The 448,295-nt window shown below is 70.2% G+C and carries 401 protein-coding genes, 2 tRNA genes and 4 pseudogenes (2 of these 407 cut by a window edge); 213 read left to right on the top strand and 194 right to left on the bottom strand.

What is annotated here, in order from left to right:
• Positions 1-1,308, top strand: partial view of an NAD(P)/FAD-dependent oxidoreductase gene (locus AC1HIL_RS18910; RefSeq protein WP_479672419.1) — the 3' portion only. It extends 51 nt beyond the left edge of the window; the window shows 1,308 of its 1,359 coding nt (coding positions 52-1,359); its start codon lies off the left edge, out of view; its stop codon occupies positions 1,306-1,308.
• A gap of 155 nt (positions 1,309-1,463) precedes the next feature.
• Here the strand turns inward: AC1HIL_RS18910 and AC1HIL_RS18915 are convergent, their stop codons facing one another.
• The 3 genes from AC1HIL_RS18915 to AC1HIL_RS18925 form a co-directional block, all read right to left on the bottom strand.
• The gene (locus AC1HIL_RS18915; RefSeq protein WP_479672420.1) at positions 1,464-2,402 is read right to left on the bottom strand and encodes a ketopantoate reductase family protein; all 939 of its coding nucleotides are present in this window, start codon (positions 2,400-2,402) and stop codon (positions 1,464-1,466) included.
• A gap of 65 nt (positions 2,403-2,467) precedes the next feature.
• Positions 2,468-3,682: an N-methyl-L-tryptophan oxidase gene (solA, locus tag AC1HIL_RS18920; protein WP_479672421.1), complete on the bottom strand. Its 1,215-nt coding sequence runs from the start codon at positions 3,680-3,682 to the stop codon at positions 2,468-2,470.
• A gap of 13 nt (positions 3,683-3,695) precedes the next feature.
• Positions 3,696-4,661, bottom strand: coding sequence for an aliphatic sulfonate ABC transporter substrate-binding protein (locus AC1HIL_RS18925; protein WP_479672422.1), 966 nt, complete (start codon positions 4,659-4,661; stop codon positions 3,696-3,698).
• A gap of 205 nt (positions 4,662-4,866) precedes the next feature.
• Here AC1HIL_RS18925 and AC1HIL_RS18930 point away from each other — a divergent pair, with 205 nt between their 5' ends.
• Complete coding sequence (locus tag AC1HIL_RS18930) at positions 4,867-5,424, top strand: NADPH-dependent FMN reductase (RefSeq protein ID WP_057593371.1); 558 nt, start codon at positions 4,867-4,869, stop codon at positions 5,422-5,424.
• A gap of 22 nt (positions 5,425-5,446) precedes the next feature.
• On the opposite strand, the gene AC1HIL_RS18935 is transcribed toward AC1HIL_RS18930, so the two are convergent.
• From AC1HIL_RS18935 to AC1HIL_RS18950, 4 genes are all read right to left on the bottom strand, one after another.
• The gene (locus AC1HIL_RS18935; RefSeq protein WP_261205914.1) at positions 5,447-6,421 is read right to left on the bottom strand and encodes a hypothetical protein; all 975 of its coding nucleotides are present in this window, start codon (positions 6,419-6,421) and stop codon (positions 5,447-5,449) included.
• Positions 6,422-6,443: 22 nt separating this feature from the next.
• Positions 6,444-7,181 carry a hypothetical protein gene (locus tag AC1HIL_RS18940; protein ID WP_479672423.1) on the bottom strand — a complete coding sequence of 246 codons (738 nt, stop codon included), beginning with the start codon at positions 7,179-7,181 and terminating at the stop codon, positions 6,444-6,446.
• Entirely contained in the window at positions 7,178-8,587 is a 1,410-nt protein-coding gene (locus AC1HIL_RS18945; RefSeq protein WP_479672424.1) for a hypothetical protein, read from the bottom strand. The genes AC1HIL_RS18940 and AC1HIL_RS18945 overlap by 4 nt, the downstream gene beginning before the upstream one ends.
• Before the next feature lie 132 nt (positions 8,588-8,719).
• The gene (locus AC1HIL_RS18950; RefSeq protein ID WP_203205853.1) at positions 8,720-9,367 is read right to left on the bottom strand and encodes an FMN-dependent NADH-azoreductase; all 648 of its coding nucleotides are present in this window, start codon (positions 9,365-9,367) and stop codon (positions 8,720-8,722) included.
• A gap of 135 nt (positions 9,368-9,502) precedes the next feature.
• Here AC1HIL_RS18950 and AC1HIL_RS18955 point away from each other — a divergent pair, with 135 nt between their 5' ends.
• The 11 genes from AC1HIL_RS18955 (at position 9,503) to AC1HIL_RS19005 (ending at position 20,966) form a co-directional block, all read left to right on the top strand.
• Positions 9,503-10,417: a LysR family transcriptional regulator gene (locus AC1HIL_RS18955; protein ID WP_057593367.1), complete on the top strand. Its 915-nt coding sequence runs from the start codon at positions 9,503-9,505 to the stop codon at positions 10,415-10,417.
• A 126-nt stretch (positions 10,418-10,543) separates the two neighbouring features.
• Positions 10,544-11,185 carry a peroxiredoxin gene (locus tag AC1HIL_RS18960; RefSeq protein ID WP_057593366.1) on the top strand — a complete coding sequence of 214 codons (642 nt, stop codon included), beginning with the start codon at positions 10,544-10,546 and terminating at the stop codon, positions 11,183-11,185.
• Between the two features lie 34 nt (positions 11,186-11,219).
• On the top strand, positions 11,220-11,795 hold the full coding sequence (locus AC1HIL_RS18965) for an RBBP9/YdeN family alpha/beta hydrolase (protein WP_057593365.1): 576 nt from the start codon (positions 11,220-11,222) through the stop codon (positions 11,793-11,795).
• Positions 11,792-12,808 (top strand): sulfate ABC transporter substrate-binding protein, encoded by a 1,017-nt coding sequence (locus AC1HIL_RS18970; protein ID WP_057593364.1) that lies wholly within the window; start codon positions 11,792-11,794, stop codon positions 12,806-12,808. The genes AC1HIL_RS18965 and AC1HIL_RS18970 overlap by 4 nt, the downstream gene beginning before the upstream one ends.
• Entirely contained in the window at positions 12,809-13,696 is an 888-nt protein-coding gene (gene cysT / locus AC1HIL_RS18975) for a sulfate ABC transporter permease subunit CysT (protein WP_057593363.1), read from the top strand.
• Between the two features lies 1 nt (position 13,697).
• Complete coding sequence (cysW, locus tag AC1HIL_RS18980; RefSeq protein ID WP_057593362.1) at positions 13,698-14,591, top strand: sulfate ABC transporter permease subunit CysW; 894 nt, start codon at positions 13,698-13,700, stop codon at positions 14,589-14,591.
• A gap of 14 nt (positions 14,592-14,605) precedes the next feature.
• Entirely contained in the window at positions 14,606-15,706 is a 1,101-nt protein-coding gene (locus AC1HIL_RS18985; protein WP_057593361.1) for a sulfate/molybdate ABC transporter ATP-binding protein, read from the top strand.
• Complete coding sequence (locus AC1HIL_RS18990) at positions 15,703-16,206, top strand: disulfide bond formation protein B (RefSeq protein WP_261205909.1); 504 nt, start codon at positions 15,703-15,705, stop codon at positions 16,204-16,206. The genes AC1HIL_RS18985 and AC1HIL_RS18990 overlap by 4 nt, the downstream gene beginning before the upstream one ends.
• Before the next feature lie 233 nt (positions 16,207-16,439).
• Positions 16,440-17,606 (top strand): macrolide transporter subunit MacA, encoded by a 1,167-nt coding sequence (macA, locus tag AC1HIL_RS18995; protein WP_413763645.1) that lies wholly within the window; start codon positions 16,440-16,442, stop codon positions 17,604-17,606.
• Complete coding sequence (gene macB / locus AC1HIL_RS19000) at positions 17,603-19,588, top strand: macrolide ABC transporter ATP-binding protein/permease MacB (RefSeq protein WP_479669773.1); 1,986 nt, start codon at positions 17,603-17,605, stop codon at positions 19,586-19,588. Before macA ends, macB begins: the two co-directional genes overlap by 4 nt.
• Complete coding sequence (locus tag AC1HIL_RS19005; protein ID WP_479669774.1) at positions 19,545-20,966, top strand: efflux transporter outer membrane subunit; 1,422 nt, start codon at positions 19,545-19,547, stop codon at positions 20,964-20,966. Before macB ends, AC1HIL_RS19005 begins: the two co-directional genes overlap by 44 nt.
• Before the next feature lie 4 nt (positions 20,967-20,970).
• Here AC1HIL_RS19005 and AC1HIL_RS19010 read toward each other — a convergent pair whose 3' ends face one another.
• From AC1HIL_RS19010 to AC1HIL_RS19020, 3 genes are read right to left on the bottom strand one after another with little or no spacing between them, the layout of a single operon-like run.
• A complete protein-coding gene (locus AC1HIL_RS19010) occupies positions 20,971-21,747 on the bottom strand; it encodes a glycosyltransferase family 2 protein (RefSeq protein WP_057593356.1) in 777 nt (258 codons plus the stop codon).
• Positions 21,714-22,517, bottom strand: coding sequence for a lysophospholipid acyltransferase family protein (locus AC1HIL_RS19015; protein ID WP_261205903.1), 804 nt, complete (start codon positions 22,515-22,517; stop codon positions 21,714-21,716). Before AC1HIL_RS19015 ends, AC1HIL_RS19010 begins: the two co-directional genes overlap by 34 nt.
• Before the next feature lie 30 nt (positions 22,518-22,547).
• Positions 22,548-23,588: a chorismate transformation FkbO/Hyg5 family protein gene (locus tag AC1HIL_RS19020; RefSeq protein WP_479669775.1), complete on the bottom strand. Its 1,041-nt coding sequence runs from the start codon at positions 23,586-23,588 to the stop codon at positions 22,548-22,550.
• A 244-nt stretch (positions 23,589-23,832) separates the two neighbouring features.
• Here AC1HIL_RS19020 and AC1HIL_RS19025 point away from each other — a divergent pair, with 244 nt between their 5' ends.
• The 8 genes from AC1HIL_RS19025 (at position 23,833) to rng (ending at position 30,855) form a co-directional block, all read left to right on the top strand.
• Positions 23,833-24,558, top strand: a complete 726-nt coding sequence (locus AC1HIL_RS19025) for a YebC/PmpR family DNA-binding transcriptional regulator (protein WP_203205863.1) — start codon at positions 23,833-23,835, stop codon at positions 24,556-24,558.
• Between the two features lie 57 nt (positions 24,559-24,615).
• Positions 24,616-25,917 carry a phosphoribosylamine--glycine ligase gene (gene purD / locus AC1HIL_RS19030; protein WP_479669776.1) on the top strand — a complete coding sequence of 434 codons (1,302 nt, stop codon included), beginning with the start codon at positions 24,616-24,618 and terminating at the stop codon, positions 25,915-25,917.
• Complete coding sequence (hemF, locus tag AC1HIL_RS19035) at positions 25,917-26,843, top strand: oxygen-dependent coproporphyrinogen oxidase (protein ID WP_057593398.1); 927 nt, start codon at positions 25,917-25,919, stop codon at positions 26,841-26,843. Before purD ends, hemF begins: the two co-directional genes overlap by 1 nt.
• A complete protein-coding gene (nadD, locus tag AC1HIL_RS19040; protein ID WP_422097141.1) occupies positions 26,840-27,466 on the top strand; it encodes a nicotinate (nicotinamide) nucleotide adenylyltransferase in 627 nt (208 codons plus the stop codon). The genes hemF and nadD overlap by 4 nt, the downstream gene beginning before the upstream one ends.
• Positions 27,466-28,155 carry a ribosome silencing factor gene (gene rsfS / locus AC1HIL_RS19045; RefSeq protein ID WP_261205896.1) on the top strand — a complete coding sequence of 230 codons (690 nt, stop codon included), beginning with the start codon at positions 27,466-27,468 and terminating at the stop codon, positions 28,153-28,155. Before nadD ends, rsfS begins: the two co-directional genes overlap by 1 nt.
• Positions 28,152-28,619 (top strand): 23S rRNA (pseudouridine(1915)-N(3))-methyltransferase RlmH, encoded by a 468-nt coding sequence (rlmH, locus tag AC1HIL_RS19050; protein WP_057593347.1) that lies wholly within the window; start codon positions 28,152-28,154, stop codon positions 28,617-28,619. Before rsfS ends, rlmH begins: the two co-directional genes overlap by 4 nt.
• 72 nt (positions 28,620-28,691) lie before the next feature.
• A complete protein-coding gene (locus AC1HIL_RS19055; RefSeq protein ID WP_422097140.1) occupies positions 28,692-29,303 on the top strand; it encodes a Maf family protein in 612 nt (203 codons plus the stop codon).
• Between the two features lie 25 nt (positions 29,304-29,328).
• Positions 29,329-30,855 (top strand): ribonuclease G, encoded by a 1,527-nt coding sequence (gene rng / locus AC1HIL_RS19060; RefSeq protein ID WP_261205894.1) that lies wholly within the window; start codon positions 29,329-29,331, stop codon positions 30,853-30,855.
• Between the two features lie 12 nt (positions 30,856-30,867).
• Here the strand turns inward: rng and AC1HIL_RS19065 are convergent, their stop codons facing one another.
• The 4 genes and pseudogenes from AC1HIL_RS19065 to AC1HIL_RS19080 form a co-directional block, all read right to left on the bottom strand.
• The gene (locus AC1HIL_RS19065; RefSeq protein WP_479672771.1) at positions 30,868-31,446 is read right to left on the bottom strand and encodes an MFS transporter; all 579 of its coding nucleotides are present in this window, start codon (positions 31,444-31,446) and stop codon (positions 30,868-30,870) included.
• A gap of 175 nt (positions 31,447-31,621) precedes the next feature.
• Positions 31,622-32,203 (bottom strand): annotated as a pseudogene (locus AC1HIL_RS19070) (MFS transporter); the annotation flags it as partial.
• A gap of 91 nt (positions 32,204-32,294) precedes the next feature.
• Positions 32,295-33,227: a 3,5-dioxohexanoate:acetyl-CoA acetone transferase gene (gene kce, locus AC1HIL_RS19075; RefSeq protein WP_057593339.1), complete on the bottom strand. Its 933-nt coding sequence runs from the start codon at positions 33,225-33,227 to the stop codon at positions 32,295-32,297.
• A 43-nt stretch (positions 33,228-33,270) separates the two neighbouring features.
• Positions 33,271-34,053 (bottom strand): SDR family oxidoreductase, encoded by a 783-nt coding sequence (locus tag AC1HIL_RS19080; RefSeq protein ID WP_479669778.1) that lies wholly within the window; start codon positions 34,051-34,053, stop codon positions 33,271-33,273.
• A gap of 101 nt (positions 34,054-34,154) precedes the next feature.
• Here AC1HIL_RS19080 and AC1HIL_RS19085 point away from each other — a divergent pair, with 101 nt between their 5' ends.
• Positions 34,155-34,898: a GntR family transcriptional regulator gene (locus AC1HIL_RS19085; protein ID WP_082322118.1), complete on the top strand. Its 744-nt coding sequence runs from the start codon at positions 34,155-34,157 to the stop codon at positions 34,896-34,898.
• Here AC1HIL_RS19085 and msbA read toward each other — a convergent pair.
• On the bottom strand, positions 34,880-36,670 hold the full coding sequence (gene msbA, locus AC1HIL_RS19090; RefSeq protein WP_057598627.1) for a lipid A export permease/ATP-binding protein MsbA: 1,791 nt from the start codon (positions 36,668-36,670) through the stop codon (positions 34,880-34,882). The two genes, AC1HIL_RS19085 and msbA, sit on opposite strands and share 19 nt — an antisense overlap.
• Positions 36,671-36,871: 201 nt before the next feature.
• Between msbA and tolB the strand changes: the two genes are divergently transcribed.
• The 5 genes from tolB to AC1HIL_RS19115 all read left to right on the top strand — a co-directional run bounded on the left by tolB (position 36,872) and on the right by AC1HIL_RS19115 (position 40,564).
• Positions 36,872-38,197 carry a Tol-Pal system beta propeller repeat protein TolB gene (gene tolB / locus AC1HIL_RS19095; protein ID WP_172705446.1) on the top strand — a complete coding sequence of 442 codons (1,326 nt, stop codon included), beginning with the start codon at positions 36,872-36,874 and terminating at the stop codon, positions 38,195-38,197.
• A 24-nt stretch (positions 38,198-38,221) separates the two neighbouring features.
• Complete coding sequence (gene pal, locus AC1HIL_RS19100; protein ID WP_057597625.1) at positions 38,222-38,746, top strand: peptidoglycan-associated lipoprotein Pal; 525 nt, start codon at positions 38,222-38,224, stop codon at positions 38,744-38,746.
• Positions 38,746-39,504, top strand: coding sequence for a tol-pal system protein YbgF (gene ybgF / locus AC1HIL_RS19105; RefSeq protein ID WP_057597624.1), 759 nt, complete (start codon positions 38,746-38,748; stop codon positions 39,502-39,504). The genes pal and ybgF overlap by 1 nt, the downstream gene beginning before the upstream one ends.
• 109 nt (positions 39,505-39,613) lie before the next feature.
• A complete protein-coding gene (locus AC1HIL_RS19110; RefSeq protein WP_172705445.1) occupies positions 39,614-40,402 on the top strand; it encodes a tRNA threonylcarbamoyladenosine dehydratase in 789 nt (262 codons plus the stop codon).
• An 86-nt stretch (positions 40,403-40,488) separates the two neighbouring features.
• Positions 40,489-40,564: transfer RNA gene (locus AC1HIL_RS19115), tRNA-Lys, on the top strand.
• A 276-nt stretch (positions 40,565-40,840) separates the two neighbouring features.
• Here the strand turns inward: AC1HIL_RS19115 and AC1HIL_RS19120 are convergent.
• Positions 40,841-41,335, bottom strand: a complete 495-nt coding sequence (locus tag AC1HIL_RS19120; protein WP_479669779.1) for a hypothetical protein — start codon at positions 41,333-41,335, stop codon at positions 40,841-40,843.
• Positions 41,336-41,444: 109 nt separating this feature from the next.
• Entirely contained in the window at positions 41,445-41,663 is a 219-nt protein-coding gene (locus AC1HIL_RS19125) for a hypothetical protein (RefSeq protein WP_057595334.1), read from the bottom strand.
• Positions 41,664-41,886: 223 nt separating this feature from the next.
• Here AC1HIL_RS19125 and AC1HIL_RS19130 point away from each other — a divergent pair, with 223 nt between their 5' ends.
• Positions 41,887-42,327: a hypothetical protein gene (locus tag AC1HIL_RS19130; protein ID WP_057595335.1), complete on the top strand. Its 441-nt coding sequence runs from the start codon at positions 41,887-41,889 to the stop codon at positions 42,325-42,327.
• 22 nt (positions 42,328-42,349) lie between these two features.
• Here AC1HIL_RS19130 and AC1HIL_RS19135 read toward each other — a convergent pair whose 3' ends face one another.
• Positions 42,350-42,571 (bottom strand): hypothetical protein, encoded by a 222-nt coding sequence (locus AC1HIL_RS19135; RefSeq protein ID WP_057595336.1) that lies wholly within the window; start codon positions 42,569-42,571, stop codon positions 42,350-42,352.
• Positions 42,572-42,679: 108 nt separating this feature from the next.
• Positions 42,680-43,594 carry a hypothetical protein gene (locus tag AC1HIL_RS19140; RefSeq protein WP_479669780.1) on the bottom strand — a complete coding sequence of 305 codons (915 nt, stop codon included), beginning with the start codon at positions 43,592-43,594 and terminating at the stop codon, positions 42,680-42,682.
• A gap of 184 nt (positions 43,595-43,778) precedes the next feature.
• Here AC1HIL_RS19140 and AC1HIL_RS19145 point away from each other — a divergent pair, with 184 nt between their 5' ends.
• The gene (locus tag AC1HIL_RS19145) at positions 43,779-44,777 is read left to right on the top strand and encodes an AraC family transcriptional regulator (RefSeq protein WP_296734579.1); all 999 of its coding nucleotides are present in this window, start codon (positions 43,779-43,781) and stop codon (positions 44,775-44,777) included.
• Positions 44,778-44,786: 9 nt separating this feature from the next.
• Here the strand turns inward: AC1HIL_RS19145 and AC1HIL_RS19150 are convergent, their stop codons facing one another.
• Positions 44,787-45,995, bottom strand: coding sequence for an ABC transporter substrate-binding protein (locus AC1HIL_RS19150; protein ID WP_082321542.1), 1,209 nt, complete (start codon positions 45,993-45,995; stop codon positions 44,787-44,789).
• A 220-nt stretch (positions 45,996-46,215) separates the two neighbouring features.
• Here AC1HIL_RS19150 and AC1HIL_RS19155 point away from each other — a divergent pair, with 220 nt between their 5' ends.
• The 6 genes from AC1HIL_RS19155 to AC1HIL_RS19180 are packed head-to-tail and all read left to right on the top strand — an operon-like array spanning position 46,216 to position 51,655.
• Positions 46,216-47,478, top strand: coding sequence for a dienelactone hydrolase family protein (locus AC1HIL_RS19155; RefSeq protein WP_296734575.1), 1,263 nt, complete (start codon positions 46,216-46,218; stop codon positions 47,476-47,478).
• Positions 47,475-48,440, top strand: coding sequence for a PDR/VanB family oxidoreductase (locus AC1HIL_RS19160; RefSeq protein WP_479669781.1), 966 nt, complete (start codon positions 47,475-47,477; stop codon positions 48,438-48,440). The genes AC1HIL_RS19155 and AC1HIL_RS19160 overlap by 4 nt, the downstream gene beginning before the upstream one ends.
• 25 nt (positions 48,441-48,465) lie before the next feature.
• On the top strand, positions 48,466-49,770 hold the full coding sequence (locus AC1HIL_RS19165) for an aromatic ring-hydroxylating dioxygenase subunit alpha (protein WP_479669782.1): 1,305 nt from the start codon (positions 48,466-48,468) through the stop codon (positions 49,768-49,770).
• Positions 49,767-50,261, top strand: a complete 495-nt coding sequence (locus AC1HIL_RS19170) for an aromatic-ring-hydroxylating dioxygenase subunit beta (RefSeq protein ID WP_479669783.1) — start codon at positions 49,767-49,769, stop codon at positions 50,259-50,261. Before AC1HIL_RS19165 ends, AC1HIL_RS19170 begins: the two co-directional genes overlap by 4 nt.
• Positions 50,258-50,845: a cysteine hydrolase family protein gene (locus tag AC1HIL_RS19175; RefSeq protein ID WP_057595342.1), complete on the top strand. Its 588-nt coding sequence runs from the start codon at positions 50,258-50,260 to the stop codon at positions 50,843-50,845. The genes AC1HIL_RS19170 and AC1HIL_RS19175 overlap by 4 nt, the downstream gene beginning before the upstream one ends.
• Before the next feature lie 18 nt (positions 50,846-50,863).
• A complete protein-coding gene (locus AC1HIL_RS19180; protein ID WP_479669784.1) occupies positions 50,864-51,655 on the top strand; it encodes an SDR family oxidoreductase in 792 nt (263 codons plus the stop codon).
• Here the strand turns inward: AC1HIL_RS19180 and AC1HIL_RS19185 are convergent.
• The 13 genes from AC1HIL_RS19185 to flgB all read right to left on the bottom strand — a co-directional run bounded on the left by AC1HIL_RS19185 (position 51,652) and on the right by flgB (position 64,225).
• Complete coding sequence (locus tag AC1HIL_RS19185) at positions 51,652-52,518, bottom strand: EAL domain-containing protein (RefSeq protein ID WP_261205880.1); 867 nt, start codon at positions 52,516-52,518, stop codon at positions 51,652-51,654. The two genes, AC1HIL_RS19180 and AC1HIL_RS19185, sit on opposite strands and share 4 nt — an antisense overlap.
• Positions 52,519-52,711: 193 nt before the next feature.
• Positions 52,712-53,944, bottom strand: coding sequence for an HDOD domain-containing protein (locus AC1HIL_RS19190; protein WP_057595344.1), 1,233 nt, complete (start codon positions 53,942-53,944; stop codon positions 52,712-52,714).
• A gap of 44 nt (positions 53,945-53,988) precedes the next feature.
• A complete protein-coding gene (flgL, locus tag AC1HIL_RS19195; RefSeq protein WP_057595345.1) occupies positions 53,989-55,191 on the bottom strand; it encodes a flagellar hook-associated protein FlgL in 1,203 nt (400 codons plus the stop codon).
• Positions 55,192-55,211: 20 nt separating this feature from the next.
• Positions 55,212-57,095 carry a flagellar hook-associated protein FlgK gene (gene flgK / locus AC1HIL_RS19200; protein WP_479669785.1) on the bottom strand — a complete coding sequence of 628 codons (1,884 nt, stop codon included), beginning with the start codon at positions 57,093-57,095 and terminating at the stop codon, positions 55,212-55,214.
• Positions 57,096-57,129: 34 nt separating this feature from the next.
• The gene (gene flgJ, locus AC1HIL_RS19205; protein ID WP_261205973.1) at positions 57,130-57,984 is read right to left on the bottom strand and encodes a flagellar assembly peptidoglycan hydrolase FlgJ; all 855 of its coding nucleotides are present in this window, start codon (positions 57,982-57,984) and stop codon (positions 57,130-57,132) included.
• A gap of 5 nt (positions 57,985-57,989) precedes the next feature.
• Entirely contained in the window at positions 57,990-59,141 is a 1,152-nt protein-coding gene (locus AC1HIL_RS19210; protein ID WP_057595366.1) for a flagellar basal body P-ring protein FlgI, read from the bottom strand.
• A gap of 14 nt (positions 59,142-59,155) precedes the next feature.
• Positions 59,156-59,848, bottom strand: a complete 693-nt coding sequence (locus tag AC1HIL_RS19215) for a flagellar basal body L-ring protein FlgH (RefSeq protein WP_057595347.1) — start codon at positions 59,846-59,848, stop codon at positions 59,156-59,158.
• Positions 59,845-60,627, bottom strand: coding sequence for a flagellar basal-body rod protein FlgG (flgG, locus tag AC1HIL_RS19220; protein ID WP_057595348.1), 783 nt, complete (start codon positions 60,625-60,627; stop codon positions 59,845-59,847). The genes AC1HIL_RS19215 and flgG overlap by 4 nt, the downstream gene beginning before the upstream one ends.
• Before the next feature lie 28 nt (positions 60,628-60,655).
• Entirely contained in the window at positions 60,656-61,396 is a 741-nt protein-coding gene (gene flgF, locus AC1HIL_RS19225) for a flagellar basal-body rod protein FlgF (protein WP_057595349.1), read from the bottom strand.
• A 25-nt stretch (positions 61,397-61,421) separates the two neighbouring features.
• Entirely contained in the window at positions 61,422-62,639 is a 1,218-nt protein-coding gene (gene flgE, locus AC1HIL_RS19230; RefSeq protein ID WP_057595350.1) for a flagellar hook protein FlgE, read from the bottom strand.
• A gap of 37 nt (positions 62,640-62,676) precedes the next feature.
• Entirely contained in the window at positions 62,677-63,354 is a 678-nt protein-coding gene (locus tag AC1HIL_RS19235) for a flagellar hook assembly protein FlgD (protein ID WP_057595351.1), read from the bottom strand.
• Positions 63,355-63,394: 40 nt separating this feature from the next.
• Positions 63,395-63,799, bottom strand: coding sequence for a flagellar basal body rod protein FlgC (gene flgC / locus AC1HIL_RS19240; RefSeq protein WP_057595352.1), 405 nt, complete (start codon positions 63,797-63,799; stop codon positions 63,395-63,397).
• 3 nt (positions 63,800-63,802) lie between these two features.
• The gene (gene flgB / locus AC1HIL_RS19245) at positions 63,803-64,225 is read right to left on the bottom strand and encodes a flagellar basal body rod protein FlgB (protein ID WP_057595353.1); all 423 of its coding nucleotides are present in this window, start codon (positions 64,223-64,225) and stop codon (positions 63,803-63,805) included.
• A gap of 211 nt (positions 64,226-64,436) precedes the next feature.
• Between flgB and flgA the strand changes: the two genes are divergently transcribed.
• From flgA to AC1HIL_RS19260, 3 genes are all read left to right on the top strand, one after another.
• On the top strand, positions 64,437-65,177 hold the full coding sequence (gene flgA, locus AC1HIL_RS19250; protein WP_479669786.1) for a flagellar basal body P-ring formation chaperone FlgA: 741 nt from the start codon (positions 64,437-64,439) through the stop codon (positions 65,175-65,177).
• Positions 65,178-65,274: 97 nt separating this feature from the next.
• Positions 65,275-65,583, top strand: a complete 309-nt coding sequence (flgM, locus tag AC1HIL_RS19255) for a flagellar biosynthesis anti-sigma factor FlgM (RefSeq protein ID WP_057595355.1) — start codon at positions 65,275-65,277, stop codon at positions 65,581-65,583.
• Positions 65,584-65,587: 4 nt separating this feature from the next.
• On the top strand, positions 65,588-65,968 hold the full coding sequence (locus AC1HIL_RS19260) for a hypothetical protein (RefSeq protein WP_057595356.1): 381 nt from the start codon (positions 65,588-65,590) through the stop codon (positions 65,966-65,968).
• A gap of 9 nt (positions 65,969-65,977) precedes the next feature.
• On the opposite strand, the gene AC1HIL_RS19265 is transcribed toward AC1HIL_RS19260, so the two are convergent.
• Positions 65,978-66,901: an SdiA-regulated domain-containing protein gene (locus AC1HIL_RS19265; RefSeq protein WP_296735606.1), complete on the bottom strand. Its 924-nt coding sequence runs from the start codon at positions 66,899-66,901 to the stop codon at positions 65,978-65,980.
• A gap of 18 nt (positions 66,902-66,919) precedes the next feature.
• Positions 66,920-67,840 (bottom strand): LysR family transcriptional regulator, encoded by a 921-nt coding sequence (locus tag AC1HIL_RS19270; protein ID WP_479669787.1) that lies wholly within the window; start codon positions 67,838-67,840, stop codon positions 66,920-66,922.
• 68 nt (positions 67,841-67,908) lie between these two features.
• Between AC1HIL_RS19270 and pdxA the strand changes: the two genes are divergently transcribed.
• On the top strand, positions 67,909-68,937 hold the full coding sequence (gene pdxA, locus AC1HIL_RS19275) for a 4-hydroxythreonine-4-phosphate dehydrogenase PdxA (protein WP_479672772.1): 1,029 nt from the start codon (positions 67,909-67,911) through the stop codon (positions 68,935-68,937).
• Positions 68,934-69,605, top strand: a complete 672-nt coding sequence (locus tag AC1HIL_RS19280; protein ID WP_296735602.1) for a 4-hydroxythreonine-4-phosphate dehydrogenase — start codon at positions 68,934-68,936, stop codon at positions 69,603-69,605. The genes pdxA and AC1HIL_RS19280 overlap by 4 nt, the downstream gene beginning before the upstream one ends.
• 32 nt (positions 69,606-69,637) lie before the next feature.
• Here AC1HIL_RS19280 and AC1HIL_RS19285 read toward each other — a convergent pair whose 3' ends face one another.
• The 8 genes from AC1HIL_RS19285 to flhD form a co-directional block, all read right to left on the bottom strand.
• Positions 69,638-70,360: an RNA polymerase sigma factor FliA gene (locus tag AC1HIL_RS19285; RefSeq protein ID WP_261205972.1), complete on the bottom strand. Its 723-nt coding sequence runs from the start codon at positions 70,358-70,360 to the stop codon at positions 69,638-69,640.
• Positions 70,361-70,412: 52 nt separating this feature from the next.
• Positions 70,413-71,885: a flagellar biosynthesis protein FlhF gene (gene flhF / locus AC1HIL_RS19290; protein WP_479669789.1), complete on the bottom strand. Its 1,473-nt coding sequence runs from the start codon at positions 71,883-71,885 to the stop codon at positions 70,413-70,415.
• Positions 71,882-73,954: a flagellar biosynthesis protein FlhA gene (gene flhA / locus AC1HIL_RS19295; protein ID WP_479669790.1), complete on the bottom strand. Its 2,073-nt coding sequence runs from the start codon at positions 73,952-73,954 to the stop codon at positions 71,882-71,884. The genes flhF and flhA overlap by 4 nt, the downstream gene beginning before the upstream one ends.
• Positions 73,951-75,129, bottom strand: coding sequence for an EscU/YscU/HrcU family type III secretion system export apparatus switch protein (locus tag AC1HIL_RS19300; protein ID WP_479669791.1), 1,179 nt, complete (start codon positions 75,127-75,129; stop codon positions 73,951-73,953). The genes flhA and AC1HIL_RS19300 overlap by 4 nt, the downstream gene beginning before the upstream one ends.
• A gap of 15 nt (positions 75,130-75,144) precedes the next feature.
• On the bottom strand, positions 75,145-76,131 hold the full coding sequence (gene motB / locus AC1HIL_RS19305; protein ID WP_479669792.1) for a flagellar motor protein MotB: 987 nt from the start codon (positions 76,129-76,131) through the stop codon (positions 75,145-75,147).
• A gap of 25 nt (positions 76,132-76,156) precedes the next feature.
• A complete protein-coding gene (gene motA / locus AC1HIL_RS19310; protein ID WP_057591773.1) occupies positions 76,157-77,014 on the bottom strand; it encodes a flagellar motor stator protein MotA in 858 nt (285 codons plus the stop codon).
• A gap of 118 nt (positions 77,015-77,132) precedes the next feature.
• Positions 77,133-77,672 (bottom strand): flagellar transcriptional regulator FlhC, encoded by a 540-nt coding sequence (flhC, locus tag AC1HIL_RS19315; RefSeq protein WP_203205908.1) that lies wholly within the window; start codon positions 77,670-77,672, stop codon positions 77,133-77,135.
• 28 nt (positions 77,673-77,700) lie between these two features.
• Positions 77,701-78,033, bottom strand: coding sequence for a flagellar transcriptional regulator FlhD (flhD, locus tag AC1HIL_RS19320; RefSeq protein ID WP_057591771.1), 333 nt, complete (start codon positions 78,031-78,033; stop codon positions 77,701-77,703).
• A 622-nt stretch (positions 78,034-78,655) separates the two neighbouring features.
• On the opposite strand from flhD, the gene AC1HIL_RS19325 reads away from it, so the two are divergent.
• The 4 genes from AC1HIL_RS19325 to AC1HIL_RS19340 all read left to right on the top strand — a co-directional run bounded on the left by AC1HIL_RS19325 (position 78,656) and on the right by AC1HIL_RS19340 (position 82,211).
• Positions 78,656-79,819 (top strand): flagellin, encoded by a 1,164-nt coding sequence (locus tag AC1HIL_RS19325; protein ID WP_057591770.1) that lies wholly within the window; start codon positions 78,656-78,658, stop codon positions 79,817-79,819.
• 127 nt (positions 79,820-79,946) lie between these two features.
• Positions 79,947-81,395 carry a flagellar filament capping protein FliD gene (gene fliD, locus AC1HIL_RS19330; RefSeq protein ID WP_057591769.1) on the top strand — a complete coding sequence of 483 codons (1,449 nt, stop codon included), beginning with the start codon at positions 79,947-79,949 and terminating at the stop codon, positions 81,393-81,395.
• 80 nt (positions 81,396-81,475) lie between these two features.
• Entirely contained in the window at positions 81,476-81,892 is a 417-nt protein-coding gene (gene fliS, locus AC1HIL_RS19335; RefSeq protein ID WP_261205867.1) for a flagellar export chaperone FliS, read from the top strand.
• A 19-nt stretch (positions 81,893-81,911) separates the two neighbouring features.
• On the top strand, positions 81,912-82,211 hold the full coding sequence (locus AC1HIL_RS19340) for a flagellar protein FliT (protein WP_057591767.1): 300 nt from the start codon (positions 81,912-81,914) through the stop codon (positions 82,209-82,211).
• Positions 82,212-82,284: 73 nt separating this feature from the next.
• Here AC1HIL_RS19340 and fliE read toward each other — a convergent pair whose 3' ends face one another.
• Positions 82,285-82,602 carry a flagellar hook-basal body complex protein FliE gene (gene fliE / locus AC1HIL_RS19345; protein ID WP_057591766.1) on the bottom strand — a complete coding sequence of 106 codons (318 nt, stop codon included), beginning with the start codon at positions 82,600-82,602 and terminating at the stop codon, positions 82,285-82,287.
• 160 nt (positions 82,603-82,762) lie between these two features.
• On the opposite strand from fliE, the gene fliF reads away from it, so the two are divergent.
• From fliF to fliR, 13 genes are all read left to right on the top strand, one after another.
• Positions 82,763-84,499, top strand: coding sequence for a flagellar basal-body MS-ring/collar protein FliF (gene fliF / locus AC1HIL_RS19350; protein WP_479669793.1), 1,737 nt, complete (start codon positions 82,763-82,765; stop codon positions 84,497-84,499).
• A 15-nt stretch (positions 84,500-84,514) separates the two neighbouring features.
• A complete protein-coding gene (gene fliG, locus AC1HIL_RS19355; protein ID WP_057591764.1) occupies positions 84,515-85,507 on the top strand; it encodes a flagellar motor switch protein FliG in 993 nt (330 codons plus the stop codon).
• Between the two features lie 43 nt (positions 85,508-85,550).
• Entirely contained in the window at positions 85,551-86,228 is a 678-nt protein-coding gene (locus tag AC1HIL_RS19360; protein WP_057591763.1) for a FliH/SctL family protein, read from the top strand.
• On the top strand, positions 86,215-87,621 hold the full coding sequence (fliI, locus tag AC1HIL_RS19365) for a flagellar protein export ATPase FliI (RefSeq protein WP_479669794.1): 1,407 nt from the start codon (positions 86,215-86,217) through the stop codon (positions 87,619-87,621). Before AC1HIL_RS19360 ends, fliI begins: the two co-directional genes overlap by 14 nt.
• The gene (gene fliJ / locus AC1HIL_RS19370; RefSeq protein ID WP_479669795.1) at positions 87,618-88,067 is read left to right on the top strand and encodes a flagellar export protein FliJ; all 450 of its coding nucleotides are present in this window, start codon (positions 87,618-87,620) and stop codon (positions 88,065-88,067) included. Before fliI ends, fliJ begins: the two co-directional genes overlap by 4 nt.
• Positions 88,064-89,317 (top strand): flagellar hook-length control protein FliK, encoded by a 1,254-nt coding sequence (locus AC1HIL_RS19375; protein ID WP_479669796.1) that lies wholly within the window; start codon positions 88,064-88,066, stop codon positions 89,315-89,317. Before fliJ ends, AC1HIL_RS19375 begins: the two co-directional genes overlap by 4 nt.
• 106 nt (positions 89,318-89,423) lie before the next feature.
• The gene (locus AC1HIL_RS19380) at positions 89,424-89,990 is read left to right on the top strand and encodes a flagellar basal body-associated FliL family protein (protein ID WP_057607213.1); all 567 of its coding nucleotides are present in this window, start codon (positions 89,424-89,426) and stop codon (positions 89,988-89,990) included.
• A gap of 13 nt (positions 89,991-90,003) precedes the next feature.
• Positions 90,004-90,993 (top strand): flagellar motor switch protein FliM, encoded by a 990-nt coding sequence (fliM, locus tag AC1HIL_RS19385; protein ID WP_261205864.1) that lies wholly within the window; start codon positions 90,004-90,006, stop codon positions 90,991-90,993.
• Complete coding sequence (fliN, locus tag AC1HIL_RS19390) at positions 90,983-91,348, top strand: flagellar motor switch protein FliN (protein WP_057591757.1); 366 nt, start codon at positions 90,983-90,985, stop codon at positions 91,346-91,348. Before fliM ends, fliN begins: the two co-directional genes overlap by 11 nt.
• Positions 91,349-91,373: 25 nt before the next feature.
• Positions 91,374-91,670: a FliO/MopB family protein gene (locus AC1HIL_RS19395; protein ID WP_093341687.1), complete on the top strand. Its 297-nt coding sequence runs from the start codon at positions 91,374-91,376 to the stop codon at positions 91,668-91,670.
• The gene (fliP, locus tag AC1HIL_RS19400; RefSeq protein ID WP_431508852.1) at positions 91,651-92,400 is read left to right on the top strand and encodes a flagellar type III secretion system pore protein FliP; all 750 of its coding nucleotides are present in this window, start codon (positions 91,651-91,653) and stop codon (positions 92,398-92,400) included. Before AC1HIL_RS19395 ends, fliP begins: the two co-directional genes overlap by 20 nt.
• A complete protein-coding gene (gene fliQ, locus AC1HIL_RS19405) occupies positions 92,397-92,666 on the top strand; it encodes a flagellar biosynthesis protein FliQ (RefSeq protein WP_057591754.1) in 270 nt (89 codons plus the stop codon). The genes fliP and fliQ overlap by 4 nt, the downstream gene beginning before the upstream one ends.
• A gap of 19 nt (positions 92,667-92,685) precedes the next feature.
• The gene (gene fliR, locus AC1HIL_RS19410) at positions 92,686-93,456 is read left to right on the top strand and encodes a flagellar biosynthetic protein FliR (protein ID WP_057591753.1); all 771 of its coding nucleotides are present in this window, start codon (positions 92,686-92,688) and stop codon (positions 93,454-93,456) included.
• 1 nt (position 93,457) lies between these two features.
• On the opposite strand, the gene AC1HIL_RS19415 is transcribed toward fliR, so the two are convergent.
• Together AC1HIL_RS19415 and AC1HIL_RS19420 are read right to left on the bottom strand one after the other, a co-directional pair.
• Positions 93,458-93,985, bottom strand: a complete 528-nt coding sequence (locus tag AC1HIL_RS19415) for a nucleoside 2-deoxyribosyltransferase (protein ID WP_479669797.1) — start codon at positions 93,983-93,985, stop codon at positions 93,458-93,460.
• A 264-nt stretch (positions 93,986-94,249) separates the two neighbouring features.
• Positions 94,250-95,053, bottom strand: coding sequence for a helix-turn-helix domain-containing protein (locus tag AC1HIL_RS19420; RefSeq protein WP_082321551.1), 804 nt, complete (start codon positions 95,051-95,053; stop codon positions 94,250-94,252).
• Between the two features lie 66 nt (positions 95,054-95,119).
• Between AC1HIL_RS19420 and AC1HIL_RS19425 the strand changes: the two genes are divergently transcribed.
• Positions 95,120-95,521: a helix-turn-helix domain-containing protein gene (locus tag AC1HIL_RS19425; RefSeq protein ID WP_412179542.1), complete on the top strand. Its 402-nt coding sequence runs from the start codon at positions 95,120-95,122 to the stop codon at positions 95,519-95,521.
• Positions 95,522-95,709: 188 nt separating this feature from the next.
• Here the strand turns inward: AC1HIL_RS19425 and AC1HIL_RS19430 are convergent, their stop codons facing one another.
• The 10 genes from AC1HIL_RS19430 to AC1HIL_RS19475 all read right to left on the bottom strand — a co-directional run bounded on the left by AC1HIL_RS19430 (position 95,710) and on the right by AC1HIL_RS19475 (position 107,993).
• The gene (locus AC1HIL_RS19430; protein ID WP_057591751.1) at positions 95,710-96,213 is read right to left on the bottom strand and encodes a hypothetical protein; all 504 of its coding nucleotides are present in this window, start codon (positions 96,211-96,213) and stop codon (positions 95,710-95,712) included.
• 106 nt (positions 96,214-96,319) lie between these two features.
• Positions 96,320-98,299, bottom strand: coding sequence for an ABC-F family ATP-binding cassette domain-containing protein (locus AC1HIL_RS19435; RefSeq protein WP_057591750.1), 1,980 nt, complete (start codon positions 98,297-98,299; stop codon positions 96,320-96,322).
• A 160-nt stretch (positions 98,300-98,459) separates the two neighbouring features.
• Positions 98,460-99,332, bottom strand: coding sequence for a 50S ribosomal protein L3 N(5)-glutamine methyltransferase (prmB, locus tag AC1HIL_RS19440; protein WP_479669798.1), 873 nt, complete (start codon positions 99,330-99,332; stop codon positions 98,460-98,462).
• Positions 99,329-100,507, bottom strand: a complete 1,179-nt coding sequence (gene dapE, locus AC1HIL_RS19445; RefSeq protein WP_296735560.1) for a succinyl-diaminopimelate desuccinylase — start codon at positions 100,505-100,507, stop codon at positions 99,329-99,331. The genes prmB and dapE overlap by 4 nt, the downstream gene beginning before the upstream one ends.
• A 14-nt stretch (positions 100,508-100,521) precedes the next feature.
• Entirely contained in the window at positions 100,522-101,670 is a 1,149-nt protein-coding gene (locus tag AC1HIL_RS19450; RefSeq protein WP_057591747.1) for a PilT/PilU family type 4a pilus ATPase, read from the bottom strand.
• 101 nt (positions 101,671-101,771) lie between these two features.
• Positions 101,772-102,605, bottom strand: a complete 834-nt coding sequence (dapD, locus tag AC1HIL_RS19455) for a 2,3,4,5-tetrahydropyridine-2,6-dicarboxylate N-succinyltransferase (protein ID WP_057591746.1) — start codon at positions 102,603-102,605, stop codon at positions 101,772-101,774.
• Positions 102,606-102,655: 50 nt separating this feature from the next.
• A complete protein-coding gene (gene dapC / locus AC1HIL_RS19460; protein ID WP_479669799.1) occupies positions 102,656-103,882 on the bottom strand; it encodes a succinyldiaminopimelate transaminase in 1,227 nt (408 codons plus the stop codon).
• A gap of 47 nt (positions 103,883-103,929) precedes the next feature.
• A complete protein-coding gene (locus tag AC1HIL_RS19465; protein WP_261205856.1) occupies positions 103,930-104,565 on the bottom strand; it encodes a LysE family translocator in 636 nt (211 codons plus the stop codon).
• Between the two features lie 31 nt (positions 104,566-104,596).
• Positions 104,597-105,943 (bottom strand): amino-acid N-acetyltransferase, encoded by a 1,347-nt coding sequence (argA, locus tag AC1HIL_RS19470; protein WP_057591743.1) that lies wholly within the window; start codon positions 105,941-105,943, stop codon positions 104,597-104,599.
• A gap of 43 nt (positions 105,944-105,986) precedes the next feature.
• Positions 105,987-107,993 (bottom strand): AAA family ATPase, encoded by a 2,007-nt coding sequence (locus tag AC1HIL_RS19475; protein WP_479669800.1) that lies wholly within the window; start codon positions 107,991-107,993, stop codon positions 105,987-105,989.
• Positions 107,994-108,484: 491 nt separating this feature from the next.
• Here AC1HIL_RS19475 and hrpA point away from each other — a divergent pair, with 491 nt between their 5' ends.
• The gene (gene hrpA, locus AC1HIL_RS19480; RefSeq protein ID WP_412179544.1) at positions 108,485-112,270 is read left to right on the top strand and encodes an ATP-dependent RNA helicase HrpA; all 3,786 of its coding nucleotides are present in this window, start codon (positions 108,485-108,487) and stop codon (positions 112,268-112,270) included.
• Between the two features lie 106 nt (positions 112,271-112,376).
• Here hrpA and AC1HIL_RS19485 read toward each other — a convergent pair whose 3' ends face one another.
• The 8 genes from AC1HIL_RS19485 to lptF all read right to left on the bottom strand — a co-directional run bounded on the left by AC1HIL_RS19485 (position 112,377) and on the right by lptF (position 118,373).
• A complete protein-coding gene (locus AC1HIL_RS19485; protein WP_082321553.1) occupies positions 112,377-112,535 on the bottom strand; it encodes a DUF3309 family protein in 159 nt (52 codons plus the stop codon).
• 95 nt (positions 112,536-112,630) lie between these two features.
• On the bottom strand, positions 112,631-113,098 hold the full coding sequence (locus AC1HIL_RS19490) for a DUF3592 domain-containing protein (protein WP_479669801.1): 468 nt from the start codon (positions 113,096-113,098) through the stop codon (positions 112,631-112,633).
• A gap of 16 nt (positions 113,099-113,114) precedes the next feature.
• Positions 113,115-113,501, bottom strand: coding sequence for a rard protein (locus tag AC1HIL_RS19495; RefSeq protein WP_296735548.1), 387 nt, complete (start codon positions 113,499-113,501; stop codon positions 113,115-113,117).
• Positions 113,502-113,538: 37 nt separating this feature from the next.
• On the bottom strand, positions 113,539-114,708 hold the full coding sequence (locus AC1HIL_RS19500) for a pyridoxal phosphate-dependent aminotransferase (RefSeq protein WP_479669802.1): 1,170 nt from the start codon (positions 114,706-114,708) through the stop codon (positions 113,539-113,541).
• Between the two features lie 43 nt (positions 114,709-114,751).
• Positions 114,752-115,693 carry a CysB family HTH-type transcriptional regulator gene (locus tag AC1HIL_RS19505; RefSeq protein ID WP_057591737.1) on the bottom strand — a complete coding sequence of 314 codons (942 nt, stop codon included), beginning with the start codon at positions 115,691-115,693 and terminating at the stop codon, positions 114,752-114,754.
• Positions 115,694-115,756: 63 nt separating this feature from the next.
• Positions 115,757-116,131, bottom strand: coding sequence for a sirohydrochlorin chelatase (locus AC1HIL_RS19510; RefSeq protein ID WP_479669803.1), 375 nt, complete (start codon positions 116,129-116,131; stop codon positions 115,757-115,759).
• The gene (gene lptG, locus AC1HIL_RS19515; RefSeq protein ID WP_057591735.1) at positions 116,131-117,240 is read right to left on the bottom strand and encodes an LPS export ABC transporter permease LptG; all 1,110 of its coding nucleotides are present in this window, start codon (positions 117,238-117,240) and stop codon (positions 116,131-116,133) included. The genes AC1HIL_RS19510 and lptG overlap by 1 nt, the downstream gene beginning before the upstream one ends.
• A complete protein-coding gene (lptF, locus tag AC1HIL_RS19520) occupies positions 117,237-118,373 on the bottom strand; it encodes an LPS export ABC transporter permease LptF (RefSeq protein ID WP_057591734.1) in 1,137 nt (378 codons plus the stop codon). Before lptF ends, lptG begins: the two co-directional genes overlap by 4 nt.
• Before the next feature lie 21 nt (positions 118,374-118,394).
• On the opposite strand from lptF, the gene AC1HIL_RS19525 reads away from it, so the two are divergent.
• The 4 genes from AC1HIL_RS19525 to AC1HIL_RS19540 all read left to right on the top strand — a co-directional run bounded on the left by AC1HIL_RS19525 (position 118,395) and on the right by AC1HIL_RS19540 (position 122,159).
• Positions 118,395-119,942, top strand: coding sequence for a leucyl aminopeptidase (locus AC1HIL_RS19525; RefSeq protein ID WP_479669804.1), 1,548 nt, complete (start codon positions 118,395-118,397; stop codon positions 119,940-119,942).
• Positions 119,939-120,382 (top strand): DNA polymerase III subunit chi, encoded by a 444-nt coding sequence (locus tag AC1HIL_RS19530; protein ID WP_057591732.1) that lies wholly within the window; start codon positions 119,939-119,941, stop codon positions 120,380-120,382. The genes AC1HIL_RS19525 and AC1HIL_RS19530 overlap by 4 nt, the downstream gene beginning before the upstream one ends.
• Positions 120,382-120,801, top strand: coding sequence for a hypothetical protein (locus AC1HIL_RS19535; protein ID WP_422097121.1), 420 nt, complete (start codon positions 120,382-120,384; stop codon positions 120,799-120,801). The genes AC1HIL_RS19530 and AC1HIL_RS19535 overlap by 1 nt, the downstream gene beginning before the upstream one ends.
• Before the next feature lie 149 nt (positions 120,802-120,950).
• Positions 120,951-122,159 carry a branched-chain amino acid ABC transporter substrate-binding protein gene (locus tag AC1HIL_RS19540; RefSeq protein ID WP_057591730.1) on the top strand — a complete coding sequence of 403 codons (1,209 nt, stop codon included), beginning with the start codon at positions 120,951-120,953 and terminating at the stop codon, positions 122,157-122,159.
• 107 nt (positions 122,160-122,266) lie between these two features.
• Here AC1HIL_RS19540 and AC1HIL_RS19545 read toward each other — a convergent pair whose 3' ends face one another.
• From AC1HIL_RS19545 to AC1HIL_RS19565, 5 genes are all read right to left on the bottom strand, one after another.
• Complete coding sequence (locus tag AC1HIL_RS19545) at positions 122,267-122,656, bottom strand: response regulator (RefSeq protein ID WP_057591729.1); 390 nt, start codon at positions 122,654-122,656, stop codon at positions 122,267-122,269.
• A 139-nt stretch (positions 122,657-122,795) separates the two neighbouring features.
• On the bottom strand, positions 122,796-123,158 hold the full coding sequence (locus AC1HIL_RS19550) for a hypothetical protein (RefSeq protein WP_057591728.1): 363 nt from the start codon (positions 123,156-123,158) through the stop codon (positions 122,796-122,798).
• A gap of 139 nt (positions 123,159-123,297) precedes the next feature.
• A tRNA-Ser gene (locus tag AC1HIL_RS19555) sits at positions 123,298-123,388 on the bottom strand.
• A gap of 45 nt (positions 123,389-123,433) precedes the next feature.
• Complete coding sequence (locus AC1HIL_RS19560; RefSeq protein WP_057591727.1) at positions 123,434-124,366, bottom strand: SPFH domain-containing protein; 933 nt, start codon at positions 124,364-124,366, stop codon at positions 123,434-123,436.
• Positions 124,367-124,400: 34 nt separating this feature from the next.
• Positions 124,401-124,826 (bottom strand): NfeD family protein, encoded by a 426-nt coding sequence (locus AC1HIL_RS19565; RefSeq protein ID WP_057591726.1) that lies wholly within the window; start codon positions 124,824-124,826, stop codon positions 124,401-124,403.
• A gap of 211 nt (positions 124,827-125,037) precedes the next feature.
• On the opposite strand from AC1HIL_RS19565, the gene AC1HIL_RS19570 reads away from it, so the two are divergent.
• On the top strand, positions 125,038-127,335 hold the full coding sequence (locus AC1HIL_RS19570; RefSeq protein ID WP_057591725.1) for an arginine/lysine/ornithine decarboxylase: 2,298 nt from the start codon (positions 125,038-125,040) through the stop codon (positions 127,333-127,335).
• Between the two features lie 38 nt (positions 127,336-127,373).
• Here AC1HIL_RS19570 and AC1HIL_RS19575 read toward each other — a convergent pair whose 3' ends face one another.
• Together AC1HIL_RS19575 and fabI are read right to left on the bottom strand one after the other, a co-directional pair.
• The gene (locus AC1HIL_RS19575; RefSeq protein ID WP_413763604.1) at positions 127,374-128,213 is read right to left on the bottom strand and encodes a DNA ligase; all 840 of its coding nucleotides are present in this window, start codon (positions 128,211-128,213) and stop codon (positions 127,374-127,376) included.
• Positions 128,214-128,354: 141 nt separating this feature from the next.
• Complete coding sequence (fabI, locus tag AC1HIL_RS19580; protein ID WP_479669805.1) at positions 128,355-129,137, bottom strand: enoyl-ACP reductase FabI; 783 nt, start codon at positions 129,135-129,137, stop codon at positions 128,355-128,357.
• A 38-nt stretch (positions 129,138-129,175) separates the two neighbouring features.
• Between fabI and AC1HIL_RS19585 the strand changes: the two genes are divergently transcribed.
• The 11 genes from AC1HIL_RS19585 to typA all read left to right on the top strand — a co-directional run bounded on the left by AC1HIL_RS19585 (position 129,176) and on the right by typA (position 144,787).
• A complete protein-coding gene (locus AC1HIL_RS19585) occupies positions 129,176-130,975 on the top strand; it encodes an extracellular solute-binding protein (RefSeq protein WP_057591722.1) in 1,800 nt (599 codons plus the stop codon).
• A 41-nt stretch (positions 130,976-131,016) separates the two neighbouring features.
• On the top strand, positions 131,017-132,051 hold the full coding sequence (locus tag AC1HIL_RS19590) for a microcin C ABC transporter permease YejB (protein ID WP_057591721.1): 1,035 nt from the start codon (positions 131,017-131,019) through the stop codon (positions 132,049-132,051).
• A gap of 4 nt (positions 132,052-132,055) precedes the next feature.
• A complete protein-coding gene (locus AC1HIL_RS19595) occupies positions 132,056-133,114 on the top strand; it encodes an ABC transporter permease (protein WP_479669806.1) in 1,059 nt (352 codons plus the stop codon).
• Complete coding sequence (locus AC1HIL_RS19600) at positions 133,111-134,757, top strand: ABC transporter ATP-binding protein (RefSeq protein ID WP_057591719.1); 1,647 nt, start codon at positions 133,111-133,113, stop codon at positions 134,755-134,757. The genes AC1HIL_RS19595 and AC1HIL_RS19600 overlap by 4 nt, the downstream gene beginning before the upstream one ends.
• A gap of 40 nt (positions 134,758-134,797) precedes the next feature.
• Entirely contained in the window at positions 134,798-136,018 is a 1,221-nt protein-coding gene (locus tag AC1HIL_RS19605; protein ID WP_479669807.1) for a YbfB/YjiJ family MFS transporter, read from the top strand.
• A 271-nt stretch (positions 136,019-136,289) separates the two neighbouring features.
• Complete coding sequence (gene rimP / locus AC1HIL_RS19610) at positions 136,290-136,934, top strand: ribosome maturation factor RimP (protein ID WP_057591717.1); 645 nt, start codon at positions 136,290-136,292, stop codon at positions 136,932-136,934.
• A gap of 16 nt (positions 136,935-136,950) precedes the next feature.
• Positions 136,951-138,435: a transcription termination factor NusA gene (gene nusA / locus AC1HIL_RS19615; RefSeq protein ID WP_057591716.1), complete on the top strand. Its 1,485-nt coding sequence runs from the start codon at positions 136,951-136,953 to the stop codon at positions 138,433-138,435.
• Between the two features lie 24 nt (positions 138,436-138,459).
• The gene (infB, locus tag AC1HIL_RS19620) at positions 138,460-141,483 is read left to right on the top strand and encodes a translation initiation factor IF-2 (protein ID WP_479669808.1); all 3,024 of its coding nucleotides are present in this window, start codon (positions 138,460-138,462) and stop codon (positions 141,481-141,483) included.
• 144 nt (positions 141,484-141,627) lie between these two features.
• Positions 141,628-141,999: a 30S ribosome-binding factor RbfA gene (gene rbfA, locus AC1HIL_RS19625; protein WP_057591714.1), complete on the top strand. Its 372-nt coding sequence runs from the start codon at positions 141,628-141,630 to the stop codon at positions 141,997-141,999.
• A gap of 2 nt (positions 142,000-142,001) precedes the next feature.
• Positions 142,002-142,958: a tRNA pseudouridine(55) synthase TruB gene (gene truB, locus AC1HIL_RS19630; RefSeq protein WP_057591713.1), complete on the top strand. Its 957-nt coding sequence runs from the start codon at positions 142,002-142,004 to the stop codon at positions 142,956-142,958.
• Positions 142,955-144,787, top strand: coding sequence for a translational GTPase TypA (typA, locus tag AC1HIL_RS19635; protein WP_261205840.1), 1,833 nt, complete (start codon positions 142,955-142,957; stop codon positions 144,785-144,787). The genes truB and typA overlap by 4 nt, the downstream gene beginning before the upstream one ends.
• A gap of 42 nt (positions 144,788-144,829) precedes the next feature.
• Here typA and AC1HIL_RS19640 read toward each other — a convergent pair whose 3' ends face one another.
• From AC1HIL_RS19640 to AC1HIL_RS19670, 7 genes are all read right to left on the bottom strand, one after another.
• Positions 144,830-146,761: a hypothetical protein gene (locus AC1HIL_RS19640; protein WP_479669809.1), complete on the bottom strand. Its 1,932-nt coding sequence runs from the start codon at positions 146,759-146,761 to the stop codon at positions 144,830-144,832.
• A gap of 114 nt (positions 146,762-146,875) precedes the next feature.
• Positions 146,876-147,271, bottom strand: coding sequence for a COG4315 family predicted lipoprotein (locus tag AC1HIL_RS19645; protein ID WP_057591710.1), 396 nt, complete (start codon positions 147,269-147,271; stop codon positions 146,876-146,878).
• A 79-nt stretch (positions 147,272-147,350) separates the two neighbouring features.
• On the bottom strand, positions 147,351-148,169 hold the full coding sequence (locus AC1HIL_RS19650; RefSeq protein ID WP_261205837.1) for an anti-sigma factor family protein: 819 nt from the start codon (positions 148,167-148,169) through the stop codon (positions 147,351-147,353).
• 4 nt (positions 148,170-148,173) lie between these two features.
• Positions 148,174-148,725: an RNA polymerase sigma factor gene (locus tag AC1HIL_RS19655; RefSeq protein WP_296732028.1), complete on the bottom strand. Its 552-nt coding sequence runs from the start codon at positions 148,723-148,725 to the stop codon at positions 148,174-148,176.
• Positions 148,726-148,746: 21 nt separating this feature from the next.
• A complete protein-coding gene (locus AC1HIL_RS19660; protein ID WP_296732031.1) occupies positions 148,747-149,130 on the bottom strand; it encodes a COG4315 family predicted lipoprotein in 384 nt (127 codons plus the stop codon).
• 98 nt (positions 149,131-149,228) lie between these two features.
• Positions 149,229-149,705, bottom strand: coding sequence for an SsrA-binding protein SmpB (gene smpB / locus AC1HIL_RS19665; RefSeq protein ID WP_057591776.1), 477 nt, complete (start codon positions 149,703-149,705; stop codon positions 149,229-149,231).
• Between the two features lie 85 nt (positions 149,706-149,790).
• A complete protein-coding gene (locus tag AC1HIL_RS19670; protein WP_479669810.1) occupies positions 149,791-150,789 on the bottom strand; it encodes an AraC family transcriptional regulator in 999 nt (332 codons plus the stop codon).
• 132 nt (positions 150,790-150,921) lie between these two features.
• Between AC1HIL_RS19670 and AC1HIL_RS19675 the strand changes: the two genes are divergently transcribed.
• The 6 genes from AC1HIL_RS19675 (at position 150,922) to AC1HIL_RS19700 (ending at position 155,738) form a co-directional block, all read left to right on the top strand.
• Positions 150,922-151,710 (top strand): SDR family oxidoreductase, encoded by a 789-nt coding sequence (locus tag AC1HIL_RS19675; RefSeq protein WP_479669811.1) that lies wholly within the window; start codon positions 150,922-150,924, stop codon positions 151,708-151,710.
• A gap of 51 nt (positions 151,711-151,761) precedes the next feature.
• A complete protein-coding gene (locus AC1HIL_RS19680; RefSeq protein WP_479669812.1) occupies positions 151,762-153,036 on the top strand; it encodes a styrene monooxygenase/indole monooxygenase family protein in 1,275 nt (424 codons plus the stop codon).
• Positions 153,037-153,038: 2 nt separating this feature from the next.
• On the top strand, positions 153,039-153,581 hold the full coding sequence (locus AC1HIL_RS19685; RefSeq protein ID WP_057591703.1) for a flavin reductase family protein: 543 nt from the start codon (positions 153,039-153,041) through the stop codon (positions 153,579-153,581).
• Between the two features lie 51 nt (positions 153,582-153,632).
• On the top strand, positions 153,633-154,871 hold the full coding sequence (locus AC1HIL_RS19690) for a dienelactone hydrolase family protein (protein WP_479669813.1): 1,239 nt from the start codon (positions 153,633-153,635) through the stop codon (positions 154,869-154,871).
• A 77-nt stretch (positions 154,872-154,948) separates the two neighbouring features.
• Complete coding sequence (locus AC1HIL_RS19695; RefSeq protein ID WP_057591701.1) at positions 154,949-155,395, top strand: type II toxin-antitoxin system RatA family toxin; 447 nt, start codon at positions 154,949-154,951, stop codon at positions 155,393-155,395.
• Positions 155,396-155,402: 7 nt separating this feature from the next.
• Positions 155,403-155,738, top strand: coding sequence for an RnfH family protein (locus tag AC1HIL_RS19700; RefSeq protein WP_261205831.1), 336 nt, complete (start codon positions 155,403-155,405; stop codon positions 155,736-155,738).
• Between the two features lie 15 nt (positions 155,739-155,753).
• Here AC1HIL_RS19700 and AC1HIL_RS19705 read toward each other — a convergent pair whose 3' ends face one another.
• Positions 155,754-156,272 carry a DUF4124 domain-containing protein gene (locus AC1HIL_RS19705; protein WP_261205830.1) on the bottom strand — a complete coding sequence of 173 codons (519 nt, stop codon included), beginning with the start codon at positions 156,270-156,272 and terminating at the stop codon, positions 155,754-155,756.
• A 209-nt stretch (positions 156,273-156,481) separates the two neighbouring features.
• Between AC1HIL_RS19705 and guaB the strand changes: the two genes are divergently transcribed.
• From guaB to guaA, 4 genes are all read left to right on the top strand, one after another.
• Positions 156,482-157,951 carry an IMP dehydrogenase gene (guaB, locus tag AC1HIL_RS19710; RefSeq protein WP_261205829.1) on the top strand — a complete coding sequence of 490 codons (1,470 nt, stop codon included), beginning with the start codon at positions 156,482-156,484 and terminating at the stop codon, positions 157,949-157,951.
• Between the two features lie 91 nt (positions 157,952-158,042).
• Entirely contained in the window at positions 158,043-158,291 is a 249-nt protein-coding gene (locus tag AC1HIL_RS19715; protein ID WP_057591697.1) for a type II toxin-antitoxin system Phd/YefM family antitoxin, read from the top strand.
• On the top strand, positions 158,288-158,722 hold the full coding sequence (locus tag AC1HIL_RS19720; RefSeq protein ID WP_479669814.1) for a type II toxin-antitoxin system VapC family toxin: 435 nt from the start codon (positions 158,288-158,290) through the stop codon (positions 158,720-158,722). Before AC1HIL_RS19715 ends, AC1HIL_RS19720 begins: the two co-directional genes overlap by 4 nt.
• Before the next feature lie 10 nt (positions 158,723-158,732).
• The gene (gene guaA, locus AC1HIL_RS19725) at positions 158,733-160,352 is read left to right on the top strand and encodes a glutamine-hydrolyzing GMP synthase (RefSeq protein WP_208507827.1); all 1,620 of its coding nucleotides are present in this window, start codon (positions 158,733-158,735) and stop codon (positions 160,350-160,352) included.
• A 49-nt stretch (positions 160,353-160,401) separates the two neighbouring features.
• Here guaA and AC1HIL_RS19730 read toward each other — a convergent pair whose 3' ends face one another.
• From AC1HIL_RS19730 to AC1HIL_RS19760, 7 genes are all read right to left on the bottom strand, one after another.
• Positions 160,402-161,373, bottom strand: a complete 972-nt coding sequence (locus tag AC1HIL_RS19730) for a zinc-dependent alcohol dehydrogenase family protein (RefSeq protein WP_479669815.1) — start codon at positions 161,371-161,373, stop codon at positions 160,402-160,404.
• A 65-nt stretch (positions 161,374-161,438) separates the two neighbouring features.
• The gene (locus AC1HIL_RS19735; protein ID WP_395352673.1) at positions 161,439-161,741 is read right to left on the bottom strand and encodes an ArsR/SmtB family transcription factor; all 303 of its coding nucleotides are present in this window, start codon (positions 161,739-161,741) and stop codon (positions 161,439-161,441) included.
• Positions 161,742-161,795: 54 nt separating this feature from the next.
• On the bottom strand, positions 161,796-162,833 hold the full coding sequence (locus tag AC1HIL_RS19740) for an MBL fold metallo-hydrolase (protein WP_479669816.1): 1,038 nt from the start codon (positions 162,831-162,833) through the stop codon (positions 161,796-161,798).
• A 35-nt stretch (positions 162,834-162,868) separates the two neighbouring features.
• Positions 162,869-163,459 carry a TetR/AcrR family transcriptional regulator gene (locus AC1HIL_RS19745; protein ID WP_057591691.1) on the bottom strand — a complete coding sequence of 197 codons (591 nt, stop codon included), beginning with the start codon at positions 163,457-163,459 and terminating at the stop codon, positions 162,869-162,871.
• Between the two features lie 199 nt (positions 163,460-163,658).
• A complete protein-coding gene (lhpI, locus tag AC1HIL_RS19750) occupies positions 163,659-164,603 on the bottom strand; it encodes a bifunctional Delta(1)-pyrroline-2-carboxylate/Delta(1)-piperideine-2-carboxylate reductase (protein WP_479669817.1) in 945 nt (314 codons plus the stop codon).
• Between the two features lie 31 nt (positions 164,604-164,634).
• Positions 164,635-168,105, bottom strand: coding sequence for a molybdopterin-dependent oxidoreductase (locus AC1HIL_RS19755; RefSeq protein WP_479669818.1), 3,471 nt, complete (start codon positions 168,103-168,105; stop codon positions 164,635-164,637).
• Positions 168,102-169,583: a short-chain fatty acid transporter gene (locus AC1HIL_RS19760; RefSeq protein WP_479669819.1), complete on the bottom strand. Its 1,482-nt coding sequence runs from the start codon at positions 169,581-169,583 to the stop codon at positions 168,102-168,104. Before AC1HIL_RS19760 ends, AC1HIL_RS19755 begins: the two co-directional genes overlap by 4 nt.
• A 123-nt stretch (positions 169,584-169,706) precedes the next feature.
• Between AC1HIL_RS19760 and AC1HIL_RS19765 the strand changes: the two genes are divergently transcribed.
• A complete protein-coding gene (locus AC1HIL_RS19765) occupies positions 169,707-170,783 on the top strand; it encodes a LysR family transcriptional regulator (protein ID WP_479672773.1) in 1,077 nt (358 codons plus the stop codon).
• Here the strand turns inward: AC1HIL_RS19765 and AC1HIL_RS19770 are convergent.
• On the bottom strand, positions 170,693-171,559 hold the full coding sequence (locus AC1HIL_RS19770; RefSeq protein ID WP_479669821.1) for a pirin family protein: 867 nt from the start codon (positions 171,557-171,559) through the stop codon (positions 170,693-170,695). The genes AC1HIL_RS19765 and AC1HIL_RS19770 overlap by 91 nt on opposite strands.
• A gap of 131 nt (positions 171,560-171,690) precedes the next feature.
• Here AC1HIL_RS19770 and AC1HIL_RS19775 point away from each other — a divergent pair, with 131 nt between their 5' ends.
• From AC1HIL_RS19775 to AC1HIL_RS19805, 7 genes are all read left to right on the top strand, one after another.
• Positions 171,691-172,593: a LysR family transcriptional regulator gene (locus tag AC1HIL_RS19775; protein ID WP_479669822.1), complete on the top strand. Its 903-nt coding sequence runs from the start codon at positions 171,691-171,693 to the stop codon at positions 172,591-172,593.
• Between the two features lie 210 nt (positions 172,594-172,803).
• Positions 172,804-173,424: a hypothetical protein gene (locus AC1HIL_RS19780; protein ID WP_479669823.1), complete on the top strand. Its 621-nt coding sequence runs from the start codon at positions 172,804-172,806 to the stop codon at positions 173,422-173,424.
• A gap of 13 nt (positions 173,425-173,437) precedes the next feature.
• A complete protein-coding gene (locus AC1HIL_RS19785; protein WP_296735155.1) occupies positions 173,438-173,980 on the top strand; it encodes a GTP-binding protein in 543 nt (180 codons plus the stop codon).
• The gene (locus AC1HIL_RS19790; RefSeq protein WP_057594938.1) at positions 173,977-174,360 is read left to right on the top strand and encodes a roadblock/LC7 domain-containing protein; all 384 of its coding nucleotides are present in this window, start codon (positions 173,977-173,979) and stop codon (positions 174,358-174,360) included. Before AC1HIL_RS19785 ends, AC1HIL_RS19790 begins: the two co-directional genes overlap by 4 nt.
• Before the next feature lie 93 nt (positions 174,361-174,453).
• On the top strand, positions 174,454-174,813 hold the full coding sequence (locus tag AC1HIL_RS19795; protein ID WP_057594939.1) for a hypothetical protein: 360 nt from the start codon (positions 174,454-174,456) through the stop codon (positions 174,811-174,813).
• A 236-nt stretch (positions 174,814-175,049) separates the two neighbouring features.
• Complete coding sequence (locus tag AC1HIL_RS19800; RefSeq protein ID WP_479669824.1) at positions 175,050-175,658, top strand: nitroreductase family protein; 609 nt, start codon at positions 175,050-175,052, stop codon at positions 175,656-175,658.
• Between the two features lie 177 nt (positions 175,659-175,835).
• Positions 175,836-176,489, top strand: coding sequence for a 2'-5' RNA ligase family protein (locus tag AC1HIL_RS19805; protein ID WP_261205812.1), 654 nt, complete (start codon positions 175,836-175,838; stop codon positions 176,487-176,489).
• 8 nt (positions 176,490-176,497) lie between these two features.
• Here AC1HIL_RS19805 and AC1HIL_RS19810 read toward each other — a convergent pair whose 3' ends face one another.
• On the bottom strand, positions 176,498-177,157 hold the full coding sequence (locus tag AC1HIL_RS19810) for an outer membrane beta-barrel protein (protein ID WP_413763585.1): 660 nt from the start codon (positions 177,155-177,157) through the stop codon (positions 176,498-176,500).
• 210 nt (positions 177,158-177,367) lie between these two features.
• Between AC1HIL_RS19810 and AC1HIL_RS19815 the strand changes: the two genes are divergently transcribed.
• Entirely contained in the window at positions 177,368-178,261 is an 894-nt protein-coding gene (locus AC1HIL_RS19815) for an NAD(P)-dependent oxidoreductase (RefSeq protein ID WP_479669825.1), read from the top strand.
• Here AC1HIL_RS19815 and AC1HIL_RS19820 read toward each other — a convergent pair whose 3' ends face one another.
• A complete protein-coding gene (locus tag AC1HIL_RS19820) occupies positions 178,262-179,065 on the bottom strand; it encodes an AraC family transcriptional regulator (protein WP_422097093.1) in 804 nt (267 codons plus the stop codon).
• Positions 179,066-179,120: 55 nt separating this feature from the next.
• The gene (locus AC1HIL_RS19825) at positions 179,121-180,035 is read right to left on the bottom strand and encodes a LysR family transcriptional regulator (protein ID WP_093341826.1); all 915 of its coding nucleotides are present in this window, start codon (positions 180,033-180,035) and stop codon (positions 179,121-179,123) included.
• A gap of 128 nt (positions 180,036-180,163) precedes the next feature.
• Between AC1HIL_RS19825 and AC1HIL_RS19830 the strand changes: the two genes are divergently transcribed.
• Genes AC1HIL_RS19830 through AC1HIL_RS19855 form a run of 6 tightly spaced genes read left to right on the top strand, consistent with a single transcriptional unit; the run spans position 180,164 to position 184,603 of the window.
• The gene (locus tag AC1HIL_RS19830; protein WP_479669826.1) at positions 180,164-181,156 is read left to right on the top strand and encodes a 2Fe-2S iron-sulfur cluster-binding protein; all 993 of its coding nucleotides are present in this window, start codon (positions 180,164-180,166) and stop codon (positions 181,154-181,156) included.
• A gap of 30 nt (positions 181,157-181,186) precedes the next feature.
• Positions 181,187-182,446, top strand: coding sequence for an aromatic ring-hydroxylating dioxygenase subunit alpha (locus AC1HIL_RS19835; RefSeq protein WP_479669827.1), 1,260 nt, complete (start codon positions 181,187-181,189; stop codon positions 182,444-182,446).
• Positions 182,443-182,925, top strand: a complete 483-nt coding sequence (locus AC1HIL_RS19840; protein WP_057594947.1) for an aromatic-ring-hydroxylating dioxygenase subunit beta — start codon at positions 182,443-182,445, stop codon at positions 182,923-182,925. The genes AC1HIL_RS19835 and AC1HIL_RS19840 overlap by 4 nt, the downstream gene beginning before the upstream one ends.
• A 3-nt stretch (positions 182,926-182,928) precedes the next feature.
• On the top strand, positions 182,929-183,297 hold the full coding sequence (locus AC1HIL_RS19845; RefSeq protein WP_479669828.1) for a chorismate mutase: 369 nt from the start codon (positions 182,929-182,931) through the stop codon (positions 183,295-183,297).
• Positions 183,294-184,253 (top strand): Bug family tripartite tricarboxylate transporter substrate binding protein, encoded by a 960-nt coding sequence (locus tag AC1HIL_RS19850; protein ID WP_479669829.1) that lies wholly within the window; start codon positions 183,294-183,296, stop codon positions 184,251-184,253. The genes AC1HIL_RS19845 and AC1HIL_RS19850 overlap by 4 nt, the downstream gene beginning before the upstream one ends.
• Positions 184,254-184,282: 29 nt before the next feature.
• Positions 184,283-184,603 carry a non-heme iron oxygenase ferredoxin subunit gene (locus AC1HIL_RS19855; RefSeq protein ID WP_261205802.1) on the top strand — a complete coding sequence of 107 codons (321 nt, stop codon included), beginning with the start codon at positions 184,283-184,285 and terminating at the stop codon, positions 184,601-184,603.
• Here the strand turns inward: AC1HIL_RS19855 and AC1HIL_RS19860 are convergent.
• Positions 184,582-185,196, bottom strand: coding sequence for a DUF2726 domain-containing protein (locus AC1HIL_RS19860; RefSeq protein WP_261205801.1), 615 nt, complete (start codon positions 185,194-185,196; stop codon positions 184,582-184,584). The genes AC1HIL_RS19855 and AC1HIL_RS19860 overlap by 22 nt on opposite strands.
• 187 nt (positions 185,197-185,383) lie before the next feature.
• On the opposite strand from AC1HIL_RS19860, the gene AC1HIL_RS19865 reads away from it, so the two are divergent.
• Entirely contained in the window at positions 185,384-185,866 is a 483-nt protein-coding gene (locus tag AC1HIL_RS19865; RefSeq protein WP_057594951.1) for a RidA family protein, read from the top strand.
• 1 nt (position 185,867) lies between these two features.
• Here AC1HIL_RS19865 and AC1HIL_RS19870 read toward each other — a convergent pair whose 3' ends face one another.
• Positions 185,868-186,926: a DUF72 domain-containing protein gene (locus tag AC1HIL_RS19870; RefSeq protein WP_261205799.1), complete on the bottom strand. Its 1,059-nt coding sequence runs from the start codon at positions 186,924-186,926 to the stop codon at positions 185,868-185,870.
• A gap of 66 nt (positions 186,927-186,992) precedes the next feature.
• On the opposite strand from AC1HIL_RS19870, the gene AC1HIL_RS19875 reads away from it, so the two are divergent.
• From AC1HIL_RS19875 to AC1HIL_RS19905, 7 genes are all read left to right on the top strand, one after another.
• Positions 186,993-188,477, top strand: coding sequence for a sensor histidine kinase (locus AC1HIL_RS19875; RefSeq protein ID WP_479669830.1), 1,485 nt, complete (start codon positions 186,993-186,995; stop codon positions 188,475-188,477).
• Complete coding sequence (locus AC1HIL_RS19880) at positions 188,474-189,103, top strand: response regulator transcription factor (RefSeq protein WP_057594954.1); 630 nt, start codon at positions 188,474-188,476, stop codon at positions 189,101-189,103. Before AC1HIL_RS19875 ends, AC1HIL_RS19880 begins: the two co-directional genes overlap by 4 nt.
• Positions 189,104-189,211: 108 nt before the next feature.
• On the top strand, positions 189,212-189,730 hold the full coding sequence (locus tag AC1HIL_RS19885) for a GlcG/HbpS family heme-binding protein (protein ID WP_057594955.1): 519 nt from the start codon (positions 189,212-189,214) through the stop codon (positions 189,728-189,730).
• Positions 189,727-190,431, top strand: a complete 705-nt coding sequence (locus AC1HIL_RS19890; protein WP_479669831.1) for an ankyrin repeat domain-containing protein — start codon at positions 189,727-189,729, stop codon at positions 190,429-190,431. Before AC1HIL_RS19885 ends, AC1HIL_RS19890 begins: the two co-directional genes overlap by 4 nt.
• Positions 190,432-190,518: 87 nt before the next feature.
• Positions 190,519-190,737: a hypothetical protein gene (locus AC1HIL_RS19895; protein WP_057594956.1), complete on the top strand. Its 219-nt coding sequence runs from the start codon at positions 190,519-190,521 to the stop codon at positions 190,735-190,737.
• Positions 190,727-191,821, top strand: a complete 1,095-nt coding sequence (gene tadA / locus AC1HIL_RS19900; RefSeq protein ID WP_479669832.1) for a tRNA adenosine(34) deaminase TadA — start codon at positions 190,727-190,729, stop codon at positions 191,819-191,821. The genes AC1HIL_RS19895 and tadA overlap by 11 nt, the downstream gene beginning before the upstream one ends.
• On the top strand, positions 191,818-192,816 hold the full coding sequence (locus tag AC1HIL_RS19905) for an LD-carboxypeptidase (protein WP_479669833.1): 999 nt from the start codon (positions 191,818-191,820) through the stop codon (positions 192,814-192,816). Before tadA ends, AC1HIL_RS19905 begins: the two co-directional genes overlap by 4 nt.
• Before the next feature lie 90 nt (positions 192,817-192,906).
• Here the strand turns inward: AC1HIL_RS19905 and AC1HIL_RS19910 are convergent, their stop codons facing one another.
• Entirely contained in the window at positions 192,907-193,242 is a 336-nt protein-coding gene (locus tag AC1HIL_RS19910) for a hypothetical protein (protein ID WP_057594959.1), read from the bottom strand.
• Between the two features lie 347 nt (positions 193,243-193,589).
• Here AC1HIL_RS19910 and AC1HIL_RS19915 point away from each other — a divergent pair, with 347 nt between their 5' ends.
• From AC1HIL_RS19915 to AC1HIL_RS19935, 5 genes are all read left to right on the top strand, one after another.
• Positions 193,590-194,534 (top strand): adenylate/guanylate cyclase domain-containing protein, encoded by a 945-nt coding sequence (locus AC1HIL_RS19915; RefSeq protein ID WP_057594960.1) that lies wholly within the window; start codon positions 193,590-193,592, stop codon positions 194,532-194,534.
• A 134-nt stretch (positions 194,535-194,668) separates the two neighbouring features.
• Positions 194,669-195,016, top strand: a complete 348-nt coding sequence (locus tag AC1HIL_RS19920) for a hypothetical protein (protein WP_261205791.1) — start codon at positions 194,669-194,671, stop codon at positions 195,014-195,016.
• A gap of 210 nt (positions 195,017-195,226) precedes the next feature.
• Complete coding sequence (locus tag AC1HIL_RS19925) at positions 195,227-197,062, top strand: DUF1800 domain-containing protein (protein WP_479669834.1); 1,836 nt, start codon at positions 195,227-195,229, stop codon at positions 197,060-197,062.
• A 43-nt stretch (positions 197,063-197,105) separates the two neighbouring features.
• Positions 197,106-198,578: a DUF1501 domain-containing protein gene (locus AC1HIL_RS19930; RefSeq protein ID WP_261205789.1), complete on the top strand. Its 1,473-nt coding sequence runs from the start codon at positions 197,106-197,108 to the stop codon at positions 198,576-198,578.
• Positions 198,579-198,583: 5 nt separating this feature from the next.
• Positions 198,584-198,940, top strand: a complete 357-nt coding sequence (locus AC1HIL_RS19935; protein ID WP_261205788.1) for a hypothetical protein — start codon at positions 198,584-198,586, stop codon at positions 198,938-198,940.
• A gap of 14 nt (positions 198,941-198,954) precedes the next feature.
• Here AC1HIL_RS19935 and AC1HIL_RS19940 read toward each other — a convergent pair whose 3' ends face one another.
• Entirely contained in the window at positions 198,955-199,860 is a 906-nt protein-coding gene (locus AC1HIL_RS19940; RefSeq protein ID WP_057594964.1) for a LysR family transcriptional regulator, read from the bottom strand.
• Positions 199,861-199,969: 109 nt separating this feature from the next.
• Here AC1HIL_RS19940 and AC1HIL_RS19945 point away from each other — a divergent pair, with 109 nt between their 5' ends.
• From AC1HIL_RS19945 to AC1HIL_RS19975, 7 genes and pseudogenes are all read left to right on the top strand, one after another.
• Positions 199,970-200,464: a (R)-mandelonitrile lyase gene (locus AC1HIL_RS19945; protein WP_057594965.1), complete on the top strand. Its 495-nt coding sequence runs from the start codon at positions 199,970-199,972 to the stop codon at positions 200,462-200,464.
• Positions 200,442-201,200, top strand: a complete 759-nt coding sequence (locus AC1HIL_RS19950) for a carboxymuconolactone decarboxylase family protein (protein ID WP_479669835.1) — start codon at positions 200,442-200,444, stop codon at positions 201,198-201,200. The genes AC1HIL_RS19945 and AC1HIL_RS19950 overlap by 23 nt, the downstream gene beginning before the upstream one ends.
• A 175-nt stretch (positions 201,201-201,375) precedes the next feature.
• Positions 201,376-202,098, top strand: a complete 723-nt coding sequence (locus tag AC1HIL_RS19955) for an STN domain-containing protein (protein ID WP_479669836.1) — start codon at positions 201,376-201,378, stop codon at positions 202,096-202,098.
• On the top strand, positions 202,095-202,595 hold the full coding sequence (locus AC1HIL_RS19960; protein WP_422097084.1) for an RNA polymerase sigma factor: 501 nt from the start codon (positions 202,095-202,097) through the stop codon (positions 202,593-202,595). Before AC1HIL_RS19955 ends, AC1HIL_RS19960 begins: the two co-directional genes overlap by 4 nt.
• Before the next feature lie 58 nt (positions 202,596-202,653).
• Positions 202,654-203,262 (top strand): annotated as a pseudogene (locus AC1HIL_RS19965) (FecR/PupR family sigma factor regulator); the annotation flags it as partial.
• A gap of 151 nt (positions 203,263-203,413) precedes the next feature.
• The gene (locus AC1HIL_RS19970) at positions 203,414-203,659 is read left to right on the top strand and encodes a FecR domain-containing protein (protein ID WP_479672795.1); all 246 of its coding nucleotides are present in this window, start codon (positions 203,414-203,416) and stop codon (positions 203,657-203,659) included.
• A gap of 118 nt (positions 203,660-203,777) precedes the next feature.
• Positions 203,778-215,756: a filamentous haemagglutinin family protein gene (locus tag AC1HIL_RS19975; protein WP_479669838.1), complete on the top strand. Its 11,979-nt coding sequence runs from the start codon at positions 203,778-203,780 to the stop codon at positions 215,754-215,756.
• A gap of 32 nt (positions 215,757-215,788) precedes the next feature.
• Here AC1HIL_RS19975 and AC1HIL_RS19980 read toward each other — a convergent pair whose 3' ends face one another.
• Positions 215,789-216,142: a hypothetical protein gene (locus AC1HIL_RS19980; protein ID WP_261205781.1), complete on the bottom strand. Its 354-nt coding sequence runs from the start codon at positions 216,140-216,142 to the stop codon at positions 215,789-215,791.
• Between the two features lie 218 nt (positions 216,143-216,360).
• On the opposite strand from AC1HIL_RS19980, the gene AC1HIL_RS19985 reads away from it, so the two are divergent.
• The 15 genes from AC1HIL_RS19985 (at position 216,361) to AC1HIL_RS20055 (ending at position 243,165) form a co-directional block, all read left to right on the top strand.
• Entirely contained in the window at positions 216,361-217,086 is a 726-nt protein-coding gene (locus AC1HIL_RS19985) for an STN domain-containing protein (protein WP_479669839.1), read from the top strand.
• Positions 217,087-217,096: 10 nt separating this feature from the next.
• Positions 217,097-217,657 (top strand): RNA polymerase sigma factor, encoded by a 561-nt coding sequence (locus tag AC1HIL_RS19990; protein ID WP_057590199.1) that lies wholly within the window; start codon positions 217,097-217,099, stop codon positions 217,655-217,657.
• Positions 217,658-217,703: 46 nt separating this feature from the next.
• Complete coding sequence (locus AC1HIL_RS19995) at positions 217,704-218,666, top strand: FecR family protein (protein WP_479669840.1); 963 nt, start codon at positions 217,704-217,706, stop codon at positions 218,664-218,666.
• 148 nt (positions 218,667-218,814) lie between these two features.
• The gene (locus AC1HIL_RS20000; RefSeq protein WP_479669841.1) at positions 218,815-232,389 is read left to right on the top strand and encodes a filamentous haemagglutinin family protein; all 13,575 of its coding nucleotides are present in this window, start codon (positions 218,815-218,817) and stop codon (positions 232,387-232,389) included.
• A 245-nt stretch (positions 232,390-232,634) separates the two neighbouring features.
• The gene (locus AC1HIL_RS20005; RefSeq protein ID WP_082321564.1) at positions 232,635-234,326 is read left to right on the top strand and encodes a ShlB/FhaC/HecB family hemolysin secretion/activation protein; all 1,692 of its coding nucleotides are present in this window, start codon (positions 232,635-232,637) and stop codon (positions 234,324-234,326) included.
• A gap of 73 nt (positions 234,327-234,399) precedes the next feature.
• Positions 234,400-236,274, top strand: coding sequence for a DUF2341 domain-containing protein (locus tag AC1HIL_RS20010; RefSeq protein ID WP_479669842.1), 1,875 nt, complete (start codon positions 234,400-234,402; stop codon positions 236,272-236,274).
• Positions 236,275-236,284: 10 nt separating this feature from the next.
• On the top strand, positions 236,285-236,695 hold the full coding sequence (locus AC1HIL_RS20015; RefSeq protein WP_057590202.1) for an ExbD/TolR family protein: 411 nt from the start codon (positions 236,285-236,287) through the stop codon (positions 236,693-236,695).
• Between the two features lie 10 nt (positions 236,696-236,705).
• Positions 236,706-237,452, top strand: coding sequence for an energy transducer TonB family protein (locus AC1HIL_RS20020; protein WP_296733445.1), 747 nt, complete (start codon positions 236,706-236,708; stop codon positions 237,450-237,452).
• A gap of 47 nt (positions 237,453-237,499) precedes the next feature.
• On the top strand, positions 237,500-239,287 hold the full coding sequence (locus tag AC1HIL_RS20025; protein WP_479669843.1) for a putative porin: 1,788 nt from the start codon (positions 237,500-237,502) through the stop codon (positions 239,285-239,287).
• Between the two features lie 10 nt (positions 239,288-239,297).
• On the top strand, positions 239,298-240,068 hold the full coding sequence (locus AC1HIL_RS20030) for a hypothetical protein (RefSeq protein ID WP_216087292.1): 771 nt from the start codon (positions 239,298-239,300) through the stop codon (positions 240,066-240,068).
• Positions 240,069-240,091: 23 nt separating this feature from the next.
• Complete coding sequence (locus AC1HIL_RS20035; protein WP_057590292.1) at positions 240,092-241,036, top strand: peptidylprolyl isomerase; 945 nt, start codon at positions 240,092-240,094, stop codon at positions 241,034-241,036.
• A 37-nt stretch (positions 241,037-241,073) separates the two neighbouring features.
• Positions 241,074-241,610, top strand: coding sequence for a YbjN domain-containing protein (locus AC1HIL_RS20040; RefSeq protein WP_261205770.1), 537 nt, complete (start codon positions 241,074-241,076; stop codon positions 241,608-241,610).
• A 26-nt stretch (positions 241,611-241,636) separates the two neighbouring features.
• The gene (locus tag AC1HIL_RS20045; protein ID WP_057590205.1) at positions 241,637-241,870 is read left to right on the top strand and encodes a hypothetical protein; all 234 of its coding nucleotides are present in this window, start codon (positions 241,637-241,639) and stop codon (positions 241,868-241,870) included.
• A 29-nt stretch (positions 241,871-241,899) separates the two neighbouring features.
• A complete protein-coding gene (locus AC1HIL_RS20050) occupies positions 241,900-242,640 on the top strand; it encodes a S1 family peptidase (protein ID WP_479669844.1) in 741 nt (246 codons plus the stop codon).
• A gap of 42 nt (positions 242,641-242,682) precedes the next feature.
• Positions 242,683-243,165: an energy transducer TonB gene (locus AC1HIL_RS20055; RefSeq protein WP_057590211.1), complete on the top strand. Its 483-nt coding sequence runs from the start codon at positions 242,683-242,685 to the stop codon at positions 243,163-243,165.
• 18 nt (positions 243,166-243,183) lie between these two features.
• Here AC1HIL_RS20055 and AC1HIL_RS20060 read toward each other — a convergent pair whose 3' ends face one another.
• The 6 genes from AC1HIL_RS20060 to AC1HIL_RS20085 all read right to left on the bottom strand — a co-directional run bounded on the left by AC1HIL_RS20060 (position 243,184) and on the right by AC1HIL_RS20085 (position 250,991).
• Positions 243,184-244,260, bottom strand: coding sequence for a S41 family peptidase (locus AC1HIL_RS20060; RefSeq protein ID WP_479669845.1), 1,077 nt, complete (start codon positions 244,258-244,260; stop codon positions 243,184-243,186).
• A gap of 31 nt (positions 244,261-244,291) precedes the next feature.
• Positions 244,292-244,660 carry a response regulator gene (locus AC1HIL_RS20065; protein ID WP_057590213.1) on the bottom strand — a complete coding sequence of 123 codons (369 nt, stop codon included), beginning with the start codon at positions 244,658-244,660 and terminating at the stop codon, positions 244,292-244,294.
• 101 nt (positions 244,661-244,761) lie between these two features.
• Positions 244,762-245,985 (bottom strand): hybrid sensor histidine kinase/response regulator, encoded by a 1,224-nt coding sequence (locus AC1HIL_RS20070; RefSeq protein WP_057590214.1) that lies wholly within the window; start codon positions 245,983-245,985, stop codon positions 244,762-244,764.
• Positions 245,975-246,580 carry a chemotaxis protein CheB gene (locus AC1HIL_RS20075; RefSeq protein WP_261205762.1) on the bottom strand — a complete coding sequence of 202 codons (606 nt, stop codon included), beginning with the start codon at positions 246,578-246,580 and terminating at the stop codon, positions 245,975-245,977. Before AC1HIL_RS20075 ends, AC1HIL_RS20070 begins: the two co-directional genes overlap by 11 nt.
• A complete protein-coding gene (locus tag AC1HIL_RS20080) occupies positions 246,577-247,434 on the bottom strand; it encodes a CheR family methyltransferase (protein ID WP_412179571.1) in 858 nt (285 codons plus the stop codon). Before AC1HIL_RS20080 ends, AC1HIL_RS20075 begins: the two co-directional genes overlap by 4 nt.
• Positions 247,435-247,487: 53 nt before the next feature.
• Positions 247,488-250,991 (bottom strand): response regulator, encoded by a 3,504-nt coding sequence (locus AC1HIL_RS20085; RefSeq protein WP_479669846.1) that lies wholly within the window; start codon positions 250,989-250,991, stop codon positions 247,488-247,490.
• A 250-nt stretch (positions 250,992-251,241) separates the two neighbouring features.
• On the opposite strand from AC1HIL_RS20085, the gene AC1HIL_RS20090 reads away from it, so the two are divergent.
• Positions 251,242-253,587 carry an ATP-dependent DNA helicase gene (locus tag AC1HIL_RS20090; protein WP_479669847.1) on the top strand — a complete coding sequence of 782 codons (2,346 nt, stop codon included), beginning with the start codon at positions 251,242-251,244 and terminating at the stop codon, positions 253,585-253,587.
• Positions 253,574-254,218 carry an alpha-ketoglutarate-dependent dioxygenase AlkB gene (locus tag AC1HIL_RS20095; protein WP_479669848.1) on the top strand — a complete coding sequence of 215 codons (645 nt, stop codon included), beginning with the start codon at positions 253,574-253,576 and terminating at the stop codon, positions 254,216-254,218. The genes AC1HIL_RS20090 and AC1HIL_RS20095 overlap by 14 nt, the downstream gene beginning before the upstream one ends.
• 42 nt (positions 254,219-254,260) lie before the next feature.
• On the opposite strand, the gene AC1HIL_RS20100 is transcribed toward AC1HIL_RS20095, so the two are convergent.
• Entirely contained in the window at positions 254,261-254,914 is a 654-nt protein-coding gene (locus AC1HIL_RS20100; protein ID WP_479672774.1) for a hypothetical protein, read from the bottom strand.
• A 98-nt stretch (positions 254,915-255,012) separates the two neighbouring features.
• On the opposite strand from AC1HIL_RS20100, the gene AC1HIL_RS20105 reads away from it, so the two are divergent.
• The 3 genes from AC1HIL_RS20105 to AC1HIL_RS20115 all read left to right on the top strand — a co-directional run bounded on the left by AC1HIL_RS20105 (position 255,013) and on the right by AC1HIL_RS20115 (position 257,955).
• The gene (locus AC1HIL_RS20105) at positions 255,013-256,365 is read left to right on the top strand and encodes an MATE family efflux transporter (protein ID WP_479669850.1); all 1,353 of its coding nucleotides are present in this window, start codon (positions 255,013-255,015) and stop codon (positions 256,363-256,365) included.
• Between the two features lie 68 nt (positions 256,366-256,433).
• Positions 256,434-257,303 (top strand): AraC family transcriptional regulator, encoded by an 870-nt coding sequence (locus AC1HIL_RS20110; protein ID WP_057590220.1) that lies wholly within the window; start codon positions 256,434-256,436, stop codon positions 257,301-257,303.
• A 37-nt stretch (positions 257,304-257,340) separates the two neighbouring features.
• A complete protein-coding gene (locus AC1HIL_RS20115) occupies positions 257,341-257,955 on the top strand; it encodes a DUF938 domain-containing protein (protein WP_296733392.1) in 615 nt (204 codons plus the stop codon).
• Positions 257,956-257,985: 30 nt separating this feature from the next.
• Here AC1HIL_RS20115 and AC1HIL_RS20120 read toward each other — a convergent pair whose 3' ends face one another.
• The gene (locus AC1HIL_RS20120) at positions 257,986-258,480 is read right to left on the bottom strand and encodes a hypothetical protein (RefSeq protein ID WP_479669851.1); all 495 of its coding nucleotides are present in this window, start codon (positions 258,478-258,480) and stop codon (positions 257,986-257,988) included.
• Between the two features lie 113 nt (positions 258,481-258,593).
• Here AC1HIL_RS20120 and AC1HIL_RS20125 point away from each other — a divergent pair, with 113 nt between their 5' ends.
• Entirely contained in the window at positions 258,594-259,187 is a 594-nt protein-coding gene (locus AC1HIL_RS20125) for a DUF4304 domain-containing protein (protein WP_479669852.1), read from the top strand.
• A 2-nt stretch (positions 259,188-259,189) separates the two neighbouring features.
• Here AC1HIL_RS20125 and AC1HIL_RS20130 read toward each other — a convergent pair whose 3' ends face one another.
• On the bottom strand, positions 259,190-259,399 hold the full coding sequence (locus tag AC1HIL_RS20130) for a hypothetical protein (RefSeq protein ID WP_057590224.1): 210 nt from the start codon (positions 259,397-259,399) through the stop codon (positions 259,190-259,192).
• 193 nt (positions 259,400-259,592) lie between these two features.
• Here AC1HIL_RS20130 and AC1HIL_RS20135 point away from each other — a divergent pair, with 193 nt between their 5' ends.
• The 6 genes from AC1HIL_RS20135 to AC1HIL_RS20160 all read left to right on the top strand — a co-directional run bounded on the left by AC1HIL_RS20135 (position 259,593) and on the right by AC1HIL_RS20160 (position 264,054).
• Positions 259,593-260,606, top strand: coding sequence for an acyl-CoA dehydrogenase (locus AC1HIL_RS20135; RefSeq protein WP_479669853.1), 1,014 nt, complete (start codon positions 259,593-259,595; stop codon positions 260,604-260,606).
• On the top strand, positions 260,594-261,376 hold the full coding sequence (locus tag AC1HIL_RS20140) for a PIG-L deacetylase family protein (protein ID WP_479669854.1): 783 nt from the start codon (positions 260,594-260,596) through the stop codon (positions 261,374-261,376). The genes AC1HIL_RS20135 and AC1HIL_RS20140 overlap by 13 nt, the downstream gene beginning before the upstream one ends.
• Positions 261,373-261,987 (top strand): class I SAM-dependent methyltransferase, encoded by a 615-nt coding sequence (locus AC1HIL_RS20145; protein WP_479669855.1) that lies wholly within the window; start codon positions 261,373-261,375, stop codon positions 261,985-261,987. Before AC1HIL_RS20140 ends, AC1HIL_RS20145 begins: the two co-directional genes overlap by 4 nt.
• Positions 261,984-262,688, top strand: coding sequence for a glycosyltransferase family 2 protein (locus AC1HIL_RS20150; protein WP_479669856.1), 705 nt, complete (start codon positions 261,984-261,986; stop codon positions 262,686-262,688). Before AC1HIL_RS20145 ends, AC1HIL_RS20150 begins: the two co-directional genes overlap by 4 nt.
• 158 nt (positions 262,689-262,846) lie before the next feature.
• Entirely contained in the window at positions 262,847-263,155 is a 309-nt protein-coding gene (locus tag AC1HIL_RS20155) for a plasmid stabilization protein (protein WP_479669857.1), read from the top strand.
• A 35-nt stretch (positions 263,156-263,190) separates the two neighbouring features.
• Positions 263,191-264,054, top strand: a complete 864-nt coding sequence (locus AC1HIL_RS20160; RefSeq protein ID WP_057590229.1) for an NmrA family NAD(P)-binding protein — start codon at positions 263,191-263,193, stop codon at positions 264,052-264,054.
• A 19-nt stretch (positions 264,055-264,073) separates the two neighbouring features.
• Here the strand turns inward: AC1HIL_RS20160 and AC1HIL_RS20165 are convergent, their stop codons facing one another.
• Complete coding sequence (locus tag AC1HIL_RS20165; RefSeq protein ID WP_479669858.1) at positions 264,074-265,126, bottom strand: aldo/keto reductase; 1,053 nt, start codon at positions 265,124-265,126, stop codon at positions 264,074-264,076.
• A gap of 193 nt (positions 265,127-265,319) precedes the next feature.
• Here AC1HIL_RS20165 and AC1HIL_RS20170 point away from each other — a divergent pair, with 193 nt between their 5' ends.
• The 4 genes from AC1HIL_RS20170 (at position 265,320) to AC1HIL_RS20185 (ending at position 268,157) form a co-directional block, all read left to right on the top strand.
• The gene (locus tag AC1HIL_RS20170; protein WP_057590231.1) at positions 265,320-266,312 is read left to right on the top strand and encodes an AraC family transcriptional regulator; all 993 of its coding nucleotides are present in this window, start codon (positions 265,320-265,322) and stop codon (positions 266,310-266,312) included.
• Between the two features lie 117 nt (positions 266,313-266,429).
• Positions 266,430-266,609: a DUF3606 domain-containing protein gene (locus AC1HIL_RS20175; protein WP_057590232.1), complete on the top strand. Its 180-nt coding sequence runs from the start codon at positions 266,430-266,432 to the stop codon at positions 266,607-266,609.
• A gap of 29 nt (positions 266,610-266,638) precedes the next feature.
• On the top strand, positions 266,639-267,562 hold the full coding sequence (locus AC1HIL_RS20180) for a cation diffusion facilitator family transporter (RefSeq protein WP_057590233.1): 924 nt from the start codon (positions 266,639-266,641) through the stop codon (positions 267,560-267,562).
• A gap of 199 nt (positions 267,563-267,761) precedes the next feature.
• Positions 267,762-268,157, top strand: coding sequence for a hypothetical protein (locus AC1HIL_RS20185; protein WP_479669859.1), 396 nt, complete (start codon positions 267,762-267,764; stop codon positions 268,155-268,157).
• 106 nt (positions 268,158-268,263) lie between these two features.
• Here the strand turns inward: AC1HIL_RS20185 and AC1HIL_RS20190 are convergent, their stop codons facing one another.
• Positions 268,264-268,392 (bottom strand): hypothetical protein, encoded by a 129-nt coding sequence (locus tag AC1HIL_RS20190; RefSeq protein ID WP_261205747.1) that lies wholly within the window; start codon positions 268,390-268,392, stop codon positions 268,264-268,266.
• A 374-nt stretch (positions 268,393-268,766) separates the two neighbouring features.
• Between AC1HIL_RS20190 and AC1HIL_RS20195 the strand changes: the two genes are divergently transcribed.
• Positions 268,767-270,002: a class I SAM-dependent methyltransferase gene (locus AC1HIL_RS20195; RefSeq protein WP_479669860.1), complete on the top strand. Its 1,236-nt coding sequence runs from the start codon at positions 268,767-268,769 to the stop codon at positions 270,000-270,002.
• Between the two features lie 13 nt (positions 270,003-270,015).
• On the opposite strand, the gene AC1HIL_RS20200 is transcribed toward AC1HIL_RS20195, so the two are convergent.
• Together AC1HIL_RS20200 and AC1HIL_RS20205 are read right to left on the bottom strand one after the other, a co-directional pair.
• The gene (locus AC1HIL_RS20200) at positions 270,016-270,831 is read right to left on the bottom strand and encodes a thioesterase family protein (protein ID WP_057590237.1); all 816 of its coding nucleotides are present in this window, start codon (positions 270,829-270,831) and stop codon (positions 270,016-270,018) included.
• The gene (locus tag AC1HIL_RS20205) at positions 270,824-271,819 is read right to left on the bottom strand and encodes a Rieske 2Fe-2S domain-containing protein (protein WP_093341937.1); all 996 of its coding nucleotides are present in this window, start codon (positions 271,817-271,819) and stop codon (positions 270,824-270,826) included. The genes AC1HIL_RS20200 and AC1HIL_RS20205 overlap by 8 nt, the downstream gene beginning before the upstream one ends.
• A 136-nt stretch (positions 271,820-271,955) precedes the next feature.
• Between AC1HIL_RS20205 and AC1HIL_RS20210 the strand changes: the two genes are divergently transcribed.
• The 4 genes from AC1HIL_RS20210 (at position 271,956) to AC1HIL_RS20225 (ending at position 275,721) form a co-directional block, all read left to right on the top strand.
• Entirely contained in the window at positions 271,956-272,615 is a 660-nt protein-coding gene (locus AC1HIL_RS20210) for a TetR/AcrR family transcriptional regulator (protein ID WP_413763544.1), read from the top strand.
• Entirely contained in the window at positions 272,612-274,267 is a 1,656-nt protein-coding gene (locus AC1HIL_RS20215; RefSeq protein ID WP_479669861.1) for an acyl-CoA dehydrogenase family protein, read from the top strand. Before AC1HIL_RS20210 ends, AC1HIL_RS20215 begins: the two co-directional genes overlap by 4 nt.
• A gap of 110 nt (positions 274,268-274,377) precedes the next feature.
• Positions 274,378-275,418, top strand: coding sequence for an L-glyceraldehyde 3-phosphate reductase (mgrA, locus tag AC1HIL_RS20220; RefSeq protein WP_479669862.1), 1,041 nt, complete (start codon positions 274,378-274,380; stop codon positions 275,416-275,418).
• A gap of 102 nt (positions 275,419-275,520) precedes the next feature.
• Positions 275,521-275,721, top strand: coding sequence for a hypothetical protein (locus AC1HIL_RS20225; RefSeq protein ID WP_057607172.1), 201 nt, complete (start codon positions 275,521-275,523; stop codon positions 275,719-275,721).
• 17 nt (positions 275,722-275,738) lie between these two features.
• Here AC1HIL_RS20225 and AC1HIL_RS20230 read toward each other — a convergent pair whose 3' ends face one another.
• From AC1HIL_RS20230 to AC1HIL_RS20255, 6 genes are all read right to left on the bottom strand, one after another.
• A complete protein-coding gene (locus AC1HIL_RS20230) occupies positions 275,739-276,920 on the bottom strand; it encodes a c-type cytochrome (protein ID WP_479669863.1) in 1,182 nt (393 codons plus the stop codon).
• Positions 276,921-276,945: 25 nt separating this feature from the next.
• The gene (locus tag AC1HIL_RS20235) at positions 276,946-277,752 is read right to left on the bottom strand and encodes an ABC transporter ATP-binding protein (RefSeq protein ID WP_422097055.1); all 807 of its coding nucleotides are present in this window, start codon (positions 277,750-277,752) and stop codon (positions 276,946-276,948) included.
• Positions 277,746-278,858 (bottom strand): ABC transporter permease, encoded by a 1,113-nt coding sequence (locus AC1HIL_RS20240; RefSeq protein ID WP_082321572.1) that lies wholly within the window; start codon positions 278,856-278,858, stop codon positions 277,746-277,748. Before AC1HIL_RS20240 ends, AC1HIL_RS20235 begins: the two co-directional genes overlap by 7 nt.
• Positions 278,859-279,030: 172 nt before the next feature.
• On the bottom strand, positions 279,031-280,317 hold the full coding sequence (locus AC1HIL_RS20245; RefSeq protein ID WP_296733327.1) for an acyl-CoA dehydrogenase family protein: 1,287 nt from the start codon (positions 280,315-280,317) through the stop codon (positions 279,031-279,033).
• A 74-nt stretch (positions 280,318-280,391) separates the two neighbouring features.
• Entirely contained in the window at positions 280,392-280,985 is a 594-nt protein-coding gene (locus AC1HIL_RS20250) for a phosphatase PAP2 family protein (RefSeq protein WP_296733324.1), read from the bottom strand.
• Between the two features lie 148 nt (positions 280,986-281,133).
• A complete protein-coding gene (locus AC1HIL_RS20255; RefSeq protein WP_057590246.1) occupies positions 281,134-281,586 on the bottom strand; it encodes a hypothetical protein in 453 nt (150 codons plus the stop codon).
• Positions 281,587-281,976: 390 nt separating this feature from the next.
• Here AC1HIL_RS20255 and AC1HIL_RS20260 point away from each other — a divergent pair, with 390 nt between their 5' ends.
• Entirely contained in the window at positions 281,977-282,609 is a 633-nt protein-coding gene (locus tag AC1HIL_RS20260) for a hypothetical protein (protein WP_479669864.1), read from the top strand.
• A gap of 41 nt (positions 282,610-282,650) precedes the next feature.
• On the top strand, positions 282,651-283,175 hold the full coding sequence (locus AC1HIL_RS20265; RefSeq protein ID WP_479669865.1) for a hypothetical protein: 525 nt from the start codon (positions 282,651-282,653) through the stop codon (positions 283,173-283,175).
• A gap of 258 nt (positions 283,176-283,433) precedes the next feature.
• Here the strand turns inward: AC1HIL_RS20265 and AC1HIL_RS20270 are convergent, their stop codons facing one another.
• From AC1HIL_RS20270 to mltG, 7 genes are all read right to left on the bottom strand, one after another.
• Entirely contained in the window at positions 283,434-283,649 is a 216-nt protein-coding gene (locus AC1HIL_RS20270; protein WP_057590247.1) for a hypothetical protein, read from the bottom strand.
• Between the two features lie 161 nt (positions 283,650-283,810).
• Entirely contained in the window at positions 283,811-284,476 is a 666-nt protein-coding gene (locus tag AC1HIL_RS20275) for an ankyrin repeat domain-containing protein (RefSeq protein WP_413763536.1), read from the bottom strand.
• Positions 284,476-285,282 (bottom strand): TatD family hydrolase, encoded by an 807-nt coding sequence (locus AC1HIL_RS20280; protein ID WP_057590249.1) that lies wholly within the window; start codon positions 285,280-285,282, stop codon positions 284,476-284,478. Before AC1HIL_RS20280 ends, AC1HIL_RS20275 begins: the two co-directional genes overlap by 1 nt.
• Positions 285,283-285,356: 74 nt before the next feature.
• Complete coding sequence (locus AC1HIL_RS20285; RefSeq protein ID WP_479669866.1) at positions 285,357-285,773, bottom strand: PilZ domain-containing protein; 417 nt, start codon at positions 285,771-285,773, stop codon at positions 285,357-285,359.
• The gene (locus AC1HIL_RS20290; protein WP_479669867.1) at positions 285,770-286,783 is read right to left on the bottom strand and encodes a DNA polymerase III subunit delta'; all 1,014 of its coding nucleotides are present in this window, start codon (positions 286,781-286,783) and stop codon (positions 285,770-285,772) included. Before AC1HIL_RS20290 ends, AC1HIL_RS20285 begins: the two co-directional genes overlap by 4 nt.
• A complete protein-coding gene (tmk, locus tag AC1HIL_RS20295; RefSeq protein WP_057590252.1) occupies positions 286,780-287,442 on the bottom strand; it encodes a dTMP kinase in 663 nt (220 codons plus the stop codon). Before tmk ends, AC1HIL_RS20290 begins: the two co-directional genes overlap by 4 nt.
• Positions 287,439-288,461 carry an endolytic transglycosylase MltG gene (gene mltG, locus AC1HIL_RS20300; protein ID WP_261205732.1) on the bottom strand — a complete coding sequence of 341 codons (1,023 nt, stop codon included), beginning with the start codon at positions 288,459-288,461 and terminating at the stop codon, positions 287,439-287,441. Before mltG ends, tmk begins: the two co-directional genes overlap by 4 nt.
• A 159-nt stretch (positions 288,462-288,620) precedes the next feature.
• Here mltG and ygfZ point away from each other — a divergent pair, with 159 nt between their 5' ends.
• Together ygfZ and AC1HIL_RS20310 are read left to right on the top strand one after the other, a co-directional pair.
• Positions 288,621-289,553 carry a CAF17-like 4Fe-4S cluster assembly/insertion protein YgfZ gene (ygfZ, locus tag AC1HIL_RS20305; protein WP_479669868.1) on the top strand — a complete coding sequence of 311 codons (933 nt, stop codon included), beginning with the start codon at positions 288,621-288,623 and terminating at the stop codon, positions 289,551-289,553.
• A gap of 215 nt (positions 289,554-289,768) precedes the next feature.
• Positions 289,769-290,677, top strand: a complete 909-nt coding sequence (locus AC1HIL_RS20310) for a hypothetical protein (protein WP_479669869.1) — start codon at positions 289,769-289,771, stop codon at positions 290,675-290,677.
• A gap of 7 nt (positions 290,678-290,684) precedes the next feature.
• On the opposite strand, the gene AC1HIL_RS20315 is transcribed toward AC1HIL_RS20310, so the two are convergent.
• Together AC1HIL_RS20315 and AC1HIL_RS20320 are read right to left on the bottom strand one after the other, a co-directional pair.
• Positions 290,685-291,545 (bottom strand): YbgC/FadM family acyl-CoA thioesterase, encoded by an 861-nt coding sequence (locus tag AC1HIL_RS20315; RefSeq protein ID WP_261205728.1) that lies wholly within the window; start codon positions 291,543-291,545, stop codon positions 290,685-290,687.
• Between the two features lie 33 nt (positions 291,546-291,578).
• The gene (locus AC1HIL_RS20320; protein ID WP_296731401.1) at positions 291,579-292,541 is read right to left on the bottom strand and encodes an alpha/beta hydrolase; all 963 of its coding nucleotides are present in this window, start codon (positions 292,539-292,541) and stop codon (positions 291,579-291,581) included.
• A gap of 139 nt (positions 292,542-292,680) precedes the next feature.
• Here AC1HIL_RS20320 and AC1HIL_RS20325 point away from each other — a divergent pair, with 139 nt between their 5' ends.
• From AC1HIL_RS20325 to AC1HIL_RS20355, 7 genes are all read left to right on the top strand, one after another.
• A complete protein-coding gene (locus AC1HIL_RS20325) occupies positions 292,681-293,817 on the top strand; it encodes an iron-containing alcohol dehydrogenase (RefSeq protein ID WP_296731406.1) in 1,137 nt (378 codons plus the stop codon).
• A 166-nt stretch (positions 293,818-293,983) separates the two neighbouring features.
• A complete protein-coding gene (locus AC1HIL_RS20330; RefSeq protein ID WP_296731411.1) occupies positions 293,984-296,329 on the top strand; it encodes a type VI secretion system Vgr family protein in 2,346 nt (781 codons plus the stop codon).
• Positions 296,330-296,341: 12 nt separating this feature from the next.
• Positions 296,342-296,779 (top strand): hypothetical protein, encoded by a 438-nt coding sequence (locus AC1HIL_RS20335; RefSeq protein WP_057590260.1) that lies wholly within the window; start codon positions 296,342-296,344, stop codon positions 296,777-296,779.
• 14 nt (positions 296,780-296,793) lie between these two features.
• Positions 296,794-299,451 (top strand): DUF2169 family type VI secretion system accessory protein, encoded by a 2,658-nt coding sequence (locus AC1HIL_RS20340; RefSeq protein ID WP_479669870.1) that lies wholly within the window; start codon positions 296,794-296,796, stop codon positions 299,449-299,451.
• Positions 299,448-300,581: a pentapeptide repeat-containing protein gene (locus AC1HIL_RS20345; RefSeq protein ID WP_479669871.1), complete on the top strand. Its 1,134-nt coding sequence runs from the start codon at positions 299,448-299,450 to the stop codon at positions 300,579-300,581. The genes AC1HIL_RS20340 and AC1HIL_RS20345 overlap by 4 nt, the downstream gene beginning before the upstream one ends.
• On the top strand, positions 300,578-301,255 hold the full coding sequence (locus AC1HIL_RS20350; RefSeq protein ID WP_479669872.1) for a DUF3540 domain-containing protein: 678 nt from the start codon (positions 300,578-300,580) through the stop codon (positions 301,253-301,255). Before AC1HIL_RS20345 ends, AC1HIL_RS20350 begins: the two co-directional genes overlap by 4 nt.
• Positions 301,256-301,300: 45 nt before the next feature.
• Positions 301,301-301,687, top strand: a complete 387-nt coding sequence (locus tag AC1HIL_RS20355; protein ID WP_057590264.1) for a DUF4150 domain-containing protein — start codon at positions 301,301-301,303, stop codon at positions 301,685-301,687.
• A gap of 22 nt (positions 301,688-301,709) precedes the next feature.
• On the opposite strand, the gene AC1HIL_RS20360 is transcribed toward AC1HIL_RS20355, so the two are convergent.
• The 4 genes from AC1HIL_RS20360 to AC1HIL_RS20375 form a co-directional block, all read right to left on the bottom strand.
• Complete coding sequence (locus tag AC1HIL_RS20360; RefSeq protein WP_479669873.1) at positions 301,710-302,702, bottom strand: tripartite tricarboxylate transporter substrate binding protein; 993 nt, start codon at positions 302,700-302,702, stop codon at positions 301,710-301,712.
• Positions 302,703-302,805: 103 nt separating this feature from the next.
• Positions 302,806-303,879: a patatin-like phospholipase family protein gene (locus tag AC1HIL_RS20365; RefSeq protein ID WP_479669874.1), complete on the bottom strand. Its 1,074-nt coding sequence runs from the start codon at positions 303,877-303,879 to the stop codon at positions 302,806-302,808.
• Positions 303,880-303,987: 108 nt separating this feature from the next.
• On the bottom strand, positions 303,988-304,251 hold the full coding sequence (locus AC1HIL_RS20370) for a type II toxin-antitoxin system Phd/YefM family antitoxin (RefSeq protein ID WP_296731439.1): 264 nt from the start codon (positions 304,249-304,251) through the stop codon (positions 303,988-303,990).
• A gap of 41 nt (positions 304,252-304,292) precedes the next feature.
• Positions 304,293-306,662 (bottom strand): Tex family protein, encoded by a 2,370-nt coding sequence (locus AC1HIL_RS20375; RefSeq protein ID WP_479669875.1) that lies wholly within the window; start codon positions 306,660-306,662, stop codon positions 304,293-304,295.
• A 209-nt stretch (positions 306,663-306,871) separates the two neighbouring features.
• Between AC1HIL_RS20375 and AC1HIL_RS20380 the strand changes: the two genes are divergently transcribed.
• From AC1HIL_RS20380 to AC1HIL_RS20395, 4 genes are all read left to right on the top strand, one after another.
• The gene (locus AC1HIL_RS20380; protein ID WP_479672775.1) at positions 306,872-307,336 is read left to right on the top strand and encodes a hypothetical protein; all 465 of its coding nucleotides are present in this window, start codon (positions 306,872-306,874) and stop codon (positions 307,334-307,336) included.
• Positions 307,337-307,401: 65 nt separating this feature from the next.
• Positions 307,402-307,779, top strand: coding sequence for a GIY-YIG nuclease family protein (locus tag AC1HIL_RS20385; protein WP_413763523.1), 378 nt, complete (start codon positions 307,402-307,404; stop codon positions 307,777-307,779).
• Between the two features lie 103 nt (positions 307,780-307,882).
• Positions 307,883-308,452 (top strand): DUF2239 family protein, encoded by a 570-nt coding sequence (locus AC1HIL_RS20390; RefSeq protein WP_057590270.1) that lies wholly within the window; start codon positions 307,883-307,885, stop codon positions 308,450-308,452.
• Positions 308,449-309,861 (top strand): MATE family efflux transporter, encoded by a 1,413-nt coding sequence (locus tag AC1HIL_RS20395; protein ID WP_409976467.1) that lies wholly within the window; start codon positions 308,449-308,451, stop codon positions 309,859-309,861. The genes AC1HIL_RS20390 and AC1HIL_RS20395 overlap by 4 nt, the downstream gene beginning before the upstream one ends.
• A 3-nt stretch (positions 309,862-309,864) precedes the next feature.
• Here AC1HIL_RS20395 and AC1HIL_RS20400 read toward each other — a convergent pair whose 3' ends face one another.
• The 3 genes from AC1HIL_RS20400 to AC1HIL_RS20410 all read right to left on the bottom strand — a co-directional run bounded on the left by AC1HIL_RS20400 (position 309,865) and on the right by AC1HIL_RS20410 (position 312,483).
• Positions 309,865-310,341 (bottom strand): VOC family protein, encoded by a 477-nt coding sequence (locus tag AC1HIL_RS20400; protein ID WP_057590272.1) that lies wholly within the window; start codon positions 310,339-310,341, stop codon positions 309,865-309,867.
• Between the two features lie 85 nt (positions 310,342-310,426).
• Entirely contained in the window at positions 310,427-311,830 is a 1,404-nt protein-coding gene (locus AC1HIL_RS20405) for a sensor histidine kinase (protein ID WP_479669877.1), read from the bottom strand.
• Positions 311,827-312,483 carry a response regulator gene (locus AC1HIL_RS20410; protein WP_261205713.1) on the bottom strand — a complete coding sequence of 219 codons (657 nt, stop codon included), beginning with the start codon at positions 312,481-312,483 and terminating at the stop codon, positions 311,827-311,829. Before AC1HIL_RS20410 ends, AC1HIL_RS20405 begins: the two co-directional genes overlap by 4 nt.
• A gap of 118 nt (positions 312,484-312,601) precedes the next feature.
• On the opposite strand from AC1HIL_RS20410, the gene AC1HIL_RS20415 reads away from it, so the two are divergent.
• Positions 312,602-314,653, top strand: a complete 2,052-nt coding sequence (locus AC1HIL_RS20415; RefSeq protein ID WP_479669878.1) for a S9 family peptidase — start codon at positions 312,602-312,604, stop codon at positions 314,651-314,653.
• 3 nt (positions 314,654-314,656) lie between these two features.
• Here AC1HIL_RS20415 and AC1HIL_RS20420 read toward each other — a convergent pair whose 3' ends face one another.
• From AC1HIL_RS20420 to AC1HIL_RS20430, 3 genes are all read right to left on the bottom strand, one after another.
• Positions 314,657-317,065 carry a TonB-dependent siderophore receptor gene (locus AC1HIL_RS20420; RefSeq protein WP_479669879.1) on the bottom strand — a complete coding sequence of 803 codons (2,409 nt, stop codon included), beginning with the start codon at positions 317,063-317,065 and terminating at the stop codon, positions 314,657-314,659.
• A 106-nt stretch (positions 317,066-317,171) separates the two neighbouring features.
• Positions 317,172-318,218, bottom strand: a complete 1,047-nt coding sequence (locus tag AC1HIL_RS20425) for a FecR family protein (protein ID WP_479669880.1) — start codon at positions 318,216-318,218, stop codon at positions 317,172-317,174.
• 88 nt (positions 318,219-318,306) lie between these two features.
• A complete protein-coding gene (locus tag AC1HIL_RS20430; RefSeq protein ID WP_057590277.1) occupies positions 318,307-318,810 on the bottom strand; it encodes an RNA polymerase sigma factor in 504 nt (167 codons plus the stop codon).
• Between the two features lie 240 nt (positions 318,811-319,050).
• On the opposite strand from AC1HIL_RS20430, the gene AC1HIL_RS20435 reads away from it, so the two are divergent.
• The 4 genes from AC1HIL_RS20435 to AC1HIL_RS20450 all read left to right on the top strand — a co-directional run bounded on the left by AC1HIL_RS20435 (position 319,051) and on the right by AC1HIL_RS20450 (position 324,462).
• Positions 319,051-320,160 (top strand): extracellular catalytic domain type 1 short-chain-length polyhydroxyalkanoate depolymerase, encoded by a 1,110-nt coding sequence (locus tag AC1HIL_RS20435; protein ID WP_479669881.1) that lies wholly within the window; start codon positions 319,051-319,053, stop codon positions 320,158-320,160.
• Between the two features lie 27 nt (positions 320,161-320,187).
• Positions 320,188-321,225: a PAS domain-containing sensor histidine kinase gene (locus AC1HIL_RS20440; RefSeq protein WP_479669882.1), complete on the top strand. Its 1,038-nt coding sequence runs from the start codon at positions 320,188-320,190 to the stop codon at positions 321,223-321,225.
• Positions 321,226-321,241: 16 nt separating this feature from the next.
• Positions 321,242-321,874 carry a response regulator gene (locus tag AC1HIL_RS20445; protein WP_479669883.1) on the top strand — a complete coding sequence of 211 codons (633 nt, stop codon included), beginning with the start codon at positions 321,242-321,244 and terminating at the stop codon, positions 321,872-321,874.
• Between the two features lie 158 nt (positions 321,875-322,032).
• Positions 322,033-324,462 carry a DUF6351 family protein gene (locus tag AC1HIL_RS20450; RefSeq protein WP_479669884.1) on the top strand — a complete coding sequence of 810 codons (2,430 nt, stop codon included), beginning with the start codon at positions 322,033-322,035 and terminating at the stop codon, positions 324,460-324,462.
• Between the two features lie 15 nt (positions 324,463-324,477).
• Here AC1HIL_RS20450 and AC1HIL_RS20455 read toward each other — a convergent pair whose 3' ends face one another.
• The 5 genes from AC1HIL_RS20455 to AC1HIL_RS20475 are packed head-to-tail and all read right to left on the bottom strand — an operon-like array spanning position 324,478 to position 330,447.
• Complete coding sequence (locus AC1HIL_RS20455; protein ID WP_261205704.1) at positions 324,478-325,305, bottom strand: amidohydrolase family protein; 828 nt, start codon at positions 325,303-325,305, stop codon at positions 324,478-324,480.
• A 28-nt stretch (positions 325,306-325,333) separates the two neighbouring features.
• A complete protein-coding gene (locus AC1HIL_RS20460) occupies positions 325,334-326,335 on the bottom strand; it encodes a hydroxyacid dehydrogenase (RefSeq protein ID WP_479669885.1) in 1,002 nt (333 codons plus the stop codon).
• A gap of 32 nt (positions 326,336-326,367) precedes the next feature.
• Positions 326,368-327,408: a LacI family DNA-binding transcriptional regulator gene (locus AC1HIL_RS20465; protein ID WP_296735994.1), complete on the bottom strand. Its 1,041-nt coding sequence runs from the start codon at positions 327,406-327,408 to the stop codon at positions 326,368-326,370.
• Positions 327,409-327,457: 49 nt separating this feature from the next.
• Positions 327,458-329,401 (bottom strand): TRAP transporter large permease, encoded by a 1,944-nt coding sequence (locus AC1HIL_RS20470; protein ID WP_479669886.1) that lies wholly within the window; start codon positions 329,399-329,401, stop codon positions 327,458-327,460.
• Positions 329,402-329,406: 5 nt separating this feature from the next.
• On the bottom strand, positions 329,407-330,447 hold the full coding sequence (locus AC1HIL_RS20475) for a TRAP transporter substrate-binding protein (protein ID WP_057590285.1): 1,041 nt from the start codon (positions 330,445-330,447) through the stop codon (positions 329,407-329,409).
• A 448-nt stretch (positions 330,448-330,895) separates the two neighbouring features.
• Between AC1HIL_RS20475 and AC1HIL_RS20480 the strand changes: the two genes are divergently transcribed.
• Complete coding sequence (locus AC1HIL_RS20480; protein WP_057590286.1) at positions 330,896-331,423, top strand: HD domain-containing protein; 528 nt, start codon at positions 330,896-330,898, stop codon at positions 331,421-331,423.
• 24 nt (positions 331,424-331,447) lie between these two features.
• Here the strand turns inward: AC1HIL_RS20480 and AC1HIL_RS20485 are convergent, their stop codons facing one another.
• The 10 genes from AC1HIL_RS20485 to AC1HIL_RS20530 all read right to left on the bottom strand — a co-directional run bounded on the left by AC1HIL_RS20485 (position 331,448) and on the right by AC1HIL_RS20530 (position 343,247).
• Complete coding sequence (locus tag AC1HIL_RS20485) at positions 331,448-332,890, bottom strand: PAN domain-containing protein (protein WP_479669887.1); 1,443 nt, start codon at positions 332,888-332,890, stop codon at positions 331,448-331,450.
• 188 nt (positions 332,891-333,078) lie between these two features.
• Entirely contained in the window at positions 333,079-334,635 is a 1,557-nt protein-coding gene (locus AC1HIL_RS20490) for an MFS transporter (RefSeq protein WP_479669888.1), read from the bottom strand.
• 76 nt (positions 334,636-334,711) lie between these two features.
• Complete coding sequence (locus tag AC1HIL_RS20495) at positions 334,712-335,347, bottom strand: PqiC family protein (protein WP_479669889.1); 636 nt, start codon at positions 335,345-335,347, stop codon at positions 334,712-334,714.
• Positions 335,344-336,996 carry a PqiB family protein gene (locus tag AC1HIL_RS20500; protein ID WP_057597468.1) on the bottom strand — a complete coding sequence of 551 codons (1,653 nt, stop codon included), beginning with the start codon at positions 336,994-336,996 and terminating at the stop codon, positions 335,344-335,346. The genes AC1HIL_RS20495 and AC1HIL_RS20500 overlap by 4 nt, the downstream gene beginning before the upstream one ends.
• Positions 336,993-337,706, bottom strand: coding sequence for a paraquat-inducible protein A (locus tag AC1HIL_RS20505; RefSeq protein ID WP_057597467.1), 714 nt, complete (start codon positions 337,704-337,706; stop codon positions 336,993-336,995). Before AC1HIL_RS20505 ends, AC1HIL_RS20500 begins: the two co-directional genes overlap by 4 nt.
• Positions 337,703-338,341 (bottom strand): paraquat-inducible protein A, encoded by a 639-nt coding sequence (locus AC1HIL_RS20510; protein WP_479669890.1) that lies wholly within the window; start codon positions 338,339-338,341, stop codon positions 337,703-337,705. Before AC1HIL_RS20510 ends, AC1HIL_RS20505 begins: the two co-directional genes overlap by 4 nt.
• A 20-nt stretch (positions 338,342-338,361) precedes the next feature.
• Positions 338,362-339,801 (bottom strand): MFS transporter, encoded by a 1,440-nt coding sequence (locus AC1HIL_RS20515; RefSeq protein ID WP_479669891.1) that lies wholly within the window; start codon positions 339,799-339,801, stop codon positions 338,362-338,364.
• Positions 339,801-341,018 carry a multidrug effflux MFS transporter gene (locus AC1HIL_RS20520; RefSeq protein WP_479669892.1) on the bottom strand — a complete coding sequence of 406 codons (1,218 nt, stop codon included), beginning with the start codon at positions 341,016-341,018 and terminating at the stop codon, positions 339,801-339,803. Before AC1HIL_RS20520 ends, AC1HIL_RS20515 begins: the two co-directional genes overlap by 1 nt.
• 71 nt (positions 341,019-341,089) lie before the next feature.
• Positions 341,090-342,385, bottom strand: coding sequence for an LLM class flavin-dependent oxidoreductase (locus AC1HIL_RS20525; protein WP_422098209.1), 1,296 nt, complete (start codon positions 342,383-342,385; stop codon positions 341,090-341,092).
• Between the two features lie 52 nt (positions 342,386-342,437).
• Positions 342,438-343,247 carry an SDR family NAD(P)-dependent oxidoreductase gene (locus AC1HIL_RS20530; RefSeq protein ID WP_479669893.1) on the bottom strand — a complete coding sequence of 270 codons (810 nt, stop codon included), beginning with the start codon at positions 343,245-343,247 and terminating at the stop codon, positions 342,438-342,440.
• Positions 343,248-343,517: 270 nt separating this feature from the next.
• Between AC1HIL_RS20530 and AC1HIL_RS20535 the strand changes: the two genes are divergently transcribed.
• The gene (locus tag AC1HIL_RS20535; RefSeq protein WP_057597463.1) at positions 343,518-344,816 is read left to right on the top strand and encodes an MFS transporter; all 1,299 of its coding nucleotides are present in this window, start codon (positions 343,518-343,520) and stop codon (positions 344,814-344,816) included.
• Between the two features lie 7 nt (positions 344,817-344,823).
• Here the strand turns inward: AC1HIL_RS20535 and AC1HIL_RS20540 are convergent, their stop codons facing one another.
• The 3 genes from AC1HIL_RS20540 to AC1HIL_RS20550 form a co-directional block, all read right to left on the bottom strand.
• A complete protein-coding gene (locus tag AC1HIL_RS20540; protein ID WP_261205696.1) occupies positions 344,824-345,054 on the bottom strand; it encodes a hypothetical protein in 231 nt (76 codons plus the stop codon).
• 112 nt (positions 345,055-345,166) lie between these two features.
• Positions 345,167-345,790, bottom strand: a complete 624-nt coding sequence (locus tag AC1HIL_RS20545; RefSeq protein WP_413763503.1) for a pyridoxamine 5'-phosphate oxidase family protein — start codon at positions 345,788-345,790, stop codon at positions 345,167-345,169.
• Positions 345,787-346,989, bottom strand: a complete 1,203-nt coding sequence (locus AC1HIL_RS20550) for an MFS transporter (protein ID WP_479669894.1) — start codon at positions 346,987-346,989, stop codon at positions 345,787-345,789. The genes AC1HIL_RS20545 and AC1HIL_RS20550 overlap by 4 nt, the downstream gene beginning before the upstream one ends.
• 78 nt (positions 346,990-347,067) lie before the next feature.
• On the opposite strand from AC1HIL_RS20550, the gene AC1HIL_RS20555 reads away from it, so the two are divergent.
• Both AC1HIL_RS20555 and AC1HIL_RS20560 read left to right on the top strand, forming a co-directional pair.
• Positions 347,068-347,967 (top strand): LysR substrate-binding domain-containing protein, encoded by a 900-nt coding sequence (locus AC1HIL_RS20555; RefSeq protein WP_479672426.1) that lies wholly within the window; start codon positions 347,068-347,070, stop codon positions 347,965-347,967.
• Between the two features lie 140 nt (positions 347,968-348,107).
• Positions 348,108-349,343, top strand: a complete 1,236-nt coding sequence (locus AC1HIL_RS20560) for an MFS transporter (protein WP_479669895.1) — start codon at positions 348,108-348,110, stop codon at positions 349,341-349,343.
• Here AC1HIL_RS20560 and AC1HIL_RS20565 read toward each other — a convergent pair.
• Both AC1HIL_RS20565 and AC1HIL_RS20570 read right to left on the bottom strand, forming a co-directional pair.
• On the bottom strand, positions 349,336-349,722 hold the full coding sequence (locus AC1HIL_RS20565; RefSeq protein ID WP_479669896.1) for a hypothetical protein: 387 nt from the start codon (positions 349,720-349,722) through the stop codon (positions 349,336-349,338). The genes AC1HIL_RS20560 and AC1HIL_RS20565 overlap by 8 nt on opposite strands.
• A 107-nt stretch (positions 349,723-349,829) precedes the next feature.
• Positions 349,830-351,509 (bottom strand): M24 family metallopeptidase, encoded by a 1,680-nt coding sequence (locus tag AC1HIL_RS20570; protein ID WP_479669897.1) that lies wholly within the window; start codon positions 351,507-351,509, stop codon positions 349,830-349,832.
• Between the two features lie 82 nt (positions 351,510-351,591).
• Between AC1HIL_RS20570 and pdxR the strand changes: the two genes are divergently transcribed.
• Both pdxR and AC1HIL_RS20580 read left to right on the top strand, forming a co-directional pair.
• A complete protein-coding gene (gene pdxR / locus AC1HIL_RS20575; protein WP_479672427.1) occupies positions 351,592-353,076 on the top strand; it encodes a MocR-like pyridoxine biosynthesis transcription factor PdxR in 1,485 nt (494 codons plus the stop codon).
• A 108-nt stretch (positions 353,077-353,184) separates the two neighbouring features.
• Complete coding sequence (locus AC1HIL_RS20580) at positions 353,185-355,476, top strand: DNA/RNA non-specific endonuclease (RefSeq protein ID WP_479669898.1); 2,292 nt, start codon at positions 353,185-353,187, stop codon at positions 355,474-355,476.
• On the opposite strand, the gene AC1HIL_RS20585 is transcribed toward AC1HIL_RS20580, so the two are convergent.
• The 4 genes from AC1HIL_RS20585 to AC1HIL_RS20600 form a co-directional block, all read right to left on the bottom strand.
• Entirely contained in the window at positions 355,421-355,963 is a 543-nt protein-coding gene (locus tag AC1HIL_RS20585) for a methylated-DNA--[protein]-cysteine S-methyltransferase (RefSeq protein WP_261205687.1), read from the bottom strand. The two genes, AC1HIL_RS20580 and AC1HIL_RS20585, sit on opposite strands and share 56 nt — an antisense overlap.
• Positions 355,960-357,183 (bottom strand): YbfB/YjiJ family MFS transporter, encoded by a 1,224-nt coding sequence (locus AC1HIL_RS20590; protein WP_479669899.1) that lies wholly within the window; start codon positions 357,181-357,183, stop codon positions 355,960-355,962. The genes AC1HIL_RS20585 and AC1HIL_RS20590 overlap by 4 nt, the downstream gene beginning before the upstream one ends.
• A gap of 71 nt (positions 357,184-357,254) precedes the next feature.
• On the bottom strand, positions 357,255-360,326 hold the full coding sequence (locus AC1HIL_RS20595; protein ID WP_479669900.1) for an FAD-binding and (Fe-S)-binding domain-containing protein: 3,072 nt from the start codon (positions 360,324-360,326) through the stop codon (positions 357,255-357,257).
• 29 nt (positions 360,327-360,355) lie between these two features.
• Positions 360,356-361,063 (bottom strand): GntR family transcriptional regulator, encoded by a 708-nt coding sequence (locus AC1HIL_RS20600; protein ID WP_261205684.1) that lies wholly within the window; start codon positions 361,061-361,063, stop codon positions 360,356-360,358.
• A 131-nt stretch (positions 361,064-361,194) separates the two neighbouring features.
• On the opposite strand from AC1HIL_RS20600, the gene AC1HIL_RS20605 reads away from it, so the two are divergent.
• The 3 genes from AC1HIL_RS20605 to AC1HIL_RS20615 all read left to right on the top strand — a co-directional run bounded on the left by AC1HIL_RS20605 (position 361,195) and on the right by AC1HIL_RS20615 (position 364,561).
• Complete coding sequence (locus AC1HIL_RS20605; protein WP_479669901.1) at positions 361,195-362,439, top strand: pyridoxal-phosphate-dependent aminotransferase family protein; 1,245 nt, start codon at positions 361,195-361,197, stop codon at positions 362,437-362,439.
• A 139-nt stretch (positions 362,440-362,578) separates the two neighbouring features.
• A complete protein-coding gene (locus tag AC1HIL_RS20610; RefSeq protein ID WP_479669902.1) occupies positions 362,579-363,556 on the top strand; it encodes a Bug family tripartite tricarboxylate transporter substrate binding protein in 978 nt (325 codons plus the stop codon).
• Positions 363,557-363,769: 213 nt separating this feature from the next.
• On the top strand, positions 363,770-364,561 hold the full coding sequence (locus AC1HIL_RS20615) for a 2-keto-4-pentenoate hydratase (protein WP_479669903.1): 792 nt from the start codon (positions 363,770-363,772) through the stop codon (positions 364,559-364,561).
• Here the strand turns inward: AC1HIL_RS20615 and AC1HIL_RS20620 are convergent.
• The gene (locus AC1HIL_RS20620; protein ID WP_261205680.1) at positions 364,510-365,472 is read right to left on the bottom strand and encodes a LysR family transcriptional regulator; all 963 of its coding nucleotides are present in this window, start codon (positions 365,470-365,472) and stop codon (positions 364,510-364,512) included. The two genes, AC1HIL_RS20615 and AC1HIL_RS20620, sit on opposite strands and share 52 nt — an antisense overlap.
• A gap of 103 nt (positions 365,473-365,575) precedes the next feature.
• Here AC1HIL_RS20620 and AC1HIL_RS20625 point away from each other — a divergent pair, with 103 nt between their 5' ends.
• On the top strand, positions 365,576-366,766 hold the full coding sequence (locus AC1HIL_RS20625; protein WP_422096958.1) for an MFS transporter: 1,191 nt from the start codon (positions 365,576-365,578) through the stop codon (positions 366,764-366,766).
• Positions 366,767-366,793: 27 nt separating this feature from the next.
• Positions 366,794-367,843 (top strand): aldo/keto reductase, encoded by a 1,050-nt coding sequence (locus AC1HIL_RS20630; RefSeq protein WP_413763494.1) that lies wholly within the window; start codon positions 366,794-366,796, stop codon positions 367,841-367,843.
• Here the strand turns inward: AC1HIL_RS20630 and AC1HIL_RS20635 are convergent.
• The 8 genes from AC1HIL_RS20635 to AC1HIL_RS20670 form a co-directional block, all read right to left on the bottom strand.
• On the bottom strand, positions 367,827-368,723 hold the full coding sequence (locus tag AC1HIL_RS20635) for a 2OG-Fe(II) oxygenase (RefSeq protein WP_479669904.1): 897 nt from the start codon (positions 368,721-368,723) through the stop codon (positions 367,827-367,829). The genes AC1HIL_RS20630 and AC1HIL_RS20635 overlap by 17 nt on opposite strands.
• A 14-nt stretch (positions 368,724-368,737) precedes the next feature.
• Positions 368,738-369,391: a hypothetical protein gene (locus AC1HIL_RS20640; RefSeq protein ID WP_296736921.1), complete on the bottom strand. Its 654-nt coding sequence runs from the start codon at positions 369,389-369,391 to the stop codon at positions 368,738-368,740.
• 38 nt (positions 369,392-369,429) lie between these two features.
• A complete protein-coding gene (locus AC1HIL_RS20645) occupies positions 369,430-370,047 on the bottom strand; it encodes a hypothetical protein (protein ID WP_296736919.1) in 618 nt (205 codons plus the stop codon).
• Positions 370,048-370,058: 11 nt separating this feature from the next.
• Positions 370,059-371,459, bottom strand: coding sequence for a cytochrome-c peroxidase (locus AC1HIL_RS20650; protein WP_479669905.1), 1,401 nt, complete (start codon positions 371,457-371,459; stop codon positions 370,059-370,061).
• Positions 371,460-371,637: 178 nt separating this feature from the next.
• Complete coding sequence (locus AC1HIL_RS20655; RefSeq protein ID WP_479669906.1) at positions 371,638-374,091, bottom strand: alkaline phosphatase family protein; 2,454 nt, start codon at positions 374,089-374,091, stop codon at positions 371,638-371,640.
• A 263-nt stretch (positions 374,092-374,354) separates the two neighbouring features.
• Positions 374,355-375,791, bottom strand: coding sequence for an MFS transporter (locus AC1HIL_RS20660; protein WP_479672428.1), 1,437 nt, complete (start codon positions 375,789-375,791; stop codon positions 374,355-374,357).
• Positions 375,792-376,019: 228 nt separating this feature from the next.
• Positions 376,020-378,833, bottom strand: a complete 2,814-nt coding sequence (locus AC1HIL_RS20665; RefSeq protein WP_261205672.1) for a sensor domain-containing diguanylate cyclase — start codon at positions 378,831-378,833, stop codon at positions 376,020-376,022.
• Between the two features lie 165 nt (positions 378,834-378,998).
• Entirely contained in the window at positions 378,999-379,709 is a 711-nt protein-coding gene (locus tag AC1HIL_RS20670; protein ID WP_261205671.1) for an FMN-dependent NADH-azoreductase, read from the bottom strand.
• 127 nt (positions 379,710-379,836) lie between these two features.
• Here AC1HIL_RS20670 and AC1HIL_RS20675 point away from each other — a divergent pair, with 127 nt between their 5' ends.
• On the top strand, positions 379,837-380,778 hold the full coding sequence (locus tag AC1HIL_RS20675; RefSeq protein WP_479669907.1) for a LysR substrate-binding domain-containing protein: 942 nt from the start codon (positions 379,837-379,839) through the stop codon (positions 380,776-380,778).
• Here the strand turns inward: AC1HIL_RS20675 and AC1HIL_RS20680 are convergent, their stop codons facing one another.
• The gene (locus AC1HIL_RS20680) at positions 380,779-381,411 is read right to left on the bottom strand and encodes a TetR/AcrR family transcriptional regulator (protein WP_479669908.1); all 633 of its coding nucleotides are present in this window, start codon (positions 381,409-381,411) and stop codon (positions 380,779-380,781) included.
• 95 nt (positions 381,412-381,506) lie between these two features.
• Here AC1HIL_RS20680 and AC1HIL_RS20685 point away from each other — a divergent pair, with 95 nt between their 5' ends.
• Positions 381,507-382,373, top strand: a complete 867-nt coding sequence (locus tag AC1HIL_RS20685) for an NAD(P)H-binding protein (protein WP_082321992.1) — start codon at positions 381,507-381,509, stop codon at positions 382,371-382,373.
• Positions 382,370-382,849 carry an anthrone oxygenase family protein gene (locus tag AC1HIL_RS20690; protein WP_296736906.1) on the top strand — a complete coding sequence of 160 codons (480 nt, stop codon included), beginning with the start codon at positions 382,370-382,372 and terminating at the stop codon, positions 382,847-382,849. Before AC1HIL_RS20685 ends, AC1HIL_RS20690 begins: the two co-directional genes overlap by 4 nt.
• Before the next feature lie 133 nt (positions 382,850-382,982).
• Here the strand turns inward: AC1HIL_RS20690 and AC1HIL_RS20695 are convergent, their stop codons facing one another.
• On the bottom strand, positions 382,983-383,888 hold the full coding sequence (locus AC1HIL_RS20695; protein WP_057594811.1) for an SDR family oxidoreductase: 906 nt from the start codon (positions 383,886-383,888) through the stop codon (positions 382,983-382,985).
• Between the two features lie 204 nt (positions 383,889-384,092).
• On the opposite strand from AC1HIL_RS20695, the gene AC1HIL_RS20700 reads away from it, so the two are divergent.
• On the top strand, positions 384,093-386,870 hold the full coding sequence (locus AC1HIL_RS20700; protein WP_479669909.1) for an ExeM/NucH family extracellular endonuclease: 2,778 nt from the start codon (positions 384,093-384,095) through the stop codon (positions 386,868-386,870).
• A gap of 40 nt (positions 386,871-386,910) precedes the next feature.
• Here AC1HIL_RS20700 and AC1HIL_RS20705 read toward each other — a convergent pair whose 3' ends face one another.
• The 19 genes and pseudogenes from AC1HIL_RS20705 to AC1HIL_RS20795 form a co-directional block, all read right to left on the bottom strand.
• Positions 386,911-387,849 (bottom strand): glutathione S-transferase family protein, encoded by a 939-nt coding sequence (locus AC1HIL_RS20705; protein WP_261205665.1) that lies wholly within the window; start codon positions 387,847-387,849, stop codon positions 386,911-386,913.
• A gap of 36 nt (positions 387,850-387,885) precedes the next feature.
• Positions 387,886-389,535, bottom strand: a complete 1,650-nt coding sequence (locus AC1HIL_RS20710; protein ID WP_479669910.1) for an isovaleryl-CoA dehydrogenase — start codon at positions 389,533-389,535, stop codon at positions 387,886-387,888.
• A gap of 26 nt (positions 389,536-389,561) precedes the next feature.
• Complete coding sequence (locus AC1HIL_RS20715) at positions 389,562-390,578, bottom strand: NADP-dependent oxidoreductase (protein ID WP_296739985.1); 1,017 nt, start codon at positions 390,576-390,578, stop codon at positions 389,562-389,564.
• A 94-nt stretch (positions 390,579-390,672) separates the two neighbouring features.
• Complete coding sequence (locus AC1HIL_RS20720; protein WP_261205662.1) at positions 390,673-391,134, bottom strand: PaaI family thioesterase; 462 nt, start codon at positions 391,132-391,134, stop codon at positions 390,673-390,675.
• Between the two features lie 4 nt (positions 391,135-391,138).
• On the bottom strand, positions 391,139-391,936 hold the full coding sequence (locus AC1HIL_RS20725; protein WP_057596408.1) for an SDR family oxidoreductase: 798 nt from the start codon (positions 391,934-391,936) through the stop codon (positions 391,139-391,141).
• A gap of 40 nt (positions 391,937-391,976) precedes the next feature.
• Positions 391,977-392,276, bottom strand: a pseudogene (locus tag AC1HIL_RS20730) (Dabb family protein); the annotation flags it as partial.
• Positions 392,277-392,287: 11 nt separating this feature from the next.
• The gene (locus AC1HIL_RS20735) at positions 392,288-392,506 is read right to left on the bottom strand and encodes a hypothetical protein (protein WP_261205661.1); all 219 of its coding nucleotides are present in this window, start codon (positions 392,504-392,506) and stop codon (positions 392,288-392,290) included.
• Between the two features lie 14 nt (positions 392,507-392,520).
• Positions 392,521-394,374 carry an acyl-CoA dehydrogenase gene (locus AC1HIL_RS20740; RefSeq protein WP_479669912.1) on the bottom strand — a complete coding sequence of 618 codons (1,854 nt, stop codon included), beginning with the start codon at positions 394,372-394,374 and terminating at the stop codon, positions 392,521-392,523.
• A 189-nt stretch (positions 394,375-394,563) separates the two neighbouring features.
• Entirely contained in the window at positions 394,564-395,739 is a 1,176-nt protein-coding gene (locus AC1HIL_RS20745) for an acetyl-CoA C-acyltransferase (protein WP_057596412.1), read from the bottom strand.
• Between the two features lie 37 nt (positions 395,740-395,776).
• Positions 395,777-397,273, bottom strand: a pseudogene (locus AC1HIL_RS20750) (M20 family peptidase); the annotation flags it as partial.
• Between the two features lies 1 nt (position 397,274).
• Positions 397,275-399,377: a 3-hydroxyacyl-CoA dehydrogenase NAD-binding domain-containing protein gene (locus AC1HIL_RS20755; RefSeq protein WP_479669913.1), complete on the bottom strand. Its 2,103-nt coding sequence runs from the start codon at positions 399,375-399,377 to the stop codon at positions 397,275-397,277.
• A 262-nt stretch (positions 399,378-399,639) separates the two neighbouring features.
• On the bottom strand, positions 399,640-400,335 hold the full coding sequence (locus AC1HIL_RS20760; protein ID WP_057596415.1) for an ABC transporter ATP-binding protein: 696 nt from the start codon (positions 400,333-400,335) through the stop codon (positions 399,640-399,642).
• 1 nt (position 400,336) lies between these two features.
• On the bottom strand, positions 400,337-401,113 hold the full coding sequence (locus AC1HIL_RS20765; protein WP_261205658.1) for an ABC transporter ATP-binding protein: 777 nt from the start codon (positions 401,111-401,113) through the stop codon (positions 400,337-400,339).
• A 3-nt stretch (positions 401,114-401,116) separates the two neighbouring features.
• The gene (locus AC1HIL_RS20770; RefSeq protein ID WP_057596417.1) at positions 401,117-402,427 is read right to left on the bottom strand and encodes a branched-chain amino acid ABC transporter permease; all 1,311 of its coding nucleotides are present in this window, start codon (positions 402,425-402,427) and stop codon (positions 401,117-401,119) included.
• Between the two features lie 4 nt (positions 402,428-402,431).
• Complete coding sequence (locus AC1HIL_RS20775; RefSeq protein WP_057596418.1) at positions 402,432-403,385, bottom strand: branched-chain amino acid ABC transporter permease; 954 nt, start codon at positions 403,383-403,385, stop codon at positions 402,432-402,434.
• Positions 403,386-403,463: 78 nt separating this feature from the next.
• A complete protein-coding gene (locus AC1HIL_RS20780) occupies positions 403,464-404,696 on the bottom strand; it encodes a branched-chain amino acid ABC transporter substrate-binding protein (protein ID WP_057596419.1) in 1,233 nt (410 codons plus the stop codon).
• Between the two features lie 200 nt (positions 404,697-404,896).
• A complete protein-coding gene (locus AC1HIL_RS20785; RefSeq protein ID WP_057596420.1) occupies positions 404,897-406,126 on the bottom strand; it encodes a branched-chain amino acid ABC transporter substrate-binding protein in 1,230 nt (409 codons plus the stop codon).
• Between the two features lie 149 nt (positions 406,127-406,275).
• On the bottom strand, positions 406,276-407,904 hold the full coding sequence (locus AC1HIL_RS20790; protein ID WP_479669914.1) for a 3-(methylthio)propionyl-CoA ligase: 1,629 nt from the start codon (positions 407,902-407,904) through the stop codon (positions 406,276-406,278).
• Between the two features lie 203 nt (positions 407,905-408,107).
• Entirely contained in the window at positions 408,108-409,907 is a 1,800-nt protein-coding gene (locus AC1HIL_RS20795; protein ID WP_296739958.1) for a carboxylesterase/lipase family protein, read from the bottom strand.
• A 132-nt stretch (positions 409,908-410,039) separates the two neighbouring features.
• On the opposite strand from AC1HIL_RS20795, the gene AC1HIL_RS20800 reads away from it, so the two are divergent.
• From AC1HIL_RS20800 to AC1HIL_RS20830, 7 genes are all read left to right on the top strand, one after another.
• Positions 410,040-411,155: an AraC family transcriptional regulator gene (locus AC1HIL_RS20800; RefSeq protein WP_082322247.1), complete on the top strand. Its 1,116-nt coding sequence runs from the start codon at positions 410,040-410,042 to the stop codon at positions 411,153-411,155.
• A 44-nt stretch (positions 411,156-411,199) separates the two neighbouring features.
• On the top strand, positions 411,200-412,723 hold the full coding sequence (locus AC1HIL_RS20805) for a protein adenylyltransferase SelO (RefSeq protein WP_479669915.1): 1,524 nt from the start codon (positions 411,200-411,202) through the stop codon (positions 412,721-412,723).
• Complete coding sequence (gene msrB / locus AC1HIL_RS20810) at positions 412,720-413,133, top strand: peptide-methionine (R)-S-oxide reductase MsrB (RefSeq protein WP_057597047.1); 414 nt, start codon at positions 412,720-412,722, stop codon at positions 413,131-413,133. The genes AC1HIL_RS20805 and msrB overlap by 4 nt, the downstream gene beginning before the upstream one ends.
• Before the next feature lie 42 nt (positions 413,134-413,175).
• Positions 413,176-413,721, top strand: coding sequence for a septation protein A (locus AC1HIL_RS20815; protein WP_057597048.1), 546 nt, complete (start codon positions 413,176-413,178; stop codon positions 413,719-413,721).
• A 2-nt stretch (positions 413,722-413,723) separates the two neighbouring features.
• Complete coding sequence (locus AC1HIL_RS20820; protein ID WP_422096942.1) at positions 413,724-414,008, top strand: BolA family protein; 285 nt, start codon at positions 413,724-413,726, stop codon at positions 414,006-414,008.
• A gap of 135 nt (positions 414,009-414,143) precedes the next feature.
• On the top strand, positions 414,144-414,929 hold the full coding sequence (locus tag AC1HIL_RS20825) for a peptidylprolyl isomerase (protein ID WP_057597050.1): 786 nt from the start codon (positions 414,144-414,146) through the stop codon (positions 414,927-414,929).
• Positions 414,930-415,042: 113 nt separating this feature from the next.
• Complete coding sequence (locus AC1HIL_RS20830; protein ID WP_057597051.1) at positions 415,043-415,984, top strand: helix-turn-helix domain-containing protein; 942 nt, start codon at positions 415,043-415,045, stop codon at positions 415,982-415,984.
• Positions 415,985-415,994: 10 nt separating this feature from the next.
• On the opposite strand, the gene rnk is transcribed toward AC1HIL_RS20830, so the two are convergent.
• Positions 415,995-416,432, bottom strand: a complete 438-nt coding sequence (rnk, locus tag AC1HIL_RS20835) for a nucleoside diphosphate kinase regulator (protein ID WP_057597052.1) — start codon at positions 416,430-416,432, stop codon at positions 415,995-415,997.
• 350 nt (positions 416,433-416,782) lie between these two features.
• Positions 416,783-420,814, bottom strand: a complete 4,032-nt coding sequence (purL, locus tag AC1HIL_RS20840) for a phosphoribosylformylglycinamidine synthase (RefSeq protein ID WP_479669916.1) — start codon at positions 420,812-420,814, stop codon at positions 416,783-416,785.
• A gap of 185 nt (positions 420,815-420,999) precedes the next feature.
• Here purL and map point away from each other — a divergent pair, with 185 nt between their 5' ends.
• From map to AC1HIL_RS20895, 11 genes are all read left to right on the top strand, one after another.
• Positions 421,000-421,824 carry a type I methionyl aminopeptidase gene (map, locus tag AC1HIL_RS20845; protein ID WP_057597054.1) on the top strand — a complete coding sequence of 275 codons (825 nt, stop codon included), beginning with the start codon at positions 421,000-421,002 and terminating at the stop codon, positions 421,822-421,824.
• Positions 421,825-421,855: 31 nt separating this feature from the next.
• Positions 421,856-424,462: a [protein-PII] uridylyltransferase gene (locus tag AC1HIL_RS20850; protein ID WP_057597055.1), complete on the top strand. Its 2,607-nt coding sequence runs from the start codon at positions 421,856-421,858 to the stop codon at positions 424,460-424,462.
• Between the two features lie 115 nt (positions 424,463-424,577).
• Positions 424,578-425,597: a sensor domain-containing diguanylate cyclase gene (locus AC1HIL_RS20855; RefSeq protein ID WP_057597056.1), complete on the top strand. Its 1,020-nt coding sequence runs from the start codon at positions 424,578-424,580 to the stop codon at positions 425,595-425,597.
• 4 nt (positions 425,598-425,601) lie between these two features.
• The gene (locus tag AC1HIL_RS20860) at positions 425,602-427,626 is read left to right on the top strand and encodes a sensor domain-containing diguanylate cyclase (protein ID WP_296739932.1); all 2,025 of its coding nucleotides are present in this window, start codon (positions 425,602-425,604) and stop codon (positions 427,624-427,626) included.
• 404 nt (positions 427,627-428,030) lie between these two features.
• Complete coding sequence (gene bcsD, locus AC1HIL_RS20865) at positions 428,031-428,426, top strand: cellulose biosynthesis protein BcsD (protein WP_412179620.1); 396 nt, start codon at positions 428,031-428,033, stop codon at positions 428,424-428,426.
• On the top strand, positions 428,423-428,998 hold the full coding sequence (locus tag AC1HIL_RS20870; protein WP_479669917.1) for a hypothetical protein: 576 nt from the start codon (positions 428,423-428,425) through the stop codon (positions 428,996-428,998). The genes bcsD and AC1HIL_RS20870 overlap by 4 nt, the downstream gene beginning before the upstream one ends.
• Positions 428,999-429,000: 2 nt before the next feature.
• Positions 429,001-429,828 (top strand): cellulose biosynthesis protein BcsQ, encoded by an 828-nt coding sequence (gene bcsQ, locus AC1HIL_RS20875; protein WP_261205963.1) that lies wholly within the window; start codon positions 429,001-429,003, stop codon positions 429,826-429,828.
• Positions 429,825-432,056, top strand: a complete 2,232-nt coding sequence (gene bcsA / locus AC1HIL_RS20880; RefSeq protein WP_082322219.1) for a UDP-forming cellulose synthase catalytic subunit — start codon at positions 429,825-429,827, stop codon at positions 432,054-432,056. The genes bcsQ and bcsA overlap by 4 nt, the downstream gene beginning before the upstream one ends.
• A complete protein-coding gene (gene bcsB, locus AC1HIL_RS20885; RefSeq protein WP_057597800.1) occupies positions 432,053-434,452 on the top strand; it encodes a cellulose biosynthesis cyclic di-GMP-binding regulatory protein BcsB in 2,400 nt (799 codons plus the stop codon). Before bcsA ends, bcsB begins: the two co-directional genes overlap by 4 nt.
• A 29-nt stretch (positions 434,453-434,481) precedes the next feature.
• The gene (gene bcsZ, locus AC1HIL_RS20890) at positions 434,482-435,735 is read left to right on the top strand and encodes a cellulose synthase complex periplasmic endoglucanase BcsZ (protein WP_479669918.1); all 1,254 of its coding nucleotides are present in this window, start codon (positions 434,482-434,484) and stop codon (positions 435,733-435,735) included.
• Entirely contained in the window at positions 435,711-440,045 is a 4,335-nt protein-coding gene (locus AC1HIL_RS20895) for a cellulose biosynthesis protein BcsC (RefSeq protein ID WP_479669919.1), read from the top strand. The genes bcsZ and AC1HIL_RS20895 overlap by 25 nt, the downstream gene beginning before the upstream one ends.
• A 73-nt stretch (positions 440,046-440,118) precedes the next feature.
• Here AC1HIL_RS20895 and AC1HIL_RS20900 read toward each other — a convergent pair whose 3' ends face one another.
• A complete protein-coding gene (locus AC1HIL_RS20900) occupies positions 440,119-441,420 on the bottom strand; it encodes a putative bifunctional diguanylate cyclase/phosphodiesterase (RefSeq protein WP_479669920.1) in 1,302 nt (433 codons plus the stop codon).
• Positions 441,421-441,672: 252 nt separating this feature from the next.
• Positions 441,673-442,008, bottom strand: a complete 336-nt coding sequence (locus AC1HIL_RS20905) for a hypothetical protein (protein ID WP_479669921.1) — start codon at positions 442,006-442,008, stop codon at positions 441,673-441,675.
• A gap of 267 nt (positions 442,009-442,275) precedes the next feature.
• Here AC1HIL_RS20905 and pgm point away from each other — a divergent pair, with 267 nt between their 5' ends.
• Both pgm and AC1HIL_RS20915 read left to right on the top strand, forming a co-directional pair.
• Positions 442,276-443,946 (top strand): phosphoglucomutase (alpha-D-glucose-1,6-bisphosphate-dependent), encoded by a 1,671-nt coding sequence (pgm, locus tag AC1HIL_RS20910; RefSeq protein ID WP_261205641.1) that lies wholly within the window; start codon positions 442,276-442,278, stop codon positions 443,944-443,946.
• A gap of 13 nt (positions 443,947-443,959) precedes the next feature.
• Positions 443,960-444,370, top strand: a complete 411-nt coding sequence (locus AC1HIL_RS20915; RefSeq protein WP_413763467.1) for a PPC domain-containing DNA-binding protein — start codon at positions 443,960-443,962, stop codon at positions 444,368-444,370.
• Between the two features lie 14 nt (positions 444,371-444,384).
• Here AC1HIL_RS20915 and AC1HIL_RS20920 read toward each other — a convergent pair whose 3' ends face one another.
• From AC1HIL_RS20920 to AC1HIL_RS20930, 3 genes are read right to left on the bottom strand one after another with little or no spacing between them, the layout of a single operon-like run.
• A complete protein-coding gene (locus AC1HIL_RS20920) occupies positions 444,385-445,443 on the bottom strand; it encodes an aldo/keto reductase (RefSeq protein WP_479669922.1) in 1,059 nt (352 codons plus the stop codon).
• Positions 445,440-445,808 carry a TIGR04076 family protein gene (locus AC1HIL_RS20925; RefSeq protein WP_057596942.1) on the bottom strand — a complete coding sequence of 123 codons (369 nt, stop codon included), beginning with the start codon at positions 445,806-445,808 and terminating at the stop codon, positions 445,440-445,442. The genes AC1HIL_RS20920 and AC1HIL_RS20925 overlap by 4 nt, the downstream gene beginning before the upstream one ends.
• 13 nt (positions 445,809-445,821) lie before the next feature.
• Positions 445,822-446,358 carry a helix-turn-helix domain-containing protein gene (locus AC1HIL_RS20930; RefSeq protein ID WP_093342133.1) on the bottom strand — a complete coding sequence of 179 codons (537 nt, stop codon included), beginning with the start codon at positions 446,356-446,358 and terminating at the stop codon, positions 445,822-445,824.
• A gap of 203 nt (positions 446,359-446,561) precedes the next feature.
• Here AC1HIL_RS20930 and AC1HIL_RS20935 point away from each other — a divergent pair, with 203 nt between their 5' ends.
• Together AC1HIL_RS20935 and AC1HIL_RS20940 are read left to right on the top strand one after the other, a co-directional pair.
• Positions 446,562-446,861 (top strand): DUF3311 domain-containing protein, encoded by a 300-nt coding sequence (locus tag AC1HIL_RS20935; RefSeq protein WP_057596940.1) that lies wholly within the window; start codon positions 446,562-446,564, stop codon positions 446,859-446,861.
• Positions 446,858-448,295, top strand: partial view of a sodium:solute symporter family protein gene (locus AC1HIL_RS20940; RefSeq protein ID WP_479669923.1) — the 5' portion only. 71 nt of this gene lie beyond the right edge of the window; the window shows 1,438 of its 1,509 coding nt (coding positions 1-1,438); the start codon lies at positions 446,858-446,860; its stop codon lies off the right edge, out of view. The genes AC1HIL_RS20935 and AC1HIL_RS20940 overlap by 4 nt, the downstream gene beginning before the upstream one ends.

Consider the following 448,295-nt stretch of genomic DNA (forward strand, 5'->3'; position numbering starts at 1 on the left):
TGCGACGTGCTCGTCGTGGGTGGCGGTCCGGCCGGCTCCACCATCGCCGCGCTGCTGGCCCGGCAGGGCCGCAAGGTGGTGCTGCTCGAGAAGGAGCACCATCCGCGCTTCCACATCGGCGAATCGCTGCTGCCGGGCAACGTCGAGCTGTTCGAGAAGCTCGGGGTGCGCGACCAGGTCGAGAAGATCGGTATGCCGAAGTTCGGCATCGAGTTCGTCTCGCCCGACCACGAGCACCGCAGCTACGTCGATTTCGCCGAGGGCTGGGACAAGTCGCTCGACTCGGCCTGGCAGGTGCGCCGCTCCGACCTCGACGAGATCCTGTTCCGCAACGCGGCGGCGCGCGGCGCCGAGGCGCTCGAGGGCTGCAAGGTGCGCGACGTGCGCTTCGATGCCGACGGCGCCACGGTGCGCGCCCAGATGGACGACGGCGAGCGCCGCAGCTGGCGCGCGCGCTTCGTGGTCGACGCCACCGGCCGCGACACCCTGCTGGCCAACCAGTTCCGCTGCAAGCAGAAGAACCCCGAGCACAACAGCACCGCGCTGTTCGGCCATTTCCGCAACGCGAAGCGGCTCGAGGGCCGCAAGGAAGGCAACATCAGCATCTGCTGGTTCCCGCACGGCTGGTTCTGGTTCATTCCGTTGGCCGACGGCACCACCAGCGTGGGCGCGGTCTGCTGGCCTTACTACCTGAAGTCGCGCGACAAGCCGCTCAAGGACTTCTTCTACGACACCATCGCGCTGTGCCCGGTGCTGGTCGAGCGGCTGAAGGACGCCGAGCTGGTCGACGACGCGGTGCATGCCACGGGCAACTTCTCGTATTCGAGCACCCACGCCACCGGCGACCGCTACCTGATGCTCGGCGACGCCTTCACCTTCATCGACCCGATGTTCTCCTCGGGCGTCTACCTCGCGATGCACAGCGCCTTCGACGGCGCCGAGGCCGTGGCCAAGGCGCTCGACCGCCCGATGGAGTACGCGGGCGCGCGCGCCGACTTCGAAGCCATGTTGCGCAAGGGCCCGCGCGAGTACTCGTGGTTCATCTACCGCGTGACCAACCCGACCATCCGCGAGATGTTCATGTACCCGGGCAACCCCTTCCGCGTGAAGGAGGGCCTGATGTCGCTGCTGGCCGGCGACATCTACCGCGGCACGCCGTTCTGGGGCGCGCTGCGGATGTTCAAGCTGCTGTACTACTTCATCTCGGCGATGCACCCGCGCCGCACCTGGGCCGGCTGGAAGCGGCACCGCGACAACATCCGGGACATGGGGATGTTGAAGGGGGAGACGATCCTCAAGTCGGATTGACGGGGCGCGCGCTCGCCTTTGCCATTCAGCGGGGCGGCCCCGTGAATAGCAAGGTGAATAGATAAATCGCGCGACTTCACGCGGGTTTTCGCTGGGGAAACCCGGGAAGCTGAATGGATTCGTGAATAGATACTCGGCGCGCGCCGGCCAACGGCTCAGTTCGCCGCCTGCGCGCGGGCGCGCTGCACCTCGTAGGCCTTGAGGTGCACATAGGCCACGCGCAGCACCGAGGGCACGGCGGGCGCGGGCTGCGGTGCCCGGCTCAGCAGGTCGCCGAGGATGTGGTCGGCCTCGACGGCACCGCCGCGCGCGAGGTCCTTGTACATCGAGGCGGTGATCGGCGAGCCGGCCGCGGTCATGAAGGCGTGGCCGCGCTCGACGGCACCGGGGCGCACCGTGAAGCCGTTGTGCGCGGCGATGGCGGCGCATTCGTCGAACAGGGCCAGCGCCACGTCCTGGCCGCCCGCGGCGACCACGTCGCCGATGGAGCCGCGCATCAGGCTCGTGAGGCCGGCGATCGAGGCGATGAAGACCCACTTCTCCCACATGTCCTGCAGCACGTTGTCGCTGGCCTTGGCCTCGAAGCCGGCACCCTCGAACTGCTGCTGGATCGCCTGGATGCGCGGCGGGATGCCGCCGGCGCGGTCGCCGTAGGTGAGGCCGTGCGAGTCGTTGAGGTGCAGCACCCGGCCCTCGTCGTCGAGCGTGGCCGAGATCATGCACAGGCCGCCGAGCACGCGCGCCTCGCCGAAACGCTCGACCAGGGCATCGATGTGCTGCATGCCGTTGAGCAGCGGCAGGATCACCGTCTCGGGGCCGACGGCGGGCGCGAACGAGTCCATGGTCGATGCCAGGTCGTAGGCCTTGCTGCCGACCACGACCACGTCGTAGGGGCCGCCGATGTTCTCGGCCGACACGTGGGGCGGCGAGGGAATGTGCAGGTTGCCCTGCGGGCTCTGGATCACGAGGCCGGTGGCCGCGATCTGCGCCGCGCGCCGCGCGCGCAGCAGGAAAGTGACGTCGCGTCCCGCCGCCAGCAGGCGGCCACCGAAATAACCACCGAGTGCGCCGGCACCCACCACCAGAAATCTCATCGCGCTTGCTCCTGAATCAGACAAAGAACCGGCGGCGATGATGCCGAAGATCGCGCGAGGCTGCTCTACGCTCCTGGCTTCTCCAGCAGGCGCTGGCGGGCAAAGGGCGAGAGGTCGAGCGCGCTCGCGCGCCCCAGCACATGATCGGCGATGGCGTCGCCGAGCCCGGCCGAGTGCTTGAAGCCATGGCCCGAGCAGGCCGAGACCACCAGCACGCCGGGCAGGCCGTCGAGCGCGTCGATGACGAAGCGGCGGTCGGGCGTCACGGTGTACATGCAGGCGCGGGCCTTGAGCGCGCGGCCCTCGATCTGCGGGAAGCGCCCGGCCACGCGCTCGCGGAACATCGCGGCGCTTTCCTCGGGCCGCACGCTGCGGTCGATGGCGTCGGGCGTGGTGGCTTCCACGTACTGCTCGGTCGCGACCTTGAGCGCGGGCTGCGCGGGGTCGGAGGAGGGAAAGCCGTACATGTAGTCCTCGGGCCCGTCGCCGAACATCCAGATGAAGACCGGGAAGCGGCCGGGCGCGAAGTCGGCGGCGGCCGCGCCGGTGTCGAACCAGTGCATGACCTGGCGGTGCACCGAGAAGTCGCGCTGCCAGTCGGCGCGCGCCTGCCGGCCCAGGAACTCGGGCAGCCAGGCACCGGCCGCGACCACGACGCGCCCGGCCTCGAAGCTCGCGCTGTCGGTGCGTACGCGCACGGTGTCGCCATTGCCCACGGGCTCGACGGCCAGCACCTTCTCTCCGGTGCGCACCTGCGCGCCCGAGGCGCGCGCCACCGCGAGCTGGGCCTCGATCGCCGCCTCGGGCCGCACGAAGCCGGCCTCGCGCTCGTGATAGCCGATCTCGTCGCCCTGCAGCTGGAACTGCGGGAAGCGCGCGCGGATGCCGGCCGCGTCGAGCACCTCGTGCGCGATGCCGAAACGCTCGGCGCAGGCGATGGTGCGGCGCACGAAGTCGGGCTTGCCGTGGTGCTCGGCCACCCGGCCCTGCGGCGCCAGCACCAGGCCGCCGGTGGTGGTCATCAACGACTTGCCGGTGCGCGCCTCGAGCTCGCGCCAGATGGCGTGCGAGCGCTGCACGAAGGGCACGCACTCGTCGCCTTCGCCGATCGCGAGCCGCGTGATGCGCGAATCGCCATGCGAGGAGCCGAGCTCGTGCGGCGGCGCGAACTGGTCGATGCCGAGCACGCGCGCGCCGCGTTGCGAGAGCTGGTGGAGCGTGGCGGCGCCGAGGGCGCCGAGGCCGATGACGATGACGTCGTGGTGGGAGCTGGAAGTCAAGAGGGCAGCGGTGTCAGACGAGGTTCAGGTCCAGGAAGGCGTCCTTCACCTCGATCGGTTTGGGAATGAGCTTGAGCTGGGCGAACACGTCGGCCAGCCCCTGCTGTTCGCGGGCGATGGCCGGCGTGAGCGCGACCACGCCATATTGACGCCGTTCGGTCGCGAGCGCCAGCACCTTGGGCTCGACCTTGAGCTGCGGCGCCAAGGTGGCCACCACCTCGGCCGGATGGGCCTGGGCCCAGTCGTTGGTCTTGCGCAGCTCGGCGAACACGGTGCGCAGCAGATCGGCATTGGCGCGCGCGAACCCGGGCTGCGCGAAGTGGTAGGTGCGGTTGCCGCTGAGGCCGGTGCCGTCGAACAGCAGGCGCGATTCGGTGGCCTGCTGCGCGCCGGCCAGGAACGGGTCCCACAGGCCGATGGCGGCCACGCTGCCCGACTGGTAGGCCGCCACGGTGTCGGAGGCGGTGACGATGTAGACCGGCTCGATGTCCTCGTAGCGCAGGCCGGCGGCCTCGAGCGCACGGATCAGCACGTACTGCGTGTTGTAGCCGCGGCCCGTGACCACCTTCTGGCCCTTGAGGTCGCGCACGGAGCGGATCGGCGAATCGCGTGGCACCAGGAAGCCGACGCCGCCGGGGTAGGGGCTCTCGGCCGCGAGGTAGACCAGGCCCTTGCCGCTGGCCTGCTGGAACACGCCGATGCCGTCGGAGGCATGGCCGAAGTCGATGGCGCCGGCGGCCAGCGCTTCCGACAGCTGCGCACCGCCGAGGAACTCGGCCCATTCCACCTTCACGCCCGCGGGCGCGAGCGCTTGCTCGAGCCGGCCCGTGCCCTTGAGGATGTTGAGCGTGTTGAACTTCTGGTAGCCGATGCGCAGCGTCTTGGCGCGGGTCTGGGCGAACAGCGGCGTGGCGGCCGCGATGGCGACGGCGGCCGCGCCGGTACGCAGCATGGCGCGGCGCGAGAGGAGGGAGGTCATGGGTGAATGGCGAGAGCTGAAAGGGCGGCGACTCTACGGCCGGCGAGCGCGGCGCGCGACGAAGCTTTTCGCATTTGCTCATGCGCCGGCCGGTGCGGTCCCCGCGCCATGGGCTTTTTGATAAAAGGTCTTGAACGCTTCGCATAATCGCCAGCGTCATTCGACACTCCGTCACTACGACTCTCTCATTCAAGGAGCTTCATCCATGGCCCAGACCCGGATCGCCGTCATCGTCGGCAGCCTGCGCAAGGACTCGTTCAACCAGAAGCTGGCGCTCGCGCTGGCCAAGCTGGCGCCCGAGGACTTCACCTTCGAGCACGTGCGCATCGACGACCTGCCGCTGTACAACCAGGACGACGACGGCAACCAGGCGGCGTCGGTCAAGCGCCTGAAGACCGAGATCGCGGCGGCCGACGGCCTGCTGTTCGTCACGCCCGAATACAACCGCTCGGTGCCCGGCGTGCTGAAGAACGCGATCGACCATGCCTCGCGCCCCTACGGCCAGAGCGCCTGGGCCGGCAAGCCGGCCGGCGTGGTCGGCATCTCGGTCGGCGCCATCGGTACCGCGCTGGCGCAGCAGCACCTGCGCAACGTGCTGGCTTACCTCGACGTGCCCACGCTCGGCGCGCCCGAGGTGTTCCTGCAGACCAAGGACGACCTGTTCGACGACAAGGGCCACATCGGCAACGAAGGCTCGAAGAAGTTCCTGCAGGGCTGGATGGACAAGTACGTGGGCTGGATCAAGAGCCACAAGGCGGCCTGAGCACGGCCGGCCGGCTGGCTCCTCAATAGAGGATCACCAGCACGGTCTCGCCGCCGAAGGCCTCGTCGCGGGCCACGGCGGCCGTGACCGGCTTGCTGACCGCCTTGCCGTCCTTGGTCCGGGGCGGCAGCGTCGCGTTCAACTGCACATAGCGCACCTGCGCCGGCGCGGCGGCGAACTCGGCCACCGCGCGCAGCGAGGTGGCGCCGGGCGGCGGCGCCACCGCCTGCATCTGCTGGTTCACGCGCTGCGAGAGTTCCTGCAGCGCCTTGAGGTCGCCGCGCGCCGCCGCGGCCTGCAGCTCCTGCTTGATCGAATCCATCGACTTCATCGCCGCCTCCTGCTGCTTGCGGCCGGGCACCTGCGAGCCGTCGAAGCTCTTCTGGCCCTTGGCCACCAGCTGCAGCACCTGCTCGGGCGACAGCCGCGTGGTGAAGACCGCGCGGCCCTCGCGCGCGTCGCTCGCGAACGGGCGCCAGCGCAGCGTGGCCGCGTCCTTCGCGCCGACCGCGCCGGCCAGGCCCAGCCGCGTGGCGTCGGGTTGCTCGTCGGGCACCAGCGCGCCGAAGCCGTTGCGCTGGCCGGCGCGCATCCACGGTGCCAGGCCCTTGCGGAAGCGATCGTCCTGCACCTCGAGCATCTGGCGCGCGATCGCGCGCACGCCGGGCGAGGTGTGGTCGAGCGCGGCCAGCACCGCCTCGCGGTCCTCGGGCGAGCCGATCTTGGCCAGCCGGCGCAGGCCCAGCTCGGCCAGCATCGGGAAGCGGGCGCGCGCGGCGCTGCGCAGCACCTCGCGGTCGATCTCGCCGCGCGACTGCAGCACCTGCAGTTCGCCGTAGAGCGCCAGTTCGAGCTCGGCGCGCAGGCCGGGGCAGGCGGCGTTCCAGCGGCCGTCGACGCACTGGGCCTCGAAGCGCGGCAGCACCTGCTCGGGCGGGATCTCGGTGCGCGGGCCGCCGATCAGCAGCGCGGCGCTCAGCAACAGGGCTTCGTTCATGGCGATGACTCCGGATGTGGGCTCATTGGGTGGCGCGGCGCATCGCGCTGCCCTTGGCCTTGACGTTCTTCGTCAGGGTGACGATCTCCTCGGGCGTCGGCACCACCATGCTGTTGTCGGGCTTGCGCACGTTGGTCGAACCGGCCCACTGGCACTTGCGCGCCAGCGTGGCGATGGCGTCGCGCAGCACGCGCACGCCGGCGTCGTAGGCCTGGGCGTCGCTCTGCACGAACCATTCGACCGACTCGACCGACTTGTCGCCGGCCTTGTAGGCCGCCGTGCAGGCCTTGATGTGCGTGTTCTCGTGCTCGATGGTGAATTCGGCCAGCGGCTTGCACAGCTTCTGCCGGATCTGCTGCTCGGTCACCGGCCGCGTGGCCGGCGACTGGCCCGGGCGCGGAACGTACTCCACGAGCTGGCAACTGCCGCCGCTGATCACCGTGCCGAAGGAGGGCGCCGCGGCCCCGGCCGCGCCGGCGTCGCCGGCCGGCGGCGCGAGCACGCCGTACAGGTTGCCCTGCATCGCCGTGGTGAGCGCGTTGGTGGCCTGTGTCTGCATCGCCTCGATGCTCAGCGGGTAGTAGGCCTGGGCGATCCAGCTCTGGAACTTGGCGCGCAGGAACTCCTGCTCGAGCATTTCGCGGTACAGCCGCGGCAGGTCCTGGCAGCGGTCGCAGTCGGGCGCGGCCTGGGCGGCGGCGCAGCCGAGCGCGAGCGCCAGCGCGGCCAGCGCGCGCGAGGGGCGTGGAAGCAGCTTCACGGTGGGGGGCTCCTGGAGGGAAGGGAGGGGGACGGCGCTTCGTCGCTGGCCGCCAGCGAGATCGCGAGCGCCAGTGCCTGGGTGCGCGGCGCGTCGGCATCGAGGGCCAGGGCGGTTTCGACACTGCGACGCGCCTCGGCATCGCGGCCCGCGGCGGATTCGGCCAGCGCGCGGTTGTGCCAGGCGCGCGGCGACAGCGGCGCGCGTTCGGTGGCCTCGCGCCAGAGCGCGGGCGGGTCGGCCCAGGTGGCGGCGCGCCAGGCGCAGGTGGCCGTGAGCACGGCCAGCAGGACCAGGCCCGGTACTGCGCGGCCGGGCCGGCGCAGCCAGGCCGCGAGCAGGGCGCCCAGCGCCAGTGCGGGACCGATCCAGGCGGGGTACAGCGGCTTTTCCACGATCCAGTCGAGCCGCGCGATCAGCGTGTGCGTCGGCGCGAGCATGGCCAGCGGCCACAGCAGCGCCAAAGTCGCGAGCGGCCAGCGCCGGCGCAGCGCGAGCGCGGCGAACAGCAGGCCCGTGAGCGCCAGCGCGCCTGGCAGCATCGCATTCGCCCCGGGCGCCGGATGCTCGACCGACAGCGCCCACGGCCGCAGCCACAGCGCGAGCGACAGCGGCAGCGCGGCGGCATGCCGGGCCAGGGCCTCGAAGGGATCGGCCAGCGCGAGCGAGTAGCCGGCCAGCTCGCGCAGCCGGGGGCCGAAGGTCCAGAGCAGCGCGGCGCCGGCGAGCGCGGCGAACGCGGGCCAGGCCACGCGCCGCGCGATGCGGCCGGCCGTGGAGCCGGGCCGGGTCGCTTCCCAGAGCGTCAGCAGCAGCGGATAGACCAGTGCCACTTCCTTGGCCGACACCGCGAGCGCGAATGCGAAGAGCGACAGCGCCTCGAAGACGGCGCGGCGCGCGCGGACCAGGCTCTCGCGCCAGGCATGTTCATGGGCCAGCAGCGCCAGCACCAGCCCCAGCGTCATCAGGCCGGTGGAACGTCCGCTCGCGAAGCTCACCACCGCCGCGTGCGCGGGCTGCAGCGCGAACAGCGCGGCGGCCAGGAAGGCTGCCAGCGGATCGGCCAGCCGGCCGAGGGCCAGCCGCCACACGGCCAGCACGGTGGCTGCGTGCAGCGCGAGGTTGGTGGCCAGGAAGCCGGTGCCCTCGAAGCCCCACAACGCATGGTCTGCGACGTAGCTCAGCCGCAGCAGCGGCCGGAAGCCATTGGCCAGCCGCTCGCGCAGGGCCTCGCCGCCGGCCGTGGCCGGGTCGAGCACGATGTTGGGCAGGTCGTCGTACTGGAAGCCGCCGGCCAGCCCGGCGGCCCAGGCGGCGAGGCACAGCGCCAGCAGCGCGACCGCCGCCATGCGCTCGGTCGCGGGAAGAAGAGGGATGCGGGAAGCCGGAAGGCGGGCTGCGGGCATCCGGCGATTCTGTCGAGCGCGCCGCGCGCCAGCCATTGGCCGAAGCGCCTATGTCAGCCGTGATGTCGCCCACAAAAAAGCCGGCGCTTCGGCCGGCTTGTCGTTGGGTGCGCCGCGAACGGCGCGCCGCCATCAGGCCGCGAGGGCCGCGACGCTCTGGTTGGCGGCTTCGGCGGTCGCCGTGCCGATGTCGCCGCGGGCCGAGGCCAGGGCGGCGTTCTTGACCGCGTCGCCCATGCCGAGGCCTTCGGCGCGCACGAAGCGCACGTCGGTGATGCCGAAGAAGCCGAAGATCACCTTCAGGTAGCTCTCCTGGTGCTCGGTGGCCTGGCCGCCTTCGGTGGTCGAGTAGATGCCGCCGCGGCTCGAGGCCACGATCACGGTCTTGCCGCCGGCGAGGCCGACCGGGCCCTTGTCGGTGTACTTGAAGGTGCGGCCGGCCTGCGCGAGGCGGTCGATCCAGGCCTTGAGCTGGCTCGGAATGGTGAAGTTGTAGAGCGGGGCGCCCACGACCACCACGTCGGCCGCGAGGAACTGGCTCACCAGCTTCTCGGACAGCGTGTTCTCGCGCTGCTGGGCCTCGGTCGGCTGGGCCTGCACGCCGGTCTTGATGCCGAGCGCGTCGGCGCTGAAGTGGGAGGGGGTGTCGACCGCGAGGTCGAGGTACTCGACCGTGGTGTCGGGATGGGCGGCGCGCCAGGCGGCCACGGTTTCGGCCGTCAGCAGGCGCGAGGTGGAGTTGCCGCTGAGGATGCTGGAGTCAATGTGGAGCAGCTTCATGGTGTTGATCGCTTTCTTTCTTTCGATGTCGGCGCTCAAAAGTGGCCGGCGTGGTCAGAATTCTATTTTTGGTGCGAGTGGGTGATAAGTAGGTAAAAATAAGCCACATCGTTTCAAAAACAGGACAGTAAAGCCATGCAGGACCTCAACGACATGGTGTTCTTCGCCGAAGTGGCCGAGCGCGGCGGCTTCGCGGCCGCGAGCCGGGCGCTGGGCATTCCGAAGTCGCGGCTGTCGCGGCGCGTGGCCGAGCTCGAGGAGCAGCTCGGCGTGCAGCTGATGCAGCGCAGCACGCGGCGGCTGTCGCTCACGCCGGCCGGCGAGATCTACCTGCGCCACGCGGCCTCGGTGCGCGACGCGGCGCGCGCGGCCTCGGAGGCGGTGGCCCAGGTGCAGACCGAGCCCAGCGGCCTGGTGCGGCTCAGCTGCCCGGTCACGATCTCGCACAGCGGGCTGGCGCAGGTGCTGCCGAGCTTCCTCGAGCGCTATCCGGCGGTGCGCATCGACATGCGGGTGATCAACCGGCCCGTCGACCTGATCGAGGAGGGCATCGACATCGCACTGCGCGTGCGGCCCCAGATCGAGGACAGCGCGACGCTGGTGGCACGCACCTTCGGCACCAGCCGCGGCGTGCTGGTGGCCACGCCCGAACTGGTGCGGCGGCTCGGGCCGATCGAGGGGCCGGACGATCTCGCGAAGCTGCCGACGGCGGCGATGTCGGTCAACGGGGAAGGGCGCAGCGAATGGCGGCTCGAGGGGCCCAAGGGCCGGATCCACGTGCATTCCCACACGCCGCGCTACGTGGCCGACGACCTCGCGACGCTGCAGTACGCCGCGCTGGCCGGGGTGGGCGCGACCCTGCTGCCCGACTACATGTGCCGCGCCGACCTCAACGAGGGCCGGCTGACCCGGGTGCTGTGCGACTGGGGACCGGCGCCGGTGATCGCGCACATGGTGTTTCCGGCGCGGCGCGCGCTGGTGCCGGCGGTGCGGCGGCTGATCGACTTCCTGGTCGAGCACCTGGAGCATGGGGCGCACCGCATGTTCTAGGCGGCTTCAAGGTCCCGGATCGCCTCGTTATGCAAAAAACGTCATAACCAAACAATCAGATATTCGTTTGGCATCCTTGGCGGGGTTCGGACAATCCAGGTCTTCCATTCCATCCGAGGAACGACCATGGCAACCCTCCGTCTCGGCGACACCGCCCCCGATTTCACCCAGGATTCCAGCGAAGGCCCGATCAAATTCCATGAATGGGCCGGCGATTCGTGGGTCGTGTTCTTCTCGCACCCGGCCGACTTCACGCCCGTGTGCACCACCGAACTCGGCAAGACGGCGGCCCTGTCGGGCGAATTCCAGAAGCGCGGCGTGAAGCCGATCGCGCTGAGCGTGGACCCGGCCGACAAGCACAAGGAATGGATCGGCGACATCAACGACACGCAGAACACCACGGTCAACTTCCCGATCGTGGCCGACGCCGACCGCAAGGTGTCGGACCTCTACGACCTGATCCACCCGAACGCCTCGGCCACGGCCACGGTGCGCAGCGTGTTCATCATCGATCCGAAGAAGGCGATCCGCACCATCATCACCTACCCGGCCTCGACCGGCCGCAACTTCGACGAGATCCTGCGCGTCATCGACTCGCTGCAGCTCACCGACAGCCACAAGGTGGCGACGCCCGTGAACTGGAAGGACGGCGACGACGTGGTCATCATCCCGAGCCTGCAGGACCCGGCCGAGATCGCCCAGCGCTTCCCCAAGGGCTACAAGGCGGTGCGCCCCTACCTGCGCCTGACGCCGCAGCCGAACAAGTAAGCCGGCGGCATCGGCCCAGGCCCGTCACCTTCGCATGCAGACCCGCATCGTCATCGTTCCCGGCTGGCGCGACTCCGGCCCCGGCCACTGGCAGAGCCTGTGGCAGGAGCGCATTCCGGGCGCCGCGCGCGTGCAGCAGGACGACTGGGCCTCGCCGCGGCGCGAGGCCTGGGTGTCGACGCTGGCGCGGCTGGTGCTCGCATCGCCGCAGCCGGTGGTGATCGCGGCGCACAGCCTGGGCTGCATCGCCACGGCGCACCTGCCGGCGGAGGCCGCGGCCCGGATCCAGGGCGCGCTGCTGGTGGCCCCGGCCGACCCGGAGCGGCGCGCCGTGCTGTCGGACTTCGCGCCCGTGCCCTATGCGGCGCTGCCGTACCGCAGCATCGTTGTGGCCAGCAGCAACGACCCCTTCTGCCCGATCCGCCTTGCGGGCGCATATTCGCGCGCCTGGGGCAGCGAGTTCGTTCGCATGCAGAATGCGGGCCACATCAACGTCGACTCGGGGCACGGGGAATGGCCGCTCGGCCTGGCCCTGCTCCAGTCGCTGACCGACGAGCCCGCCGCCTGGCCGGCGGGCCGTGATTTTTCAGAAACCTTGGCAACCACATGACTTCCAGAATCAAGACCTTCGCCGCCGTGCTCGCGCTGGCGTCCTCCGCACTCGCCGGCAGCAGCGCCCTGGCCCAGGGCACCGGCCTGCTGAACGCCTCGTACGACGTGGCGCGCGAGTTCTACAAGGACTACAACGCGGCCTTCACGGCGCACTACAAGAAGGCCACCGGCAAGGACGTCAAGATCGACCAGTCGCACGGCGGCTCCAGCGCCCAGGCGCGCGCGGTGGCCGACGGCCTCGACGCCGACGTGGTGACCATGAACACCTCGACCGACATCGACTTCCTGGCCAACGCCGGCGTGGTCGCCAAGGACTGGACCAAGAAATTCCCCGAGAACGCATCGCCGACCACCTCGACCATGCTGTTCCTGGTGCGCAACGGCAATCCCAAGGGCATCAAGGACTGGGACGACCTGGTCAAGCCCGGCATCCAGGTCGTGATCGTCAACCCCAAGACCGGCGGCAACGGCCGCTACGCCTACCTGGCGGCCTGGGGCTACGTCAAGAAGAAGGGCGGCACCGACGCCCAGGCGGCCGAATTCGTCGGCAAGCTGTTCAAGAACACGCCGGTGCTGGCGCGCGGCGGCCGCGATGCCACCACCGCCTTCCTGCAACGCAACATCGGCGACGCGCTGATCACCTTCGAATCCGAAGTGGTCTCGATCGACCGCGAATTCGGCACCGGCAAGGTCGACTCGGTCTACCCGTCGATCAGCATCGTGGCCGAGAACCCGGTGGCCGTGGTCGAGCGCACCGTCGCCAAGAAGGGCACCGGCGAACTCGCCAAGGCCTACCTCGACTGGCTGTACTCCGAAGAAGCGCAGGAAATCGCCGCCAAGCACGCGCTGCGCCCGCGTTCGCAGACCGTGCTCAAGAAGTACGCCGCGACCTTCAAGCCGCTGCAGCTGTTCACGGTGCAGGAGCTGTTCGGCAGCCTCGGCGAAGCGCAGAAGGTGCACTTCAACGACGGCGGCCAGTTCGACAAGCTCTACACGCCCGGCGCCCGGTAAATGAGCGGGGCAAGCTCCTCGGCGCTGTCCTCACCGGCAGCGCCGTTTTCGCGTGCGGTCGGCGGCGGTGGCGCCAAGCGCGTGCTGCCCGGCTTCTCGATGACGCTGGGTTTCGCGGTCTTCTACCTCTGCCTGATCGTGCTGATCCCGCTGTCGGCGCTGGTCTTCAAGACCTTCACGCTGAACTGGGACCAGTTCTGGGTCGCCGTGACCGCGCCGCGCGTGCTGGCCTCGTACCGGCTGACCTTCGGCGCCTCGCTGCTCGCGGCGCTGGTGAACCTGGTGTTCGGGCTGCTCGTGGCCTGGGTGCTGGTGCGCTACAAGTTCCCGGGCAAGCGCATCGTCGATGCGCTGGTCGACCTGCCGTTCGCGCTGCCCACGGCCGTGGCCGGCATCTCGCTGACCGCGCTGCTGGCCGGCAACGGCTGGGTCGGGCAGTACCTCGAGCCGCACGGCATCAAGCTCGCGTTCACGCCCGCGGGCGTGGTGATCGCGCTGATCTTCATCGGGCTGCCCTTCGTGGTGCGCACGGTGCAGCCGGTGCTCGAGGACGCCGAGAAGGAACTCGAGGAGGCCGCCACCTCGCTGGGCGCGACGCGGCTGCAGACCTTCACCAAGGTGATCTTCCCCTCGATCGCGCCGGCGCTGCTCACGGGCTTCGCCATGGCCTTCGCGCGCGCGATCGGCGAGTACGGCTCGGTGATCTTCATCGCCGGCAACATGCCGATGATCTCGGAGATCACGCCGCTGATCATCATCGGCAAGCTCGAGCAGTACGACTATGCGGGCGCCACGGCGGTCGCGCTGGTGATGCTGGTGATCTCGTTCCTGCTGCTCTTGGTCATCAACGGCCTGCAGGCATGGCAGCGTCGCCGCGCGGGAGCTTGAGATGAGCGCACCTTCCAAAGTCATCCGCCGCACCCAGGCCGGCACCACCGAAGCCGCCTGGGTCCGCTGGCTGCTGATCGGCCTCGCGCTGGTCTTCATGTTCCTGTTCCTCGTGCTGCCGCTGGCGGCCGTGGCCACCGAGGCGCTGCGCAAGGGCCTCGACGCCTACCTCGAGGCGCTGAAGGAACCCGATGCCTGGAGCGCGATCCGCCTGACCTTGATCACGGCCGCCATCGCGGTGCCGCTGAACCTGGTGTTCGGCGTGGCCGCGGCCTGGGCCATCGCCAAGTTCGAGTTCCGCGGCAAGGCTTTCCTCACCACGCTGATCGACCTGCCGTTCGCGGTGTCGCCGGTGGTGGCGGGCCTGATCTACGTGCTGGTGTTCGGCGCCCAGGGCTGGTTCGGCCCGTGGCTGGCCGCGCACGACATCAAGATCATCTTCGCCGTGCCCGGCATCGTGCTGGCCACCGTGTTCGTGACCTTCCCGTTCATCGCGCGCGAGCTGATCCCGCTGATGCAGGCGCAGGGCACCGACGAGGAACAGGCCGCGATCGTGCTCGGCGCGAACGGCTGGCAGACCTTCTGGCGCGTGACCCTGCCCAACATCAAGTGGGGCCTGCTGTACGGGGTGATCCTGTGCAATGCGCGCGCCATGGGCGAGTTCGGCGCGGTGTCGGTGGTCTCGGGCCACATCCGCGGCCAGACCAACACCATGCCGCTGCACGTGGAAGTGCTCTACAACGAATACCAGTCGGTGGCCGCCTTCGCGGTGGCCTCGCTGCTGGCGATCCTGGCGCTGGTGACGCTGGTGATCAAGTCGGTGATCGAATGGCGCCACGAGCGCGAGATGAAGGCGATCGCCGAGCTGCCGCCGGAACGGCCGACGGCGGCCTAGGAAGAAAGAATTTCATGAGCATCGAAATCCGCAACATCAGCAAGCAGTTCGGCACCTTCCGGGCCTTGAACGACGTCAACCTGAACGTCGAGTCGGGCGAGCTCGTCGCGCTGCTCGGCCCCTCGGGCTGCGGCAAGACCACGCTGCTGCGCATCATCGCCGGGCTGGAAACGGCCGACGCCGGCAGCATCCTGTTCTCGGGCGAGGACACCACCGACGTGCACGTGCGCGAGCGCCAGGTCGGCTTCGTGTTCCAGCACTACGCGCTGTTCCGCCACATGACCGTGTTCGAGAACGTGGCCTTCGGCCTGCGCGTGAAGCCGCGCAAGGAGCGTCCGAGCGAGGCCCAGATCAAGTCCAAGGTGACCGAGCTGCTCAAGCTCGTGCAGCTCGACTGGCTGGCCGACCGCTATCCGCCGCAGCTCTCGGGCGGGCAGCGCCAGCGCATCGCGCTGGCCCGCGCGCTCGCGGTCGAGCCCAAGGTGCTGCTGCTCGACGAGCCCTTCGGCGCGCTCGACGCCAAGGTGCGCAAGGAACTGCGCCGCTGGCTGCGCCGGCTGCACGACGAGCTGCACGTCACCTCGATCTTCGTCACCCACGACCAGGAAGAGGCGTTGGAAGTGGCCGACCGCGTGGTGGTCATCAACAAGGGCCACATCGAGCAGGTCGGCTCGCCGCAGGAGGTCTGGGACCAGCCCGCGAGCCCCTTCGTCTACGGCTTCCTCGGCGACGTGAACCTGTTCCACGGCCGCGCCGACAACGGCTCGGTGCAGCTGGGCGACCTGCGCCTCGATTCGCCCGAGCACAGCGGCGCGCGCGACGCCAAGGCGCTGGCCTACGTTCGTCCGCATGACCTGGATGTGACACGCCACGTGCCGGGCGCGACGAGCGGCATCGTCGCCACGCTGGCGCGCGCGATCGTCGTCGGTCCGATCGCGCGGCTGGAACTTGAACCCGTCGACACGAATCCAGACAATCCGGGCTCCGGAACCATCATCGAGGCGCAACTCCCTGCGCAACAGTTCCGTGACCTGGGCTTGAAGGAAGGCGACACCGTGGTCGCCACGCCGCGCAAGGCCAGGGTGTTCGTAGAAGAGGATTGGGTGTCTCCTTGATCGATTGGTACTTCGGCGCGCCGCGCCGCGCTTACGGCCTGATCTGCCTGGCCTGTGTGCTCATGCTGGCCTTCGGGCTCTACCTGCAGCACGTGGTGGGGCTCGAGCCCTGTCCCATGTGCATCGTCCAGCGTTATGCGCTGGTGCTGGTGGCGCTGTTCACCGGGTTGGCCGGGGCCTTCCGCGGCCGCGCGCTGCAGCTCGGTGGCGGCTTCCTGGCGCTGCTGGCCGCCATCGGCGGTGCCTACACGGCCGCCTCGCAGAGCTGGCTGCAGTGGTATCCGCCCGAGGTGGTGTCGTGCGGGCGCGACCTCTACGGCATGATCGAGACCTTCCCGCTCAAGCGGGCGCTGCCGATGATCTTCCGCGGCGGCGGCGACTGCTCGAAGATCGACTGGTCGCTGTTCGGCCTCACGCTGGCGAACTGGTCCTTCATCGCCTTCACGGTGCTGTCGGTCCTGCTGCTGGTGCTGCTGTTGCGCCGGCGTCCGGCGCGCTGAGCGCGGCATTCGCCGCATCGGCCTCCCAAGGCGGACCGCGGGTCCGCCTTTCGTCTTTGTGGCGCCCGTCACGGTGATGTGGGCGGTGAGGGCGGAGTAACCCCGCGGCGGAACTCCGCCTTTAGGAACGCTTCAGACAGCGGGACTAGGATGACCCCATCCCCCATGCATCGCGACCCGGCCGCAGAGCCCGGCGAATGCATCCCCCGCCCGTTCCACTCCCTTCCCGCTGCATGCCCCAGACTCCGCCCCGGCGTTCGCGCAAGCTCCTCTACGGCATCCTGGCCCTCGTCGTGCTCGGCATCGCGGCCGCGATCGTGCTCACGCCGGCCAAGAAACCCGAATACCTGACGGCGACGGTGCAGCGCGCCGACCTCGAGAACGCGGTGCTGGCCACCGGCGTGCTGCAGGCGCTCAAGCAGGTGGAGGTGGGCGCGCAGGTCACGGGCCAGCTCAAGTCGCTCAAGGTGTCGCTGGGCCAGACCGTGAAGAAGGGCGACTGGCTGGCCGAGATCGATCCCGCGATCTCGCAGAACACGCTGGCGCAGGAACAGGCCCGGCTCGACAACCTGCAGGCCCAGAAGGTGGCGAAGGAAGTGCGCGTCAAGCAGGCGGAGCTGGCCTGGGCGCGCCAGCGCGAGATGCTGGCGCAGGACGCCTCGGCGCGGCAGGACATGGAGAGCGCCGACGCCGAACTGCGCGCGCTGCGCGCCGACGCGGTGTCGCTCGACGCGCAGATCCGCCAGCAGCGCCTGGCCGTGTCCTCGGCCCAGACCAACCTCTCGTACACCCGCATCATCGCGCCCATCGACGGCGACGTGATCTCGATCAAGACGCTCGAGGGCCAGACCGTGGTCGCTTCGTTCCAGGTGCCCACGCTGATGACCCTGGCCGACCTGTCGACGATGACGATCAAGGCCCAGGTGTCCGAAGCCGACGTGGTGCGCGTGCGCGCCGGGCTGCCGGTCTACTTCACCATCCTCGGCGACCCCGACAAGCGCTACCACGGCACCCTGCGCGCGGTGCAGCCCTCGCCCGAGAAGATCAACAACGCGGTGTTCTTCAACGCGCTGTTCGACGTGCCGAACCCCGACCGCACCCTGCGCGTGGACATGACGGCCCAGGTCGCGATCATGCTCGGCGAGGCGAAGCAGGCGCTGACCGTGCCGCTGACGGCGCTCGGCAACCGCGACAAGGAGGGCCGCTACGAGGTGCGCGTGCTCAAGGCCGACCACACGCCCGAGACGCGCAAGGTGCGCACCGGCATCACCAACAACTTCCAGGCCCAGGTGCTCGAGGGGCTGAAGGAGGGCGACCAGGTCATCACCGGCGACGCCTCGGCCGTGGAGCCGCGCGAGGGCGAGGCCAACGGCGGCGAACGCCGCGGCAAGGGCCCATGACGCAGCGGCCACGGCAGGCCCTGCTGTCGCTGCGCGGCATCGGGCGCAGCTTCCCCTCGGGCGAAATGCGGGTGCAGGTGCTCGAGGACGTGAACCTCGACATCGGCCACGGCGAGATGCTCGCGATCGTCGGCGCCTCGGGCTCGGGCAAGTCGACGCTGATGAACATCCTGGGCTGCCTCGACCGCCCCAGCAGCGGCAGCTACACGGTCTCGGGCCACGACGTGGGCACGCTCGACAGCGACGCGCTGGCCGAGTTGCGGCGCGAGCACTTCGGCTTCATCTTCCAGCGCTACCACCTGATGCAGCACCTGACGGCCACCGGCAACGTCGAGGTGCCGGCGGTGTACGCGGGCACCGACGGCGCGGCGCGCGAGGCGAGGGCGCGGCAGCTGCTCGCGCGCCTGGGCCTGGACGACCGCGGCGACCACCGGCCGAGCCAGCTCTCGGGCGGCCAGCAGCAGCGCGTGAGCATCGCGCGCGCGCTGATGAACGGCGGCGAGGTGATCCTGGCCGACGAACCCACGGGCGCGCTCGACAGCCGCAGCGGCCAGGAGGTGATCGCGATCCTGCGCGAGCTGCATGCGCAGGGCCACACCATCATCATCGTGACCCACGACATGCAGGTGGCGAGCTGCACCGAGCGCATCATCGAGATCGCCGACGGCCGCATCGTGGGCGACCGGCCCAACGTGCCGACCGTGCCCGCGCCCGAAGCCACCGGCGCCGGCGAGGCACCGCAGCCCGTGACCCGGCCCGCCACGGGCGGCCGGCTGAGCACCGGCTGGTCGCGCTTCGCCGAGGCCTTCCGCATGGCCTGGCGCTCGATGATGTCGCACCGCATGCGCACCGCGCTCACCATGCTGGGCATCGTGATCGGCATCACCTCGGTGGTCTCGATCGTGGCGATCGGGGAGGGTGCCAAGCGCTTCGTGCTGTCCGACATCCGCGCCATCGGCACCAACACGCTCGACATCTATCCGGGCCGCGACTTCGGCGACGACAAGGCGCAGAGCATCCGCACGCTGGTGCCGGCCGACCTGCAGGCGATCGCGGCGCAGCCCTTCGTCCACAGCGTGACGCCGGCCACCATGCGCAGCCTGCGGCTGCGCTACCGCAGCATCGACATCAACGGCAACGTCAACGGCGTCAGCGACAACTACTTCGCCGTGCGCGACGTGCAGATGGCCAGCGGCATCGCCTTCAACGCCAACGACGTGCGGCACCAGTCGCAGGTGGTGGTGATCGACCAGAACACGCGCCGCAAGCTGTTCCCCGAGGGCGTGGATCCGCTCGGCAAGATCATCCTGGTCGGCAGCCTGCCGTGCACCGTGATCGGCGTGGCGCAGGAGAAGAAGAGCATGTTCGGCGAGAACAAGCAGCTCAACATCTGGCTGCCCTACAGCACGGCGGCGAGCCGGCTGTTCGGCCAGCAGCACTTCGACGGCATCACGGTGCGCATCCGCGACGAGCAGCCGACCAAGGCGGCCGAGGACGGCATCGTGAAGCTGCTGACCCTGCGCCACGGCGGCAAGGACTTCTTCACCTTCAACATGGACAGCATCGTGAAGACGGCCGAGCGCACCAGCCAGTCGCTGACCCTGCTGCTGTCGCTGATCGCGGTGATCTCGCTGGTGGTGGGCGGCATCGGCGTGATGAACATCATGCTGGTGTCGGTGACCGAGCGCACGCGCGAGATCGGCATCCGCATGGCGGTGGGCGCGCGCCAGAGCGACGTGCTGCAGCAGTTCCTGACCGAGGCCGTGCTGGTGTGCCTGGTCGGCGGGCTGATCGGCGTGCTGCTGTCCTATGGCATCAGCTTCCTGTTCTCCCTGTTCGTGAAGCAATGGCAGATGATCTTCTCGCTCGGTGCCGTGCTGTCGGCCTTCTTCTGCGCCTCGCTGATCGGCGTGCTGTTCGGCTACCTGCCGGCGCGCAATGCGGCGCGGCTCGATCCCATCGAGGCACTGGCCCGTGAGTAAGGCGCGCCTGCTCCCCCTGGCCCTCGTGGCCGCGCTGCTCGCGGCCGGCTGCACCGCGTTCCAGCCCGAGCGCCGGCCCGAGAAACCGCTCGCGCTGCCCTCGGCCTGGCAGCAGCCGCAGCCGGGCACGGCCAGCGCGGCGGCGGTGTTCCCGGCGAAGTGGTGGTCGGCCTTCGGCGATCCGCGGCTCGATGCGCTGGTCGACCAGGCGCTGCGGGTCAACAACGACCTCGCGGCCGCCGGCATCCGGGTGCAGCGCGCGCAGCTGCAGGCCGGCCTGGCCGACACCAACCTCACGCCCGGCGTGGTCGGGCAGGCCGCCACCAGCCGCGGCTACGACCTCAAGCGCGGCGGCGTCGCGGGCTCGAGCTCGAGTTCGCTCGTGACGCTGAGCTACGAGCTCGACCTCTGGGGCCGGCTCGCGGCGGTGCGCAGCGCGGCCGACTGGGAACTGAAGGCGACCCAGTCCGACCGGCAGGCCGCGGCGCTGGCGCTGGTCGCCACCACCGCCAATCTCTACTGGCAGACCGGCTACCTGAACCAGCGCATCGCGCTGAGCGAGGCCGGCATGGAGGACGCGCGGCGCATCGTGGCGCTGGTGCGCGCGCGCTACGAGGCCGGCGCGGTCTCGGGCCTCGACGTGGCGCAGGCCGGCCAGAACCTCGCGAGCCAGGAGGCGGCGCACACGCAGCTGCTGCAGCAGCGCGTGGAAACGCGCAATGCGCTCGCGATCCTGTTCGACCGTCCGCCCGAGGTGGCGGCCGAGGAGCCCGCGAGCCTGCCCGACGCGGCGCTGCCCGCCATCGAAGCGGGCCTGCCCGCCAGCCTGCTGGGCCGGCGTCCCGACCTGCGCGCGGCCGAGCAGCGGCTGCGCGGCGCGCTCGCCAATGTCGACGCGACGCGCACCGGCTTCTATCCGGCGCTGAGCCTCACGGGCTCGCTCGGCACTTCGAGCACGGCACTGGGCGAGCTGCTGCGCAATCCGGTCGCGACGCTGGGCGCGGGGCTGGCACTGCCGTTCCTTCAATGGAACACGGCGCGGCTGACGGTGGCGGTGTCGCAGAGCCAGTACGAGGAAGCGGTGGTGGGCTTCCGCCAGGCGCTGTACACGTCGTTGTCGGAAGTGGAGAACGCGTTGTCGTCGCGTACGCAACTGCGCGACGAGAGCGCGAAGCTGGCGGTGGCGCTGGAGCTGGCGCAGCGCGCCGAGCGGCTGTCGGAGGTGCGCTACCGCGCGGGCGCGACGGCGCTGCAGCCGGTGCTCGATGCGAAGGACCGGCGGCGCGCGGCCGAGGTGTCGCTGGCGCAGAACCGGGTCAACCAGCTCAACGCGACCATGACGCTCTACAAGGCGCTCGGTGGCGGGCCGCTGGAGTGATTCGTCAGGGCTGGAACGGCGGCGCGCCGCGCAGCTTGCGCCACAGCAGGCCCGGCAGCCGCAGCACGAACTCGACCATCAGCCGCGTGTGCATCCAGGTCAAAAGCACGTTGTCGCGTCCGTAGCGGAAGTGCGAAACCCCACCTTCCTCGGCCGTCAGGTACTTGACCGGCGCGTCGATGTTCACCGGCTTCACGCCGCGCCAGGCCAGCCGCACCACGGCCTCGGTGTCGAAGTCGAAGCGGCGCATCCAGGGCTGGCGCTGCATCACCGCGATCAGGTCCTGCACGGGGTAGACGCGAAAGCCGTAGAGCGAATCGCCGACGCCGGCGAACAGCGTCTCGAGCTGGGTCCAGCCGTTGGAGACGCGGCGCCCGCGCACGCGCAGCAGCGGCGCGCTGGCATCGAACACCGGGCGGCCCAGCACCATGGTCTCGGGCCGGGCGAGCGAGGCCTGCATGAAGGCCGGGATCAGCGGGGCCGGGTGCTGGCCGTCGGAATCCATGGTGAGCGCGTGCGTGAAACCGGCGTCGCGCGCCGCGCGCAGCCCGTGCAGCACCGCCGCTCCCTTGCCCTGGTTCTCGGGCAGCAGCCACACGCGCAGGCCGGGGCGGTCGGCCGCCATCCGCTGCAGCCGCTCGCCGGTGCCGTCGTCGCTGCCGTCGACCACCACCCATACCGGGCTCCATTGCGCGAGCGCCGCCTCGACGGTGGAGAACAGGCGCTCGCCCGTGTTGTAGCTCGGGATCAGGACAAGGTGGGTGCGCGAGGCGTCTGGCATTCGGGAGAGTCGGCGTCGGCGGCGCGCCGTTCGAGCTGGTGGCGGAAATATTGTTCGAGGTCCGATTGCAACACGTCGCTGTCCTGCGTCGGCGCGAAGCGCTGGCCCAGGCGCAGCTTGAACACGATCGGCAGCGGCGGCACGCGCCAGATCGGCCAGCCCTTGCCGAGGTAGGGCGAGTCGGTGTCGATGAACACGGTCTGGATCGGTGCCTGCGCGAGCTTGGCGATCAGCGTGACGCCGGGGCGGAACGGATTGAGCGGCGGCGTGACGGTGCGCGTGCCCTCGGGAAAGATCACCAACTGGCCGCCTTCGCGCAGGTCGGCCACCGCCAGCCGCACCATGGTGCGTGCCGATTCGTTGCTGATGTAGCGTGCCAGCCGCGCGCCCGCGCCCAGGAAGATGTTGTGCAGCAGCTCGGCCTTCATGATGCAGGCGCTGCGCGGCAGCCGCGCCACCAGCAGCAGCGCGTCGAGCATGGTCGGGTGGTTGGCCACGAAGATCACGCCGGGCTCGTCGCGCAGCGCGTCGAGGCAGCTCGCGTCGATGCGCATCATGCCGGTGACCGAGGCCAGGCCCCAGAAGGCGCGGTAGGCGAAGGCGATGGTGGCGCGGCCCAGCGCGCGCGCCGGCTTCACCGGCATCACCGGGTAGATCAGCATCGCGAAGGCGTTCCAGACCAGCGAGATCAGGCCGAGGAACAGCAGCAGCGCATAGAGCATCAGCGCAAGCGGGACGGCCGTGAGAATGCGCAGCACGCGGAGGATCATCGGGAAAGGGTGGGGGCTGCCGTTCGAGCGTCAGTCCCGCCGCCGCCCGGGGGCGGTGGCATGGGCTTCGATCTCGACCAGCAGGTCGCCGCGGCAGATGTCGGCCTCGAGGTATACCGCGCCGCGCACCATCGGCGCGTCGGACCCGAGCGCGTCTTCGAGCACGCCGCGCACGGCTTCGAGGTCGCGCGGGTGGCGCACGTAGACCACGCTGTCGAGCGCGGCAAGCGAGAAGCGCGCCGATCCCTGCGCGTTGGCGGCATTCACCACGGCCTCGAGGTTGCGCAGCGTCTCGCGGGTCTGTTCGCGCACGTCGCCGCGGTGCACGGTCTCGTGGCCGACGATGCTCGCGGTGCCCGAGATGAACAGCGCGCAGCGGTCGTCGCCGATGTCGGCCAGCGCCGCGCGCGAGAAGGTGGGCGCGCGCGGCCCGTAGGTCGAGGGATAGCGGTAGGCCGAGACCTGGCGCGGGTTCTCGATCGGCAGCGGGGCACGGCGCCCGGCCAGGAAGCGCACCGACAGCGCGCCGCGGTGGATGCCCAGCGCGCAGGCGGCCGGCGCGCCCTCGAAGGCGGCGCGGCCGGCCTCGAGGAAGGCGTCCTGCCGGCCCAGGTTGAACTGGCGGTAGCGCTCGAGCCCGCCGCCGTCGCCGTTGATCTGCGGCAGGTAGTTCCAGATCCGCAGCGGATGGGCGATGCCGCTCTGGTCGAGCGTGGCGAACAGGTCGCGGTAGGCGCGGTGGGCCAGTTCGGCCAGGCCCTGCTTCTCGACGCTTTCGTCGAGGTCGATCGCGCCGAGCAGCCAGTGCTCGTCGGCGCGCCAGCGCACGAGGCCGGTGCGGCCGGTCTGCACGGCCGGCCCTGTGGCATGCCAGACGTCGGCGACGGCGCCGCGTGCCGACAGCACGCTGGCGTCGACCGGCGGCATCCAGTCGATGCGCTCGGGCGTGCCGTAGCCGATGGCGGCGAAGGGTGCCGGCCCGTCGGCGGCCAGCGCGAGGCTGTCCCTGAAGGACAGGCGCTCCACGCGCAGGGAGGAGGAAGAAGAGGGTGTTTCGCCCTGGAAGCGCACGATCAGGAAGCCTTTGCGAGGGGATCGGGGCCTGCCTGCGGGCGGTCCGCCCCGGTCGCGCGGGGCGCGTGGCGGGTGCGTGGCAGCGTCGGATGTCCCGACCCGGCGAAAGGCAATGGCGTCATCGAGGGATTATCACCAAAAGGTTTGACCGGTCCGCCCGGCCGCGGCGCCGGTCCGTTGTGCGCGCCGGACAGTAAACTCGCAACCTGCTTCGAAAACACAGGACAGCGAGAGAAAAGCCATGGCCGGACACAGCAAATGGGCAAACATTCAGCACCGGAAGGGCCGGCAGGACGAAAAAAGAGGAAAGCTCTGGACCCGCGCCATCCGTGAAATCATGGTGGCGGCCCGGGCCGGCGGCGGCGACCTGAGCGCCAACCCCCGCCTGCGGCTGGCGGTCGAAAAGGCCAAGGCGGTCAATCTGCCGGCCGACACCGTCAAGCGCAACATCGACAAGGCCACGGGCAATCTCGAAGGCGTCAATTACGAAGAGATTCGTTACGAAGGGTACGGCATCGGCGGCGCGGCGATCATCGTCGACACCATGACCGACAACCGCGTGCGCACCGTGGCCGAAGTGCGCCACGCCTTCGCCAAGCACGGCGGCAACATGGGCACCGAGGGCTCGGTGGCCTTCCAGTTCAAGCATTGCGGCCAGTTCGTCTTCGCCCCGGGCACCGATGAAGACAAGGTGATGGAAGTGGCGCTCGAGGCCGGCGCGGAAGACGTCGTGACCGACGACGACGGCGCCATCGAGGTGATCACCGCGCCCGGCGACTTCGAGGCGGTGAAGAACGCGCTCGAGGCGGCGGGCCTGAAGCCCGAGGTGGCCGAGGTCACGATGCGGGCCGAGAACACCATCGACGTGACCGGCGAGGACGCCGCGAAGATGCAGAAGCTGCTCGACGTGCTCGAGGACCTCGACGACGTGCAGGAGGTCTATCACAACGCCTCGCTGTCCGAATGAGGGCCGGCACCCGGCAACGGCAATGATGGAAAGAACACAGCGTATGAAGGCCCGAGAATGAAGGTACTGGTGATTGGGGGAGGGGGCCGCGAGCACGCCCTGGCATGGCGGCTGGCGCAGGCCGTGCGGGTCAGCCGCATCTACGTGGCGCCCGGCAACGGCGGAACGGTCACCGACCCGCGCTACGACGGCATCGACATCACCGAGCCCGCCGCGCTGCGCGAGTGGGCGCTCAAGGAAAAGATCGCGCTGACGGTGGTCGGCCCCGAGGCCCCGCTGGCCGCGGGCGTGGTCGACGAATTCCGCGCGCACGGGTTGCGCATCTTCGGCCCGACCAAGGCCGCCGCCCAGCTCGAGAGCTCGAAGGCCTTCTCGAAGGCCTTCATGAAGCGCCACAAGATCCCGACGGCCGAGTACGAGGCCTTCACCGACGCCGCCGCGGCCCATGCCTACATCGACGCCAAGGGCGCGCCGATCGTGGTCAAGGCCGACGGCCTGGCCGCCGGCAAGGGCGTGGTCGTGGCCATGACCGCGCAGGAAGCGCACGACGCGGTCGACTTCATGCTGGTCGACAACAAGTTCGGCGTGTCGCACAACGAGGGCGGCGCGCGCGTCGTGATCGAGGAGTTCCTGCAGGGCGAGGAAGCCAGCTTCATCGTGCTGTGCGACGGCAAGAACGTGACCGCGCTGGCCACCAGCCAGGACCACAAGCGCCTGCTCGACAACGACGAGGGCCCCAACACCGGCGGCATGGGCGCCTACTCGCCCGCGCCCGTGGTCACGGCCGAGGTGCATGCGCGCGCCATGCGCGAGATCATCCTGCCGACCATCCGCGGCATGGAGAAGGACGGCATTCCCTACACCGGCTTCCTCTACGCCGGCCTGATGATCGATGCGCAGGGCCATCCCAAGACGCTCGAGTTCAACTGCCGCATGGGCGACCCCGAGACCCAGCCGATCATGATGCGGCTGAAGTCCGACCTGTTCGAGGTGTTCTGGCACGCCACCGACGGCACGCTCGACCAGGTCGAGCTGCAGTGGGACCGCCGCGTCGCGCTCGGCGTGGTGATGGCCGCGCACGGCTACCCGCTCTCGCCGCGCAAGGGCGACCGCATCGACGGCATTCCCGCCGAGGCGCCCGATGCCGTGGTGTTCCATGCCGGCACCACCCTGAAGGACGGCGAACTCCAGACCAGCGGCGGCCGCGTGCTCTGCGTGACCGTGCTGGCCGACAGCGTCAAGCTCGCGCAGCAGCGCGCCTACGAGGTGGCGGCGCGGGTGCGCTTCGACGGTGCCCAGTACCGCCGCGACATCGGTTTCCGCGCCGTGCAGGCGCGCGGCCACGGCACCAACGGTTGATGCAGCGGCCACCCTCCGATCCCCAGGCGGTCGGCGACTATCTGCGCGGGCTGCAGCAATCCATCGTCGCCGCGATCGAGGTGGCCGATGGCGGCACCGCGGTGCGCGATGCCTGGCACAAGGCGCCCGACGAGCCGCTGCAGGGCAGCGGGCTCACCTGCATCCTCGAGGGCGGCGAGCTGTTCGAGCGCGCGGGCTGCGGCTTCTCGCAGGTGCGCGGCCCGAAGCTGCCGCCCTCGGCCACTCAGAACCGGCCCGAGCTGGCCGGCGCGCCCTTCGAGGCCATGGGCGTGTCGCTGGTGTTCCATCCGCGCAATCCCTATGTGCCGATCGTCCACATGAACGTGCGCATGCTGGCGGCCTTGCCGGCCGGCGGCGAGCCGGTCTGCTGGTTCGGCGGCGGCATGGACCTCACGCCCTGCTACGGCTTCGCGGAAGACGCGGTGCATTTCCACACCGTCTGCCGCGATGCGCTCGCGCCCTTCGGCGAGGACAAGTACCCGCGCTTCAAGACCTGGTGCGACGAGTATTTCTTCCTCAAGCACCGCAACGAGCAGCGCGGCATCGGCGGCATCTTCTTCGACGACTTCGCCGAGGGCGGGGTCGACAACGGCTTCGCGCTGATCCGCTCGGTGGGCGATGCCTTCCTGCCGGCCTACCTGCCGCTGGTGGAGCGCCGCCGCGGCATGGCCTGGGGCGAGCGCGAGCGCGCGTTCCAGCTCTACCGGCGCGGCCGCTACGTCGAGTTCAACCTCGTGTGGGACCGCGGCACGCACTTCGGGCTGCAGTCGGGCGGCCGCACCGAATCGATCCTGCTGTCGATGCCGCCGCAGGCGAGCTGGGCCTATCGCCGCGAGCCCGAGCCGGGGTCGCCCGAGGCGGCGCTCTACAGCGACTTCATCGTGCGTCGCGCGTGGCTGCCGTGAACGCTTCGAGGAACGCGCCGCGCATCGGCGTGTTCGGCGGCGCCTTCGATCCGCCGCACAACGCCCACGTGGCGCTCGCGCGGGCGGCGCTCGAGCAACTGGGCCTCGCCGCGCTCTACGTGTTCCCGACCGGGCATGCCTGGCACAAGGTGCGCGAACTCACGCCGGCGAAAGACCGCCTCGCGATGGCGCAGCTGGCGTTCGCCGACATCCCGGGCGTGGTCGTCGATTCGCGCGAGATGCTGCGCGACGGCCCCACCTACACCATCGACACCCTGCGCGAACTGCAGCAGGCGCGGCCCGATGCCGAGCTGGTGCTGGTCATGGGCGCCGACCAGGCGCGGGCCCTGCCGAGCTGGCACGGCTGGCAGGATATACTCGCGGTCGCTACTATTTCTGTAGCGTATCGCGCACTATCGACGGCCGACACCGCCCGTTTTGATCCGAATACACTGCCCGGCCTCCCCGCCGGCGCGCGTTTCGAGGCGCTAGAACTGCCTGCCATGGACATCAGCGCCACCGACATCCGGCGGCGTGCGTCGCTGGGCGAGGAGATTTCCTCGCTGGTTCCGCCCACGGTTGCACGCTATATTGACCAACACTTCCTCTATCGCCCTGCCTGATGACCACTGAAGCCGCCGCCAAGAAAGACACCCAGAAACTCCAGCGAGCCATCATCGATGGGCTCGAAGACGTCAAGGCGCAGGACATCCAGGTTTTCGACACCGAGCATCTCTCGCCGCTGTTCGAGCGCGTGATCGTGGCCTCGGGCACCTCGAACCGCCAGACCAAGGCGCTGGCCGCGAGCGTGCGCGACGCGGTGCGCGATGCCGGCTTCGGCAAGCCGCGCGTGGAGGGCGAGGAAAACGGCGAGTGGATCATCGTGGACTGCGGCCAGGCCGTCGCGCACATCATGCAGCCGGCGATCCGCCAGTACTACCACCTCGAGGAAATCTGGGGCGACAAGCCCGTGCGCCTGAAGCTCGGCGCGAGCAAGCCCGCGCGTGCTTCCGAGGACAAGAAGGAAACCAAGCCCGCGGCCGCCAAGGCCCCGACCTCGCTGCGCCGCGCGAGCGCCGCCAAGACCGCGATCCGTGCCGCCGAGCGCGAGGCCAAGGAAGCCAAGGCCGCGCCGAAGAAGGCGGCCGGCAAGACCGCCGCCAAGACCGCCGCGAAGAAGGCACCGGCCAAGAAGGCGCCCGTGGTGGTGGTCGGCAAGCCGGTGGCCAAGAAGGCCGCCGCCAAGAAGACCGTTGCCAAGCCCGCGGCGAAGAAGGCGCCCGCGCGCAAGACCGCTTCGCGCAGCGCATGAAGCTGCTGGTGGTCGCAGTCGGGCAGCGCATGCCCGACTGGGCACAGACTGCCTGGGACGACTACGCCAAGCGTTTCCCGCCCGAACTCAAGCTCGAACTGCGCGCGGTCAAGACCGAGCCGCGCGGTTCCAAGTCGCTCGAGACCCTCTACGCCGCCGAACGAGAACGCATCGAGGCTGCCATCGCGCGCGGCATGCGCATCGTGGTGCTCGACGAGCGCGGCACCGCGCTGACCACCAAGGCCCTGGCCGCCCGGCTGCAGAGCTGGCAGGGCGAGGGCGACGACGTCGCGTTGGTGATCGGCGGTCCCGACGGGCTCGACCCGGCCTTCAAGGCCGCGGCTCACGAGCGCATCCGCCTGTCCGACCTGACGCTGCCGCATGCGATGGCGCGCGTGCTGCTGGTGGAGCAGCTCTACCGCGCATGGTCGGTCAACGCGGGCCATCCCTACCACCGCGAATGAGCGGCGCGCGAGGGCCTCGCCACGTCCTCGCATCGACTCCGTCCTTTCTTCCGCACCCCAGGAACGACCGCCGTGCCGACCACCCCGACCTTCCTCTATCTCGCCTCGCAGAGCCCGCGCCGCGCCCAGTTGCTCGGCCAGCTCGGCGTGCGCCATGAACTGCTGCTGGCCGCCGACGACGAGGACGCCGAGGCGCTCGAGACCGTGCTGCCCGGCGAATCGCCCACAGCCTACGTGCAGCGCGTGACCGCGCTCAAGCTCGATGCCGCCGTGGCGCGCCTGCGCCGCCGCGGCCTGGCCGACGCGCCCGTGCTGTGCGCCGACACCACCGTGGCGCTGGGCCGCGCCATCCTCGGCAAGCCCGAGGACGCGCGCGATGCCGAGCGCATGCTCGCGCTGCTGTCGGGCACCACGCACCGCGTGCTGACCGCCGTGGCCCTGCAGCAGGGCCGGCGCCGGCAGGCCGCGCTGAGCGTGTCGCGCGTGCGCTTCGCGCCCATGAGCCGCGCGCAGATCCGCCGCTACGTCGAAGGCGGCGAGCCGCTGGGCAAGGCCGGCGCCTATGGCATCCAGGGCGCGGCGGCCGCCTTCGTCGAGCACATCAGCGGCTCCTATTCGGGCATCATGGGCCTCCCCATGTTCGAGACCGCGCAACTGCTGCGGCGCGCCGGTTTCCCCATTTGAGACAACCGAGACAACCGAGAACTCCATGCAAGACATCCTGATCAACTGGTCCCCGCAGGAGACCCGCGTGGCGGTGGTCGAGCACGGCGCGGTGCAGGAGCTGCACGTCGAGCGCACGCTCGAGCGCGGACTGGTCGGCAACATCTACCTGGGCAAGGTCTCGCGCGTGCTGCCGGGCATGCAGTCGGCCTTCATCGACATCGGCCTGGAGCGCACCGCCTTCCTGCACGTGGCCGACATCGTGGCGCCTTTCACGCCGGGCTCGCGGCCGAGCGCCGCGCCGGCCGAACGCGACCACCGCAACGGCGGCGCCATGGTGCCGATCGAGAAGCAGGTGTTCGAAGGCCAGTCGCTGCTGGTGCAAGTCATCAAGGACCCGATCGGCACCAAGGGCGCGCGGCTGTCGACGCAGATCAGCATCGCGGGCCGGCTGCTGGTGTTCCTGCCGCAGGACAACCACATCGGCGTGTCGCAGAAGATCCCGGCCGACCTGCGCGATGCGCTGCGTTCGCGCATGCTCGCGCTGATCGAGGCCGCCGCGGCGGCCGACAGCGGCGGCGTGGTGCCCGAGAACACCGGCGGCTTCATCCTGCGCACCAACGGCGAGGACTCCACCGACGCCGAGCTCGCCGACGACATCGCCTACCTGCGCAAGACCTGGTCGCGCATCCGCGAGGCCTCGACGCGGCTCCCGCCGATGTCGCTGCTGCACCAGGACCTGAGCCTGCTGCAGCGCGTGCTGCGCGACCTCACCACCGAGGACACGCAGACCATCCGCATCGACTCGCGCGAGCAGTTCGAGCTGCTGCTGAAGTTCGGCCTGGAGTTCATGCCCAAGGCGTCCGGCAAGCTGCAGCACTACCGCGGCGAGCGGCCGATCTTCGACCTCTATTCGGTCGACGAGGAGATCGCGCGCGCGCTGGGTCGCCGGGTCGATCTCAAGTCGGGCGGCTACCTCGTGGTCGACCAGACCGAGGCGCTGACCACCATCGACGTGAACACCGGCGGCTTCGTCGGCGCGCGCAACTTCGACGACACCATCTTCAAGACCAACCTCGAGGCGGCGCAGGCCATCGCGCGCCAGCTGCGGCTGCGCAACCTGGGCGGGATCATCATCGTCGACTTCATCGACATGGCGCGCGACGACCACCGCGAGCAGGTGCTCGGCGAGTTCCGCAAGCAGCTCGCGCGCGACCGCGTGAAGACCACGGCCGGCGGCTTCTCGCAGCTCGGCCTGGTCGAGATGACGCGCAAGCGCACGCGCGAATCGCTGGCCCACATGCTGTGCGAGCCCTGCGTGGCCTGCGGCGGCCAGGGCATCGTGAAGACCGCGCGCAGCGTGGCCTACGACGTGATGCGCGAGATCCTGCGCGAGGCGCGGCAGTTCACGCCGCGCGAGTTCCGCATCGTCTCGTCGCCGCAGGTGATCGAGCTGTTCCTCGACGAGGAGAGCCAGCACCTGGCCGGGCTCAGCGACTTCATCGGCAAGCCGATCTCGCTGCAGTCCGAGCCGGCGATCGGGCAGGGGCAGTACGACATCGTGCTGCTCTGAGGCCCTAGTCCTTCAACGCCGCGATTCGCGGCCCTGGCGCATCCCGATGCTGGCGAGCGCCGCCAGCACCAGCAGCACGGCCATCGCGAGCAGGCCGTTGGTCGTGCTGCCCGTGCTCTGCTCGATCCATCCCATCACCGAAGGCCCGATGAAGCCGCCCAGCAGGCCGCAGGTGTTGACCAGCGCCAGCCCGCCCGCGAGCGCCACGCCGGCCAGGCGCGAGGAGGCGAACAGGAAGATCACCGACTGCACCACGAAGAACATCGAGCCCGTGAGGCAGAAGCCCGCGAGCGCGACGGCCGGGCTCGCGAAGGCCGCGATGCACAGCCCCACGGCCATAGCGGCCAGCCCGATCAGCAGCAGCAGGCGCCCGCGTTGCGGCGTGACCGCGAGCCGCGGCAGCGCGATCGCGCCGACCGCGGCGGCGACCCAGGGCAGCGAGTTGAGCGCGCCGATCTGCAGCGGCGTGAGCTTGCCGTAGGTGCCGATGATGCTCGGCAGGAAGAAGATCACCGTGTAGATGCTGATCTGGTGGCAGAAGTAGACGAAGATCGCGAGCCAGATCTGCTTGTCGACCAGGCAGGCGCGCAACGATTCGCCGACCTGGCCATGGGCCGCGTCCTCGGCGCGTTCTGCGGCGAGGCCTTGCTCGATGGCGCGCGCCTGCGCCGGCGTGAGCCAGCTGGCATCGGCAGGCCCAGTCGGGCAGCTTGCGCCAGACCACGAAGGCCAGCGCCACGGCCGGCAGGCCCTCGATCACGAACATCCATTGCCAGCCGTGCCAGCCCAGCAGGCCGTCCATCTGCAGCAGCGCGCCGCCGACCGGGCCGCTGAGGATGTTGGCGATGCACACGCCGAGCAGGAAGTAGCCGGTGGCGCGTGCCCGGTCCTTGCGGCCGAACCAGTAGTTCAGGTAGAGCATCACGCCCGGGAACAGGCCGGCCTCGGCCGCGCCGAGCAGCACGCGCATCACGTAGAACGAGGTCTCGCCGCTGACGAAGGCCATGCCGGCAGAGAGCAGGCCCCAGGTGATCATGATGCGCGCGATCCACCAGCGCGCGCCCACGCGGTGCATCACCAGGTTGCTCGGCACCTCGAGCAGTGCGTAGCTCAGGAAGAACAGGCCCGCGCCCAGGCCGTAGGCCGCGGCCGAGATGCCGATGTCGACCGCCATGTGGCTCTTGGCGAGCGCGATGTTCGTGCGGTCGATGAAGCTGATCACGTAGGCCAGCACCAGCAGCGGCATCAGCTTGCGGAAGATCAGCGCATTGAGCGAGGCCTGCTCGTCGGTGGTGGCCGTGTCGGCCGCGGGCCCGAGGCGGGCGCCGGGGATGGAGGTGTGTGCCATCGGTGTCTCTCTCTGAAGTCTTGTTCTGGTGAAGGAATGCAGCGGCGCGCCGTGCGAGACGACGGCGCTGCGGGCGATGGGGATGCGAGGGCTAGAAGTCGACCTTGGCCGCGCCCTTGAGGCCGAGGATCTCGCGCGCCTCGTCGGGTGTCGCGATGTCGATGTTCAGCGCCTCGAGCACGGCGCGGATGCGCAGCACCTGCTCGGCGCTCGAGGCGGCGAGCCGGCCCGGGCCGATCCACAACGAGTCCTCGAGCCCGACGCGCACGTGCGACCCCATGGCCGCGCCGATGGTGGCCAGCGGCAGCTGGTTGCGGCCGGTGCCGAGGATCGACCACTGGAAGCGGTCGCCGAACAGGCGCGCCGCGGTGCGGTGCATGTGCATCAGGTCCTCGGGGTCGGCGCCGATGCCGCCGAGGATGCCGAACACCGTCTGCACGAACACCGGCGCGCGCACCAGGCCGCGGTCCATGAAGTGGCGCAGGTTGTTGAGGTGGCTGACGTCATAGCACTCGAACTCGAAGCGCGTGCCGTTGGCCTCGCCCAGGCGCAGGATGTTCTCGATGTCGGCGAAGGTGTTCTTGAAGATCAGGTTGCGGCTGTTCTCGAGGTGCTCGCGTTCCCACTCGTGCTCGAAGGACTTGAAACGCTCGAGCATGGGGAACAGGCCGAAGTTCATCGAGCCCATGTTGAGCGAGGCCAGCTCGGGCTTGAAGGTGGTGGCCGGGCGCATGCGTTCCTCGACGCTCATGTGCGGGCTGCCGCCGGTGGTGATGTTGATCACGGCATCGGTGGCGGCCTTGATCCTCGAGAGGAAGGGCCGGAACAGGTCCGGGTCCTGCGAGGGGCGGCCGTCCTTCGGGTCGCGCGCATGCAGGTGCAGGATCGCGGCGCCGGCGCGCGCCGCCTCGATCGAGGCGGCGGCGATCTCGTCGGCCGTCACCGGCAGGTGCGGCGACATGCTCGGCGTGTGGATCGCGCCGGTGGGGGCGCAGGTGATGATGGCTTTGGTGCGGGTGGCCATGGTCGGGATTCGGGTGAGGTCGGAAAGAGAAGAAGAGGGCGGGTCAGCTCAGCGCCTGGGTGTGGCCGTCGACCACGAGCTCCTGGCCGGTGACGCTGGCGGCCAGGTCGCTGGCGGCGAACAGCACCATGTTCGCGATGTCGGTGGCCGTCACCATGCGGTTGAGCGCGGACTGCGAGGTGTAGATGCGCGTGACCTCCTCGATGGGCTTGCCGAGCGCCTGGGCCTTGGCGGCGATCACGGCGCGGATGCGCGGACCGTCGACCGCGCCCGGCAGGATCGCGTTGACGCGGATGCCGTCGGGGCCGAGTTCGAGCGCGAGCGTCTTGGTGAAGCCGATCACGGCCCACTTCGAGGCCGCGTAGGGCGAGCGGCCCGGCATGCCGAGGTGGCCGGCGGCCGAGGACAGGTTGACGATCGAGGGATGGCGGCCCTGGCGCAGCCGCGGCACCGCGAGCCGGGCGCAGAGGAACTGGCCCGTGATGTTGACGGCCAGCGTGCGGTTCCAGTCGCCGAGCGAGAGGGTTTCGACGCCGCCGGTCGGGCCGGCCACGCCGGCGTTGTTGACCAGCACGTCGAGGCCGCCGAGTTCGCGGTCCGCGGCGTCGAAGAGGCGCGCCACCTGTTCTTCGTTCGAGACATCGGCGAGGCAGCTGCCGACCTCGGGCAGCTCGGTCGACAGCCGGTCCAGGCTCTCGGACTGCACGTCGCAGACGAAGACACGGGCGCCGGCCGCGGCGAAGGCGCGCACGATGTCGAGTCCGATGCCGCTGGCGCCGGCGGTGACGAGCACGCGCTGGCCGGCGAGGGAATTGCCGTTCCACATTTCTGAATCGCTCCTTGGGGTGTGACAGGGAATGGTCGGCATCGTAGATCTGTGATCACAGATATCGAATGGGGTATACCCTGAAACGTATACTTGGCCGCATGGAGCTCTCCGATCTCGTCACCCCGCTCAAGCGCCAGACGCTCAGCGCCAACGTCTACGACCAGTTGCGCGATCTCGTGATGAGCGGGCAGATGATGCCGGGCGAGCAGATCTCGCTGCGCAGCGCCGCCGCGGCGCTGGGCGTGAGCGTGATGCCGGTGCGCGAGGCGATGCAGCGGCTGGTGGCCGAGCAGGCGCTCGAGCTGACGCCCAGCCGCACCCTGCGCGTGCCGCGCATGACGGCCGCGCAGTTCAAGGAGATCACGGTGATCCGCACCAACCTCGAGGGGCTGGCGACCGAGGCGGCGGCCGCGGCGGTCGGCACCGTGGCGCTGCGCGAGATCGCCGAGTGCCACGATGCCTTCGTCGCCGAAATGAAGGCGGCGAGTCCCGATGGCTCGAGGCTGGTCACCTTCAACAAGGAATTCCACTTCGCGGTCTATGCCGCGGCCGACATGCCGATGCTGCTGCAGATGATCGAGGCGCTGTGGCTGCGCATCGGGCCGATCCTCAATTACGACCTGCGCGCCGGTTCGCGCCGCGTGGGCGAGAAGGTGGCGGTGGCGCACCACGCGGCGCTGCTCGCGGCGTTGAAGCGGCGCGACGGCGCCAAGGCCCGGGCCGCGCTCGAGGGCGACATCCGCAGCGCGGCCGAGTTCATCCTCTCGGCCGGCGTGCTGGTGGCGGAGGGCGCTTCAAGGCCGCCGTCGCCCGGCGGTCGGGATCAGAGCGTCGGGTCCTGACCCGCGGCGGCGCTGCGCACCGCGTTCGTCTGCAGCCGCGCATAGAGGCCGTCGAGCGCCATCAGCTGCGCGTGCGACCCCTGTTCGGCCACGCGGCCCTGTTCCATCACGATGATGCGGTCGGCATGCTGGATGGTCGACAGGCGGTGCGCCACGATCAGCGTGGTGCGGTTCTGCATCAGGCGCTGCAGGGCGTCCTGCACCAGCCGCTCGGATTCGGTGTCGAGGGCCGAGGTGGCCTCGTCGAGCAGCAGCACCGGCGCATCCTTGTAGAGAGCGCGCGCGATCGCGAGGCGCTGGCGCTGGCCGCCCGAGAGCTGGGTGGCGTTGTGGCCCAGCACGGTGTCGATGCCGTTGGGCAGGCCCTCGACGTGGCTGCTGAGGTTGGCGGCCGCGATGCAGGCCAGCACGCGGTCGCGGTCGATCTCGGCATCGGCGCCCAGCGCCACGTTCGCCGCCAGGGTGTCGTTGAGCATCACCACGTCCTGGCTCACCATGGCGAACTGCGAGCGCAGGCTCTTGAGCTCCCATTCCGAGATGTCGTGGCCGTCGAGCAGCACCTGGCCGCCGCTGGGCAGCACGAAGCGCGGCAGCAGGTTCATCAGCGTGGTCTTGCCCGAGCCCGAGGGGCCGACGAAGGCCACGTTCTGGCCCGGCTCGATCACGAGGCTCACGCCGTCGAGGGCGGGGCGCTCGTCGTCGCCGCGATAGTTCACGCGCGTGTCGCGGAACTCGATGCGACCCTGCGCATGCGCCATGCCGAAGCTGCCCTGCGGCTCGGTCGGCACCTCGTCGACCAGCGCCAGGCCGCGCTCGAGCGCCGCCAGGCCGCGCGTGATCGGGCCGGCCACTTCGGCGAGGCGCCGGATCGGCGCGATCAGCATCAGCATCGCCGTGATGTAGGCGACGAAACCGCCGACCGTGAAGCCCTGCTTGCCGCTCTGCCAGAGCGCGATCATCACCACCACCGACAGCGCCAGCGAGGCCATCATCTGCGTCAGCGGGGTGGTCGCGGCCTGGGCGATGGTGGACTTCACGGCCAGCCGGTTGAGCTTCTGGCTCAACTGCTCGAAGCGCCTGGCCTGGGCCGTCTCGGCACCATGCAGGCGCACCATGCGGTGGGCGAGCACGTTCTCTTCCACCACGTAGGCCAGTTCGTCGGTGGCCTGCTGGCCCTGCTGCGTCAGCTTATAGAGGCGCTTGGAGAACACCTTCATGATCCAGGAGATGCTCGGCACCAGGAAGGCCACGATCAGCGTGAGCTTCCAGTTCAGGTAGACCAGGTAGCCCAGCAGCGCCACCAGCGTGAAGCCGTCGCGCGACAGTCCCAGCAGCGCCTGCACCAGCAGCATCGCGCCGGTCTGCACTTCATAGACCACGGTGTTCGACAGCGTGCTGGCCGACTGGCGCGCGAACAGCGCCAGCTCGGCGCCCAGCAGCCGGTCGAACAGCACCTTGCGCAGCCGCTGCATGCCTTCGTTGGCGATGCGCGAGAGCGCGTACTGCGAGATGAACTGGGCGATGCCGCGCACCGCGAACAGCAGCAGCACGGCGGCCGGCACGAACCACAGAGGCATTTCGCCGCGCGTGAAGCCGCGGTCGAGCAGCGGCTTGAGGAGGGCCGCCATCAGCGGCTCGGTGATGGCGGCGAGCATCGCGCCGATCAGCCCCAGCGCCCACCATTGGCGCGAACCGCCGAACCAGGTCATGAGCCGCGCCAGCCGGCGCATCAGGGGAGGGCGTGCGGTCTCGCTGCCGGGGGGTGTCTGCATGGCGGCGGATTCTACGGGGCGGGTCGGAACGCCCTTTCGGCTGCCCGGGGCCGGGTACCAGGGCGCGTTCCTGAAGCATTTTGTGTGTAGGACCCCGCGCCGCATGGAACGTTTTGCCATGGCCCCATCAAAGCAATGTGTACCATGTGGCCCCGTTACAAGGGGAGAAACTTTTTCAACCCGAGATCTCTCCGAAACCGCATGAACAAGCCGTTGCAAGCCCTCTCTCCAACTCCTTCTTCATCGCTTTTGGGTCGCCGCACGGTCATCGCGGCCCTGGCAGCCTCCCCCGTTTTGCCCGCACTCGCCCAGTTCAAGGTCGAGGTGTCGGGCGTGGGGCTGACCCAGTTGCCCATCGCGCTCGTGCCGTTCCGTGGCCAGGATTCCTCGCCGCAGAAGATCTCCGAGATCGTGCAGGCCGACCTCGAGCGCAGCGGCCAGTTCCGCGGCGTCGATGCCTCGGGCCAGGCGCTCGACGAGGGCTCGCGTCCCGATTTCTCCGTCTGGCGCCAGCGCACCGCCGACTCGCTCGTGGTCGGCAGCGTCACGCGCCTGGCCGATGGCCGCTACGACGTGCGCTTCCGTCTCTGGGACGTGGTGCGCGGCCCGAACGGCGGTGACCTCGGTGGCCAGAGCTACATCGTTCCCCAGGGCGACCTGCGGCTCGCCTCGCACCGCATCGCCGACTACGTCTACGAGAAGCTCACGGGCGACAAGGGCATCTTCTCGACCCGCATCGCCTACGTGACCAAGGGCGGCAGCCGCTACTCGCTGTGGGTGGCCGATGCCGACGGCGAGAACGCGCAGGCCGCGCTCGCCAGTCCCGAGCCGATCATCTCGCCGGTCTGGTCGTCCAACGGCCAGCAACTGGCCTACGTGTCCTTCGAATCGCGCAAGCCCGTCGTCTACGTGCACAACGTGGCCAGCGGCCAGCGCAGGCTGGTCGCCAACTTCCGCGGCTCCAACAGCGCGCCGGCCTGGGCGCCCGACGGGAGCACGCTCGCCGTCACGCTGAGTCGCGACGGCGGCTCGCAGCTCTACACCATCCCGGCCAGCGGCGGCGAGCCGCGCCGGCTGACCCAGAGCGCGAGCATCGACACCGAACCGGTCTACTCGGCCGACGGCAGCACCATCTACTTCGTGAGCGACCGCGGCGGCGCACCACAGATCTACAAGATGGGCGCCAATGGCGGCAACCCGACCCGGGTCACCTTCAGCGGTACCTACAACATTTCTCCTTCCGTCAGCGCCGACGGCCGGTGGTTGGCCTACATCTCCCGCGTGGGCGGGGCGTTCAAACTCCACGTGATGGAGTTGGCCAGCGGCAATGTCACCGCCATCACCGACACCTCGGCGGACGAGAGTCCGAGTTTTGCCCCCAATAGCAAGCTGATCGTCTATGCCACGCAACTGCAAGGTCGCGAGGCCCTCATGACGACCACGCTGGACGGAAAAATAAAGGCACGGCTGGCGGGTCAGGCAGGAGACATCAGGGAACCGGACTGGGGTCCGTTTCAAAAGCAATGATTAGGTTTATCTGAGGAGTTCGAAATGTTGAAACGTACGATTTATTCGCTGGCCATCGTGGCGCTGATCGCAGGCTGCTCGTCGGGCACCAAGCTCAACGAAACGCCCGTGACCGACCGCACCGGTACCGCCGGTGGCGCTGGCAACCAGGGCGCTGCCACGGCCGTGGCACCCGTCACGATCGATCCCAACGCCGGCACCGCCCAAGGTCCGATGGGCGTCGAGCGCATCGTGTATTTCGACTACGACAGCTACACGGTCAAGCCCGAGTTCCAGTCGCTGATCGACGGCCATGCCCGTTTCCTCAAGGCCAACCCGCAGCGTCGCATCTCGATCGAAGGCCACACCGACGAGCGCGGCGGCCGCGAGTACAACCTCGCGCTGGGCCAGAAGCGTTCGGAAGCCGTGCGCCGCGCGCTCACGCTGCTGGGCGTGAACGACAGCCAGATCGAAGCCGTGAGCTTCGGCAAGGAAAAGCCCGCCGTGACCGGCGCGGGTGAAGAAGTCTGGGCGCAGAACCGTCGCGCCGAAATCCGCTACACCCGGTGATGCGGCCCGCCCAACGCGCTCTGTGGCGTGGCGCGGCCCTGGCGGCCGCCCTGTTGTGCGCCTCGGCCGGATCGCAGGCCGCGCTGTTCGAGGATGACGAGGCCCGCAAGGCCATCCTCGATCTGCGCCAGCGCGTGGAGGCCGTGCGCCAGCAGACCGATCAGCGCCTGACCGACGAGAACGGCCAGCTGCGGCGCAGCCTGCTCGACCTGCAGACGCAGATCGAGCAGATGCGTGGCGACCTGGCGCGCATGACCGGCCAGAACGAACAGCTCACGCGTGCCGTGAGCGAGCTGCAGTCCAAGCAGACCACCATCGACGACCGGCTCAAGCAGAACGAGCCGTCGAAGGTCACGGTCGATGGCCGCGAGTTCAATGCCGATCCGCGCGAGAAGGCCGACTTCGAAGCCGCGCTCGGCGTGTTCCGCGCCGGCCAGTTCGCACAGGCCCAGACCGCCTTCGCCGAGTTCGTCAAGCGCTATCCGCAAAGCGGCTACAACGCCTCGGCGCTGTTCTGGCTCGGCAACGCCCAGTACGCCACGCGCAACTACAACGAGGCCATCGCCAACTTCCGTTCGATGCTCTCGCTCGCGCCCGACCATGCCAAGGCCCCCGAGGCCGTGCTGTCGATCGCGAACTGCCAGATCGAGCTCAAGGACACGCGCGCCGCGCGCCGCACGCTGGAAGACCTGACCAAGGCCTATCCGCAGTCGGAAGCCGCGCAGGCCGGCCGCGAGCGTCTCTCGCGACTGCGCTAGTGCCGGCGGAGCCCTCCGCTTGAGCGCCATTCACGAGCCCGTCTCCACGATCGAACCGGCGACTGCCCCCGAGGCAGCCGCCGGTTTTGTCGCGTCTGGCGACGACGCCATGGCACCCGATTTCGCGCGCCGCTTCGGCGGCCTCGAGCGCCTGTACGGCGTGAGCGGTGCCGCGCGCATCCGCAACGCGCACGTGCTCGTCGTGGGCATCGGCGGCGTCGGGTCGTGGGCGGTCGAGGCGCTGGCGCGCAGCGGGGTGGGGCGCCTGACGCTGGTCGATCTCGACCACGTGTCCGAGTCCAACATCAATCGCCAGATCCATGCGCTCGACAGCACCGTGGGACAGGCCAAGGTCGAAGCCATGCGCGAGCGCATCGCGCAGATCAACGCCGAGTGCCGCGTGCTGCCGGTCGACGAGTTCGTCGAGCCCGACAACTGGCCCGCGCTGCTCGAAGCCGCGCAGGCCGCCAACGGTCCCGTGCATGCCGTCATCGACGCCTGCGACCAGGTGAAGGCCAAGCTCGCGATGGCCGCCTGGGCCCGCGGCGTCGCGCGTGGCACCGACTTCATCACCGTCGGTGCGGCGGGCGGCAAGCGGCTCGCGCACAAGGTCGACATCGACGACCTCTCGCAGGTCACGCACGACCCATTGCTCGCGCAGCTGCGGCAACGCCTGCGCAAGTCGCATGGCGCGCCGCGCGAAGGCCGCAAGATCGGCGTCGCCTGTGTGTTCAGCCGCGAGAGCGTGGCCCCGCCCGATGCCTCGTGCGCCATCGAGAGCGGCGATGGTTCGCTCAACTGCCATGGCTATGGGTCGGTGGTCAGCGTGACCGCGACCTTCGGGCAATGCGCGGCGGGGTGGGTGCTCGATCGGATGGCGGTCAATACCACGCTATAATCTTTGGCTTTGCCGCATTTGACAGCGGCGAAGCGTCAAGAAAAAAACAAGAACGAGGAACTCCCTGCCCAGGGAAAACCGAATTCGGGACGTTAGCTCAGTTGGTAGAGCAGCGGACTTTTAATCCGTTGGTCACTGGTTCGAATCCAGTACGTCCTACCAGAACCAGATCCATGGCTAGCCACATGGATCCACCCGCCCCAAGTGAAACAGCCACTTGGGGCATTTTTTTTGCGCGCTCGAGCAACCTCTTGATGTTCGACGGATTCTCCAGAGACCAATCCAGGTCATCGAGCTCGCTGTCATAGCCTCAGCGAGAGGTCTTCAACATGATCTCTTCCGGAGTGTTCGAGCTCGGGAGCCAGGATGCCCTGACCCATCTCGATGAAGAACGATGCCATCCGCGGGCCATCCCTGCGCGGCCCAGGTCGATCCTTCTCAGGCCGGGGTCGAGGTCGCCACCGCCACCTTGCGCAGGTGATGGGCAATCCGCATGTAGTAGAGGATGGTGTAGCCGAGCGACGTGGCGAACACGAGCAGGCGATAGACGAAAGCGGGATCGCGAAAGGTGCCGCTCGTCAGCACATGCGGCAGGCCGAAGTACATGAGGGTCGCCACCAGAAGATTGAGGGCCAGGACCTTGAATCCGATCGGAACCGCGATGACGCAATAGCGGCGAACGAAGTCGCGTCCGGACGCCGCACCGTTCGCGAGGAATGCTTCGTGCGTGCCCACGAGGCTGATGGCGAGAGTGAGGGCGGCCTCGAACAGCAAGGTCCAGTGCCTGTAGCCACCGAACCAGAGCGCCGAATAGTTGAGGATCACCCAGAGCAGCGCCGCGGCCAGCATGTACTTCAGGCCATCGGTTTCATCGAGCCTGTCATGGACCAGGTCGTCTCTGAGTTTTCGGGTGTTCCAGATATGCATGCGCATGGGGATGTCGATGGCCGGGATGCATCCGGATGTACACCCATAACCGTGCCGGCCCGCCTTTGTCCGCCGAGTCCGGATGGTCAAGCGGATGAAGCCGGGCGTCGCGGGCCTATCTCTTGCGCGGCCAGAGCAGGTCCTTGCCCGCCGGTGTCAACTGGTAGGAGAACCGCCGCGCGGGCCTCGCCTGAATCTGCAGCGACGGCGTATCGACCAGCGCGATCAGCCCCGCGGTCTGAAGCACTTCGAGTTGATGTCCCTCGACCTCGGGCCACGCCCCGGCGCTGACCCGTGCAAGGCAGGCGGTGACCAGCGTCTTGTTCTCGAGCATCGATGACTCCTTTGGGCTGGCCGCGATTCTGGGCCGGCAGGGGAGTTCGATCTCTCCTCCGTTGGGAGGAGGATCCACGCGCGCCGCAGTGCCGCGCTACCGCGGGGCCGTTGAAAGGGGCTTCGGAAGAGAAGAAGTGCTGGAAGGTGAAGCGCACGACGATCGGGGGTATGGCCGCGCGCTACATTGGTCCTCCTCCGCAAACACAGACCAGGGACGATCCATGACCACCCGACGAAGCCGTCCAACCTGCCTGCTCCTGGCGCTGGCGGCCTGCTGCACGGCCGCATCGGCCGCCACCATGGTCTGCACGCCCGGGCCGGCCGCGGGCAATGCGCCGTTCAACGCGGTGCGCAGGATCGCGATCGACGAGTTCTCGCGCACGGTCAACCTCGACGTGGTGCGCTCGAAGACGCGCGAAACCGAGACCCTGGGCAAGATGCGCGCGGACCTCGTCGGCCTGGACGAGTCGTCGGGCGAGCCGGTCTACGTCTTCAATTCGATTCCGACCTCCGAGGTGGAGACCACCACGCTCTTCAAGCTGTCGAAGGCCGGCGAGTGGCGCCTGACCAGCGCCACGCTGAGCATCGTGGGCAAGGTGCCCATGCTGCGCAGCGTGGATGGCGGCACGGTGTTCAACTGCAAGCGCTCGAGCCTCGGCTGACGAGACGGCGCGTAGGCCGGGCTCAGGGCTGGGTACGCGCCTTGATGAACTGGCCGCCGCGCACCCGCACGCGCTCGATGGCCGCCTCCAGCGAGGGCTGCCGCATCACGACGAGGTCGCCCTTGGGAATGCCGCGCCAGGTGATCCGGGCCACGCCCGAATAGCTGCCGCGCATCGTCTCCTTGCAGAAGAAGGAGCCGTTCCAGCCATCCTGGAGGTCGACGGAGATGTGCGCTGATTGCATGGAAGGCAAGCGTAGGCACCAGAGGCCTGCGAAGCCAGGAAATAGTACCTTGGTTCTCGTTTTATTGCTACCGGTCTCCGTGGGGAGGCGCCACCACCGCGGGGCGCTTCAGTTGAAGTCGGTCATGAAGTACCAGATCGGCTCCAGCTTCGCGCCGGGCGCGGGCCGGTGCAGGTAGATGTCGTAGACGATGGTGCGGGGCTGCGGCCCCCGCTTGTAGGCGATGCGCACCACGCCCTCGTCGACGCTGGCCGGGTCGGTGCGCTTGAGCCGCACCAGCTTGCCGTCGCCGCGGATCTCGAGCGCATGGTGCTCGAGCGGCGCGACGGTGCCGGTGCCCTTGTCGATGAAGCTCACCCATTCGGCATCCCGCTCCCGTGCCTCCGCGGACGAGAGGTAGATGGCGGGGTAGAGCAGCCGCTGGGCCTTGGCCAGCGCGCCAATGAAGGCTTCACCCTTCCTGTTTCCGATGTCGGCGATCAGCCGGCGATAGACCTCGAGCGCTTCGGCTTCGAGCTTCGGGTCGGCCGCATCCAGCGGCACGCTGCGCTCCCAGCCGGCCAGGCTGTAGGGCACCTGGGCCTCGAACTGCACGGTCTGGCTGAAGCCCTGCGGGTCGGTGAACAGCGCCTGCCTGCCGTCGCGCAGCGGGGGCAACTCATAGAGCGTGGTGTTGCGCGGCGGCTCGGTCTTGCTGCGCACGACCAGTTCCACCTTCAGGTCGTCCGTGTCGGGCAAGCGCTGCTGGCCGGTGGCGGGCAGCAGGCGGATCGTGAGCTTCTGCGGACCGCTGCGCAGGATCGCCGGATTGAGCGGCATGCCGATCGTGCCGAAGCGCCTGGTGGGAAGGACCGAGATCGGCAGGTCGTTGACGTACACCCGGAACGCCAGCTTCTCGCTCGACACCCTCAGGTCGTAGAGAGGCTGCTGCGCCTGCTTCCTCGACGTGCCTGGATCGGCGGCGGCCGGCGCAACGGCCCGCAGCAGCGCCGCGAGCATCAGGACGGCGGTGGACTTCCTCATTCGGCGATCTCCCTGGAGGTGGACGGCCGGCCATTATGCGAACGGGGCCCGGCGGGCAGGCTTCTTGCACGGCACTGGGGCCGCCCGGACCCCGGGCAACCGCCATGGCGGCTCGCGCCGATTGCCCGTAGATTGGCGCGCACAACAAGCGTCCGATTCCCCACCTGAAATCGCAGGAGTGTCCGTGGAAGCATGGTCGAGCCAGCAACTCTCGCCGCTGTACGGGCGCGAGGTCTTCCGTTCCCGCGCGGCGGACGAAACCCATGCGCGCATCGCCTGCGAGCTGAAGCCGCACCGCAGCGTCTGGCATCGCGGCGACGTCGATGCGATCTTCTGCCGCGCCGAGCTCAGCGCACTCTCGCTGTGCATCCTGCGCTATGGCTGCGACGTGGACATCGAGCCCGATGCGCTCGGCAACTTCGTGCTGGTGCAGATGCCGCTGCGCGGCCACGCCGACATCCACCACGCGGGCGGCAGCCTGCAGATCCATCCGGGGCAGGGCGCGGTGATCTCGGCCCACAAGCCGGTGCGGCTGCGCTGGCATGCCGACTGCGAACAGCTGATGCTCAAGATCGAGCTGAGCCGGCTGCAGGAGGTGGCGCGCCATGCCTTCCCGCTGCGCGGCGCCGATGCGGTGGGCGAGATCGACTTCGAGATGCCGTTCCGGCTCGACGACACGGCGGGCACGCAATGGCGCCGCATGGTGGCCAGCCTCGCCTCGCTGCTGCCCGCGGCGGGCGATGCCGGCTACGACGCGCGCTGGCTCTCGCATTGCGAGGACAACCTGATGCTCTACCTGCTGTGCCACCGGCCGAACTCGGTGCGCGAGCGGCACGACGAGGCGCGGCATGGCTCGGAGGCCGCGAGCCTGCGCCAGTTGCGGCGCGCCGAGGAGTTCATGCAGGAGCGGCTCGACACGCCGCTGTCGCTCGAGGAGGTGGCGCGCGCCGCCGGCCTCACGCGGCGCGGGCTGGCGCTGCTGTTCCGGCGCTACCGCGAGCTCTCGCCCGGCGAGGTGCTGCGCAACATGCGGCTCGACGCCGCGCATGCGCAGCTCGCGCGCCACGACGGCGCCAGCGTGACCGAGGTGGCGCTCAACTGCGGCTTCTCGCACCTGAGCCGCTTCGCGGCCTGCTACCGCGAGCGCTTCGGCCACCTGCCGCGCGAGACCGCGCGGCATTGAGGCACCGGATCAGGACGGCTTCATCGCGCACTGCGCCGCGGTCGTGTCCTGATAGTTCGTCAGCACGGTGCCGATCACCTTGTTGGCGATGCGTCCGCTGCCGTCCTTGGCGATCACGCGCAGGTAGTAGTTCTGGATCGGGAAGTTGTTGGCGCCATAGCGGAAGTCGCCGCGCACCGACTTGTAGTTGGCGGCCTTGATCGCCTTCAGCAGCGCGGCCTTGTCGGCCACCTTGCCGCCGACGTCGCGCACCGCCGCGTCCATCGCCATCAGCACGTCGTAGGCCTGGCCCGCGTAGAACGAGGGGTTGCGGCCGTTGTTCTGCTGCCGGAACGCGGCCACGAAGCGCTGGTTGGCCGGGTTGTCGAGGTCGAAGGACCAGTGCGCGGTGTTGAACAGCCCGAGCATCGGCTCGCCGACCGCGGGGATCATGTCCTCGTCGGCCGAGAAGGCGGTGGAGATCAGCGCCACGTCCTTCGACAGGCCCGCGCCCACGAACTGCTTGATGAAGGCCACGCCCATCGCGCCCGGCAGGAAGAAGTAGAGCGCATCGGGCTTCGAGGCCCGGATCTGCGCGAGCTCGGCCGAGTAGTCGAGCTGGCCCAGCTTGGTGTAGAGCTCGTCGCCCGTGCCGCCCTTGTAGGTGCGCTTGAAGCCGGTGATGGCGTCCTTGCCGCCCGGGTAGCTGGGCGCGATCAGCGCCACTTTCTTGAAGCCCTTGTCGCCCGCGAACTTGCCGGCCGCCTCGTGGTACGCATCGTTGGGGTACGAGGCGCCGAAGAAGTAGGGATTGCAGCGCGCGCCCGAGAGGTCGCTCGGCCCGGTGTTGCTCGACAGGTAGGGCACCTTGGCCGCGAACAGCGGCGGCGCCACGGCCAGCGCTACCGACGAGCCGACCGGCCCGGTGAACAGGTCGATCTTGTCGCGCATCAGCATGCGCTCGACCACCTGGCGCGCGGTCTCGGGGTTGCCCGCGGTGTCGGCCTCGACGAACTCGACCGGCACGCCGCCGAGCTTGCCGCCCAGCTGCTTGATCGCCACCGCGAAGCCGGCCTTCGATTCGGCGCCGCCGACCGCGAAGGGCCCCGACAGGTCCATCGCGAGGCCGACCTTGACGGTCTGCGCATCGGCGTGCGGCGACAGGGCCAGCAGGGTGGAGAAGGCGGCGAGGGCAAGGACCGAGGGGACGGTCGCCATGCGCGGGCGGCTGAGCGGCATCGAGAAACTCCTCTGGCGATGGATACGCCGAACGTGGGTGGGAAGCGGGTGGCCGAAAGAGACCGGGCAAACGGTCGCAGGCCGCAGTCTGGCAGCGTCGCGCGCCGCGGCTATCCGTTTCGTGCAGCGCGGCGTGCTGCACGAAATGGACAGACAGCCGCCACGCGTCGTCTCCAGAATCGCCGCCATCCCGATCCACCCCTTCGAGAGAGACACCCCGATGAGCCACTACATCGACATCCCGGCCGGCGACGGCGCGCAGAGCTTCCGCGGCTACCTGGCCCTGCCGGCCTCGGGCCGCGGCCCCGGCATCGTGCTGTGCCAGGAGATCTTCGGCATCAACGACTACGTGCGCGAGGTGGCCGACCTCTATGCCGAGGAAGGCTACGTGGTGCTCGCGCCCGACCTGTTCTGGCGCATGGAGCCCGGCGTCGAGCTCGGCTACTCGCCCGAGGACTGGCAGCGCGCCTTCGGCTTCTTCCAGCAGTTCGACATCGAGGCCGGCATCGCCGACGTGACCGCGAGCGTGCAGGCGCTGCGCGCGCACCCGGCCTGCACCGGCAAGGTCGGCGCGCTGGGCTTCTGCCTCGGCGGCAAGCTGGCCTACCTCGCGGCCGCGCATTCGGGCGTGGACGCGGCGGTCGGCTACTACGGCGTCGGCATCGAGGGCGCGCTCGAGCTGGTGCCGAAGATCGCGTGCCCGATCGCGCTGCATTTCGCCGAGCTCGACAAGTTCTGCCCGCCCGAGGCGCGCGCCCAGGTGCTCGAGGCCTTCGCGGGCCGGCCCGGCGCGCAGATGTACGTCTACCCCGGCGTCGACCATGCCTTCGCGCGCACCGGCGGCGACCACTTCGACAAGCCCTCGACATTGATGGCGCACCAGCGTTCCATGGCGCTGTTCAAGGAGGCGATCGGCCCGGTCTACGACCTGTCGGCGCTGTGGGACAAGCACTGCGAGTACGAGTTCGCCACGCGCGACGTGGTCGCCACCATGGGCACCATGGTCGCCGAGCCCTACGTCAACCACATCCCCACCATGACCGGCGGCGTGGGCGCGAAGGAGCTGTCGCGCTTCTACAAGCACCACTTCATTCCCACCACGCCGCCCGACACCCGGCTCACGCCGATCTCGCGCACCGTGGGCGCCACGCAGATCGTCGACGAGATGCTGTTCTGCTTCACCCACACGGTCGAGATCGACTGGATGCTGCCGGGCATCGCGCCCACGGGCCGGCCGGTGGAGATTCCGCTCGTGGCCATCGTCAAGTTCCGCGGCGACAAGCTCTACCACGAGCACATCTACTGGGACCAGGCCAGCGTGCTCGCGCAGATCGGCCTGCTCGATGCAACGGGCCTGCCGGTGGCCGGCGTGGAGACGGCGCGCAAGCTGGTCGACGAGACGCTGCCATCGAACACGCTGATGCCGCGCTGGGCCAAGTCCACCGCGCTGACCATCGCCGACCCGGCGCTGCCGCTCGGATGAACGCCGCGCCTTCCATGCTCGAGCTGGTGGTGGCCTCGGCCAGCGCGCTCACGCCGGCCATCAAGGCCTTCGTGCTGCGCAGCGCGAACGGCGAGGCGCTGCCGCCGTTCGAACCCGGTGCGCACCTGGGCGTGCAGGTGATGCAGCCCAACGGGCAGGCCGGCCAGCGCGCGTACTCGCTGGCACGACCCCATGGCGCGCCGGACCGCTACGAGATCGCCGTGCTGCACGAGCCCGACGGCGCGGGCGGCTCGGCCTGGATGCATGGCCTGGCCGAGGGCGCGCGCGTGCTCGCGCAGGCGCCGCGCAACGATTTCGCGCTGCGCCGGGGCGAGGCCGCGCCGCTGCTGATCGCGGGCGGCATCGGCATCACGCCGCTCTTGTGCATGGCGCGCGCGCTCGCGGCCGAGGGCCGGGCCTTCGAGTTCCACTACGCCACGCGCAGCCCCGAGGCCACGGCCTATCTCGAGGAGGTGCGCGCGCTCGGCGGCCACGTGGTGCACGACGGCGGCGATCCCGCGCGCGGCCTCGACCTGCGCGCGCTGCTGGCCGCGCCGGTGCCCGGGCGCCATCTGCATGTCTGCGGCCCGCGCGGCCTGGTGCAGGCGGTGGTCGACACCGCGCGCGCCCAGGGCTGGAGCGACGACCACGTGCACTTCGAGCTGTTCGCGGGCGCGCTCGCGCAGGCCGGCGACGCGGCCTTCGAGGTGCGCACGCTGCGCTCGGGCCATCTGCTGACGGTGCCGCCGGGCCGGAGCCTGCTCGACGTGCTGATCGCCGCGGGGCTCGACCCGCTCTACGATTGCCGCCAGGGCGACTGTGGCGTGTGCGCCGTCGACGTGGTCGAGGGTGTGCCCGACCACCGCGACCACAACCTGAGCCCGCGCGAGAAAGCCGACGGGCGCACCATCTGCACCTGCGTGTCGCGCGCCAGGACGCCGCAGCTGGTGCTCGACATCTGATCCCACGATTCCAGGAGACCCATCCATGACCATCGACCTGCAGTCCCTCGTGCAGCCCGACCGCGTCCACAAGCGCGTCTACACCGACCCCGCGATCTTCGAGCTCGAGATGGACCGCGTGTTCGGCCAGGCCTGGCTCTACGTCGGCCACGAGAGCCAGGTGCCCAAGCCCGGCGACTACTTCACCACCCGGCTCGGCCGCGAGCCCGTGGTGATGGTGCGCCATACCGACGGCCGGATCCACGTGATGTTCAACCGCTGCCCGCACAAGGGCGCCAAGATCGTGCCCGACGGCAGCGGCAGCGCCGGCAAGTTCCTGCGCTGCCTCTACCACGGCTGGACCTTCAAGTGCGACGGCAGCCTGCTGTCGGTGCCGCTGCGCAGCGGCTACGAGGACACGGGGCTCGACCTCAAGGACCCGCAGTACGGCGTGCGCAACGTGGCGCGCGTCGCCACGCACCGCGGCTTCGTGTTCGCGAGTCTGTCGAAGGAAGGACCCGGGCTCGAGGAGTTCCTCGGCGGCGTCGCCACCTCGCTCGACAACTTCTGCGACCGCGCGCCCGGGGGCGAGGTCGAGGTGGCCGGCGGCGTGCAGCGCGTGATCCAGCGCAACAACTGGAAGATCTTCTTCGAGAACCTGCACGACACCATTCATGCGGTGGCCACGCACGAGTCGTCGTGGCGCGCGGCCAAGGAGGAGTTCGAGGCCATGCCGGCCGGTACGCAGAAACCCTTCGAGGTGGTGATCGTCGACGGCAACGGCGAGCCGCTCGAGTTCTGGGAGAAGCTCGAGCTCAAGGGCTACGACAACGGCCACGGCTTCATGGAAGGCATCTTCGTGCCGCCGACCGACCCGGTGAGCCTGGCCTATGTGGCCGCGCTCGAGGCGGCGCAGGGCGCCGAGCGCGCGGACCAGATCCTGCGCGTGAACCGCCACAACACCATCGTCTACCCGAGCTGCTCGCCCCACACCTCGTTCCAGCAGATCCGCGTGATCCGACCGCTGTCGGTCGACCGCACGCTGGTCGAGATCTTCAGCTTCCGGCTCAAGGGCGCGCCCGAGGCCACCTTCCAGCGCACGCTGAAGTACACCAACATCGTCAACTCGCCCTCGTCGAACGTGATGCCCGACGACCTCGAGGCCTACAACCGGGTGCAGGAGGGCCTGGGCTCGGACGGCGGCGACTGGGTCAGCATGCACCGCGCCGTGGGACGCGACCAGCCGCTGCCGGGCGGGCGCGCCTCCAACGGCAACAGCGAGATGCCGGCGCGCAACATGTTCGGTGCCTGGTCGAAGTACATGGGCGTGGACACCGGGAGCGCCGCATGAACTTCCTCGACTGGAACGAGCAGCAGGAGATCGCGCAGTTCCTGCACCACGAGGCGCGGCTGCTCGACGAGCACCGCTGGGACGAATGGCAGCGCCTGTTCACGCCCGACGGCCTGTACTGGGTGCCGCTGGTGCACGGCCAGGCCGACTACCTCAACCATGCCTCGCTGTTCTGCGAGGACGCGCTGCTGCGCTCGATGCGCGCGCGCCGGCTCGAGCAGGCGCGCGCCTATTCGCAGCAGCCGCCCACGCGCACGGTGCACGTGGTGGGCAACATCGGCATCGAGGCGCGCGAGGAGGGCGCGCTGGGCGGCCTCACCGTGCGCTCCACCTTCGTGCTGCTCGAATGGCGCAAGACCGAGCAGCGCATGTTCGGCGGCAGCGTGCTGCACACGCTGCGCCGCCACGAGGGCGAGCTGCGCATCCATCTCAAGCGCGTCGAGCTGGTCAACTGTGACGCCGCGCACGAAGCGCTGCAGGTGTTCGTGTGAAGGCCGCGCTGCTCGCGATGCACTACCAGAACGACGTGCTGCACGCCGACGGCAAGGTGCGCGTGGGCGTCGCGGCCGACGATCCGGCGCGGCCGCGCCTGATCGCCTCGGCCGGCCGGCTGATCGCGGGGGCGCGCGCCGCCGGCGTGCCGGTGATCTTCGTGCGCATCGCCTTCGCGCCCGGCTACGTCGACTGCCTCGACAACTGCACGCTGTTCCGGCGCGTGGCGCAGAGCGGCGCGGTGCAGGAGGGCAGCTGGGGCGCCGAGTTCTACGACGAGCTCGCGCCGCTGCCCGGCGAGGCCGTGGTCACGCACAAGCGCAACAACCCCTTCTGGGCCAGCGGGCTCGAGCAGGCGGTGCGCGCCACCGGCGCCGACCGGCTCTACGTGGCGGGCATCGCGACCAACCACGTGGTCGAGCACGGCGCGCGCCATGCGAGCGACCTGGGCTACGACGTGGCGGTGGTGGCCGATGCCTGCAACACGGCGCAGCCGCACCTGCATGCCGCGAGCCTGGAGAATCTGTCGATGCTCGCGCAGGTGATCGGCGTCGAGGACGCACTCGCCCAGATGGGCCCCTGAACCGATGAAGGACATCTCATGAACATGCAAGGCAAGGTCGCGATCGTCACCGGCGCCGCCGCGATGCTGGGCAGCGCCATCGTGCGCGCGCTGGCGCAGGCCGGCGCGCGCGTGGTCGCGGTCGACATCGACGCGGCGCGCGGCCAGGCGCTGGCGACCGAACTCGGCGCGGCCTGCCGCTTCGCCGCCTGCGACATCGCGAACGACGAGGCGCTCGACGCGCTGGTGGCCGACGCGCTGCGCATCGAGGGCCGCATCGACTGCCTGGTCAACAACGCTGTGGTCTACAACGACGGCGGCATGGGCGCGAAGCGCGCCGAATGGCTGGCCGCGCTCGACGTCAACCTGGTCTCGGGCGCGCTGCTCGTGCACAAGGCGACCGAGGCGCTGGCCGCGCAGGGCGGGGCCATCGTCAACATGGGCAGCGTGGGCGGCAAGTTCGGCACGGCCGACCGCGCGCTCTATCCCGCGGCCAAGGCGGCGATCCTGCAGCTCACGCGCAACCAGGCCGCGACCCTGGCGCCGCGGCGCATCCGCGTGAACTCGGTGTCGCCCGGCTGGACCTGGTCGGACGCGCTCTCGCGCATGGCCGGCGGCGATCGCGCCAAGGCCGACCGCATGGCCGCACCGCTGCATCCGCTGGGCCGCGCGGGCGACGGCGACGACGTGGCGCAGGTGGTGCTGTTCCTGTGCTCGGACGCGGCGCGCTTCGTGACCGGCGCCGACATTCCGGTGGACGGCGGTTTCTCGATGCTGGGCCCGGACCAGGGGCGCTCGGCGCGCGACTGGTTCGCGGCCGGCATGCCCTAGTCGAAACGCTTCTCCCACTCCCAGTTCACGGCCGGCAGCGTCTCCACCACCGGCCGCGCGAACAGGTAGCCCTGGAACAGCCGGATGCCGAGCTCGCGCAGCGCCATCGCCTCTTCCATCACCTCCACGCCCTCGGCCACCACGTGGATGCCGAGCTCGCCGCAGGTCGAGACGAAGCCCTTGACCACGGCACGCCGCACGCCGTCGGTGTGGATGTTGCGGATCAGCTCCATGTCGAGCTTCACGATGTGCGGCTTGAGCGCCACGAACAGCTCGAAGCCCGCGAAGCCGGCGCCGAAGTCGTCGATGGCCGAGGAGAAACCGTGCTGCTGGTGCATCTCGAAGGCCCGCACCAGGTGCGGCAGGTCCTCGACGCGCTCCGACTCGGTCACCTCGAAGATCAGCCGCTCCTTCGGGAAGCCGAAGCGCTCGGCGGTCTCGACCGCGCTCTGGAAGCATTCGCCCTGGCGCCCGGCGTCGTTGGGCATCACGTTGAGGCTCAGCCGCGAAGCCATGCGCAGCCCGGCCGCGAGCTCGATCGCCTTGGCGCGGCAGGCGCGGTCGAACTCGACGCGATGGCGCGCATGCACCAGCCCGAGGATGTGTCCGGCGCCTTCGCCGTGGATGCCGCGCACCAGCGCCTCGTGCGCGTAGACCTCGCCCTTGTCGACGTCGACGATGGGCTGGAAGGCCATGGTGAAGGCCGGGCAACTCGCGGCGAAGTCGGGCACGGCCGAGGCATCGTTGCTGGCCTGGGTGGCCGGCTGCTGGAGGCGGTTGATGGTCAGCGCGCGCGCGGCGCTGCAGTAGCCCGGCGGACGGGCGTTGAAATCGCGGGCCAAAGTCGGTGCCAGGCTGGACACGGATGGCCTTCAGACCCGGGGGCCGTGGATGAAAAGTCGTTGCGGGATGCCCGACATGGTGTTCTCCGGTTCCTGGGCGCGGCCCCGCGGGACCGCATGTCCGCTTTTTCGGCGCGGCGGCGGAAGACTTGAGGAGAAAAAGGGGCCGGCGGGCAAAAAAAGCGCTGCTTCCTCCCAATGGAGGAGGGCCGGCCTAGAAGCCGCCCGCGGCGATCATCCGCAGCAGCGCGCGGTTGACTTCCTCGGCATCGACCGCATGGGTGCGGCGCAGGTTGCGCAGCGCGGTCGGGTTGCTCGATTCGAGCGCGGTCGCGAGCTGCAGCGCGGGCGCATAAGGGCCGTTCTGCGCGATGGTCGCGGCCACGATGCGGTCGGTCAGCGGGATGCGGCCGAAGCTGGTGCGCAGCGGCTCGCCCATCACCAGGTCGAGCTGCGAGAACAGGCCGCACAGATAGACCTCGCGCTTGAGGTCGTCCTCGATGCCGGCGTCCATCAGCTGCGCGACCAGGTGGCCGCGCATCGCCATGGAGGTGTTGAGCGGGCGCAGGTTGCCGTCCTCGCTGGCGGTCGGCAACTGCTGCGACAGCCAGGTGCTCAGGCGCTGGAAGCCGATCATCATGAAGCCGTGGCGCAGCGAGGCCACGCGGTTCGGCAGGCCCAGGCCCGGCGAGTTCAGGTAGAGCATGAGCGCGTAGACCAGCGCGGCCTCGCGGCTCACGAGCTGGTCGATGCGCTCGAGCGATTCCTCGGCGTCGATCGCGTTCATCACGCGCACGATGGCGCGCCGCGTCGGCGGCAGCGGCTGGCCGCCGTAGCCGTGCAGCACGTCCTCGCTGGGCCAGCCGGCCACGGCCCAGGCGTTCTGCTGGTCGAGCGCATGCTCGGCCAGCGCGCGGCTGGCCACGCCGTCGATCAGCGCATCGGGGCGCACCGGGCTGCTTTCGCCGGGATGCGTCATGCCGCGGTCGAACACCGTGGTGTCGCGCTCCACCTGCGCCAGGCGCAGCGCGTCCATCGCGTCTTCCGGTGCCAGCCGCAGCAGCCGGCGCTCGAACCAGGGCGCGGCCTCGGCGTCGGGGATCTGGGTCGGCACGCCGCTCGCGACCATGCGCACGCCGCGGCGGGCGGCGGCGCGCACCGCGGGGCGCAGGCCGGCGTCCTGCATCCAGCCGAGCGGAATCTCGAGCATCGGCCCGGCCGCCTCGGCGTTGCTCGCGATGTCGCGCAGGAACTCGGGCGTCTGGATCGACAGCAGCAGGGTCGGCGAATCGGCGTTCCAGGTCTCGGCCAGCGTGCGCAGCAGGTGGCGCCCGTCGATGCGTTGGCGGTCCTCGTGGACGAAGAGCTGGACCCCCGCGAGCGCGCGCGGACGGTTCCAGAACGGGCGGTAGCCGAAGGTCAGGCTGCCGAGTACCGATTGAGACATGAAGACGAGAAGGAGAGAAGGAACGAAAGGGCGGTCACGCCACGTCAGCCGATGAAGTTGAACAGCGAGAGTTTCTGGATTTCGGCATAGGAGCCGAGGGCCGCGGAGTAGGCGGTCTGCTGGGTCTTGAAGTCGGACAGCGCCTGGATCGTGTCGAGGTCCTCGGCGCGCGAGCGGTCGGCCTCGAGCTGCAGGCTGCGCGAGGACTGGCGATCGGAGATGCTGTCGACCTGGTTCAGCAGGTCGCCCGCGCGGCCGCGCGAGGCCGACAGCCGCGCGCTCGCGGCGTCGATCTGCACCAGCGACTGCGCCACGTTCTGCGCCAGCTGGCCGCTGCTGTTGCTGCCGTCCTTCACGCCCGCGATCGCCTGATCGAGCACGCCGAACAGGCTGGTCTTGCCGCTGGGCGCGACGGTCAGTGCATTGCCGTCGGCCGGCACGCCGCTGGCCGTGAGCGAGATCCCGGCGAACTCGATCGCCTGGCCCGCGGTGTAGGGCTGGCCCGACTTGAGCGTGGCCTGCGTGGTGGTGTCGATCACGTCGTAGGTGGTCACGCCGTTGGCGACGTTGAACGCGACGCGGTAGCCGTGGCCGGTCAGCGCCGAGGGGTCGACCACCTTGCCCGCGTCGCTGTAGACGTTGCGCGTGCCGGCTTCCTGGCCCACGGTGAACACGCCGTTGCCGGTGGGCACGTCCATCCAGGTGGCGTAGCCGTCGAGCATCGAGGGGATGGCGGTGTCGCTGGCGGCGCCGGCCTGGCCCGCGATGCCGTCGAAGCGCACGCCGCTGCCGTTGTCGACGAAGGGCGCCGCGGTGCTGCCCAGGCCGCCGAACAGCGACTGGCCGTTGCTGTCCTGCGCATTGGCATAGCCGAGCAGCTGGCCGCGCAGCGTGGTCAGGCGCTGCGCGATGGTGGCGCGGTCGGCCGCCGACAGCGTGGCATTGCCGGCGTTCACCACCAGCGTGCGGAACTCGGCCATGGCCGCGGTCGCGCTGCCCAGGGTCGACTCGGCCGTCGAGACCGCGTTGCGCTGCAGCTCCAGCGCACGCTGGTCGGTGCTGACGCGCGCCATGCGCGTGATGGCGCGCTCGGCCTGCGCGGCGCCGGTCGGGTCGTCGCTGGGGCGCAGCACCTTCTTGCTGGCGCTGAGCTGCTCCTGCAGCTTCGAGAGCTGGGACTGGCGCGTGGTGAGCTGGCGCACCGCGTTGTCGTAGGTGGTGGCACTGGCGAGGCGGGTGGCTGTCATGGTTCTTCCTGTCTCCCGGGTCAGTTCATGTTCTGCAGCAGCGAGTCGAAGATGCTCTGCGCGATCTGGATCATCTTGGACGAGGCCTGGTAGGCCTGCTGGTACTGCAGCAGCTTGGCGGCTTCCTCGTCGAGGTTCACGCCGGCCTGGCTGGTGCGGTCGGTCTCGAGCGAGGTGGCGATCGAGCCCGAGATCTCGGCCGCGTACTGCGCGCTCTGCGAGCGCACGCCGACCTGCGCCATCAGCGCGGCATAGCCGTCGGTCATGGGGGCGCCGTCGAACACCGTCTTGTCGCGCAGGGCCAAGAGCGCCTGCGCATTGCCGGCGTTGCTGCCGCCGTAGGCGGTGGTGGCGGCCTGGACGGTGATCGTGTCGCCGGCCTTGGGCGTGCCCGACAGCACGATGGTCCAGCCGTTGTAGCTGATCGGCTGGCCCGCCACGTAGGGCACGCTGGTCGGGTTGCCGGTGCCGTTGCCCGACACGTCGAAGCCGCCCGCGCCGTTGAAGGTCAGCGTGACCGGCTGGCTGAGGTTGGCATTGGCCGAGGTCGCGGCCAGGCTGCCGACCGCCATGCCGCCGGTGTTGCCGGTGCCCACGCGCGCCTCGACCGGGCTGCCCGCGGCCAGCCCGCGCGCCGAGCGCAGCACGGTCGCCATGTCGCCGGCGGCCGAGGCATAGGGCTTGAGCACGAAGCTGTCGCCCTCGGCCGCGTTGCCCGACTTCAGGTCGAGCTTGAGGCCGTCGATCTCGATCGGCATCGGGCCCGTGAAACTGGTGGTCTTGCCGTCCGACAGCCGCTGCACCTCGATGCTGCCGCCCGCGCCGAACTTGAGCTGGTAGCTCGAGGCTGCGAGTGCCGAGGTGTTGGACACCGTGGCACCGATCACCGCGTTGCCCGTGTTGCTCGCGGCGCCCATGGCATCGGGGATCGCGATCGGCTTGAAGAAGTCGCCGCCGGGGTTGCCGTCGAGGTCCACGCCGAGCCGGTGCTGGGCATTGATCTCGGTCGTCAGGGTGAGTGCCATGCGGCCCAGGCCGTCGCGCGCCTCGGCCAGGTCGCTGTTCTGGAAGCGCAGCAGGCCCGCGACCGCGCCGCCGCCGAGCGTGGCCTCGTCGATGGTGGTCGACAAGCCGCTGCGCATCAGCGTCAGCTTGCTCTGGTTGGCGTCGTCGGTGCTCATCGCGACCTGCGCCGCCTTGTTGCCCAGCACCAGCGCCTGGCTGCCCACGAACACGCTGAGCGAGCCGTCGTCGGCCTGCACGGTGGTGGTCTGCACCTGCTGGTTGAGCTCGCGCAGCAGCTGGTCGCGCTGGTCGAGCAGGTCGTTCGGGCTCTGGCCGCCGCCGCTGGCGCGCGCGATCTGCTCGTTGAGCGTGGCCAGCCGCGCGGCCAGGCCGTTGATGCTGCGCACCGCGTCGCCGAGCTGCGAATTCACGCCCTTCTGCAGGTCGTCGAGCCGGGTCTGGGCGTCGCGCATGCGCGCGGCCATCTCGTCGGCGCGCGTGATCACCACGTTGCGCGCCGTCACGTCGGTCGGCGTGCTCGCGATGTCGGAGAAGGCGTTGAGCAGGTCCGACACGGCCGCGCCCAGGCCGGTCTTGCCGCCCTTGAAGATGTCCTCGAGCGAGGACAGGCGTGCCGCCCGCGTCTCGTCCATGGCCTGCACCGACTGCGCGGCCGCGGCCTGGCGCGTGAGGAACTCGTTGTGGGCGCGCTCGATGGTCGTGACCTCGACGCCCTTGCCGATGTAGCCGCTGCCGGTGTATTGGCCCGCGACCTGGCCCATCACGGCGGTCTGGCGCGAGTAGCCGACGGTGCTGGCGTTGGCGATGTTGTGGCCGGTGGTCGACAGCGCGACCTGGTTCGCGAGCAGGGCGCGGGCGCCGACGTTGAGCAGACTCATGGCGGGATCTTTCTCGAGGACTGGCCTGTGCGCTTCAGGTGCGCTGGATCTTCAGCGTGGTGTGGATCGCGCGGCTGAGCTTGGCCGCGTAGGCCGGGTCGGTGGCATAGCCGGCGCGGTGCAGCTCGCTCGCGTAGGCGCTGACCGAGCTCACGCTGGCGCGCGCCTTCTCGTAGCGCGGCGAGTTGCCGATCAGGCGCGCGTAGTCGCGGAACGACTCCTCGTAGGAGTCGTAGGCGCGAAAGCGCGCCGTCACCTTGCGCGGCTCGCCGCCGATGTATTCGGTGGTGGTCACGGCCACGGTGGGGCCGGTCCAGCTGCCGCCGGCCTTGATGCCGAACAGGTTGTGGGAGGGGGTGCCGTCGCGGTGGCGGATCTCGCTGCGGCCCCAGCCGGTCTCGTGGCCGGCCTGGCCGATCATGAAGCTGGCGGGAATGCCGGTCTCGCGCGACACGCGCTCGGCCGCGTCGTCGTGCTGCTCGACGAAGCTGCGCTGGTTGGCGGCCGGCTTGATGCGCGCGGCCTCGGCGCCGAGCGCGATGGTCGGGGCCTTGGCGGCGCCGCTCATCTGCTGCGTGAGCTGGCGCGTGATCGCGTCGGTGAGCCCGCCGGGCAGGCCCGAGAGCTGCACCGCGAACTGCTGGTCGAGCAGGTCGGTGCCGAGCTTCTCGCCGTCGCTGTCGAGCAGGCCCGATTTCATGGTGGCCTCGCGCATGCTCTTGATCAGCTCGCGCATGAACAGCGACTCGAACTGCTTGGCCGCTTCGCGCACCGCCTTCGGGTCGTTGCCGTTGGCCGCGAGCTTGAGCGCGTCGAGCGAGCGCGCGTCGGCCGCCAGCCCCTGGCCGGTGGACGGCGAGATGGACATCGCGGACAGCGAAGTCTGCATCGACATCAGATCACCTCGAGTTCCGCGTTGAGCGCGCCCGAGGCCTTGATGGCCTGCAGGATCGCGAGCAGGTCTTGCGGCGTGGCGCCCAGCGAATTGAGGGCGCGCACCACGTCGGCCAGCAGCGGCGCGGCCGGCACCTGGATCATGGTGCCCGGCTCCTGCTTGATCTGGATCGAGGCCTGCTCGGCCACCACGGTGCGTCCGCCCGACAGCGGCGCGGGCTGGCTGATCACCGGCGCCGAGCTGATCGTGACCGACAGGTTGCCGTGCGCGATGGCGCAGGGGCCCAGCGTCACGGCCTGGTTCAGCACGATCGAGCCGGTGCGCGCATTGATCACCACCTTGGCCGCGGGCGTGCTGGCCTCGAGCGTGAGCTCCTCGAGCTCGGCGATGAAGTTCACGCGCGCATTGGCGTCGGTGGGCGCGCGCACCTGCACCGTGCGCCCGTCCATGGCACGCGCGGTGCCGGTGCCGAGCTTGCGGTCGATGGCCTGGGCCACGCGGCGCGCGGTCTGGAAGTCGACCGCGTTGAGGTCGAGGTTCACGCTGTCGCCGTCGAGCAGCGGCGAGGGCACGCTGCGTTCCACCTGCGCGCCGTTGGGCACCCGGCCCGCGCTCAGGTGGTTGATCTGCACCTTGCTGCCCGCGGCCGCGGCGCCGGCGCCGCCCACCACCATGTTGCCCTGCGCGAGCGCGTAGATCTCGCCGTCGGCGCCGCGCAGCGGCGTGGCCACCAGCGTGCCGCCCTTGAGCGACTTGGCATTGCCCATCGAGGAGACGTTGACGTCGAGCTGCTGGCCCGGCTGCGCGAAGGCCGGCAGCTGCGCCGTGACGATCACCGCCGCCACGTTCTTCAATTGCAGCTGCGAGGCGCGGTTGTCGGGCAGCGTGATGCCCAGCTGCTGCAGGTAGTTGGCCACGCTCTGCGTGGTGTAGGGCATCTGCGTGGTCTGGTCGCCGGTGCCGTCGAGGCCGACCACCAGGCCGTAGCCCGTGAGCTGGTTGCTGCGCACGCCCTGCACGGCGGCGACTTCCTTGATGCGCAGCGCATGCGCCTTTTGCGCGGGACCGAGCGCGAGCAGCAGCATGCCGGCCACGCCGAAGGAGAAGGCGGCGAGCCGGCGGCGCAGGCGGTGCTTCGGTGAAAGGGACATGGCGTCGTTCATCCTCAGAACGGCAGCACGCTCATGAAGAAGCGGCCCAGCCAGGGCATGACCTGCGATTCCTGCTGCGCGCCGCGGCCGCGCGACTCGATGCGCACGTTCGCCACCTGCGTCGACAGCACGTTGCTGCCGGCCTGGATCGAGCGCGGATCGATGGTGCCCGAGAAGCGCAGCACGTCCACGTTCTGGTTCACGCCGATCTGCTTCTCGCCGGTCACCACCAGGTGGCCGTTGGGCTGCACGTCGATCACCGTCGCGGTGATCGAGCCCTGGAAGGTGTTGGCGCTCTCGGTGCCGCCCTTGCCCGCGAAGTTGTGGGCCGACTCGGCATTGGCGCCGGCGCGGCCGAAGGAGTTGGCGGCGAAGAAGGGCAGGGCCGAGATGCCGGTGTCGATGCTGCTGGTCTTGCCGATGGTCGAGGTCGACTTCTGGCTCGCGCTCACGTTCTCGACGATCGAGATCGTCACCGTGTCGCCGATCATGCGCGCGCGCCGGTCCTCGAACAGCGGCCGGTAGCTCGCGGTGCGGAACAGGCTGCCCGTGGCCTGGCGCGGCACGGCCGCCATCGGCGAGGCGCTCACGGGCGGCGGTGCGGTCGAGGGCATCTCGACCTGCGGCGTGTTGGCCAGCGTGGTGCAGCCGCCGGCCACGACGAGGGCGAGGGCGGCGAAGGCCGCGCGAAACAGTGGAAGTCTCACAGCTGCCCCAGCTTCTGCAGCATCTGGTCGCTGGTCTGGATCGCCTTCGAGTTCATTTCGTAGGCGCGCTGCGTCTGGATCATCGAGACCAGCTCCTGCACCACGTTCACGTTCGAGGTCTCGAGGAAGCCCTGCATCACCGTGCCCAGGCCGTTGGTGCCCGCGGTGCCGCCGTTGGGCTGGCCCGAGGCGGCGGTTTCGGCATAGAGGTTCTCGCCCAGCGGCTCGAGGCCGGCCGGATTGATGAAGTTGACGATCGCCAGCGAGCCGATGTTCTGCGGCGTGGCATTGCCCGACAGCGTGGCCGAGACCGTGCCGTCGCTCGAGATGCTGACGCTGGTCGCGGTGGCGGGCACCGTGATGCCGTTGGCCACCGGCAGGCCCGAGGAGGTGACCAGCCGGCCCTGCGCGTCGACCTGGAACGAGCCGTCGCGCGTGTAGCCGATGGTGCCGTCGGGCTGCGTGACCTGGAAGAAGCCGTTGCCCTTGATCGCGAGGTCGAACTGGTTGTTGGTCTGCTGCATGCTGCCTTGCGAGAACGAGCGGCTGGTGGCGACCGTGCGCACGCCCAGGCCCAGCTGCAGGCCGGTGGGCAGCTGCGACTGCTCGGTGCTGTTGGCGCCGACCTGGCGCAGGTTCTGGTACATCAGGTCCTCGAACACCGCGTTGGCGCGCTTGTAGCCCGTGGTCGAGACGTTGGCGAGGTTGTGCGAAATCACGTCCAGCTGGGTCTGCTGGGCTTCCATGCCGGTCTTGGAGATCCAGAGCGAATTGATCATGGCGAGGGTCTTTCTCTTGCGATGGGCATCAGCCCTGGACGTTGAGCAGCTGCGCGGCCGACTTGTCGGAGTCCTGCGCGGACTGCAGCAGGCGCAGCTGGCTGTCGAACTGGCGCGCGGCGGCGATCATTCCGACCATGGTCTCGATCGGGTTCACGTTCGAGCCCTCGAGCGCGCCGGTCTCCACGCGCGCGGTGGCGTCCGAGGGCAGCGGCTCCTGCGAGGCGGTGCGGAACAGGCCGTCCTCGCCGCGGCGCAGCGGGTCGTCGGCCGTGGGCGTGGCCAGCTTGAGGCGGCCCAGGGTGGAGGAGGGCTGGTCGCCGGTCTTGGCGCTGACCGTGCCGTCGCTGCCCACCGACAGCTCCGAGCCCGGCGGCACGTCGATCGGCGCGCCGCCGTCGGACAGCAGCGGCAGGCCCGAGCTGGTCATCAGCGTGCCTTCGGGCGAGACCTGGAAGGCGCCGGCGCGGGTGTAGGCCTCGGTGCCGTCGAGGCCCTGCACCGCGAACCAGCTGCGGCCCTGCGCCACCATGTCGAGCGCGCGGCCGGTGCGCTGGATCGCGCCGGGCTTGTCGTCGTGGCCCGAGGTGGCTTCCATCGCGAACACGCGCGTGGTGGCGCCGTCGCCGCGCAGCGGCACGGCGCGGAAGGTGGAGAGCTCGGCGCGAAAGCCCTGGGTCGAGGCGTTCGCCAGGTTGTTGGCGAGCACGCCCTGGCGCTGCGCCGCGGCGCTCGCGCCGCTCATGGCGGTGTAGATCAGGCGGTCCATCGCGCGTCGCTTCCGGTGCGTTCGATCAGCGCAGGTTGATCAGCGTGGACATGACCTGGTCCTGCGTCTTGATGGTCTGCGCATTGGCCTGGTAGGCGCGCTGCGTGCTCATCATGTTGACCAGCTCGGCCGTGAGGTCGACGTTCGATTCCTCCAGCGCGCCCGAGCGCAGCTGGCCGAAGGTGCCTTCGCCGGGCGCGCCGCGCACCGGCTGGCCCGAGGACGCGGTCTCGACCCAGTAGCCCGAGCCGCTGGGCGCCAGGCCCTGGGCATTGCGGAAGCTCACCAGCGCGACCTGGCCCGCGGCCTGGGTCTGGCCGTTCGAGTAGGTGGCGGTGATGACGCCCGTGTCCTCGATCTTGATGCCGGTGAGCTGGCCGGCGGTGTAGCCGTCCTGCGTGAGGTCGGACACCGCGAAGCGTGCATTGACCTGGGTCATCCGGCTCAGGTCCAGCGAGGCGGTGAAGGTGCGCGTCGGGTCGTTGGGCGAGGACAGCGTGAGCGGAGGCACCGTCGAGGTGGTGGTGTTGAGGCTGCCGTCGGCGTTGAAGTTGAGCTGGAACGGCGTGGAGGCCGCGGGGTCGCTGCCGTTCACGCTGGTGTAGACGTTCCAGCTGTTGTTGGCGGTCTTCTGGAAGTACAGGCCGACCGGCACCTCGAGGCCCTGCGCGTCGTAGGCGGTCAGCGAGGTGCCGTAGGTGCGGATCGGCGTCGGCGGCGTGGCGGTGGAAGCCACCACGGCGCTGGCGTCGAGCGTGATCTCGGCCGCCATCTTGGTGGTCTGCTTGGCGGGGATGGGCGCGCCGGTGGGCAGCTTCAGCGGGATCGCGTCGTAGCTCTGGCGCACGCCGTTGGCGTCGGTGGCATAGCCCATCACCTGCGCGCCGCTGTTGGTGATGATGTTGCCTTCCTTGTCCTGCTTGAAGTTGCCGGCGCGGGTGTAGGCGGTGGTGCCGTCGGGGGCCCTGACCTGGAAGAAGCCGCCGCCGTTGATCGCCACGTCGAGGTCGTTGCCGGTGATCGACAGCGAGCCCTGCGAGAACTGCTGCGAGACATCGGCCACGCCCACGCCCAGGCCCACGTTGGTGCCGCCGATGGCGCCGGCCGAGCTGGCATAGATCTCGGCGAACTCGGCGCGCGAGGACTTCATGCCGGTGGTGCCCGCGTTGGCGATGTTGTGGCCGATCACGTCGAGGCTGCGGCTGGCGGCGTTGAGACCCGAGAGTGCCTGTTGAAAGCTCATGGAGTGGCTCCTGTGTGCTGGATGGAAGGGATGTCTGTCAGAGAACGGCGTGCAGGTTGGCGTAGGGCGTCTTGCCCGCGGTCAGCAGCGTGAGCGAGAGGCCGCCGCTGGCATCGCTGCCCACGGCCACCACCTTGTCGCGCATCAGCGCGACCGCGTCGACCTTGTCGCTGCCGTTGGTGGCGATGACCTTGAACTGCAGCGGCGTGTCGGCCGGGTACGTGGAGGAGTCGAGCGTGAAGCCGTGCTGGCCCGCGTCGAGTTCGCCGAGCGAGACGGTGTCGATGACCTGGCCGCCGGCGGTGGTGACCTGGATCTTCACGCTGGTGGCCTTGGCCGGCAGCTCGATCGCGCCCACCGCGGTCTTGGCCGTGGTGTCGAAGGCCAGCTGGTTGCCCTCGGTCAGCACGCCGCGGCCCACCAGGTTGCCGGCCTGCAGCACCTGCATGGCCGACATCTGGGTGTTCATGTTCTTCATCGTGTCGTTGAGCTGCTGGATGCCCGTGACCGTGTTGATCTGCGCGATCTGCGAGGTCATCTGCGCGTTGTCCATCGGATTCATCGGATCCTGGTTCGCGAGCTGGGCGACCAGCAGCTTGAGGAAGCGGTCTTGCGCCTCGGCGGTGCCGCTGGCGGAGATCGACTTGCTGTCCGCGCTCGAGCTCGGCACGTAGGTGGTGCCGGTGAGGCTGGAGGTGGCGGCGGTGGAGGTCATGCGCGGGCGTCCGGAAGAAGGGTGTGCGGTGGGGTGGCGCTCACTGGCCGATCTGCAGCGTCTTGAGCAGCAGGTTCTTGGCCGTGTTCATCACCTCGACGTTGTTCTGGTAGGAGCGCGAGGCCGAGATCATGTTGACCATCTCCTCCACCGCGTTCACGTTCGAATGGGTCACGTAGCCCTGGGCGTCGGCCATCGGGTTGGCGGGCTCGTGCACCTTGCGCCCGGGCGTCTGGTTCTCGGTCACCGAGTCCACGCGCACGCCGGCGCCGGTCTCGCCGTCGAGCGCCACGGTCTGGAACACCACCTGGCGCGCCTTGTAGGGCTGGCCGTCGGGGCCGGCCACCGCGTCGGCATTGGCCAGGTTGCTGGCCACCACGTTCAGGCGCTGCGACTGCGCGCTGACCGCGCTGCCGGAGATGCCGAAGATCGAGAACATCGACATGGCTTATTGCCCCTGGATGGCCGCGAGCAGCGTCTTGCCCTGGCCGTTGATGAAGCGCAGCGTGGCCTCGTAGCGCACCGCGTTGTCGGCGAAGGCCGCGCGCTCGCGGTCGAGGTCGACGCTGTTGCCGTCGAGCGAGGGCTGGGTCTGGACCGCGTAGCCGCCGCTCGCGCCGCTGCCACCGGTTCCGCCGCCCGAAGTCAGCGGGATGTGGCGTGCGTCGGTGCGGCCGTCGCCGGCGGTACCGGCGCGCGGCGTGCCGCCGCCCGTGGCCTCGCGCATCGCGTCGGCGAAGCTGAAGTCGCGCGCCGCGTAGCCGGGCGTGTCGGCGTTGGCGATGTTGCTCGCGATGTCGCGCTGGCGGTCGGCACGCAGCACCAGCGCTTTCGCCTGGAAATCCAGTGAGTTCGTCAGTTTGTCGAGCATGGGCCAGGGTCCTCGCGAAGGGGGTGGGCGTGAGCGCCCGTGCGGAAATTGTGGGAGCCGCGCCGATTTCGGAAGCGCGGATGAAAGGCGGCTTTTTCGGCCTTATCGCGGCTTTGGGGGCGGGCCGGTCTGCCTACAGTGCGGGTCGCGGCGCGATGGGCCGAGGCGCGCGCGTTCCGCATTTCCGTCCCTGCACATCCCGGAGGAGCCCATGGCCATCCCCGCATTCCCTCTCGCCGCCGGCGCGCTGCTGCTCGCGGCCGGCACCGCCTTCAGCGCCTTCGCCCAGCAGGCGCCGTCCGAAGGCGCCGAGGCCGGCGAGGCCTTCGCCGCCAGCACGCGCCAGTGGCTCGACGATGCCGTGGCCCAGGCCCAGTCGGCCAATCCCGCGCCGCTGCGCATGGAGGTCGCCATCGGCGCGCTCGACAACCGTCTGCGCCTGGCGCCCTGCAGCCGCGTCGAACCCTACATTCCCACCGGCCTGCGCCTGTGGGGCCGCACCCGGCTCGGGCTGCGCTGCGTCGAGGGTGGCGCGCGCTGGAACGTGTTCCTGCCGGTCACCATCAAGGCCTTCGGGCCGGCCTGGGTGCTGCGCGACAACGTGCTGCCCGGCACCGTGCTGAGCGCGGCCGACGCGGTCGAGGCCGAGGCCGACTGGGCCGCCGATCCCTCGCCCGTGATGGCCGACGCCACCCAGTGGGTGGGGCAGGTCGCCTCGCGTTCCCTGCAGGCCGGCCAGCCGCTGCGCCAGTCGATGGTGAAGCCGGCCCAGGCCTTCGCCGCCGGCACCCAGGTGCGCGTGGTGGCCCAGGGCCAGGGCTTCGAGATCGCCACCGAGGCCCAGGCGCTGACGCCGGGCGTGGTCGGCCAGATGGTGCGCATCCGCATGGAGAATGGCCGCATCACCACCGGCGTGGTGCAGGATCCGCGCACCGTGCGCCTCTCGATGTGACCGGCGCGGCGCAAAAAACTTCGAAAAAGTCCTCAAGTCCGTCGAACGGCGGTCGAAATCCTGGGGACGAAGCCCCCGCCCGGGGCCAGGAGCCGCCATGAAGATCAACCCGTTGCAAGATCCCGCCGTCGCGGCCGCCACCGGCGTGGCCGCGGCCGCGAAGACCGGCCGGGGCGCCACGCCCGCGGTGGCCGATGCGGGCGACGCCACCGGCACGCCGGTCAGCGTGTCGGCCTCGGCCCGCACGCTGGAGGCCGCCGCCACGGCCGGCAACGGCATCGACGAGGCGAAGGTGGCCGCGGTGCGCGCCGCCATCGCCGACGGCAGCTTCAAGGTCGATTCCGGCGCCATCGCCGACAAGCTCCTGGCCAACGCCCAGGAATTCCTGAGCCGCGCAAGGAACTGATGCCATGCCCGATACCCGTGCTTCCGCCGAGATGCTGCTGAGCGAGGTCGAGGACCAGCTCGACCGGGTCGATGCCGGCCTGCGCTGCGCCGAACCCTCGGACCTGCTGCAGGCCAGCGGCGAGCTGCGCCGCTGCGCCACCGGTTTCGCGCGCGCCCTCGAGGCCGCGCTGTCGGCCGAGGCGCTCGACGCCGAATTCCGCCGCCGCGTCGAGGCCGTGGCCCAGCGGCTGTCGAACCAGCGCGACAGCGTCGCGCGCCGCACCGTCATCGTCGACCGCAGCCTGGCCTCGCTGCTGGGGCCGCGCCCCGATGCCACCTACACCATGCCCGGCGAGCGCAGGATGTTCGCGGGCCTGCGTTCGGCCCACGTGCCGGCGCACTGACCGCGACGGCTACGAAGGCTTCGGCGCGCGCTCGAAGCGGTAGAACAGGTTGGGTTCCGACAGCAGGTAGAGCCGCCCGTCGGGCCCGACCGCCACGCCCTCGGGCTGCGGCACCTTGCGCTGCAGGCCGCCGAAGCCGCGCCACAGCGGCAGCATGCTGACCGGGCGCCCATCGCTCGCGTACTCCACCACCAGTGCCGACTCGTCGCTCAGCAGCAGCAGGTGGCCGGTCGCATCGTGCAGCGTGACCGAGGACAGGTCGCTCATGAACAGCGAGCCCGCGCGCGAGGACTTCCATTCGCTGATGTCGATGTTGAAGCCGCTCGCGGAGGGCGCGTCGGGATCGAGCCCGGTGATCACCAGCACGCGCATCGGCAGCTTCTCGCGCACCACGTACAGGCGCCTGTGCACGCCGTCCCAGGAGATGCCCTCGAAGCTGCTGTTGTGCAGCCGGTCGATGCCGATGCCCAGGCTCGGTCGGCCGGCCACCGACACACGCTGCGTGTCGCGCCCGATCCGCACCCAGTACATGCGGTGGCTGTCCTCGTCGGAGATCACGTAGCCGTCGCCCTGCACGTAGGTGATGCCCTCCGGATCCTTCACCCCCTCGAGCCCGATCACGCGCAGCAGCCGGCCCTCGGTGTCGAGCTCGGCGATCTGCGGCGGGCGGTTGATGACCGTGAAGAGGGTGCCGGTCTCGGTGTTGAAGGTCAGGCCCGAGGCATTGCGCGTCAGGCCCTGGATCGGCAAGCCCTCGACCGCCACGCGGTAGTCCGGCAGCCACAGCGCATTGTTCGCCCATTGCGCCGCGCCCAGCGTGGTGCTGAGCCAGTAGTAGCCGAGCGCGGGCACCTTGAAGTACCAGCCGAAGGCCACGCCGAATGCGAGCACGATGGCCAGGAACAGGGTCTTGCGGGATCTGGCTCGGGTCATGCGGGCGGAGTCTAGCGTTCAGACCACCGAGAGAAGCCAGTCGAGCAACTGGCGCTGCCGGCCCGCGGCCGGCTTCTGCGGCGACAGGAGGAAATAGCCCGAGCCGTCCGCGACGAAGCCCAGCGGCGCCGCCAGCACGCCGCTTTCGAGGTCGTCGCAAACCAGGTGCCAGGGCCCGATCGCCACGCCGAGCCCGGCGACCGCCGCCTGCAGGCTGAAATAGAAATGCTCGAAGACCTGTTCCCTGCCGCCGGCGCCGGCCGAGGCGCCCCGCAACCGGGTCCACGAGGGCCAGGCCTGCGGCCGTGTGCGCGTGTGCAGGCGCACCGCGTCGCTCCGCAGCGAGGGGCCCGCGCCGGCGGTGTCGAAGAAGGCGTCGACCCGGCCCGGGCTGCACACCGGGCCGATCTTCTCCTCGAACAGCGGCTGCGCGTGCACGCTCGCGGGCCATGCGAAATCGTTGCGCCGGATCGCGAGGTCGATGCCGTCGTCGAAGGAGAACGGCCCGCCACCCGCCACGAGATGCACCGCGGCCTCGGGATGGCGCGCCTGGAAATCGGGCCAGCGCGGGATCAGCCAGCGCATCAGCAAGGTCGGCTCGCACGAGAGCACGAGCGGCGTCTCGCGCGCCGAGTGCCGCAGCTCGCGCGTGGCCTCCTCGATCAGGCCGAAGCCCTCGTCCACCGCGCGCTGGAGCCGGCGCCCGGCCTCGGTGAGAAAGACACCGCGGTTGCGCCGCTCGAACAAGGCCAGGCCCAGGTCGTCCTCGAGCATGCGCACGGCGCGGCTGACCGCGCCATGGGTCAGATGCAGGCTGTCGGCCGCCTGGCTGAAGTTCTGGGTCCGGGCCGCGGCCGCGAAGCAGCGCAGTGCCATCAGCGAGGGCAGGCGCGAGGAATTCTGTTGTGAGCCAGGCTCACCGTTGGTGTCAGTAATCATCGTTTGTCCTGGGGCGGGTCTCTGCATAGATTTGAGCGTCCGGCCCCGCCGTCCACCCGATCCCCATGATGCAGGAACTGTCAGCCCAACTCACCCAGCCCGAGCGCTTCGCGCTGACGATGGGCGATCCCTCGGGCATCGGCCCCGAGATCGTGGCCCGTACCTTGTTGAACGCCGAATGGGCCCGGCGCTGCGTGCTGGTCGGCGATCCGCGCGTGATGCGCCAGGCCTTCGAGGCCCTGGACGCCGGCGCGAGGCTGCGCGTGGCGGCGTCGATCGACGACATGGTGCACGCGCCCGGCACGGTCAACCTGCTGGCCGCGTCGCGGCTCGAGGCGCTGCCGCCCGTGGGCGCCGTGCATGCGGCCAGCGGCCGGGCCGCCTTCGAGGCAATCGTGGCGGCGATAGCCCTCGCGCAGGCGGGCCGCGTCGCGGGCATCGTCACCGCGCCGATCCACAAGGAAGCGCTGGCCGCCGCCGGCCTGCGCTATCCGGGCCACACCGAGATCCTGGCCGAGCGCACCGGCTGCAGGGTCGCGATGATGCTGGCCAACGACGAACTGCGCACCGTGCTCGTGACGGCCCATTGCGCGCTGCGCGAGGCCATCGAGCGCGCCGACTTCGCGGCGCAGGTGTCGGCGATCCGGCTCGCGCACCGGGGCGCCCGGGCCTTCGGCATCGTGGCGCCGCGCATCGCGGTGGCCGGGCTCAATCCGCATGCGGGCGAGGGCGGTCTGTTCGGCGACGAGGAGCAACGCACCATCGCGCCCGCGATCGCCGCCGCGCGGCGCGAGGGCATCGACGCCAGCGGACCCTGGCCCGGCGACACGGTGTTCATGCAGGCGCGCCAGGGGCGCTTCGACGTGGTGGTGGCGCAGTACCACGACCAGGGGTTGATCCCGGTCAAGTACCTCGGGCTCGACAAGGGCGTGAACATCACGCTCGGCCTGCCTTTCGTTCGCACCAGCCCCGACCACGGCACCGCCTTCGACATCGCGGGGCGCGGCATCGCCGACGCCGCCAGCCTCGAGGCCGCGCTCGACATGGCCGCGCGCCTGGTGGCTGCCCACCGAATCACGAGAAAGACCGGACCATGAGCGGCTTCGAATTCATCTTCATGCTCACGCGCCACGACCGCACCGTGGCCGACGCGGCACGGCACCTGGCGACGGCGCTCGCGGCCGGCGTGCGCCACATCGGCTTCAAGGACATCGGGCTGCCGATGGCCGAGCTCGAGGGCCTGCACAGAAGCATCCGCGACCACGGCGCCACGAGCTACCTCGAGGTCGTCTCGCTCGACCGCGACAGCGAGATCGCCTCGGTCGAGATGGCGTGCCGGCTCGGCGTCGACCACCTGCTCGGCGGCACGCACGTCGACGACGTGCTGCCGCTGCTCGAGGGCACGGGCATCCGCTACTACCCGTTCGCGGGCCGGGTCTCGGGGCATCCGAGCGTGCTCGGCGGCTCGATCGAGGAGATCGTGGCCAGCGCCCGCGCGATCGCGAGCCGGCCCGGCGTGGCGGGGCTGGACCTGCTGGCCTACCGCGCCGCGCTCGACGTGCCGCGGCTGATGCGCGCGGTGTGCGCGGCCGCGGGCAAGCCGGTGATCGTGGCGGGCTCGATCGACACACCCGAACGCATCGCGGCGATCCGCGCCAGCGGTGCCGCGGGTTTCACGGTGGGCACGGCGGCGCTCGACGGGTGCTTTCCGGCGCCCGGCCGAAGCCTCGAAAGCCAGCTCGCGGCGATCCTCGGCGCGCGATGAAAAAAGCACCGCGGCGCGGTGCGGTGCGAGCGTCAGTGCGAGCGCATCTTCGCGCGCAGCCGCGCGATCGACTGGCTGTGCAGCTGCGAGACGCGCGACTCGGTCACGCCGAGCACGGCCGCGATCTCCTTGAGGTTCATGTCCTGCTCGTAGTACATGCCCATGATGTGGCGCTCGCGCTCGGGCAGGCTGTCGATGGCGCCCACCAGCGCCTGGCGCAGCCGCTGGTCCTTGAGCAGGCTCATCGGGTCGGCGTCGGCATCGGCCAGGTGGCGATCGAGGAAGCCCGACTCGCCCTCGGCGTCGGTGCCGCCGCCCATGTCCTCCAGGTACACGAGCTGGGTGCCGCGCACGCGGCCCAGCAGGCTCTGGTAGTCGGCCAGCGGCATCTCGAGCGCCTCGGCGATCTCGGATTCGGCGGGCGCGCGGCCCAGCTTCTGCTCGAGCGCGCGCACGGCCTGCTCGATCTGCTTCTGGCTCTTGCGCGAGCCGCGCGAGAGCCAGTCGCCGTCGCGCAGCTCGTCGAGCATGGCGCCGCGGATGCGCTGGGTGGCGAAGGTCTCGAACTGCACGCCCTGGCTGGCCTCGAAGCGCGACAGCGCATCGGCCAGACCGATCATGCCGACCTGGATCAGGTCGTCGAGCTCGACGTTGGGCGGCAGCTTGGCGATCATGTGATGCGCCAGCCGGCGCACCAGCGGCACGTGCTGCCGGATCAGCGCATCGCGGTCGAGCCGGCCCTTGGGCGTGTACATCTGGGAGAGCGGGGAAGCGGCCTGCATGTCGTGTCGTGGGGCGGAACGCTCCTCAGAGTTCGCCCGCGCCGGGCGAGAAGAACAGTTCGAGGTCGGCCGGCTGCGGATCGAAGGGCGAGCGCTGCGCCGCGCGCATCGAGTCGCGCACCAGCTCGGCGGCCAGCGCCGGCTTCCAGTCCTGCGAGGCGCGCGGGCCATGGGCCACGCCACGCAACACCAGTTGGTGGCGGATCAGCGTGTCGAGCGCCGGGCCCAGCTTCACGGCCTCGTCGGTCTTGCTCAGCACGGCCTGGCGCGCGCCGCCGATCTTGAAGCTGGCGGCCATCTCGTCGAGCGTGTCGCCGTGCGCGCCGGCGTTGAGCACCATCAGGCGCGACACGCCGGGCAGGTCGAGCAGGTCCAGCAGGTCGCGCCGACGCGGATCGCGCGGCGCCAGGCCGGCGGTGTCGATCAGCACCATGCGCTTGCCGTGGAACAGCGCGAGCAGCTCCTGCAGCGCGGCGCGGTCGTGCGCGAGATGCGCCACCACGCCCATGGCGCGGCCGTGGGCGCGCAGCTGCTCGTGCGCGCCCGCGCGGTGCATGTCGAGCGTGATCAGGCCGACGCTGGCCGGGCCGTGCAGCCGCACGCACTGGGCCGCGATCTTGGCGGCGGTGGTGGTCTTGCCGACGCCGGTGGCACCGACCAGCGCGTAGACGCCGCCTTCCTCGGCCAGCGTGGGCGCGGCGGGGTCGAGGCCGAGCATGGTCTCGAGCGCGCCCATCATGCGGCGCACCGCGCCGGCCGCGTCGTTGTCGAGCGCGATCGATTCGAGCACGCTGCGCGCGAGCGCGGGCGAGTAGCCGGCGCGCAGCAGCTTGAGCATCAGGTTCGAATGCACCGGGTTCTGCCGCGCCGGGCCGAGCCAGGCGAGGGCGTTGAAGCGGCTCTCCATCAGCGTGCGCATGGCCTGCAGCTCGGCCATCAGCGCCTGCTGCGTTTCGCTCGCGGTGTCGGTCACGGGGGCCGGCGCGGCGACGGGAGCGGGGCGTGGCGGTTCGGTGGCGGCGGGTGCGGCGGTGGGCGCGAAGGCCGCGCGGGCCGGCGCTGCCGAGGGCGTGGCGGGCACGGGCGCCGGCGATGCGGCCTCCTGCTGGCGCCGCAGCATGCGTTCGCGCACATAGTCCTGGAACGACAACGTGCTCATGCCGAGCTCGGCCACGTCGGCCTCGACGATCGCGCGCGATTCGGCGCTCGCGAGCGGGGCCGGTGCGGGTGCCGGCGCGGCGGGTTGCGGTTGCGCGATGGCGGGCGCGGGCACCGGCTTCGGCGGCGTCCACGCGGGCGCCGACAGCGTGCCCTGCGTGCCCTGCAGGATCGCGCGGCCGGCTTCGAGCGCGCTCAGGCTGTCCTCGGCCGCGGCCACCACTTCCACGCCGTCGTCGAGCTGGCGGTTCGAGAGGATCAGCGTGCCGTCGCCGAAGACATTGCGCGCCAGCGCCATCGCTTCGCGGGCGGTCGGTGCGGTGAAACGTTGGATGTTCATGCGGAGGCTCCTCGCAGGATCGGGCCGATGCGGATCGTGTGGGTTTCAGGGATTTCGCTGTGGCCGAGCACCTGCATGCGCGGCGCGGCGCGGCGCACCATGCGCGCGATGGCGTTGCGGATCGCGTCGGGCACCAGCAGGCAGGCCGGCACGCCTTGCTCTTCCTGCTTGAGCGCCACCTCGGCGGCGGTGCGCGTGAAGATCTCGACCACGCCCGGATCGAGCGCGGGCGCCTGGGCATTGCCCAGGGCCTGCATCAGCAGGCGCTCGAAGGCCGGCTCGATGGCGATCACGTCGAGCTCCTTCACCGGGCCGTAGATCTGCTGCACGATGGCCGGCGCCAGCGCCACGCGCACGCGGCGCGCGAGTTCGGCCGGGTCGGTGGTGCTGCCGGCATGCTCGGCCAGCGTCTCGACGATGGTGCGGATGTCGCGGATGTGCACCGACTCTTCCAGCAGCAGTTGCAGCACCTTCTGGAACGTGGACAGCGGCACCAGCTTGGGCACGACTTCCTCGATCAGCTTGGGCGCCAGTTTGTTCACGTGTTCGACCAGTTGTTGGGTTTCGGTGCGGCTCAGCAGGCGCGCCGCCTGCACCTGCATCAAATGTGACAGGTGGGTGGCCATCACGGTCTCCGAATCAACGACGGTGAAACCGCTCATTTGCGCGGCTTCCCGCTGCCGTTCCTCGATCCAGTGCGCCGGCAGGCCGAAGGCCGGATCGGTGGTGGGCGTGCCGATCAGCGGGGTGGTGATGCCGCCCGGATTGATCGCCAGGTACATGCCCGGATGCGCCTCGCCCTCGGCCACCACCACGCCGCGCAGGGTGACGCGGTAGCTGCTGGGCTTGAGCTCGAGGTTGTCGCGCACGTGCACCGCGGGCGGCAGGAAGCCCACCTCCTGCGCGAACTTGCGGCGCACGCCCTTGATGCGCCTGAGCAGGTCGCCCTGGCGGCTCTTGTCGACCAGCGCGATCAGGCGGTAGCCGAGTTCCAGGCCCAGCAGATCCACCGGCTGCAGGTCGTCCCAGCTGGCCTCGGCATCGGGCGCGGGCGGTGCCGGCGGCGCGGGCGCGGCCGGCGGCGGGCGGCGCGACAGGCGCCAGGCGCCCCAGCCCAGCAGCGAGGCGATCGAGAGGAACACCACGTGCGGCATGCCCGGGATCACGCCCAGCAGGCCCAGGATGCCGGCCGTGAGGCCGAGCACGCGCGGCGAGGTCAGCAGCTGGTCGACGATCTGGCGGCCCACGTCGTCCTCGCGGCCCACGCGCGAGATCACCATCGCCGCGGCGACCGAGATCAGGAGGCCCGGCACCTGCGCCACCAGCGCGTCGCCGACCGCGAGCAGCACGTAGGTGTCGGCCGCCTTGCCGGCCGACAGGCCGTGCTGCAGCACGCCGATGGCGAAGCCGCCGACGATGCTGATCACCAGGATCAGGATGCCGGCGATCGCATCGCCGCGCACGAACTTGGAGGCGCCGTCCATCGAGCCGAAGAAGTTGGCTTCCTCGGCCACCTCGGCGCGGCGGCGGCGGGCCTCCTTCTCGTCGATCACGCCGGCGTTGAGGTCGGCGTCGACCGCCATCTGCTTGCCGGGCATGGCGTCGAGCGTGAAGCGCGCCGACACCTCGGCGATGCGCTCGGCGCCCTTGGTGACCACCACGAAGTTGATCACCACCAGGATCGCGAACACGATCAGGCCGACCGCGAAGTTGCCGCCGATCAGGAAGTGGCCGAAGGATTCGATCACCGCGCCCGCGGCGCCGGGGCCGGTGTGGCCCTCGAGCAGCACCACGCGCGTGGAGGCCACGTTGAGCGACAGCCGCATCAGCGTGGTCAAGAGCAGCACCGAGGGAAAGGCCGCGAAGTCCAGCGGGCGCACCATGTAGGCCGCCACCATCATCACCATCAGCGCGACCGCGATGTTGAGCGTGAAGAAGCCGTCGAGCAGCCAGGGCGGGATCGGCAGCACCATCAGCGCGAGGATGGCCACCACCAGGAGCGGCGCGGCCGCGCGCTGGAACATGCCGCCGCGCTCGCCGAGCCACTGGCGCAGGGCGAGCGGGTTCATGGACGCACTCCGGCGACGGGTTCAGCGGCTGCCGTTGCAGGCAGCTTGCGGTGCGGGTCGAGCTCGGGCGCCACGTAGGGATCGGGCACGCCCTGCGGCATCGGGCCCTCGCCGCGCAGCGCGGCCTTCAGGCGGTAGACGTAGGCCAGCACCTGGGCCACGGCGGTGAACAGGCTCGAGGGAATGGGCTGGTCGATCTCGGCATGCGCGAACAGTGCGCGCGCGAGCATCGGCGACTGCACCACCGGGATGCCGTTGGCATTGGCGATCTCGCGGATCTTCATCGCGAGCAGGTCGGCGCCCTTGGCCACCACCTGCGGTGCGTTCATGGTGGCCTCGTCGTAGCGCAGTGCCACCGCGTAGTGGGTCGGGTTCATCAGCACGAAGTCGGCGCGCGGCACGGCCGTGATGCTGGCGCGCTGCGAGATCGCGCGCGCCGCGCTGCGCTGGCGGCCCTTGGTGTGCGGGTCGCCGTCGGATTCCTTGTGCTCCTGCTTGACTTCCTGGTGCGACATCTTGAGCTTCGACAGGTGGAAGAAGCGTTGCAGCGGCACGTCGATCACGGCGGTGGCGAACACCACCAGCAGCAGCAGGCCCACGCCGGTGGCGAGCCAGTCGCCGAGCGCGCGCAGCGCCGAAGGCGAGGGCTGCAGCACCGTGCGCACCACCTCGCCGATCGAGCCGGCCACGTAGTACCAGCCGATGGCGCCGAGGATGGCCGCCAGCACCACCAGCTTGGTCACCTGCGCGAGCTGCTGGCGGCTGAAGAGATTGCCCAGGCCCTTGAACGGGCTCAGGCGCGAGAGGTCGGGCGTGATCGCCTTGGTGCTCGAGACCCAGCCGCCGACCGCGAGGCTGCCCGCGACCGCCGCGCTCAGCACGATGGCGGCGAACACCACGCAGGCCACCAGGCCCAGGCCGGCGAAGGTCGACAGCCGCGACAGCATGTCGGCCGGGTCCTGCACGCTGGCCGCGTTGAAGACCAGCGCCTGCGCGAGCGTGCCGCGCATCTGCTCGAAGGCGGTGGGCGCGAGCAGCAGCAGCGCGACCGCGCCGGAGCCCATCACCGCGAGGTGCGACAGGTCCTTCGAGCGCGGCACCTGGCCGTCGCGGCGCGCCTGGTCGATCTTGCGCTGCGAGGCGGGGAGCTGGCGGTCCTGGCTGTTCGATTCCATGGCGGTGGCGCTCGCTCAGGGCTGGGCGCGGCCCGGGTTGGCGGCGGCGCCCTCGGGCTTCTTCTGTTCCTTGGCGAGCTCGGTGGCGATGGCCTTCACCGCGTCGTTGCCCTCGAGGCGCGCGTTGCCGAACAGGCGCGACTCGGCGTCGCGCGTGAGCACCACGATGCTGATGCGGCGGTTCAGCGGGGCCAGCGCATTTTTCTTGTCGAGCAGGTCGCTCGCGGCCAGGCCGACCACGCGCACCAGCTTGTCGTCGGGCATGCCGGCGGCCACCAGCTCGCGGCGCGAGGCATTGGCGCGGTCGGCCGACAGTTCCCAGTTGCCGTAGCCGCGGTCGCCGTTGCCGTAGGGCGCGGCATCGGTGTGGCCGGCCAGGCTCACGCGGTTCTCGATGCCGTTGAGCGCACCGCCCACCGCGCGCAGGATGTCGTGCATGTAGGGCTTCACGATCGCGCTGCCGGTGTCGAACATCGGGCGGTTCTGCGCGTCGACGATCTGGATCTCCAGGCCGTCGGAGGTCACCTCGAGCTTGATCTGCGAGCGGAATTCGCGCAGCTTGGGATTGCTCTCGATCATCTCCTCGATGCGCGCGCGCAGCGCTGCCATGCGGCGCGCGTCCTGGCGCGCCTGCTCGAGCTTGAGGCTGTTGTCCTGGCCGATCTTCTTCGGGTCCATGGTGCTGCCGTCGGTGCGGCGCACCTCGCCGGTGGTGCGCGTGAGGTCGCGCCCGCCGCCGGGCACCACGCTCGAGGCGCTGCCCGCGCCCGAGCCGCCGGCCATCTCGACCTTCATCGGCGAGTTGAAGTAGGAGGCGATGCCCTGCAGGTCGCCCTTGGCGGTCGAGCCGAGCAGCCACATCAGCAGGAAGAAGGCCATCATGGCCGTCACGAAGTCGGCGTAGGCGATCTTCCAGGCGCCGCCGTGGTGCGCATGCGTGGTCTTCTTGACCCGCTTGATGATGATCGGCTGGAGCTTGCGGGTCCCGGGCGTGGTGGCCATGGCGTTGCCTCTTGCGCTGGGCGCTCTACTTCTTCTTCACGTGGGTCTCGAGCTCGGTGAAGCTCGGCCGGTCGGTCGAGAACAGCACCTTGCGGCCGAACTCGATCGCGGTCGTGGGGTTGTAGCCCTGCATGCTCGCCAGCAGGGTGGTCTTGATGCACTGCAGTTCCTTGGTGCCTTCCTCGGCCTTCTGCTCGAGCAGGCCGCCCAGCGGCTCGACGATGGCGTAGGCCAGCAGGATGCCCAGGAAGGTGCCGACCAGCGCCGAGCCGATCATGGCGCCGAGCACCGCCGGCGGCTGGCCGACCGAGCCCATGGTGTTCACCACGCCGAGCACCGCGGCCACGATGCCGAAGGCCGGCAGACCGCCGGCCAGCCGCGCGATGGCGGCCACGGGCGCATGCGATTCCTGGTGGTGGGTCTCGATCTCGCTGTCCATCAGCGACTCGATCTCGTGGCTGTTGAGGTTGCCCGAGGCCATCATGCGCAGGTAGTCGGTGGTGAACTCGACCACGTGGTGGTCCTTCGCCACGTTCGGGTGCTTCTGGAACAGCGGCGAATCCTGCGGCGCCTCGATGTCCTTCTCGATCGACATCAGGCCTTCCTTGCGCGCCTTCTGCAGGATGTCGTAGAGCAGCGCCATCAGCTCGAGGTAGCGCGCCTTGGTGTACTTGGAGCCCTTGAGCGCGGTCGGCAGCGCCTTCAGCGTGGCCATCAGCACCTTGCGCTGGTTGTTCACCACGAAGGCGCCGAGCGCGCCGCCGCCGATCACCATCAGCTCGATCGGCAGCGCGTGCAGCACCACGCCGATGTTGCCGCCATGGATGATGTAGCCGCCGAAGATGCAGCCCAGCGCGACGAGGTAACCGAGGATGACGGACATGGGGCGAGACGAGTTCCTGGAACCCCTATTGGGCCTCGGAGACGCCCCGCGCATTCCATGAAAAAAGGGCCCTGCGGGGGCCCTTATCTTCTGTTTGCCGCGGCGGCCGCGGCGTTCGTCACTGCAGCTGGATGCCGCCCGCGCCCGAACCCTTGCCGGCGCGCGCCGGCGGTTCGCACAGGCCGCAGACGAAGTGCTGCGCGTTCTCGTAGGGCTCGGTCACGAAATGGCCGCCGCAGCGCGAGCAGGGCGTCATGGCGAGCATCTGGTTCTCCATGAAGCGCACCAGCCGCCAGGCGCGCGTGATCGACAGCTGCGGCTCCAGGCCGCAGGCGCCGGTCTGCTCGGTGTACAGGCCGTAGGCCTTGATCAGCGCGTCGACCGGCTCGAGCTCGCTGGTCTTGTTGAGGTAGGTGTAGATGTTGTGGAACAGCGAGGCGTGGATGTTCGGCTGCCAGGTGAGGAACCAGTCGGTCGAGAAGGGCAGCTGGCCCTTCGACGGCGACTTGCCCGCCACTTCCTTGTAGAGGCGCAGCAGCCGTTCGTACGACAGCTCGGTCTCGCTCTCCAGCACCTGCAGGCGGGCGCCCATCTCGATCAGATGGACCGCGCGCTCGATCTGCCGGGACTCGCCCAGCACGCTCTTCGGATTGGCCATGCCTTGTCAGCTCGCGGAACGCGGCGCCTCAGTACGAGGTTTCCGCGAACCGGCTCGACATGACGATGTTGGCGTGCAGCTTCAGCGTCTCGTCGTTGGCCGTGCGGGTGCGCACGTTGTGGTTGGTGAGCAGTCCCCAGACCATGTCGTCGGTGGCGCGGAAGCGGCACAGCAGCATGTTGCTGGAGGCCAGCTTCATGATCTGCGCCGGCGACAGCGTGTCGATGAGGTCCGCGGATTCCTCGGAAATGCCGAGCCGGAACAGGGCCTGTGCCTTGTCTTCCCGGATGAGGCTCTGCGCCAGCATCAGGTAGGTGAGGTTGGCTTCCTTGATCTCGGCGAGCAGCTGTTCATTGGTCATGAGTGCCTCCTCCTAGGCGGGCAAAAGTGCCCTTGGCGACCGTGTACTTTCAGTTTAATCACAAATGTCAGCTTCAGTAAACATTTGTTAAAAATGTACAGCAGTAGGTGGATTCCTACAAAAAAACTTTGGCCTGACGTTGTCCGATGGTAAGTGCTTGCAACCGCAGCGCCCCAAAACTGTGACTTTGTCGACCAAAACGAATACTAAGGCACGCATGGCGAAAGACTTATTTCGACAGAGATAGATAAATCTATCGATATCAAGACATTCATGGCTTTCCTCGCGCGCTTTACAAGCTGTTAACGAGTGTGACCGCCCGTGGTGCACAGACCACGAAATCCCGTGGGGGCGAAGTTGTCTTGCGTGGTGGGGAATCTACGTGTTTCCGTGGGGGTAACACGCGGAACATGGTGGCTCCGGCAGCGCAATCGCTGTGGCCCCGTCTGCATCCGCTCGGAAATCTTGAGGGTGCGCTCGCAAAAATAAATCGCTAAAGAGCCGGCGGGGACCCACCGAAAACCAGTGCAACGGGCCTTGCACCAGGGTTCGTCAGGCAGCCAGCGCTTCGCTGGCGCGACTTTGGCAGCGATGCCCGACTTATCAGTTTGAAGGAGCTCTCATGGCCTCGATCATCAACACCAACATCAGTTCGCTCACCGCGCAGCGCAACCTCTCGGGCAGCCAATCCTCGCTGGCGACCTCGATGCAGCGCCTGTCCTCGGGCCTGCGCATCAACAGCGCCAAGGACGACGCCGCCGGCCTCGCGATCTCCGAGCGCATGACGGCCCAGATCCGCGGCCTGACGCAAGCCGGCCGCAACGCCAACGACGGCATCTCGCTGGCGCAGACGGCCGAAGGCGCGCTGAGCACCATCGGCAACAACCTGCAGCGCATCCGCGAACTGGCCGTGCAGTCGCGCAACGCCACCAACTCGACCGAGGACCGCGCCTCGCTGCAGAAGGAAGTCACGCAGCTCAAGAGCGAAATCGATCGCGTCGCCAAGCAGACCTCGTTCAACGGCACCAAGCTGCTCGACGGCAGCTTCAGCGCCCAGTCGTTCCAGGTCGGCGCCAACCAGGGCGAGACCATCTCGATCGACTCGATCGCCAACGCCAGCATCAACTCGCTGGGCAGCTGGACCAGCGTGGACACCTACTCGGCCACGGTGACCGGCGCGGCGCCCGCGGGCTTCGGCGGCATCACCGCCAACGCCTTCACGATCAACGGCGTGGGCATCGGCGCGGTCAATGCCGGCACCGACGCGGCGACGCAAGGCGCCAACGTGGCGGCCGCCATCAACAAGAAGTCGAGCGAGACGGGCGTGGTCGCGACGGCCGCCGCCAGCGGCGCCATCACGCTGACCTCGAGCGGCAGCACGGCCATCACGGTCGGCGGCACGCTGACCAACACCGGCCTGACCGCCGGCCAGACGGCCGCGACCGTCACCGCCGCGGGCAGCGCGCAGACAGGCTTCTCCGGCCTGACGGTGGACACGGTGGATGGCGCCGACAACGCGATCCTCGCGATGGACGCCGCGCTGAAGGCCGTGAACTCCTCGCGCGCCGACCTCGGCGCGATCCAGAACCGCTTCGAATCGGTGGTCTCGAACCTCTCGACCTCGGCCGAGAACCTGACCGCTTCGCGCAGCCGCATCCAGGACGCCGACTTCGCGGCCGAAACCGCCAACCTGTCGCGCGCCCAGGTGCTGCAGCAGGCCGGCACGGCGATGGTGGCGCAGGCCAACCAGCTGCCGCAGACGGTGCTGTCGCTGCTGCGCGGCTAAGGCAGGAACAGGGGGCCGAAGGCCGGCCTCCTGCACGCTTCATCGCGGGGCGGCGAACGGACAATTCCGTTCGCCGCCCCGCGTTTTTTCCGTGGGCGGCAAGCGATTCCAGCATCGGAGAAAAGACATGGCCAGCATCACATCGACGGGCATCGGCAGCCAGCTCGACGTCGAATCCATCATCACGCAGCTGATGGCGATCGAGAAGAAGCCGCTGACCGCGCTGCAGACCACGGCGAGCACGCTCGACAGCAAGATCTCGGCCTTCGGCACGCTCAAGTCGCAGCTCTCGGCGCTGTCCGACGCGGCCACCAAGCTGGCGGCCGCCGCGACCTGGAACGCCAAGACCGCCTCGAGCTCGAACGCGACCGCGCTGAGCGCCAGCGTCACCAATGCCGGCGACGCCGTGGCCAGCAGCTTCACCATGCAGGTATCGCAGCTCGCGCGCGCGCAGGCCGTGTCCTCGAACGCGGTGGCCACGGGCACCGGCTTCGGGCTCGGCACCCTGAGCATCCAGCTCGGCGACTGGAACGACACCGACGCGGGCGGCCCGAACTTCGCGGCCGGCGACAAGCCGGCCATCGACATCAGCGTGAACGAGGGCGACAGCCTCTCGGCCATCGCGGCCAAGATCAACGGGGCCGGCGCGGGCGTGAGCGCCACCGTGCTCAAGGACCTCTCGGGCGAGCGGCTGATGCTGCGCTCCAGCAGCACCGGCGAGGCCGCGGGCTTCCGCGTCACGGCCACGCCGCTGGGCTCGGGCGACGGCGCCGATCTCGGCCTGCTGGCCTTCGACGGCACCGGGCAGGGCATGGGCGCCAACCCGGTGCAGTACGCGCGCAATGCCGAGGCCACCATCAACGGCGTGACGATCCGCTCGGCCACCAACGTGCTGGCCGACACCGTGCCCGGCGTGAGCCTCACGCTGTCGCAGGTGACGACTTCGCCGGTCGAGGTCGCCGTGGCCACCGACACCTCGGGCCTGCGCGGCACGATCCAGGCCTTCGTGACGGCCTACAACACGATGAACCAGACGCTGAACTCGGCCACCGCCTACGACGCGGCGAGCAAGACCGCGGCGCTGCTGCAGGGCGATTCCACCGCCGTGAGCCTGCAGAACGCGCTGCGCAGCCTGGTCGGCGCGCCTTCGGGCGGCGGCGCGATCCAGCGCCTGAGCGACCTCGGCATCACGGTCGCCAAGGACGGTGCCGGCAACCTCGCGCTCGACACCGCCAAGCTCGACACGGCACTGAAGAACCCGGCCGCCGTGCAGCAGTTCTTCGCCGCGCCGCAGAACACCCTGGACTCCAGCGCCACCGGCTTCGCCACGCGGCTGTCGGCCTTCACCCAGGCCGCGATCGCCACCGACGGCACGCTCGACACCCGCACCCAGTCGCTCAAGGCCCAGCGCAAGGACAACGACAAGAGCCAGGACAACCTCAGCGACCGGCTGACCCTGACCGAGAAGCGGCTGCGCGCCCAGTACACGGCGCTGGACACCAAGATGGCCTCGCTGACCGCGCTCAACACCTACATCACCCAGCAGGTGGCGCAGTGGAACAAGTCCACCAGCTGAGGCGCCGGGCCCGCGGGCCTCAACTTCCGCGCCGGAATGCCGATAAAGAAGGCATAGACACCGGAACAGGAAGCCGCACCATGTACACCTCGCCCGCAGCCCGCGCCGCCCAGGCCTACTCCAGAGTGGGCGCCGAATCGGGCGTGGACGCCTCGACCTCTCCGCACCGGCTCATCGAGCTGCTGTTCGACGGCCTGCTGCAGGCCATCCACGCCGCCAGCGGCGCGCTGGCGCGCGGCGACGTCGCGGCCAAGGGCCAGCAGATCATGCGCGCGGTGCGATTCCTCGAGGAGGGCCTCAAGGGTGGGCTCGACGAGGCCCGGGGTGGAGAACTCGCGGTTACACTCCGCGCGTTGTACGACTATTGCATCAACCGCCTGACGGTCGCCAACCTCCGCAACGACGGGGCGGCCCTGGCGGAAGTGGCCTCGCTGATCGCACCGGTCGCACAGAGCTGGAAACAGATCGGGCCGTCCCAGCCCGCGCAGGCCGCCTGAGGCGTCCTTGGAGTCCTTCATGCAAGAGCGACTGCTCGACTACTACAAAGCGATCGAAGCCGCGAGCAAGCAGATGCTCGAGGCCGCCCGCATGGAAGACTGGGAAGGCGTGGTGCGCTGCGAAGGCGCCTGCGCCGTGCTGATCGAGCAGCTGCGCTTCAAGGCCACCTCGCTCGAGCTGCCGCGCACCGACCGCGCCGAGAAGACCCGCGTGATGCAGCGCATCCTGCGCAACGACGCCGAGATCCGGCTGCTGGCCGAGCCGTGGATCGCCGACCTCGACCACCTGTTCGATTCGCGGCTGCAGCTGATCCACTGAAGAGGAAGGACCGACACCGCCGGCAAGGCGGCGGCACGGTCCGGCAAGACAGGCGGGCAGGGCGCCCGTCGCCTCACACCTGCATGTTCATGATGTCGCTGTAGGCCTGCACCATGCGGTTGCGCACGTGCATCGTGGCCTGGAAGCCGATCTGCGCCTTCTGGATCGCGACCATGGTCTGCTCCAGGCTGACGTTCGGGTTCTCGAGCTGAACCTCGCGCTGCAGCGCGCCGGCCTGGTTCTGGGCGGCGCTCACCGACTGCAGCGCGCCCGAGAGCGCGCCGGCGAAGCCGCCGCCGCTGCCCTCGGCGGCCGGGGGCGCGGTGCGCGCCGTGCGCGCGAAGGCCTGCGCCGGGGTGGGCGAAGTCAGCGGTGCGAGTCGGAGGTCCATGGGCACCGATGCTACGGGCGCTCGGCCGTTCGCGATCGCGGGGAAATGGGCAGGAAAGCAGCCCTTTATCGGGCTTATGTGGGACGGGGCCGGCCCGAATAATCGCAGCGAGCACGAAGCGCCTTCCGCGCCGTGCGAACCGACCCGCACCGCCGAGCCCATGTCCACCGCCGTCGCCGAACTTCCCGCCGCCCAGTCCGCGTCCCTTGCCGCCCCGGCCTGGCAGGGCCGCCTCGCGTCGCTCGACCGGCGCCAGCGCCTGCGGCTGGCGATCGGCGCCGCGCTGCTGGTGGCGCTGGCCGTGGCCGCCATCGTGATGGGCCGCCAGGCCGACTGGCGCGTGCTCTACGCCAACCTCGGCGACAAGGACGGCGGCGCGATCGTCGCCCAGCTCGCCCAGATGAACGTGCCCTACAAGTACACCGAGGGCGGCGGCGCCGTGATGGTGCCGGCCGACAAGGTGCACGACGTGCGCCTGCGCCTGGCCTCGCTGGGCCTGCCCAAGGGCTCGGTGGCCGGCTTCGAGCTGATGGAGAACAACCGCTTCGGCATGACCCAGTTCCAGGAGAAGCTGAGCTTCCAGCGCGGCCTCGAGGGCGAGCTCACGCGCTCGATCCAGGGCCTGGCCTCGGTGCAGAGCGCGCGCGTGCACCTGGCGCTGCCGAACCAGAACGGCTTCTTCCGCGAGCAGCAGAAGCCCTCGGCCTCGGTGCTGCTGACGCTGCATCCGGGCCGCACGCTCGAGCGCAGCCAGATCGCGGGCATCGTGCACCTGGTGGCCTCCAGCGTGCCCGAGCTCTTGCCCTCGGCGGTGAGCGTGGTCGACGACAGCGGCAAGCTGCTGTCGCAGACCGGCGACGGCGCCGCGGGCGGCGCGGGCGCCGGCGAGGGCCAGCAGCTGCAGTACGTGCAGCAGATCGAGCAGCAGTACATGCGCCGCATCCTCGACATCCTCGAGCCGGTGGTAGGGCGCCAGAACGTGAAGGCGCAGGTCACGGCCGACGTGGACTTCTCGCAGAGCGAGGCGACCATGGAGGAGCACCGCCCGAACCAGGCGGCCGAGGCCGGCGCCGTGCGCAGCCAGCAGACGGTGGAGACCACCGGCGCCGGCGCCACGCCGCCCGCGGGCGTGCCGGGCGCGACCTCGAACCAGCCGCCCGGTGCCTCGTCGGCGCCGGTCAACGGCCCGGCCGCGGCGCTCGCGCCCGCCGGTGCGGCGGCCGCGGGAGCCGCGGCGCAGCGCCCGCCGGGCAAGCGCGAGTCCACCATCAACTACGAGGTCGACAAGACCGTGAAGACCGTGCGCAGCGCCACCGGCCAGATCCGCCGGCTCAGCGCGGCGGTGGTCGTCAACTACCAGGGCGTGGCCGATGCCGCGGGCAAGGTGGTGCCGACCGCGCTGTCGGCGCAGCAGGTCGAGCAGATGACGGCGCTGGTGCGCGAGAGCATCGGCTTCAACAAGGAACGCGGCGACTCGGTGAACCTGATGAACACGCCGTTCCTGGTCGACGCGCCGGTGCAGGTCGAACTGCCGCTGTGGAAGCGCCCCGAAACGCTCGAGCTGGCGCGCAGCTTCGCCTGGCCCGTGGGGCTGGTGCTGATCGGCGCGATCGTGCTCCTGGGCATGGTGCGCCCCGGCCTCAAGGCCATGGCCGCGGCCAAGCCGCTGCCCGGCAGCATCACGCCGGCGCTCGGCGGACCCGCCACCGGCAGCCAGCTCAACGCGATGGTGGCCGACACGCCCGAGCGGCCCGCGCTCGGCGCGCCCGAGGCGGTGGCCGTGCCCTCGCCGCAGGAACAGGTGCCCGAGCAGATGCGCCTGGAGGGCGCGCGCCAGATGGCGCGGCAGAACCCGGTGGCGGTGGCGAACATCGTCAAGACCTGGGTCCACGGCTGAGCGGAAACCAGGCACATGGACGAACAGGGACTCAACGACGCGGCGATCCTGCTGATGTCGCTCGGCGAACAGGAAGCCGGCGAGGTGCTGCGGCACCTGTCGCCGCGCGAGGTGCAGAAGATCGGCGAGACCATCGCCAAGACCCGCGCGGTGTCGCGCGAGCGGCTCGGCGAGGTGGCCGACCGCTTCATCACCGCCACCGCGGGCCAGAGCCTGTTCGCGGCCGACACGGGCGACTACGTGCGCTCGGTGATGCGCCACGCGCTCGGCGAGGAGAAGGCCTCGATCCTGGTCGACCGCATCCTGCAGACCGCCGACCTCAGCGGCATCGAGAACCTCAAGTGGATGGACGCGCCCTCGGTGGCCGAGGTGCTCAAGCTCGAGCATCCGCAGATCGTGGCCGCGATCCTGGTGCACCTGGAGCCCGAGCATGCCTCGGCGATCCTGCTGCAGCTGCCCGACCTGCAGCGCGCCGAGGTGCTGCTGCGCGTCGCCACGCTCGAGGGCATCCAGCCGGCCGCGCTCGAAGACCTCAACGAGGTGATGTTCCGCGTGCTCTCGGGCGGTGCCAAGGTGCGCAAGCCCTCGCTGGGCGGCCCGCGCACGGCCGCCGGCATGATCAACCTGCTGGGCAGCGGTGCCGATGCGCAGGCCATCGCGGCGATCCGCAACCACGATGCCGAGCTGGCGCAGCAGATCGCCGACCTGACCTTCGTCTTCGACGACGTGATGAAGCTCGACGACAAGTCGCTGCAGCTGGTGATGAAGGAGATCGCGTCCGAGACGCTGATCGTCGCGCTCAAGGGCGCGGCGCCGCCGCTGCGCGACAAGTTCCTCTCGAACATGTCCTCGCGCGCGGCCGAGGCGCTGCGCGAGGACCTCGAGGCGCGCGGTCCGCTGCGGCTGTCGGAGGTCGAGGCGCAGCAGAAGGAAATCCTCAAGGCGCTGCGCCGGCTCGCCGACGAAGGCCAGATCATGCTGGGCGGCGGCGATGGCGGGTTCGTCTGATGGGCGCGCGCATGACGCTTGCTGAAACGACGGAGGTCCGGGCGTGAGCCGCGGTGCCTTCATCCGCGGCGAGGACGTCGCGCGCTTCGCGCGCTGGCAGTTCGCCGCCGTCGGCGCCGAGGGCAACGTGCTCGGCGGCGTGGTCGATCCCGAGGCGATCGAGGAGGCGCGCCAGCAGGGCCGCGACGAAGGCTACGCGGCCGGCCGCGCCGCCGCGCAGGCCGAGGCGCGCGAACAGATGGAGGCCTACCAGGCCAACGAGGGCCTGGAGGCCGCGCAGCGCGTGGCCGCCTTGCTCGCAAGCGCCGAGGCGCAACTGGCCGAGGTGCAGCAGGAGCTCGCGCGCGGCACGCTCGAGATCGCCTGCGCGCTCGCGCGCCAGGTGCTGCGCCAGGAGATCGCGACGCGGCCGGCCGTGCTCGAGCCCGTGGTGCGCGAGGCGCTCGCGATGCTCGCGGTCGATGGCAAGGCCAGCGCCGTGCGGCTGTCGCCCACCGATTTCGAGAGGCTGGGCGTTGCGCTGCGCGCCGAGTTCGAGGGCCAGCCCGTGAGCGTGGTGGCCGACGCGGGCATCGCGCCCGGCGACTGCCTGGTCGAATCGGCCGGCACCGTCATCGATGGCGGCGTGGCCACGCGCTGGTCGCGCGCGGTCGCGGCGCTGGGCCTGGCGATGCCGTGGCAGGACGACGCGGCGCCGAAGGACCCGGATGCGGCTGGCTGACCCGCTCGACTGGCGCCAGTTCATGGCCGACGCGCAGGCGCGGCTGGCGCACGACGCCGGCCTCGAGGCGCGCGGCACGCTGACCCGGCTCACCGGCCTGGTGCTCGAGGCCTCGGGCATCCGCGCGCCCGTGGGCTCGCAGTGCCTGGTGCGCATGGGCAGCCAGCCCGCGGTGCTGGCCGAGGTGGTGGGTTTCTCGAACGACCGCGCCTTCCTGATGCCGGCCGGCGAGGTGCAGGGCCTGTCGAGCGGCGCCAGCGTGGTACCCGCCGCGCCCTATGTGCCGGTGCCGCGGCTCGGCGAGGCCGATCCCGGCATCGCGCCGCGCGTGGGCGCGCTGCGCCTGCCGCTGGGCGACGGCCTGCTGGGCCGCGTGGTCGACCCGCAGGGCCATGTGCTCGACGACCTGGGCCCGCTGACCGAGGTCAGCGCCGAGCCGCTGGAGCGCGCGCCGATCAACGCGATGGACCGCGACCCGGTGCGCGAGCCGCTCGATACCGGCGTGCGCGCGATCAATGCCTTGCTGACCGTCGGGCGCGGCCAGCGCATCGGCCTGTTCGCCGGCTCGGGCGTGGGCAAGAGCGTGCTGCTCGGGATGATGGCGCGCTACACCGCCGCCGACGTGATCGTGGTCGGCCTGATCGGCGAGCGCGGCCGCGAGGTGAAGGAATTCATCGAGGACATCCTCGGCCCCGAGGGCCGCGCGCGCTCGGTGGTGGTGGCCGCGCCGGCCGATTCGCCGCCGCTCTTGCGCATGCAGGGCGCGAGCTATGCCACCGCGGTGGCCGAGCATTTCCGCGACCAGGGGCTGCACGTGCTGCTGCTGATGGACTCGCTCACGCGCTATGCGATGGCGCAGCGCGAGATCGCGCTGGCGATCGGCGAGGCGCCGGCCACCAAGGGCTATCCGCCCTCGTGCTTCGCCAAGCTGCCGCGGCTGGTGGAGCGCAGCGGCAACGGCCTCAACGGCGTGGGCTCGATCACCGCCTTCTACACCGTGCTGTCGGAGGGCGACGACCAGCAGGACCCGATCGCCGACGCCGCGCGCGCCATCCTCGACGGCCACATCGTGCTGTCGCGCGCGCTGGCCGAGGAGGCGCATTTCCCGGCCATCGACATCGAGCAGTCGGCCTCGCGCGTGATGCACAACGTGGCCTCGGCCGGCCACCTCGAATGCGCGCGCCACTTCCGCGCCATCTATTCGCGCTACCGCAAGAGCCGCGACCTGGTGCGCGTGGGCGCCTATGCCGCGGGCAGCGACCCGGCGCTCGACCAGGCGATCCGGCTGCAGCCCGCGATGACCGCGTTCCTGCAGCAGCGCATGCACGAGAGCGCGCCTTTCGATGTCAGCCTCGGCGGCATGGCCGACGTGCTCGAGGGGCGGCAGGCATGAGCGGCCTAGAGATAGCCGCCGACATGGCGCGCGACCGGCGTGACGCCGCGGTGCAGGTGCTCGGGCAGGCGCGCCAGAAGTGGCTCGCGGCCCAGGTGCAGCTCGACCAGCTCGAGAGCTACGCGCAGGAATGCACCGCGCGCTGGGCCACGCGCTCGCTCAACTGCACGCCCGAGCTGATGCGCCACCACTACCAGTTCATGGAGCGGCTCGACCACGCGATCGCGCTGCAGACCGGCATCGTGCGCGAGCTCGGCCAGGGCGTGGAGCGCGCGGCCGTGCCGGTGCGCGAGGCCGAGGCGCGGCTCGAGAGCCTGCGCCAGCTGGTGCAGGCGCGCGAACGCGAGCTGCAGCTGCAGGCCGACCGGCGCGCGCAGAAGCAGACGGACGAACAGGCGGCCTTGCAGCATCGGCGGCACGGCGAACGGTCGGAGGAATGGCGATGAGCGTCGAAGTCGCGCGCACGAGCGTCGATCCCTTGCTGCCCGCGCGTGCGCCGGCAGCGCGCGGGCCAGGCGGCGCGGCCGATGCCTTCGACCGGGCGCTCGAGGGCGCGAATGAATCACAGGCCTCGGAGGCGGCGGAAGCGGCCGGCGAGGAGGGCGCTTCGAGGCCCGCGAAGACACCCGCCGCGGGTGCGGCGAAAGACGACGAGAAGGCCGACGAGGCGCTTGCCGGCGCACCCGTGCCCGCAACCACGCAGCCGGCCGTCGAGCCCTGGATGCTGCTGGCGCAGGGCGCCTTCGTGAGCCGCGAGGGCAAGGCGGGCGACGTGCACGTCGCCACGGCCGAGGCCGCTGTCGATGCCGTGGACGGCGCCGGAGCGGGGCCGAGGCCCGCCAAGGGAATGCCCGCGTTGCCGACGACGCCTGGCACCACGCAGGATGCCGCTGCCGATGTGCCCGCCGCGCCCGCCGCCAAGCCGAATGCAACGGCGACCGTGCGCGGCACGGCGCAGCGCCTGGCGAACCTGGCGGCGGCCGATGCCGCGGCCGCGCCGCCACGCACCGCGCCGTCGCAGCCCCTGCCGCCGAAGGAGGAACTCGCCGCCGCCTCGTTGTCCGCGCAGGCGCGAACGATCCAGGCCGCGGTGACGGAAACCGTCGCCACCGTGGCCGCGCCGCGCCGCGCCGAGAAAAGCACCGAGCGCGGCAGCGCCACCGGCACGCTCGCCGATCCCGGCAGCGCGACCGTGGGCACGTCCTCCTCCGCCTCGGCATCGTCGGCCTGGATGGTGCCCGTCGATGCGGCCTCCGCCGCTGCCTCGGCCGGCGGTGCCGTGCTCGCCGACCGCATGACCGAGCAGGTCAGCTGGTGGCTGGCGCAGAAGTCGCAGGGCGCCGATGTCTCGCTCGAGCTCGCGCCGGGCCAGACCGTGTCGTTCAGCGTGCAGGTGCAGGGCAACGAGGCGCAGATCGCGTTCCGCAGCGACCAGCCCGAGGTGCGCCAGATGCTGGGCCAGGCCGCGGCGCAGCTCAAGGACCTGTTCGGGCAGGAGGGGCTGCTGCTGTCGGGCGTGACCGTGGATGCGCAGTCCGCGGGCACGCAGCAGCGCGGCGAGGGCGAAGGGCGGCCCGATGCGCGTGGCGTGGTGCGCGGGGTCGCGCGGCTCGGTGCGGCCTCCGCCTCGGCGCCCGCGCCGGCGGTCGTGCGTGCGCCGCTGCCGGCGGGGCGTGCGCTCGATCTGTACGTCTGAGCGGTTTTCCCCCCTTTTTCCGCCCCTTCCCGCGGCCCTCGCGATCGAATAATCGACCGCACGAGGATGGCGATGGCCGCCGTCCGTGCCCCCAAGGAAATCCACCGTGTCCGCCAAAGCCGCCGACCCCGCCATGGCCAATGCCGCGCCGCCGCCCAAGGGCAGGATGAAGCTCATGCTCGGCATCGTCGTCGCCGTGCTGCTGGCCGGCGGCGCCGCCGCGGGCGGCACCTGGTTCTTCCTCAACAAGAACGGCGCCGCGGCACCGGCCGCCGCCGCCGATGCGGAACCCGAGCCCGAGGCCAAGCATGCCGATGCCACCTACCTGGCGCTCGAGAACCTGATCGTGAACCTGGCCGACCCGGGCGGCGAGCGCGTGGCGCAGATCGGCATGACGCTCGACGTGAAGGACGAGAAGACCGCCGCGCGCCTGAAGACGCTGATGCCCGTGGTGCGCAGCAAGATGCTGATGCTGGTGTCGCAGCGCACCTCCGAGGAACTGCTCAAGCGCGACGGCAAGGAGAAGCTGGCCGAGGACGTGATGCTCGAGGTGACGCGCGTGCTCAACCCCGAGTCGGCGCGCGGCGACGACGACGAGGCGCCGCGCCGCAGGAAGCCGCGCGCGAACGGCCCGGTGCGCGGCGTGCTGTTCTCCAGCTTCATCGTGCAGTGAGCCCGACGCGCCCATGAGCAGCAGCGAACAGGACACCGAGGCCGCGCCCGAGGCGGCGGCCCCCGCCGACACCGCCGAGCGCATGGCCGACGCGGCCGCGCGCGACTACGACATCACGGCCGGCGAGGAGCGGCTGGTGCGCCGTCCCATGCCCACGCTCGACGTGGTGCACGACCGCTTCGCGCGCAACCTGCGCCAGGGCCTGTTCCAGCTCGTGAGCCGCAGCGCCGACATCGCCATCGAGCCGGTGCAGCTGCTGCGCTTCTCCGATTTCCTCGGTGCCTTGCCGCTGCCGTCCAACTTCAACATCGTGGCGATGCCGCCGCTGCGCGGCCGCGCGCTGGTGGTCTGCGAGTCCACGCTGATCTCGGCGCTGGTCGATGCGCTGTACGGCGGCTCGGGCACGGTGCATGCGCCGATCGAGGGCCGCGACTTCTCGCCGACCGAGCAACGCGTGATCCAGCGCGCGCTCGGCGCGATCTGCCAGGCCTACAACACCGCCTGGCAGGACGTGTATCCGCTCAAGCTGGTGCCCGACCGCTCCGAGACGCACGTGCAGTTCGTCGACGTGGCCGCGCCTGGCGACACGGTGCTGGTCAACCTGATCAAGGTCAGCGTGGCGGGCGTCACGGGCCACATCCACGTCTGCCTGCCTTACGCCTCGCTGGAGCCGATCCGCTCGGTGCTCTACGGCGCGCAGCAGGCGCGCGAGATGGCCGAGGACCGGCGCTGGGTGACCATGCTCACGCGCGAGATCCAGGCCGCCGAGGTCACGCTGGTGGCCGAGCTGGCCCATCCCGAGGTCACGGTGGCGCAGCTCATGAGCATGAAGCCCGGCGACTTCATCCAGTTCGACCGCCTGCCGCAGCTGGTGGCCTCGGTCGAGGGCGCTCCCGTCTTCATCTGCCACTACGGCACCCACAACGCGCGCTACGCCTTGCGCATCGACGAATGCCTGCGCGGCGACGACCCGCACTGGCTTGGAGGTTCACATGTCCACTGATCAAGCCACCCCCGACAACGCCGCCGGCGGCTGGGCCGAGGCGCTCGAGGAAGTGCCCGCGGGCGCCGCCGCTGCGGGCGCGGCGCCGCTGCAGGACATCCAGCGCGTGCTCGACATCCCGGTGCAGCTCTCGGTGGAGCTGGGCCGCAAGAAGGTGCCGATCAAGCAGATCCTGCAACTCGGCCAGGGCTCGATCGTGGAGCTCGACACGCTCGCGAGCGAGCCGATGGACGTGCTGGTCAACGGCTACCTCGTCGCCCAGGGCGAGGTGGTGGTGGTCAACAACAAGTTCGGCATCCGGCTGACCGACGTGGTCGCGCCGGCCGAGCGGCTGCGCCGGCTCAACCGGGTCTGAGGCGGCTTTTCCTCCGTTTGCCTTCATGACGCAGAGCCTGCTCACCATCGTCGTCTTCATCGGCCTGATCTGCGCCGTGCCCTTCGTGCTGCGCCGCCTGCAGCAGCGCCGCGGGCTCGGTCCGGCCGGCGCGGGCGGTTCCGCCTCGCGCCTGCTGTCGGCGGTGGCGGTCGGGCCGCAGCAGCGCGTGGTGACGGTCGAGGTCGGCCCCGAGGGCGCGCGGACCTGGCTGGTGCTTGGCGTGACCGGCCAGTCGATCACCTGCCTGCACACGCTGCCGGCCGCGTCTTCCGAGGTGCCGCATGCGCAACTGCCGCGCTAAGGCCCTCGCGGCCGTCGCGCTGCTCGCGCCCGCGTTCGCCTTCGCGCAGGAGGCCGGCGGCCAGCTGCCGCTGCTGGTGGGCTCGGGCAGCGGCGGCACCAGCTTCTCGGTGCCGGTGCAGACCTTGCTGTTCTTCACCGCGCTGTCGTTCCTGCCGGCCATCGTGCTGATGATGACCGGCTTCACGCGCATCGTGATCGTGCTGTCGCTGCTGCGCCAGGCGCTGGGCACGCAATCGGCGCCGCCCAACCAGGTGATCATCGGCCTGTCGCTGTTCCTCACGGTGTTCGTGATGGGCCCCACGCTGGACCGCGTCTACGACGAGGCCTACAAGCCCTACAGCACCAATGCCATCGGCTTCGAGGAGGCGCTCAAGCGCGCCGAGACGCCGATGCGCCAGTTCATGCTCAAGCAGACGCGCCAGAGCGACTTCGCGCTGTTCGCGCGGCTGGCCAAGCTGCCGGCCGACGTGAAGGCCGAGACCGCGCCGATGCGCGTGCTGATCCCGGCCTTCGCCACCAGCGAGCTCAAGTCGGCGTTCCAGATCGGCTTCATGATCTTCATCCCGTTCCTGGTGATCGACATCGTGGTCTCGAGCGTGCTGATGTCGCTCGGCATGATGATGCTGTCGCCGGTGCTGGTCGCGCTACCGTTCAAGCTCATGCTGTTCGTGCTCGCGGACGGCTGGAACCTCCTGATCGGCTCGCTCGCCGCGAGCTTCGCCACATGAACGCACAGATGGTCCTGACCATGGGGCAGGAGGCGCTGGTCATGCTCCTGACCGTGTCGCTGCCCGTGCTGCTGGTGGTGCTGGTCGTGGGCCTGGTCGTGAGCATCTTCCAGGCCATCACGCAGATCAACGAGGCCACGCTGGCCTTCGTGCCCAAGCTGGTGGCGGCCGTGGCGGTGTTCGCGCTGGCCGGTCCGTGGATGCTTGCCACGCTGGTCGACTACATCCGCCGCGTGATCGAGTCGATTCCGCAGATGGTGCTGTAGCGCGCCTTCCGCTGTTCCCGTGCTGACCTTCACCGAAGCCCAGCTCATGGCCTGGGTCACGCCCGTGCTGTGGCCCTTCCTGCGCGTGCTGGGCGTGTTCACCACGGCACCGGTCTTCTCCTCGCGTGCCTTTCCGGTGCGCGCGCGCATCGGGCTGGCCTTCATGGTCGCGCTGTGCGCGCAGGCCACGCTGGACACGCCGCCGATGATCGGCCTCAACGATGCCGCGATGCTCGGCACGCTGGTGCAGCAGGTGGGCATCGGCATGGCGATCGGCTTCTCGGTGCGCATGGTGTTCGCGGCGGTCGAGTTCGCGGGCGAGCTGGTCGGGCTGCAGATGGGGCTGAACTTCGCCTCCTTCTTCGACCCCGTGAGCAGCGGCCAGACCAGCGCCGTGTCGCGCTTCTTCGGCAACATCGCGGTGCTGTTCTTCGTGGTGATCAACGGCCACCTCACGGTGCTGATGGCGGTGATCCGCAGCTTCGAGGCCTTCCCGGTCGGCGGCAGCCTGCTGCAGGCGCTGGCGCGCACGCGCATGCACGAGCTGGGCACCGACCTGTTCGCGAGCGCTATGTGGATCGCGCTGCCGATGATCGGGCTCCTGCTGTTCGTCAACTTCACGCTGGGCATCGTCTCGCGCGTGGCGCCGCAGATGAACATCTACGCCATCGGCTTCCCGGTCACGCTGACCGCGGGCCTGGCCGGCATCGCGCTGGTGCTGCCGATGATGGAGCAGCCGCTGCTCGCGCTGATGGAGCGCATGATCACGACCGCCGCGGGCGGGCGCTGAGTCAGCCCAGCCGCTCGCGCAGCAGGTCGAGCGCTTCCTCGGCCGTGCGCGCGATGCGGATCGAGCAGGCCAGCATCAGGTTGAGCGGCAGCTCGAAGCCCTCGACCGCCATGCCGTTCGCGTCGCGCAGCGTGCCGTTCGCATCGCGCCGCGTGGGCAGCGCGGCTTCGACGCGTGCCGCGTAGCTGCCCTCGGGAATGCCGTAGCCCACCACCGGCAGGCCCAGCGCGAGCGCCACGCCGACCTCGAACACCGTGCCCGAATCGGGCTCGGTGCCGCGGAACGGCGACAGGTCCGCGATCACGCCCGAGGCGCGTCGCAAGAGCGCCATGTTGGTGTCGTAGATCGCCTGCGCCACCTCGGCCGGCGGCGTGGCCGGGCCGCTCGCGTCCTCGGCCGGCGGCAGCGCCTCGAAGCCGCGCGCCACGCAGGCCTCGACCAGGCGCTGCAGGCGTTCGGTGGCATCGGCGCGGAAGACATCGGGGCCGGCGAGGTAGACGCGCCGCACGCGGTCGGAAGCTGCGTTCATGCGCCGAGTATGCGGCGACACGGCGCGCATGCGCGTAGGGCGATGCGCCCTGGCATTTCGCATCGGGTCGCGCCACAAAAAAAACAGCCCGCACGAGGCGGGCTGGAAGGTGACCTGCGGAGGAGGGAGGATCAGAGGTACAGGTCACAGGAAGAGCCCTTAATGTGCGCTCCGAACCTGCATGCAACCTGACCGTACGCGCCGTTTGGCCCTTTGAGGCGCGCGCTCATTCTGGGCTCATTCTTCGTGGCGACGGCGCCCGGTTCAGTCCTCGTCTTCCCATTTGCCGATGACCGTGCCCAGCACGGTGAAGGCGAGCCGGATCGGCTCGTGCGCGGGATTGAGCGGCTGCAGCCAGCGCCGGCCGTCCTCCTGCTTGAAGGCCTTGAAGGTGACCTCGCCGCTGGCGTCGAGCCTGGCGACGATGCGTTCGCCATCCATGGGCTGCACGCGCTGCGGGTCGACGAAGATGATCGCGTCGACCGGATAGCTCTTGAGGTGGCCGCTGGGCGCGGTCATGCTGTCGCCGCGCACGCGAACCGCATAGGCCAGCTCGCTGTGGCGGCTCACGCAGGGAATCCACATCTCGGCGGGCACCGGTTGCGGCGGCGGCGCGGGCGGCAGCTTGCCCTTGCGGAGTTCGCGCACGTTCAGTGGCAGCGGCGGCGGGGCCGGCGGTGGCGGTTCGGGGATGGTCGGGCCGGTCCAGGTGGCGGCCTGCTCCCAGGTGATCAACGGCACGGTGCCGGGCGTGCCGGGGCGGTAGAACGGGATCGGCGGCGGCACGCGCGTCACGCGGTAGGGGCCGTCGCGCTCGCCCGTGATGTCGCTCGAGCGCGGCAGCGCGGCTTCCTCCCAGGGGGCGCGGCCCTCGCCGGTGACCAGCCAGATCGGATCGCAGCGGTAGGCGCGCGCGAGCTGCACCAGACCCGAGGGCCGCACCGTTTCTCCACGCTCGATCTTCGAGATGTCGGATTGCCGCACGCCTGAGTGCTCCTCGGCCTGCCGCTGTGTCAGTTTGGCGAATTTGCGAGCCGCCAGCGCCCGTGCCGCGAGGGGATCTTCCATGGGCGCGAATTTAAGCGTGAGGGAATATTCACTCTCAACTCTAGAATGGGCGAAAGGGAGTCAGCCATGAAGCCACAAGAGCTCGTACTGGCGCTTCGCGCCATGGGACTTACGCAGAAGCAGATCCAGAAACGGACCGGCATTCCGCAACCCACCATCAGCAAGATCGGTCGCTACGGCGACCGCGACGTGATGCTGCGCACCTACGACGCGCTGCGCGCCGCCTACGAACAGCAGCTCAAGGAAGGGCCGGTGGCGCCGCGGGCGCCCAGGGGCCGACCTTCGACGCGCGCCGCGCCGGCCGAGCCCGTCGCACCGGGATCGGCACCCGCGGCTTCTGCTCCCGCACCGGCGTCCACGCCGGCCAGGGCCGGCGCCTCGTCCCGTCGCCGGCCCGCGTTGCCCCCGGTGGTGCTGCGCCCCTTTCCGCGCGGCCCGCTGCCTTGGCCCGCGATGCACCGCGACTGATCGATGCGCCGGGCAGGCCATGCCGTGCCAGGGCTTCGAGGGCAAGCTGCGCATCCTGTTGCTGCTGGTGTCGGCGGCGGTGATCTGTGCCGGCTGGCAGGCCGGCAACATGCTGGCCCTCGGTCTCGGCGGTTTCGGCCTGGCCCTCGGCGCGGCGCTGGCGCTGGCCGCGCCCGATCGCGAAACGCTCAGGCGGACGCGGGCGCTTCGGCGGGCGGCAGCGCGAGCACGGTGCGCACGCGCACGCAATCCTTGATGTGCTGTTCGCCCAGGGCACGCAGCGCGGCATAGCCGAGCGCGGCCGACACCACCTGGCCGGCGATCGGCACGTACTTGGTGGCCTGCTTGGCCGTGAGCCGCATGCCGGCATGGCGCGCGAGCTTGATCAGCAGCTCGCGCGTGACCAGCCGGCCGACCAGCAGCGCGCCGACGGTGGTGGCGGCCTTCTGCACGCGTTCGCGCTGGTGCGTGCCGAGGCGGTCGATCTGGGTCACCGAGAGCCCGAATTCGGCGCTGATCTGCGGCACCAGCCGCGAGAGCAGGGCGGCATCGGCCATCCAGTCCACGCCCGGCAGCGGCACCGCGCTGGCGGCCGCGGCCATCAGGGCCTTGCGGCCGAGCAGGCGCCGGCTGCGGTGGATGGCGGCGATCAGCTTCTCGTCGCCCTGGGCCAGTTCGATGGCGGATGGCATGCGATGCACCTCCCGGGTGGTCGTCGGATGAATGGGGATCTTCCGATAGATGGTCCGGCCGGGCGGTGGTTCAAGGCCTGCAAGCGTTACAGGCGTTTCAGGCCCGTCACGCGCTCAGGGCTTCCAGCTGGTCCGACAGCGCGAGCCAGCGTTCCTCGAGCTGGCCGATCTCGTCGTTGAGCGCCTTGAGCCGCTTGCCGGCCTCGGCGATCTCGGCCGGCGGCAGCGGCTCGGCCAGCCGGGCCTCGAGCGCGGTGCGCTCGCTGCCGGCCGCGGCCATGCGCTCGTCGATCTTCGAGAGCTCGCGCTTCAGCGGCTTGGCCTGCTCGCTGCGCTGCTGGCGCTCCTGGGCGTCCTGCTTGCGCGACGCGGCCGGCGGCGCCACGGGGGCGGGCGCGGCCACCGGCGCGGCGGCGGCTGCGTTCGCCACCTTGGCCTCCTCGCGCAGCCGCTTGGCCTCGTCGAGCAGGTAGCGCTGGTAGTCGTCGAGGTCGCCGTCGAAATCGCCGACCACGCCGCGGCCCACGAGCCAGAACTCGTCGCAGACCGAGCGCAGCAGCGCGCGGTCGTGGCTCACGAGCATCAGCGTGCCCTCGAACTCGTTGAGCGCCACGGCCAGGGCCTCGCGCGTGGCGAGGTCCAGGTGGTTGGTGGGCTCGTCGAGCAGCAGCAGGTTGGGCCGTTGCCAGACCATCATCGCGAGCACCAGCCGCGCCTTCTCGCCGCCGCTCATGGTGCCCACGGGCTGCTTCACCATGTCGCCGCTGAAGTTGAAGCTGCCGAGGTAGCCGCGCAGCGCCTGTTCGCCGGTGGCTTCCTTCACGCTGCTGCCGAGTTCGCGCGCCATGCGCACCATGTGCTCGAGCGGGTTGCTCTCGGGGTGCAGCACGTCGAGTTCCTGCTGCGCGAAGTAGCCGATGTTCAGGCCCTTGCCCTCGGTGACCTGGCCGGCCAGCGCGCCCATCTCGCGCGCGATGGTCTTCACCAGCGTCGACTTGCCCTGGCCGTTGGCGCCCAGGATGCCGATGCGCTGGCCCGCGAGCACCGAGCGGTTGACGCCGCGCAGGATGGTCTTGGGCTCCTCGTTCTCGATCTCGTAGCCGAAGCTCGCGTTGCTGATCGACAGCATCGGGTTCGGGATGTTGCCCGGCTCCTTGAACTCGAAGCTGAAGTCGGCCTCGGCCAGCAGCGGCGCCACGCGCTCCATGCGCTCGAGCGCCTTCACGCGGCTCTGGGCCTGCTTGGCCTTGCTGGCCTTGGCCTTGAAGCGGTCGATGAACTTCTGCAGGTGGGCGATCTTGTCCTGCTGCTTGACGAAGGCCTGCTGCTGCTGCTCCATCTGCAGCGCGCGCATGTCCTCGAACTTGCTGTAGTTGCCGCCGTAGCGCGTGAGCTGGGCGTTGGCGATGTGCAGGGTCACGTCGGTCACGGCGTCGAGGAACTCGCGGTCGTGGCTGATGACGATCATGGTGCCCGCGTAGCGCTGCAGCCAGGCTTCGAGCCAGACCAGGGCGTCGAGGTCCAGGTGGTTGGTGGGTTCGTCGAGCAGCAGCAGGTCGCTCGGGCACATCAGCGCGCGCGCGAGCTGCAGCCGCATGCGCCAGCCGCCCGAGAAGCTGTTGACCGGCGCGTCGAGCTCGTGCGCCTTGAAGCCCAGGCCCAGGATCAGCGCCTGCGCGCGCGGCACGGCGTCGTGCTCGCCGGCATCGGCCAGGTCGGTGTAGGCATGCGCGAGCGCCATGCCCGCGTCGGCATCGTCGGGATCGGTCGCGTGCGCGGCCTCGGCCAGCGCGAGCGCTTCGCGCAGCTCGACCAGGCGGGTGTCGCCGCCCACCACGAAGTCGGTGGCCGACTCCTCGGTCTCGGGCATGTTCTGCGCGACCTGCGCCATGCGCCACTGCTTGGGCACGGAGAAATCGCCGCCATCCTCGTGCAGGGTGCCGTTGAGCAGCGCGAACAGCGTGGACTTGCCCGCGCCGTTGCGGCCCACCAGGCCGACCTTCTCGCCGGGGTTGAGGGTGACGGTGGCGCCGTCGAGCAGGACCTTGGCGCTGCGGCGAAGAATGACGTTCTTGAGAGTGATCATGAAATGGAGCCCAACCCCGGATTATCCGAGTTGGGCCGAAAGGGGGGCGGAATACGGGTACCGGACGCAGAGGACGCGAAGATTTCGCGAAGGACGCAAAAAAGAGATTTCCTGGTTTCTTTCGCGTCCTTCGCGAAATCTTCGCGTTCTTCGCGTCCGGTCAGCCCGCTTTCAACAGCGCCTCACGCGTGACCAGCAGCACCTGGTCGTCGCCGGCCGAGGTTTCGAGCCATACCACCTCGAGCTGCGGAAACGCCGCCTCGAAGTGCTCGCGCTCGTTGCCGATCTCCAGCACCAGCACCGCGTGCTCGCTCATGCGCGCGGGCGCGTCGGCGAACAGCCGGCGCACGAAATCCATGCCGTCGGCGCCGCCGGCCAGCGCCAGCTCGGGCTCGGCGCGGTATTCGGCGGGCAGGGCGGCCATGCTGTCGCTGTTGACGTAGGGCGGGTTGCACAGCACCAGGTCGTAGGGGCCGGGCGTGGCCGCGAGGCCGTCGGATTCGATCAGCGTCACGCGCGCATCGAGCGCGTGGCGCGTGACGTTGATCGCCGCCACCTCGAGCGCCGCCACCGACAGGTCGGCCGCGTCCACCCTCACCTCGGGATAGGTCAGCGCCGCGAGCACCGCGAGACTGCCGTTGCCGGTGCACAGGTCGAGCACGCGCTGCGTGTGCTCGCCGAGCCAGTAGTCGATGGAGCCGTCGGCGATCAGCTCGGCGATGAAGCTGCGCGGCACGATGGCGCGCTCGTCGACGTAGAAGGACACGCCCTGCAGCCAGGCTTCCTTGGTGAGGTAGGCGGCGGGCTTGCGGCTCGCGATGCGCTCGGCGATCAGCGCCTCGACCTTGGCCGCGTCGGCCGGCGCCACCGGCGTGTCGGCCACGGCGTCGAGTTCGTCGAGCGGCAGCTTCAGGCGCCACAGCACCAGCCAGGCCGCTTCGTCGAAGGCGTTGGCCGTGCCATGGCCGAAGGCCACGCCGGCCTGTTCCAGTTGCTCGGCGCCGGCTTCGATCAGCGCGATGACGGTCTTCATGGCGCGAGCGCAGCGTCGAGCTGCTTCAGGGTGCGCAGGTAGATGTTCTTCAGCGTCTCGATCTCGGCCACGTCGATGTGCTCGTCGATCTTGTGGATGCTGGCGTTCACCGGGCCGAGCTCGACCACCTGCGGGCAGACCTTGGCGATGAAGCGCGCGTCGCTGGTGCCGCCGCTGGTCGACAGCTCGGTCTCGATGCCGGTCTCGTCGCGGATCGCGCCCTGCACGGCCGCGACCAGTTCGCCCGGCGTGGTCAGGAAGGGCAGGCCGCCGACGGTCCAGGCCAGCGTGCAGTCGACGCCATGCGCGTCGAGCACGGCCTGCACGCGCTGCTGCAGCGACTCGGGGGTGGACTCGGTCGAGAAGCGGAAATTGAAGTCGATCACCGCGCTGCCCGGGATCACGTTGCTCGCGCCGGTGCCCGCGTGGAAGTTGCTGATCTGCCAGCTCGTGGGCTGGAACCAGGCATTGCCGGCGTCCCAGCCGCCGGCCGCGTTGATCGCGACCAGCTCGGCCAGCGCGGGCGCCACCGCATGCACCGGGTTCTTCGCAAGGTGCGGGTAGGCGATGTGGCCCTGCACGCCCTTGACCGTGAGCTTGCCGCTCATGGTGCCGCGGCGGCCGTTCTTGATCATGTCGCCGCAGCGCTCGACGGCCGTGGGCTCGCCGACGATGCAGTAGTCGAGCTTCTCGCCGCGCGCGGCCAGCGCATTGCACACGACCACGGTGCCGTCGACGCCCGGGCCTTCCTCGTCGCTCGTGAGCAGCAGCGCCAGCGTCAGGCGCGGATCGGGCACGGCCTGCAGGAATTCCTCGATCGAGACCACGAAGGCGGCCACCGAGGTCTTCATGTCGCAGGCGCCGCGGCCGTAGAGCTTGCCGTCGCGGTGCGTGGGCGTGAACGGGTGGCTGGTCCACTGCTCGACGGGGCCGGTGGGCACCACGTCGGTGTGGCCCGCGAACACCAGCGTTTTCGTGGCGGCCGAGGCGTCGGCCGGACGGCGCACTGCCCACAGGTTGGTGACCCGGAAGTCCGCCGGACCGCTCTCGATGGTCTCGAGCGCGAAGCCCAGCCGCGCGAGCCGCTCGCCCAGGATCTGTTGGCAGCCCGCGTCGTCGGGGGTGACGGAAGGGCGCGAGATCAGTTGTTCGGCGAGCTGGAGCGTGCGGGACATCGGGTGGGCGGTTCTCAGAATTTCACGTCGAGCGTGATGTCGGTGAAGGTGGGCTCGTCGAGCTGGTCGGTCAGGTGCCGCTCGTCGGCCTGGGACTTGGGCGCCTGGCGGTTCTGCAGGCGCCACATGAGGTTGGTGGGCGAATCGGCATGGGCCAGCCCTTCCTCGCGGGTGATGCGCTCCTCGATCACGAGGCGCGCGATGTCTTCCTCGAAGGTCTGCGAGCCTTCGGCCATGGATTTCTCCATCGCCTCCTTGACGCCCGAGAAGTCGCCCTTCTCGATCAGCTCGGCCACCAGCGCGGTGTTGAGCATGACCTCGAGCGCGGGCACGCGCGCGCCCTGGGGCGTGCGCAGCAGCCGCTGCGAGACGATGGCGCGCAGCGCCGAGCCCAAGTCGCCCAGCAGCGTGGGGCGCACCTCGACCGGGAAGAAGCTCAGCACGCGGTTGAGCGCGCGGTAGCTGTTGTTGGCATGCAGCGTGGCCACGCACAGGTGGCCCGACTGCGCATAGGCGATGGCCGCGGTCATGGTCTCGCGGTCGCGGATCTCGCCGATCTGGATCACGTCGGGCGCCTGGCGCAGCGCGTTCTTCAGCGCCGTCTGCAGCGACTGCGTGTCGCTGCCCACCTCGCGCTGGTTCACCAGCGAGCGCTTGTTGGTGTAGGTGAACTCGATCGGCTCCTCGACCGTGAGGATGTGGCCGCTGGCGTGCTCGTTGCGGTAGTCGAGCATCGAGGCCAGCGTGGTGGTCTTGCCGGCACCGGTGGCGCCCACCATCAGGATCAGCCCGCGCTTTTCCATGATGAGCGTCTTGAGGATGTCGGGCAGGTTGAGCTCGTCGAAGCCCGGGATGACCGAGGCGATGTGCCGCACCACCACCGCATAGGTGCCGCGCTGGCGCATCGCGCTGATGCGGAAGTTGCCCGCGCCCTCGATCGCCACCGCCATGTTGAGCTCGCCGTTGGCCTCGAGCTCCTGGATGCGCGCGGGCGGCACCACCTCGGCCAGCAGCGCGAGCGGCGCGGCCGGCGGCAGCACCTGCGCATTGACCGGCACGCACACGCCGTTGATGCGGATCTGCACCGGGGAGTGCGCCGACAGGTAGATGTCGGAGGCCTTGCGCTCGGCCATCAGCCGAAGAATTCGCTCCATCATGTTCATCGTCGCTCTCCTTCTCCTCGGTCGTTCGGCGGTGCCGTCGTGGCGCTCTGGTGGAACGGAAAAAAAGCGGCCCCCTCGGGCCGCCCGGATCGATCTTTCGATCAGTCGCGCAGCAGGTCGTTGAGGCTGGTCTTCGAGCGCGTCTGCGCGTCGACCGTCTTCACGATGATCGCGGCATAGGTGCTGTAGTCCTGGCCCGACTTGGTCTTCTTGGGCAGGTTGCCGCTGATCACCACGCTGCCGCTGGGCACGCGGCCGTACGAGATTTCGCCGGTGTCGCGGTTGAAGATCGGCGTGCTCTGGCCGATATACACGCCCATGCCGAGCACCGAGTTCTCTTCCACGATCACGCCTTCGACCACTTCGGAGCGCGCGCCGATGAAGCAGTTGTCCTCGATGATGGTCGGGTTGGCCTGCAGCGGCTCGAGCACGCCGCCCAGGCCCACGCCGCCCGACAGGTGCACGTTGGCGCCGACCTGCGCGCACGAGCCCACGGTGGCCCAGGTGTCGACCATGGTGCCTTCGCCCACGTAGGCGCCGATGTTCACGTACGAGGGCATCAGGATCGCGCCCTTGGCGATGAAGCTGCCGCGGCGGGCCACGGCCGGCGGCACGATGCGCACGCCCGAGTCCTTGAGCTCGCTGGCCGACAGGTGCGAGAACTTGGTCGGCACCTTGTCGTAGAAGCCGAGCGAGCCGGCCTGGATCTGCTCGTTGTCCTTGAGGCGGAACGACAGCAGCACGGCCTTCTTGATCCACTGGTGCACCGTCCACTGGCCCACGCCCTCGCGCGTGGCCACGCGCAGCTTGCCGTTGTTGAGTTCGACGATCACGTGCTCGACGGCATCGCGCACTTCGGCCGAGGAGGCGCTGGCGGAGATGTTGGCGCGGTCTTCCCACGCGGCGTCGATGATTTGTTGCAGTTGCTGGGTCATGAGAACTCTCGGATGAAGAAGCGAAAAATGGGGGGCGGGGAGAGGCAGGATCAGCGGCCGCCCTGCACGAAGCGCACGATGCGCTCGGCCGCCTCGACGCACTCGGCGGTCTCGGCCACCAGTGCCATGCGGATGCGGCCCTTGCCCGGGTTGACGGGGGCGCCGCCCTGCGGGCCGTGCGTGTCGCGTGCCAGATAGCTCCCCGGCAAAACCGTGACATTGTATTGAGCGTGAAGGGCGCGGGCGAAGCCTTCGTCGTCGCCGGCCCACACTTCGGGCACGCCGGCCCAGAGGTAGAAGCTGGCGTCGGGCAGGCGCACGTCGAGCACCGGCTCGAGCAGCGGCGTGACGGCCGCGAACTTGGCGCGGTACATCTCGCGGTTGCGCACCACGTGTTCCTCGTCGCCCCAGGCGGCGATGCTGGCCGCGGCCACGACGCCGCTCATGGCGCTGCCGTGGTAGGTGCGGTAGAGCAGGAATTTCTTGAGTATCTCGGCGTCGCCCGCGACGAAGCCGCTGCGCAGGCCCGGCACGTTGCTGCGCTTGGACAGCGAGGTCAGAGCGACCAGGTTCTTGAAGTCGCCGCGGCCAAGCCTGGCCGCCGCCTCCAGCCCGCCGAGCGGCGGCTCGTCGCGGAAGTAGATCTCGCTGTAGCACTCATCGGCGGCGATCACGAAACCGTGGCGCTCCGAGAGCTCGAACAGCTTGCGCCATTCGTCCAGCGGCATCACGGCGCCCGTGGGGTTGCCGGGCGAGCAGACGAAGACCAGCTGGGTGCGCTGCCAGATCGCCTCGGGCACGCTGTCCCAGTCGACCGCGAAGTTGCGCGCGGGCACGCTGGGCGCGTAGTAGGGCTCGGCGCCCGAGAGGAAGGCCGCGCCCTCGTAGATCTGGTAGAACGGGTTGGGCGAGATCACCACCGGCGGACGGGCCGTGTCGCTGGGGTCGATCACGGTCTGGGCCAGCGAGAACAACGCCTCGCGCGAGCCGTTGACCGGCAGCACCTGGGTGGCCGGGTCGAGCGCCAGGCCATAGCGGGTGCGCAGCCAGTCGGAGAACGAGGTGCGCAGCTTCAGGTCGCCGGCGGTGGCGGGGTAGGCGGCCAGCGCGCCGAGGCCGGCGCTCAGGGCTTCCTTGATGAATTCGGGGGTCGCGTGCTTGGGTTCGCCGATGCCGAGGCTGATGGGCTTCAGGTCGGGGTTCGGCGTGACGCCGGCGAACAGCTGCTTCAGCCGTTCGAAGGGATAGGGCTGGAGCCTGGAAAGCAGGGGATTCATGGGGCGCGATTATCGGCGACACGGGCCGCCGCCGCCCCGGCGCGGGCTCAGGGCGTGGCGCGGCGGTAGAAGGCCAGCGAGCCGGCCAGCGCCAGCAGCATCGCGCCGCAGGTGCGGTCAATCCAGCGCGCGGCGCGCGCGGTCAGCAGCTGCATCGCCTTGGCGCCGACGAAGGCATAGACCAGCATCACGGCCATGTCGAGGCCTGCGAACAGCACCGCGATGATCGCGTACTGCATGCCCTGCGACGCGGCGGGATCGATGAACTGCGGCAGCAGGGCCGAGCAGAACAGATAGCCCTTGGGATTGGTCACCGCCACCAGGAAGGACTTGAGGAAGACCTGCCGGCCGCTGCCCGGCGCGGCGGCCGCGCCCTCGGCGGGCCGCTCGAAGCTGCCGCCCTTCGAGCGCAGCATGCGGACGCCGAGCCAGGCGAGGTAGGCCGCGCCCACCCACTTGAGCATCGAGAACCAGAATTCCGAGGCCGCGAGCAGCGCGCCCAGGCCCAGCGCCACCGCGCCCACCAGCACGAAGTCCGACAGCATCGCGCCGAACATGCCCGGCAGCGCGCCGCGCACGCCGCGGCGCGAGCCGTTGCTCAGCGCCAGCAGCACGGTGGGGCCGGGCGTGGCGATGGCCGCCAGGGCCACGATGGAGAACAGCAAGGCGGTGGTGAGCGTCATGGTTTCTCGCGCGCGGAATCGATGGAAGGGTTCAGATCTTCTTCACCAGCACCTGGCTCTTGCGGTCCCAGTTGTACTTGCGCTTGCGCGCCTCGGGCAGCCAGTCGGGGTTGACCTGCTGGAAGCCGCGCTTGAGGAACCAGTGCATGGTGCGGGTGGTGAGCACGAACAGGCTCTCGATGCCCATGGCCTTGGCGCGGTGCTCGATGTGCTTGAGGATGCGTTCGCCGTCGCCCTGGGCCTGCGACTGCGGCGAGACGGTGAGCGCGGCCATCTCGGCGGTCTTGGCCTCGGGATAGGGATAGAGCGCGGCGCAGCCGAAGATCACGCCGTCGTGCTCGACCACCGTGTACTGGTGGATGTCGCGCTCGATCTCGGTGCGGTCGCGCTTGACCAGCGTGCCGTCGCGCTCGAAGGGCTCGATCAGTTGCAGGATGCCGCCGATGTCGTCCACGGTCGCCTCGCGCAGGCTCTCGAGCTTCTCGTCGATCACCATGGTGCCCACGCCGTCGTGCACGTAGACCTCGAGCAGCAGCGAGCCGTCGAGCGCGAACGGCAGGATGTGGTTGCGCTCCACGCCGGCCTTGCAGGCCTTCACGCAGTGCTGCAGGTAGAAGGCGGTGTCGGTCGGCTTCTGCGGCGGCGGCAGCGAGGCCAGCAGCTTCTCGGCGGCGTCCAGCGGCAGCTCGGTGTCGATCGGGTTGTCCTCGCTCTCGGGCAGCTCGCTGTCCATGCGGATGCCGGGAATCTCGGTCAGGAAGATCAGCTTGTCGGCCTGCAGCGCGATCGCCACGCTGGTGGCCACGTCCTCCATCGTGAGGTTGAAGGCCTCGCCGGTGGGCGAGAAGCCGAACGGCGAGATCAGCACCATGGCGCCGAAATCGAGCGTGCGGCGGATGCTGGTGGAGTCGACCTTGCGCACCAGCCCCGAATGCTTGAAGTCCACGCCGTCGACCACGCCCACGGGCCGCGCGGTGATGAAGTTGCCCGAGATCACGCGCACCGTCGAGCCCGCCATCGGCGTGTTCGGCAGCCCCTGGCTGAACGCGGCCTCGATCTCGTAGCGCAGCTGGCCCGCGGCTTCCTGCGCCGAGTCGAGCGCCACCGCGTCGGTGATGCGGATGCCGTGCGAGTACTTGGCCTCGTGGCCCTTGGCGGCGAGCTGCTCGTTGACCTGCGGGCGGAAGCCGTGCACCAGCACGATCTTCACGCCCATGCTCTGGATCAGGGCCAGGTCCTGCGCGATGCTCTGGAGCTTGCCGGCCGCGATCGCCTCGCCCGCGAGCCCGACCACGAAGGTCTTGCCACGGTGCGTGTGGATGTAGGGCGCGACGGAGCGGAACCAGGGCACGAAGGTGAAATTGAAGACGGTCGACATGGGGCGTGATTGTGCATTCTTGGACGCGTTTTGGTGCAGCGCATCAGGCCAGGGCGCGAAGCAGCCGCGCGGCGGCCCCGGCCGGCGGCGTGCCGCGGGCCTTGAACGACGCGAGCTGCGTGGCGTAGGCCTCCAGCGGCTCGGGCTCCGGCGCGGCCGCCGGTGCCGCCGCGGCCAGCGGCAGGCCGAGCAGCCCGGCGAGTTCGGCCGGCGCGATCGAGCCTCGCGCCATCAGTGCATCGACCACCGCGAGGAAGGCCGTCGCGTGCGACTCGATCAGCTCGAGCGCGCGGATGTGCTCGCGCGCCAGGATCTGCTCGATCTCCCGGTTGGTGGCCGCCACGTCGGTGTTGAGGTTGTCGTTGGCGTCGGTGGTCACATCGGTGCGGCTCCAGCGGCTGCCGAAGCCGTGGTGCCGCACGTGGCGCGCCGCGGTCGCGGTGGCCTGCGCGAGATCCTGCTCGGCGCCGGTGGTGGCACCGGCGTCGCCGAACACCAGCCGCTCGGCCGCGCGGCCGGCCAGGCTCACGCAGATGCTGTCGAGCGTGTTCTGCTTCGACCAGGCCTTGCGCTTCACGTAGCTGTTGTAGCCGCCCTCGAACGAGGCCACGTTGATGCGGATCTCCTGCGGCGCGCGGCCGAACAGCAGCGCATAGACCAGCCCGTGGCCGGCCTCGTGCACCGCCAGCAGCGCGCGGAAGTCGGCATTGGCGCGCTGCTTGATCCGGTTGAGCTCGAGCACCACCGGGAACTCGCGCCGCGCGAGGCGATGGCGCGCCACCATCCTCGCCTGGCCCTGCGCGCCGTCGCCCGCGTCGAGCATCAGCCACACCGGCTCGGCGCCGTTGGCGCCCTGCTCGAGCGCCCAGAGCGCGGCATTGACCAGGGTCGCGCTGAGGATCGCGTGGATCGACGAGAACAGCGGCCGCGTGCCCTGCGCGGGGAACACCGCGTTGGCGTAGATCTGCTCGTAGACGCTGGCGTCGAGCACGAAGCGCACGCCCGAGCTCTCCTGGATCTCGCCCACGTAGCGGTCGCAGATCGAGAGGATCAGCCGCACGTAGGTCGCGCGGTCGAACGAGGGGTAGATCACGTGGTCGTTGCCCAGCCGCGCGATCTGCTCGGGCTTGAAGCGCTCGGCCAGCGCCTTCTTGACGTCGATCAGCGAGAGCTTCTTCGTCAGCGCGTGGAAGATGTCGGCGTCGGTGTCGCAGTCCTCGACCCGCCTGGCGGTCTCGGCATACATCTCGTCGAGGTTGCCCGAGACGAACACCAGCAGCTTCGAGTAGTCGCTCTCCCAGCTCTGCTGCGAGGCGCGAAAGGCGCGCAGCCGTTCCTGGATCTCGGCCGGCTTCCAGGTCATGATCTCGAGCAGCGATTCGCGCAGCTTGAGGCAGCGCTTGAACTCCTGCGCTTCCCACGGCGAGAGCTGCAGCCGGCGCTTGCGGCGCGGCTTGCCGTCCTTCTCGTCGTCTTCCTCATCGTCTTCGTCCGCGCTCTTGCGATCCTGGTCGTACTCGGCCCAGGCCAGCGAGGACTCGATCTCGCCGAGCACCGACAGCGAGGGCGGCAGGCGGCCGTCGGACAGCAGCGCCCAGACGTCCTGGTAGCGCTCGACCTTGGTCTCCTTGCCGCGCTTGTCGACGGTGCGAAAGCGCTGGAACTCGTCGAGCACGAGGATGCCGCGCTCGCCCTCGGCGATGCCCGACTCGGCCAGCATGGCCGAGATCGAGCCGGCACTGCGGTGGCCCGAGCCGTGGCTGAAGCCGTCCATCTGCACTTCGATGAAGCGGTCGTAGAAGCCCAGGTGCTGAGCCAGGCGGCGCACCAGCTGCGTCTTGCCGGTGCCCGTGAGGCCCCACAGGCAGATCACGACCGGGCGGCCGATGAGCTGCGGCAGCACGTACCAGGCGCGCAGCGAATCGATCACGCGATCGATGATGTCGTCGATGCCGAAGAGCTCGGTCTTCAGCGATTGGGCCACGGCCTGCAGGTGGCGCGATCGCTGGGCCAGCGTCGCATGCAGGTCGGAATGGATGTCGTTGGACATGGCGGTCTTTTTCTTCTTCGGATGAATGGTCGGGAGACGGGAACGCGGCCGCTTCCCCGCGAACGGGGAGGGCTGCATGCGATGCACTGGGAGGGATCAGGGCGGCGCGCTTCGGATCGCTTCCGAAGCGTGCGGGCGGCGGCGTTCCGTGAGGGGAGGGAACGCGGCGCGCGCGGGCTTCGTCAGGCCGGGCGGGTCGACTTGACCCCGCCACGTGCAATCACGTGGCCTGCGCGTGAACGCAGCGAGGGGGGTACAAGGATGGTGGTCATGGCCGCGATCGTAGCGGCGCGCGGCCGGCGCGTAAAGAATATTTACGCCGCGGTGTGGAAGCGCTGCAACATCCGTGGTGCGCGCCGATAATCGACGGTTTGCCCGAAGAGCACGGGCGCCTGCGCTTGCGACCCCCTCCCTTGACGACCACGACGACTTCCCCCCTTCGCATCGACTTCCCCGAATCGCTGCCGGTCTCGGCCCGGCGCGACGAGATCATGGCCGCCATCCAGGCGCACCAGGTGGTGATCGTCTGCGGCGAGACCGGCTCGGGCAAGACCACGCAGTTGCCGAAGATCGCGCTGGCGCTGGGCCGCGGCAAGCTCAATGCAGAGCCCGGCAAGGGCCGCCTCATCGGCCACACGCAGCCGCGCCGCATCGCCGCGAGCTCGGTGGCCAAGCGCATCGCGGAGGAACTCAAGACGCCGCTGGGCGAGGTGGTCGGCTTCAAGGTGCGCTTCCAGGACCGCCTGTCGCGCGATGCCTCGGTCAAGCTGATGACCGACGGCATCCTGCTGGCCGAGACGCAGACCGACCCGCTGCTCAAGGCCTACGACACCATCATCATCGACGAGGCCCACGAGCGCTCGCTGAACATCGACTTCCTGCTCGGCTACCTGCGCGAGATCCTGCCGCGGCGGCCCGACCTCAAGGTGATCGTGACCTCGGCGACCATCGACGCCGACCGCTTCGCCCAGCACTTCGCCTCGGCCAAGGGACCGGCGCCTACGGTGTTCGTGTCGGGCCGCACCTTCCCCGTGGAGCAGCGCTACCGGCCCTTCGAGGAATCGCGCGACCACGACCTCAACGACGCCATCGCCGACGGCGTCGACGAGCTCTGGCGCGATCCGCACCATGCGGGCGACATCCTGGTCTTCCTGCCCGGCGAGCGCGAGATCCGCGAGGCTGCCGACCACCTGCGCCGGCACCTCACGCACCAGCCGCTCTACCGCAATGCCGAGGTGCTGCCGCTGTTCGCGCGGCTGTCGCAGGCCGAGCAGGACCGCATCTTCGACGGCCACACCGGCCGGCGCATCGTGCTGGCCACCAACGTGGCCGAGACCTCGCTCACCGTGCCGGGCATCCGCTACGTGATCGACGCGGGCACGGCGCGCGTGAAGCGCTACAGCTTCCGCAGCAAGGTCGAGCAACTGCTGGTCGAGCCGATCAGCCAGGCCGCCGCCAACCAGCGCGCGGGCCGCTGCGGCCGCGTGGCCAACGGCATCTGCATCCGCCTCTACGACGAGAAGGACTTCGAGGGCCGGCCGCGCTTCACCGATCCCGAGATCCTGCGCTCGTCGCTGGCGGGCGTGATCCTGCGCATGAAGTCGCTGCGGCTGGGCGACGTGTCGCGCTTTCCCTTCCTCGAGGCGCCGTCGCCGCGCGCCATCGCCGACGGCTACCAGCTGCTCAACGAGCTCGGCGCGGTCGACGATGCCAACGAGCTGACCGCCACCGGCGCCGAGCTCGCCAAGCTGCCGCTCGACCCGCGCGTGGGCCGCATGATCCTCGAGGCCCGTGCGCGCGGCGCGCTCGAGGAGGTGCTGGTGATCGCCTCGGCGCTCAGCGTGCAGGACGTGCGCGACCGCCCGATGGAAGCGCAGCAGCAGGCCGACCAGGCGCATTCGAAGTTCGATGACGAGAAGAGCGAGTTCAGCGGCTACCTGCGGCTGTGGAAGTGGATCGCCGACGCGCGCGGCGGCCACGGCGACAGCCACAAGCTCAGCAACCGCCAGTACGAGCAGTTGCTGCGCCAGAACTTCATCAACGTGCGCCGCGTGCGCGAATGGCGCGACATCCATTCGCAGCTGCTCACGGTGGTCACCGAGCACAAGTGGCGCATCAATGCCGAGCCCGCGGGCTACGAGCCGCTGCACCTGTCGATGCTCGCGGGCCTGCTCGGCAACATCGGCTGGAAGCTCGAGGACGACGAGGCCTACCTCGGCGCGCGCGGCATCAAGTTCTACAAGCACCCCGGCGCGCACCTGAAGAAGAAGCCCGGGCGCTGGATCGTGGCGGCCGAGCTGGTCGAGACCACGCGGCTGTTCGGCCGCGGCATCGCCAACATCGAGCCGCAGTGGCTCGAGCAGGTGGGCGGCCATCTGCTGAAGAAGCAGCTGCTCGATCCGCACTGGGAGAAGAAGAACGCGCAGGTGGCCGCGCTCGAGCGCGCCACGCTCTACGGCCTGGTGGTCTACAGCGGCCGGCGCGTCGACTTCACGCGCGTCGACCCGGTCGCCGCGCGCGAGATCTTCATCCGCGAGGCGCTGGTCGGCGGGCAGTGGGACAGCCGCTTTCCGTTCCTCGCGGCCAACCGCAAGCTGGTGCGCGAGGTCGAGGGCCTCGAGCACAAGTCGCGCCGGCAGGACGTGCTGGTCGACGACGAGCTGATCTTCGCCTTCTACGACGCGCAGCTGCCGGCCGACGTGGCCAGCGGCACGACCTTCGAGAACTGGTACCGGCAGGCCTCGAAGGAGCAGCCGCGCCTGCTGTTCCTCACGCGCGACGAGCTGATGCGCCACCAGGCGGCCGGCATCACCACCCAGTCGTTCCCGCCCACCTTGCGGCTCGGCGGCGTGGACTGCGCCGCGAGCTACCTGCACGAACCCGGCGATGCCAAGGACGGCCTCACGGTCAGCGTGCCGCTGTTCGTGCTCAACCAGGTCAGCGAGGAACGCTGCGAATGGCTGGTGACGGGCATGCTCAAGGACAAGATCCAGGCGCTGCTCAAGAGCCTGCCGCAGCGTCCGCGCTCGCGGCTGGTGCCGCTGCCCGAGTCGGCGGCGAAGCTGGCCGAGGCGCTGTCGGCGCCCGAGCTGTTCGGCACGGGCTCGCTGACCGACGTGCTGCTCAAGCGCGTGCGCGACATGACCAGCATCGACGTGAAGCGCGCCGACTTCAAGCTCGACATGCTCGCGCCGCACCTGTTCATGAACCTGCGCGTGGTCGACGAGCACGGCCGCCAGCTCGGCATGGGGCGCAACCTCGGCGCGCTCAAGGCCGAGCTCGGCGCGAAGGCCCGCGGTGCGTTCCAGGCGCTGGCCGGACTCAACGTGAAGGCCTCGGCCGAACCCGCCAAGACCGCGGCGCCCGCCGACGCGCGCCGCGCCCAGGAGGCCGCGCCGGCCGCGCCCGCCACGCCGGCGCTGCCGGCCGGCCAGCGCTACACCGCCTGGAGCTTCGGCGAACTGCCCGAGCTGATGGAGGTGCGCCGCGGCGCCCAGTCGCTGGTGGGCTTTCCCGCGCTGCGCGACGAGGGCGATGCCGTCACGATCGAGGTCTTCGACGAACCCGCGGTCGCGGCCGCGAAGCACCGCGCGGGCCTGCGACGGCTGTTCGCGCTGCAGCTCAAGGACGCGCTCAAGTACCTCGAGAAGAACATCCCCGACCTGCAGAAGATGGCCGTGGCCTACATGCCGCTGGGCACCGCCGACGAGCTGCGCGCGCAGATCGTCGAAGTGGCGATCGACCGTGCCTTCCTGCAGGAGCCGCTGCCGGCCGACGAGTTCGCGTTCAAGCGGCGGCTCGACGAGGGGCGCGGCCGGCTGACCCTGATCGCCAGCGAGGTGGCGCGGCTGGCCGCGACGATCCTCGTGGAGTACGCCGCGGCCGCGCGCAAGATCAAGGACACGAAGATCCAGCCCGAGTCGGTGCAGGACGCCGCGCAGCAGCTGCAGAAGCTGGTCGGCAAGCGCTTCATCGCCGATGCGCCGTGGACGCAGCTGCAGCATTTCGCGCGCTACCTCAAGGCCATCGTGCTGCGGCTCGACAAGCTGCGCGGCGACCCGGCGCGCGACACCGCCAAGCTGGCCGAGCTGCGGCCGCAGGAGCAGCGCTACTGGCGGCTGGTGGCCGAGCGCAAGGGCGTGGTCGACGACCGCATGCTCGAGTTCCGCTGGCTGCTCGAGGAGCTGCGCGTGAGCTTCTTCGCGCAGGAACTGCGCACGCCGCAGCCGGTGAGCGTGAAGCGGCTCGACAAGGCCTGGGCGCAGCTGCAGGCCTGACGGTCCTTTCGACGTTCCAAAGAAAAAGCCCGCTGCCGCGGGCTTCGTCCGAAGAGGCCTTCGCCTCGTCATGAAGGGCAAGGCGGCGTGCCGCCTCGCCCGCGCGTCATATCCTGCCCATGAGCACCAGGATGATCACGATCACGAGCACGAGACCAAGACCGCCGCTGGGTCCGTAGCCCCAGGTACGGCTGTGTCCCCAGCTCGGCAGCGCGCCGATCAGCAGAAGGATCAGGACGATCAGCAGGATGAACGAGAGCGACATGTTTTCTCCAGGGACGTTGTTATCGAGCCTCGATGCTCGTGACCCCGGGGTGCGCGCAGCGCAAGAGAGCCGCGCCTTCGCCGGTCAGGACTGTCCTACCGTGGGCGTCGGCGCCCGCGCCGGGTGGACTGCGCCGGTGTAGCCGCGGCGGCGATGGCGAGCACCAGCACGACCACCAGGAAGGCCGTGCCGATGGCGCCGAAGACGATGGACATGCCCCAGAGCGAGAAGAAGCCGTCGATGCGCGCGTTGCGCGGATTGCCGGGCGCATGCAGCACCTGCACCGCTTCGCCGATTTCGTAGGAGGGCGGGTTGCTGCTGGTCGAGGACTCGAACTCGATCGTCTCGCCTGCGGCCGTGCGGAAGCGCACGCGCGGCTTCCAGGTGCCGTCGCCGTCGTCGTCCGATTCCACGTGCAGCAGGTCGATCACCTCGCCGGGCGCGTGTACCGCGGAGCGGATGAAGTAGAGGGTGTGGGCCGCCACGAGCAGCGCCACCACGAACAGGGCCGCGCCGACGCCGCCGAAGATTTTCTGCAGGGTGCGAAGCTGGGGATTCGCCATGGCGCGCGTGCCTCCCTCAGCCGCCACGGTGCGAGGCGCCCGCGGCGAAGTCGCCGAGCAGGCCGCCGAGGCTCGCGAGCAGCAGGCAGAAGGCGAGGAAGCCCACGGTGCGCAGCAGGCCGAGCAGCGCCTGCCGCCAGGGCCGCGTGCGCAGGAAGAACACGGGCACGCCCAGCAGCGGGAACAGGCCCGCGAACAGCGCGATGCGCCCGCGCGGCACCTGGCCGCGCGCGAGCAGGTCGGCGCGGCACCAGGCGTAGCACAGCGCGGTGATCAGCGGCATGTGCAGCATGTCGACGACCGAGTACTGCCGGCCCGGCAGCATCGGCACGAAGGCGTCGGCCACGCCGGCGGCGAAGAAGGACAGCGCCAGCGCGCCGAGGATGAGCCGTGGCGCCTTCATCGCGTGCGGTCCCGTGGCCCGGCGCCGGTCGATGGGCTCAGAGCTTGGCGAGCCGGTCGAGCGCGGCGACCAGCGTCTCGTCCTTCTTGGCGAAGCAGAAGCGCACCACGCGCTGGTCGAAGCCGTCGCCGTAGAAGGCCGACAGCGGGATCGCCGCCACGCCGATCTCGCGCGTGAGCCAGAGGCAGAAGTCGGCTTCGGAGAGATCGCTGACCGCCGAGATGTCGACGCACTGGAAGTAGCTGCCTTCGCTGCGCAGCAGCTTGAAGCGGGTCCTGGCGAGGCCGGCGGCGAACAGGTCGCGCTTGCGCTGGTAGAAGGCCGGCAGCTCGAGGTAGGGCGCGGGGTTGGCCATGTAGCGCGCCAGCGCATGCTGCATCGGCGTGTTGACGGTGAACACGTTGAACTGGTGCACCTTGCGGAACTCGGCCATCAGCGGCGCCGGCGCGGCCACGAAGCCGACCTTCCAGCCGGTGACGTGGTAGGTCTTGCCGAAGCTGCTGACGATGAAGCTGCGCGCCGCCAGCCCGGGGAAGCGGGCCACGCTCTCGTGGCGCGCGCCGTCGTAGACCATGTGCTCGTAGACCTCGTCGGCGATCACGAACACCTCGGTGGGCGCGAGCAGTTCCTCGAGCCGGCGCATCTCGGCCTCGGTCCACACGGTGGCGCTGGGGTTGTGCGGCGTGTTGATGATGATCGCGCGCGTGCGTGGGCTTAAAGCGGCGGCGATGCGGTCGAAATCGGGTCGGAAGCTGCCCGGCACCAGCGGCACGCGCACCACGCTGCCGCCCGCGAGCTCGATGTTGGGCACGTAGCTGTCGTAGCAGGGCTCGAGCACGATCACCTCGTCGCCCGCGCGCACCACCGCGAGGATGGCCGTGATGATCGCCTGCGTGGCGCCCGCGGTCACCGTGATCTCGGCCGCGGCGCTGTAGCGGTGGCCGTAGAGCGCCTCGATCTTGGCCGCGATGGCATCGCGCAGCGCGGGGATGCCCGGCATCGGCGGGTACTGGTTGTGGCCCGCGGCCATGGCGGCCGTCACGTCCTCGAGCAGTTGCGGATCGCAATGGAAATCGGGGAAGCCCTGGCCCAGGTTGACCGCGTTCTTCTCGGCCGCGAGCGCGGACATCACGGTGAAGATGGTGGTGCCGACGGCGGGCAGCTTGGACGCGATCTCGGGCGTGCGGGGAGAAGGGGCGGTGCTCATGGTGGGATGCGTGGAAGGAAGGTCGGGCGAGCGCGTGGGCTGCTCAGAGGTCGTAGTCCTGCTGGTGGCCGCTCAGGGCCTTGGCGATCAGGTTGCGGTCGAGCCGGTCGGACAGCAGCTCGGCGAACTTGAACACGAAGTTGCGCAGGTAGGCGCTGCGCTTGAAGGCCACGCGCGCGATGTTCTGGCCGAACACCTGGCCCATCGGGCGCACCACGAGGTCGGCGTTCGATTCGTCGCGCACCGCCATCTCGGCCACGATGCCCACGCCGAGCCCGAGGCGCACATAGGTCTTGATCACGTCGGAGTCGATGGCTTCGAGCGCGATGCGCGGCGCGAGCTTCTTCTGCGCGAAGGCATGGTCGATGCGCGTGCGGCCGGTGAACGAGGGGTGGTAGGTGATGATCGGTTCGGAGGCCAGGTCCTCGAGCGAGATGCGCTCCTTGGTCGCCAGCGGGTGTTCCTTGGGCAGCACCAGCACGTGCTGCCACTCGTAGCAGGGCAGGGTCACGAGCTCGGCGTAGTCGGCGAGCGATTCGGTCGCGATGCCGATCTCGGCCACCTCGTCGATCACCATGCGTGCCACCTGGTCGGGCGAGCCCTGGTGCAGGCTCACGTTGACCTTGGGGTAGGCCTCGCGCAGCTTGGCCACCGGCACCGGCAGCACGTAGCGCGCCTGGGTGTGGGTGGTGGCGATCGACAGCGTTCCGCTGTCCTGCGCGCTGAACTGCTCGCCGATGCGCTTGAGGTTGCCGACCTCGCGCATGATCAGCTCGATGCTCGCGATCACGTGCTGGCCCGGCTCGGTCACGCGCTTGAGGCGCTTGCCGTGGCGCGCGAAGATTTCCACGCCGAGTTCCTCCTCGAGCTCGATGATCGCCTTCGACACTCCGGGCTGGGAGGTGTGCAGCGCCTTGGCGGCCTCGGTCAGGTTCAGGTTGCGCCGCACGGCTTCCTGAACAAACTTGAACTGGTGCAGATTCATATCAAATTCCGTCTTATTGCGGAATTTATTATGCCTTCGGAATCTATGGAAATGTCCGGATGTTCAGTTTTCCACCGCGATTCGGGCCAGCAGGTCGATCACCTGCGGCGATTCCCCCACGGTGGGGCCGAGCGTGAAGGCCAGCGCGGGCCATTCGGCGCGCAGCGCGTCGAGCTGGCGCGGGATGTCCTCGCGCGCATGCTTGCCCATGCCGAGGAACAGCGGCACCACGCGGATCGCGCGGGCGCCCTCGTCGACCAATGCTGCCGCCGCGGTGCGCAGGTCGGGCTCGGCCAGCTCGAGGTAGGCGCAGCGCACCCGGGCCTCGGGCGACAGCGCTTGCGTTCGTGCCGCCACGGCCTCGATCGGCGCGCGCCAGCGCGGGTCGCGCGAGCCGTGCGCCAGCAGCACGATGCCCTGCACCGTCGGCGTGGCCATCAGCGCCTGAGCACCAGCCAGCTGAAGGCCGCCAGCGACATCACCGAGTAGATGAGCCCCGGCGCCGCCGCCGTGATCCAGGGCGACCAGTTGCTGAGGTTGCCGAGGTAGCCGAACACGTTGTTCAGCAGGAAGAAGCTGATGCCGATCATCACGCCGCCGAACACGTAGGTGGTGATGCCGGCCTGGCGGAAGTGCAGGTAGGCGAAGGGCAGGGCGAGCACCACCATCACAAGGCAGGACAGCGGATAGAACACCTTGCGCCAGAACTCGATCTCGTAGCGCTGCGCGGTCTGGCCGTTGGCGTCGAGGTGGCGGATGTAGTCGAACAGGTCGATGGTGCTCATGCGGTCGGGCCGCAGCAGCGCCACCGACACCATCTCGGCCGTCAGCGAAGTCGGCCAGTTGAGTTCGGCCATTTTTGTGGTGGCGACGTGCGCCTTGCCCTCGGCGGCGCGGGTGTCGTAGTCCTGCTGCTCGATCTCCGACAGCACCCAGTAGCCGCGCTCGATGCGCGCGGTGGCGGCGGTCATCTGCTTGCGCAGGTAGCCCTTGTCGTCGAACTCGAAGATGCGCGCGGTCTTGAGCGCGCCGTTGCGCGAGATCGACAGCACGTTGACGGCGTAGGACGCCTTGTCCTGCCGCTCCTTGAGCCAGGCACCGGTGTTGCCCACGAAGGTGAAGGTGCCCTGATAGCGCGACTTCACGAGCTGCGCGGCGCGCTCGGCGGCCGGCGCGAGGTAGTCGCCCACCGCGAAGGTCAGCACCACGAAGCCCAGGCCGAGCACCAGCAGCGTGCGCAGCGCGCGCCAGGGGCCGAGGCCGCTGGTGCGCAGGATGGTGTATTCGGAGCTTTGCGCGAGCCGCGCCATCACGAAGATGCAGCCGATCAGCACGGTGATCGGCAGCAGTTCGTAGAGATGGCTCGGCAGCAGCAAGGTCACGTAGAGCAGCGCCTGCGCCGGCCCGTAGGCCAGGCTCTCGGGACGGCCCACGGCCTGCAGCTCGTCGACGAAGTCGAAGAAGAAGAACAGGCTCAGGAAGCCGAGCGTCACGAAGGCCACGGCCTTCAGCGCCTCGATGTAGATCAGGCGGCGGATGGTTCTCATGGCGTGGGCTCCAGCCGGGTGGTGGAGGGCGGCGGCGGGGCGGCGCCCGTGCCGCGGTTCTTGCGGCGCGTCCAGTTGTTGTTGCGCAGCGTCAGCCAGGAGACGGCGAACAGCGCCACGCCGCCGTGCAGCAGCAGCATGAAGCCGCCCATGCCGTAGCGGCCCGAGCTGATCCAGCTCTGGCCCAGGTTCAGCAGGTTGTAGTAGATGACGAAGGCGAACAGCGCGAACAGCAGGTTGCCGCTGCGGCCCACGCGCGGATTGACGCTGGAGACGGCCAGGGCCAGCAGCACGAAGTTGATGGCCGCCAGCAGCATGCCCAGGCGCCAGGCGAGTTCGCCGCGCGCCGCGCTGGTGTTGAAGTCGCCGAGCAGCGACAGCGTGGTGCGAGCGCGCGGCGGCGTGGCGTCGCTGGAGCCCGCGCTGCTGCCGCCGGCACGCGTGCCGTAGGTCTCGAATTCGCTGATCTTCAGGGCGCCGTTGGGCAGCAGCGGGCGCTCCAGGCGCTGGCCGTTGCTCAGCATCAGGTAGCGCGAATTGCCGACGTTCTCGATGCGGCCGCTGCGCGCCGAGGTCGTGATCTGCAGGTTGCGCTCGACCGACCAGATGAAGACGTTGGTGGCGGTGGCGCTGTCGGCGGAGTCCTTGTCGATGAAGAACACCCGCAGCCGGCCGGCCGATTCACGGAATTCGCCGGGCGAGACGCGCTCGAGGTCGCCGCGCTGCTCGTACTGCTGGCGCATGCCCATGGTCTGCGAGTTGGCCCAGGGCCAGCCGATCAGCGCCATGGCGGCGATCAGCAGCAGCACCGGCCAGGCGAAGCGGAACAGCGGCTCGACGAAGTCGGACAGCCCGCGGCCGCTGGAGAACCAGATCACCATCTCGCTGTCGCGGTACATGCGCGACAGGGTGCCGACGATGGCGATGAACAGGCTCAGGCTCAGGATGGTCGGCATGTAGCCGAGCACCGTGTAGGCCATGACGAGGAACACTTCGGACGGGTTCACGCTGCCCTTGGAGGCCAGTCCGAGCGTACGGATGAGCATCATGGTCATCACGATGGTGACCAGGACCACGAGGGTCGCTCCGAAGCTGCGGGACAGCTCCTTGCGTAGGGAAGAATGGAATAACATCGTTCGAGGAAAAAAAGGATTATGGACTTTCAACTCAAGACCCTCACCGTCGCCCGCGCAGCGGCCGAAAAATCCGACGTCCTGATCGTGCTCGTGGGCAGCGCGCCGCTCGCGTCCAAGGACCCTCTTTCCGTCCAGATCGCGGCCGCCCGCAAGGCCGGCGACCTGCCCGACAAGGCCGGCAAGCTGCTGTCCCTGTACCGGCCCGAGGACGTGGCCGCCAACCGCGTGGTGCTGGCGGCCATCGGCGACGGCCAGCCGGCCTCGGTGCGCAGCGGCGTGATCGCCGCGGTCAACGCCGCCAAGGCCCAGTCGCCCAAGCGCGTGGTGCTGGCCTTCGCCCAGGACGCAGCGCCCGCGGCCGTGGCGAGCGCCGTGACCGCGGCCGCCGACGCCAGCTATGTCTACACCGCCACCAAGTCCAAGGCCGAGCCGCGCACCATCCGCCAGCTGATCGTCGGCGTGGCCGACGCGGTCGCGGTCGGCGCGGCCTTCGAGCAGGCGCGCGCCACCGTCGAGGGCATCGAGTTCGCCAAGGAGTGGGGCAACCGTCCCGCCAACCATGCCACGCCGACGATGCTGGCCGAGGCCGCCAAGGGCCTGGGCAAGCTGCCCGGCATCAAGTGCGAGGTGCTCGGTCCCAAGGAGGTCGACAAGCTCGGCATGGGCGCCTTCGCGGCCGTGGCCCAGGGCTCGGCCGAGCCGCTGCGCTTCATCGTGCTGCGCTACCAGGGCGGGCCCAAGGACCAGGCTCCCGTGGTGCTGGTCGGCAAGGGCATCACCTTCGACACCGGCGGCGTCTCGCTCAAGCCGGCGGCCGAAATGGACGAGATGAAGTTCGACATGTGCGGCGCCGCGAGCGTGCTCGGCACCTTCCGCGCGCTCGCCGGCATCAAGCCCGCGATCAACGTGGTCGGCCTGATCCCCTCGTGCGAGAACATGAACGACGGCCGCGCCATCAAGCCCGGCGACGTGGTCACCAGCATGAGCGGCCAGACCATCGAGATCCTCAACACCGATGCCGAGGGCCGGCTGATCCTCTGCGACGCGCTGACCTACGCCAAGCGCTTCGATCCCGCCGCCGTGATCGACATCGCGACGCTCACGGGCGCCTGCGTGGTGGCCCTGGGCGGCGTGCGCAGCGGCCTGTTCTCGAGCGACGACGCGCTGGCCGCGGCGCTCGAGGCGGCCGGCGAGACGTCGCAGGACCGTTGCTGGCGCCTGCCGCTCGACGACGAATATGCCGAGGGCCTGAAGACCAACTTCGCCGACGTGGCCAATGTGGCCGGCCGGGCGGGCGGTGCCATCACCGCGGCCAAGTTCCTGCAGCGCTTCACGGCCGACTTCGCCTGGGCGCACCTGGACATCGCCGGCACCGCATGGAAGAGCGGCGCGGCCAAGGGCTCGACGGGCCGGCCGGTGGGCCTGCTGGTCTCGTACCTGACGCGCCGCGCGCAGGACGGCGCGGCCGCCGCCGACAGCGCCAAGGCGAAGGCCAGGGCGGAGCGCAAGAACGAGGGCAAGGGCGAGAGCAAGGCGGCGGCCCGCAAGGCGCGTTCGGTGCAGTGACGGAGATCGGCTTTCACTACAACGCGCCCGACAAGCTCAGCTACGCCTGCCGGCTCGTGCGCAAGGCCGTCGCCACGCGCGGCATGCGCGTGGTGGTGGTCGGCGAGGCGCAATGGCTCGACGCGGTCGATGCCGGGCTCTGGCAACTGGCGCCGACCGAGTTCGTCGCGCATTGCCGAGCCGACGCGCCGGCCCACGTGCTGTCGCGCTCGCCCGTGATCCTGGCCGACGAGGGCGCGGAATCGGCGGCGCTGCCGCACCGCGAACTGCTGGTCAATCTCGGGGCACAGGTGCCCGCGGGCTTCGAGCGCTACGAGCGCCTGATCGACATCGTGAGCAACGAACCCGACGACCGCCAGATCGGCCGCGCGCGCTGGCGCCACTATGCCGACCGCGGCTACACGATCCAGCCGCACGACTTCGCGAGGAGCGCATCCTGATGGCCAGTCCGACCCGCACGCCGCCGCGTTTCGTTCCCACCCTGACGACGGTGCTCGACCTGCCCGCCGAGCCGGTCGCGGCGCATTCGCCATCGACGGACAACGCGGGTCCGGACGCCGCCGCGCCGGCCATGCCCGACCCGGCCCAGGCCGTCGCACTGCCGCCCGCGGTGCAGCGTTCCGAGGCCGACATCGTGCGGCTCGAGGAGCAGTTGCTGCACCGCGTTCTGCAGCGCGTGGACTTCTCGCTCGAGGAGCGTTTGAGCGACACGGTGGCGGCCGCCGTGCAGCAGCAACTCGATGCGATGGTGCCGCGTTTGCGCGGCGAAATCGAAGCCGTTTTGCGCGCTCTGGTGATCGAGGCGATGGCCGCCGAACTCTCGGAAAACCCAGGGTCTACGCCAACTTTCGAGGGGTGATGCTTCGGCTAAACTGCGCGCCAGGTCGGGTGGGCCAAAGCTGGAGGGTTAGGGTGGCCCGGGTCTGCGGCGCGGAACTTGCGAGGTCAGGAGCGCCCGGATCACACGACCGGTTTCTCAATCTCATCATCCATGTTCTGGAGGTTCTCATGCAATTGAAATGGACTGCGGTCGCTCTGGCTGCACTCACGCTGGTGGCTTGCGGCAAGAAAGAAGAAGCTGCGGCACCCGCTGCTGCCCCGGCGCCCACCGCGGCCGCCCCGGCACCCGCTGCACCTCCCGCCGATGCACTGGTCGTGAAGATCGGCCACGTGGCTCCGACCAGCGGTCCCATTGCCCACCTCGGCAAGGACAACGAGTTCGGCGCCAAGATGGCGATCGAGGAACTGAACGCCAAGGGTCTGAAGATCGGCGACAAGGTCGCCAAGTTCGAACTGGTCGCCGAAGACGACGCAGGCGATCCGAAGCAAGGCACGGCCGTGGCCCAGAAGCTGGTCGACAGCAAGGTCAACGGCGTGGTCGGCCACCTGAACTCGGGCACCACCATCCCCGCCTCGAAGCTCTACAGCGACGCCGGCATCCCCCAGATCTCGCCGTCGGCGACGAACCCCAAGTACACCCGCCAGGGCTTCAAGACCACCTTCCGCGTGGTGGCCGACGACACGCAACTCGGCGGCACGCTGGGCAAGTACGCGGTCGAAACGCTCAAGGGCAAGAACATCGCCGTGATCGACGACCGCACGGCCTACGGCCAGGGCGTCGCCGAAGAATTCGAGAAGTCGGCCAAGGCCGCCGGCGCCACCATCGTGGGCCACGAATTCACCACCGACAAGTCGACCGACTTCAACGCCATCCTGACCAAGCTCAAGTCGGCCAAGCCCGACGTGCTGTTCTTCGGCGGCATGGACGCCGTCGGCGGCCCGATGCTCAAGCAGGTCAAGCAGCTCGGCCTGAACGTCAAGTTCATGGGCGGCGACGGCCTGTGCACCGGCGAACTGCCGAAGCTCGCTGGCGATGCCATCGGCGAAGACATGGTGGTGTGCGCCGAAGCCGGCGGCGTGGACGGCGACTTCAAGCAGCCGCTGGAAGACTTCAAGACCAAGTTCAAGGCCAAGAACGGTGTCGACGTCCAGATCTACGCACCGTACGTCTACGACGCGGTCAACGTGCTGGCCGAAGCCATGGTCAAGGCCGGTTCGTCCGACCCCGAGAAGTACCTGCCCGAAGTGGGCAAGATCCAGTACAAGGGCGTGACCGGCCCGATCGCCTTCGACGAGAAGGGCGACATCAAGAACGGCGCGCTGACGCTCTACACCTACAAGGGTGGCCAGCGTACGCAGATCGCCGTGGTTCGTTGATCGGCTGCGATCCGCGTTCCAACGAGAAAGGGCCTTCGGGCCCTTTTTTCATGGGCGTTCGAAACGACACAAGGAAGTGCAGAGGCGGGCGATGGGCGCCCGTGGCTTCAGAGCGGCGCGAGTCCCGAGGGGCGGTCGGTGTTGCAGTACTCGATGAAGGCGTCGAGGTCGCGCGACTTGTCGAAGACCGCGTCGGCGCCGAGGGTCTCGCAGCGCGTACGGATGTCGGCCGTCACGTAGTTGCTCAGCACCACCGCGCGCTGGCCGGGACGGCGTTCCTTGCAGCCCGCGAGCACGCCCAGGCCCGAGCCTTCCTTGAGGAACAGGTCGACGATCAGCAGCTGCCACTCGGCCGGATGGTCGCGCAGCCATGCCAGCGCTTCGGATTCGGTTTCGGCAAAGCCAACGACTTGGGCATTCACGAGGTCCTCGAGTGCCGGAACCAGGTTGTCCCTGATGGTCTTGTTGTCCTCGACGAGGAACGTGATGAGGGCCATGCCACGGATAGGGTGTGAGAACCAATAGCGTAGCGTGCCGCGCGAGCTTGCCGCGTAGGAGAAAGGAGACGGAGAAACGCGGCGTGTCCCTATTTCATGCGATGACCGAGGCGCTCGGGCATCGCCCAAGCGCGCGGCGTCAGTCGTTCGCGCTCTTGCCCGTGCCGGCGGCCTGCTCGAGCTTCTTCGCGCGGGCCACGCTCTCGTCGCGCTGGGCCGTGGCTTCGATGCGCTTCTCGATCTCCTCGCTGAGCGCGGCATTGACCTCGGCGAGCTGCTCGGCCGATTGCGCGAGCTTTTCCTCGAGCTGGCTGGTGTGCGCGATGGCCAGCGCCACGTCGCCCACCTGCACCTCCTCGGGCAGCTCCTGCTCGAGCACGGTGTTGACCACCGCGAGGTTGTCGGAGGCCTTCTGCACGTCGGCGGCGACCTGCTCGGTCTTTTCGAGGGTGCGGTCGAGCGACGTGCTGCCGAGCGGCTTGGTGCTGGGGTGTCCTGCCATGCGGCGCCTCCTGGGAACTGAGAACCTGCGGATCGTACGCCAGTCGCGCGCGAGCAACGGGCGCCCACAAAAAAGCCCAAGTGCCAATGGCAACTCGGGCTTCCTGCATGTTCGCGAACGGTTGCGAACAAAGACTCTCTGGCGGAGCAGGCGGGATTCGAACCCGCGGAGGGCTATTAACCCTCACACGCTTTCCAGGCGTGCGACTTAAACCGCTCATCCACCGCTCCGAAGCCCACGATTGTAGCAGTCGCCGGGGCCGTTTCCGGAAAGCTTCAGGCCGTCGGCCCCGAGGACTTGCCGGCCTGCACCATGCGCATGGCCGAGGCGATCAGCGCCGCGGTCTCGGTCATGTTGCTCGGCACGATCAGCGTGGTCTTGGAGTCGGCCGCGACCTTGCCGTAGGCATCGACCGCGCGTTCGGCCACCTTGAGCTGCACCGCCTGTTCGCCGCCCGGCTGCTGGATCGCGGCGGCCACGCGTTCGATGGCGTCGGCCGTCGCGGTGGCCACCGCGGTGATCGCGGCCGCCTCGCCCTGGGCGTTGTTGATCTGGGCCTGCTTCTCGCCCTCGGAGCGCGCGATGAAGGCCTCGCGTTCGCCGGTGGCGATGTTGATCTGCTCCTGGCGCCGGCCCTCGGAGGCCGCGATCAGCGCGCGCTTCTCGCGTTCGGCCGTGATCTGGCGCTGCATCGCCTGCAGGATTTCCTTCGGCGGCGTCAGGTCCTTGATCTCGTAGCGCAGCACCTTCACGCCCCAGTTGAGCGCCGCCTCGTCGATGGCCGCGACCACCTGGGCATTGATGACGTCGCGCTCCTCGAAGGTCTTGTCGAGCTCCAGCTTGCCGATCACGCTGCGCAGCGAGGTCTGGGCGAGCTGGGTCACGGCCACGATGTAGTTCGACGAGCCGTAGCTCGCGCGCATCGGGTCGGTGACCTGGAAGTAGAGGATGCCGTCGACCTGCAGTTGCGTGTTGTCGCGCGTGATGCAGATCTGGCTCGGCACGTCGAGCGGGATCTCCTTCAGGCTGTGCTTGTAGGCCACGCGGTCGATGAACGGGATCAGGAAGTTGGGGCCGGGCGTCATGGTGCCGTGGTACTTGCCCAGGCGCTCGCGCACCCAGGCGTTCTGCTGCGGCACGAACTTCACCGACTGGCTGATGAAGATGATCGCGATGACCAGGATGATGACGGGGACCGAATATTCCATGGCTTCTGTACCTTTCCTCTTTCGTTCTCGGGTTCTAGATCTTGTCGACCACCAGCCGGCTGCCGACCACCTCCACCACGCGGTGCTCGCCGGTGGAGGGCGCATGGCCCGCGCGCTGCACGACGGTCCACTGGGCGCCGCGGTAGCGCACGGTGGCGGTGCCGTCGGGATTCCAGGCCTCGACCTGCACGCGCTCGCCGATGTCGAGATTGAGGTCGCGGTTGGCTTCGGTGGGTGGGGGCGGCGGGCGCTTGCGCTGGATCGAGTACCAGGCCAGCACCGCGACCACGCCGACGACGGCGGCCACCAGCAGCTGGGTGACTGTGCCGAAGCCCAGGTGGGCGGAGATCGCCGCGGCGGCGAATCCGCCGGCCAGCAGCAGCAGGTAGATCGTGCCGGACAGGAGCTCGACCACGATTGCCGCGCCAGCGATCAACCACCAGATCGTGGAATTCGCCATTGACATCTCCTTCCTTGTTTTGTTTCAGGCGACCCCATTCTGAGGCATGCGCTCCCGCGCGCCCGGACTCGCCTGCACTTTGTGGGGGCTCCCGGCGCGGCGCGGCGGGACGCATCGCGGCGACATTCGGCGGGCATTGCGCGCGCGGGCGAATTCTTCATCTGAATTCCGTACACTTCGCGCCTCATTGCCTGTCCCGGAGCTCTGCCCCATGAAATTCCGCTTCCCCATCGTCATCATCGACGAGGACTTCCGCTCCGAGAACACCTCGGGCCTCGGCATCCGCGCGCTCGCGCAGGCCATCGAGACGGAAGGCTTCGAGGTGCTGGGCGTCACGAGCTACGGCGACCTGAGCCAGTTCGCTCAGCAGCAAAGCCGTGCCAGCGCCTTCATCCTGTCGATCGACGACGAGGAATTCTCGATCGGGCCCGACCTCGATCCGGCGGTGCTGAACCTGCGCAATTTCATCGGCGAAGTGCGGCGCAAGAACGCCGACGTGCCGATCTACATCTACGGCGAGACCAAGACCTCGCGCCACATCCCGAACGACATCCTGCGCGAGCTGCACGGCTTCATCCACATGTTCGAGGACACCCCCGAATTCGTGGCGCGCCACATCATCCGCGAGGCCAAGAGCTACCTCGAGAGCGTGCAGCCGCCGTTCTTCAAGGCGCTGATCGACTACGCGGAAGACGGCTCCTACTCGTGGCACTGCCCGGGCCACTCGGGCGGCGTGGCCTTCCTCAAGAGCCCGGTGGGCCAGATGTTCCACCAGTTCTTCGGCGAGAACATGCTGCGCGCCGACGTCTGCAACGCGGTGGAGGAACTGGGCCAGCTGCTCGACCACACCGGCCCGGTGGCGGCCAGCGAGCGCAACGCGGCGCGCATCTTCAATGCCGACCACTGCTTCTTCGTGACCAACGGCACCAGCACCAGCAACAAGATGGTGTGGCACCACACGGTGGCGCCCGACGACGTGGTGGTGGTGGACCGCAACTGCCACAAGTCGATCCTGCACGCGATCATCATGACGGGCGCGATCCCCGTCTTCATGAAGCCCACGCGCAACCACTTCGGCATCATCGGCCCGATCCCCAAGAGCGAGTTCGAGCCCGAGGCCATCAAGGCCAAGATCAAGGCCAATCCGCTGCTGGCGGACGTCGATGCCAACAAGGTCAAGCCGCGCGTGATGACGCTCACGCAGTCGACCTACGACGGCGTGATCTACAACACCGAGACCATCAAGAACACGCTCGACGGCTACGTCGACACGCTGCACTTCGACGAGGCCTGGCTGCCGCACGCCGCCTTCCACCCCTTCTACGGCTCCTACCACGCGATGGGCAAGCGCCGCGTGCGGCCGAAGGAGTCGCTGGTGTTCGCGACCCAGTCCACGCACAAGCTGCTGGCCGGCATCAGCCAGGCCAGCCACGTGCTGGTGCAGGACTCGCAGAACCGCCAGCTCGACCGCGACCTGTTCAACGAGGCCTACCTGATGCACTCGTCGACCAGCCCGCAGTACGCGATCATCGCGAGCTGCGACGTGGCCGCCGCGATGATGGAGCCGCCCGGCGGCACCGCGCTGGTGGAGGAGAGCATCCTCGAGGCGCTCGACTTCCGCCGCGCCATGCGCAAGGTCGAGGAGGAGTTCGGCAAGGACGAGTGGTGGTTCAAGGTCTGGGGGCCCGAGAAGCTCGTGGACGAGGGCATCGGCGTGCCGGACGACTGGATCATGCACGGCGAGAAGAACGGCAAGAGCCGCTCGAAGAAGTCGCCGCGCAACTGGCACGGCTTCGGCGAACTGGTCGACGGCTTCAACATGCTCGACCCGATCAAGTCGACCATCGTGACGCCGGGCCTGGACCTCGAGGGCAACTTCGCCGAGAGCGGCATTCCCGCCAGCGTGGTGACCAAGTTCCTCGCCGAGCACGGCGTGATCGTCGAGAAGACCGGCCTCTACAGCTTCTTCATCATGTTCACCATCGGCATCACCAAGGGCCGCTGGAACACGCTGCTGACGGCGCTGCAGCAGTTCAAGGACGACTACGCGCGCAACCAGCCGATGTGGCGGATCATGCCGGAGTTCTGCCAGCAGCACACCGGTTACGAGCGCCTCGGCCTGCGCGACCTGTGCCAGCACATCCACCAGCTCTACGCGCGCTACGACGTGGCCCGCCTGACGACCGAGATGTACCTGAGCGACCTCACGCCCGCGATGAAGCCCAGCGACGCCTTCGCGCACATCGCGCACCGCAAGACCGAGCGCGTGGAGATCGACGAACTCGAGGGCCGCATCACCACCAGCCTGATCACGCCGTACCCGCCGGGCATTCCGCTCCTGATCCCGGGCGAGGTCTTCAACAAGAAGATCGTCGACTACCTGAAGTTCTCGCGCGAGTTCAACACGCAGTGCCCGGGTTTCGAGACCGACATCCACGGCCTGGTGGCACGTGTCGACGAGACGGGCAAGAAGCGCTATTACGCCGACTGCGTGCGGAAGAGCGCCTGAGCGCCGAAGCGCGAGGGGAGACGGCTGCGCAGGGCGGCTCAGCCGTCCTCGCGCACGCGCACGAAGCGTGCGAAGCGCGGCAGCCCGCCGGCCGTGAGCCCGTTGTAGCGGTAGGTGACCCAGGTGCCGATCGCGGGCGGATGCTCGCGCTCGGCATCGCTCAGGCCGGTGCCCAGCTTGAAGCGCTGGCCGCCAGGCATCTCGACCAGCAGCGCGCCGAGCCGCTGGGCATGCCTGCCCTTGCCGGGCACGTGGCCGACCACGCGGGCCTCGGCATCGTCGTGGGTCTTGACCTTGAGCAGGTCGTTGTTGCGCTCGGCGCGGTAGAGCGAGGCGCCGCGGTGCAGCATCAGGCCTTCGCCGCCCATCTTCACGGTCTTGTCGAGCAGCGCCTGCAGCGCCTCGGCCGTGGTCGCGCGTTCCTGCGGCACCGCGACCACCCAGGGCGCGTCCGTGATCGGCAGCAGCCTGCGCAGCACGCCGAGGCGGGCCGTGAAGTCACCGCCCTGGGCCGGCAGGTCGAACACCATGAACTTCATCTCGTGCCAGGCGACGTCGTTGGGCGCCTGGCTGCGCACCGTCGACACCGCATGCGCGAAGCGTCCGCGGCCGGCCCAGAGTTCGCCGTCGAGCGGCTGCTTGGGCAGCGTCGCGGTGAACCAGGCCGGCGCCACGATGCGCTCGCCGCCGCGCGTGTAGAGCTGCCGCCCGTCCCAGTACGCGCGCACGCCGTCGTATTTCTCGCTGACCCAGTAGTCGGCCAGCGACATGCCCGGCTTGTAGACCTCGGCCAGCATCAGGGCCGGCGCACCGGCGCGCGCGGGCAAGGCCAGCACGAGGCCCAGGGTGGCGAGCAGCAGGGAACGTCGATGGAGCACGGGTGCTATGAAATGAGTAGCTGGAAACGACCGATGGATGCCCATTTGTGGCCGAAGTTCCATGGCGGGGCAAGCGCGGCGCGACCGGCGCGCATCGCCGTCCGACGGGCGCGAGGCCGCGCCCGTGAGCAGCTTGGCCGCTTACTCGGCCATGCCGCCGACGACGTTGCTGAAGCCGCCGTCGACGTAGGTGATCTCGGCCGTCACGCCGCTGGCGAGGTCGCTCAGCAGGAAGGCCGCTACGTTGCCGACTTCCTCGATCGTCACGTTGCGCCGGATCGGCGAGGCCTCGGCCACGGCGCCGAGCATTTTGCCGAAGCCCTTGATGCCGCTGGCCGCGAGCGTCTTGATCGGGCCGGCGCTGATGCCGTTGACGCGCACGCCCTTCGGGCCCAGCGAGGCCGCCGTGTAGCGCACCGAGGCCTCGAGCGAGGCCTTGGCCAGGCCCATGGTGTTGTAGTTGGGCAGCGCGCGCTCGGCGCCCAGGTAGGTCAGCGTGAGCAGGGCCGACCGGTCGTCGAGGTAGGGCTGGGCCGCCTTCGCCATCGCCGGGAAACTGTAGGCGCTGATGTCGTGCGCGATGCGGAAGCCCTCGCGCGACAGGCCCTCGAGGAAGTCGCCCGCGATCGCCTCGCGCGGCGCGAAGCCGATGCTGTGCACGAAGCCGTCGAACTTCGGCCAGGCCTGCGACAGGTCGGCGAACAGCTGCTCGATCTGGGCGTCGTCGCCGACGTCGCAGTCGAAGATCAGCTTGGAATCGAAGTCGGCCGCGAACTCGGTGATGCGGTCCTTGAAGCGCTCGCCGACATAGCTGAAGGCGAGCTCGGCACCCTGTTCATGGCAGGCCTTGGCGATGCCGTAGGCGATGGAGCGGTTGCTCAGCACGCCGGTGATCAGGAGTTTTTTGCCGGAAAGAAAGCCCATGGAGTTGCCTCGTGAAAATCTCGGGGCAGAATTCTCGCATGCGAGGTTGGCTGCTCTGGTTCGGTTTGGCGCTCTCGGCGGCCCCTTCGTGGGCCGCCCATGCGTACGCGCAATTCGGCGACATCAAGTACGCGCCGGGCTTCACGCACTTCGATTACGTGAATCCGAACGCGCCCAAGGGCGGTGAATTCAGGCTGGTGCCGCCGACCCGGCCCACCAATTTCGACAAGTTCAACCCGTTCACGCTCAAGGGTACCGGGCCCTCGGGCCTCGGCGCGCTGATGTTCGAGAGCCTGATGACCGGCAACTCCGAGGAGCCGACCACCGTCTACGGCCTGCTGGCCGAGGACATCGACGTGGCGCCCGACCGGCTCTCGGTGACCTTCAGGCTCAATCCCAAGGCCCGCTTCAACGACGGCTCGCCGGTGCTGGCGGCCGACGTGGTCCATTCGTTCCAGACCCTGATCGGCCCGCTCGCGGCGCCGCAGTTCAAGACCATCTATGCCGAGGTCAAGAAGGCGACCGCGCTCGGCGAACGCACGGTGCGCTTCGACTTCGCGAGCCCGAACCGCGAGCTGCCGCTGGTGGTCGGCAGCATGGCCGTCTTCAGCCGCCAATGGGGCGGCGGCAAGCCCTTCGACCAGATCGTGACCGAGGTGCCGATCGCCTCCGGTCCCTACAAGCCCGCGAGCGACCGGCTGGGCCGCGACATCACCTACGTGCGCCGCGCCGACTACTGGGGCGCGGACCTGCCGGTGCGCAAGGGCCTGTTCAACTTCGACCGCATCGCCTACAAGGTCTATCTCGACGAGACCGCGCGCTTCGAGGGCCTGAAGGCCGGCGAGTTCGACTTCATGCGCGAGTTCGTCTCGCGCAACTGGGCGCGCCAGTACAAGGGCAAGCAGTTCGACAGCGGCGAGATCGTCAAGCGCGGCTTCGAGAACCACAACCCCGGCGACTTCCAGGGCTACATCTTCAATACGCGCCGCGACAAGTTCAAGGACGTGCGCGTGCGCCAAGCCATCGGCCTCGCGATGGACTTCGAGTGGCTCAACCGCCAGCTGTTCTACGGCATCTACACGCGGGTGCAGGGCTATTTCCCGAACAGCGACTTCCACGCGGAAGGCCTGCCCGGGCCCGACGAACTGGCGCTGATGGAGCCGCTGCGCGCCAAGCTCCGGCCCGAGGTGTTCGGGCCCGCGCCGGTGCCCGCGAGCACCGATCCGCCCGGCAGCCTGCGCGAGAACCTGCGCAAGGCGAGGGCGCTCTTGGCCGAGGCCGGCTGGACCTACCGCGACGGCGCGCTGCGCAATGCGAAGAACGAGGCCTTCACGATCGAGTTCCTCAACGACCAGCCCTCGCTGATCCGCGTCGCCACGCCGCTGCAGACCGCGCTGAAGAAGCTGGGCATCGAGATGAGCTTTCGCACCGTCGACTTCTCGCTCTCGCAGCAGCGCATGCAGAACTACGACTTCGACATGACCTCGATGCGGCTGCCGGGCAACAGCGCGCCGGGCGGCGAGCTGTTCGAGCTGTTCGGTTCGAAGTCGGCCGAGACGCCGGGCTCTTCCAACTACTGGGGCATCGCCGATCCGGCGGTCGACGCCATCGTCGGCAAGGTGGTGTCGGCCACCACGCGCCCCGAGCTCACCACGGCCCTGCGCGTGCTCGACCGCGTGCTCTCGGCCGGCTACTACTCGATCCCGATGTACTACGGCAGCGCCTTCCTGGTCGGCTACCGGCCGGCCGGCGTGGTGCTGCCGCCGACCGTTCCGCCGTACTACGATGTCGGCGACTGGGCCCTCGCGACGTGGTGGGCCTCGCCGGCCAACAAGTAGCGCCAGCCGCACCCGAAAAGATCCGGAGCACGACAAACCGCATGGCCAGCTACATCCTCAAGCGACTGCTGCTGATGATCCCCACGCTCCTGGGCGTGCTGATCATCACCTTCGGCGTGATCCAGTTCGTGCCGGGCGGTCCGGTCGAGCAGATGGTGGCGCAGTTGCAGGGGCGCGATTCGGGCGGCGAGCGGGCCGCGAGCAGCGGCGCCGGCTACCGCGGCCGCCAGGGCCTCGATCCGCAGCGCATCGAGGAGATCAAGAAGCTCTACGGCTTCGACAAGCCGGCCCACGAGCGCCTGTGGACCATGCTCAAGTCCTTCGCGCGCTTCGACCTCGGCACCAGCTTCTACCAGCGCAAGGACGTGTGGGAACTGGTCAAGGAGAAGATGCCGGTCTCGATCAGCCTGGGCCTGTGGACCTTCTTCATCAGCTACCTGATCGCGGTGCCGCTGGGCGTGGCCAAGGCAGTGCGCGCGGGCTCGCGCTTCGACTTCCTCACCACGCTGATCGTGCTGATCGGCTATGCCATCCCGGGCTTCGTGCTCGGCGTGGCGCTGCTGGTGATCTTCGGCGGCCAACTGCAGTGGTTCCCGCTGCGCGGCCTGACCTCGCCGAACTGGGAGAGCCTGAGCTGGGGCGCGCGCATCGTCGACTACCTCTGGCACATCGCGCTGCCGGTCACGGCGATGGTGATCGGCAGCTTCGCCGTGACGGCGATGCTGACCAAGAACTCCTTCCTCGAGGAGATCCGCAAGCAGTACGTGCTGACCGCGCGCGCCAAGGGCCTCGCCGAGCGGCAGGTGCTCTGGAAGCACGTGTTCCGCAATGCGCTGATCCCGATCATCACGGGCTTTCCGGCCGCCTTCATCGGCGCCTTCTTCACCGGCTCGCTGCTGATCGAGACCCTGTTCACGCTCGACGGCCTGGGCCTCTTGAGCTACGAGAGCGTGATCCGGCGCGACTACCCGGTGGTGCTGGGCACGCTCTACCTGTTCACGCTGATCGGGCTGGTGACCAAGCTGATTTCCGATCTCTGCTACGTCTGGGTCGATCCGAGGGTGAAGTTTGACTGAATCGATGCCCACCCCCGTCGCGCCGCATCCGCCGGCCAAGTCGGACAGCCCGGGCCGGCGCGCCTGGCGCCGCTTCCGCCGCAATCCGCTGGGCTTCTGGAGCCTGGTCCTGTTCTCCGTGCTCGTGGTGCTGAGCCTGTTCGCGGAGCTGCTGTCCACCGACAAGCCGCTGGTGGTGCGCTACGAGGGCCAGACCTACTTCCCGGTGCTGCGCGACTACTCCGAGAAGACCTTCGGCGGCGACTTCGAGACTCCGGCCGACTACCTCGATCCCTTCATCCGCGACCGCATCACGGCCGGCGCCAACTGGGCGCTCTACGCGCCCAATCCCTACGGCCCGCGCACGCTCAACTACTTCGCCAAGCAGCCCAACCCGGCCGCGCCCTCGGGCGAGAACCTGCTGGGCACCGACGACCGCGGGCGCGACCTGCTGGCGCAGCTGATCTACGGCTTCCGCGTCAGCGTGCTGTTCGCGCTGGCGCTCACGGCCGTGGGCGTGGTGCTGGGCATCGCCATCGGCGCGATCCAGGGCTTCTTCGCGGGCAAGACCGACCTGTTCCTGCAGCGGCTGCTCGAGATCTGGGGTTCGATGCCCGAGCTCTACCTGCTGATCATCTTCAGCGCCATCTTCACGCCCAGCGTGCTGCTGCTGCTCGTGCTGCTGAGCCTGTTCGGCTGGATGTCGCTCGCCGACTACGTGCGCGCCGAGTTCCTGCGCAACCGCCAGATGGACTACGTGCGCGCCGCGCGCGCGCTCGGCGTGAGCAACCTGCAGATCATGCGGCGCCACATCCTGCCCAACAGCATGGTGCCGGTCGTCACCTTCCTGCCGTTCCGCATGAGCGCGGCCATCCTTGCGCTGACCTCGCTCGACTTCCTCGGGCTCGGCGTGCCGCCGGGCACGCCCTCGCTGGGCGAACTGCTCAACCAGGGCAAGGCGAACATCGACGCCTGGTGGATCTCGATGTCCACCTTCGGCGTGCTGGTCTTCACCCTGATGCTGCTGACCTTCATGGGCGACGCGCTGCGCGACGCCCTCGATCCACGGAAGGCCGACAAGTGAAGCCGGGCCAATCCTCCCTCGCGGCCGGCGCGCCGCTGCTCGACGTGCGCGGCCTGCGCGTGGCCTTCGGCGGCAAGCCGGTGGTGCATGGCGTCGACTTCCGGATCGCGGCCGGCGAGAAGTTCGCGCTGGTGGGCGAATCGGGCTCGGGCAAGACCGTCACCGCGCTGTCGCTGCTGCGGCTGGTGCAGAACGCCGAGCTCTCGGGTTCGGCGCGGCTGTTCGATGCCGAGCGCGCGCAGGACGGGCGCGACCTGCTGTCGATCCCCGAGCGCGAGCTGCGCGGCATCCGCGGCAAGGAGATCGCGATGATCTTCCAGGAGCCGATGACCGCGCTCAACGCGCTCTACAGCGTGGGCGACCAGATCGCCGAGGTGCTGCAGCTGCACGAGGGCCTGCCGGCACGCGCCGCGCAGGAGGCCGCGGTGCAACTGCTGGCCGACACCGGCATTCCCGAGCCCGCGCGGCGCGCGCGGGCGCTGCCGCACCAGCTCTCGGGCGGCCAGCGCCAGCGCGCCATGATCGCCATGGCACTGGCCTGCCGGCCGCGCCTGCTGCTGGCCGACGAGCCGACCACCGCGCTCGACGTGACGGTGCGGGCCCAGATCCTCGAGCTGCTGGCCGATTTACAGCGCAAGTACGGCATGGCGGTGCTGCTGATCACCCACGACCTGAACCTGGTGCGCCATTTCGCCGACCGCGTCGCGGTGATGGAGCAGGGCCGCATCGTCGAGCACGGCCCGGTGGCGGACGTGTTCGAGGCGCCGCAACACCCCTACACGCGCAAGCTGATCGACAGCCATCCCACGCGCGACGTGACCCCCGCGCCGGCGCGGCCCGACGCGGCGCCGATCCTCTCTGCCACGGGACTGCGCGTGAGCTACCCGGTGCCCAGGCCCGGCTTCGCCGGCTGGTTCGGCAAGGGCGAGTTCGTGGCGGTGCAGGGTGCCGAGTTCCGCATCGCGCCCGGCGAAACCCTGGGCGTGGTCGGCGAGTCGGGCTCGGGCAAGTCGACCCTGGCGCTGGCCGCGCTGGGGCTGCTGCGCTTCCAGGGCGCGCTGAAGGTCGAGGGGCAGGGCTGGGGGCAGGGCCAGGCGTCCGATCTCGCGCTGCGGCGCGCGATGCAGGTGGTGTTCCAGGACCCGTTCTCCTCGCTGTCGCCGCGCATGACCGTCGAGCAGATCGTCGGCGAGGGCCTGCTGGTACACGCGCCCGAACTCAAGGCGTCCGACCGGCGCGCGCGGGCGCTGCAGGCGCTGGCCGACGTCGGGCTGACCGAGGCGCAGTTCCCGGCGCTGCTCGACCGCTATCCGCACGAGTTCTCGGGCGGGCAGCGGCAGCGGCTGGCGATCGCGCGCGCGCTGATCGTCGATCCGCGCCTGCTGGTGCTCGACGAGCCCACCAGCGCGCTCGACGTCACGATCCAGAAGCAGGTGCTGGGGCTGCTGCAGCGGCTGCAGCGCGAGCGCGGATTGAGCTATCTGCTGATCACGCACGACGTGGAGGTGATCCGCGCCATGGCGCACCAGGTCATCGTCATGAAGGACGGGGCGATCCTCGAGTCGGGCCCGGTCGACCGGGTGCTCGACGCTCCCGAACACCCCTACACGCAGAAACTGGTGGCCGCCGCGCAGCTGGCCTGACGGCGAACGCGACCTACAACAACGAGCATTGCGCGAAAAGATGTCGGAAATCGGACAAGACAGGCGCGGCGCCTGGCGGGCGGCGCTCGCCTGCATGGTGACGCTGGCGGTGGCCATGGGGCTGGGGCGCTTCGCCTTCACGCCGATGCTGCCGATCATGTTGCACGAGGGCAAGCTCGAGCTCGAGGCTGGCGGGCTGCTGGCCTCGCTCAACTACCTCGGCTATTTCGTCGGCGCGGTGAGCTGCGCGGCCATCGGCGTGCGCGCCAAGACCATGGTGCGCGGCGGCCTGCTGGCCACCGCGGCGCTGCTGGTCGGCATGGGCTTGCTGCACAGCTTCACCGCCTGGGGCGTGCTGCGCGCGGCGGCCGGCGTGATGAGCGCCTGGGTGTTCGTGTTCGCCTCGAGCTGGGGCCTGCGCCGGCTGGCCGAAACGCGTTCGCCGGCGCTCGGCGGCGTGATCTACACCGGCCCGGGCGTCGGTATCGCGATGACCGGGCTGCTGGGCGGGGCGCTCGGCCGCTGGGGCTCCGAAGCCGGCTGGATCGGCCTCGGCGTGCTCGCCTTGGCGCTGATTGCGGCGATCTGGCGCGTGTTCAACGACGGCGAGCAGGCCGTGGCCGGCGGCGCGGCGCCCGCGCCCGTCGCGGCGCCGAGCGCCCAGGAGTCGGCCGCGGCGCGTTCCGACGCGATCTGGCTGGTCGCGCTCTACGGGCTGGCGGGCTTCGGCTACATCATCACCGCCACCTTCCTGCCGGTGATCGCGCGCCAGGCGTTGCCGGGCTCGTTCTGGCCCGACTATTTCTGGCCGCTGTTCGGCGCCGCGATCATTCCGGGCGCATTGATCGGCTCGCGCGCGCCCATGCACTGGGACAACCGCCTGCTGCTGGCGATCGCCTATGCGCTGCAGGCGGTCGGCGTGGTGCTGTCCGTGGCCTGGCCGAGCGTGGTCGGTTTCGCCCTCGGCAGCCTGCTGCTGGGCATGCCGTTCACCGCCATCACGCTGTTCGCCGTGCGCGACGCGCGCCGGTTGCGTGGCAATGCGGCGGCCGGGCTGATCGGCTATGCCACCGCGTCGTACGGCGTGGGTCAGATCATCGGCCCGCTGTTCGCGGCGCCACTGGCGCAGCGCACCGGCTCGTTCCAGATTCCGCTGCTGGTCGCGGCGGCCGCGCTGGCGCTGGGATCGGTGCTGTTCGCGGCCGTCTGGGCGCGCTCCAGGCGCGTCGCCGCCGCTCGGGAAGGGGCCGCCACGCCCTGAGCCGCGAACGGGCGTGGTCCGCGTGCAGAAGTGCCCCTTCATTTATCACAGAAGTGGCATATAATTGGAGGCTCACGACCAAACGGGCGGGTACCAACCGCCCGTTTTTTTATGGTCCATCCGGTATTGAGTTATCGAGTGGAATTCCGGGCGGCAGCAATTTCCGGTTTCCTCGCGATTTCTCGCCGAAGCGATTTTTATCGATGGCGCGGTACCTGGCGGGCGGGTTATTGCACATCGTCGATTGAATAAAAAAGGCACCTTCGAACACGTGGCATTGCAGCAGACAGTGGAACAAACCGTGGCCGGCCTCGGCTACGACCTGGTCGAGATCGAACGCTCGGCGGGAGGATTGCTGCGCGTGACGATTGATTTGCCGTGGACGGCCCCCACATCGGAGGCTCTCGCCGCCGGTACGCCCGAGCCCTTCGTCACGGTCGAGGACTGCGAGAAGGTCACGCGACAGCTCCAGTTCGCGCTCGAGGTCGATGGCGCCGACTACAAGCGGCTCGAGGTGTCCTCGCCGGGCATCGACCGTCCGCTGCGCCACGAGAAGGATTTCGAGCGCTTCGAGGGCGAGGTGATCGACATCACGCTGAAGGCGCCGATCGGCGAGGCGGCGGCCGGCCAGGTGTCGGCCAATCGCAAGAAGTTTCGCGGCACGCTCGAGCGGGCCGCACAGGCTGAGGGGTCCGACGGCCCCCGGGGCTGGCAGATCGTCTGGAGCGACGAGCCGGAGCCCAAGCCGGGTCAGAAGGTCAGCAAGAAGCGCGCGCCGGCACCGTTGCAGGCGCTGGGCTTCGTGCTGGACGAGCTGCGCGAGGCGCGGCTGGCACCCATCGTGGATTTCAAGGGGCGCAAGCCCAGGGCCCGTCAGGGCTCGCAGGACATTGGCGGAACAAAGGTTCCGGACTGACTAGAGGAGTGGTGGCATGAATCGCGAAATGTTGATGTTGGTGGATGCGATCTCGCGCGAGAAGAACGTCGAGCGTGACGTCGTCTTCGGCGCGGTCGAGTCCGCGCTGGCGCAGGCCACCAAGAAGCTGTACCAGGGCGAGGTGGACATCCGCGTCGCCGTCGACCGCGACAGCGGCGACTACGAGACCTTCCGCCGCTGGCACGTGGTGCCCGACGAAGCCGGCCTGCAGCAGCCCGACCAGGAAATCCTGCTGTTCGAAGCCAAGGAAGAGATGCCCGACATCGAGGTCGACGAGTACATCGAGGAAGCGGTGGACTCGGTGCCGATCGGCCGCATCGGCGCCATGGCCGCCAAGCAGGTGATCCTGCAGAAGATCCGCGACGCCGAGCGCGAGATGCTGCTCAACGACTTCATGTCGCGCGGCGACAAGATCTTCGTGGGCACCGTCAAGCGCCTGGACAAGGGCGACATCATCGTCGAGGCCGGCCGCGTCGAAGGCCGCCTGCGCCGCAGCGAGATGATCGCCAAGGAAAACCTGCGCAACGGCGACCGCGTGCGCGCCATGATCATGGAGGTCGACCTGACGCTGCGCGGCGCGCCGATCATCCTGTCGCGCTCGGCCCCCGAGTTCATGATCGAGCTGTTCCGCCAGGAAGTGCCCGAGATCGAACAGGGCCTGCTCGAGATCAAGAGCTGCGCCCGCGACCCCGGTTCGCGCGCCAAGATCGCCGTGCTCTCGCACGACAAGCGCGTCGACCCGATCGGCACCTGCGTCGGCGTGCGCGGCACGCGCGTCAACGCAGTGACCAACGAGCTCGCCGGCGAACGCGTGGACATCGTGCTGTGGAGCGAGGATCCGGCCCAATTCGTGATCGGCGCCCTGGCGCCGGCCAACGTGTCCTCCATCGTGGTGGACGAGGAGAAGCACGCCATGGACGTGGTGGTCGACGAGGAAAACCTCGCGATCGCGATCGGCCGTGGCGGCCAGAACGTGCGTCTGGCTTCCGAGCTCACCGGCTGGAAGATCAACATCATGGACGCCAACGAGTCGGCCCAGAAGCAGGCGAACGAGACCGACGCCGCGCGCCGCCTGTTCATGGAGAAGCTCGACGTCGACGAGGAAATCGCGGACATCCTGATCTCCGAGGGCTTCACCAGCCTCGAGGAAGTGGCCTACGTGCCGATCTCCGAGATGCTCGAGATCGAAGCCTTCGACGAAGACACGGTCAACGAACTGCGCTCGCGTGCCAAGGATGCGCTGCTGACCATGGAAATCGCCAAGGAGGAGGGCGTCGAAACCGTCTCGCAGAACCTGCGCGACCTCGAAGGCCTGAACCCCGACCTGATTCCGAAGCTGGCCGAGGCGGGGGTGAACACCCGCGACGACCTGGCCGACCTCGCGGTCGATGAACTCACCGAGATCACCGGCCTGAGCGCCGATGACGCCAAAACCCTCATCTTGAAGGCCCGCGAACACTGGTTCGCCGGCCAAGAGTGATGGTCATGGAGGCACGAAACGAATATGTCCAGTACCACTGTCGCCGAGTTCGCGAATGAACTCAAGAAGACTCCCGAAACCTTGCTCGACCAGCTTCGCAGCGCCGGTGTGCCCAAAGCGGCCGCCAGCGACGCACTGACCGAGTCGGACAAGCAGCGCCTGCTCGGTTTCCTGAAGGCCAGCCACGGCACCGTCGAGCCCGAGCGCAAGAAGATCACGTTGACCAAGAAGTCGACCAGCGAGATCAAGCAGGCGGACGCCACCGGCCGCGCCCGCACGATCCAGGTCGAGGTGCGCAAGAAGCGCACCTTCATCCAGCGCGACGAAGGCCCCGCGGGTGCCGTCGAGGCTCCGGCGCCGGTGGCTGCCGCGCCCGTCGCCGCTCCGGCCGAGCCGGCCGCGCCGCGCATCGATGAAGCCGAACTCGCCCGTCGCGAGGAGGAAGCCCGCCGCCAGGCCGAGCTGATCCGTCGCCAGGAAGAAGAGCTGGCCGAGAAGCGCCGCCAGCGCGAGGAAGCCGAAGCCCGCGAACGCGAGAAGGTGGAGCGCGCCGAACAGGCCGAACAGGCCGAGCAGGCACGCCAGGAAGCCGCGCAGGCGGCTCGCCAGGAAGCCCAGAAGAAGGCCGAGACCGAGGCCGAAGCGGCCAAGCCGGTCGTTCGCAGCTCCGCCAACAGCGCCGCCAAGGCCGAGGCCGAAGTCGCCGCGCTGAAGGAAGCCGCGGAGGCGCAGGTCGCCGCCGCCAAGCAGGCCGCCGAGGCCAAGGCCACGGCCCAGGCCGCCGCCACGCAGGCCAAGGAAGACGCGAAGGCCAAGGCCGCCGCCGAATCGAAGGCCCGTGCCGACGAGGAAGCCGCGCGTGCGCGCGACCTCGACGAGCGCCGCCGCAAGGCCCTGGCCGAGGCCGAAGCCATCCGCGCCATGATGAATGCGCCGGCCCGCGTGCTGGTGCCGCACAAGGTCGAGAAGCCCGCCGAGGTCAAGCCCGCCGGTGGCGTCAAGGGCACGCTGCACAAGCCGACCGCGCCCGCGGCCCGCGCCGGGGCTCCGGCCGCACCGGGTGCCGCCACGGCGGCGCCCGCCGGCGGTGCCGCCGGCAAGGAAGTGAAGTCGGCCAAGCTCTCGTCGAGCTGGGCCGGCGACACCGCCAAGAAGAAGGAAATCAAGACCCGCGGCGACGCGAGCGGCGGCGTGGGCCGTGGCAACTGGCGCGGCGGTCCGCGCGGGCGCCGTGGCAACGACCGTGGCCACGACGACCAGCAGCACGCACCGGCGGCGCCGGTCGAGGCCCGCATCATCGAGGTGCACGTGCCGGAAACCATCACGGTGTCCGAGCTCGCGCACAAGATGTCGGTCAAGGCCTCCGAGGTGATCAAGCAGCTCATGAAGCTGGGCCAGATGGCCACGATCAACCAGGCGCTCGACCAGGACACCGCGATGATCGTGGTGGAGGAAATGGGTCACAACGCGGTGGTTGCCGCGCTCGACGATCCCGAAGCCTTCACCGACGAGGACGTGTCGGCGCAAACGGCGGAAGCCCTGCCGCGCGCACCGGTCGTGACCGTCATGGGCCACGTCGACCACGGCAAGACCTCGCTGCTGGACTACATCCGCCGCGCCAAGGTGGCCGCGGGCGAAGCCGGCGGCATCACGCAGCACATCGGTGCCTACCATGTGGAAACCGAACGCGGCATGGTGTCCTTCCTCGACACCCCGGGTCACGAGGCGTTCACCGCCATGCGTGCCCGCGGCGCGCAGGCCACCGACATCGTGATCCTGGTGGTGGCGGCCGACGACGGCGTCATGCCCCAGACCAAGGAAGCCATCAAGCACGCGAAGGCGGCGGGTGTGCCGATCGTGGTCGCGATCAACAAGATCGACAAGCCCGATGCCAACCTGGACCGCGTGAAGCAGGAACTGGTGGCCGAGGAGGTGGTGCCCGAAGAGTACGGCGGCGACGTTCCGTTCGTCGGCGTCTCGGCCAAGACCGGCCAGGGCATCGACGACCTGCTCGAGCAGGTGCTGCTGCAGGCCGAAGTGCTGGAACTCAAGGCGCCGGTGGATGCCGCCGCCAAGGGCCTGGTCATCGAAGCCCAGCTCGACAAGGGCCGCGGCCCGGTCGCGACCGTGCTGGTCCAGTCCGGCACGCTCAAGACCGGCGACGTGGTGCTGGCCGGCTCGACCTATGGCCGCGTGCGCGCCATGCTCGACGAGGACGGCAAGCCGACCAAGACGGCCGGTCCGTCGATCCCGGTCGAGATCCAGGGCCTGACCGAAGTGCCGCAGGCCGGCGACGAGTTCATGGTGATGGGCGACGAGCGCCGTGCGCGCGAAATCGCGACCTACCGTGCCGGCAAGTTCCGCAACACCAAGCTGGCGAAGGCCCAGGCCGCGAACCTGCAGAACATGTTCTCCGACCTGTCGGCGGGCGAGGTGCAGACGCTGCGCATCATCATCAAGGCCGACGTGCAGGGCTCGCAGGAAGCGCTCGCGCAATCGCTGCTCAAGCTCGCGACCGACGAGGTCAAGGTGCAGGTGGTGTATGCGGGCGTGGGCGGTATCAGCGAAAGCGACATCAACCTCGCGATCGCCTCGAAGGCGGTGGTGATCGGCTTCAACGTGCGTGCCGATGCCGGCGCGCGCAAGCTGGCCGAAGGCAATGGTGTCCAGCTGAACTACTACAGCATCATTTACGACGCGGTGGACGAGATCAAGGTCGCCATGTCGGGCATGCTGGCGCCGGAGCGCCGCGAGGAAGTCATCGGCTCGGCCGAGATCCGCACGGTGTTCGTGGCCTCGAAGATCGGTACCGTGGCCGGCTCGTACGTCACCTCGGGCTATGTCACCCGCAGCTCGCACTTCCGCCTGCTGCGCGACAACGTGGTGGTCTACACCGGCGAAGTCGACTCGCTCAAGCGCATGAAGGACGATGTCCGCGAAGTGCGCGAAGGCTTCGAGTGCGGTATCAAGCTCAAGAACTACAACGACATCAAAGAGGGCGATCAGCTCGAGTTCTTCGAAATCAAGGAGATCGCGCGGACCCTGTAATACGGACAACCGAACGCAGAAGTCGCGAAGGTCTCGCAGAAGTCGCAGAAGCAAGAAAGAGATTTCTTCTGCTCCTTCTGCGACCTCTGCGTAGTCTTCGCGGCTTCTGCGTTCTGAATCCGATGTCGCTCCCGCATTCCTGACATGCCCAAAAGAAAAGCCGCTACTCCCAACCGCGCCTTCAAGGTCGCCGATCAGATCCAGCGCGATCTGACGGAGCTGATCGCGCGCGAGTTGAAGGACCCGCGCGTGGGCATGGTCACGTTGCAGGCGGTCGAGGTCACGCCCGACTATGCGCATGCGAAGGTCTTCTTCAGCCTGCTCACCGGCGACGTGGCCGAGACCACCGAAGCGCTCAACCAGGCCGCGGGCTTCCTGCGCAACGGCCTGTTCAAGCGCCTGCACATCCACACCGTGCCCACGCTGCACTTCGTGTTCGACCGCACCACCGAGCGTGCCGCCGACATGAACGCGCTGATCGCGCAGGCCGTCGCTTCGCGTTCGAAAGACGACTAGCCATGAATGCGCCACGCACAAGGGTGCAGCGGCGCCCTGTGCATGGGGTGTTGCTGCTCGACAAACCGCTGGGACTGTCCAGCAACCAGGCCTTGCAGAAGGCCAAGTGGCTGCTGCGCGCCGAGAAGGCGGGCCACACCGGCACGCTCGATCCGCTGGCCACCGGCGTGCTGCCGCTGTGCTTCGGCGCCGCCACCAAGTTCAGCCAGCTGCACCTCGACGCCGACAAGACCTACGTCGCCACCGCGCGGCTGGGCATCCGTACCGCCACCGGCGATGCCGAGGGCGAGGTGATCGCCGAACGCCCGGTCCAGGTCGCGGCCGAGGACCTGGCGCGCGCCGAGGCCCTGTTCACCGGCCCGATCCGCCAGGTGCCGCCGATGCACAGCGCGCTCAAGAAGGACGGCAAGGCACTCTATGAATACGCGCGCGAGGGCATCGAGGTCGAGCGCGCGCCGCGCGACGTCGTCATCCACGCGCTGAAGATCGCGCAGACCGCGGCCGATGCCATCCGCATCGAGGCCTCGGTCAGCAAGGGCACCTACATCCGCACCCTGGGCGAGGACATCGGCGAGGCGCTGGGCTGCGGCGCCCACCTGAGCTCGCTGCGCCGCACCGCCACCGGCGGCTTCACGCAGGCCCAGTGCATCACGCTCGAGGCCCTGGAAGCCATGGACGAGGACGAGCGGCTGGCCCGGTTGTTGCCTGCCGAATGCCTGGTCGAGGGCCACACGATCGTCACGCTGGGCAGCGAGGATGCAGGGCGCTTTCTGTCCGGCCTGCGTCGGCGCGGGCCGTGGGCCGATGCGGCCCGGGTCGCGGTGTTCGGCGAATCGCCCCCGGCCTTCCTCGGCACGGCCCACGTGGCCGCCCATGAACTGATCCCGGGGCGCTTGCTGAACCCCATCGAAATCCAGCAAATTCTTTTGAACGCACCACAGACCGAAGCGACACCATGACCAAGCAAATCCGCAATATCGCCATCATTGCCCACGTGGACCATGGCAAGACCACGATGGTCGACCAGCTGCTGCGCCAATCGGGCACCTTCGCCGAGCACGAGAAGGTCGTCGACACGGTGATGGACAACAACGCGATCGAAAAGGAACGTGGCATCACGATCCTGGCGAAGAACTGCGCCGTGACCTGGCAGGGCACGCACATCAACATCGTTGACACCCCCGGCCACGCGGACTTCGGCGGTGAAGTGGAACGCGCGCTGTCGATGGTCGACGGCGTGGTGCTGCTGATCGACGCGCAGGAAGGCCCGATGCCGCAGACGCGCTTCGTGACCAAGAAGGCGCTGGCCCTGGGCCTCAAGCCCATCCTGGTGGTGAACAAGGTCGACAAGCCCGGTGCCAACCCCGACAAGGTGGTCAACGCCGCCTTCGACCTGTTCGACAAGCTCGGCGCGACCGACGAGCAGCTCGACTTCCCCGTGGTCTACGCCTCGGGCATCAACGGCTGGTCCTCGCTCGAGGAAGGTGCGCCCGGCGAGCAGTGGGGCCCGGACATGTCGGCCCTGTTCGACACCATCCTGAAGCACGTGCCCTCGCAGAAGGGCGACCCGGCCGCGCCGCTGCAGCTGCAGATCTCGGCCCTCGACTTCTCGACCTTCGTCGGCCGCATCGGCGTGGGCCGCATCAGCCAGGGCACCCTGAAGCCGATGATGGACGTGCTGGTGATGGAAGGCCCGGACGGCCAGTCCATCAAGGGCCGCATCAACCAGGTGCTGACCTTCCAGGGCCTGGACCGCGTGCAGGCCACCGAAGCCGGCCCGGGCGAGATCGTGCTGATCAACGGCATCGCCGACATCGGCATCGGCGTCACGGTGACCGACCCCGCGAACCCGGCGCCGCTGCCGATGCTCAAGGTCGACGAGCCCACGCTGACCATGAACTTCTGCGTCAACACCAGCCCGCTGGCCGGCCGCGAAGGCAAGTACGTCACCAGCCGCCAGATCTGGGACCGCCTGCAGAAGGAACTGCAGCACAACGTGGCGCTGCGCGTGAACGAGACCGACGAGGAAGGCGTGTTCGAGGTCATGGGCCGCGGCGAACTGCACCTGACCATCCTGCTGGAGAACATGCGCCGCGAAGGCTACGAGATGGCCGTCTCGAAGCCGCGCGTGGTGTTCCGCAACGTCAACGGCGAGAAGCACGAGCCGATCGAGCTGGTGACGGCCGACATCGAGGAGCAGCACCAGGGCGGCGTGATGCAGGCCCTGGGCGAGCGCAAGGGCGAGCTGGTCAACATGGAACCGGACGGCCGTGGCCGCGTGCGCCTCGAGTACCGCATCCCGGCGCGTGGCCTGATCGGCTTCACCAACGAATTCCTGAACCTGACGCGCGGTTCGGGCCTGATCAGCAACATCTTCGACAGCTACGAGCCGCACAAGGGCGAGATCGGCAGCCGCAAGAACGGCGTGCTGATCTCGATGGACGACGGTGAAATCTTCACCTACGCCCTCGGCAAGCTCGACGACCGCGGCCGCATGTTCGTGAAGGCGAACGATCCGGTCTACGAAGGCATGATCGTCGGCATCCACAGCCGCGACAACGACCTGGTGGTGAACGCCACCCGCACCAAGCAGCTCACGAACTTCCGCGTCTCGGGCAAGGAAGACGCGATCAAGATCACGCCGCCGATCGACCTCACGCTCGAGTACGGCGTCGAGTTCATCGAGGACGACGAGCTGGTCGAGATCACGCCCAAGAGCGTGCGCCTGCGCAAGCGCTTCCTGAAGGAACACGAGCGCAAGCGCGCGAGCCGCGAATCGGCCGTCTGAGGACGGTCGCCGCGCCCCGGCCGGCCAGGCCGGGCGCGGCGCTCAGCGCGCCACCTTCGGTGGCGGCAGCTTCGGCAGCACGATCTGCGGCGGGGGCGGTGGCGGCTCGGGCAGCTCGAGCGGTCCCAAGGCGGCATCGGTCGCGCCCTGTTTGTGAAGCCGTGCCTCGACCACCGCCATCGCGAAGCGTCGATCGAAATCCCCATCCACGCGCCAGACGCCGATGTCGTCGGGCGCCAGCGTGATCTCGGCGCGCAGCGGCAGCGACGCGGCGCCGCTGGCGCGCACGCCGCCGATGGCGCCGAGCCGGCGGTCGTCGTAGACCATCACCACCGGGCAGACCTGCTGCTGCCCGTCCCCGGCCTGGCAGGCGCCGGCGGGTTCGACCTCGGTCAGCGCGAGCCTGGGGTCCGGGTCGATCGCCATGAGCGGCATTTCGCGCAGCGCGCGCAGGCGTTCCTGCAGGGTCTTGGGCGCCCGCATGCGCGCTTCCAGGTTGTCCACGCCTTCGCGCAGCGCGTCCGCGAGCGCCGGCCGGCCGACCGGCTCGGCGTTGTGCTGCGGGCGGCCTTCGGCATCGAGCGCGCCGAAGCGCGCCTCGACGATCGCCGCCTCGGCGCCGCGCACCACCGTGCCGCCGCCCGAGCCGCCGCTGTCGGACCCGATGGTGAAGCCGATGGCCTCGGTCTTTCCGTCGCGCGACAGCGTGGCCAGGCAGCCGCGCACGTTGTCGGGCTTGAGAAAGCCGATCTCGCGCAGCGCGCTCACGCGGGCCTCGACGCCGGGCTCGGAACGCAGCCGCTCGTCGTTGCTGGTGCTCGAGACGAGGCCGTCGAGCTCGCGCCGCGCCAGGTCGCTGTTGCAGGCCGGCAGGCCGTTCAGCTGCCACAGGTAGGCGCCCGCCGCGCCGACCATCGCGATCACCGCGAGCACGCCGAGCCAGCGCGGGGGGCGCAGCCCCGTCGAGCGCTTGCGCGTCGCGGCCTTCGAACTCGCGGTCTCGGCCGCGATGCGCTCGCGCGCCTGCGCGATGATCTGTCGCCGCTCGTCGGCGCCGACGAAGGCCGGCTCGGCCTCCACGCGCGCGGCGATGGCCTCGAAGCGCTCTTCCTCGAGCCAGCCGTCGGTCACCAGCCAGGCGAGGGCGGTGGCCGGGTCGGCGCGCTTGTCGGACACCAGCGGCACCCACGGCAGCGCCTCCTCGAGGTCCTCGGCGTCGAGCAGGCCGTCGTCGCGCAGCGCCTGCACCACCGCATGCGAGAGGCCGAGCGCACCGGCCTCGAGCAGTTCCTCGGATTCGTCGAGCGTGTCCTCCGCATCCTCGGCCGCCGATTCGCCGCGGGCCGCGACGATGCGCTCGACCAGCGCGTCTTCGTCCTCGTTCTCGGCCGGCAGCAGCCCGCGCAGTCGCATCCAGGCATAGGCATGGGCCGGCGTCGGCGGCCTGGGCAGGCTCGCGTATTCGGGATGGGCGCGCGCGGTGGCGAGCCGGGGCGCGTCGACCAGGCCCTGGAGGACCAGCGCCTCGAAGGGCTCGGGGTCGAGCCAGGCATGCGTGGCCTCGGGGTCGGGCTCGGCGCCGCCGACCGGCACGCGCTCCAGTGCCTCGTCGCGCGCATCGGCGTCGATGCGGCCGTGGGCATGCAGCGCGAGCACGGCCTCGCGCACGATGCCGCGCTCGCCGAGCCGGTGCAGCGCCTCGGCCTGTTCGGCGACTGCCACGGCCTCGTCGCGCGTGCCGCGGTCGAGGGCGTTGCGCTCGACGCGCCGGTCGAGCTGGATGCGCAGCACGTGCGAGGCCACGGGGTCGATCAGCCCCTGCTGCTGCATCCAGTCCAGCGCGTGCGCCGGGCTCGGCAGCGCCGGCAGCGTGGGGAAGCCGGGATGGGCCAGCACGGCATCGTGCTGCTCGTCGGTGATCAATCCCAGGGGCAGCAGGGCGGCGAAGGCGTCGAGGTTGGCGTTCAGGGGCATCGGGTCATTCTGCCGCCTGCGCGCGGCGGGTCCGGAAACGAAAAAGGCGGCCGCTGCGGGCCGCCTTCCTGGCGTGGATCGCCCGGGCGCGAGCCCCGGGCGATGGGCGCTGTCTCAGGGGCGCGCGAGCTTCCAGGCGCCGTTGGCGAAGCCGTCGCCGGTCTTGTCGCCCGGCTTGGCATCCTTGGCCCAGTAGTACAGCGGCCAGCCCTTGTAGGCCCATTGGCGCTTGCCGTCCTCGCGGATGATGATGGTGTAGCCACCCATCGGCTTGGCGGTTTCGGCCACGCCCAGCGGCGGCCAGTTGGTCGCGCACTGGCCGTTGCAGGCCGAGGTGCCCGAACCGGCGGCATCCTTGGTGAAGGTGTAGAGCGTCATGCCGTTCGGGCCGACGAGCACGCCGTCGGCGGTGCGCGTCGGGGTGTCGGGCGCGCTGGCGCTCTGGTTGGACATGCTGCCGCAGCCGGCGAGCAGGGCGGCCGCGAGGATCGAGGCGCTGAGCAATTTCATGCAGTTTCTCCTTCGTTGAGTGATCGCGAACATGGAAATGGGGGGATGCATGCGCGAACCGGCCGAGTGTATGCCGCGCTCAAGACAGATCCCGGTAGGCCAGCGTCGCCAGTTTCATCAGCGTTTCGCGCGGCAGCCGGCCGGCCACCGCGTAGCCGAATCCCTGGTCGACCCAGTAGAAGCTGGGCACGGCGCCCTCGGCGGCGAAGCGGAAGGCGGTCTCGGGCACGGGGGCCGGCGGGCCGCCCGCGGTCTTGGGATCGAGCTGGCCGACATAGAGCGTGACGCGCTCGCCGGCCGCATCCTCGAACATGAACTGGGCCCGCGCGCCGTTCTCGCCGGGCAGCAGCCGGCCGCCGACCAGCGTGTAGCCCAGGGTCGAGAAGTCCGGCACCTTGAGCGGCCGATCGAGCCGGCGCGACAGCCACTGCACCAGGTGCTGCTGCTCGGCCGCGGCCACCTCGACCGGATGGCGTTTTTCGGGCGTGTAGACCTGGTGCGCGAGCGAGGCCGCATGGACGAACTCGCGCACCGCCGGCGCGCGCGCCAGCGCGGTGCCCGGCCGCTGGCTGGCGCTCCATTGGGCATTGCCGAGCCAGCCGGCGCCGAAGGCGACCAGCAGGCCGGCCGCGATGCCGCCCCAGCGCCACCAGCCGTCGCGCGGCGCGGCCTCGCGTTCGAGCACGGCCGACAGGTGGGCCGGCACGGGCTCGTGGAGCAGTTCGGCATGCAGCTGCCGCAGCGTGTCGCGCTGCGCCTGCCAGAGCGAGACCCGCGCCGCGAGGGCCGGATCGTCCGCCAGCGCGGCCTCGACGGCGGCGCGGCGCTCGGGCGCGAGCCGGCCGTCGACCCAGGCATGCAGTTCGTCGTCGGAAGGGGGCGGGGCGGGGCGGTTCATGGCGTTACTTGAGGCGGCGCAGGCCGGGGCGCGGGGCCGCACTGCCCGCCAGTGTGCCCGCCGCCGTGCCGGATGCGGCCGCGCCGTCGAGCAGTTCCTGCAGCCGCACGCGGGCGCGCGACAGCCGCGACATCACGGTGCCCAGCGGAATGCCGAGCACCTTCGCGACCTCGGCATAGGACAGGTCCTCGAGCGTCACCAGCAGCAGCACGGCGCGCTGCTCTTCCGGCAGCTGCAGCAGGCAGCGCTGCAGGTCGAGCCGCACGCCGTGGTCGCGGCCGGGGTCGACGCCGCCCTGCTGTTCGGGCGGCAGTTCGTCGAGCGACACGGCCGCATGCGGCGGCGGCGCGCGGCGCACCTGGCTCGCGAAGAGGTTGTGCATGATCGCGAACAGCCAGGCGCGCAGGTCGCTGCCCGCCACCCACAGCCGCCACTTGCTGCAGGCGCGCTCGAGCGTGTCCTGCACCAGGTCGTCGGCCGCCCAGGCATTGCCGGTCAGCGCGCGCGCATAGCGGCGCAGGCCGGGAATGTGCGGGGCGAGCTGGCGGGCGTCCATGGAAGGCGGGCGGGTCGGAGGTCAGGGCTTGGCGGTCTTCCAGCTGCCGTTGACGCCGTCGCCGGTCTTGTCGCCGGGCTTGGTGTCCTTGATCCAGTAGTACAGCGGCCAGCCCTTGGCGGCCCACTGCTTCTTGCCGTCGTCGCGCGTGACGATGCTGAAGTCGCCCGCGGCCTTGTCGCCGTCGGCCGCCATGTACGGCGGCCAGTTGGTGGCGCACTGGCCGTTGCAGACCGACTTGCCGTTGCCGGCCGTGTCCTTGTCGAAGGTGTAGAGGGTCATGCCGTTGGGGCCGACCAGGGCGCCGTCGGCGGCCTTGGGCTGGGCCGCGGCGGGCAGCGAGAGCAGGGAGGCGGCCAGCAGCGTGGCGGCGAGGAAAGGAAGATGGCGCGAGGTCAGCGGCATGGAAGAGCTCCTGGTTGTGGCGCCGGACGATCCGGCGACACCTGCATGAACGCCCGCGGCGCCGCGTTTATTCCATGGCCGCGCAAAAAAACGCGAACTCAGCGACTGCGGCTCTTCATCGCGCGCTCGACCTCGCGCTTGCCTTCGCGGTCCTTGATGGTGTCGCGCTTGTCGTGCTCGGCCTTGCCCTTGGCCAGCGCGATCTCGCACTTCACCTTGCCGGCTTTCCAGTGCAGGTTCAGCGGCACAAGGGTGTAGCCCTTCTGCTCGACCTTGCCGGTCAGGCGGCGGATCTCTTCCTTGTGCAGCAGCAGCTTCTTGGTGCGCACCGAGTCGGGCGTCACGTGGGTCGAGGCGCTCTTGAGCGGGTTGATCTGGCAGCCCAGCACGAACATCTCGCCGTCGCGGATCACCACGTAGCCGTCGGTGAGCTGCACCTTGCCTTCGCGCAGCGCCTTCACTTCCCAGCCTTCCAGCACCATGCCGGCCTCGAAGCGTTCCTCGAAGAAATAGTTGTACGCCGCCTTCTTGTTGTCGGCGATGCGGGAGGAGGTGTCTTGTTTCTTGGTGGCCATCGTTGTCATTTGGGGGCGCATGGCGCCCGGACAACCGCCCGGCATGCACAGGGCGTGGATTCTATGAAAGTGGCCGCGGGTGCCTTCAGCGGTGCCGCTGCAGCGTGCGATGGGGCGATTCGGCGAAGCGGCGCGCGTAGTCCTGCGCGAAGCGCCCGAGGTGGGCGAAGCCGAACTGCAGCGCGACCGAGGTCACGGTGGTGTCGGCGCCCGGGTCGCTCAGGCGCTCGTGTACCGCGAGCAGCCGCCGCTCGCGCAGGTAGGCCATCGGCGTCTGGCCCGCATGCTGGCGGAACGCCACCTGCAGGCTGCGCACGCACAGCCCGCTGGCCGAGGCGATCTCGTCGACCGTGAGCGCATCGGGCAGGTGCGCCTCGATGTACTCGCGGGCGCGGCGCAGCGCGCGAGGCGAGACGTCGCCGCGCTCGGCGCCCAGGCGCGCGCTCTGGTTGTGCGGCAACTGGCCCAGCAGGGTGTGGATCAGGCCCGATTCGGCCTGGGCCAGGAAGGGCGTGGTCAGCGGCGTGCGGCCGCACGAGAGTTCCTGCGCGAGGAACTCCACCAGGTGCTTCACGCTCGCGCCCGCGCCCTCGTCGAGCGCGATCTCGGGCTCGAATTCGAGCGGCCGCGCGCCGGCCGGCTCGCCGCACAGCGATTCCCAGTGGCGCTGCACCACCGCCTTGCCGATCTTCACGATCAGGTGCGGCGTGTCGTCGCCCCAGCGCATGCGCAGCGGCTGGCTCGGCGAGGCCAGCGAGGCCCGGTGCGCGTCGGAGGTGAAGCTCTGGCCGGCCCATTCGATGCGGGCGTTGCCCCTGAGCGGGATCTGCAGCAGATAGAAGTCGCCGAGGCAGCCGGGATCGATCTCGACCTCGGCGCCGTACTGCACGTAGTTCAGCGAGATGTCGCCCAGCGGCGCGACGTGGTGGCGCGCGTCGAAACGCGAGCTGCCGTGGCCCAGGTGCAGCCGGTGTGGACAGAAGATGCGCGCCACCTCGTCGCGCGCCTCGTCGAGGTCGGGCGTGGCGATGACGGCGTAGCGCGACAGGGGAAGCGAGGCCGATGCAGCGACAGCGTGTTCCATGCGAGGCGGCGTGGGGGCAGCGAATAAATGCGTTTTGCGGACAGCGGCTGCGCAATCCGGATTGGGGGCTGAATCCTTCAAATCTAAAGTAACTGCAAGCAATTGACAACGGGACCAACCAGGAGAAAAGGCATGAGCGACAAGGACTTGCAGGACAGGACGGTGCTCGTCACCGGTGGCGCGACCCTCATCGGTGCGGGCGTGGCCCGTTGCCTGCGCGATGCCGGTGCACGCGTGGTGCTGGCCGACATCGACGTGGCGCGCGGCGAGGCGGTGGCGCGCGAGATCGGTGCGAAATTCATCGCCACCGACATCACCGACGACGCCGCGGTGCAGGCCTGCGTCGAGCAGGCGGCCGATGCCGAGGGCCGCATCCATGCGCTCGTGAACCTGGCCTGCAGCTACCTCGACAACGGCCTGGCCTCGCCGCGCGGCGAATGGCAGACCGCGCTCGACGTCAACGTGGTCTCGGCCGTGATGATGGCGCGCGCCACGCTGCCCTTCATGCAGGCGGCGGGCGGTGGCGCCATCGTCAACTTCACCTCGATCTCCTCGGGCGTGGCCCAGACCGGCCGCTGGCTCTATCCGGTGAGCAAGGCCGCGCTGGTGCAGCTCACGCGCAACATGGCGCTGGACCTGGCGCCGATGAAGGTGCGCGTCAACTCGGTGTCGCCGGGCTGGACCTGGTCGGCCGTGATGGACCAGCTCACCGGCGGCGACCGCGCCAAGACCGATGCGGTGGCCAAGCCCTTCCACATGCTCGGCCGCGTCGGCGACCCGGTCGAGGTCGGCCACGTGGTGGCCTTCCTGTGCTCGCACAAGGCCTCGTTCGTCACCGGCGCCGACTGGGCCGTGGACGGCGGCTACTCGGCCCTGGGCCCGGAGCAGGGCGAGCCGGCCATTCCCAAGCTCGCGGCCTGAAGGCGGCCGGCGCATCGCTTTCATCACCCCACCCACGAACGAGGCATACCCATGAGCAACATCGCATCGCAGGGCGCCAAGCCGCGCCGTTTCATGATCGTCGGCGCGGGCCAGTCGGGCCTGCAACTGGCGCTGGGCCTCCAGCGCGAGGGCCACGAGGTGACCGTGGTCTCGAACCGCAGCGCCGAGGACATCGCAACCGGCCGCGTGATGTCGAGCCAGTGCATGTTCGACGCCAGCCTGCAGATCGAACGCGACCTCGGCATCGACCAGTGGGCCGACAGCTGTCCGCCGGTCGAGGGCATCGGCTTCGCCGTGCCGCATCCAGAGAAGCCCGGCGAGAAGCTGCTCGGCTGGTCGCACCGACTCGACGCGCCCGCGCGCTCGGTCGACCAGCGCGTGAAGGTGCCGGCCTGGATGAAGACCTTCGAGGAACGCGGCGGGCAGATCCTGTTCCAGGACGCGGGCATCGAGGACCTCGAGCGTTGGACCCAGTCGCACGACCTCGTGATCGTGGCCGCCGGCAAGGGCGAGATCGCGCAGATGTTCGAGCGCGACGCGCAGCGCTCGCCCTACGACAAGCCGCAGCGCGCGCTGGCCCTGACCTATGTGCACGGCATGACGCCGCGCCCCGAGCATTCGGCCGTCAACTTCAACCTGATCCCCGGCGTCGGCGAGTACTTCGTGTTCCCCGCGCTGACCGTGACGGGTCCGTGCGAGATCATGGTCTTCGAAGGCGTGCCCGGCGGCCCGATGGACTGCTGGGCCGACGTGAAGACGCCCGCGCAGCACCTCGAGCGCTCGCTGTCGATCCTCGACACCTTCACGCCCTGGGAGGCCGAGCGTTGCCGTGACGTGCGCCTGACCGACGACAACGGCATCCTGGCCGGCCGCTTCGCGCCCACGGTGCGCAAGCCGGTCGGGCGGCTGCCCTCGGGCCGCGCCGTGCTCGGCATGGGCGACGTGGTGTGCCTCAACGACCCGATCACCGGCCAGGGCTCGAACAACGCCGCCAAGTGCGCCGATGCCTACCTGCGCGCCATCCTGGCGCAGGGCGAGGGCGCCTTCGACGCGGACTTCATGCAGTCGGCCTTCGACGGCTACTGGCGCTACGCGCGCCACGTCGTCGAGTGGACCAACGCAATGCTGCAGCCGCCGCCCCCGCACGTGCTCGAGGTGCTGGGCGCGGCCCAGGGCAACGCGGCCGTGGCACGGCGCTTCGTCAACGGCTTCAACGATCCGCGCGACTATGCCGAGTTCTTCATGACGCCCGACGCGAGCAGCGCCTACCTGCGCTCGCTGGCGCCGCAACCGGAGGCGGCCTGACCATGCGCGGCGAGTTCCGGGCCATCGAGTCGCTGCGCTGCGAGCCCAACGTGGGCGCGGGCGACTTCCGGCGCGCCATGCGCTGCCTGGTCGGCGCCGTGACCGTGGTCACGAGCACCGACGGGCAGACGCCCGTGGGCCTCACGGCCACGGCCGTGACCTCGTTCTCGGCCGAACCCGCGCGCATCCTGGCCTGCGTCAACCTGCAGGGCAGCAGCTTCCGCACCATCGCGCAGAGCCGCCGCATGGCGGTCAACCTGCTCGCGCTCGACCAGTCGGCGCTGGCGCTGGCCTTCTCGCGCCAGGGCGAGGCCGGCGAGCGCTTCGATCCCGCGCACTGGGAGACGCTGGTGACCGGCGCGCCCGTGCTGCGCGGCGCGCTCGCGGTGTTCGACTGCGTGGTCGACGAGATGATGGTGGCGCACAGCCACGCGATGCTGATCGGCGAGGTCAAGGCCGCGCGCATCACCGATGCGCAGGGGCTGCCGCTGCTCTATGCCTGCGGCCAGTTCACCACCCTGCGCGACGAGTGCGTGCCGGCCTGAGCGCCGGCCGCACCACCTCACGATCCAGAGATTCGGAACAAGGAGAAAGACATGACAGCTCAGAAGGGCCGCTGGCTGCAGGTGCCGGCCATCGACGGCAGCGGCAGCTTCCGCGCCTACCTCGCCACCCCGGCCTCGGGCAAGGGCCCCGGCATCGTGCTGGCGCAGGAGATCTTCGGCGTCAACGCCACCATGCGGCAGGTGGCCGACTACTACGCGGAGGAAGGCTACGTGGTGCTCGCGCCCGACCTGTTCTGGCGCCAGCAGCCCGAGGTCGAACTCGGCTATGCGCCCGACGACTGGCAGAAGGCCTTCGCGCTCTACAAGGGCTTCGACGAGGACAAGGGCACCGAGGACGTGGCCGCTTCGCTGGCGCTGCTGCGCTCGCTGCCCGAGCAGCAGGGCAAGGCCGGCGTGCTGGGCTTCTGCATGGGCGGCAAGCTCGCCTACCTCGCGGCCTGCCGCACCGACGCCGACGTCTGCGTGGGCTACTACGGCGTGGGCATCGAGCAGCGGCTCGAGGAGGCCGACCGCATCCAGGACCGGCTGGTGCTGCACATCCCCGAGCTCGACGGCTTCTGCCCGCCCGAGGCGCGCTCGCGCATCGTCGAGACGCTTGGAGCGCGGTCCGGGTGCGAGCTCTACGTCTATCCGGGCGTCGACCATGCCTTCGCACGGCTGGGCGGCGACCACTACCACAAGCCCTCGGCGCTGATGGCGCACGAGCGCAGCGTGGCCGCGTTCCGCCGCGAGATGGGGCCGCACTACGACTTCTCGGCGCTGTGGGACAAGCACTGCGAGTACGAGTTCGCCACCCGCAACGTGGCCGACACCATGGCAACCATGGTGGCCGAGCCCTACGTCAACCACATCCCGACCATGACCGGCGGCGTGGGGCATGCGATGCTGAGCCGCTTCTACCAGCACCATTTCGTGAACAGCAATCCGCCCGACACGCGGCTCGTGCCGATCTCGCGCACGGTGGGCGCAACGCAGATCGTCGACGAGATCCTGTTCAGCTTCACCCACACCTGCGAGATCGACTGGCTGCTGCCCGGCGTGGCGCCCACGGGCAGGCCGGTGGAGATTCCGCTGGTGGCCATCGTCAAGTTCCGCGGCGACAAGCTCTACCACGAGCACATCTACTGGGACCAGGCCAGCGTGCTGGTGCAGGTGGGACTGCTCGATCCGAAGGGCCTGCCGGTGGCCGGCGTCGAAACCGCGCGCAAGCTGCTCGACGAGACGCAGCCCTCGAACACGCTGATGACGGCCTGGTCGCGGTCGGGTTGAGGTGGCGGGCTCTCGTCCGGCGAGAGGAGGGAGCCACGGAGGCTCCCTACAATGAATCGGTCTCTCGATCCGATTCAATGAAAACAGTCAACAAGTCCGTTCTCATCTGGTACAGCGCCGAAGAGATGTACGCGCTGGTCACCGATGTGGCGAAGTACCCCCAGTTCCTGCCCTGGTGCGACAAGGCGCGCGTCATCGAGCAGGACGAGGCCGGCATGACCGCCGAGGTCGGCCTGGCCTTCGCGGGCCTGCACCAGAGCTTCACCACGCGCAACACCCACGTGCCCGGCCGCGAGGTGCAGCTCAAGCTGGTCGACGGGCCGTTCTCCAACCTCGACGGCAACTGGAAATTCGTGCCGGTGGGCGAGGGCGGCGAACGCGCCTGCCGCGTCGAGCTGCACCTGAGCTACGGCTTCAGCAACTTCGCGCTGCAGGCCCTCGTGGGCCCGGTGTTCGACACCATCGCCTCGAGCCTGGTCGAGGCCTTCGTCAAGCGCGCCGAGCAGGTCTACGGCGCGTCTTGAGCCACCGATGATCGAGGTGACCCTGAGCTGCTCGCCGGCGCCGCGCGAGGTGTTCGAGGAGCCGCTGCGCCTCGCCGCCGGCGCCACCGTGAACGATGCGATCCGCGCCAGCACCCTGGCGCAGCGTTTTCCCGCGCTCGATTGGCGCGAGACGATGACGCCCGGCATCTGGGGCCGCAGCGCCGACTGGGACGATGCCCTCGAAGACGGCGATCGCGTCGAGCTGTGCCGCGCGCTCGAGGTCGATCCGAAGGTGGCGCGGCGCGAGCGTTTCCAGCGGCAGGGCGCGCGCGGCACCGGGTTGTTCGCCAACCGGCGCCAGGGCGGCAAGGCGGGGTACTGAGCCGCTCGGCGCGGCTTACTTGCAGTCGCTGTCGATCACCGACTGCAGCCGGCGCTGCTCGGCCACGCGCTGGTTGTCGTCGAGGATCTCGCGCTCGCCCTTGGCGTTGACGCGCGCGATGCGCATGCCGCTGTCCATGGTGGCCTTGCTCTCGCGGGCGCGGCTGCAGTTCTCGGCCTTGGCCTTGGCGAGCTTCGCGGCCTCGGCCGCCTGCTTGGCCTTCTCGTCGGCCTCGGCCTTCTTCGTCTTTTCCTCGAGGTCCTTGTCGACCGTCGGCGCCTTCGGGGTGGCCGGCGCGGCGGGGGCTTCGGCCGGCTTGTCGGTGGTGGCCGTGCCCTCGGGCGCCGCCACGCCCGAGCCGGTGCGCGCCGGCGGGCCGGCGCGGCGCACGATGTTCTTCTCGGGAATGTCGGTCGGCGGCGGCTGGTCGCTGAAGACCTTCTTGCCGTTCTTGTCGATCCATTGCCACTGGGCATCCGCGGCCAGGGGCAGCAGGCAGATCGATCCGAGCAGGAGGCTGAGCAGGAACTTCATGGGGCGCAAGTCTAGCGATGCCTTACGTTTTGCAACAGGCAGTGATTGGTTTTCGCCGCGGTCCGCAGACCGGGCAGCGGGCAGTGGGCAAATGGCGACGCGGGATGCGACGGCCGGGCGATAGGCCCGCACCGCGCGGGGCCGAGCCGCGCTGAGCCCGGCAGCATACCCCGCCGCCTCGTTACAATCCGTCTTTTGGAGCCTCACCCATGCGCCTTCTCGGCAAAGCGCTCACCTTCGACGATGTGTTGCTGGTGCCAGCGTTCTCCCAGGTCCTGCCCAAGGACACCTCCCTCGCCACCAAATTCTCCCGAAACATCACGCTGAACATCCCGCTCGTCTCGGCGGCGATGGACACCGTGACCGAAGCCCGCCTCGCGATCGCCATCGCGCAGGAAGGCGGCATCGGGATCGTGCACAAGAACCTCACCGCGCAGCAGCAGGCCGCCGAAGTGGCCAAGGTCAAGCGCTACGAGTCGGGCGTGCTGCGCGACCCGGTGGTGATCACGCCGACGCACTCGGTGCGGCAGGTGATGGCGCTGTCGGACCAGCTCGGTATCTCGGGCTTCCCGGTGGTCGACGCCGGCAAGGTCGTGGGCATCGTGACCGGGCGCGACCTGCGCTTCGAGAGCCGCTACGACGTGCCCGTGAGCGAGATCATGACGCAGCGCGAGAAGCTGATCACCGTGCCCGACGGCACCACGCTGGCCGAGGCCAAGGCGCTGCTCAACAAGCACAAGCTCGAGCGCCTGCTGGTGATCAACAGCGACTGGGAGCTCAAGGGCCTGATCACCGTCAAGGACATCACCAAGCAGACCACCTTCCCCAACGCCGCGCGCGACCCCTCGGGCCGCCTGCGCGTGGGCGCGGCGGTCGGCGTGGGCGAGGGCACCGAGGAGCGTGTCGAGGCACTGGTCAAGGCCGGCGTCGACGCCATCGTGGTCGACACCGCGCACGGCCACAGCAAGGGCGTGATCGACCGCGTGCGCTGGGTCAAGCAGAACTATCCGCAGATCGACGTGATCGGCGGCAACATCGCCACCGGCGACGCCGCGCGCGCGCTGGCCGAGGCCGGTGCCGACGCGGTCAAGGTCGGCATCGGCCCGGGCTCCATCTGCACCACCCGCATCGTGGCCGGCGTGGGCGTGCCGCAGATCATGGCGGTCGACAGCGTCGCCACCGCGCTGCAGGGCACGGGCGTGCCGCTGATCTCCGACGGCGGCGTGCGCTACTCGGGCGACATCGCCAAGGCCATCGCGGCCGGCGCCAGCACCGTGATGATGGGCAGCATGTTCGCCGGCACCGAGGAGGCGCCCGGCGAGATCGTGCTGTACCAGGGCCGCAGCTACAAGAGCTACCGCGGCATGGGCTCCATCGGCGCGATGCAGCAGGGCAGTGCCGACCGGTACTTCCAGGAATCGACCACCGGCAATCCCAACACCGACAAGCTCGTGCCCGAGGGCATCGAGGGCCGCGTGCCCTACAAGGGCTCGATCGTCTCGATCATCTACCAGATGGCCGGCGGCGTTCGCGCCAGCATGGGCTACTGCGGCTGCGGCACCATCGAAGAGATGAAGAACAAGGCCGAGTTCGTCGAGATCACCACCGCCGGCATCCGCGAGAGCCACGTCCACGACGTGCAGATCACGAAGGAAGCGCCGAACTACCGCGCCGAGTAAACGCGGTGTCCGAACCTGATTCTGGCCAGACCTTGAAAGTCGGGCCAGATCAGGTTTAGAATTCGGGCCAGATTCAAATTTTCTGGCCCTAATGCAATCCATCGGCATCGCTGAAGCCAAGAACAACTTCTCGGCCCTGATCGACTCGGTCGAGAAGGGCGAGGAGGTGCGCATCACCCGCCACGGCAAGGAGGTGGTGCGCATGCTGCCGGTGCGGCGCAAGCCGGTCATCACCGACGAGCAGATCGCGCGCGAACTGGGCCAGATCGACGCGCTGCATGCCGCCATCCTTCCAGGCACCTCGGCCGGCGCGCTGCTGAACCAGGGCCGCCAGCCATGACCGCCTTCGTCATGGACGCCTCGGTCACCGCCGCCTGGCTGCTGCCCGACCACGCCAACGAACACACGCGCAGGCTCTACGCCGCCATCCGCCGCGACGAGGTCGAGCCGCAGGCGCCCAATGCCTGGCAGTGGGAGTGCGCCAACGTCATCGCCAATGGCGTGCGCAGCGGGCGCATTCCCTCGTCGGCCGTCGAGGGCCTGTGGAGCGTGCTCGATGCCATCCGCCATCGCGTCGAGCTGCACGAGCTCGCGCCGGCCCAGCACAAGGCCGTGCTCGCCGTTGCCATCGATGCCCGCGTGTCGCTCTATGCCGCGGGCTATCTCTGGCTCGCGCGCTCGCTCGGTCTTCCGCTCGCCACCTTCGACGAGCAACTCATCCAGGCGGCGCCGCAAGCGGGCGTCCGGCTGTTCGACATTTCAACGCTCTGAGTCCCAGCCCATGCAACACGACAAGATCCTCATCCTCGATTTCGGCTCGCAGGTCACCCAGCTCATCGCGCGCCGCGTGCGCGAGGCCCATGTGCTCAGCGAAGTGCATCCCTGCGACGTCAGCGACGAGTGGGTGCGCGAGTACGCGGCCGACGGCCACCTCAAGGGCGTGATCCTCTCGGGCAGCCATGCCAGCGTGTACGAGGAGACCACCGACAAGTGCCCGCAGGCCGTGTTCGACCTCGGCATTCCCGTGCTCGGCATCTGCTACGGCATGCAGACCATGGCGCACCAGCTCGGCGGCAAGGTCGAGGGCGGCCACAAGCGCGAGTTCGGCTTCGCCGCCGTGCGTGCCCACGGCCACACCGCGCTGCTCGAGGAGATCGCCGACTTCACCACGCCCGAGGGCCACGGCATGCTCAACGTGTGGATGAGCCACGGCGACAAGGTGACCGAGCTGCCGCCGGGCTTCAAGCTCATGGCCAGCACCGACAGCTGCCCCATCGCCGGCATGGCCGACGAGGCGCGCCGCTACTACGCCGTGCAGTTCCATCCCGAGGTCACCCACACCGTGCAGGGCAAGGCCATCCTCGAGCGCTTCGTGCTCGGCATCTGCGAGGCCAAGCCCGACTGGGTCATGCGCGACCACATCGCCGAGGCGGTGCAGAAGATCCGCGAGCAGGTGGGCGACGAGGAGGTCATCCTCGGCCTCTCGGGCGGCGTCGATTCGAGCGTGGCCGCCGCGCTGATCCACCGCGCCATCGGCGACCAGCTCACCTGCGTCTTCGTCGACCACGGCCTGCTGCGCCTCAACGAAGGCGACATGGTCATGGAGATGTTCGAGGGCAAGCTGCACGCCAAGGTCATCCGCGTCGATGCGAGCGAGCTGTTCCTCGGCAAGCTCGCCGGCGTGAGCGACCCCGAAGCCAAGCGCAAGATCATCGGCGGCGAGTTCGTCACCGTGTTCAAGCAGGAAGCCGCCAAGCTCAAGGCCGGCGACGGCGGCCACAAGGGCGCCACCTTCCTCGCGCAAGGCACCATCTACCCCGACGTCATCGAGAGCGGCGGTGCCAAGAGCAAGAAGGCCGTCACCATCAAGAGCCACCACAACGTCGGCGGCCTGCCCGAGCAACTCGGCCTGAAGCTGCTCGAGCCGCTGCGCGACCTGTTCAAGGACGAAGTGCGCGAACTCGGCGTCGCGCTCGGCCTGCCGCCCGAGATGGTCTACCGCCATCCGTTCCCCGGCCCGGGCCTGGGCGTGCGCATCCTCGGCGAAGTGAAGAAGGAATACGCCGACCTGCTGCGCCGCGCCGATGCGATCTTCATCGAGGAGCTGCGCAACTTCACCGACGCCGAGACCGGCAAGACCTGGTACGACCTCACGAGCCAGGCCTTCACCGTGTTCCTGCCGGTGAAGAGCGTCGGCGTGATGGGCGACGGCCGCACCTACGACTACGTCGTCGCGCTGCGCGCCGTGCAGACCAGCGACTTCATGACCGCCGACTGGGCCGAGCTGCCGTATGCGCTGCTCAAGAAGGTGTCGGGGCGGATCATCAACGAGGTGCGCGGCATCAACCGCGTGACCTATGACGTGTCGAGCAAGCCGCCGGCGACGATTGAGTGGGAGTGAGGTCGGCTACTTCGCGGACTGTCGTCCGCGAAGAAAACCCCATCGGCCTTCAAGAGCCCGATGGCCCGACCTCGATCGCGATCTTTCCTCGCACCCCGTTGTTGGGACTTTCCAGCCGCGCATGGGCAAGCGGAATGTCGGCCAGCGAATAGACGGCACCCACATGCGGCCGTAGCTGCCCGCGCTCGATCAAGGCGCTCAACTCATCGAGCTTGCCGCGGTTCTGTCGCGTGAAGACGAAGTGGTAGCTCGCGTTCTTGCCCCAGGCCTGGACGAGGTTCTGCGGCCGTGCGATGTCCACGATGCTGACGACGCGGCCGAGCTGGGCCAGCGCGTCGGGGCTGCGCGACAGGGTGTCGCCGCCGATGGTGTCGAACACGACATCGACGCCGCGGCCACCCGTCTCGCGCAGGACGGCGTCGACGTAGTCCTCCTTCTCGTAGTCGATGAGCACATCGGCACCCAGGCTGCGTGCGAACTCGAAGTTGGCTTGACGCACGGTGGTGAACACCCGGGCTCCGATGGCTCTGGCGAGCTGGATCGCCACATGGCCGACGCCTCCCGCGCCGCCGTGCACCAGGATGCTTTCGCCCACCCTGAGCGCCGCGCGCACGACCAGTGCTTCCCACGCCGTGCCGCCCACCAGGGTCAGGCTCGCCGCCTCGAGATGGCTCAGCGAGGAGGGCTTCTTTCCGACGATGCCTTGGGCGGCCACGTGGTACTCGGAATAGCTGCCTGGCCCGTCGAAGATCTGCGGCGTGTACCAGACCTCGTCTCCCGGAGAGAAGGCCGTCACGCCCGGGCCGACTTCTTCGACAACGCCCGACACGTCGTGGCCGGTGATGGCCGGCAGTGGCACCAGGTCGGGATAGTCGCCGCGTCGGACCTGATAGTCCAAGGGATTGATGGAGGTCGCATGGACCCGGACCAGGACCTGTCCCGCCTGGGGCGCAGGGCGGGGCAGGTCGCACAGTTCGAACGCTTCGGGGCCACCGAACGATGTGAGTCTCAGGGCTTTCATGGCATGTCCTTCATTTCTGTAAAAAGGGATATCGGGAATTTCCGATGTTTCGGGATAAAAAAAGGTCAAAGCTCTTTGCCGATGAGCTCGGCCAGGGCGCTGATGGTTGCCTCGTTGCGCTTGTAGTAGGTCCACTGGCCGATGCGACGGACTTCGACGAGACCTGCTCGCTGCAGGGTCGCGAGGTAGTCCGACACCGTCGACTGCGACAACCCGACGCCTTCCTGGATGCTGCTGACGCAGACGCCCACCGTCAGGACGTCGCCTTCGTCCTGCGGCGGGAAGTTCTTCGCGGGATCCTTCAAGCCCTTGAGGATGTCGAGGCGCGTCCGGTTCGAGAGGGCCTTGAAGACTTCGAGCAGTTCCATGCGCCGATCGTATCGGAATTTGCCGATATCCCAATGCCGACGCCGCGATGCCCCTCAGTTCCCGCCGGCCACCCACCACGCATGCCCCGTGCGCGGCGCCTCCAACGCCACGCGTTCCCCCATCACCGGCGTGGCCAGCTTCACATCGCGCGCCCGCGCCAGTGCCTGGATGCGCTCGAACGGCTCGTTCCAGGCATGCATCGCCAGGTCGAAGGTGCCGTTGTGCACCGGCAGTAGCCAGCGCCCGCGCAGGTCCAGGTGGGCCTGCAGCGTCTGCTCGGGCTGCATGTGGACGTCGGCCCATTGCCTGTCGTAGGCACCGGTCTCGAGCAGGGTCACGTCGAAGGGACCGTAGCGATCGCCGATGGTCTTGAAGTCGGCGTGGTAGCCGGTGTCGCCGCTGAAGAAGAGCCGCAGGTCGCCGGCCAGGATGACCCATGAAGCCCAGAGGGTGCGGTCCTCGTCGAGCAGGGTGCGGCCCGAGAAGTGCTGCGCGGGCACGGCCGCGAGGCGGATGCCGCCGACGGTGGTCTCGTCCCACCAGTCGAGTTGCCGCACCCGCGCCGGGTCGACGCCCCAGCCGATCAGGCGGTCGCCCACGCCGAGCGGGGTGACGAACACCTCGACCTTCGGCGCGAGCCGCGCGATGGCGGCGCGGTCCAGGTGGTCGAAGTGGTCGTGCGAGAGGATCACGCCCTTGATCGGGGGCAGGTCATCGATGTCGATCGGCGGCGCATGGAAGCGCTTGGGCCCCGCCCATTGCACCGGCGACGCACGCTCGGAGAACACGGGGTCGGTGAGCCAGAACTCGCCGTCGAGCTTGAGCAGCAGGGTCGAATGGCCGAGGCGGTAGAGGCTGCGGTCGGGCGCCGCGAGCAGCGCCGCGGTCGTGAGCGGCCGCACCGGGATCGGCGTGCTCGGCACGGTGGTGTCGCTCTTGCCGGTCAGGACCCGCCAGCCGATCGCCACGGTCTTCAGAAAACCCATCGGCGTGCGCGGCACGACGTTGCGATAGACGCCGTCGCGCTGCTGCGGCGACTGGGGATGGGCCGTGGGTCGCGAACCGCAGGCGCAAAGCGAGAAGGTGGACATGGCGAGAACTCCGTTCGTGAACAGGTGGAAGGGGCTCAGGCGCCGGCCGCCGGGCCGGGACGGCCGCAGACGAGGCGCACGGCGGTGCGGATGCCGGCCTGGTACTCGGCCGGCGTGCGGGCGTAGTGCTTGAGGCCGTGCGAGGCGGCATACAGGTGCTGCGCGAGCGCCTTGGCCGTGAGGCCGGCGCCGCGCCAGGGCACGGCGTCGCCGCTGGACTGGATGGCGCGCGCCAGCTCCTTGGGCACGGCCTGGTCGAACTCCTCGAGCACCGGGCCGACCAGCTCGCGCGCGGTCGCGACGATCTCGTTCATGTGCTCGAGCGACATCTGCGAACCGTCGTTCTGCGCATGCAGTGCCGCGAAGGCGCCGACCAGCCGCTCCTCGATCGGCAGCTCCTCGCGCGCCAGCGCGGCCCGCATGGCCGCGAGGCCGCGTTCCGCGAACCAGGTGACGGCCTGCTTGAAGAGCTCGTCCTTCGCGCTGAAGTGCAGGTAGAGGCCCTGGCGCGAGATGCCGGCGGCGCGCGCGAGGTCGTCCATCGAGGTCTTGCGGTAGCCATAGCGCAGGAAGACGCCGATCGCGGCCTCCATGATCGCGACGCGCCGGTCGGGGGTGGGGGCCATCAGCGGGGCGCTCCGGCAAGGCCGAAGGAGATCGGGGACAGCGAAGGCATGGGGCGAACTCGACGGTGAGGGTGGATGTTCAAGGTCCCCGCCGGTCGACACGCCGCGAAGCTCGGCCGCCGGTCCGCGAGGACAGACGTCGAACTTTACAGTATTGATCTATTTTGTCAATTTGGTATGGAGGTCGAAACCCCGCTGCTCACGCGGTTTCAATGCTCTCGTAGACGAGGATCGCCGCCGCGAGGTCCTCGAGCGCCGTGCCCACGGCCTTGAAGACGGTTCGTCCATCGGTCTCGGTGCGCCCCCGCACCCGGCCCGCGGCGAGGTCGGCCAGTTCTCCCGCCACGTCCGTGGCAGTGAACACACCGCGCGACATCGGCCCGAGCAGTTCGCCGCTCTTCTGCAGCGCCTCCCGCGTGTCGATGAAGAGCTTCGCGCCGACGAACGCGGCGTCGTCGGCCTCGCGCATCTGCGGCGTGAAGCTGCCGATCAGGTCGAGGTGGCTGTGCGGCCGCAGCCAGGCGCCCTCGATCACCGGCTGCGTCGCGAGCGTGGCGCAGCTCACGATGTCGGCCTCGCTCGCGGCCTGGCCGAGGTCGGTGGCGACGAACGCATCGATATCTTGCGCGTGGAGGCGCGCGGCGAGTTCCTTCGCCGCCACTTCGTTGCGATCCCAGACCGCCACGCGCTCGATGGGCCGCACGGTGCGAAACGCCTCGGGAACCAGGCCACCGACACGGCCGCAACCGACGACGAGCAGGCGGCGCGCTTCCACGGGTGCGAGATAGGAAGCCGCAAGGGCCGATGCGGCGGCGGTGCGGCGCGAGGTGATCTCGTTGCCATCGATCTGTGCCAGCGGCTCGCCGGTGCGCGCGTCGTAGAGCGTGTAGGTCGAGAACAGCCCGGGCAGGCCGCGTTCGGCATTGCCCGGGAAGATGTTCACCGTCTTGATGCCCAGGTAGCGACCCTCCTGCCACGCCGGCATGATCAGCACGGTCCCGCCCGGTTGCGCGGCCTGGCCCGGAAGCGCATGCACATGCCGCAACGGCACTTCGCAGCCGGCGACGAACATGTCGCGCAGCGCGGGGATCAGGCGCTCGAAGCGCAGGGCGCGACGGGTGGTTTCGGTATCGATGGTTCTCATGGGGCGGTGGGGTGGAAACGGAGGGCGGGGCTCATGCATCGAGCACGAGGTCTTCGAGCGGCACGGCCTGGCATGTCAGGCACACGGTCGGGTCTTCGGGTTCGCGGCCGTGCAGGTGCGCGACCTTGCCGGCGATCACGCGCACGGCGCAGCTTTCGCATTGCCCCACGCGGCAGCCGCTGGGCAGTGGCAGGCCCAGCGATTCGCCGAAGCTCAGCAAGCTGCCTTGCCTGGGTGTCCACGTGGCCGGCCCGCGGCCCGAGCGCGCGAAGCGGACATCGAACTGCTGGGGACCGTCGGTCGGCGGCGCGGCGGGCGAGCGGAACACCTCGCTGAAGATGTCGAAGCGCGGAACGCCGCGCGCCACCAGTCCCGCGATGACGCTGTCCATCATCGCGGGCGGGCCGCACAGGTAGAAGCGCGCCCGCTGCGCGATCAGCGCATCGTCCACCACGCCGGCATCGATGTAGCGGTCCGACTGGTAGTCGATGCCGAGGCAGTCCCCGGGCAGCGGCGCGTTGTAGTGGTCGATCACCTGCAACCGTGGCAGGCGCGCGCGGTGCTGCGCGATGCGTTCGCGAAAGGCATGCGTCGCGCTGTTCTGGTTGGCGTAGTAGAGCTCGATCGCGGGGCCTTCGGCGCCATCGGGCAGCGACTCGAGCAGGCTGATGAACGGCGTGATGCCGATGCCGCCCGCGAACAGCACGAGCGGCTGGAGCGAACGGCGCGGAATCACGAAACCGCCCGACGGTGCCCGCAGCTCGACCGTGTCGCCGAGCTTCAGCTCGCGATGCAGATGGCCCGACATGCGTCCCTGGTACGGCGTGCCGTCGGCCGCGCGGCCGCGCTGGTGCCGCACCGCGATGCTGTAGCCGCGCCGATCCTCTTGCTCGGCCGCACCGGTGAGCGAGTAGGCGCGTGAAACCGGCGTGCCATCGCCGAGATCGAGCTTGAGTTCCACATGCTGGCCGGGCCGGTAGTCGGGCAGGGCGCCGCCGTCGACGGGCTCGAAGTGGATGCCCAGCACACCTTCGGCCTCGGGCCGCAGCTCGTGGATGCGAAAGCGGCGCATGCCCGTCCATGCGCGCTGTCGCAACGCCGTGGCGGGATCGCGCTCGATGTCGCAGAGAAAGGAGCGGTGCGGCACCGAGCCGCTGACTGGATCGCAATGGTCGGCCGAGATCAGCGCATTGAAATTGCTGCTCAGCGCACCGTCGACCGGCAGGCCCTCGCGGTCCAGCTCGCTGCAGCCTTGCCACCAGCCGAACTCGGCCACGACGACATCGTCGGCCAAACCGGGCGTGATGCGCGCGACGAAGCGGGCCGTGCCCACGCGCGTGCGGATACGCACCCAGTCGCCTTCGACGATGTTCCTGGCCTGCGCGAGCACGGGGCTCAGCTCCGCCACCGGCTCGGGCGCGCGCCTGCGCAGCGAGGGCAGGCTGCGATGCTGGCTGTGGCAGTAGAGGCCGTTCTTGGCCGAGCTCAGCACATAGGGGAAGCGGCCCTGTCCGGTCGCCCTGGCGTCGCGCGGCGTGTCCGCGGGCTCGACGAAGCTCGCGACGGGCGGCTGGCCGTGGCGCAGCAGGGTTTCGGAATAGAGCTCGACGCGGCGCGTGGGCGTGTCGAAGCCTCGCACGCCGGTGGGCGTTTCGCGCGCGTACTTCCGCTCGCCCGCGTCGATGTCGCAGGCCATGCCTTCGGGCCGCTCGCGCAGTTGCGCCACCGTGAGACCCAGCGGCTCGAGGATGTGGTTCCACCCGGCCTCCAGGCTGCCGCCGAAGAATGCGTCGCCCATGCCGAGGCGTTGCGCGAGGTCGAACAGCACCTCGTTGTCGGAGCGCGATTCCCCGCGCGGCGCCACCATGCGCTGGCGCAGCTGCACCCAGCCGGCCGCGCGGTCGTCGATCTCGAAGCCGATGCGCAGGCCCTCGCGCTCCCAGGGCGTGTCGATCGGCAGCAGGATGTCGGCGTAGCGCGCGGCTGGCGTTTCGAACAGGTCGCAATGCACGTGGAATTCGAGCTGCGCCAGCGCCTGCCGCGCGAGCGCGGTGTCGGCCTGCGAGACCGGCAGGTTGGTGCCGAAGGCCATCATCGCGCGCACCTTGTAGGGCTCGCCCTCGACGATCGCGCGATAGGTGTCGCGCGCGGTCACCCAGCCATGGGCGGGCGGTCCGATCGGTCGTTCCTTCAGGCCGAGCGCCTTCGCGCGCTGCGCGGCGGGCAGCAGCGAGAGCGCATTGACCGCGTTGACGCGCGGACCCGTGCGCACGCGGTTGCCGCCGATGCGATCGAAGCTGCCGCACAGCGCGTACAGGGTGGCGACCGCGCGTTCCGACTGGGTCGCGTTGGTGTGCTGGCCGATGCCGGTCCAGGCGTGATAGGCCGTGCGGTGCCCGCCGCCGAACAGCTCGGCCGCGGCGCGCAGCGGGGCTTCGGGCACGCCGGTGATGCGTTCCACCTCCTGCGGTGTCCAGGCGGCGCAGGCCTGCGCCAGCAGATCGAAGGCCGGGCGGCACGCGAGGCGCTGGCCGTTTTTCCCCGTCACTTCGACCGCACCGCGCAGGCGGAAGTGGGTCGAGCCTTGAGCTCGTGCGGCCCGAGCGGTGTCGTAGGGCACTGCCCCCTGGTCCGCATCGCTCCAGACCATGAAGCGGTCGCCCCCGGCATCGGGCCGCAGGTCACGCTCGCGCAGCAGATGCCCGTCGTCGTCGCGCACCAGCAGCGGCGCATTGGTCCAGTCGCGCACGAAGGCTGCGTCGAAGCGGTCGTCCTCGATCAACAGGCGGATCAGCCCGAGCGCGAGTGCCGCATCGGTGCCGGGGCGCACCGGCAGCCACACATCGGCCTGGCGCGCCAGCGCCGTGGGACGCGGGTCGACCACGATCATCCGCGCGCCTTTGGCGCGGCCCTTCGCGATGGCGTTGGCCTGCGCCAGCCAGGTGTTGGTGGGGTTGTGGCCCCACAGCACGATCAGCTCGGCCTGCGCATAGTCGGCCGGCGGCATGCCGCAGCCGAAGGTGAAGGCATGGGCGAAGTCCTTGTGCCAGTTGCAGACCTCGGTCGCATAGCAGATGTTGGGGCTGCCGAAGAGGCGCACGAAGCGCTCGATCCAGTCGATGCTGTCGGACAGCGGCGTGCCGCTCGGCGTCGTGACCGCGAACACCACCGATTCGGCGCCGCTCTCGGCCCGGATGGCGCCCAGGCGCCGGGCGGTCTCGGCCAGCGCCTCTTCCCAGCCGATGCGCACCCAGCCCGGATCCGGATCGCCCTTGGGCCGCGTGCGGCGCATCGGATGCAGCACGCGGTGCGGGCTGTGCACGAGCTCGGGCGCGGCCTTGCCCTTCATGCACATGGCCTGGCCGGTCGGGTGTGCCGTGTCGGGCCGCACCGACACCAGCATGTCGCCGCGCACCTCGTTGAGCGTGCCGCAGCGCGAGCGGCAGAGCGTGCAGTAGCCGGGCTTGGTGTGCGTCGTGGCCGCGGCCATCGAAGCGCTCATGGCATCACGGGCGCCACGTAGCTCAGCGTGCGACCCAGGAACCACAGCATGAAGAGCACCAGCGGCGCATGGACCAGCAGCTGCAGGAAGGTGAAGCCGACGATGTCGCGCGCCTTCAGCGAGAGCACGCCCAGCAGCGGCAGCATCCAGAACGGGTTGATCAGGTTGGGCAGCGCCTCGGCCGCGTTGTAGACCTGCACGGCCCATCCGAGGTGGACCTTGAGCTCGTTGGCCGCCTGCATGACGTAGGGCGCCTCGATGATCCACTTGCCGCCGCCCGAGGGAATGAAGAAGCCCAGGATGGCGGAGTACGCGCCCATCACCACCGCGAAGCTGTCGACGCTGGAGATGCTCACGAACAGGTGCGCGATGCGGTCCGACAGCGTGTGGCCGCCGTCGCCCTTGGCGGCGGTCAGCATGGCCGCGATGGCGCCGTAGAGCGGGAACTGGATGATCACGCCCGCGGTCGAGGGCACCGAGCGCGACACGGCGTCGAGAAAGCTGCGCGGGCGCCAGTGCAGCAGCATGCCGATCATCAGGAACAGCAGGTTGTAGGTATTGAGCCCCGCGATCGCGATCAGCGGGCTCTTGGCCATGAATTCCTGCGCGAGCCAGCCGAAGCCGAGGGCGCACAGCAGCAGCGTGAGCAGCGGGCTGCGCTCGAGCCATTCGCCGGGGCGCCGCGCGGCGGCCGCATCCGTGGCAGGCTTCACTTCGGCCAGGTCGATGCCCAGCTCCTGCGCCGTGACCGCGCTCTCGGCCGTGGGCGCGGACCACAGCGCGATCGCGACCGAGACCGTGATCAGCACCAGCGCCATCACCATCGACTGCCACAGGAAGATGGTCTGGCTGAACGGGATCACGCCGGTGATGTCGAGGATGCTCTTGGGCAGGCTGGCGGCGTTCGCCTGCAGCTGCGCCGCCGAGGAGCTCAGGCCGAGTGCCCAGGTCGCGCCCAGCCCGAGATAGGCCGCAGCACCGGCGGCGCGGTAGTCCATGCGCAGTTCGGTCCGGCGCGCCAGGGCGCGCACGTAGAGCGCGCTGAAGATCAGCGAGATGCCCCAGTTGAACAGCGACAGGATCATGCTGATCGCCGCCACGTAGGCGATGGCCTGGCGCCCCGAGACGGGCACCGCGGCCAGGCGGCCGATGAAGCGCGCGGCCGGCGGCGAGGTCGCGACCACGTAGCCGCCGATCGCCACCAGTGCCATCTGCATCGTGAAGACGATCAGGCTCCAGAAGCCGTCGCCGAAGGACTTGGCCACGACCAGCGGGCTCGATCCATTGAGCAGCGCCGCGACCGCGACCACCGCCGCCGCGATGGCCGCGAACACGTAGGCATCGGGGAACCAGCGCTCGGCCCAGGCGGTGAAGCGCAGGCCCAGTCGGCTCAGGAGGCCGGGACCCGCGGGGCCGGGGTGCGCGGCGGAAGGGCGCAGGGCGTCTTGCCCGGGGGCTGTTCTCGATGTCGAAGGCATGGTGTCTCCAGTGGCTGGGCCTGGGGCGTCTTTCGCGCCCGGAATGTCGTGCGGGGCGACTATGGGCGAACACCGGAGCCAATTCAAATATTGAATATCAATAGAGTGATATAGGATCGATCTATGTCGATCACGATCAAGCAACTGCAGCACTTCGTCGCCACGGCCCACACGGGGCAGGTCTCGCGCGCGGCGCAGCGCTGCTACGTGAGCCAGCCTTCGTTGACGACCTCGCTGCGCAATCTCGAGACCGCGCTGAAGGTCCAGCTCTTCACGCGGCACTCCGACGGGCTGCGGCTCACGGTGTATGGCGAAGGCTTCCTGCGCCACGCGCAGCACATCCTGCGCACGCTCGAAGTGGCGGTGGAGGAGACCCACGGCTCGGCGTCTTCCGTCGAAGGGCGCGTGCGCATCGCCATCACGGACACGGTGTCCGAATACATGCTGCCGAAGATCATCGGCGCCATGCGGCGGCAACTGCCGCTGATCGAGTTCGAACCGGTCGAACGCAACCGCGAAGAGATCGAGGCGGGGCTGCGCAGCGGCGAGTTCGACCTCGCCGTGGTGCTGGTCTCGAACCTCTCGCAGGCGCCCGACATCCGGCGCGAGAACCTGCTGAAGTCGCAGCGGCGCCTGTGGACCTCGCTCGACCATCCATTGGCAACCGGGCAGTCGGTGTCATTGAAGGAGATCGCGGAGCTGCCCTTCGTGCTGCTCGACATGGACGAGCACGTGGAGACCGTGGGCCGCTACTGGGGCGCGGCGAAGCTCGAGCCCAAGGTCGTGTTCCGGACCAAATCGATCGAGGCCGTGCGCAGCCTGGTCGCTCAGAACGTCGGCGTCACGATCCTGTCGGACCTGGTGTTTCGCCCGTGGTCGCACGACGGCGGGCGCATTCGCCGCACGGCGATGGCGGGCGCGGTGCCGTCGATGGACCTGGGGCTGGCCTACCGGCGCAGCGGCGTGCTGTCCGAGGCGGTCGCGGCCTGCGCGAGCACCTTGCGGCTGCTGGCCAAGACGGTGACGCGCGAGTCGGATTCTGCGGGCCGGCGACGGCCCCTGAATGAAAAAAGCCCCCGCGTCTTTTCGAAACGCGGGGGCTCGATCGCTCAGGCCGGCATGCGGCCGAAGCGGCCGCCGTTGAAGTCAGCCATGGCCTGGCGGATCTCGGCCTCGCTGTTCATCACGAACGGGCCGTAGCCCACCACGGGCTCGTCGATCGGCTCGCCCGACAGCCACAGCACCGTCGCGTCGCTGTTGGCCTCGATCTCCACGCCGCTGCCGGCGGTGTCCAGATGCACCAGCTGCCCCTCGCGCGCGACCGTCTCGCCGTTGACCAGCACCGTGCCGCGCAACACCACCAGCGCCAGCGTGCGGCCTTCCTTCGCCTCGAAGCGGCCGACGCGGCCCTGGGCGATGCGAAGGTCCCATACGTCCATCGGCGTGAAGGTGCGTGCCGGGCCGCGCTGGCCGTCGAAGTCGCCGGCGATCACGCGCACCCGGCCCGCGCCCTCGGGCAGGTCCACCGACGGGATCTGCGCGTCGAGCAGGGTCTGGTAGCCGGGCTCGGCCATCTTGTCCTTCGCGGGCAGGTTGACCCAGAGCTGCACCATCTCCATCGTGCCGCCGCGCTCGGTGAAGCCGCGCGAGTGGAACTCCTCGTGCAGGATGCCGCCGCCGGCGGTCATCCATTGCACGTCGCCCGGGCCGATCAGGCCGCCCGCGCCGGTGGAGTCGCGATGCTCGACCTCGCCCTGGTAGACGATGGTCACGGTCTCGAAACCGCGGTGCGGATGCTGGCCCACGCCGCGCGGGCGGACGGCCGGTTCGAAGGCGGTCGGCGCCGCATGGTCGAGCAGCAGGAACGGGCTCAGGTGCTTGCCCAGGCCGTCGTAGCCGAACAGCGAGCGCACCGGAAAACCGTCGCCCACCCAGTGCGTGCGAGGGGCGCTGTAGACACCGAGAACCTTCTTCATCTTCATCTCCTTGCGTCGCCAGGACGAGGGTCCTGGCCGATGGATAGAGAATATGGGTTGAACGATGGCTGCGGTAGACGGCAATATTTGCCATCAGCGTTCTATTTTGTGAACGATGGGGGGTGCGAGCGATGAAGGACCTGAACGACCTCTACTACTACGTGCAGGTGGTGGACCACGGCGGCTTCGCGCCCGCGGGCCGCGCGCTGGGCATGCCCAAGTCCAAGCTCAGCCGGCGCATCGCGCTGCTCGAGGAGCGCCTGGGCACGCGCCTGATCCAGCGCTCGACGCGGCGCTTCGCCGTCACCGAGCCGGGCCAGACCTACTACGGCCACTGCAAGGCGATGCTGGTCGAGGCCGAGGCGGCCGACGAGGCCATCGCGCTGACCCAGGCCGAGCCGCGCGGCGTGGTGCGCATGACCTGCCCGGTGGCGCTGCTCGACACGCATGTCGGCGACATGGTGGCGGCCTTCATGGTCGCGCACCCGCGCGTGCAGATCCACCTCGAGGAAACCAACCGCCGCGTGGACGTGGTGGGCGAGGGCGTCGACGTGGCGATCCGCGTGCGGCCGCCGCCGATCGAGGACAGCGAACTCGTGATGCGCGTGCTCGCCGGGCGCGGGCAGTGCCTGGTCGCGCATCCGCAACTGCTGTCGGGCGGCATCCCGAGTGCGCCCGCCGATCTCGCGGGCCTGCCGAGCATGGACCTCGGCCTGCCGCAGCACGAGCATGTGTGGACCCTGATCGGCCCCGACGGCGCGCAGGCCGCCATCCGCCACCACCCGCGCCTCGTCACGCGCGGCATGCTCGCGTTGCGCGCCGCGGCCCTCGCGGGCGTGGGCGTCGTGCAACTGCCCTCGATGATGGTGCGCGAGCAGATCGCGCGCGGCGAGCTGATCCACGTGATTCCGGGCTGGGCGCCGCGGCGCGAGATCATCCATGCGGTGTTCGCTTCGCGGCGCGGGCTGCTGCCGGCGGTGCGGGCGCTGGTGGACTTCCTGGCGGAGCGTTTCGCGGCGTTGGACGAGGACTGAACCTGCGTTCCATTTGCCGGGTGCAAGGGGTGCTCGATTCGCAACAATTCGCGTCAATCGCAACTTGAAACCCATCGCCGGCAACAAGTGTTGTGGATTTCTTCTCAGTGTTTGCCCGAATGTCGGGCTGCACTTGTACATCTGTACATCCTTTGATTAACAACATTAACAATATGCACGTATCAAAAAAATACAGTCAGGGAAGAAGTTATGCCACTCGTTCTGGGCGTCATGGGGCTCCCTCCGGTTGAGGTCGAGCTCCTGAGAATCATCGTCCGCCTCAGTTCCAATCTCCGCTCGCGCTGGACGGTCAGCGAATCGCAATCCTGCGACCTGCTGCTGGTCGATGGCGACGGGCCCGCCGCCGAGCGGCAGGCGCCGCCGGCACGTTTCGTGGTGCCCATGGTGCCTCGCGGCGCCGATGCCGCCACGCTCGCCAGTTGCGCGCTGGCTCGCCCCATCTATGCCGAAGAGGTGGTCGAGCTGCTCAACAAGGTCACGCCGAACGCGTCGCCGGACGACGCGGCGCAGGCCGGCGCGCGCGCCTCGCTGACGCGCTGGCCTTCGCAGGCGACGCTGCAGCGCCACCCGGCCCACGTCAGGCTGGCGGCCGCGCTCTCCAAGAGCGCGCAGTCGGCCGAGAGCCTCGCCGCGTTGGGCCAGGTCGATGTCGAGGCGTGCCGCGCCTTCCTTCGCCTGCTGGCGGAAGAAGGCGCCCTGGCCTGGACCCGGGAGGCGTCGAGTGCGCCTCGCGCGGCCGCGACCGCCGACGCTCGGCGGCAGAAGCAGGGGCTGCTTTCGCGCATCCGCCGGCGTCTCGGCCTGTCCTGAGCACGGGCGCGCCATGAGGGATTTCAAGCTCGTCTTCACGGGCCCGATGGGCGTGGGCAAGACCACGGCCATCGCCGCCATCAGCGAGACCGCGCCCATCGCCACCGAGGTCGCCAATGCCGATGCCTCCGTGGCCAAGGCCACCACGACGGTGGGACTGGACTTCGGCCAGGTGACGCTCGACAACGGCGACCGGCTGCGCCTGTACGGCACGCCGGGGCAGGCCCGCTTCGACTTCATGTGGAAGATCCTGGTGCGCGATGCGCTGGGCCTCGCGATCCTGATCGACAACAGCCGGCCCGATCCGCTCGCCGACCTGGCGGCCTACCTCGACGGCTTCGCGGGTGCGCTCCAGAAGATGCCCTGCACGATCGGCGTCACCCGGCTGCCCACGCATCCCGCGCCCACGCTCGACGATTACGCCGGTGCGCTCGCGGCCCGCGGGCTGGTGCTGCCGGTGCTGGCGATGGATCCGCGCCGAAAGGACGAAGTCGTCGCCCTGATCGAGACCTTGCTGATGCAGATCGAGGCGATCGACGAGGAGGTCGCGCCATGAAGATTCCCCACGCGCTCAGGCTGCGCGCCGCGGCCGAGGCCCGCGGCGTGCTCGACGAGACGAGCGGCGTCGTCTCCGTGGTGGTCGCCACGCCCGACGGCTTCGAGATCGCCCATGCGAGCCTGCGCGACTTCGACCCCTCGCGCATCGCAGCGATGGCCAGTTCGATGGCCGCCATCGGGGCCGTCGCCTCGCAGGAGGCGCGGCTCGGCCGCTGCACCTGCATCACGGTGGCCACCGACAAGGGCTTCGCGCTGGTGAGCCCGGTGCGCAACGGCGAGACGGAGCTGGTGGTCAACGTCATCGCCGACGCCGGCGCGGTGCTCGCGCAGGTGATGTACCGGACCGCCGCCTGCGTGCGGACGCTCGAGGCGCCTTGACGCGCCGATCGCAATTTCCGGCGGAGGCGGGTTGCATGCGACGCCGCCGCTTCATCCTTTCATTCGCATGATCATCGACAGGGAACAAGACACATGGCCACGATCCAGAACAGCCTCGACAACCTCCTGACCGCCGACGGCGCCCTGTGCGCCGCCGTGGTCGATTCCGCCAGCGGCATGATGCTCGGCGCCATCGGCACCGGCGTCGACCTCGAAGTGGCGGCCGCCGGCAATACCGAAGTGATGCGCGCCAAGCTCAAGACGATGCGCGCCCTCGGCCTCAACGACAGCATCGAGGACATCCTGATCACGCTCGGCAAGCAGTACCACCTGCTGCGGCCGATGGCGCAGAAGGAGGGCGTGTTCATCTACTTCGTGCTCGACAAGGCCAAGTCGAACCTGGCGCTGGCTCGGCGCAAGCTGCAGGAGGTCGAGAAGGACATGAACTTCTGAGCCTGCGCGCACCGGGTGCCTTATACGCACCCGGTGCATGGGCAATGCGGCGTCGATACGATGGCTCGCTCGTTCGCCGCCCCGTCGAACCTTGGTGACCGCTTTCTTCGTCGCGCACGAGGAGCCGGATGCCAGCCATCTCGCCCGATGCGGCGGGACAGCCCGCCACTGAACCCTTGCAGCACCTGTCACTCCCCGCGGGGCGGCTTCCTCGTCTCGAACCGAAGGACGCCGACATGCATGCCGACACCGACATCCCCGCTTCGCTCCGGCGCGAAGCCCTCGACCTGCTGCTGCAACGCCATTCCCCCTGGCCGCTGACCGATCCCGCGCCGCCGCAACGGGAGCTCGACCTCGTCTTCCAGGCCGCGCTGCGCGCGCCCGACCACGGCCAGCTGCAACCCTGGCGCTTCATCACCATCCGCGGCGATGCCCGCATCGCGCTCGGCGAGGTGTTCGCACGAGCCGCGCGGGAGCGTGATCCCGAAGAAGACGGCGAGCGCTTCCGCAACAAGGCGATGGCCGCGCCGCTGCTGATCGCGCTCTGCGCGCGCGTGCTGGCGCCGCACAAGATTCCCGAGTCCGAACAGGTGCTCGCGGTCGGCGCCGCCGCGATGAACATGCTCAATGCGTTGCACCTGCTGGGCTATGGCGGCTTCTGGGCCACCGGGCTCAACAGCTACGACCCGAATGTGCGTGGCGCGCTGGGCCTGGGCGAGTCGGACCGGCTGCTGGGCTTCCTCTACGTCGGCACGCCGAAGGAGGCGACGCGCGCGCCCGAGCGCCGTGCGCCCGAGGCCTTCGTGCGCGAATGGACGAGCCCGGCGATCGACGCGGCCCGCTGAAATTTCTTCGCGCGGCGGCCCCGGATCGCGCCGGGCATCTGTACCATTCAGCCCCTCCCACGAATGCCATCCGCCGTGCGGTCCTCGACCGCCACCGCACGTGCCCCCACGCTTGACTGCCGCCATCCGCCACACCCGCCGCCGCGCGCCCACGTCCCCGCACGAGGGCCGACGCGCATGAAGTCCCGCCGCACCGCGCCCGCGCCCGAGCAGTTGCTGCTGCCCGGCATCGACGCACCGCCGCCACCGCTGCGCACGCGTGAGCGCGCCACGCCCGGCCAACGCGCGCCGCGCAAGCCGCCGCCGGCGCACGTGCTGTTCTTCGCGCTCCATCCCGGCGAGGAAGATGCCGCGCGCATCGCGGCCTGGAGCGCGCAATGGCATGCGGAACGGGACCTCCGCGCCATGCATGTGGAGCCCGACCGGCTGCACGTCACGCTGCATGACCTGGGCGAGCACGACGAGCTGCCGCGCGACAGGGTCGAGCTCGCGATCGCGGCCGCCTCGCGGCTGCACCTGCCGCGCTTCGAGGTGGCGTTCGACGGCGTGATGCGCTTCGCCAAGGGCGCCTGCGTGCTGCTCGGTGGCGACAACGGCGAAGTGGCCGCGCTCGCGGCCTTCAGGCAGCGCCTGGGCGAGGTGCTGGCCGACGCGGGCTTCGCGCCCAAGCGCGCCTTCACGCCGCACCTGACGGTGTCGTACCTGCGCGGCGCGATGGAACCGGCCACGGTGGAGCCGGTGCGCTGGACCGCCGCGAGCTTCGCGCTGATCGACAGCCGGCGCGCCGAGGGCGTGCACGAGGTGCTGGGCCGCTGGGCGCTGCCGGGCTGACGCCCGCGTCAGAAGTTCGCGCGCACGCCCACGGTCAGCAGGCCGGCCTTGGCGTGCTTCGAGACCTTGCCGAAGTAGTCGTAGTCGGCGGTGATCGAGAGATTGCGCGTCACCGCGTACTCGGCGCCGAAGCCGGCCATCAGGCCCGTGCCGTTGCCGCCGATGCTCTCGCCGCCGAACAGGCGGTGGCTGTTGCCGGCCGAGACCCGGCCATGCGCCACGCCGAGCCGGCCGTTGAGCGCGAACGACTCGCCCAGCGGCAGCCGCGCGGTGGCGGCCGCGTAGAACACCTGGCCGGTGCCGTTCTCGAGCACCGAGTTCGCGCCGAACACGCTGTAGCTGGTGTTCCATTGCTTCACTCGGCCCAGCCGCGCATAGCCGCCTTCCACGCCGAAGGTGTCGCTGAAGCGGTAGCCGCCATAGAGCTTGAACGCGGTGCCGCTCTTGCTGTTCTTCTCGCCGCCCCAGGGCACGGGCACGCGCGAGGACGAGGGCAGGCTGTAGCTCGAGCGGCCGATGGCGCCGCCCACGTACAGGCGGGTGCCGTCCTTGCCGTAGTCGGCCGCGCCGGCCTGCGTCGACGCGGCGGCGGCCAGCAGCAGGGCGGACAGGAGGACGGCGGTGCGCAGGGGCGAAGTCTTCGGGAGCGAGGCTTGGATGGAATGCATGAAATGCCTGGAAGTGAGATGAAAAAGAAGGGAGCCACAGGCCTCACGCGGTGCGCCGGTGGTTGCATTCATTCTCGAAACCGAGCCTGAAGAAAGGCTGCGCCTCCCCTGAAGGCTTCGTGAAGCCGGCCGCTGCACAAGGCTTCAAGACACGGCGTTCGCCGAGCCATAAGGTCTTGCGTCATCCCTCATGCATTCACGGAGACACGGTTGACTGACATCGAACCCCTCGGATTCATCGGCCTCGGCGTCATGGGCCAGCCCATGGCGCTCAACCTCGCGCGCGCCGGCACGCCGCTGGTCGTGTGGAACCGCTCGCCCGCGCGCGCCGAGCCGCTGCGCGAGGCCGGCGCGCAGGTCGCGGACTCACCCGCGCAGGTGCTGCGTCGCACGCGCATCGCGATCCTCATGCTGGCCCACGGCGAGGCGATCGACGAGGCGCTGGGCCGCGGCACGCCGGCCTTCGCGGACAACGTGGCGGGGCGAACCATCGTCCACATGGGCACCACCTCGGCCGCGTATTCGCAAGCGCTGGCCGACGAGGTCCGTGCCGCGGGCGGGCGCTATGTCGAGGCGCCGGTCTCGGGTTCGCGCAAGCCGGCCGAGGCCGGGCAGCTGGTGGCGATGCTGGCCGGCGACGCGGACGCGGTGGATGCGCTGCGCCCGCTGCTCAAGCCCATGTGCCACGAGACCGTGGTCTGCGGCCCGGTGCCGCAGGCGCTGCTGATGAAGCTCTCGGTCAACCTGTTCCTGATCACCATGGTCACGGGCCTCGCGGAGGCCTTCCATTTCGCCGACCGCCACGGGCTCGACACGCGCAAGCTGGTGTCGGTGCTCGAGGCCGGGCCGATGGCCAGCGCTGTGTCGCGCATGAAGGCGCAGAAGCTGCTCGCGCAGGACTTCGAGGTGCAGGCCTCGATCGTCGACGTGCTCAAGAACAACCGGCTGGTGGCCGAGGCGGCGCGCGCGGCCGGCGTGGCCTCGCCGCTGCTCGATGCCTGCCATGCGCTCTATGGCGAGACGCAGGCGCTGGGCCTGGGCGCGCTCGACATGGCGGCCGTGGTGCGCGCGATCGAGGCGCGCACCGACGCCGGCGCGCGCTGATCAGCCCAGCGCCGCGCTCCAGCGCGCGGGCGTGAGGCCGTAGGCCTGCTTGAACTGGCGCGACATGTGGCTCTGGTCGGCGAAGCCGGCTGCATCGGCCGCATCGGCCAGCGAGCTGCCGCGCCGTAGCAGTTGGCGCACCGCGTCGAGCTGGCGCAGCGTGCGGAAGCGGCTCGGACTGGTGCCGAAGGCCGCGCGGAACTGGCGCGCGAGCGACCAGCGGTCGAGGCCGGAGAGCCGCTCGAGCGCCGCCATCTCTGGGCGTTCGGTCGGCGTGGCGGCGATGTGGTCGCGCACGCGTCCGAGGCCGGCGAGCTCGAGCGAACCGGGCGCCCGGGGCTGACCCGAGGCGGCATTGGCCAGCAACTGCGCCACCGCGACCGCCAGTTCGGTGCGCAGCACCTCGTCGTCGATCGCGGCATCGAAGTCCCAGATCTCGCGCGCGCCGCCGAGGGCCCGCAGCCGCGCCGCATCGAGCACCGGCTGCGCCACGAAGGGCAGCGGCCTGCCATGCAGCGCGCTCTGCACCAGCGCGGGATCGACGTAGAGGATGCGGTAGCCGAAGCCGTCGTCGGTGCCCGCGCCGCCATCGTGCAGCTCGTCGGGATGCAGCACGTGGCACTGGCCCGGCAGGCACTGCTGCTGCGTGCCGCGGTAGCGAAAGCGTTGCACGCCCGCGAGCGTGATGCCGATCGCGTAGGTGTCGTGGCGGTGCGGCGAGAAGGCCTGGCCGTGCAGGTGGGCCTCGAGGCGTTCGATGCCTTCGGTGCCGGGGGCGATCCGGATGCGGGGGGAGGGCGCCATCGTGATGCGGAAAAGGGCGATGGCCGTGTTTGTACGCCGAACCCGAAGACCGTGCTCAGTCGCCGTCGGCGAACTGGTCGAACAGCAGGCCGCGCAGCCACTGGTTGCCCGGATCGCGGTGCAGCTTGGCGTGCCAGAACAGGTTGATCGCGATCTGCGGCAGCGCCACCGGGTGCGGTCGCCACACCAGCCCGAAGGGCTCGGCGATGCTCTGCGCGAGCCGCTCGGGCACGGTGGCGATCATGTCGCCCGAACGCAGGATGTGGCCGATGGCCACGAAGTGCGGCACGCGCAGCCGGATGCGCCGCTGGATGCCCTGCGCGGCCATCACGTCGTCGGCCTTGCCGTGGCCGGTGCCCGCGGCCTGCACCAGCACGTGGTCGGCCGCGACGAAGTCCTTGAGCGACACGCTGCGCTTCTTCGCGAGCGGATGGCTGCCGGCGAAAAGGCACACGTAGCGCTGGCGGAACAGCCGGCGCTGGAACACGCCCGACTTGAGCTGCGGCAGCAGCCCGATCGCCAGGTCGACATGGCCGGCCTCGAGCTCCTCGCGCAGGTTGGTGGCGGTGTTGTTGCGCACGGTGCTGATGGTCACGCCCGGCGCGACCGCGGACAGCGCGGCCATCAGCTTCGGCGTGAAGTAGATCTCGCCGATGTCGGTCATCGCGAGCGCGAAGGCCCGCGTGCTGGTGGCGGGGTCGAACACCACCTGCTGGTTGAGCGCGGTGTGCAGCGCGCCCATCGCATAGGCCACCGGCTCGGCCAGCTGCAGCGCGAAGGGCGTGGGCTCCATGCCGCGCGCGGTGCGCAGGAACAGCTCGTCGCCCAGCAGCTTGCGCAGCCGCGCGAGCGCGTTGCTGATCGCGGGCTGCGACAGGCCCAGCGAGGCGGCCACGGCCGACACGCGCTTCTCGGCCAGCATGCGGTCGAACACCAGCAACAGGTTGAGGTCGATGTCCTTGAGCTGCATGCCGGACCTTTATTCATTTCGGTGATGAAGAGGATTCACGGAATTCTATTGGTCAATCGGCGACGGCCGCGCATCATCCGTCCCCGAGACAACCGGCGCACCGCGCCCGCCCACGAGAAGAACATCCGATGGACCTGCACATCCACCCCCTGGCCCGCACGCTCGAGGTCCGCCCCGGCGCGAACCTGCTCGAGGTGCTGCGCGAGCACCATGTGCCGGTGTCGTACAGCTGCATGGCCGGGCGCTGCGGCACCTGCCGCTGCAAGCTGGTGTCGGGCCAGGTGCTCGACGCGGGCCAGGACGCCATCCGTCCCGACGGCCAGGGCGAGCGCTACGTGCTGGCCTGCCAGGCCACCCTGACCGAGAGCTGCGCGATCGAGATCCCCGAGCCCGACGAGGTGGTGGTGCATCCGGCGCGGGTGCTCAAGGCCACGGTCACCGGTATCGACACGCTGACCCACGACATCCGCCGCCTGCGCCTCAAGCCCAACAAGCCGCTCGAGTTCTCGCCCGGCCAGTACGCGCAATTGCAGTTCGCGCCGGGGCTCGCGCGGCCGTACTCGATGGCGGGCCTCGGCCGCGACGACGAACTCGAGTTCCACGTGCGCCGCGTGCCCGGCGGCCGTGTCACCGCGCATGTGTTCGAGCAGCTGCGCGTGGGCGACGCGGTGCGTGTCAGCGGTCCGCTGGGCACCGCCTACCTGCGCACGAAGCACCGCGGGCCGATGCTCTGCGCGGCCGGCGGCACCGGGCTGGCGCCGATCCTGTCGATCGTGCGTGGCGCCATCGAGGCCGGGCTCACGCAGCAATCGATCCACCTCTACCTCGGCGTGCGCTCGGGGGCCGACGTCTATGGCCTCGCCGAGCTGCGCGAATTGCAGGCGCTGCATCCCCGCCTGACGGTGCAGGTGGTGGTGGTCGCCGGCCCGGCCGAGGCCGGCCAGCGCCTGGGCCTGATCACCTACGCGATCCGCGCCGACTGGCCCGGCAGCCTCGAGGGCTGGCGCGCCTACCTCTGCGGCTCGCCGCCGATGGTCGAGGCCGTGACGCAACTGGTGCGCGGCCGCGGCCTCGCGCCCGAGCAGATCCATGCCGATGCCTTCTACCTGCAAGGCACCTGAAGAATTGCCGGAAAGACAAGGAGACCCGCGATGACAACGCAAGCCGTGTTCCCCATCGAGCTGCGCTGGGAGAACGAGCAGACCAGCCGCATCCCGTTCAAGGCCTACACCGACGAGGAACTGCACCTGAAGGAGCTGCAGCGCTTCTTCTACGAGAAGCACTGGTGCTACGTCGGCCTCGAGGCCGAGATCCCGAACCCCGGCGACTTCAAGCGCACCGCCATCGGCGAGCGCTCGGTGATCCTGGTGCGCGACATGGAGGGCGAGATCCACGTGGTGGAGAACGTCTGCGCGCACCGCGGCATGCAGTTCTGCCGCGAGCGCCAGGGCAACCGCAAGGATTTCGTCTGCCCCTACCACCAGTGGAACTACTCGCTCAAGGGCGACCTGCAGGGCGTGCCGTTCCGCCGCGGCGTGAAGCAGGACGGCAAGGTCAACGGCGGCATGCCCGGCGACTTCAAGCTCGAGGAGAACGGCCTCAACAAGCTCAAGGTGGCGCGGCGCGGCGGCGTGGTGTTCGCCTCCTTCGACCATGGCATCGAGTCCTTCGAGGACTTCCTCGGCCCCGAGATCCTGCGCTACTTCGACCGGTTGTTCGACGGCCGCAAGCTCACCATCCTCGGCTACAGCCGCCAGCGCATCCCCGGCAACTGGAAGCTGATGCAGGAGAACATCAAGGACCCGTACCACCCGGGCCTGCTCCACACCTGGTTCGTGACCTTCGGGCTCTGGCGCGCCGACAACAAGTCGGAGCTCAAGATGGATGCGCGCGGGCGCCACGCCGCGATGATCTCCACGCGCGGCAGCGCGGGCAAGGCCGCGCAGGTGACGCAGGTCGCTAGTTTCAAGGAGAGCATGCAGCTCAAGGACCCGCGCTTCCTCGACATCGTGCCCGAGCCCTGGTGGGGCGGGCCGACCGCGGTGATGATGACGCTGTTCCCGAGCCTGATCCTGCAGCAGCAGGTCAACAGCGTGTCGACGCGCCACATCCAGCCCGTGGGCCACGATGCCTTCGATTTCGTCTGGACCCATTTCGGCTTCGAGGACGACAGCGAGGAGATGACGCAGCGCCGCCTGCGCCAGGCCAACCTGTTCGGGCCGGCGGGCTTCGTGTCGGCCGACGACGGCGAGGTGATCGAGTTCTCGCAGCAGGGCTTCGAGCAGAAGCCCTACCACCGCACGCTGGCCGAGCTCGGCGGGCGCGAGGTCGAGAACACCGACCACATGGTGACCGAGACGCTGATCCGCGGCATGTACCGCTACTGGCGCGAAGTGATGGAGGCCGCATGAAGCAGCTCGACCCTGCCGCTTACCTCGAGCTGGCCCGGCTCTATGCGGCCTATGCCCATGCGGTCGATTCGGGCCAGTGGAGCCTGTGGCCGGCCTTCTTCACCGAGCAGTGCAGCTACCGGCTGCAGCCGCGCGAGAACCACGAGCGCGGCCTGCCGCTGGCCACGCTGTCCTTCGAGAGCCGCGGCATGCTCGAGGACCGCGTCTACGGCATCCAGGAGACGCTGTTCCACGACCCGTACTACCAGCGCCACGTGGTCGGGCTGCCGGTGGTGCACGGCGTCGACGACGACGGCACCATCCGCAGCGAGGCCAACTACGCGGTGTTCCGCACCAAGCTCGACGGGCCCTCGACCGTGTTCAACGTGGGCCGCTACATCGACCGCGTGGTGTCCACGCCCGAAGGCCTGAAGTTCGCGTCGCGCCTGTGCGTGTTCGACAGCGAAATGATCCCGAATTCCATCATCTATCCGATCTGAGCCATGCAGGACAAAGAACCCGAGACCCACGGCGCGCCGCTGCGCCGCTTCACCGACCCGGCCTACCGGCCACTGTGCGCCAACCTCGCCGAGGTGCGCGAGAACATCGACGCGCTCGACCGCAAAATCGTCGCGCTGCTGGCCGAGCGCGGCCGCTACGTGAAGGACGCGGCGCGCTTCAAGCGCGATGCCTTCCAGGTCTCGGCGCCCCGGCGCCAGCAGGAAGTGATCGACAAGGTAAGGGCGCTGGCCGAGCAGGAGGGCGCCTATCCCGAGGTGGTGGAGGCCGCCTACCGCGCATTGATCGCGGGCTTCATCGCGCGCGAGCAGCAGGATCACCTGGGCATGGTGGACGTGGAGGCGCGGCCATGAAAACCTTGCTCGTGTTCGCGGCCACGGCCGCCATCGCCATCACGGCCCAGGCCCAGGACTGGCCGCAGCGCCCCGTGCGCGTGATCGTGCCCTTCGCCGCGGGCGCCTCGCCCGACATCCTCGCGCGCATCGTCAACGACAAGCTCGCCGCGCGCATCGGCCAGCCGCTGATCGTGGAGAACAAGCCCGGCGCGGGCGGCAACAGCGGCACCGACCAGGCTTCGAAGGCCGCGCCCGACGGCTACACCTTCCTGCTCTCGGTCAACGCGCCGCTGGTCTACAACACCATCCTCTACAAGAACCTGCCCTACGACCCGTTCAAGGACCTGGTGCCGGTGTCGCTCGCGGCCACCACGCCCAATGTGTGCGCGGTGTCCAACGGCATGAACGTCGACTCGGTCAAGTCCTGGCTCGAGGCGCTGAAGCGCAATCCCGGCCAGTTCAACTTCGCCTCGACCGGCAACGGCTCGATCTCGCACCTGGGCGTGGAACTGGTCAAGCTCAAGACCCGGTCCTTCGCGGTCCACATTCCCTATGCGTCCTCGGGCCAGGCCGTCACCGCGATCATCCAGGGCGACGTGCAGTTCGCCTGCCTGCCGCCGGTGTCGGTGATGCCGCAGGCCAAGGCCGGCCGGCTCAAGGCCATCGCCGTGACCTCGGCCGAGCGCTCGGCGCTGCTGCCCGAGCTGCCGACCCTGCGCGAATCGGGCCTGCCCGACATCCAGGCCGTGCCTTGGTTCGCCTACATGGCACCCAAGGGCACGCCCGATGCGATCGTGCAGCGCATGAGCCGCGAGATCGCCGCGGTGCTCAAGGACCCCGAGGTGCTAAAGCGCCTGCAGACCGCGTACTTCGATCCCGTGGGCAGCACGCCCGAGGCGCTCTCGAAGTTCATGGGCGAGGAACTGCGGCGCTGGAAGCCGGTGATCGAGCGCACGGGCCTCAAGCCCGACTGACAGCCACCCACGCCACGAAGGAAAAGAACATGACCACGATCACCTGGATCGACGCCGCGGCGGTGGACGACGTCCCCGCCGACGACGTGATCGGCATCGACGTGCAGGGCCGCGACATCGCGCTCTATGGCACCGAGGACGGCATCCACGCCACCGACAACATCTGCACCCACGGCCATGCGCGGCTGTGCGACGGCTTCCTCGAGGGCCACGAGATCGAGTGCCCGCTGCACCAGGGCCGCTTCGACGTGCGCAGCGGCAAGGCGATGTGCGCGCCGCTCACCGAGGACCTGCGCAGCTACCCGGTGAAGATCGAGGACGGGCGGGTCTACCTCGCGTTCGAGGCCTGAACGGCGGCGGGCAGCTGGCGCTCGCGGCGCCGGCGCCTGGCCTTCGACGGATGCCACTGGTGCGTCGAGGCCTTGAAGGCCGGCCGCTCGAGCGCCATCGCCTCGAGGAAGCGCGGGCCGAGCTGCAGCCGCGGCGTGGCCAGCGAGGGATCGAAGTCGGCCTCGACGCGGCCCACGTCGGGCACGCGCGCATAGCGCAGCACGCGGTAGCCGGCATCGACCAGCAGCGCATCGTGGGCCTCGCGCAGCGCGCGTTCCTTGCGGCCGGCCTTCTCGTCGAGCCCGACCACGGCCACCACCTCGAAGTTGCGGTCGCAGATGACGAAGTCGGCGATCTTGCGGCCGAAGCCGCTGCGCGCGGCGCGGGTGCGCGCGGTGAGCAGGGCGCCGAAGCTCACCTGCGGCAGCACCACGAGGTCGGGCAGCGTCTGCACCAGGCGGTGGTACATGGCCTGCTGGCGTTCGTTGAGCGGCGCGCGCGGACGCGGGCGTTCGACGAAACCGCCGCGGCTGTCGTTGCGCTTCTGCGCGATCAGCACGACCAGGAGCAGGGCGAGGGTCGCCAGAACGACCACGAATAGAAATGTATTCATCTGTAACTCTCCTTCAGCGGCGAGTCTCGCACGAGTGAAAGCGAGGGCCTTGGCAAGCCCCTCGAAGCCTCGGACCAGGGCTTGCGCGCGGCCTCTGTTGCGGCTGCATTTCGCGGGCTCTGTATCTGTTCGCGGCGCGCAGGTGCGGCGAAGATGGCGCCTTTTCTTTCAGCTGGAAATTCCGCCCATGACCGCCTCCGCCCATCGCCAACAGACCGCCGACCGCATCGCCGCCGAGCTCGGCCACAGCTTCGAGGGCGAGATCCGCGTCGGCGGCCACTATGCGTCGGCCGTGCGCGATGGCAACACCGTCTACATCAGCGGCCAGGTGCCGCGCGTGGGCACCACGGTGATGGTCACGGGCCGCGCGGGCGATACCGTGTCGCTCGAGCAGGCGCGCGAGGGCGCGCAGATCTGCGCGCTGCGCGCGCTCGCGATCCTGCGCCGCGAGCTCGGCTCGCTCGACGCGGTGCGCCAGGTGCTGCGCGTGGGCGTGTTCGTGCAGTGCAGCGCCGACTTCACGCTGCACAGCGAGGTGGCCGACGCGGCCTCGGACCTGCTGCACGAGGTGTTCGGCGACGCGGGCGTGCATGTGCGCACGGCGGTCGGCGTCTATGCGCTGCCGAAGAACGCGACGGTCGAGGTCGAGATGACCGTCGCGGTCGACTGATTCAGCGCAGCAGCAGGTCCGCCACTTCCTGCGCCAGGGTCGCCACGGTGCGCGGCGCGCAACCCTCGGCGTTGTTGCTCACGGTGACGAAGGCGTTCTGCCCGGCCTTCACGGTGCCCGCGATCACGCGCGCCAGCGCCTGGCGCGTCTCGGGATCGGGGTCGACGATCTTGTCGAACGGGCCGTAGAGCTTCTCGGCGTCCTCGTAGCCGTAGCGGCCGTGGCGCCGGTGCAGGTTCCAGCGGCACACCAGCGGGCGCGGCCACAGCGCGCGCAGCATCGGCAGCTGGTCCTCGATCGGCGGCATCTTCGCGTGCAGGCCCAGGCACCAGGTGGCGCCCACGCTGCGCAGCATGGCGGCGAACTCGGGCGTCATGAGCTGCGGGTCGCGCACCTCGACCGCGACCACCGCGTCGGGCGCGGTCGGCGTGAGCGGCGGCAGCGCGGCGATCATCGCGGCGAGGCGCTCGAGCAGCAGCGGCACATCGGCCAGCACGGGCCGCGGCAGCGGGCTCAGCTGGAACACCAGCGCGCCGATGCGGTGGCCCAGGCCCTGCAGCGCGGGCTCGGCGAACTCGCGCACCGCGAGCTCGGCGCTGAGGAAGGCCGGATTGATCTGCGTGCCGCGGCCGCTCTCGTCGCGCACCGTGGCATCGGTCACCACGCTCGGCGCCTTCACCACGAAGCGGAAGTCGTCGGGCACCATCGCGGCATAGCGCGCGTACTGGCTCGCGGTGAGCGCGCGGTAGAAGTTGCGGTCCAGGCTCACGGTGCGGAACAGCGGATGCTGGCCATAGGCCGCGAGCCCGTTCTTCGACAGCACGGCCTCGGCGTACTCGCCGTCCCACACGAGGCCGGCCCAGCCCGGGTAGTTCCACGACGAGCCGCCGAAGCGCAATTGCGGCGGCAGCTGCAGCGCGAGGTCGACCAGCGCGGGATCGGCCGGCGCCGGCTGCACGGTGCCGCCGCGCGATTTCTTCGGAGCCGGTGCATCGTCCGCGGGCGCGGGCGGCGCCGAAGGGGGAGATCCGGGGAGGTCGGGGAAAAGATGGTCCTGCATTGCACTGATGCCTCGGGCGCGCATTCTCGCCCGGACGGCGGCTGCCTGCCGGGCACAATCCGCGCCATGAAACAGTGGTTGCGCACCCGCGGCGGATGGTGGCTGGCCTGGCTGGCGCTGTCGGCCATGGGCGCGGTCTGGCTCGCGCGCGCGGAGATCGAGCGGCTGCACCAGGCCTTCGACACCGACGCGCGCATCGCGCACCGCCTGATGAGCCAGCAGGTGGTGCAGTACGACGCGGTGCTGGCCACGCTCGCATTGCTCGAGCCCGCGAGCGGCGGTGGCGCCGACCGTCCAGAGCAGCGGCTGCCCGCCGTGTACTCGTCGATCCTCGGCGTGCAGCGGCGCGCGCGCGGCGAGGCCTGGCCGCCGGGGCCGCAGGCCGAGGCGCTGGCGCGGGCCGAGGCGCGCTCGCGCGAACTGCATCGCGCAGAGTTCGCGGCGCTCGACCTGCCGCACGGGCGCTACCTGCTGGCGATCGGCGCCGACCCGGTGAGCTATGCGCTGGCCATCGACCTCGCGGGCACGGTGCCCTGGCGCGACTGGCCCATGAACCCGCAGCAAAGCCCCGTGCGATTGAGCCTGCAGCGCGATGGCCAGCAACTGGTGCTGCAGCCGGGGCGCATCGGCGAGGGCGGCTGGCGCTTCGACTTCACCAAGGTGCTGGCCTCGCCGAGCCAGCCCTTCGACCTCGTCGCGCAGCGCCAGGTGGGCTGGTCCGAGCTGCCCTGGCGCGCGATCGCGCTGTGGACGCTGGCGATGGCGCTGCTGGTCGCGGGCCTGTGGACCGCAAGGCGCCAGCGCGTGGCGCGCCGCCGCGCGGAAGAACTGCTGCGCCTGGGCCAGGTCGCGCGGCTCAATGCGCTCGGCGAGCTGTCGGCCGGCCTCGCGCACGAACTCAACCAGCCGCTGACGGCCGTGCTCGCCAATGCGCAGGCCGCGCGCCGGCTGCTCGACGAGGAGCCGCCCGACATCGCCACCGCGCGCGGCGCCATGGGCCAGGCGGTCGAACAGGCACGGCGCGCCGCCGGCGTGGTGGGGCGGCTGCGGCGCGTGATCGAGCGGCCCGAGGCCGGCGGCGAGCTGCGCCCGCTGGCGCTGCACGAGGTGGTGCGCGATGCGATGCACCTGCTGGCGCCCGAGTTCGAGCAGCGCGGCGTCGCCGTGCGCTTCGATGCCGCGGCCCAGCCGCCGCTGCGCGTGTTCGGCGAGCCGGTGGCGCTCGAGCAGATCGTGCACAACCTGCTGATGAACGCGCTGCAGGCGCTCGAGGGCGTGCCGGCGGGCGAACGGCGCATCGAGATCGAGCTCGCGCGCCAGGGCGGGGAGGGCACGCTGGCCATCGTCGACAGCGGCCGCGGCATCGCGCCCGAGGCGCTGCCGCGCCTGTTCGAACCCTTCTTCAGCACGCGCGAAGGCGGCCTGGGACTGGGCCTGAGCCTCAGCGAGACCCTGGCCAGCGGCATGGGCGGCAGCCTCGAGGCGGCGCATGCATTGCCGCGCGGCGCGCGCTTCACCCTGCGGCTGCGGCTGGAAGAAAGCGCCCGATGAACGTCCAGCCCCAATCCCCGCTGGTGCACCTGATCGACGACGACCAGGCCGTGCGCGAGAGCCTCGCGCTGCTGATCGGCACCGTGGGCCTGCGCGTGCAGGCCTGGGCCGATCCGCAGGCCTTCCTCGCGGGCTTCGACCGCACGGGCATCGGCGCGATCGTGCTCGACGTGCGCATGCCCGGCATCGGCGGGCTGACCGTGCTCGACCGGCTGGTGGCGCAGGGCGTGGACCAGCCCGTGATCATGCTGACCGGCCATGGCACGGTCGAGATGTGCCGCCGTGCCTTCAAGGCCGGCGCGGCCGAGTTCCTCGAGAAGCCGGTCGACGACGAGCAACTGCTCGAGGCGCTGCAGCAGGCGGTGCGCCAGCACGTGCGCTCGCGCGAGCGTTCGCAGGCCGACCAGGCGGCGCGCGAGCGGGTGGCGCAACTGTCGGAGCGCGAGCGCGAGGTGCTGGCCTTCATCGTCGCGGGCCTCACCAACAAGGAGATCGCGCGCGAGCTCGCGCTGTCGCCGCGCACGGTGGAGACGCATCGCGCGAACCTGTTCGCCAAGCTCGAGAGCGATTCGCTGGCGCAGCTGATCCGGCGCTACGCGCTGCTGGTCGATAGCGAGGCTCCGTAGAACTACGGAGCGCGCCCCGCAGCCGTACGAATGGCCGCGCCGACGCGCCTTTCCTACAGTGGCGCAGCCGTCGGCAACGGGCCGGCGCCACTCACTGGAGACCCCTTCATGCATTCGTCGCTTCGCTTCGCCACCCTCGCCGCCGCCGTCGTCGGCCTGGCCGCATCCACCCTGGCCCAGGCCCAGACCGCCGCGCCCGCCGCGGTGCGCACCGAGCGCAACATCTCGCTCGCGCTGGCCAACCAGATCGCCGCCGAGGCCGTCGCCGCCTGCGCCGCCAACGGCTACAACGTGGCCGCCACCGTGGTCGACCGTGCCGGCACCGTGCGCGCCGTGCAGCGCGCCGACAACGCCGGTCCGCACACGCTGGCCTCGAGCGAGCGCAAGGCCTGGACCTCGGCCTCGGCCAAGAGCCCCACGCAGGCCATGATGGAGAACGCGCAGAAGAACCCCGGCGCCGCGAACCTGGTCTACCTGCCGGGCTTCCTGCTGCTGGGCGGCGGCGTGCCCGTGAAGTCGGGCAACGAGGTGATCGGCGCGGTGGGCGTGGGCGGCGCGCCCGGCGGCCACCTCGACGAACAGTGCGCGAACGCCGCGCTCGAGAAGGTCAAGGGCCTGCTGGGATGAGAACGGCGCGCGCGCTTCGGCTCGCCGCCGGTCTGGCGCTCGCGCTGGCCGCGGGCGTGCCGGGCGCGGCCCTGGCCCAGGTCGCGCCCAGCATGGCCGAGGCCAAGGCCTACGAGGGCCTGCACCGCGCGGCCTGGCAGGGCGACCTGCCGCGGCTGCGCACGCTGGTCGCGGGCGGCGCCAGGCTCGATGCGCGCGATGCACGCGGCCGCACGGCGCTGCAGGTGGCCACGCATGCGCGCCAGCGCGAGGCGATCCGCCTGCTGGCGCAGGCCGGCGCCTCGCTCGACGTGCTCGAGGACGACCGCTACGACGCCGTGACCATCGCCGCGGTGGCCGACGACCCGGCCACGCTGGCGCTGCTGCTGTCGCTGGGCGCGAGCGCGAAGCAGGTCACGAGCCGCTACGACGGCACCGCGCTGATCGCGGCCGCGCACCTGGGCCACGACGAGGTGGTGCGCCAGCTGATCGCGGCCGGCGCGCCGCTCGACCATGTCAACAACCTGCACTGGACCGCCGCCATCGAGGCGGTGGTGCTGGGCGATGGCGGCGAGCGGCACCAGCGCACGTTGGCCGCGCTGATCGGTGCGGGCGCGAATCTCTCGCTGGCCGACCGGCAGGGGCGCACGCCGCTCCAGCTCGCGGTGGCGCGCGGCTATACGGCGATGGCCGATCAACTGAGGGCCGCGGGCGCGCGCTAGTTGCGAGGGAGAATCGGGCTTTTGCTGCCCGAGACTCCGCCATGCCGCTTTCCGTCGACACCACCGCCCGCGCGAAAGGCCGCTGAGATGCGCGGCCTCGGACTGATCGGCCTCGTGATCGCGCTCGCGATCGTCGCGCTGGTCGCGAAGAAGCAGTTCGCCGGCACGGCCGCGCCCGTCTCCGCCGATGGCTCGACGGCCCCGGCCCCGGTGCGCGACCAGGCCCGCCAGGTGCAGGACCAGTACAGGCAGGCCCTCGACGCCGCGATGCAGCAGTCGCAACGCAAGATGCCCGATGACGAGTGAGCCCTTGACCGACGACGGCTTCATGGCGCTCGCGCTCGCCGAGGCGCGGCGCGCGGCCGAGGCCGGCGAGGTGCCCGTGGGCGCGGTGCTGGTGAAGGACGGCCGCGTGATCGCCACCGGCCGCAACACGCCCGTGGGCGGGCACGACCCCAGCGGCCATGCCGAGATCAACGCGCTGCGCGCCGGCGCCGAGGCGCTGCGCAACTACCGGCTCGAGGGCTGCGAGCTGTTCGTCACGCTCGAGCCCTGCGCGATGTGCGCGGGCGCGATGCTGCATGCGCGGCTCGCGCGCGTGGTCTATGGCGCCGCCGATCCCAAGACCGGCGCGGCGGGTTCGGTGCTCGACCTGTTCGCGCTGCCCCGGCTCAACCACCAGACGCAGGTGCAGGGCGGCGTGCTGGCGGCCGACTGCGCGGCGCTGCTGCAGGACTTCTTCCAGCAACGGCGCGCGGCCGCGCGCGAGCAGGCGCAGCCGCTGCGCGACGACGCGCTGCGCACGTCGCCCGAGCGCTTCGCGGCGCTGGCCGACTACGCCTTCGCGCCGCATCACGTGCAGGACCTGCCGTCGCAGCGCGGCTGGCGCCTGCACTACGTGGACGAAGGGCCGGCCGACGGCGTGGCCTGCCTGTGCCTGCACGGTCCCGGCGAATGGGGCTATGCCTTCCGCCACCTCGTGGGCCTGCCCGGGCTGCGCGTGCGGGTGCCCGACCTGATCGGCTTCGGGAAGAGCGACAAGCCCAAGCGCGAAGCCGCGCACAGCCTCGAATGGCATCGCGACGTGCTGCTCGAATGGCTGGACCGGCTGCCGCCTTCGCCGATGCTGCTCGTGCATTCGCAGGCCGGCGCGAACCTGGCGGCGGCCCTGCATGCGGCCGCGCCCGCGGGCCGCTTCGCGGCGCTGCTGGCCGCGCCCGAGGGCGGCGAGCGCGTGCGCGATGCCTGGCGCGCGCCGTTCCCCGACCGCGGCTTCGAGGCCGCGCTGCGCGCGCTCGGCCCGCTGGCCCGGTCCTCGGGGCCGGACCGCGCGCAGGCGCTGGCACTGGCAGAGGCGGCGCGGGCCGCGATGGGATACTCGACGCCGTGAGCAACAAGCACATCTACATCTATTCCCCCTCCAGCGCGGTGCGCGACAAGGCCGCGTTCCGGCGCGGCGTGGCGCGCCTGAAGGCCCTGGGCCACGAGGTCGAGGTCGACGAGGCCGCGCTGTCCTTCCACCAGCGCTTCGCCGGCGACGACGCGACGCGCCTCGCGGCCATCGCGCGCGCGGCCGCGAGCGGAGCCGACATCGCGCTGATCGCGCGCGGCGGCTACGGCCTCACGCGCATCCTCGATGGCGTGCCGTTCAAGAAGCTGGCCAAGGCCATCGAGCGCGGCACCGAGTTCGTCGGCCTCAGCGACTTCACCGCGCTGCAGAACGCGCTGCTCGCCAAGACCGGCGCCGTGACCTGGGCCGGCCCTGCGGTGGGCGAGGATTTCGGCGCCGAGGCCGGGCCCGACGACATCATGGAAGCCTGCTTCGACGACCTCGCGAGCGGACAGGGCGAGGGCACGGGCTGGCGCATCCCGGTGCGCGACGCGGCGCTCAAGTTCAAGCCCGTGCACGACGCGGTGCTGTGGGGCGGCAACCTCTGCGTGCTGACCAGCCTGCTCGGCACGCCGTACTTTCCGGCGGTCGACCAGGGCGTGCTGTTCATCGAGGACATCAACGAGCATCCCTACCGCATCGAGCGCATGCTCGAGCAGTTGCGCATGGCCGGCGTGCTCGGCCGCCAGCGCGCCATCGTCTTCGGCCAGTTCACCGGCGTGCGCAAGGTGCCGGGCTACGACCGCGGCTTCGGCCTCGACACGGTGATCGACCGGCTGCGCGCGCAATTGCGCAAGGTGCAGGTGATCGCGGGCCTGCCGTTCGGCCATGTGCCGACCAAGGTGCTGCTGCCGGTGGGCGCGAAGGTCGAGCTCGCGGCCGACGGGCGCGACGTGTTCATGGTCTGGGGCCACCATCCGCACGGCGGCGCGCGGTCCCATGGCCACGATCACGGCCATGCGCATCACGCGCACGACCACGGCCACGACCACTGAAGTGCGCCCGCGCGGCGCAAAAAAAAGGCAGCCCGGAGGCCGCCTCGAAGCGAACGGCAGGCAGCTCGCGACCGCCTGCCGTCCGTCACATCAGTGGTGGGGAATGCGCTGGTGCGCGCGCGGTCCCATCGAGCCTGGCAGGCCGCCTTCGAACATGCTGTTGATGCCCTTCATCTTGCGGCGCGCGGCGGTTTCGCCGTCGATCGCGCTGAGCGCGGTCATCACGTCCTGGCGCAGGTACCAGAGGGTTTCGACATCGGCGGCGAAGCGCACGCGCTGGCTCACGCGCTGCACGGAGTGGCCGCCTTGCGAGGGGAGCAGCGACAGCATCGCGCTGCGGATGCGGCCGAGCTGAAGGTCCTTGGTGCGTGCGTTGCCGGCACCCGACAGGTGCAGCAGACGAAGCAGGCGGCGGAGGATCGTCATGGCGAGTTACGTAACACCGAGAACAGGATTGGCGGTTACCTTAATCGGGCGGTGATCAAGAGACAAGTTGTGGAACATTGTTTCTTGTTTGAAAACAACACACTTTACGTAGCAGTTCGAGCAAAAACTGAAGAGTGTTTTCTTAAGTATTAATGCAATTGCGGGATTATTCCTACAGTGCTCGCAGTATTTGTCCGACGCCTCACTCTTCCTCTTCAGAATAGTGCGACTTGGTGAAGGATTTGACGGTACAAACCCGTCCAGGGATGACCGGATTTCGGCGTTCTCCGTGTCCGGTCGGAGATAGATACAACACAAAACAACGGCGGTGAGGCCGGATTCAGAACATGGTTGTCAACTCCACTGTGGTGTTTGCGGACCTGACCGGCAGTACCCGGGTCTTCGAGGCCATGGGCAATGCCCGGGCCACGGAGACGGTGACGCGCCTGACGCAATGGATCGGGGCGGTGTGCGAGAAGCATGGCGGCCGCGTGGTCAAGTCGCTCGGCGATGGCGTGCTCGCGCTGTTCGCCGAGGGCGCGGGCGCGATCCAGTCGGTGATCGAGCTGCAGCGCCAGCACCAGAAGCGCCTGTTGGCCTGGCCCGCGCCGCTGCGCATGGAGCTGCAGATCGGCGTGGCCAGCGGCGAGGTGCTCGAGGTCGACGGCGACTGCTTCGGTGACGCGGTCAACCTGGCCTCGCGCCTGAGCGATCTCGCGGGGCCGAGCCAGATCTGGGCCACCGAATCGGTGATCGTCCAGTTGCGCGAAGGCGCGGTCCATCACCGCGACCTCGGCCCGATCAACATCCGCGGCCGCAGCGAGCTGTCGGTGGTGCACCGCATCGACTGGCAGGAGGACGTCACCGCCTCGCTGACAGTCCCGGCCGCGCTGATGGCGGGGCGCCATGCCGATTCGAACTTCGGCCAGATCGAGCTGAGCTGGCTCGACGTGCGCTCGATGTTCCGCACCGAGCAGCTGCCGATCCACCTGGGCCGCGTCGACGACGCCGAGTTCGTGGTCAACGATCCGCGCGTGTCGCGGCTGCACGCGCGCATCGAGCTGCGCCAGGGCAGCTGCGTGCTGACCGACCTCAGCACCTACGGCACCTGGGTGCGCTTCCACGGCAACGCCGGGCCCAGCAGCGAGATCGCGCTGCGGCGCGAGGAGTGCGTGCTGCACGGCAGCGGCGAGATCGGCCTCGGCGCGCCGCTCAGCGATTTCAGCGCGCCCACCATCGCCTTCAACACCATGGGCGGCGACGTGCTGCTGTCTCGCCGCACGGTCGGCTGAACGGCGCCGGCCCCGTCACGTTTGGCTACCAGAAGCGGTGGCCGGACGTGCACGGCGCGCGGGGGCCGGGCGTTGCTCGTGCATCGGACCGCCGTTGGCGGTCGTTTCCAGCCAGCCCGCACCGGGAGCCCTCAGTGAACCTCAAGCCTTCTTCCTTCTCGTCGCGCGGCCTGCACGTGGCCGCGCTCGCCGCCGTGGCGCTCGCCTCGCTGTGCGCGGCCGGTGCCGCGAACGCGCGCGGCCACTGGTCGATCGAGATCGGCACGCCCGGCGCGGGCTATCCGCCGCCGTACTACGCGCCGCCGCCGGTCTACTACGAGCCCGCGCCAATCTACTACGCGCCGCCACCGCCGGTGTACTACCGCCCGCCGCCGCCCGTGTACTACCGGCCGGCACCGCTGATCGCGCCGCCGCCGGGCCGGCTCTACTACGGTCCCGGCTACCCGTACCGCGCGCCCAACGACGACGGGGACGACGACTGACACGCGCAGTGTCCTGCTGAGCGCTTGCTGAAGACAATTCAGGGCAGGAATTGTCAAATTGTGTTTCCTGGGCGACGAAAAAGTCACACAAGTTCACATTTCTAAGCCGAAAGTCCGTCGATTTCGGCCCCTCGATCCACGGAAACCGGTAGGGCATGGGCCTTGCCTCCTGACCTCCATCGGCGCGCGGGCGCCGCAGGAGCGAGGGTCATGTTCGACACGGAAGAAGCCGGCCAGCAGGCAGCGGCTCATGGGATGGAGGATGCGCCGCTGGCGCGGGACGGCGACGGCACGCCCGGCGTCGAAGGATCGGCCGGGGCGCTGAAGGGCTTCGCGCTGTTCGCGATGCCGGCGCTGATCGCGGGCTGTGGCGGTGGAGGAGGCGGCGGTGGCGCGGGCGGCGGCATCTTCCCCGGCGCGGGTGGCGGCGGCAATCCGCAGCCCGATACGTCCGCGCCCGCCGACACGGGTCCCTACCACTACCTGCAGGCCAGGAGCGACGCGGAAGCCGCGCGCTTCCTGCTGCAGGCGCAGTTCTCGGCCTCCGAGGCGGAGATCGCCACGGTGCGCAGCCTCGGCTACCTGCCCTGGCTCGAGCAGCAGTTCAACGCGCCGCGCACCCAGACCGCCTGGGAATGGGTCGAGAGCCAGCCCTACAACGGCACCGACATCGACACCACCGTCTGGCGCCAGCTCATGCTGTCGGGCGACGCGGTGCGCAAGCGCATGGCGCTCGCGCTCAGCGAGATCTTCGTGGTCTCGGCCAACGACATCGGCTCGAGCTGGCCGACGCACATGATGGCCCAGTACTGGGACATGCTGGCCGCCGGCGCCACCGGCAACTTCCGCCAGCTGCTCGAGGCCGTGACGCTCAATCCCGCGATGGGCTTCTACCTCAACACGCGCGGCAACCAGAAGGAGAACAACCGCGGCCGCCAGCCCGACGAGAACTATGCGCGCGAGGTCATGCAGCTCATGAGCATCGGCCTGCAGCAGCTCGAGGCCGACGGCACGCCGAAGACCGGCGCCGACGGCCAGCCGCTCGACAGCTACACGCAGAACGACGTGAGCCAGCTCGCGCGCGTGTTCACCGGCTACGACCTCGACATCAAGCCCGGCGAGCAGAACGGCTTCCGCCCGCCGGGTGCGAGCTACACCGTCGAGACCAGGGACTGGACCACCCGGCCGATGGTGCTCGACGCGAGCCGCCACTCGATGCTCGAGGCGAAGTTCCTCGGCGCCACCGTGCCCGCCAACACGCCCGGCGCCGGCGCGCTCAAGATCGCGCTCGACACGCTGTTCAACCACCCGAACGTCGGCCCCTTCATCGGGCGGCAGCTGATCCAGCGGCTGGTCACGAGCAACCCGAGCCCGGCCTATGTGAAGCGCGTGGCCGCGGCCTTCGCCGACAACGGCGCGGGCGTGCGCGGCGACATGAAGGCGGTGTTCGCCGCCGTGCTGATCGACGACGAGGCACGCGGGCCGGCCGGCCTGGCCAGCCCCGACTTCGGCCGCCTGCGCGAACCGATGCTGCGGCTGGCGCAATGGGGCCGCAGCTTCGGCGTGAGCTCCACCAAGGGCACCTGGCGCATCGGCGACCAGAGCAATGCCAGCTACGGGCTGGGTCAGAGCCCGCTGCGCTCGCCCTCGGTCTTCAACTACTTCCGGCCCGGCTACGTGCCGCCGGCCACCGCCATCGCCGAGCGCAAGCTGGTCGCGCCCGAGTTCCAGATCGTCAACGAGTCCAGCGTGGGCGGCTACCTCAACTTCCTGCAGAACGCGCTGCCCTACGGCATCGACAACGGCGACGTGCGCGCCGCCTACACGGCCGAGAAGGCGCTGGCGCTCGACCCCGCGGCGCTCGTGAAGCGGCTCGACCTGCTGCTGACCGGCAACCAGCTCTCGAACGCCACCGTGAGCCTGATCACCAATGCGCTCGCCACGCCCGCGCTCAACGCCGGCAGCAGCGAGGGCGCCAGGCTCAACCGCGTCTGCGCCGCCGTGATGCTGGTGATGGGCGCGCCCGAATACCTGGTGCAGAAATGAACCCCATGACCCCGACGAACACGGCCAGCCAGGAGCGGCGCCCATGCATCTGATCGATCCCGCGCGCCACACCCGGCGCGCCTTCCTGCGCCGCTCGGGCCAGCTCGCGATGGCCGGCACCGCGCTGCCGTTCGCGCTCAACCTCGCGACCATGGGCGAGGCCGCGGCCCAGGCCGCGCCCGGCGACGACTACAAGGCGCTGGTCTGCGTCTTCCTCTACGGCGGCAACGACTACGCCAACACGGTCGTCACCTGCGACACCGACAGCTACGGCAAGTACAGCCAGATTCGCGGCGGCAACGGCGACGCCGGCGGCGGCATCGCGATCCCGCGCGCCCAGCTGCTGCCCACCTTGCTCGCGCCCACGCAGGCCTTGCCGGGCGGGCGGCAGTACGCGCTGCATCCGTCGATGACCGCGCTGGCCGACCTGTTCCACGGCGAAGGCAAGGTGGCGGTGCAGCTCAACGTCGGCCCGCTGATCGCGCCGATCACGCGCGCCCAGTACGACAGCGGCAACCGCAAGGCCTGGCCGGTGCCGCCCAAGCTGTTCTCGCACAACGACCAGCAGTCGGTCTGGCAGTCGTCCTCGCCCGAGGGCTCGACCGTGGGCTGGGGCGGCAACATCGGCGACCTCGTGCTGTCGGGCAACACCGGCGCGCTGTTCACCTGCATGTCGGTCGCGGGCAATGCCGTGTTTCTCTCGGGCGACCGGGCGCTGCAGTACCAGGTCGGCACCGGCGGCGCGGTGCGCATCTACAGCGTGGGCGACAACACCGGCAACCTGTTCGGCTCCGACACCGTCAAGGCCGCGATGCAGCAGCTCGCGCAGCAGTCGCGCGGCCACACGCTCGAGGAGGAATACAGCAAGGTGGTGCGGCGCGCGGTCAAGGCCGAGGGCCAGGTCACGGCGGCGATCCAGAGCGACTTTCCCGCCGGCGCCTTCCCGGCCAACAACGGCCTCGCGAGCCAGCTCAAGATGGTCGCGCGCCTGATCCGCGGCCGCGCCTCGCTGGGTGTGAAGCGCCAGGTGTTCTTCGTCTCGATGGGCGGCTTCGACCTGCACGACAGCCTGATCGCCAACCAGCCCGGCCTGATGCAGCGGCTGTCCGACGCGATGGCAGCCTTCCATCGCCAGATGGCGGCGCTGGGCCTGGCCGAGCAGGTCACGGCCTTCACGGCCTCCGACTTCGGCCGCACGCTCTCGTACAACAGCGACGGCTCCGACCACGGCTGGGGCGGCCACCACTTCGTGGTCGGCGGTGCGGTCAAGGGCAGGGCGATCTACGGCACGCCGCCGCCCGTGAGCATCGGCAACACCGCGGCCGATGCCGACCAGTGGCACGTGGGGCAGGGCCGGCTGCTGCCCACCACCTCGGTGGACCAGTACGCGGCCACGCTCGCGCGCTGGTTCGGCGTGCCCGACAGCCAGCTCGACGAGATCCTGCCGAACCTGAAGAACTTCGGACGCACGGCGAATGGCATCGCGTATCCGCGCAACGTCGGGTTCATGGCATGAACATCATGGGCCACGTCACCTTGATGGGCAGCCTCGACAGCGTCGAGGGCGGCATCAGCGTGGACTTCGGTCCCAAGCCGCGCCGCGCGGCGGCGCCCGCGGCGCCCGCCACCGGCCTCGCGCGGCGCCGGCCCTTCGCCAGCGTCGAAGCCGCGATCGCGGCCATCGAGGCGCTGGACCGCGAGCTGCGCAAGTTCGAGCTCGCGGTCGACGACGGGCTGCAGGATTACCTGGGCGTGCAGATGGCCCAGATCACCGACTGCGCGCTCACGCGCGGCTGGGAGCCCGTGGGCTTCGTGCAGGACGAGGGCTTTCGCGTCTACCGCTACGAGCGCGTGCGTGGCCGGCGCAGGCTGGGCTGAACGCCCGCGCGGCCTCAGCTGCCGCGCGGTGCCCGGTAGCGCAGGGCCTCGATCACCAGCGCCAGTGCCGGCGACAGCTGGCGGCGGTTGGCGTGGTAGAGGTGATAGCCGGGGAAGGTCGGCCACCAGTCCCGCAGCACCGGCACCAGCGTTCCCTGCGCGATGTGCGGCGCCATGATGTCGAGGGGCACGCAGGCGAAGCCCAGGCCGTCCAGCGCCGCCTGGAGCATCAGGTAGGTGTTGTTGAACGTCGCCTGCCCACGCACCCGGACGCCGAGCGCCTCGCCGTCCTTCTCGAAATCCCATGCATACAGGCCGCCGTGCGTGGCCAGCCGCAGGTTCACGCAGCGGTGCGCCGTGAGGTCGCCGGGCACCAGCGGCAGCGGCTTGCCGGCCAGGTAGCCGGGCGAGGCGGCCACCGCCATGCGCAGCGGCGGCGCGATCGCCACGGCCACCATGTCCTTGTCGACGCTGCTGCCCAGGCGCACGCCCGCGTCGAAGCGCCGGGCCGCGATGTCGGTCAGCGCGTAGTCCACGCTGAACTCGATCTCGATGTCGGGATGCTCCCGCAGCAGCGGCAGCAGCCGCGGCCACAGGACCGTGGCAATGGCATGGTCGTGCGCCGTGATGCGCACCGTGCCGGCCGGCTTGTCGCGCATCGCGCTCAGCGACTCGAGCTCCTGCGCGATCTCCTGCAGCCGCGGCGCCAGCGTGTTCAGCAGCCGCGCGCCGGCATCGGTCACCGAGACGCTGCGCGTGGTGCGCGTCAGCAGCCGCACGCCGAGCCGGGCTTCGAGCGCCAGCATCGAATGGCTGAGCGCCGAGCGCGAGACGCCGATCTGCGCGGCCGCGCGCGTGAAGCTGCGTTCGCGCGCGACGACGACGAAGGCTTGCAGGTCGTTGAGGTTCTCGGTGGTCACGGATGAATTGGTGAACTGGATTCACAAGTGCATCCCGATTTTGCAGTCTTCTCAACCAATGACGCGCTTCATAGAGTTCGGGCATCGGTCCATTTCCCAGGAACTCTCCATGTGCCATCGTCCCCTCCAAGCCGCCTTCTGCCTGGCGGCACTTCACGGCCTGAGTGCCGGCGCCGTCGAAAACGCGCCAGCCGTTGCCGAGGCCCAGCAGATCGCGCGCGCCGGCAGCCAGGCCTCGGTGGCCGGGCCCGCCGAGTACTTCACCGGCCGCGTGCGCATCGATCCGGTCTGGCCGGCCAGCGAGACCCTCAACGCCTCCGGCGGCCTCGTCACCTTCGAGCCCGGCGCGCGCTCGGCCTGGCACACGCACCCGGCCGGGCAGCGCCTGGTCGTGACCTCGGGCGTCGGCCTGACCCAGGAGTGGGGCCGGCCGGTGCGGGAGATCCGGCCCGGCGATGTCGTCTGGTGCCCGCCGGGCGTCAAGCACTGGCACGGCGCGGCGCCCGGCACCGCGATGACGCACCTGGCCGTCACCGGCACGGTCGATGGCAGGAACGTCGAATGGCTCGAGAAGGTGTCCGATGCGCAATACCCCCAGCGTTGACCGGTCCCGCAGGAGCGCGCTCGCCTCCGCCCTGGGCCTGGCCGCCGCCGCCTGCCATGCCGCGCCCGTGAACGCCGCGTCCGCCGGCACCGGATCCCTGAGCGCGCGCCAGCAGGCGATCGTTCCGATCGCGGCTTTCGCAGCGAGCGGCGACATCGCGCGCCTGCCCGCCGCGCTGCAGCGGGGCCTCGACGCCGGCCTGGGCGTCAACGAGCTCAAGGAGCTCCTGGTGCAGGTCTACGCCTATGCGGGCTTTCCGCGCAGCCTCAATGCGCTGGGCGAGTTGATGAAGGTGCTCGAGGCGCGCCGGCAACGCGGCCTGCGGGACCGCGAAGGACCGCTGCCGTCGCGGCCCGTTCCGCGGGGCGATGCCCTGCTCGCGGCCGGCACCGCCAACCAGACGAAGCTCTCGGGCGGACCGGTCCGGGGCCCGCTGTTCGACTTCGCCCCGGCCATCGACGAGTTCCTCAAGACCCATCTGTTCGGCGACCTGTTCGAGCGCGACAACCTCGACTGGCAAAGCCGCGAGCTCGCCACCGTCGGCATGCTGTCGGCGCTCGCGGGCGTCGAGCCTCAACTCCAGGCCCACCTGCGCATCGCGATGAACGTCGGGCTCGGCGCGACGCAGCTCGAGCAACTGGTCCGGGTGCTGGAGGCACAGGTCGATGCCGAAGCGGCGCGCCGAGCCCGCGAGGCCCTGGAACGGCAGCTCGCCGCCACGCGTTCCGGCGGCTGAGCCCGCGCCGGCCGGTCCGGCGCGGGGCCGGCCGTCATCGTTCGGACACGATTTCGTCATCTCGCGCGGTCACCATCCGGCTCGCCCAGGCTGCGATGGTCCCGATGTCCGCGGCCCGGCCCCTTTCGAACTCGCCGCGCATGCACCTTCCCCGCACCTCCATCCTCGATCCGGCATGCCCGCAGCGGGTTCACAGCTCGCGGCGGGACTGATGGCGGTGGCGGTGCTCCTGAGCGGCATGCCGGCCGCGCGCGCCGACGCGCCGCGCACCACCGCGGCCGACCCCGCGGCCGACCCCGCGGCGCCGATGCGCTTCGACATCCCGCGCCTGCCGCTGGCCGCCGCGCTGAGCCGCTTCCATGCGCAGACCGGCCAGTCGCTGCTCTACGACGACGCGATCGCCGAGGGCCGCATGGCCGGCCCGCTGCAGGGCGAGCGCACGCCCGAGGCCGCGCTGCGCGAGCTGCTCGCGGGCAGCGGCATCGTGGTGCGCTACACCTCGCAGGCGGCCTTCATGCTGATGCGTCCCGAGGCGCCGGACGCCGGGTCCGCGCCGGCTGCCGCGGCCACCGGCACGGCCAGCGCCAGCGCCGCCACCGCCGCGCGCCGCGGCTACTACACCGAGCTGCAGGCCCGTGTGACCGCGGCCCTGTGCGGCGATCCGGCCACCATGCCCGGCAGCTACCGTCTCGCGCTCAATCTCTGGATCGATGCCGAGGCCCCGGTGGTCGAACGCGTGCTGCTGCATCCCACCGGCAACGAGCGGCGCGATGCGCGCATCGCCGCGCGGCTCACCGGCCTCGCGCTCGCGTCGGCGCCGCCCGCGGGCCTGGCGCAGCCGATCGCGCTGCTGATCCTGCCGCGCCAGCCGGCGCAGACCGGCGACTGCCGCCCATGACGGCGCTGCTGAACTTCCTGGTGGAGCGCTACGACGTGCTGCGCCGCAAGCTCTCGCACCGGCTCGGCTCGGTCGAGCTGGCCGAGGACGTGCTGCACGACACCTACGTCAAGCTCTCCGCGCGCGCGCCGGCCGGCCCGGTGCACAGTCCGCAGAGCTTCCTGCTGCGCACCGCGGTCAACATCGCGATCGACCGCATCCGCGCCGACCGGCTCGAGCTCTCGGGCGAGGAGGTCGACGAGCTGCTGATGACCGACGAGAAGGCGGTGGATCCGGCCGTGGCCGTCGAGGCGCGCGTCGACCTCGAGGCCGTGGCGCGCGCGATGGAGCAGTTGCCGCCGCTGCGCCGGCAGCTGCTGTTCGCCTCGCGCGTCGAGGGCATTCCGCAGAAGGAACTGGCGCAGCGCTACGCGATCTCGCTGCGGCGCGTCGAACGCGAAATCCACCTGGCGCACGAGTTCTGCGTCGAACAGATGCGAGGGCCGCGCAAGGATTGAGTTGGCGGCCGGCCCCGGCGCCGAACGTCCAGTCAGCAGCACACCGATGATTTCGAACATGGCCGACGACGATTCCGAAGTCCCCGATTCCCGTCTCGACGCGGAAGCGCGCGCGTGGGTGCGTCGGCTGCGCTCGGGCGCGGCCACGCGCAAGGACGCGCGCGAGCTCGCGCAATGGCGCGCGTGCGGCCCCGGCCACGCGCAGGCCTTCGAACGCGCCAAGCGCGAATGGCAGGCGATCGGCGGCGTGGCGCAGGCGCACCAGCGGCTCTTTCCCGCGGCGGCGGCACCGGCCCGCGCCGCCGCGCACGCGGCGGTGGCGGTCGATACGCGCCGGCGCTGGCTGCTCGGCGCGGGCTTCGCGAGCGCGGGCGCGGCGGCCGTCGCGGCGGTGGTGCATCCGCCGCTGGCGCTGTGGCCCTCGTGGTCCGAACTGGTGGCCGACTACCGCACCGGCACCGGCCAGCAGGCCACGGTGACGCTGGCGGGCGACGTGGAGCTGATGCTCAACACCCAGACCAGCCTCGCGGTGCAGCCCGCCGGCGCGGCCGGCGGCGGCGAGCGCATCCGGCTGATCGCGGGCGAGGCCACGCTGCGGCGCGGACCCGGCGCGCCCTTCGTCGAGCTGGTCGCGGGCGACACGCGCATCGTGCCCGGCGTGGGCAACGTCGCCGTGTGGAGCCAGGAGGAGCGCTACCGCGTGAGCTGCATCGAGGGCCGCGTCGAGGTCATGCATCCCATGCGCACCGTCGCGCTGCTGGAGGGCGAGCAGATTCTGGTGCGGCGCGACCGGCGTGTCGCCGGTGGCGCAGGTGGACATGGCGCAGACCCAGGCCTGGCGCCGTGGCGAGCTGGTGTTCCGCGGCACGCCCTTGAGCGAGGCCATCCACGAGATCAACCGCTACCGCAGCGGCCGCGTCGTGCTGGCGAGCGACTCGCTCGCGCGCCACCGGCTCAGCGGGCATTTCCGCATCGACGCCCTCGACGAGGCGATCGAGCAGATCGAGGTGCTGTTCGGCGCGCGCGCCACGCGCTGGCCGGGCGGGATCGTGATGCTGGGCTGAACGCGGGCCGCGCCGCACGCGAAAAAAAGTCGGATTCCCTTGGCGGGTCTTCGCGGCGCGAACGTCTAGGTCAGGACTTCAACGACCGACCCCGATGCCCACACACGGACCCGCCACCATGTCTCCGATCCCGCGACGCGCCACCGACCGAACCCCGCCGCACCATCCACCTCGCGCCCAGGCGCGGCCGCTGCATCCCGTCGCCTGGGCCGTCGCCGGCCTCGCGATGGCGCTGGCCGCCGGCGGCGCGCAGGCCCAGCGCGCCTTCAGCGCCGGCTGGATGGCGCAGAAGAACATGGCGCAGGCCACGGCCGCCGCCACCGGCCGGCTGCCCAACGGCCAGCCGGCCGCGCTGCTGACCCACCCGCAGGCGCAGCAGCAGCGCGCCAATGCCGAGCTGCAGCGCTCGCTCGACAACCTGCAGCTGGCCGCGCGCGGCATCGCGGCCCAGCAGGCGGCCCAGGCCGCCGCGCGGCTGGCGGCGCAGGGCGAGGCCCCGGTGCCCGACGGCATGGCCGAGGGCGGCCTGCGCGTGGACGGCAACAGCCTCAGCGCGGGCTGGCTCAATGCGCAGGCACCGCGGCAGACGCAGGCCGACGGCCGCACCACGGTCGCGATCCGCCAGACCGGCGAGCGCGCCATCCTCAACTGGGAGACCTTCAACGTCGGGCGCAACACCACGGTCGAGTTCCAGCAGCAGCCCGACTGGGCGGTGCTCAACCGCGTCAACGATCCGCAGGCGCGGCCCAGCCGCATCCAGGGCCGGATCAAGGCCGACGGCACGGTGCTGATCGCCAACCGCAACGGCGTGGTGTTCAGCGGCACCAGCCAGGTCGATACGCGCAACCTGGTGGCGGCCGCGGCGCGCATCGGCGACGACCAGTTCCGCAACAACGGCATCTACAGCGCGCAGTCCAATGGCCAGCCGCAGCCGGTGTTCACCGACGCGGCGGGCAAGGTCGAGGTGCAGGCCGGCGCGCGCATCGCGACCCGGCAGCCCGCGTCGGTGACGCAGGGCGGCGGCTACGTGCTGCTGCTCGGGCGCGAGGTCGAGAACGCCGGCAGCATCGCCACGCCGCGCGGCCAGGCACAGCTCGCGGCCGGCGACAGCTTCGCGATCCGCAAGGGCGTGGGCACCGAGGCCAACACCTTCTCGACCACGCGCGGCAACGAGATCGCGCCGCAGTTCGCGCCCGACAGCACGGCCGGCCTGGTGCGCAACAGCGGCCTGATCGTCGCCACCGAGGGCGACATCACGCTGGCCGGCCGCACGGTGCGCCAGGACGGCGTGGCGCTCGCCACCACCACCGTCAATGCGCGCGGCACGGTGCACCTGCTGAACTCGGCGGCCGATGCCAAGGGGCGCGTGGCCACGGGCCGCGAGGCGGTGACCGCGGTGCTGATCGATGCGGACGAGCGCTTCAGCGCGCTGGACAGCCAGCGCGAGGCGCTGATCGCCGACTCGGCCCGCCTCGACCGGCTGCGCACCCTGGCCACGCCCGGCGTGTTCGACAACCTCTCGCGCCAGCAGGACCGGCGCGACCTGTCGCGCGTGGAGATCGTCTCGGGCGGCGACGTGCAGTTCGAGGGCGGCTCGCTCGTGCTGGCGACCGGCGGCCAGGTCGCGACGAGCGCGGCGCGGCGCGTGCTGGTGGCGAACGAGGCACGGCTCGACGTGGCGGGTGCCGTCGGCGTGAGCGTGGCGATGGAATCGAACAACGTGCGGATCAACATCCAGGGCAACGAGCAGCGCGACGCACCGCTGAACCGCGACAGCGGCAAGCTCGCCAACGCCAACGTCTGGATCGATCGCCGGCGCCTGAGCTACGTGCCGGCCAAGCCGGGCGTGTACGACAGCGACCGCTACTACACCGCCGGCGGCCTGCTCGAGGTCGGCGGCTACCTGGGCAACCAGCCGCACGGCATCGGCGAATGGCTGGCGCAGGGCGGCACGGTCACGCTGGGCGCGACCGAGGTCGTGACGCAGCGCGGCTCCGCGATCAACCTGTCGGGCGGCTCGATCGACGTGCGCACGGGCTACCTGAACCAGAGCTGGCTCAAGGGCAGCGACGGGCGGCTCTACCGGCTCGACAAGGCGCCGGCCGACATGGTGTTCGGGGGCGTGTACCGCGGCTTCGAGGATGCGCATGCGCGCTGGGGCGAGAAGACCACCGGCCACTTCTACAACCCGCTGATCGGCCCGCAGCGCCAGCTCGAGAACGGCTACACGATCGGGCGCGATGCCGGCCGGCTGGTGGTGAGCGCGCCCACGGCGGTGCTCGAGGGCGACATCGAGGCGACGGTGTTCCGAGGCCCGCGCCAGACGCAGGCGCGCGGCGCGGCGCAGGACGGCTACCTGCAGTCGCAGCTCGCGGTCGCGCGCGCCGGCACGCTGGCGCTGCGGCGCATGGGCGGCGTGGGCGCGGACGGCGCCTTCGATACCCAGGTGCGCATCGGCGAGGTCGCCGACGTGGCCGATGCGCTGGCGATGGATCCAGCCGCGGCGCTGCCCGCCGCGCGCACCGGCACCGCCTTCCTCGATGCCGCGCGGCTCTCCGGCTTCGGCCTCGGCGGCCTGGAAATCGTGGCCAACGGCGAGGTGCGCATCGAGCGCGCGCTGCGGCTGGCCGATGGCGGCCGGCTCGAGATTGTGGCGCCCACCACGCGCATCGAGGCCGATGTGAGCGCGCGGGCCGGCGGCATCGTGGTCGGCAACATCGCGCCCGTGGCCACCACCGGCTCGCCGAACCTCGGCACGCTGCTGGCGCGCGAGGACGGGTCGTCCAGCTTCGTGCTCGCGCAGGGCGCGCGGCTCGACCTGCGCGGCGCGTGGAGCAACCAGCAGCGCGAGGGCGGCGACATCGACGGCGAGGCCAGCACCGCCTTCGTCGACGGCGGCAGCCTCTCGGTGCGCATGACGCACGGCGGCATCGCGCTCGAGCGCGGCAGCGTGGTGGACGTGTCCTCGGGCGCGACGCTGATGCGCAACGGCCGGCTCGCGGGCGGGCGCGGCGGCAGCGCGAGCCTGCTGGCCGGGGCGGCGTTCGTGGAGACCAATTTCGAGGAGAACCCCGCCGGCGTGCAACTGCGCCTGGACGGCGAGTTGCGCGCCAGCGGCGTGCTGGGCGGCGGCACGCTGACGCTGCAGTCGCCTTCGAGCGTGGTGTTCGGCGAGCACGCCCTGCTCGAAAGCGGCCGGCTCGCGGCCGGTACGGCGGTGCCGCTGGCAGTGGTGCTCGCGCGCGAGGTGCGCATCGGGCTCGGCGAGCGGCTGCCGCTGCGCGCGTCGACCACGCTGAGCGTGACGGTGCAGGACGTCGCCCTGGCCGACTACGTCGCGGCCCAGATCACGACGCCGATCGTGACGGGCGCCGACTGGGTGGTGCCCGTGGGCGTCACGCTCGGCACCTCGCTCGGGCCGCTGGGGGCGGGCAGCCGGATGCCCGCCGGCACCCGCATCGACTACGTCCAGGGCCAGTTCATGCCGGGCACCGTGCTGCCCTCGGCGGTCTTCCCCGCCGGGCTTCCGACCTTTCCCTACACCTTCACCCAGCAGGCGGGCGAGCGCGCCGCGATCCCGACGGTCTATGCGCCGGGACGGGTCGTCGATGGCGGCGCGCGCTTCGCGCAGGACATCGACTTCGTGCCGGCCCAGCGGCTCGATCCGGCGCTGCTGCAAAGCGGCTTCTCGCGTTATCGCCTCACCAGCTTCGGCGGCGTCCTGGTGAACGAGGACCTCGCCCCGCGCGTGCCGGTGCTGCGCGCCGCGGCCGATGCGCGCGAGCTGCCGAGCGGTACCGACACCACTCGCGCGCTCGAGCGCTGGCTGCCGCCGCTGTATGCGGAGGATGCGCTGCGGCACCGCCTGACGGCGCGCACCGGTGCCGACTTGAGCCTGCATGGCGCCGAGCTGTTGCTGCCGGGCGGTGTGGGGATCGATGTCGATCCCGGCCGCCAGGCACGACTGGTGGCGCAGGGCCAGCTCACGGTCGAAGGCCGGGTGGTCGCGCCCGGCGGCGACATCGTGCTGACCAGCGCCGTCACGCGCGGCACGGACGCCCCGGGCCTCGCGCCGCTCGGCACCTCGATCTGGATCGGCGGCGACGCGGTGCTCGACGCCGCGGGCCGCGCCTACACCGCCATCGACGGCGAAGGCCTGCGCTACGGCGTCGCCCCCGACGGCGGCTCGATCCGCATCGGCCTGGAGGACTACACCCGCGCCAACCGCGACCTCCTCAAGACCACGGGCATGCACGTGATCATCCGGCCCGGCGCGCGGCTCGACGCCTCGGGTGCCTACGCCGAGGTCGACGCGGCGCAGGACAACCTGCCGCCCGGCGGTGCGCGCAGCCAGCGGCTGGCCGGCGACGGCGGCCTGATCCGCATCGGCTCGTCGCGCGGCATCCTCAACGACGGCAGCCTGCGCGCCGCCGCGGGCGGCGAGGGCGCGGCCGGCGGTACGCTGAACCTGGCGCTCGAGAACCCGCCGGGCAACGCGCACCGCGTGCAGATCATGACGCTGACGCAGGACCGCGTCGGCAGCGGCGCCGCCGCGGGCCTGCGGCCCGGCGTGGCCGACGGCTCGCTGGTCGATGCGCGTGCGCGCCTGAGCGCCGAGGAGGTGCGCGCGGGTGGCTTCGGCACGCTGGAGCTCTGGAACCGCGACATCCTCGAGATCGAAGGCAACCTCGAGCTGCGGCTGCCCGAGAGCCTGATCCTGCGCCGCGGCGCCTTCGCCGCTTCCATGGTCGCGCCGCCCGCGCGGGTCGTGCTGGCCGCACCGTACGTGCTGCTCGACGGCAAGGTCCCCATCGAGGTCCAGGCGCCGGAGTTCCTGTCGGGCCTGGTGCCCCGGAGCAGCTCCACCTTCAACGGCGGCCGCCTCGACATCCAGGCCGACCTGATCGACGTGCGTGCCTCCAACCTGTTCGGCCCGGCCGGCGTGAGCCAGGGCCCCGTGCCCACGCCCTTCGGCTGGGTGATCGAAGGCCGGCCGCTGGACTTCCATGGTTTCGACGAGGTGGCGCTGAGCAGCCGCGGCGATGTGCGCTTCACCAACGGCACGCTCGAGACCAGCGGCAACCTCGCGGTGACCGCGGCCCAGCTCTATCCCACCACCGGCGCGACCGGCGAGCTGCGCGTGGCGCTGCGCTCGGTCGGCAGCCAGCCGGACACCTACGATCCCGCGCGCCGGCTCACGATCCGCGGCACCGGCGAACTGCCCGCGATGCCGGCCTCGGCCTTCGGCACGCTCACGCTGGCGGCCGCGACCATCGACCAGGGCGGGGTGGTGCGCGCGCCGCTGGGCAGCATCGTCTTCGGCACCAAGCCCGCCTTCGGCATCGGTACACCGCCGTTGCGCGACCTGCTGTTCGAGGTGCTGCTGCGCGACGGCAGCCTGACCTCGACCAGCGCCGCCGGCATGGTCATGCCCTATGGCGGCACCGTGGACAACATCCGCTACGCCTACAACGGCCAGACGGTCGAGTACCTGCCGCTGGGCGCGGTGGCCGGCCGGCCGGACCTGTACGCCGAGCAGTTCGTGCGCCCCGGCGTGGCCTTCGGCCAGTCGCGGATCGCGGCCGAGGCCGGCGCGGTGCTCGACGTGTCGGGCGGCGGCCGGCTCACCGGCGCCGGCTTCTTCACCGGGCGTGGCGGTTCGGTCGACGTGTTGCGCGCGCCGCTGGTCGACGCCAATCCCTTCTACGGCTTCAGCAGCGCGGGTGCCGGCGTCTATGCGCTGGTGCCGGGCTTTGCCGGCGGCTATGCGCCGATGGCCCCGGATGCGGGCGCCGGCGCGCCGCGCATCGGCCAGCACATCCGCTTCGACGCGCCCGTGGGCGGCCTGCCCGCGGGCACCTACACGCTGATGCCCTCGACCTACGCGCTGCTGCCCGGCGCCTGGCGCATCGAGCTCGGCGCCACCGGCGCGGGCCAGGGCTTCGAGGCACTGCGCGCCAGCGGCTCGGTGCGCGCCAGCGGCTACCTCGGCATCGCCAACACCGCCGTGCGCGACGCGCTGCCGACCGCCGTCACGCTGACGCCGGGCAGCGCGGTGCGCAGCCTCTCGCAATACAACGAGACCAGCTACGCCGACTTCGCGCTCGCGCGCGCCGCCACCTTCGGCGAGGTGCGCGCGCGCCTCGAGCGCGACGGCCAGAGCGTGCACATCGACACCGGCGGCGCGACCGGCCGGGCGCTGTCCTTCGAGGGCGTGGCGCGGCTGCGCGGCGAGGCGGGCGCGGGCACCGGCAGCGCGGCCGCGCTCGACGGCAACCTGTTCCTCACCGGCCGGCGCGCGGCGGAGGTGGTGGCGCCGGGCGCGGCGACCACGCCGGGCTTCGTCTCGTTCGACGCGGCGCAGCTCTCGGCCTTCGACGCGGGCGCGTTGATCGTGGGGGGCGTGTACGGCCTGCGCGACGTGTTCGTGCCGGTCGGCCAGGGCCAGGTGCCGGTCGGCCCGCACGTGGTGATCCGGAGCGCCGAGCAGGAGGCCGTGATCGTGCGCGGCGGCGCGCGGCTCGCGGCGGGCCAGGTGTTCCTGAGCGGACACGACGTGCGCGTGGAGCGGGATGCGCTGATCGACACCTCGCGCAGCAGCACCGTCGGCTTCGATTCCACCAACGGCTACGTCTACCTCGATTCGGCGAGCCAGGGCGCCAACGCGATCCTCGCGGTGGGCAACGGCATCTACAACTTCGCACCCCCGCAGGGCGATCCGTCGGCGACGCAGGGGGCGATCACCATCGCGGACGGCGCGATGCTGCGCACCCGCGGCACGGTGAGCTTCCTGAGCAGCGGTCCGGTGACGCTCGGCGAGGCCGAGATCAACGCGCGCTACCTGGCCATGGCCGCGCCCGCGATCAACGTCGGCACGCGCGAATCCTTCGCGGCCGCCGAAGCGCAGGGCGCGATCGCCCCCGGCGTGCGGCTGAGCCAGCAGATGCTCGAGCGGCTGCTGCGGCCCACGGTGCCGGGCCAGACGCCGATCGAGCAGCTCACGCTGACCGCGGGCAATTCGCTCAACTTCTTCGGCGGCGTCGACCTCGACCTGCGCGCGGCGCACGGCACGGGCGTCGCGCCGGCGGTGCTGCAGCTGAACACGCCGGCGGTCTACGGCTGGGGCTCGGCGGGGGACAGGGCGCGGATCGCGACCGACACGCTGATCTGGAACGGCCTGTCCACCGGGGCGGGCACGCCCGAGGCGCCGTACGCGAGCCGCGCGCCCGGCGCGGTGGTGCCCGGCGGTCCGGGCACCGGCGCGGGCAGCCTCGTCGTCGATGCGCGCCGCATCGAGTTCGGCTACGGCCCGCTGCAGCGGGCGCAGGACCAGGTCGCGCTCGACCGGCTGATCCTGGGTTTCTCGCGCGTCGAGCTCGACGCCACCGAGCGCATCACGGCCAACCGGCGCGCGACCTTGTCGGTGTACCGAGAGGGCGCCGATGCGGCCAGCCGCCGTGGCGGCGAGCTGCTGCTGAACACGCCACTGCTGACCGGCGAGGCCGGCTCGTTCATGGCCTACCGCGCGGGCGATGCGGTGCGGGTGACGGCGCCGCAGGGCGCGGGCAGCGGCGGCGCGGGCGTCGCGGGGGCCGAAGCGCTGGGCGCCGAAGTGCGCCTGGCCGGGCGCTCGATCGAGCTCGACACCGCCGTGGCGCTGCCCAGCGGCCGGCTGGTGCTGGAGGCCGAGCGCGACGTGCGGCTCGGCGGCGATGCTGCCATCGACCTCGCGGGGCGTGCGCTGGATTTCTTCGACCTCCGGCGCTTCAGCGGCGGCGGCGACCTGCTGATCGAATCCGCCAATGGCGCGGTCGAGCAGGCCGCCGGTTCGCGCATCGACGTCTCGGCGGCGGGCAAGCCGGCGGGCTCGGTCCGCGTCACCGCCACGGGCGCCGACGGCCGCGTGCAGCTCTCGGGCGCGATCCTCGGCACTTCGCCGGTGGCGCGCGAGTCCGGCCGCATCGACATCCGCGCCCGCGCGCTCGACGACTTCGCGGGACTCAACCGGCGCCTGAACGAGGGCGGTGTCCTCGGCGGCCGCGGCTTCGTCGTGAAGACCGGCGACCTCGTCATCGGCGACGAGTTGCGCGCCAACCGCATCGAGGTCTCGGCCGACGGCGGGCGGCTCACCGTCAACGGCCGCATCGACGCCAGCGGCGAGGACGTCGGCACGATCCGGCTGGCCGCGCGCGACGACCTGGTGCTGGCACCGGGCGCGGTGCTCGATGCGCGAGGCACGCGCCTGGCGCTCGACGGCCGCGGGCAGGCCATCGAGGCCTCGAACCGCGCGCAGATCGAGCTCGCGTCGACGGCCGGCACGGTGCGGCTCGACCCCGCCGCCGTCATCGACCTGCGCGCGGCCGACGCGGTGGCGCGCGGGCGCCTGGAGATCAACGCGCCGCGTGTCGGCGGCGACGGCGTGGCGGTGGACGCTGCCGCGGGACTCACGGTGCGCGGCGCCGAGAGCATCGCGGTCAATGCCTTCGCGCGCCACGCGCCGGCCGATGGCGTGGTCGACAGCGCCTACCTCGAGACGCTGCACGCCGACAGCCGCGCCTTCATCGACGCCGCGAACGCCAGCGGCAGCACCCGCGCGCGGCTCGCGGGGCTGCGCGCCTTCGGCGATGCCTTCCACCTGCGTCCCGGCCTGGAACTGCGCAGCGACGGCGACCTGACCGTGCGCGGCGAGCTCGATTTCTCGGGCTGGCGCTACGGCCCGGGCGCCGACGCGTCGCGTCGCGGCTCCGGCGAACCGGGCGTGCTCGTGCTGCGCGCGGGCGGCAACCTGGTGATCAACGGCAGCCTTTCCGACGGCTTCGCGCCGCCACCCGACACGCCCGACGACTTCGGCTGGAGCCGACGCCCCGACGGACAGGGCCGCATGATGGTCGTGGCCGACATGCTTGCGCCGGGCATGCGCTCGTGGTCGATGCGGCTGGTGGGCGGTGCCGACCTCGCGTCGGCCGACACCCGTACCGTGACCGCGGCATCGCTGCTCGGCGCGCGCGGCGACGTGCTGCTGGACGATCCGCACGTCTCGTCGACGCAGTCGGGGCCCGAGGACGCGATCTCGGTGGTGCGCACCGGCACCGGCTACCTCGACGTGCTGGCCGGGCGCGACTACCGGCAGGCCTCGCGCTTCGGCGTCTACACCGCCGGCACCCAGATCGCCGGCAGCGAGGCCTGGGATGCCCCGCGCGCCAGGACCTGGGACGGCTCGGTGCTCGGCTATCCCGACTACGAGGCCACGCTCAACGCGCGCCGCATGTTCTTCACCGAGGGCGGCGGCGACCTGCTGCTGTCCGCGCAGGGCGACGTGCGCGGCTTCGCGAGCGGCGACACCACCAACCTCAAGTCGAGCAACGGCATCGGCTACTGGCTCTGGCGCCAGGGCGGCGCGGAGCTCGGGCAGCGCGCGGCCTGGGGCATCAATTTCGGCCAGTACACCGTGTCGCCGCTCTCCGGCGCCATCGAGCTGGCGGGGTTCGGCGGCATCGGGACCCTGGGCGGCGGGCACCTGAGCGTGCGCGCCGGCGGCGATGCCGGATCGACCTCGAACCTCGGTCCCAACGACTTCGGCGGCACGACCTCGGCGCTCGACCTGGTCGTGGCGTCCAGCGGCCGCGTGGGCGCCGACGGCTCGGTGCTGGTCTCGGGCGGTGGACGGCTGAGCCTGGACGTCGGCGGCCGCCTCAACGCCGGGCGCGATGTCGGCGACGTACCGACCACCGGCGGCCAACTCGTCAACCTGCGCGGCGACAGCCGCGTGAGGGCGGGCGCGGTGGGCATGACGCTGGAATCGGGCTACGGGCTGAAGTCCGATCTCGACCCGCGCGCGGTGGACGCGCAGGCGCCGCGCGACCGCTTCGGCTACGGCTGGCTCGGCCTGGTGGTCGGCGACGGCACCATGGCCGTCGATGCGCGCGGCGACCTGATGGCGCTCACCGCGCGCGATGCCGGGCGGGTCGTGCTGCTCGGCGGCGCGACGCAGGCCTTGTTCGAGGGGCAGGAGAATCCGGCGCTGACCTCGTTCACGCTGTGGACCGAGCGCAGCGGGCTCGAGCTCTTCTCGGCCGGCGGCGACATCCAGCAGCGCAAGTCGATCACCAACAACGGGGAGTGGATCCGCTACGACCCGGGCCGCCTGTCGGCGATCGCGGCCAACGGCTCGATCGCCACCAACCTCGCGCTCGCGCCGTCGCGCCAGGGGCGGCTCGAACTGCTGGCGCGCGACCGGGTGTCCGGCACCTCCGCGATGTCGAGCGGACCGCTGTCCGCGCTGGCGACGCCCGAGCGCCCGCTGTGGCTGACGGGTTTCCCCGGCGCGTGGGTGGCCAGCAACTTCTACGGACCGCTGGATGTGACCCCGCCGGAGGCGGATCTCTACGACTTCCTGATCGAGGGCAGCGTGCTGTTCGGCCACGGCGCCGACCGCGCGACGCTGCTGCACGCACCGGGCAGCGAGCCGATCCGGCTGTATGCCGTGCGCGGCGACATCCTGGCCAACACCGGCCGCCAGGTCGTGCGCTACGAGGGGAGCGTCGCGGCGGAGAACTTCTACATCGCCGGCAAGCCGGTGCAGATGCGCGCCGGCCGCGACATCATCGCGACCGGCTACATCGCGCACAGCGGCGCGCTCGACATCTCCGTGCTGAACGCGGGGCGCGACGTGCTGAACGCCACGCTCGACGTGGCGGGCCCCGGCCTGCTGGAAGTCTCGGCCGGGCGCAACATCCTGCAGGGGCAGCCGCTCCCGGGCAACCAGGTGAGCGCGTCCACGCTGCGCAGCATCGGCCCGATCGCCGAGGGCGACACCCGTCCCGGCGCCTCGATCGTGCTGTCGGCCGGCATGGGCGCGGGCGGGCCCGACTACGCGGGCTTCGCCGCGCGCTATTTCGATCGCGCCAACCTCGCCGATGCCGCCAGTCCGCTGGCCGACCAGCCCGGCAAGGTCGCGAAGACCTACGAGGACCGGTTGCTGGCCTGGCTGCGCGAGCGCTTCGGCTACGCGGGCGGTGCCGAGGGCGCGCTCGCGGCCTTCCTCGCGCTGCCGGCCGAGCAGCAGGGCGTTCTGGTGCGCGAGGTGTTCTACGAGGAATTGCGCCAGGGTGGCCGCGAATACAACGACCCCGAAAGCCGGCGCGTGGGCAGCTACCTGCGCGGGCGGGAGGCGATCGGTGCGCTGCTGCCGCAAGCCGATGCCCAGGGGCAACCGGTCGAGCGGCGCGGCAGCCTCGTGTTCCAGGGGGCGGCGGGCGCGCACACGCTGTTCGGTGGCGGCATCCAGGTGCTCGCGCCCGGCGGCGGACTCACGCTCGGCGCCAACGGCGTGCTGCCGCCGCCGAGCACCGGCCTGCTCACGCAGGGCGAGGGCGAGGTCGAGATCTACACGCGCGACAGCGTGCTGCTGGGCCTGTCGCGCATCATGACCACCTTCGGCGGCGGCATCCTGGCCTGGTCCGCCGAGGGCGACATCAACGCCGGGCGCGGCGCCAAGACCACGGTGGTCTACACGCCGCCCAAGCGCAGCTACGACGCCCTCGGCAATGCCGCGCTGGCGCCCACCGTGCCGAGCACCGGCGCCGGCATCGCCACGCTGGCCCCGATCGCCGAGGTGCCGCCGGGCGACGTCGACCTGATCGCGCCCCTGGGCACCATCGACGCGGGCGAGGCCGGCATCCGCGTGTCGGGCAACGTGAACCTTGCGGCACTGCAGGTGGTCAACGCGGCCAATATCCAGGTCAAGGGCGAGTCGAAAGGCCTGCCCGTGCTGGCCTCGGTGAACGTGGGCGCGCTCACCAGCGCCAGCGCCGCGGCCTCGCAGGCCGCGATGGCCGCGCAGGACTCGGTGCAGCGCGAGCGCACGGCCGCGCGGCAGGCGCTGCCGTCGGTGTTCACGGTGCGCGTGCTGGGCTTCGGCAATGAGCCCGCGTCCGGCACGCCGAGCACGCCGAGCACGCCGGGTGGCAACGATGCCGCGCCGCAGCGCGGCGGCTACCGCAGCGGCAGCGCGGTGCAGGTGCTCGGCGATTCGGCCATGGGGCCGGCCGAGCGCAACCAGCTCACGCCGGCGGAGCGGCGAACGCTCGGGTACTGAAGGGAAGCGGGGCCGCGACGCGGCCCCCTCCGTCACCGCCCCGGAATCAGCGGCGACACCGGCGCCACCGGCGGCGGCCGCTGCGGATACACCGAGGTGCCGAAGGTATTGCCCATGCGGGTGCTGGTGGCCGCGCGGTTGAACAGGCCGAGCTGGTTCGAGGGCCGGTTGGCGATCGCCTCCGAGGCCAGTTGCGGCGTGCCCTCGGCATCGCGCGGTGCCGAGGCGGGCGGGCGCATCTTCTGCGTCAGGCAGTCGTAGGAGGGCGCGCGTTCGCCGTTCACCGTCGCCTCGATGCAGGACGGGGGCGGCTCGGCGTCCTGCGCCATGGCGCCGGGGCCGGACAGGCCGGCCAGCATCGCGATCCAGAAGCAGGCTGCGCGCATCGACGTCTCCGATCTCCGGGAAAGAAAAAACGCGCCAGTCTAGGCCGGGAACAAGTCGCCGCGATGTCGCGAACCCGGGTGCGCGGCGCCTGTCATGGGTCGGTCATGTCAGACGAATAGCCTCAGGCCGCGAACATCGATCCAGACCGCAAGGCGGACGGCCGCGCCAGTCGCCCACTTTCTCTCCGCCGCACTCCCTTGCCTTCCTCCTCCGCCTCATGACACGTGCTTCCGCCTCGGGCAGTGCCCTGTCGCTGTCCTGGTGCCTCGTCGTGCTGCTGATGATGGGCGCGCGCTTCGCCCAGGCGCAAATGCCCGGTCCGCGCGAAGCGGCCGGCGCGATCAACTTCGACATGCAGGCCCAGCCGCTGCAGGACGCGCTGGCCGAGTTCGGCCGCATCACCGGCCATTCGGTGCTGGTCAGCAGCAGCCTGGCCGCGGGCCGCGCGGCCTCGCCGGTGCGCGGGCAACTGGCGCCGCGCGAGGCGCTGCGCCAGTTGCTCGCGGGCTCGGGCCTGGTGGCGCGCTATGTCGGCGAACAGTCGTTCACGCTGGTGCCCGAGTTCGTGGCGGAAGCGAACGCACCCGCGGCGGCGCGCGGCGAGGCCGTCGGCGGCGAGGACGAGGCCGTCGCCGACCTGCGCGCCTACGCGGCCGCGCTGCAATCCTCGATCACGCGCGTGCTGTGCATCGCGCAGCCCGACGCCTTCGGCCGCTACCGCCTCGGCCTGCAGCTGTGGATCGGCGACGACGGCGCGGTGCGCGAGGTCCGCGTGCTCGAGGGCAGCGGCCAGCAGGAGCGCGACGCGCGCGTGCTGCGCAGCCTGCGCGACCTGGCGCTCGATGCGCCGCCGCCCGCGCTGCCGCAGCCGCTCACGATCCTGCTGACGCCGCGCACCGACCCGGCGCGCGATTGCCGCCCCCATCGGGCACGCGCGGGCTGAGGGAGCGACGATGCCCGACCGCTTCAAGGCCGCATTGCGGACGCTGTTCCTCGCGCGCTACGCCCAGTTCAGGAAGCACCTGCACATGCGCCTGGGTTCCGAGGACCTGGCCAACGACGCGCTGCAGGAAACCTTCCTGCGGGTGGAGAACAGCACCGTGCGCAGCGAGGTGCGCTATCCCTCGGCCTACCTGTTCCGCATCGCGCTCAACGTGGCCGAGGACCAGCGCAAGAGCAACGCGCGCCTGCTGAGCGTGGGCGAGGTCGAGGCGCTCTACGACATGGCCGACGAGATGGCCGACCCGGCGCGCGGCGCCGAGGCGCGCGACCAGATCGCGGCGCTCGAGCGCGCGCTGGCCGAGCTGCCGCGCCGGCGCAAGGCGATCGTGCTGGCCGCGCGCGTGGACGAGATGCCGCACAAGGACATCGCGACGCGCTACGGCGTGTCGGTGCGCACGGTCGAGAAGGAACTGCGCGCCGGCCTCGAGCATTGCTGCGAGCGATTGGGCCGGGATTTCATCCAGCGCTTCGGTCCCGGCGCGGGAAAACAGTCGAAGCAAGATGAAGGCTGAAAAAGATGAAGCCTCGGCCATCGACGAACCCGGAGATCCCGACGCGATGAAGACCCTGCAACGCGAAGCCCAGGCCTGGGCGGTGCGGCTGGCCTCGGGCCAGGCGAACGAGGACGATGCGCGCGCCTTCAAGGCCTGGTGCGCGCGCAGCCGCGCGCATGCGCAGGCCTTCGCGCAGGCGCGCGAGGTCTGGCGCGCGATGGCGCCGGCCGGCCTGCAGCTGCGCCGGCAGGAGGAGCGCGCCGCGCGCGGCAAGCTGCCGCTGCCGGGCCGCCGCGCCTGGCTCGGCGGCGCGGTGGCGGCCTCGGTCGCCTACCTCGCGGTCTCGCCACCGCTCGGCCTCTGGTCGCCGGTGACCGACTGGAACGCCGACTACAGCACCGCGACCGGCGAGCAGCGGGAGGTCCACGTGGCCGGCGGCGTGGTGCTGCAACTGAACACGCGCACGCGCGTGAACCTGCGCCGCGCGGCGGGCGATGGCGGCGGCGGCGACAGCGTCGAGCTGGTGGCCGGCGAGGCCGAGTTCGCCAACGAGGCCGCGGGCGGCACGCGCTTCACGGTCACGGCCGCGGGCGGCACGGTGTCGGCGCAGCGTGCGCGCTTCAACATGCGCAACCTCGACGGCGAGGTCTGCGTGACCTGCCTGTCGGGCCAGGTCGAGGTGGCGCGCGGCACGCAGCGCGTGCGGCTCGACGCGGGCCGCCAGCTGCGCTGGAGCGCGGCCGGCCTCGGCACGGTCGCGGCGGTCGACACCGGCCCGGTCAGCGCCTGGCGCCGGCGCCAGCTGGTGTTCGACCGGGTGCCGCTGTCGCAGGTGGTGGCCGAGGTCAACCGCTACCGCCACGGCCGGCTGGTGATCACCAGCGCGGCGCTGGGGCGCAGCGAGGTGCAGGCCAGCTTCTCGATCGACCGGCTCGACGACGTGGCCTTCCTGGTGCGCGACGTCTACGGTGCCGAGCTCACGCAGCTGCCCGGCGGCATCGTGCTGCTGGGCCTGGCCAGCACCTGAGTGCCGTGGCCGGGCGCGCGCCGTTCGTGAAGTTTTCGTGACATGGTGCAGTCGCGCCATGGCTTCGCTGTCATAGCTCGGTAGACCACGAGGCCGCGGGCCTCGCGGCATCGATCGAGCAACGCAACACGAACCCATGGAAGTCCGCATGCAACGCAGCAGCACGGTGTCCCGGCGCAACGAGAGCAGCCCCTTTTCCTTCACCCCCCAGACCCGGCTGCGGCCGCTGGTGCATGCCATCGCGCTGATGCTGGCCGCGGGCGCCGCGGTGCCCGCCGCGCATGCGCAGCGCGCCTTCAGCGCCGGCTGGATGGCGCAGAAGAACATGGCGCAGGGCACCGCGCTGGCCACCGGCCGGCTGCCCAACGGCATGCCGGCCTCGGCGCTGGTGAGCCCGCAGGCGCAGCAGCAGCGCGCGGGCGAGCAGCTGCAGCGCTCGATCGGCAACCTGAACCTCGCCGCGCGCGGCATCGCGGCGCAGCAGGCCGCGCAGGAGGCGGCGCGCCGCACGGCGCTGGCCAGCGGGCAGGGCGTGCCCGACGGCATGGCCGAGGGCGGCCTGCGCGTGGACACGGCCAGCCTCACGGCCGGCTGGGCCAATGCCAACGCGCCGGTGGAAACGCGCAGCGGCGGCCAGACGCAGGTGACGATCGCGCAGACCGCGCCGCAGGCGATCCTCAACTGGGAGACCTTCAACGTCGGGCGCAACACCACGGTGAAGTTCGAGCAGCAGCCGAGCTGGGCCGTGCTCAACCGCGTCAACGACCCGCAGGCGCGGCCCTCGCAGATCCAGGGCCGGATCCAGGCCGACGGCACGGTGATGGTGGTCAACCGCAACGGCATCGTGTTCAGCGGCAGCAGCCAGGTCGACACGCGCAACCTGGTGGCCTCGGCCGTCGGCATGAGCGACGCACAGTTCAGGAAGGGGATCTACAGCGATGCCCAGGGCACGAAGTTCGTCCCGAGCCTGGCCAACGACCTGCAGACCACCGCCAACAGCTTCAGCCATGGCGCGGCCACGGGCGACGTGGTGGTCGAGGCCGGCGCGCGCATCGCGACGCGCCGCCCCGAGACGGTGACCGAGGCCGGCGGCTACGTGCTGCTGGCCGGGCGCGAGACGCGCAACCACGGCCAGATCAGCACGCCCAACGGCCAGGTCATGCTGGCCGCGGGCGATGCCTTCGTGATCCGCAAGGGCCTGGGCACCGACGAGAACCAGGCCTCGACCACGCGCGGCAACAGCGTCACGCCGCTGCGCCTCGAGGGCAGCGGCGCCGGGCTGGTGCGCAACACCGGGCTGCTGCAGGCGGAGCAGGGCGACATCACGCTCGCCGGCCGCGACGTGCGCCAGCAGGGCGTGGCGGTGTCGACCACCTCGGTCCACACGCGCGGCACGGTGCACCTGCTCAACGACACGGCCGATGCCGCGGGCAAGGTGACGCTCGAGGCCGGCAGCGTGACCGCGATCCTGCTCGACGAGAGCGCGACCACCGCGCTCGACGTGCAGCGCAACGCGATGATCAAGGACTCCGACAAGGCCGGCGACGGCGTCGTGCACCGGCGCGACCAGTCGCTGGTGCGCATCGCCAGCGGCGGCGAGGTCGAGTTCCTTGGCGACTCGCTCACGCTGGCCACCGGCGGCCAGGTGCTGGTCGATGCCGCGAAGCGCAGCAGCGTGCGCGAGGGCGCGCGCATCGACGTGTCGGGCGCGGTCGGCGTGCGCGTGGCGATGGAGGCCAACAACGTCGAGATCAACGTGCAGGGCAACGAGCAGCGCGACGCGCCGCGCAACCGCGACGGCCGCGCGCTGTTCAACAACAACATCTGGCTCGACCGCCGCTACCTGGTGCGCGTGCCCGCGGGCACCAACGGCTACGAGACCGACCGCTGGTACACCGCGGGCGGCCTGCTCGAGGTCGGCGGCTACCTGGGCATCGCGGGCCACGGCATCGGCGAATGGTCGGCGCAGGGCGGCACGGTGCAGTTCGGCGGCGGCGAGCTGCATACGGACAAGGGCTCGAGCATCAACCTCGCGGGCGGCACGCTCGACGTGCAGACCGGCAAGATCCGCCAGACCTGGCTCAAGGGCTCGGACGGCCGGCTCTACGAGGCCTCGCGCGCGCCCGGCGACCTGCTCTACACCGGCCTCTACAAGGGCTTCGAATCGGAGCACAAGCGCTGGGGCGTGACCGATGCCTTCTACAACCCGCTGATCGGCGCGAAGGAGCGGATCGAGAACGGCTACACGGTCGGGCGCGACGCGGGCCGGCTGGTGGTGGCGACCGCCAAGGCGACGCTCGAGGGCGACATCGACACCAGCGCCTTCCAGGGCCAGGGCCAGACGCAGGCGCGCGACAAGTCCTTCGACGGCTACCGGCAGGCGCAGACCGCGGTGGCGCTGCGCGGGCAGCTGATCGTCGGCAAGCAGACGCCGGTCTACGACAAGGCGACCGAAGGCCTGCGCTACACCGAGGACGCGGTGGCGCAGCGCATCGCCATCGGCGGCGCGGCCGGCGAGGACCAGGACATCCACCTCGACGCCGGCTGGCTCGATGCGCTCGAGCTCGGCGCGCTGCGCGTGCACGCCAAGGACGCGATCGCGGTGCGCGAGGCGCTGCGCGTGGCGCCGGGCGGCGACATCGCGCTGCATGCCACGCAGGTGCAGGTCGATGCGGGGCTGGAAGCGCGTGGTGGCGGCATCGCGCTGGGCAACGTGTTCCAGAAGTGGAGCGCGAGCCTGGGCTGGATCGACAGCCTCGCGGCGCCGCTCAAGCCCGAGCTGGCCGCCAACGTGACGATCGCCGAGGGCGTGCTGCTCGACGCGCGCGGCCTGTGGACCAATCTCGCGCTCGACCGCGCGGGCACGGCGGGCGTGCCCTTCGTCGCGGGCGGCAGCATCCGCGTGCAGTCCAGCGGCGACGTGGTGGTGTCGCCAGGCGCGGTGCTCGACACCTCGGCCGGCGCCGTCTACCGCGCCGACCACAGCGTGCAGGGCGGCCGCGGCGGCGACATCGCGCTGGCGGCCAATGCCTACCCGGGCGCGGGCACGAGCGGGCCGGCGGGCGAGCTGGTGCTCGGCGGCGCGCTGCGCAGCCAGGGCATGAAGGGCGGCGGCACGCTGCGGCTGCAGTCGGGCGGCGCGGTGGTGGTCGGCGGCGAGATCGCGGGCGGCCGCGGCGTGCTGGCCGCGGGCGAGGCCGCGCCGGTCGACCTGATCGCGAGCGAGGGCTTCGTGGTGAAGGCCGGTGCCACGCTGCCGACCGATTTCCACTACACGCGCACGCGCGCCCAGCCCGGCGAGGCGCTGGGCGCGGCGCCGCTGGTGGACCGGGCGCGGCCCGAGACCCACCTCACGCTGGCCGCGAACTGGACCCCGCCCAAGCCCGTGGGCAGCAACGACTTCTACAGCCTGCAGACCGCGAGCGGCCAGTCCTACTCGTTCTATTCCTGGAGCACGATACCGACGCTGCCCGCGGGCACGGTCATCGTCAGCCTCACGGGCCAGTTCGGCGGCTTCCCGAACGGCTACACGGTGCCGGCCGAGGTGTTCCCGCAGGGCATGGGCATCCAGCCGAGCCCGGGCGTGATCAGGGCCGGCACGACGGCGCCGCGCGACCTCGAGTTCACGGCCGGCACGCGCATCGCGGCGGGCGGGCGCTTCGACCGCGACGTGGCGGTCGGCCGCGTGCTGCACATCGATGGCGAGCAACTGCGCGCGGGCTTCTCGCGCTATGAACTGGTCGGCCACCAGGGCCTGGCGGTCGCGCCGGGCGCCGCGCTGCGCGTGGAGATGCCGGTGCTGCGCGCCGACACCACCGCCGCGCGCGGCCTGCCCACGGGCGCCGACACCGCCGGCGTGCTCCAGAGCTGGCTGCCGCCCGAATACACAGAGAACGCGGCCAAGGGCCTGCTGACGCAGCGCCAGGGCGCCGACCTGCAGCTCACGGCCGGCTGGGGCTACGGCTCGCTGGCGCCGCTGGACGTGGGCCGCGACGCGCGCGTGCAGGTCGATGCCGGCCGCGCCATCACGCTCACCGGCAACGGGCAGATCACCGTCGACGGCACGCTGCGCACGGCGGGCGGGCGCATCGAGGTGACGAACTTCGGCTATGGGCTCGACGGCGCCTCGTCGAAGAGCCACGACCGCTCGATCTGGCTCGACGACCATGCGGTGCTCGACGTATCGGGCGAGGCCCGCATCGCGACCGACGTGCGCGGCCGGCGCTACGGCCTGGTCGGCGACGGCGGCAGCATCCAGATCGGCGGGCGCTACAACGCCAATGCCACCAGCACGGTGGGCGCCGACAACTTCATCGTGGTGCGCCCCGGCGCGCGCCTCGAGGCCTCGGGCACCAGCGCGACGCTGGACCTGCCGCAGGCCGGCGCCACCGCGGTCGCTTCCGACGGCGGCCTGATCTACCTGAGCAGCTTCAACGGCCTGTTCCTCGACGGCACGCTGCGCGCCGCGGCGGGCGGCGCGGGCGCGGCCGGCGGCACGCTGGGCCTGACCCTGGAGGCGCCGGCCTATCCCGAGGCCAACCTGCCCGACGCGCGCGTGCGTTCGCTGCGCGAGATCAAGCTCGGTGCGCAGCAGGGCCCCGACTCGCTGCGCGCCGACCTGCGCCCGGGCCAGGCCGATGCCGCGCTCGCCTACGGCCATGCGCGCATCGGCGTCGACCGCATCGAGGCCGGCGGCTTCGACAGCCTCTCGCTGCTGGTCAACGGCGTGATCAGCTTCGAGGACGGCGTGAACCTGCGCCTCGGCCAGGGCCTGCGCATGACCGCGGGCAGCTTCAGCCTCGCGCAGGGCTCGGGCGACGGCTCGCAGGTGCTGCTGGCGGCGCCCTACGTGCGCCTGGGTGGCAATACCGGCCTGGGCCGCGACAAGCACATCCTGCCGATCCCGACGAACACGCGCGTGCCGCGGCTGGCCGCGGGCTCGGACCTGCGCATCGAGTCCTCGGTGCTCGACGTGATCGAGACCGTGGCCTTCGGCACCGCGGGCCCCCAGCCCGAACTCCAGGGCAACGTGCAGGTCGAGCGCGACGGCTTCGAGCACATCGCGCTGCGCAGCCAGGGCGACCTGCGCCTGCTGGCCTCGCTGGTGCGCGACCGCACCTCGCTCGAGACCGCGGGCGACCTGGTGCTCGCGGCCAGCCAGATCTATCCGGCCACCGGCGCGCGCGCCGAGATCCGCGCCGGCAAGAGGGGGCAGGTCGACACCTGGGGCAACTACCAGAACCTGTACGACCCGGCGCGCAGCCTGCGCGTGGAGCGCATCGGCGAGGGCGAGCCCGCCGTGCCGTACTCGGCCTTCGGCAGCCTGCAACTGATGTCGGCCAACATCGACCAGGGCGGCGTGCTGCGCGCGCCGCTGGGCAGCGTGATCCTGGGCCGCCCCGAGGGCCAGGCCGACGACGTCGCCTCCACCGTGCGGCTGCGCGCGGGCAGCATCACCTCGACCAGCGGCGCCGGCCTGGCCATGCCCTACGGCGGCACCAAGGACGGCCTGACCTACATCTACAACGGCACCGACGCCGGCTACGTGGGCCTCGGCGGTTCGGGCATCGCCTTCGGCGGCGTCACGCTGCTCGGCGAGCGCATCGACGTGCAGGGTGGGGCGCTGATCGACCTGTCGGGCGGCGGCATGCTCGCGGGCGCGGCCTTCCTCACCGGCCGCGGCGGCTCCACCGACGCGCGGCTCAACCCGCTGGTGCAAAGCGGCACCGGCCGCGCGGCCTTCGTGCTGCCGGGCCTCGCGACCAACCCGGTCTACGCCATCGTGCCGGGCGCGCAGCCGGGCGCGGCGCCGATCGCGGCCGAGAAGGGCGCGGGCGACCCGATGGTCGGGCGCCAGATCACCGTCGGCGCGGGCGTGCCGGGCCTGCCGCCGGGCACCTACACGCTGCTGCCCTCGACCTACGCGCTGCTGCCGGGCGCCTTCCGCGTCGAGCTCAACGGCCTCGCGGGCGGCCAGGCGGCTTTCGGCGCCACGCAGGCGATGCGCAACGGCTCCTACAGCACCGCGGGCCGGGTCGGCGTCGCCAACACCGGCATCCTCGACACGCTGACCACGCAGCTCGTGCTGACGCCGGCCGACCTGCTGCGCACCTATTCCCAGTACAACGAGACCAGCTACGCCCAGTTCGGCCTCGACTGGGCCGCGCGCGACGGCGTGCCGCGCCCGCGCCTGGAGCGCGACGCGGGCCGGCTGACGCTGACCCCCGGCATCAAGCCGCTGGAGGACCGCGGCGTCCGCATCGCCGAGGGCACGGTGCGGCACGCGGCCGCAACGGGCGGCTTCGGCAGCGAGCTGGTGGTCAGCGGCTCCGGGCGCGCGTTCGAGATCGTGGCGGCGGGCAAGGGCCCGACCGAAGGCTTCACCGGCGTCACGCTCGACGCCGGCATGCTCAACGGCATCGGCGCGGGCACCATGGCCATCGGCGGCGCGCCGGGCTCGCAGTTCGAGACCGGCCGCAACACCCAGTCCTCGTATCTCGCGAGCTTCGGCACGGCCTACCAGGCCGCCAGCGGCATCGTGCTGCGCGAAGGCGCCGTGCTGTCGGCGCCGCAGGTGTTCCTGGTCGCGGGCCAGCGCGACGGCGGCATCGTGCTCGAACAGGGCGCGGGCATCGACACGCTGCGCCGCGGACCGGTCTCCTGGGACTCGAAGGCCGGCTATGTCTTCAAGCCCGGCGATGTCGCGGTGCTCGCCGTTTCCAACGGCTGGCTCGACATGCTGGCCCCGAGCCTGAGCACCGACACCCGCTGGGGCCAGGGCCCGATCCGCATCGGCGTGTGCGAGGGCAGCGTGCGCTGCGGCGGCACCACCACCCTCTATGCCGAGGGCACGATCACGGCCGCGACCGACCGTGCCTTCGAGCTCGGCGACTCGGTGCGCTACGGCGCGCGCAACCTGGTGCTGGCCGTGGGCGGCATCAACGTCGGCAGCGCCGAGGCGCTGGAGCGCGCCCGCGCGGTCGGCGCGCTGCCCGCGGGCATGACGCTCAACCAGCAGGTGCTCGACCGCCTGCTGCGCGGCGACACCAGCACCGGCGCGCCCGCGCTCGAGAACCTGGTGCTGACCGCGCGCGACTCGGTCAACTTCTACGAATCGGTGCGCTTGTCGACGCTGTCGTCCGCCAACGGCCAGCCCTCGCTGGCGCAACTGGTGCTGACCACGCCGGCCATCTACGGCCATGGCGGCGCCGACGACGTGGCGCGCATCGAGACCGACACCCTGGTGTGGAACGGCACGGCCTCGCCGGCCGGCGGCGTGATGAGCGGCGGCGCGGGCACCGGCAGCGGCCGGCTCGAGGTCGACGCGCGCGAGATCGTGTTCGGCTACGCGGCCCAGGCCCAGCCCAAGTCGGTGATCTCGCACGACCGCCTGACCCTGGGCTTCGGCACGGTGTCGCTGAACGCCAGCGAGCGCATCACGGCCAACCACCGCGGCAGCCTCGGCGTCTACCAGTCGCAGGGCGCGTGGAACGAGGCCACCAAGGACTTCGACCGCAGCGGCGGCGAGCTGCTGATCGCCACGCCGCTGATGACCGGCAAGGCCGGCTCGGTCAACGCCATCCGCGCGGGCGGCCGCATCGCGGTGACCACGCCCGAAGGCGCGGTGCTGCCCGCGATCGACGCGGTGGCACCCGAGGCGCTGGGCGCCGAACTGCGCCTCGACGCGGGCGGGCCACTGAGCTTCGACACCGCGGTGCGGCTGCCCAGCGGCAAGCTGAGCCTGGTCGCGCAGGGCGACCTGCTGCTGGGCGAGCGTTCGATGCTCGACCTCGCGGGCCGGCGCGTCGACTTCTTCGACGTCAGCAAGTACGCCTGGGGCGGCGACCTCGTGCTCGAGAGCCGCGGCGGCAACATCGCGCAGGCGGCGGGCGCGCGCATCGACCTGTCGGCCCGCAACAACCGCGCGGGCCGCCTCGACGCGATCGCGCTCGATGCCGGCGCGGGCACGATCGACCTGCGCGGCGCGATCGCAGCCGACAGCAGCGGCTACTACGACGCGGGCGGCACGCTGGTGCCCTACGCGGCGGGCGACATCGAGCTGCGCGCGCAGTCCATCGCCGACTTCCGCGGCCTGAATGCGCGCCTCACCGAGGGCGGTGCCTTCGGCGTGCGCAGCTTCCAGCTCAAGCGCGGCGACCTGGTGGTCGGCGACGAGCTCAAGGCGCGCGAGATCAACCTCTCGGTCGACGGCGGCCGGCTCACGGTCGAGGGCCGCGTCGACGCCAGCGGCGAGCAGGCCGGCAGCATCCGGCTGGCGGCGCGCGACGGCGTCTCGCTCGCGGGCACGGCGGTGCTCGATGCCAGCGCCAGCGTGCTGCGGCGCGACAGCCACGGCCAGGCGATCGACGCGCCCAACCGCGCGGTCATCGAGCTCGATGCCGGCAGCGGCACGCTCTCGATCGCCAGCGGCGCGCGCATGGACCTGCGCGTGGCCGGCGCCGCGAAGGACTACGGCACGGTGGCGCTCAACGCACCGCGCCGCGGCGCCGACGACGTGGCCATCGAGGCCGCGGGCAGCATCGACATCCAGGGCGCGAAGTCGGTCGCGGTCAACGCCTTCGTCACCGACAAGAGCGCGGCGAAGGGCACGGACGCGAGCGTCGACGGCCGTACCTACCAGGTGATCGACCAGGCCTACCTCGATCGCCTGCACGGCCAGAGCGAGGCCTTCATCGAGGCCGCGCTGCGCAACGGCGCGCTGATCGACGGCCGCCTCGCGGGCCTGCGCGCGCAGGGCGATCGCTTCCACCTGCGCCCCGGCGTGCAGATCGTGACCGACGCCGCGATCAACCCCGATGGCGACCTGCACGTGGACGGCGACATCGACCTCTCGGGCCACCGCTACGCGAGCCTGAACCCACGCACGCGCAAGACCCTGGCCTACGGCTCGGGCGAGCCGGGCGCGCTGGTGATCCGCGCGCCGGGCAACCTCGAGGTCTTCGGCAGCATCAACGACGGCTTCGACGGCTCGCGCCTCGTGCGCGGCGCCACGCCCGACGACAAGGGCTGGATCCTGCCGAACGGCCGGCTGCCCTTCGGCGGCGACCTCGTGATCCCGCACGGCGGCATGGTCACGCTCGACACCGGCACCGGCTTCGAGCAGGGCCGCACGCTGAACTTCGACCTGCCGGCCAGCGCCGTGACGCTGCCCTCGGGCACGCTGCTGCCAGCGGTGATGGTGCTCGACCAGCCGCTGACCGTGCCCGCGGGCCTGGTGCTCGGCGCGGACGTGCGCGACGCCGCGGGCAAGCTGCTGCACGCGGCCGGCTCGGTACTGGGCGAGCCCGTGACGCTGCCGGCCGGCACGCGCCTGGCCGCGGGCTTCCGCCTGCCGGCCGCGGTGCGCATGGCGGCGGGCATCTGGCCCGCGGGCGTGCCGCTGCCGGTGGGCATGGCGCTGTCGCGCCCGCTCGCGCTGGCCAAGGGCGCGGTGGTGCCCTCGGAAACCCAGGTCAAGCTGCCCGGCGGCGTCGAGATGATCAACCTGCGGCCCGCCGATGCCGACGGCAACCAGGGCCGCACCTGGGCGCTGGCGCCGATGCTGCCCGCGGGCTCGCTGTCGTGGGACCTGCGCCTCGTGGCCGGTGCCGACCTCGGCGCGGCCGACACCCGCCTCGCGCAGCCGCACGCCACCGGCCGGCTGCAGCTGGCCGACACCCACTTCGGCCTCGGTTCGAAGGTCAGCGACGTGCCGGGCACCGGCTCGCCGGCCACCTACTTCTGGGGGCCGGACGCCGGCGCGAAGATGGTGATCGACTTCTTCGGGGAGTACGTGCTGAGCTTCCAGATCGTTCCGGGCACGCCCATGACGCCCGAGCAGATCGACGAGATGCGCATGTGGGGCCTGGTCGGCAACGACCCCGCCGACATGAACGACTACGGCTACGGCGAGTACGCCACCGTCGACAAGCCGGCCGTGCCGCCGGACCGCGTCGCGGCCTACCACCCGGCGCGCGAGCAGATCTTCAGCGTGCTGCGCACCGGCACCGGCGACCTCGACCTGGTCTCGGGCGGCGACATCACGCTGCGCTCGCCCTACGGCGTCTACACGGCCGGCACCGCCACCGCGCCCGGCGTGGGCGGCGCGGCCGACCGGCTCTACGACCAGCAGCGCGGCCTGCTCAAGGACGGCTCGATCCTGTTCTCCGTCGAAGGCAAGCCCTACGAGCCGCTGGTCGACGGCGGCGCGCGCAGCCTCTACGCGGCCTGGTACCCGGAGCAGGGCGGCAACCTGCTGCTGCGCGCCGGCGGCGACCTGCGCGGCGACCTGGTCGGCAGCGGCGGCTCGCTGCGCGTGGGCTTCGAGCTCGCCGAGATGCGCGGCCAGGTCGGCTCGACCGCCACCGGCACCTGGCTCTGGCGCCAGGGCAGCGGCAGCGTCGCGACCGGCGCCGACTCGCTGCCCGCGGCCTGGTGGATCAACTTCGGCACCTACGTGGCGGGCTCCAACGGCGAGTACTACCCGTACCCGAGCAACAGCTTCAACAACGATCCCTACCTCGTGGGCTTCACCGGCTTCGGCACGCTGGGCGGCGGCAACCTGGTGGTGGAGGCCGGCAAGGACGCCGGCATGATCGGCCCGCGCGGCGAGGTCTTCTTCAACGACGGCCCGATGAGAGCCCAGACCTCGCGCGTGCCGCGCAGCGAAGGCCTGCACCTGGCCGTGGCGAGCACCGGCCGCATGACGCCCGGCGGCGAGCTCGTGCTCACGGGCGGCGGCGATCTCGACCTGCGCATCGGCGGCAGCCTCAATCCGAACGCGACGCTGCGCAGGAACGAGCACGACCTCAACAGCACCTTCGTCAACCTGCGCGGCGCGCTGCGCGTGCAGGCCGGCGCCATCGGCGGCCTCGACGTGGGCGCGGGCACGCGCGACCAGCTCGACTCGCGCGGCGGCGACCCCTACAGCAAGGGCCGCGCCGGCGCCAGCGGCGGACCGGTGCTGGTGCTCGGCGACTCGACCGCGCGGCTGGACACGCGCGGCGACCTGGTGCTCGGCGGCGTGGCCGACGCGGGGCGCACCAAGCTGCTCAACAGCACGCCCTTCAGCTACCAGGGCCGGGCCTACGCGGGCGAGGGCTACAGCTGGTTCTCGCTGTGGACGCCAGCCACCGCCGTGGACCTGTTCAGCGCCGGCGGCAATCTCACGCCGACCACCGCCTGGGGCGAGGGCGGCGTGAACGAGGACGTGGTGAAGGCGCGCCGCGACAGCAACCTCGGCGCGACCTTCCAGGGTCATTTCTATCCGTCGATCCTGCGCGCGGTCGCGGCCAGCGGCAGCCTCTACTACGGCGTGGGCACCGCGAACCTGCTGGCCAACAACGGCGCGGCCTTCACGCGCACCGAGTTCGGCCTCACGCTCTCGCCGGCACCGCAGGGCGCGCAGTACGCCAACGTCACCGGCAAGGGCGTGCTCGAGCTGCTGGCGCGCGACTCGATCCAGGCCAGCGGCTATGCGATCACCGCGTCGACCGCCGACCCGGCGGCGCTCACCAGCCCGTTCCGCCCGGGCTTCATGGGCGTGATCGCCTACACGGGCGGCGGTCCCTACGGCTTCAGCCCGGTGACGGTGCACAACCTGCATCCGTCCGTGGCGAATGCCGAGACCGACTGGCTCATCGGCTTCAGCGGCCGCTACACGAACGCGCCGCTGTTCACCTTCGCGAGCCAGGCCACCTCGGCCTATGCCGCGGCGGGCCAGGAGGCGGCGCGCTACTACGCGGTGGAAGGCGACATCGTCGGCCTGCGCTTCGGACAGGCCGCCAGCCTCGGCTACCTGGGCCGCGACGGCACGCGCTACGACGGCTCGATCCCGGTGGCGGTGCGCGCGGGGCGCGACATCACCGACTCGGGCACGCGCCTGGGCCAGAAGGACACCATCGGCACCGGCCGCGGCAACCTGATCTCGCACGGCCTGGCCGACGACATCTCGGTGATCGAGGCCGGCCGCGACATCCGCCACAGCAGCTTCTACGTCACCGGCCCGGGCCTGCTCGAGGTGACGGCCGGGCGCAATCTCTACTTCGCCGACCGCGGCGAGATCAAGACGCTGGGCGCCGTGGTCGACGTGAAGCCCGGCGACCGCAGCAGCGGCGCCAGCGTGGCGGTGTCGGCCGGCATGGGCGCGGGCGCCGACTGGCAGGCCTTCGCGAAGCGCTACCTCGACCCGGCCAACCTGGCCGATCCGGGCCAGCCGCTGGCCGACCAGCCGGGCAAGGCCGTGGCCGTCTACGGCGGCGCGCTGTCGCTCGCGCAGTGGCTGGCGCGCGAGTTCGGCTACGAGGGCAGCGAGGCCGGCGCCGAGTCCTTCTTGGCGCGCAAGCAGGTGGAGCTCGACCGCGAGCGCCAGCAGGCGCTCTCGCGCGGCGACAGCGCGCCCAACCGCTCGCTGGCGCGCGAGTACAAGGTCGAGAGCCGGCTGCACCTGGTCAACTGGCTCACGGAGCGCTTCGGCAAGGCCAACCGCCTGGGCCTGCATTTCGACGCCGCCACCATGGACGCGCGCGCCTTCTTCGCGGCGCTGCCGCCCGAGCAGCAGCGCGCCTTCCTGCGCGGCGTCTACTACGCCGAGCTCAAGGCCTCGGGCCGCGAGTACAACGAGGAGGGCGGCAAGCGCCGCGGCAGCTACCTGCGCGGACGCGAGGCCATCGCCACGCTGCTGCCCGACACCGACGCGCAGGGCCGCCCGCGCAGCTACGAGGGCGACCTCACGCTGTTCAGCAGCGCGCTCTACATCGACGAGTACGTGACCACCAGCGGCGTCGGCAAGGACCGCCCGACCCCGGGCAAGACCTACATCAGCAAGGCCGAGTGGGAAGCGCTGGGCAGCCCGGGCTACGGCGTGGCCTTCTACGACGTGCTCGACGCCGGCATCCACACCCAGTTCGGCGGCGACGTGCGCATCATGACGCCGGGCGGCCGCACGCTGGTGGGCGTGGACGGCGGCTTCGTGCCGGGTCCGGGCTCGGGCGTGATGACGCAGGGCGAGGGCGACATCGACATCTATGCGCGCGGCAGCATCCTGATGGGCCAGAGCCGGGTGTTCACCACCTTCGGCGGCAACATCCTGGGCTGGTCGGGCGAGGGCGACATCAACGCCGGGCGGGGCGCCAAGACCACCGTGGTCTACACGCCGCAGCGGCGCGTCTACGACAGCGTGGGCAACGTCACGCTGTCGCCCAACGCGCCGACCACCGGCGCGGGCATCGCCACGCTGAACCCGATCGCCGAGATCCCGCCGGGCGACATCGACCTGATCGCGCCGCTGGGCACCATCGACGCGGGCGAGGCCGGCATCCGCGTGTCGGGCAACGTCAACCTCGCGGCGCTGCACGTGGTGAACGCCGAGAACATCCAGGTGCAGGGCAAGTCCACCGGCATCCCGGTGGTGGCGGCGGTCAACGTGGGCGCGCTGTCGAACGCCAGCGCCGCGGCCGCGCAGGCCGGCATGGCGGCGCAGGACTCGCTGCAGCGCGAGCGCGCCGAGGCGAGGAAGGCCTTGCCCTCGGTGTTCACCGTGCGCGTGCTGGGCTTCGGCAACGAGGCGCCCGAGGGCGCGCCGGCCGGCGGCGCGCGCGAGCGCGGCAGCACCGGCGCGGCCTACGACCCCAAGGGCGTGGTGCAGGTGCTCGGCGCGGGCGCGCTGACCACCGCGCAGATGCAGTCGCTGACCCCGGGCGAACGGCGCAACCTCAGGCAGTAGCACGAAGGACCGCGCGGCATCCGCCGCGCCATCGCGAGCCAGGGCCTCCCGCGTGGAGGCCCTTCTTCTTATGTGCGTCGACGACCCCGTGCAGGACCCGTCCGACTTTTCTTGATGAAGTTTTCGTGACAAACGACAGTCGCCGCGCCTGCCGGGCGTCTAGGAAACGTACGCAGCGGCGACATGAAGGCTCTCCACCATGGGCCGCTGCCGAGCGAGCTTCATCCTTGAGAACCGAGCTGGACATGCATGACTTGAAGAAGAACGCCCCACCGATGTGCTGGAGAGCGGTGTGGCTGGCAGTGCTGGCGCTGGGCGCGCACGGCGTCGCGTCGGCGCAGGCCGCGGACACCGCGCCGGCGGCCGCCGCGCCCGCCGACACCCAGGCCCCGAACCAGAACCCGCCCCCCGCGGCCGCGGCAGCCGCCGCGCCGGCCGCACCCGAACGAAAGGTCGACGTCACCGAATACATCGTGCGCGGCAACACCGCGCTGGACGCCCGCGCGATCGAGAAGGCGGTCACGCCCTTCCTCGGTCCCGAGCGCACCCTCAAGGACATCGAGGCCGCGCGCGACGCGCTGCTCGCCGCCTACCAGGCCGCGGGCTACCAGTCGGTCTACGTGGACCTGCCCGAGCAGCAGGTCACGCAGGGCGTGGTGTTCCTGCAGGTCAGCGAAACGCGAGTCGGCCGCGTGCGCGTGGTCGGCGCCGAGTACAACTCGCCGCTGGACGTGCGCGACCAGGTGCCCGCGCTGCAGGAGGGCACGGTGCCCGACTTCAACAAGGCCCAGTCGCAGCTCGCCGCGCTCAACCGCGGCCCGAAGCGGCAGGTGATGCCGCTGGTGCGCCAGGGCGCGCTGCCCGGCACCATGGACGTGGACCTCAAGGTCGAGGACCAGAGCCCGTGGCGCGCCAGCGTCGGCCTCAACAACGACTACAGCGCCGACACGCGCAAGCTGCGCGCCTCGGCCTCGATCGGCCACGACAACCTGTGGCAGCTCGGGCACAGCGCCTCGATCAGCTTCTTCGGCGCGCCGCAGGACCTGAAGCAGACGCAGGTGGTCTCGGCCTCGTACCTGGCGCCGCTGCCGAACAGCAACTGGTCGCTCGAGGCCTCGGCCTTCTGGTCCGACAGCAACGTGGCCACCGTGGGCGGCACCGACGTGCTCGGCAAGGGCCACTCGATCGGGCTGAAGGCCACCTACACCGTGCCCAACACCGGCAACTGGTGGCATTCGTTCAGCGCCGGCGTCGACCTGAAGAACAACCGCGAGGCCCTCACGCTCAAGAACAGCAGCGACGAGGTGCCGCTCAAGTACGCGCCGATCACGCTGTCGTACTCGGGCCTGCGCCAGGCCGAGAAGAGCCAGTACGGCGTGGGCGTGTCGCTGGTGGTGGGCACGCGCAGCTTCTTCAGCTACGGCAGCGACCAGGCGCAGTTCGACTACAAGCGCTACAAGTCCTCGCCGAGCTTCATGGTGCTGAAGACCGACCTCAACGGCACCTACACCTTCGAGGGCGGCTCGCAGCTCGCCTTCCGCGTCAACGGCCAGATGACCGACTCGCCGCTGGTGTCGAGCGAACAGATCGCCGGCGGCGGCATGAACTCGGTGCGCGGCTATCTCTCGGCCGAGGCCACCGGCGACTACGGCGTGGTCGGCTCGCTCGAATGGCGCACCCCGCCGCTGAACTGGCTCAACCCCTGGGTCGAGGGCTGGCGCGCCTATGCCTTCGTCGACGGCGCGCGCCTGCGCCTGAAGAACCCGCTGCCCGAACAGGCCGACCGCTTCGCGCTCGCCTCGGTGGGCCTGGGCACCACCTTCAAGGTCGGCCAGTACTTCTCGGGCCGCATCGATATCGGCCGTCCGCTGAAGGACGGCCCGCGCACGAAGAAGGGCGACACGCAGGTCAATTTCAGCATCAACGCCAGCTACTGATCACCGAATCCGAAACGCGGCAACGCCACTTTTCAAGAACCTTTTTCCACGAGCTTTCCGGAGAACCCCTGTCATGCGACGCTTTCTTTTCCTCGCGCTCACGCTGTTGAGCACGCTCCTGCCGGGCCTGGCCCATGCATGGTGGCAGCCCGAATGGGCCTATCGCAAGCCGATCACCGTGGACGGCGGCCCGCAGGCCGGCGCCATCGGCAGCGACGCCGGCCGCATGCCGGTGCTGGTGCGCCTGCACACGGGCAACTTCAAGTTCGAGGGCGTGAGCGAGACCGGCGCCGACCTGCGCTTCGTGACCGGCGACGACAAGACCGTGCTCAACCACCAGATCGAGCAGTTCGATCCGCTGCTGGGCATCGCGCTGGTCTGGGTCGACGTGCCCACGGTCTCGGCCGGCACGCCGCAGAAGCTCTGGATGTACTACGGCAACCCCAAGGCCCCGGCCTCGGGCAACGGCCAGCGCAGCTTCGATCCCGACTACACGCTGGTCTATCACTTCGCCGAAGGCGCGGTGCCGCCGCGCGACACGACCGCCTACGGCAACAACGGCCAGACCCCGACCGTGCCGGCCGAAGGCACGGTGATCGGCAAGGGCGCGCAGTTCGCCGGCGCGCCGCTGATGCTGCCCGCCACGCCCTCGCTGGCCCTGGCCGCCGGTGCCAGCTTCACCTTCTCCGCCTGGGTGCGGCCCGACCAGCTCGGCGCGCGCCAGGTGATCTATGCGCGCCGCGACGGCGCGGGCGAACTGCTGGTCGGCATCGACCAGGGCGTGCCCTTCGTGCAGGTCAACGGCCAGCGCAGCACCCCGGCGCAGCCGGTGCAGGCCGGCCAGTGGTCGCACATCGCGGTCAAGGCCGAGGGCGACAGCGTTGCGCTGTACGTCGGCGGCCGCCCCGCGGTGTCGCTGGCCGCGCGCCTGCCGGCGCTGAACACGGCCGCCGCGCTCGGCGCCGACGTGGCCGCCACGCCTGCCGCCGGCCAGAACGCTCCCGCGGCCGCCGCCTGGGCGCCGTTCACCGGCGCGATCGACGAAGTGCGCCTGTCGAAGGTCGCGCGCGGCGATGCGCTGCTGCTGGCCGACGCCGTCTCGCAAGGCGCCGAATCGCGCCTCACGGCCTTCGGTGCCGACGAGCAGCAGGCCGGCAAGAGCCACTTCGGCTTCATCCTGGCCGCGATGCCGCTGGACGCCTGGATCGTCGTCGGCCTGCTGGGCCTGATGATGGTGCTGTCGTGGGCCATCATGATCGGCAAGGGCCGCAGCTACGGCGCCATCTCGCGCGCCAATGCCCGCTTCATCGAGCACTTCCGCGAAGCCGCCGGCGCGCCGCTGGACCGCCTCGCGATCAGCAACACCGTGTCGCAGGAAGTCCGCGACGATTCCTCGCTGTGGCGCCTCTACCAGGTGGCGATCGAGGAGATGCGCCGCCGCCACGAGCGCGGCTACGACCTGAGCGCCGTGTCGAGCGCGACCATCGGCGCCATCCGCGCCGCCATGGACGGCGTGATGGTGCGCGAGACCGAGCGCATGTCCAAGCGCATGAACTGGCTGTCGACCACCATCGAAGGCGCGCCCTACGTCGGCCTGTTCGGCACCGTGATCGGCATCATGCTGGTGTTCGTGGTGGCGGCGATGGCCGGTGCGGTGGACATCAACTCGGTGGCACCGGGCATGGCGGCCGCGCTGCTGTGTACCGCCGCCGGCCTGGGCGTCGCGATCCCCGCGCTGTTCGGCTACAACTGGCTGGCCTCGCGCTCGGACGCCATCGGCGCCGACATGGCGGTGTTCGTCGACGAGTTCGTGACGCGCCTGGCCGAGGAGCAGGGCGAGGGCAGGTCGGTGCCCGCGGCCGTGGCGGCCCAGGGCGGCGCGCGCCGCACGGCCGACGACAACGCGGCGCGTGGCGGCTGGACCTCGCCGGCACAGGTTCCGGCCTGAGGCGACGCACATGCCCAACGCAGCCAAGTTCGCCGTGCGCAAGCGCACCGGCGGCATCAACATCACGCCGTTCGTGGACGTGCTGCTGGTCGTGCTGGTGATCTTCATCCTCACCAGCAACGCCAGCATCCCGGGCATCAAGGTCGACCTGCCGAAGGCCAGTTCCTCGGTGGCGCTGGAGAAGCCCAAGACCAAGGCCATCACGATCGACAACGCGGGCAACGTGTTCCTCGACGCCTACCCGGTGTCGCTGCCGGAGCTCGAGGAGCGCCTGCGCACCGAGAAAGCCCTGTCGCCCGACTTCCCCGTCATCGTGCGCGGCGATTCGAGCGTGCAGTACGCCAAGGTGGTCGACGTGCTGGACCTGCTGCGCCGCATCGAGCTGAACCAGATCGGCCTCGTGACCGGCAAGCAGAAGTGAGGACCGGCGCGTGAAACCTCGCGATCCGACTTTCGCCTTCGTGGGCCGCGCCGCGGCCGGCGGCGGCGCGCCTGCCGACGCTCGCGCGCTGTGGCGCCGCTGGGGCGGCTGGGCCATCGGCGCGGTGCTGCTGGCGCTGCTGGCGGCGCTCGTGTGGTACCTGCTGGCCGACACCGCGAGCCAGAAGCGCGTGGTGGCCGACGCTCCCACGCTGATGCTGCCGCCGCCACCGCCCCCGCCGCCCGAACCCGAGAAGCTGCCCGAGCCCGAGCCGGAGAAGATCAAGCCGGTGACCGAGCCCGAGCCCAAGCCGATCGAGCCGCTGGAGCCGCCGAAGGACGACACCCCGCCCAGTCCCACCAAGGACCTCGGCGACCCCGTGACCATGGACAGCGCCGCGCAGGCGGGCAGCGATGCCTTCGGAATCCAGGCCGGCAGCGGCGGCGGCATGAGCGGCACCGGTGCCGGCGGCGGCCTGGGCAGCGGCTCGTTCGCGCGCTATGCCTCCGACCAGCTGCAGCGGGCGCTGCTGCGTGACCCGCGCACTCGCAGCCTGACCTTCGACGACATCCATCTCGACATCTGGCTCGACGTCCAGGGCCAGATCCGGCGTGCGCAGCTCGTGCGCAGCACCGGCTCGACCGAGACCGACGAGGCGGTGCTGGCCGCGGTGCGCGACCTCGGCCGGCTCGACGAGTCGCCACCGCCTTCCGTGCGCTTCCCGATGCGCGTGTCCTTCAGGGGGCGTCGGCCGTGATGCGCGCCGAAGCCCCGTCTTCCCCATTCCATCCCGTGAACGAAGCGATGAACCCATCCAAATACCCCTTCGGCCGCCGCCTCGCGCCGGCCCTGCGCCAGGGCGCGCTGGCCGCGGCCGTGGCCACGGCCCTCGCGCTGGCCGCGAGCGGCGCGGCCGCCCAGCAGGCCGGACCGGCCGGCGAGACCGCCATGGTCAAGCTGATCCGCGGCCTGATCCAGAGCGGCACGCTCGCCAAGGACGTGGGCGAGGCGCTGCTGGCGCAGGCCCAGGCCGAAGCCATGGCCTCGCAGCAGGCCCAGCAGCGGCTGGCCGCGGTCTCGGCCGGTGCCGTGGCCAGCGCCGGCGGCGTGCGCCTGGAACCGGGCGACGTGCGCGTGCCCTACATCTCGCAGACCGTGCGCGACCAGATCCGCGACGAGGTCAAGGCCCAGGTCATGGCGCAGGCCAAGGACGAGGGCTGGGCCGCGCCCAACGAAACGCCCGAGTGGAGCAAGCGCATCCGCTTCGAGGGCGACGTGCGCGTGCGCAACGAGTCGCGCAGCTATGCGGGCAACAACAGCAACATCGAGATCAACTGGCCCGAGCTCAACAAGGGCAGCGGCTACGACGTCAACCCCAACACCAACCTCGCGCTGCCCTCGCTGCTCAACACGCGCGAGGACCGGCGCAACCTGTTCCGCGCGCGGGCCCGCGTGGGCATCCTCGCGGACCTCAGCGAGAACACCAAGGCCGGCGTGCGCCTGGCTTCGGGCAGCGACGACAACCCGGTGTCGACCACCACCACCCTCGGTGGCGGCCTGAGCAAGAAGAGCGTGTGGCTCGACCAGATGTGGATCTCGCACAAGCCGGTCGACTGGCTCACCGTCACGGGCGGCCGCTTCGCCAACCCCTTCATGTCGACCGACACGCTGTTCTCGAGCGACCTGAACTTCGACGGCATCGCGTTCCAGTTCGACAAGGCGCTCGCGAGCAACAAGGACCTGTCGCTGTTCGGCACGCTGGGCCTGATCCCGCTCGAGTACTCCTCGGACAACGCGCCCAGCCGCAGCCAGACCAAGGCCAAGAGCGAGAACAAGTGGCTGCTCGGCGCGCAGGTCGGCGCCGACTGGAAGATCGACGACGACAACCGCCTGCGCGGCGCGCTCGCGTACTACAACTTCCGCAACATCAGCGGCAAGGTCTCCGAGCCCTGCGCGCTGTATGCGGGCGCCGACGGCTGCAGCACCGACTGGTCGCGCCCGGCCTTCATGCAGAAGGGCAACACGCTCATGCTGCTGCGCGACATCTCGCTCGATCCGCTCAACCCGGCCGGCACGCCGCAGCCGCAGTACGTGGGCCTGGCCTCGAAGTTCCGCCTGGTCGACCTGAACATGCGCTGGGACACCAAGGTCGCGGGCAACAACCTGCGCCTGGACGCCAACTTCATCCGCAACACCGCCTACGACGCCAGCGACATCTGGCGCCGCGCGGGCATCCGCGGCGCCATCGTCAACAACTTCGGCAACACCGGCGGCACCACCCAGGCCGACTACAAGAGCGGCGGCAACGCCTTCATGCTGCAGGCCACCTACGGCCGCCCGGCACCGGCCGCGCGCGGCGACTGGAACGTCATCGCGGGCTACAAGCGCATCGAGCCCGATGCGCTGCCGGACGGCTACAACGATTCGACCTTCCATGGCGGCGGCACCAATGCGCGCGGCTACTTCCTCGGCGGTTCGTACGCGTTCGACAAGAACCTCTGGTTCACCGGCCGCTGGATCTCGACCAAGGAGGTCTATGGCGCGCCGCTGTCGATCGACACGCTGCAGCTCGAACTCAATGCGCGCTTCTGAGGACGTCGCCGTGGCCCGATCCCATTTCAAGACCCCAGCGCTCGCCCTGGCGCTCGCCTTCGCCGGTCTGGCCGGCCTGGCCGGCGGCGCGCACGCCCAGGGCGCGCCGGCCGCGGCCGGCGGCCAGAGCATGGAAGAGCGGCTGCGCGCGCAGCTGCGCATCACCACCTCGCAGCTGCAGCAGGCGCAGAACGAGCTCGCCGCGCTCAAGGCCGGCAAGCCCGCGGCCGCGGCACCGGGCGCGGCCGCGCCCGCACCGGCGGCCGAAGTCGAGGCGCTGCGCAAGGACCTCGCGCGCGCCCAGTCGCAGCTCGCCGGCGAACGCCAGGCGCGCGAGCACGCGAGTGCCGGCGTCGAGCAGCTGCGCCAGCAGGCGCAGGCCGCGGCCGAGAAGTCCAACGGCCAGGTCGCGCAGTTCCGCAGCGCCTACGAGGAGCTGCTGCGCACCGCGCGCGCCTCCGAGGCCGAGCGCCAGCGCCTCGTGGCCGAGACCGGCACGCAGCGCACCGCGCTCACCCAGTGCGAGGCGAAGAACACCCAGCTCTATGCCGTGGGCCAGGAGGTGCTGCGCGCCTACGAGACCATGGACATGGGCAGCGTGTTCGCCGCGCGCCAGCCGTTCGCGGCCCAGAGCCGCGTGAAGTTCGAGCAGATCGCGCAGCAGTACGGCGACAAGCTGTACGAAGGCCGCTTCGACGCGCGCGCCGTGAACGCACCCAAGCCGGCCGAGGCCGCGGCCACGCCGCCGGCCGGCGCCGCATCGGCACCCGCCGCGAAGTGAGCGGCCAGAAGGAAACCTCGACCATGAACCCGAAGAAACCCCTTGCTCCCGCGCACCTGCGCACGCTGGCCGCGCTGCTGCTGGCCGCGTCGGCCAGCCTCGGCGCCGCGGCGCAGCAGATCGCCGCGCCCACGGGCGCGCCGGTGGTCGCCCGCCTGGGCGAACTCACCGTGCGCCAGGACGAGGTCGAGAAGCTGCTGCAGGCCTTGCCCGATGCCGAGCGCGCGGCCGTCAAGGACAACCGCGCCAGCGTCGAGGGCTGGCTGCGCCAGCGGCTGCTCGGCGAGGCGCTGCTGAAGGAGGCGCGCGACAAGGGCTTCACCGACAAGCCCGAGGTCAAGGCCAAGATCGACGCCGCGGTGCGCGAGCTCACGGCCCGCATCGTCACCACCGGCTACCTCGAGTCGGTGAGCCAGGTGCCGGCGGGCTATCCGTCGGAGGCCGAACTCTCCGCCGCCTACGAGCAGGGCAAGGCCGGCTTCAACCTGCCGGCCACCTACCGCGTGGCCCAGATCTTCCTCGCCACCCCCGACACCGCCACCGCGGCCGTCGCCAAGGTGCGCGAGGAAGCCCAGAAGCTGGCGCGCGAAGCGCGCGGCGGCGGCGACTTCGCTGCGCTCGCGCGCGCGAAGTCGCAGGACAGGAGCAGCGCCGAGCGTGGCGGCGAGGTCGGCAACCTGCCGCTCGCGCGCATGCTGCCCGAGGTGCGCGATGCCATCGCCAAGCTCAAGACCGGCCAGGTCGGCGACCCGGTGCAATCGGCCGCGGGCTTCCACGTCGTGAAGCTGCTCGACAGCCAGCCCGCGCGCACCGCCACGCTCGAGGAGATGCGTCCGCAGCTGCAGGCCGCGCTGCGCCAGCAGCGCCAGCAGCAGCTGATCCAGGCCCACCTGACGCAGCTCGCGCCGGCCACGCAGCTGAGCATCGATGCCGCCGCGCTCGACGCCGCGCTGCGCAAGACGAACTGAACCCACCGACAACCACCATCCACAGACAGGGAACCTCATGACGAATACCCCGACCGACACCACCGCCGCCACGCCCGCCGAGGCCCTCGACCTGCTCGACGCGGTCACGCCCGAACAGGTCTCCGAAGCCATCAAGGCCGCTGGCGCCGCCGTCTCCACCATCGAACAGGACGGCGTGATCCGCCTGCACAGCGCCAGCCACGGCATCGGCTTTCAGGTGCTGTGGGGCAATCCCGTCACCACCACCCAGTACACCGACTTCACCTTCAGCTGCCCGCTGCACGTGCAGGGCGGCACGCTGCCCGAGGCCGTGCTCGCGGCCTGGCACCGCAGCAAGCGCTTCGCGCGCGTCGCCCAGCACGGCGACTTCGTGGTGCTCGAGATGGACGTGGTGGTCGCCGGCGGCGTGACGCCCGCGCACCTCGCGTTCAGCGCGCGCCTGTGGATGCAGATGATGGGCGAGTTCTTCCTGCACCTGCGCAACTACGGCCCGGCCGCCGCCACGCGCGGCGATGCCGCCAATGGCGAAGTGCCGGCCGCTGGTGCCGCCGACCGGGTCGAAGCCGCCGCCTGAGCGCGCACCGAACGCATCCCAGCGCGATGCCCGACAGCCTTCGTTCCGCGGAGTCCTTCGACGGCCACGATTCGCCGACGCTGCGCGCGATCCACGCCACCGCGCGCCAGGTGCAGCGCGCGCGGCGCGCGGAGACCGTGCGGCTGAGGCAGCGCGAGGCGCTGCTCGACATGCTCGCGCGCGTCATGGCCGACCTGCACATCACCAATGCCGAACTCAATGCGGCGCGGCGCGCGCTCGCGCCGACGAGGCCGAAGTGAATGTCGCGCCATGGCGGCCTGGACCGGCCATGCGCGGTCTCGCGGCGACAACCTGCGCGGCACTCGTTGCACATGCCGCGGCCCAGCCAGCCGGCGGCACGCCACCCGCGCCCGTCCTGGAAGGCAACGCCAGCGGCGTGTTCCTCAACGACGCGGGCGACGTGCTGACCGCGCGCCATGCCGTGACCGGCTGCCGCTCGCTGTTCGTGCTCAAGGACGGCCGCGTCGCCGAAGCCACGGTGCGCGCGACGAGCCCGCAACCCGAGCTCGACGTCGCCGTGCTGCGCAGCGACATCAAGCCCTACCTGGGCGCGACCTTCCCGCGCGGCGAGGCGCTGCCCGCCGCGACGATCTCGGTGTTCTCCGAGGCCCACGGCCCGCTGCAGCGCATGGCCGACCGTTCGGCCGTGCTCGGCAATGCGCTGACGGTGCCGGGCGCCGAGGGCCTGCAGCTGCTGTCGGGCGCCAAGCCCGGTGCCAGCGGCAGCGCGGTGCTCGACGCCGGCGGCCTGCTGCTGGGCGTGGTGGTGGAGCGCATCGCGGCCGCGCCCGGCGCCAGCGGCGGCACGCTGAGCCGGCTGCCCAGCCTGTCGGGCAGCGGCGCGGCCGCGGGCTCCACGCGCGTGCGGGCCGAGACGGCCGCGCGCATCAAGCATTTCCTGCGCGACAACGGGGTGGCCTTCAGCGAGAGCGACACGCCGCAGCTCGGCCCCCAGCAATCGCCGGCCGCGCGCGCCGCCACGCTGTCGGTCGGCGTGCTGTGCGGCTGAGCCGGTCGGCATCGACTTCCAGAACTCCTTCCGAAAAAACGCATGTTCCCTTCGCATCGCCATACCGCCGCCGCGCCGCGTCCCTGGGCCAGCCTGTTCCGCGCGCTCGGCCTCGCCGGCCTGGGCCTGGCGGCCGTGCACATGCCCGTGCAGGCCCAGCCCGCGCCCTCGGCGCGCGCGCCGGTGCCGCAGCACTGGATCAGCTATGCCGAGCTGGCCGGCAACCAGTTCCAGGGCCGCCTCAGCGATCCGGCCGACGAGACCGTGCAGCGCCTGCATGCCTGGATGCAGCAGCGCCTGCTGGAAGAGGGCCGCACCCTGCCGCCGCCGCCGCTGATCGTGCGCGTGTGGGTTGCGCCCGATGGCCGGCCCGAGCGCGTGGCCTTCGATTCGCTGGGCAATGCGCAGGCCGATGCCGACCTGCGCCAGTTGCTGACCGCGCAGCCGCTGTCGGAGCCGCCGCCGCGGGACATGCGGCAGCCGATGGTGTTGCAGCTGACGTTGAAGGTGCTGGGGCCGGGTTGAGGGCACGCTGCGCCGGCACTACTTGCGGGCGCCGGCAGTGGATGTCTCCGCCGCCTTGATGGCCTCGCTCACCTCATAGGCGGTCGTCGGATCGCTGTCCTTGCCGACCAGCCCCCTGAGCGCCGCCAGGTGCGCCACGCCCAGCGCCTCGTCCGCGTTGGCCGGCAGGTCGGGCACGACGCCCGTGCCTTCCCAGTTGGTGCGCGTGATCGGGTTGATCGAGCGCGCGAAGGGGATCGTGATCTCGAAGCGATCGTTCAACCGATGGTTGCTGGACGGATGGGCACCGCCCTTGGTGCGCTCGCCGACGACGCGGGCGCGTTTCAGCGCCTGCAGGTTGTAGGCGAACTCCTCGCCGCCCGAGAAGGTCTGGCTGCTGGTCAGCACATAGACCGGCCGGTCCAGGTAGCGCGGGCCGCGCAGCTTGGCGCGGGTCCAGTGCGACTCCACGCGGTGGCCTTCGCGATGCAGCACGTCGTTGAGGTGCACCTTGCCTTCGAGCAGATGGCTGCTGACCTGGGCCACGCCCGCGGGCCAGCCGCCGCCGTTCTGGCGCAGGTCGACGATCAGGGCATCGGTGTGGGCCAGGAACTCGAAGGTGGCCGCGGCGGTCGCGGCCAGCGCCTCGGGCTGGTCGAAGCAGCGCAGGTCGATGTAGCCGACGTTGCCGGCCATGCGTTCCGCCTTGTAGAAGCAGTGGTTGAAGCGCACGTACTGCCGCGCCAGGTGGGCCTGCGCCGCCGCGGCGGCCTGCGCATCGGCCGGCTTCGGCAGCGGCTCGCGGCTGAAGGCCACGAGCAGGTGCTTGTCCTGGTTCACCGATTGCAGGTCCTGCTCGAGCTGCGCGCGCAACGCGTCGGCGTCGTCGATGCCCGCATAGGCACCGTCGCGCAAGCGCGCACGCAGGCGGGCCGCGATGGCATCGGCCGGCGCGGGCAGCACGTAATGCCGCTGCACCAGCTCGGCGGCGCGGGCCACGATGCGGTCGCGCTCGGCGGGTGCGAGGGGAACGGTGTCGGGGGACTGCGCGGCGGCCGATACGGCCAGCGCGCCCAGTGCGAGGGCGAGGAGGGCGGATGGAAGCAGGCGGCGCATGGCCGCCGATGCTAAGGCAGCGAAAAGGCCCTCAGCCCGCGGCCGCGAGGATGTCCTCGAGCGCGCCGATGTCGATCGGCTTCTGCAGATGGTGGTCGAACAGCTTGCGCCCGTCGGGCCCGCCCGCGGCACCGGCATCGGCGGCCGAGAAGCCCGAGATCGCGACCAGCAGCCTGGGCGCGCCCTGTGCCTCGGTCTCGCGCAGCCGGCGCGCCACCTGGGTGCCGGGGATGTCGGGCAGGGTGAGGTCGATCAGCGCGGCATCGAAGCGTTCGGCGGCGGCGGCGTCCAGCGCCTGCTGGCCGGTGTAGGTGCAGCGGGCGGTGTGGTCCTGCAGGGTCAGCAGTTCCTGCAGCAGGTCGGCTGCGGCTTCGTTGTCGTCGACGATCAGCACATTCACGGCGGTCGGTCCTTGGTGGCCTTTGCGGCCTTTGGTTTTCTGAAAATGTCCGGAATGGAACAGTATCCCGGCACGGCGCCGCGCGTGGGGTAGGAGCAAGCCTACGGTTGCGCCGATCCGCGCGGCGCGGCCAGCGGCAGCTCCACGCTGAAGGTCGAGCCCTCGCCCGGCGCGCTCTCGACGCCGATGCTGCCGCCGTGCAGGTCGACGATCTGGCGCGTGATGTACAGGCCCAGGCCGAGCCCGGCCGCGTGCTTGCGGCTGTGCTCGGTGCGCTCGAACTGCTCGAAGATGCGCGCCTGGTCCTCGGCCGCGATGCCGATGCCGCGGTCGCGCACGCTGACGCGCGCGAAGCCGTCCTCGCCGGCGCCGACCTGCTCGACCGTCATCGCGACCGGCTGGCCACCGCCGTAGCGCAGCGCATTGGTCAGCAGGTTGGTCAGCACCTGCTCGATGCGGAACTCGTCCCACACGCCCGGCAGTTCGGACGGCGCCTGCAGCGAGATCTCGGAACCGGCGGCCTCGGCCTGCTGGCGCAGGTTCTCGACCACGGCGCGCGCGAGCTGCGCGAGGTCGGTGGGCTTGGGCTGGATCGAGAGGGCGTCCTTGCGCATGCGCGTGACGTCGAGCATGTCGTCGATCAGCCGCACCATGTTGCGGATCTGCCGCTGGTCGCGCTCGATCATCGCGGGCAGCCGGTCGGCCGCGAAGGCCGCGAGGTTGCCCTTGGACACGTGCAGCTGGCGCAGCTGCGCCTCGAGGTAGAGGGTGTTGAGCGGGGTGCGCAGCTCGTGCGAGACCATGGACATGAAGTCGTCGCGCATGCGCACCGCGCGCTCGAGTTCGCGCTGCGTGACCTGCAGCTGCGCCACCAGCTCCTCCTGCTTGCGGTGCGCGTGGGCCAGCAGCTCCATCTCATGCCGCAGCGCCTTGCGGTGGCGGTGCAGGTCGACGAACACGTTGACCTTGCTGATCACGGCATGCGGATCGAGCGGCTTGTGCAGGAAGTCGACCGCGCCGCTCTCGTAGCCCTGGAAGGCGTAGTTGCGCTCGCGGCCGGCGGCGCTCACGAAGATCAGCGGGATGTGCCGCGTGCGCTCGGTGCCGCGCATCATCTCGGCCAGCTCGAAGCCGTTCATGCCGGGCATCTGCACGTCGACGATGGCGAGCGCGAACTCGTGCTCGAGCAGCAGCGCCAGCGCGTCCTCGGCCGACTGGGCGCGGAACACGGAGCGCCCGGGCGCGCGGATCAGCGCCTCGAGCGCCACCAGGTTCTCGGGCAGGTCGTCGACGATCAGCAGCTTGCTTTCGACGTCAATGTCCATGAGCGGCCTCCAAGTGCAGCAGCAGGGTGTGGAGATCGCGCAGCGGCAGCACGAAGTCGGGCGAATGGCGCGCAATGGCGGCGTTGGGCATGACGGAAACCAGGGCTTCTTGGGGATCCTGCACGGCGGTCAGCCCGCCGGCACGGTGAATGCGTTCCATGCCCTCGGCGCCGTCGTCGTTGGCGCCGGTGAGCAGCAGGCCGGCGAGGCCGGCGCCGTAGACGTCGGCCGCGGAGGCCATCAGCACGTCGATCGACGGACGCGAGAACAGCACGGGCGGCTCGCAGCTCAGCGAGAAGCAGCGGTCGCGCTCGATCGACAGGTGGTAGCCGGGCGGCGCGAAGTAGAGCGTGCCGGCCGCGAGCGGCATCTTGTCGGCGGCCTCGCGCACCGGCATGGCGACGCGCTCGCCGAACACCTCGGCCAGGCGGCTGTCGTGGCCCTCGGGCAGGTGCAGCACCACCACCTTGGGAATGCGGCTGGCGGCGGGCAGGCCGCTCAAGAGACCGAGCAGCGCGTCGATGCCGCCGGCCGAGGCACCGATGACCACGGCCTCGACGCGGCGGCGCAGGTGGGAGGGCAGCGCCTGTCTCACGTGGCCTTCCGGTAGATGCGCTCGGGGCGCGCCAGCGGCTCGAAGCGGTCGGCATAGGCCGAGAAGTCGATGCTCTCCTTGGCGCCCAGGCCGAGGAAGCCGCGGTGGCTCAGCGATTCGTGGAACAGGCCGAGCGCGCGGTTCTGCAACTCGCGGTTGAAGTAGATCAGCACGTTGCGGCAGGACACCAACTGGGTCTCGGCGAACACGCTGTCGGTGGCCAGGCTGTGGTCGGCAAAGATGGTGTCGGCGCACAGCGAGGGGTCGAAGCGCGCGGCGTCGTAGGCCGCGGTGTAGTAGTCGGAGAACGCGCGCAGCCCGCCCGCGCGCTGGTAGTTGGCGGTGTAGCCGCGGATCGCCTCGAGCGGGAAGATGCCCTGGCGCGCCTTCTCGAGCGAGGCCGGGTTGATGTCGGTGGCGTAGATCTGCGTGCGCTCGAGCAGGCCTTCCTCGCGCAGCAGGATGGCGAGCGAGAACACCTCCTCGCCGGTGCTGCAGCCGGCCACCCAGACCTTGACCGACGAATAGGTGTGCAGCAGCGGCACCACGTGGCGGCGCAGGCCCAGGAAGTAGGCCGGGTCGCGGAACATCTCGCTGACCGGGATGGTGAGGAACTGCAGCAGGCGCCCGAACAGCGCGGCGTCGCGCAGCACCCGGTCCTGCAGCGCCGAGATCGAGGGCAGGCCGAGCTGCGTGAGCGCGTGCAGCACGCGGCGCTTCTGCGAGGCCAGCGTGTAGTCGCGGAAGTCGTAGCTGTACTTGAGGTAGATCGCCTCCATCAGCAGCCGCAGCTCGATCTCGGTGTCGCTCAGCGGCTGCGGCGGAGCGGCGATCGCGCCCGGCACGGCGGGCAGGGCGGGGCGGCCGGTCGCCGGCCGCTCGGGCAGGGAAGGCGGCGGCGCGTCGGTCACAGGCGCTCCATCTTCGGCATCCACACGCGCAGCAGCGAGAACAGGCGGTCCAGGTCCACCGGCTTGGCGAGGTAGTCGCTGGCGCCCGCGGCCAGGCACTGCTCGCGGTCGTCCTTCATGGCCTTGGCGGTGATGGCGATCACCGGCAGCTTGGCGAAGCGCGGATCGGCGCGCAGGTGGCGCGTGGCCTCCAGGCCGTCCATCTCCGGCATCATGACGTCCATCAGCACGAGGTCGATCTCCTTCACGCGGTCGAGCTGCTCGAGGGCCTCGCGGCCGTTGCGGCCGATCTCGACCTTCGCGCCGCGCTGCTCGAGCGCGCTCGTGAGCGCGAAGATGTTGCGCACGTCGTCGTCCACCAGCAGCACCGTGCGGCCCTCGAAGATCCGGTCGCGCCCGCGCGCGGCCTTGAGCATGCCCTGGCGCTCGCTCGAGAGTTCGGCCTCGACCTTGTGCAGGAACAGGGTGACCTCGTCGAGCAGCCGCTCGGGCGAGCGCGCGCCCTTGATGATGATCGAGCGCGAGTAGCGGTGCAACTCGGCCTCCTCCTCGCGCGTGAGGTTGCGCCCGGTGTAGACGATCACCGGCGGGAACGAGACGATGTCCTCCGAGGCCATCTGCTTGAGCAGCTCGCTGCCCTGCATGTCGGGCAGCTTCAGGTCGGTGATCATGCAGTCGAAGATGCGCGTGCGCAGCAGCTCCAGCGCCTCCTCGCCCGAGGCCACGTCGACGATCTCGATGTCGTCGTCGCCGATCAGCTGGATCACGCTCTGGCGCTGCAGGTCGTCGTCTTCCACCAGCAGCACGGTCTTGACCTTCTGCGTGAGCTTCTCCTCGAGCCGCGCGAACACGCGCGTGAGTTCCTCGCGCGTGGCGGGCTTGCGCGCATAGCCCACCGCGCCCATGTGCAGCGCGGCCTCGGCGTTGTCGGCGGCCGAGACCACGTGGATCGGGATGTGGCGCGTGAGCGGCGAATCCTTCAGGCGCTGCAGCACGTCCAGGCCGGTGCTGTCGGGCAGCCGCATGTCGAGCAGGATCGCGTCGGGCACGAACTCGCTGGCCAGCGCGAAGCCGTCGGCCGCGCCGTGCGCGACCAGGCAGCGGTAGCCGAGCTCGTGCGCGAGGTCGTAGAGGATGTGGGCGAACTGCGGTTCGTCCTCGATCACGAGCACGCGCCGCACCTGCTGGTCGCGCGGCAGCGCGCGGTCGTCGGCGAACTGCGGCGCGGGCACCACCGGCGCCGGCGCGGCCGGGGCAGGGGGCGCGACCGGCACCGGCGCGCGCGGCTGCAGGCGCGCCGGCGCGCCGCCCACGGGCGGCTGCGGCGGGATGCTGCCCGGTTCCTGCTGGGCGGCCTGCGGCGCCTGGGCCGGCAGGTGCAGGGTGAAGGTGCTGCCCTGGCCCGGCTCGCTCTGCACGCTGAGCGTGCCGCCCAGCAGCCGCGTGAGGTCGCGCGAGATCGACAGGCCCAGGCCGGTGCCGCCGTAGCGGCGGCTGGTCGTGCCGTCGGCCTGGCGGAAAGCCTCGAAGATCACCTCCTGCTGGTGCGGCGCGATGCCGATGCCCGAGTCGGAGACGGCGAAGGAGGCGCCGCCGTCGGCCGTGCCCGAGATCACCAGCGAGACCTCGCCCTGCTCGGTGAACTTGAGCGCGTTCGACAGCAGGTTCTTGAGGATCTGCTCCACGCGCTGGCGGTCGGTGACCAGCGAGGCCGGCGCGGCCGGGTGCAGTTCGAGGCGGAAGTTCAGCCGCTTCTCGTCGGCCAGCGGCCGGAAGGTGCTCTCCAGCGCCTGCGCCAGGCGGTCCAGGCGCGTGTCCTCCGTCACCAGGTCGAGCTTGCCGGCCTCGACCTTGGCGATGTCGAGGATGTCGTTGATCAGCACCAGCAGGTCGTTGCCCGAGGCGTAGATCGATTCGGCGAACTTCACCTGCTCGGTGCTCAGGTTGCCCTGCGGGTTGTCGCCCAGCAGCTTGGCCAGGATCAGCGCGCTGTTGAGCGGCGTGCGCAGCTCGTGCGACATGTTGGCGAGGAACTCCGACTTGTAGCGGCTCGCGCGCTGCAGTTCGTCGGCGCGCTCCTCGAGGTCGCGCTGGGCGCGGCGCAGCGCGGTGTTGCGCTGGTCGAGCGCCTCGGTGCGCTCGGAGAGCTGGCTGTTGGTCTGCTCGAGCTCGGCCTGCTGGTTCTCGAGCATGGCCTGCGAGGCGCGCAGCGCGCGCGACTGCTCCTCGAGCTCCTCGTTGGCGGTGCGCAGCTCCTCCTGCTGCACCTGCAGCTCCTCGTTGAGCTGCTGGGTCTCGGCCAGCACCTCCTGCAACTGCTCGCGGTAGCGCGCGGCGGCCAGCGAGGTGCCGATGTCCTCGGCCACCACCTCGAACAGGTCGCGCGCGCGCTGGTCGGGCGTGCCGGGCAGGCCGAGCTCGACCACGCCGTTGGACACGCCGTCGTTGGCCACCGGCAGCAGCACCACGGCGCGCGGGCGCATCTCGCCCAGGCCCGAATTGACCTTGAGGTAGTCAGCCTCGACCGGGTCGATCAGCATCAGCCGCTTCTCGGCGGCGGCCTGACCCACCAGGCTCTCGCTCGGCGAGAACACCTGCTGCGCGTTCTCGGCCTCGATCGAGAAGCCGTAGCTGGCCGCGCGGCGCAGCGGGCCGTGGCGCTCGCGCACGTAGAGCGCGCCCACGGTGCTGCCCAGGTGGCGCGAGAAGAAGGCCAGGATCTTGCGGCCCATGTCGGCCGCGCTGAGCTCGCCCACCAGCTCGCCGACCAGCTCGGTCTGGGCGGTGCGCAGCCAGGCCTGCTCGGTCAGGCGCTCGGTGTGCGCCTCCTGCTCCTGCAGCACCGCGTCGTAGCTCTCCGACAGGCGCACCAGCTGCCGGCGGCCGAAGAAGGCCACCAGGCCGCTCAGGGTGAGCGTGAACAGCAGGAACAGGCCCACCACCATCCAGCTGGTGCGCTTGACCTCGGCATTGCGCTGGAAGCGCAGCGACTGCTCGGTGTTGATGAAGTTGTCGAACTCGTTGCGGATGTCGTCGGTCAGGCGCTTGCCGCGGCCCAGCTTGACGGCGGCCTCGAAGTCGCCGCCGCTGCGGCGCGCCGCGATCATCTCGGCCGCGAACTCGTTCCAGGCGCCCTGCAGCGAGCCGATGCGGTCGACCCGCTCGATCTGCTGCGGGTTGTCGCCCACCAGCTGGCGCAGCGCCGCGGTGTCGGTCTTCACGCGCGCCAGCGCGGCGTCGTAGGGCTCGAGGAAGCGGTCCTGCCCGCTGATCAGGAAGCCGCGCATGCCGGTTTCCATGTCGATCGAGCGGCGCTGCAGCTCGCTGGCGTTGCGCACCACCTGGTCGGTGTGCTCGACCCAGGCGATGGTCGACAGCAGGTACAGGATCAGGGCGACGAAGACGACGGCACCGAACAGGCCCCCGAGCAGCGGCAGCTTGATGTTGCGGCTCAAAAGGCGCTCGAAGTCGGCGGTGTCGATCGCTGCGGCAGTTTTCATTTCGAACGTAGTTGTGAACGAACAATTGACATTGTCTTCGACCGGAGGAGACGGACGGCGCGCGGCCGCCCGCCCGGCCCCGGAACGGCGGCAAGGCGCAAGGGAAGAGGGGGAGAAGGGCAGGCCGCGGGCCTCCCGAAGCTGCGTACTCTAGCCTGCGCGCCGGCAGGGATACTGTAAATTCCACCAGCACACTGGATGAATATCCATATACTGGCGGCCGCTGCGTCCCGTCGCCCCCCTCACTCCGATGTCTCGCGAAGCCTTCCACGCCACCGTCGCGCCCGTCTCCGTCAAGGCGCTGTGCGCTTTCGGCGCGAAGGCCGGCGACCTCGACCTGCGCTTCGTGCCCGCACCCAGCGCGCAGGAGGGCATGGCGGGCCACGCGCTGGTGCAGGGGCGGCGCGGCGAGAACTACCAGAGCGAGCTCGCGCTGCAGTCCGAATGCGGCGCCCTGCTGGTGCGCGGCCGCGCCGACGGCTACGAGCTGCAGTCGGGCAGCGCCCGCGTCGAGGAGATCAAGACCTTCCGCGGCGACTTCGACGCCATCCGCGGCAACCACCGCGCGCTGCACTGGGCGCAGGCGCGCTGCTACGGCTGGATGCTCTGCGAGGCCGACGGCCATGCGGCGATCACCGTGGCGCTGGTCTACCTCGACCTCGCGAGCGGCGAGGAAACCGTGCTCGAGGAATTGCACACGCGCGAGGAACTGCAGGCCCACTTCGAGGACCTCTGCGGCCGCTACATCGCCTGGGCCGAGCGCGAGGGCCGGCATCACGCGGCGCTCGCGGAGCTGCTGGGCGCGCTGGCCTTTCCGCATGGCGCCTTCCGCGCCGGCCAGCGCGAACTGGCCGAGGCGGTCTACCGCGCCGGCTCGAAAGGCCACTGCCTGATGGCGCAGGCACCCACCGGCATCGGCAAGACGCTGGCCACGCTGTTCCCGTTGCTCAAGGCGCGCGCGGCGGGCCGCGTCGACAAGGTGTTCTTCCTCACGGCCAAGACCTCGGGCCGCGCGATCGCGCTCGAGGCGCTGCGGCTGCTCGAGCGCCAGGCCGCCACGGATGGCAAGGCACCGGCCGATCCGCTTCGCGTGCTCGAACTGACCGCGCGCGAAAAGGTCTGCGAGCACCCGGGCCGGGCCTGCCATGGCGACGCCTGCCCGCTGGCCAAGGGCTTCTACGACCGGCTGCCGGCGGCGCGCGCCGAGGCCGCGCGCGCCGCCTGGCTCGACCGCCCGGCGCTGCGCCGCATCGCGCTCGCGCACGAGGTCTGCCCTTATTTTCTCGGGCAGGAAATGGCCCACTGGAGCGACGTGGTGGTCGGCGACTACAACTACTACTTCGACGGCAGCGCCTTCTTGTGGGCCACCATGAAGGAGCGCGAATGGCGCGCCGCGCTGCTGGTGGACGAGGCCCACAACCTGCTCGAGCGCGCGCGCGGCATGTACACCGCGCCGCTCGACGACGGCGCGCTCGAGGAGGCCCACCGCGCCGCGCCGGCCGCCGTGCGCGGCCCGCTCGCGCGGCTGCACCGCGAATGGGGCGCGCTGCAGGAGGCGCAGCAGGCCAACGCGGTCGACTACGAGACCGCCGACGAGATCCCCGAGCGCTTCGCGCGCAGCCTGCAGGCCGCCAACACCGCGATGGCCGAGCACTTCGCGGCCACGCCCGACGCGGCGCAGGGCCCGCTGCAGCGCTTCTTCTTCGACGCGCTGCATTTCGCGCGGCTGGCCGAGAGCTTCGGCGACCACTCGGTGTTCGAGCGCACCCTGGGGCCGAACGGCTCGCGCGGGCTGGCCATCCGCAACCTCGTGCCCGCGCCCTTTCTCGAAGGCCGCTTCGCCGATGCCGCTTCGGCCGTCTGCTTCTCGGGCACGCTCTCGCCGTTCCCGTTCTACCGCGACGCGCTGGGCCTGCCCGAGGACGTGGCCGTGCTCGACGTCGCCTCGCCGTTCAGCGGCCGCCAGCTCCATGTCGAGGTGGCGATGGATGTGTCCACGCGCTGGCGCGACCGCGCGCGCTCGCTGCGCAGCGTGGCCGGCATCATCGGCAGCCAGTACGCGCGCCGGCCCGGCAACTACCTGGCCTTCTTCAGCAGCTTCGACTACCTCGAGCAGGCCTGCGCGGCCTTCGTCGCGCGGCATCCCGAGGTGCCGGTGTGGAGCCAGACCCGGGGCATGCCCGAGGCCGAGCGCCAGGCCTTCGTCGAGCGCTTCGCCGTCGGCGGCCGCGGCATCGGCTTCGCGGTGCTCGGCGGCGCCTTCGGCGAGGGCATCGACCTGCCGGGCACGCGCCTCGTGGGCGCCTTCGTCGCGAGCCTCGGGCTGCCGCAGTACAACGCGCTCAACGAGATCACGCGCGAGCGCATGGACGCGCGCTTCGGCAAGGGCTACGAGTACACCTACCTCTATCCGGGCCTGCAGAAGGTGGTGCAGGCCGCGGGACGCGTGATCCGCACCGAGCAGGACGAGGGCGTGCTGCACCTGCTCGACGACCGCTTCTCACGCGCCGAGATCCGCGAGCTGCTGCCGCGCTGGTGGGAGGTGCGACTGAACGGACAGGGCGGGCAGCAAGGAGGCGGCGATGCGCGCCGCTAGACGCGTCGAGCACGAGGCGCAGCCCGACCTGTTCGGCGCCGCGCCGGTCGCGGCCATCGACGGGCTGCGCTACGAGGCCGATTTCCTGAGCGCCGCCGAGGAGGCCGAGCTGCTGGCCATCGTCGGCGGCTTCACGCTGCGCGAGATGCGCTACAAGGCCTACACCGCGCGCCGCCGCGGCATCGGCTTCGGCGGCCGCTACGACTTCGACGCCAACCGGCTGCTGCCGGGCGCGCCACTGCCCGAATCGCTGCACCCGATGCGCAGCCGCGCCGCGGCCTGGGCCGGCATCGACGAGGCCGAACTCACCCATGCGCTGATCGCCGAGTACCAGCCCGGCACGCCGCTGGGCTGGCACCGCGACGTGCCCGACTTCGAGCACATCGTCGGCATCTCGCTGCGCGGCGACGCCGTGATGCAGCTGCGACCCTACCGGCGCGACGGCCACTACGCGGCCAACGATCCCACGGTGCAACTGCTGGTCGAGCCGCGCTCGATCTACCTGCTGCGCGGTGCCGCGCGCTGGGAGTGGCAGCACGCGATCGCGCCGACGCCAACGCTGCGCTACTCGATCACCTTGCGCACGCGCTCGCGGCGAAGGGTGGGCGGAGGCTGGCAAGGAAGCCCATGAGACGCTGCTTGGGCCGCGTGGGCGCAAGCGTGCCTTCAATGGCTATTCCAGTGGCCAGTCGGTGCGCAGCGCATTGTTGAACGTGACGTCACGCAGTTCGGGACGCACACGGCGCAGGGCATCGATGTCCTCGTTCGATTCGTCGAGGATCACGAGCCTCGCGCGCGCCGGAATCAGTACTCTGAATAGAAGAGACTCGCCAAACTGAGTGTGCAGCACATGCGCGCCGATATAGGTGATCTGTCCTGGCACGACGGTGAAACGCCAGGGCGCAGCAAGAGGAAGCTGGGCCTCCCAGTTGCGAGGCCCGTGGAGCTTGACTTCTCGTTGGAGCAGTTGATAGCTGCCGGCGGGTACGCGGTAGCCAACGAGTACCCGACCGCTCGTGCCAGCGCGGCGGACGATCTCCTCCTCGTTCCAGGCACCGTTGGTGAAGATCTGATCGGCCGTGGTCAGCTGGATTTTTTTGCCCTCCCGGTCCGGATGAGGCGTCACGACGAGGCGGATGGTCGGTTCCTGCTGGACCCTCACGAGCCGATCGACGGAAACGGTGTAGCCGAATGACGCGACGATCAGGCCATCCTTGTCGCTGGTGAGCGGCTTGTCCTTCACCAACAGATCGGAGCGGAGGGTTGAACAGCCTGTGAGCATGGCACCGGCAACGGCGAGAGCAAGAACCAGATGTCTACGGTGCATGGGGCGATCGATCCATTCAATGAGATATTGGGTAGCCGTCGAGGCCGGCCGGCATCGTGCCAGAAATGCGGGGCCGCCCCGCTACGATGCGCCTTCCGATGGACCTCATCCCCACCCGCCCCCTCTGGCAACGCTTCCTGGTCTTCCTCGGCCCGCTGGTCCTGACCAACGTGCTGCAGGCGCTCGGCGGCACGGCCATCACCATCTACCTGGGCCGGCTGCTCGGCACGCGTTCGCTGGCGGCCGCGGTCAGCTTCTTTCCGCTCTTCATGTGCTGCATGGCCTTCGCGATCGGGCTGGGCACGGGGGCCTCGGTGCTCGTGGGCCAGGCCTGGGGCGCGCGCGACACCGACAAGGTGCGGCGCGTCGCGGGCGCGGTGCTGCTGGGCACCTTGCTGCTGTCGTGCGTCATCGCGGGCATCGGCGCGGCCGGGATCGGCCCGGTGCTGCGGGCGCTGGGCACGCCGGGCGACGTGCTCGCCGATGCCGTGGGCTATGCGCGCGTGCTGTTCGCCGCGATGCCCGTGCTGTTCTTGCACCTGATGCTGGCGGCGCTGCTGCGCGGCCTGGGCGACACGGTGACACCGCTCAAGGCGCTCGCGGTGGCGTCCTCGGTCTGGGTGCTGCTCACGCCGGCCTTCATCCTCGGCTGGCTCGGGCTGCCGCGGCTCGGCACCCAGAGCGCGGCCTGGGCCAGCATGACGGGCAACGCGCTGGCCGTGCTGTGGCTGGCCTGGCACCTGCGCCGCAGCGACAGCCTGCTCGCGCCCGCGAAGCTGCGCGCGCACCTGCGCTGGAACGCGCCCGTGCTCGCGACCGTGGCGCGGCTCGGCGTGCCCACCGGGCTCTTCTTCATCACGAGTTCGCTGGCCGACGCGATGCTGCTGTCGCTGGTGAACCGCCATGGCCCCGGTGCGACGGCCGCCTGGGGCACGGTGGGCCAGGTGATGGCCTATGTGCAGTTCCCGGCGATGTCGATCGCCATCGCGGCTTCGGTGTTCGCCGCGCAGGCCATCGGCGCCGGGCGCCTGGACGAGATCGACCACGTGAAGCGCGTGGGCCTGTGGATGAACCTCGCGCTCACGGCCGGGCTCGCCGTGCTGGTCGCGCTGGCGGCGCCGCTTGCGGTGAGCCTGTTCAGCAACGATCCCGCCGTGGTCGAGCTCGCGGCCTCGGTGCTGCGCATCACGGTCTGGGGCAGCGTGGCCTTCGGCATGGCCAGCGTCTTCACGGGCGTGATGCGCGCGGCCGGCACGGTGCGCGTGCCCACGGCGATCTCGCTGGGCTGCCTGGCCGTGCTGCTGTTTCCGCTGGCCTGGGTGCTGCAGCAGGCGCTCGGCCTGCGCGGCGTCTGGGTCGCCTATCCGCTGACCTACCTGGTGGCGCTGGGGCTGCAGGCGCTGTACTTCCACGGTGTGTGGAAGCGCAGGCCGATCCAGCGGCTGATCTAGGGAACGCGAAGGGCCCGACAGCAAGTTCGGTCAGGACGCGCCGCGCCCGCGTGGCCGATGATCGCGGCATGGACCGACCCACCCCCGACCCGATCGCCGAGCTCATCCCCTGGATCGAGGCGCGGCTCGACGACGCGCTCACGCTCGATCGCATCGCGCAGCAGGCGGGACTGTCGCCGTATCACTTCTCGCGGCTCTTCACCGCGCGCATGGGCCGCAGCGTGATGGCCTATGTGCGTGGCCGCCGGCTGGTGCGTGGCGCGCGCCGGCTCTGCGACGAGCCGGAGCTCCAGCTCGTCGAGCTCGCGCTCGATTGCGGTTTCGAGTCGCAGGAAGCATTCACCCGCGCGTTCAAGCGCATCTTCGGCGTCTCGCCCGGGCGCTTTCGCGCCGGCTTCGCCCTCACACCCATCGAAGGCCAATATCCCATGAACCTGCCCGCCAGCACCTCCACCGCCGTGACCCGCTTGCCAGACCTCGTCCGGCTCGAGGCCTTCAGCATCGCCGGCCCGGCCCGGCGTTTCGACCAGGAGAGCCGTTCCGAGATTCCGCAGCTGTGGTCCGCGCTGATCGGCGCCTTGCCGTTCGAGGGCCAGGTGCCGAGCTGGGCCACCTACGGCGCGGTCTGGGGCGTCGACCGGGAGGAGGGCAGCTTCGACTACATGGCGGGCGTGGGCATCGTGCCCGGCAGTGCGCTGCCCGCGGGTTTCAGCGAGAAGCGCATACCGGCCGCGACCTATGCGGTGTTCCGCATCACGCTCGACGGATCGGCGCTGCACCCGCAGGTGAAGAACGCGATGGCGACCATCTGGGGTCAACTGATCCCGGCCTCGGGACTCAAGCTGGCCGACAGCCCGGACTTCGAGCTCTACGACGGCAAGTTCGAACCCACGCGGCCCGGCGCGGTGATCGACTTCCACGTGCCGGTCGAGGGCTGATAGCCTCCGGCTCCCGACCTTCGCCACCGAGCACCGCATGTCCGACCTGTCCTTCAGTCCCGCCGCCGAACGCAACAAGCAACCGATCCTCGAGCGGCTGCTCGGCATCCTCGGCCGGGAGGGCGCCGCGCTCGAGATCGCCTCGGGCACCGGACAGCATGCCGAGTGGTTCGCGACCGCCTTGCCCGGCTGGCGCTGGCAGACCAGCGATGCCGATGCGCGCGCGCTTCCCGCGCTCGCACGCCGCGTCGAACAGTCCGGCCTGCCCGGCCTCGGGAAGCCCGTGCTGCTCGATGTGCTCGACGCCTCCTGGCCTTCGCAGGGCACGGCCTTCGCACAGGATTTCGATGCGATCTACTGCGCGAACATGCTGCACATCTCGCCGTGGCCCACCTGTGCCGCGCTGATGCAGGGGGCGGCGCGGCATCTGCGCCCGGGTGGCGTGCTGCTCACCTACGGGCCGTATTTCGAGGAGGGCGTGGCGCCCGCGCCGAGCAACCTTGCCTTCGACCAGAGCCTGCGCGAGCGCGATCCGGCCTGGGGCATCCGCTCGTTGACGCAGGTCGAAGCGCAGGCGCGCGAAGCGGGGCTGCGCCTGCACGCGCGGCACGAGATGCCCGCGAACAACCTGCTGCTGGTGTTCGGGCGCTGACAAAAGCCAGCGGGATCGCGTTCGCGTCGCTCAGGCGCCGAAGCCGGAGCCCGCCGCTTCGCCATCGATCTGCGCCACCAGTCCCCGCAGCCAGGCGCGATGCGCCGCGAAGCTCGTCAGGCCCTCCTCGGCGGCTTCGCGCGACGCGAGGTGGCGCTCGAGGAAGCGGAAGCCCACGCATTCGGCCGCCGCTCGCAATGTCTCGACGGCGAGGTCGCATTCGTAGAGGAAGTCGAAGCGGCTGACCCAGAAGCCTTGCTCGCTCCGGGCCAGCACCTCGAAGGCGCCGGGGTGCTCGATGCTGAACTCGATGAACGCCAGGCCATCGTGCTGGTGCCAGACGGCCGCGACCCTGCTGTCGCGCTCCCACAGCGGCACCAGCGGCGGACCCTCGGGCACCGCGGCGCCGCGATCGACGTAGAAGGGCGGCCCGAGGCAGCAGCCCCTGAAGGCCTCGTGCAGGCATTCGCCCGCCGCGAGCCGCTGCATCGGCTCGGACACGCCGAGTTCGCGCAAAGCCGCCATCCGCCGATCCCGTGCCACCACCGTCATCCGTTCTCTCCTGCTGCGCGTCCGAGCATAGCGAGCGCGAGAGCGCGGTCAGAATGCAGCTTCCATCCACCCGCCCCACGAAGCCGATGACCACCCGCGCCGCCTTCCTCAAGCTGCTGACCCGCAAGCTCCATTCCGTGCTCATGGCCGAAGGCTTCGAGGGTTCGGGCCAGACCTTGCGGCGCATCGAGGGTCCGGTGATCCACGTCTTCAACGTGCAGGGCGCGAGCGGCGGCAAGCAGTGCTACCTCAACCTCGGCGCGCACCTCGACTTCCTGCCGACCGAGGGCGGCGGCCAGGTCGCGCCGGCGGAGATCGACGAGTCGCATTGCGTGTTCCGCGATCGCCTCGACCCGCCCGCCGGCGAGGCCCATGGCTGGGCCTATGGTCGCTCGATGGAGGAGGCCGAGGAAACGGTCGAATTCATCGTGAGCGAATGGGCCGGACCCGGGCGCGCGTTCTTCGCGAGGCACGGCGACTATCCGCAAGGCTTCGCGCGAATGCTGCGCGAGACCGACCCCGCGCAGATCCATGCGCGCACGGCGCTGCACCTCGCGCGGATCGCGCTGCACCTGGGCGAGCATTCGATCGCCCGGACGCTGGTCGACACGGGCCTGGCGAAGGCGCCCGAGCGCGCCACCAGCCTGAAGGCGGATCTCGAGCGAGTGCTCGGAAACTGAGCTCAGCGCGTCGCGCCGCGGCGCGACTGGATCTGGTTGCTGCCGCCCACGTGGCCTTCGCGGTCGTTGCGGCTTTCGGTGGTGCGGCGCGGCTCGTTGCGCGAGGTCGGGGCCTGGTGGCCGGCCTTGTTGTGCTGCGGTCCGTGGTTGCCGTCGCGCAGCAGGTCGCGGCTGTCGACATCGTTCGACGGGGTGGTGTGGGTGTTGGGCATGGGTTTCTCCAGTGGCTGTGCGCTCCGTTCTCCGCGTGCACCGTTGGCGCGCCTGTCGGACCAGGCCTCGGCCCGGCGTCGGTGGCGCGGGCCGCCGCTCCTACAGGCCCGGAGCCTTCCTGCCGACGGGAAGGGGCGCGCCCGCCATCTAAGTTCTGGGCCCATCCACCGGAACACGCCCGCACGAAGATCCATGACGGAAGACCTCAGCAGCGACACCCTCGAGCGGCTCCGGCTGCCCGCCGATCCCGCCGCTGCGCTGAGCCGTCTGGTCGAAGCCGGCGCCGACCGCGTGCCCTGGCCGGCCCAGGGCCGCACGCTGATGCGCTGGCGCGCGCTCGCCGAGGTCGCGGCGCACGATCTCTCGCTGGCCAAGCTCTACGAAGGCCATACCGATGCGCTCGCGATCCTCGCGGAGCTGCACGGTCCCGCGCTGCCGTCCGGCTCGCGCTGGGGCACCTGGTGCGCCGAGCCGCCCGAAGCGCGCGTCGCCATGCGGCCCGAGGAGGGCTGCCCGGGCGCCGTGCGCCTCGACGGACGCAAGGCCTGGTGCTCGGGCGCGGCCGGCCTCACGCATGCGATCGTCAGCGTGCACGACGAGGCGGATCGAGCCTGCCTCGCGGCCGTGTCGCTGCGGCAGCCGGGCGTGCGCGTGTCGGACGAAGGCTGGGAGGCCGTCGGCATGGCGGCGAGCGCGAGCGTGGACGTGCATTTCGAGCACGCGCTCGCGGTGCCGGTCGGCAGGCCCGGCGACTACACGAGCCGCCCGGGCTTCTGGCAGGGCGGTGCCGGCATCGCGGCCTGCTGGTGGGGTGGCGCGGTCGGCATCGCGCGCCAGGTGCTCGCATTCGCGGCGCGGGGCGGCAAGCCCGATGCGCACCGGCTCGCGCACCTCGGCGGCATCGATGCCGCGCTGGCCGGTGCCGCCGCGGTGCTGCGCGAGGCCGCGCACTGGATCGACACCCATCCGGCCGACGACGCGCGACGCGTGGCGCTGAACGCGCGGTTGGTGGCCGAGCAGGCGGCCGAGACGGTGCTGCGCCACGCGGGCCGCGCGCTCGGCGCCGCGCCGCTGTGCCGCGACGCGCGTTTCGCGCGCGCGATGGCCGACCTGCCGGTGTACCTGCGCCAAAGCCATGCCGAGCGCGACCTCGCCGCGCTGGGACAGATCGCAGTCGACGAAAGGAGCGCCACATGGGTGCTGTGATGGACGACGTGCCCGACGATGCCGCCCAGCGCGCGATCCGCGGCGACGGCACCACCGAGGACGAATGGAACGACTGGCCCGGGCTGGCCCGGCTGCCCGCCATCGACAGCGGGCAACTGGTGCCCGAGGGCGCCCGCGCGGTGGTGGTGGCGCCGCACCCCGACGACGAGGTGCTCGCGGTCGGCGGCCTGCTGGCGCAGCTCGCGGACCAGGGCCGCGAGGTGGCGGTGATCGCCGTGACCGATGGCACCGCGAGCCACCATGGCTCGGCCGTCTGGCCGCCCGAGCGGCTGGCCCGCACCCGCCCGCGCGAGAGCCTGCGCGCGCTCGAGCGGCTGGGCCTGGCGATCGAGCCGGCGCGGCTCGGGCTGCCCGATGGCGGCTTGCGCGCGCTGCGAGCCACGCTGGCGGCGCAACTGGTGTCGCTGCTGCGCCCGCGCGACATGGTCTTCACGACCTGGCGCCGCGACGGCCATCCCGACCACGAGGCGACGGGCCAGGCCTGCGCGCTGGCGGCCGCGAGCGCGGGCGCGCGGCTGGTCGAGGTGCCGGTCTGGGGCTGGCATTGGGCACGGCCCGCGGATGCGCGCATGCCCTGGCGGCACGCCCGGCGGCTGCTGCTCGACCCGGAGGCGCTGCGGCGCAAGCGCGAGGCGGTGCGCGCCTTCACCAGCCAGCTGCGGCGCGACCCCTCGACCGGCGCGCCGCCGGTGCTGCGCGCCACCACGCTGGCGCGCGCGCAGCGGCCCTACGAGGTGGTGTTCCTGTGAGTTCCGCGGCGCAGCACGGCTACTTCGAGTCGCTCTATGCGGCCAGCGAGGATCCCTATGCGGTGCGCACGCGCTGGTACGAGGCGCGCAAGCGCGCGCTGCTGCTCGCGGCCTTGCCGCGGGCGCGCTACCGCCATGCGTTCGAGCCCGGCTGCGGCGTCGGCGAACTCACGATCGCCTTGGCCCCGCGCTGCGATCGGTTGCTGGCAAGCGATTTCGCGGCCGAGGCGGTGGCGATCGCGCGGCGGCGGACGGCCGCGTTCGGCCATGTGGAGGTGCGGCGGCAGGCCTTGCCCGACGACTGGCCGCTCGCGCCGGAGGGCGGCCGCTTCGACCTGATCGTGCTCAGCGAGCTCGGCTACTTCCTCGACCGCCGCGCGATGGAGCGCGTGGCCGCCTGCTGCGAGCGCACGCTGGACACCGACGGCACGCTGGCGGCCTGCGACTGGCGTCCCGACTTCGCGCAGCGCCGCCTGCCCACCGCCGAGGTGCAGGGCATCCTGGCCGCGCTGGGCCTGGCGCGGCTCGCGCGGCACGAGGAGGATGACTTCGTGCTGCAGGTGTGGACGCGCGATGCGCGCTCGGTCGCCCAACGCGAGGGCATCCGGTGATCGGCCTCGTGATCCCGGCCCACGACGAGGGCGAGCGCCTCGGCGCCACCTTGCGCGCGGCGCGCCGGGCCGCGGCGCATCCGGCGCTGGCGGGCGAGGCGGTTCGCATCGTGGTGGTGCTCGACAGCTGCATCGACGACAGCGCGCGGGTGGTGGCGCGGCACGGCGTGCGGCAGCTTTCGCTGGACGCGCGCAACGTGGGCATCGCGCGCGCGGCCGGTGCCGCCGATTGCCTCGAGGCCGGCGCGCGCTGGCTGGCCTTCACCGATGCCGACACGCGTGTCGCGCCCGACTGGCTCGCGATGCAGCTGGCCGAGGCGGGCGAGGGTGCCGACGCGGTCTGCGGCACGGTGGGCGTGCACGACTGGAAGCTGCACGGACGCGGCGCCGCGCGGCTGCGCGAACGCTTCGCGCGCGACTACATGGCGCGCGACGGGCATCGCCATGTGCATGGCGCGAACCTCGGTGTCTCGGCCGCCGCCTACCTGCAAGCCGGCGGCTTCGCGCCATTGGCCTGCAGCGAGGATGTGGCGCTGGTCGCGGCGCTCGAGGCCGCGGGCGCGCGCATCGCCTGGAGCGCACGGCCGCGCGTCACGACGAGCGCGCGCACCGACGCCCGCGCGCGGGGAGGCTTCGGCGACACGCTGCTCGCGATGGCGACCGCGCTGGCGGTGCCGGTCGCGGCCGTCGAGGCGGGCTGAAGCCTCGCTCCATCCCGCGCACAAATCGATGCATGCCTGTTGCGCGGCCGACGACGGACGGCGCTGACGCGGGTCGCTAGGCTTTTCTTACCCGGGGTGCGGGCGCCGCGCGCAGCATGGTCCGCATCTTCCATTCACACCACACAGGAGCGATGACCATGCCAAGAGGCGACAAGTCGTCCTACACGGACAAGCAGAAACGCAAGGCCGAGCACATCGAAGACGGCTACGAGAAACGCGGCGTCGGCAAGGGCGAGGCCGAGCGTCGCGCCTGGGCCACCGTCAATGCAGAGACCGGTGGCGGCAAGAAGAGCGGCTCGGGCCGCGGCCAGACGGAGAACCATGCCCCCTCGCGCAAGGGCGGCCACAAGGGCGGTGCGGCCGCGGCCGCCCGGCCCGCGGCCGCGCGATCAGCCTCGGCGCGCAAGGCCGCTGCCACGCGCAAGCGCAACGAGCAGCGCGGCTGAGCCAGGCCGCCTTCACGCAGATCACGGAGACGACCATGCACATCATCCTCGGAGCCACCGGTCATGTGGGCTCGGCCCTGGCCGAAGCGCTGCTGGCCAAGGGCCAGCCCGTCACCGTCGTCACGCGCCATGCCTCGAAGACCGAGGCGCTGCGCAAGAAGGGCGCCAAGGTCGCGGTGGTCGACGTGTTCGATGTCCCGGCCTTCCAGCGCGTGCTGGCCGGCGGCAAGCGCCTGTTCCTGCTGAACCCGCCCGCGGCGCCCTCGACCGACACCGCGGCCGAGGAACGGCGCAGCCTGCGCAGCATCCTGCGCGCGGTGCAGGGCGCCAACCTCGAGAAGATCGTGGCCGAGTCGGCCTACGGCGCGCAGCCGGGCGAGCGCATCGGCGACCTCGGCGTGCTCCACGAGATGGAGCAGGCGCTCGCGGCCCAGCCCATTCCCGCCGCCGTGATCCGCGCGGCCTACTACATGAGCAACTGGGACCTGTCGCTGCGCACGGCGCAGGAGCAGGGCGTGGTCCACACCATGTATCCGGTCGATTTCGCGCTGCCGATGGTGGCGCCGCGCGACCTGGGGCAGTTCGCGGCGCGGCTGATGGAAGGGCCGGCGAAGGATTCGGGCCCGCACCACGTGGAAGGGCCAGAGCCCTATACCAGCGCGGACGTGGCCGAGGCCTTCGCGCTGGCCCTCGACAAGCCGGTGCGCGCGGTCCAGACCCCGCGCAGCCAGTGGGAGCACGCGTTCAGGGCGATGGGCTTCTCGGACGCGGGCGCGGCCTCGTACGCGGCGATGACGCGCATCACGCTCGAGCGGAAGTACGAGGTCGAGAATCCCGAGCGCGGGCGCGTCCCGCTGCGCGAATACATCGGCGCGCTGGTGCGCAGCCGCTCCGGCTGAGCGGCGCGCACCGCGCGTCTCAACCGCGCGCCAGCGAGTCCGCCACGCGCTGGCGCCGCACGCCGCCCTGGCGTTCGAGCATCCAGCCCGGGTACTCGGCCGGCAGCGCGCTGACCTTGTCGAGCCGCGCGAGTTCGTCGGCATTCAGCTTGATGGCGGTGGCGGCGAGGTTGTCGTCGAGCTGGTCGACGCGCTTGGCCCCGATGATCACGCTGGTCACCACCGGCTGGTGCAGCAGCCAGGACAGCGCGATCTGCGCCACCGAGACCTTGCGCGCCTCGGCCAGTTCGCGCATGACGTCGATGCAGTCGAAGGCGCGTTCCTTGTTCAGCGGCGGGAAGTCGAAGGCAACGCGTCGGCTGCCTTGCTCGGCGTCGCCATCGCGGCTGTACTTGCCGCTGAGGAAGCCGCCGGCCAGCGGGCTCCAGACCATCAGGCCGACCTCCTCGCCGCGCATCATCGGCACCAGTTCGCGCTCGAGGTCGCGGCCCGCGATCGTGTAGTAGGCCTGCAGCGATTCGAAGCGCGCGAGGCCCTTGCGTTCGGCGATGCCGAGCGCCTTGACGATCTGCCAGGCGGCCCAGTTCGACACGCCCACGTAGCGCACGTGGCCCTGGCGCACCAGGGTGTCGAGCGCCTCCACGGTTTCCTCGATCCGCGTGGCGGGGTCGAAGCCGTGGATCTGGTAGAGGTCGATGTGGTCGAGCTGCAGCCGCCGCAGGCTGGCCTTCACGCCGTCCATGATGTGGTAGCGCGAGGCGCCGGCCGAGTTCACGCCCTTGCTGCCGGTTTCGCCGAGCACCTTGGTCGCCACCACCACCTTGTCGCGCGGCACCTTGAGGTTTCGCAGTGCCTGGCCGGTGATGACTTCCGACTGGCCTTCGGAATAGACGTCGGCGGTGTCGATGAAATTGATGCCGGCGTCGAGCGCGCGGCCGACGAGCGCCTCGGCCTCGGATTGCTGGAGATCGCCGATCTGGCCCCAGATGCCCGAAGACCCGCCGAAGGTCATGGTGCCGAGGCAGAGTTCGGAGACGAAGAGGCCGGTGCGGCCGAATTTGCGGTATTGCATCGAAAGAATTCCTTTGCGTTAAAGGCCCGGTGGGCCCCGGAAAAGTATCCGGCCGCGCGCCGCCCCGGGGCCAGCGCGTTCCTGCAAAGGTCTTGCCTAATTCTCCAGACCGGTGCTCGCGGGCGTGCGGGCGCGCCAGGGGAGGTTTAAGCTGCGAGCCGCTTGTTTCTCCACCGTGACAAGGACTCGCCACATGTCCGACGAAACCCCTGACATCCTTTCCGCCATCGGCACGCCGCTGCCGCTCGAACCCGAACTCGACGAAGCCCGCAAGGAGCTGGTGCGCCTGATCAACCTGGTGACCGGCGGCCGCGACGGCTCGATCGACACCGCGGTGCCCGGGCTGTTCGTCTACTGCGTCAGCAAGCCCGACGGCCCCAAGCACGCGATGCAGACGCCGGCGCTGGGCCTGATCGCGCAGGGCTCCAAGCGGATCATGGTGGGCGACGACATCTACGTCTACGACCCGATGCACTACCTGGTCACCTCGGTCGACCTGCCGGTGTGCGGGCAGGTGCGCGTGACCAGCGAGCAGGAGCCCTACCTGGGCCTGCGGCTGGAGCTCGCGGTCGACGAGATCGGCGAGCTGATCCGCAGCGAGCAGCTGCCGGCCAAGGCCAATGCGCCGGCCTCGCGCGGCATGTACGTCAACCGCATCGCGATGCCGGTGCTCGAGCCGGTGCTGCGCCTGTTGCGCCTGCTCGAAACGCCCGAGGACGTGCCGATCATGGCGCCGCTGATCAAGCGCGAGATCATGTACCGGCTGCTGGTGAACGGCGAGGGCGCGCGGCTGCGGCAGATCGCGCTGCAGGACAGCCACACCCAGCGCGTGGCCAAGGCGATCAGCGCGCTGCGCGTGAACTTCGCGCAGTCGCTGAAGGTGGAGGACATGGCGCGCGCGGTGCACATGAGCGTGTCCTCGTTCCATCACCACTTCAAGGCCGTGACCGCGATGAGCCCGCTGCAGTACCAGAAGCAGTTGCGCCTGCAGGAGGCGCGGCGGTTGATGCTGCTGACCGGCGCCGACGTGGCGACGGCCGCGCACAACGTGGGCTACGAGAGCCCCTCGCAGTTCGCGCGCGAGTACGGCCGCATGTTCGGCGCGCCGCCGCTGCGCGACAAGCGCCGCTGGCTCGGCGAGGCGGGCAACGACGCGCTGGGCGCGGCCTCGCGCGAGGCGGCCTGAGCATCCTGCGTGCGCGGCGCGCATGGATGCCGTCCTGCACGCAGTGTCGTCCGCGTCCGGCCTCGTGGCGCCGAGCGCTCGCGACACTGCGTGGCTTCAACGCAGGAGAAACGTCCGATGTCCGAAGAGCTTCAGATCCGCATCCCCCGAGACGATGACCGGATCGACGTGACCGACCTCAAGGAAGTCGACTACTGGACCGAATGGTTCGGCGTGTCGGAAGAACGGCTTCGCACCGCCGTCGCCTCGGCCGGTACCTACAAGGACGACCTGCGCATCTACCTCGGCCTGCCTTGAGGCCCGGCTAGCGAACGGCCACGCTCTCCATGGCCGAATCCCGCATCGCCATCTACGGCGCCATCGGCGCCAACATCGCCATCGCGATCACCAAGTTCGCCGTGGCCGGCATCACCGGCAGCTCGGCGATGCTGTCCGAGGGCATCCATTCGTCGGTCGACACCTTCAATGGCGTGCTGCTGCTGGTCGGCCTGCGCCTGAGCAAGCGCCCGCCGAGCGTGGAGCATCCGTTCGGCCACGGCAAGGAGCTCTATTTCTGGAGCCTGATCGTCGCGGTGCTGATCTTCGGGCTCGGCGGCGGCGTGTCCTTCTATGAAGGCATCGAGCACATCCGGCATCCCGAGCCGCTGGGCGATCCGACCTGGAACTACGTGGTGCTCGCGGCCGCGGCGGTGTTCGAGGGCACGAGCTTCCTGATCGCGCTGCGGCAGTTCCGCGCCCAGGCCGGCGGCACGCCGTTCTGGCAGGCGCTCGACCGCAGCAAGGACCCGACCACCTACACCGTGCTGGCCGAGGACTCGGCCGCGCTGGCCGGCCTCGCGGTGGCGGCGCTGGGCATCTACCTGGGCCACCGCTTCGACATGCCGGTGTTCGACGGCGCGGCCTCGATGGTGATCGGCCTGCTGCTCGCGGGCGTGGCGCTGCTGCTGATCGCCCAGTCGCGCGGCCTGCTGATCGGTGAGGGCGTGCGGCCCGAGACGGCGCGCGCGATCCGCGAGCTGGCGATGGCGCAGCCCAGCGTGGAGGAGGTGGGCCGGGTGCTGTCGATGTACATCGGGCCCGACCAGGTGCTCGCGATCGTCGACGTGAATTTCAAGGACGACACCGACACCGGCGAAGCCGCCGAGGCCATCGCCGCGATCGAACGGCAGGTGCGGGCGCGCTTTCCGATGATCAAGCGGCTGTTCATCGAGGCCAGCGAAGCGCCCGCGGACCTGGCGCCGCGCTCCTGAACGGCGCTGCGCGCGGCAGGACGCACGCTGGTGCGACAGCGTGGTGACAAGCCACTACAGATTTCCGTATCGCCGCGCAACCCCTCGTCATGACGGAAACAATTACTTGCATTTGCTTGTAATCAATGGTTTCATTCTGTTCAGAAATCAGGGAGCAATCTGAGCAGAGAGAAAGGAGCCTCACGTGAGTCATCACGCCTTGACGCTTCGCAACCTGGCACGCCCGGCAATGCTTGCCCTGTGCCTCCTGCCGCCGGCGACCCAGGCCGCCGACGGAACCATCCACTTCACCGGCGCGATCGTCGGAGCACCCTACGAGATGCGTGTCGCCGCGAGGCCCACCGCGTTCGTTCACCGCGTGACGGGCGACGCCACGGAGATCCATTTCCTGCGCCAGCGGATCGATGCGCCGAGCGCCAGCGTGCGCGTCGATGCCCTCGGCGCGCAGCCGCTGGCCATCGCGTTCGTCGATGCGCGAGGTCGGACCACGCCGCTGGCGCAACGGCGCGAGTGGTCGATCGGGCAGGAAGGCGGGGTGTTGTCGGTGGCGGCGCAGGCGGCCGCCATCGCGCTCGTGACCGTGCGCTACGACTGAGCTTTCGGCCGGCACGCCCGGCGTCGAACGAGACCCGGCACGGGGCCGGAAGGGCAGGTGCGTGCCCGCCGGGCCCGCCCATTCAGGCGATGGTCAGGGCGGGCGATTAACGTCGCTCGGTGGCCTCGCGGCTCGCGCGGGCGGCCACCGCGGCATTCACCGCGTTCTCGGTGGCCATGCGCCTGCCGCCGCAGAGGGTGCACTGGTAGTGGCGCAGCCATGGAAGCCAGCGCATCCAGGAGCGACGTGGAATGCGTTCGAGATGGGCAAGCCCGCAGGAACACTTGGAAGACGAAATAGCCATCGGCGTTGGACTTCAAGATTGTTTTGCACCGAGCTTTTTCCCTTGCCGAGGCTCTGAGGCCTGTGTGCAGCTTCGTTACGATTCCCGCAATTATTCTTTGGTAATAGTGCATTTGTATTACAGATTGTCAGAATTCTGCATACTGTAGTTTTCGCGCACATTTACATCGGACCACGGCTTTCCGTCAGATTGGAGCGCTAAGCCGTGACGGCTCCGGGTCGAAGTCCGGCATGTCCCTGCACATCGCACGGAATCTGGCTATCGTGCTTTCCCGAATCGCAAGCAACACCAACACGGAGAAATGCATGCTTTGGGAAAAGAAGGTCGAACAGTGGAGCGCGGCCGTCCGCGCTCGCGCCAATCTGCCCGCGCGGCTGACCTTGTGGGACGGCAAGTCGTACGACTTCGGCGACTTCAGCGGCCCCGCCGTCACCCTGCACGTGAAATCGCCCTCGGCGCTGTCGCTGATGCTCGAGCCCACGTTGGCCAACCTCGGCGAGGCCTACGTGCAGAGCAAGATCGACATCGAGGGCAAGCTCACGGACATCATCGACATCGCCTACGGGCTCGCGAAGAGTTCGCTCGACAACGGCACCGGCGCCGGTGCCAGCGCGCTCAAGAGCATGGCGCGCTACTTCACGCACACCAAGGCGTCGGACAGGAAGTCGATCCAGTACCACTACGACGTCTCGAACGCCTTCTACCAGCTCTGGCTCGACCCGAACATGGTCTATTCGTGCGCCTACTTCGAGAACGGCGACGAGGACCTCGAGACCGCGCAGCTCAAGAAGATCGACCACATCCTCACCAAGATCCAGCTGCAGCCGGGCCAGACGCTGCTCGACATCGGCTGCGGCTGGGGTGCGCTCGTGATCCGCGCGGCACGGAAGTTCGGCGCGCGCTGCGTGGGCGTGACCTTGTCGCAGAACCAGTTCGACCTGGCGACCGAGCGCGTGAAGGCCGCGGGGCTGGCCGACCGCATCGAGATCCGGCTGCAGGACTACCGCGATGTGAGCGGGCAGTTCGACCGCATCACCAGCGTCGGCATGTTCGAGCACGTGGGCCGCAAGAACCTGCCCGAGTATTTCCGGCGCGTGCGCGCGCTGCTGGCCGATGACGGCGTGGTGATGAACCACGGCATCACTTCGTCGGACCCCGAAGGCGGCGGCGTCTCCTACGGGGGTGGCGATTTCATCGACCGCTACGTGTTCCCGAACGGCGAACTGCCGCACATCGGCCTGACCCTGCAATCGATGCAGCAGGGCGGCCTCGAGGCCTTCGACGTGGAGAACCTGCGGCGCCACTACGCGCGCACGCTGCGCCTGTGGAGCGATGCCTACGAGGCACACACCGAGCAGGTGCGCGCGATGGTCGACGAGGAGAAGTTCCGCATCTGGCGCGTGTACCTCGCGGGCTGCGCCTATGCCTTCGAGAACGACGACGTGGCGATCTACCAGATCGTGGGCCGCAAGGCCGGTCGCGCCGCGAAGACGCTGCCCTGGTCGCGGCGCTACATGTACGCCGGCGCGGTCGCGGCCTGAACGCGATGCCTCGCTAGCGCGCGAAGACCAGCAGCGTCTGCGTCGCGAAACCGAAGCGCCCGCGCTCGTCGTGCAGCTGGCTGAAGGCGCAGCCGCTGCCGTCGGGCGCGATGGTGGTCACGGCGTCGAGGCCGACCCATTCGCCCACGGGTTGCCGTGCAAGCTGCAGCGAGAGGTCGGCGTTGGCGAAGTTGAAGCGCTCCGCCGGCAACACCCAGCTCAGGCCATTGCCGAAGTCGGCCGCGGCGGCCGCGCGCATCGCGGGCGAATTGGCCGCGCCCGCGACCAGCGGCACGCGCAGCCGGAACCAGGCGGCCGCCGGTCCCGGTGCCGCGGCATCGCCGGCCGCCACGCGGCTTTCGGTCGCCGTGTAATAGAACGAGCGCACGTCGGGCAGGCCCGGGATGCGCAGCGGTGCCGTGCAGTCCGACGGTGCCGGCATCGACAGGGCAGGGGCCAGCGGCCTTTGCAACGTCTCCTCGGGCGGCGCCACGGCCTGTGTGCGCACCAGCAATGCATGCGCCTTGGCCACTGGCTTGCCTTGGGCCATCAGCGTTATCTCGACGCGCGCGGTGGTGCGGCCCGCTTCGACGTCGACGCTCGACGACAGGCTGTCGACCGGCACCGGCCGGATCAGCTCGACCGTGAGCCGCGCGAGCTGCCAGCCTTCGCCCTCCACCGCCGACTCGGCGATGTGCGCGAGCAGGCCGCAGGGCGCGCCGCCATGCTGCGCGCGCGGATCCCAGGGCCCGCGCGAGAGTTCGCTGGCGCGCCAGCTGTTCGCGTCCTCGCGCACGAAGACGGCATCGGAGGCGGCGAGCTCATGCATGGGCGGCGATCTCGATGCGGCGCAGGGGCGCGGGGGCAGGCACTTCGTCCTCGGTCTCGAACTGCTCGGCCCAATGGCGGAAGCGCATGATGGGCCCGTCGCCCTCGGCCAGGCTGGGACGCTTCCAGCGCATCTTGTGCTCCCAGATCGGCACGTCCTGGCTCACCTGGTGGATCGCCTCGTCGATCAGCGCGAGGCTCATGTCGGGCGAGGCGATGCCCTGCAGCCGCGCCATCAGGCTGAAGCTCACGGCGACGCGGCCGGCCTCGATCGGTACCACCGAATCGACGAACAGGATCTCGGCCAGGTCGGCGATGCGAAAGCGCACCGTCGCGAAGTAGGGGCCGTACAGCGAGGTCTGCAGGAAGCCCGGCAGCCGGCCGCGCGGCGTGTTGAAGTCGTGCAGGATGTTCACGTGCAGCGCCGGCCCCGCGGGCTCGAAGCGGTCGAGCCGCGCCAGCGTGGCCACGCCGTGCAGGTGGTGGAAGTGCGTGGTGTCGACGATGTTCTCCTGCACCTCCTGCCAGATCGTCGCGACCTCCCAGCGCTGGCGCCGGTAGCGCGACCACTGCGCATCGCCATGCTCGGGCATCGCCGGCACCTCGAAGGTGGGCGCGATCCCGCGCGGATGCCACCACACCATCACCAGCCCGTTGCGCTCGACCAGCGGCCAGGACTTCAGGTGCCGCATCTCGAGGCGCGGATTCGGGCTGTAGGGAATGTCGGTGCAGGCGCCGTCGCCCGCGAACTGCCAGCCGTGGAACGGACAGCGCAGCGAGGTGCCGCAGACGCGGCCGCCGTGGCCCAGGTGGGTGCCGAGGTGCGGACAGTGCGCATCCATCGCATGGGCCTGGCCCTGCATGTCGCGCCATAGCACGAACTCGCGGCCCATGGCCGTGAGGGGCTGCACGTCGCCCTTGCGAAGGTCCTCGCTGTAGGCAGCCTGGAACCAGCCATGACCGAAAGAGGAGTCGTCGAACCTGCGCATGGAGAAGCTTCCTTGGTGGTTGAACTGGACGCCGTGGCCGCCGGCGGCGCGATCGTTGCGATGCGGCCGAGGCGTCGAAGTATAGGGAGCCGGAGTGCAATTGCAATAAGAAATGAACTGTGATTCAATTCTTCGCGTGACCTACCGACGCACATCCAAAGTCGAGGAGCGCATGACGCTCACGCGCGAGCGCATCGTGCTGGCCGCGCTCGAACTCGTGGCCACCCATGGCTACGGCGGCACCACCATGCCGATGGTCGCGGCCACGGCCGAGGTCTCGACCGGCTTGCTCTACCAGTACTTCCCGTCGAAGACCGACCTGTTCGACGAGGTGTTCCGCCAGGCCTCGCAACGCGAGATCGACGCCTGCGCCGCCGCGGCCGCCTCCGAAAGCGGTGCCGGCGAGCGATTGGCCGCGATCATCCGCACCTTCGCGCACCGCGCGCTCAAGCGGCCCAAGCTCGCGTGGGCCCTGCTGGCCGAACCGGTGGCGCCGCAGATCGACGAGGACCGGCTGCGCTTTCGCGAACCCTATCGCGCGATCTTCGTGACGGTGATCGAGGACGGCATCGACAGCCGCGAGTTCCGCGCGCAGAACGCGCACACCAGCGCCGCGGCGATCGTCGGCGCGCTGGCCGAAGCCATGATCGGCCCGCTCGCGCTCGGCGTGCTGTCCAAGCGCGCGGCGCAGCGCGTGGTGGAAGACATCGTCGCGTTGTGCCTGGCCGCGGTGCTCGACCACACCGCGCGCACAAAGAAGGCACCCGTCCCGCCTTCGGCCAAGGAGACACCATGACCGACTTCATCCAGCCCCATCCCGAGCCGTCGAACCGCTTCGCGAGCGACCGCACTCTGCACCACACGCTCGAACGCCTGCTGCCCGCCGAGGTCTTCGCCGACGCGACCCCGCTGCTCCAGCGCATGGGCGAGCGCGCGATGCAGGAGATTCCCGCATTGGCCGCGACGGCGGAGCTCAACGTGCCGCGCCACGAGCCCTTCGATGCCTGGGGTCGGCGCGTCGATCGCATCGAGGTCGATCCGGCCTGGCATCGCCTGGTCGACATCGGCCTCGAGGAGGGCCTGGTCGCGCTGCCCTACGAGAACCCCTACGGCGAGTTCACGCGCGTGGTGCAGGCCGGCCTCGTGAACCTGTACGACGGCGCGGGCGCGGTGGCCTCGTGTCCGCTGGTGATGACCGATGGCGCCGCGCGCCTGCTCACGCTGCACGACGAAGCGCTGGCCGCGCGCTACCGGCCGAAGCTCACGGCGCGGCAGGGCGGCTGGACCTCGGGCCAGTGGATGACCGAGAAGGAGGGCGGCTCCGATGTCGGCCAGACCTCGACCGTCGCACGCCCGCGTGGCGACGGCACCTGGTCGCTGCACGGCACCAAGTGGTTCACCTCGGCCACCACCTCGCAGATGGCGCTCGCGCTCGCGCGGCCCGAGGACGCGGTACCGGGCAGCCGCGGGCTGTCGCTGTTCCTGGTCGAGCTGCGCCGCCCCGACGGCAGCTGGAACCACATCGCCGTGCGGCGCCTGAAGGACAAGCTCGGCACGCGCGCCCTGCCGACCGCGGAGCTCGAGCTCGAAGGCACGGTCGCGGTGCCGGTCGGCGGCATCGATCGCGGTGTCGCGAAGATCGGCGACCTGCTCAACGTCGCGCGACTGTGGGCCTCGTGGGGCGGCCCGGCGGGCGTGGGCCATCTGCTGATGCTGGCGCGCGACTACGCGAGCCGGCGCCGCGTGTTCGGCCAGATGCTCGCCGAGAAGCCGCTGCATGCGCAGTGGATCGCGCGCATCACGGCCGAGTACGAGGCGATGCTGGCGCTCAACTTCGAGACCGCGCTCGCGCTCAATCGCCACGAGCGCGGCACCGGCGCGTCCGGCCTGGCACGGCTGCTGGCGCCGCTGACCAAGCTGGCCTGCGCGCGCCAGAGCATCTGGGCCGCGAGCGAGCTGGTCGAGAGCTTCGGCGGCGCGGGCTATGTGGAGGACACGGGCATCCCGCGCGTGCTGCGCAACCTGCACGTGCATTGCATCTGGGAGGGCACGACCTCGGTGCTCGCGCACGACGTGCTGCGTGCGCTGCGCGCGCCCGAGGCGGGCGAGGCCTTTCTCGCCGACATCGACCAACGGCTCTCGGCGCTCGCGGGCCATGGCACGCGCGCGCCCGATGCGATCGTGCATGCGCGACGCACGCTCGCGGAGCTGATGCCGCGCGCGCAGGAGAGCGATGGCCGGCGCCTGGCCTGGGGCATGGCGCGCACCTATCAATCGGTGCTGCTGCTCGAGGCGGCCGCATGGCGCCAGGCGCGCAAGGCCGACGGCTCGGGATGGACCGCATTGCGGCTGTTCCTGCAGGACGCGCTGGTGCCGCCGGTGCTGCCCGCCTCGGACGAGGAACTCGCGGCGCTGGCCTTCGGGCGCGACACGGCCGAGGCGTCGTAACGCAGCGGATCGGCGGCCTGCGCGTCGACGCGATTGCCGCTATCCTCGAACGCGAAGTACCGGCGCCGACATGGCGCCTTTCTCTTTCTCTTCGCGTTCTTCCATCGCCCATGACCTACCTCGCCGCCTCCACGCGCTACGAATCCATGCCCTACCGCAAGGTGGGCCGCAGCGGCCTCGTGCTGCCCGCCATCTCGCTGGGCCTGTGGCACAACTTCGGCGACACCACGCCGATCGCCACCCAGCGCCAACTGCTGCGCACCGCCTTCGACCTCGGCATCAACCACTTCGACCTCGCCAACAACTACGGCCCGCCCTACGGCAGCGCCGAGACCAATTTCGGCCGCCTGCTGCGCGAGGACTTCAAGCCCTACCGCGACGAACTGATCATCTCGAGCAAGGCCGGCTGGGACATGTGGCCCGGCCCCTATGGGCAGGGTGGCGGCTCGCGCAAATACGTGCTGGCCAGCCTCGACCAGAGCCTGCAGCGCATGGGCCTCGACTACGTCGACATCTTCTATTCGCACCGCTTCGATCCGCACACGCCGCTGGAGGAAACCGCCTCCGCGCTGGCCCAGGCCGTGCAGCAGGGCAAGGCGCTGTACATCGGCATCTCCTCGTACTCGGCCGGCAAGACGCGCGAGATGGCCGCGCTGCTGCGCGAATGGAAGGTGCCGCTGCTGATCCATCAGCCGGCCTACAACCTGTTCAACCGCTGGATCGAGAAGGACCTGCTCGGCGCCACCGAGGAACTCGGTGCCGGCGTGATCGCTTTCACGCCGCTGGCGCAGGGCCTGCTGACCGACAAGTACCTGCAGGGCGTGCCGGCCGATGCACGCATCAACCGCCCGGGCGGCGGCTCGCTGAAGCCCGAGCATCTGTCGGATGCCAACATCGAGCGTGCGCGCGCGCTGAACGCGATCGCGCAACGCCGCGGCCAGTCGCTGGCCCAGCTCGCGCTGAGCTGGACCCTGCGCGATCCGCGCGTGAGTTCGGCGCTGATCGGCGCGAGCCGGCCCGAGCAGATCGTCGACAACGTGGCCGTGCTCCGGGGCGCGCCGCTGAGCGCCGAAGAGCTGGCCGAGATCGATCGGCACGCGGTCGAGGGCGGCGTGAACCTCTGGGAAAAACCGTCGACCGACTTCGCCTGAGCGCAGGGCCGGGGATCACGGAGCGCATCAGGTAACTCGCAATCCGTCTTTGAGCTGCCGCACGGGCTGCGCAGAATGGGGGCGTTCCGTTTCGAGTTCCTCATGCCCCAGCGCACCTATCACTCCGTGGCCGCACAGGCCCAGCTCGTCATCTCGCGCACCGCCGAGGCCTGGACCGTCCCGCCCGCATCGGCCCATGCGATCGCGCGCCGCGCGGCCTACGGCCATGTGCCGCGCCGCGCATTGCGCCGGCTTCAGGCCATGGCGGCGCTGCGGCCCGCGGTGCTGATGCATTCGTGGTGAGCGACGGCGCCATGCCGTCAATGCACGAAGCCGCCTTTCACGAAGCGCACCGGCTGCGCATCCATGCGCGCGATCAGCGCGCCGAGGCCATCGGCCGCGGCCGCGGCCGCCGGGACGGTCGTTGTTCCTGAAGCGGTCTCCGCACGGCACAGCAGGTCGTCGTCGCTCCAGGCACTCTTGCCGGGCTCGCCGCGCGCGCGCAGCCAGCCCTGGCGGTCGACCAGCAGTTGCGTGCCTTCGAGCTTCTCGGTGGCGGCGATCAGCGAGAAGGCCTCCCACGCCGCCGGAGAGTCGGCCACGCAGGCGATGCTTCGCTCGTGCGCATTCGACGCGAGGCCGGGACGCGGCTCGAGCAGCACCGTCACCAGCCGCGGATCCTCGAGCAACGCACTTGCGTTATCGCCGGTGGCCACGATCCGCAGGCGCTGGCCGCGCCAGCTGCTGAGCATGCGCACCGGCTTGCCGTCGCAACGCACCGCCATGTCGGGCGGGCTCACGGGCTGGGCCCAGACGCCCGCCACGCGCAGGCTTTCGCCGGCGGCCTGGGCCTTCATGAAGTCGATCAGGGCCCAGGCGTCGCTTTCGCTCAATCGGCCTTGAAAGCCCGGCATGGTCTGCGCGCCATGGCGATCCCGCGTGCCGTGCAGCACGCGCCACAGCAGGTCGCCATCGGCGCGGCGCCAGAGCAGCGGTCCGGCGAGATTCGGCGGCCACACGGGCTGCGACGCGGCCAACGGCCCCTGGCCGCGTCCGTCGCTGCCGTGGCAGGCCACGCAGTCCTGTGCATAGAGCATGCGGCCGCGCGCGATCGATTCGGCGCTGAAGCCCGTCGCATGTTGTTGAAAGCTCGTGGGGTGCGCGGGCACGAGGACCACGTGGGCATCGGGCCAGGGTGCCAGCACCACGGGCAGCACCGCGGCGCCCAGCAGCCAGATCCGGCGCCGTCGCCACAGCAGCGCCACGACCAGCACGAGCAGAGACAGTCCCAGCAGCACGACACTGACGCCGAGCCGGCGCGCCTGGCCCAGGTCGATCAGCAGGTTCTCGCCCGACAGCCGCTCGGCCCAGGGCCACGCGGGCTGTCCGTGCGCATGCGCAACCAGGCCCAGCGCATCGAGCAGCCGCAGCAGTTGCAACTGCAGGGTCTGCAGCGCCTCGATCAGCAGATTGAGCCAGGCCGCATCGGGCAGCGCGTTCATCGCGCCCGCGCCTCGAAGGCCTGCCTCACCAGGTCGCGTCCAGACCCAGGTGGCGCAGCGCCTCGTGCCGCAGCTCGGCCAGGCGCGGATCGCCGCGATGGCGCGGGTAGGGCAGGTCCACCACCAGTTCGGCCGCGATGCGCGCCGGCCGGTCGCTCAGCACGATCACGCGGTTGGCCAGGAACAGCGCCTCCTCGACGTCGTGCGTGACCAGCAGCGCCGAGAAGCCGTCGCGCTGCCAGAGGTTCACGAGCTCGCTCTGCATCGCGATGCGCGTGAGCGAATCGAGCTTGCCCAGCGGCTCGTCGAGCACCAGCAGCTGCGGGTCGTTGACCAGCGCGCGCGCCAGCGCCACGCGCTGCGCCATGCCACCCGACAGTTGATGCGGATAGGCCTTCGCGAACTCGGTGAGGCCGACGCGCTGCAGCGCCTCGTCGACCCGGCCGCGCTGCGCGTCGAGCACGCCGCGCGCCTGCAGGCCCAGCGCCACGTTGTCCCAGACGCTGCGCCACGGGAACAAGGTGGGGTCCTGGAACACCACGATGCGCGAGGGATCGGGCTTCTCGATGGCCTCGCCGTTCTGCGTGATGCGTCCCGTGGTCGCGGGCTCGAGGCCGGCCACCAGGCGCAGCAGCGTCGACTTGCCGCAGCCGCTCGGGCCGAGCAGCGCGACGAACTCGCCGGGGCGCACCTGCAGGTCGATGTCGTCGAGCACCTGCAGCACGCCCGTGGGCACTTCGAACCAGTGGCTCACGCCGTGGATGTCGATCAGCGCGCCGGTGTGGGCGGCAGCGCCTGTCTCGACGGCGTGGGAGAGGACGGCGCCTACCATTTGACGGTTCCCTTCTGCCACGACAGCACGCGGTCGCGCACCTTGAACAGCAAGGTGATCAGGCCCGAGCACAGCGCGGCCATCACCAGCAGCGCGGCATACATGTTGGCGTAGGAGGCCCAGCCCTGGGCCCACTGCAGGTACCAGCCGAGGCCGGCCTTCACGCCCATCATCTCGGCCGTGATCAGCACCGAGAACGAGGCGCCCAGGCCCATGAACAGGCCCACGAAGACCTGCGGCAGCGCGGCCGGGATGGCCACGCGCAGCACCAGGAAGCGCTCGGAGGCGCCCAGCGTGCGCGCCACGTCGTAGTAGCTCTTGCCGACCGAGGCAACGCCCGACCAGGTCAGCACCGCGACCGGGAAGAAGGTGGCGAGGCCGACCAGGAACACCGCGGCCACGTAGCTCGAGGGCGCGAAGAAGAAGGCCAGCGGCAGCAGCGCCGAGGCGGGCACCGGGCCGAGGAAGCGCAGCAGCGGATGCACCCAGTAGCCCGCGATGCGCGACCAGCCGACCGCCACGCCGGTGACGAAGCCGACCAGCGCGCCGATCACGAAACCGTTGGCCAGCAGGCGCAGCGAGTAGGCGGTGGACAGGCCCAGGCGCTGCCAGTCCTCGTGCAGCACGTCGATCAGGCTCTGCGGCGGCGCGAAGAAGGGGGAGGGCAGCACGGCGAGCTTGGCGGTGGCGATCTCCCACAGCGCGAGCACCAGCGCCGAGGCCACCAGCCACTGGCCGGCGGGACGCAGCGTGCGCGCGACGCGGCCGGCACGCGGGCCGAGCAGCGCGATGACGAGGAACACGGCGGCGACCGCCAGCGTGGCGTAGCCGAATTCCTCGGTGAAATTCCAGTCGCTGAAGCCGATCGGCTTGTTGGGCCACAGCAGCGTGAGCAGGCCCAGCGCCAGCCAGGCCGCGGCGGCCAGCACGCCGGTGCGCCAGAGACCCGGCGGCAGCGCGTGCCGGCGCGCGAGCACGGTGGCGGCATCGGTGGCCACCGGTGCGGGCGGGCGCGGCGCGCGAGGCTGGGGAGCCGCGGCGGGGCCGCGGAACTCCGGCGCGTTCAGCACGCCGGACACGTCGAGTGCGTGATCGGCCGAGGTCATGCCTGGGCGCTCCCGATGGCAGGTTGATCGTCGAAGAGGGTCATGGGAATTGCTCCGCCGGAGGATGAGGAAGGGAAGGGCGAGTGTTGGCGCTGCACCCTTCCCGGCCAACGAATGAATGCACGCATGGATATGCGGATTCGTCGGCTGCGGCATGTCGCCGCCGGGGCCTTCAGGACGAGACGTTCGCGCCCACGGCCCAGTAGAAGGTAGGCCGCGCGCCGTTGAGCAGGTGGTCGCCGACCACGCGGCCCTTGTAGATGGTCGGGTTGTGCGAGGCCAGCGTGCGCGCGTTGCGCCAGTGGCGGTCGAGCCGGATGTCCTCCTGCAGCGCCGAGGCACCGCCCACGTCGAACAGCCGCGTGCCGGCCTGCAGCACCGCGTCGACGATGCCGGCTTGCGCCTTGGCGGTCTCGAGCTCGACCTGGAACAGCAACTGCTCGGGGATCGCTTCGCCGCGCTGGCGCCGGCGGTCGATCTCGCCCAGCGTGCGTGCCACCGCCTGCACCGTCGAGCTCGCGACGAAGGCCGTGCTGGCGAGCTGGCCGACGACCTGCTGCACCAGCGGATCCTCGCGCGGCGTGCTGCCGCTGCCGTGGCTGTAGACGCGCTTGCGCGGCCGCACGAAGTCGACCGCGTCGCGCACGATGGCTCGCGCGATGCCGGCCAGGGTGGCGAGGTGCGTGAGCTGGAACTGCGCGGTCAGCGGCGTGGGCTGGTCGCGCACGTAGAGCAGCACGTGCGCCGGGTCGACGCGCACGTTGCGAAAGCGCGTGGTGCCCGAGGCGCTCAGTCGCTGGCCGAAACCGCGCCAGTCGTCGACGCGCTCCACGCCCGGCGCGCCGGAGGGCACCAGCGCGATCACGCGGTCGTTGCTGCCGTCGTCGTTGTGGCGCTGCGCCGAGACCGCGATCCATTCGGCGTAGAGGGTGCCGGTGCTGTAGTACTTGTCGCCCTCGAGGCGCCAGCCGTCGCCGTCGCGGCGCAGCGTGGTCTGCATCTGGCCGAGCGGGCCTTCGCCGAGTTCGGTGGTGGCGTTGCCGAAGATCACGCCGTCGGCCGCGAGCCGCAGCCAGGGACCGTGCAGCGCGGGATCGATCTCGGCGAACAGGCGCTCGATGAAGCCGAAATGGGCGCGCAGGATCTGCGGCAGGTTGGAGTCGGCCTCGCCGAGTTCGATCAGCAGGTCGAAGAACTGCTCGACCGAGGCGCCGAGACCGCCTTGGGCGACCGGCACGCGCAGCGCACCGAAGCCGGCCTGGGCCAGCCAGGCCACGGCGTCATGGGCCAGCAGGCGTTCGTTCTCGCGCTGCACCGCGCCTTGGGCGATGCGCGCGAAGATCGGGCGGAAGCGATCGGCGAGCTGATCGTACGAGGGCGGTTGCGGGGCGCGCGGCGACTCGGCGGCGGGCGATGGGTTGCCGGGCGCGGTGCGCGGCGGATGCGTGAGGGATTCCATGGGGCGACGACTTTGCAGTCGCGCCCTTCGATTGGGAAATGCGCTTTTCGAGTTTTCTTATGCGCCGCGGGACTTCAGGCGCGCGACCTCGGCATCGTCGGCCAGCGCTTGCCCGACAGGCTCGGCATGCGGCCGACGAGTCGCCGCGTGCCGAGTTCCAGCATCCACCAGGCAGCACCCAGCAGGCCCGCCATGAGCGCACCGAACATCAGCCCGGCCGCGATGTCGAGCGGGAAATGCACACCGACGTGGATGCGCGCCCAGCCCGTGGCGGCTGCGACCACGAACAGCGCGACGCCCGCGGTGCGCAGCGCCGGCCGCGCGAGGAAGGCAAAGGCCACCATGAACATCACCGACGCATGCGTGCTCGGCAGCGCGGCGCTGGCACCGTGCGATATGTAGGCCGGCACCAGGCCCATGATGAAGGGGCGCGGCATGTTGATGCGCGCGGCGATGTCCTGGCACAGCATGGCGGTGAGCCCGGCGCCCGCGAGCACGAAGAAGGCGTAGGTCCAGTTGCCGGGCCGGCGCCAGGCGGCGGCACCGATGATGGCGGCGGAAAGCCATGCGCCGCCGAGGGCGAGCCCGATCGCGATCGACAACACCCAGGGCGTGGGCTGGGTGCCGGCGGCGAGCCAGCGCAGCAGGTCGAGGTGGAATTCGTTCACGGAGCCTCCCTGAACGGACGAAATGGGACGAAGACGGCGCGCGCGCGGTCGAAGGACATGAATGAGTCTCGTGGGGCGAAGTGAAATGGCCCTGCCGTACGGGGCGACAGAAGCGATGGGTGCGGCGCGGAAAGGCCGCCAGACCGTGTCAGGCGAACGACGGCGGTGCCGTGGTCGGCGGCAGGCGCAGCCAGGGGCGGGGCAGGGGAGGCGCCCCACTCCGCGCGCTGGTGCGACGCCACGGTCCATGGCGAACGCCGGGCAGTCCGGTGGCGGCCACGGCGATGGTCAACGGCAGCAGCGCGAGCACCAGGCCCATGAAGCCGTCGAACGCCGTGCTCAAGGCATTGACCATGGGGGTGCAGCAGGAGGCCTGCGCGAACATGGTGGTCTCGAGGCTGTCCGCATGGCCGGCGCGTTCGTCGGGTTCGAAGCGCACCGTCTCGCCGGCGTTGCGCACCTTGAGGCCGGGCTCGTCCTCGAGGCCGTCGTTGTGGAAGTGCGCCGAGATGAAGGGATGCAGCAGCACCAGCCAAAGACCGATGGCGCACCCGATGCATCGGTGCGCGTCGACCCATCGGCGGAACCTGGCCAGCAACATGCGGCGGATGCTAGGCAGCAAATATGAACGGAATATGAGTACTCGCAGAACTTCTCGGGACTTCGAGCCATTTCCGAAGGTCCTGAACTATCGGCGCCGTCCGACACGGCGAGAAATCCTGGAGGTTCAGCATCCGCGTGTCCCGAGCGACTCCTCCTCCCTGGCTTGGGGCACCTGCCGTGACAGCGGCAGGTTCTTGAGCGCCCGGCTTTGCGCCGGGCGCCTTTTCTCTGCCAGGTGATTTTACATAATGCACATTGTCTAGTTCATCGACCTGGTCGAGGACCGTCCAAAAAAGGCACTGAGGCTCGGGCAGCTATTGCCGAGCGATTTCGTCATCTGTGCTCCGACGCTGGTTTGAAAATTCCAGAGGTTGCGAGCCTTCTTCAGGTGACCGAGCGCACCGTCTATGCATGGTATTCAGGTCGCACGGCAATTCCCTATGCAGCCTACAAGCTGCTGCGGATCCTGCGCTGGTTCGAGCTGCCAGGTCCTTGGGCTGGCTGGTCGATGCATAGCGGCAAGCTCTGGTCTCCTGAGGGTCTGGGCTTCGCTCCGAGCGATGCGAGCTGGTGGACGATCCTGGTGCGCAAGGCTAGCCAGTTCGATGACCTGGTGCGGTCGAAGTCCAAGCTCGAGCTCAAGGTGGATGAGCTGGCGCAGCTACTCGAGCGTGCTCGAGCAGGCGGCGCGCCGGGCGACGGAGGTACGAAGGCGCTGGGCGCGCCGCTGGCTCTCGGCCCAGGTGAAGTGCCAGTAACACTTCACTTTAGTCTCACTCATGAGACACAGACCTGGTCGGCGGTCCAGGTGACCTCGGCCAGGCCTGAGGTGCTAGTAACACCTCAGGCAAGTCTCACCCGTGAGATTCCGACCGGACCTGTCAAAACCGGCCATCGCTTCGATGATGGCAAAAAGACTGTTGTTGCATCCAGTGCTGGCAGCTTCGTTCCGCTGTCGACGGCACCCTATGGCCGCTGGTTCAACTCGCTGTCCAGGTTCCCGCGAGGAGGCGAAGAATGAGCCGCCCTGCCACTCCAACCCCCTCCCCTGGTGCTCTGCGCATGCGCCAGCTCCAGCAACGTCGTGCCAAGGGCCTGCAGCAGCTTCCCCAGCCCTGGGACTGGATCACTGCAGCTCAGGCCAGGGATCTCGTCACCAAGGCCTTCCGCGCGGCCTCCTGGCAGTGCCGTGACCCTGAGACTGAGCCCGAGCACTTCGGTGACGCGCTCATCGAGGCATTCGAGGTCCTTGTAGCTGCGAAGGCATCTCGTGAGGGGCACGGGATCCGCGCCGAGCACTTCGACCAGGTGGCCGATCGCATGTTGGCTGACGTGCCCGACTACTGGCGGCATCAGTACCCGCGGTTCGGTGTCCTCGACCAGTCTCCAGCTGAGCCGCCCCAGCCACCTCCCAGGGTGCGCCGGCCGCCGAAGCCGAAGGCGGTCCCGGAGGTCGCGTCCGAACCTTGTCCCCCTGCATCTATTGAAATCAAACCGGACCTGGCCTCGGCCTGGTTATTCGGGGGCCGTAGCGAAGCGGAGGGAGGGGGCGAAGCGCCCCTGCAAAACGGAGCCCGAATTGAATGACGGTTCCTTGCCCTGGCTAATTCTCGCGTGGCTTATTGCTTGCGCTGGTCGGGAGGCAATTCGCGTCTTGCAAAACGGTATTCCTTTGGCGTTTAATTGAAGGAAATTCAGTGAAAAAGAAATTGATCAATAATGCACATTGTGCGGATTATCGAGAAAGGCAATGGGGCGCGATTTACGCGGCCATGGGGTCCGCACCGCATGCTGGACCGGATCCAAAGCCAGGGCCTCCTGGCCATCGGCTCCTGGCGCTCAACTTCAGTCCCGCGCGTCCAACCCGCCGTCAGTCGTCAGTTCCGCCCGCCGGAACCGCCGGCGCCGACGCAGCGCCTCGCTCATGCCATCGCGGACACCGGCCTTGATGACCAGGTACAGGAGCCAGCCCACGAGCGTGCCGGCGATCAGGATGGCTGCGAGCAAGGACATCTGCCATGCCAAGGCGCCGCCACCGAGCTGCTGGAGGGTGAATTGCATGGATGTTCCGGGCAGAAAAAAGGGCTTCGATGAAGCCCTCATTCTGTCCGCGCCTGTTTCCAAAAAATACAAACTTCATCATCCGGACACTTGACGGAGCCGGTAATAAATCACGCTTTCATGGTGCCAGCATCGAAAACTACTAATTTATTAGTAAATTCTTACCATTTTCCGTCTTTTGGCACCGCTTTCGCCGCTGAAGCCGCCGCGATCAGCCCCGCGGCTTCGGACCGATTGGCGCGGTTGGCGAAGTCGACGGCGGTCATGCCGAGCTGGTTCTTCATCGTCACGTCGGCGCCCTCGGCCAAAAGCAGCTTCACCGCATCGGTCGAGCCGTACATCGCGGCCATCATCAGCGGCGTGGTGCCGTTGGGCGACTGCGCGTCGATGAAGGCGAAGTTGTCGAGCAACTGCTTCATGATCGCCACGTGCCCGCCGGTCGCCGCATAGTGCAGCGGCGTCCAGCCGGGCTTGTTGATGTCGGCGTCGCGCTTGATGAGCTGGGTGACGAGCTCCTGCTGTCCCTTGATCGCCGCGAGCATCAGCGGGCTCTCGTCCTTGGCGTTGCGCAGCTCGACATTGGTCTGCGGCGATTCCAGCAGCACCTGGATCACTTTCGGCGACGGCTCGCGCAGCGCGATCAGCAGGCCGGTCTGGCCGCGTTCGTCGCGTGTGTTCGGATCGAAGCCTCGCTGCAGCAGGCTGCGAACGCCGCTGGGGTTGTCGGCGCGCACGGCCCGGAAAAAATCTTCGAAGGAACCTGCGTGCGCAGAAAAAATCGCAGAAAAAACAGATAGATAGACGAGCTTCTTGAAGTTTTTCTTCATCATTGTCGAACCCCCTTGAACAGTGTTTCGAAGTTGTCGCTGGTCGCCCGGGCCACGGCCTCGAGCGGCAACTGCCGCAGCTCGGCGATCTGCCGCGCCACGTACGGCACGTAGGCCGGCGTGTTGGTCTTGCCCCGGTACGGCACCGGCGCGAGGTAGGGGCTGTCGGTCTCGATCAGCATGCGCTCGAGCGGCACGAAGGCCGCCACGTCGCGCAGATCCTGCGCCTTCTTGAAGGTCAGGATGCCCGAGAAGGATATGTAGAAGCCGAGATCCAGCGCGGCGCGCGCCACCTCGGCGGTTTCGGTGAAGCAGTGGAACACGCCGCCGGCCGCGCCCGCGGAGCCGTCCTCGCCCTCCTCCTTGAGGATCGCGATGGTGTCGGCCGAGGCTTCGCGCGTGTGGATCACCAGCGGCTTGCCGGTCTGCCGGGCGGCGCGGATGTGCACGCGGAAGCGCTCGCGCTGCCATTCGAGGTCGGCGATGCTGCGGCCGCCCTTGCGTTCTTCCATCTGGTAGTAGTCGAGGCCGGTCTCGCCGATCGCCACCACGCGGGGCCGCGCGGCCAGGCGCACGAGGTCGTCGACGCTGGGCTCCAGCGTGTCTTCCGTGTCCGGATGCACGCCCACGCTGGCCCAGAAGTTGTCGTAGCGCGCGGCCAGCGCCTGCACCTCGTCGAACTCCTCGAGCCGGGTGCAGATGCACAGGGCCCGGTCGACCTGGGCGGCGTCCATGGCGGCGCGTACCGCATCCATCTGGTCGGCGAATTCGGGAAAGGTCAGGTGGCAGTGGGAGTCGGTGAACATCGCCAGGAATCTGAGGAAACGAAGGAAGCCGGGAAAACTGGCGAGCGCAAAAGGCGGCCGGATCGCCGCCGATGTCAGATCGTCTGCGTGGGCCGGTCGGAAGCCATCGAGCCGCCCAGCGCGGCCTCGATGCGCGCCTTGAGCTGGCGCGATTTCTCGTCGGACGGAAAGCGGATGCCCACGCCGGGCGCCCGGCTGCCGGCCGCGCGTGCCGGCGTGATCCAGGCGACCTTGCCGGCCACCGGATAGCGTTGCGGGTCCTCGGGCAGGGTCAGAAGCACATAGACGTCGTCGCCGAGCCGGTATTCGCGCGAGGTCGGAATGAAGATGCCGCCCTCGGAGAACAGCGGGATGTAGGCCGCATAGAGCGCCCCCTTCTCCTTGATGGCGAGCTGGATGACGCTCGGCCGGTGCGGCGTGGCGCCACCCGCGGCGTTGGCGGCGGCAGCGGCTGCTGCGGAGTTGGCGGACGGGGCTGCGGGTTGGTTCATGGGCGGCGAGCGGCTGAGTTGAGGGTGCTGCGCGCTTCGCTCACGAGCGCTTCCAGCATGAGTCCTGCATTGAACGGATGTTCCGCGGTCCGGGCCGACGCGGCCAGCGATTTCGACCAGCGCGCCAGCGCGAGCCGCGAGGGCGCGGCCGGCAGGTCGCCGGGTTCGAAGAAACGCGGCGCGGCGCCATTGCCGACGGCCATCAGGTCGTGGCAGAGCTTCTGCAAGGCACCGACCGCCTGGGCCGGCGCCTGGTCGGCCAGCGCGCCGACGTCGCCGCGCAGCACGGCCTTGGGCAGCAGCGCCCAGGCCTTGGGCGACTGGCCGGCGCGCGCGAGCCGCAGGGCATCGCTCGGGCGTCCGCCGGCCGCGCGCAGCAGGGCCGCGGCATCCGCCGCCGGAACGTCCAGCGCCGCAAGCCAGGCTTCGGCCTGTTGCATGTCGGGCCAGGGCAAGGTGAAGCCGAGGCAGCGGCTGCGGATGGTCGGCAGCAGCTGCCAGGCGGCCTCGCTCGCGAGCACGAAACGCACGTCGCCCACGGGCTCCTCGAGCGTCTTGAGCAGCGCATTGGCGGTGATGGTGTTCATGCGCTCGGCCGGATAGACCAGCACCACCTTGCCGCGGCCGCGTGCGCTGGTGCGCTGGGCGAAACCGACCGCGTCGCGCATCGCCTCGACGCGGATCTCGCGGCTGGCCTTGCGCTTCTTGTCGTCGATGTCGGCCTGGGCCTTCTCGTCGAGCGGCCAGTCCAGTTCCTGCATCGCCACCTCGGGCATCAGCACGCAGAGGTCGGCATGGGTACGCACCTCGATGGCGTGGCAGCTCGGGCAATGGCCGCAGGCGGCGCCCTCCTCCGTCGGCTGCTCGCAGAGCCAGGCCGAGGCCAGCGCGAGTGCCAGGTCGTATTGGCCCAGGCCCGAGGGCCCCTGCAGCAGCCAGGCGTGACCGCGCTGGCGCAGCAGTTCGACCAGCGGCTGGCGCAGCCAGGGCGACAGTTCCGCCGCGGTCATGCGCGTCCCTCCCCGGCCAGGCCGCGCGCCACCAGCGCCGCCTCGACCTGTTGCCAGACCTGGTCGCGGCTCTGGCCCGCATCGATGCGCACGAAGCGCGCCGCATCGGCGGCAGCGCGATCGGCATAGCCCTGCGCGACCTTGCGGAAGAACTCGACCGGCTGGGCCTCGAACTTGTCGGGCACGCGCGCGCCGGCCAGGCGCTGGGCCGCGATCTCGGGCGCGAGATCGAACCACAGCGTGATATGCGGCTGCAGCAGGGCCACCTCGGATTGCCCGCCGCGTCCGGCCTGCGCCCAGCGCTCGAGCGTGGACAGCACCTCGGTGTCGAAGCCGCGGCCGCCGCCCTGGTAGGCGAAGGTGGCGTCGGTGAAGCGGTCGCACAGCACCACGTCGCCGCGCGCCAAGGCCGGCTCGATCACCTGCGCGATGTGGTCGCGCCGCGCCGCGAACACCAGCAGCGACTCGGTCAGCGGGTCCATCGGCTGCTCGAGGATCAGCGTGCGCAGCGTCTCGGCCAGCGGCGTGCCGCCCGGTTCGCGCGTGCGCGTGACCGCGCGGCCCCGGCCCTCGAAGAGCGCCTGCAAGGCATCGAGGTGGCTGGACTTGCCGGCCCCGTCGATGCCCTCGAGCGTGAGAAAGAGTCCGCCAGCGTTCATTGGGCCGCCTTCGTCGCAGGGGTGCCGCCGCCGCGCTGGTAGCGGTTGACGGCACGGTTGTGGTCGTCGAGCGATGTGCTGAACTGGCTGGTGCCGTCGCCGCGCGACACGAAGTACAGCGACTTGCTCTGCGCCGGCTGCACGGCCGCCAGCAGCGCGGCTTTGCCGGGCATCGAGATCGGCGTGGGTGGCAGGCCGTTGCGCATGTAGGTGTTCCAGGGCGTGTCGGTCTGCAGGTCCCGCTTGCGCAGGTTGCCGTCGAAGGCGGTGCCCATGCCGTAGATCACGGTCGGGTCGGTCTGCAGCGGCATGCCGATGCGCAGCCGGTTGTTGAAGACGGCGGCGATCTCGGCCCGGTCGGCCGCCTTGCCGGTCTCCTTCTCGACGATGCTCGCGAGGATCAGCGCCTGCTCGGCCGATTGCAGCGGCAGGTTGCTCGCGCGCGCGGCCCAGGCGGCCTCGAGCTTCTTGTCCATGGCGCGCATGGCGCGCTGCAGCAGCGCGATGTCGGTCGAGCCCTTCGAATAGGTGTAGGTATCGGGGAAGAAGCGGCCTTCGGGATGCTGGCCGGGGCGGCCCAGCTTTTCCATCAGCGCCTCGTCGCTCAGGCCCACGCTGTCGGGCTTGAGCTGCTCGGCCTTGGCGAGCGCCGCGCGCACCTGGCGGATGTTCCAGCCCTCCACCAGCACCAGGCTGCGCGTGGCTTCCTCACCGCGCACCAGGATGTTGAGCAGCAGCTTGGGCGTCACGCCGCGGTCGAGCTCGTAGCTGCCGGCGCGCATCTGCCGGTCCTGGCCCGAGATGCGGAACCACAGGTAGAGCAGCTGCGGGTCGACCGCCACGCCGGCATCGGCCACGGCCTGGGCGATGCCGCGCGGCGTGGTGCCGGGCTCGACCGACAGGTCGACGTTGGGCGCCGGCAGCTTGAGCGGCTGGTGCACCCACCAGAGTCCGCCGGCACCGGCGGCCAGCGCGGCCAGGGCAGCGAGCAGGAAGATCGTGAGGAAGAAGCGGCGCACGGATCCGATGGACAAGCGGAAGAAGAAGAAGGAGGCGATGAAAGGGGCCGAGCGGGGCGGACGCGAAAGGAGCGACCGGACAAGGCGGTGGCCCTGCAAGAAGAAAGGCTGCCGTCCACGCGGTCCCGACGAATCGGGCCCGGCCATGATAATTCAGCGATGACCACAGTCGTTCTCAATGGCGTTGCGCCCCTCGCCCATCTGGGCGTGATCCGTGCCGAGGGCCCCGATGCCGCAGCCTTCCTGCATGGCCAACTGACCCAGGATTTCTCCCTGCTCGGCGCCGCCGAGGCCCGCCTGGCGGCGCTGTGCACCGCCAAGGGCCGCGTCATCGCGAGCTTCATCGGCATCCGCCCGCAGCCCGAGCTGGTGCTGCTGGTCTGCAGCCGCGACATCCTGGCCGCCACGCTCAAGCGGTTGTCGATGTACGTGCTGCGCGCCAAGGCCAAGCTCAGCGACGCGACCGAGCAATTCGCGCTGGTCGGCCTCGCGGGCACCGCGCTCGCGGCCAACGGCATCGACGCTTCCGCCGCGCCCGGCCAGCGCCGTGCGATCGAAGGCATCGAGGGCGGCAGCGCCATCTCCCTGTACCCGGCCGACGGCGTGCCGCGCGCGCTCTGGCTGGCCCCGGCCGGCAGCGCCGCGCCGCAAGGCGCCGCGCTCGATCCGGCCCTGTGGTCGTGGAGCGAGGTGCGCAGCGGCATCGTCACGCTCACCACGCCGGTGGTCGAGGCCTTCGTGCCGCAGATGATCAATTACGAATCGGTGGGCGGCGTCAACTTCAAGAAGGGCTGCTACCCCGGCCAGGAAGTGGTGGCGCGCAGCCAGTTCCGCGGCACGCTCAAGCGCCGCACCTACCTCGTGAAGGCCGACGGCGAGGTCGCGGCCGGCCAGGAAGTCTTTGCCGCCAGCGATGCCGAACAGCCCGTGGGCACGGTCGCGCAGGCCGCGCCGGCGCCCGATGGCGGCTGGGCCGCGCTGATCTCGATGCAGATCGCGGCGCTCGAGGCCGGCGGCCTGCATGCGGCCTCGGCCAGCGGCCCGGCGCTGAGTGTGGAACCTTTGCCTTATCCGCTGCTCGAAGATATCTGAGTTCTCCGAACAGCACCGGGCGCCGACCACCGGCCCCGCGCTGCAGCTTGAAGCCCAATCAGTGAGGCGTTTTGGGCTTCCAACGCCCGTCGTTCGGGCGCAAGGCGCTATCTTTCAGATAGCGCCTTTTTTTGTGCGCCTTTCTTGACCCCGTTGCCGCCGGTGCGCCGTAGAAGCCTGCACCGACCACTTCCGGCAAGGAAAGAGAGACCTCCATGAACCGCAGATTCTTCTCCACCGCCCTCGCGCTGGCCGCGCTCTCGGCCTGCACCCAGACCCCGGCACGCCCCTATCTGCCGCCCTCGCCCGTCGACCGCCTCGGCGGCCTGATGGAAGTCAGCGTGGTCGACCGCGCCACCGGCCGCGAGCTGCCCGTCTACCGCGCCAACGGCGAGTACTGGGTGGCCGGGCGTCCCGGCGCGCGCTATGCCGTGCGCCTGCGCAACCGCATGAGCGAGCGGCTCATGACCGTGATGTCGGTCGACGGCGTCAACGTGCTGACCGGCGAAACCGCGGGCGTGCAGCAGAACGGCTACGTGCTCTCGGGCGGCGAGCGCGCCGACATCGCGGGCTGGCGCAAGAGCGATTCGCAGATCGCGGCCTTCGAGTTCACGGCCAACGGCAATTCGTACGCGAGCCGCACCGGCCGCCCCGACGAGGTCGGTGTGATCGGCGTCGCGGTGTTCCGCGAGCGCGTGGCACCACCGCCACCGCCCGTGCCGATGCCGTTCCCACGCCGCGACGGCTACAGCCGCGAGGAATCGGCGCCGCGCGGCGAACTCGAGGCCCGCAACAAGTCGATGGCACCCTCGGCCTCGGCCTCGGCCGACAGCGCGGCGCCCGGGGAATCCTCCGCCATGGCCCAGTCGCGCAGCCAGCCCGCGCCCAGCCTGGGCACCGGCCATGGCCGCCGCGAGACCTCGTACGTCGGCCACACCACCTTCGAGCGCCTGCGTTCCTCGCCCGACGAGGTGGTGCGCATCCGCTACGACAGCCGCGAGAACCTCGTTGCCGCGGGCGTGATCCCGGCCAGCCCGGCACCGCGCTGGCCGCGTCCCGCGGGACCGTCGCCGTTCCCCGCATCCGAGGCGGGCTACGTGCCCGATCCGCCGCCGCGCTACTGAGCGACGCTCAACGCAGCGTGCGCCGCATCTCGATGTGCGGGATGTCGGCCTCGACGAAGGGCTCGCCATGCACCGCATAGCCGAGCCGTTCGTAAAAGCGCTCGGCGCTGCGCTGCGCATGGAGCGCGATCTCCGCATCGCCGCGCGCCCGGGCCGCGGCCTCGAGCGCCTGCACCACCGCCACGCCGTGGCCGCCGCTGCGCAGCGCGCGATGCACCGCGATGCGGCCGATCATCGAGCGGCCGTCCCGCGCCGGCAGCAGCCGGCCGGTGGCGATCGCCTGGCCGAGCCGGTTGCGCACCACCACGTGCGGCACGGCCGCGTCGTGCTCGTCCCACTCCATCGCCTCGGGCACCTTCTGCTCCTCGATGAAGACCGCGCGCCGCAGCGCCGCCGCGCCTTCGCCGAGCGTGGCCCAGTCTCCGGTGTCGATGGCCCGCATCGTCTCGCCGGCCTCGAAGCCCTCGAGGATCGCGCGCAACGAGGCCGGCACCGGCTTCGAGGTCTGCGTGGCCGGGTCCGCGAACACGTAGACCAGCTCGCAGCCGACCAGGAATTCGCCCTGGCGGAACAGCCCGCCCTCGAAGGTCATCGACGAGGTGCCGATGCGCGCGCAGCGCATGCCCACGTCGATCACGTCGTCCATGCGCGCCGAGGCGCGGAAGTCGATGGTCGCCTTGCGCACGTAGAGATCGCCGCCCAGCGAATGCATCGCTTCCTCGTAGGGCAGCGCGAGCGCGCGCCAGTAGTCGGCGATGGCGGTGTCGAAGTACATCAGGTAGTGCGCGTTGAAGACGATCTTCTGCATGTCGACTTCGGCCCAGCGCACGCGCAGGCGGTGGAAGAAACGGAAATCACTGCGTTGCATTCTTGTTGTCTCCAGGGAAAAGAAATCGGATCGTCAGGGCCGCAGCGCCTCGCGCAGCGCCTTCGCCGCGTCGTCCTGCGCCTGCAGCGCCTCGGGCACCGCGCGGCCCATCTTGAGGAACTCGTGGATCACGCCGCGGTAGATCTCGAGGTCGACCGGCACGCCCGCGGCGCGCAGCTTGTCGGCATAGGCGATGCCCTCGTCGACCACCGGGTCGCACTCGGCCAGCGCGATCCAGGCCGGTGCCACGTCGTCCACGTCGTCGGCGATCAGCGGCGCGAAGCGCCAGTCGTCGCGGTCGGCCGGGCTGCGCACGTACTGGCCGAAGAAGTAGTCGATCAGGGCCTTGGTCAGCAGCGGACCCTGGGCGTAGCGGCGGTGCGACTCGGTGTCCTGGTGGCCGGTCATGCCGGGGTAGATCAGCAGCTGCAGCGCGAGCGGCAGGCCCGCGTCGCGCGCGAGGATCGCGCAGACCGCGGCCAGCGTGCCGCCCGCGCTGTCGCCGCCGACCGCGAGCCGCGCGGGATCGAGGCCCAGGCTCGCGCCCTGGCGCGCGACGAAGGCGAAGGCGTCCCAGGCATCGTCGGAAGCGGTCGGGAACTTGTGCGCGGGCGCGAGCCGGTAATCGACCGACACCACCGCGCAGCCGCTCTTCCTGCTGAGCACGCGGCACAGCGTGTCGTGGGTGCGGATGTTGCCGACCGTGAAGCCGCCGCCGTGGAAGTACACGAGCACCGGCAGCACCTCGGCCGAGGGCGCGTAGAGCCGCGCGGGGATCGCGTGGCCGTCGCGCGCGGCGATCTCGAAGTCCTCGATGCGCGCGAGCTCGGGCTTGGGCACCTCGAGCACGCCCGCGCCGCGCTCGTACGAGGCCTTGGCCTCCTCGGGCGTGAGCTGGTCGAGCGAAGGGTGGCCGGCGCGCGCCATGCGCTCGACCACGCTGGCCATCCTGGCGGTCAGCGGAGGGGAAAAAGGTACGGGGGGATTCGTCGTCATGTCATGGGAAGCCAACGAGCGCTGTGCCGAGTGCGACAGCGTCGAGGGTTTTCTTCGTGGGCAAGCTGCCTGCCTGTTGGTAGATTCGATGGTCCGCCATCGTACTTGCCTGCCAGCTCGAGAACCCCTCCCCCACCCCATGGCCCTCATCCAATACCTGACCCAGATCCAGTTCGAATTCGGCGCGGTGAAGCTGCTGTCGAGCGAGTGCGCGCGCATCGGCATCAACCGCCCGCTGATCGTGACCGACGCCGGCGTGCGCGCGGCCGGCATCCTGCAGAAGGCGATCGACGCCATCGCCGACCTCGAGGTCACGATCTTCGACCAGACCCCGTCCAACCCGACCGAGGCCGCCGTGCGCGCGGCCGTCGAGCTCTACCGCAGCGGCCGCTGCGACGGCCTGATCGCCGTGGGCGGCGGCTCGGCCATCGACTGCGCCAAGGGCGTGGCGATCGCGGCCACGCACGAGGGCCCGCTCAAGACCTACGCCACCATCGAGGGCGGTTCGCCGAAGATCACCGAGCGCGTGGTGCCGCTGATCGCGGTGCCCACCACCAGCGGCACCGGCAGCGAGGTCGCGCGCGGCGCGATCGTGATCGTCGACGACCACCGAAAGCTCGGCTTCCACAGCTGGTTCCTGATGCCCAAGGCCGCGATCTGCGACCCCGAGCTCACGCTCGGCCTGCCGCCGCGCCTGACCGCCGCCACCGGCATGGACGCGATCGCGCACTGCATGGAGACCTTCATGTCGGCCGCCTTCAACCCGCCGGCCGACGGCATCGGCCTCGACGGGCTCGAGCGCGCCTGGGGCCACATCGAGCGCGCCACCAGGGACGGCAGCGACCGCGAGGCGCGCCTGAACCTCATGAGCGCCTCGATGCAGGGCGCGATGGCGTTCCAGAAGGGCCTGGGCTGCGTGCACTCGCTGAGCCACAGCCTCGGCGGCGTCGACCCGCGCCTGCACCACGGCACGCTCAACGCGCTGTTCCTGCCCGCGGTGATCCACTTCAACGCCGGCGCCGAGTCGGTGCAGAAGGAGCAGCGGCTGCAGCGCATGGCGCAGGCCATGCACCTCGATTCGGCCGGCGACCTCGGCGATGCGATCCGCGACATGAACGCGCGCCTGGGCCTGCCCAAGGGCCTGGCCGAAGTGGGCGTGACGCCCGCGCTGTTCGAGCAGATCATCGACGGCGCGATGGCCGACCACTGCCACAAGACCAACCCGCGGCTGGCCACGCGCGACGACTACCGCGCGATGCTCGAAGCCTCGATGTGAGGCCGGGCCGTGGCGCTTGGCCCGGCCTTATAAACAGTTCGTCTTAAGCGCGCGGTCTTAGCGCGTCGCATGCACCATCGCGTCATGTCGATGACATGAGGGCTTCCTAGACTGGCCTCGACGACCCGCACCCGCCGGGTCCTTCGAGAACAGGGAACACCTTCGAATGACGCGAACCATCCGGGTCCACACCGCACTGAGCGCCGAGCAGTTGAAGTTTCGCGCGATGCGGGGACAGGAAGGCCTCTCCAGACTCTTCGAGTTCGAGGTCGACATGGTCAGCACCAGCTTCAACCTCGACCTGAAGACGCTGCTGGGCACCTCGCTGAGCATCGAGGTCTCGGACGATGCCGGCCCGCGCTTCCTCAACGGCACCGTGGTGCGCTTCGAACTGCTGGGCCGTGCCAACGAGACCGGCCGCCACTACGTCTACCGCGCGCTGGTGCAGCCCTGGCTCTGGTACCTCACGCGCACCACCGACAGCCGCATCTTCCAGAACAGGAGCGTGCCCGAGGTACTCGACGAGGTGCTCGGCAAATACGGCTTCGAATACGAGAAGCGCCTGACCGGCAGCTACCGCACCTGGGAGAACTGCGTGCAGTACCAGGAGAGCGACTTCGCCTTCGCGAGCCGCCTCATGGAGCACGAAGGCATCTCCTACCACTTCGAGCATTCGAACGGCTCGCACCTGCTGGTGCTGGCCGACGATGCCGGCGCCTACCGGCCGCTGCCCGGCTACGCCAGCATCCCGTACCGGCCGCGCGACCGCGTGGTCGACGCGCTCGAGCCCTGCATCGACCGCTGGCGCGTGGCCGAGCAGATCACCTCGGGCCGCGTGATGCTCGACGACTTCGATTTCCGCAAGTCGCGCGCCTCGCTGCAGAGCGTGCAGCAGGACCCCAAGGGCCACGACCATGCTTCGTACGAGGTCTACGAATGGCTGGGCGGCTACAGCGAGCACCAGCAGGGCGACACCTATGCGCGCATCCGGCTGCAGGAGCTGCAGTGCGCGCACGAGCTGGCCGCGGGCCACACCAACGTGGCGGGCATGGCACCGGGCTACCTGTTCTCGCTCACGCATTGCCCGCGCGAGGCCGACAACCGCGAGTACCTGGTCACCGAAACCCGCTACGACCTGCAGGAGCCCGAGTACTCGAGCGGCGGCAGCGCCGAATCGGTGTGCGAGTTCGACTTCACCGTGCTGCCCTCCTCCGTGGCCTACCGACCCGCGCGCAAGACGCCGCGCCCGCGCACCAACGGCCCGCAGACCGCCACCGTGGTCGGCCCGCAGGAGATCTGGACCGACCGCTTCGGCCGCGTGAAGCTGCAGTTCCGCTGGGACCGCTATGGCCAGGCCGACGAGAACAGCTCCTGCTGGGTGCGCGTGTCCAGCAGCTGGGCCGGCGCGAACTTCGGCACCATGCACATGCCGCGCGTGGGCCAGGAGGTCATCGTCGACTTCATCGGCGGCGAGCCCGACCGACCGATCATCACGGGCCGCGTCTACAACAGCGACCAGATGCCGCCGTGGGAACTGCCGGCCAACGCCACGGCCAGCGGCATCCTCACGCGCTCGAGCGAAGGCGGCGCGGCCAACCAGGCGAACATGCTGCGCTTCGAGGACCGCACCGGCGCCGAGCAGATCCTGCTGCATGCCGAGCGCAACCTCGACGTGGAGGTCGAGGCCGACGAGACCCACACCACCGACGGCACGCGCACCACGCTGATCAAGGGCCACGAGTCGGCCACCTACCAGGACGGCGAGACGCGCGACATCACCGCGGGCGCGCAGGAGACCATCACCGGCGGCGACACCCGCGACGTGACCGGCGGCTTCAACGAGACCATCAGCGGCGGCGTCAACCAGCGCATCACGGGCGGCAAGAACCGCAACCTCGCGGGCGGCCTGAACGACACCATCACGGGCGGCGTGAACCTCGCGATCACCGGCGGCTTCCACGGCACCATCGACGGCCAGGAGATCCGCTTCGTGAGCGGCGGGCGCAACGACACCATCAACACCGTCAACAACACGACGGTCAACGGCCCCTCGACCACCATCGTGACCGGCCCGACGGTGCACACCTCGCCCGACGTGACCTTCAACACCACGAACCACGTCCACAACACGACGCAGCACGTCATCAACACCAACGTCTACAACACGACGTCGACCACCTACAACAACACGACCAACAACTACACCAACAACTCCACCGTCTACAACAACAACTACGCCTCGAGCGGCGACTGGCGGCTCGCGCGCGTGGGCGGCGTGGGCTTCCGGCTGAGCCTGGTGGGCATGTCGCTGGACGTGTGGGGCGCGCGGCTGCAGTACTACGCGGCGCTCAATGCGCAGCTCGCGACAGTCAAGATCGACGTGGCCATCTTCTCGATGAAGAACGCGCCGCTGAAGATCAGCACCACGGGCCTGAAGATCGCCAACAAGGGCATGCTGATCGCGACCGGCGGCCTGGCGGCGAAGTTCAAGGTGCTGACACTGGTGGCCTGACGAAGCGAACGAATGGAAATTCTGCTGTGGATCGTCTTCGCGGTGCTGATGGGCTCGATGCTGCTGGTCGCGGTGTCGGTCGTGATCGCGGCCACGCGCGAGAACCGTATCTATTCGGCCGAGGCCAGGACCTGGGAGCGGCTGGCGCAGACCGGCATTCCCGCGCAGGCCGTGGTCGAGTCGCTCAAGCGGTCCGAGAATGAACTCTCGCGCGGCGGCTCGCAGGGCCAGACCGTCTATGCCGTCGAACTCGCACTGCGCGTGCTCGGCACCGACGCCGTCGTGGAAGAACGACGCGCCGTCGTGCGCACGCTGATCGACGAAGGGCTGCTGCCGCAGTTCGCGGTGCCCGGCAAGCCGGTGCACCTGCTGCGCGATCCGAACGACGCCTCCATCTTCGCCATCGACCGCGCGCGCACGCCGCTCGAGATTCCGCGCGCCTCGCACTGAGCGCGCGTCCTTCCGTGAAAACAGTCAAACCCCTGCGGCTGAGCGTCATCACGCGCCCCTTCCTGCGCCAGGGCCACCAACGCCTGGCGCTCACGGTGATGGGCATGGTGTCGATGGACGAGCAGCCGGTGCTGCTGCCCGAGACCGAATTCTGGAAGACGGTCTCCGAGGAGCTGGGCCCCACCGGCGCCATCGACCTCGGCATGCCCAAGGCCTGCGCCGAGTTCCTCGCCACCGGCCATGCCTACACCCATCACCAGGCCGAGAAGACGGCCTGCGCGGTCGAGCTGCGCGTGGGCGCGCTGGCGCGGCAGCTGGTGGTGTTCGGCGACCGCTACTGGATCGACGGCCGCGCGAGCGCACCGCAGCCCTTCGAATCGATGCGGCTGGACTGGAGCCGCGCCTACGGCGGTCCGGCCTTCGCCGACAACCCGCTGGGCATCGGCCACCAGCCCGAACTCGTGAACGGTTTGTGGGTGCAGCGCTTGCCCAACGTCGAGCATCCGCAGCGCCGCATCGACCATCCGGGCCGCACGATGGAGCCGGCCTGCCCCGGCGCGATCGACGTGAGCTGGCCCGCGCGCATGCGGCTGATCGGCAGCGACTACGGCGCGCACTGGCGCGAGCACCTGTTCCCCGGCTTCGCGCAGGACATGGACTGGCGGCTCTTCAACGCCGCCGTGCCCGAGCAGCGCTGGCCCCAGGCCGACCGCATCGCGGGCGGCACTCCCTACGAGATCTTGAACATGCATCCCGCGCGGCCCGTGCAGCACGGCCGGCTGCCCGACTGGCGCGCGCGCGGCTTCGTGGCGCGCAGGACGCAGGCCGGCAGCGACGAGCCTGGCCACTTCGACGAGGTCGAGCTGCGGCTCACCACGGCCTGGTTCTTCCCGCACCGCGAACAGATCGCGCTGATCTTCCATGGCGAGACCGCGATCGCCGAGGACGACGCCGCCGACATCACGCACCTCATGCCCGCCATCGAGCGCGCCGCCGATGCACCGCGACCGCTGGCCCACTACCTCGAGATCCTGCAGCGCCGCAGCGATCCCGAGACCGGCGCGCTCCACACCTTCCGCGACGAGGAACTGCTGCCCGCCGAGACCATCGGTCCCTGGCTCGACCAGCTCGAGGAAGAGGAATCGCCGCTGGTGCGCAACATGCGCGAACGCGCGCGCGTGCTGCGCGAAGACCTCGCCGACAAGGGCGTGGCCGCCGGCCACAAGCCGCGCCACTTCAAGGAGCGCGTGGCGCCCGAGCCCTTCACCAGGCGGCCGAGCCTCAGCGAACTGCCCGCGTTCATGGAGCGCGCCAAGGCCTACGAGCGCGAACAGTTGCAGAAGCTCGAGGACGGCCGCCGCGACCTCGCGCGGCAGGCGAAGGCCAACGCGCCCGAGTCGCGCAAGGTCGGCTTCGACACCGGCGAGATGGTCGACGGCGCGCAGCGCACCGAGGTCAAGGGACCGCCGGCCTTCGATGCGAAGACCGTGATGCAGGGCCTGCTGGGCATCGCGCCCGCCACGCGCAGCCCGCAGATGCCGCCCGAGCAGCAGCGCGCGCTCGAGCAGGCGGCCGAGAACGGCCGCCGCGGCCTGATCGACATGTACCGGCTCGGCGCCCAGCACCAGAGCGCCGCCGATGCGATGGACGGCACCCGCGCGGCCGAGGCGCGCGAACGCGTGCTGCAGCTCATGGCGACCACGCGCGATCTCTCGGGCCTGGACCTGACCGGCGCCGACCTCTCGGGCATCGACCTGCGCGGCGCCCGGCTGCACCGCACCCTGCTCGAAAGCGCCTCGCTCGCGGGCGCGCAGCTCGACGGCGCCGATGCCACCGAGGCGGTGCTGGTGCGCGCGAACCTCGCGCATGCCTCGCTGGCCCACTGCGTGCTCGATCGCGCCAACCTGAGCCTCGCACGCTGCGAGCGCACCTCGTTCGCGCATGCCCGGTTGCACGAAACCACGAGCGAGAAAAGCCGCTTCGACCACTGCGACTTCGGCGGCGCGCGGCTCGCGCACCTGAACCTGTTCGGCATGCATTTCGAGGGCTGCCGCTTCGACGATGCGCACTTCGACTACGTGACCGTGCTCGAAGGCAGCCGGCTCGTGGACTGCGGCTTTCGCGGCGCGACGCTGCACAAGTTCGGCCTCATTGCCTGCGAGGTCGAGGGCCTGGACTTCGCGGGCGCTTCGCTCGAAGCCTGCGCCTGGGCCCACACCGTGGCCGACCGGCGCGTGAGCTTTCGCGGCGCCACGCTGCGCACCACCTGCTTCGTCGGCACCAGCAGCCTGCGCACGGTCGATTTCGAAGGCGCCACGCTGGTCCATTGCAGCCTGCGCGAGATGCAGCTCGAGGGCGCGCGCTTCGTGCGCGCCACGCTCGACACCTGCGATCTCTCGGGCTGCGTGCTGACCGGCGCCGACCTCGGCGCCATCGATGCGCCCGACAGCCTGTTCATCCGCGCCGACTTCACCCAGGCCTCGCTGCGCGGCGCCAACCTCATGAATGCCCATCTGCAGAAATCCCGCCTGCTCTCCTGCGACCTGCGCGAAGCCAACCTGTTCCGCGCCGACGTCTCGCAGACCGTGATCGACACGGTGACCGACACCCACGGCGCCTACCTCGAACAGGCCAAGACGCTGCCGCGGCGCGCGGCGGACCCGGTGCAATGACGCCGGAGACCCTGGCCCTGAAACTGCGCGGCGGCGAATTCATCGAGCGGCAGGATTTCCAGGGCATGCGATTCGATGGCCTGGACCTCAGCGGCGGCGCCCTGCGCGACTGCGATTTCTCCAACGCCAGCCTGCGCGGCGCGAAGCTCGCCGAGTCGGCCTTCGATGCCTGCCGCTTCGACGGTGCCGTGCTCGACGGGGCCGACCTGCAGCGCGCGGGCTTCCACCGCTGCAGCCTGGCGCGCGCGAGCCTGCGCGGCGCCACGATGAGCCGCGCGGCTTTCGGCGATTGCGAGCTGCACGAGGCCGATGCCGCCGAGGCCAAGGCCGATCTCGCGGCTTTCCACCAGAGCCGGCTCGATGGCGCGAGCTTCGCGGGTGCGGACCTCACGAAGGCCGTGTTCGGCGAATCGAGCCTGGCCGGCACCCGCTTCGACGCGGTGGCGCTCGACACCACCGTCTACTACCGCGCCGCGCTGCGCGACGCGCGCTTCACGGGCGCCAGCTTCCACAACGTGATCTTCAGCGAGGCCGATCTCGCGGGCCAGGACTTCTCGGGCCAGCAGTTCCGGCTCTGCCAGTTCATCGATGCCGACCTCGGCGGCTGCAACTTCGACCGCGCGACGCTGGTCCAGTGCAACTTCAAGGGCGCGAAGCTCGCGCGCGCGGTGCTCACCGCGGTGCATGCGCCGCAGTGCCTGTTTCCCGAGGCCGACCTGCGCCAGGCCGATGCGCGCGGCGGCCATTTCGACCAGAGCCTGTGGGTTGGTGCGCGGCTCGACGACGCCGACCTGTCGGATGCGCGGCTCGAGCAGTGCGTGTTCCATCGCGCGCGGTGCCGCCGCACCTCGTTCGCGCGCAGCCGGCTCGTGTATGCGGACTTCGCCTATGCCGACCTCGGCGAGGCCGACCTGCGCGGCGCCTTCTTCGAGCGCACGCAGATGCACCGCGCGCTGCAGTCCGGCACCCGATGGGGCGAGCGCGGCGGCGTGCTCGACAGCGACCCGGCCCTGTTCGAGGCCGAGCGCTTCTCGGCCGCGCGCCAGGACCGGCCGCAACGCGCGGGCCGCGACGGTTTCGGCCGGCCGTTGCCTTCCACTTCCGACGACCTCGAGGACCTCGCACCATGAGCCCCGCCGCCCTGCGCGAACGCGCCTCCGCTCCTACCGCGCACCACGCACCGGACATGCAGGCCTTGCTGCGCCGTCCACTGCCCGCGCCCGCCGCCTGGACCGGCAACGCCCTCGGCACCGTGCTGCAGGCCTTGCCCGGCGATGCCTTCCTCGTCGAGGCCCAGGCCGGCGGCGAACGCTGGCAGTGCCCGCGCGCCGCGAGCTGCCTGCTGCAGCCTTCGGTCGGCGACACGGTGCTGGTGGCCGGACCGCGGCGCGACCAGGCCTACCTGATCGCCGTCATCGTGCAGGCCGATCCGGCGCACTCGCGGCTGGCCGTCGAGGGCGTGCTCACGCTGCAGGCCGGCACCCGGCTCGAACTGGCCGCGCCCGAACTCGATCTGCAGGCACGCAAGGCAGAGGTCGAGATCGGCGAGATGGACTACCGCGGCGGCGAAGTGCGCATCACCACACTGATCGCGCGCTTCGTCGGCCGCACCTGCGAGACCGTGCTCGACCGGCTCAGCGTGCTCACGCGCTCGAGCTTCAGGCTCACCGAGGAGGTCGAGCAGGTGCGCGCGGGGCAGATCGACTACCAGGCCGAGGAGACCCTGCGGCTGCATGCGAAGAACACGCTGGTGAGCAGCAAGGGACTGGTCAAGGTGGATGCCGAGCAGATCCACATGGGCTGACCCGCGCCATCGACCACCGACGACAGCCAGAAAGGAGCAGCCACCATGTTCGCCAATGCACAGATGATGGGCGTCGACCTCGCCTTCCCCGACGTCTGCAAGACGCCACCGGCCTTGCCCATCCCCTACCCCAACATCGCGCTGGGCCCGACCGCGATTCCCAACGCCTGGAACATCCTCTACGGCGGCACGCCGGCCCACAACATGGCGACCGTCACGCCGATCACCAACGGCGACAACGCGGGCGTGCTGATGGGCGTGGTCTCGCAGACGGTGATGGGGCCTTCGCGCCACATCACGGGCGCCTTCACCGTGCTGCTCAAGGGCACGCCGTGCACGCGCATGACCAGCCTGTCGGTGCAGAACCGCTGCAACATCGTCGGCATGCGGATCGTGCCGAGCCAGTTCAAGGTGCTGGTGCTGGCGGCCTGAGCCTTCGACGGCCGGGCTGGTGCTACTCCGCCTTCACGCCCGCGGTGCGGATCACCGCGCCCCACTTCGCGGTCTCCGACGCGATGAAGGCATCGAACTCCTCGGGCGTGCCGCCGGCCGGAAAGGTGCCCATCGCATCGAGCTTCGCGCGCGTCTCGTCGCTCTTGATGATGCGCGCCACCTCGTCCGACATGCGCTTGACGATCTCGCGCGGCGTGCCGGCCGGCGCGAGCATGCCGGCCCAGGTGCTGCCGGTGAAGCCCGCGAAGCCCTGCTCGATGAAGGTCGGCACGTCCGGCACCGCGGGCTGCCGCTTGTCGCCGGCCACGCCGATCAGCCGGATCTTGCCGGCCTTGGCCTGGTTGATGAGCCCGGTGGGCGCATCGAAGAAGAGCTGGATCTGCCCGCCCATCAGGTCGGTCAGCGCCGGCACCGCGCCGCGGTACGGGATGTGGATCATGTAGGTCTTGGTCAGCGACTTCCACAGCTCGGTCGTGAGGTGCGCGGCCGAGCCGTTGCCCGACGAGCCGAAGCTCACCTTGCCGGGATTCGCGCGCGCGTAGTCGATCAGCTCGCGCGCGGTCTTGAACGGCGCGTCGAGGTTGACCGCCGCGAGCAGCGGCGACACGCCCATCAGCGACACGCCCGCGAGGTCCTTGCGCGGGTCGTAGGGCAGCTTCGGATAGAGCGATGTGTTGGCCGCATAGGCCGCGATCACCACGCCGAAGGTGCTGCCGTCGGGCGCGGCCTTGGCGACCGCATCGACGCCGATCAGGCTGTTGGCGCCGGGCTTGTTGTCGATCAGCACCGGCTGGCCCAGCCGCGTCTGCAGCCCGATCTGCACCAGCCGCGCCATCTGGTCGGTGAAGCCGCCGGGCGTGTAGGGCACGACGATGCGGATCGGCTTGTTGGGCCAGGCGCTCTGCGCGAGCACCGGCAGGCCGAGCGTGGCGGCCGCACCGGCGGCGGAGGTGGCGATGGCGAAGCGGCGGCGCGACATCAGGGCATGGGGCATCGGGAACGGTCTCCTGCTTGTTATGCGCCGTCCGGGGCGGACGGCATGCGGGCCATTCTCGAAGCGCGGGCCGCGTGCCCGTTCAGGGTTTGCCCGGCGCCGCTCAGAGCGGCAGGATCTCGGCCGCGCTGCCGCGCGCCAGCCATTCCCGCAGTTCGTCCGAAAGCCGCTGGGCCTCTCGCGTGGCCCGCGTCCAGGCCGCGATGCGCGCCTGCGCGTCGTTCTGGAAATGGATGAAGTCCTTGCGATCGGGCAGCTTGCCGTTGGGCAGCGTCTTCACCCAGTCGGGATCGGGCGCCAGCACCACCATGCGGTCGAGGAAGCCCGTGGACTTGTGGCGCCAGCGCAGCCCCTTGTCGAGCCAGCCCGGCACCACCGCGCGCTGGAAATGCGGGTACAGCACCAGGCCGTCGTCGACCGGCTGGTAGTCGAGGTGCAGGTGGTAGTCGGTGATGCCGCCGTCCCAGTAGGCGCCGCGCGGCGCGCCCGGGATGTCGTGCACCGCGGCCAGCAGGAACGGGATCGAGCACGAGGCCTGCAGCACCAGGTTGAAGTTGTCCTCGCGCAGCGCATGCTGGCGGGTGCGGAAGTCGCGCGTGCCGAAGGGCAGCTCGGCGCCGGGCGTGGAGAACACGCAGCGCTCGAGCCAGGCGCCCAGGGTCTTGCGGTGCACGCTGTTCGAGGCGAAGGCGCCGAGGTAGCCGACCGGCGTGCGCGCCCTGCCCTCGCGCCCGAGGATGTGGCGCCCGCGTGAGGTCACCACGTGCAGCCGGTAGCGCGGATGCGCGAGCACCTCGCCGATGCGCCCGCCATAGAAGGCCTGCAGGCTCTCGGCGAAGCGTTCGCTCAGCTGGTGCGGGCTCAGCCGCTTCTGCCCCGGCGGCACCTCGAACTGCTGGCGCACGTAGTCGTGCTCGAAGCGCTCGAAGGCCGCGACCGGATCGCCGAGGCAGGCCGTGGCCAGCCGCCAGGCGCCGATCGACGCGCCCACCAGGTGCACCGGCTGGCTGGACTGCGTGAGCCACTCGCCGAAGACGAAGCGGTCGATCGGCCCGAGGATCAGCCCCTTGGGACCGCCGGCCGCGCCGGGGATCGTGCGCACATCCTGCGGCCGCAGGCCCTGGACCTCGATGTGCCGGCGCGCGGCGGGGCCGGCGTAGATGCGCAGGGCTTTCATGGCTTGCCGTGCTCGAAGGGGTTGAGCAGCGCGACACCGAAGTTCGCGAAGTCGGCGACGTTGCGGGTCATGGCATCGATGCCGAACGGATTCATTTGCTCTCTTCGCTCAACGCGGCAATGGAGGAACCCGCCTGCGCGCGACTCCGCGCTCGGGAGTCAGAAACTCGGTGCGCGCATCGGCGGCAAGCAGCAGCGCCTTGAGCGACAGTCGGGCCGAAGCACGCGAACGCGACCACTGCATGGCAGGAACGAGCACGGCCACCGGGGTGCCACGCTCTGTCACTGTTTGCGGCCCCTCTGTCCGGCAGGCCTCGATGAGCTCGTCAAAACGTGCCTTCGCATCTCGCACTGACCAGGTTCTCACAGACACCCCTTCAGACTGGCTCGACGTTAGGCGCTTCGCGGCACCGCCTACTTGCGCAACCCCTGCAGCTTCGCAAACGCATTCGCCATCTGCCCCGAGGGCTGCGGCGTGTTGTCGCGGCGCGGCTGGTGGCCGCGGCCGGCGCCTTCGAAGCGGTTGTCGCGCGGGCCGTCGCGGCGCGCGGGCGCGGCGTCGAGCTTCATCGACAGGCCGATGCGCTTGCGCGCCACGTCGACCTCCATCACCTTCACCTTGACGATGTCGCCGGTCTTCACGACCTCGCGCGCGTCGTTGACGAACTTGTGGCTCAGCTGGCTCACGTGGACCAGGCCGTCCTGGTGCACGCCGAGGTCGATGAAGGCGCCGAACTGGGCGACGTTGCTCACGGTGCCCTCGAGGATCATGCCCTCCTGCAGGTCGGCGATGTCCTCCACGCCGTCGTTGAAGCGCGCCACCTTGAAGTCGGGGCGCGGGTCGCGGCCGGGCTTCTCGAGTTCGCCGAGGATGTCCTTGACGGTGATGACGCCGAACTTCTCGTTGGCGAACAGCTCGGGCTTGAGCGTCTTGAGCATGTCGGCGCGGCCCATCAGCTCGGCGATGGGCTTGCCGGTCTTGACGATGATCTGCTCGACCAGCGGATAGGTCTCGGGATGCACGCCGGTGACGTCGAGCGGATCGGTGCCGCCGCGGATGCGCAGGAAGCCCGCGCTCTGCTCGAAGGCCTTGGGGCCGAAGCCCGTGACCTCGAGCAGCTGCTTGCGGGTGCCGAAGGCGCCGTTGGCATCGCGCCAGCGCACCACGGCCTTGGCCACGGCCGAGGACAGGCCCGAGACGCGGCTCAGGAGCGGCACGCTCGCGGTATTGAGGTCCACGCCCACCGAGTTCACGCAGTCTTCGACCACGGCCTGCAGGGTGCGCGCGAGCTCGCTCTGGTTCACGTCGTGCTGGTACTGGCCCACGCCGATGCTCTTGGGGTCGATCTTCACGAGCTCGGCCAGCGGGTCCTGCAGCCGGCGCGCGATGGAGGCGGCGCCGCGCAGGCTGACGTCGACGTCGGGCATCTCCTGGGCCGCGAATTCGCTGGCCGAGTAGACCGAGGCGCCGGCCTCGCTGACCACCACCTTGTCGACCTTCATCTCGGGCGCGCCGGCCTGGGCCGCCATCTTGGCGAGCAGCTTGATCAGGTCGGCCGCGAGCTTGTCGGTCTCGCGGCTGGCGGTGCCGTTGCCGATCGCGATCAGGTTCACGCCGTGCTTGGCGCAGAGCTTGCCGAGGGTGTGCAGCGACCCCTCCCAGTCCTTGCGCGGTTCGTGCGGGAACACGGTCGCGGTCTCGACCAGCTTGCCGGTGGCATCGACCACCGCCACCTTCACGCCGGTGCGGATGCCGGGGTCCAGGCCCATCACCACGCGCGGGCCGGCCGGCGCGGCCAGCAGCAGGTCGCGCAGGTTGTCGGCGAAGACCTTGATCGCGACCTTCTCGGCGTCCTCGCGCAGGCGCGTGAACAGGTCGCGCTCGGTCGACAGCGCGAGCTTCACGCGCCAGGTCCAGGCCACGCACTTGCGCAGCAGGTCATCGGCCGGGCGGCCGGCATGGCTCCAGCCCAGGTGCAGCGCAATGCGGCCTTCGGCGACGCTGGGCTTGCCGGGCTCGGGCTCCACCGGCAGCACCAGCTTGGCGTCGAGGATGTCGAGCGCGCGGCCGCGGAACACGGCCAGCGCGCGGTGCGAGGGCACGCGGCCGATCGGCTCGTCGTAGTCGAAGTAGTCGCGGAACTTGGCGACGTCGGCGTTGTTCTCGTCCTTGCCGCTCATCAGGCTGGACTTGAGCAGGCCTTCGTTCCAGAGCCATTCGCGCAGGCGCTGCACCAGCACGGCGTCCTCGGCCCAGCGTTCCGAGAGGATGTCGCGCACGCCGTCGAGCACGGCGGGCACGGTCGAGAAGTCGGGGCCGGGCTTGCCGTCGTCGAGCGTGGTGGCGGGCTGCAGGAAGGCCTCGGCCTCCACGGCGGGATCGAGCGTGGGGTCGGCCAGCAGCTTGTCGGCCAGCGGCTCGATGCCGAACTCGCGCGCGATCTGGCCCTTGGTGCGGCGCTTCTGCTTGAACGGCAGGTAGAGGTCTTCCAGCTCCTGCTTGGTCGGCGCGAGTTCGATCGCGGCGCGCAGTTCGGGCGTGAGCTTGCCCTGTTCGTCGATGGCCTTGACCACCGCGGCGCGGCGGTCCTCGAGTTCGCGCAGGTAGCTCAGGCGCGCCTCGAGCTCGCGCAGCTGGGTGTCGTCGAGGCCGTCGGTGGCTTCCTTGCGGTAGCGCGCGATGAATGGAACCGTGGCGCCCCCGTCGAGCAGTTCGACGGCGGCCTTCACCTGATGCTCGCCCACCTTGATTTCGGCGGCGAGCTGGCGAATGATTTTCTGCATTGCTGAGTGGCGTCCCTGTCGCTGCGACCGGCCGGCCGGTCGCGTTGGTCGAATGAAGCGCGCGAGTTTGCCATAGTGAAAATGGCGTCCAGCCACCGGGCGCGGACACTTGTCCGACCGCTCCACGCCCCCACCTCCCCACCGTGCAACCACCCTCCTCCCCTGGCCCGCGCCGGCCGCCGTCCCGCTTCGGCAAGTTGTTACGGACGGTGTTCGCCGTGCTGCTGGTGCCCTTGCTGCTGTTCGAGGAATGGGGCTGGGAACCGCTGGCCGCGCTCGCGGCGCGGCTGGCCCGGCTGCCGCTGTGGGCGCGCGCCGAGGCCTGGCTGCGCGGCCTGCCGCCCTGGGGCGCGCTCCTGGCCTTCCTGCTGCCGGTGCTGCTGCTGTTGCCGGTCAAGGTGCTGGCGCTGTTCCTGTTCAGCCATGGCCACGCGGGCAGCGGCGTCGCGGTGCTGGTCGCGGCCAAGCTGGCCGGCACCGCGGTGGTGGCACGGATCTTCCAGCTCGTCGAGGGCACGCTGATGCGCATCCCGCTGTTCGCGCGCTGGTATCCGCGCTGGAAGGCCTGGAAGGACCGGGTGCTGGGCCTGGTGCGGCAGAGCCGGCCCTGGCGGCTGGTGCATGCCTTCAACCGGCGTGCGCTGCGGGCCTGGCGGCGCCTGCGCGGGGTTTGAGGCGCGCGCCTATTTTTACCCGGGTATATTGATGAATTCAATTTAACCCGGGTAAAATTGACGCCATGACACTTTCCCAGGAATCACGGCGCGCCCTCACCCGGCAGTACAAGGACAGCACGCTCCCCGCCGGCGTGTTCGCGATCCGCAACCTGAAGACGGGCCGGGTCTATGCCGCGGCCGCGCTCGACATCGTGGGCGCGATGAACCGCCAGCGCTTCGAGCTGAACCTGCGCAGCCACCGCAACAAGGCGCTGCAGCAGGACTGGATCGCGCTGGGCGCCGAGGCCTTCGCCTTCGAGGAACTGGCGCGCGTGAAGGAGCGCGACGACCCGGCCTTCGACCGCGCGGCCGAGCTCGAGGCGCTGTTCGAGCTCTGGGCCGAGGAGTCCGGCTGCCATGGCGCGCAGGGCTACAACGGCCCGGCGCGACCGCGCGCCTGAGCCTTCGCCGGTGCCCGCCGTCCCCCTCGCCTTCCTCATTCGCCGGGCGCAAGAAAAGTCAGGCTTTCTTCATTGCGCCCGGGTAAATTACCGCTCCGCCTCCATGACCCTCGAGACTTCCTCCCTCCCGGCCTGCGCCGATCCCGCGTCCACCCTGACTGCCTTCGCCGGCTTCCACCGCATCGCACGCGGCTCGCGCGCCGAGCTGGTCGCCGCGCTGCGCGCGCGCACCGACGACACGCCGTACCTGGTGTTCGATGACCAAAGCGGCGCGCAGATCGACCTCGACCTGCGCGAGCCACCGGCGCCGGCCGGCGAGCCGCCGCGCGGCGTCGGCCGCCCCAAGCTCGGCGTGGTGGCGCGCGAGGTCACGCTGCTGCCGCGCCAGTGGGAATGGCTGGGCCGCCAGCCCGGCGGCGCCTCGGTCGCGCTGCGCCGGCTGATCGACGAGGCACGCCGCGTCAACGCGGGGCGCGATGCCGCACGCGCGGCGCGGGAAGCCACCTACGGCGTGATGACCGTGCTGGCCGGCAACCTGCCCGGTTTCGAGGAAGCCATGCGCGCCCTGTTCGCGCTCGAGCGCGAACGCTTCGAGCAACACATTTCGACCTGGCCCGAGGACCTGCGGGCCCACCTCCAAGAACTCTCCGGCGCGAGCTGGACCCACGAATGAACGCCAAGACAGACACAGCCCCCAACCCGAGCGGCCTCCAGGGCACGCCCGTGGCACCCGTGGGCGCGCCGCGCGCCCTGTGGAAGACCTTCCTGTTCTTCCTCGCCCCCATGCTCTTGAGCAACATCCTGCAGTCGCTGTCGGGCACGCTCAACAACATCTACATCGGCCAGATGATCGGCGTGACCGCGCTGGCCGCGGTCTCCAGCTTCTTCCCGGTGTTCTTCTTCTTCATCGCCTTCGTGATCGGCCTGGGCGCCGGCGCCTCGGTGCTGATCGGCCAGGCCTGGGGCGCGCGCGACGTCGCCCGCGCCAAGGCGGTGGCCGGCACCACGCTGAGCGTGGGCATCCTGATGGGCCTGGTGATCGCGGTGTTCGGCGGCGCCTTCACCACGCCGCTGCTGGCGGCGCTGGGCACGCCGCCCGACGTGCTGGCCGAGGCCACGCGCTATGCCCGGATCATGCTGATCGCGATGCCCGGCGTGTTCGTGTTCCTGATCTCGACCGCGATGCTGCGCGGCGTGGGTGACACCGTCACGCCGCTGCTCACGCTGCTGATCTCCACCACCATCGGCATGCTCGTCACGCCGGCCCTGATCCGCGGCTGGGGCGGCCTGCCGCAGCTCGGCGTGACCAGCGGCGCCTGGGGTTCGGTGCTCTCGTTCCTGGTCGCGACCCTGTGGCTGGGCTGGCGGCTGCGCCGGCGCAACAGCCCGCTCGCGCCCGACGCGGTCTTCCTGCGCAGCATGCGCATCGACCCGCTACTGCTCAAGACCGTGCTCAAGGTCGGCGTGCCCACGGGAGTGCAGATGATCGTGGTGGCGCTGGCCGAGGTGGTGCTGCTGTCGCTGGTCAACGGCTACGGCTCGAGCGCCACGGCCGCCTACGGCGCGGTCAACCAGGTCGTGGCCTATGTGCAGTTCCCGGCCATCTCGATCGCGATCACGGCCTCGATCCTCGGCGCGCAGGCCATCGGCGCCGGCCGCGCCGACCGCCTCGGCGCCATCGCGCGCACGGCGCTGATGATGAACCTGCTGCTCACCGGCGGCCTGGTGCTGCTGGGCTACCTGTTCTCGCGGCCGCTGATGGGCTTCTTCATCACCAGCGCGCCGGTGATCGAGATCGCCCAGGAGCTGCTGCACATCATGCTGTGGAGCCTGGTGATCTTCGGCATGGCCTCGGCGCTGTCGGGGATCATGCGCGCCAGCGGCTCGGTGCTGGTGCCCACGCTGATCTCGATCGCCTGCCTGCTCGGCCTCGAGGTGCCGGTGGCCTGGTTCATGAGCCACCGCATCGGCCTGGACGGCATCTGGTATGCCTACCCGGTGACCTTCGGCGCGATGCTGCTGCTGCAGACCGCGTACTACCAGCTGGTGTGGCGCAAGAAGGCGATCAAGCGGCTGGTGTAGCGATCAAGCGCCGTCGAAGGCCTTCTTCACGGTGGCGATGTCGAGCTTGACCATCTTCATCATCGCTTCCATCGCGCGCTTGGCCTTCGCGGGATCCTTGTCCTGGAACATCCGGATGATCGCGTCGGGCGCGACCTGCCACGAGACGCCGAAGCGGTCGGTGAGCCAGCCGCACTGCACCGGCTGGCCGCCGCCCTCGAGCAGCTTGTCCCAGTAGTGGTCGACCTCGGCCTGGGTCTCGCACCTCACGTACATCGAGATGGCCGGGGTGAACTTGTACTCGGGGCCGCCGTTGAGCACCATGAACGCCTGGCCGTCGAGCTCGAAGGTGGCGGTGAGCAGCGAGCCCTTCTTGGCCGGGTTGACGTCGCCCCACAGCAGGGTGTCGGTCACGCGCGAGTTCGGGAAGATCGCGCTGTAGAACTTCAATGCCTCCTCGCCATTGCCGTCGAACCAGAGGCAGGGAACGATTCTTTGCATGGGTATCTCCTTGGAGCTTGATTGATGAACCTGCAAGTTCAGTATCGAAGCTGCGCGCGGCTGCTGTCAACCCGGGCGATGCCCTTCAGCCGTAAGTGTTCGTGCGGCCCGCAAGCGGCAGCCGAACGCTGAAACCCACGCCGCGCCCCGGCGCCAGGCCGTCGACGATGGCCACCTCGCCACCCATGCGGTGCACCGCCTGTTTCACGATCGCGAGGCCCAGGCCCGAGCCCGGCGTCTCGTGCGCGCCGGCGCCGCGGTGGAAGCGCTCGAACACCCGCTCGCGCTCGGCCGCGGGAATGCCGGGCCCGTCGTCGGCCACCAGCAGCGCGAGGCGGCCGTCTTCCACATGCAGCGTCATCGCCACCTGCGCGCCGTCGGGCACATGGCGGATCGCGTTGTGCAGCAGGTTCTCGAGCACCGACTGCAGCGCCGGCACGTCGACCTCGGCCCGCAGGCTGTCGGGCGCCTCGAGCGCCAGCTCGATGCCGCGCGCCATGGCCTGCGGCGCCGCCTGCGCGAGCAGCCCGCGCGCGAACTGCGCCACGTCGACGCGCTTCGGGGCCGAAGGCTGCGCATCGTCGAGCAGTGCCAGGTCGAGCAACTGCTGCGTGAGATGCGAGGCGCGCGCGATCGCCTGCTCCAGATGCAGCTGCGCGCGCTCGCGCTCGGCGGCATCGGCCGCGCCCGCCAGCGCATGGGCCTGCGCGGCGATCACCGCCATCGGCGTGCGCAGCTCGTGCGCCGCGTCGTGCACGAAGGCGCGCTCCTGCGTGAGCTTGTCGCGCAGCTGGCGCAACATGCGCTCGAGCGCCGAGGTCAGCGGCTTGAGCTCGGCCTGGGGCGGGTCGTAGCCGATCGGCGACAGGTCGCTGCTGCCGCGCCGCGCGATCAGATCGGCCAATCGCTGCAGCGGCCGCAGCCCGAGCCGCACCGCCAGCCACACCGGCAGCAGCACGATCGGAAAGGCCAGCAGCAGGTAGGGCAGCAGGCGCGTGGCGTTGCGCTCGAGCACCCACCAGCCCGTGATGCGCGGCTCGGCGAGCTGCAGCCGCCAGCGGCCGGCCTCGCTGCCGTGGACCCAGTACGAGACGCCATCGAAATCGCGCTCGATCACCTGCGGCGCCGGCGCATCGAGCACCCGGTCGCCGAGCGAGGCCGAGCGGTAGAGCACCGCGCCATCGTCGCGCCGGCGCAGTTCCATCCACACGCTGCCACCCGGATTGCCGCTGATGCGCAGGGTCCTGAACTGGGTCGCGGTCGAACGCATCACGCCCACCGCCTGCGCGTCGCTGTCGACCTCGCGCAGCGAGGCGCTCATCGCGCGGCCCAGCTTCTTCAGCCCCTGGTCGACCGCGAGCGCCTGGCGGAACTCGACGTAGAAGTAGGCCAGCAGCATCAGCCAGACGCCGACGAAGGCGATCAGCATCGCGGCCAGCACGCGCCGGCCGATGCTGGGGCCGGGCCATGCGAACGACAGACGGTTCATGGCGTCAACATGTAGCCCACGCCGCGCACCGTGTGCACGCGCGTGGCGCCGATCTTGCGCCGCAGGTTCGACACGTGGACCTCGACCGCCGCGAAGTCCAGCGGCTCGCCCAGCGGTTCCAGCCGCTGCGCGAGCACGCCCTTGGCGACCACCGCGCCGGGCTCGCGCGCCAGCTCGAGCAGCAGCCTGAATTCGCGCGGCGACAGCTCGAGCGCGCTGCCCGCGAGCGTGGCCTGGTGGCGCCGCGGCGCGATCGACAGCGGCCCCAGCGTCCAGACCTCGCTGGCCTGGCGCGCCGAGCGCCGCAGCACCGCGCGGATGCGCGAGATCAGCTCGGCGGTGGCGAAGGGCTTGATGACGAAGTCGTCGGCGCCGCCATCGAGGCCGGCCAGCCGGTCCTCGACCGCCGAGCGCGCGGTGATCACGATCACCGGCACCGTGCCGCCCGCGCCGCGCCAGCGCGCCAGCAGTTCGAAGCCGTTGCCGTCGGGCAGCGAGAGGTCGAGCAGCACGCAGTCGAACACGGCCGCGTCGGGCACGCGCGGCGCGTCGCGGGCGCGACGCAGCCATTCGCTCGTGAGGCCGTCCACCTTGAGCGCGGCCTGCAGCGCGCGGCCCAGGTCGAGGTCGTCTTCGATCAGCAGGATGTGCACGCGGCGATTGTGCGCGCGCCGACCTTCGGGCCAGCCAAAGACAGGGCGCGCCATCTTTGGCTTCGCCCAAGGTCGGGCTTCGCACAATCGCCGGCCACCGTCTCCAGGAACCGGAACCATGCGCCGCGACTTTCGCCCCACCGCCCTGCTCGCCCTGGCCTGCGCCGCCGGCGCGCTGCTGCTGTCCGCCTGCGCCACCGCGCCCACCCATCCGGCGCTGGCCCAGGCCAGCCAGGACCGGACGCTGCCGCCGCTGGTGCCGATGCGCCGCTTCGTCGCCAATGTCGACACGGTCGGCGGCCATGTGCTGTCGCCCGACGGCCGCAAGCTGCTGTGGGTGCAGACCGTCGGCACCGACGTGGGCCTGGCCGTGCGCGACAGCGCCGACGCGGCCACGGTGCAGTCGGCCAGCACGCGCAGCTTCGCCACCGGCACGCTCGCGAGCGGGGCCGCCTACGCCTGGCTGCCCGACAGCCGCCACATCGCCTACCTCAAGGACGCGAGCGGCGACGAGAACACGCAGATCTTCGTGCTCGACAGCCAGTCGCCCGAGGCCCGGCCCTGGGCTGTCACGCCCTGGCCCGGCGTGCGCTCGACCGGCGTCATCGGCGGCGCGCCCGGCAGCCCGAACTTCTTCTTCGCGAGCAACCGCAACGACCGCACCAGCCTCGACCTGTTCGAGGCCGATCCGCGCACCCGCAGCGTGCGCGAGGTGGCGCGCGGCGAGCCCGGCAGCCGCGTGGTCGCCTGGTACGTCGACACCCGGCGCGAGCTGGCCGCGCGCATGCGCCAGCTCGGCAGCGTCGACGGCTCCGACCTGCTGGTGGAACTGCGCCAGGCCGACGGCAGCTGGCGCCCCTTCAAGACCATCGAGGCCTTCGATGCCTACGCGCCGCTGCGCATCGACCGCGAAGGCGGCCGGCTATGGGCGCTCGGCAACATCGGGCGCGACAAGCTGGCGCTGGTCGAGGCCGACCTCGCCACCGGCGCCGAGAAGGTGCTGGCCGAGGATGCGCAGGTCGACCTCGGGGCCGTCTACTTCCCGCCGAACGAGGGCGCGCCGCAGGCCTGGACCTCCGAGCCCGGCCGCCCACGCATCCGCTACCTCGACGCCACGCTCGACGCGGAGGTGGCCGCCGCCATGAAGCTCGCACGCGAACGCGGCTGGCTCGCCGCCGATCCCGTGGCCGCGCGCCCGCAGAGCAGCGCGCTCGGCCAGCGGCGCATGGTGCTGCGCGCCGTCACCGAGACCGGCGGCATCGAACTGCTGCTCGACCGCGACAGCCACGCCCTCACGCGGCTCACACCGCCGCCGAGCGAGCACGCCGAGCGCTTCTTCTCGCCGAGCGAGCCCTTCTCCTTCGAAGCCTCGGACGGCCTGCGCATCCACGGCTACCTGGCGCGCCCGCGCGGCGTGCGCGGCCCGGCGCCGCTGGTGGTCTACATCCACGGCGGCCCCTGGATCCGCGACCACTGGCAACCCGCGGGCTTCAACACCGTGCAGATGCTCGCCAACCGCGGCTATGCGGTGCTGCAGGTCAACTACCGCGGCTCGGGCGGCTACGGCCGCGCCTTCATGCTGGCCGGCGCGGGCCAGACCAGCGGCCGGCTGCAGCAGGACATCGCCGAGGCCGCGCAGTGGGCCGTCGACCAGGGCGTGGCCGATCCGCGGCGCATGGCGGTGCTCGGCGCCAGCTTCGGCGGCTTCTCGGTGCTCGCGCAGCTGATCCGCAAGCCGCACGACTACCGCTGCGGCATCGACATCGTCGGCGTGGCCAACTGGCCGCGCGTGATCGAGAACTGGCCGCCGTTCTGGCGCAACCGCCACTACTTCGCGCGCTTCTTCGGCGACGTGAACCAGCCCGAGGAACGCGCGCGCATGCTGCGCGATTCGCCGGTGTCGCAGCTCGAGCGCATCGAGGCGCCGCTGCTGGTGATCCACGGCGCCAACGACGTGCGCGTGCTGCGCCAGGATTCGGACGACGTGGTGGCCGAACTGCGCCGGCTCGGCCGGCCGGTGGACTTCCTGAGCTTTCCCGACGAGGGCCACAGCGTGCGCAAGTGGCGCAACCGGCTCGCGCTGTGGCGCAAGGTCGAGGACACGCTGGCCGGCTGCCTCGGCGGACGCAGCAACGGCTTCGACTTCTACGAGCTGATGCCGCGCTCCTGAGGCCTACCAGCGGTAGGTGGCCGTGGCCGTCGCGGTGCGCGGATAGCCGTAGTAGCAGTTGCCGTAGCCGCAGTTGGCGATGTAGGTCTTGTTGGTGAGGTTGCGCAGGTTCAGCGCCAGGGTCCAGCGATCGATGTCGTAGCCGAGCATGGCGTCGAGCACCGTGGATGCGGGGACCTTGCTCGGTCGCGTGGCTTCGCCGTCGCCGTGGTTGGTGCCGGTGTAGCGCGCCCCGAGTCCGACCTTCAGGCCGTTGGAAAAGCGGTAGTCGGCCCAGACCGAGAACCGGTGGCGCGGCACGGCCGTGGCCTGCTTGCCGATCTCGTCTGGATTGCTGCTGGCCGTGACGATGGCGCGCGGCGTGTAGCTGTAGGAGGCCGTGAGGTTCATGCGCGGCGCGACCTCGGCCGTGGCCTCGAGCTCCAGGCCGCGCACCGAGATCTCGCCCGTCTGCCTGGGCTTGGCATCGCCGTCGAAGCTGATGTAGTTCTTGCGCCGCAGGTCGAAGACGGCCGCGCTGTACATCGCCTTGCCGCCCGTGGGCTGGTAGCGCACGCCGGCCTCGAACTGCTTGCCGCTCTCTGGCTTGAAGGGGTCGCCCGAGACCGGGTCGATGGTGGCGGTCGGCGCGAACGACTCCGAGTAGCTCAGATACGGCGCCCAGCCGCTCGGATGCAGGTAGACCAGGCCGGCGCGGCTGGTGAACTTGTGGTCGCGGATGCGCTGGGTCGAGCCGTCGAGGCGGCTGAAGACCGTGCTGTCGGCCGTGTCGTAGCGACCGCCCACGGTCAGCGACCAGCGCTCGCCCCACTTGACCTGGTCCTGCAGGTACAGGCCGGTCTGCGTCAGCCGGGTGATGCCGTCGAAATACGGCGCGGGCAATTCGATCGGCCCGCCGTACACCGGCGCATGGATGTTCAGCGGCGACGCGCTGCCACCGCTGAAGGTGACCTGGTCGATCCGGGTGCGCTGGTAATCGAGCCCGACCAGCACCTTGTGCTGCGCCTCGCCCGTGCGGAAGTCGGCCTGCGCCTGGTTGTCGAGCGCCACGGCGGCGATGTTCTCGCGGCTGCCGAACACGCTGCGCGCCATCTGCTGGAAGTTGACCGGATCGTTCGGCACCTCGGGGTTCAGCGCATTGAAGCCGCGCAACTGCGTGCCCGTGTAGTCGAGCTTCTGGTGCGCATAGCGTGCGTTCTGCCGCACCGTCCAGGTGTCGTCGATGCGGTGCTCGAACTGGTAGCCGACCATTTCCTGGTCCTGGTCGAAACGGTCGAAGCCGGGTTCGCCGACGAACAGCCTCGAGGGAATGAAGCTGCCGATCGCCGTCGGATCGAGCGAGCCGACCTGCGGCCGCGCGCGCGTGTAGACGCCGCTGCGCGTGCGCGTGAACTGGGACAGCAGCGTGAGCGTGGTGTCGCTCGACGGCTTCCAGGTCAGCGAGGGTGCGATGTAGCTGCGGTCGTCGGCCTCCCTGGCCGCCGGCAGTTGCGCATCGCGCAGCAGCCCGGTGATGCGATAGAGCAGCTTGCCGTCGGCATCCAGGGCGCCCGAGAAATCGCCTGCCACCTGCTTGCGGGCGTGGTCGCCCAGCTGCAGTTGCAGCTCGTGCACCGGCTCCGCCGTCGGGCGCTTGCTGACCACGTTCACCACCCCGCCCGGCCCGCTCATGCCGTAGAGCACCGACGAGGGCCCGCGCAGCAGCTCGATGCGCTCGGCGCCGTAGTTCTCGGTGCGCCACACGCCCCAGGTGCTGTTGTTGCGCAGCGGCAGGCCGTCGAGGTAGAAGCCCGGCGAATAGGCATCGAAGCCGCGCAGCGAGATCCAGTCGTAGCGCGAGTCGGCGCCGTAGGTGGTGGTCGACACGCCCGGCGTGTAGCCCAGCGCGTCCTTGAGGTTGGCGGCGCCCATGGCCTCGATGCGGTCGGCCGTGATCACCGAGATCGACTGCGGCGTCTCGATGATCGGCGTGTCGGTCTTGGTGCCGGTGGCGCTGCGCCGGGCCACGTAGCCCTGCACGCGGCTGGTGGCGCTCTGCTCGCCCTCGGCCTGCACGGTGACGGCCGGCAGCGACGCATTGGAAGCGCCCGGCACCAGCGTGCGGATGACCACGGCGTTGCCTTCCACGCTGGCCGCAAGGCCGCTGCCGGCCAGCAGCTGGTCGAGCGCCTGGCGCGGTGCGAGCCGGCCCGAGACTGCCGGCGCGGTCTTGCCCGCCACCAGGCTCTGCTGCACCACGAGCTGCACGCCGGTCTGGCGCGCCCAGTCGTTGAGCGCCTGGGCCAGCGGCTGGGCCGCGATGCGGATCGGCACCGGGTCGGCCGGCAGCGCCTGGGCCGATGCGGTCAGGTGGGACAGCGCGAGCGCCAGGGCCAGAGCCAGCGGTGCCGGCTTCGATGTCAAGCAGTTCATCTACGTTTCCAGATTTCGAATACAAATGGTTCTCATCTGGGTTGACGCACGATGCGCGGGAAATACCGTAGTCCCGCCGAAAATTTTTTCCGGCGCCGCTCTCGTCTCAGTGCGCGGCGACCAGCTCGGTGACCGCGCCCGCCTCTTTCAGCCGCACCGGCAAGGCGCTCGGCAGCGCGCGGCGCAGGGTGCGCGGATCGCGCGGATCGAAGGTGCCGGTCAGCCGCAGCGCCGCCACGGCCGGATCGTTCACCACCAGGCCGGTGCTGCCGTAGCGCTCGAGCTCGGCCAGCGCGCGCGCCAGCGGCGTGTCGACGAAGCTCAGCCGGTGCTCGCGCCAGGGCGCGATGCCCTCGGCCGGCACCGCCGCCACCGTGCCGAGCAGGCCCTGGGCATCGCTGTCGAGCTGCTGGCCCGCGACCAGGAACACCGCCTCGCGCAGGCTCGCGGCCGAGGGCGCGGCCCAGGCGCCATCCTGCGCGCGCTCGCGCCGCGCGACCCGCACCCGGCCCTCCTCCACCGACACCCGCGTGCCGTCCGCGCCGTCGATCCCCGGCGTGTGGCGCACGGCGAAACGGGTGCCCACCACGCGCACCTCCAGCGGCCCGGCCAGCACCGAGAACGGCCGCTCGGCATCGGACTGCACGGCGAACACCGCCTGTCCCTCGAGCAGCCGCACCTCGCGCCGGTCGTGGAACAGCTGCACCTCGATGCGGGTCGCGGTGTCGAGCCGCAGCCGCGTGCCGTCGGGCAGCGGCAGTTCGAGCTGTTGGCCGCGCCGGGTGGCGAAGGCCTGCACGAACACCGGCTGCGCCTGCAGCTCGCGCCAGCCCAGGTAGCCGGCGCCGACGGCCATGCCGGTGGCAGCCAGCGCCAGCGCCGGTTTCATGAAGCCGCGCCGCGTGGGCGCGGTCGCGCGGCCCGCGAAGCCTTCGCGCCAGCCGGCCACGGTCGCGGCCGGGATCGCGTCGACGGCCCGCCAGCGCGATTCCCAGGCACGCCAGGCCTCGCCGCGGCGCGAATCGGCCACCAGCCAAGCCTGGAACTCGCGCTCCTCGCCGGCGCTCCAGCCCTCGCGCTGGCGGCGCACGAACCAGTCGAGCACCTGCTCTCGCAGGCGCGATGCGTCTTCCGGTGATGGCGTCGAGGTCATGTGGCGAGGGCGTCCCTGGGGATGGAGACGCACGAGCGGGCGCCAACCCTGTAGGACGCGGTCTCTCTTCGGTTCATCGTGGCTGCGTTCATTTCCCGTCGCGCTCCAGGCAGTCCCAACAGGCCGCCATCGCGATGCGCAGCTGCATCTCGACCGTGCGCACCGAGATGCCCATGCGCTCGGCGACCTCGGCATACGAGAGCCCGTCGAACTTGTAGAGCACGAAGGCCTCGCGGCAGCGCGGCGGCAGGCCGTCGATGGCGGCGATCATCGCGGCCAGCCCCTGGCTCGAGGCCAGCGCCGCGTCGGGCTCGAAGCTCGCGGGGCCCATGCAGTCGTCGGGCTCGCCCAGGCCGTCCTCGGTCGCGGCGTCCGCCAGCCCGGCGCGCACGCTGCTGCGCCGGTGATGGTCGGTGACCAGGTTGCGCGCGACCCGGTAGAGCAGCGCGCGCGGATCGCGCACCACGCTGCCCGCGCGCTGCGCCTCGTAGACGCGCGCATAGCTCTCCTGCGCGAGGTCGGCCGCGGTGGCGCGGTCCGGCACCTTGCGGGACAGGAAGTTCAGCAGTTCGCGGTAATAGCGTTCGAACACGGGCGCGCCGGCACCGGCAAGGGTGGGTCGAAGTCCAGGAGGCAGGTTGGCTTCGACGCGGCGTGGCTGACCTGAGGCGGTTCAAGGGAAGGCGGGGAGCGCGGATTATCGCGGGCTTTCCGGACGGGATAACCCCGGGGCGCAATCAGAAACTTCCGATGGCCGCCACCGGGGCCGCCCGCCTCCAATAGGCGGCGTGCTGCGCGAGGCACGCGATCCACAACATCCAAGGAGGCCCCCATGTCGTCGAACCGGACCCGGCAATTCATCCGCCTGCTGCTGGCGCTGCCCCTTCTGATCGCATCGCTCGGCTTCGCGGGACCCGCGGCCGCCGGCCAATGGAAGGACGGCCTCTACATCGCCGGCTGGCCCTTCCTGCTGAACACCTACGCCTACAAGGTGTGGCTGCCCTCGGGCTACGACGCCAGCCTCCTCGCGGGCCGCAAACTGCCCGTGATGCTGCTGCTGCACGGCTGCACCTCGGACCCCGAGAACATGGCCGAGGTCAGCCGCATGAACGAGCTGGCGGACCGCGAAGGCTTCATCGTCGTCTATCCGCGGCAGTCGATCCTGCGCAATCCGATGCGGTGCTGGAACTTCTACCAGCCCGAGAACCAGGCGCGCGACTCCGGCGAGCCGGGCGCGATCCAGGCGATCCTGCAGGAGGCGATGAACACCTATTCGCGTGTCGTGGACCGCAACCGCGTCTACGTCGCGGGCATCTCGGCCGGCGGCGCCATGACCGCGACCATGGCGGCCTGCTACCCCGAGGTGTTCGCCGCCGCGGCGGTCCATTCGGGCGGCATGTACAAGGCCGCCACCGATCCGCTGCACGGCCTCGAGACCCTGCTGACCGGCAGCAGCGCCGCCCCCGACGTGCGCGGCCAGGATGCCTGGGAGTGCGGCGGCAGGCGCGCGCGCCTGATGCCCCTGCTGGTCTTCCACGGCACGGCGGATGCCGTCGTCAATCCGAAGAACGGCAAGCAGGTCGCGCAGCAGTTCGTGCAGCTCGACGACATCGCCGACGATGCCAGGGACAACGATTCCGTGCCGTTCCAGAGCCCGGCGGGCCAGGTGTCCTACGACGACGGCTTCAAGCGCAACCTGCCCAGCAGCACCGAATCGATCGCCGGCACGGCGGACAAGCATGCCTACCGCAAAGAAAACTACCTGAGCGCCGACAAGACGAAGATACTGGTCCAGATGTACACCATCGACGGCATGAACCACGCCTGGAGCGGCGGCAAGCCCGGCATGCTGTTCAGCGATCCCCAGGGCCCCGACGCCTCGCGCATCACCTGGGACTTCTTCAAGGCCTACACGCTGGACGGCAATGTCGCGCCGCGTTGAGCCGCCACCGTTGGACTGAAGCAGGCCATGGCGCAGGACCCCTCGCTGCCCGACATCCCGTTCCATGCGATCGTCGAGCAGTCGCTGGCCGGCATCTACGTGCTGCAGGACGAATGCTTCGCCTATGCCAACGCCACCTGGGCCGCGCTGGTCGGCTACACGCCGCAGGAGATGATCGGCGCCCACCTCGATCGCTTCGTCCCGCCCGACTTCCTGCCCGAGGTGCTCCGGCGCTACCACCTGCGGCTGGACAGCAATCCGCCCAGCCTGCGCTTCATCACGCGCGGGCTGCATCGCGACGGCCGCACCATCTACATCGAGGTGCACGGCACGCGCATGATGTTCGGCGGCCGCCCGGCCGTCATGGGCGTCGGCGTCGATGTCACCCAGCAGCTGCGCAACGAGCAGGAGCTGCGCGCCTCGCAGCAGCGCCTGCGCGACCTCGCCGCCCACACGGCGCGCACGCTCGAGGAACAGCGCCAGAGCTTCGCGCGCGACATGCACGACGTGCTCGGCGGCATGCTCACCTCGATCAAGATGGACGCATCGCGCGTGCTCAAGCGCAGCGAGGGCGAGGAGACGCGCGCGCTGGTCCAGGGGATCCTGGGGCTGACGCAGCAGACCATCGACGCGGTGCGCAGCATGTCCGAGGCCCTGCGCCCGAGCGCGCTCGACCACCTCGACCTGTCGGTCGCCGTCCGGCGCGACCTGCAGGAGTTCTCGCGCCGCCATGGCATCGCGCACCGGGTCCAGGCGCAGGAGATCTCGGCGCGCCTGTCGCCCCGTCGCGCCCTCGCCGTCTACCGCATCTTCAGCGAGGCGCTGACCAACGTGGCGCGCCATTCGCAGGCCATGCTGCTCGAGGTCGCGCTGGAGCCCGCCGGCGACGAGCTCGTGCTCGCCATGCACGACGATGGGCAGGGCTTCGACCCCGCGACGGTGGCCGGCCCCGCGCTCGGCCTGCTCGGCATGAGCGAGCGCGCGCACGAGATCGACGGCACGCTGCGCATCGACGCGGCGCCCGGCCAGGGCACGCGGCTGGAGCTGCGCGCTCCCCTGCTCTAGCAACGGGAGACGGCCCATGATCGACCTGCTGATCGTGGACGACCACGCCATCTTTCGCTCGGGCCTGCAGCGGCTGATGCTCGACGAAAGCGACATCCGCGTGGCCGGCCAGGCCAGCAACGTCGGCCAGGCGCTCGAACAGCTCCAGCAGGGCCGCTTCAGCCTGGTGCTGCTGGACATCAACCTCGAGGGCCGCAGCGGCCTCGACCTGCTGGCCTCGATCCGCATCAAGTGGCCGCGGCTGCCGGTGCTGGTGCTCTCGATGTATCCGGAGACGCAGTACGCGCTGGTGGCGATCCGCGAAGGCGCCAACGGCTATGTCGCCAAGGATGCCGAGCCCGCGGAGCTCATGGACGCCATCCGCCAGGTGGCCGCCGGCGGGCAGTACGTGGGCCACCGCATCGCCTCCCAGTTGCACGAGCAGGCCGTCGGCCTCGACACGCGCCCGCCCCACCAGCGGCTGACGATGCGCGAGCACCAAATCATGCTGATGCTGCTCAAGGGCATGTCGCTGACCCACATCGGCGAGGAGATGCTGATCAGCGTGAAGACCGTCAGCACCCATCGCGCGAACCTGCTCGAGAAGCTCGGCGTGGCGAGCACGGCCGAGCTCGTGCTCTACGCGGTGCGCAACGGTCTGATCCACTGACAAGGTGTGGGCGCCGAGCGCCCTTGGGCAAACACCTACCCCTGATCGGAATAGTCTGATCGCCGCGCGAAGCCGCGCTGCCTAAGCTGGCGGCGGCACGCGGCTGGAGGACTCCGGTGGGTCTTCGACGCGTGCCGCATCGACAAGGAAAACAACGGATGACATCGAGACAAAGCCGGACCGTGGCGCCATGGATCGCCGCGGCCTTCGTGCTGCTGGCCGCGGGATGCGGCGGCGGCGGAAGCAGCAGCGCCTTCCTTCCCCTGCCGCCGGCGGGCGGCGGAACGACCGCCCCCGCGGCCGCAAGCCTCAAGGTGCTGTCGACGCGCGCCGACATGGTCAGCGGCGGATCGGCGCTCGTGGAGGTGGTGCTGCCGCCGTCCGCGAACCGGTCGAGCCTCAAGGTCAGCCTCGGCGGCACCGATGTCTCCGGTGCCTTCAAGCCCAACGGCCAGGGGCGCATCCTCGGCCTGGTGAGCGGCCTCGCGATCGGCGCCAACAAGCTGACGGTGGCCGCCACCGACAGCTCCTTCGCTGCGGCGGCGCTGGTCGTCACCAACCACCCGGCGCAGGGGCCCGTCTTCTCCGGTGTCCAGTCCCTGCCCTACGTCTGCGCGACGCCCGCCGCCACGCCCGGCGACGCCACCACGCCCGCGACCAATGCCAGCGGCCTGGCCGGCAGCGCGACCGACGCGCAATGCGCGATCGCGACGCAGCGGCGCCTGTTCTACCGGACCCTGACGCCCGTCTCGGTCGCGGCGGGCGACGGCGGCTGTTCCTTCGTGCTGCCCGACCCCTCGCCCTCGGCCCCCGGAACGCCCGCCTCCACGCCCGCGAACTCCTGCTTCCAGCCCTACGACGCGGCGAGCACGCCGCTCGCCAAGGTCGCGAAGACCCGGCCCGACGGCCTGGCCGAATCGGTGCCGTACATCGTCCAGATCGAGCGCGGAACGATCAACCGCGGCATCTACGACATCGCGGTGCTGATCGACCCGACGCGCGCCTGGAACCCCGCCGACCCGCAGCCCCAGTGGAGCGGCAAGGTCGTCTATTCCTTCGGCGCCAGCACCGGCCAGCCGCGCCTGCAGTTCCGCAGCTCGCAGAACTGGGCCGACGACGCGGCGCTGTCGCGCGGGATGATGGTGGTGGCCAACGGCCTGACCGACTCGGCCTACAACGCCAACCACGTGCAGCACACCGAGACGGTGATGATGATGAAGGAGCACATCGTCGATACCTATGGCGAGATCAAATACACCATGGGCAACGGCTGCTCGGGCGGCTCGATCATGCAGAACACCACCGCCTCGATCTACCCGGGCCTGCTCGACGGCATCCAGGTGCAGTGCGACTACAGCGACACCACGACCACGGCGACCGAGGTCGAGGACTGCGTGCTGCTGGTGAACTACTACGCCTCGCCCGCGTGGAAGGCACTCGTCGCCGGCATGTCCCCCGCGCAGGTCAACGCACGCAAGGCCGCGATCAACGGCCACCAGGACCAGCTCGGCTGCCATTCGTGGAACAACGCCTTCGGCCCCTTCTTCAAGCCCGGCAACTACGTGATCCAGGCCGTGATCGACGCCGACGGCAACATGGCGCCCTTCGGCGCGCCGAGGAACAACTGCGGCCTGCCCGCCGCGCTGGTCTACGACGCGAAGACCAATCCCGCCGGCGTGCGCTGCACCGACGTCGATGCCGCGATCCCCGTCTGGGGCACCGCGCCGGGCACGCGCCGCGCCAACCTCACCTACGACAACACCGGCATCCAGTACGGCCTGAAGGCGCTGCGCTCGGCCGCGATCACGCCCGAGGAATTCGTCGTGCTCAACGAGAAGATCGGCGGGCTCGATGCCGACAACGAACGCTCGCCCGCCCGCTCGGTGGCCGACGCGGCCGCGCTGCCCATCGCCTACCGCTCGGGCAACGTGGGCAGCGGCCTGAACTTCTCGAAGCTGCCGATCATCGATGCGCGCGGCCGCGACGAGACCGGCATCCACCACACCTGGCGCAGCTTCTCGCAGCGCGACCGCATCGACGCGGACGCCGGCGGCCATGGCAACCAGGTCATCTGGCGCTTCGGCCCGGGGCTGGCGGCCTCGGCGTCGATGACGCTCGACTCCTTCCTCGGCATGGACGCCTGGCTCAGCGCACTGAACACCAGCGCGCCCAAGGCCTTCGTGAACGATGCGCGGACCCAGCAGCAGGTGGTCGCGGCCAGGCCGCGCTCGGTGTTCGACTTCTGCTACCTGTCGAGCGATGCGACGCAGACCACCAAGGTCACGGACCCTGCCGTTTGCGATGCCGATCCGGGCCTGGTGCTGCGTGCCTCGCCGCGCCAGGTCGCGGGCGGCGCGCGCACCGAGAACATCCTCAAGTGCCAGCTGAAGCCGATCGCCGCGGCCGACTATGCGCCCTCGACCCTGAGCGATGCGCAGCTCGGCCGGCTGCGTGCCGTCTTCCCCGACGGCGTCTGCGACTTCGCCAAGCCCGGCGTCGGCCAGCAGCAGCCCGCGGGCCTGCTCGACTACAGCGCGGTGACCGGCGGTGTCGTGCTGCCGGCCGCGCCGGTGTCCTCACCGCTGTAGCCGAACGCGCGAGGCTCAGGCCGCGAAGCCGTAGAGCGCGGCCGGGTTGTCGACCAGGATGCGCCGGCGCGTGTCCTCGCTCGCGGCCCACGAGAACAGCAGGTCGTACAGCGGCGCGCTCTCGGGGCGCGGATCGCGTCCCGGGTGCGGCCAGTTGCTGGCCCACAGGCAGCGCTCGGGAAAGGTCTCGGCCAGCGTGCGCGCGAGCAGGCTCACGTCGTCGTAGCCGGGCGCGCCGCTCTTCGAGGTCTCGTAGGGCGCCGAGAGCTTGATCCACACGCGGCCCGCGTCGATCACGCGCAGCAGCGACTGGAACGAGGGATGGCTGGGCGCCACCGGCTCGAGGAACTTGCCGTTGTGGTCGAGCACCAGCCGGCACGGCAGCTTCCTGAGCACCTCCTCGTGCTCGGGCATGGTGCGGCCGTCGAGCTGCAGGTTGATCATCCAGTCGGCATCGGCCATGCGCGCGGCCATGCCCGGCAGCGACTCCCAGCCCAGCACGCCGCCGATCATCATGTAGCGCACGCCGCGCATGCCGCCCGCATGCAGGCGCGCGATCTCGGCGTCGGGCGCATCGGGCGCCAGCAGCGCGATGCCGCGCGCCGCCTCGCCGAACTGCGCCAGCGCATCGAGGGTGCAGCGGTTGTCGAAACCGTAGCCCGTGGGCTGCACCACCACCGCGCGCTCGATGCCCAGCGGCTGCTGCACCTGCTCGCGGTAGGCCGACACCGGCGAATGCGGCGGCACCCAGGCGACGTTCGGGATCAGCGGGAAGCGGTCTTCGTAGATGTGGACGTGGCAGTCGCAGGCGCCGGCATAGCGCGCGTTCCGGGTCGGTTCCATGGGGGCTCTCGGTGGATGGGGAAAGGGATCAGGCCGGCACGCCGAAGGCCTGGCGCCAGCGACGGGCCTCGGTGGCATTCACCGCGCCCTTCGGTACCCGGCCCTGGAAGATCTCGGCCAGCTGCGACACGGTTTCCATCGCCTGGTGCTCGACCGCGGGCGGCGTGAGGCCGCCGATGTGCGGCGTGGCGATCGCGCGCGGATGGCGCGCCACCACGGGCGACGGCATCTGGTCGGGCGCGCGGCCCACGTCGAGCGCGCAGCCCGCGATCGTGCCGGCATCGAGTGCCGCGACCAGCGCATCCTCGTCGACCAGGTTGCCGCGCGCGGCATTGATGAAGAAGGCGCCCGGTTGCATCGCCGCGAAGGCCGCGGCGTTCATGAGGTTCTCGGTGTCCTCGGTGGCTGCCGCGAGGCAGACCACGAAGTCGGACTGCGCGAGCAGCTCGTCGAAGCCGGCCTGCGCGATGCCGGGCTGCGCCACCACCGCGAAGGGATCGTGCACCACCACGCGCATGCCCAGCGCCTGCGCGACGGTGCAGAGGTAGCGTGAGATTTGCCCGTAGCCGATCACGCCGAGCGTGGCGCCGCGCAGCTCGCGGCCCATGGCGGGCGGCACCGGCAGGCCCGCGTGGTAGAGCGCGGTGGAGGTGCTGATGCCGCGCGCGAGGTCGATCATCGCGCCCACGATCCATTCGGACACCGAGGCGATGAAGCCCGCGCTGGCCTGCGTCACCAGCACGCCGTGGCGGCTCGCGGCGGCGAGGTCGATGTTGCGGATGTCGATGGCGCAGCGCACGAAGGCCTGCAGCTTCGGCAGCGCGGCGAACAGCGCCTCGTCGCCCACGGTCTGGCGGTAGGAGACGATGGCGTCGCAGTCGCGCGCCAGTTCGGCGATCTCGTGCGACGAGAGATCGCGGTCCTCGGGATTGAAGCGCACCTGCGCGAAGGCGCGCAGCGCGTTGCTGGCGCGCTCGCCGAAGTAGTGGGCGAGCTTGCTCTGGGGATGGCTGACGAAAACCGTGGTCATGGACAAGGCAGGAAGAAAAGAAAAAGGCGGCCTCAGCCGCGCGGCGGCGCCACCGAGTCGCGCGCCACCAGCGTGGGCGCGAACAGGAACTCGCCCGCGGGCAGCGCGCCGTCGGCCAGGCGGCTCATCACGCGCTCGACCATCACCTGCGCCATCTCGGGCACCGGCACGCGCACCGAGGTCATCGCGGGGTACATCAGGGTGGAGAGGAACACGTTGTCGATGCCGACCACCGACACGTCGTCGGGCACCGCGAGCCCGGCATCGCGAAAGCCCGCCATCAGACCGTAGGCCAGCAGGTCGTTGACGCCGACCACGCCGGTGGGCCGCTCGGGCAGCTGCGCGAGCTGGCTGGCCTGGGTGCGGCCCAGCTCGCTCATCATCGAGTCGCCGTACTCGTCGACCGGCAGCCCTTCGACCACACGCGCGCTGCTCTCGAGGCCGGCTGCGCGCGCGGCCGCGAGAAAGCCCTGGATCTTCTCGTTGCGGCTCATGGTGCGCCCCGATGGCGTGACGAAGGCCAGCCGCCGGTGGCCCCGTTCGATCAGGTGCGCGGTGGCGATGCGCGAGGACTCGAAGCTGTCGACCGTGACGTGGTCGATCACCGAGTCCTCGCCGGGCGTGGCGCGCCGGTCGTAGCTCACCACCACCAGGCCGCGCTCGGCCGCGGCCTCGACGTGCTGCTCGTCGATCAGCGAGGAGATGATGATCACGCCGCGCACGCCGTGCGCCATCAGGTCCTCGAAGAAGCGCGCCTCGCGTTCCTTCTCGCGGTAGGTGTTGCCGATCATGATGCGAAAGCCGTAGCGCTCCTGTGCCAGCGCCTCGACCTCGCGCGCGATGAAGCCGTACATCGGGTTGGCCATCGAAGGCACCAGCAGGCCGATCAGCGGCGTGTGGCCGGTCTTGAGCTGCCGCGCCGAGGTGTTGGGCCGGTACTTGAGTTCGCGGATGGCGTCCTGCACCCGCTCGAGGGTGGCGGCCGCCATGCGGTCCACGCGGCCATTCAACACGTTCGACACGGTGCTGGTCGAAACGCCCGCGCGCTGGGCGACATCGCTGATTCTGCTCACGGTTTTCGGGGTCCTTTCGGGTTCATCGCGGTCCTGCGGTCGTGCCTCGTCACAGCCCCATGCGCGTGGGCAGCCAGACCGAGAAGGCCGGCACCAGCACCAGCAGTACCAGGGTGACGAACAGCACCGCGAGGTATTTCATCATCGGCCGCGCCACGTCCTTCACCTGGGTGCCGGTGATGGCGCAGGTGGCGAACAGCCCCAGCCCCACCGGCGGCGCGAACAGGCCGAAGCCCATGGCGATGACCATCACGGTGCCGAAGTGCAGCGGATTGACGCCCAGCTGCGCCGCGATCGGTGTCAGCAACGGCCCGAAGATGATGAGCGCGGGCGCGCCCTCGAGGATGGCGCCGAACACGATCATGATCAGCACCGAGAGCATCACGAACATGGTGCTGCCCCATGCGTGCGCGAACTCGATCATGAACGACGACAGGTACTGCGGGATCTGCTGGATTGTCAGCGCAAACGAGAGGCTGGAGGCGGCCGCCACGATGAACAGGATGCTGCCCGCCATCGAGGCCGAGCGCACGAACAGGCGCGCCACCGACGACCAGGTGAGCTCGCGGAAGGCCAGCCAGCCCACCACCAGCGCGTAGACCACGGCGAAGGACGAGACCTCGGTCGAGGTCGCGACGCCCGAGGTCACGCCCTTGCCGATCATCGCCACCATCACCAGCGCGACCAGCGCGCCGCCGAGCAGCCGGAACATGGGCGTGCGCACGTCGAAGGCCTGGTCGGGGTCGATGCGCGCGCCGACGTAGATGGTGACCGCGGCCAGCGAGAGCGCGAGCACCACGGCGGGCACGAGGCCGGCCATGAACAGCCCGGCGATCGAGATGTTGGCGACGAAGCCCATGATGATCATGTTGATGCACGGCGGGATGGTCTCGGCCATCACCGCGGTGCAGGCCAGCAGGCCGGCGGTCTCGTTCGGGTCCTGCTTCGTCTTGCGCACGGCCGGCATGATGATGCCGCCGACCGCGGCGATGTCGGCCAGCTTCGAGCCCGAAACGCCCGAGAAGAAGGCGGTGGCCGTGATGGTGATCAGGCCCAGGCCGCCGCGCAGGCGGCCGAACATGCGCAGCAGCAGCTCGATCAGCCGCGAGGACATGCCGTTGGATTCCATCAGCAGGCCGGCCAGCACGAAGAAGGGAATGGCGAGCAGCACGTAGTGGTCGGTGCCGGCCATCACCTGCTGCGAATAGACCAGCATCGGCAGCGACGGATCGGCCATGAAGAACACCAGCGACGAGAGCGCGAGCACGAAGGCGATCGGCACGCCGAGCATCAGGCCGCCGAGGAAGCCCGCGGTCAGCAGCATCCAGGGCGCGATGGCGTGGCCGGGCACGAAGGCGTTCCAGCCCACGACGGCGGCGGTGAGCGCGATGCCGACGGCCAGGGTGCTCCACACGCGGCGCGCCGGTCCGTTGACGGCGTTGGCGAGGCCGAACAAGGTCATGAACAGGCTGCCGATGACCACCGGGTAGACGTAGATCCACTGCGGCAGGCCGATCGGGGTGGTCATGTTGTAGGCGTCGAGCAGCAGCTCCCACGAGGAGACGAGCAGGCTGGCCGAGACGCCGACCACGATCCAGTTGCCGAACTGGATCAGCGCGGGCTGCCAGCGCGCGGGCAGCAGGCCGCGGAACAGGTCGACGCCCACGTGCTGGCTGCGCGCGAGCACGGTGGCGGCGCCGAAGAAGACCTGGATCACCATCAGCGCGCGCGCGACCTCCTCGGCCCAGTCGAAGGGGTCGTGCAGGAAGTAGCGGAACACGACCGAGACGAAGACGATGAGAACATCGATCGCGAGCACGACGCCCGCCACGTTCTCCATGGCGCGCGTGAGCCAGGCGAGGCCGCGGCCCGCGGGGTGGGCGGTGCTGAAGCCCAGGGCGCGCGGATCGTGGCCATGGCCCGCGGCCGGCAGCGGCGACACGGGCGGCAAAACGGGCGTGACCGGAGCCATCGGAGGCAGGACGCTGGACATGCCGGTCAGGCGCGGGCGGCGTTGATGGCGGCGAACAGCGGCCCGGTCTCGGGATACTGTTTGGCGAAGGCCGACCAGAGCCTGGCCTCCATCTCCTTGCGCACCTGGTCGCGCTCGTTCTTCGCCATCGGCGTGAAGCTCAGGCCCAGCTTCTTCAGTTCCTCGATGGCGCCCTGCCCTTTCTCGGCGCCGATCTGGCGCTGCTGCGCGGTCGATTCTGCCGCGGCCTTGAGGAAGGCCGGGCGCAGGTCGGCCGGAATGCGGTCCATGGCGCGGCGCCCGGCGATGCAGACCATGGGGCTGAACAGGTGCTCGGTCATCCAGCAGTGCTTGACGACCTCGTTGAGCTTGCTCGCGAGCACGGTGGCGGCATCGTGCTCGAAGCCGTCGACGACGCCGGTCTGCGCGGCCATGTAGAGCTCGCCGAAGGAGATGGGCGTGGGGATGGCGCCCATGATCTTGAAGGTCTCGATGAAGGCGGGCGTGGGCAGCACGCGCAGCTTGACGTTCTTCACCTCGGCCAGCGACTTCACGGGCTGCTTGGTGTAGACGTTGCGCGCGCCGTAGTGCTGGCCCCAGGTGATGACCTGGCAGCCGGTGCTCTTGACCAGCATGTCGTTGAGCTTGGCGCCGACGCCGCCGTCGAGGGCCTTGGCGACATGCTCGTAGCTGTCGAACAGGTAGCCGAGGTCGAGCATGCCGAACTGCGGCGTGACGGTGGCCCAGATCGAGGAGCCGGTGAGCATCATGTCGATGGAGCCGACCTTGACCTGCTGCACGACGTCGCTTTCCTTGCCGAGCTGGTTGTTGGGAAAGTAGTCGATGCGGATGCGCTCGCCGACGGCCTTCTTGAGGTTGACCTGCATGAGCTGGTTCCACGCGAAGTGCGAGGAGTTGAGGTCGGCGACGTGCGAGGACGACAGGCGCAGCGCGACGGTCTTGTCCTGCGCGGCGACGAAGGGCGTGAATCCCGTGCCGGCGGCCGCCATCGCGAGCGGCAGGGCCGACGATGACTGGACGAAGCGGCGGCGTGAAATCGAGGTCATGGCTTGTCTCCTGTGGGTCGGAACGCCCGTTTGGTGCCGTTTGGTGGAACGATTTACTGTATCGATACACAAGACGGGCGGCAATGTGGTTTCGGTAGGTGTTTTCCTTCGTAAACGGCGGTTTTTTGCGGCGCTGTGGACGCGTGCACAGGACAGCGGGTACTTCCCTCCGCGAATGTCCCCGGCCTTCGGGCTCCTCATTGATTTCGCTGCGGGAAGCACCCGCTGCCCTGGGCACGTGGGCGCTGCGGTGGTGCCGGCCGCACAACGACCGTCGTGTCCCGGCTCACGCCGACGGGGTACTCCCCGCAGCGAAATCAAGGAGGAGCCGAAGGCGGGGGACATTCGCGGAGGGGAGTACCCCGTCGGCGTGAGCCCGCCCCCGACCTACGACAACACGGCCCCCACGCCATTGCCACAGAACACACGACCCGCTAGGGTTGTCCGCATGACCCCAGAGACCTCCCCCGACGCCGCGAGAAGCTATGCCATCCAGATGCACGGCGACCAGAAGTACGGCGTGCACCCCTACGTCCATCACCTCGATGCAGTGGTCGCGCTGCTGCGGCCCTATGGGGAACAGGCACAGGTCGTGGGTTTCCTGCACGACGTGGTGGAAGACACCGACGCCACCGTGGCCGACATCGCCGAACGCTTCGGCACCCTGGTGGCGGGTTGCGTGGCGCTGCTGAGCGACGCGCCCGGTGCCAACCGCAAGGAGCGCAAGGCCCGTACCTATGCCGCCATGTCGCATGTGAAGGGAGAGCAGGAACTCGCGCTGACCGTGAAGGCCGCCGACCGCCTGGCCAACGTGCGCGCCTGCGTGGCCGATGGCCATCGCGACCTGTGGGAGACCTACCGCGGCGAGCACGCCACCTTCAAGGCCGCCGCCTACCGGGCCGGCCAGTGCGATCCGCTCTGGACCGAAATCGACGCCCTGCTCTCGGCCTGGCCGTCGAATCCGCCGCCGCGCTGAGCGATCCCGCGCCCGACGCGCGCCTCAGCGGCCGCAGGCCGGGTGCTTGCGGCCTTCGGTGTCGTTGGGCAAGCCCATGAAGTCCAGGATGTGAGGCGCCGTGCCATCCACCTGCAGCAACGGCGCCGCGCTCAGGTTGCCCTGGCAGTAAGCGGTCTTGAGCGGGTTGAGGTAGTTGTTGTTGAGGATCAGCAGCGTGTCTCGCTCCGAGGCCGCCTGTCCGCCATGGCCGCTGCCCACGCCGCCATGGTCCGAGGTCACCACGACGAGCCACTCCTCGTTCGCATAGTTCGGCCGCGCCGTCAGCGCCGCCAGCACCTGCGCGATCTGCTGGTCCTCGGCCGCGATCTTGCCCCGATAGAAGGCATTGAGCGGGTCGTAGCTCGGTGCATGCACGTCCACGTTGTGCAGGTAGTAGAAGATCGCCGTCGGCGCATGCTTCCAGCTCAGCCAGCCCTTGACCGTGTCCGTGGCCTGCTGCGAATTCTTGGCCGCGTTGGCGACCACGAAGTCGGCCTTCGCGGGCCGCAGGTTGTGCGTGATGTTGAACCAGTCGCCCACCACTGCCGTCGTGGCCGTCGGCCAGGCCTCCTTGATCCGGTCGAACACGTGCGTCTTGCGCAGCGGCAGGCTGGTGTCGTTGGACGTCACGCCGTGCTTGTCGGCCCAGAACCCCGTGAACACCGACGACCAGCCGGGACCGCTCACCGTCGCCTGCTTCGTGCCGCCGGCCAGCACGTTGCCGTGGAAGGCCCCGCCCGCGATCAATGCCGACATCGCGGGCGTCGCCACGCAGCCCGCGCACTGCACCGCATCGCCGCGCAGGCCGTCGATACCGATCAGCAGCACATGCCTGTTGCCCGGCACGGGGTTGGGAATACCTTCGCCCGCGATCAGCGAATAGTGGTCGTAGGGATGGCCGGGATAGTCCGTCTTCAGTCCGCCGACGTCACTCGCGCGCTTGTCGCTGAGGTCGCAGCGCTGCTGGGCCTTGTAGTAGTCGAAGGAACGGCACCAGGTCGACCGGCTCGCGTCGGTGCACGCATTGGCGCAGTCGCCGGGCGTCACCGGCTGCAGGCTCTCGGTGTTGTGGCCGCTGATCGCCGCATCGGGCGTTCGCACGAAAGGCTTCAGCGGGTCGGGCTTGAGGCTGTAGTGGTCATAGGGATGGCCGGGGTAGTCGGTCTTCAGGCCGCCCACGTCCTCGGCGCGCTTGTCGCTGAGATCGCAGCTCTGGTTGGCCCGGTGGTGGTCGAAGGACACGCACCAGGCCGCGCGCGGCGCCCCGAGGCAGGCCGCGGCGCACATCTCGGGCGTGGACTGCGCCAGGTTCTCGACGTTGTGGCCCGCGATGGCCGCATTGGGCGTCGGCGCGAACGCGTCCAGCGAGGCCGCGGCGGCGGGGCCGGCGAGCGCCGCGGCCGTCAGGAACAGGCCAGCCAGGCGTGCCCGGATCGATGACTTCATGATGTCTCCTCATCGCAGGGGTCGTGGGGATGATTCCCTCGCTGCCTCGCCGTGTCTGCCGTGGCGAATGCAACTTCGGGCGGAGTAAATCACTGGCGCTTGCCATCGATCCAATTCAAAAATCTTCGGTGTCGCATAGAGCAGGCCTATGCATAGTCCTGTCATCGAAAGGTGTCACGGCACCGCGTTCAGGGGCGGTTGCCGCCCTTGCCGCCGATCATGCGCCACGCACTGCCGGCGCTGAGCAGCGCCAGCCCAGCGCTCAGCAGCATCACCCAGCGAAAGCCCGCCACGAAAGCTTCGGCCACCGCGCGCCGCAGGGTCTCGGCCGTGGCGGCGTCCACGCCCGGCGGCATGGCGGCCCCGGCGAGGCTGGCGCGCTCGCCTTCGAAGAAGGCCGTCACCTGCGCCGAGGCGCCCGCGGCCTGCAGCCGCTCGGCCAGCGCGGCATCGAAGGCCCAGGCCATGACCGCGCCGAACACCGCGATGGCCAGCACCGCGGCCGCGCGCGAGACCGCGTTGTTCACGCCCGAGGCCACGCCCGCGAGGTCGGGGCCGACGGCATTCATCACCGTGGTGGTGAGCGGCGCCACGGTCACCGCCATGCCCAGGCTCAGCACCACCACGGCCGGCAGGAAGCCGCTCCAGTAGCTCGCGCCGACGCCGGGCAGCGCGAACAGCCCGAAGCCCGCGGCCGCGATCGCGGGCCCGATCACCAGCGGCAGCCGCGGTCCGAAACGGTCGACCAGCTGGCCGGCCCAGGCCGAGAGCGCGAACATGACGAGGATGAAGGGCAAGAGCGCCGCGCCGGCCGCCGTGGCCGACCAGCCCTGCACCTGGATCAGGTTGAGCGGGAAGAAATAGAGGCCGCCGCCGAGCGCCGCGTAGAGCAGCAGGGTCAGCAGGTTGGCGCCGCTGAAGTTGCCGCTGCGAAACAGCGAGAGCGGCAGCATCGGTGCGCGCACGCGGCGCTCGATGGCGACGAAGCCGACGCTGCCCGCGATGCCGATCGCCAGCGCCGCGCGCACGGCCGCCGAGGCCCAGCCCTGCGTGGGCGCCTCGATGAACGCATAGACGATGCCGCCGAGCCCGGCCGTGGCCAGCAGCGCGCCCCAGGGGTCGAGGCCGCCGCGGGCCGAGGCGCCGCGGCTCTCGGGCACGTGGCGCCAGCAGATCCACAGCACCAGCAGCGCCATCGGCACGTTGATCAGGAAGGCCCAGGTCCACGAGAAATGATCGACCAGGAAGCCGCCGAGCACCGGCCCCACGGCCCCCGTGATGCCGCTGAAGCCCGACCAGGTGCCGATGGCCTTGCCGCGCGCCTTCTCGGGAAAGGCCGCGCTGATCAGCGCCAGGCTGCCCGGCACCAGCATCGCGCCGCCGAGGCCCTGCACCGCGCGCGCGGCGATCAGCTGCTGCACGCTGGCCGCGAGCGCGCAGGCCACCGACGAGAACGCGAAGATCGCGACGCCGATCGCGAACACGCGGCGCCGTCCGAAGTGGTCGCCGAGCGCGCCGCCCACCAGCAGCAGCGCGGCCAGCAGCAAGGCATAGGACTCGACCACCCACTGCGCCTGGAAGGCGGTGGCGCGCAGGTCGGCCTGGATCGCGGGCAGCGCGACGTTGACGACCGTGCCGTCGATGAAGGCCATGCTCGAGCCGACGATGGCCGCGGCCAGCACCCAGGGCCTGGAGGCCTCGGGGCAGCCGGTGTCGTCGCCGGGCGTCTTGCCGATCTGTGCCATCGCTGGTCTCCGCTCCAGAGCATCGATTCGCCACCCCGCCCTGCCCCGCCCCGCTGCTGGCGCGGGACGGCCGCCATCAAGGCGCGCAGGTGGTCGCCGACGGATTCGCGCGCGCGGCAGCCACGCTGCGCGCCATCGCCGCGGCTGCGGCCGCGGTCACGCGCTGGGCGCCCTGCGCCACCGCGTCCATGCCGGTGCCCACGGGTTCGCCGGCCTCGAAGCTGCACACCAGGGTGCGCGGCTCGTCGGCGCGCCGCAAGGTCCAGCTGAAGGCCGCTTCCACGCGCCCGCCGTCGACCGCGTCGAACTGCTTGAGCTGGGCCGCGATGCGCCACACCGGCTGCACATTGGGGCGGCCGCCCTTGCTGACGTCGAGCGCGCCCAGGCGCGTGGCGATGCCGCTGGCCAGCGCGTCGCGCAGTTCGTTCTCGAACGACGAAGCCCAGCGGTGCTGCTCGAGCACCTCGACCTGCACGCTGCCGCCGGGCTTGCGCACCACCATCTGCGGCCGGGCCAGCCTCTCGGGCACGGCCACGGGCGCGAGCTCGATGGCCAGCGGCACGGTACCGCTGGCGGCGGGCGCGGCGATCTGGTCCGCGGGCACGCTGCTGGCAAGGGTGTAGTAGCTGTCGGGCTTGCTCGCGCAGCCCGCGGCGAGCGCGGCCAGCGCGGCGATGCCGGCGAGAAGGGTTCGGCTGTGCGTCTTCGTCATTTCTTGTCGTCCGGTTTGCCGCGCAGCAGCGATTCGGGATGGCGCTCGAGGTAGTCGGTCAGCACGCGCACCGAGCCGGCGGCGCGCGTGAGCTCCTGCAGCATCTGGCGCGTGTCCTGCTGCAGCGGCGAGTCGTCGGCCAGCGTGCGCTCGGCCGAGTTCACGGTCTTGCGCACGTCCTTCATGGCCGCGGCCAGTTCGGGCGTCACGTCGTTGTTGATGCGGCTCACCGTCTGCTCGGTGGCGGTCAGCGTCTTGTTGAGCGTGGCCAGCGTGGTGCGCAGGTCCTGCGCGATCTGCTCGTAGGGCACCTTGTTGAGCTTGCTCGCGATCTCCTGCACCTGCGACTGGATCTCGTCGAGGCTGTTGGCCATGGTCGGCAGCTCGATCGGGCTCTTGCTCAGGTCGATCTTGGCGGGCGGCGCCTTCGGGAAGAAGTCGAGCGCGACGTAGACCGAGCCCGTGATGAGGTTGCCGTTGCGCAGCTGCGCGCGCAGGCCCTTCTCGGTGAGGAAGCGCAGCCGCTCCTGCTGCGAGAAGCGCGGCTCGTTCTCGCTCGCGCGATCGGTGCTGCGGCGGCGCAGCCGGTCGGGATAGATCTGCACCAGCACCGGCATGCGGAACTCGCGCTCGGCGCGGTCGAACTCCACGCCGATCGACTTGACCTCGCCGATCACCACGCCGCGGAAGTCGACCGGCGCACCCGGCACCAGGCCGCGCAGCGACTGGTTGAAATACATCAACAGCGTCTGCGAAGGCCCGTCGGGCTCCTTCATCGCCGTGGTCTCGTCGGCCGCCAGCATGAAGGCCGTGTTCTCCTTCGCGAGCGGGCCCATGGCGTCGTCGGGCGCCTGGAACGCGATGCCGCCGAGCAGGATGGTCGCGAGCGACTGGGTGCGCAGCGTGAAGCCGCTGGCGCTGAGCTGCGCATCGATGCCGCTGGCCTGCCAGAAGCGCGTGTTGACGCCCACGAACTTGTCGTAGGGCGCGTTGACGAACACGCGCAGCGTCACGCCGCGGCCGTCGCCGTCGAGCTCGTAGGCCGCGACCTGTCCCACCTTGATGCGGCGGAAGTAGACGGGCGAGCCGACGTCGAGCGAGCCGATGTCGGCCGCGCGCAGCAGGAACTGCTGGCCCGAGTCGTCGCGCGTGACGATGGGCGGCGCCTCCAGGCCCTTGAACTCGCCCGAGGTCTCCTTCGACACGCCGGCGTCGGCGCCGATGTAGGCGCCCGACAGCAGCGTGTTCAGGCCCGAGATGCCCGAGGTGTCGAGCCGCGGCCGCACCACCCAGAAGCGCGAGTCCTCGGAGGTGAAGCCCTCGGCCTCCTTGTTGAGCTGCACCAGCACGCGCACGTGCGAGCGGTCGCGCGCCAGGCGCAAGCTCTGCACCAGGCCGATCTGCACGTCCTTGTACTTGACGGCGGTCTTGCCGGCCTCCAGGCCCTCGGCGGTCTTGAAGGTCAGCACGATCTCGGGGCCGCGCTCCATCAGGATGCGCGCCACCAGCATCACGCCGACCAGCGCGGCCACGATCGGGATCAGCCAGATCAGCGAGGGCAGCCACTCGCGGCGGCGCTTGACCTGCGGCCTCGGCAATGGCGGCGCGGACGGCGCCGGTCGGTCTTGCGGTCGTTCTTCTTCACTCATGCTGCTTGTTCTTCCCTGTTCTCGAAATTCTCTTGCACGGCCTGTGCCTGCCGGCTGTCCCAGGTGAGCTTCGGATCGAAGCTCAGCGAGGCCAGCATGGTCAGCACCACCACCGAGCCGAAGGCCGCGATGCCCACGCCCGCGGTGATCACCGCGAAGCCCTGGATCTGCACCAGGCCGGTCAGCAGCGACACCACGAACACGTCGAGCATCGACCAGCGGCCGATGATCTCGATGATGTGATAGAGCTTGGCCCGCTCGTGCTGCCGCCAGCTGCTGCCGCGCTGGGCCATCACCACGAGCAGGAACAGCACCGCCAGCTTGAACAGCGGCACCAGGAAGCTCGCGATGAAGACGATGGCCGCGAGCCCGTAGGCGCCCGAGACCCAGAAATAGATCACCCCGCTGAGGATGGTGTCGTACTGCGCCCCGAACAGCGTGCGCGTGATCATCACCGGCAGCAGGTTGGCCGGTATGTACATGATGCAGGCCGCGATCAGGAAGGCCCAGGTGCGCGTGAGGCTCTGCGGCTTGCGCGTGTGCAGGTGCGTGCCGCAGCGCCCGCAGGCGTCGCCCTCCTGCGCGTCCTGCCAGACGGCCGCGCAGTGCGGGCAGGCCAGCAGGCCCAGCGAGGCGGCGGTGACGACCGGCGGGTCGGCGGCGGGTTCCGGTTCGGGCGCGGGCGGCCTGCGCAAGGCGGGGAACTTCATGCGGAAGCCCCCTGCTCGTCCTCGTCGCCGGCGGCGCGGAAGGTCATCTCCCAGAACGCGCCCGGGTTGAACGACAGCACCGCCGTCAGCGTGACCGTGAGCGCCATGAAGGCCCACAGCGCGGGCCCCGCGACCACCGTCGCCATGCTCGAGAGCTTGACCACGGCCACCAGCACGCCGAGCAGGAAGACCTCGATCATTCCCCAGGGCCGCAGCGACTGCATCAGCCGCACCAGGATCGCGAAGCCCAGCGGCCGGTGCTCGCGCCGCAGCGGGATCAGCAGGTAGACCAGGATGCACAGCTGCAGCAGCGGGAACAGGATGGTGGTGGCCAGCACCAGCAGCGCCACCACCGACATGCCCTCGGCCCCGAGCACCACCACCGCGCCGGCCAGCGTGGTCTGGCTGCGCAGGCCCTGCAGCTCGATCTCGACGATCGGGAACAGGTTGGCGATCGCGAACATGATGAGGCTGGTCACGGTCAGCGGCAGGATGCGGCTTTCCTGCGCGCCCGGGTGGCGGCCGATCTCGGTGCCGCAGCGCGCGCAATGGGCCACCTCGCGCGGCTGCAGTTCGGCGCGGACATAGACCGCGTCGCAGCCCGGGCATACCATCGTGTCAGGTACTTCCTTCATGGGGCCGTACCCTAACCTATTCAGCCCGCGTGTCCCGTCGTCCTGAGCCGCAAGCTGCTGAAGATTGCGGCGACACCGGCACAACAGCCGGCCAGCACCAGCGCCACCACCGGCCCGTGGCCGCCGTGCGGGCTCCAGAGGCTGAAGACGCCGGCCAGCACCACCGCGCCCAGGGTCTGGCCCGTGAGCCGCGCCGTGCCGAGCATGCCGCTGGCCGCACCGCTTCGGTGCGCGGGCGGCGAGGTCACGATGGTGTGGTTGTTCGGCGACTGGAACAGCCCGAAGCCCAGCCCGCACAGCGCCATGCGCCAGGCGATGTCGGCATTGACCGGGTGCGCCGGCAGCAGCGCCAGCGAGAACAGGCCGGCGGCCATCAGCCCCAGGCCGATGCCGCCGAGCAGCCCGTCGGGATAGCGGCCGATCAGCCGGCCGGCCAGCGGTGCCATCGCCACGATCGCCAGCGGCCAGGCCGTGATCAGCAGGCCGGCCTCGAAATGGCTGCGGCCGTAGACCTCGAGCAGCAGGAACGGCAGCGCGATGTAGGCCAGCATCTGCGCGCAGAAGGCCGCCACCGAGGTGCCCATGGAGAGCGCGAACACCGGGATGCGCAGCAGGTCGATCGGGAACAGCGGCACCGCGAGCTTGCGCTGCCGGCGCAGGTAGACGAAGCCCACCGCCACGCCGGCCAGCAGCGTGAGCCAGGCGCTCAGCGGCGGTCCGCCCGCCGCCACCCCGCCCTCGCGCACGCCCAGGCGGTCGACGCCGAGGAACACCAGCGAGAACATCAGCACGTTGAGCGTCACGTCGACCGGCGAGAAGCGCAGGCCCGCGGCCGGCGCCACGCGGTTGAACGGCAGCGCCTTCATGCCGAGCGCGAAGGTGACGATGCCCAGCGGCACGTTGATGGCGAACAGCCACGGCCACGAGGCCACCGACAGGATGGCCGCCGCCACCGAGGGCCCGGCCACCGACGAGGTGGCGACCACCAGCGAGTTGATCGCCATGCCTTTGCCGAGCTGCGAGGACGGATAGGTCAGCCGCACCAGCGCCGCGTTCACGCTCATGATGCCGGCCGCGCCCAGGCCCTGGAAGGCGCGCGCGGCGATCAGGGTGGTCAGCGAGTTGGCGAAGGTGGCGGCCGCCGAGGACAGCGTGAACACCGCCATGCCCACCAGGTAGACGCGGCGGTAGCCCACCAGGTCGCCCAGCGAGGCCAGCGGCAGCAGCATCACGAGGATGGCGATCTGGTAGGCGTTGACCACCCAGATCGACTGCGAGGCGCTGGCGTTGAGTTCGCGCGCGATGCCAGGCAGCGCGAGGTTGACGATGGTGCCGTCGAGCACCGAGACGATCAGCCCGAGGATGATCACCAGCATCGACCAGCGCCGCGCGGGCTGGTCGAGGCCGTCGATGACGCGCGCGCCGCCCTCGGTGCCCAGGCTGGCCGCCACGCTGCTCATCAGGCCTCCTGCACCCGGCGCGCCGGTTGCGTGCCGCGGTCGCCGCCCAGCGTGAGCCAGGTCAGCACGCCGGCGATCAGCGCGCCCGCGGCCATGCCGGTCACCATCGGCAGCGGGCCGCCGTCGGTGAAGGCACCCACCACCGCCATCGCCACCGCGCCGGTCAGCATCTGAAGCGTGCCCAAGAGCGCCGAGGCGGTGCCGGCGATGGCGCCGTGCATCTCGAGCGCCAGCACGCCGGTGGTCGGGATCACGAAGCCCATGAAGCCCGAGGCGATGAAGTACAGCACGATCATCACCCACAGGCTGTCGCCGCCCATGGCGTAGTAGGCGAACATGGCGACCATTGCCACGCCGCAGCCGGCCACGCCGAACTTCACCAGCCGCGCCAGGCCGAAGCGCTCGCCGAGCGCGCCGTTGAACTGCGAGGCGCCGAAGAAGGCGGCCGCGTTCACGCCGAAGGCCACGCTGTAGAGCGCGGGCGACAGGCCGTAGTGGTCGATCATCACGAACGAGGAGTTCGCGAGGTAGGTGAAGAAGCCCGCCATCGCGAAGCTGCCGATGAACACCAGGCCCAGGTAGTGGCGGTCGCGCAGCAGCAGCCAGTAGGCCGACAGTGCGCTGCCGATGCTGCTCTCGACGCGCTCCGAGGCCGGCCGGGTCTCGGCCAGCAAGGTGGCCATCATCGCGAGGCCGGCGACGGCCGCGACGGTCACGGCCCAGAACACGCCGCGCCAGCCGGTGATCGCGATCACGCCGCTGCCCACCAGCGGCGCGAGGATCGGCGAGATGCTGAACACCAGCATCAAGAGCGACATCAGCCGCGCGGCATCGGTGCCGGTGTGCAGGTCGCGCACCACCGCGCGCGGGATCGCCATGCCGGCCGCGGCGCCCAGGCCCTGGATGAAGCGCAGCGCGATCAGGGTCTGGATGTCGGTGGCCAGCGCGCAGCCCACGCTGGCGATCGCGAACACCGCGAGGCCCGCGTACAGCGGCGGCTTGCGGCCCACCATGTCGGAGACCGGCCCGTACAGCAGCTGGCCCGCGCCCAGCGAGATGAAGAAGGCCGTGAGGCTCATCTGCACCGCGCCGATGTCGGCGCGCAGGCTCTGGCCGATCGCCGGCAGGGCCGGCAGGTACATGTCGATGGCGAAGGGACCGATGGCGGAGAGCAGGCCCAGCAGCAGGGCCATGCGGAAGAAGGGAGAGGAACGCATTGGAGCGATTGTCGCCAATGCGCCGCCCGCGCGCCGGCGGCGCGCCCAGTGTCCCCTCGCCTCGCCCCCCGCTAATCTTGCGGAAAGAAACGGTTGGCCGGCCGCGGCAGGCCCAGGTTCTCGCGCAGGGTACGACCTTCGTATTCCTGCCTGAAGATGCCACGGCGCTGCAGTTCGGGCACCACGCGGTCGACGAAGGCATCGAGCCCGCCGGGCAGCCACGGGAACATCACGTTGAAGCCGTCGGAGCCCTCGCTCTCGAGCCATTCCTGCATCTCGTCGGCGATGGTCCGGGCCGTGCCCACGAAGGCCAGGCCGCCATAGCCGCCCAGGCGCTGCGCGAGCTGGCGCACCGTGAGGTTCTCGCGCCGGGCCAGCTCGATCACGCGCTCGCGCCCGCTCTGGCTCGCATTGGTGGGCGGCACCTCGGGCAGCGGGCCGTCGGGGTCGAAGCTGGAGGCGTCGTGGCCCAGCGCGATCGACAGCGAGGCGATCGCGCTGTCGTAGTGCACCAGGCTGTCGAGCTTGGCGCGGATCGCCTTCGCCTCGTCGACCGTGTCGGCCACGATGGTGAAGGCGCCCGGCAGGATCTTGAGGTGCTCGGGGTCGCGCCCGAGCTTGCGCATGCGCGACTTGATGTCGGCATAGAAGGCACGCGCGTTCGCCAGCGTGCCCGGCGCCGCGAAGATCAGCTCGGCCGTTTCGGCCGCGAGCTGGCGCCCGGCCTCCGAGGCGCCGGCCTGCACGATCACCGGCCAGCCCTGCACCGGCCGCGCGATGTGCAGCGGCCCGCGCACCGACAAATGCTCGCCCTTGTGGGCCAGCACGTGCAGCTTGGCCGGATCGAAGAAGCGGCCGCTGTCGACGTCGCGCACGAAGGCGTCGTCGGCCCAGCTGTCCCACAGGCCGGTCACCACGTCGTGGAACTCGCGCGCCCGGTCGTAGCGCGCGTCGTGCTCCATGTGGTCCTCGCGGCCGAAGTTCAGCGCCGCGTCGGGATTCGAGGTGGTCACGATGTTCCAGCCCGCGCGGCCGCCGCTCAGGTGGTCGAGCGAGGCGAAGCGGCGCGCGATGTGGAAGGGCTCGTCGAAGGTGGTCGAGGCGGTGGCGATCAGCCCGAGGTGCCGCGTGTGCTGCGCCAGCGCCGACAGCAGGGTGAAGGGCTCGAACGAGGTGGCCGTGTGGCTGCGCTGCAAGGCCTCGATCGGCATGTTGAGCAGCGCGAGGTGGTCGGCCATGAAGAAGGCGTCGAAGCGGCCGCGCTCCAGCGTCTGCGCGAGCTGCTTGAGCCGCTCGAAGTTGAAGTTGGCGTCGGGCCAGGCGCCCGGGTAGCGCCAGGCGCCGGTATGGATGCTGACCGGGCGCATGAAGGCGCCCAGGCGCAGTTGCTTGCGCGTGCTCACGGCCGGTCCCGGAACATCAGAAGGGCTCCTTGAAAGGCCGCAGGTCGAGTTCCTGCGTCCAGGCGCTGCGATGCTGGGCATGCAGCTGCCAGTAGCTCTCGGCGATGGCATCGAGCTGCAGCAGTCCGTCCTCGCCGGCCTGGGCGGCGCGCTGCGGCGAGCCGCTGCGCAGACGCTCCCCGTCGATGCCGCCGTCGATCACGACATGGGCGACGTGGATGCCCTGCGGGCCGAACTCGCGCGCCAGGCTCTGGCTCAGCGAGCGCAGGCCGGCCTTGGCGGCCGCGAAGGCGGCGAACGGCGGCTTGCCGCGCAGCGCGGCGGTGGCGCCCGTGAACAGCAGGCTGCCGCGCCCCGCGGGCGTGGCGCCTTCGAAGGGATTGGCCAGCAGGCCGCGCAGCGCCTCGCGCGCGAACACGAAGCCGCCGAGCGTGCTGGTGCGCCAGGCCTGGGTGAACTGCTCGACCGAGATCTCGAGCGTGGGCGCGCGCGCCGCGCTGGAGGCGTTGAACACCGCCACCGACAGCGGCCCGAGCGCGCGCACGCGCTGGCCGACGCCGTGCACCTCGGCCTCGCTCGACACGTCGGCCGCGAAGGCATGGGCGGTGCCGCCCGCGGCCGCGATCTCGGCGGCCACCGCCTCGAGCTGCTGCGGCGTGCGGCCGGTCAGCGCGACGACCAAGCCCTCCTGCGCGAAGCGCCGCGCGAGCGCGGCACCGAGGCCCGCGCTCGCGCCGACGCCCGCGATCCAGGCGACGGAGGGACCACGGGAGGCGGTGGGTTCGGCGGGAGAAGAAGACGGGGAGGAAGCGGCGTTCGTGGACATCGGGGCGGGTCGGCAAAGCGTGGATCGTCACGAAGGCTATACCCGCGCCCCGGGGGCCGGAACGATGGAAAAGCGATAACCATATGCGCGAACCGGTCGAGTCCCGGGCCCGGTGCAGACCGGCCGGGGAAGGTGCACAAGCGCCCTGCCCCGTGCTTTGGCGCCTCGATCATTTCCACGTCAGGAATGGCGGCCCTCGCCGGCCTACCATGGTCCGAGGGCCGCGGCTTTTCCTCGACGCCTCCCCTATCACACAACAGGAGACAACACGTGAATCCGATCGAGCAGAGAACCATCTCGAAGATGAGCTGGCGGCTGTTGCCGCTGCTCATGGTCAGCTACTTCATCGCCTACCTCGACCGCGTCAACCTCGGCTTCGCGGGCGCCGCCATGTCCAAGGACCTGGGCTTCAGCGCGGCCGTGTTCGGCAGCGCGGCCGGCATCTTCTTCATCGCCTACTTCCTGTTCGAGGTGCCGAGCAACATGGCGCTCGAACGCTTCGGCGCGCGCCGCTGGATCGCGCGGATCATGTTCAGCTGGGGCATCCTGTCGGCGGCCCAGGCCTGGGTCGGCGGCTCGACCAGCTTCAACGTCGTGCGCTTCCTGCTCGGCATCGCCGAGGCCGGCTTCTTCCCGGGCGTCATCTTCTACATCACGCTGTGGTTCCCCTCGGCCTACCGCGCGCGCATCGTCGGCTGGTTCATGTTCGCGATCCCGATCTCCACCGTGATCGGCTCGCCGATCTCGGGCTTCATCCTCAACATGGACGGGATGGGCGGCATGCACGGCTGGCAGTGGCTGTTCATCCTCGAGGCGATCCCCTCGCTGATCCTGACCTTCTTCGTGCTGTTCTACCTGCCCGACGGTCCGAAGGACGCGAAGTGGCTCACGAACGAGGAGCGCACCTGGCTGCAAGGCACGCTCGACGCCGAGCGGCGCAACCGCGAGTCGATCAACCAGATCTCGTGGAAGCAGTCGCTCTTGAACCCGCGCGTGATCGGCCTGGGCTTCGTCTACATGGGCATCACGGTGCCGCTGTACGGCCTGAGCTTCTTCCTGCCGCAGATCATCAAGGGCTTCGGCGGGCTGGGCAACGTGGAGATCGGCTTCATCAACGCCTTCCCCTACCTGGTGGGCGCGATCGCGATGCTGTTCTGGACCCGCGCCTCCGACGCGCGCAAGGAACGCAAGTGGTTCCTGCTGATCCCGCTGGCCTGCATCTTCGTCGGCCTGGTGCTGGCGGCCGAGACCAGCGCGCCGGTGCCGAAGATGGCCGCCGTGACGCTCGCGGCCTTCGGCATCTTCAGCGCCCTGCCCACCTTCTGGACCCTGCCCACCGCGATCCTCAGCGGCACGGCCGCGGCCGCGGGCATCGCCTGGATCAACTCGATCGGCAACCTCGGCGGCTACATCGGCCCGACCATCTTCGGCACGCTCAAGGACCGCATGGGCAACGACATCTACGCGGTGATCTTCCTCGCGCTGCTGGCGGCCGTGGCCTTCGTGCTGGTGCTGATCATCGGCCACGACGCGCGCACCGAGCAGGCCGCGGCGCCCGGCCGCGCCTGAAGCGCGTTCAGGAGGCCGCGCCGGCGCGCCGAGTCGCGTCCGCGGCCCGGACGGCCTCGAGCTTTCGCCAGGCCTCCCAGCACTCCTTCGAGCAGCAGGGCCACCAGCCCAGCGGCCCGACCACCGCCGCGTCGCCGCAGCCGTTGCCGCACCAGCGCAGCACGAAGGACTTGGAGCGGCGGCGCGGCACCGGGCTCGGGGGCTGCAGGGATTCGAACGGGGATTGACCGGGGTGCATGGCGGGCGGGGCTTTCTTCGCTGTCTTCGAGGGTCCGAAACGGGACCGACCTCCTGAAGACGAACGAAGAGCGCCAAACCCTCAGTCCTTCGCAAAAAATTTTTGCGCTCCTTCAGTACAGCGTGGCCTTCTGCCGCGCCGGCAGCTCGCGGTCGTAGCTCGCGCCGTCGAAGGCGGCATCGGTCAGCGCCGACAGGATCGCGCCGGGCGTGGGCACGTCGGGCCGCGCCTCATCAGGCCGCGGCGCCCACAGCCGCGAACGCTGGATCGCGCGCGCGCACTGGAAGAACACGGTCTCGATCGCGATCTCGATCACGCACTGCGGCGCCTTGCCCTCGACCGCGAAGCGCGCGAGCAGCGCCGGATCGACCGTGAGCCGCGCGCGGCCGTTGACGCGCAGGGTCTCGCCCACGCCCGGGATCAGGAACAGCAGCGCCACGCGCGGATCGGCCACGATGTTGCGCAGGCTGTCGATGCGGTTGTTGCCGCGGCGCTCGGGCATCCACAGCGTCTTCTCGTCCTTTACCGCCACGAAGCCCGGCGGATCGCCGCGCGGCGAGGCATCGAGGCCGTCCGGCCCGAGGGTGGCGAGCACCGCGAACGGCGAGGCTTCGATCAGCGCGCGGTAGGACGGATGCAGCCAGTCGATCTCCTTCTTGAGCGAGGCTTCGCCGGGCTGGCCGAACAGGGCCTGGAGCTGGGCCAGGGTCTGGATCGCGTGCGGGTCGTGGGTCATGACGGTCGATGGTGAAGGGAATCCGGGGAGGGCTCGAGTTTCGCGGCACTGCGCCCGCAGGCGATGGCCATGGCGGCCAGCAGCACCGCCGCCACGCCGTAGACCCAGGCCGACGAGGCAATGGGCAGCAGCAGCCCGGCCAGCACCGGCCCTGCCCCCGCGCCGATGTCGCGCCAGGTCGAGCGCGCGGCCAACGCCTGCACGCGCTCGGGTCCGGGCGTGCGGTGCGCGACGATGGGCGCGATCAGCGGCAGTTGCAGCGCGCGCAGCACCACGATCAGCGCCGCGCAGCTCCAGAGCCAGCCCAGGCCGAAGCCCACCAGCGCCAGCGCGGTGATGAGCGACAGGCTCACCAGCAGGCGCTCGGCGCCGAAGCGCTCGGCCATGCGGCCGCCCATGGGGCCGAGCGCGATCTCCGAGAGGTAGCGCATTGCCATCAGCAGGCCGGCCACCACCACCGCCGCGCCCGGCAGCAGGTCCTTGCCGAGGTACGACAGGCCGACGATGAACAGGCCGTCGAGCGCCAGCCCTTCCATGAAGGACCAGCCGTCGAGGCTGTTCGGCCGCTGGAAGCGCCTGGCCGCCATCGAGACCGGATGCGGCGCCGTCGGCAGCCGGCGCGCGGCCAGCAGCCCGAGCAGCGCCACCGCGGCCAGCAGCCAGAAGATGGTGCGCGGCCCGCTCCAGTGCGCGAGCAGCGCGCCCAGCGGCAGCGCCACCACCGGCCCGAGCGCGATGAAGGCGCGCGAGCGGCCGCTGCGGCGCGCGGCGCCCACGGGGTCGGCCGTGGCCAGCGCCTGCGTCGAGAGGTTGAAGGCCGCGAAGCACAGGCCCCAGACCAGCCGCAGCGGCAGCAGCATCCACAGCCCCGAGAGCGTGGCATAGCCGAGGCAGCACAGCACCGCGCCCGCGACGGCCAGCGTGCAGGTGCGGCGGTCGCCATGGCGCGCATAGAAATCGGCCACCCAGCCATAGCCGGCGATGCGCACGAGCCGGTTGGCCGCGAGCAGCAGCCCCGCCTCGGCGAGCGTCACGCCGAACTGCGCGGCATACATCGGCAGCAGCAGGTAGAGCACCACGTCGCCCGGCAGCGCGAGCCCGAGCGAGAGCGCGGCATGGCGGGAGTTGCGGTCGGTGGTGGAGACGGGGGCCGCGAGAGTGGCGGGGGCGGAAGCGGAACGGCGGGAAGAAGAAGACATCGAGCCCGCATCGTGCGCCCGCAAAGCCCGCGCCGACAAACGACATTAACGCGCCGCATGCGTGACAAAATCGCACGCATGCCGTCCCGCGAGCCTCCCCTGAACGCCGTGCGTGCCTTCGCGGCCGCGGCGCGCCACCTGAGCTTCACGCGCGCGGCGCACGAACTGCACGTCACCCACAGCGCGATCAGCCGCCAGATCAAGGGCCTCGAGGCCTTCCTCGGCGTGGCGCTGTTCGAACGCCGCATCCGCCAGGTCGCGCTGACCGCCGAGGGCCAGCAGTTCTTCGCCGAGGTCGAGCCCGCGCTGGCGCAGATCGGCGCCGCCGCGCGTGCCTTGCAGGCGCAGGGCGCGGCGCGCACGGTGCGCATCAACGTGCGGCCCTCGTTCGCGGTGCGCTGGCTGATCCCGCGCCTGCCCTCCTTCGTCGAGCGCCATCCGGACATCGAGCCGCAGGTGGTCACGAGCACCGTGATGCCCGAGCAGGTGGCCGACAGCTTCGACATCGCGGTGCGCCGCGGGCTCGAGGGCTGGCCCGGCGCGATCGCGGTGCGGCCCTTCCTCGAGGACGAGGTGCTGGTGGTCGGCGCGCCCGCGCTGTTCAAGGCCCATCCGCTGCGCGACCTGCGCGCGCTGGCCGCGCACGTGCAGCTGTCGGCGCGCACGCGCAAGGAGGACTGGGAGGCCTGGAAGAAACAGGTCGGCGCGCCGCGCGTGCGGCCGGCCGGGCGGCTGCAGTTCGATCACCTGCACTTCGTGCTGCAGGCCGCGGTCGACGGGCTGGGCATCGCGCTCGCGCCGACCTCGCTGGTGTCGCACGACCTCGCCTCGGGCCGGCTGCACTCGCCGCTGCCCGCGCTGCGCATGCGGCTCGAGCGCTACTACTACGGGCTCGCACCGGGCGCGGCGCCCGAGGCGCGGCAGGTGGCGGACTGGTTCGAGGACATGCTTCTCGCGCAGCAGGCCGGCGCGGGCTGATCGACGGACCGGAAGGCGGACAGCCGAACGCAGAGGGCGCGAAGGTTTCGCGAAAGTCGCGGAAGGACTTCCAAAAGAGTCTTCTTTTGCGGGTCCGTTTTCGGCCAGCCCGATGCGGCGCGGTCCACGACCATCGCCTCATGTCTTCCGCCCTGCCCCGCCCCTTTCTCCACCTGGCCCATGCCAACCTCGCGGCGCAGTCGGCCGAGCAGCTCGGCCTGGCCGCGGTGCCGCTGGTCGCCGTGATGGCCTATGGCGCGGGCGCCGCCGAGACCGGGCTGCTCGCGGCCGTGCAGACCCTGCCCTTCCTGCTGCTCGCGATGCCGCTGGGCCTGCTCGCCGACCGCATGCCGCGCCGGCGCCTGATGCTGCGCGCCGAAGTGCTGCGCGCGCTGTCGCTCTTGCTGATGCTCGCCGTGCTGGCGGCGCCGTGGTCGGCGCGCCTGGGCATCGCGGGCATGGCGCTGCTGGGCTTCATCGGCGCGATCGGCACCGTGGCCTTCAGCGTCGCGGCCCCGGCGCTGGTGCCCGAACTCGTGCCGCGCGAGGCGCTGGCGCGCGCCGATGGCCGCATCGAGCTGGCACGCAGCGCGGCCTTCGCGGCCGGCCCCGCCGTGGCGGGCGCGCTCGTGGCCTGGACCGGCGCGGGCGCGGCATTCGTGCTGGCGGCGGCGCTGTCGACCGCGGCCGTGGCCCTGCTGTGGAAGCTCCCCGAGCCGGCGCGCCGCATGCCCGCCGCGCGCCATCCGTGGACCGAACTGCGCGAAGGCGCGCGCTTCGTGCTGAGCCATGCCTGGTTGCGGCCGATGCTGCTGACCGGCGCCATCTTCAACATCGCGTGGTTCGTGCTGCAGGCCGGCTACGTGCCGCATGCGGTGCGCGCGCTCGGGCTCGGCGCGCAGGGTGTGGGGCTCACGCTCGCGATGTATGGCGCGGGCATGGTGGCGGGCGCGCTGCTCACGCCGCGCATCGCCGCGCGCATGAGCCCGGGCAGCGCGATCCGCGTCGGCCCGTTCAGTGCCGTGCTGGCCGCGGTGTTGATGGCGTCGACACTGCGGTGGCCCAGCGCCGGGCTCGCGGCCTCGTCGCTGTTCGTGTTCGGCGCCGGGCCGATGGTGTGGACCATCAGCTCGACCACGCTGCGCCAGGGCGTGACGCCCGCGGGCATGCTGGGCCGCGTCTCGGCCGTGTTCCTCACGGTGAATGCCGGCGCGCGGCCCGTGGGCGCGGCACTCGGCGCGGGGGCCGGCGCGCTCTGGGGCGAAGCCGGCTGCCTGCTGCTCGCGCTCGCGGGCTTCGTGCTGCAGGCGGCCGTGATCGCGCTCGCGAAGCTCGATGCCGCCCCCTCGGCGGCGGCGTTGCGCAGCCCTACTTGAGCGTCGACCAGACCATCGCGCGGCAGCCCGGCTGGTTGGCGGGCGGCAGCAGGTCGCAGTTGCGCAGCGCCTGTCGCTGGTTGTCGTTGAGGCGGTCGTAGCGATCGCGTTCCCGTTCGCGTTCGCGCTCCCAGCCGCCGCCACCGCCATGGCGGCGGTAGTCGTCGGAGCGGCGGCGCGATTCGATGTCCTGCAGGTTGTCGCGGTCCTGGCGCGAGAGGTTCTCGTTCTGCAGGCAGCGCGCGTAGGCCGGGCTTTCGGGGCGGAAGCCATAGGCCATGCAGTTCTGCTCATCGCGCATGCGCTGTTCGCGCGCATGCTCGCCGGGCGTCACGCAGCCCGCGAGCAGCGTGCCCGCGGCAACGGCCGCGAGCGCCATGCGCGGCACGGAAGAACGGCAGGTGCGAAGAAGGAAAAACGGCCTGGGTTCGATACGGTTCACAGTCATTGCCGAACTCTAGGTCGCAGAGCTAGGAATGTTCTGAATCAATTCTTAAGAAGCACGTCCTCGAAGAAGGCACCGATCGGCCGTTCGAGATCACGCACCTGGACCTCGAGCACCCAGATGCCGTCGCCCGGAACGAAGTCGGCCTCGGCCAGGCGGTGCTTGCCGTAGAGCGCATGCGGAAAGTCCGAGACGCGGTGGCCACCGGTCTCGCGCACCAGCGCGCAGCCATGCGTGCGCGCGAGGCCGCTCGCGAAGTCGTAGAGCGCGGCGCCGCTCAGTCCCTGCCGCCAGGCCTCCTGCGCGCGTTCGAAGATGTCGCGCGCCGCGCGCGTGACGCGCGCGTGGTCGGCATCGGCACCGCGAACGAAGGTATCGCCGTAGTCGCCTTCGTAGCCGTCCCAGACCGGGCCCAGGTCGACGGTGTAGACGTCGTCCTCGCGCAGGCGCCGCTGGCGGTCGACCGGCTCGCGCGAGGTGCGCTGCGTGTCGGGCCCGAAGCGCACATAGGTCGGATGCCAGTTGTAGGCGGCGCCGAGCCGGCGCAGATGCCGGTCGGCGACCGCGATCGCCTCGCCCGTGGTCATGCCGGGCTCGATCAGCGCGGCGATCTGCGGCAGCGCCTCCATCGAGCGGCGGCGCGCCTCGAGGATGCCGTCGCGCGTGAACGTGGCGCCCACCTTCTCCCAGGGATGGCGCACGACCTGCTTCGTGCTCGGCAGAAACACCTCGGAGACGAAGCGCGCCTTCGGCAGCCCCTCGGCCTGCAGCAACGCGCGCGCGTCGCGCACCATGGCCGGGTTGCCGCAGGCATAGACGATGGTCCGCGCCCAGTCGTGCGCGGCCTTCGATGCCGCGTGCTGCACATGCTGCTTGCCCTCCACGCGTGACGACGGCACCGCGGTCCAGCGAAAGCCCGCGTGCACGCGCGCCATCTCGTCGAGCCATGCGGCCGCATAGCAGTCGCCGGGCTCGGCCACGCCCCAGTAAAGCGACACCGTGCGGAACGCACCGCTCGCGAGCGCCGTCCGCAGGATCGGCCGAACGCCCGCGAAGCCGGTGCCGGTGACCAGCAGCACGAGATGCTCGATTCCGTCGGCGGGTGCCTGCCAGACGAAGGCGCCATGGGACCCTTCGAGCTCGAGCAGGTCCGCGGGCCGCAGCGCCGCGAGACGCTGCTCGGTGAACAGGCCGCCCGGCATGCGGCGGATATGGAACTCGAGCCGGTTCGCTTCGCCCTCTTCCGACCGCCGGTTGGCGATCGAGAAGCTGCGGCGCTCGCCGTCCTCGAGCACGAACTGCGCATGCTGGCCTGGCGCGCAGCGGAACGGCTCGGCGCTCTGCAGCTCGACCACGAGCCGCGTGACCTTGGCCGTGAGCGGTTCGCAGACCAGCACCTTGGCCGAATGCCGCGATGGCGCGAGCGCCGGCGCGCTCCAGTGCGCGAAGCGCAGCCGCAGGTCGCTGGTGGCGCGGCATTGGCACATCAGCAGTTCGCCCGCGTCGACCTGGTAGGCCGCCTCCGAAGGCGGCGCGATGCGCTCGACGCCGCCTTCGAGCAGCTGCGCGCGGCACGAACCGCATTCGCCGCGCTTGCAGGAGAACGGCACGGCCACGCCCTGCGCCAGCGCCGCGTCGAGCAGGCTGCCCGCGCCATCGAGGGGAAATCGCGGGCCCTCGGGCGCGAGGGTGCAGAAGAAATGCGTGGGGTTCGTCGTCATGGGGAGCTACGTGGGAGGAATGCCTTGGACGCGAATCTAAATAGAATGTGGTCTTGCCTGTAGATCCATTTCGGAGAAAGCGATAAGGCCACTTTCCAGCCCCCCGCAGGCCCGGCGCACGCCATCGAACCTCGATCTCGCGACGGAACCACCGCGCGAGGGCGAGGCCAAGCAGGCCTGGATCTACCGCCAGATCCGCGCCCGCATCCTCGACGGCGCGCTGGCCAGGGGCGCGCGCCTGCCCTCCACCCGGCAGCTCGCGCAGCGCTGGCAGGTGTCGCGCGTGACCGTCGACGCGGCCTACGACCAGTTGCGCAGCGAGGGCTACCTGGTCAGCCGGGCCGGATCGGGCACCTATGTGGCGGCGCAGGTGCCCGACCGCTTCTTCGAGGTCGGCGACGCGAAGCGGCGCCCGGCCACGCCCCGCTCGCGGCCGGCCTGGAAGACCGACATGGCGCCGCTCGCCGCCACCGAGGCCCACCAGGCCTTCATGGCGCGCGTGGCCGATCCGGCGCTGTTCCCGCTCGATCTCTGGCGCCGCGCGTTGCAGGCCAGCGCGCGGCGCGTGACCGCGGCGCAACTCGGCGACGACGACCCCTTCGGACTGCCCGAGCTGCGCGAGCAGATCGCCGGCTACCTCGGGGTGGCACGCGGCATCGCCTGCGAGGCCGAGCGGATCGTGATCGTCTCGGGCATCCGCGAAGGGCTCGACCTCTGCGCGCGGCTGCTGCTCGCGCCCGGCGACAAGGTCCTGCTCGAGGACCCCGGCTACCTGCATGCCGCGCCGATCTTCGGCCAGCACGGGCGGCAGGCGGTCCCGGTGCCCATCGATGCCGAGGGTTTCCCGGTCACGCATGCGCGCCAACATCCCGATGCGCGGCTCGCGCATGTCACGCCCGCGCACCAGTCGCCCAGCGGGATCACGATGCCCGTGTCGCGCCGGCTCGAACTGCTGTCGTGGGCCGAAGCCGCGCAGGCCTGGCTGGTCGAGGACGACTACGACAGCGAGTTCAGCTACGACAGCGCCCCGCTGCCCGCCCTCAAGAGCCTCGATGCCGCCGACCGCGTGATCCACTGCGGCAGCTTCAACAAGACCCTGTTCGGCGCGCTGCGCATCGGCTACATGGTGCTGCCGCGCGCGCTGGTCGCCGACTTCCGCCGTGCCCGCCACATCGCCGGGCGCTCCACCGGCGTGATCGAGCAGATGGCGCTGGCCCGCTTCCTCGAGAGCGGCGACTTCGCGCGCCATGTGCGGCGCGCGCGCCTGGTCTATGCGCGGCGCCGCGATCTCGTGCTCGGCGGCCTGCGGGCAGCGCTCGAGCCCGCGCGGCTGCATGTCACCGGGGAACACGCGGGCTTCCACCTCGTGTGGTGGCCGCCGCCAGACATGGCGCTCGAGCCGTTCCTGCGCGCGGCCGCGCGGCAAGGGCTGCGCTTCCAGTCGATCTCCGATTTCTGCCGGCGCAAGGACCTGCCGCCGGGGCTGGTGATCGGCTACACGGCGATGGACGACGCGGCGCTGCGCCGGCACGTCGACGAGCTGCGGCGGCTGATCCAGAGCGCCTGACGCGGCCGTGCCTTTGCATCGTCCTGTCATCAAGGCCCTCTAAAAGGCGAGCGAGACGGTCCGCGAATCCGCAATCGCCGCCGCCCCCGCGGCCAGTTGGAGGAGAACATGAACGAGCCCGCCCACATCGGTGTCGCCGCGCGCCTGCGCATCCAGCAGCAGGCCGAACAGATCCAGCGCTCGCTCGATGCGATCGGCGCCGGCCGGCCCGGCGACGCCGAGCCCGAGATGCTGCGCCGCAGCGCCGTGCTGCAGCGACGGATCGGCCTGCCGGTGCAGGAGGCCGCGCGCGAGGCGCCGCGTTCGGGCGCGGAAAAGGTCTGGGGCAAGACGATCGACTTCGTCGATGTCGCCTTCCTGCAGCGTGGCGCCTATGCGGCGCGCGCCGTGGCGCGGATCGCGACGCGCGACGGCCAGGGCCTGGGCACCGGCTTCATGATCTCGCCCGTCCTGTTCCTCACCAACAACCACGTGATCGGCTCCAAGGCCGATGCGGCGGACCTGCTGGTGGAGTTCGACTACGAGCGCGACCTCGCGGGACGCCCGCGCGTGCCGACGCGCTTCGCCTTCGCGCCCGAGGCCTGCTTCCTCACCAACGACCAGGACGACCTCGACTACACCGTGCTGGCGGTCGGCGGCCGCCTGAGCGGCCCCGGCACGCTCGCGGGCTACAGCTTCCTGCCGATCTCGGCGGCCCGCGACAAGCATCAGTTGGGCGACCACGCCAACATCGTCCAGCATCCCGACGGGCGCCTGAAGGAGGCCGTGCTGCGCGAGAACCAGCTGGTCTCGCGCGCGAGCACCACGTTGCACTACGTGGCCGACACCGAGCCCGGTTCTTCCGGCTCGCCGGTCTTCAACGTGCTGTGGCAGGTGATCGCCCTGCACCACTGGGGATCGCCGCACCGCGACCTGTTCGACCAGAACGGAAAGCAGATCGCCAAGACGGTCAACGAGGGCATCCGGATCAGCGCCATCGTGACCGACATGAACACGCGCAAGAGCGGCCTGCCGGCGCGCGAGCGCGAGAAGATCACCGAGGCCATCGCCGCGGGCCTGGACCCGCAGGTGGTCTCGTCCGTCGAGTCCGCGCCGGCCGTGGCGCATGACGCGTCGCTCGGTGCATCGGTCGACGTGGCCAGCGACGGCACGGCGACCTGGACCATCCCGCTGCGCGTGAGCGTGCAGCTGGGCGGCTACCCGGCCCGCGGCCCCGCGCAGGACGCCGCACCGCAACCGCCCGCCGCTGCAATGCCGCCGGGCACCGGCGAGGAGGCACGGGTCCAGGTCGATCCGGACTACGGCAACCGCGACGGCTACCAGCCCGATTTCCTGCCCGGCGTTGCCGTTCCCCTGCCCAAGCCACGCGGCGCGGCGGCCCTGCGGGCGGTCTCCGTCAACACGCGTCCCAAGGCGGGCCGGCCCAGGTACGAGCTGCCGTACGAGCACTTCAGCGTGGTGATGCACAAGGAACGGCGGCTGGCCTGCTTCACCGCCACCAACATCGACGGACGGCTGGCCAAGAGCTACGACCGCAGCACCGGCGTCATCGCCGCCTTCCATCCGGGCGAGGAGGAAGCGGACGAGGCCCCGGAGGCCAGCGAGCTCTGGTTCATCGATCCGCGCATCCCCGAGGAAGAACAGACCCCGCCCGCGCTGTACGCGGGACAGACGGCCTACGACGCGCAGGGCGCGGCCATCGTCGACAAGCGCAAGGCGGACCATGCGAACCGGATCTTCCAGCAAGGCCACCTGACGCGCCGGCAGGATCCGCTCTGGGGCCCGGACGACATCGTCGTGCGCGCCAACGCCGACACCTTCCACGTGACCAACCGGTCGCCGCAGGTGGGCTTTTTCAACATGGGCAAGAGAAAGCCGGGCACTGAAGCCGCCGCGCACGCGGGCGGCACGCTGTACTGGCGCGCGCTCGAGGACTTCGCGCTCAACAACGCGGTGGCGGACCAGGCGCGCGTGAGCGTGTTCACCGGACCGATCTTCGACGACGAGAACGACATTCCCTGGGATCGCGGCATGCCCGGGATGGCCGGGTTCAAGGCCCCGCGCGAGTACTGGAAGATCGTTCTGCGCGTGGAGGACGGCCAGTTGCGGGCGACCGCCCTGAGCATCGACCAGACGCCGCTCATCGACTACGTGCCCGAGGCCACGCTGTCCGAAGCGGCCCTGGCGCGCGTGAGCTTCGAGAAGGTGAAGCGCTACCGCGTGAGCATCGCGGAACTGGAGCGCAGGACCTCCCTCGATTTCGGCGCGAAGGTGCGAGCTGCCGACACCCATCGGGGCGGGGAACGACGCGAGGTCGCGTCCTTGAGCCAGCTGCTGAACGTTGCTAGAACAGGGACGCCATCCCGTTCGGCCGCGCGCCCTCGATATCGAGCATCCTGAGCTTGGTCAGCGCCCCGCCGCCGGCCGAGAAGCCGCCGGGCTTGTTGCCGGCCGCGAGCACGCGGTGGCATGGCACCACGGGCGCGAAGGGATTGAGGCCCATGGCCTGGCCCACCGCGCGCGCCAGCGTCCTGTCGCCCAGTTCCTCGGCGATCTCGCCGTAGGTGCGCGTGTGGCCCGGCGGAATGCGCCGCGCGAGCTCGTAGACGCGTCGATGGAAGTCGGACAGGCCGCGCATGTCGAGCACGATGTCGCGCAGGTCGTCCTGCGCGCCTTCCAGCAAGGCCTGCACGGCGGCGATGGCGCGTCGCGCCTCGGCATTCGGCTCGGCCTCGGGCAGCTCCGGAAAGCGCTGGCGCATGCGACGGCGCGCGGGCTGCTCGGTGGGGTCGTCCTGCGGCAGTTGCACGCCGACCAATCCTTGCGGACCCCAGGCGACGCCGCAGACGCCGAGCGCGGTATCGAACACGGCGAAGCCGGCGTTCATGCGGGTTCCAGCGCATGCTGGCGCGAAGCCAGCACGGCTCCGAGCCACAGCGCGATCGCCGACCCCACGAGGCCGCGCGCCAGTCCGCCCGGTCCGTCGGAGATCCAGCCGGTGATGGTCGGGCCCACGATCTGGCCGAAGGCGAACACGATGGTGAAGACGCTGATGCCCTGGGCCCAGCGCGAGGACGGCAGGTTGTGGCGCACCAGCGCGGTGGTCGAGGCCACCACCGAGAGGAACACGCCGCCGAACAGCAGCCCCGAGACCAGCGCGACGGGCGCCGAGGCGCTGAGCACCGGCAGCAAGGTCGCCACGCCCAGCAGTCCGTTGAGCAGCGCCTGCGGCTGGCCGCCGCGGTAGCGGTCGAGCAGCCCGGCCCACAGCCGCGACGAGGCGATGCAGGCGATGCCCAGCAGCGCATAGAACAGCGTGACGAAGCCCGCGCTCGCGCCCTGCTCGCGCAGTAGCGCGATCACGAAGGTCATGTAGCCGATGTAGCCGATGCCGAAGAAGGCATAGCCCGCGAGCGCCCAGCCGAAGCGCCGCAGCGCGACCGGCGCGCCGGGTGCGGCACCGGAAGCCGAAGCAGCCGCCACGGGCGCGGGCCGATCGGGCAGCGCGCGGCCGGCCCAGGCCAGCAGCACGGTCGCCACGCCGCTGGCCACCGCCAGCGCCCACCAGGCCCAGGCCCAGCCATGCGGCTCGCCCGCCGCGGCCTGCAGCACCTGCGGCACGAGCAGCGCCGAGGCCAGGATGCCGAAGCCGGTGCCGCCGTAGTAGATGCCCAGCAGCAGGCCGCCGCGCGAGGCATCGGCCTCGCCGAGCCGCGCGGCCATCAGCCCGCCCGCCACGAACACCCAGGCGCTCGCGATGCCCGCGAGCAGCCGTTGCAGCAGCAGCGCGGGCGCCGCGGTGACGAAGCCGCTGCCGGCCATGAACAGGCTCGCGAGCACCGCGCCCACCACCAGCAGCCGGCTCACGCCGAAGCGCCGCATCAGCGCCGGCGTGACCAGCGCGCCGGCCAGGTAGCCGACCGCGTTGGCGGTGTTCATGCCGCCCGCCAGCGCATAGCTCCAGCCGAGGTCGTCGCGCATCGGCGGCAGCAGCAGCGCATAGGCGAAGCGCGTGATGCCGAGCGAGACGGCCGCGCCCATCGACAGGGCGAAGGCCAGCCGCAAGGTGGGCGGCACGGGGGCGGAGGAAGTCAGGGTGGTCGACATCGGGCGGTGCACGGGGAGGCCCCATTCTGCGGCAGGCCGCGCCGCCGCGCTGTCGCGCGTGAATCGGCCGCTCAGTGCACGCCGGCGTCCGCCTGCACCAACAGGCGCTCGAGCAGCACCGCCACATGCACCGCCTCGCGCTGCGCGCCGTCGGCGATCTGGTGCCGGCAGCTCGTGCCGTCGGCCACGACGATGGCGCCGGGCTTGGCGCGGATCGCGGGCAGCAGGCTGGCTTCGGCCATGCGCATCGAGACCTCGTAGTGGCTGGCCTCGTAGCCGAAGCTGCCGGCCATGCCGCAGCACGAGCTCTCGATCAGTTCGGGCGCGGCGCCCGGGATCAGCTTCAGCACCTCGAGCACCGGGCTCACCGCGCCGAAGGCCTTCTGATGGCAGTGGCCGTGCAGCAGGATCGGCGCCTCGGCCGGCTTGAGCGCGAGCTCGAAACGGCCGGCGCGGACCTCGCGCGCGACGAACTCCTCGAACAGCAGCGCCTGTTTCGCCACGGTCTCGGCCTTCTCGCCGAAGCCCATCACCAGCGTCTCGTCGCGCAGCGTGAGCAGGCACGAGGGCTCGAGGCCCACCACCGGCACGCCCGCGCGCGCCAGCGGCAGCAAGGCATCGATCAGGGCCTCGGCCTTGCGCTGGGCCTCCTCCACCATGCCGCTGGCCAGATAGGTGCGGCCGCAGCAGTGGTGCGCGCCACGCTTCTCGACCGTGTGCAGCACATAGCCCGCGGCCTGCAGCACGCGCGCGGCCGCGAGCGCGTTCTCGCTCTCGAAGGTGCCGTTGAAGGTGTCGACGAACAGCACCGCGGCCTTGCCGCCGCGCCGCGCGATCGCCAGCACGGTGTCGCGATCGGCGAACAGGCCGGGCTCGCCGTCCTTGGCGCGCCAGAAGGTGTCGCCGCGCCAGGCCGGCAGCGAACGCTTCGCCGAGAAGCCCAGCAGCTTCTCGCCGAGCCAGGCGGCGCCCGGCACGCTGTTGCGCAGGTTCAGGAGCCACGGCAGCCGGCTCGCGCGGTGCGCGTAGTCGGGCAGCCGCGCCACCAGCCGGTCCTTGAGCGTGTGGCCGTGGCGCCGCTTGTAGTGGGCCAGGAACTCGATCTTCATCTTGGCCATGTCCACGCCGGTCGGGCAGTCGCGCTTGCAGCCCTTGCAGCCCACGCACAGGTCCATGGTCTCGTGCAGGGCCTCGCCGGTGAAGGCATCGGGGCCGAGCTGGCCCGACAGCGCCAGCCGCAGCGTGTTGGCGCGGCCGCGCGTGAGGTGCTGCTCGTCGCGCGTGACGCGGTAGCTCGGGCACATGGTGCCGGCGTCGAACTTGCGGCAGTGGCCGTTGTTGTTGCACATCTCGACCGCCTTGGCCAGGCCGCCGGTGCTGTCGCCGCCGGTGCCGGGCGCGGAGGTCTGCTCGGTCACCGGGTCGGCATTGACGTTCCAGGCCGACCAGTCGAGCACCGGCTTGAGTTCGATGCGGCGATAGGGCTTCGGCGCGGTCGGCGGCGCGAAGCGGAACAGCGCGCCGTCGTCCATGCGCGGCGGGTCGATGATCTTGCCGGGATTGAACAGGCCGACGGGATCGAGCTTGTGCTTGATCGCGCGGAAGGCCTCGTTGATCGCGGGCCCGAACTGCCACTCGATCCATTCGCCGCGGCACAGGCCGTCGCCGTGCTCTCCGCTGAAGGCGCCCTTGTACTTGCGCACCAGCGCCGAGGCCTCCTCGGCGATCGATCGCATCTTGGCGCCGCCATCGGCGCGCATGTCGAGGATCGGCCGCACATGCAGGGTGCCGACCGAGGCATGCGCGTACCAGGTGCCGCGCGAGCCGTGGCGCGCGAACACCTCGGTCAGCGCGTCGGTGTACTCGGCCAGGTGCGCTAGCGGCACGGCGCAGTCCTCGATGAAGCTCACCGGCTTGCCGTCGCCCTTGAGGCTCATCATGATGTTGAGGCCGGCCTTGCGCACCTCCCAGAGGTTCTTCTGGCGCGCCTCGTCGGGCATCTCGACCACGCTGCCCGGCAGGCCCAGGTCGCCCATCAATTCGACCAGTCGTGCCAGCGCCTGCAGCAGCGGCGCCTTCTCGGCGCCCGAGAACTCCACCAGCAGGATCGCGGCCGGCTTGCCGATCAGCGCGGTCTGCACCGTGGGCTTGAAGGCCGGGTTCGCGAGGCTCAGCTCGATCATCGTGCGGTCGACCAGCTCGACCGCGGTGGGTCCGAGCTTGACGATGTGCTGCGCGGCATCCATGGCCGCATGGAAGGTCGGGAAGTTGACGATGCCCAGCACCTTGGCGCGCGGCAGCGGCGCCAGCTTGAGCGTGAGGCTGCGCGTGTAGGCCAGCGTGCCCTCGGCGCCGATCAGCAGGTGCGCGAGGTTCACGCTGCCGTCGGCCGTGTAGGGCTTCTCGCTCTGGTTGTCGAAGATGTCGAGGTTGTAGCCGGCCACGCGGCGCATCACCTTGGGCCAGTTCGCCGCGATCGCCTCGCGGTGCTGGCGCGCGAGGCCGCGCACGAACTGCGCGATGCCCGCGGCGCGCACGCCCAGCGTGCCCACGGGCCCGAAGTCCACCAGCTCGCCGCTCGACAGCCAGGCGCTCGCGCCGAGCACGTTGTGCACCATGTTGCCGTAGGCGATGGAGCGCGAGCCGCAGGAGTTGTTGCCGGCCATGCCGCCCAGGGTGGCCTGGGCGCTGGTCGACACGTCGACCGGATACCAGAGGCCGTGCGGCTTGAGCTGCGCATTGAGGTGGTCGAGCACCAGCCCGGGCTCGACGGTGGCGGTGCCGGCCTCGAGGTCCAGGTCGAGCATGCGCCGGAAATGCTTGCTGTTGTCGATCACCAGCGCCGCCCCCGTGGTCTGGCCGCACTGGCTGGTGCCGCCGCCGCGCGCGAGCACCGGCACCTTGAGGTCGCGCGCCACGTCGATGGCGGTGGCGATGTCGCGCTCGGTCTTCGGCACGAAGGCGCCGACCGGCGTGATCTGGTAGATCGAGGCGTCGGTGGCGTAGCGGCCGCGCGAACCGGCGTCGAACAGCACCTCCCCTTGCGTCTCGGCGCGCAGGCGGCGCGCGAGCGCCTCGCAGGTGTCGTTGGGCGGCAGGACGGTTCCGGCGGGCTGGATGCGGCTGGCGGGTTCGATGAGCATCGGGGGTTTTTCTTTTGGGGGGAGCGCGCTCAGGGCGCCTTGGAACGGGTCTTCTTCGCGGGCGGATAGATCTCGCCCTCGCGCAGCAGCTCGAGCACGGTGTCGCGCTTGCGCAGCACGTGCGCGACCAGCACCTTGCGCATGGCGGCGGCATCGCGCGCGGCCAGCGCCTCGATCATCTGTTCGTGCTCGGCCACGGCGCTCTTCCACTTGGCCTCGTTCTGGTTGGTGCGAAAGCGCAGCGACTGCACGCGCGCATTGATCGAGCGGTAGGTGTTCGACAGCACCGGGTTGCCCGCGGCCTCGTTGATCGCCGAATGGATGCGCGCATTGAGCCGGTAGTAGCCCGAGAGGTCGTGCCGCGCGTAGCAGGCCAGCATCTCGTAGTGCAGCGCGCGCACCTCGGACAGCTGCTCCTCGGTGATGCGGCGCGCGGCCAGTTCGCCCGACATGCCCTCGAGCATGGACAGCACCTCGAAGGTGTCGATCACGTCGGCCTCGGTGAGCTTGACGGCCACCGCGCCGCGGTTGGGCAGCAGGTCGACCAGGCCCTCGGCCGCGAGCAGCTTGATCGCCTCGCGCAGCGGCGTGCGCGAGACGCGCAATTGCAGGCAGAGCTCGCGCTCGTTGAGCTTGGCGCCCGGCGCGATCAGGCCTTCGACCAGCATGGTGCGCAGCCGCGCCGCGACCTGGTCGTGCAGCGCGAGGCGGGAGATTTCGATGATTTCGGCGGTCATGGGATGCGTTCTTTGGGCCTCGTGATTGCATTTTGAATGCAAAAAAGAAGGGCTACAACCTTTGATGTTCAGGGTAAACCAGCAGAACAAAATGAATTTTGAATGCAAAACTGGCGCCGAAAGGACCCGCCATGCTGCAACTCGACCTCCATCCCACCGGCCGTCACTTCCTCCAGATCCCCGGCCCCAGCCCGGTGCCCGACCGCATCCTGCGGGCCATGAGCCTGCCCACCATCGACCACCGCGGGCCCGAGTTCGGCACGCTGGGCCTGAAGGTGCTCGGCGGCATCCAGCAGATCTTCAAGACGAAGCATCCGGTCGCGATCTACCCGGCCTCGGGCACCGGCGCCTGGGAAGCCGCGCTCGCCAACACGCTGAGCCCGGGCGACCACGTGCTGATGTACGAGACCGGCCACTTCGCCTCGCTGTGGCAGAAGATGGCCACGCGCCTGGGCGTGTCGACCGAGTTCCTCGCCTATGCGGGAAGCGACGACCAGTTGCCGAACGCGCCGAGCTGGCGCCGCGGCGTGCAGGCCGAGCTGATCGAGGCACGATTGCGCCAAGACACCGAGAAGAAGATCAAGGCCGTGTGCGTGGTGCACAACGAGACCTCGACCGGCGTCACCTCCGACATCGCCGCGGTGCGCCAGGCCATCGACGCGGCCGGCCATCCGGCCCTCTTGATGGTCGACAGCATCTCGGGCCTCGCGAGCGCCGATTTCCGCCATGACGAATGGGGCGTGGACGTCACGGTCAGCGGCTCGCAGAAGGGCCTGATGCTGCCGCCGGGCATCAGCTTCAACGCGCTCTCGCCGCGTGCGCTCGAGGCATCGAAGGGCGCGAAGCTGCCCAAGGCCTTCTGGGCCTGGGACGAGATCGTCGAGATGAACAAGGACGGCTACTGGCCCTACACGCCCAACACCAACCTGCTCTACGGCCTCTCCGAATCGCTCGACATGCTGCTGGGCGAAGGGCTGGACAACGTGTTCGCGCGCCACCGCCGCTGGGCCGCGGGCGTGCGCGCCGCGGTCCAGGCCTGGGGCCTGCCGATCCAGTGCGCCGACCCGGCCGTCTATTCGCCGGTGCTCACGGGCGTGATCACGCCCGAGGGCGTCGATGCCGATGCGCTGCGCCGGCTGATCCACCAGCGCTTCGACCTCTCGCTGGGCACGGGCCTGGGCAAGCTCAAGGGCCGCATGTTCCGCATGGGCCATCTCGGCGACAGCAACGACCTCACGCTGGTGGCCATGGTCGCGGGTGTCGAGATGGGCATGAAGCTCACCGGCATCAAGCTCGCGGGCAGCGGCGTGCAGGCGGCGATGGACCATTTCGCGAGCCATGCGGCCGCGCCGGTGGTGCTGAAGAAGGCCGCCTAGCGACACAGGGAGCCTCGATCGATTCCAGGCCGCAGCGCGCCGCTCGAACGGCGCGGCGGCCCCGGCGCGAGGGCCGCACGGACATGCGCCCTTCCCGCCCCGCATCCGACACCCCCATCCATCCACGGAGACAAGCACGATGCAACGACGTTCCCTGATCCAGGCCGCGACCGCCGCGGCCGCCACGCTGGGCGTGCCCCGGCTGTTCGCGCAGGACTGGCCCAACGCGCCGGTGCGCATCGTGGTGGGTTTCCCGCCCGGCGGCGGCACCGATGCGCTGGCGCGCGTGGTGGCGCAGAAGCTCACCCAGATGTGGAACCAGCAGGTGATCGTCGAGAACAAGGCCGGCGTGGCCGGCGTGCTCGCGGCCGACTACGTGGCGCAGCAGCCGAGCGACGGCAGCACGCTGCTGATGGCTCACATCAACAGCCATGCGCTCGCGCCCAGCCTGCAGCCCAAGCTGCGCTACAGCGTGGAGCGCGACTTCGTGCCGATCGTGCTGGTGGGCGTCACGCCCAACCTGCTGATCGCGAGCCCGGCGCAGAAGGCGCTCACGGTGAAGGACATCGTGGCCGCCTGCAAGGCCGCACCCGGCACGCTGAGCTTCGGCTCGGCCGGCGCGGGATCGGCGCAGCACCTGGCGCTCGAGATGTTCAAGCTGCAGGCCGGCGTCGATGCGCTGCACGTGCCCTACAAGGGCAGCGGGCCGCTGCTGGCCGACCTGATGGGCGGGCAGATCCAGTACAGCTTCGAGACCATGACCGCCGCCACGCCGCACGTGAAGAGCGGCCGCGTGCTCGCCGTGGCGCAGACGCGCACCCAGCGCGCCAAGGGCCACCCGAACGTGCCGACCATGCAGGAGCAGGGCTTCCAGGGCTTCGAGGCCACCACCTGGTACGGCCTCGCGGGCCCGGGCAAGCTGCCGGCCGCCATCGCGCAGAAGGTCAACCGCGACGTGAATGCCGTGCTCACCATGCCCGACGTGCAGGAGAAGCTCGACACCTACGGCGCCGAGGACGGCGGCGGCTCGCAGGACAAGTTCAGGCAGTTCATCCACACCGAGATCGCCAAGTGGGCCAAGGTGGTGAAGGACGGCAACGTGCGCGTCGAGACCTGAGAAGAAACACGAACAGCCGGACGCAGAGGACGCGAAGATTTCGCGAAGAACGCCAAAGAGAAATTCAAAATTTTTCTTGCCTTCCTTTCGCGTCCTTTGCGCAACCTTCGCGTCCTCTGCGTCCGGAAGTCCGCTCCCGTCTTCCGATGCATCCACCGTTTCACGCGATGCGGGTGGCGCGCAGCGCTATGGATAACTGAGAAGATCGGCCGCATGAACCCAAGCACCACCCCCTTGCCCCCTGCTCTCTCCGCGCTGGCCGACGCCCTCGTCGCCGCGCGCCGCGCCAACCGCACGCTCGATGCCGTGCCCTGGCTCGACACGCTGCACGAGCCCGCCGAGGCCTACGCGGTGCAGGACGCGGTGGCCGCGGCACTCGGCTGGTTCGACGCGGGCACCCTGCCCGGCTGCTGGAAATCCGGCGGCGGCTCGCGCAGCGCGACGCTCACGCATGCGCCGCTGCCGCCCGCCGGCGTGCGCCAGAGCCCGGCCGATTGCTCCGACCTCGTGTTCCACCAGCCCGGCATCGAGGCCGAGATCGCGCTGCGCCTGGGCCGCGAGGTCACGCCGGCACAGGCCGCGTCGCTCGACCATGAAGACGCGGCCGCGCTGGTCGATGCCATGACGGTCTCCATCGAGGTCTGCGATGCGCGCTGGCAGGACCGCGAGGCCGCCACGCCGTTGCTGCGGCTGGCCGACTCGCAGGTGCACGGCGCGCTGGTGCTCGGCGAATGGCGGCCCTTCGCCGCCATCGACTGGGCCTCGCAGCGCTGCGAAACCAGGATCGGCAACGCCGACACGGTGGTGCGCGAAGGCAGCCATCCGCTCGGCGATCCGGCCTGGCTGCTGCCGATCTGGCTGCGCCATCTCACGCGCCACGGCCAGGCCGTGCCGGCCGGCACGGTGGTCACGACCGGTTCCTGGATCGGCCTCTTGCCCTGCGCGCGCGGCGATCAGGTGACGGCCGATTTCCCCGGCATCGGTGCCGTGCGGCTGCGCGTGTAGCGCCCGCCGCCCACGCCCGAGCAGGCCACGAGGAAGTCGAGCACCGCGCGCACCCGCGCCGGCAGGGTGCCGGCCTTGCCGATGTAGACGGCGTGGATCGGCTCCACCTCGTTCGGGTTGAACTCCTCGAGCAGCGGCACGAGCCGGCCCGCGTCGATGTCGTGCTGCGTGTGATAGAGCGACAGCCGCGTGATGCCGGCGCCCGCGATCGCGAGGTGGCGCAGGGTCTCGCCATCGCCCGCGCGCACCGGGCCGGCCACCGGCAGCAGGATCGTCCTGCCGTCGATACGGAACGGCCAGTCGGGCGCGCTGCGCCGGTAGGTCCAGCCCAGGCGGCTGTGCGCCTCGAGTTCCTGCGGCGTGCGCGGCGTGCCGTACTTCGCGAGGTAGGACGGGGCGGCCAGGAGGGTCTGGCTGGTGTCGCCGATGCGCCGCGCCACCAGGTCGGAGGCCGGCAACTGGCCCCAGCGGATCGCGATGTCGGCGCGCTCGTCCATCAGGTCGACGATGCGGTCGGTCAGCGCGATGTCGAGCGTGATCTGCGGATGCAGTTCGATCAGCTTCGGCACCAGCGGTACCAGCATGTGGTGGCCGAAGGACACGCTGGCATTGATGCTGACCCGGCCGCGCGGTGCGGCACCGGCGGCGGCGCAGCGCTCGGCCTCGTCCATGTCGGCCAGCACGCGGTGGCTGCGCTCGTAGAAATGCAGGCCCTCGGGCGTGAGCTGCAACTTGCGCGTGGAGCGGTGCACGAGCTGGATGCCCAACCGCGCCTCGAGCCGCGCCACCAGCTTGCTGACGGCCGATGGCGTCATGCCCAGCAGCCGCGCGGCGGCCGAGAAGCCGCCCGCGTCGACCACCTGCACGAAGGCCTCCATCTCGCCCGAACGGTTGACCTCGATGCGCGGCATGGCGTGTTCTCCGGTGGATTCGGTTTGTGAGTTGAATTCACAAGTGCATTGACCGGCGGCATTCTAGTCAACGAGGGACTTCGTCCGCACAGTACAGGGCATCATGCCCATCGCTCTACTCGCCCTCACCGCCGGTGCTTTCGGAATAGGCACCACCGAATTCGTCATCATGGGCCTGCTGATGCAGGTCTCGACCGACCTCCAGGTCTCGATCACGGCCGCCGGCCTGCTGATCTCGGGCTACGCGCTCGGGGTCGCGGTCGGCGCGCCGCTGCTCACCATCGCCACCCGCCGGCTGCCGCGCAAGACCGTGCTGCTGGCGCTGATGGCGATCTTCACGCTCGGCAACATCGCCTGCGCGCTGGCACCCAGCTACGAACTGCTGATGGGCGCGCGCGTCATCACCTCGCTCGCGCACGGCACCTTCTTCGGCGTCGGCTCGGTGGTGGCCACCGGCCTGGTGGCGCCCGAACGCCGCGCCTCGGCCATCGCCATCATGTTCACCGGCCTGACCGCCGCCACCCTGCTGGGCGTGCCCTTCGGCGCCTGGCTGGGCCTGCACTTCGGCTGGCGCGCGGCCTTCTGGGCCGTGGCGCTGATCGGCCTCGTGGCGCTCGCGGTGCTGGCCGTGTTCGTGCCGCGCGTCGAGGGCGAGGCGAAGCCCGCGCCGCTGCGCGAGGAGATCGCCGTGCTGGCCCGGCCCCAGGTGCTGCTGGGCCTGGCGATGACGGTGCTCGGCTTCGCCGGCGTGTTCGCCGTCTTCACCTACATCCAGCCGCTCTTGACGCAGGTCACGGGCCTGCCGGAATCGGCGGTGTCGCCGATCCTGCTGGTGTTCGGCGGCGGCCTGGCCGTGGGCAACATCCTCGGCGGTCGGTTGGCCGATCGCGCGACCATGCCCGCGGTGCTCGGCACCTTGGCCGTGCTCGCGGTGGTGCTCGGCACCATGCAGTTCGCGATCGGCACGCCGATCGCGGCGGTGGTCTTCGTCGGCCTGCTCGGCGTGGCCTCGTTCGCCACGGTGGCGCCGATGCAATTGCGCGTGCTCGAGAAGGCCTCGGGTGCCGGCCAGAACCTGGCCTCGAGCCTCAACATCGCGGCCTTCAACCTCGGCAATGCGCTCGGCGCCTGGGCCGGCGGCGTGGTGATCGACCACGGCCCGGGCTTGCGCGCGCTCGGCTGGGCCGCGGCGCTCTTGACCGTGGCGGGCCTCGCGATCGCGCTGTGGAGCCGCGCGCTCGACCGGCGCGGCGAGCGCACCCTGCCCGGCGACTGCGCTTCGGTGCGCGCCTGATCCATCCAACGCTCAAGGAGAACTCTCATGGAACAACGCTTTCTCGGTCGCTCGGGCTTCAAGGTGCCCGCCCTCGGTTTCGGCGCCGGCACCTTCGGCGGGCAGGGCCCGCTGTTCAGCGCCTGGGGCAACACCGGCACCGACGGCGCGCGCCGCATCGTCGACATCGCGCTCGATGCCGGCGTGAACCTGTTCGACACCGCCGACGTCTATTCGAACGGTGCCTCCGAGACCATCCTCGGCGCCGCGCTCAAGGGCCGGCGCGACAAGGCCATCGTCTCGACCAAGCTCTCGCTGCGCGCGGGGGACGGGCCGAACCAGGTCGGCGCCTCGCGCCACCACCTGGTGGGCGCGACCGAGGCCGCGCTCAGGCGGCTGGGCACCGACTACATCGACATCCTGCAGCTGCACGCCTTCGACGCGATGACGCCGGTCGAGCAGGTGCTTGGCACGCTCGACGCGCTCGTGAAGTCGGGCAAGGTGCGCTACATCGGCATGTCGAACTTCTCGGGCTGGCAGCTGATGAAGTCGCTCGCGGCCTCCGACCGGCTGGGCCTCGAGCGCTACGTGGCGAACCAGACCTACTACTCGCTGGTCGGGCGCGACTACGAGTTCGAGCTGATGCCGCTGGGCCTGGACCAGGGCGTGGGCGCGATCGTCTGGAGCCCGCTGGGCTGGGGCCGCCTCACGGGCAAGATCCGGCGCGGCCAGCCGCTGCCCGCGGGCAGCCGGCTGCACGAGACCGCCGGCTTCGCGCCGCCGGTGGACGACGAGCGCCTCTACCGCGTCGTCGATGCGATGGACATCGTGGCCGAGGAAACCGGCAAGACCCATGCGCAGATCGCACTGAACTGGCTGCTGCAGCGGCCCACGGTGGCCAGCGTGCTGATCGGCGCGCGCGACGAGGCGCAGCTCACGCAGAACCTCGGCGCCCTCGGCTGGCAGCTGAGCGACGCGCAGATGGCGCGGCTCGACACGGCCAGCGCGATCGCGCCGCCCTATCCGTACTACCCGTACTGGAACGGGCAGTTCGCGGAGCGCAGCCCGGTGGCGGTGCCGATCAACGCGCCGGCCTGAGCTCGCCGGCCGACACGAAGCGGCGCGCGCGCATCCACTTGGTCACGACCCATTTCTCGCCGCGTGTCACAGGCGCGCTCGCGTGCAGCGAGCGCGCGTCGACGCGCCCCTCGTCGTCGCCGTACTCGAAGTAGCAGGCATTGCCGCGAATCGGCGACATCGCCAGGCCCAGCTGCGGAAAGACGGTTTGGCCGCCCTCGGGCACGTCGTTGAGGTAGGTCACGAGCGTGCTCACGCGCTGGCCGCTGCGCGCGATCGATTCGCGGTTGGCCAGGTTGCTCGGCGCCAGGTAGTCGTGGTGCGGATCGCTGCCCGCGCCCTCCGGGTAGTGCAGCAACTGCAGGCCCTCGCCGTTCTCCAGCGGCAGGTTCATCAGCGCCGACAGTCGGCGGTCGAGGCGGGCCACGAGCTCGTTCTCGGCCAGGCGGAAGAACATGCCCCAGCTCGCGCGCCGGTCGCTGACCACGTCGCGCCCGCTCATCGGATCGACCAGGGTGGAAGGCGCGAGGCGCGGCCGCGCCATCTCGATCAGGGCCCGGCACTCCTCGGCATCCATCACATTGCCCAGCGAGGCATGGACCGGGTCCTCGCCGCGCGCATGCACGACGATCTCGCGGTCGATGGCCTGGATCCGCGTGCCCGCTGCGAGCCGCATCGCGGGCCGGGCGGCGCCCGCGTCCGGCAGTTCGATGGCACCGTCGGGCATCGCCGCGCCGCGCTGCCGCGCATCGACATGGGCCGCGACGATGGCCTGCGCGGCGCGTTCGTTCATGCCCTTGCCGCGCATCGTGGCGACCAGCGCCTGCGGCATCTGGCCGCCATCGAGCATGCCCTGGAGCCAGCGTCCCAGTTCGGGGGAGAAGCGCACGACGGTGCTCATGGCCGTGTCACTGCTCAGACGGGACCCAGGTGCGGCACCCAGCCCTTGTCGCCGCGCGTGAAGCCCTGGCGCAGCTGCAGCGGGCCGTTGGCGCCATTCATGATGCGCGCGACCATCGGGAACACGCGCTGTGCGTCGGGGTCCTGCATCCACGGCGCCGGCTCGATGCGGTAGGTGTAGCTCACCACGGCCATCGGATGGCTGGCGTCGGTGCCGGCCAGCTTCACGTCGACGATCTTCTCGCGCTGCAGGTGCGCCACGCAGAAGTCGTTGGCATGTTCGGCATCGCGGGTGGCATGCGAATGCGGCTTGTAGAACTTGCGGCCCTCGTCGGTCAGCTCGAAGCGCTTGACCGCGCCGTCGGGGTTCTCGGCGCTCTTGGGTGCGGCGACGATGGTGCTGCGCACCAGGCCCAGCTTCTCCATCACCGGGAACTGCACCGCATGGCGCGCGCCGGAACCGGCCTCGGCTTCGGTCAGGTCGATCGGCCAGTCGAACATCGCGAGGCAGATGTCGCCGCGCTCGGCCAGGTAGGCGTCGAGCGGGGCCGCGAGGTTCTCGGCGGTGGGGGCGCTGGCGTCGGGGCCGGCGCTGCAGGCGGCGAGCGCGCAGAGCGCGCCCATCGCCGTGAGGGTTGTCAGGGTCTGGAGCGAGGAACGGAGATTCATGGGGTTCTGGTGGAGGTATCGGGTAGCCAAGGCGGGGCTCAGTGCAGGTCGAGTTCGTCCGCGACCCAGCCGCGCCGCGTGAGGTGGACGCCGAGGCGCATCTGCATCGTTCCCTCGCGCTGGATCGCGCGCGCGAGCAGCGGGAAGGCCTGCTGCACCTCGGGCGCGGCGGCCCAGGGATCGAGCGCGATGCGGTAGGTGAAGAGCAGCGAAGTCGTCGTGCGCTCGTCGCGGGTCTGCGGCGGGTCCCAGCCGACCAGGCGGTCGAGGCTCAGGGTGGCCGCGCAGAGGTCGCCCGGATGCACGACGGTCTGCGTGGTGGTGCGCACCACCACGGGCACCTGCAGGTAGTGCTGGCGCCCCGTGTCGGTCAGCGCGTATTCGCGCGCGGCCGCGACGTCCTTGCCGGTCACGAAGCCGAGCTTCTCGAGCAGCGGCATCTGCTGTGCGTCGGGCGCCTGCGAACCGGCCGGCACCGTGATCGGCCAGTCGTACTTGGCCAGGCACACATGGCCGCGCTGCGCGAGGTAGTCGCTGGCGGCCGCGGTGAAGTTGTCGCGGTTCGGAAAGCGCGCCTCTTCGTTGCCACAGGCGGTCAGCACGACCATCGGCAACGCTAGGCACGCGGCGATGCCGAAGCGCCGCCAGGAATTCAAGCGCGGGCCCGTCATTTCGTGCACCGGCCGGAAGTCGCTGGCGTGGCGGTCGGCTGGTAGCCGTCGCTCAGCGTGCCGAGGAAGCAGGTCAGGTCGGCGATCTGCTCGGCCGTCATGGCCGGTGCCGATCCCGGTGCGCGCGGCCTGGTGCCGCTGGCGGCCGTCTTGTCGCCGCCCTCGCCCGTGCCCAGCGGCACTTCCTCGTCGACGTTGCCCTGCTGCACGCGCGGCAGGTCGTTGTACTTGCGCACCGTCGCGCCCGGCACGGTGGTGGGCTGCAGCGCCCAGGCCGGATTCGCTTGCGGCGCGCCCTGGCCGTCCTTGTCGGCCGGATACCAGTATTCGGGATGGGTGTCGCGCGTGTTGTAGAAGTTGAGCACCTGCTCCATCGAATGGAACACGCCGTTGTGGAAGAAGCTGCCGCGCGTCGCCACGTTGCGCAGCACCGGCACCTTGAACATGCCGCAGTAGGGGTTCGCCGTGTCCGGCGTGGCGGGTATGTGATCGGTGCGGAAGGGACCGCACAGCCCCATGTCGAAGTACTTCGGATCGTCGTTGGCCGGGATCGGATCGGGATTGTTCGGAATCGAGCGGTCGTTGCGCGGCGCGGCCAGCGCCTGGTAGGTGAAGTCGGTCATCAATCCGGTGTTGCCGTTGAAGTTGGCGCCCGTGTAGTGGCAGCCCGAGCAGTTGGCGACGCCGCTGCTGTGGAACAGCACCTCGCCGCGCCGCTCGGCGGGCGTCAGCGCGCCGCCGATCTTGTTGAAGACATAGAGGTCGTACTTGCTGCTGTACGGGTGGAAGCTCAGGTCCTCGGTCTCGAGCGCCTGGATCGCCTTGCCCAGCGCATCGAAGGCCTGGTCGGTGTCGTCGAACACCTGGGCGCCGAAGGCCTGCTGGAACAGCGCCGCATAGCTGCCCTCGCGCACCGCCTTCACCACCGCCTCCTTCGAGGCGGCATTCATCTCGACCGGGTTGAGCAGCGGCAGCGCGGCCTGCGCCGCCATCGTGGCCGCGCGGCCGTCCCACATGAAGCCGCCGCCCGGCGACTCGGAGGTCACGCCATCGGGGTTGGGCGCGTTGTCGTCGTAGGCCGGCGTCGATTCGCGGTAGCGCAGCGAAGGCACGGCGCGCGCGCCGGTCTGCGCGATGTCGGAACCGAGCTGCACCGAGATGCTGTTGGGCGGACCATAGGCGTACTGCGGGTCGTGGCAGCTCGCGCACGACATGTTGCCGCCGCCCGAGAGCCGCTTGTCGAAGAAGGCCAATTGGCCGACCTGGGCCGGCAGGCTCAGCACCTGGGGACGCGCCGCGACGGCGCCCTTGGCGGCCGCCGGGTCGGTACTGTTGCAGGCCGCCAGGGCCCACAGCGCGGCCGCGAGCACCATGCCGAGCGCGACCGTCTTTTCCATTGCCAAGTTCATCATTCAACGTTGCATCCCGCGAAGGGGCCAGGCCGCCTTGCGGGATTTCGGAAACCTGAAACGCCGGATTCCAGGCGGTCCGCAACGGATCCCGCCTGGAACGGCATGAGGGGAGCGGATCCGCGAGACGAGGCGATCCACCTCGCCCCGCGGATCGTCCTTCGGCTTACTTCGTCGCCCAGACGTTGACCTGGCTCGCGTCGGGTCCCACCTGCGGCGTGATCTGGCCTTCGAGCTTGCCGGTGACCGGGTCCTGCACGCCGACGATGTCGTTCGGATAGAGCTTCTGCGTGTAGCCGGCCGGGATCACGTAGGCATGGTTGATCGGCCGCACCGAGTCGAAGTGCGTGTCCGCGCTGCCCGAGTACTCAGGCAGTGCCGCGATGTTGGCCGTGATGAAGGCTTCGGTGTACTTGGCGCGGTTCAGGTAGCTCGCATCGACGGCCGGGTCGGCGATCTGGAACATGTCCTGCAGCGTGCGCACGAACGAGAAGTGGCTGTAGGCATCGCTGTCCACCACCTGCTTCTTCGCGCCGCCCACGTCCTGCTGGTTGCTGATGATCCCGAAGATCGAGTTGCCGTGGCCGAAGTTGCCGTTGCTGTAGTTGAGCGGCGGCGCGGTCGGCAGGCCCTTGCCGCTCGCATCCACGGTCAGCGGCGTGGTCTTCGAATTCGGGCCGCCGGCATTCCAGCCGCAGCACGAACCGTTGCTGCCGCCCTCGCCTTCGTCGTACATCACGACGATCGCCACGCGCTTGTTCGGGTTCTTCCACAGCGCCGAGTTCTGGATCTTCTTGACCACCATGCCGAGGTAGATGTCGGCGCGCTGCACGCCATTGGCCTGGCCGTTGTTGTTGCTCACGCAGCTGGTGTCGCTGCCGACGCCGTGCATGTCGTCGCACTGGTCGGGCACGACGAAGTTGATGTTGCCCACGTCGCCGGTGTCCAGGTCCTTGCTGAACTGGTCGTAGATCCAGCCGCTGGGCAGGCCGTAGGCCGAGCTCTTGAGCCAGTCGGCTTCCTGGTACTGGGTGCCGAAGATGGTGCGGTTGGTGGCCACAAACTCGGGCAGGTTGCGCGCGTCCTGGTAGGCGATGGAGGGGCCGTGCTTGACCTTGTAGAGGCCGTTCACCACGGCGAAGTTGCTCGAGCCCACGAGGCTGGGCGTGGAGCCGTCGAGGTTGGTCACGCCCAGGCGGCTCGCGTCGTAGGTGGCGGCCACCTGCGCATCGGCGATGCTGTCGGCGCGCACGTCCTGGCCCGGGTTCATCGATTCGCTGTAGGTGCGGATCGTGCGGCCGGTCTTCGACATCAGCGTGAACAGGTTGTCGCCGGGGATGTTGTGCACGGTACCGGTGGTCGGCGCGTCGCCGCAGCTCGCGCTGGCAGCGCTGTAGCCGGCGCGGGTGGCGCTGCCGGCGGGCGGCAGCTTGGCCTGCGCGGGCAGCGGCTGGCCGTCCGAGGCCGTGCCGGCCTTGAACTCGACGTCGGTGACCGCGTAGGGGGTGCCCGCGACGGCGCCGCAGCCGAACCAGTTGTCGTCGGTGATGCCGAAGTCGTCGCCGCCGCCCAGCGCGGTGTAGTTGGGCTCCGACGGGTTGCCGGTCGAGTAGTAGGTGCTGAGCTGGTTGTACTTCTTGAGGATGTAGTTGATGTTGACGGCGCGCGGGTTGTCCACGATCACGTCGGTCGACTTGTTCTCCTCGATGATCACGAAGATGTTGTCGTAGGCAGGCACGCCTTCGACGTTGAAGGCCGCCTGCTGCGCCTGCGCGAAGGTGATCGGCGCCTGCTTCTGCAGCGGCTGCGAACGCGCGACGCTGCTGCCGTCCTTGTTGCTGAGGGTCACGCCCGACAGGCCCACGAGGCGCGGGTCGCCGCCCGCCACCGCGAGGTGGTCGGGGAACATGTCCTTGCGGTCGAGCTTGGCCGTCGCGTAGGTGTAGCGGTTGGTGAGCTCGTTGTCCTGGTACAGGGCCGCGTACTGGTCGGTGCCCTTCAGGCCGTTGACGTCGGCCAGCGGATCGGTGAGCGCGGCCGTGCCGAGGTTGAAGGTGGGCACGTTCAGGCGCGCGAGCAGGTTGGCCTTCTCGGCCTTGTAGCTGCTGCCGTTGGCTTCCACCAGGCGCTGCGCTTCGCTCGACAGCGGGCTGATGACGATCTTGGTGGCGCCCTGGTCGGCGATCTGGTCGGCCGAGGCGCGCAGGATCAGGTGGCTCGCGACCTTGGCGCCGGTGGCCGTGTTGGTCGCCGAGGTGCCGATGTCGGCCACGAGCTGGCCGCCCTGGGTGGCGGTCAGCGTGAACTTGCCGCTGGCGTCGGTGGTGGTCGAGGCTTCGCCGCTGTCGAGCACGCCGTTGCCATTGGCATCGACGAAGACCGTGGCCTTCGCGTAGTAACCGGCCTTGAGCGTCGGGTTGCCCGAGGCGCTGCCCGGCACGAAACCGCTGGCGGCGACCACGCCGCTGAGCGTGACGGCGTTGCCGCCGCTGCCGTCGCCGGACGGCAGGAACGCGACACCGCTGCCGCCACCGCCGCCGCAGGCGGTCAGCACGGAGGCTGCGAGCACCGTGAGCGCGGGGCACAGCAGGCCGGTCTTGATCTTGTGGATGTTTTTCAAAGTCGACTCTCGATCGTTGGGGAATGCGAACGGACGCACGGATTCGCCGAATCCGGCGGCCCTTGATTCAAGGACCGGTCGATGGTGGTTTTGCCAAATGTCAGTCCGAAGGCAGCAGACTTAGGCGCGCATTAGCGCTTTCTTCCGCCTTCGGAAACAGCGCGCGCAGGCGCGCGCACGGCGTGCGCGGCACGCCGTAGAAGCAACGGATTTGCAATTTCGCGCCCCGTGGTCAGGGCGCGGTCAGCAAGCCTGGGCGGCTGCTATTTCGGCGCGGCTTCGCGCCGTGCGAGCGCATGCATCTGCGTGGCCTCGCGCGGCAGCCACAGCGAGAGCGCGAACACCGCGAGGCCCACGACCAGCATCATCACGAAGGTCAGATGCAGCGAGCCGCCGAGCGCGAGCCGCAGCGCCGCGTCGCCGGCCGCGGGCGAGGCCGGGCCCTGCAGCAGCAGGCGCAGCTGCTCGTCGGTGAAGGCGAGGCGGCCGTCGGCGCGCGTGAGGCCGAAGTTGAAGACCGCGCCGAAGAAGGCCGCGCCCAGCGCGCTGCCGAGGTTGCGCGAGAACACGTTGGAGGCGGTGGCGCTGCCGCGTTGGGCGACGTCGACCGACTCCTGGATCAGGATCAGCGAGCTCAGGCTCAACAGGCCCATGCCCAGGCCGATGACGAACGAGCCCACGCCCGCGAGCACCGGCGTGCTGCCCGCGGCGAGCAGCACGAAGCTCGAGCAGCCGACCGGGATCAGGGCCGCGCCGGCCACGAGGATGCGCCACAGGCCCACGCGCTGGAAGATGCGCGAGGTCAGCGTGGCGCCGATCGGCCAGCCCAGCATCACCATGGTCAGGGTGAGGCCTGCCGTGACCGAGGAGCGCTCGAGCACCACCTGCACGTACATCGGCAGGAAGGTGGTGATGCCGATCAGCACCATGCCCGCGAGCAGGGCCGCGCCGTTGACGGTGGCGATGACGCGCGCGCCCCAGAGCTTAAACGACACCATCGGGTCGGCCGCGCGGCGCTCCTGCCAGACGAACAGAATCACCGTGAGCGCGAAGGCCGCGGTCCAGCCCCAGGCAGAGGCGTCGTTGCCGATGCCGAACTCGGTGAGCGCGATCATCAGCGCCGCGATGCCGGCGGCGAACAGCACCGCGCCGACGATGTCGATCGAGGCGCGGCGCGTGGCCGGCGCTTCGTGCAGGAAGGCCCAGAAGCCCAGCGCGGCGGCGAGGCCGATCGGCACGTTGATCCAGAAGATCCAGGCCCAGGAGAGCTTCTGCACGATCAGCGCGCCGAGCATCGGCCCGAGCACCGCCGACACGGCCCACACGCTCGCGAGGTAGCCCTGCACCTTGCCGCGCTCGCGCACCGGATACAGGTCGCCCACGATGGTCAGCGCCACCGGCTGGATGGCGCCGGCACCGATGCCCTGGATCAGCCGGAAGCAGATCATGGCCGGCATCGACCACGAGAAGCCCGCGAGCAGCGAACCGACGAGGAAGATCGCGATGCCCGCGAACATCACGGGCTTGCGGCCGTAGAGGTCGGAGAGCTTGCCGAACACCACGGTCATCGCGGTCTGCGCGAGCAGGAACGAGGCGAAGACCCAGCTGTAGAGATGCAGCCCGCCGAGCTCGGAGGCGATCTGCGGCATGACGGTGGAGACGATGGTCGCCTCGATCGCGACCATGGCCATCGACGCCATGATCGACGCGATGACCAGCGCGCGGTGGGTGGTCTTGGTGGGAGGAGCTTCGGGTGTCACGCGGGACTTCCTGGAGGCGCGGTGCGTCGGGGCACATCGGGGCGCGGGAAGCGCACGGGGCACGGGCACGGATTGCGAAGGGCTGCATGCTATAGCCATCACGAGCCCCTGTCCGCCGCTCGGACTCTTCGCAGGATCAGGCAAGTGGGCGGGCGCCCTGCCCCGGCTTCAGCCCTCGCCTTCGGGCGGCTCGAGGAAGGACGGCTGCGACCGCGGGAACACCGCCTTGCCCTGGCTGCCCTCGCCCGGCGCGAAGAAGGCGTAGCGGTTGCGTCCCGCGGCCTTGGCGGCATAGAGCGCGGCATCGGCGCGCGCCAGCAGCTCGGCCGCCGTGACCGCCGACTCGGCCGGGCCGTGGAAGGCGATGCCGATGCTGGTCGCGACCTCGATGCGCTGGCCGTCGACCGTGAACACCGGGCGGTTGATGCGCTCCACGATCTTCGAGGCCACGGCCGCGACCGATTCGCGCTGCCGGATGTTCTCGATCACCAGCACGAACTCGTCGCCGGCCAGCCGCGCCGCCATGTCGCTGGCGCGCACGCAGGCCTTGAGCCGGCGCGCGTACTCGGCCAGCACCGCGTCGCCCACCGCATGGCCCAGCGTGTCGTTGATGGCCTTGAAGCGATCGATGTCGAGGAACATCACGGCCAGCGAATGGCCGGTGAGCCGGCTGCGCAGCACGGCGTCGGGCAGGAACTCGTTGAAGGCCAGGCGGTTGGGCAGGCCGGTCAGCGTGTCGATGCGCGCGAGCTCGATCAGCTGGCGCTCCACCAGCTTGAGCGCCGTGATGTCGAGCGCCAGCGAGAAGATGCCGTGCGTGCTGCCGTCGCCGCGCGTGTCGGGCACGTAGATCACCTGCGTGACGCGGTCGTAGCCCGCGCGCTGCGTGCGCGCCTCGAACTCCACCTTCTCGCCGGCCAGCGCGCGCGCCAGCATCGGCCGGCGCGACAGGTAGACCTCGCGGCCCGCCACCTCCTCGAGATGGCGGCCTTCCACCTGCGAAGGCTCGAGGCCCAGCCATGCGTGGCTGGTGGCATTGGCGAAGGTGATGCGCTCCTCGCGGTCGATGTAGGTGATCAGCGCCGGCATGCTGTTGGTGATGGCGCGCAGCCGCAGCTCGCTCTCGGCGGCGCGCAGCTCGGCCTCCTTCAGGGCCGTGATGTTGAAGGCCATCAGGTAGAAGCCCAGCACCTCGCCCTCGAGGCTGATGTCGGCGATCAGGTGGGTCTGGAAATGGCCGTCGCTGCCGTGGATCGGCGCATCGACCGGGAAATGCGCGTTCTTGCCGGCCAGCACCGAGGGCAGGTGCGGCCGGATCTGCGCATACACCGCCTCGCCGAGCGAGGAGCGCAGGCTCACGCCCGCGAGCGGGCCGTCGAACAGATCGGCCAGCTTCCGCGCGCGGCTGTTGGCGAACAGGCAGTTCTCGTCGCGGTCGAAGTAGCCGACCAGCGCCGGAATGCTGTTGGTCACGTCGCGCAGCCGGCGTTCCTGCTCCGTCAGGGCCTTGCGCACATTGACCTCGTCGGTGATGTCGAAGGTCATCGCGAACACGCCGCGCACCACGCCCTCGGTGTCGCGGTCGGGGATGTAGTGCGCCTTGTAGGTGCGGTCGCCGACGCCGCGCGCGGGGTTGCCGGCCTTCTCGACGATCACGGTCTCGCCGCGCAGCGCGCGTTCGTAGTACGGCGCGACGACCGCGAAGTCCTCCGCGCCGCGCGCCTCGGGCATCGCGCGGCCGACCAGTTCGTCGTCGTCGTGCATCGCCTTCACGTGCGCATTGACGAAGGTGTAGCGCAGCGAGGCATCGACGTGCGAGACCAGCGCCGGGATGTTGTCGGCGATGGTGCGCACCTGGGCCTCGGAGCGCGCCAGGCTCAGTTCGCCGGCGCGCTGCTGCGCCATCAGCTGGTCGAAGCTGCGCGCGAGCTCGCCGATCTCGTCCTGCGCATAGCGCGCCGGCGGCTCGGGCACGCCGGCGGCCGGATCCTGCGCCGACTGCATGCGCCCGTGCAGCGCGGCCAGCGGCGTCAGGCGCCGCCGCACGAAGCCCAGCGCGAGAGCGCCTGCGAGCAGCGCCGCCAGCAAGCCGCCGCCGAGCGCCACGCGCTCGATCGCGTCGATGCGCGCGAAGGCCTCGTCGCTCGGGTACATGGCGCCGACGATCCAGTTGGTCTGGTCGGTGCGCTGGAACGCGAACAGGCCCCGCACGCCCGACTCGTCGGTGCCTTCGCTGGTGCCCTCGAAGCCCGCGATCGCGCGCCGGATCTCGGGGTTGGCGCCGTTCTCGGTCGGCAGCCGGTTCAGGATGAGCGCGGCGTCGGGATGGTCCACCACCACGCCGTCGGCCGTGAGGATGAACAGGTAGCCGGTCTTGCCGAAGCGCACGTCGGCCAGGTCGCCGAGGATGTTGCGGTCCTTGAGGTTGAGGGCGCCCGACACCACGAAGCGCACCTTGCCCTGCGCGTCGAGCACCGGCTCGGTGATGGCGACCTGCGCCAGCCCGTTCAACCGGTTGCGGTAGGGCCGCGAGATCAGGCCCAGCCCCGACTGCACCGTCTGCTGGAAATAGGCGCGGTCGCGGATGTTGATGGTGCCGACCTGGCTGGCATTGCTGAGGTTGGCGACCAGGTTGCCCTCGAGGTCGAGGAAGGCCACGTTGTCGAAGGCCAGGCGCAGCGACTTGTGCTGCTCGAGGAAGGCCTGCAGCGGCCGGCCGTCCTGGAAGTTCTGCGCCTCGACGCTGTCGACGAAGGTCTGCAGCAGGATGCGGCGGCTGCCGAATTTCTGGTCGACGCCGGTCGCGATCGAGGAGACGCGCGCGAACTGCTCGCCGGTGATCGAGGCGCGCAGGCTGCCGCGCACCAGTTGCAGCGCGACCATCGCGATCGCGACGGTCGCGGCCAGCACCACGGCGGCGACGCCGAGGCTGACGCGGGTGTGGAGTCCGAAACGGCGATGGAACGGTCGCGAAGGGGTCATGAATGAGATGAAGGCCAATGGCGCGCCGGGGTTCCGTGCCGGCTCGTGCGACCTGGGGCGAGTATCGGTGCGTTCGTCGGTCAGCGGAAGGTGAGAAACGTCATGCACCTCCGCTTCCCGATACGCGGCGGCGGCCCGAACGGATGCAGCCGCCGCGCCCGGCCGTCAAACGGCGATGGCGGGCCGCCCGGCCGCCGGCGCCGTCACCGCCCCGGCCAGCGCATCCACCATCGCATCGACCTCGGCCTCGGCCCGGGCCAGCGAGTCGGCCAGCAGCGCGCCGCCGAACTCGTCGCCCTCGGCCGCGGCTTCGTGCACCTCGGTCAGGCCGATGTACGAGAAGGCCGTGCGCACCATCGCCTCGCCATGGTTCATGTGCGCGATGCGCCCGCCCGGACCGTAGCCATGGTCGCCGCGCGCGCCCAGCAGCACCAGGCGCTTGCCGGGCGGCAGCATCGGCCAGTACGGCACGGCGCCGCGCGCGCGGTCGAAGCCGAAGGTGCGGCCCACGCGCACCACGTTGTCGATCCAGGCCTTGAACTGCGCCGGCACGCCGAAGTTGTACATGGGCAGGCCGACCACCACGAGGTCGGCCGCCAGCAACTGGTCGACCAGGCGGTCGCTCTCGGCCAGGCGTTCGGCCATCCAGGGCTCGCGCTGCTCGGGCGCGGTGAAGGCGGCATGGATCCAGCGCCCATCGACGAAGCCCGGCGGCTGCTGGCCGACGTCGAGGTGCTCGACCGCGTCGCCGGGCCGCAGGGCCTGCCAGCGCTCGACGAAGCGGGCCGACAGGCGGCGCGAGTGGGAGCCATGGGGATCGGTGCCGGAACGGCCCGGGCGCGCGCTGGTGTCGATGTGGAGCAGTCGGAGGGACATGGTCGGTGGTCCTGGAGATAAGTGAATTAATGTCTTTCGTCTCGCGATGCCAGAATGGAGATCGGCCGAGGCGTAGCGAGAATCTATGGGCCTCGCCGCCGTCTCACAAACGATCCTTTTTCCTCCAATGAACGAGCCAGATTCATCTGTCAGGTCACCCAGGCGATTGCCGCCGCTGCAGGCGCTGCGCGCCTTCGAGGCTGCGGCGGCGCATGGCAGCTTCCTGCGCGCGGCGCGCGAGCTGTCGGTCACGCCCTCGGCCATCAGCCACCAGGTGCGCGCGCTCGAGGACACGCTGGGCCAGCCGCTGTTTCGCCGCCTCACGCGGCAACTGGCGCTCACGCCCGCGGGCGAGCGGCTGTTCGAGGACCTGCGCCAGGGCTTCGATGCGCTCGAGGCCGGCGTCGAGCGGCTGCGCCGGCCGGCCGCCACCCAGGCCGTGACGCTGAGCACCAACACCGCCTTCGCCGCGCGCTGGGTGATCCCGCGCATGGCCGCCTTCCGCGCGGCCTGCCCGGGCATCGAGCTCAGGCTGCATGCGAGCGACACGGTGGTCGACCTCGCACGCGGCGAGGCCGACATCGCGGTGCGCCTGGGCAGCGGCCGCTGGCCGGGCCTCGCGGCGCGCGCGCTGATGCCCGAGCGCTACGCGCCGCTGTGCAGCCCGATGCTGGGGCTGGCGCGCGTGGAGGACCTTCCGCGGCACCGGCTGATCCATTGCGACTGGCAGCCGCAGGCCCATGCGCCGGCGCTGTGGCCGCGCTGGTTCGAGGCGGCGGGATTGGCGCCGCCGCACGGCCGCTCCGCGAAACAGGCGGCGAAGGAAGCGCCGGAGGCCGAGCTCTCGTTCTCCGACGAGACCCATGCGATCCTGGCCGCGCTCGGCGGCCATGGCGTGGCGCTCTTGAGCCTCACGCTCGCGGCCGAGGAGCTGCGCAGCGGCGCGCTGGTCCAGCCCTTCGGGCCGGCGCTCGATACCGGGCGCTACTTCCTCGCGACCGCGAACGGGCGCGAGGACGAGCCGGCGGTGCGCGCGGTCTGGGACTGGATCGCGTCGCAGGCGAGTTGATCAATCCTCGAAGGGCCCGGCGATCTCGCGCAGCGCCATGCGCTTGTAGGCCGCGACCAGCGCCGCGCCCTCCTCGCTCGCCACGCCGATCGCGAGGCGGATCGTGGCCTCGCCGAGCTCCCAGATCAGGAAGGCCGACTGCTCGATGCGCTCGCGCCCCGCGTCGCCGTGCACCTTGCGCATCGCCTCGGCCAGCATCGCGCCGGCAATGCGGCTCTCGGCGATCTGCAGCCCCAGCAGTTGCTTGTCGGCCTGCATGCCGCTCCAGATGTCGCGCATCACGGGCCGCGCGACGACGATCTCGAAATAGCGGTCGACCAGCGCCGAGAAGGCCAGCCGCAGGCTCGCGAGGTCGTGCACCTCGCGCAGGCCCTCCTCGATGCAGCCGCGGCTGTGCAGGTTGATGCGCTCGGCCAGCACGCGGATCAGCGAGCTCTTGTCGGGGAAGTACTGGTAGAGCGAGCCGATCGAGATGCCGGCGCGCGCGGCCACCTCGCTCATCTTCAGCGCGTCGCTGCCGCCGCGCCCGATCAGTTCGGACGCGCATTCGAGGATCAGTTCGACCCGCGCCTTACTGCGCTCCTGCGTCGGGTTCTTGCGCGCGGCGGGCGCGGCAGTGGCGATCTGGTTCATGGCGAAACGGGCCCGAAAAAACGGTTGACGCTCGAAATGTGAGGGAATATCATTTTTTACGTGAGCAGTCCTCACATTAACCGAAGGAGTCCGAGATGGCAATCGATCAGGTGCAGATGCGGGACGATGCGCGTCCCATCCTCGTGCTGGGCGCTCACGGCAAGACCGGCGCGCGCGTGATGGCGTTGCTGCGGGCCGCCGGCCACGCGGTGCGCGCCGGCTCGCGCGGCGCCCGTCCCGCCTTCGACTGGAACGACCGCGCCACCTGGGGCCCGGCGCTCGAGGGCGTGCGCGCGGTCTACATCGCCTACCAGCCCGACCTCTGCGTGCCCGGCGCGGTCGAGACCGTGCGCGCCTTCTGCGAAGCGATCGCGCGGGCCGGCGTGCGCAAGGCCGTGCTGCTGTCGGGCCGCGGCGAGCCCGAGGCCGAGGACGCGGAGAACGCGCTGCGCGCCAGCGCGCTCGACTGGACCATCGTGCGCGCGAGCTGGTTCTTCCAGAACTTCAGCGAGAACTACTTCCTCGAGGAGATCGTCGCGGGCGAGATCACATTGCCCGAGGGCCTCGCGCCCGAGCCCTTCGTCGACGCCGACGACATCGCCGAGATCGCGGTCGCCGCGCTGCTCGATCCCGAGGGCGGGCGCCATGGCGGCCAGCTCTACGAACTCACCGGCCCCGAGGCACTGGACTTCCCCGAGGCGATCCGCCGCATCGGCCAGGCCGCCGGCCGCGACATCGGCTGCCGCATCGTGACCATGGACGACTACGCCGCCGCGCTGGGCCAGGCCGGCCTGCCGGCCGATCTCGCGTGGCTCGTGATCTACCTCTTCAAGACCGTGCTCGACGGCCGCAACACGCCGGTGGCCGACGGCGTGCAGCGCGCGCTGGACCGCCCGCCGCGCGGCTTCGCCGAGTACCTCGCGCGCACCGCGCCCACGGGTGTCTGGGGAGCCGCGTCGTGAGCGGCAAGCTGCTGAGCGCGCTGGTGCTGGCCGGCGCGCTGTCCAGCGCGCTCGTCGCCGGCATGTTCTACGCGTTCTCGTCCTTCATCATGGCCGCGCTGGCACGCGTGCCGCCGGCCGAGGGCATGCGCGCGATGAACGCGATCAACGTGACGGTGATCACGCCGAGCTTCATGGCGCTGTTCATGGGCGCGGCCGTGCTCGGCATCGCTCTCGCGATCTGGTCGCTGTTCTCGATCTCGCAGGCCGACTCGCAGCTGGTGCTGCTGGGCGCCCTGCTCTACCTGCTCGGCTGCTTCGGCGTGACCATGGCCTTCAACGTGCCGCTCAACGACCAGCTGGCCGCCGCGCCCACCGAGGCGCTGTGGCACAGCTACCTGCGGACCTGGACGATGTGGAACAGCGTGCGCACCGCCGCGGCCGCGCTGTCGTCGGCGGTGCTGGTGGCCGTGGCGCTGCGGCAGGCCGCGGGTTGAAGGCGGGAGCGGGCAACCGAACGCAGAGGGCGCGAAGGTTTCGCAGAAGTCGCAGAAGGAACAACCAAAAAATCGATGTTCTTCTGCGACTTCTGCGCTCCTTGGTATTCCTTCTGCGTTCGGCTGTCCGAATTCAAGGCGCGCGCAATTGCTCGCGCAGCCTGGCGCCGATCTCGGGCCGCTCGAGGAAGGGATCGGCGGGGTTGGTGATCGAGACGATGTTCTCCATGCGGCTGCGCACGTTGCCCAGCGCCTTCGGGTGGCTGAACACGTAGAACTGGTTGGCGCTGATCGCCTCGAAGACCTTGGCCGCGACCTCGGCCGCCGTGATCTTGCCGCTGCTCACCGCCTTGTTGCTCATGGCCTGGCCGATCAGCTGGCTCTTGGTGAGCTCGCTCTGCTTGGGCGCATCGGGCCGGTTGCGCTCGCTGCTGGTGATGCCGGTGGGCACGAAGTACGGGCACAGCAGGCTGGCGCCGATCTGGTCGGTGACCAGGTTCAGGTCCTGATACATGGTCTCGGTGAGGCTCACGACCGCGGCCTTGGCCGCGTTGTAGATGCCCATGTTCGGCGGCGTCAGCAGGCCGGCCATGCTCGCGGTGTTGGTCACGTGGCCGCGGTACGAGGGGTCCTTCGCGGCGGCCTCGAGCATCATCGGCACGAACAGGCGCACGCCGTGGATCACGCCCCAGAGGTCGACGCCGAGCACCCAGTCCCAGTCGGCCACCGTGTTCTCCCACACCAGGCCGCCCGCGCCCACGCCGGCGTTGTTGAAGACGAAGTGCGGCGCGCCGAAGCGCTCCTTGACGGCGGCGGCCAGCGCTTCCATCTGCGCCGCGTCCGACACGTCGACCTTGCGCGCCAGCACCTGCGCGCCGGCCGCTTCCATCTCGGCCTTCGCCTTGTCGAGTGCGTCCTGCTGCACGTCGACCAGCACGAGGTTCATGCCGCGCGCCGCGCCGATGCGCGCGCATTCGAGTCCGAAGCCCGAGCCCGCGCCGGTGAGCACGGCGGTCTTGCCCTTGAAGTCCTGAATCATTGGATATGTTCCTTTGGAATGGCTCTGCGCCGAGCATTAGAGCGCGTCGGCGCGCACGCGGCTGTCGTTCGGGCGACGCATCGCGAAGCCTTTGGTTTACGCATGGGCCGACAGCGCCGAAGGGTGTCTCCGAAGCTACATACAAGCTGCCTATAAACCGCCGCAGCCCGCTCGCCGGTCCTTCATTCCATCCAGAAAATTTCCATGATCCATGCAGCGCCGAGGCCGACCTGGCAACTCAGAACTTTGGTACTCGCGGCAGTCGTCGCGCTGAGCGCCTGCGGCGGCGGTGGCGGCGGCGGGGGTGTCTTCCCCTTCGTTCCCCCGCCCTCCTCCGGTACCGCGCCGCCCGCGGTGCAACCGCCGCCGCCCCCCCCGCCGCCCACCTGCGCGGCCGCCGTGCCGGCCGACGCGCCGCTCGCGGCCATTCCCGCCGTGCAGGGCACGGGCCACCTGAGCCCGATGGCGGACCAGGGCGTGACCGTGCGCGGCGTGGTGGTCGGCGACTTCCAGGCCACCGGCACCGGCGACACCAGGCTCAACGGCTTCTTCGTGCAGTCGCTGGTGCCCGATGCCGATCCGCTGACCTCCGAAGGCCTCTTCGTCTACGCGCCGGCCAATGCGACGCGCGTGGCGGTCGGCGACTACGTGCAGGTCTCGGGCACGGTCACCGAGTTCGGCCAGACCGCGGGCGCCAACGCCAAGCCCGACAGCATCACGCAGATCGCGGGCACGAGCGACAAGCCCGTGGCCATTTCCATCTGCGGCTCGGGCCTCGCGATCGCGCCGACCCCGATCACGCTGCCGGTGGCCGACGAATCCACGCTCGAGCGCTATGAAGGCATGCTGGTCGAGATCGCGCAACCGCTGGCCGTGTCGGAGCTGTTCGAGCTGGGCCGCTACGGCCAGCTGGTGCTGTCGCTCAACGGGCGTCAGTTCAACCCCACCAACGGCAACGCGGCCGCCACGCACGAGCAGAACCTGCTCGCGCGCATCGTGCTCGACGACGGCTCGTCGCGCCAGAACCCGAACCCCATCCCCTACCTGAGCGCCGCGGGCACCGACGGCACGCGCCGCATGGGCGACACCACGCAGAAGGTCACGGGCATCCTGAGCCACAACTTCGCGGCCTACCGGATCCAGCCGACCGAGGCGACCAGCTTCGCGCAGGCCAACCCGCGCCCGGCCACCGCGCCCGCGGTCGGCGGCACGCTGAAGGCGGCGAGCCTGAACGTGCTGAACTACTTCACCACCTTCCAGAACGGCGAGAACGCCGCGGGCCAGACCGGCCAGGGCTGCACGCTCGGCAGCGAGGCACCGAGCGCGGGCAACTGCCGCGGCGCCAACAACCGCGCCGAGTTCGATCGCCAGCAGGCCAAGATCGTGGCCGCGATCGCGGGCCTCGATGCCGACGTGATCGGCCTGATGGAGATCCAGAACACCGACGTGGCGACCGACAACCTCGTGGCCGCGCTCAACGCGAAGCTGGGCGCGGGCACCTACGCCTCGGTGCGCAGCGGCAGCTTCGGCACCGACGCGATCAAGGTCGACATCCTCTACAAGCCCGCCAAGGTGCAGCGCGTCGGCGGCCTGGTGTTCCCCACCGGCACCGACCTCGCGGACTACGTCGCGCCCAGCGGCCGGCCGCCGCTGGCGCAGCGCTTCAGCGCGGTGGGCAACCACGGCGGCTTCTGGTTCGTGGTCAACCACCTGAAGAGCAAGGGCAGCTGCCCGAGCACCGGCGACATCGACCTGGGCCAGGGCTGCTTCAACCTCGCGCGCACGAAACAGGCGACGGCGCTCAACAGCTTCGTCGCCAAGCTCAAGGCGCAGGGCGAGGCCGACGTGCTGATGATGGGCGACTTCAACAGCTACCTGCTCGAGGACCCGACCAAGGTGCTCGAGTCGGCCGGCAACGAGAGCCTGCTCAAGCGCATGCCCGCCAACGACCGCTACACCTACGTGTTCGGCGGCGAGACCGGCGCGCTCGACCATGCCTATGCCTCGGGCTCGCTCGCCACGCAGGTCGCGGGCGTGGGCGTGTGGCACATCAACGCCGACGAGCCGACCGCGCTCGACTACAACACCGACTTCACGACCGACGACCGCTACGCGCCCACGCCGTACCGCGCCTCGGACCACGACCCGGTGCTGGTGGGCCTGAACCTCGCGGCCGACACGGCCGTGACGCTGCCGATCCTCGGCGGCACCATCCCAGCGACCGCCCGGGCCGGCGAAAGCTACGGCGTGACGATCACCGAGGCCCTGCCCGGCGGCAGCGCCACCCTGACTTCGCTCTCGGTCGACTGGGGCGATGGCAGTGCCGCGACGACCGCGCCGGGCGCCGGCACGGTGACGCATACCTATGCGGCCGCGGGCAGCTTCGACGTGGTGATCACGCTGACCAACTCGGCGGGCCAGACCGCCACGCGCTCCGGAACCGTCGCTGTCAGCAAGATCGTGGTGGTTCCGCCCGGCCCACCCGACCTGTTCTTCAGCGAATACATCGAAGGCAGCTCGAACAACAAGGCGATCGAGCTCTACAACCCGACCGCGGCGACGCTGGACCTGAGCCTCTACACCGTCAAGCTGTACTCGAACGGCGCGAGCACCGCGACCAACACGCAGGTGCTCAGCGGCACGCTGGCACCGGGGGCGACGCTGGTGCTCTCGAACAGCGGCGCCACCACGCCCTTCAAGCCAGCGGGTTCGATCGTCAGCAGCGTGGTCAACTACAACGGCGACGATGCGCTGACGATCGAGAAGTCGGGCACGGTCATCGACCGCATCGGCCAGGTCGGCGTGGACCCCGGCACCGAATGGAAGAGCGGCAGCGTGAGCACGCTGGACCAGACGCTGCGCCGCAAGCCCACCGTCAAGGCCGGCGACCGCAATCCCCTGCTGCCCTTCGATCCGGCGGAGCAGTGGGACAGCTTCCCGATCAACACCTCGGACGGCCTGGGCTCGCACACGGTGAACTGAGCGGGAGCGCCGGGCCGGCGATCGACGGCCCGGCGGTTTTTCAGCCCTCGGCTTTCTTCAGCACGTAGCCGATGCGCGGGAAGTGCACGTGCACCCGGCCCGTGCGTTCGCCGTTGCGCTCCAGCGTGTAGTGGGTGCGCGTGGCCGCCACCAGGATGCCCGGCGTTTCCTCGAGCCCGAAGCTCTCGGCGCGCAAGGTGACGGCGCTGCCCAGCGGAATGCCGTGGTCGTCCTGGAAGGTGCTGTCGGTCAGCAGCGAATGCGGCGTCGCGGCCTTGGCCACGGCGATCGCTTCCTCCGCGCCGAACTTCTCGGGCGTGCCATGGCCGATGGCCGCCATGCGGTTCATCCAGTCGACCACCGCGGGCGTGAGGTCGAGGATGCCCTTGACCGCCTCGATGCGGCGCGTGTACCACAGCGGGTGGTAGGCCGAGAAGTCGGCGATGCAGGGCACCTCGCCGAGCAGGAAGGGCTTGTCGTCGAGCATGTCGGACAGCCGGCGCAGGTACGACTTGTAGGCGCTGGTGGCGTCGGCCGGACGCAGCCGCGTCATGTTGCCGGCGCTCATCTTCGCGCGGTCCTCGCCGAAGGCCTTGGCGGCCTCGGGCGGCGCCTTGGCGAACACCTCGGCCGCGCCCTTGGGCTGCAGGTTCCAGGCCATCGCGGCCCAGAACAGCGTGGTGTCGGCCCACTGCGCGAGGATGCGCGACATGCCCTTCTCGGGCTCGGGGTAGAGCGTGGGCGCGGGCTGCAGGTGCTCGAGCACGTCGGCGATCAGCGCGCTGTCGCAGTACATGTCGGCGCCGATCTGCAGGAACGGCGTCTTGCGGTAGCCGCCCGTGAGCACCTCCACGTCGGGCTTGGGCATGATCGGCGGGATGAAGACCGACTTCCACGGCAGCTGCTTGGCGCCGAGGATCAGGCGCACCTTCTCCGAGAAGGGAGAGGTGGCGTAGTGGTGCAGGATCAGATCGGCCATCGTGGTTTTTCCTTGTGAGAGGGAGACAGTGTTCTTCTAGACCGGCTGCGCGCGCCGCACGATCGCATCGAAATCGGTGCCCGCGCCCAGCGTGCCGAAGGCATGGCCCCAGTCGCCGCCCAGGCGCGAGGCGCAGAACGCGCCCACCACCGCCGGCGGCGCGGTCTGCGCGAGCAGCGAAGCCTGCACGGCCAGCGCCACGTCCTGTGCCAGACGACGCGCCTCGACCTCGGAGGCCATCGCCTCGATGCGCGCGGGCAGCGCGTCGGCCAGGCGGTCGAGCGCCGCATGCTGGCCGCGCGCGGGCGCCAGTTCGTGCGCCAGCGCCGCCACCGCGTCGCCCTTGCGCAGGCCGCGCAGCAGGTCCAGCGCCATGATGTTGCCCGCGCCTTCCCAGATCGAGTTGAGCGGCATCTCGCGGTAGACGCGCGCCATCACGCCCTCGCCGCCCTCCTCCACGTAGCCGTTGCCGCCCAGGCATTCCATCGCTTCCTGGCCCAGCAGGCTGCCGCGCTTGCAGATCCAGAACTTGGCGACCGGCGTCAGCAGGCGCGCCATCAGTCGCTCGTGCTCGTCGGCGGGCCGGTCGAAGGCGCGCGCGAGGCGGATCGCGAGCGCGGTGGCGGCCTCGCTCTCGAGCGCCATGTCGGCCAGCACGTTCTGCATCAGCGGCTGCGCGATCAGCGGCTTGCCGAAGGCGCTGCGCTGCGCCGTGTGGTTCAGAGCCAGCGCGAGGGCCTGGCGCATCAGCCCGCTGGTGCCAAGCGCGCAATCGAGCCGCGTCATCGTGCCCATCTCGAGGATCTGCGGAATGCCGCGGCCCTCCTCGCCCACCAGCCAGGCGCTGGCGCCATGGAACTCGACCTCGGAACTGGCATTGGCCTTGTTGCCGAGCTTGTCCTTCAGGCGCTGGATGCGGATCGCGTTGCGCGTGCCGTCGGGCAGCACGCGCGGCAGGAAGAAGCAGCTGAGCCCGGCCGGCGCCTGCGCCAGCACCAGGAAGGCATCGCACATCGGCGCGGAGAAGAACCACTTGTGGCCCGTGATCTCGTAGCGCTCGCCCCAGCCGTCGCTGCCGGCGCGCACCGCCTTCGTGGTGTTGGCCCGCACATCGGAGCCGCCCTGCTTCTCGGTCATGCCCATGCCCATGGTCACGCCGGCCTTGTCGGCCACCGGCCTGAGCGCGGGGTCGTACACGAGGCTGCCGAGCTTCGCGCCCCAGTCCGCATGCACGGCCGCGTTGTCGCGCAGCGCGGGCGTGGCCGCGTAGGTCATCGAGATCGGGCACAGCATCGAGGGCTCGAGCTCGGTGAAGAGCATGAAGCCCGCGGCGCGCAGCACATGGGGCGACGCGGCCGCGCCGGGTTCGGCGCGCCATGGCGTGCCGTGCAGGCCGGCGCCCACCGCCGCGGTCATCAGCAGGTGGTAGCTCGGATGGAACTCGACCTCGTCGATGCGCCGCCCGAAGCGGTCGTGCGTGTGCAGCTCGGGCGTGTGCACGTTGGCCAGCCGCGCATGCGTCTGCATCTCGGCCGAACCGAGCGTTTCGCCCAGTTGCCGCAGCGACTCCGTCGGCAACTGCGGCGCATTGAAATTCAACGCATCGCGCAGGGGCCGGTGGGTGTCGAAGAGGTTGTAGCCGGCCAGTGGCGCCGGCTGGTTGAATACCTCGTGGGTCGCGTCCATGGCCGGCTCCCTCGCGTTCTCTTCTCTCAGATCAGCTTGACGAGCTGCTTGCCGAAGTTGCGGCCCTTGAGCAGCCCCAGGAAGGCCTCGGGCGCGGCCTCGATGCCCTGCGCGATCGACTCGCGCGGCTTGAGCTTGCCGCTGCCCACCAGCGCGCCGAGCTCGGACAGCGCCTCGGGCCACACCTCCATGTGCTCGCTGACGATGAAGCCCTCGACCTTGAGCCGGTTGATCAGGATCAGCGCGGGATTCGCGAGCGGCAGCGGCTGGCCGTCGTAGCCCGCGATCATGCCGCACAGCGCCACGCGCGCGAAGGCGTTGGTGCGCAGCAGCACGGCGTCGAAGATGTAGCCGCCGACGTTCTCGAAGTAGCCGTCGATGCCGTTCGGGCAGGCTTCCTTGAGCGCCGCGCTCATGGTCTTGACGTCGGGATGCTGGCGGTAGTCGATGCACGCATCGAAGCCCAGTTCGTCGGTCACGTACTTGCACTTGTCCGGGCCGCCCGCGATGCCCACCACGCGGCAGCCGCGCGCCTTGGCCAGCGCGCCGAAGGCGCTGCCCACGGCACCGCTGGCGGCCGTGATGACCACGGTCTCGCCGGCCTTGGGCGCGATGATCTTGACCAGGCCGTACCAGGCGGTCACGCCCGGCATGCCGACCGCGCCCAGGTAGTGCGACAGCGGCACGTGGGTGGTGTCCACCTTCTTGAGCGCGCCGGGCTGCGAGGCATCGACCACGCTGTATTCCTGCCAGCCGCCGAAGCCCACCACCTTGTCGCCCACGGCGTACTTCGGGTGCTTGCTCTCGACCACCTCGCCCACGGTGCCGCCCTGCATCACCTGGCCCAGCGGCTGCGGCTGGGCGTAGCTCTTGGCGTCGTTCATGCGCCCGCGCATGTAGGGGTCGAGGCTCATGTAGTGGTGGCGCACCAGCACCTGGTTGTCCTGGAGCGCCGGGGTTTGCGCGGTCACGAGCCTGAAGTTGCTCGCGACGGCTTCGCCCTCGGGGCGGTTGTCGAGGATCTGCTGCTTGTTGGTCGGCATGGTCGTGTCTCCTGGAAAGCTGGATGGCAGCGCGCGAGGCGCCTTCGGACTGCGGGCGGCGAAACGGGGTCCGCCGCCCTTGGACTGTTCGCCGTCAGTCGGTCGACGGCGGGCGCATCGCGTTGGCGCTCGCCGGGCCGGTCGGCAGCCGGCGCTTCACGTACTTGAAGGTGCCGGTGGCATGGGCGCACACGCGCTCCTGCTCGTCGTAGATCCTGGCCTCGGTGAAGGCCAGCGTGGCGGTGCGGTGGATCAGCGTGCCGCGTGCGCGCAGCGGGCCGACCGAGGGCTGCATGAAGCTGGTCTTCATCTCGATCGTGACCACGCCGGTCTCGGGCGTCACGCTGCGCGCGGCCGCGGCCATGGCGATGTCGAGCAAGGTCATGCAGGCGCCGCCGTGCGTCACGTCGAAGGTGTTGAGATGCTCGGGCTTGGCCGTGTAGCGGATCTCGGATTCGCCGTTCTCGAACTTCACGAGCTCGAAGCCCAGGTGGCGCGCGAACGGGATCTGGCTCGTGTACGAGCGGATGTTGATGTCGTCGGAGTCTTGGGTCATTGCTTCAGGCCGCGCCCAGGACCACGCTCACGCCGCCGTCGACCGCCAGCCACTGGCCGGTGATGTGCTTGCCGGCATCGCTCGCGTACAGCAGCGTCAGGCCCTTCAAGTCTTCGTCGTCGCCCAGGCGGCCCAGCGGCGCCTGCGCGGCCATCTTCTCCTCGCCCAGCGACTTGATCAGGCCGGCCGCCATCTTGGTCATGAAGAAGCCCGGGCAGATCGCGTTGACGGTGATGTTGTACTTGCCCCATTCGGCCGCCAGCGTGCGCGTGAAGCCGATCACCGCGGTCTTGGAGGTGTTGTAGGCCAGGGTCTGCATCTCGGGCGGGTTGCCGTTGAGGCCCGCGATCGAGGCGATGTTGATGATGCGGCCGCTCTTCTTCGGGATCATGTACTGGTTGGCCACGTGCTGCGACAGGATGAAATAGCCGCGCACGTTGAGGTTCATCACCTTGTCCCAGGCCTCGACCGGATGGCTTTCGGCCGGCGCGCCCCAGCTCGCGCCGGCGTTGTTCACGAGGATGTCGATCGCGCCCAGGCGCTGCAGGGTCTCCTCGGCCAGGCGGCGGGTGTCCTCTTCCTTCGCGCAGTCGGCGGCGATCCAGCGCGCGTCGATGCCGGCGGCCTGCAGCTCGGCCGCGGCCTGCTCGAGGTCCTCGGCCTTGCGCGAGCTCAGCATGATCTTCGCGCCGGCCTCGCCGAGCGCATGGGCCATCTGCAGGCCCAGGCCGCGCGAGCCGCCGGTGATGAGCGCGGTCTTGCCGCGCAGGTCGAACAATTGCTGGGTGGTGCGGGTGGTCATGGGGATGTCTCCGGAGGTCGGTGGTGTTCGGGGAATGTCGAATCTCATAGTCCATGCACTGGCGCGCTTCGCGCACGGCGCCGATGAAGGGCTTGAGCGCGACGTGCTGCGGATGCTCGGCATAGGCCGCGAGCGCGGCGGCATCGGTGAATTCCGAATTGAGGATCAGGTCGTAAGTGGCTTCCAGGCCCGGCTGGGCCAGCGCGACCTCGAAGCGCACGGTGCCCGGCGACAGCGTCGCGCAGGCCTCGAGCAGCGCCTTGGCCTTGGCGAGGTTGGCGGCCTTGTCGGCGCCCTCGGCGTGCGCCTTGAACTTCCACATCACGATGTGCCTGAGCATGGCCTCGCTCCTTACCGGTCGTTCATGCGCGAGCGCACGTAGATCAGCACGAAGCCCACGACGGTCGCGATGCCGCCGGGCACGGCCATGGCCCAGCCGGTGGCCGGCTCGGTGCGGCCGGTGGCGATGCCGAGGATGACGAGGAACAGGCCGCCGTAGATCAGGATCCAGATCCACTTCTCGAGCGTGGCATGCGGTTTGGGTGGCTTGGCGGGAGTGGGAGGGGTCATGGCAATGGCAGGCATCAGAATGCCTCTTCGGGCAAGGCGGTACAGGTCGGATCGCGGCTCTCGACCACGTTGAGCCAGGCGCCGTTCTTGGGCAGCTCGTAGTGGAAGAAATAGCGCGCGGCCGCCATCTTGCCAGCAGTCGCGGGCGCGGCCTGCGCCGGGTCGAGTTCGAGCGCGCGCTGCGCCACATCGAGCCACAGCCAGGCCAGCACCGTGTGGCCGAAGGCCTGCATGTACGGCACCGCGTTCACCAGCGCCTCGGCCGGGTCGCCGGTGGACCAGGCGGCCTCGGTGGCGCTGCCCACGCGCTGCAGCGCCTCGCCCAGCGCCTTGGCATGGGCCGCCAGCGCGGGCGCCTTGGCGGCGCGGCCGATGGTCTCGGTCATGCGGCCCGCCAGCAGCTGCAGGCCGCGGCCCTTCTCCATCAGCACCTTGCGGCCCAGCAGGTCGGCCGCCTGGATGCCGTGCGTGCCCTCGTGGATCATGTTGAGGCGGTTGTCGCGCCAGTACTGCTCGACCGGGAAGTCGCGCGTGTAGCCGTAGCCGCCGTGCACCTGGATCGCGAGCGAGTTGGCCTCGAGGCACCATTCGCTGGGCCAGCTCTTGGCGATCGGCGTCAGCACTTCGAGCAGCAGCCGCGCGTCGTCGGCGGCCTGCTCGCTGCCTGTCTTCTGCTCGTCGACCAGCCGCGCGCAGTACAGCTCGAGCGCCAGCGCGCCCTCGCAATAGGCCTTCTGCGCGAGCAGCATGCGGCGCACATCGGCGTGCTCGATGATGCGCACCTGCGGGCCCGCCGAGTCCTTGACCACCTTGGTCTCGCCGCCCTCGGGCTTCTTCACGAGGCGGCCCTGCGGCCGGCTCTTCGCGTACTCGAGCGAGGCGTAGTAGCCGGCCATGCCGAGCATGGTGGCGGCGGTGCCGACGCCGATGCGTGCCTCGTTCATCATGTGGAACATGCAGTGCAGGCCCTTGCCGGGCGCGCCGACCAGGTAGCCCACCGCGCCGGCCTTGCCGCCGACCGGGTACTTGCCTTCGCCGAAGTTCAGCAGCGTGTTGGTGGTGCCGCGCCAGCCCAGCTTGTGGTTGAGGCCCGCGAGCGCCACGTCGTTGCGCTCGCCCGTGAGTTCGCCCTGCGTGTCCACCATGCGCTTGGGCACGATGAACAGCGAGATGCCGCGCGTGCCCGGCACCAGCTTGCCGTTCTCGTCGGGAATCTTGGCGAGCACGATGTGCACGATGTTCTCGGTCAGCTCGTGGTCGCCCGAGGAGATCCACATCTTGTTGCCCGTGAGCCGGTAGCGCGGGCCCAGCGGATCGTCCTGGAAGCCCTCGCCATCGGGCACCGCGCGCGTGGCCACGTCGCTCAGCGAGGAGCCGGCCTGCGGCTCCGACAGGCACATGGTGCCGGCCCAGCGCCCGGAGAACTCGTTCTTGGCGAACACCTCCTTCTGTGCATCGGTGCCGTGCACCATCAGCAGGTTGGCGTTGCCGCTGGTCAGCATGTTCGAGCCGATGCTCACCGAGGCCATCGCGAAGAAGCTGTTGGCCGCGGCCTGCACCGTGTAGGGCAGCTGCATGCCGCCGATGTCGTAGTCCTGCGCCGCGCTCATCATTCCCGATTCGACGAAGGCCTTGTGCGCGTCGTGCGTGGCCTGCGGCAGGATCACCTTCTCGCCGTCGAAGTGCGGCTCCTGCGTGTCAACGGTGCGGTTGAACGGCGCGTACTTCTCGCGCGCGATGCGCTCGCAGGTGTCGAGCACCGCGTCGAAGGTCTCGCGCGAGTGGTCGGCGAAGCGTTCGCGCGAGGCCAGCGTTTCGGCATGCAGCCAGTCGTAGAGCAGGAAATCGAGGGTGGGACGCAGGCTCATGATGAGTTCCAGGAAAGCGGGATCAGGGTCGGGATCGGGATCGGACTGCCGAACGCAGAAGGCGCGGAAACCAAGAAAAAGTCGCAGAGAAAAACCAATGAAAAAATTTTGGTTTCTCTTCTGCGACTTCTGCGTAATCTTCGCGACTTCTGCGTTCGGAAGTCCGAATTCAGCGGTTCAGGACAATGCTCAGATCACCTCGAACACGCCCGCGGCACCCATGCCGCCGCCGATGCACATCGTGACCACGACCTTCTTCGCGCCGCGGCGCTTGCCTTCGATCAGCGCGTGGCCCGTGAGGCGCTGGCCGCTCACGCCGTAGGGGTGGCCCACGGCGATGGCGCCGCCGTCCACGTTGAGGCGGTCGGCCGGGATGCCGAGCTTGTCGCGGCAGTAGATCACCTGCACCGCGAAGGCCTCGTTGAGTTCCCACAGGTCGATGTCGTTGACCGTCAGGCCCAGGCGCTTGAGCACCTTGGGGATCGCGAAGACGGGGCCGATGCCCATCTCGTCGGGCTCGCAGCCCGCCACCGCGAAGCCCAGGAAGCGGCCCAGCGGCTTCAGGCCCTTGCGCTCGGCGTACTTCTCGTCGACCACCACGCAGGCGCCGCCGCCGTCCGAGAACTGGCTGGCATTGCCGGCCGAGATCAGGCCGCCGGGCAGCGCCGAGCGGATGCCGCTGATGCCTTCCTTGGTGGTGCCGGGGCGGATGCCTTCGTCGTTCTCGATCGTGACTTCCTTGGTGCGCAGGCCCAGCACCGGGTCGGCCACGCCGGCCAGCACGGTGATCGGCGCGATCTCGTCCTTGAAGCGGCCGGCTTCCAGCGCGGCCGTGGCCTTCTGCTGGCTCGCGGCGCCGTATTCGTCCATGGCGTCGCGGCCGATGTTGTAGCGCTTGGCGACCTGCTCGGCCGTCTGCAGCATGTTCCAGTAGATCTCGGGCTTGTGCTTCACCAGCCAGGGGTCGGCCAGCATGTGCTTGTTGGCTTCGTTCTGCACGCACGAGATGCTCTCGACGCCGCCGGCCACGTAGACGTCGCCCTCGCCCGCGATGACGCGCTGGGCGGCGGTGGCGATGGTCTGCAGGCCCGAGGAGCAGAAGCGGTTGATGGTCATGCCCGAGGTGGTGATCGGGCAGCCGGCGCGCAGCGCGATCTGGCGCGCGATGTTCGAGCCGGTCGCGCCCTCGGGCGTGGCGCAGCCCATGATCACGTCGTCGACCTCGGCGGCCTCGATGCCGGCGCGGGCGATCGCGTGCTGCACCGCATGGCCGCCGAGCGTGGCGCCGTGCGTCATGTTGAAGGCACCCTTCCAGCTCTTGGCGAGCGGCGTGCGGGCGGTGGAAACGATGACGGCGCTGGTCATGGTGAGGTCCTTTTCGAAGATGGAAGGGAAAGCCGGGTTACTGGGACTGCGCGCCGGAGGCGTTGCGCAGCAGCTGCTGATAGAAGCCGATCATCTCGCCGTAGTTCGAGATCGCGAGGCGTTCGTTGGTGCCGTGGAAGCGCGCGAGGTCCTCGTTCTTCATGCGGAAGGGCGAGAAGCGGAACACCGCGTCGCTCAGGATCGAGAAGTGGCGCGAATCGGTGGCCGCGGTCATGAGGCCGGGCGCGACGATGGCGTCGGGGAAGGACTGGCGCACCGAGCGCTCGATGGTGCGGTAGCCGGCACTGTCGGTCGGCGAGACCGGCGAGGCCTCGGAGTTGCCGGGGTAGCGCTTGATCTTGATCTCGTCGTCGCCCAGCTGCTTGCGCAGGTGGGCCTCGACGCTGTCGATGGTGTCGCCGGGCAGCACGCGGAAGTTGACGGCGGCCTCGGCGCGGCCGGGCAGCACGTTGTCCTTGTTGCCGGCGCGCACGATGGTCAGCGCGGTGGTGGTGCGCAGCATCGCGTTGCTGCTCGGGCTCTTCTGCAACTGGCCTTCGACCAGCGGCGCCGTGAGCCAGAGGTTGGACAGCATCACGCGATTGATGCCGCTCATCTCGGGCGCGAGCGTGCCGAACATCTGGCCGGCCACGCCCTGGATGCCGCCGGGCATCGGGTTCGCCTCGAGGCGCGCGAGCGCAGCGCTCAGGCGGCCGATCGCGCTGTGCGCGGGCGGCATCGACGAGTGGCCGGGCGCGGTGTCGAGCGAGAGGAAGAAGGTGGCGTAGCCCTTCTCGGCCAGGCCGATCAGCGCCGCGGGCTTGCTCAGGCCCGGCAGCACGCCGTCGAGCACCAGCAGGCCCTCGTCGAGCACCCAGTCGAGCTTCACGCCGCGCGACTGGAGCAGTTCGGCGATCGGCAGCGCGCCGCGCAGGCCGCTGACCTCCTCGTCGTCGCCCATCGCGAGGTAGACGGTCTGCTTCGGCTGGAAGCCGCTCGCGAGCAGCAGCTCGATGGCTTCCATCTGCGCGAACAGGTTGCCCTTGTTGTCGAGCGTGCCGCGGCCCCAGACGAAGCCGTCCTTGATCTCGCCGCCGAAGGGATCGACGCTCCAGGCCTTCTCGGTGCCCGGCGCGATCGGCACCATGTCCTGGTGCGCCATCAGCGCGATCGGCTTGGCCTGCGGATCGCTGCCGGTCCAGGTGTAGAGCAGCGCCTTCTGGCCCACGACCTCGCGCTTGAGCGTGGCGTGGACCTTGGGGAAGTTCTGTTCGAGGTAGGCATGCAGCCGGTCGAACTCGGCCAGGTTGGCGGCCGGGTCGTCGAGGCTGGACACCGTGCGAATGGGGATCGCGCCCGCGAGCCGCTTCGCGGCGGCCTGCAGGTCGATCTCGGGCTTGGGGGCCGGCGCCACCGCGAGCTGGCGCGATGGCGTGGTCCAGGTCTTGACCGCCACGGCCGCCGCCAGCGCGACGAGCACCAGCAGCAACCCCAGGAAGATGCGTTTCAGCATGGGCGGTCGGGTTCCCGGACGATCAACCGAAGGACTTGCCTTCGGCCACCAGCTTCTGGATCAGCGGCGCGGGCTGCCAGAACTCGGCGTCGTCGCGCGGGTTCTTCGCGAAGCGCTTCATCGTCTCGGCCACGTTGTACAGGCCGACCTGCGAGGCGTAGTGCATCGGGCCGCCGCGCCAGATCGGGAAGCCGTAGCCCGTGAGGTAGACCATGTCGATGTCGCCCGACTTGGAGGCGATGCCGTCTTCCAGGATGTGCGCGCCTTCGTTGACCAGCGCGTACACCAGGCGCTGCACGATCTCCTCGTCGGAGATCTTGCGCGGCGTGATGCCCAGTTCCTTGCGATGGTCCTCGATCATCTTGTTGACGAGCTCCGACGGGATCGCGTCGCGCTTGCCGGCCTGGTAGTCGTACCACCCTGCCCCGGTCTTCTGGCCGAAGCGGCCCAGTTCGCAGAGCTTGTCGGCCGTGCGGCTGTACTTCATGTCGGCGCGCTCGACGGCACGGCGCTTGCGGATCGCCCAGCCGATGTCGTTGCCGGCCAGGTCGCCCATGCGGAACGGACCCATCGCGAAGCCGAACTTCTCGATCGCCTTGTCGACCTGCTGCGGCGTCGCGCCCTCGTCGAGCAGGAAGCCGGCCTGGCGGCTGTACTGCTCGATCATGCGGTTGCCGATGAAGCCGTCGCACACGCCCGAAACCACCGAGGTCTTCTTGATCTTCTTGCCGATGGCCATGACCGTGGCGAGCACGTCCTTGGCGGTCTGCTTGCCGCGCACCACCTCGAGCAGCTTCATCACGTTGGCGGGGCTGAAGAAGTGCATGCCGACCACGTCCTGCGGACGCTCGGTGAACGATGCGATCTTGTCGACGTCGAGCGTCGAGGTGTTCGAGGCCAGGATCGCGCCCCTCTTGGCGACGCGGTCGAGTTCCTTGAAGACCTTCTCCTTGACGCCGATCTCCTCGAACACGGCTTCGATGATCAGGTCGGCGTCCTTCAGGTCGTCGTAGTTCAGCGTGGTGCTCAAGAGCGCCATGCGCTGCTCGTACTTGTCCTGCTTGAGCTTGCCCTTCTTGACCTGGGCTTCGTAGTTCTTCTTGATGGTGGCGATGCCGCGGTCGAGCGCTTCCTGCTTCATCTCCAGGATCTTCACGGGGATGCCCGCGTTGAGGAAGTTCATCGAGATGCCGCCGCCCATGGTGCCGGCGCCGATCACGCCGACCGTCTTGATCTCGCGCTTGGGCGTGTCCTCGGGCACGTCGGGAATCTTCGAGGCGGCGCGCTCGGCCATGAACAGGTGGCGCAGCGACAGCGACTCGGGCGTGAACATCAGCGCGGTGAACAGGCGACGTTCCTCGGCCATGCCCTCGTCGAACTTGAGCTTGGTCGCGGCCTGCACGGCGTCGATGCACTTGAGCGGCGCCGGATAGTTCTTCGACATGCCGCCGACCATGTTCTTGGTGAACTGGAAGTAGGCATCGCCCTGCGGGTGCTTGCACGGCAGGCTGCGCACCAGCGGCAGCTCGCCGCCCTTGGCGGCCGCGGCCTTGGCGAACTCGACGGCTTCGTCGAACACCGTCTCGGGCGAGGCGGCCAGCTTGTCGAACAGCTTCTGGCCTGGCAGGCTCGCGAGCACTTCGGACTTCACGGCCTCGCCGCTCACGATCATGTTGAGGGCGGTTTCCACGCCGAGCACGCGCGGCAGGCGCTGCGTGCCGCCGGCGCCGGGCAGCAGGCCCAGCTTGACTTCGGGCAGCGCAACGTTGGTGCCCGGGGCCGCGACGCGGTAGTGGCAGCCGAGCGCGAGCTCGAGGCCGCCGCCCATGCACACCGAATGGATCGCCGCGACGATCGGCTTGGTGGCGGCTTCGAGCGCGAGGATCACGCTCAGCAGGTTGGGTTCCTGCAGCGCCTTGGGCGTGCCGAATTCCTTGATGTCGGCGCCGCCCGAGAACGCCTTGCCGGCGCCGGTGATGACGATGGCCTTGACGGCATCGTCGGCATGGGCCTTCGACAGGCCGTCGGTGATGCCGATGCGGGTCGAGAAACCGAGACCGTTGACCGGGGGATTGGTCAGGGTGATCACGGCGACATCGCCGAGCACTTTGTATTCAGCCGTCATGCTGCGTTCCTTGGTGTGTGATGAGAAAAAAGAAAAAGCACGAGTGTTCTTTTTCCGGGGATTTTAGGCCTTTGGCGCGGCGCAACAATGGCACGCAGTCGCTGGAGGGACAAGGGGTGAAAACGGGAGCCGGACGCAGAGGACGCGAAGGTTCCGCGAAGGACGCGAAAGAAAACCCAAACAAGTATTTGGCTGCTCTTTCGCGTCCTTCGCGTGATCTTCGCGTCCTCTGCGTCCGGAAGTCCGCTTTCGAAAGCCTAGTCTAGACCTCGAGCCATTCCTTGCGCGTCGATCCGTCGGCGCGCAGGCTCGCCGGCGTGCCGTCGAAGACGATGCTGCCATGGCCCATGACGAGCGCGCGATCGGAGATCGCCATCGCGATGGTGAGCTTCTGCTCGATCAGCAGCACCGAGATGCCCTTGTCCTTGAGCGTGCGCAGATACTGGCCCACGAGCTCGACGATCTTGGGCGCGAGGCCCTCGGTGGGCTCGTCGATGATGATCAGGTCGGGGTCGCCCATCAGCGTGCGGCACAGCGTGAGCATCTGCTGCTCGCCGCCCGAGAGCACGCCGGCCTCGGTGTGCTGGCGCTCCTTCAGGCGCGGGAACATGGCGTACATGTCGTCGAACTGCCAGCGGCTGCCCTTGCCGCTGCCCTTCTGACCCAGCAGCAGGTTCTGGTGCACCGTGAGCTTGGGGAAGATGTCGCGGTTCTCGGGCACGTAGCCGATGCCCAGGTGGGCGATCTCGTAGGCCTTCTTGCGCAGGATGTCCTGCTCCTTCCAGCGCAAGGTGCCCTCGGCATGCACCAGGCCCATGATGGCCTTGGCGGTGGTCGAGCGGCCCGAGCCGTTGCGGCCCAGCAGCGCGACGATCTCGCCGGGCTGCACGTCGAAGGAAACGCCATGCAGCACATGGCTCTTGCCGTAGTAGGCGTGGATGTCGTGAAGCTTCAGCATCTCAGTGTCCCGCTCCCTGTGCATCGGCGACCGACGAACCCAGGTACGCCTCCTGCACGCGCGCATTGGCGCGCACCTCCGCGGGCGTGTCGAAGGCGATCACCTCGCCATACACCACCACCGCGATCTTGTCGGCCAGGCCGAACACCACGCCCATGTCGTGCTCCACCGTGAGCAGGGTCTTGCCGGTGGTCACGTGCTTGATCAGCGCGATGAAGTGCGAGGTCTCGGTCTTGCTCATGCCGGCCGTGGGTTCGTCCAGCAGGATCACGCTGGCGCCGCCGGCGATGGTCACGCCGATCTCGAGCGCGCGCTGCTCGGCATAGGTGAGGTTCACCGCGTGCACGTCGCGCTTGCGTTCCAGGCCGATCTGGCGGATCAGTTCCTCGGTGCGCGCATTGGCATCGTCGAGGTTCGAGAGGAAGCGCAGGAAGGTGTACTTGTAGCCGAGGCTCCAGAGCACCCCGCAGCGCAGGTTCTCGAACACGCTGAGCTTGGGGAAGATGTTCGTGATCTGGAAGCTGCGCGCGAGGCCCAGCCGGTTGATCTCGTAGGGCTTCCTGCCGTCGATGCGCTGCCCGTTGAGCAGCACCTCGCCGCTGGTGGGCGCGAGCCGGCCGCTGATCAGGTTGAACAGCGTGGACTTGCCCGCGCCGTTCGGCCCGATGACGGCCACGCGCTCGCCGGCCTTCACCGCGAGGTCCACGCCGCGAATGATCTCGGTCTTGCCGAAGTTCTTTCGCAGCGCCTTGAGTTCCAGTGCGTATTCAGCGCTCATGTGTTACGCCGCCTCCCGACGCTTGATTTCCGTTTCGATCTCTTCCTGCGCCTGGCCCCAGACCCGCACGAAGCGGCGCCGCGCGACCTCGAGCGCGCCCAGGCCGACGGCCAGGATCGCGACCGCGCCGAGCCAGCTGCCCGTGCCCGCGGTATTGAGCGAGACGCCGAAGAAGTTGAGGCTCGGGCCCATCGCCGCGTTGAGCTGGATGTGGTAGATCATCTCGATCAGCGCGGCCGCGCCGATCACCACCGGCACCAGCGCCGCGGCGAGCGCGAGGTAGAGCCACCAGAAGCGGCCGAACTTGCCGAACTTGGCCACGCGCAGGTTCATCATGATCAGGCTCGCGATGCCGCCCGGGGCGAACATCACCATGAACACGAACACCAGCCCGAAGTAGAGCTGCCAGGCCTTCGAGAGCTCCGACAGCAGGATCGAGGCGAACACCAGCAGCACCGCGCCGATCATCGGGCCGAAGAAGAACACCGCGCCGCCGAGGAAGGTGAACAGCAGGTAGCCGCCCGAGCGCACCGCGTTGAGGCTGTCGGCCGCGTTCACGATCTCGAAGTTGATCGAGGCCAGGCCGCCGCCGATGCCGGCGAAGAAGCCCGCGATGATGAACGCGAAGTAGCGCACGCGCTGCGTGTTGTAGCCGATGAATTCCACGCGCTCGGGGTTGTCGCGCACCGCGTTGAGCATGCGGCCCAGCGGCGTGCCGGTGAAGGCGAACATCAGCGCGGTGCACACGAAGCAATAGAACGCGATCAGGTAGTAGACCTGGATCTGCGGCCCGAAGGTCATGCCCAGGAAGGGCGTGCCGTAGACGCGGTCGGTGGTGATGCCGCCCTCGCCGCCGAAGAAGCTCGGGAACATCAGCGCCATGGCGGCCACCAGTTCGCCGATGCCCAGCGTGATCATCGCGAAGGTGGTGCCCGACTTCTTCGTGGTGACGAAGCCCAGCAGGATCGCGAAGAACATGCCCGCGAGCCCGCCCACGAGCGGGATCAGCACCAGCGGCACCGGCACCGCGCCCTTGCTCGCGAGGTTCATCGTGTGGATCGCGATGAACGAGCCCAGGCCGACGTAGACGGCATGGCCGAAGCTCAGCATGCCGCCCTGCCCCAGCAGGATGTTGTAGCTCAGGCAGATGATGATGAGGTAGCCCATCTGCGAGAGCATGGTCAGCGCCAGGCTGCTCTTGAACAGGTGCGGCGCGACGATCAGGGCGATGGCGAACAGCGCCCAGATCAGGTAGCGCCCGATGTTCCAGGGCTTGAAGCGGTAGTAGCGGGAAGCTTGCGTGGTCGATGTCATGGCGTCAGTCCTCCCGGGTGCCCAAGAGGCCCTTGGGCCTGAAGATCAGGATGAGGACCAGGAACAGATAAGGCAGGATCGGCGCGACCTGCGAGATGGTGAGCTTGAGCAGCTCGTAGCCGAAGGTCTGCTCGCTGACCGCCACGCCCAGCGCCTGCAGCCCGCCGGCCAGCGACTGGTCCATGGCGACCGCGAAGGTCTGGATCACGCCGATCAGGAGCGAGGCCAGGAAGGCGCCGGCCAGCGAACCCATGCCGCCGACCACCACCACCACGAAGATGATGGAGCCGACAGAGCCCGCCATCGCCGGCTCGGTGACGTAGGTGTTGCCGCCCACCACGCCCGCGAGGCCCGCGAGCGCGGCACCGCCGCCGAACACCAGCATGAACACGCGCGGCACGTTGTGGCCCAGCGCCTCGACCATGTCGGGATGCTTGAGCGCGGCCTGGATCACGAGGCCGATGCGCGTGCGCGTGAGCAGCAGCCACACCGACACCAGCATCAGCACCGCCACCAGCATGATGAAGGAGCGCGACTTGGGGAACTGCGTGCCGTAGAGCGAGAACAGCGGGCCCTGCAGCTGCGCCGGCAGCCCGTAGGGCACGGTCGAGCGGCCCCACACCAGCTGCACCAGCTCGAGGATCAGGTAGGAAAGACCGAAGGTCACGAGCAGCTCGGGCACATGGCCGAACTTGTGCACGCGCCGCAGGCAGTAGCGCTCGAAGCCCGCGCCCAGGGCGCCCACCAGCAGCGGCGCGAGGAACAGCGCCGGCCAGAAGCCGATGATGTTCGACAGCGTGTAGGCGATGTACGCACCCAGCATGTAGAAGCTGGCGTGCGCGAAGTTGAGCACGCCCATCATGCTGAAGATCAGCGTGAGGCCGGAGCTCAGCATGAACAACAGCAGGCCGTAGCTCACGCCGTTGAGCAGCGAGATGACGAAGAATTCGACGTTCATCGGTCTTTCGGATCACATGAAAAAGAAAAAGGCCCGAGTGTTGAAGTCGGGCCTCGACCGTTCAGGGGCGTCCCGCGTTCAGGAGGGCCGCTTCATCTGGCACGTGGTGGGCGTGCTCGCCACGTAGGCTTCGTAGTACTTGACCGGGGCCAGCGTGTAGCCGGTGTTCTCCGGGCTGTACGGGTTCTTGGCGTCGGCCTTCTGCCAGCGCGTGATCCACAGGCCCTGCTGCAGCTGGTGGTCGGCCTTGCGCATCTCGACGTCGCCGTTGAAGCTCTTGAACTTCATGCCCTCGAGCGCCGCGGCCACCTTGACCGGCTCGGTCGACTTGGTGCGCACGAAGGCTTCGCTGAGCATCGCGTAGACGGTGTAGATGTCGGTGGTGTAGAGGTCGTCGTTGAAGCGCTTCTTGAACTCGCCCATCAGCGGCTGCACCGGGCCCGGTGCGTTGTAGTGGCTGTAGCCGACCTGGTAGACCTTGCCGTCCGAGGCCGCGCCCATGGCGGTCGGCGTGCCGTTGGTGACGGCGTAGTAGGTGTAGAACTTGACGTTGAGGCCGGCGTCGTTGGCCGACTTGATCAGCAGCGCGAGGTCGGAGCCCCAGTTGCCGGTGATCACGGTGTCGGCGCCCGAGGCCTTGATCTTGGCGATGTAGGGCGCGAAGTCGCGCACCTGGGCCAGCGGATGCAGGTCGTCGCCGACGATCTCGACGTCGGGGCGCTTGGTCTTGAGGTTTTCCTTCGCGAACTTCGAGACCTGCTGGCCGTGCGAGTAGTTCTGGTTGATCAGGTAGACCTTCTTGATCTCGGGCTGGTCCTTCATGAAGGTGGTCAGCGCCTCCATCTTCATCGAGGTGTCGGCGTCGAGGCGGAAGTGCCAGTAGCTGCACTTGCTGTTGGTCAGGTCGGGATCGACGGCCGCGTAGTTGATGTAGAGCACTTCCTTGCCGGGGTTGCGGGCGTTGTGCTTCTCGAGCGCGTCGATGATGGCCAGCGCCGGGCCCGAGCCGTTGCCCTGCACCACGTAGCGCGCGCCCTGGTCCATGGCCGAGCGCAGCGCGGCGGTGGTTTCCTGCGGGCTGAGCTTGTTGTCGATGCCGATGACCTCGAACTTCACGCCGGCCGCGTTCTTCTTGTTGAATTCCTCGGCCAGGAACTGGAAGGTCTTGAGCTGGTTGGTGCCCACCGCGGCCATCAGGCCCGACAGCGGGTCGAGCCATGCGATCTTGACGGTTTCACCCTTCTGGGCCAGGGCGCCGGCGGCGCTCGCGGCAAGGATGGCTGCGGTAGCGATTTTCAGAGTGAACTTCACGATCTATATCTCCTGGTCAAACCGAATCAAAAAAGCCTTGCACGAGCGTACAAGCGTTCCCTGCCCCTCCCCTCAGGGATTGCCCGTAAGGGGAGTGCCGGGAAGCCCGGTTTCTATCGCGCAGGCGACAGCGCATTTCTCCAATTTCTACCCGGCGGTAGGCTTTGCTACCTTTGGGTAGGAAATGCACATGAACGCGCTCAGGGACGCTTCATCTGGCAGGTCGTCGGCGTGCTCGCCACGTACGACTCGTAGTACTTCACGGGAACGTTGGTGTAGCCGGTGTTCTCGGCGTCGTAGGGGTACTTGGCGCTGGCCTTCTCCCAGCGCGCGATGTACAGGCCCTGCTGCAGCTGGTGGTCGGTCTTGCGCATCTCGACCTCGCCGTTGAAGCTCTTGATCTTCATGCCCTCGAGCGCGGCCGCGACCTTGACCGGGTCGGTCGACTTGGTCTGGACGAAGGCGTTGTCGAGCAGCGCGAAGGCATGGAAGATCGACGCCTGCGTGAGGTCGTCGTTCATCTTCTTCTTGAATTCGCCGAGCAGGCGCTGGATGTCGCCACCCATGTTGTAGTGGGCATAGGCCACGGTATAGACCTTGCCCGCGGAGGCCGAGCCCATGGCCGTGGGCGTGCCGGCGCCGGGCGCGTAGTAGGTCAGGAACTTGACGTTGAGGCCCGCGTCGTTGGCGGCCTTGATCAAGAGCGACAGGTCGGAACCCCAGTTGCCGGTGATCACGGTGTCGGCGCCCGAGGCCTTGATCTTGGCGATGTAGGGCGAGAAGTCGCGCACCTGGGCCAGCGGATGCAGGTCGTCGCCGACGATCTGGATGTCGGGCCGCTTGGTCTTGAGGTTCTCCTTGGCGTACTTGCTGACCTGCACGCCGTGCGCGTAGTTCTGGCCGAGGATGTAGACCTTCTTGATGTCCGCCTGGTCCTTCATCCAGGTGGTCAGCGCCTCCATCTTCATCGAGGTGTCGGCGTCGAGGCGGAAGTGCCAGTAGCTGCACTTGCTGTTGGTCAGGTCGGGATCGACCGCGGCGTAGTTCAGGTACAGCAGTTCCTTGCCCGGGTTGCGCGCATTGTTCTTCTCGATCGCATCGATGATCGCGAGCGCCGGGCCCGAGCCGTTGCCCTGCAGGATGTAGCGCGCACCCTGGTCCTGGGCCGAGCGCAGCGCGGCGGTGGTTTCCTGCGGGCTGAGCTTGTTGTCGATGCCGATGATCTCGAACTTCACGCCCGACGCGTTCTTCTTGTTGAACTCCTCGGCCAGGAACTGCGTGGTCTTGAGCTGGTTCGTGCCCACCGCGGCCATCAGGCCCGACAGGGGGTCGAGCCAGGCGATCTTGACGGTCTCGCCCTTCTGGGCGAAGGACGCGCCGGCTCCGGCCAGCAGGGCGCACACGGCGATGGACTTGAGGGCAAAACGCATGAAGGTCTCCAGGTTGTAGGGCGGCTCGATCGGCTGCCTTTGCAGCGTACAAGCGCGCTTTTTTCGTTCGCACAGGGATTGCCCGCAAGCCGGGCCGCGGCGGTGGCCGTGCTATCGCCTAGGCGACACGGCCGGCGCCGCAACCCGCTTCAGAGGCCGGGCAGCTTGTAGTCCTTGAGCTGCTCGCGCAGCCGGGTCTTGAGGATCTTTCCGGTGGCGCCCAGCGGAATCGCCTCGACGAAGACCACGTCGTCGGGGATCTGCCACTTGGCGGTCTTGCCGTCGTAGAACTTCAGCAGTTCCTCGCGCGTGACCTCGGCGCCGGGCTTCTTCACCACCGCGACGATCGGGCGCTCGTCCCACTTGGGGTGGTACACGCCGATGCAGGCCGCCATGGCGATGGCCGGGTGCGCGACCGCGATGTTCTCGATGTCGATCGAGCTGATCCATTCGCCGCCGGACTTGATCACGTCCTTGCTGCGGTCGGTGATCTGCAGGTAGCCGTCGGCATCGATGGTGGCGACGTCGCCGGTGGGGAACCAGCCGTCGATCAGCGGATCGCCGCCCTCGCCCTTGAAGTACTCCTTGACGATCCACGGCCCCTTGACCAGCAGGTCGCCGTAGGCCTTGCCGTCCCAGGGCAGCTCGTTGTTCTCGCCGTCGACGATCTTCATGTCGACGCCGAAGATCGCGCGGCCCTGCTTGAGGCGCACCGTGAGCTGCTCCTCGGTCGACTGCTTCAGGTGCTTGTTCTTGAGCGTGCACAGCGTGCCCAGCGGGCTCATCTCGGTCATGCCCCAGGCATGCAGCACCTCGACGCCGTAGAGGTCCTGGAAGGCCTTGATCATGGCCGGCGGGCAGGCGGAGCCGCCGATCACGGTGCGGTTCAGCGTGCTGAACTTCAGGCCGTTGGTCTGCATGTGGCCCAGCATCATCTGCCACACGGTGGGCACGCCGGCCGCGAAGGTCACGCCCTCGCCTTCGATCAGTTCGTAGACCGACTTGCCGTCGAGCGCCGGGCCCGGGAACACCAGCTTGCAGCCCACGAGCGCGGCCGAGTACGGAATGCCCCAGGCATTGACGTGGAACATCGGCACCACGGGCAGCACCGAGTCGCGCGCCGAGATGCGCATCACGTCGGGCAGCGCGGCGGCGTAGGCATGCAGCATGGTCGAGCGGTGGCTGTAGAGCGCGGCCTTCGGGTTGCCGGTGGTGCCGCTCGTGTAGCACATGCTCGAGGCCGAGTTCTCGTCGAACACCGGCCACTGGTACTCGGTGGACTGGCCGCCGACCCAGTCCTCGTAGCTCACGAGGTTGGGCACGCCGCTGTCGACCGGCAGCTTGTCGGGGTCGCACAGCGCGACCCACTTGCGGATGGTCGGGCACTTGGCGTGCACGGCCTGCACCAGCGGCAGGAAGGTGAGGTCGAAGCACAGGATCTGGTCTTCGGCGTGGTTCGCGATCCACGCGATCTGGTCGGGATGCAGGCGCGGGTTGATGGTGTGCAGCACGCGGCCGCTGCCGCTGACGCCGTAGTAGAGCTCCAGGTGGCGGTAGCCGTTCCAGGCCAGGGTCGCGATGCGGTCGCTGAACAGCAGTTGCTCGCCGTCCAGCGCATTGGCCACCTGCCGGGAACGCGATGCGATGTCGCTCCAGGTACAGCGGTGGATGTCGCCCTCGACCCGGCGCGAGACGATCTCGCCGTCGCCGTTGTGGCGCTCGACGAACTCGATCAGCGACGAGATCAAAAGCGGTCGGTCTTGCATCAAACCCAGCATCTACAGGCTCCTTCTTTCAACAAAATTCAGCGGTTTTCAGGACTAGCGCGATTCACGCAATTTATGTGCGTTCGCACAATGACAGAAACCCGCAGTCTGCGGACACCGATCTGTCGTCCAGACGACAGCCGGCGTCCGCCGGAGCATGCAGGCACCGTGGCGGCGTCGGCCGCCACGGTGGTGTACGCAGCCAGTGCACCGTCTCAGGGCGCGCTGTTCTGCAGCTGCGTCTTGCTCGCGTCGAGCACGATCTTGCGCGGCCAGTTGGGCCAGGTCACGCCCAGGCCCGCATGGTTCGGATCGCCGGTGCGCGCGAACGCGGACAGGCTGCCGACCATCGCATCCGACAGCGCCTCGCGGCCCGGGCGGTTCGCCTCGCCGTAGGCGAACGAGAAGATGCCGGTGCCGAAGTTGTGGAACATGAACACCGTGTCGAGCCCGTGCGTCGCGCCATAGACGGTGTTGAACGGCGCCACCTGCTGGCTCCAGTCGAAGCGGTAGTACCAGGTCTTGGTCGGCAGGTACCTGGCAACCGAATCGATCTGCGGCGGCAGGATGTTGAGGAAGATCGCGTTGGTCGCGAAATCCGAGGCCGCCTTCCAGCCGGTCAGCGGTTTACCTACCGGCAGGTAGGGCGCGTTGATCAGGTCGGCCTCGGTGAGCGTGGTCGGTACGTCGGGATTGAAGGTGTACTGCAGGCCGAAGCGCTCGTAGTCGGTCGGCTTGAAGCCCAGGCCCTGCCCCGTGAAGGTGCCGAACAGGTTGGCGAACAAGGTACCCTCGTCGCGCGTGTTGCCGATCAGCATCGGCACCTTGTTGAAGCGGCCGGCGGCGACCTCGGCGACCGAGTTCACGGGCAGGATGGTGCCGTCCTCGATCGGCGCGGGCGCATTGCCCAGTTGCGGGTTCGCGAGCACGACGCTCAGCAGCTTGTTCGCCGACAGGCCGCGCAGGTAGCTCGCGATCTGCGCATCGGTCTGCGAGGCCACCCAGGCGTTGGCCGCGGTGGTGTCGGCGGCCTTGCCGTCGGCGATGGCGATGGCCGCGAGCAACCCCTTCGAATAGGTCTGCGCGGTGGCGCGCGTCGAGAAGGCGATCCCGCCGCTCAGCGGCACCGCCTTGTGCAGCAGGCCGGCCGACGACGGCGACACCACCAGGCCCCAGGTGTTGACCGCGCCCGCCGACTGCCCCATCACCGTGACGTTGCCCGCGTCGCCGCCGAAGGCGCCGATGTTGGCCTGGATGAACTTCAGCGCCTGCATCTGGTCGAGCAGCGCGAAGTTGCCCGAGTCGTTCTTCGCCTCGCCGTTCTTGAGCTGCGGCAGGTCGAGCCAGCCGAGCACGCCCAGCCGGTAGTTGATCGTCACGACGACGGCATTGCCGCGCTTGGCGAGCTGGGCACCGTCGTAGCCCGGATCGGCCGTGTAGCCCGAGATGTTGCTGCCGCCGTAGATGTAGACGATCACGGGCAGCTTGGCGCTGTCGTTGCTCGGGCGCCAGATGTTGAGCGTGAGGCAGTCCTCGTCGCCCACCGGCTTGCCGAAGCCCTCGCGGGTGGCCAGGCCGAACGGCGCGTCGCCGGGCGCGGGGCTGAAGTAGCGCCCGCCCTGGGCGCAGCTGTGGCCGAACTTGCTCGCGGCGCGCACGCCCTCCCAGGGCTTGGGATCGGCGGGCGGCGCCCAGCGCAGGTTGCCGACCGGCGCCTGGGCGAACGGAACGCCCTTCCAGGAAAAGGTGCCGGTGGCGGCGCTGTCGTCCGTGCCCTCGATCTTGCCGGCGGTGGTCTGGCGCACCATCGGACCGTCGGCGGCCGGGGGCGGCGCGGGCGGCGGCGGGGGCGGCGGCGCCACCGGGAAGAACCCGCTCGGCCCCGAGCCGCCGCCGCCGCAGGCCACCAGGCCCAGGCTGGCGGCCGCGATCGCGGCCATGGCGATGGCCGAGGCCACCTTCGTCTTCTGTCCTGCCGTACCCTGGCTTTTTCGTGCCGTTGCCGTTGCTTGCATGTGTTTGTCTCCACACCGGGTTAATCGGAATTCCTGCGTCGGCGCCCGGCAGCCATACTCCGGCCCGCCGAACCCGAAAAAAATTCTAGGAACGGGTGCTGTTTCCACCGCTATCGCAAGCGAGCCAATCGAATGACTTCAGGAGCCTCCAACCCGCGCCATGCGCGCCGGCCTGCACGCCGTCCGGGCTGCATGCCGCAGCCCGAGCTGCGCACCAGCTCGTCGGCATGGCTCGAGGGGGTGCTGAGGATGTTCGAGGCCGAGGGCCTGGACGTGCCCTCGCTGCTGCGCGACGCCGGCTTCGACCCCGAGTCGCTGCTGCGGCAGAACGCGCGCATCCCGGTCGACGAGGTCACCGTGCTGTGGCAGCTGGCCGTGGCGCGCGCGGGCCGGCCCACGCTGGGCCTGCACCGCGGCCTGGCCGCCACCCACAGCAAGCTGGGCACCGTCGCCCACGTCATGGCCTGCTGCGTCGACCTCGGCGAGGCGATGGACCGGCTCGCGCGCTACATGCCCGTGATCTCCGATGCCACCGCCTTCTCGGTGCAGCCCGAGGCGCGCGGCCGCTGGATGGTGATGCAGCACACGGGCGGCAGCCTGCCGATCCCGCGCCAGCGCGTCGAGTACGCCCTGCTCACCATGCTGATGCAGTGCCGCTGGCTGATCCGGCGCGAGATGGAGCCGCTGGCGATCGAGTTCGCCTATCCGCCCCCCGACGACGACCGGCCGCACCGCGAGGCCTTCGGCTGCGAGGTGCGCTTCGGCGCCCCGGCCAACCGCATGCTGCTGTCGGCCGCCGACCTCGCGATGACGCTGCCCACCAGCCACCCCGAACTCGGCGAGATGCAGGAACACCTGCTCGACGACCAGCTCGACCAGCTGGGCCAGACCACCACCAGCACCCTGGTCTGCGCCGAGATCGCGCGCCGCCTGCCGCACGGCGAGCCGCGCCGCCAGGACGTGGCCTCGGGCCTGGGCCTGGCCGAGCGCACGCTGCAGCGCCGGCTGCAGGAGGAGTCGGTGTCGTTCCAGGCGCTGCTCGACCGCACCCGGCGCGAACTCGCGCAGCAGTACCTGGCGCAGGAGCGCCACACCCTGACCGACGTGGCCGACCTGCTGGGCTTCGTCGACAGCAGCAACTTCTTTCGCGCCTGCAAGCGCTGGTTCGGCCTGCCGCCGGCGCAGTACCGCACGCGGCTGTGGCATGGCGAGGGCGCCAACCTGCCGCTGCTGCGCGCCGCCGCCTGACCGCCCCCGGCCTGGGGTCTCGTGGTCTGCCGGACAATCGGGCCATGACGCCCACGAGCCCGCTTGCCGAAGCAACCCGCACCGATCCAGCCGGAACCCGGCCCGAGAACGCCGACCTGGGCCTGGAATGGGTCGAAGGCTTCGCGGCGCTGGGCCCGCGCTTCTTCACCGAGCTGCGCCCCACCCCGCTGAGTTCGCCCACGCCGCCGTACTGGGTCGGCCACAGCGACCAGGTCGCGCGCGAGCTGGGCCTGCCCGAGGACTGGCGCAGCGACGCGCTCCTGGAGGCGCTCAGCGGCAACGTTCCGCTGGCGGGCGCGCGGCCGCTGGCCAGCGTCTACAGCGGCCACCAGTTCGGCGTCTGGGCCGGCCAGCTCGGCGACGGCCGCGCCATCCTGCTCGGCGAGACCGCGGGCGGCCTCGAGATCCAGCTCAAGGGCGCGGGCCGCACCCCCTACTCGCGCATGGGCGACGGCCGCGCCGTGCTGCGTTCGAGCATCCGCGAGTTCCTCTGCAGCGAAGCCATGCACGGCCTGGGCATCCCGACCACGCGCGCGCTGTGCGTGACCGGCTCGGACGCGCGCGTGCGCCGCGAGGAGATCGAGACCGCCGCGGTGGTCACGCGGGTGGCACCGAGCTTCATCCGCTTCGGCCATTTCGAGCACTTCGCGGCGAACCAGCAGCACGCGGAACTGCGCGCGCTGGCCGACTACGTGATCGACCGCTACTACCCGGCCTGCCGCCACAACGGGCGCTTCGGCGGCAACCCCTATGCGGCGCTGCTCGAGGCCGTGAGCGAGCGCACCGCCACCCTGCTGGCCCACTGGCAGGCCGTGGGCTTCTGCCATGGCGTGATGAACACCGACAACATGAGCATCCTGGGGCTCACCATCGACTACGGCCCGTTCCAGTTCCTCGACGGCTTCGATCCGCGCCATATCTGCAACCACAGCGACACCGGCGGACGCTATGCCTTCAACCAGCAGCCCAACGTGGCGTACTGGAACCTGTTCTGCCTCGGCCAGGCACTGCTGCCGCTGATCGAGGACCAGGAACTCGCGCTGGCCGCGCTCGAGCCCTACAAGAGCGCCTTTCCGAACGCCTTCGAGAACCGCATGCGCGCCAAGCTCGGCCTCGCCGACGCGGCCGATGGCGACCGCCAACTGATCGAGGACGCGCTCAAGCTGCTGGCGGCCGAGAAGACCGACTACACGATCTTCTGGCGCCGCCTGGCCCAGTACCGGGCCGACGGCAACATCGAGCCGGTGCGCGAGCTGTTCATCGACCGCGCCGGCTTCGACGCCTGGCTGCTATCGTTTCTGGAGCGCCACAACCAGATCCCGCGCGAGCAGGCCGCCGAACTGATGCTGCGCAGCAATCCGAAGTACGTGCTGCGGAACCACCTGGGCCAGCAGGCCATCGAAGCGGCTGGCCGCAAGGACTTCTCGGGCGTGGCCACCTTGCTCAGCCTGCTGGAATCCCCATTTGAAGAACATCCCGGCGCCGATGCGTATGCCGGGTTCCCGCCCGACTGGGCTTCCACGATCGAAATCAGCTGCTCATCATGAACACACCCGTCCAGAAAACCGATGCCGAATGGAAAGCGCTGCTCGCCGAGAAGGGCGCCGAACCGGCCGCCTTCGAGGTGACCCGCCACGCGGCGACCGAGCGCCCCTTCACGGGCAAGTACGAAGCCCACTGGGACGACGGCACCTACCACTGCGTGTGCTGCGGCGCCAAGCTGTTCGAGTCGGCCACCAAGTTCGACGCCGGCTGCGGCTGGCCCAGCTTCTCGGAGGAAGCCGTGCCCGGCGCGATCCGCAACATCGTCGACCGCTCGCACGGCATGGTGCGCACCGAGAATGTCTGCGCCAATTGCGGCGCGCACCTGGGCCACGTCTTTCCCGACGGACCGACCGAGACCGGCCTGCGCTACTGCATGAACTCGGCCTCGCTGGATTTCCAGAAGAAGCCCTGAACGGCGCCCTCCTTTCCCTCCGGCCCCTCGCCATCCGACTGCATGAAACTGATCCTCGACTTCTTCCCGATCCTGCTGTTCTTCGGGGCCTACAAGCTCGCCGACATCTACACCGCCACCGGCGTGCTCATGGCCGCCACGGTGGTGCAGATGGCGATCATCTACGCGATGGAACGCAAGCTGCAGGCGATGCAGAAGGCCACGCTGGTGCTGATCCTGCTGTTCGGCACGCTCACGCTGGTGCTGCACGACGACCGCTTCATCAAGTGGAAGCCGACCGTGCTCTACGGCGCGATGGCGGTGGCGCTGGCCGTGGCCCTGTGGGCCTTCCGCAAGAACTTCCTGAAGATGCTGCTGGGCTCGCAGCTCGAGCTGCCCGACCGCATCTGGATGCGGCTGAACATCGCGTGGATCGGCTACTGCCTGTTCATGGCCGCCATCAACGGCTACGTCGCGGCCTACTTCACGACCGAGGCCTGGGTCAACTTCAAGCTCTGGGGCTACGCCTTCCCGATCGTGTTCCTGGTGGCGCAGGGGCTGTACATCTCGCCGCATCTCAAGAGCGGCGACGACAAGCCGGCGGCCTGAGCATGAACGGCACCACCGCTTCGCATCCGCTGCCGACCGTGGCGGCCCTCGAGGCCGCGCTGCGCGCCGCGCTGCGGCCGACGGCGCTCGAGGTCATCGACGAGAGCGCCGCGCACGCGGGCCATGCGGGTGCCAATGCCGAGGGATCCGGCACCCATTTCCGGGTCCGCATCGCCTCCCCGCTGTTCGAGGGAAAGCCACGCGTGGCGCGTCATCGGCTTGTGTATGATGCCCTCCAACTTTTCATCGCACAGGGTCTGCACGCCATCGCCATCGAGGTGCTCTGAGTCGTCCATCCACCGCCAGCCTCCGGCTGCCGGGCCCGGTTCTCCGCTGCGGCGCTCCCTCCCCTGTGTCTTTCCTCCGGTTTCCTCCACGCGCACTTTCATCCAACGCGCATTTCTCAGCCTGACATTCAATCCATGAAAAAACAAATCTTGCAGGCCGTCGCGGCCGCAGCGCTGCTTGGTGCCGTTCCCATGGCTGCCCTGGCGCAGAACGCAGCCATCGTCAACGGCAAGGCAGTGCCCAAGGCACGCATGGACGCGCTGGCCCAGCAGTTGGCCGCGGCCGGCCGCCCGGTCACGCCCGAGATGCAAGGCCAGCTGCGCGAGGAAATCGTGGCGCGCGAAGTGTTCATGCAGGAAGCGCAGAAGCAGGGCCTCGACGCCACCGAGGACTACAAGAACCAGCTCGAGCTCGCGCGCCAGGCGATCCTGATCCGTGCCCTGTTCGAGAACTACCGCAAGACCAACCCGGTCTCGGACGCCGACGTGAAGGCCGAGTACGACAAGTTCGTCGCGGCCAACGGCGGCAAGGAATACAAGGCGCGCCACATCCTGGTCGAGACCGAGGACCAGGCCAAGAAGATCATGGCCGACCTCAAGAAGGGCGCCAAGTTCGAGGACATCGCCAAGAAGCAGAGCAAGGACCCCGGATCGGGCGCCAATGGCGGCGACCTCGACTGGGCCAACCCCGCCAACTTCGTGCCCGAATTCTCGGAAGCGATGATCAAGCTCAAGAAGGGCGAGACCACGCCGGCCCCGATCAAGACCCAGTTCGGCTGGCACATCATCCGCGTCGACGACATCCGCCAGGCCCAGCTGCCGAAGATGGAAGACATCAAGCCGCAGATCACGCAGCAGCTGCAGCAGCAGCGCCTGCAGAAGTACCAGGAAGACCTGCGCGCCAAGGCGAAGATCGAGTAAGCGGCGCGCCCTGCCCGCCCTCTCCCATGAAAAAACGGCCTTCGGGCCGTTTTTCTTTGGGCTTGTTTCTTGCAAGAATCCGCGGCGCGCCATCGGCGCGGAGGGTGTCGACCATGGGCTTCTACCACTCGACCGAGGCGCTCGCGCCGCGGCACAAGACCGAATTCTGGCGCGAGTCGGTGTGCCGGCGCCTGATACCGGCGCGCGGCGAATTCGCACGCGACTTCGACGGCTGCCTCTCGGGCCAGCAGCTCGCGAGCCTCACGGTGTGCCGCATGCAGTCGAAGCCGCACACCTTCATCCGCACCGACCAGCTCGCGCGCATCGCGCCCGACGACGACATCGTCGCCGCCTTCTTCCAGCGCGGCCAGGCCAACATGGCGCAACAGGGCCGCACGCTGCGCGCTTCGGCCGGCGACATCGTGCTGTACGACGCGGCCCGGCCCTTCGTGCACGAGCTCGCGCCCGAATCGCTGCTGCTGGTGCGCTTTCCGCGCCAGCAACTGCTGTCGCGCTTTCCGAAGGCCGAGCACATGATGGCGCTCAAGATCGCCGACGGCAGCTCGCTGGCCGGGTTGCTGCACGGCATGGCCGAGGAGGCGCTGCGCTTCGAGACGCGCGATGCCGCCCTGCCCGCGCAGGCGCGCTTCGCCGCGGCCTTCCTCGACACGCTGAGCGCCGCGATGGAGCTGCAGGACGTGGCCGAGGGCGCCGCCGCGGCGACGCGCCACGGCTCGATCTACGAGAAGGCCGTGCGCTACATCGACGCCCACCTGGACGACACCGGCCTCTCGATGGCCGAGGTGGCCGAGGCCGCGCACGTCTCGCCGCGCACGCTCACGCGCGTGTTCGCGGCCCACGGCACGACGGTGATGCATCACCTCTGGAAGCGCCGGCTCGCGCAGAGCTTCCACATCCTGTCGGAGGGCCGCGTGCAGCAGGTCACGCAGGCCGCCTACCAGTGCGGCTTCAGCGACCTCTCGCATTTCTCGCGCGCCTTCAAGAGCGCCTACGGCACCACGCCCGGCAGCCTGCTGCACGGGGCCGCCAGTTGAAGCGACGGCTTCAGCGCAGGTATTCGCCCGCCGCCTCCGGCTGGAACTGCAGCGCCACCACGCGCGCCGAGCCGTGCACGCCGGCCGGCGTGGTCCATTCCACCACCTGCCCCACGCGCGCGCCCAGCAGGCTCGCGCCCACCGGCGACATCACCGAGACCTCGCCTTCGGCGGGCTTGGCATCGCGCGGATAGCACAGCGTGATCGTGTAGCGCTCGCCGCGCGCGGGGTCCTCGAGCTCGATGCGCGAGTTCATCGTGACGAGGTCCGGCGACGCGTCCTGCGGCGCCACGACCTCGCTGCAGTCGAGCATCTCCTCGAGGGCCAGCGCGACCGGGTCGCTGGCGCCGCGCGTCTGCAGCGCGTGCGCGGCGAGCTTGTGCAGGCGCGCGTGGTCGAGCTGGGTGAGGGTTCGTTCGAGTCGCGTGAACGAGGCGGTGGCTTGCATGGATCGCTCCTGATGAAGTGAAGGCGTGCCGCGGGCTCCATCGAGGGAGCGGGATGAGGCGGACGCGCCGACGCGCGGGCTTGGAGGAGGCCCGGCGATCAGGAAGTGCGCGAAAGAAGAACGGGAGGAGGAAGGATCGCCGGGCTCAGGAATGCCAGGGCGATCGGCGCTTGAGCGCCGTCATCCGCGCCGCGCGGCGCCGGCCACGCGCGAGCGCGCCCGGCAGGGCCGGTGCGGTCAGCGTGGAAGCGGAAGTGCGCAGCATGCGGCCGAGTCTACCGGTCCCGTCGCGCAGGCGGCCATCAAAGGCCCCACCGGCCTTGCCGGATTGGGACCCTTGCCGTCGGCGATCAGCCCACCCAGCGGCGGGCGTTGCGCCAGATGCGCATCCAGGGGCTGCGCTCGCTCGCGTCGCCGCCGTTCCAGCTCATCTGGATGTTGCGGAACACGCGCTCGGGATGCGGCATCACCGCGGTGAAGCGGCCGTCGGCCGTGGTCACCGAGGTCAGGCCGCCGGCGCTGCCGTTCGGGTTGAACGGGTACTGCTCGGTGGGCTGGCCGTGGTTGTCGACGAAGCGCATGGCCGCGATGGCCTTCGAGGCATCGCCGCGATGCTTGAAGTTGGCGTACCCCTCGCCATGCGCGACCGCGATCGGCAGCCGCGCGCCGGCCATGCCCGCGAAGAACAGGCTCGGCGAATCGAGCACCTCGACCATCGACAGGCGGGCCTCGAAGCGCTCGCTCTGGTTGGTGGTGAAGCGCGGCCAGGCCTCGGCGCCGGGGATGATGTCGGCCAGCTCGGCGAACATCTGGCAGCCGTTGCACACGCCGAGGCCGAAGGTGTCGGCGCGGCCGAAGAAGCGCTTGAACTCGTCGGCCAGGCGCTGGTTGAAGGTGATGCTGCGGGCCCAGCCGATGCCGGCGCCCAGCGTGTCGCCGTAGCTGAAGCCGCCGCAGGCCACCACGCCCTTGAAGTCGGCGAGCCGCGCGCGGCCGGCCTGCAGGTCGGTCATGTGGACGTCGAAGGCCTCGAAGCCGGCCTCGTTGAAGGCATAGGCCATCTCGACGTGCGAGTTCACGCCCTGCTCGCGCAGGATCGCGACCTTGGGCCGCGAGGCCAGCACCGCGGGCGCGGCGGGCTCGACGGCAGCCGGCAGATGCCAGTGCAGGCCCGGATCGGCGGGCTCGCCGGCCGCCGCGTGCTCGGCATCGGCGCAGGCCGGGTTGTCGCGCTCGCGCGCGATCTTCCAGCTCACCGAGTCCCAGACCTGGTGCAGGTCGTGCAGGCTGGCGCTGAACACCGACTTGGCATCGCGCCACACCTCGAGCTTGCCCTTGCCGGCCTCGATGGCCGAGCTCGCGGGCCGGGTCTTGCCGACGAAATGGCTGTGGGTGCTCAGGCCATGGGCGCGCAGCACCTGCATGACCTCGTTGCGCTCGGCGGTGCGCACCTGCAGCAGCATGCCGAGCTCCTCGTTGAACAGCGCCTTGAGCGTGAGCTCCTCGCGCCGCGCGCTGACCTGCTGCGCCCAGTTCTTGGCGTCGCCGGTCTCCATGCGGCTGTCGGAGATGCCGTCGCCCTCGGTGACCAGCATGTCGACGTTGAGCGCCACGCCCACATGGCCCGCGAAAGCCATCTCGCAGGCGGCGGCGAACAGGCCGCCGTCGCTGCGGTCGTGCATGGCGAGGATCTTGCCGTCGGCGCGCAGTGCGTTGACGGCATTGACCAGCGCCACCAGCTGTGCCGGATCGTCGAGATCGGGCACGGTGTCGCCGCTCTGGCCCAGCGTCTGCGCCAGGATGCTGCCGGCCATGCGGTGCTGGCCGCGGCCGAGGTCGACCAGCACCAGCGTGCTGTCCTCCTCATCGGCGTCGAGCTGCGGCGTGAGCGTGCCACGCACGTCGTCGAGCGAGGCGAAGGCGCTCACGATCAGGCTGACCGGCGAGGTCACCTTCTTCGTCTCGCCGCCCTCCTTCCACTGCGTGCGCATCGACAGCGAATCCTTGCCGACCGGAATCGAGATGCCCAGCGCCGGGCAGAGCTCGAGGCCGACGGCCTTGACCGTGGCGTAGAGCGCGGCATCCTCGCCGGGCTCGCCGCAGGCGGCCATCCAGTTGGCCGACAGCTTGACGCGCGACAGCTCGATCGGCGCCGACAGCAGGTTGGTGATGGCCTCGGCCACCGCCATGCGGCCCGAAGCGGGCGCGTCATAGGCGGCCAGCGGCGTGCGCTCGCCCATGCTCATCGCCTCGCCCGCGAAGCCCTGGTAGTCGGCCAGGGTCACGGCGCAGTCGGCCACCGGCACCTGCCACGGGCCGACCATCTGGTCGCGGTGGCTCAGGCCGCCCACGGTGCGGTCGCCGATGGTGATCAGGAAGCGCTTGGAGGCGACGGTCGGGTGCGACAGCACGTCGATCGCGGCCTTCTGCAGGTCGACGCCCGTGAGGTCGAGCGGCCGGAAGCTGCGTGCCACCGATTGCACGTCGCGGTGCATCTTGGGCGGCTTGCCCAGCAGCACGTCCATCGGCATGTCGACCGGCTGCAACGCGGCGCCCTCGTCGGCCACCAGTAGCTGGCGCTCCTCGGTCGCCACGCCGACCACCGCGAAGGGGCAGCGCTCGCGCTCGCAGAAGGCCTTGAACTGTTCGAGCGATTCGGGCGCGATCGCCAGCACGTAGCGCTCCTGGCTCTCGTTGCACCAGATCTCCTTCGGCGCCATGCCCGATTCCTCGAGCGGCACCGCGCGCAGGTCGAAGCGCGCGCCGCGACCGGCGTCGTTGGTCAGCTCGGGGAAGGCATTGCTCAGGCCGCCCGCGCCCACGTCGTGGATCGCGAGGATCGGATTGGCCGCGCCCTGCTGCCAGCAGTGGTTGATGACCTCCTGCGCGCGGCGCTCGATCTCGGGGTTGCCGCGCTGCACGGAGTCGAAGTCGAGCTCGGCCGCGTTGGCGCCGGTGGCCATCGAGCTGGCGGCGCTGCCGCCCATGCCGATGCGCATGCCGGGGCCGCCGAGCTGGATCAGCAGCGAGCCGGCCGGGAAGCGGATCTTCTTGGTCTGCGTGGCGTCGATGCTGCCGAGGCCGCCCGCGATCATGATCGGCTTGTGGTAGCCGCGCTGCACCGTGTCGAGGTCGCTCGCCAGGGCCTGCTCGTATTCGCGGAAGTAGCCCAGCAGGTTGGGCCGGCCGAACTCGTTGTTGAAGGCGGCGCCGCCCAGCGGGCCCTCGGTCATGATCTGCAGCGGGCTCGCGATGTGCTCGGGCTTGCCGTAGTGGCCCTCCTCGGGCCAGAGCTTCGAGACCGTGAAGCCGGTCAGGCCGGCCTTGGGCTTGGAGCCGCGGCCGGTGGCGCCCTCGTCGCGAATCTCGCCGCCGGCGCCGGTCGAGGCGCCCGGGAACGGCGAGATCGCCGTCGGGTGGTTGTGGGTCTCGACCTTCATCAGCACGTGGGTCAGCGCCGTGTCCTTGGTGTAGGCCGGAGTGCCCGCGGCATCGGCGCCGCGCGGGATGAAGCGCTCGACCTCGCCGCCCTCCATCACCGAGGCGTTGTCGGCATAGGCGATCACCGTGTGCTGGGGGTTCTGGCGCTCGGTGTGCCGGATCATCGAGAACAGGCTCTGCGGCTGCGCCGCGCCGTCGATCGTGAAGTCGGCGTTGAAGATCTTGTGGCGGCAGTGCTCGCTGTTGGCCTGGGCGAACATCATCAGCTCGACGTCGCTGGGATTGCGGCCCAGCTTCGTGAAGGCATCGACCAGGTAGTCGATCTCGTCCTCGGCCAGCGCCAGGCCGAAGCCGGTGTTGGCTGCCTCCAGCGCCGCGCGGCCCTGGGCCAGCACGTCGACCGTCGCCATGGGCTGGGCCGGCAGCTCGCTGAACAGGCTGGCGGCCTGGTCGACCGTGGCGAGCACCGATTCGGTCATGCGGTCGTGCAGCGGGCCGGCCGCGGCGGCCAGCGCCTCGCCCTCGAGCACCGGCGCCTTGCCCAGCAGCGGGGCCTTGAGCTTCAGGTGGTATTGGGTGACGCGCTCGACCCGGCGCAGCGCCAGGCCGCAGTTGTGGGCGATGTCGGTGGCCTTGGAGGCCCAGGGCGACACGGTGCCCAGGCGCGGCGTGACGACCACCGCCGCCGAGGCCTTGGCCGCCGGGGCCTCGAAGGGCTCGCCGTAGCTCAGCAGCGCCGCGAAGCGCTCGCGGCCCGCGGCGTCGAGCGCGCCGTCGGTCACCACCAGGTGCACGAAGCGCGCGGCGATGCCCTCGATGCGCGGATCGACGGCCTGGAGCTTCGGCAGGAGCTGCCGCGCGCGGAATTCGCTGAGTGCGCTGCCGCCCTCGAAGATGGTTACGACGGGAAGGGCTGTGGAAACGGAAGCGGACTGCGTCACGATGGGTGGGGCCTTGGGGCCGCGTTGGGCTTTGGAGAGGTCTGGAAATCCGTGGGCGGGCGGCCGCTGACTGGGGCCGTCCGCGCAGGACGCGAATTTTAGGTCATGGCGAAAGCCTCGCCCGGGCGGCCGGCCAGAGCCCGTTCGGGCGCTGATTTCTTCGCCCGGATGGGATAATTCCACGCATGAGCATTACCTACAAAGACGCCGCGGGCATCGCCGCCATGCGCGTCGCCTGCCGCCTCGCGTCCGAGGTGCTGGACTACCTCACGCCCTTCATCAAGCCCGGCATCACGACCAACGACGTCGACCGCCTGGCCGCCGAGTACATGGTCAAGCAGGGCACCACCTCGGCCACGGTGGGCTACATGGGCGCCAGCAGCGTGCCCTTCCCCAAGTCGCTGTGCACCTCGGTCAACCACGTGGTGTGCCACGGCATCCCGAACGACAAGCCCCTGAAGAAGGGCGACATCATGAATGTCGACGTCACCGTCATCAAGGACGGCTGGTTCGGCGACAACTCGCGCATGTACGTCGTGGGCGACGCCTCGATCGCGGCCAAGCGCCTGTGCCACATCACCTTCGAGGCCATGTGGCACGGCATCCTGCAGGTGCGCCCCGGTGCCCACCTGGGCGACGTCGGCCATGCGATCCAGAAGTTCGCCGAGGGCCAGGGCTTCTCGGTGGTGCGCGAGTTCTGCGGCCACGGCGTGGGCCAGCGCTTCCACGAGGAACCGCAGGTGCTGCACTACGGCCGCCCGGGCACCATGGAAGAACTCAAGCCCGGCATGATCTTCACCATCGAGCCGATGATCAACGCCGGCAAGCGCGACGTGAAGGAAGACTTCAAGGGCGGGCAGTACGACGGCTGGACCATCGTCACGCGCGACCACTCGCTCTCGGCCCAGTGGGAGCACACGGTGCTGGTCACCGAAACGGGCTACGAGGTGCTGACCCTGTCCGAAGGCAGCCCGCCGCTGCCGTCGTTCGTGAGCGCCATCAAGACATGAGCCGCGCGGCCGGCCGCGCCACCCCACCGCCATGATCGAAGCCGCCCGACACGACGTCGCGACGCTGCGCGAAGCCTACCGCGCGAAGAAGCTCGCCCTTTTCGAAACCCTGCGCTTCGCGCGCGCGCCCACGCGCAGCGTGCACACGGTGCTGCGCCAGCTCGCGGCGCTGGCCGACGAGAACCTGCAGACGCTGTGGCAGGACGCCGATTTCGGCGACGGCCTGGCGCTGGTGGCGGTCGGCGGCTACGGGCGCGGCGAGCTGTTCCCCTACTCCGACGTCGACGTGCTGCTGCTGCTGCCGCCCGAGGGCGGCGAGCAGGCGGTCGAGCCGGCGCGGCTCGAGGCCTTCATCGGCCAGTGCTGGGACGCCGGCCTGGAGATCGGCTCGAGCGTGCGCACCATCGAGGAATGCCTGGCCGAGGCCGAGAAGGACGTCACGGTCCAGACCTCGCTGCTCGAGGCGCGGCTGATCGCGGGCGACAAGAAGCTGTTCGCCACCTTCCGCAAGCGCTTCGGCACGGTGATCGACCCGCAGGCCTTCTTCATCGCCAAGTCGCAGGAGATGCGGCACCGGCACCAGAAGTTCGACAACACGCCCTACGCGCTCGAGCCCAACTGCAAGGAATCGCCGGGCGGCCTGCGCGACCTGCAGACCATCCTCTGGGTCGCCAAGGCCGCGGGCTTCGGCAGCCGCTGGGACGACCTGGCGCGCAACGGCCTGGCCACGCCCTTCGAGGCGCAGCAGATCAAGCGCAACGAGGCGCTGCTGTCGCTGATCCGTGCGCGGCTGCACGTGATCGCCAACCGGCGCGAGGACCGGCTGGTGTTCGACCTGCAGACCGCGGTGGCCGCGAGCTTCGGCTACGTGAGCGAATCGCAGCGCAAGTCGAGCGAGGCGCTGATGCGGCGCTACTACTGGGCCGCCAAGGCGGTCTCGCAGCTCAACCAGATCCTGCTGCTCAACATCTCGGAGCGGCTGCAGCCGATCGACGAGCAGCCGACGCCGATCAACGAGCGCTTCTTCGAGCGCGCCGGCCTGATCGAGATCGCGCGCGACGACCTCTACGAGAGCGAGCCGCACGCGATCCTCGAGACCTTCCTGCTCTACCAGAAGACCATCGGCGTGAAGGGCCTGTCGGCGCGCACGCTGCGCGCGCTCTACAACGCGCGCCACGTGATGGACAGCAAGTTCCGCAACGACCCGGCGAACCACGACACCTTCATGCGGATGCTGCAGCAGCCCTACGGCATCACGCATGCCTTCCGGCTGATGAACCAGACCTCGGTGCTGGGGCGCTACCTGCGCGTGTTCCGCAGCATCGTGGGACAGATGCAGCACGACCTGTTCCATGTCTACACGGTGGACCAGCACATCCTGATGGTGCTGCGCAACGTGCGGCGCTTCTTCATCGCCGAGCACGCCCACGAGTACCCGTTCTGCTCGCAGCTCGCGGCCGGCTGGGACAAGCCCTGGCTGCTGTACGTGGCCGCGCTGTTCCACGACATCGCCAAGGGCCGCGGCGGCGACCATTCCACGCTGGGCGCGCGCGACGTGGCGCGCTTCTGCAAGCAGCACGGCATCTCGCGCGAAGACTCGAAGCTGATCGAGTTCCTGGTCTCCGAGCACCTGGTGATGAGCCAGGTGGCGCAGAAGCAGGACCTGAGCGACCCCGAGGTGATCGGCGCCTTCGCGCGCCGCGTGGGCAACGAGCGCTACCTCACGGCGCTGTACCTGCTGACCGTGGCCGACATCCGCGGCACCTCGCCGCGCGTGTGGAATGCCTGGAAGGGCAAGCTGCTCGAGGACCTCTACCGCTACACCCTGCGCGCGCTCGGCGGGCGCATGCCCGATCCCGACACCGAGGTCGAGTCGCGCAAGCGCGAGGCGCTGGTGCAGCTCGCGCTGCATGCCCAGCGCTTCGAGGCGCACAAGGCGCTGTGGGACACGCTCGACGTCGGCTACTTCATGCGCCACGACGCCAGCGAGATCGCCTGGCACGCGATGCAGCTGTCGCGCTTCGTGCCGCCGAAGAACGTGCCGATCGACCCGGCCGCGCCGCCCGTGGTCCGCGCGCACCTGTCGCCGGTGGGCGAAGGGCTGCAGGTGGTGGTCTACACGCCCGACCAGCCCGACCTGTTCGCGCGCATCTGCGGCTACTTCGACCAGGCCTCGTTCAGCATCCTCGACGCCAAGGTCCACACCGCGAGCAACGGCTACGCGCTCGACACCTTCCAGGTGGTGACCACCTTCCTGCCCGACCACTACCGCGACCTGATCAACATGGTCGAGACCGGGCTCGCGCAGACCCTGACCGAGGCCGGCGCCCTGCCGCTGCCGAGCATGGGCCGGGTGTCGCGCCGGGTGCGCAGCTTCCCGATCAAGCCGCGCATCAGCCTGGTGCCCGACGAGAAGGCGCAGCGCTGGGTGCTCAGCATCTCGGCCAGCGACCGCGCCGGCCTGCTCTATTCGGTGGCGCGCGTGCTCGCGCGGCACCACCTGAACCTGCAGCTCGCCAAGGTCACGACCCTGGGCGAGCGGGTCGAAGACAGCTTTCTCATCAGCGGTCCCGAATTGCAAGGCCAGCGCACGCAGGCCGCGATCGAGACCGAGCTGATGGAAGCCCTGGAGGCCTGAGTGGCCAGCCCGGCGGCCCGCTCCGCCGGGCCTCTTTCGCGACAAAAGTTCACAAATTCTTGTGAATTGAATACCAAATGTTTCTTTTTTCTGTCCAAACGGCAGAATGCACCCCATGGACACATTGCTGACCCAGCTTTCGAGTTCCGTATCGTCGGCCAGGACCCTCGAGGACCTGACCCGTCCCATGCTCGAGATGCTCGAGGCCGTGACCGGCCTGGAATCGACCTATCTCACGCGCATCGACCTGGAGCAGGGGCTCCAGCACATCCTGTACGCGCGCAACGCGCGCCAGTTGCAGATCCCCGAAGGCCTCGCCGTGCCCTGGGGCGACACCCTGTGCAAGCGCGCGCTCGACGAGGGCCGCGTCTACACCGACAACGTCGCCGAATGCTGGGGTGATTCCGATGCCGCGCGCCAGCTCGGCATCCAGACCTATGTGAGCACCCCGGTGCGCACCGACAGCGGCGGCCTCTACGGCACGCTGTGCGCGGCCAGCGGCGAGCGCCAGCCGCTGCCGGCCAACGCCACCAACGTACTGGGCCTGTTCGCGCGGCTGATCGGCCACCAGGTCGAGCGCGAGCAGCTGTTCCAGCGGCTCTCGGCGGCCAATGCCGAGCTCGCCACCCATGCCGCGACCGATGCGCTGACCGGCCTGCCGAACCGGCGCGCCTTCCTCGAGGGCCTGCGCCGCATGCTGGCCCAGGGCCAGCGCGACGGCACCGGCGTGCTGGTCGCCTTCGTCGACCTCGACGGCTTCAAGAAGATCAACGACCTGCACGGCCACGAGACCGGCGACGACTTCCTGGTGGAGATCGCGCGCCGGCTGCACGGCACGCTGCGCGCCGGCGACCTGCTGGCCCGCCTCGGCGGCGACGAGTTCGTGGTGGTCGGTCCGGGCCCCGCGCTCGCGGGCGGCGAATCGCCGGCCGCGGCCGAGGCGCTCGGCCAGCGCGTGGCGGCCGCCACGGTCGGCCACTTCCACCTCGGCGCGGTCGAGATCGGCTACGGCGGCGCCAGCGTGGGCGCGGTGGCGGTCGATCCGCGCTTCACCACGGCCGAGGAGGCACTGCGCCTGGCCGATGCCGCGATGTACCTCGAAAAGCGCGGGCGCAGCGGCCGACCGCACGGATGATCTGATGATCGGCCGGCCACGCGGGCGCCTCGAGCGCGTGTTCGGATCGCTCAAGGTCCGCCTCACGCTGGGCGGCATCGTGGCGCTGGCCCTGGGCATCGCGCTGAGCACCAGCGTGCTGCTGGGCATCGCCGAGCGCGACCTGCTCGCCGCGCAGCAGCGCCGCGAACTCGGCGAGTCGGCCCGCACCGCCGCCCTGCTCTCGCGCAGCGTGGTCCAGTTGCAGCGGGCGCTGCTGTCGGTCGCCGAATCGCTCGACGAGGCCACGCTCGACGACCCCGCGGCGCTGGCGCGCTTCATGGACAGCAAGCCGATCCTGCGCGGGCTCTTCACCGTGCTCTACATCGCGCGGCCCGACGGCGAAGTGCGCATCCTGGTCGATGCCGAGAACGGCGTCTCGCGCCCACCGCTGCCGCTGACCCAGCGCAACTACTTCCGCCGCACCCTGGCCGAGGGCCGGGCGATCGTCTCGGAGCCGCTGAACGGCCCGTTGTCGGGCGAGCCGATCGTGGTGTTCACCCAGCCGGCGCGCAACGCCTCGGGCATCTACGCGGTGTTCGGCGGCGTGCTGCGGCTGTCCAGCCGCGACCTGCTCGACGGCCTGGTCGACCCGCAGGCCGGCGACGACAACGCGCTGCTGGTCGTCACCACGCTCGACGGCCGCGTGCTCGCGCATCCGGACCGGCGCCGGATCATGGGCTCGCTCACCGACGAACCGCGCCTGGGGCAGGCCTTCAAGGCCTGGACCGCCGAGCACAGCCCGGCGGAACCCGCGGGCGTGGCGCTGCCGCAGCCCGGCGAGATCGCCAGCGCCGCCGGCGTGGCCGGGCCCGACTGGATGGTGTGGCGCACCCGGCCCCAGTCCGAACTGACCGCGCCCTTCGCCACCGCGCGCGCCCAGTCGCTGCGCTGGGCCGGCCTGATCGTCGCGCCGCTGGCGCTGGGGCTGCTCGCGCTGCTGTGGTGGGGCCTGCGGCCGCTGCGCCTGCTGGAGCGGCGCGCCCAGCACCTGTTCGACGGCAGCATGGGCGCGGCCGACGGCTGGCCGCGCGCCGGCGGCGAGATCGGCCAGCTCGGCAACGTGCTGCGGCGCGTGGGCATCCAGCGCGCCGAGCTCGAGCGGCTCAACGGCGAGAGCATCGCCAAGCTCGGCTCGGTGATGCGCGCGGCGCCGGTCGGCATCGCGCTGGTGCGCGACGGGCGCTTCGACCTCGCGAGCGACGAGCTCTGCCGGCTGCTGGGCTGCGCGCGCGAGGACCTGCTGGGCCGGCTGACCGGCAAGGTGCTGGTGCCGCCCGAGCCGGGCGAAACCCCGCTGGCCGCGCTCGAGGCACTGGCCTTCGGCGCCGACCAGGCCTACGTGGGCGAATGCCAGGTGCAGCGGCCCGACGGCAGCCGCTTCTGGGCCCGGCTGCGCAGCAAGCCGGTGGACGTGGCGCGCATGGAGCTCGGCACGATCTGGATCCTGACCGACATCGACCAGCAGCGCCGCATCCGCGCGGCGCTCGAATGGTCGGCCGCGCACGACAGCCTGACCGGGCTGGCCAACCGCCAGCGCTTCGAGGCCCATGCGCAACGGCTGATCGCGGGACTGCCGGCCACCATGCCGGCCGCGATGGTCTTCATCGACCTCGACAACTTCAAGCGCGTGAACGACACCGGCGGCCACCTGACCGGCGACGCGATGCTGCGCGCGGCCGCCAGCGCCATCGCCTCGCGGGTGCGCGCGGGCGACCTGGCGGCGCGGCTGGGCGGCGACGAGTTCGTGCTGCTGCTCGAGCGCTGCCGCCATGCCGATGCGGTGCGCGTGGCCGAGGCCATCGTGGCCTCGATCGCCGAGATCGCGATGCCCTCGCTGCCCGCGGACCTGCGCATCGGCGCGAGCATCGGCGTGGCCAGCCTCACGCCGCAGACGCGCAGCGTCGATGCCTGGCTGCATGCCGCCGACGAGGCCTGCTATGCGGCCAAGACCGCGGGGCGCGGCGTGGTCCGGGCCGGCTCGGCGCCGGCCGAGCGCATGTCGGGCTGAAGCGGCAGAGTTTCGACATCTCTACCGATTCATCGCCAATCCGCCAGTCGAAGGCGGGTTGCCGAGGCCACCGCGTCCGCCCCGCCCGCGCTTGCTGGGGAAACCCCGGATTCAGTGAATCCATTTGGCTGACGAATACGTAACACCAAAGTTACCAGCTCGATGCAAGGAGCCTGACCCGAAAGCAACGGCCATGGATCGCACTGAACGGAACAGGCCGAAACGCGACTGGATCGTCACGAATTCCCGACAATCAGCCGTGAACTAATACCAACTCAGTAAACGATTGTTGTCAATCGTTAACCATTCCCAGAGAATGCCCCAGCATGGAAGAAACAAACGGGGTCATCGATCATTTTGAACGCCGAGCCTGCAGCACGCAGTGGCTCGCATTCAACCGCGGCATGGCAGCCGAGCTCGCCGCCGGACTCCCGCCCGAGGATCTGCACCAGCTTTTCTTCCGCATCGGCGAGAACGTGGCGCGCACCTTTCCGGTGCCTCCCTGCGCGAGCCTGGCCGAACTCGAAGCCGAGTTCAATGCCCGCTGGGACGGCATCGACTGGGGCTACGGCACCCTGCGCGAAGAGGCCGACGGCCTGCGCATCCGCCATGCCTGCAGCCCGCTGGCCATGGCTTTCGGGCCCGAATCCACCGGCTGGAGCAGCGGCTTCCTCGAAGGCGTCTACCAGACCTGGTTCGCCGGCCAGCGCCTGCCGGCCTCGCTGCGGGTGCAGGCGCTGCCCTCCGCCGCTCAACCCGGCGCGGTGATCGAACTTCGATTGGCGAGGTCTTCCCCATGAGCAACGACGATCCATCCGCCGAAGACGTGGCCGGGCTGTTCCGCAAGTTCGGTGGCGACTCGCATGTCTACAAGGAATTCGCGCCACCCGAGCCGACCGATGGCGAAGGCCGTGCCGGCTGGCCGCTGCTGTCGGGCGCGCCGATCGAACGAGCGCCCGAACCACCGCCGGCTCCGGTGCAGCCGCCGCCCGCTCCTCCGGTGAAACCCGTGGTACAGGTCGCGCCCGTGCCGCCACCGGCGCCCGTCATGCCGCCGCCCGTGGCGGTCCGCCCCGCTCCGGCCCCGATCGTCGCACCCGCGCGGCCGGCCGCCCCGCTCGCGAGCCCGTTCGGCCCCGCGCCGGTCGTTCCGCCGCCCGCCCAGCCCGTGCCCGCCTGGGCCGCCGCGCGGCCGGCACCCGCCTTCGTTCCGGGGCCCGTCCCGGCCCATCCCTCCACCGCCACGCCGACACCTCCCGCCTCGGATGCACGGAGCCCGACCGAGCTGGACGCGCTGTTCGCGCGCCTGGCGGGACCGCAGCGCCCCGAGCCACCGCCGGGCCCCATGTCACGCTGGCGCCGGCCGACGTGACCATGGTCGTCATCCCCGTCATTTCATCCAAGGGCGGTGTTGGCAAGACCACCGTCGCCGCCAACCTGAGCACCGTGCTCGCCGAGCGCGGCCACCACGTCCTGGCGATCGACCTCGATCCGCAGAACGCGCTGCGCTTCCACCTCGCCAACGACCCGCACCAGTGCGTCGAGGGCCTGGCCGAGGTCGCGGCCGGCCAATTGACCTGGACCCAGGCGATGCGCCCCGGCCATGGCGGCACGGTGGTGCTGCCCTTCGGCACGGTCGACGACGAACGGCAGATCGAGCTCGAGCAGCAGCTCGCGCGCCATCCGGACTGGCTCGGCGACACGCTCGCGCGCTTCGCGCTGCCCGAGGACACGCTCGTGGTGCTCGATACGCCGCCCGGCCCCACGGTCTACATGCAGCAGGCGCTGCGCACGGCCAACTTCTGCGTGGTCACGGTGCTGGCCGATGCCGGCTCCTTCGCCACCCTGCCGATCATCGAGCGCATGGTCGACAAGTACTGCCGCCCGCGCGCCGACTACGGCGGCAGTGCCTACGTGGTGAACCAGGTGGCGCCGAGCCGCCGGCTCAACCACGACGTGTTCGAGATGCTGCGCGCGCGCCTGCAGTCGGAACTGCTGGGCGTGCTGCACCAGGACGAATCGGTGTCCGAGGCACTCGCCTCGGCGCTGCCGGTGCACCGCTACGCGCCCCTGAGCCAGGCGGCGCAGGACCTCTCGGTGTGCGCCGACCGGCTGCTGGCGCGCATCGCCGCGGCCACCGCGAACCGCAACGCCCCCGCACAGCCCGCGGCCGCCCCGGCCTGGCAGATGGAGCCCCGATGAACAGCAGCACGGCGCAGCCGGCCTCCGGGGCGGACTCCGCGCCGCCTCCCTCGCCCGATACCCCGCTGGGCGCCGACCGCCCGCCGCGGCCCGCGCCGGCCTTCCTGCGCCTGTGGCCGGTGCGGCTGGTGGGCTGGCTGATCCTGCTCACGACGGCACCCGCGCTGATCATCGCGCCCATGACCTTCGAGCAGCAGTTGGTGCTCTCGGTCGGCATCTTCCTGGCCGCGCTGTTCGTGAACCGCTTCCGCGGCCACTTCGCGGGCCTGGTGCTGATGCTGCTGTCGGTGATCGTCTCCTCGCGCTACACCTACTGGCGCATCACCGAGACGATGTACATGGACAACATCGTCGACCTGGTGCTGGGCGTCGGCCTGCTCATGGCCGAGCTCTACGCCTTCGTCGTGCTGCTGCTGGGCTACATCCAGACCGCCTGGCCGCTGGGCCGCAAGCCCTCGCCGCTGCCCGCCGACCCGGCCGAGTGGCCGACCATCGACCTGTTCATCCCGACCTACAACGAACCGATGTCGGTGGTGCGCCCGACGGTGCTGGCCGCGCAGGCCATCGACTGGCCGCGCGACAAGATCAAGATCTACGTGCTCGACGACGGCCGGCGCCCCGAGTTCCGCGAGTTCTGCGATGCCGTGGGCGTGACCCACGTCACGCGCGACAACAACCGCCACGCCAAGGCCGGCAACATCAATGCCGCGCTCAAGAACACCAGCGCCGAGTTCGTCGCGATCTTCGACTGCGACCACATCCCCACGCGCTCGTTCATGCAGATCGCGATGGGCTGGTTCAACCGCGACGCGAAGCTGGCCATGGTCCAGCTGCCCCACTATTTCTTCTCGGCCGACCCCTTCGAGCGCAACCTCGACACCTTCGGCACGGTGCCCAACGAAGGCGAGTTGTTCTACGGCCTGATCCAGGACGGCAACGACCTCTGGAACGCCAGCTTCTTCTGCGGCTCCTGCGCCGTGCTGCGCCGCACGGCGGTCGAGGAAGTCGGCGGCATCGCGGTCGAGACCGTGACCGAGGACGCCCACACCGCGCTGAAGATGCACCGCCGCGGCTGGAACACCGCCTACCTCGCGCTGCCGCAGGCCGCGGGCCTGGCGACCGAGAGCCTGTCGGGCCACGTGGGCCAGCGCATCCGCTGGGCGCGCGGCATGGCGCAGATCTTCCGCGTCGACAACCCGCTGTTCGGCCGCGGGCTGCACTGGGCGCAGCGGCTGTGCTACCTCAACGCGATGCTGCACTTCCTGTACGGCCTGCCGCGGCTCATCTACCTGACGGCACCGCTGGCCTACCTGTACTTCGGCGCGAGCGTGATCCATGCCTCGGCCTCGATGATCTTCGCCTTCGCGCTGCCGCACATCCTGCACGCCAACCTGACCAACAGCCGGATCCAGGGGCGCTTCCGCTACCTGCTGTGGAACGAGGTCTACGAGGCGGTGCTGGCCTGGTACATCTTCCGGCCCACGCTGGTGGCGCTGATCAATCCCAAGCTCGGCAGCTTCAACGTGACGGCCAAGGGCGGCCTGATCCAGGAGCAGTACTTCGACACCTCGATCGCCAAGGCCAGCCTGGTGCTGCTGGCGCTGAACTTCATCGGCGTGGCGCTCGGCATCTGGCGCCTGACCTGGGTCGATCCGCAGAACATCGCCACCGTGTGGCTGAACCTGGCCTGGACCATCTACAACCTCATGATCCTCGGCGCCTGCGTGGCGGCGGCCAACGAGTCGCGCCAGGTGCGCGCCGCGCACCGCGTGACGCTCGACGTGCCGGCGGCGCTGTACTTCGCCAACGGCCACTCGATGCGCTGCAACACCTTCGACTTCTCGACCGGCGGCCTGGGCCTGGAGCTGCCGACCGAGGTCAAGCTGGCGCCCGACGAACCGATCGAGGTGGCGCTGTTCCGCGGCGACGCGGAGTCGCGCTTCCCCGCCACCGTGCGCTTCAGCAACGGCAAGCGCCTGGGCCTTCGCTTCGCGCCGATGAGCTTCGCGCAGGAGCGCGCGCTGGTGCAGTGCACGACCGCGCGCGCCGACATCTGGGCCGCGCGCTGGGGCAACCATCCGCGCGTGGGCGTGCACCGCGTGCTGGCCCACCTGACGAGCATCAGCCTGGTCGGCTTCAAGGACATGTTCTCCCATTACTACCGGGCCGGCCTCTCGCGGCTGCGGCTGCCCAAGCGCTCCGTCGGAACGAAGAAGGAACCCGCGTGACGATCACTCCGAAAGCGCCGCGCCGCGGCGCCGCTCCCTCCTTCCGTCCGGCCGCCGGCGCCATGCTGGCCCTGCTGGCGCTGACCGCGGCCGGCACGGCCTCCACGCAGCAGCGTCCGGCCGCGCCGGCCGTCGTTCCCGCCACCGTTCCTTCGATCGCGCCGGCCGCCGTGCCCACGCTCGCGCTGCCGGCCCAGCAGCTGCCCGGCGCGGCCGCGGCGCCGGTGCCCGTGGCCAGCACGGCCGCGGCCGGCGGCACGGTGCGCGAGCTCAACCTCACGCAGCTGGGCATCGACTACGCGATCCAGCTTCGCGGCATCAGCGGCACCATCGGCATCCCGTTCAACATCCGCGCCGACGAGCTGGTGACCGCGGCCTCGTTCCGCCTCAACTATGCCTACTCGCCCTCGCTGATCCCCGAGCTGTCGCACCTGAAGGTGACGGTCAACGACGTGCTGGTCGCGACCCTGCCGGTGAACCGCGCCGACGGCGGCAAGCCGCAGACCGCCGACATCCCGATCGACCGGCGCCTGATCACCGAGTTCAACCGCATCAACGTCGAGCTGATCGGCCACTACACGCGCGACTGCGAGGACCCGGCCCACACCAGCCTGTGGGCGCGCATCGACGCCTCGAGCACGCTGCGCCTGAACGTGTCGCCGCTCAAGCTGACCAACGACCTGGCGACGCTGCCGCAGCCCTTCTTCGACCGCCGCGACGTGCGCCGCGCGCGCATTCCCTTCGTCTTCGGCAGCGCCGAATCGGGCCCGCTGCTCGAGGCCGCGGGCGTGGTCTCGTCGTGGTTCGGCGCGCTCGCCGACTACCGCGGCGCCGTGTTCCCGGTTTCGCGCGGCCAGCTGCCCAGCGGCCACGCGGTGGTGTTCGCCACCCCCGAGACCAGCCTGCCGGGCCTGGTGCTGCCCTCGATCCAGGGCCCGGCGCTGGCCGTGGTCGACCATCCGCAGGACCCGACCGCCAAGCTGCTGCTGGTGATGGGCCGCGACGCCAACGAACTGCGCACCGCCGCCGCCTCGCTGGCGCTCAACAGCCGCGCGCTGTCGGGCGCGACCAGCGCGATCGCCGCCTTCCAGGAGCCGCCGGCGCGCAAGCCCTACGACGCGCCGCGCTGGGTGCCCAGCGACAGGCCGCTGCAGTTCGGCGAGCTCACGACCGCGGCCGACCTGTCGGTGACCGGCTACAACCCCGACGTGGTGCGGGTCAACCTGCAGCTGCCGCCCGACCTGTTCACCTGGCGCAGCCGCGGCATCCCGCTCGACCTGCTCTACCGCTACACGCCGCGCGTGCGGCCCGACCAGTCGACGCTCAACGTCAACGTCAACGAGAACTTCATCGGCGCGATCCCGCTGCGCTCGGCCAACCCGGCCGGCGACCGCTGGTACAACCCGCTGGCCGTCAAGCTGATGCCCGACGGCACGCTGGCCGAGCGCAAGGAAGTGATCCTGCCGCCGCTGGCGCTGGGCCCGCGCAGCCAGCTGCGCCTGCACTACTACTTCGAGCCCGTGGCCGGCCGCTGCATCCCGCAGCTCGACAACGTGCGCGGCTCGATCGACCCGACCTCGAAGATCGACGTCTCGGGCTTCCCGCACTTCATCGCCATGCCCGAGCTCGCGGCCTACGCCAACGGCGGCTTCCCGTTCTCGCGCATGGCCGACCTGTCGGACACCGCGGTGATCCTGCCCGACCAGGCCGACACCTCCGACACCGAGACCTACCTCGGCCTGATGGGCCAGATCGGCCGGGCCACCGGCTACCCGGTGCTGCGCGTGAAGGTGGGCCGCTCGGCCGAGGTCTCGCAGTGGGCCGACAAGGACCTGCTGGTGATCGGCAGCCTGCAGAACCAGCCCCTGTTCACGCAGTGGGCCGAGCGCATGCCGCTCAAGCGCGCCGCGGCCGCCAACGGCAGCGGCGACGGCTCGCCGCAGTTCAAGCTGTCGAGCTGGATCGACACCGCGATCGACTTCGTGATCGGCGCGCGCACCCGCGAGGACTTGCCGGGCTCGATGCAGATCGCGGTCAGCGACGACGGCCGCGACGCGGTGCTCGCGGGCTTCGAGTCGCCGCTGCGCAGCGGCCGCAGCGTGGTCGCCGCGATCTCCAACAGTACCTCGAAGGATGCGCTGCTCAACGCGCTGATGACGCCCGACCTGCTCAAGCGCGTGCAGGGCAGCATGGCCATCGTGCGCGACGCGCAGGTGCACAGCGTGCTCGGCAGCGACACCTACTACGTCGGCCGCCTGCCGCCGATCGCCTGGCTGCAGTGGAACCTCTCGCGCAGCCCGCTGCTGCTGGCGGCCCTGGTGGTGCTGCTGGCCGTGATCGGCGCCGCGGTGGCCTATGCCAGCCTGCAGATCCGCGCGCGTCGCCGCCTCAAGTGACGACCCGCGCCCCGGAGACCGACCCCACGATGACAGGTTCGAAGCCCACGCTTCCCCCTTCCGCTCCCGACCGGCAGCGCCGCTCGCTGTTCGCGGCCGTGGCTGCGTCCGCGCTGGCCTGGACCGGCACGCGGGCGGCCGCGCAGGCCGCGCCGACCGCCCCCGCGGCGCCACCCGCCGCGCCCATGCCCGCCACCTGCCACCCCGCCGCCGACTGGAACGCCTTCGTCGCGCGCCACGTCCAGCGCGACGGCCGCGTGATCGACTTCAACTCGCCGCAGCAGCACTCGACCTCCGAGGGCCAGTCCTACGCCATGTTCTTCGCGCTGGTCCACAACGACCGCGAACTGTTCGCGCGCGTGCTGGGCTGGGCCGAGACCAACCTCGCGAACGGCAGCGTCGCGAAGAACCTGCCGGCCTGGCAGTGGGGCCGCAAGCCCGGCGGCGGCTGGGGCGTGCTCGATCCGAATCCCGCCTCAGACGCCGACCTCTGGATCGCCTATGCGCTGATGGAGGCCGGCCGGCTCTGGAACGAACCGCGCTACGCGAGCATGGGCCGCAGCCTGCTGGCGCTGGTGGCGCGCGAGGAGGTGGTCTCGCTGTCGGGCTTCGGCCGCATGCTCCTGCCCTGGCCCAAGTCGGTGGCCAGCGGTTCGGTGTGGCGGCTCAACCCGAGCTACATGCCGCTGCAATTGCTGCGCTATTTCCAGCACGCCGATCCGCAGGGGCCCTGGGCCGCGGTGGCCGACAACACGGTGCGCCTGCTCGCGGCCACGGCGCCGCGCGGCTTCTCGCCCGACTGGTGCGCCTGGTCGGAGGATGCGCGCGCCTTCGTCGCCGACCCCGAGAAGGGCACGGTCGGCAGCTATGACGCGATCCGCGTCTACCTCTGGGCCGGCATGCTGGCCGAACAGTCGCCCGACCGCCGGGCGCTGCTGCAGGCCCTGGCGGGCCCGAAGCGCCTGCTGGCCGACCGGCAGCCGATCCCCGAGCTGGTCGACACCGCCACCGGCACCGTGCGCGGCATGGGACCGCTGGGTTTTGCCGGCGCGCTGCTGCCCTACCTGAAGGCGCAGGACATGCCCGAGGCGCTGGCCACCGAGCTGGCGCGCCTGCCCAATTCGCGCGCCGACGGCCAGCCGTCGACCGCCCTGCTTCCCTACTACGAACAGATGCTGCTGCTCTTCGGCCAGGCCTGGCTCGACGGGCGCTACCAGTTCCTCCGGAACGGCCAGCTGCAAACCTCATGGAGACTGCTATGTCGACCCACCCGCACGGCATGACATCGCCGCGCCCGACCCGGTTGCGCCGCGCTCCGGCGGGCCTGCCCTCCGCGCGCTGGCTGGCCTGCCTGGGCCTGTTCGCCACGCTGGGCGCCGCCAATCCGGCGCACGCCCAGGCCGACGCCGCCACCGCGCTGATCGAACAGGGCAACTACTGGCAGTCGCAGGGTCGCGCCGACCTGGCCGAGGAAAGCTGGCGCAAGCTGCTCAGCGTGAATCCGCAGTCGGCCGACGCGATGTACGGCATGGCGCAGGTCGAGCTCTCGCGCGGCAACGCCGAGCCGGCGCGCAGCTGGATCGCGCGGCTGCGCGCCGCCGCGCCCAACGATCCGCGCCTGTCGCGGCTGCAGCAGCAGGCGCAGAACCCCGGCCAGGGCAGCCTGCTGCAGCGCGCCCGCGCGGCGGCGCGCGCCGGCCGCGCGGCCGAGGCGGTGCAGCTGTACCGCGACCAGTTCGACAACCGGCCACCGCCCGAGGCGCTGGCGCTCGAGTACTACCAGACGCTCAGCAGCACGCCGCAGGGTGCCGACGAAGGCCGCCGCGGCATCGAGCAGCTGGTGCGCGAATACCCCGAGAACGCCAGCTACAAGCTCGCGCTCGCGCAACTGCGCACCTACAGCGAGAGCACGCGGCGCGAAGGCATCCGCAGCCTGGCCGAGTTGTCGAAGCAGCCGACCGTGGGCGCGGCCGCGCGCGCGAGCTGGCGCCAGGCGCTGATCTGGCTCGACGCCCGCGCGCCCGACATGCCGCTGTACCGCGAGTTCCTCGCCAACAACCAGAACGACACGGCCGTGGCCGCGCGCCTCGAGGCGCTCGAAAGCGGCCGCACGACTGCGGCCTCGGGCCCGGGCGTGCCGCTCGGCGAGGGCTACCGCGCGCTCGACCGCGGCGACCCGGCGACCGCCGAGCAGCGCTTCCAGCAGGCGCTGCGCGCCAAGGCCGACGACAGCGAGGCACTCGGCGGCCTGGGCCTGGTGCGGCTGCGCCAGGAACGCTTCGCCGAGGCGCAGCAGTACCTCGAGCAGGCCGCGCGCGGCGGCAACACCAAGTGGAATTCGGCACTGCAGAGCGCCACCTACTGGAACCTCGTGAACCAGGCGCGCGCCGCGCAGGGCCGCAACGACCTGCGCAGCGCGCAGTCGCTGCTCGAGCGCGCCGTGCGCATCGATGCGCGCGAGCCCGTGGGCCAGGTCGCGCTGGCCGACCTGCGCGCCGCCGCCGGCGAACTGCCGCAGGCCGAACAGGGCTACCGCCGCGTGCTCGAGAGCAAGCCCTCGGACGGCCAGGCCCTGCGCGGCCTGATCGCGGTGCTGGGCCGCCAGGGCCGCGCCGACGAGGCACTCGAACTCTCGCGCCGCCTCACGCCCGAGCAGGCAGCCCAGCTCGGCGGCCTGCGCGACATCCAGGTCGAGCAGGCGCGTGCCAAGGCGAAGCAGCAGGCCGATGCCGGCGACGGCGCCGGCGCGCAACGCACGCTCGAGGACGCCATGCTCGCCGCGCCCGACAGTCCGTGGGTGCGGCTGGATCTCGCCAACATCTACCGCCGCCAGGGCCTGGTGGCCGAGGCGCGCGGCGTGATGGAAGGCCTGCTGATGTCGCAGCCCGACATGCCCGACGCCCTGTTCGCGAGCGCCCTGCTGGCCTCCGAGACCGGCGATGCCGCCGCCGGCATGCAGTACCTCGAGCGCATCCCGGCCGGCTCGCGCACCCGCGAGATGGCCGCGCTGCAGCGCCGCCTCTGGGCGCAGTCGCAGGCGCAGCGCGCGCAGGCGCTCGCGCGCCAGGGCCAGGTCGATGCCGCGCGCCAGCTGCTGGGCCAGGCCGAGGCCTCGCTGAGCAGCGACATGCCGAGCGAGATCTTCGGCCAGCTCGCGGGCGCCTATGCCGACATCGGCGATGCGCCGCGCGCGCTCGCGATGAGCCGCCAGTTGCTCGCGCGCACGCCGACGCCGACCGTCGCCAACCGCCTGCTCTATGCCTCGGTGCTGCTCAAGACGCGCCAGGACATCGAGCTGTCGGCCGTGCTGCGCCAGCTCGCGAGCACCAGCATGACCTCGTCCCAGCGCGCCGACTTCGATGCGCTGCGCATCGCCTACGCGCTGCGCCAGACCGACGCGCTGCGCGAGGCCGGCAACCTCGAGGCCGCCTACAACGCGATGGCGCCGGTGCTGGCCGAGCGGCCCGACGATCCGAAGGCGCTGGCCGCGCTCGCGCGGCTCTATTCGGCCGCGCGCGACGAAGCCCAGGCGCTGGCGCTCTACCAGCGCGTGCTGCAGCGCAGCCCGACCGACCTCGACACCTTGCTGGCCGCCGCCGCGAGCGCGAGCGCGCAGCGCAACCACGGCGATGCCGAGAGCTACGTGATGGCCGCGCTCAAGCAGGCGCCCGACGAATCGCGCGTGCTGACCGCGGCCGGCCGCGTCTACCGCAATGCCGGCGACAGCCGCAAGGCCGAGCAGTACCTGCGCGCCGCGGTCGAGGCCGACAGCCGGCTCGCTTCGGGCGGTGCCCCGGGCGCGCCCGGCGTGCCGGGCGGCCTGCCACCCGCGAACCCCTTCGCCGGCATGACCGGCGGCGCCGCGAGCACCGCGCTGCCGGTGCCCGCGGGCGCAGGCGGCAATCCCTTCGCGCAGGCGCGGATGCAGCCGGTGGCCTATGCACCGGCCTCCACCGCGGGCGCCTACCCGGCGACCTATCCCGTGCAATATCCGGCCTATGCGGCCGCCCCGGCGAACGCGGGCTATCCGGTCGCGGCCGCGCCGGGCGCCACGCCCTGGCCGACGACGAACGCGCAACCCGCGGCCACCGCCAAGGGCCGCCGCACGGCCGGCACCACGGACGCCACCGCGCCGGCCGCGAACACGCGCACCGCCGCGCGCGCGGCCAACACCCCCCAGGCCACGGCCTACATCGCGCCGCCGTTGCAGCAATACCCGGCGGCCGGCACGCAGACGCTGGCCCCGGTCTACGCCCAGGCACCGCAGCCCTATGTGCAGGGCGGCGGCCTGCTGCCGCTGCCTCGCCCGGGCTCGGCGCAGGTCGACGCCGGCTGGAATGCCGCGCCGCGCGCCCAGCCGCCGGCCGATTCGGCCGCGGCGGAGCTGCGCGAGCTCGAGGCCGCGCGCTCGGTCACCCTCACCGCGGGCACCGTGTTCCGCAACCGCGCGGGCGAAGCGGGCCTGAGCCGGCTGACCGACTTCGAGATTCCGTTCGAGGCCCGCTTCCCGGTCGGCGACGGCAAGATCGTCGTGGGCGTCACGCCCACCTTCCTCGATGCCGGCTCGCCCGCGGGCGACTGGGCCACCGCCAGCCGCTTCGGCGGCGGTCCCGGCTCGGCCTTCACCGGCCTGATGAACGGCACCACGGCCGGCCAGCAGAACGCGGCCGGCCTGGGCCTGAGCGTGGGCTACGAGGGCACGAACTTCGGCGCCAGCATCGGCACCACGCCACTGGGCTTCCAGCAGGTCAACCTGATCGGCAACGTCTCCTTCAAGGGCGCCTTCGGCGACTCCTGGTCGTACAAGGCCGACCTGTCGCGCCGGCCGGTCACCGACAGCCTGCTGTCCTTCGCGGGCGCGAAGGACGAGCGCACCGGCGAGCGCTGGGGCGGCGTGGTCGCCACCGGCGCGCGCGGCGACATCGGCTACGACGACGGCACCTACGGCTTCTACGGCTATGGCGCGCTGCACGGCCTCACGGGCAAGAACGTGGCGAGCAACTCGCGCTTCGAGATCGGCGGCGGCAGCTACATCCACCTGCTGAGCGAGCCCGGCAACAAGCTCACGCTGGGGCTCAACCTCGGCATCATGGGCTACGAGAAGAACCTCAGCTACTACACCTTCGGCCATGGCGGCTACTTCAGCCCGCAGAGCTTCGTGAGCCTCGCGCTGCCGGTGGACTGGAGCGGGCGCAACAACCGGCTGTCGTGGCGCGTCAATGCCTCGCTGGGCGTGCAGGCCTTCAACCAGAAGGACACGCCCTACTTCCCCACCGACAGCAGCCGCAACGGCGATGCCGGCCGGGCCGCCGCCGGCGCGGCCGCCCTGGGCCTCACCAACGCGATCTACACCGGCCGCTACGCGAAGACCTCGAAGACCGGCCTGGCCTACAACCTCGCCGCGGTGCTCGAGTACCAGCTCGCGCCCAAGATGTTCCTCGGCGGCTCGATCGGCCTGAACAACGCGCAGGACTACCGGCAGTTCACCGGCAGCCTCTACCTGCGCTACGTGTTCGACGGCTCGAGCACGCTGGGCGTGCCCACGGGCACGACGCTGCGGCCGCTGGTGTCGCCCTACACGCCGCTGCTCTGACCGGCGAGGCGCCACGAAGAAAAACCGCGCGGCCCCGAGGGGGCTCGCGCGGTTTCCTGTTCGTTGGGCGCGCTCAGCCGCCCGAGGCCGGCGCCCCCGCCACGGGCAGCGCCTGCGCGTAATGCGGGAGCGGGGCCCACAGCGGCTCGCGCTCGAAGTCCTTCACCCATTGCGGAATGTCGCAGGCCGCCAGCGGCATCGAGATGCCATAGCCCTGGGCCAGCGCGCACCCCATCTCGAGCAGCGCCCCGCCGATCTCCAGCGTCTCCACGCCCTCGGCCACGGGCGTGCGGCCCAGCGCCTTGAGCAGCGCGAGGATGCCCTGCACGATCGCGCGGTCCTGCTCGCTTTCGAGCATGCCGCGGATGAAGGACTGGTCGATCTTGACCGAGGACACCGGCAGCTGGCGCAGGTAGGTCAGCGACGAATAGCCGGTGCCGAAGTCGTCGATGGCCACCGGCACGCCCAGGCCCTTGCAGGCCTCGACGAAGCGCGCCACGGTGGAGAACTTGCTGATCGCGGTGGTCTCGAGGATCTCGAGCTCGAGCGTGCCGGCGCCGAGCTTGGGAAACTGCGCCAGGTGCTGCGCGAGCCGGTCGACGAAGTCCCAGCGCATCATGTGGCGCGGGCTCACGTTCACGCTGATCGCGGTGCGCAGTCCGAGCGCGCGCCATTCGTAGGCCTGCCGCAGCGCCGCGCCGATCACCCAGTCGCCCATGCGCTCGGCGAGCTCGTCGCCCTCGGTGAGCGGCACGAACTGGCCGGGCTGCAACAGGCCGCGCTCGGGATGCTGCCAGCGGATCAGCGCCTCGACGCCCACCATCACGCCGCGCTGCATGTCGACCTTGGGCTGGTAGCAGAGGAAGAATTCGTCGCGCTCCAGGCCTTCCTGGATGCGCTGGCGCGCGCGCACCATCTGTTCGTCGGCATGGGCCTGCGGCGCGTCGAAGTAGTGCACGTCGCCCGCGCGCTTGGCGAAAAAGGCCGCGTGGCTGGCCTGGCGCAGCGCGAGTTCGGGCGGCGGACCGCTGGCATCGAGCAGCCGCGCGCCGAGGCTGGCCTCGAGGTTGACCGCATGGCCGCGCCACTCCCAGGGTTCGGCCAGCGCGGCCAGCATGCGTTCGAGCACCTGGTGGCACTGCGAATTGCCGATGCCCGCGAACACGGCCGCGAATTCGTCGCCGCCGACATGGGCCAGCAGGCCCTCGCGCGGCAGCTGGGCCTTGAGGCGGCGGCGCGCTTCTTCGAGCGCGGCGTTGCCGCCCGCCATGCCCAGGCGCTGGTTCACGTCGGCGAAGCGGTCGAGGTCGATGAAGCAGACGATGGCCAGGCGCTTGCCCTCGCGGGCCCAGTCGGCCAGCAGGGGGCGCAGCACCTCATCGGGGGGAAGGCGTTTGAGTCCGGAATCCGGCAGGGCCATGGCGGGAGGTTGCTTGGTCGACAAAGGGCTGAGTCCGGAAAATCGCAATCTATTGTTCTCTCAAAACTGACCGTGGAGCGATCCGGGCGGGTCGAATTGTGACGTTCGCGGTCTTCGCGCAACACCGTGGCATCGAAGCAGGACCAAAGCATTCGCGGATGCGGTGCCCTGGAACCGGGGAAGCGAGGTCGAGCCGGCAGGTCTTTCTTATTGGCAGCTCGCCCCCACGATGCGGCCCGAGGGCTCGATCCGCACGTTGAGGCGGGTCGGATCGAGCACGGGATCGGGCGGGTCGGTGGCGAGCACGGTGCGCGCGAACCTGGCGCCGCTGCGCTGGCGCATCTCCTCGAGCAGCGGCTGGGTGGCGCGCAAACCCAGCGCGAAGCGCACGCCCTCGGCCAGGCAGCTTTCGGGCGGCGGCGCGAAGGCCGGCGGCTCCGGCACTTCGGAGGTGAGAGGACGGTCCTTGGGCGGCGCCTGGCAGCCGGCGGCCAGCAGGAGCAATGCCGCGAGAGAGAGCCAGTGTCGGCCGTGGATGCGCATTCGGGGGTTCCTTGAACGGGGCGTAGCTTAGTCGCGCCCGGCCGCGAATTCGGGCGATTTCGGTCAAACGAGAACAAAAGTATCGACAAAATTCACGATCTCCCTACCAGATTCCAGAGGGAAAACGTTTGCTTGATCTTGGCATGCGATCCGGCGCGCAGTCCAGCGGCGATGACGCGCCGATCGCCGACTGTGCCATCGGCGCTTGCCACCGTATCCTAGGAGCACCCGGCCCGGCGCCGCCTTCCGAACCCTGGACACACACCGATGAGCCCTGCCTCCAAGACCGCGGCACCCGCCGCCCTCCCCGGCCAGCCCGCGCCGCACGACCTGCTGGTGAACGTGCCGCGGCTGGTCTCGGCCTACTACAGCGGCCGGCCCGATCCCTCGGTGCCCGCGCAGCGCGTGGCCTTCGGCACCTCGGGCCACCGCGGCTCTTCCTTCGACAACGGCTTCAACGAATGGCACGTGCTCGCGATCAGCCAGGCGATCTGCGACTACCGCAGCCAGAAAGGCATCGACGGCCCGCTGTTCCTCGGCATCGACACCCATGCGCTCTCGACGCCGGCCTTCAACAGCGCGGTCGAGGTGCTGGCGGCCAACGGCGTCGAGCTGATGCTTTCGCAGGACGATGAATACACGCCCACGCCCGCCGTCTCGCACGCGATTCTGGTCTACAACCGCGGCCGCAGCAGCGGCCTGGCCGACGGCATCGTCATCACGCCCTCGCACAACCCGCCCGAGAGCGGCGGCTTCAAGTACAACCCGCCCAACGGCGGCCCGGCCGGCACCGACATCACCTCGGCGGTCGAGGCCGCCGCCAACGGCTTCCTGGCCAACGGCCTGCAGGGCGTGAAGCGGCTGCCGCTGGCGCAGGCGCTCCAGGCCTCGACCACGCACCGGCACGACTACCTCAACACCTATGTGGAAGACCTGGCGCAGGTGCTCGACATGGACGCCATCCGCGACGTGCCGATCGCGCTGGGCGTCGATCCGCTGGGCGGCGCGGGCGTGCACTACTGGCCCGCGATCGCCGAGCGCTACAAGCTCTCGCGCCTGACGGTGCTGAGCCAGGAGGTCGACCCGACCTTCCGCTTCATGTCGCTCGACTGGGACGGCCGCATCCGCATGGACCCCTCCTCGCCCGATGCGATGCACCAGCTGATCGCGCTCAAGGACCGCTTCGGCATCGCCTTCGCCTGCGACACCGACCACGACCGCCACGGGGTGGTGGCGGGCAGCAGCGGCCTGATGCAGCCCAACAGCTACCTCGCGGTGATGATCGACTACCTCTACACGCACCGCCCCGGCTGGCCCGCCGCCGCGGCCGTCGGCAAGACGGTGGTGAGCAGCCGCATGATCGACCGCGTGGCCCAGCGCCTGGGCCGCCGGCTGTACGAGGTGCCGGTGGGCTTCAAGTGGTTCGTCGACGGGCTGGTCGACGGTTCGCTGGCCTTTGGCGGCGAGGAAAGCGCGGGCGCGACCTTCCTGCGCCGCGACGGCACGGCCTGGACCACCGACAAGGACGGCATCGTGCCGGCGCTGCTGTCGGCCGAGATCGCCGCGCGCACCGGCCGCGATCCGGGCGAGCGCTATGCCGAGCTCACGCAGGCGCTGGGCCGGCCGGTCTCCGACCGCGTCGACGCGGCGGCGACGGTCGAGCAGAAGAAGCGGCTGTCGAACCTGTCGCCGGCGCAGATTCGCTCGACCGAACTCGCGGGCGAGAAGATCGTCGAGGTGCTGAGCCATGCGCCCGGCAACGGCGCGGCCATCGGCGGCGTGAAGGTGGTCACGGAGAACGGCTGGTTCGCCGCGCGTCCCTCGGGCACCGAGAACATCTACAAGATCTACGGCGAGAGCTTCCAGGGCCGGGAGCATCTCGCGCGCATCCTCGAGGAAGCGCAGCAGGTGGTGGACGGCGCGCTCGCGGCGCCCTGAAACCGGTCGCGCGATGCGCACGCTGCCCCTGCGCCTCTCGCCCGGCGACGACCTGCGCGCGGCGCTCGACCGCGTGCTCGCGCAGCAGGCGGTGGACGCGGCCTTCGTGCTCTCGGGCATCGGCAGCCTGCGCGGTGCGCGGATCCGCTTCGCGGGCGCACCCGAGCCCTCGGCGCTCGAAGGCGATCTGGAGATCCTCACGCTCGCGGGCTCGCTCTCGCCCGACGGCTCGCACCTGCACATCAGCGTGGCGGACGCGCAGGGCCGCGTCTGGGGCGGCCATGCGGCGCCGGGCTGCGTGGTGCGCACCACCGCTGAAGTGTTGCTGGCGCTGCTGCCCGCATGGCGCTTCTCGCGCGAGCACGACGAGGCCACGGGCTATGCCGAACTGAGGATGCGCGAGAAACCGCTGGATCGCGACTGAGCCAGGCGGGCTGCTCAGTGCGGCTTGTCGTTGAGGTCGTACTTCATGACGCGGCCATGCCGCCCCTCGATGTCGCGCTCGACCTCGTAGACATCGCCGCTGTCCGGGCGGCGCTGCGCGAGCACCGCATCGAGCGCCGCGAGGTCGGCCGCATCGAGCTGCAACGCGAGCATGCGCAGGTGGTCGGGCAGATGGTCGCCGCGGCGCACGCCGACGATCACGGCCGCCACCTCGGGCTGCGCGAGCACCCAGCGCATCGCGACCGCCGACAGCGAGGTGCCGTGCCGCCGCGCGATCTGCTGCAAGGCTTGCAGCAGTGCCTGGAACAGATCCCAGCCGCCGAAGTCGTCGATGATCAGCTTGTACTTGACCAGCGAGCGGTTCTCCAGCGGCTCGGCCGGTTCGCTCGCGCCGAGCCAGCGTTCCGAGAGAAAGCCGCCGGCCACGCTGCCGTAGCACAGCAGCTTCACGCCGGCCTGCGCGCACCAGGCCGCGAGCCGCGCGCGCGGCCGCTGGTCGAGCAGCGAGTACTGCACCTGCATGCTGCGCAACGGCAGGCCCGCGTCGCCCAGTTCGCGCGCGCGCCGCGTGTCGAAGTTGGTGCCGCCCAGCAGCTCGATCTTGCCGGCGCGCTGGAGCTCGGCGAGCCAGTGCGCGACCTCGACGTAGCGCGGCACGCGGTAGTCCCACCAGTGGAACTGCACCAGGTCGAGCCGCTCCACGCCGAGGCGGCGCAGCGAGCGGTCGATGGTCTGCTCGACCTGGCGCTTGTCGATGGTCGAAAGCAGCGCGAGGTCGGGCACGAACTTGGTGTGCACGCGCAGCTGCGCAAGGCTGTCGGCGCCGTGGCGCGCGCAGTGCTCGCGGCGGAACTCGCCGATCAGTTCCTCGACGCCGGTGTAGATGTCGGCGCAGTCGAAGGTGGTGATGCCGGCCTGGTAGTAGGCCGACATGTCGGCGATGGCCGCGGCGCGGTCGATGCCGCCATGGCCGCCGGCGAGCTGCCAGCCGCCCTTGAGCATGCGCGAGATGGAATAGCCGGGGGCGAGTTCGGTGCGGGGAACGGTGCTCATGGTCGAAGGTCGGAAGGGTGGACCACGGCCGTGGTGTCGGCGTGGCGGAAGACGCGCGTGCCGATGCGCGTGATGCGCAGGCGCGAGGGACAGTTCGGGTCTGGACAGGCGATCTCGGCGTCGGTGCTCATCCAGTCGTTGCCGTCGGTGGCGCGCTGCTTGGCGGCCAGCAGCGGCAGCACCGCGCCCAGCGAGTAGATCGAGAAGCCCTGCCCCGGCGGCAGGTGCAGCATCTCGCCGCGCAGCTCGAAGTGGTCGCCGGGCTGGCCGCAGTAGATGCGCGCGCCCTCGGGCGCGACCACCTCGACGCGCAGGTCGTGCAGCGTGAAGCTGCGCTCGGCGGCGGGATCGGTCGGTGTGCTCATGGGAGGCTCCTGCTCAGGGATTGGGCGGCGTCACCGACAGGATGATTTCGGTCGGCGCCTGCGAGGCGTTCATGTAGCGATGCGGCAGCCGCGCGTCGAAGGAGATGCTCTCGCCGGCCTGCACCGGGTAGTCGACGCCCGCGACCTGCGCCACCAGCGCGCCGGCCACCACGTAGACGCACTCGGCCGAGGCATGGCCGCGCGGTTCGTCGGCCGACATCTGGCCCGGCTGCAGCACGGCGCGCAGCACCTCGAGCTGGCCCACGCCGGCGGTCAGCCGCTCGTAGGCGACCTGGCCCTGCGGCGCCGTGAGCATCGCGCGCCGTCCCGGCCGGCTGACCCAGACGGTGGGCGGCGCGGGGTCGGAGAACAGCGAGGACACCGATTCGCCGAACACGCCCGCGAGCCGGCGCAGGGTTTCGAGGCTGGGGTCGGTGACCGCGCGCTCGATCTGGCTCAGCAAGGTGGCCGACACGCCGGCCTGGGCCGCGAGCTCGCGCAACGAGAGGCCGCGTGCGGTGCGCAGTTCCTTGAGCCGTTCGCCGATCATGGGTGGGAATTTCCTTTTGTGCAGTGTGACAGCACGAATGAGTCAATGCTATGTGCCATGACGGTGCACGTCAAGCTGGCTGAATGCCCAGGATCGATGCATTATTTACAAGGAAAACCCGAACTCGCCCCGCTTGTGCTCCGTGCACTTTCGCTGCACACTCCGCGCCCATCTCGTGCAGCAGCACTTCACAGGAGTTTCGAATGGCCGGCCCGTCTCCCTCCTCCACCGCATCGCCTCCGCGCCGCCGCGCCTACCGATGGCTGCTGGCCTTCCCCTTCGTCTGGCAGGCCGGCCTCGCGCCCGTGGTCAACGACATCGCGCTGCGGCCCTTCGGCCTGCCGTTCCCGATGGCCTGGCAGATGGCGGGTATCGTGCTCACGAGCGTGGCGATCGCGCTGGTGTTCCGGCTCGACGCGCGCCATGGCGTGGAGGACGAGGAAGCCGACTTCCTCGCGCGGCACCAGGACGCCGGCACCGACGGCCACGGGAGCGCGCGATGAAGCTCGCGATCGTCCTGGCCATCCTGCTCGCCACGGTCGCGGGCGCCATCGCCTACGGCCGCCGCACACGGCGCGCCGCCACCCTGGCCGAATGGGCCGTGGGCGGCCGCAGCCTCGGCACCCTGCTGTTCTGGTTCATGAACGCGGGCGAGGTGTACACCACCTTCGCGGTGCTCGGCATCTCGGGCTATGCCTGGGCGCTGGGCGCGCCGGCCTACCTGGCCTTCTGCTCGGTGTCGATGAGCTATGCGGTCGGCTACTGGCTGATGCCGAAGATCTGGCGCGCGGGGCGCATCGGGCGCCTGCTCACGCAGTCCGACTTCTTCGCCGCGCGCTACGAGGCGCCCTGGCTCGGCGTGCTTACCGGCGTGGTCGGCATCGCCTCGCTGGTGGTCTACGTGCAGATCCAGCTCGTGAGCCTGGGCCTGATCGTGCAGCTCACGCTCGACGGCGCGGTATCGAGCGAGGCCGCGACCATCGGCGCGGGCCTGTTGATGATCGCCTTCGTGTTCGTGGCCGGCGTGCGCTCGGCGGCCTTCGCGGCCGGCGTGAAGGACGTGCTGATGGTGCTGGTCGTGGTGCTGCTGAGCGTGACGGTGGCGAGCAAGGTGGGCGCGGCCTCGCTGCTCGACCTGTTCGCGATGGCCGAGGCCAGGCACCCGGGCATCGGCAGCTTTCCGGGCCTCGATGCGAGTTCGCCGACCACCGCGATCTGGCTCATGACCTCGGCCATCAACATCGCGCTGGGCAACTGGGTGTTCCCGCACCTGTTCCAGATGTCGTACACGGCGCACAGCGCCACCGCGATCCGGCGCAACGCAATCTGGCAGCCGATCTACTCGCTGGCCTATTTCTTCATCATCCTGCTGGGCTTCGCGGCGCTGATCGCGGGCACGCAACCGCCGGGCGGCAGCCTCAACGCGGCGCTGCTGCAGTTCGTGTCCGACCGCTATCCGGCCTGGACCGTGGGCCTGCTCGCGGGCACCGGCTTCCTGCTGGCGCTGGCGCCGGGCTCGCTGCTGCTGCTGACGGCCGGCTCGATCTTCACGCGCAACGTGGTGCGGCCCTTCAGGCCCGCGCTCGGCGAAGGCGCGGCACTGGCGCTGTCGCGCGGCTCGCTGGTGTGCTTCGCGGCGATCGCCGTGTGGTTGTCGATCAGCCAGAAGGGCTCGCTGGTGAAGATCCTGCTCGACGCCTATTCGGCCATCGGCATGCTGGCGCCCGGCGTGTTCCTCGGCTTCCTCTGGAAGCGCACCAGCGCGCTCGGCGTGCTGGCCGGGCTGATCGCGGGTTTCGCGGCCCTGCTCGCGCCGCCGGCCGCGAAGTTCTGGGCCACCGCGCTGCCGCAATGGGAGGCCGGGTTGATCGCGATGGCGATCAATGCGGCGGTGGTGGTGGCCGTGAGCCTGGTCACGCAACGGCCGCGCGCCGCCG

The organism is Variovorax sp. ISS6 (genome assembly GCF_056523145.1).

Bases quoted from the DNA above. Each gene is read 5' to 3' on its own strand.
- AC1HIL_RS19135 (WP_057595336.1), bottom strand. From the start codon at position 42,571: ATGCAATCAGCGCACATCTCCGTCGACCTCCAGGATGGCTGGAACGGC.
- AC1HIL_RS20795 (WP_296739958.1), bottom strand. From the start codon at position 409,907: ATGCAAGCAACGGCAACGGCACGAAAAAGCCAGGGTACGGCAGGACAG.
- AC1HIL_RS19540 (WP_057591730.1), top strand. From the start codon at position 120,951: ATGCAATTGAAATGGACTGCGGTCGCTCTGGCTGCACTCACGCTGGTG.
- fliM (WP_261205864.1), top strand. From the start codon at position 90,004: ATGAGCAGCAGCGAACAGGACACCGAGGCCGCGCCCGAGGCGGCGGCC.
- mgrA (WP_479669862.1), top strand. From the start codon at position 274,378: ATGACCTACCTCGCCGCCTCCACGCGCTACGAATCCATGCCCTACCGC.
- AC1HIL_RS20365 (WP_479669874.1), bottom strand. From the start codon at position 303,879: ATGAAAGCCCTGCGCATCTACGCCGGCCCCGCCGCGCGCCGGCACATC.
- ygfZ (WP_479669868.1), top strand. From the start codon at position 288,621: ATGACCACAGTCGTTCTCAATGGCGTTGCGCCCCTCGCCCATCTGGGC.
- AC1HIL_RS20390 (WP_057590270.1), top strand. From the start codon at position 307,883: ATGACCCTCGAGACTTCCTCCCTCCCGGCCTGCGCCGATCCCGCGTCC.
- AC1HIL_RS20495 (WP_479669889.1), bottom strand. From the start codon at position 335,347: ATGACGAAGACGCACAGCCGAACCCTTCTCGCCGGCATCGCCGCGCTG.
- AC1HIL_RS19855 (WP_261205802.1), top strand. From the start codon at position 184,283: ATGACCACGATCACCTGGATCGACGCCGCGGCGGTGGACGACGTCCCC.
- motA (WP_057591773.1), bottom strand. From the start codon at position 77,014: ATGTCCGTCATCCTCGGTTACCTCGTCGCGCTGGGCTGCATCTTCGGC.
- AC1HIL_RS19800 (WP_479669824.1), top strand. From the start codon at position 175,050: ATGCATGCCGACACCGACATCCCCGCTTCGCTCCGGCGCGAAGCCCTC.
- AC1HIL_RS20070 (WP_057590214.1), bottom strand. From the start codon at position 245,985: ATGGACATTGACGTCGAAAGCAAGCTGCTGATCGTCGACGACCTGCCC.
- AC1HIL_RS20445 (WP_479669883.1), top strand. From the start codon at position 321,242: ATGATCGACCTGCTGATCGTGGACGACCACGCCATCTTTCGCTCGGGC.
- AC1HIL_RS20770 (WP_057596417.1), bottom strand. From the start codon at position 402,427: ATGACATCGACCACGCAAGCTTCCCGCTACTACCGCTTCAAGCCCTGG.
- fliI (WP_479669794.1), top strand. From the start codon at position 86,215: ATGCGGCTGGCTGACCCGCTCGACTGGCGCCAGTTCATGGCCGACGCG.
- AC1HIL_RS20205 (WP_093341937.1), bottom strand. From the start codon at position 271,819: ATGCGCAGGTTCGACGACTCCTCTTTCGGTCATGGCTGGTTCCAGGCT.
- AC1HIL_RS20650 (WP_479669905.1), bottom strand. From the start codon at position 371,459: ATGGAAAAGACGGTCGCGCTCGGCATGGTGCTCGCGGCCGCGCTGTGG.
- hemF (WP_057593398.1), top strand. From the start codon at position 25,917: ATGCAGCGGCCACCCTCCGATCCCCAGGCGGTCGGCGACTATCTGCGC.
- AC1HIL_RS20715 (WP_296739985.1), bottom strand. From the start codon at position 390,578: ATGCCGACCAACAAGCAGCAGATCCTCGACAACCGCCCCGAGGGCGAA.
- AC1HIL_RS20785 (WP_057596420.1), bottom strand. From the start codon at position 406,126: ATGCGTTTTGCCCTCAAGTCCATCGCCGTGTGCGCCCTGCTGGCCGGA.
- AC1HIL_RS20235 (WP_422097055.1), bottom strand. From the start codon at position 277,752: ATGGTAGGCGCCGTCCTCTCCCACGCCGTCGAGACAGGCGCTGCCGCC.
- AC1HIL_RS19085 (WP_082322118.1), top strand. From the start codon at position 34,155: ATGGAGCTCTCCGATCTCGTCACCCCGCTCAAGCGCCAGACGCTCAGC.
- purD (WP_479669776.1), top strand. From the start codon at position 24,616: ATGAAGGTACTGGTGATTGGGGGAGGGGGCCGCGAGCACGCCCTGGCA.
- AC1HIL_RS20200 (WP_057590237.1), bottom strand. From the start codon at position 270,831: ATGCATGAGCTCGCCGCCTCCGATGCCGTCTTCGTGCGCGAGGACGCG.
- AC1HIL_RS19585 (WP_057591722.1), top strand. From the start codon at position 129,176: ATGCGAGGTTGGCTGCTCTGGTTCGGTTTGGCGCTCTCGGCGGCCCCT.
- rng (WP_261205894.1), top strand. From the start codon at position 29,329: ATGCAAGACATCCTGATCAACTGGTCCCCGCAGGAGACCCGCGTGGCG.
- AC1HIL_RS18970 (WP_057593364.1), top strand. From the start codon at position 11,792: ATGACTTCCAGAATCAAGACCTTCGCCGCCGTGCTCGCGCTGGCGTCC.
- AC1HIL_RS19640 (WP_479669809.1), bottom strand. From the start codon at position 146,761: ATGCCCCTGAACGCCAACCTCGACGCCTTCGCCGCCCTGCTGCCCCTG.
- AC1HIL_RS19735 (WP_395352673.1), bottom strand. From the start codon at position 161,741: ATGGAACTGCTCGAAGTCTTCAAGGCCCTCTCGAACCGGACGCGCCTC.
- AC1HIL_RS19755 (WP_479669818.1), bottom strand. From the start codon at position 168,105: ATGAGCGCTTCGATGGCCGCGGCCACGACGCACACCAAGCCCGGCTAC.
- AC1HIL_RS19500 (WP_479669802.1), bottom strand. From the start codon at position 114,708: ATGAGCACCGCCCCTTCTCCCCGCACGCCCGAGATCGCGTCCAAGCTG.
- pal (WP_057597625.1), top strand. From the start codon at position 38,222: ATGTTGAAACGTACGATTTATTCGCTGGCCATCGTGGCGCTGATCGCA.
- AC1HIL_RS19995 (WP_479669840.1), top strand. From the start codon at position 217,704: ATGAAGACCCTGCAACGCGAAGCCCAGGCCTGGGCGGTGCGGCTGGCC.
- lptG (WP_057591735.1), bottom strand. From the start codon at position 117,240: ATGAGAACCATCCGCCGCCTGATCTACATCGAGGCGCTGAAGGCCGTG.
- AC1HIL_RS20325 (WP_296731406.1), top strand. From the start codon at position 292,681: ATGGCCCTCATCCAATACCTGACCCAGATCCAGTTCGAATTCGGCGCG.
- AC1HIL_RS19880 (WP_057594954.1), top strand. From the start codon at position 188,474: ATGAACGTCCAGCCCCAATCCCCGCTGGTGCACCTGATCGACGACGAC.
- AC1HIL_RS19795 (WP_057594939.1), top strand. From the start codon at position 174,454: ATGGCCACGATCCAGAACAGCCTCGACAACCTCCTGACCGCCGACGGC.
- AC1HIL_RS20100 (WP_479672774.1), bottom strand. From the start codon at position 254,914: ATGCACCGTAGACATCTGGTTCTTGCTCTCGCCGTTGCCGGTGCCATG.
- fliS (WP_261205867.1), top strand. From the start codon at position 81,476: ATGTACACCTCGCCCGCAGCCCGCGCCGCCCAGGCCTACTCCAGAGTG.
- AC1HIL_RS19545 (WP_057591729.1), bottom strand. From the start codon at position 122,656: ATGGCCCTCATCACGTTCCTCGTCGAGGACAACAAGACCATCAGGGAC.
- AC1HIL_RS19505 (WP_057591737.1), bottom strand. From the start codon at position 115,693: ATGAATCTGCACCAGTTCAAGTTTGTTCAGGAAGCCGTGCGGCGCAAC.
- AC1HIL_RS20555 (WP_479672426.1), top strand. From the start codon at position 347,068: ATGCCGTCCCGCGAGCCTCCCCTGAACGCCGTGCGTGCCTTCGCGGCC.
- AC1HIL_RS20490 (WP_479669888.1), bottom strand. From the start codon at position 334,635: ATGGCACAGATCGGCAAGACGCCCGGCGACGACACCGGCTGCCCCGAG.
- AC1HIL_RS19915 (WP_057594960.1), top strand. From the start codon at position 193,590: ATGGTTGTCAACTCCACTGTGGTGTTTGCGGACCTGACCGGCAGTACC.
- AC1HIL_RS19560 (WP_057591727.1), bottom strand. From the start codon at position 124,366: ATGGAATATTCGGTCCCCGTCATCATCCTGGTCATCGCGATCATCTTC.
- AC1HIL_RS20670 (WP_261205671.1), bottom strand. From the start codon at position 379,709: ATGTCCCTCCGACTGCTCCACATCGACACCAGCGCGCGCCCGGGCCGT.
- macB (WP_479669773.1), top strand. From the start codon at position 17,603: ATGACGCAGCGGCCACGGCAGGCCCTGCTGTCGCTGCGCGGCATCGGG.
- AC1HIL_RS20540 (WP_261205696.1), bottom strand. From the start codon at position 345,054: ATGCACCCCGGTCAATCCCCGTTCGAATCCCTGCAGCCCCCGAGCCCG.
- pgm (WP_261205641.1), top strand. From the start codon at position 442,276: ATGAGCCCTGCCTCCAAGACCGCGGCACCCGCCGCCCTCCCCGGCCAG.
- argA (WP_057591743.1), bottom strand. From the start codon at position 105,943: ATGTCGACCGTCTTCAATTTCACCTTCGTGCCCTGGTTCCGCTCCGTC.
- AC1HIL_RS19930 (WP_261205789.1), top strand. From the start codon at position 197,106: ATGCATCTGATCGATCCCGCGCGCCACACCCGGCGCGCCTTCCTGCGC.
- AC1HIL_RS20610 (WP_479669902.1), top strand. From the start codon at position 362,579: ATGCAACGACGTTCCCTGATCCAGGCCGCGACCGCCGCGGCCGCCACG.
- AC1HIL_RS20915 (WP_413763467.1), top strand. From the start codon at position 443,960: ATGCGCACGCTGCCCCTGCGCCTCTCGCCCGGCGACGACCTGCGCGCG.
- AC1HIL_RS20225 (WP_057607172.1), top strand. From the start codon at position 275,521: ATGCCCCAGCGCACCTATCACTCCGTGGCCGCACAGGCCCAGCTCGTC.
- AC1HIL_RS19430 (WP_057591751.1), bottom strand. From the start codon at position 96,213: ATGCCATCCGCCATCGAACTGGCCCAGGGCGACGAGAAGCTGATCGCC.
- fliE (WP_057591766.1), bottom strand. From the start codon at position 82,602: ATGGACCTCCGACTCGCACCGCTGACTTCGCCCACCCCGGCGCAGGCC.
- flgC (WP_057595352.1), bottom strand. From the start codon at position 63,799: ATGTCGATGTTCTCGATCTTCGGCATCTCCGGCAGCGCGGTCAGCGCG.
- AC1HIL_RS19510 (WP_479669803.1), bottom strand. From the start codon at position 116,131: ATGGCCACGCCGACGGTGCAGGGCATCGTGCTGCTGGCGCACGGCTCG.
- AC1HIL_RS20285 (WP_479669866.1), bottom strand. From the start codon at position 285,773: ATGAACCAACCCGCAGCCCCGTCCGCCAACTCCGCAGCAGCCGCTGCC.
- AC1HIL_RS19955 (WP_479669836.1), top strand. From the start codon at position 201,376: ATGCCCGCAGCGGGTTCACAGCTCGCGGCGGGACTGATGGCGGTGGCG.
- AC1HIL_RS20600 (WP_261205684.1), bottom strand. From the start codon at position 361,063: ATGACCGCCGAAATCATCGAAATCTCCCGCCTCGCGCTGCACGACCAG.
- rlmH (WP_057593347.1), top strand. From the start codon at position 28,152: ATGAAGCTGCTGGTGGTCGCAGTCGGGCAGCGCATGCCCGACTGGGCA.
- flhA (WP_479669790.1), bottom strand. From the start codon at position 73,954: ATGAACCCGCTCGCCCTGCGCCAGTGGCTCGGCGAGCGCGGCGGCATG.
- AC1HIL_RS19120 (WP_479669779.1), bottom strand. From the start codon at position 41,335: ATGCGCATGCATATCTGGAACACCCGAAAACTCAGAGACGACCTGGTC.
- flgE (WP_057595350.1), bottom strand. From the start codon at position 62,639: ATGAGCTTTCAACAGGCACTCTCGGGTCTCAACGCCGCCAGCCGCAGC.
- AC1HIL_RS19485 (WP_082321553.1), bottom strand. From the start codon at position 112,535: ATGTCGCTCTCGTTCATCCTGCTGATCGTCCTGATCCTTCTGCTGATC.
- dapE (WP_296735560.1), bottom strand. From the start codon at position 100,507: ATGTCCCGCACGCTCCAGCTCGCCGAACAACTGATCTCGCGCCCTTCC.
- AC1HIL_RS20170 (WP_057590231.1), top strand. From the start codon at position 265,320: ATGTCCGACGAAACCCCTGACATCCTTTCCGCCATCGGCACGCCGCTG.
- fabI (WP_479669805.1), bottom strand. From the start codon at position 129,137: ATGGGCTTTCTTTCCGGCAAAAAACTCCTGATCACCGGCGTGCTGAGC.
- AC1HIL_RS19465 (WP_261205856.1), bottom strand. From the start codon at position 104,565: ATGACGCTCACCACCGCCTTGCTGTTCTCCATCGTGGCCCTGGCGGCC.
- AC1HIL_RS19870 (WP_261205799.1), bottom strand. From the start codon at position 186,926: ATGCAGGACCATCTTTTCCCCGACCTCCCCGGATCTCCCCCTTCGGCG.
- AC1HIL_RS18945 (WP_479672424.1), bottom strand. From the start codon at position 8,587: ATGCCCGCAGCCCGCCTTCCGGCTTCCCGCATCCCTCTTCTTCCCGCG.
- AC1HIL_RS20435 (WP_479669881.1), top strand. From the start codon at position 319,051: ATGTCGTCGAACCGGACCCGGCAATTCATCCGCCTGCTGCTGGCGCTG.
- AC1HIL_RS20860 (WP_296739932.1), top strand. From the start codon at position 425,602: ATGATCGGCCGGCCACGCGGGCGCCTCGAGCGCGTGTTCGGATCGCTC.
- AC1HIL_RS19565 (WP_057591726.1), bottom strand. From the start codon at position 124,826: ATGGCGAATTCCACGATCTGGTGGTTGATCGCTGGCGCGGCAATCGTG.
- AC1HIL_RS20475 (WP_057590285.1), bottom strand. From the start codon at position 330,447: ATGACCTCGATTTCACGCCGCCGCTTCGTCCAGTCATCGTCGGCCCTG.
- AC1HIL_RS19690 (WP_479669813.1), top strand. From the start codon at position 153,633: ATGACAGCTCAGAAGGGCCGCTGGCTGCAGGTGCCGGCCATCGACGGC.
- AC1HIL_RS20675 (WP_479669907.1), top strand. From the start codon at position 379,837: ATGAACGAGCCAGATTCATCTGTCAGGTCACCCAGGCGATTGCCGCCG.
- AC1HIL_RS19645 (WP_057591710.1), bottom strand. From the start codon at position 147,271: ATGAAATTGCTCAGCGCCTCGATCCTCGCGGCCGCCCTGCTCGCCGGC.
- AC1HIL_RS20580 (WP_479669898.1), top strand. From the start codon at position 353,185: ATGAACGAGCCCGCCCACATCGGTGTCGCCGCGCGCCTGCGCATCCAG.
- AC1HIL_RS19650 (WP_261205837.1), bottom strand. From the start codon at position 148,169: ATGAACCGCCCCGCCCCGCCCCCTTCCGACGACGAACTGCATGCCTGG.
- AC1HIL_RS20240 (WP_082321572.1), bottom strand. From the start codon at position 278,858: ATGACCTCGGCCGATCACGCACTCGACGTGTCCGGCGTGCTGAACGCG.
- AC1HIL_RS20815 (WP_057597048.1), top strand. From the start codon at position 413,176: ATGAAACTGATCCTCGACTTCTTCCCGATCCTGCTGTTCTTCGGGGCC.
- AC1HIL_RS20590 (WP_479669899.1), bottom strand. From the start codon at position 357,183: ATGTCGACCACCCTGACTTCCTCCGCCCCCGTGCCGCCCACCTTGCGG.
- AC1HIL_RS19110 (WP_172705445.1), top strand. From the start codon at position 39,614: ATGGCACCCGATTTCGCGCGCCGCTTCGGCGGCCTCGAGCGCCTGTAC.
- AC1HIL_RS19570 (WP_057591725.1), top strand. From the start codon at position 125,038: ATGAAATTCCGCTTCCCCATCGTCATCATCGACGAGGACTTCCGCTCC.
- AC1HIL_RS20735 (WP_261205661.1), bottom strand. From the start codon at position 392,506: ATGACCCCTCCCACTCCCGCCAAGCCACCCAAACCGCATGCCACGCTC.
- AC1HIL_RS19415 (WP_479669797.1), bottom strand. From the start codon at position 93,985: ATGAACGCAGCTTCCGACCGCGTGCGGCGCGTCTACCTCGCCGGCCCC.
- AC1HIL_RS19715 (WP_057591697.1), top strand. From the start codon at position 158,043: ATGCAATCCATCGGCATCGCTGAAGCCAAGAACAACTTCTCGGCCCTG.
- AC1HIL_RS20505 (WP_057597467.1), bottom strand. From the start codon at position 337,706: ATGAAGTTCCCCGCCTTGCGCAGGCCGCCCGCGCCCGAACCGGAACCC.
- AC1HIL_RS19765 (WP_479672773.1), top strand. From the start codon at position 169,707: ATGTCGATCACGATCAAGCAACTGCAGCACTTCGTCGCCACGGCCCAC.
- fliF (WP_479669793.1), top strand. From the start codon at position 82,763: ATGTCCACCGCCGTCGCCGAACTTCCCGCCGCCCAGTCCGCGTCCCTT.
- AC1HIL_RS20400 (WP_057590272.1), bottom strand. From the start codon at position 310,341: ATGCAAAGAATCGTTCCCTGCCTCTGGTTCGACGGCAATGGCGAGGAG.
- AC1HIL_RS20725 (WP_057596408.1), bottom strand. From the start codon at position 391,936: ATGACCACCCGCACCACCCAGCAATTGTTCGACCTGCGCGGCAAGACC.
- AC1HIL_RS20820 (WP_422096942.1), top strand. From the start codon at position 413,724: ATGAACGGCACCACCGCTTCGCATCCGCTGCCGACCGTGGCGGCCCTC.
- AC1HIL_RS19285 (WP_261205972.1), bottom strand. From the start codon at position 70,360: ATGTACACGCCCAAGGGCCGGCTCGACCGCGATGCGCTGATCCGGCAG.
- flhF (WP_479669789.1), bottom strand. From the start codon at position 71,885: ATGAACATCCAACGTTTCACCGCACCGACCGCCCGCGAAGCGATGGCG.
- AC1HIL_RS20605 (WP_479669901.1), top strand. From the start codon at position 361,195: ATGCTGCAACTCGACCTCCATCCCACCGGCCGTCACTTCCTCCAGATC.
- AC1HIL_RS20290 (WP_479669867.1), bottom strand. From the start codon at position 286,783: ATGACCGCGGCGGAACTGTCGCCCTGGCTGCGCCAGCCGCTGGTCGAA.
- flgG (WP_057595348.1), bottom strand. From the start codon at position 60,627: ATGATCAATTCGCTCTGGATCTCCAAGACCGGCATGGAAGCCCAGCAG.
- AC1HIL_RS19925 (WP_479669834.1), top strand. From the start codon at position 195,227: ATGTTCGACACGGAAGAAGCCGGCCAGCAGGCAGCGGCTCATGGGATG.
- AC1HIL_RS20680 (WP_479669908.1), bottom strand. From the start codon at position 381,411: ATGAACCAGATCGCCACTGCCGCGCCCGCCGCGCGCAAGAACCCGACG.
- AC1HIL_RS19490 (WP_479669801.1), bottom strand. From the start codon at position 113,098: ATGGCGAATCCCCAGCTTCGCACCCTGCAGAAAATCTTCGGCGGCGTC.
- AC1HIL_RS19865 (WP_057594951.1), top strand. From the start codon at position 185,384: ATGACCGCCTCCGCCCATCGCCAACAGACCGCCGACCGCATCGCCGCC.
- AC1HIL_RS20500 (WP_057597468.1), bottom strand. From the start codon at position 336,996: ATGAGTGAAGAAGAACGACCGCAAGACCGACCGGCGCCGTCCGCGCCG.
- map (WP_057597054.1), top strand. From the start codon at position 421,000: ATGAGCATTACCTACAAAGACGCCGCGGGCATCGCCGCCATGCGCGTC.
- AC1HIL_RS20585 (WP_261205687.1), bottom strand. From the start codon at position 355,963: ATGAACGCCGGCTTCGCCGTGTTCGATACCGCGCTCGGCGTCTGCGGC.
- AC1HIL_RS19820 (WP_422097093.1), bottom strand. From the start codon at position 179,065: ATGGCGCCCTCCCCCCGCATCCGGATCGCCCCCGGCACCGAAGGCATC.
- guaA (WP_208507827.1), top strand. From the start codon at position 158,733: ATGCAACACGACAAGATCCTCATCCTCGATTTCGGCTCGCAGGTCACC.
- AC1HIL_RS19700 (WP_261205831.1), top strand. From the start codon at position 155,403: ATGATCGAGGTGACCCTGAGCTGCTCGCCGGCGCCGCGCGAGGTGTTC.
- AC1HIL_RS18965 (WP_057593365.1), top strand. From the start codon at position 11,220: ATGCAGACCCGCATCGTCATCGTTCCCGGCTGGCGCGACTCCGGCCCC.
- AC1HIL_RS20330 (WP_296731411.1), top strand. From the start codon at position 293,984: ATGACGCGAACCATCCGGGTCCACACCGCACTGAGCGCCGAGCAGTTG.
- AC1HIL_RS20935 (WP_057596940.1), top strand. From the start codon at position 446,562: ATGGCCGGCCCGTCTCCCTCCTCCACCGCATCGCCTCCGCGCCGCCGC.
- AC1HIL_RS20895 (WP_479669919.1), top strand. From the start codon at position 435,711: ATGTCGACCCACCCGCACGGCATGACATCGCCGCGCCCGACCCGGTTG.
- AC1HIL_RS20375 (WP_479669875.1), bottom strand. From the start codon at position 306,662: ATGCAGAAAATCATTCGCCAGCTCGCCGCCGAAATCAAGGTGGGCGAG.
- AC1HIL_RS20775 (WP_057596418.1), bottom strand. From the start codon at position 403,385: ATGAACGTCGAATTCTTCGTCATCTCGCTGCTCAACGGCGTGAGCTAC.
- AC1HIL_RS19850 (WP_479669829.1), top strand. From the start codon at position 183,294: ATGAAAACCTTGCTCGTGTTCGCGGCCACGGCCGCCATCGCCATCACG.
- AC1HIL_RS20640 (WP_296736921.1), bottom strand. From the start codon at position 369,391: ATGAATCTCCGTTCCTCGCTCCAGACCCTGACAACCCTCACGGCGATG.
- AC1HIL_RS20420 (WP_479669879.1), bottom strand. From the start codon at position 317,065: ATGAACTGCTTGACATCGAAGCCGGCACCGCTGGCTCTGGCCCTGGCG.
- AC1HIL_RS19435 (WP_057591750.1), bottom strand. From the start codon at position 98,299: ATGATCACTCTCAAGAACGTCATTCTTCGCCGCAGCGCCAAGGTCCTG.
- AC1HIL_RS19705 (WP_261205830.1), bottom strand. From the start codon at position 156,272: ATGAAGTTCCTGCTCAGCCTCCTGCTCGGATCGATCTGCCTGCTGCCC.
- AC1HIL_RS18915 (WP_479672420.1), bottom strand. From the start codon at position 2,402: ATGAGATTTCTGGTGGTGGGTGCCGGCGCACTCGGTGGTTATTTCGGT.
- AC1HIL_RS20085 (WP_479669846.1), bottom strand. From the start codon at position 250,991: ATGAAAACTGCCGCAGCGATCGACACCGCCGACTTCGAGCGCCTTTTG.
- dapC (WP_479669799.1), bottom strand. From the start codon at position 103,882: ATGAATCCCCTGCTTTCCAGGCTCCAGCCCTATCCCTTCGAACGGCTG.
- AC1HIL_RS18935 (WP_261205914.1), bottom strand. From the start codon at position 6,421: ATGAACGAAGCCCTGTTGCTGAGCGCCGCGCTGCTGATCGGCGGCCCG.
- AC1HIL_RS20015 (WP_057590202.1), top strand. From the start codon at position 236,285: ATGCCCAACGCAGCCAAGTTCGCCGTGCGCAAGCGCACCGGCGGCATC.
- bcsQ (WP_261205963.1), top strand. From the start codon at position 429,001: ATGGTCGTCATCCCCGTCATTTCATCCAAGGGCGGTGTTGGCAAGACC.
- AC1HIL_RS20800 (WP_082322247.1), top strand. From the start codon at position 410,040: ATGACTTCAGGAGCCTCCAACCCGCGCCATGCGCGCCGGCCTGCACGC.
- AC1HIL_RS19130 (WP_057595335.1), top strand. From the start codon at position 41,887: ATGACCACCCGACGAAGCCGTCCAACCTGCCTGCTCCTGGCGCTGGCG.
- AC1HIL_RS20180 (WP_057590233.1), top strand. From the start codon at position 266,639: ATGGCCGAATCCCGCATCGCCATCTACGGCGCCATCGGCGCCAACATC.
- fliG (WP_057591764.1), top strand. From the start codon at position 84,515: ATGGACGAACAGGGACTCAACGACGCGGCGATCCTGCTGATGTCGCTC.
- fliJ (WP_479669795.1), top strand. From the start codon at position 87,618: ATGAGCGGCCTAGAGATAGCCGCCGACATGGCGCGCGACCGGCGTGAC.
- AC1HIL_RS19730 (WP_479669815.1), bottom strand. From the start codon at position 161,373: ATGAAAGCCCTGAGACTCACATCGTTCGGTGGCCCCGAAGCGTTCGAA.
- AC1HIL_RS20620 (WP_261205680.1), bottom strand. From the start codon at position 365,472: ATGCCGCGCATCGAGGTCAACCGTTCGGGCGAGATGGAGGCCTTCGTG.
- AC1HIL_RS19125 (WP_057595334.1), bottom strand. From the start codon at position 41,663: ATGCTCGAGAACAAGACGCTGGTCACCGCCTGCCTTGCACGGGTCAGC.
- AC1HIL_RS20550 (WP_479669894.1), bottom strand. From the start codon at position 346,989: ATGTCTTCTTCTTCCCGCCGTTCCGCTTCCGCCCCCGCCACTCTCGCG.
- AC1HIL_RS19140 (WP_479669780.1), bottom strand. From the start codon at position 43,594: ATGAGGAAGTCCACCGCCGTCCTGATGCTCGCGGCGCTGCTGCGGGCC.
- AC1HIL_RS20765 (WP_261205658.1), bottom strand. From the start codon at position 401,113: ATGAGCGCTGAATACGCACTGGAACTCAAGGCGCTGCGAAAGAACTTC.
- AC1HIL_RS19890 (WP_479669831.1), top strand. From the start codon at position 189,727: ATGAGAACGGCGCGCGCGCTTCGGCTCGCCGCCGGTCTGGCGCTCGCG.
- AC1HIL_RS19025 (WP_203205863.1), top strand. From the start codon at position 23,833: ATGGCCGGACACAGCAAATGGGCAAACATTCAGCACCGGAAGGGCCGG.
- AC1HIL_RS19895 (WP_057594956.1), top strand. From the start codon at position 190,519: ATGCGCGGCCTCGGACTGATCGGCCTCGTGATCGCGCTCGCGATCGTC.
- AC1HIL_RS20565 (WP_479669896.1), bottom strand. From the start codon at position 349,722: ATGGCGCTCGCGGCCGTTGCCGCGGGCACGCTGCTCGCGGGCTGCGTG.
- AC1HIL_RS19170 (WP_479669783.1), top strand. From the start codon at position 49,767: ATGAACTTCCTCGACTGGAACGAGCAGCAGGAGATCGCGCAGTTCCTG.
- AC1HIL_RS19595 (WP_479669806.1), top strand. From the start codon at position 132,056: ATGCCCACCCCCGTCGCGCCGCATCCGCCGGCCAAGTCGGACAGCCCG.
- AC1HIL_RS20025 (WP_479669843.1), top strand. From the start codon at position 237,500: ATGAACCCATCCAAATACCCCTTCGGCCGCCGCCTCGCGCCGGCCCTG.
- fliP (WP_431508852.1), top strand. From the start codon at position 91,651: ATGCGCAACTGCCGCGCTAAGGCCCTCGCGGCCGTCGCGCTGCTCGCG.
- AC1HIL_RS19740 (WP_479669816.1), bottom strand. From the start codon at position 162,833: ATGTCCACCTTCTCGCTTTGCGCCTGCGGTTCGCGACCCACGGCCCAT.
- AC1HIL_RS19675 (WP_479669811.1), top strand. From the start codon at position 150,922: ATGAGCGACAAGGACTTGCAGGACAGGACGGTGCTCGTCACCGGTGGC.
- AC1HIL_RS19010 (WP_057593356.1), bottom strand. From the start codon at position 21,747: ATGCCAGACGCCTCGCGCACCCACCTTGTCCTGATCCCGAGCTACAAC.
- AC1HIL_RS19985 (WP_479669839.1), top strand. From the start codon at position 216,361: ATGACACGTGCTTCCGCCTCGGGCAGTGCCCTGTCGCTGTCCTGGTGC.
- AC1HIL_RS19420 (WP_082321551.1), bottom strand. From the start codon at position 95,053: ATGGAAGATCCCCTCGCGGCACGGGCGCTGGCGGCTCGCAAATTCGCC.
- AC1HIL_RS20215 (WP_479669861.1), top strand. From the start codon at position 272,612: ATGACCGACTTCATCCAGCCCCATCCCGAGCCGTCGAACCGCTTCGCG.
- AC1HIL_RS20460 (WP_479669885.1), bottom strand. From the start codon at position 326,335: ATGACCACGGTTTTCGTCAGCCATCCCCAGAGCAAGCTCGCCCACTAC.
- AC1HIL_RS20275 (WP_413763536.1), bottom strand. From the start codon at position 284,476: ATGAAGAAAAACTTCAAGAAGCTCGTCTATCTATCTGTTTTTTCTGCG.
- AC1HIL_RS20045 (WP_057590205.1), top strand. From the start codon at position 241,637: ATGCCCGACAGCCTTCGTTCCGCGGAGTCCTTCGACGGCCACGATTCG.
- AC1HIL_RS20790 (WP_479669914.1), bottom strand. From the start codon at position 407,904: ATGCTGGGTTTGATGCAAGACCGACCGCTTTTGATCTCGTCGCTGATC.
- AC1HIL_RS19810 (WP_413763585.1), bottom strand. From the start codon at position 177,157: ATGCATTCCATCCAAGCCTCGCTCCCGAAGACTTCGCCCCTGCGCACC.
- AC1HIL_RS20710 (WP_479669910.1), bottom strand. From the start codon at position 389,535: ATGGACGCGACCCACGAGGTATTCAACCAGCCGGCGCCACTGGCCGGC.
- AC1HIL_RS20520 (WP_479669892.1), bottom strand. From the start codon at position 341,018: ATGCGTTCCTCTCCCTTCTTCCGCATGGCCCTGCTGCTGGGCCTGCTC.
- AC1HIL_RS20320 (WP_296731401.1), bottom strand. From the start codon at position 292,541: ATGACGACGAATCCCCCCGTACCTTTTTCCCCTCCGCTGACCGCCAGG.
- AC1HIL_RS19450 (WP_057591747.1), bottom strand. From the start codon at position 101,670: ATGAACATGATGGAGCGAATTCTTCGGCTGATGGCCGAGCGCAAGGCC.
- AC1HIL_RS20925 (WP_057596942.1), bottom strand. From the start codon at position 445,808: ATGAGCACACCGACCGATCCCGCCGCCGAGCGCAGCTTCACGCTGCAC.
- AC1HIL_RS20130 (WP_057590224.1), bottom strand. From the start codon at position 259,399: ATGCCCAACACCCACACCACCCCGTCGAACGATGTCGACAGCCGCGAC.
- msrB (WP_057597047.1), top strand. From the start codon at position 412,720: ATGAACACACCCGTCCAGAAAACCGATGCCGAATGGAAAGCGCTGCTC.
- AC1HIL_RS20740 (WP_479669912.1), bottom strand. From the start codon at position 394,374: ATGAGCCTGCGTCCCACCCTCGATTTCCTGCTCTACGACTGGCTGCAT.
- ybgF (WP_057597624.1), top strand. From the start codon at position 38,746: ATGCGGCCCGCCCAACGCGCTCTGTGGCGTGGCGCGGCCCTGGCGGCC.
- AC1HIL_RS19760 (WP_479669819.1), bottom strand. From the start codon at position 169,583: ATGCCTTCGACATCGAGAACAGCCCCCGGGCAAGACGCCCTGCGCCCT.
- AC1HIL_RS20425 (WP_479669880.1), bottom strand. From the start codon at position 318,218: ATGACCTCGACGCCATCACCGGAAGACGCATCGCGCCTGCGAGAGCAG.
- AC1HIL_RS20360 (WP_479669873.1), bottom strand. From the start codon at position 302,702: ATGCCCCATGCCCTGATGTCGCGCCGCCGCTTCGCCATCGCCACCTCC.
- AC1HIL_RS19935 (WP_261205788.1), top strand. From the start codon at position 198,584: ATGGGCCACGTCACCTTGATGGGCAGCCTCGACAGCGTCGAGGGCGGC.
- AC1HIL_RS20570 (WP_479669897.1), bottom strand. From the start codon at position 351,509: ATGACGACGAACCCCACGCATTTCTTCTGCACCCTCGCGCCCGAGGGC.
- AC1HIL_RS19680 (WP_479669812.1), top strand. From the start codon at position 151,762: ATGAGCAACATCGCATCGCAGGGCGCCAAGCCGCGCCGTTTCATGATC.
- AC1HIL_RS19005 (WP_479669774.1), top strand. From the start codon at position 19,545: ATGCGGCGCGGCTCGATCCCATCGAGGCACTGGCCCGTGAGTAAGGCG.
- AC1HIL_RS20165 (WP_479669858.1), bottom strand. From the start codon at position 265,126: ATGCAATACCGCAAATTCGGCCGCACCGGCCTCTTCGTCTCCGAACTC.
- rbfA (WP_057591714.1), top strand. From the start codon at position 141,628: ATGCCCAAAAGAAAAGCCGCTACTCCCAACCGCGCCTTCAAGGTCGCC.
- AC1HIL_RS20825 (WP_057597050.1), top strand. From the start codon at position 414,144: ATGAAAAAACAAATCTTGCAGGCCGTCGCGGCCGCAGCGCTGCTTGGT.
- AC1HIL_RS20265 (WP_479669865.1), top strand. From the start codon at position 282,651: ATGCGCCAGCTCCAGCAACGTCGTGCCAAGGGCCTGCAGCAGCTTCCC.
- AC1HIL_RS20660 (WP_479672428.1), bottom strand. From the start codon at position 375,791: ATGGCGTCGATGGCCATGGTCGCGATCGAGGCGACCATCGTCTCCACC.
- prmB (WP_479669798.1), bottom strand. From the start codon at position 99,332: ATGAAGACCGTCATCGCGCTGATCGAAGCCGGCGCCGAGCAACTGGAA.
- motB (WP_479669792.1), bottom strand. From the start codon at position 76,131: ATGGCCACCACGCCCGGGACCCGCAAGCTCCAGCCGATCATCATCAAG.
- cysW (WP_057593362.1), top strand. From the start codon at position 13,698: ATGAGCGCACCTTCCAAAGTCATCCGCCGCACCCAGGCCGGCACCACC.
- AC1HIL_RS20335 (WP_057590260.1), top strand. From the start codon at position 296,342: ATGGAAATTCTGCTGTGGATCGTCTTCGCGGTGCTGATGGGCTCGATG.
- AC1HIL_RS19840 (WP_057594947.1), top strand. From the start codon at position 182,443: ATGAAGCAGCTCGACCCTGCCGCTTACCTCGAGCTGGCCCGGCTCTAT.
- AC1HIL_RS19080 (WP_479669778.1), bottom strand. From the start codon at position 34,053: ATGTGGAACGGCAATTCCCTCGCCGGCCAGCGCGTGCTCGTCACCGCC.
- AC1HIL_RS19015 (WP_261205903.1), bottom strand. From the start codon at position 22,517: ATGATCCTCCGCGTGCTGCGCATTCTCACGGCCGTCCCGCTTGCGCTG.
- AC1HIL_RS20905 (WP_479669921.1), bottom strand. From the start codon at position 442,008: ATGCGCATCCACGGCCGACACTGGCTCTCTCTCGCGGCATTGCTCCTG.
- cysT (WP_057593363.1), top strand. From the start codon at position 12,809: ATGAGCGGGGCAAGCTCCTCGGCGCTGTCCTCACCGGCAGCGCCGTTT.
- flgF (WP_057595349.1), bottom strand. From the start codon at position 61,396: ATGGACCGCCTGATCTACACCGCCATGAGCGGCGCGAGCGCCGCGGCG.
- tadA (WP_479669832.1), top strand. From the start codon at position 190,727: ATGACGAGTGAGCCCTTGACCGACGACGGCTTCATGGCGCTCGCGCTC.
- AC1HIL_RS20850 (WP_057597055.1), top strand. From the start codon at position 421,856: ATGATCGAAGCCGCCCGACACGACGTCGCGACGCTGCGCGAAGCCTAC.
- AC1HIL_RS20630 (WP_413763494.1), top strand. From the start codon at position 366,794: ATGGAACAACGCTTTCTCGGTCGCTCGGGCTTCAAGGTGCCCGCCCTC.
- AC1HIL_RS20040 (WP_261205770.1), top strand. From the start codon at position 241,074: ATGACGAATACCCCGACCGACACCACCGCCGCCACGCCCGCCGAGGCC.
- AC1HIL_RS20060 (WP_479669845.1), bottom strand. From the start codon at position 244,260: ATGCGCCGCCTGCTTCCATCCGCCCTCCTCGCCCTCGCACTGGGCGCG.
- AC1HIL_RS19785 (WP_296735155.1), top strand. From the start codon at position 173,438: ATGAGGGATTTCAAGCTCGTCTTCACGGGCCCGATGGGCGTGGGCAAG.
- AC1HIL_RS19325 (WP_057591770.1), top strand. From the start codon at position 78,656: ATGGCCTCGATCATCAACACCAACATCAGTTCGCTCACCGCGCAGCGC.
- AC1HIL_RS20530 (WP_479669893.1), bottom strand. From the start codon at position 343,247: ATGTCCACGAACGCCGCTTCCTCCCCGTCTTCTTCTCCCGCCGAACCC.
- AC1HIL_RS19525 (WP_479669804.1), top strand. From the start codon at position 118,395: ATGGACTTTCAACTCAAGACCCTCACCGTCGCCCGCGCAGCGGCCGAA.
- AC1HIL_RS20635 (WP_479669904.1), bottom strand. From the start codon at position 368,723: ATGAGCACCGTCGTGCGCTTCTCCCCCGAACTGGGACGCTGGCTCCAG.
- AC1HIL_RS19860 (WP_261205801.1), bottom strand. From the start codon at position 185,196: ATGAATACATTTCTATTCGTGGTCGTTCTGGCGACCCTCGCCCTGCTC.
- AC1HIL_RS20450 (WP_479669884.1), top strand. From the start codon at position 322,033: ATGACATCGAGACAAAGCCGGACCGTGGCGCCATGGATCGCCGCGGCC.
- AC1HIL_RS19790 (WP_057594938.1), top strand. From the start codon at position 173,977: ATGAAGATTCCCCACGCGCTCAGGCTGCGCGCCGCGGCCGAGGCCCGC.
- AC1HIL_RS19770 (WP_479669821.1), bottom strand. From the start codon at position 171,559: ATGAAGAAGGTTCTCGGTGTCTACAGCGCCCCTCGCACGCACTGGGTG.
- AC1HIL_RS20525 (WP_422098209.1), bottom strand. From the start codon at position 342,385: ATGCGCCCGGTCAGCATCCATACCGGCGCCTGGCGCTACCCGGGCGCC.
- AC1HIL_RS20745 (WP_057596412.1), bottom strand. From the start codon at position 395,739: ATGACCAGCGCCGTCATCGTTTCCACCGCCCGCACGCCGCTCGCCAAG.
- flgK (WP_479669785.1), bottom strand. From the start codon at position 57,095: ATGAGTCTGCTCAACGTCGGCGCCCGCGCCCTGCTCGCGAACCAGGTC.
- AC1HIL_RS20095 (WP_479669848.1), top strand. From the start codon at position 253,574: ATGCGCGCCGCTAGACGCGTCGAGCACGAGGCGCAGCCCGACCTGTTC.
- AC1HIL_RS19235 (WP_057595351.1), bottom strand. From the start codon at position 63,354: ATGACCTCCACCGCCGCCACCTCCAGCCTCACCGGCACCACCTACGTG.
- AC1HIL_RS19150 (WP_082321542.1), bottom strand. From the start codon at position 45,995: ATGCCGCTCAGCCGCCCGCGCATGGCGACCGTCCCCTCGGTCCTTGCC.
- AC1HIL_RS19945 (WP_057594965.1), top strand. From the start codon at position 199,970: ATGTGCCATCGTCCCCTCCAAGCCGCCTTCTGCCTGGCGGCACTTCAC.
- flhC (WP_203205908.1), bottom strand. From the start codon at position 77,672: ATGGCCAATCCGAAGAGCGTGCTGGGCGAGTCCCGGCAGATCGAGCGC.
- AC1HIL_RS20315 (WP_261205728.1), bottom strand. From the start codon at position 291,545: ATGCAACGCAGTGATTTCCGTTTCTTCCACCGCCTGCGCGTGCGCTGG.
- truB (WP_057591713.1), top strand. From the start codon at position 142,002: ATGAATGCGCCACGCACAAGGGTGCAGCGGCGCCCTGTGCATGGGGTG.
- hrpA (WP_412179544.1), top strand. From the start codon at position 108,485: ATGGCCGCCATCCAGGCGCACCAGGTGGTGATCGTCTGCGGCGAGACC.
- AC1HIL_RS20115 (WP_296733392.1), top strand. From the start codon at position 257,341: ATGTCCGACCTGTCCTTCAGTCCCGCCGCCGAACGCAACAAGCAACCG.
- AC1HIL_RS20270 (WP_057590247.1), bottom strand. From the start codon at position 283,649: ATGCAATTCACCCTCCAGCAGCTCGGTGGCGGCGCCTTGGCATGGCAG.
- AC1HIL_RS20415 (WP_479669878.1), top strand. From the start codon at position 312,602: ATGCGCCGCGACTTTCGCCCCACCGCCCTGCTCGCCCTGGCCTGCGCC.
- AC1HIL_RS20245 (WP_296733327.1), bottom strand. From the start codon at position 280,317: ATGGAATCCCTCACGCATCCGCCGCGCACCGCGCCCGGCAACCCATCG.
- AC1HIL_RS19685 (WP_057591703.1), top strand. From the start codon at position 153,039: ATGCGCGGCGAGTTCCGGGCCATCGAGTCGCTGCGCTGCGAGCCCAAC.
- AC1HIL_RS19655 (WP_296732028.1), bottom strand. From the start codon at position 148,725: ATGGACGCCCGCCAGCTCGCCCCGCACATTCCCGGCCTGCGCCGCTAT.
- AC1HIL_RS18925 (WP_479672422.1), bottom strand. From the start codon at position 4,661: ATGACCTCCCTCCTCTCGCGCCGCGCCATGCTGCGTACCGGCGCGGCC.
- AC1HIL_RS19375 (WP_479669796.1), top strand. From the start codon at position 88,064: ATGAGCGTCGAAGTCGCGCGCACGAGCGTCGATCCCTTGCTGCCCGCG.
- AC1HIL_RS19280 (WP_296735602.1), top strand. From the start codon at position 68,934: ATGAGCGGCTTCGAATTCATCTTCATGCTCACGCGCCACGACCGCACC.
- AC1HIL_RS19590 (WP_057591721.1), top strand. From the start codon at position 131,017: ATGGCCAGCTACATCCTCAAGCGACTGCTGCTGATGATCCCCACGCTC.
- kce (WP_057593339.1), bottom strand. From the start codon at position 33,227: ATGGCCACCCGCACCAAAGCCATCATCACCTGCGCCCCCACCGGCGCG.
- AC1HIL_RS19720 (WP_479669814.1), top strand. From the start codon at position 158,288: ATGACCGCCTTCGTCATGGACGCCTCGGTCACCGCCGCCTGGCTGCTG.
- tolB (WP_172705446.1), top strand. From the start codon at position 36,872: ATGAACAAGCCGTTGCAAGCCCTCTCTCCAACTCCTTCTTCATCGCTT.
- AC1HIL_RS20560 (WP_479669895.1), top strand. From the start codon at position 348,108: ATGTCTTCCGCCCTGCCCCGCCCCTTTCTCCACCTGGCCCATGCCAAC.
- msbA (WP_057598627.1), bottom strand. From the start codon at position 36,670: ATGCAGACACCCCCCGGCAGCGAGACCGCACGCCCTCCCCTGATGCGC.
- AC1HIL_RS19475 (WP_479669800.1), bottom strand. From the start codon at position 107,993: ATGTCCAACGACATCCATTCCGACCTGCATGCGACGCTGGCCCAGCGA.
- AC1HIL_RS20595 (WP_479669900.1), bottom strand. From the start codon at position 360,326: ATGCTCATCGAACCCGCCAGCCGCATCCAGCCCGCCGGAACCGTCCTG.
- AC1HIL_RS20510 (WP_479669890.1), bottom strand. From the start codon at position 338,341: ATGAAGGAAGTACCTGACACGATGGTATGCCCGGGCTGCGACGCGGTC.
- AC1HIL_RS20090 (WP_479669847.1), top strand. From the start codon at position 251,242: ATGTCTCGCGAAGCCTTCCACGCCACCGTCGCGCCCGTCTCCGTCAAG.
- AC1HIL_RS19260 (WP_057595356.1), top strand. From the start codon at position 65,588: ATGCCCGATACCCGTGCTTCCGCCGAGATGCTGCTGAGCGAGGTCGAG.
- AC1HIL_RS20470 (WP_479669886.1), bottom strand. From the start codon at position 329,401: ATGTCCAGCGTCCTGCCTCCGATGGCTCCGGTCACGCCCGTTTTGCCG.
- AC1HIL_RS20545 (WP_413763503.1), bottom strand. From the start codon at position 345,790: ATGACCCACGACCCGCACGCGATCCAGACCCTGGCCCAGCTCCAGGCC.
- AC1HIL_RS20255 (WP_057590246.1), bottom strand. From the start codon at position 281,586: ATGTTGCTGGCCAGGTTCCGCCGATGGGTCGACGCGCACCGATGCATC.
- AC1HIL_RS20705 (WP_261205665.1), bottom strand. From the start codon at position 387,849: ATGGCCGATCTGATCCTGCACCACTACGCCACCTCTCCCTTCTCGGAG.
- AC1HIL_RS18985 (WP_057593361.1), top strand. From the start codon at position 14,606: ATGAGCATCGAAATCCGCAACATCAGCAAGCAGTTCGGCACCTTCCGG.
- AC1HIL_RS20190 (WP_261205747.1), bottom strand. From the start codon at position 268,392: ATGCGCTGGCTTCCATGGCTGCGCCACTACCAGTGCACCCTCTGCGGC.
- AC1HIL_RS20035 (WP_057590292.1), top strand. From the start codon at position 240,092: ATGAACCCGAAGAAACCCCTTGCTCCCGCGCACCTGCGCACGCTGGCC.
- AC1HIL_RS19960 (WP_422097084.1), top strand. From the start codon at position 202,095: ATGACGGCGCTGCTGAACTTCCTGGTGGAGCGCTACGACGTGCTGCGC.
- lhpI (WP_479669817.1), bottom strand. From the start codon at position 164,603: ATGAGAACCATCGATACCGAAACCACCCGTCGCGCCCTGCGCTTCGAG.
- AC1HIL_RS20105 (WP_479669850.1), top strand. From the start codon at position 255,013: ATGGACCTCATCCCCACCCGCCCCCTCTGGCAACGCTTCCTGGTCTTC.
- AC1HIL_RS20140 (WP_479669854.1), top strand. From the start codon at position 260,594: ATGGGTGCTGTGATGGACGACGTGCCCGACGATGCCGCCCAGCGCGCG.
- bcsD (WP_412179620.1), top strand. From the start codon at position 428,031: ATGGCAGCCGAGCTCGCCGCCGGACTCCCGCCCGAGGATCTGCACCAG.
- AC1HIL_RS20695 (WP_057594811.1), bottom strand. From the start codon at position 383,888: ATGATTCAGGACTTCAAGGGCAAGACCGCCGTGCTCACCGGCGCGGGC.
- AC1HIL_RS20345 (WP_479669871.1), top strand. From the start codon at position 299,448: ATGACGCCGGAGACCCTGGCCCTGAAACTGCGCGGCGGCGAATTCATC.
- AC1HIL_RS20685 (WP_082321992.1), top strand. From the start codon at position 381,507: ATGGCAATCGATCAGGTGCAGATGCGGGACGATGCGCGTCCCATCCTC.
- AC1HIL_RS19210 (WP_057595366.1), bottom strand. From the start codon at position 59,141: ATGTCCCTTTCACCGAAGCACCGCCTGCGCCGCCGGCTCGCCGCCTTC.
- lptF (WP_057591734.1), bottom strand. From the start codon at position 118,373: ATGTTATTCCATTCTTCCCTACGCAAGGAGCTGTCCCGCAGCTTCGGA.
- tmk (WP_057590252.1), bottom strand. From the start codon at position 287,442: ATGAACGCTGGCGGACTCTTTCTCACGCTCGAGGGCATCGACGGGGCC.
- AC1HIL_RS19825 (WP_093341826.1), bottom strand. From the start codon at position 180,035: ATGCAGCTCAAGGACATCGACCTCAACCTGTTGCTGGTGTTCGACCGC.
- infB (WP_479669808.1), top strand. From the start codon at position 138,460: ATGTCCAGTACCACTGTCGCCGAGTTCGCGAATGAACTCAAGAAGACT.
- AC1HIL_RS19980 (WP_261205781.1), bottom strand. From the start codon at position 216,142: ATGCGCGCAGCCTGCTTCTGGATCGCGATGCTGGCCGGCCTGTCCGGC.
- dapD (WP_057591746.1), bottom strand. From the start codon at position 102,605: ATGACCCAGCAACTGCAACAAATCATCGACGCCGCGTGGGAAGACCGC.
- nusA (WP_057591716.1), top strand. From the start codon at position 136,951: ATGAATCGCGAAATGTTGATGTTGGTGGATGCGATCTCGCGCGAGAAG.
- AC1HIL_RS19160 (WP_479669781.1), top strand. From the start codon at position 47,475: ATGAACGCCGCGCCTTCCATGCTCGAGCTGGTGGTGGCCTCGGCCAGC.
- AC1HIL_RS19340 (WP_057591767.1), top strand. From the start codon at position 81,912: ATGCAAGAGCGACTGCTCGACTACTACAAAGCGATCGAAGCCGCGAGC.
- AC1HIL_RS19495 (WP_296735548.1), bottom strand. From the start codon at position 113,501: ATGAAGGCGCCACGGCTCATCCTCGGCGCGCTGGCGCTGTCCTTCTTC.
- AC1HIL_RS20625 (WP_422096958.1), top strand. From the start codon at position 365,576: ATGCCCATCGCTCTACTCGCCCTCACCGCCGGTGCTTTCGGAATAGGC.
- AC1HIL_RS20010 (WP_479669842.1), top strand. From the start codon at position 234,400: ATGCGACGCTTTCTTTTCCTCGCGCTCACGCTGTTGAGCACGCTCCTG.
- flgB (WP_057595353.1), bottom strand. From the start codon at position 64,225: ATGCTCGACAAACTGACGAACTCACTGGATTTCCAGGCGAAAGCGCTG.
- AC1HIL_RS20175 (WP_057590232.1), top strand. From the start codon at position 266,430: ATGTCCGAAGAGCTTCAGATCCGCATCCCCCGAGACGATGACCGGATC.
- AC1HIL_RS19695 (WP_057591701.1), top strand. From the start codon at position 154,949: ATGAAAACAGTCAACAAGTCCGTTCTCATCTGGTACAGCGCCGAAGAG.
- AC1HIL_RS20830 (WP_057597051.1), top strand. From the start codon at position 415,043: ATGGGCTTCTACCACTCGACCGAGGCGCTCGCGCCGCGGCACAAGACC.
- macA (WP_413763645.1), top strand. From the start codon at position 16,440: ATGCCCCAGACTCCGCCCCGGCGTTCGCGCAAGCTCCTCTACGGCATC.
- rnk (WP_057597052.1), bottom strand. From the start codon at position 416,432: ATGCAAGCCACCGCCTCGTTCACGCGACTCGAACGAACCCTCACCCAG.
- AC1HIL_RS19190 (WP_057595344.1), bottom strand. From the start codon at position 53,944: ATGTCTCAATCGGTACTCGGCAGCCTGACCTTCGGCTACCGCCCGTTC.
- AC1HIL_RS18960 (WP_057593366.1), top strand. From the start codon at position 10,544: ATGGCAACCCTCCGTCTCGGCGACACCGCCCCCGATTTCACCCAGGAT.
- AC1HIL_RS20050 (WP_479669844.1), top strand. From the start codon at position 241,900: ATGCGCGGTCTCGCGGCGACAACCTGCGCGGCACTCGTTGCACATGCC.
- AC1HIL_RS20005 (WP_082321564.1), top strand. From the start codon at position 232,635: ATGCATGACTTGAAGAAGAACGCCCCACCGATGTGCTGGAGAGCGGTG.
- flhD (WP_057591771.1), bottom strand. From the start codon at position 78,033: ATGACCAATGAACAGCTGCTCGCCGAGATCAAGGAAGCCAACCTCACC.
- bcsZ (WP_479669918.1), top strand. From the start codon at position 434,482: ATGACAGGTTCGAAGCCCACGCTTCCCCCTTCCGCTCCCGACCGGCAG.
- AC1HIL_RS20195 (WP_479669860.1), top strand. From the start codon at position 268,767: ATGCTTTGGGAAAAGAAGGTCGAACAGTGGAGCGCGGCCGTCCGCGCT.
- AC1HIL_RS19780 (WP_479669823.1), top strand. From the start codon at position 172,804: ATGCCACTCGTTCTGGGCGTCATGGGGCTCCCTCCGGTTGAGGTCGAG.
- AC1HIL_RS19270 (WP_479669787.1), bottom strand. From the start codon at position 67,840: ATGATTACTGACACCAACGGTGAGCCTGGCTCACAACAGAATTCCTCG.
- AC1HIL_RS20485 (WP_479669887.1), bottom strand. From the start codon at position 332,890: ATGAAGTCATCGATCCGGGCACGCCTGGCTGGCCTGTTCCTGACGGCC.
- AC1HIL_RS20855 (WP_057597056.1), top strand. From the start codon at position 424,578: ATGGACACATTGCTGACCCAGCTTTCGAGTTCCGTATCGTCGGCCAGG.
- AC1HIL_RS19425 (WP_412179542.1), top strand. From the start codon at position 95,120: ATGAAGCCACAAGAGCTCGTACTGGCGCTTCGCGCCATGGGACTTACG.
- AC1HIL_RS20755 (WP_479669913.1), bottom strand. From the start codon at position 399,377: ATGACGGCTGAATACAAAGTGCTCGGCGATGTCGCCGTGATCACCCTG.
- smpB (WP_057591776.1), bottom strand. From the start codon at position 149,705: ATGGCCACCAAGAAACAAGACACCTCCTCCCGCATCGCCGACAACAAG.
- AC1HIL_RS20280 (WP_057590249.1), bottom strand. From the start codon at position 285,282: ATGTTCACCGACTCCCACTGCCACCTGACCTTTCCCGAATTCGCCGAC.
- AC1HIL_RS19660 (WP_296732031.1), bottom strand. From the start codon at position 149,130: ATGCCGCTGACCTCGCGCCATCTTCCTTTCCTCGCCGCCACGCTGCTG.
- AC1HIL_RS20870 (WP_479669917.1), top strand. From the start codon at position 428,423: ATGAGCAACGACGATCCATCCGCCGAAGACGTGGCCGGGCTGTTCCGC.
- fliD (WP_057591769.1), top strand. From the start codon at position 79,947: ATGGCCAGCATCACATCGACGGGCATCGGCAGCCAGCTCGACGTCGAA.
- AC1HIL_RS20395 (WP_409976467.1), top strand. From the start codon at position 308,449: ATGAACGCCAAGACAGACACAGCCCCCAACCCGAGCGGCCTCCAGGGC.
- AC1HIL_RS19535 (WP_422097121.1), top strand. From the start codon at position 120,382: ATGGCCAGTCCGACCCGCACGCCGCCGCGTTTCGTTCCCACCCTGACG.
- AC1HIL_RS19165 (WP_479669782.1), top strand. From the start codon at position 48,466: ATGACCATCGACCTGCAGTCCCTCGTGCAGCCCGACCGCGTCCACAAG.
- AC1HIL_RS19875 (WP_479669830.1), top strand. From the start codon at position 186,993: ATGAAACAGTGGTTGCGCACCCGCGGCGGATGGTGGCTGGCCTGGCTG.
- AC1HIL_RS19805 (WP_261205812.1), top strand. From the start codon at position 175,836: ATGAAGTCCCGCCGCACCGCGCCCGCGCCCGAGCAGTTGCTGCTGCCC.
- AC1HIL_RS20720 (WP_261205662.1), bottom strand. From the start codon at position 391,134: ATGACCCAAGACTCCGACGACATCAACATCCGCTCGTACACGAGCCAG.
- AC1HIL_RS19975 (WP_479669838.1), top strand. From the start codon at position 203,778: ATGTCTCCGATCCCGCGACGCGCCACCGACCGAACCCCGCCGCACCAT.
- AC1HIL_RS18930 (WP_057593371.1), top strand. From the start codon at position 4,867: ATGGCCCAGACCCGGATCGCCGTCATCGTCGGCAGCCTGCGCAAGGAC.
- AC1HIL_RS20355 (WP_057590264.1), top strand. From the start codon at position 301,301: ATGTTCGCCAATGCACAGATGATGGGCGTCGACCTCGCCTTCCCCGAC.
- AC1HIL_RS19910 (WP_057594959.1), bottom strand. From the start codon at position 193,242: ATGACGATCCTCCGCCGCCTGCTTCGTCTGCTGCACCTGTCGGGTGCC.
- guaB (WP_261205829.1), top strand. From the start codon at position 156,482: ATGCGCCTTCTCGGCAAAGCGCTCACCTTCGACGATGTGTTGCTGGTG.
- rsfS (WP_261205896.1), top strand. From the start codon at position 27,466: ATGACCACTGAAGCCGCCGCCAAGAAAGACACCCAGAAACTCCAGCGA.
- AC1HIL_RS20920 (WP_479669922.1), bottom strand. From the start codon at position 445,443: ATGAGCACCGTTCCCCGCACCGAACTCGCCCCCGGCTATTCCATCTCG.
- flgM (WP_057595355.1), top strand. From the start codon at position 65,275: ATGAAGATCAACCCGTTGCAAGATCCCGCCGTCGCGGCCGCCACCGGC.
- AC1HIL_RS20455 (WP_261205704.1), bottom strand. From the start codon at position 325,305: ATGGAACCGACCCGGAACGCGCGCTATGCCGGCGCCTGCGACTGCCAC.
- AC1HIL_RS20805 (WP_479669915.1), top strand. From the start codon at position 411,200: ATGACGCCCACGAGCCCGCTTGCCGAAGCAACCCGCACCGATCCAGCC.
- AC1HIL_RS19990 (WP_057590199.1), top strand. From the start codon at position 217,097: ATGCCCGACCGCTTCAAGGCCGCATTGCGGACGCTGTTCCTCGCGCGC.
- AC1HIL_RS19155 (WP_296734575.1), top strand. From the start codon at position 46,216: ATGAGCCACTACATCGACATCCCGGCCGGCGACGGCGCGCAGAGCTTC.
- fliN (WP_057591757.1), top strand. From the start codon at position 90,983: ATGTCCACTGATCAAGCCACCCCCGACAACGCCGCCGGCGGCTGGGCC.
- flgA (WP_479669786.1), top strand. From the start codon at position 64,437: ATGGCCATCCCCGCATTCCCTCTCGCCGCCGGCGCGCTGCTGCTCGCG.
- AC1HIL_RS19180 (WP_479669784.1), top strand. From the start codon at position 50,864: ATGAACATGCAAGGCAAGGTCGCGATCGTCACCGGCGCCGCCGCGATG.
- AC1HIL_RS19745 (WP_057591691.1), bottom strand. From the start codon at position 163,459: ATGGCCCCCACCCCCGACCGGCGCGTCGCGATCATGGAGGCCGCGATC.
- AC1HIL_RS19395 (WP_093341687.1), top strand. From the start codon at position 91,374: ATGACGCAGAGCCTGCTCACCATCGTCGTCTTCATCGGCCTGATCTGC.
- AC1HIL_RS20930 (WP_093342133.1), bottom strand. From the start codon at position 446,358: ATGATCGGCGAACGGCTCAAGGAACTGCGCACCGCACGCGGCCTCTCG.
- AC1HIL_RS20135 (WP_479669853.1), top strand. From the start codon at position 259,593: ATGACGGAAGACCTCAGCAGCGACACCCTCGAGCGGCTCCGGCTGCCC.
- flgL (WP_057595345.1), bottom strand. From the start codon at position 55,191: ATGACAGCCACCCGCCTCGCCAGTGCCACCACCTACGACAACGCGGTG.
- AC1HIL_RS20160 (WP_057590229.1), top strand. From the start codon at position 263,191: ATGCACATCATCCTCGGAGCCACCGGTCATGTGGGCTCGGCCCTGGCC.
- AC1HIL_RS19950 (WP_479669835.1), top strand. From the start codon at position 200,442: ATGCGCAATACCCCCAGCGTTGACCGGTCCCGCAGGAGCGCGCTCGCC.
- AC1HIL_RS19775 (WP_479669822.1), top strand. From the start codon at position 171,691: ATGAAGGACCTGAACGACCTCTACTACTACGTGCAGGTGGTGGACCAC.
- AC1HIL_RS19300 (WP_479669791.1), bottom strand. From the start codon at position 75,129: ATGGAATCGAACAGCCAGGACCGCCAGCTCCCCGCCTCGCAGCGCAAG.
- AC1HIL_RS19845 (WP_479669828.1), top strand. From the start codon at position 182,929: ATGCAGGACAAAGAACCCGAGACCCACGGCGCGCCGCTGCGCCGCTTC.
- AC1HIL_RS20405 (WP_479669877.1), bottom strand. From the start codon at position 311,830: ATGAACCGTCTGTCGTTCGCATGGCCCGGCCCCAGCATCGGCCGGCGC.
- AC1HIL_RS18955 (WP_057593367.1), top strand. From the start codon at position 9,503: ATGCAGGACCTCAACGACATGGTGTTCTTCGCCGAAGTGGCCGAGCGC.
- AC1HIL_RS19830 (WP_479669826.1), top strand. From the start codon at position 180,164: ATGGACCTGCACATCCACCCCCTGGCCCGCACGCTCGAGGTCCGCCCC.
- AC1HIL_RS20760 (WP_057596415.1), bottom strand. From the start codon at position 400,335: ATGCTGAAGCTTCACGACATCCACGCCTACTACGGCAAGAGCCATGTG.
- typA (WP_261205840.1), top strand. From the start codon at position 142,955: ATGACCAAGCAAATCCGCAATATCGCCATCATTGCCCACGTGGACCAT.
- AC1HIL_RS20385 (WP_413763523.1), top strand. From the start codon at position 307,402: ATGACACTTTCCCAGGAATCACGGCGCGCCCTCACCCGGCAGTACAAG.
- AC1HIL_RS20700 (WP_479669909.1), top strand. From the start codon at position 384,093: ATGATCCATGCAGCGCCGAGGCCGACCTGGCAACTCAGAACTTTGGTA.
- AC1HIL_RS19970 (WP_479672795.1), top strand. From the start codon at position 203,414: ATGGCGCAGACCCAGGCCTGGCGCCGTGGCGAGCTGGTGTTCCGCGGC.
- AC1HIL_RS19670 (WP_479669810.1), bottom strand. From the start codon at position 150,789: ATGGAACACGCTGTCGCTGCATCGGCCTCGCTTCCCCTGTCGCGCTAC.
- pdxA (WP_479672772.1), top strand. From the start codon at position 67,909: ATGCAGGAACTGTCAGCCCAACTCACCCAGCCCGAGCGCTTCGCGCTG.
- AC1HIL_RS19835 (WP_479669827.1), top strand. From the start codon at position 181,187: ATGACAACGCAAGCCGTGTTCCCCATCGAGCTGCGCTGGGAGAACGAG.
- AC1HIL_RS20230 (WP_479669863.1), bottom strand. From the start codon at position 276,920: ATGAACGCGCTGCCCGATGCGGCCTGGCTCAATCTGCTGATCGAGGCG.
- AC1HIL_RS20120 (WP_479669851.1), bottom strand. From the start codon at position 258,480: ATGGCGGCTTTGCGCGAACTCGGCGTGTCCGAGCCGATGCAGCGGCTC.
- AC1HIL_RS20000 (WP_479669841.1), top strand. From the start codon at position 218,815: ATGCAACGCAGCAGCACGGTGTCCCGGCGCAACGAGAGCAGCCCCTTT.
- AC1HIL_RS20615 (WP_479669903.1), top strand. From the start codon at position 363,770: ATGAACCCAAGCACCACCCCCTTGCCCCCTGCTCTCTCCGCGCTGGCC.
- AC1HIL_RS20155 (WP_479669857.1), top strand. From the start codon at position 262,847: ATGCCAAGAGGCGACAAGTCGTCCTACACGGACAAGCAGAAACGCAAG.
- AC1HIL_RS20310 (WP_479669869.1), top strand. From the start codon at position 289,769: ATGAACCGCAGATTCTTCTCCACCGCCCTCGCGCTGGCCGCGCTCTCG.
- AC1HIL_RS20125 (WP_479669852.1), top strand. From the start codon at position 258,594: ATGACCACCCGCGCCGCCTTCCTCAAGCTGCTGACCCGCAAGCTCCAT.
- AC1HIL_RS20055 (WP_057590211.1), top strand. From the start codon at position 242,683: ATGTTCCCTTCGCATCGCCATACCGCCGCCGCGCCGCGTCCCTGGGCC.
- fliQ (WP_057591754.1), top strand. From the start codon at position 92,397: ATGAACGCACAGATGGTCCTGACCATGGGGCAGGAGGCGCTGGTCATG.
- AC1HIL_RS19605 (WP_479669807.1), top strand. From the start codon at position 134,798: ATGTCGGAAATCGGACAAGACAGGCGCGGCGCCTGGCGGGCGGCGCTC.
- AC1HIL_RS19885 (WP_057594955.1), top strand. From the start codon at position 189,212: ATGCATTCGTCGCTTCGCTTCGCCACCCTCGCCGCCGCCGTCGTCGGC.
- flgJ (WP_261205973.1), bottom strand. From the start codon at position 57,984: ATGCAGACTTCGCTGTCCGCGATGTCCATCTCGCCGTCCACCGGCCAG.
- AC1HIL_RS20110 (WP_057590220.1), top strand. From the start codon at position 256,434: ATGGACCGACCCACCCCCGACCCGATCGCCGAGCTCATCCCCTGGATC.
- AC1HIL_RS19550 (WP_057591728.1), bottom strand. From the start codon at position 123,158: ATGGCAGGACACCCCAGCACCAAGCCGCTCGGCAGCACGTCGCTCGAC.
- AC1HIL_RS20665 (WP_261205672.1), bottom strand. From the start codon at position 378,833: ATGACCCCTTCGCGACCGTTCCATCGCCGTTTCGGACTCCACACCCGC.
- AC1HIL_RS20440 (WP_479669882.1), top strand. From the start codon at position 320,188: ATGGCGCAGGACCCCTCGCTGCCCGACATCCCGTTCCATGCGATCGTC.
- AC1HIL_RS20515 (WP_479669891.1), bottom strand. From the start codon at position 339,801: ATGAGCAGCGTGGCGGCCAGCCTGGGCACCGAGGGCGGCGCGCGCGTC.
- AC1HIL_RS20480 (WP_057590286.1), top strand. From the start codon at position 330,896: ATGACCCCAGAGACCTCCCCCGACGCCGCGAGAAGCTATGCCATCCAG.
- AC1HIL_RS20350 (WP_479669872.1), top strand. From the start codon at position 300,578: ATGAGCCCCGCCGCCCTGCGCGAACGCGCCTCCGCTCCTACCGCGCAC.
- bcsA (WP_082322219.1), top strand. From the start codon at position 429,825: ATGAACAGCAGCACGGCGCAGCCGGCCTCCGGGGCGGACTCCGCGCCG.
- AC1HIL_RS19265 (WP_296735606.1), bottom strand. From the start codon at position 66,901: ATGACCCGAGCCAGATCCCGCAAGACCCTGTTCCTGGCCATCGTGCTC.
- AC1HIL_RS18950 (WP_203205853.1), bottom strand. From the start codon at position 9,367: ATGAAGCTGCTCCACATTGACTCCAGCATCCTCAGCGGCAACTCCACC.